Genomic DNA, 461,373 nt, shown 5'->3' on the forward strand with positions numbered 1-461,373 from the left:
CAGGACCGGATGTGGGACTCGAAGCCCCGCAGGCGGCCGAGGAGTTCGCTGTACGCCTCCGGCTGGCCGGTGGCATCGGCCCACATCCGGAGGTCGTCCGGGGTCGGTGTCTGCTTGCCGTTCTCGAGGCGGCTGACCTTGGACTTGTTCCAGCCGCGCTGCTCTGCGAGCTGTGCACCGGTGAGCCGGCCACCCGGGGCCGAGAGCCGCAACTCGCGCAACCGCAGCCCGAGCGCCTCGCGTGCCTGCTGGTAGTCCGTGCTCACCGGCGCCTCTCTCTTACTCCTTCGCGGACAGCTGCGCCGCGAACTCCTCGTATGGGACAGCGTGATGCATCGCTCCGTCCCGGGCCTGCGCGTACCGCAGGACTTCGGCGGGCTCCGTGATCAGCTCGACGTTCAGCAGCTGGTCGTCGTCATCGAAGTTGAGCCGGGCGACGAGGCGGGAGTCGAACAGCCAGAAGTCCTCGACCGGCAGCGCCAGCCGCTCGGCGTCGGCGCGCGAGAGGTTCGAGATCACCTCGCCGACGTAGCTGTTCCGGCGCGCGTTGTCGAGCAGGTACAACTGCCCCGGCGTCGGCGGCTGGTCCATGATGCGGACCCGCTCGAACCGCTTCCCCAGCGCGGTCTGCTGCCGCCGCTCCTCGCACCACTCGGCGTCCACGCCCTCCCAGTTCACCGGCTCACCGCGATAGAACGCGGCATAGGTGGGGGTGAGCTCGTCGGACGCGTAGCGACGGCGGGACTCGAGGCGCCAAGCGGTGTGCTTGAACTGCGTGAACAGCTGGTCGAACTCGTCGAGGCCGATGATGTTCGGCACGCGTTGGACCTCCTTGGGGCCGAAGTCGACGAGGAGCTCCCGGGGCACCACGATCGGCACCTCGCCCTCGTTGAGGTGGCGCAGCTGGCTGATGTCGGCCGGGTCGGTGAGCGCAGGCCCGTGCACGATCACCTCTCCGCTGTCGAGATCCTCGTGCACGGAGGGGCAGCCGTTGACCCCGCTGCCCGTGCCGTTGAAGCGCAGTCGACGCATGGTCAGTTCCTTTCACCGGAGGGCTGATCAGCACAGCCTGGCCGAGGTCGGCACTCCTCGTCTGCGGCTCGCTCCGCCTTTGTCCGCAACTTCGCGCAACCTGGCTGGTTCGTCAAGCAACTTCGCGCAACATCTGTGGCCGATCGCTGCTCCGGATTCCTACGGTCGAGACATGCCCCCAGCAACCGAGCTCCACGACGAACCGAGCGTTGACGCCTTCGCCGCGGTGGAGTCCCTCCGCGCCGCGCTCGACCGGTCCGGGATCGTGCTGCCGTCCCTGGCGGTCGACCACGCGATGCCTGCCTTGGCGCTCGTCGACCTCGGACGCATCCGGGCTGACGTGGCCATGCGACTGGCCGACGCACTCCAGCGAGGAGCAGCTGCATGAGCAGAACGACCGTAGACATCGCCCCGAAGGTCCTCGAGGTCCTGGCGCTCCCTGCACTCGACACCCTCAACGAGGACCGCGCCGCCGGCCGCGCCTGCGTGTGGGGCGGCGAACTCCTCACCATCGAAACCGCGGTCCATCTCGGCGAGCAACTGAGCCCCAACCCGTCCAGCACCTCAGTGATCGGGGAACGCTGGTTCCCCCGCGCCTGCTCGAGCTGCGTAACTGCCCGCGCTCAACAGGGCATGTTCGCTCACTGCTCCACATGCCCCGACTGCGCCGCCGAGGCCGGCCGCTGCGAGACCGGCCGCGGCCTGTACCGGCTGATGCGCCAGTGGCGGCACTCGTGAAGTGCGGACTCTGCGCTCGCACCATCAGGCCGGACGAGTCCTCGGAGGCCCGCGTGTGGGTGACCGACTCGTCAGGGGGCATGGCGGGCAGAGCCCACGTCGAATGCCCGCCCGACGACGAGGAGGAGTGACAGCGATGAACTGCGCACGCTGCGACCGGCCCATCCTGCCCGGTCAACCGAGCACCACGTTTCCTGTCGACTCTGCGTCCGCCGGCGGCGCCGACGTCACCGTTCACGCCGAGCTGTGCGACATGCCCGCCCACCAGACGGCACCGGACCTGACCGGATCGCAGATCTACGCGGCACAACTCCGGGCGGCGGCCGCCCGTGTGAGCCGGTACGCACCATGACTCCCGCACCCGGCAGCTATCACCGACGTGCCGGGCGTGGGTTCGTTGGCGGCCGCCCTTGCTCCCCCGCCGGGGCGGCCGTTCAGCGAAGGAGGTCAGCGATCGGGACATCGAGCACTCGGGCGATGCGCAGGAGCGTGGAGATCCGCGCGTCCTCGCCGGCCTCGACGCGCTGCAGAGTCCAGCGGGTGATGCCGGCCTCGAGGTGGAGCCACTCCTGGGTTCTGTTCTGCCGGAGTCGCTCTGTGCGGATGCGGGCGCCGAACTCACGGCGGCGAGCGGCGATCCACTCGTCATCGGTCTCGGGTCCGTCGTGCACTGAGACACCGTGAGCCAACAAGATCGAAAAGTCTGCCCAAGGTATTGGCCATTGTGTGATCATGCTCAGCATCGGGCACCAGGCGATCACTCGAAATGAACTCCGCGTCGACATGGGCGATGTGCACGCCCGACGCGGGCAGAGAGCGGCCGGATGGCGTACGTGTCTCCGCACTATCCAGCCGTTAGACGCCACGACTTGGTCAAAGCGTCCCGCCCCGAGAGCCGTGCGCCCTCGGGGCGGTTTACTTTGTACGCAGAAGGCCCCCCGCCGACAACAGCAGCGGGGGGCCTCTTCCTGTGTAGGCCGGCCTCCCCGCCGGGCGCCACACAGGGCATACGAGAGGCGTGTCTCAGGCACGCGCGGGGAGGCGTTCCTGCCCCTCTCGTCCGCGCTACTTTACGTGCCGATTGAACATAGTCCAGTCCCTCGTACGGGTGATGATCCGACAGGCTTCGGTGGGGATGTGGACTCGATGTGGACTCCGACAGCAAGAGAGGCCCTACCGGGTTTCCCCGGTAGGGCCTCTGACCTGCTAACTATTCTGGTGGGCGCGGACGGTTTCGAACCGCCGACATCCGCCTTGTAAGGGCGGCGCTCTACCCCTGAGCTACGCGCCCAGAACGAGTCGACAGCCTACATTGCCGGGGGGCCTGACCCGCAAACCCGTATCCGGGGCACGCGGCGGAGGTGTTCCGGGCCGGGGGTTATCCCCACCCCGTATCCGGGAGCGGCCCGGATGGGTCCTGGGCGTGGGCCCCCCTACCTTCGAAGTGGCTTCGTGGACCGGGTCCGGTCGAGGGTGCGGAGCGACTCGCAGACCGTTTCAGGGGGAGATCACCATGGCTCGTACACCTGCCCGTGCCCGGACCCTTCGTGCCGCCGGCGTCGGGGGTGTCGTGCTGGCGGTCGTCGCCGTCGCCACCGCGTGCGGCGCGTCCGCCGGGGACGACAAGGACCCCGACCACCGTTCCTTCGGGCTGCACGGCCGGACCCTGACCGTCGACTCGGACGACTCCGCGCTCGATCTCGTCGTGTCGGACTCCGCGAAGTCGGACGAGGTCCAGGTCACCCGGTGGTTCCAGGGCCACGTCACCGTCGGCGGGGACCCGAAGGTGACCTGGGCCATGAAGGGCGACGACCGGCTCGTCCTGCGGATGAAGTGCTCCGGCGTGATCGCCGACTGCTCCGCCCGCCACCGGATCGTCGTGCCGCGCGGCGTCGCCGTGAAGGTGCGGGACGGGGACGGCGGCGTGAGCGCCCGGGGCTTCGCCGAAGCCCTGACCATCCGTACGGCCGACGGATCCGTGCGGGTCAGTGACTCCTCGGGGCCGCTCGACCTGCGCAGCGCCGACGGCTCCATCCAGGCGCTCGGCGTGGACGCCCGGAACGTGCGCGCCCGTACCGAGGACGGCTCCGTACGGCTCGAACTCGCCTCCGTACCCGATCTGGTGGACTCCCGGACCGCCGACGGCTCCGTGTCGATCGTGCTGCCCCACGCCGGCTACCGCGTGACCACGGGCAGCGGTGACGGCTCGGTCCACGTGGACGTGCCGCGTGACGCCTCCAGCACGCACCGTGTCTCGGCTCACACGGGCGATGGAAAGATCACGGTGCGAACCGCGAACTGACCGGCCCGTGTGTTCGTCCCTAACCGGTGGGAGAATGACAGCCGGGTAAGCGGATGACAGCACGGGAGAGGGATGTGACGGCGACACCTTCGCGGCCGTACTCGCCGTTCGCGCGATCAGCGCGGCCGGCCCACCCCCTTCCCGTCAGGCAGGGCCCCCCGCCGACAGGGCCGGTGCCCGCGCAGCGCGACCGCGCGGAGGACGCCGGCTCCACGCAGGCGCACCGGTCCGGTGCGCGGCGGTCGGGTACCCAAAAGCCCGGTGCGCACCAGTCCAGTACGTCCGGTGCGTCCGGTGCGTCGGCGGCCGGGCCCGTATCCAGCCCGCACGGCCCCGTCCCGGCGATCCCCCCTTCGGAGCCCTCCACGCCCACCACTCGCTCCTCCGGCTCCTTCGCCGCCGCCCGTGACCTGCTCGCCGTCGTCGCCCTCCCCGTGCTCGCCGCACTCGTCCTGCCCGCGGCCTTCGCCGGGGGCGGTACGCGGCGCTGGTTCGGCGGGCGGGCCGAGGGGCAGCGGGCCGAGGCGCAGGCCGCGAAGGACGCCGCCGCCGCCGCGTTCTACGAGCTCGACACCGCCCAGCGCGACCTGCGCATCTCGATCGAGACGATCACGGCCGTGGACGACTCCCCGGCCGCCCGGCGCGCGGTCTCCGACTTCGAGGCACTGGGGCGGCGCATCGACGAGGCCAGCCAGAAGTACATCACCGCCGTCGACGCCCACGATCTGGACCGCGACGAGCTGGAGGCGTCGGTCGCCGCCCGGGCCCGTACCGAGCTGACGGCCGCCAAGGACGAGCTGGGCCGGGTGAAGACCGAACTGGACCGGTTCGAGCAGGGACTCGGTCCGCTGCTCGGCAAGGCCGAGACCCAGCTCGCCCGGCTCGCCCCGGCCGTCGAGCGCGCCCGGCAGTCCCTCCTCGCCGCGTCGAACGCTCTGGACGCGGTACGGCAGTCGGGGCTCCGGGCCGACGACCTCGCCGCCCGGCTGGCCACGCTCGGCCCCGAGCTGACCAAGCTCAACCAGGGTGCGGGGCAGCACGGTGTGCCGGAGACGCTGGAGCGTGCCGAGCGGGTCTCCCGGGAGGCCGGGGCGGTACGGGCGGAGGCGGAGCGGCTGCCGGAGCGGGCCGCGGAGATCGACCACCGGCTGGTGTCGCTGCGGACCCGCGCCCAGTCGCTGACGACCCGGGCCGGGCAGGTGGAACCGGTGCTGAGCGAGCTGCGGCGCCGGTTCTCCGCGGCCTGCTGGCAGGACCTCCAGCACGTGCCGGACGCGGCCGAGGAGAACGTACGGCAGGCCGAGGCGAAGCTGAAGGAGGCCAGGGCGGCGCGGGAGGCGCAGCGCTGGCCGGACGCGACCGCGCTGCTGGCGACGGTGCGCGCGCTGCTCAACAACACGGACGAGGCCGTTTCGGCGGCGGGTGACCGGCTGCGGCGGCTGAACGCCGTGCAGAAGGATCCGCAGGCGGAGATCGACCGGACCCGTTTCGCGATCCGGGACGCGCAGCGGCTGGCCATGGCGGGCCGCAGCACTCCCGATCCGCGTCAGGCGCGCCCGCTGGACGAGTCCGTCGCCCGGCTGGACCGGGCCGTCGCCACGCTGGAGGGGCGTCACCCCGACTACTGGCACTTCCTGACCGAGACGGAGGCCGTGCGGCAGACGGTGGCCGGGGTCGTCTCCCAGATCCGCGAGGAGCGCGGGGGCGTCTGAGCAGGCCGGGACCGGTCAGCCCCGGGACACCGAGTCCCGGTCCGCCGGAAACGGCCGCCGGCGGCTGGTCCCGCCCGTGACTCCGTAGCCTCGGCCCGCCGCGCGCGGGATGCTCCCCGGCCGCCCGCCACGGGACCCCGCATCCGCCCTCGGGGGTCCACCCCCCACCCGTCCCTTTACACATTCTCCGCAACTGTGTCGGGTTGGCGAAGAGTTGGGCCGGAGTGCAACCGAGTCCCTTATGTCCGAGGTAAGTTGATGTTCAAAGTCGCCGGGGCGACCTCGTGGGCGTCGTTGCGACCGGCTACTTCACGACCGTCGACCAGTCCGGCGACTGGGCCGGGTCGAGGCTGCGCAGGCGCTCCAGGGTCTCCGGCTTCTGCACGTCGAGCCAGTCGGTCAGTTCACGGAAGGACACACAGCGGACGCCCTTCTTCGTGCACACGTTCTTGATGACCTGGTCGATGGACTTCATGTAGATGCCGCCGTTCCAGTCCTCGAAGTGGTTGCCGATGAACAGGGGCGCCCGGCTGCCGTAGTAGACCCGGTCGAAACCGGCCATGTACGACTTGACGGTCTCCTGTTCCCACTGCGGGTACTGGGCCGGATCTCCGTCGGTCTCGCCGTCGGACTGGTTGTAGAGGAAGTTGAAGTCCATGGACAGGCCTTGGTACTTGCCGTTCTCGTAGGGGAGCATCTGGAGCGGGAAGTCCCAGACGCCCTCCTTCTTGGCGGGCCATATCTGGAAGTCCCCGGCCGAGCTGGCGTCGTAGCGCCAGTCGTACTTCTTCGCCGTGGCCTTCATCGCCTTGAGCAGGTTCTTCTGGCCTTCGAGGCAGGGGGCACGACCGCCGCTGATGGCCTTCGCCGGGTCGAAGGGGAGGGCCGGCAGATCGCTGTAGCCGGTGTTGGTCTTCCACTTCTCGACGAAGGAGAAGAACTGGTTGATCTCGCTCTCCCACTCCTCGACGCTCCAGTCCCCGCCGCCCTTGTCGCCGCAGAAGTGGCCGTTGAAGTGGGTGCCGATCTCGTTGCCGGCCTTCCACGCCTTGCCGAGTTCGGCGAGCGTGGTGCGGATGTGCTCGTCGGTGGGGTAGCTGATCGCCGCCGCGCCCGGGTTGTGCATCGGAGGTTCGTAGAGCGTCTTCTTGTCCTTGGGCAGCAGGTAGATACCGGTCAGGAAGAACGTCATGTGGGCGTTGTACTGCTCGGCCATCTCCCGGTAGTGGGAGAACAGTTTGTCGTCGCCCTGGAGGGCGCCGTCCCAGGAGAAGACGACGAACTGGGGCGGCTTCTCACCGGGCTTGAGCGGTACGGCCTTCAACTCGCCCTTCTGCGGGCCCGTGTAGGACGTGGAGCCGTCGCCGAGGATCTTCGTCTTTCCGTCCCACGCCGGTTCCTTCTTCGCCTTGGCGGCGTCGTCGGAGGCGTGCACCCCGGCGGAGCCCGCCGGGGTGGTGCTGTCCGTGTTCAGGGCCAGGTAGGTGGCGGTCAGGGACGTGACGACGAGGAACGCCGTCATGGCCGCGAAGCTTTGGCGTGCCGAGGCGGCGGCAGAAGGCTGTTCGGGCTCCCGGCGTCGGCGCCGGCTGTGCTTCGAGTTCATACGGGGCACATTCTGCGAGGGGGGTCTGAGGAAGGGGACGCGGCCGGACGGCGGCCGTCGGAGGGGGCCGGTCCGGACGGCCGGCCGACGGGGTCAGCGCAGCGGACTCATCGCGCCGGACCAGATGCCGTACGGGACGTCGGTCTCGGGTGTGCCGGCGATCCCTTCGAGGGGAAGCGGTTCGAGGCTCTTGGACAGGTCGATGCGGTAGAGGACCACCGCGGTCGAGACGTCGCGGTTCGTGCCGACATACCAGGCCGCCTTGTCGTCCTGCGTCGTGCCCTTCTTGCCCGCCACCTGCGCCGTGGTGGTTGCGGCGCCCGGTTGGGCGGTGCGGAAGGAGTCGGAGAGCGCCTCCGTGACCTCGCGGGCCACCTCCGCGCTCATCGCGCGATGGGGCGCCGGGGTGTCCAGGGTGACGCGGTAGCCGTTGCGGGTGATGCGGCGCACCGAGTACGGCTCGGTGTGCGTCCCGTCCGCGGCGAAGGTGGCGTACGCGTTGGCCATGCGGATCGCGCTGGGTGTGGAGCTGCCCAGCGACAGGGTGGGTACCTGGGGTCCGATGCTGGAGGAGAGCAGGCCCGAGGCCTCGGCGGTCGCGCGCACCTTGTCCAGGCCGGTGTCCATGCCGAGCTGCATGAACGGGGTGTTCACGGACGCGGCGAGCGCCTGGCGCAGCGTGACCTGTCCGTGGTCCTTCTTCCCGTCGTTGTGGGCGGCGACCTTCTTGCCGCTGCGGTCCCAGTAGGGGCCCTCCGGGGTGCTGACCGGGATGCCGTCGTTGCCGTCGTACACGGACTCGGGGGTGACCGGTGTGGCCGGGCCCTCGCGGGTCTTGTGGACGCCGTGTTGCAGCCCCGCCGCGTAGACGAACGGCAGGAAGGCCGAACCGGCGGGCACGGTGGTCGCGTTGGACTCGTTGTAGCCCTGCGTACGGTGGTCGGGGCCGCCGTAGACGGCGAGGATCCGTCCGTCGTCGGCGATCGAGGCGGCGCCGTAGTGGGCGTTCTTCGCCTTGTCCGGGTCGTCCTTCTTCGCCTTGGCGCGGGCCTCGGTCACGGTGTCGGTGAGCGTCTTCTCCCGCTTGCGGTCGAAGGTCGTGTAGATCTGGTAGCCGCCGAGGTCGAAGTCGCGGTCGGAGATGTGCCCGGCCTTCTTCGCGTACTGGGTCGCCAGCTCGACCAGGTAGTCGCTCTGCTTTCCGGTGTCGAACGCCCGCCCCTGCTTGAGCGGTTCGGGGAACTTCGTGTAGGTGGCCCGCTCGGAGGCGGACAGCTTGCCCGTCTTGACCATCCGGTCGAGGATCCAGGACCAGCGCTCCACGGCCCGCTTGTGGTTGGCCTCGCTCAGGGTGGGGTCGTAGAGGCCCGCGCCCTTGAGGAGCGAGGCGAGGAACGCGCCCTCGCTGGCGTTGAGGCGGCTCACGTCCTTGCCGTAATAGGCCTGGGAGGCCCGCTGGAGACCGTAGGTGCCGCGCCCGAACCAGCTGGTGTTGAGGTACCCCTCCAGGATCTTGTCCTTGCTCATCTTGTTGTCGAGCTTGAGGGAGATCATGGCTTCGGTGAACTTGCGGCTCACCGAACGGTTCTGGTTCAGGTAGACGTTCTTGACGTACTGCTGGGTGATCGTCGAGCCGCCCTGGGTGTCGCCCTGGCCGACCGTGCGCACCAGGGCGCGGGTGATGCCCTTGACGGAGATGCCGGGGTCGGAGTAGAAGCTCTCGTTCTCCGCCGCGAGGACGGCCGAGCGGACGTCCGGCGGGATGTCCTTGAGCGGCATGGCCTGGCGGCGCACCCAGCCGGTACGGGCCATGGGGGTGCCGTCGGCCCAGAAGTAGACGTTGTCCTGCTGGGTCGCGTACGTGTTGAGGTTCTGCGGGATGTCCGTCGCGGCGTAGGCGATGACCAACAGCGAGCCGCTCAGGCCGATGGAGAGCGCGAAGGCGCCGAGCCACTGGCGCCAGGAGGGCATCCAGCGTCGCCAGCCCGCCCGGCCCGGTCGCGGGTAGGCGGGCTTGAGGCGGCGGCCGAGGGGCGCGAGGGGTGCGAGGCGGGTGGCCAGCCGGGACAGCGGGGTGGGCTGCGGCTTGCGGCGGGTGCCGCCGGGGCGGTGCGCTCCGATCGGGTCAACCACGGCGCGCTCCGGCGCGTGGGCGGCCCGTGGACAAGGGATGCCGGGCATCGTTTCGATGCCAAGTCTGGGTCACGACTGCGTCTCCCTCCGCACTTCTGATCTGCGCGCGCGGGTAGATGCAGCGGCCGCTCACGCGGCTGCGAGCCCCCCATCCCCGACCTTGCGGCTCGTCGCGGCAGTATTAAATTATCAGCGACCTCGGGGATCGCTTCGATCAGCGACCAGACAAAAAAGCACAGGGGCCAAGAGGGCCGAGTGACGGGCGGGACACGAATCGACCTCGTTCCGGTCGCGGACGGTCGCCCGGCGGCTCGTCGAACGGCACGGATCCAGCGCCGCGAGACCCTCCGGAAGCGGGACTCCTCCGGCTAACCTGTCGGCATGCCTCGCTACGAGTACCGCTGCCGGACCTGCGGCGACACCTTCGAACTCAGCCGTCCGATGGCCGAATCGGCCGCTCCGGCGGCCTGCCCGGCCGGTCACGACGACACGGTCAAACTCCTGTCGACGGTCGCCGTCGCCACCGGCGGTTCGGCGTCCGCGCCGGCTCCCGCGCCCGGTGCGGGCGGCGGCGGAGGCGGGTGTTGCGGCGGAGGTTGCTGCGGCTGACCCGGGGAGATTTCTCAGGAGATCTTCAGGTATGCCCGAAGCGTGCACCACGGTGTGAGACGCGGCACGTTCGAAGACGACAAAGCTTCCATATCGGCCCTATTCGGGTGCTGTCGACCCTCGACGGCAGTACGTATGCCCCGGACGGCGCGTTCGACACGGGTGCGCCCGGACCGCTCGTCACCGGTGTGCCCCGGACCGGACGGTCCGGGGCACACCCGCATGTATCAGACGAGTTCGGGTGCGGCGCAGGCGTGCACGAACTCGCGGAGGATCCGCTCCCCCGCCGCGACGCCCCGCTCGGGCAGCGCGGTGATCGCCGGTGCCGTCCAGTCCGCTTCGGCCAGCTCGCCGTGACCCGGGCGCCAGCCGCGGTCCGCGACGAGCAGCAGGTCCGCGTCGAGCAGCGAGTCACCGGCACCCAGGGTGAGGACGGCGCCGGTGCGGCGGGCGACCTCCCGCACGGCCGCGCTCTTGGTGAGCGGCTTCGGCACGGCGTAGATCTTGCGGCCCTGGAGCGAGACCGTCCAGCCGCGGTTCTCCGCCCAGACGGCCAGGTCCTTCACCCACTGCTCGGGGAGCAGCTCCCGCTCCACCACCAGGTAGGCGAACAGGTCCTCGGCGATCCGGTGCTTGCGCACCCAGACCGGGTCCGCGGTGTTCTCGAGGTGCTCCCGGATCTCCGCGAGCGGCGCGCACTCGGAGGCGAGCCGGTCCATGACGCTCCGGTGCCAGTCCAGGTCGGAGACCCCGTCGACGAGCAGGTGTCCGCCGTTGGCGCAGATCGCGAACTCGGGTGCCGGCCCGGGCAGGTTGATGCGCTGGTACTGCTTGCGGGTGCGGGTCGTGGTGGGCACGAAGTGCGCGAGGTCGCCGAGTTCGGTGAGCAGCCCGGCGGCCGTCTCCGTCATGTAGGACAGCGGCTTGCTCTCGTGCACCTCGACGCAGAGCAGCCGGGGCGCCCGCGCGTCCGGCATGGTCAGCGCGAGCGCCGCCGAGGAGTAGATGAGCGTGCGGTCGAGGTCGCTGGCGACGAGCACCTTGGTCGCGGACATCAGGCGGTCACCGCCTTGCCGTCGGCACCGGTCGCGCCGCGCGTGAACTTCGGGTGGATCAACCCCACACAGGTGTAGGGGAGTTCGCCGACCTCCTCGACGGGCACCCCGCGCTGTCCGGCCAGCAGCCGGACGTGGTCGAGGTCGGCGCCCGCTCCGGCACGCGCGAGGATCTTCCAGGGGACCCTGCGCAGCAGCACCCGGGTGGTCTCGCCGACGCCCGGCTTGACGAGGTTGACGTCGTGGATGCCGTACTCCTCGCTGATGCGCTCGACGGCGGCCCAGCCCTCCCAGGTGGGGGTGCGGTCGGCGGCGAGCAGTTCCTTCGCCCGGTCGCGGGCCGACTCGGCGACGTCGGGGAAGTGGGCGGCGACGACGTCCAGGAACTCGACGGAGACATCGGACCCGGCGAGTTCGCGGTAGAACTTCGCGCCGTGGAAGTCGTGTTCGCCGACCAGGTCGGAACGCAGCACCGTTCGCGAGATGAGCCCGGAGACCGTGGAGTTGAGGCAGGCGGAGGGGATGAGGAAGTCCTCGCGGGTGCCGTACGTGCGGACGCACGAGCCGGGGTCGGCGAGCACCGCGATCTCCGGGTCGAAGCCCGAGACGCCCTCGGCCTGCTCGAACTCCGCGATGGCGTCAGCGAGTTCGCGGGTGATGGCACCCTTGCCCGTCCAGCCGTCGACGAACACGACGTCGGCCGGGTCGTGGTGGGCGGCGAGATAGCGCAGCGCGTTGGCGTCGATGCCGCGGCCGCGGACGATGGAGACGGCGTAGTGCGGCAGGTCCAGGCCGTGCTGGTGCTGGGCCCAGCGGCGCATCAGGACGCCGACGGGTGTGCCGGCCCGGGCCAGGGAGACGAGGACGGGCCGCGGGGAGCGCTCGGCGAGGACGACCTCGGTGACGGCGCCGACGGCCTCGGCGATCCGGGCGGCCGAGGTGGTGAGGGCCGCGTGGAACAGCTCCTGGTACTGGGTGCTCGGCTGGTACTCCACCGGCAGCGACTCCGCGTAGTGGGCGCCGCCGCTCTGGATGGCCTCCTCGCGCTCCTCGGTGGGGGCCTCCAGCGTCACGTCCGAGAGGTCCTGCAGCAGCCAGCCGACCTCGTCGGAAGCGTACGAGGAGAAGGCGGGGCCGCGGAGGGGCTCGGGCAGCATGGAGGGCCTTTCGGCGGACGGCCGTGCGGGGACGTACGACGGGACGACGGCGAGCAGGACGCTCGGGGTGTGCGCCGCGAGCCGGGCCAGCAGGCCGTCGGGGGCGTGCAGTGCGGGGGTGTCGGCGGTGGAGTCGACGACCGCCACGACGGCGTCGAAGCCGCCGCCCGCGACGTTGTAGGCGAAGCGGGGTCCGGGGCCGTCGTCCGGGTCGTCGTGCGCCGGGAAGACGATGCGGCTGCGGATCGCGTAGCCGGGGTCGTCGAGTGCGAGGACCGGGGAGCGGGTCGTCGTGGAGAAGCGGACCTCGGCGGAGACCAGCTGCTCCAGCTCGCGGGCGAGGCGCAGCGGCGCGTACATCAGCTCCTCGAAGCCGAGCACCAGTACGCGGCGGGCGTCGCCCGGCAGGGCTTCGGCGAGCCGGGCGGCCATCGCGGGCAGGGCACCGTCCAGGCGTATTCGCTGGCCCGGGGTGAATCCGTGCCGTCCGCCGTCCGGGAGGCCGCGGGGCCAGCCCAGCTCGACGCGCACGGCCCGGCCGGGGCTCCCGGTGGCGGGGGCGTCGGGCGCCTCCCGCTCGTGCTCGGCGACCAGTGCCTGCCCCTTCTCCAGGACGCCCTCGGGCAGACGCACCGTGCCCGACGCGGCCGCGATCAGGTCGACGCGGGCGCCGATCTCGGCGGCGAACCGCTCGAAGCGGGCCAGGTCGGCCTCCGACCGCATGTCGACGAGCGCCACCACGACGTACCGCTCGCGCGGGTAGCGCTCGTGGAGGTCGCGGATCGTGTTGAGGACGGTGTTGCCGGTGGAGAACTCGTCGTCGACGAGGATCAGCGGTCCGGGACCGGCGAGCAGGTCCGGATGCTCGGGCAGGAGCAGGTGCGAGGTGGCGTGCGAGTGGGCCTCCTCGAAACCGCCGGCCCGCGCGACACCGGCGACGGGACGGCGGGTGGAGTGGAGGTAGGGGGCGACGCCCACCCCGTCGGCGACCGAGTGACCGAGCCCGGTGGCCGTCTCGGCGTACCCGAGGACGACAGCCTCGCGGGCCTCCTCGGTGCCCAGCAGGTCGCGCACGCGCCGGCCCAGGGCGACGCCCTGGCCGTGCACGACGGAGGGCGACTGCGGCACGTGCTTGCCCAGCACGTTCGAGACGAGCAGGTGGGCGCGCTTGGGGTTGCGCCGCAGCGCGAGACCGAGCATCCCGCTGAGCCGCTCGTCGCCGACCAGCTCGACGCCGAGCCGCTCGGCGACCCAGGATCCCGTCCAGGGCGCGTCAGGCACGGCGCCCTGGCCCGGTCCGCCGCCCGGGGCGCTCCCCCCGGCCGGCAGGTCCGGCAGGTCCGGCCCGGCCGGTCGTGCGGGGTCGTTCGGGTCCTGCGCAGGGGTGTTCATCAAGTCCTCGGTGATCGGTTTCCGCGTCGCCCGGCCGGGCCGCGTCACTCGGGCAGTCCGGCGGTGAGCAGCTCGACGAAGCCGATGTCCTCGTGGGCGACCCCGAAGACCTCGGCGCGCAGCAGGGTGCGCTCCGCCCAGGCGCGATGCGGCTTCACCTCGTTCATCTTGTTCGTGTACGCCGACCTCAGGACGCCTCCGCCGCCGCGCTCGGGCCGCAGGATGTCCTGCGCGTCACTGAACTCCTCGTGACTGACCACGGACAGCGCGTGCACGGGCAGCACGTGCGACGGGTGGATGCAGGTCTTGCCCATCAGGCCGTTGGCCTGGTCGAGAGCGATCTCGCGCAGCAGACCGTCCATGGCGTGCTCGATCAGTGTCTCGCGCAGCTCCTCCGCCTGCCCCTCCAGGAAGGGGCTGCGGCGCAGCTGCGGCTTGAACATGCGCTCCTGGACCCGGAAGTACTCCCACACGGGTCCGGTCACGGTGAAGCCGGTGCCGTCGGCCCGGCCCAGCATGTTCACCACGTCGGCGATCACGGAGGCGACGACCTGCACGTCGTACGCCGTCATGTCGGGGGCCCGGCGCAGCCCGTACGAGGAGCAGAAGTCGGTGACGCCGAGGCGCAGGGCGAGGACGCGCTCGCGGTACTTGTCGACGGCGCGGGAGATGCCCTCCAGGGTCTCCACGCGTGACTCGCGGTAGAGCAGCTCGGGGGACTCCAGGACCGGCATGGCGAAGAGCCGGCGGCCGCTGGAGGCCTCGGCGGAGGCGAGGGCCTCCAGGAACGGCATGCCGCGTTCCTCGGTGAACTTCGGCATCACGAATCCGGACAGCAACCGGACGGCGGGGCCGAGGCGCCGCACGAGGTCGGGGATCTGTTCGGGGTGACGGACCCGCACGAACAGCAGCGGGGTCTCTCCGGTGTCGGGACGTGCGGCCAGGTCGGTGAACTGGCGGACCAGGTTCTCCTCGGCGCCCACGACCTCGGAGTCGTCGATCGAGTCCTCCAGGCAGAGCACCATCGAGACCACGCCCCGCGTGGTCTGCTTGACGATGTCGTCGGCGAGCTGCGGCCGGGTGGCCGGGCTGTACAGGGTGGCGCCGAGGGCGGCGGCGAGGACGCGGGCCGGCGAGTCGGCCGTGAAGACGCCGGGCTCGCGGTGGAAGAGGCGCTGCCGCTCTTCCGGGGTGATGTGACCGAAATGACGCATGAGACTCCCCCGTGGCGGCTAGTGGGCTGCGGCTGCTGGGCCGGATGTGATGTGGCCGGTAATAGTACGTATGGATCAATGTCAGGGGTTCCCGCCGGGCGTGAAATCCAGGTAACTCGGCCGTGTCCAACACTCGCCGGTTCCGGGTCGACCCCGCATTGTCGTGACCAGGACCGAGAGGGCAGGATGGCCGTATGACGCACGCCATGCCGAAGGGGTCGAACGTCCCGCTGGACGCCACAGCGGTGCGCGCCGTCCTGTGCTGGACGCCCGGGCAGGGTGTCCCCGATGTCGATGTGTCGGCGCTGCTCCTCGGCCCCGACGGTCGTGTGCGATCCGACGAGGACTTCGTCTTCTACAACCAGCCCCGCCATCCGTCGGGCAAGGTGTGGCGGCTCGGCAAGAAGCGTGGCGCCGAGGGCCTCACCGACACGATCCAGACAGATCTGGCGGGTGTCGAGTCCGGAGTCGGACAGATTCTGCTGGTCGCATCGGCGGACGACGTCACCTTCGATCGCGTACGTGATCTGCGCATTCTGCTGTACGACGCCGGTGTCACGGACGGTGAACCGCTGGCGTACTTCGACGTCAGGCCGGAGACCGGCGCCGAGACCGCGCTGATCTGCGGCGAGCTGTACCGGCGCGGTGAGGGCTGGAAGTTCCGGGCGCTGGGCGAGGGCTACTCCAATGGTCTGGTCGGTCTCGCGACCGATTTCGGGATCTCGGTGGACGAGTCCGAGGCGGCGGCCGCCGCGGCCGCCTCCGCGCCGGAGGCGAGCACCTGGGCGGCGCCCGCGGGCACTCCGGAGACCTCGGTGCCGCTGCCGCCCGAGCAGGTCCCGCCGCTCCCCCAGCAGCCGGCTCCGGTGCCGCACCAGCCCGCGTACGGCTATCCGCAGCCGGCCGCGGCGGCCCTGACAGAACCGGCGTACGGCTATCCGCAGCCGGCCGGCCAGCAGGGCGCCCCGTCCGCCTACGGCTATCCGCAGCCCCAGACCGCGCCGGCCGCGCCGCCCGCGTACGGCTTCCCGCAGGCCGTCGGCGCGGGGCCGGACCCGGACTTCCGGCTGCCGCCGCAGGGACCGCAGTTCATCGGCCGCTGAGCCCGGAGCCCCGCACCGCCCACCGGGCGGGGTCGCCCTGCGGCCCGCCGCCCGGAGCAGGGCCCGAGGGTCCTCCTAGCGCTCGACCTTCGACTTGTAGCCGCGGCCCCACTGAAGGCCCCAGCCGTAGAGGCGGTCGAGTTCGGCCTGAAAGCCGTACACGAACTTCACCTCGCGGCGCACGGTCAGCTCGCCCTTGTTGTTCTCGATCATGACGACGGCGCAGGAGCGGGCCTGCGGGTGGCGTTCGTCGAGGCCGATCTCGATGCGCGGACCGTTGCTCGGGTAGAGCGTGATGATGGCGTGGGTGCGGTCGAAGGCCGGGGTCTGGTCGTAGATGTAGACGAAGACCAGCAGCCGCTTGATGTCGTCGCGGTGGTCGAGGTTGACGAAGGCAGTCTCGCCCGAGCCGGAACCGAAACGGTCGTCGCCGCTGAGCTTCACGAACGGCGGACCGTTGAGTTCGCCGAAGAAGCCGCCGAGCGGCTGGACGACGCCCTTGGTGCCGTCCGTCAGCTCGTACATGACCCCGAGGTCGAGGTCGACGTTCACCATGCTCTGGGTGTGCGCCTGGACCACTTCCGGTTTGAAGGTGCGGAAGGGGTGGCGCAGCAGGCTCTCGCGGTGCGGCCCGCCGATGTCGGAGGTGCGCATCCGCCAGGAGAGGTTGATGCGCAGGTTGCCGGTGGCCGCGCCCTGCTTGGTGAGCGAGACCGTGTGGTTGCGCTTGGTCAGCTCGATGGAGTTGGTGGCCGCGCTGCCGGAGTCGAAGTCCGCCGAGCGCCCCCGCCACAGGTCCTGCCAGATGCCCATTTCCGCCCCCCACGTTCCTCGGTATGCGGCGGGGCGGCCGTAGAGGACCTGTCCTCTACGGCCGCCCCGCTCAGAGCGTTCCTCAACCGGGGCCGTGTCACACCCCGGACGGCGGAGGGGTGTCACACCCCGGACGAGACCTCAGCCTTCTCGTCCGAGGTCGGGGCTTTTCCCTCGGCCTCGGCGAGCGCCTTGTTCCGGCGCACGGAGGACCAGAAGGACCAGGCGATCAGGATGACGCCGACGAGGCCGGTGATGACCTCGTTGATCTGGTACTGGATGGTGACGAGGAGGATCACCGAGAGCGCGCCGATCGCGTAGTGCGCGCCGTGCTCCAGGTAGACGTAGTCGTCGAGGGTGCCCTGGCGGACCAGGTAGACGGTGAGCGACCGGACGTACATGGCGCCGATGCCGAGACCGAGCGCCATCAGCACGATGTCGTTGGTGATGGCGAAGGCGCCGATGACACCGTCGAAGGAGAAGGACGCGTCCAGCACTTCCAGGTACAGGAACATGAAGAACGCCGCCTGCCCGGCGAGGACGACGGCCGGCTTCTTCTTGCCGCTCCGCTCGGCCTCCTCCTCTTCCTCGTGGGCCCGCTCCTCCTCTTCTTCGAGACGGTCCTCGAAGTAGCCGGAGAGCCCGCCGACGACCATGTACGTGATCAGACCGGCGATGCCGGAGATCAGCACCGTCTGCGCCTTGTCGGCGTGCCCGCCGCCGTGCTGGTGGGCGTTGACCGCGAAGGTGAAGGAGGTGATGAGCAGGACGATCAGGGCGATGCAGACCGACAGCATGTCGACCTTGCCCAGCTTGGCGAGCGGACGCTCGATCCAGCGCAGCCACTGGATGTCCCGGTCCTCGAAGATGAAGTCGAGGAAGATCATCAGCAGGAACATGCCACCGAAGGCGGCGATCGACGGGTGCGCGTCGGTCACCAGCTGCTGGTACTGGTCCTTGTCGTTCAGCGCGAGATCGACCGCGTCGATCGGGCCGATCTTGGCGCTGATGGCGACGATGACGACGGGGAACACCAGGCGCATGCCGAAGACGGCGATCAGGACACCGACGGTGAGGAAGATCTTCTGCCAGAAGGCACTCATCTTCTTCAGGATTCCGGCGTTGACCACCGCGTTGTCGAAGGACAGCGAGATCTCCAGGACGGCCAGGATCGCCACGATGCCGAAGGCGGTCCACCCCCCGTAGAAGGCCGCTGCGACCAGACCGAGCGCGGTAATCGCGAACGACCAGCCGAAGGTTTTCAGAAGCACTGGCTACCCAATCATCGTGTGGTGGGGGCACCCCCAGCGGTCGCTCGGAGGAGGGTTTCCCCCGCGCCGCACTCGTCTTTACCTACTGTTGACCACGAAGTGTAGAGGGCCGCCTTCGACCGAAACAGGCGGGCCTAGGAAACATTCACCCCGAAGTCGAGTGCGATGCCCCGCAGCCCCGACGCGTATCCCTGGCCGACCGCGCGGAACTTCCACTCGGCGTTGTAGCGGTAGACCTCGCCGAAGATCATCGCCGTCTCCGTCGAGGCGTCCTCGGACAGGTCGTAACGGGCGAGTTCCTGGCCGTCGGCCTGGTTCACGACACGGATGAAGGCGTTGCTGACCTGGCCGAAGGTCTGGCCGCGGTTGTCCGCGTCATGGATGGAGACCGGGAAGACGATCTTGTCGACGTTGGCCGGCACCTTGGAGAGGTCGATCAGGATCGACTCGTCGTCGCCCTCGCCCTCACCCGTGAGGTTGTCACCGGTGTGCTCGACCGAGCCGTCCGGGCTCTTGAGCTGGTTGTAGAAGATGAACCATTCGTCCCCGAGCACCCGGCCGCCGTTGCACAGCAGGGCGCTGGCGTCGAGGTCGAAGTCGGCTCCGGTGGTCGAGCGCGCGTCCCAGCCGAGCCCGATCATCACCTGTGTGAGGTTCGGCGCGGCCTTCGAGAGGGAGACATTGCCCCCCTTGGCGAGTGTGACACCCATGATGCTGGTCCTCCCCGAGGTCGATCTTCACTTGGTACAGCGGGCCCGGCGCCGCACCGGAGAGGTGCGGCGCCGGGCCGGACGGCTGAGGCCCGAGGGCTCAGACGTTGACGCCGAAGTCCTGCGCGATGCCGCGCAGGCCCGAGGCGTACCCCTGGCCGATGGCGCGGAACTTCCACTCCGCGCCGTTGCGGTAGAGCTCGCCGAAGACCATCGCGGTCTCCGTCGAGGCGTCCTCGGAGAGGTCGTAGCGGGCGATCTCCGCTCCGCCCGCCTGGTTCACCACGCGGATGAAGGCGTTGCGGACCTGGCCGAAGGACTGCTGGCGGTTCTCGGCGTCGTAGATCGAGACCGGGAAGACGATCTTCTGGACGTCGGCCGGGACGGTGGCGAGGTTGACCTTGATCTGCTCGTCGTCGCCCTCGCCCTCGCCGGTGGTGTTGTCACCGGTGTGCTCGACCGAGCCGTCCGGGCTCTTCAGGTTGTTGAAGAACACGAAGTTCTGGTCGCCGGAGACCTTTCCCTGGTCGTTCGTGAGCAGGGCGCTGGCGTCGAGGTCGAAGTCCGTGCCGGTGGTGGTGCGGACGTCCCACCCCAGACCGATGATGACCGCGGTCAGTCCCGGGGCCTCCTTCGACAGCGAAACGTTGCCGCCCTTGCTGAGGCTGACTCCCACGAGTCCTCCCAATGGTGTTCAGGGGCGGGGCGCCCCGTAGGTGCGTTGGTATCGGATCAACGATCCGATCCTAGTGACGGGTTCCCGTGCCCCGCAGGGCTTGGAACCGAAGAATCACAGGGTGTCGAGCGCCGTGACGTACTCGTTCAGGTCACGCGCGTCGGGCAGGGCGTTGACGACGGTCCAGCGGACCACGCCCTCCTTGTCGATGATGAACGTGCCGCGCACCGCGCAGCCCTTGTCCTCGTCGAAGACGCCGTAGGCGCGCGAGACGTTGCCGTGCGGCCAGAAGTCGGACAGCAGCGGGTACTCCAGGCCCTCCTGCTCGGCGAAGACGCGCAGGGTGTGGATGGAGTCGTTGGACACGGCGAGCAGCTGGGTGTCGCGCTCGGTGAACTGCGGCAGGTTGTCACGCAGGGAGCACAGCTCGCCGGTGCACACCCCGGTGAAGGCGAAAGGGTAGAACAGCAGCACCACGTTCTTCTCGCCCCGGAAGTCGGAGAGCCTCACGGTGGCGCCGTGGTTGTCCTTCAGCTCGAAGTCCGGTGCCTTGGTACCGACGTCGACGGTCATGCTCACTCGCTTCCCTTCCACAGGTCTGTTCGGGTGACGACCAGCGTACGCAGTGATCGTCGCCGGGCCCCGGTGCGGTCCTGGCGGGTGGATCACGGGACGGACGGACGGGCGCCGTCCGGGTGGTCGCGGGCATGCGTGAGGCCCCCGCCGAGGTGGCTCGGCGGGGGCCTCACGGATGCTCTGCTTGCAGACGGGGCTGCAGCTCAGCGCTTCGACTTGGGGGTGGCCAGGCGGGTGCCCGACCATTCCTTGCCGACGGAGATGCTCTTCGTCTGGGAGAGGCCGGCTGTCTGTGCGGCATCACTGATGTCGCTGGGCTCGACGTAACCGTCCCTGCCGGTCTTCGGGGTCAGCAGCCAGATCATGCCGCCGTCCTCAAGGAGACCGATGACGTCCACCAGTGCGTCCGTGAGATCGCCGTCCTCGTCCCGGAACCACAACAGCACCACGTCAGCGACGTCGTCGTAGTCCTCGTCGACCAGATCCTGGCCGATCAGCGATTCGATGCCTTCACGGAGCTCGTGGTCAACGTCGTCGTCGAAGCCGATCTCCTGGACCACCTGTCCGGGCTCGAACCCCAGCCTGGCGGCCGGGTTGGTCCGCTCCTCCGCGTGGTCCGCGGTCGCGCTCACGGCTTGCCTCCTGATCATGTTTCGGGATTGGGGTCTCCCCCCGCTCGTCCAGAGCTCGGGGGAGTCTCAGCCACGCGCGTGCGCGCAGCATTGGCCGTAGTCCACACGGGCGGAGCGGATCGCGCAAGTACCCGGCCGTCGAGACCGCCGAAACGGTGACGATCCTGGCAGTGCCGACGCAACTCCCGGTGGGCCTTCATCAGGCCTCGTGACGCGCACCACACCCTTCTGCCCCATTTATGAACTTCGGAACCCTTGGAGCCTACGAGAACCGAACGGCTTTGCGGAACGCGTCACGTACTGAGCGTATCGTTGCGTTTTGGTCGGGCCCGTCCCAGCGGTCTGCACGAGCGTCTCGGTTACCCCTAAGTAGAGATGACGTATGCGTTCCCGAGGTACACGATGGGGAACGGTGCAGATACAGGGGAAACCCACCGCAGACAGCCCTCTGACAGCGAAGGAACAGCGTGGCTTCCGGATCCGATCGCAACCCGGTCATCATTGGCGGCCTTCCCAGCCAGGTCCCGGACTTCGACCCTGAGGAGACTCAGGAGTGGCTCGACTCCCTCGACGCCGCCGTCGACCAGCGCGGCCGTGAGCGCGCCCGCTATCTGATGCTGCGGCTGATCGAGCGGGCCCGCGAGAAGCGCGTGGCCGTGCCCGAGATGCGCAGCACGGACTACGTCAACACGATCGCCACCAAGGACGAGCCGTTCTTCCCCGGCAACGAGGAGATCGAGCGCAAGGTCCTGAACGCGACCCGCTGGAACGCGGCCGTGATGGTCTCCCGGGCGCAGCGCCCCGGCATCGGCGTGGGCGGCCACATCGCGACGTTCGCCTCCTCCGCCTCGCTCTACGACGTGGGCTTCAACCACTTCTTCCGCGGCAAGGACGAGGGCGACGGCGGCGACCAGATCTTCTTCCAGGGGCACGCCTCGCCGGGCATCTACGCCCGCGCGTTCCTCCTGGACCGGCTCTCCGAGCAGCAGCTCGACGCGTTCCGCCAGGAGAAGTCGAAGGCGCCCTACGGGCTGTCCTCGTACCCGCACCCGCGGCTGATGCCGGACTTCTGGGAGTTCCCGACCGTCTCGATGGGCCTCGGCCCGCTCGGCGCGATCTTCCAGGCCCGGATGAACCGCTACATGGAGGCGCGCGGTATCGCCGACACCTCCAAGTCCCACGTCTGGGCGTTCCTCGGCGACGGCGAGATGGACGAGCCGGAGTCGCTCGGCCAGCTCTCGATCGCGGCGCGCGAGGGTCTGGACAACCTGACCTTCGTCGTCAACTGCAACCTCCAGCGCCTCGACGGCCCGGTGCGCGGCAACGGCAAGATCGTCCAGGAGCTGGAGTCGCAGTTCCGCGGCGCCGGCTGGAACGTGATCAAGCTGGTCTGGGACCGCACCTGGGACCCGCTGCTCGCGCAGGACCGCGACGGCGTGCTGGTCAACCGGCTGAACACCACGCCGGACGGCCAGTTCCAGACGTACGCCACGGAGACGGGCGCCTACATCCGCGACCACTTCTTCGGCGACGACCACCGGCTGCGCGCCATGGTCGAGAACATGACCGACGACCAGATCCTGCACCTGGGCCGCGGCGGGCACGACCACAAGAAGATCTACGCGGCGTTCTCGGCGGCCAAGACCCACTCGGGCCAGCCGACGGTGATCCTCGCGCAGACGGTCAAGGGCTGGACGCTCGGGCCGAACTTCGAGGGCCGCAACGCCACGCACCAGATGAAGAAGCTGACGGTCGCCGACCTCAAGGGCTTCCGTGACCGGCTGCACCTGCCGATCTCCGACAAGGAGCTGGAGGACGGCGCGCCGCCGTACTACCACCCGGGCCGGGACTCGGAGGAGATCCAGTACATGCACGACCGCCGCAAGGGGCTCGGCGGGTACGTCCCGACGCGCGTCGTGCGGTCGAAGCCCCTGGCGCTGCCCGAGGACAAGACGTACGCGAGCGTGAAGAAGGGCTCGGGTCAGCAGTCCATCGCGACGACCATGGCCTTCGTGCGGCTCCTCAAGGACCTCATGCGGGACAAGGAGATCGGCAAGCGGTTCGTGCTGATCGCGCCCGACGAGTACCGCACGTTCGGCATGGACTCGTTCTTCCCGAGTGCGAAGATCTACAACCCGCTCGGCCAGCAGTACGAGTCGGTGGACCGTGAACTGCTCCTCGCCTACAAGGAGTCGCCGACCGGCCAGATGCTGCACGACGGCATCTCGGAGGCCGGCTGCACGGCCTCGCTGATCGCCGCGGGTTCGGCGTACGCCACCCACGGCGAGCCGCTCATCCCGGTCTACGTCTTCTACTCGATGTTCGGTTTCCAGCGCACCGGCGACCAGTTCTGGCAGATGGCCGACCAGTTGGCGCGCGGTTTCGTGCTGGGCGCGACCGCCGGGCGGACGACGCTGACCGGTGAGGGCCTGCAGCACGCGGACGGCCACTCGCAGCTGCTCGCCTCGACGAACCCGGGCTGTGTCGCCTACGACCCGGCGTTCGGCTTCGAGATCGCGCACATCGTGCAGGACGGCCTGCGCCGGATGTACGGCTCGACCGAGGAACACCCGCACGGCGAGGACGTCTTCTACTACCTCACGGTGTACAACGAGCCGATCCAGCACCCGGCCGAGCCGGAGAACGTGGACACCGAGGGCATCCTCAAGGGCATCCACCGCTACGCCGCGGGCACGTCGGGCACCATCCCGGCGCAGATCCTCGCCTCCGGTGTCGCCGTCCCGTGGGCCGTCGAGGCCCAGCGGATCCTCGCCGAGGACTGGAACGTCCGGGCCGACGTCTGGTCGGCGACCTCCTGGAACGAGCTGCGGCGCGAGGCCGTCGACGTGGAGCGGCACAACCTGCTGCACCCCGAGGAGGAGCAGCGCGTCCCGTACGTGACGCGGAAGCTGTCCGACTCCGAGGGCCCGTTCGTGGCCGTCTCGGACTGGATGCGCTCGGTTCCGGACCAGATCGCGCGCTGGGTGCCCGGCACCTATCAGTCCCTCGGCGCGGACGGCTTCGGCTTCGCGGACACGCGCGGCGCGGCGCGCCGGTTCTTCCACATCGACGCGCAGTCGATCGTGGTCGGCGTGCTGACCGAACTGGCCCGTGAGGGCAAGGTCGACCGGTCGGTCCTGAAGCAGGCCGTGGACCGCTACCAGCTCCTGGACGTGTCGGCGGCGGACCCGGGCGCGGCGGGCGGGGACGCGTAGCCGTTCGCGGCGAGGCGGAGGGGCGGCGGGCCGATCGGCCCGCCGCCCCTCCGCCTTTCTTCCTACGATGCGCTCATGACGCAAGAATCGGCCCAGGCCCGTTGGGAGCTGCACACCCAGCGGCCCCTGCTCGTCCTCGCGGTGGCCTTCGCCCTCGCGTACGCCGTGCCGATCGTGGACAGCGACGCGGCACCGGCGATGGCCCTCACCTGCACGGTGGTGGAGTGGGTGGTGTGGGGGGCGTTCGCGGCCGACTACCTGATACGGCTCGCGCTCTCCGGTCAGCGGCGGGACTTCGTCCGGACCCACTGGCTGGATCTGTGCGCGGTGGTCCTGCCGATCCTCCAGCCGCTGCGTCTCCTTCGGCTCGTCTCCACGCTGATGCTCGTGGGGCGGCGGGCGCGGATGGCCTCGCAGATCCGGCTGACGACGTACGTCGGGGGCGCGGTCGTCGGACTGCTGATGTTCGGCTCGCTCGCCGTGCTGTCCGTGGAGCGGGACTCGCCCAACGGGAACATCCGCACGCTGGGTGACGCGGTGTGGTGGTCCTTCACGACGATGACGACCGTGGGGTACGGCGACCACGCCCCGACCACCGGGATGGGCAGGGTCCTCGCCGTCGGTCTGATGCTGTCGGGGATCGCCCTGCTCGGTGTGGTCACCGCGAACATCGCCGCCTGGTTCATCTCCCGGTTCGAGAAGGACGACGTGGAGGAACGCCGGCAGACCGCGGCGATCGAGGCCCTCACCGAGGAGGTGCGCGCCCTGCGCGCCGAGCTCACCGCTCTCACGGGCACCCCGGGTCTTCTCCCGCACCCTGTGCCGTCAGGGTCCGAGGAGCACTCCCCCACCTAGACCTGTGGGCCCGTACGCCGCTCGGGGCGGAGTACGGGCCCACAACAGGTGACCAGCGGTGTCGCAGCCTCAGAGCAGGCCGTTGCCGACTCCGCCCGCCAGCCAGATGATCGCCAAAAGTGTGTCGATCGCTCCCAGGACGAGGGCGATGAGAGCCGGTACCGGCCCCGAACCCGTCCAGCGGCGCCCCATCGAGAACCAGCCGCAGATCATCGCGACCGGCCCGAGGACGATTCCCAGCGTGAAGAAGCCGGCAACCGCGCACACGACTCCGATGATGCCCAAGGTCGCGCTGTCCGGCCCGGTCCGTGGTCCCATCCGGCCACGTGAACGGGGGTACCTGCGCGTACCGTTTCCGAAGCCCGCCATCATCAACTCCTGAACTCCCGTGACCTCTCGGTCGGTTCGGGTCGATGCCTCGGGTACCCCCGTTCCACGCGTACAGACCTGCACGCGCGCCACCCCCCTCCGGCAGCGCGCCGCAGACCCGGTCGTCCTCCAGGCCGTACGGAGGACTTGACCCACTGTGACCTGCGGCGTGCGCCGAACGGGAGGGAACTTGAGCGTGATCACCCGGATAGGCGAAATTCCGCCACGCGATCCCCGGGTGACGCCGTCCGTCAGATGTGTCCGGCGCCTGCTCCGGCGGCGTCGGCGTTGTCGCCGCGCTTGGTGAGCAGCGCCACGAACACCGCCACGACGGCGACGCCCGCGGCGACGAGGCAGGCGAGGCTCATGCCGGAGATGAAGGTGTCGTGGGCGACGTCCGTGATCTGCGCGGCGATCGCGGCCGGGGTGTCCTTGGCGACCGGCGCGGCACCGACCTGGACCGCCTCGGAGGCCTGGTCGAGCTGGGCCGGGGTGAGCGGCGGCAGCTTGGCGTCGGCCCAGTTGCCCGCGAGGTCGTTGTCCACCTTGGAGGCCATGACGGCGCCCAGGACGGCCGTACCGAGGCTGCCGCCGATCTGCATGGCGGCCTGCTGGAGACCACCGGCGACACCGGACAGCTCCATCGGCGCGTTGCCGACGATGACCTCCGTGGCGCCGACCATGACGGGGGCGAGACCGAGGCCGAGACCCGCGAACCAGATCGACATGACCAGGCTGCTGGTGCCGGTGTCCAGGGTGGACATCCCGAACATGGAGACAGCGGTGAGCGCCATGCCGCCGGCGAGCGGGATGCGCGGGCCGACCTTGGTGATGAGGGCGCCGGCCAGCGGTGAGCCCACGATCATCATCCCGGTCAGCGGCAGCAGGTGCAGACCGGCGTCGACCGGGCTCATGCCGTGCACGTTCTGGAGATAGAAGGTGACGAAGAACAGGCCGCCGAGGAAGGCGATGGCCATCAGGACCATCAGGACCACACCGGCCGACAGGGGCACGGAGCGGAACAGGGCGAGCGGGATCAGCGGCTCCTTGACCCGCTTCTCCCAGAGGGCGAAGAGCACGAACCCGGCGATCGAGACGACCAGGAACGTCCAGGTCAGACCGTCGCCCCAGCCCCACGCCGGCGCCTTGATGAGGGCCCAGACCAGGCAGAACATGGCGCCGGAGAGCAGCGCGATGCCGAGGAGGTCGAAGGAGCGCGGGGCGTTCGCGGCGCGGTGGTCGGTGAGGATCAGCGTGCCGAGGACCAGCGCGAGGACGCCGACGGGCACGTTGATGAAGAACACCGACTGCCAGCTGACGTGCTGGACGAGCAGACCGCCGAGGATCGGGCCGCCCGCGGTGGAGGCGCCGATGACCATGCCCCAGATGCCGATCGCCATGTTCAGCTTCTCGGCCGGGAAGGTGGCGCGCAGCAGGCCGAGCGCGGCCGGCATCAGCAGGGCGCCGAACAGGCCCTGGAAGACGCGGAAGGTGACGACCAGGGCGATGCTGCTGGAGAAGCCGATCGCGCCGGAGGCCGCGGCGAAGCCGAGGACGCCTATGAGGAAGGTCTGCCGGTGGCCGAAGCGGTCACCGAGCTTGCCCGCGGTGATCAGGGTGACCGCGAGGGCGAGGAAGTAGCCGTTGGTGATCCACTGGACGTCGGCGAAGCTCGCGCCGAGGTCCTTCTGGATGGCGGGGTTGGCGATCGCGACGATGGTGCCGTCCAGCGCCACCATCATGACCCCGACGGCCACGGTGATGAGGGTGAACCACGGATGGCCGCGCAGGCCCGTGGACGGGGCCCCGTCCGACGGGGAGACCGGAGCCTTGTCGCCGGGCTCCGGCTTGTCGATGGTGGTCTGACTAGTCATGTTTTCGAGGCTAGTGACAGTCACTGACAGTTGACAAACCAATTCACAAGTCGGTAACTGTCACGTTACTCACAGATAGGCTGAACTGGGCCGACTGTTCGGGGAGGGACGCGAGGGAGAGGTTCCGGGACCATGACGGACACGGGCGGCAGCGCCGGACCGGCGGCAGCGGCGGCGACGCCTGCCGCGACGACGGCGGCACCCCGCCCCGGACTGCGCGAGCGCAAGAAGCAGCGCACCCGGGACGCCCTCCTGCGGGCCGCCCTCGAACTCTTCGTCGCCCAGGGGTACGAGCGCACCACCGTCGACGAGATCGCCGAGGCCGTCGACGTCTCGCAGCGCACCTTCTTCCGCTACTTCGCGGGCAAGGAGGACGCCGCCCTCTTCCTGCAGCGGCTCAGCGAGTCCCATTTCATCGACGCCGTGCGCGAACGACCGCGCCACGAGGCCCCGTTGGAGGCGCTGCGGCGAGCCGTCCTGGAGAGCTGGGACACCATCGGCGAGGCGATCGAGGCCGTCGTGCCGATCGAACTCCACATGCGCACCTACCAGTTGATCGAGTCGACACCCGCACTGCTCGCGGCCCATCTGCGCCGCTCGGAGGAGATCGAGGAGGAGATCGCGCGGCTGATCGCCGAGCGCGAGGGCCTCGACGTGGACGCGGACCCCCGGCCGCGCATCGCCGTCGCGGTGTTCGGCGGGGTGATGCGGGTGACGGGCCGCCGGTGGGGCGCGGGCGAGGACACCAGCGTGGCGGCGATCCGCGAGCTGACGGCCTCCTATCTCGACCATGTGGGGCCCGCGTTGGCGGAGAAGTGGGACACCCGGCCGGACCGGCCGTCCGCCGGGCCGCCGGAGCCCTCCGCGGGGCCCTGACGGCGAGGGCCCCCGGGCCCCCGCACAGAGCGTCACAACTCGCACACGCGTCGCAGGAATTCACCAACAGAGTGTGACTATTTAACTCAAACTGAACCCGGTTTGCCCCAATTACCCCACCAGAAACGTGATCCCAGTCACTCGTTTAACGGGAGGCACCCCACTTCTCCTAGGGTGTCCTCTCAGTGACTTCCTTCGACTCCACCCCCCAACTCAACGCCTGGCGTGCGCTGCTCGCGCTGGCCGTGGTGTTCGTGATGCTGGCCACCAGTGGCTGGACCGCGCTCCACAGCCACCGGGCACCCTCCCCGCTCCAGGCGTCCCGCTCCGCGTGGGAGCACGGCAGCATCGCCGGACACCGGCTTCCGGACCCGGACGCCACGCCCGCCCGGCTGGCCGGCTTCTTCGACACGCTCGACGCCCACCAGCGTGCTCGGCTCGCCCACCGCTATCCCCTCGCGGTCGGCAACATGAACGGCGCCCCGGTGACCCTGCGGTACCAGGCCAACCGCCTCGCGCTGCAGCACGAACGCAAGGTCGAGCAGCGGCGCACGCACGACAAGCGGTTCTCCGCCGTCGGCCAGTACGACGCCGGCCGCCGGATGCACCGCTACGAAGCACTGCTGGACGGCGACCGGAAGATCCTCGCCTTCGACCCCAACGGATCGGGCCGGATCGCCGAGGTGTTCGGCGACCTCGACACCGCCCGGCGCGTCTCCGTCGTGGTGCCCGGCGTCGACACCGACCTGCTCACCTTCCAGCGCACGGACAAGCAGTACTCCGCGCCCGTCGGCATGGCGAGTTCGCTGTACGCGGCGCAGCGCGCGGCCGACCCCGGTGCGCGGACGGCCGTCATCGCGTGGGCCGACTACACCGCGCCCAGCGGGCTCGGCATCGACTCCGCCACCGCGATGCGCGCCCAGGAAGGCGCGGTACGGCTGAACGCGCTGCTCCGGGCACTGCCCGGGACCAGGCCGATCGCGCTCTACTGCCACAGCTACGGCTCGGTGCTGTGCGGGGTGGCGGCCCACTCACTGCCCTCCCGGGTCTCCGACATAGCGGTGGCGGGCAGCCCCGGCATGCGGGCGGCGAACACCGCCGGTCTGCACACCACCGCCCGGGTGTGGGCGATGCGCGACGCGGACGACTGGATCCAGGACGTGCCCCATCTGGAGGTCGGCGGCCTCGGGCACGGCGCGGACCCGGTGTCGAAGGGGTTCGGGGCGCGCCTCCTGTCCGCCGCCGGGGCGAAGGGACACGCCGGCTACTTCCAGCCGGGAACGGAAAGTCTCCGCAACTTCGCGGAGATCGGCATTGGCGCGTACCGCGCGGTCCGATGCGCGCACGACGACGGCGGCTGCCGGGCGGGTTTGTCCGCCGCGACAGCGGCCTGACGCGCGTAGAGACCGAAAGAATCGCGGTCCGCCCGGAGAGGCGACGGAGGCTTGCGTGCCGCATACGATGGCCCGCATGGGTGACGTACTGGCCGGATTGCATGCCGCCTGGGAGTTCGAGTCCGACTCCGTGGTCATCCGCTTCGAACGGGGGATCCGCACGCCGAAGCTGTTCCAGGCGCTCGGCGAACGCCGTATCCCTCTCGATGCGGTCGCGGCGGTGACGCTCACGCCCGGGAAGCGGGGCACGGTCGTGCTGCGCGCGGTGCCGAGACCCGGCGCCGACCCCCTCATGGAGGCGGCCGCGGGACAGCTCAAGGAGGGGTGCGACCCCTATCGCCTGGTGCTGCCCGCCGAGAGCGAGACACTCGCCGAGTACTACGCGGACGAACTGCGCGCCCGGCTCACCGCGGACGACGAACCGGCCGAGCGCTTCCTGGTGGAACCGCCCGAGGCGCCCCTCAGTTTCAAGGCGTACGACGGTAAGGCGTCCTTCGACGGCAAGGCGGTGTCCTTCCGCTGGTTCTGGACGGGCGCCTCGTCGGCGAAGTGGAAGGCCGGCGACCAGACGTTCCCGGTCTCGGCGCTGAGCGGCGTCGAATGGCGTTCCCCGGAGGTGTTCGAGGGCCATCTGCGTCTGCTGCTGCGCGAGCCGGTCATCGCCCAGCCCGCGCAGGCGGACCAGGACCCAGCGGCCGTGGTCTTCGGTCTCGGCTACGGACCGGTCCACGAGTCCCTGCCGTTCGCGGCGGCCGTCCTCGCCGCTGCGCGCTCCGCGAGCCCCGCGCCGGTGACCGCGTCCGCCGTGCCGCGCCGGGATCCGGCCGACATCGCCGACCGGATCCGGCACCTCGGCGAGCTGCACGAGGCGGGGCTCGTCACCGACGAGGAGTTCTCCACCAAGAAGGCGGAACTCCTGGCGCAGCTGTAGGGCGTCCGCCAGGTCCGGCCCGCCCGGTGAGGCCCGGCATGCCCGGGCGGCTACCCGGCGTTCACTCGCGTCCGGCGGACGAGAACGCCATGTCCGCGTAGCGGTCGCCCGCCACCTTGCCCGCGATCGGCTCCAGGAGGGCCAGTTCGCCGTCGGTCAGGACGATGCGGGTGGCCGCCGTGTTCTCCTCGACCCGCCTGCTCTTGGTGGTCCCCGGGATCGGCACGACGGTCAGTCCGTGGACGCTCGCGCGCTGCTGGACCCAGGCCAGCGCGATCTGGCCGAGCGAGGCCCCGTGCGCGGCGGCGACCGTGCGGACCGGTTCGAGCAGGGCGGCGTTGGCGCTCGCGTTCTCGCCGGTGAAGCGGGGCATCGTGCGACGGAAGTCGTCCGAGGTCAGGTCCTCGTCGGCGTTGGCGAACGATCCCGTGAGGAAGCCCCGGCCGAGCGGTGAGTAGGGCACCAGGGCGACCCCGAGTTCGCGGGCCGCGGGCACCACGGCCGCCTCGATGTCGCGGCTGAACAGGGACCACTCGGACTGCACGGCGGTGACGGGGTGGACGTCGTGGGCGGCCCGCAGCTCGCCGGCCGTGACCTCGCTCAGCCCGAGGTGCTTGACCTTGCCCTCGCGGACCAGCTCGGCCATGACCCCGACGGTCTCCTCGATGGGGATGTTCACGTCCCGGCGGTGCATGTAGTAGAGGTCGATCACGTCGACGTCCAGCCGGCGCAGGCTCGCCTCGACGGCCGCGCGGATGTAGGGCGCGTCATTGCGGACGATCCGCTTGTAGGGGTCGTCCGGCGAGCTGGTCAGCGCGAACTTGGTGGCGATCACGAGGTCGTCCCGGTGCGCTCCGACGAAGGAGGACAGGAAGGTCTCGTTCTCCCCCTTGCCGTAGGCGTCGGCGGTGTCGAAGAGGGTCACGCCCAGCTCCAGCGCCCGGCTCAGGGCGGCGCGGGACTGTTCGGCGTCCGGCGGCCCGTACGCCCAGCTCATCCCCATGCAGCCGAGACCCTGCACACCGACCTCGGGTCCGTCCGCGCCGAGCCGTGCCGTCGCGATCCTACTGTCCGTCATCGGGACCTCTCCGACGCCAGTGCCCGCCCGGCGTCACCGTAGAAGCTGATCTTGCGGTCGAGCACCGCGAGGGTGTCCTGGAGTTCCGCGATCCGGACCTTGACGTCCCGTCGGGTCGCCTCCAGGAGTTCGTAGCGCTCCCGGTAGGTGTGGTCGCCCGCGCGCACCATCTCGGCGTACCGCACCATGTCGGCGACCGGCATCCCGGTGAGCCGCAGCTTGCCGACCAGGCCGAGCCAGTCCAGGTCACGGTTGCTGTAGCGGCGCTGGCCGGTGTGCGAGCGGTCGATGTGCGGCATCAGCCCGATGCGCTCGTACCAGCGCAGGGTGTGCGCGCTGAGGCCGGTGTACGCGGCGACCTCGCTGATCGTGTAGTTGTCCTGGCCGTCCGGGCGCCGGTCCCCCTCGGGCGGTCCGGCGCAGGTGTCGGCGTCGGTCTCGACGGCCTCGGCTGTCGTCTCCATCACGGTCATGGCCCCCACGCTAAAACCTTGGAGTGCACTCGAAGCAAGTGGAATCCGCCGAAAATGCGAGGACGCGCCCGGGGGCGGGTGGCTAGCGTGCCGATCATGAGTCTCGTACGCCGTGCCACAGCCGAAGACGCCCGGGAAGTGCTCCGCCTGCGCCAGGTGATGATCGACTCGGTCTTCGCCGCCGACAGCTCCAGTGCGTGGCACGCCGCCTCGCTGCCCACCGTACGCGCGAAGCTCGCCGATCCGCAGGAGTCCTTCGTGGCCTTCGTGGTCGACCACCCGGACCGTCCCGGCGCGCTCGCGGCCCTCGTCGCCGGGACGGTCGAGTACCGGATCGGACGGGCGGAGAACCCGCACGGCGCGGTCGGGCACGTCTTCAGTGTCGCCACCGACCCCGACGCCCGGCGCCGCGGGTACGCCCGCGCCTGCATGGAGACGCTCCTCGGCTGGTTCCGCGGGCGGGGCGTCGGGCAGGTCGACCTCAACGCGTCCGCCGAGGCCGAGCCGCTGTACGCGTCCCTCGGCTTCGTCCGCAAGCCGGACCCCTCGATGCGGCTGACCCTGTGAGCGGCTTAGGCTCGGCCGCATGTCTTTGCAGAGTCTGGCGCTGATCGCGAACTGGCCCGTTCCCACCGCCGCCGCCGCGGTCGTCCGCGCGGACGGCACGGTCGTGGGCACCCAGGGCCCGGGGCAGCACCGGTTCGCCCTCGCCTCGGTCACCAAGCCGCTCGCCGCGTACGCCGCGCTCGTCGCCTACGAGGAGGGGGCGATCGAGCTCGACGAACCGGCCGGGCCTCCCGGCTCGACGGTCCGGCATCTGCTCGCGCACACCTCCGGTCTCGCCTTCGACGAACACCGGGTGACCTCCGCGCCCGGTGAGCGGCGGCTGTACTCCAACGCCGGTTTCGAGGTGCTCGGGGACCACATCGCCAAGGCGGCGGAGATGCCCTTCGCGGAGTACCTGCGCCAGGCGGTCCTCGAACCGCTCGGCATGACCGCGACGACGCTGGACGGCTCCCCCGCCAAGGACGGCGTCTCGACGGTCGAGGACCTCGTCCGTTTCGCCGCCGAGCTCCAGGCCCCGCGGCTGCTGGATCCGCGCACGGTCGCGGAGGCGATGACCGTGCAGTACCCGGGCACGAAGGGCGTCCTGCCCGGCTACGGACACCAGAGCCCCAACGACTGGGGTCTCGGCTTCGAGATCCGCGACTCCAAGTCGCCGCACTGGACGGGGAGTTCGTCCTCCCCGCGGACCTTCGGCCACTTCGGCCAGTCCGGTACGTTCCTGTGGGTCGACCCGGTCGCGGGTGCCGCCTGCGTCGCCCTGACGGACCGGGCCTTCGGACCCTGGGCGATCGAGGCGTGGCCGCCGTTCACGGACGCGGTGCTGGCCGAACTCGGCGCCTGAGGAGAGGCCGGCGGGGACGGCGGCGCCTCCCGCCCGCTCAGCGGAACGCCGCCGCGTTGCGCCGCGCCCAGCCGGCGAACGTGCCCGGCGCGCGGCCCAGCACCCGCTCCACGTCGGGGCCGGCCCGGCGCTCCTCCTCCGTCGGTTCGCCGAGGATGGCGAGGGTGCCCTCGACCACCGGCAGCGGCATGAAGGCCGCCATCTGCGTGCGCGCCTCCTCGCGGGTCTGCTCGGTGAAACGCACGGGCTCGCCCAGTGCGGCGGCGATGGCGGCGGCGCGTTCCCGCGGGGTCGTCGCCGCGGGACCGGTCAGCGTGTAGGTGGCCCCGGCGTGGCCCTCCCCGCGCAGTGCGGCGGCCGCGACGGCGGCCACGTCGTCGGGGTCGACGAACGGCAGCCCGACATCCCCGAACGGGGCCGCGGCCTCGCGGCGGGCCCGGACGGATCCGGCCCAGGCGAACGCGTTGGTGGCCATCCCGCCGGACCGCAGGACCGTCCAGTCCAGGCCCGACTCCCGTACCGCCCGCTCGAAGCGGGCCGGATGCTCGTAAGCCTGCGGCCGGGTGCCGACGCCCTGCGAGGACAGCAGCACCACCCGCCGGACGCCGGCGGCCCGCGCCGCGTCCAGGACGCCCTGCGGGTCCTCCCCCGCCACCAGCAGGAACAGCGCCTCGGCCCCTTCGAACGCGGGACCCAGCCCGGCGGGTTCGGCGAGGTCGGCCGCCACCGTCCGGACGCCTTCGGGTACGTCCGCACCGGTGATCCGCCGGGCCACCGCCGTCACCGGCAGCTCCGCGTCGTCCAGCCTGCGCACCAGCGCGCGGCCCACGTTCCCGGTCGCTCCTGTCACCACGTACATGCCGGTCTCCTCGCAAAAAAATTTAGTCAGTCGACTGACTTAGTTCGACGGGAGGGACGCTAGCAAGCGGGGTGCGCGGCTGTCTATAGTCAGTCGGGTGACTGACTCAGAGAAGGTCCGGAGCCCCCGGGCCCGGTCGGGCGGCAAGCGGCGCCTGCTGACGGCGGCGGCGGCCCGGGTGCTGCACGAGCAGGGCGTGGAGCGGACGACGATCGCCGACATCGCCCGCGCCGCGGGGGTCCCCGCGGGCAACGTCTACTACTACTTCAAGACCAAGGACGAGCTGGTCGAGGCCGCTCTCGCCGAGCACGCCGGGCATCTGAAGGAGCTGACCGACGAGCTGGACAGGCTCCCCGATCCGCGCGAGCGCCTCAAGGGACTCGTCGGCGCGTGGGTCTCGCGGCGCGACACCGCAGCCCGTTACGGCTGCCCCACCGGCACCCTCGCCGCGGAGCTCGACAAGCGGGACGACGGCGGCCTCGACCTCGCGGCGGGGCAGGTGGTCCGGCTGCTGCTGGACTGGGTCGCCGCGCAGTACCGGGAGCTCGGCGACGCCGACCCGGAGGGCCGCGCGCTCACCCTCGTCGGCGCCTACCAGGGCATGTCCCTGCTCTCCAACGCCCTGCGGGACCCGGAGATCATGACCCGTGAGGGAGCGCGGCTGATGCGCGAACTCGACGCGGCGGTCTAGGGACGTCCCGGCCGCGGCCTCCGGTGTCAGCCGACGGCCATCTCCCACATCAGCAGTTCGGCGGGCACGCCCGCGACGAGTTCGATGTCCTTCGCGTCGGTGATGCGGGCCGCGTCGCCCTCGCCCAGCTCCTCGCCGTCCAGGCGGACTTCGCCCCGGACGACGTGGACGTAGACGAAGGGCGCGTCCGGGACGGCGGTGCGCTCACCCGCCGTCAGACGGCGCACGTGCAGCATGGCGCCCGCCTCGGGCAGGGCGTACGGCGTGGAGTCGGCGATGCCGTGCACGATCTCGTACGACGGGTCGCCGCCCGGTTCCAGCGGGGCGAGCCACATCTGCACGAAGACCAGCGGGAGTTCGCCGTCGTTGCGCTCGACGTGCCGGACACCGCCCGCCGAGCTGAGCCGCTGGACGTCGCCGTGCCGCAGCACCGACTCGTGCCCAGCCGAGTCACGGTGGGTCAGCTCCCCCTCCACGACCCAGGTGACGATCTCGGTGTGACTGTGCGGGTGCTCGTCGAAGCCCGTCCCGGGATCGAGCCGCTCCTCGTTGCAGGCGATCACCGCGCCGAAGCGGAGGTTGTCGGGGTCGTAGTGCGGGCCGAAGGAGAAGGCGTGGAGCGAGGAGATCCCGGCCGCCGGGTCCCCTCCGCGGTAGCGCTCTTCGGCGCGGCGGACGTCCATCACGTCCACCACCGTAGCCCCGGACGGACGCCCGGCCTCCCCGCTTACGTGCGACCCGCCGCCGCACGGCTCCGTCCTGATAAGGCAGTCTTGTCCCGTGCCCGAACCCGAAGCGAGCAACACCGAGCGCCCAGCGCACGACGTCCACGCGCACTCCGCGACCCTCAAGCGGCTGGAGAAGTCGTCCGGCAGTCTCGCCGCCCAGGCGATCACGCGCATGGACGAGACGCTGTCGTGGTACCGGGCCATGCCACCGGAGAACCGGTCGTGGATCGGGCTGGTCGCCCAGGCCGGCATCGCCGCCTTCACCGAGTGGTTCCGGCACCCCGACGCGCCCCAGGCCATCTCCACCGACGTCTTCGGAACCGCGCCGCGCGAGCTGACCAGGGCCATCACCCTGCGCCAGACCGTGGAGATGGTGCGGACCACGATCGAGGTCATGGAGTCGGCCATCGACGAGGTGGCGGCCCCCGGCGACGAGTCCGTGCTGCGCGAGGCGCTCCTGGTCTACGCCCGGGAGATCGCCTTCGCGACCGCGCAGGTGTACGCGCAGGCGGCGGAGGCCCGCGGCGCGTGGGACGCCCGGCTCGAATCCCTCGTCGTGAACGCCGTGCTCTCCGGCGAGGCCGACGAGGGTGCCGTCTCCCGGGCCGCCGCGCTCGGCTGGAACTCGCCCGAACATGTCTGCGTGGTGCTGGGCACGGCCCCCGACGGTGACAGCGAACTGACGGTCGAGGCGATCCGGCGGGCCGCCCGGCACGCCAAGCTCCAGGTCCTGACCGGCGTGCTCGGCGACCGGCTGGTCGTCATCGCGGGCGGCAGCGACAATCCCCTCGCCGTCGCCAAGTCGCTGATCGGCCCGTACGCCGCGGGACCGGTCGTCGCCGGGCCGATCGTGCCCGACCTGCTGGCCGCGACCCGGTCCGCGCAGGCCGCCGCCGCCGGCCTCAAGGCATGTACCGCCTGGCAGGACGCCCCGCGCCCGGTCCTCGCGGACGATCTGCTGCCGGAGCGCGCCATCGCCTCCGATCCGTCCGCCCGCGAGCAGCTGGTGGAGGAGATCTACAGACCGCTGGAGGAGGCCGGCTCCGCGCTCCTGGAGACGCTCAGCGTCTATCTGGAGCAGGCGAGCAGCCTGGAGGGGGCCGCCCGGATGCTCTTCGTCCATCCCAACACCGTGCGCTACCGGCTCCGACGTGTGACTGACGTCACCGGTTGGTCGCCCTCGGATGTACGATCCGCGTTCACGCTGCGGATCGCGCTGATCCTGGGGCGTCTCGCCGATGGAGATCCCCAGACCTAGCCTTTTGTCGGGGACCTACAATTCCCCCTCGTGTTCTTCGTCCCTGTCCCCACGGGCGGCCGTGGCCGTCCACAAGAGAGAGTGTGAGAGTGCTCGTACTCGTCGCTCCCGGCCAGGGCGCCCAGACGCCCGGCTTCCTGACTCCTTGGCTCGAACTCCCCGGTGCCGCCGACCGCGTCGCCGCGTGGTCGGACGCCATCGGGCTCGACCTCGCCCACTACGGCACCCAGGCCGACGCGGACGCGATCCGCGACACGGCGGTCGCCCAGCCGCTCCTGGTCGCCGCGGGTCTGCTGTCCGCCGCCGCCCTCGGTGACGTGGACCCCGGTGCCGTCGCGGGCCACAGCGTCGGCGAGATCACCGCCGCCGCGTTCGCCGGAGTGCTCGACGACACCGCCGCGCTGACCCTCGTGCGGGGGCGCGGTCTCGCGATGGCCGACGCCGCCGCGGTCACCCGGACCGGCATGTCGGCGCTGCTCGGCGGCGACCCGGAGACGACGGTCGCACACCTGGAGAAGCTGGGCCTGACCCCGGCGAACGTGAACGGCGCGGGCCAGATCGTGGCCGCCGGCACGCTGGAGCAGCTGGCCGCTCTGGAGGCGGACAAGCCCGAGGGTGTCCGGCGGGTCGTGGCCCTGAAGGTCGCGGGCGCGTTCCACACCGAGCACATGGCTCCCGCCGTCGAGGCGCTGGCGAAGGCCGCCCAGGACCTGACGCCCGCCGACCCGCGGGTCACGTACGTGTCGAACCGGGACGGCAAGGCCGTCGCCACCGGTGCCGAGGTCGTCGAGCGGCTGGTCGGCCAGGTCGCCAACCCGGTCCGCTGGGACCTGTGCATGGAGACCTTCAAGGAACTCGGCGCGACCGCGCTGATCGAGGTGTGCCCCGGCGGCACGCTGACCGGTCTGGCGAAGCGCGCGCTGCCCGGCGTCACGACGCTGGCCCTGAAGACACCCGACGACCTCGACGCGGCTCGCGAGCTCATCGCCGAGCACAGCGCGGCCTAAGGAGCCCGAGAGCATGTCGAAGATCAAGGCACCCAAGGGCGCTCCGTTCGCGCGCATTCTCGGCGTCGGCGGCTACCGCCCCGTCCGCGTGGTGCCCAATGAGGTGATCCTGGAGACGATCGACTCCTCCGACGAGTGGATCCGTTCGCGCTCCGGCATCGAGACCCGGCACTGGGCCTCCGACGAGGAGACCGTCGCCGCGATGTCGATCGAGGCGTCCGGCAAGGCCATCGCCGACGCCGGGATCAACGCCGACCAGATCGGCGCCGTGGTGGTCTCCACCGTGTCGCACTTCAGCCAGACCCCCGCCATCGCCACCGAGATCGCCGACAAGCTCGGCACGAACAAGGCCGCGGCCTTCGACATCTCGGCCGGCTGCGCGGGCTTCGGCTACGGCCTGACCCTCGCCAAGGGCATGATCGTCGAGGGGTCGGCCGAGTACGTCCTCGTCATCGGCGTGGAGCGGCTCTCCGACCTGACCGACCTGGAGGACCGCGCGACGGCCTTCCTGTTCGGTGACGGCGCGGGCGCGGTCGTCGTGGGTCCCTCCGAGGAGCCGCACATCGGCCCGACCGTGTGGGGCAGCGAGGGCGACAAGGCCGGCACGATCAAGCAGACCGTTCCCTGGGACCGTTTCCACGTCGGCGACGTCACCCAGCTTCCGCTCGACTCCAAGGGCGAGATCAAGTTCCCCGCCATCACGCAGGAGGGCCAGGCGGTCTTCCGCTGGGCCGTGTTCGAGATGGCGAAGGTCGCGCAGCAGGCGCTGGAAGCGGCCGGGATCAGCCCGGACGACCTGGACGTCTTCATTCCCCACCAGGCCAACGAGCGGATCATCGACTCGATGGTGAAGACCCTCAAACTGCCGGAACACGTCACGGTCGCGCGTGACGTGCGCACCACCGGCAACACCTCGGCCGCCTCGATCCCGCTCGCTATGGAGCGGCTCCTGGCGACCGGAGCGGCGAAGAGCGGCGACACCGCGCTCGTCATCGGCTTCGGGGCGGGTCTCGTGTACGCCGCGACGGTCGTTACCCTCCCCTAGGCACTCCGTGCCGGATCATCCGGTCCGTACGGAACATCGCCACCCTCTGTAAACACACCGAAGGAGCGCCTGACATGGCCGCCACTCAGGAAGAGATCGTCGAAGGTCTCGCCGAGATCGTCAACGAGATCGCCGGGATCCCCACCGAGGACGTCCAGCTGGACAAGTCCTTCACCGACGACCTGGACGTCGACTCGCTGTCCATGGTCGAGGTCGTCGTCGCCGCCGAAGAGCGCTTCGACGTCAAGATCCCCGACGACGACGTCAAGAACCTCAAGACGGTCGGCGACGCGACGTCCTACATCCTCAAGAACCAGGCCTGATCCGTCGATCACCTGGGCCTGCCGCCCGGGTTCGCCGGGGCTTAGTGCCCCGGTCCGCCTGGGCTGATGCCCCGCCACCCGGCGGTGGCGCCGCTGAATCCTCGTATCCGTTGGAGAAAGAATTCCCGTGAGCCCGACCAATCGCACCGTGGTCGTCACCGGTATCGGCGCAACCACACCGCTGGGTGGCGACGCAGCCTCTACCTGGGAGGGCCTGATCGCCGGACGTTCCGGCGTCCGCCCCCTGGAGCAGGAGTGGGCCGCCGACCAGGCGGTCCGCATCGCGGCGCAGATCGCCGTGGAACCGGGCGAGGTCATCCCCCGCCCGCAGGCCCGCCGCCTGGACCGCTCGGCGCAGTTCGCGCTGATCGCGGCCAAGGAGGCCTGGGCGAACGCCGGTTTCACCGACAAGGCGGGCGAGGACGAGAGCGTCGACCCCGACCGGCTGGGCGCCGTCATCGCCTCCGGCATCGGCGGCGTGACGACCCTGCTCGACCAGTACGACGTGCTGAAGGAGAAGGGCGTACGCCGCGTCTCCCCGCACACCGTCCCGATGCTGATGCCGAACGGCCCGTCCGCCAACGTGGGTCTCGCCGTCGGCGCCCGCGCCGGTGTGCACACCCCGGTCTCCGCGTGCGCCTCCGGCGCCGAGGCCATCGGCTACGCCATCGAGATGATCCGCACGGGCCGCGCCGACGTCGTCGTCGCCGGTGGCACCGAGGCGGCCATCCACCCGCTTCCCATCGCCGCCTTCGGCAACATGATGGCGATGTCCAAGAACAACGACGACCCCGAGGGCGCCTCCCGTCCCTACGACGTCGCCCGTGACGGCTTCGTCCTCGGCGAGGGCGCCGGCGTCCTCGTCCTGGAGTCCGCCGAGCACGCCGCCCGGCGCGGCGCCCGGGTGTACGCCGAGGCGGTCGGCCAGGGCATCTCGGCCGACGCGCACGACATCGTGCAGCCGGAGCCCGAGGGCCGCGGCATCTCCCGCGCGCTGCAGCACCTGCTCGACAGCACCGACCTGGACCCGGCCGAGATCGTGCACGTGAACGCGCACGCCACCTCGACGCCCGCCGGCGACGTGGCCGAGCTGAAGGCGCTGCGCAAGGTGTTCGGCGACGACGCCGACCACTTCGCGGTGTCCGCGACCAAGTCGATGACCGGTCACCTCCTCGGTGGCGCCGGTGGCGTCGAGTCCGTCGCGACCGTGCTCGCGCTGTACAACCGGATCGCGCCGCCGACCATCAACGTGGAGAACCTCGACCCCGAGGCCGAGGCCGCCGCCGACATCGTCCGCGGCGAGGCGCGCAAGCTGCCCGTCGAGGGCCGTATCGCCGCCCTGAACGACTCGTTCGGGTTCGGCGGCCACAACGTGGTGCTGGCGTTCCGCACGATCTGACGCCGGTTCGTCTGCAGTGCGACGGTGTGTGGCCCGTACCCCTGGATCCAGGGGTACGGGCCACACACCGTTCGGCGTTTCGCGGGTCAGACCACCTGGTGCAGCCAGCGGACCGGGGCGCCCTCGCCCGCGTAGCGGAAGGGTTCGAGTTCGTCGTCCCAGGGCTTGCCGAGCAGCTTGGCGAGGTCGGCCTCCAGGTCGGTCTCGCCGCGCTGGGAGCGCAGCAGCGCGGCGCGCAGCCGGTCCTCGGGGATGAGGATGTCGCCGTGGATGCCGGTGACGGCGTGGTAGATGCCGAGTTCGGGGGTGCAGCTGTAGCGCTCGCCCTCGGCGGTGGAGCAGGGTTCGGCGGTGACCTCGAAGCGCAGCAGGTGCCAGCCGCGCAGCGCGGAGGCGAGTTTGGAGGCGGTGCCGGCCTCGCCCTTCCAGGAGAACTCGGATCTCCAGGTGCCCGGCGCGGCGGGCTGCCGGATCCAGTCGAGGTTGACGCGCGTGCCGAGCACCCCCGCGACCGCCCACTCGACATGGGGGCACAACGCGCGGGGCGCGGAGTGCACGTAGAGAACTCCACGTGTCGTCACTGGGGCCTCCGGACAGAGCGAGACATCTTGTAACTTAGCGGAACGGCAGTGGCAGGGCGGCCACGGGGCGAGGCTACCGTGCTGTGGCGCGAGGAGTGTGACGTACCGTCGGTCCTGGCGCCGTGGACTCGGAGGTTTCACCCGGCGGGACGCGTCCGGACCTCCTGCGGGGGTCCGGAAGGGTTACCGGGCCGGTCCGGCCGCCCCGTGGAAAGCGGGTGGCCGGCCCTGTACGACGTGGTGCGACCGACCGCGCGGAGCGGGTGCCGACCAACCCTGTACAACGAACGAGGAGACCAGGGGATGCGCAATCGCGGCCACCGTTCACGGGCCGTCCTCGCCGTCGCGGTGGCGGCCCTCCTCGGCGCCGCCGGGTGTGACGCCTCCGGCGGCAACTCCTCGGCGCCCAGCGGCACGGGGGGCCACAAGTCACCGAGGCCCGCGCCGGCGTGGGACCGCAGCCCGGCGTCGATGGCCGCCGTCGGAGACTCCATCACCCGCGGGTTCGACGCGTGCAGTGTGCTGTCCGACTGCCCCGAGGTGTCCTGGGCGACCGGCAGCGACCCGCGGGTCAGGAGTCTCGCGGTCCGGCTGCTCGGCAGGACCGGGGCGGCGGAGCGGAGCTGGAACTACGCGGTGACCGGTGCGCGGATGGACGACCTGCCCGGCCAGATGGCGCAGGCGGCGACCCGCCGGCCGGCGCTGGTCACGGTGATGGCGGGCGCCAACGACGCCTGCCGCGCCTCCACCTCGGCGATGACGTCGGTGACGTCCTTCCGCCGCTCGTTCCAGGACGCGATGGACACCCTGCGCGGGACACTGCCCAAGACCCAGGTGTACGTGTCGAGCGTGCCGGACCTGAAGCGGCTGTGGTCGCAGGGGCGGGGCAACGCGCTCGGCAAGCAGATCTGGAAGCTGGGCATCTGCCCCTCGATGCTCGGTGACGCCGACTCGCTGACGTCGGCGGCCACCCTGCGCCGGGACCGGGTGCAGGACCGGGTGGAGGCCTACAACCAGGTGTTGCGCGAGGTGTGCGCCAAGGACCGGTACTGCCGCTTCGACGGGAACGCGGTGTTCGACTACCGCTTCGGCACGGACCAGTTGAGCCACTGGGACTGGTTCCACCCGAGCACGGACGGCCAGGCCCGACTCGCGGAGATCGCCTACCGGACCGTTACCGCGCGGAAGCCCGTCACCTAGGGTTTCTCCCATGAGCGAACTTTTCGGCACACTTTCCGACGGCACCCCCGTCCACCGCTTCACGCTGGAGCGGGCCGGGGTCCGGGTGCGTGTGCTCACGTACGGCGGCATCGTGCAGTCGGCCGAGGTGCCGGACCGGGACGGGCAGGCCCTCGACGTCACGCTGGGCTTCCCCGACCTGGCGGGGTACGTGGGGCATCCGGAGCCGTATCTCGGGGCCCTGGTGGGGCGGTACGCGAACCGGATCGGCGGGGCGCGCTTCCCGCTCGACGGGGCGACCTACCACCTGGCGCCGAACAACGGGCCCAACTCGCTGCACGGCGGCGACGGGGGCTTCGACAAGCGGGTGTGGGACGCGGAGCCGCTCGAACACGGGGTGCGGCTCTCCCGGGTCAGCCCGCACGGTGAGGAGGGCTTCCCGGGCCGCGTGGAGGTCTCCGCGGCCTACACCCTCGACGAGCGGGGCGCGCTGCGCATCGTCTACGAGGCGGTCTGTGACGCGCCGACGGTGCTGAACCTGACGAACCACACGTACTGGAACCTGAGCGGATCCGGCAGCGCGATCGGGCACGAGCTGCGGCTGGACGCCTCGCGGTTGACGCCGGTCGACGCCGACCTCATCCCGACCGGGGAGCTGGAGCCCGTCGAGGGCACCCGCTTCGACTTCCGCACCGCGCGCAAGACGGGGGCGGGGTACGACCACAACTTCGTGCTCGACAAGGGGATCACGGACACCCCGGTCGAGGTGGCCGAGCTGCACGATCCGGCGTCCGGGCGGGTGCTGACCGTGGCGACCACCGAACCGGGCCTGCAGTTCTACACCGCCGACCACCTCGACGCCCCGTTCGCTCCCAACGACGGGATCGCGCTGGAGACCCAGCACTTCCCCGACTCGCCGAACCGGCCGGAGTTCCCGACCACCGAGCTGCGGCCGGGCCAGGTCTACCGGTCGGAGACGGTGTACGCGTTCTCCGCGCGGGACTAGGGCGACAGGCGCCAGGGGCCGGAGAAGGGCGAGCCCCGGTCCGGAGGTCAGGTTCCGGACCGGGGCTGCTCGGGGGGACGTGCGCCGGTCACGCCTCGATGATCGTGCGCAGCCGGGGGTCCGTGAGGGAACGCCCTGCCTGAATCTCGTACGAACCCTTCACAAACGCCCAGCCGCCGGCGGCGGTGTCCCAGAGCTCGAACGCGCGGCGCGGCAGCTCCACGACGGCCTCGACGCTCGCGCCGGGGGCGGCCTCGACGACGGCGAAGCCGGCGAGCGCCCGGGCGGGCCGCTCCGCGTCCGGTTCCGTGGGGGCGAGATAGACCTGGACGACCTCGCGTCCGACGCGCTCACCGGAGTTGCGGACCCGGACGGTCACCGTCGTGCCCTCGACCTCGATCGCCTCGTATGTCCAGTCGGTGTAGCCGAGTCCGTGGCCGAACGGGTAGGAGGGGGTCCGCCCCTCCTTCTCCCAGGCGCGGTAGCCGATGAACACGTCCTCCGTGTACGGGAGTTCGCCGTCGGCCGGGGTGACCCGGGTGACCGGGGCGTCGGCGAGGGAGCCCCAGGTGGTGGGGAGGCGGCCGCCGGGCTCGTGGGCGCCGGTGAGGACGTCGGCGAGGGCGGCGCCGCCCTCCTGGCCGGGGAACCAGCTCAGGAGCACCGCGGCGACCTCGTCGCGCCACGGAAGCTCCACCGGGGAGCCGGAGTTGACGATCACGACGGTGTTGGGGTTGGCGGCGGCCACGGCGTGCACCAGCTCGTCCTGGCGGCCGGGGAGCCTGAGGTCCGCGCGGTCGAAGCCCTCGGACTCGACGCGTCGGTGGTGGCGACCACGACGACGGCGGTGTCGGCGGCGCGGGCGGCCTCGACGGCCTCGGCGATCAGTTCGTCGGCGTCGCGCACCGGTTCCTGATGGGCGAGCGAGAAGCCGACGACCTTCATCGGGATGTCCTCGGGGAGGGCGACGACGTAGGTGAGGGACACCTCGACGGGCGCTCCGGCGGTGAGTTCGACCCGGCCGCGCGGGACGGGGGCGCCGAAGAAGGTGATGAAGGGGTCGTCCTTGTCGGTGCCCTGGACGCCGTCGAAGTAGGTCGTGCCGTCGACGGTGAGGGTGAACGCGCCGAGGCCCTTCACGCCGAAGGTGTGCAGGCCGGTGTCGCGCGGGGTGAAGGTGCCGGTCAGCTCCACGGTGTGCAGGGTGTCGTGGGTGACGCCCTCGGGCAGGTCGTCGCCCATCCACTGGATCTGGCCGCTCGGGGCGGAGCCGCTGCCGATGGTCTCCCCCGCGGCGTCGCGGCAGACCGCGCGCAGCTCGAACCCCTTGTCGGCGATGGGAAGTTCGACGGTCGGGTCGGCGCCGACGGCATAGCTGAGCGTGCCCTCGGGGAGGGCGGCGGTGAGGCCGTCGAGGGGCGAGACCACCCGGGCGGGGAACACGGTGGCGGAGCCGCCGCCGAGGACCCGGGCGTCGCGGGCCGCGGCCCCGATGAGCGCGACGCGGCGGCCTTCCGCGAGCGGCAGGGCGCCTTCGTTGCGGACGAGGACGAAGGCGCGGCGGGCGATCTCGCGGGCCAGCGCCGCTCCGTCGACGGTCGCGGGCAGGTCGGTCACGACGGGCTCGGCGCCCTGGAGGATGCCGACGCGGGCGGCGAGGCGCAGCACGTTGCGGACGGCCGTGTCGACGGTGGCCTCGTCGACCTCGCCGGCCCGGACGGCGGCGGCGAGCGGGGCGCCGTAGACGGTGCGGGGGCCGGGCATGGCGACGTCGAGGCCGCCCTCGATGGCCGCCTTGGTGGCGCGGCCGGCCATCCAGTCGGAGACGTTGAAGCCGTCGAAGCCCCATTCGCCGCGCAGGACCTCGTTCACGAGGTAGCGGTGCTCGGTCATCGTGGTGCCGTTGACCTGGTTGTAGGCGGTCATGATGCCCCAGGGGTGGGCGTTCTCGACGATCGTCTCGAAGGGGGCCAGATAGAGCTCGCGCAGGGCGCGTTCGGAGACGAGGTTGTCGACGGTGAAGCGGTCGGTCTCGGCGTCGTTGGCGACGAAGTGCTTGACGGTGGTGCCGACCCCTCCGGACTGCACGCCCCGGACGTAGCCGCTGCCGATCGCGCCGGTCAGCAGGGGGTCCTCGCTGTAGGCCTCGAAGTGACGCCCGCCGAGCGGGGAGCGGTGCAGGTTCACGGTGGGGGCGAGCAGGACGTGGACGCCCTTGCGGCGGGCCTCCTGGGCGAGGAGGGTGCCGGCGCGGCGGGCCAGCTCCGGGTCCCAGGTGGCGGCGAGGGCGGTGGGCGAGGGCAGGGCGACGGAGGGGTCGTCGGCGGTCCAGTGGACGCCGCGGACGCCGATCGGGCCGTCCGACATGACCAGGGACGGCAGCCCGATCTCGGGGAGCGCGGGGAGCGTCCACATGTTCCGGCCGGCCAGCAGGCCCGCCTTCGCGTCGAGGTCGAGGCGGGCGAGCGCCGCCTCGACGACGGCCTCGCGGGCCGCGTCCGCCCCCTGCGGGTCCTTCGCCGTGTCCACCGCTGTCTCCGCCATGGCGGCACCTCCTCGTTGAAAGCCGTCTGTGGCCTCCATCCTGCATCGGCTACCTGTAGAGCGGTAGGTTTCGTTATCCTGCCGTTATAATCGGGGTGATCGGATGCCGTACGGTGACGCCATGGCGACCAGGACCAGGAGTGAGGAGCGGCGCGCGGAGATCGTGCGCGCGGCGCTGGAGGTGATCGCCGAGCGCGGCTACCGGGGCGCGAGCCTCGCCGCGGTCGCCGAGCGCGTGGGACTCACCCAGCAGGGCCTGCTGCACCACTTCCCGACCAAGGAGGCGCTGCTCGTCGCCGTGCTCAAGGAGCGCGACCAGTGGGACGCCGTGCCGGACAGCGCGTGGCGGTCCGATCTGCTCGTCTCGCTGGTCGAGTACAACGCGATGCGGCCCGGCATCATCCAGACCTTCTCCGCGCTGCTCGGCGAGAGCGTCACGGAGGGACACCCGGCGCGCGAGTTCTTCACCAGGCGCTACACCGCCGTCCGCGCGAACATGGCCGCCGTGCTGCGCGCCGAGTACGGGGAGCGGCTGCCGAGCGGTCTCACGCCGGAGCGCGCCGCCCCCCTGCTCGTGGCCGTGATGGACGGGCTCCAGTACCAGTGGCTGCTGGACCCGGAGTCGGTGGACATGCCGGCCGCGTTCCGTGACTTCCTGACGCTGCTCGGCGAGCACTGACCGCTCGCGCGCCGCCTGTCCGCCCTCACCCCGTCACGGGGGCGCCGACCGCGGCGACGACCTCCAGGTCCGGATGTCCTGGGTGCGGCTGCCCCGACCGGCGGACGAAGACCGGGCGTCCGGGAGCCGGCGGACCGAGGGGACACTCCTCGACGCGGCGCTGCGGCACGGGTTCCGGACACGCATCGCGCACGTCGTCGCCGAGTGGACCGCCCGGCAGGAGTACGTCGGCCCCGGGCTCGGGGTGACCCGGTCCCGGGCCGCCGCCGAGACCGTACGGCCCGGCATCGCGCTCCTCCCGGTCCGCGACGAGGCCGCGCCCGCCCGGGCGGTGTACGCGGCGCGGCCTGTCCCTGGCACCGGCCGGCACGTCGTTCCCGGCCGCGCCGCGGACCTCGGCGGCCGCGTTCTCCCCGTGAGCGACTCCACCGTCGGACGACCGGCGCGCTTCGGCCACATCGGCCCCGCGCCATGGCGCCCGTCCCGCGCGTCACGGGATACTCGGCGCCGTCCGGCTGCACCCCCACGCGACGGAAGGCCCGAACTCCCTTGAATCGTCTCCGCGTTCGCATCGGGGTCCTCGGGCTCGCACTGCTGGCGGGGTTCGCCGCACCGCCCGCCGCCTCGGCCCTTCCGGCCGCGCCCACCGCCACCGCCACCGGGGTTCCCACGGCCGAGGAGCGACGGCTCGACCGGGCGGCACCGCAGGAGATCCTGCGGCGCTCCGGATTCGACACGGTGGCACCGGAGTTCGCGCGGGCGCTGGCGCGGGCCGGGTCGTACGCGCAGGCCGAGCGGATCGTCCGGCGGCAGGGTGCGCGCCTGTGGCAGCGGGCGGTCGACCGGGTCCAGGGGCGGGGCCCCGCGGGCGGCGACCTGAGCCGGGACGACGACCGGCCGCTGTACTGGGCCCGGCTCGGCATGACCCTCGAAGTCCGGCGGTGGCAGCCCGCGTTCGGGGTGACCGACGCCCGCCGCGGCCGTCTGCTCGACGCCCTGGAGCGGGGTTCACGCGGTCAGGACGCCGTACGCTATCCGCCGCGCGACCGGGCGAAGCGGATCCTCGTCACCGGGTTCGACCCGTTCACCCTGGACCGGGACGTCCGGATCTCCAACCCCTCCGGAGCGACCGCTCTCGCCCTCGACGGCACGACGATCCGGACGGCGGAAGGTCCCGCGCGGGTGGAGGCCGTCGTCTTCCCCGTCCGCTGGCGGGACTTCGCCGAGGGCGCGGTGGAGCGCGCCCTCGGTCCGTACCTTCCGCACGTGGACCTGTTCACGACCGTCAGCCAGGGCCGCGTCGGCCGGTTCGACGTGGAGCGCACCAACGGAGCCTGGCGGGGCGGCTTCCCGGACAACGAGAACGTCTCCAGCACCGGGACCGTGCCGGTGGCCGACCCGGCCGCGCAGCCCCAGTGGACGTCGACGACCCTCCCGTACGCGCGGATCGTCGCCGCGCCGACGGGGCGCTTCCCGGTCTACGACCACACCGCGGTGACCGAGATCCCCGCCGGGGGCGCCGATCCGGTCGTCCGGGACGACGGACCGACCCCGGGATCACAGGCCCGCTCGGGCGGCGGCGGGGACTACCTGTCCAACGAGATCGCCTACCGGGCGACCCTGCTGCGCGACCGTCTCGGCCTGGGCGCGAGCCTGCCGGGCGGCCATGTCCACACGCCCGTGCTGGAGTTCGGGCCGGGGAACACGGATCCGGCGAGCGGGGCGGTGACGGACCCCGCGTTCGTGCGCAACCGCCTCGACATCGTCGCCCAGGTGCGCGCGATCCTGACGGTGGCCGCGGGTTCCGGGACACCCGCCGTCGGCGCGGCGCGGCGGTCGCTCGGCTGAACCGGACGGGCCGGGGCCCCCGGTCACGGGGTGACGGTCTCCTCCGCCGCGGCCGCCGCGGAGACCTCGGCGTCGCTCGCGCCCTCGCCCGTCTCCTCGCCGAGCAGGTCCCGGGCCATCAGGGTGGCGCCCGCGACGGCCCCCGGCATCAGGAACACCGCGACGAACGGCACGACGAACGCCAGGGCCAGCGGTGTGCCGAAGCCCCAGACCAGCGTCTTGCGGGAGCGGAGCAGGGTGAGACGGGCGCGCAGATCGACCCGGCGGCGCTGGAGGGCGACGGCGACGAGTTCCTCGGTGAGGAAGAAGCCGGTGACGAAGAAACCGAGCACCGGGACGGCGGTCTGGCCGACGAAGGGCACGAAGCCGAGCGCGAAGAGCAGCACGCCCCAGACGGCGGCCCGCACCACGATCCGGAGACTGTCGCGGCCGGAGATCCACAGTTCCCGCCAGAGCGGCAGCCCCGACTCGGGGGCCGTGCCGTCCGGGGAGACGTCACGGTCGACCTTCTCCGAGAGGTTCTCGTAGAAGGGCTGGCCTATCAGCAGGGTGACGGCGGTGAAGGTGACGACGGCCAGGAGCAGCGCGAGGGCGAACAGCACGGCGGTGAGGAAGCCGCGGAAGAGGCCGGACCAGGGGCTGGTCCAGTGGTCGGCGAACGGGGTGGACCAGGTGACGAGGTCCTCGCCGTACATGCCGAGCCCGACCAGCGCCCCCGCGTACAGCACGAGTGTGATGAGCCCGGGCAGCAGGCCGAACCCGTACTGCTTGCCGTGCCGGACCACCCATCGCTGGCCCCGCAACAGATGACCGAAACCCACCCCGAGATCGCGCATGGGGGGAACCCTATCGGGGTGCCGCGCGGGACATCACGGGGCGGTGGCGACCGGATTGCGCCGGGCGCGGCACCGGATCCGTCGTCGCGCACGGCGAAGGCCGCGCCCCGCGTCCCGGGGTGCGGCCTCCGTGGCGTGCGACGGGCGCCGTCAGGCGAGCGTCACGGTGATGTTGCCGCGCGTCGCCTTCGAGTACGGGCAGACCTGGTGGGCCTTCTCCAGGAGCGCGCGGGCGGTGCCGGCGTCGACGTTCGGGATCGCGGCGGAGATCTCCACGATGATCCCGAAACCGTCGTCGTTCTTGCCGATGCCGACCTTCGCGGTGACGGTCGAGCCGGTGATGTCGGCGTTCTCCTGCCGGGCCACGACACCGAGGGCGCCCTGGAAGCAGGCGCTGTACCCGGCGGCGAAGAGCTGCTCCGGGTTGGTGCCGGCGCCGCTGCCGCCCATCTCCTTCGGCGGGTTGACGACGACGTCGAGCTTGCCGTCGTCGGTGGCGACGCGGCCGTCCCGCCCGTTCTCGGCGGTGGCGACTGCGGTGTACAGGACCTCGGACTGCTGGATGGACATACGGTGCGCTCCTCCTTGGCCGGTCGCGACTCGCGCCCACGATCGCGACGACTTCGGAAAGAAGTTATCGCATGTCGGAAGTTCAGCGACAGGCCCGCCCCCGGTCGCCGAGGGCGGCCGGGGGCGGTGGACCCTTCGCGTCCGAGCAGGTCGGCGCGGGTCGGGGCAGGTCAGAGCTTGACGATCATCTTTCCGGTGTTGTCGCCGCGCAGGACGCCGAAGAAGGCCTCCAGGTTGTTCTCGATGCCCTCGACGACCGTCTCGTTGTACTTCAGCTCGCCGGAGCGGACCCAGCCGCCGACCTCCTGGACGAACTCCTGCTGGAGGTCGTAGTGGTCGCCGACGAGGAAGCCCTGGATGCGGCCGCGGGTCTGGATCAGGCGGGCCAGGTTCTTCGGGCCGGGGACGGCCTCGGTGCTGTTGTAGACGGAGATCATGCCGCAGATCGCGATGCGGCCGTCCCGGTTGAGGGAGCCGATCGCCGCCTCCAGGTGGTCGCCGCCCACGTTGTCGAAGTAGACGTCGATCCCGTCGGGTGCGGCCTCGCGGAGCTGCTGGGAGACCGGGCCGTTCTTGTAGTTGAAGGCCGCGTCGAAGCCGTACTCCTCGACCAGGAGCTTGACCTTCTCGTCGGAGCCGGCGGAGCCGATGACACGCGAGGCGCCCTTCAGCCGGGCGATCTGGCCGACCTGGCTGCCGACCGCGCCGGCCGCGCCGGACACGAAGACCGCGTCGCCCTCCTTGAAGTCGGCGACGCGCAGCAGCCCCGCGTAGGAGGTGAGGCCGGTCATGCCGAGGACGCCGAGGTACGTGGAGAGCGGCGCGGCGTCGGGGTCGACCTTGACGGCCTGCTTGGCGTCCACGACCGCGTACTCGCGCCAGCCGAGGAAGTGCAGGACGTGGTCGCCCACGGCGATGCCCTCCGCGTTCGAGGCGACGACCTCGCCGACCGCGCCGCCCTGCATGGTCTTCCCCAGCTCGAAGGGCGCGACGTAGGACTTGGCGGCGCTCATGCGGCCGCGCATGTACGGGTCGACGGACGCATAGGCGTTGCGCACCAGGACCTGGCCCGGTCCCGGCTGCCGCACCTCGGCCTCGACCAGGGCGAAGTCCTCGGGCTTGGGCCAGCCGACCGGACGGCTGACCAGCTGCCATTCACGGTTGACGGCGGGGAGCTGGGGGGTCTCGGACATGAGGGTGCGCCTTTCACGGTGACGGGCGAGCGGCTCTGGCGGTTCAGGGGTGGTTCGTCCACGGCAACAAGTACTTCATTACCTGAAACAACCATGCGCCTGAATATTTCATGATGTCAAGTAACGGGGTACGCTCGGAGGCATGGCCACCCAGAAGAGACCCCGGATCGACCCCTTGACCATGGAGGTCGTCGAGCTGATCGGCACGGTCGTGGCCCGCTACCACGACGAGTACGAGGACGCCGCGGCCGAGCACGCCCTGACCGGCGCGCAGGCGCGGCTGCTGAGTCTGCTCTCGCTGGAGCCCCTGCCCATGCGCCGCCTGGCCCAGAAGCTGCGGTGCGAGCCGTCGAACGTCACGGGGATCGTGGACCGGCTGGAGGCGCGGGGCCTGGTGGAGCGGCGCCCCGACCCGGCGGACCGCCGGGTGAAACTGGCCGCCGCGACGGCCGAGGGGCGCACGGTGGCCGGGGGCCTGCGCGACTCCCTGAAGTTCGCGCGCGAACCCCTGGCCGGCCTGTCGGAGCAGGAGCGGCTGACCCTGCGCGACCTGCTCTCCAGGATGCTGGAGCCGGACGGCACCGCGCTCTGACCGTCCCGCACGCGGGTCCGGGAGCTCCGGGACCCGTTCCCCGGAGTCCCGCTCTCCGCGGTCCGGGACGATCCGGACGCCAGATCCTAGGCGCACCACCACAGGAAGCGGCTGCATGTCTCCGAGGGAGCCGGGTTCGGCGGCGGGGCCGAGGTCGTCGGGGCGGTCGTGGCGGGGGGCGAGGTCCGGGAGGCCGAGGGGGCGGGCGCCGTCTTCGAGGGCCGGTCCGGGAGCGTGCCCGCGGTCGCCGACTGGGCGTCCTTGGTGCCTTTCGCGCTCGTCGCGGACGCGGACGCGGTGGGTGAACCGGAGGCCGAGGGCGAGGCCGAGGCGTCGGGTGTCCGTCCGGCCGAGGCGTCACCGGGGCCCGGCGTGCCGCCCTTCGTCTGCGCGGCGTCCTTCGCCTCGGCCGCCGAGCCGTCGGGCGACTCACCGCCGGCCGCCGCCGGGCCGGGGCCCAACCCGGGCGCGTCGACGCCGAGTTCGGCGAGACTCAGGCCGCCAGCGGCGAGGACGAAGCCGGCCACGACGAACACGGTGCGGCGGCGGCGCCTGCGATGCGCGGCGGCCTTGCGGTCACGGCGGCTGGTACCGCCCTCCGCGTCCGGCCCCTCCGGCTCGCCCGGACCGACCGGATGCCCCGGATCACGCGAACTCCCGTCGCCGTGAGCGGAGTCGGCACCGCGGGAGACGCCGTCGTCGTATGTGGTGCCGTCCTCGTGTGCGGTGCCGTCCCCGTAGAGGGTGCCGTCGTACGCGGTGCCGTCGTCGTGGACGGCTCCCTGGTCGTACGCGACCCCTCCGTCGTAGACGGCACCGTAGACCGGGTCGGCGTCCCGCTCCCGCGCGCCGGGCCGTTCGGCGGAGACCCGGGGTGCTTCGGCGCGGAGGCCCTCGACCGGGGTGCCGCACCCGGGGCAGGCAAGGGCGCCGTTGAGGTGCCGTCGGCACGCGTGGCAGTAGTCCATGACGCGGGAAGACTAAGTTCGCCCTCGGTAACGTTCCTAGGCGCGCCTGTGAAAGTTCTGTGCGGAACCCGGAGTTCCGGCATGGCGGTACGCGACACCCCCGGCCATTTCCCTCCATCCGCACCACCGGCGCCGCCCGCGCGAGGCCTCCCCCGATGCGCGGTCCCGCCGCACGACACTGTCCCGCGCGAGGCCCGCCGAAACCGTTCTCTGCGCGAACCATTGACACCCCCCGGGCCGCGTCTCTACTGTCACGCCAGCATTTCGAACGTGTGACGAAATTTCGAACAGAGAAGCACAGGGGGCAACTGCCGTGCGCATCACGGGAATCACCACACACGTGGTCGGGACACCCTGGCGGAACCTGACCTACGTCCAGGTGCACACCGACGAGGGCATCACCGGAGTCGGCGAGACCCGGATGCTGGGCCACACCGACGCGCTGATCGGCTACCTGCACGAGGCCCGGACCAACCACATTCTCGGCTCGGACCCGTTCGCTGTCGAGGACCTGGTCCGCCGGATGAAGTACGGCGACTACGGTCGCGCCGGCGAGATCGTGATGTCCGGTATCGCCGTCATCGAGATGGCCTGCTGGGACATCAGGGGCAAGGCGCTCGGGGTGCCCGTCTGGCAGCTCCTCGGCGGCAAGGTGACCGACCGGGTCAAGGCGTACGCGAACGGCTGGTACACCACCGAGCGGACCCCGGAGGCCTATCACAAGGCCGCCCAGGAGGTCGTCGCGCGCGGTTACCGGGCCCTGAAGATCGACCCGTTCGGCACCGGCCACTTCGAGCTGGACCACGAGGCCACGCTCTACTCGGTGTCGCTCATCGAGGCGGTGCGCGACGCGATCGGCCCGGAGACCGAGCTGATGCTGGAGATGCACGGCCGGTTCTCCCCGTCGACCGCGGTCAGGCTGGCCCGCGAGCTCGCGCCGTTCCAGCCCGCGTGGCTGGAGGAGCCGGTGCCGCCGGAGAACCTCAAGGCACTGGAGAAGGTGGCCGCCAAGGTCGACATCCCGGTCGCCACCGGCGAACGGATCCACGACCGGATCGAGTTCCGCGAACTCTTCGAGAGCCAGGCCGTCGACATCATCCAGCCGGACGTCGGCCACATCGGCGGCATCTGGGAGACCCGCAAGCTCGCCGCCACCGCCGAGGCCCACTACGTGCTGGTCGCGCCGCACAACGTCGGCGGTCCGGTCCTGACCGCGGCCTCCCTCCAAGTCGGTTTCAGCACACCGAACTTCAAGATCCTGGAGCACTTCAACGACTTCGCGGACGCGGAGATCAAGAAGGTCGTGAAGGGCGCCCCGCAGGTCGTGGACGGCTACTTCGAGCTGTCCCACGAACCCGGTCTGGGCGTCGAGCTGGACGTCGACGCGGCGGCCGAGTTCCCCCAGCAGCAGGCCCGGTTCGACCTCTGGGCGGACGGCTGGGAGCAGCGCAGGCCCAAGGGGAACGCGTGAGGACCGCGGTCGTCGTCGACGGGCCGGGCGAGCACCGGCTGGTCCCGCACGAGCCGGTGCGGCCCGCGGCGGGCGAGGCGCTCGTGCGGGTGCACGCGGTCGGCATCTGCGGCAGCGACCGCGAGGTCTACCAGGGCAACCGGCCCGAAGGATACGTGCGGTACCCCCTCACTCCCGGGCACGAGTGGTCCGGGACCGTGGAGGACGTCGGAGCCGGTGTCCCCGCGACGCTCACCGGCCGCAAGGTCGTCGGCGAGGGCTTCCGCAACTGCCAGGTCTGCGACCGCTGCCACGCGGGCGAGACGACCCTGTGCACGGCGGGGTACGAGGAGACCGGCTTCACCGTTCCCGGCGCGATGGCGGCCACGCTGACGCTCCCGGCACGGCTGCTCCACGTACTGCCCGACGCCGCCGACCTGACCGCCGCCGCCCTGCTGGAGCCGGCCGCCTGCATCGCGGCCGCCGCCCTCAAGGCGAACGCGCTGCCCGGTGAGCGGGTGGCCGTGGTGGGCACCGGAACGCTCGGGATGTTCGCGGTGCAGTTCCTCCGGGCCGGCTCCCCCGCCGAGCTGCTCGTGGTGGGCACCCGCCCCGACCGGGCCGCGCTGGCCAAGGAGTTCGGCGCCACCGGTTTCCGTACCCGAGACGAGGAACTCCCCGGCGGCTTCGACGTCGTCGTGGAGACCGCCGGATCGGCGTCCGCCGCGCGCACCGCCGCCTCCCTGCTGCGGCGCGGCGGACGCCTGGTCCTCACGGGGATCCCGGCGCCGGGCGCGGAGGGGCTCGACCCGACCGACCTGGTCGTACGGCAGCTGGAGGTGCACACCGTGTTCGGGGCACCGCCGGACGCCTGGGCGCACACGGTCCGGGTGTTCGGCGCCGGACTGCTGAACCCGACGCCCCTGGTGACGCACGAGCTGCCGCTCGCCGCGTTCGCGGAGGCGATCGAGCTGGTGGGGTCCGGTGACCCCGAGGTCGGCAAGGTCCTGCTGAAACCGTGACCACCCGAGCCGTACGCCGGTGCGGGGCTTCCTGACAGTCCCGCGCCGGCGTACTCCCCGGGTCTCCGCACACCCCAAGACGCGAACCTTGTCCGAAATATCGAACGTGAAGGACAGCCTGTGACGACCGATGCCTCTCCCACGGCGGCCCGGCGACCCGGCGAGCGGGCGCTCGCCGCGCTGGGCCTGGGCGCGCCCGCCCTCTCGCCCGCCGACACCTCGCCGCACACCTTCCCGGGAGGCGGCCGCTGGCGCACCGAGGTGCCCTCCGTCGAGGGCCCCGAGGCGCTGGCCGCGGTTCTCAAGGAGTCCTCGCGGCTCGACGTGCCGATCCACCGGATCAGCCAGGGCAGCGGTGTCTGGATGCTCACCGACGCCGAGATCACCGAGATGGTCGAGGCCACCGGTGAACGCGACATCGAGCTCTGCCTGTTCACCGGCCCGCGCGGTACCTGGGACATCGGCGCCTCGGTCCGCACCGACTCGCGCGGCGGCGGGCTGCGTGCCCGCGGCCACGACGCGGTCGCCGGCTGCGTCGAGGACGCCGTCCGCGCCACCGAGCTGGGGGTGAAGTGCCTGCTCGTCGCGGACGAGGGGGTGCTGTGGACGCTGCACCGGGCGCGCACCGCGGGGATCCTCCCGGCGGACACCACCCTCAAGGTCTCGGCGCTGATCGGCCCGGTCAACCCGGCCGCGTACGCGGTGTACGAGCACCTCGGCGCCGACTCGGTCAACGTGCCGAGCGACCTGACGCTCGGCCACCTCACCGAGATCCGGCGGATCTCCGCCGCCCCCATGGACCTGTACATCGAGGCCCCCGACGACCTCGGCGGGTACGTGCGGATGTACGAGGTCGCCGAGCTGATCCGGCGCGGCGCACCGCTCTATCTGAAGTTCGGGCTGTCCAAGGCCCCCGGGATCTACCCGTACGGCACCCATCTGCGGGACCTGACCCTGAGCACCGCCCGGGAGCGCGTCCGGCGCGGCCGGCTCGCGCTCGACCTGCTCGCCCGGCACGGCGCGGACGGCGACATGGCGCCGCTCGGTTCCCGCACGCCCGGGCCGCTCCACCGCTTTCCCACCGATGTCACCCCGCTCTGACCCGCCGCACCACCCGCTGCCCTCTCTCAACGACGAGAAGAACAAGGACTGATCATCATGCGCAACCGCAGAGCCGCCATCGCCGCCATCGCCGGTGCCGCCTCCCTCGCCCTCACCCTGTCCGCCTGCGGACAGGACAGCGACGGCGGCAGTGACGACAAGGGGGGCAGCACGAAGGGCGCCACGATCGGCATCTCGATGCCGACCAAGTCGTCCGAGCGCTGGATCGCCGACGGCAACAACGTGGTCAAGAACCTCCAGTCGAAGGGCTACAAGACCAAGCTGGCGTACGGGGAGGACGACCCGGACCAGCAGGTCTCGCAGATCGAGAACATGATCACGCAGGGTGTGAAGGCGCTGATCATCGCCGCCATCGACAACAAGTCGATGAACAACGTGCTCCAGCAGGCCGCCGACGCCAAGATCCCGGTGATCTCCTACGACCGGCTGATCCTCGGCAGCAAGAACGTCAACTACTACGCGTCGTTCGACAACACCAAGGTCGGTGAGCTGCAGGGCGGTTACATCGTCGACAAGCTCGGCCTGAAGGACGGCAGCAAGAAGGGGCCGTTCAACATCGAGCTGTTCGCCGGCTCCAACGACGACAACAACACGAAGTACTTCTTCCAGGGCGCGATGAACGTCCTCCAGCCCTACATCGACAAGAAGCAGCTCGTCGTGAGGTCCGGGCAGACCAACCTCACCCAGGTCACCACGCTGCGCTGGGACGGCGGCACCGCGCAGAAGCGCATGGACGACATCCTCACCTCGTCGTACAAGAGCGAGCACGTCGACGCCGTGCTGTCGCCCTACGACGGCATCTCGATCGGCATCCTCTCGGCGCTGAAGTCGGACGACTACGGCTCCAAGAGCAAGCCGCTGCCGGTCGTCACGGGCCAGGACGCCGAACTCGCGTCGGTGAAGTCGATCATCAGGGGCGAGCAGACGCAGACCGTCTACAAGGACATCCGCAAGCTGGCGACGGTGGCCTCGAACATGGTCGACGCGGCACTCAAGGGCAAGAAGCCCGAGATCAACGACGACAAGACCTACGACAACGGCACCAAGGTCGTCCCCGCGTACCTGCTGCAGCCGGTCAGCGTCGACAAGTCCAACTACGAGAAGGAGCTCGTCACCACGGGCTACTACAAGGCCACCGACCTCAAGTAACCGCCGCCCCCTACTGATTGGAAGGCACGACCATGGCGGGACCCGTCCTGGAAATGCGCTCGATCGTCAAGACCTTTCCCGGCGTCAAGGCGCTGTCGGACGTCACTCTGACCGTCCAGCAGGGCGAGGTCCATGCCATCTGCGGGGAGAACGGCGCCGGCAAGTCGACCCTGATGAAGGTCCTCTCCGGCGTTCACCCGCACGGGAGTTACGAGGGGGACATCCTCTTCGAGTCGGAGGTCTGCACGTTCAAGGACATCAGGGCCAGTGAGCAGCACGGCATCGTGATCATCCACCAGGAACTGGCCCTGGTTCCGTACCTCTCCATCGCGGAGAACATCTTCCTCGGCAACGAACACGCCACCCGCGGACTCATCAGCTGGACCGAGACGCTGCGGCACGCGTCCGAACTGCTGCGGCGGGTCGGGCTCGACGAGAACCCGCAGACCCGCGTCGCGGACATCGGCGTGGGCAAGCAGCAGCTCGTCGAGATCGCGAAGGCGCTGTCGAAGAAGGTGAAGCTGCTCATCCTGGACGAGCCGACCGCCGCCCTCAACGACGAGGACAGCGGCAAACTCCTGGATCTCATCCTGGAGTTGAAGAACCAGGGCATGACCTCGATCATCATCTCCCACAAGCTGAACGAGATCGAGCGGGTCGCGGACTCGGTGACCATCCTGCGCGACGGGCGGACCATCGAGACGCTCGACGTGAAGGCGGCGGAGACCACCGAGGACCGGATCATCAGCGGCATGGTCGGCCGCGACCTGGAACACCGCTTCCCGGAACGGACCCCGCACCACCCCGAGGCGGGCGCCGCGCCCGCCCTGGAGATCCGCGACTGGACCGTGTTCCACCCGATCGACCAGCAGCGCAAGGTGGTCGACGACGTGTCGATCTCCGTGCGGCGCGGGGAGATCGTCGGCATCGCCGGACTCATGGGCGCCGGGCGCACCGAACTGGCGATGAACGTCTTCGGGCGCTCCTACGGCCGCTACGCCGGCGGCACGGTGCTCAGGGACGGCGAGGAGGTCCGCACGAAGACCGTGTCCCAGGCGGTCGGGCACGGGATCGCGTACGTCACCGAGGACCGCAAGCACTACGGCCTCAACCTCATCGACACGATCAACCGCAACATCACGCTCAGCTCCCTGGGCAAGGTCGCCCGGCGCGGCATCGTCGACGAGCACGAGGAGCGGCAGGTCTCCGAGGGCTTCCGCACCTCCATGAACATCAAGGCGCCGACCGTCTTCGAGCCGGTGGGCAAGCTGTCGGGCGGCAACCAGCAGAAGGTCGTCCTCAGCAAGTGGATCTTCGCGGGGCCCGAGGTGCTGATCCTGGACGAGCCGACCCGCGGGATCGACGTGGGCGCCAAGTTCGAGATCTACACGGTCATCGACCGGCTGGCGGCCGAGGGCAAGGCGGTCGTCTTCATCTCCTCCGAGCTGCCGGAGCTGCTCGGCATGTGCGACCGCATCTACACGATGGCGGCGGGACGGCTGACGGGTGAGTTCTCGCGGGCGGAGGCCTCGCAGGAATCGCTGATGCGTCAGATGACAAAGGACAAAGAGGTAAGCCGATGAGCACGGATGTGACCGCCAAGACGCCGGCCCCCGCGCCGGCCGGCAGGAGCGGCTCGGACACGGGAGAGAGCCTGCTCCGGCTGATGCTGGACGGCATGCGCCGCAACATGCGGCAGTACGGCATGCTGTTCGCCCTCGGTCTGATCGTGGTGCTGTTCGCCGTGTGGACCGACGGCGACCTGCTGCTGCCCCGCAACGTCTCCAACCTGGTGCTGCAGAACAGCTACATCCTGATCCTCGCGATCGGCATGATGCTCGTCATCATCGCCGGCCACATCGACCTCTCGGTCGGCTCGCTGACGGCGTTCGTGGGCGCGATCGGCGCCGTACTGATGGTCGACCACGACCTCTCCTGGCCGCTCGCCCTGGTGCTGTGCCTGGCCATCGGCGCGGCGGCGGGCGCCGCGCAGGGCTTCCTCATCGCGTACCTCGGCATACCGTCGTTCATCGTGACCCTCGCGGGCATGCTGACCTTCCGCGGCCTGACCGAGATCTTCCTCAAGGGCCAGACGATCGGCCCGTTCCCCGAGGGTCTGCAGAAGGTCGCCAACAGCTTCCTGCCCGAGGTCGGACCCGACACGAACTACCACAACCTCACGCTGCTGCTGGGCATCGCGCTGATCGCCTTCGTGGTGTTCCAGGAGGTCCGCGACCGCAAGCGGCAGCAGGAGTTCTCCCTCGACGTCCTGCCCCGGAACCTCTTCCTGCTCAAGCTCGTCGCGCTGATCGCGGCGGTGTTCACCGTCACCCTGCTGCTCGCCAGCTACAAGGGCGCTCCGGTGGTCCTGCTGATCCTCGGTGTCCTGGTCGCCGGCTTCGGCTACCTGATGCGCAACGCGGTCATCGGCCGGCACATCTACGCGATCGGCGGCAACCTCCCGGCGGCGAAGCTGTCGGGCGTGAAGGACAAGAAGGTCACCTTCCTGGTCTTCCTGAACATGGGCATGCTCGCTGCCCTGGCGGGTCTGGTCTTCGCCGCCCGCTTCAACGCGGCCTCGCCCAAGGCCGGTCTGAACTTCGAACTCGAAGCGATCGCGGCCTCGTTCATCGGCGGCGCGTCGATGAGCGGCGGCGTGGGCACGGTCCTCGGCGCGATCATCGGCGGTCTCGTCCTGGGCGTGCTGAACAACGGCATGAACCTCGTCGGCGTCGGCAGCGACTGGCAGCAGGTCATCAAGGGCCTGGTCCTGCTCGCGGCGGTCGGCTTCGACGTGTGGAACAAGCGCAAGGTCGGTTCGTAAGTCGGCCGGGCCCCGCCCGGCCGGGCGGGGCCCCTTCCAGTGCAGGAGCCGCACATGGACATGAGCAGACGTACGGTCATCGCAGCGGCAACGGCGGCGGGCCTCACGGCCGCCGCCGGTGCCGGAACGGCGCACGCCTCCGCGGGCGGCGGGCCCGCCAGGGAACTCTTCGGCAGACTCGCCGACGGGACGAAGGTCCACCGGTGGTCGCTGGAGAACGGCGGCACACGCCTGAAGGTCCTGTCGTACGGCGGGATCGTGCAGTCCCTGGAGATCCCCGACCGGCACGGCCGGTACCGCAACGTCGTCCTCGGCTTCGCCGGTCTCGACGACTACGTCGCGAAGAGCCCCTACTTCGGGGCGCTGATCGGCCGGTACGGCAACCGGGTGGCCAAGGGGCGGTTCACGCTCGACGGCACCACCCACCAGCTCTCCGTCAACGACGGCGTCAACAGCCTGCACGGCGGCGCCCAGGGCTTCGACAAACGCGTCTGGGACGTCGCCGGCTTCACCTCCGGCACCGACGTCGGGCTCGTCCTGCGCTACACCAGTGCCGACGGCGAGATGGGCTACCCCGGCACCCTCCGGACCGAGGTCACCTACACCCTGAACCGGCACGGCGACTGGCGCGTCGACTACGAGGCGACCACCGACCGGGCCACCGTCGTCAACCTCACCAGTCACGTGTACTGGAACCTCGCCGGTGAGGGCAGCGGCTCGGTCTACGAGCACGAGCTGGAGATCGCCGCCGCCCGCTACACCCCGGTCGACGCGGGCCTCATCCCGACCGGCGAGCTGGCCCGGGTCGCGGGCACACCGTTCGACTTCCGCCGCGCCAAGACGGTCGGCGAGGACATCCGGGTGGGCCACCAGCAACTCCTGTACGGCCAGGGCATCGACCACAACTGGGTCCTCGACAAGGGGATCTCCGCCCGGCCCGAGCACATCGCGACGCTGCGCGACCCGTCCTCGGGGCGCACCCTCAGGATCTCGACGACCGAGCCGGGCCTGCAGTTCTACTCGGGCAACTTCCTGGACGGCACCCTGCTCGGCACCAGCGGTCACCTCTACCGCCAGGGCGACGCGCTGTGTCTGGAGACCCAGCACTTCCCGGACTCCCCGAACCACCCGTCGTTCCCCTCGACGGTGCTGCGACCGGGGCGGACGTACCGGACGAGCACCGTGCACACCTTCGGTCCGTGACCGGCCTTCACCACCGGTTCACCGGGTCCACACGATTTCCCGCCGATTGAACAGCGCCACCTCCGTATCCGTATGGAAGGGCGGCCCGTGCTCCCCCGCACGGGCCACCCCACGTCCGAGGGTCCGTCCTCCCCAGCGGGCCCGCCCCCTACGGAGGTTCCATGGCAGGCAATGTCACCTCGCTCTTTCGCGGCACCGCGGCGCACAGCCCGTCGATGGCCGCACTGACGCGGGAGGGTGACGGAGCCGGACCCGTGGACTTCTGCATTCCGTGCAACCCGTACTTCCCCACCCCCGCGATGTTCGACGAACTCGCGGGCCGGCTGCGGGAGATCATCACCTACTACCCGAGCAGCGCCGACACCATCACCGCCGAGCTGTGCTCGCTGCTCCAGCTCCCGCCGCAGTGCGTCGCGATGGGCAACGGCTCCACCGAGCTCATCACCTGGATCGACCACCTGCTGGTCCGCGAGTCCCTCGCCATCCCCGTCCCCACGTTCGGCCGCTGGACCGACCAGCCCATGGAGACCGGCAAGCGGGTCGACATGTTCCCGCTCCAGGAGTCCACCGGCTTCGCCCTCGACCTCGCCGCCTACGCGAAGTTCATCCGCGCCCGCGGCACCCGGGTCGCCGTCCTGTGCAACCCGAACAACCCCGACGGCGGCTTCCTGCCCCGGCAGTCCGTCATCCAGTTCATGGACGCGATGGCGGACCTGGACCTGATCGTCATCGACGAGTCGTTCCTGGAGTTCGCCGACGCCGAGTCCGAACCGAGCGTCGTCGAGGACGCGGTGATGCGGCCCAACGTCATCGTGCTGCGCAGCCTCGGCAAGAACTTCGGGCTGCACGGCATCCGCTTCGGGTACATGGTCGCGAACCCCGCGCTGGCCGGCAAGGTCCGCTCGATGCTGCCCAAGTGGAACCTCAACTCCTTCGCGGAGACCGTGGTGTTCATGCTCAAGGAGCACGGCGCCGAATACATGGAGAGCCTCCACATGGTCCGCCGCGACCGGCTCGACATGGCCCGCGAACTGGCCGCGCTGCCCGGTCTGACGGTCTATCCCTCCCAGGGCAACTTCCTCTTCGTACGCCTTCCCGTGGGCGCCGAGGGGACCGTGGTCCGGGACCGGATGCTCACCGAGCACCGCATCCTGGTCCGCGAGTGCGGCAACAAGATCGGTTCGTCCAGCCGCTTCCTGAGACTCGTGGTGCGCCCCCAGGCCGACGTGCGTCGCCTGGTGTCCGGCCTGGAGCAGGTGCTCTACGGGTCCAGGAGGGGTGCCGCCGTACCGGAGCTGAGCACAGGGACCGGCTACAGCTCGGGTACGGCGGCCGTCGACCGTCTGGTCGGCGCCACCAACGGCGCCGGGATGCAGGGGCTGGCCGCCCAGGCGGGTGCCTGGCCCGGGACGACTCCCCAGGTCCGGCCCGCGCCCGCCGCCGCGCCGGCGCCCGTCCTGCCGCCCGCTCCGCCCGTCCGGCCCGCCGCCGCCGTGATCTTCCCCGACCAGCAGCCCGCGGCGGCTCCGCCCCGCCCCGCTCCGCAGCCGTTCGCGGCCGCCGCCTACGCCGCCCCGCAGGCCGCGCCCCAGGGCGTGCCGCAGCCCGGTACCTGGCCCGCGCCGGCCCAGGGCCCGGGCGCGATGCCCGCCCAGATGCCGCCGGTCGCCATGCCCGCCCCGGCCCAGCCGGCCGGACTCCAGCCGGCCGCCGCGCAGACGGGCATGCCCGGCATGGCGAACGCCGCGTCGCTCGGCGCGCAGGGCGGGCTGACCGCCGCCCAGGTGCGCGGCAGGACCCAGCCCGAACCCCCTCCCCCGTCGCAGTCGACCGGCGGCTGGGGAGCCGTCGGCGCGATGCTCTACAACCAGGCAGGCTGAACAGGCCACCCTCGACGGGCCCTTCGGCGTCCCGCTCCGTACCACGTCCGCGCTCCGGCTCCCGGATCGCGGCCGGGGCCCGCCGACACCCTCCCGCTCCGCACCCCCCTCGACGTGCGCCGGGGCCGACACACCGCCGGAACCAAAACGCAACCGGCCGGGCCCTGTGCGCCACCCGCCTCCGGGCCTACGATCGACGCTCTTCGTCTACGCGCGTCGAGCGTGGCTGGAACAGAGGTGGTGGCCGTGCGTCGCAGTACCCGGATCCTGGTGACGGTGACAGCCGCGCTCGGCCTCACGACGAGCGCGGCCGGCTGCGGGACGGGACAGGGGACGGAGGACGCGGGGACCACCACGCTGACCGTCGTCGCGACCAACTACGGCGACAGCGTCCACAAGAACTCCCAGGGCTACTGGGACCGCGTCGGACTCGCCTTCCAGGCCGCCCACCCCGGCATCCGGGTGGTGACGACGGTCTACCCGGCCGACACCGTGGACGCGAAGGTCGCCGCGCTGGTGAAGCGCGGCAAGGCGCCCGACATCGTGCAGAGCGGCAGCTTCGCCCAGTACGCGGCCGCCGGCCGGCTCTACTCCGCCGACGAGGTGCTCTCGATCCCCGTGCAGGCCGGGTTCGTCCGCAGCCTCGCGGACGCCGGAAAGGTGAACGGCATCCAGTACGCGATGCCGTTCACCGCGAGCACCCGGCTGCTCTACTACAACAAGGACCTGTTCCGGCGGGCCGGTCTCGACGCCCCCACCACCTGGCAGGAACTCGCCGCGGACGCCCGGGCGTTGAAGGCCCAGGGCGTGAAGTACCCGATCGCGCTGCCGTTCGGGTCCGAGGAGGCCGAGGCGGAGACGCTGGGATGGCTGCTGGCGGGCGGCGGCGGCTACACCGGCGCCGCCGGCGGCTACGACTTCGTCTCCGAGGCCAACGTCTCGGCGCTCACCTGGCTCAGGACGAACCTCGTCGAGCCCGGGCTCACCGGTCCGGTGGCACCCGGCAGGCTGAACCGGAGCGCGGCGCTGGCCGCCTTCGCCGACGGCGAGGCCGGCATGGTGAACGCCCCGCTCTCACTGATGCGGCAGATCGACGACTCGTCGCAGAACGTGCCGTACGGCACCGTCGCGCTGCCCGGCAGCACCGGCAAGGAGGTGCCGACCATGGGCACCGCCGACTGGGTCGTCGCGTTCGAACAGGGCGGACACCGCGAGGAGGCCGGCGCGTTCCTCGACTTCCTGTACGGCGACAAGTACGTCCGCGAGCAGGCCACCGAGTACCAGCTGCTCCCGGTCACCGCGACGGTGGCCGCGGACCTGCGCGCCGACCGCCGCTACAGCGCCCTGTGGCACGGCCTCGACGCCCTGGACGGCATGGACCTGTACCCGCTCGCCGAGACGGACTGGTCGAGGGTGTCGGCCTCGATCCGGTCGAGGGTCGGCGCGGCCGTCGCCCCGGGCGGCGACCCGGAGGCGGTCCTGACGTCGATAGCGAGGACGGCCCGCTGAACCGGCCGGCACCCGTCCCTCCGTCCCACCCGCTCAGCCCGCTCCCCGTCACGGGTCCGCGGCCGGAAGACCGGCCGGAGACCGGCGGTCGTTAGCGTCCCGCCCGTCGGTACGACGTGCACGGCGAGCGAGGAGAAGCAGGGATGACGACGAGGGCGAAGAAGTGGCGTCTCGCGGTGGCGGCCGTCGCGGCGGGTGCCGCGGTGCTCGGGGCCGCCACGAGCGCGCAGGCGTACTCGGGGTTCACCCCCGAGAGATACCGCCAGATCCAGTTCGGCATGACGAAGGACCAGGTCTGGCAGATCGGCGGCGGCTCCCAGGCGTGCGAGACCGGCGGGCTCTTCGGGGACAGCGTGATGTGCTGGGCCGAGTCGAGCGACTACGCGCCCTACGGCGGCTTCTCGTTCACCGCGGACGGCCGGATGCGGGAGAAGCGCAGTGAGTTCCTGTTGGAGGTGAAGGCGCCGTCCGTGACGCTCGCGCAGTACGACGGGACGCGGCTCGGCATGACCGAGGCGCAGGTGTGGTCCGTCGTGTCGGAGGACTCCTGCGTCCTGCGGCGCGAGGGGTACCCGAACTGGCCGGCGACCAACGGCCACGTCGAGGAGTTCTACTGCACCGCCGCCGACGGCCTCTTCCCGCCCGACGCCCACTTCACGTTCACCGACGGCGGCCTGACCGCCCGCCGGCAGTACCACCTCTCCTGACGGTCCGGCGATTCCCGGCCTCCGGGAGGGTGCCGCGGGGCGTGCGCGGGAGAGGGGGATGCCGTCGTCCGGCGGGCGGCGGCGTCACCCCGTAACGCCCATACCGCGTAATCCCCCCGCGCCGGGAACCTCATATGACCATGAAATGACCTGCCTGTGTGGACAATGGCCGCACCCACCCCCGGGTGCTCGGGCCCGGCCCGGCCGGGGGGATCCCATCGCCGTCCCCGGGAGGACCCGCATGGTGTTGAGCAGACGTACCTTCAGCGCACTCGCCGGCACCGCCGCACTCGGATTCTCCCTCGGCGGCAGCGGCAGCGACGTGGCGAGCGCGGCCGGAAGGACGGCCCTCGCACCCACCGGACCCGCTCCGGCGCCGCCCGGGGCCGACGGCCGGAGACACACCGTCGGCTTCGACCGCTACTCGATGCTCGTGGACGGCCGGCGTCTGGTGATCTGGTCCGGCGAGGTCCACCCGTTCCGGCTGCCGAGCCCGTCCCTGTGGCGGGACGTCCTGCAGAAGCTGCGCGCCCACGGCTACAACACCGTCAGCATCTACGTCGCGTGGAACTACCACTCGCCCGCTCCGGGCACGTTCGACTTCACCGGGGTACGCGACCTCGACCTGTTCCTGCGGACCGCCGCCGAGACGGGGCTGTACGTCATCCTGCGCCCCGGCCCCTACATCAACGCCGAGGTCGACGCGGGCGGCTTCCCCGGCTGGCTGACCGCCACGCCGGGCATGGCCCGCACCTCCGACCCGACGTACCTGAAGCACGTCGACCAGTGGCTGACCGCCGTCGACCGGATCGTCTCCCGCCACCAGTACACCGACGGCGGGGGCACGGTCGTCCTCTACCAGCTGGAGAACGAGTACGACAACCACGTCACCGAGCCCGCCGGCCGCGACTACATGGCACACCTCTACGCGAAGGTCCGGGCCGACGGCATCGACGTGCCGCTCTTCCACAACGACAAGGGCCGCAACGGCCACTGGGCGCCGGGCACCTTCGACACCGGCGGCGAGCGGGGCCGCTATCTGTACGGCTTCGACGGCTACCCGTCGCCCTTCAAGACCCCGCCGGACTGGGGCCACTTCGGCATCGGCGGCACCAAGGGCGGCGCGACCGCGAGCCCCGACACCCCTGGGTTCATCCCCGAGTTCGGCGGCGGCTGGTTCGACCCGTGGGGCGGCGCCGAGTTCGACGGCAAGGGGTACGCGGAGTCCCGCCGCACCCGAGACGCCGCCTACGAACGCCGGTTCTACCTCACCAACCTCGCCAACGGCATCACCGTCCACAACGTCTACATGACCTTCGGCGGCACGTCCTGGGGCTGGCTGCCGGCCCCGATCGTCTACACCTCGTACGACTACGGGGCCGCCCTCGACGAGGGGCGGCAGCCGACCGAGAAGCTCACCCCCATGCACCAGATCGGCCAGCTGCTGCACTCCGTGCCGGAGCTGGCGAAGCTGGACCGGGCCGAGGCGATCCCGGCCGACGACCTGGGCGCCGACCTCGGCATCAAGGCCTACCACCTGGTCAACCCGGACACGAAGGCCCATGTCCACGTGCTGCGCAACGACTCGGCCGCCGAGGCGGTGGCCTCGGTGCCGCTCGCGGGGACGACCGTTCCGGTGCCGGTGCCCGGTCTCGACGCACGGCTCCTGGTCACCGGGATCTCCCTGGGGCGGCGCACCCTGCGGTACTCGACGGCCCAGCCGATGCTCCGCCTGACCGCCGGACGCCAGGACATCGCCGTGTTCACCGGCCGCTCCGGCGAATCCACCCGCACCTGCCTGGAAGCGGCGAGCGAACCGACGGTCACCGTGCTGGACGGCGCGGCACGGCACGGCTTCGAGGACGGGGTGCTGCGGATCGACGCCCGGCTGGACGGCGTCACCCGGGTCCTGGTCGAGGGCGGCGGCGTCGGTGCCCCCCTCCTGCTGCTGCTCGCCGACGACGAGAGCTCCCGCCGGCTGTGGCGGTACGACACCCCCTCGGGCCCGGTCCTGGTGCGCGGGCCGGCACTGCTGCGCACGGCGGCCCTGCGCGGCAGCACCCTCCACCTCACCGGGGACACCGTGGACGCGGCGGACCTGGAGGTGTGGGGGCCCCGCGGGACGGAGGAACTCGTCTGGAACCAGGGCACGCTGCGGACCCGTACCACCACCTCGGGAAGCCTGCGCGCCGAACAGCGGCTGCCCGGGGTGCCGTCGGTGCGACTGCCCGCCCTGACCACCTGGCGCCGGTCCGCCGAGAACCCCGAGTCCGCCGCCGACCTCGACGACTCGGCGTGGCGGGTCGCCGACCGGAGGACCACGCACAGCGTCACCCCCGTCCCCGCCGGGCAGCCGGTGCTGTTCGCCGACGACTACGGCTTCCACTACGGAGACGTCTGGTACCGGGGGCACTTCGATGACGAGGGTGCCGGGGGCGACGCCGAGTCCGTCGCGCTCTCCTATGTCGCGGGCGCCCAGGGCCTGTTGATGGCCTGGCTGGACGGCGAACCGCTGGGCACGCACCGGATGCCGGTGCCCGACAGGAAGACGGTGCGGCAGGGGACCTGGTCGGCCACCGCGACCTTCCCGGTCCGGCCGCGGCCCGGCCGCTCCCACGTGCTGTCCGTGCTGGTGCGCCGGATGCAGCACGACGAGGACGGCAGGGCAGACGACAGCCACAAGGCCGCCCGCGGACTCACGGCCGTCACCTTCGCGGGGGCGGCCCCGGCGATCGACTGGCGCATCCAGGGCGAGGGCGCGCCCGACCGGGTGCGCGGACCGCTCAACAACGGTGGCCTGCACGGAGAACGGCACGGCTGGCATCTGCCCGGGTTCGCCGACGGCGGCTGGAAGCTCGTGGACCTCCCGCGCGCCGAGAAGCGGCAGGGCGTCACCTGGTACCGCACCGGGTTCCGGCTCGCCGTCGAGAGCGGCGTGGACGCGTCGATCGGCCTCACCCTCACCGACGACCCGTCCCGTGCCTACCGCGTCCAGATCTTCCTGAACGGCTGGAACATGGGCCAGTACATCAACGACGTGGGCCCCCAGCACACGTTCGTCCTGCCCAACGGGGTGCTGCGCACCCGGGGTTCCAACACGCTGGCCCTCGCCGTGCTGTCCGACGGGACCACCCCGGCGGGTCCGGGGCGGGTGGAACTGACCCTGCTGGGCAGCGCGGCCGGCGGAGTGCCGGTGGCCCCGGTCGACTCCCCCGGCGCCGTGCGGTAGGCCCGCCGGCCGGCGCTATCCGGCGAACGGCGGCTGCGGCAGGCCCTTTCCGGCTCCCGGGACCACCAGCAGGGAGCCGGACAGCGGGTGCGGGCGCGCCAGGCCGGTGCGGGCGGTGGTGATGTAGAGGTCGGTGAGGCCGGTACCGCCGAAGGCGCAGGCGGTGGGGCGGCGGACCGGCAGCGGAACGACCCGGTCGAGCGCGCCGTCCGGGGTGTAGCGGCGGACCGCCCCGCCGTCCCAGAGGGCCACCCAGACACCGCCCTCGGCGTCCACCGTCAGACCGTCGGGGAAACCGTCCTCGACGGCCGTGAACGCCCGCCGGTTCACCGGGAGTCCGTCGTCGTCCAGGTCGAACACGTCGATACGGCGGGTCGGCGAGTCGACGTAGTAGACGCGGCGGCCGTCCGGGCTCCAGCCGGTGCCGTTGCTGACGGCGACGTCGTCGAGGAGCGGGCGGACCGTGCCGTCGGGCGCGATCCGGGTGAGGGTGCCGCCGCCCGGGGCCTCGTCGTAGCGCATCGTTCCGCACCACAGCGAGCCGTCGGGGGCGACGGCCGCGTCGTTGGCCCGGCGTCCCGGGACGGGGTCGTGGTGCAGCCAGCGGAACGGTGCCGGCCCGCCCGCGGGTCCGCCGGCGCCGGTGGAGCCGCCGGAAGCCGCCGGCGGGTAGAGGCCCACCCCGTCACGGAGGTTGACGACCAGGCCGCCGCCCGCACGGGGCTTGGCCGCGCCCACGTGCTGCTCGGTGGCCAGCACCGTACGGCGGCCGGTGGCGGGCTCGTAGGTGTGGACGCGGGAGCCGAGGATGTCGACCCAGATCAGGCGGTCGGCGGCGCTGTCCCAGGTGGGGCCCTCGCCGAGCGCGGCGTGCGCGCGGACCGCGACCTCGACGGCCGTCATCCCGCGCTCCGGTGGCCGAGGCGCTCGGACAGTTCGGCCGCGCCCTTCGCGGCGAGCTGCTCCAGTTCGGCGCGGCGCTCGTCGCTCCAGCGGATCATCGGCACGGAGATGGAGAGCGCCGCGACGACCTGTCCCGTGCGGTCGCGGACCGGGGCGGCGACACAGCTCACGTCCGGGTTGGACTCCTGGTTCTCGACGGCGACCCCGCGGCTGCGGATCCCGGCGAGGGCCTCGCGCAGGGCTCCCGGTTCGGTGATGCTGTTGGGCGTCATGGCGACGAGGTCGGCGTCGTCGGGGATCCGCGCGGCCAGTTGCTGCTCGGGCAGGGAGGCGAGGAGCATCTTGCCGACGGAGGTGCAGTGCGCGGGAAGACGCCGGCCGGCCGCGGACACCATGCGTACGGCGTGCGTGGAGTCGACCTTCGCGATGTAGATGACATCGGCCCCTTCGAGGATCGCCACGTGCACGGTCTCGTCGCAGGTCTCGGCGACGGAGCGCGCCACCTGCTGGCCCTCGGCGGCGAGGTCGAGCTGCTCGGCGTACCGGCTGCCGAGCTGGTAGGGCCGGACGCCGAGGCGATAGCGTCCCGGCTGCCCCGGCACCTGCACGATGTACGAGCGGGCGCACAGCGTGGTGACCAGTTCGTGCACGGTGGTGCGCGGCAGCCGGAGCCGGCGCACGATGTCGGGGGCGGAGAGCGTGCCGTCCCCGTCGAGGAAGAGTTCCAGGATGTCCAGAGCCCGGGTCACGGCAGGTACGAGGCGTCCCACAGCCGGCCCCCTCCCATATGTTCGAAATTTCAACAGACGATCGGCATGACGAACACAGGCTAGTCATAGTGGGCTTGGGCGGGCAATGGGTGGGGCGGGGTCCCCGGTGAGGGCGCGCGGCGGCGGGACACGTGGGCCGGGCGGGGCGGCCGCGCCCGGTGGGCGGGGCGGTGGCCGGGTCCGGTGGCCCGGTCGGGCGGGGCGTGGCCGCCGACGCGGGCACCGGGTTCAGCGGCGGGTCCGGGGGTCGCCCAGTACGCCGCGCAGCCGCTGGGCCCGCAGGACGAGTTCGAGTTCGAACCGCCGGTCCGGGTCGTCGATCTCGTCGCCCCACAGTTCCCTGATCTGGCGCAGGCGGTAGCGGACGGTCTGCGGGTGGACGCCGAGCCGGGCCGCGACCTCGGGGGCGCCGCCGCGCGTCTCCAGCCAGGCCAGCAGGGTCTCCGCGAGCCGTCTGCCGTGCGTGGGCCCGCAGTGGGCGAGCGGTTCCAGGCAGCGCAGGGCCAGGTCGTCGATCAGCTCCTCGGGCTGGAGGAGGACGAGTGCCTCGGTGTGCTCCGTGCAGTGCAGCACCTCGCCGCCGGGGAGCAGCCCGCGTTCCATGAGGCCCACGGCGGCCTCGGCCCAGCGCAGCGACTTCGCGGCGTCGGCGAGCGGGACCGGCGGGCCGAGCGCGCCGGACCAGCCGGTCAGCGCCCGGTGCAGCAGTTCGGGCCGGCCGGCCGCGTCCGGTTCGGGCACGACCATGCGCGGCTGCTCGTACTCCATGTCGAGCAGCACGCTCTGGCCGACGGCGGGCGCGACCGCCTCACGGGCCGGCCGCAGCAGGACACCGACGGCCAGCCGGCCGGGCAGCGGCCAGCCGACCCGGGCGGCCCGTTCGGCGAGGCCCTCGGCGAGGTCGCCCCGGGGGTGTTCGGAGAGCAGGAGTTCCATCAGGCGCCGCTGGAGGCGCAGCCGTTCCCCGGCCTGCCGGGCGGCGGCCTCGGCGTAGCCGCGTACGGACTGGTCGACGAGGCCGTCGAGGTACTCGTATCCGGCGTCGACCAGTTCGTACATCGCCGGGGGCGGCATGTCGACGCGCTGCCCGATCTCCGCGAACCGCCGCCAGGCGAGCCGGACACCGAGCCGGTAGACGGCCTGGAGGGAGTCGAGGCTGCGGCCGTGCAGGCCCTCGCCCCGGCCGAACTCCTGGAAGACCTCGGGGTGGACGCGCGGGCGGCCCTCGGCCGTTCCGAGGTGCTGCACGAAGACCTCGATGGCGCGGCGGATGCCGACGAGGGCCATCGGCTCGCCGAAGTCGTCGAGCACGAGCGGCAGGTGCGGGTACTCCCTGCGGATCTCGCGCAGGATCTCCTCGGCGAGCCCGGGCGCCTCGGCCATGGCGATGGTGGCGAACTGCCGGACCTGGCGGCGCGGCACGTCGTGCCAGGCGGAGCGGGCCGGGGCGGCTCCGGCGCGGGCGGCCGGTGTGCGGCCGGCCCCGGACGCGGCGGGACCCGGACCGGATGCCGTGTCTTCCGTGCCGGGACCTTCACGTCCGGGCGGGTCGGTCCCGCTCCGCCGGGGTCCGCGACCGGCGCGCGCTCCGCCGGAGCCGGGCGGCTCACCGGGTCCGGCGTCGCGGGCGGCCGGCCCGCCGGGATCCGCCGGCCGTTCACGATCGACCGGGGGGTCGGGGTCGGCAGGTCGTTCGGGATCGGACGGGGGCCCGCCCGGCCGCTCTCCGGCCGGGCCGGGGGGCCCGGTCCCGTCCTGGCGGGGCGGGGACTCCGCGGGGACGACGCCGGATCCTGCCCGCCACGGGGGCCGCGGCACTTCGGGCTGTCGTGACGGCGCCGGCCGGGTGCCTCTGCGGCTCGGCACGGTCAGCGCTCCCGGGCGGCGTTCTGATACGTGATCAGTGGGGTGTTCGGCTGGTCGGGGGTCGCGTCGAGGAGCGCGACGATACCGAGTGCGGCACCCACGGCGAGGGCGGCGGAGGCCGCGACGGTGAGCGCCACGGCGAGCAGTCTGGACATCGCAGGGTCAGCCTCTCTGTCGGAGGTCGTCCCCACCCCGGAAACCCGTGCGACCACCGGTCGAGCGGTCCCACGGACAGCGCCTGCGCCGGTCCCGCCCGGCAGGAGCCAGTCTCGACAATGCATTGACACTCCGTCAAGGGTGCGCCTACGGTTCCCGGCCCGTACCGCACGCGCACTTTCTCCCACGGTGTCGACGCATCCGTATCACCTCGCACCAGCTGATATCACCCGTGCGTCGAGCCTCCTCAGCCACTGGAGTGCCCGGATGCGCCGTAAGTCCTCGCCCGTCTCCCTGATCCTCGTCGGCCTCGGCACCTTCCTGCTCGTGCTGGCCCCGATGCTCGCCTGGTACGTGGAACCGCGTGCCGCCGTGAACCCGATCGACATCGACACGACCGCCGTCTACAAGGGCACCGGCAGCGTCTTCGACCTCGACAAGGCCGAGACCGTGCCCGGTCAGGACATCACCGTGACCCAGGTGGTGCGCGGCGACGTCGCCGACAGCGAACGCAGTGGCCGCGCGGTCTGGGACGTGACGACGACGGTCGACACGAACGCCTCCCTGCCGGCCGCCGACCCGCACGACGCGCTGGAGTTCATGCCCGGCCGCTGGGTCACCGACCGGCGGTCCAACGAACCGGTGCACTGCTGCCGGGAGCACCCGTACTACGAGGGCGACGCCTATCTGAAGTTCCCCTTCGACGTGCGCCGACACGACTACCGGTGGTGGGACAACTCCCTGGGCGCCCCGGTCACCCTGCACTACCGGGGCACGAAGAAGATCCACGGGTACCGGGGCTACCGGTTCACCGGGTCCGTCCCCGCCACCCGGACCGGGACGCGGCAGGTGCCGGGCGCGCTGGTCGGGCAACCGCGGCGCAACCAGGTGCTCGCCGAGGAGTGGTACGCCAACCACCTCGTCGAACTGGTCGTCGACCAGCGCACCGGGCGGGTGATCTACGCACAGGTCGGTCCGCGCAGGACGCTGCGGGCCCCGGGCGGCACGAAGGACGCGGCGGTGCTGCTGGACAGCCGGAAACTGGCGTTCACGGCGGCGACCCAGCGCGACCAGGTCGAGCAGGCGAGGACCGAGAGCGGCCAACTGCGGCTGCTGGGAACGACCTTGCCGATCGGCGCCGGTCTGCTGGGGTTCCTCCTGGCCGTGGCGGGGGCCGTCCTGCTGGTACGCGGGCGACGGGATCCCGGTTCGTCCGCTTCGCCCCCGCCGACCCTCACGATGTGATGTGCCGTCAGCTCCACAAAGCCCCGAAATTGTCACCTCGGTGAGTAGCCGACGCGAACGGCTCGGCGAAAACTGTCCACCCCACCCGAACACAGCGCTTTCACAGCCCCGTTACAGCCGAGCGCCCCCGCGCCCCGCCGCCGGGCGCACCCGGCGTCACCCGCGACGCCGGCCCGTCACCCACGCAAGGCACCCCAGGCGGCACGACCACCGAGGACCGGCGCCCCGTCCAGCCCCCCACACTGAGTTCCGCACCCCGAGACGAGTTGGAGCACCCATGCCCCAGCACGTACCGTCCCCGCCGCGCACCGTGTCCCCGCGGGCCGCGCAGTATCCTCCGGCGCCCTCCCCGCGTCCGCGCCGCATCGTCTTCCTCGCCCGCCGCGATCTCGGCAACCCGGCGGCGGGCGGCTCCGAACTCCTGGTCGACCGGCTGGCCGAGGGGCTGACCGGGCTGGGCCATCAGGTCACCCTGGTGTGCGGCGGCCCCTCGTCGGGCCACGGCTACCGGGTCGTCTCGGCGGGCGGCGACCTCGGGCACTTCCTGCGCGCCCGGCCCGCCTTCCACCGCGAGGTCGGGGGCTGCGACCTGCTCGTCGAGGTGTGCAACGGGCTGCCGTACCTGACCCCCCTGTGGCATCACGGGCCCACGCTCTGCCTGGTCAACCACGTGCACACGGACCTGTGGCCGATGCGGTTCGGCGGACCGCTCGCGCCCGCCGCGCGGCTCGGCCGGCGCCTCGAACACTGGGCGCTGGCCGGCGCCCAGCGCGGCAACCTGCTGGTCGCCGTCTCCCCGTCGACGGCGGTGGCGCTGCACGCGATCGGCGTCGAACGGGACCGTATCCGGGTCGTGCACAACGGGGTGGAGGAGCCGGGGCCGCGTGCCGCGCGCTCGCCCGAGCCGCTGTTCGTCGCCGTGGGACGGCTGGTGGAGTACAAGCGCATCGATCTGCTGCTGCGACTGTGGGAACGGGTCCGGCCCGTCACCGGCGGCCGGCTGGTGATCGTCGGCGACGGCCCCGAGCGTGAGCGCCTCCAGCAACTCGCCGGTATTGGCGTGGAGTTCACGGGTCATGTCTCCGATGCGGAGAAGCACCGGCTGCTGTGCGCCGCGTGGCTGCTGCTGCACCCCTCCGCGGTGGAGGGCTGGGGTCTGGTGGTCACCGAGGCGGCCGCGCGGGAGACACCGGCGATCGCCTTCGACGTGCCGGGGCTCCGGGACTCCGTCGTGAACGGCGAGACAGGCGTGCTGGTGCGCGGCGAGTCCTCCTTCGCGGCCGCCTGGTGCACCCTCGCCCTGTCCGGCCGTCGCCGCGCGCTGATGGGCCGGGCGGCCCGCGACCGTGCCGCCGCCTACCGCTGGAACCACACGGTCCGCCGGTTCCGGGCGGTGGCCGCGGAGGCGGTGAGGGGCTGGGCACCGTGACGGCCGCCGGACGCCGGCGGTCCGGCACCGGCACCGGTCGGGTCGGCGGCAGCGGGCTCAAGGACCCCTCCCTGCGCCGTTCCCTCGCACTGTTCCGGGCCTTCCTGCACGAGCAGGACGACCCGGCGGCCTGCTACGCGCTGCTCGCCCGTGACGCGGCCGACCAGGTCGAGGCGGTGCACGGCGCCGTCGCGGGCCGGACGGTCGTGGATGTCGGGGGCGGCGGCGGCTACTTCACCGAGGAGTTCCGCCGGCGCGGCGCCCAGGCCTACCTCTTCGAGCCGGACGTAAGGGAGTTGGGGACCGAGCCGCCCGGCGGGGCAGTCGTCGCGGACGGCTATCTGCTGCCCCTCGCGGACGGGGTCGCCGACGTCTGCTTCTCCTCCAACGTCCTGGAGCACGTGGCCGATCCGCAGACGTTCCTCAGCGAGATGGTCCGGGTGACCCGCCCGGACGGACTGATCTACGTCGCGTTCACCAACTGGCTGTCCCCCTGGGGCGGTCACGAGTGGGCCCCCTGGCACTACTTCGGAGCCGAGCGGGCCCGCGCCCGCTACCGGCGCCGTACGGGCAGGCCCGCCAAGCACACCCTCGGCGAGAACCTCTTCGCCGTGCACGTCGGCACCACCCTGCGGCAGGTCCGCGCCCGCGACGACGTCACGCTCGTCTCGGCGCGTTCCCGCTACTGGCCCTTCCTCGCGGAAGCCGTCACCAAGGCACCGGGGCTGCGCGAGTTCGCCACCTGGAACCTCCTCCTCATCCTCCGGCGGTGTCCACCATGACGAGCACGGTCCAGGCCCCTCCCCCGGCAGCCGTCCGCCCCGCAGCAGGCGCCTCCGGTCCCCCGGAGGGGCCCCGCTCACGCCGGTGGCTGCTGGGGTTCTGGGCCGTGGTGTTCGCGCTGTTCCTCGCCGTGCACCCCGGGCGGGCGACCTTCGACACCAAGCTCGGGGTGTCGCAGGATCCCTGGCAGTTCCTCTCCGACCTGGGGCAGCTGTGGCACGACCGGGGCGGCTTCGGGGGCATCCAGGACCAGTACGTCGGCTACGCCTGGCCGATGCTGCCGTACTACGGGCTGTGCCGGCTGGTCCATCTGCCGGTGTGGCTGGCGGAGCGGCTGTGGCTGTCGGTCGTGGTGTCGGTGGCCTTCTGGGGGGCGCTCCGGCTGGCCGAGCGGCTGGGGACGGGCAGCCGCGCGTCCCGGCTGCTCGCCGCCGTCGCGTACGCGCTGTGGCCGGTGTTCACCGTCGTCGTCGGGTCGACCTCGGCGGCCGCGCTGCCCGGCGCGTTCCTGCCGTGGGTGCTGCTGCCGCTGGCCGACGAGCGGTACACCGCGCGCATCACGGCCCTGCGCTCGGCGCTCGTCGTCCCCTTCATGGGCGGCGTGAACGCGGCGGCCACCCTCGCCTCCCTGCTCCCGGTCGGGCTGTATCTGCTCACGCGGCCGCGCGGGCCCCGGCAGCGCAGACTCATCGGGTGGTGGGTGCCGGGCGTGATCCTCGCGACGGCCTGGTGGTGGATCCCGCTGCTGCTGCTCGGCGTGTACGGCGAGAACTTCCTCCCCTACATCGAGACCTCGCAGACGACGACGGCCACCATGTCGGCCACCGAGTCGCTGCGCGGCGCGGGCAACTGGGTGGCCTACCTGCACTTCGGGGAGGCCTGGCTGCCGGCCGGCTGGTCCGTCGCGTCCTCGGTGATCGTGATCGTCTCATCGGCGCTGGCGGCGGGGCTCGGGCTCGCGGGTCTGGCGCGACGGGACCTGCCCGAACGCCGGTGGCTCGTGCTGACCGTCCTGTCGGTCGTCCTCATCACCCTGGCCGGGTACGGCGGTTCGCTCGGGGCGCCCTTCCACGGCGTGGCGCAGGACTGGCTGAACGGCCGGCTCGTCCCCTTCCGCAACATCTACAAGTTCCAGACCGGCCTCGCCCTCGCGCTCGTCCTCGGTCTCGCGCACCTGGTGGGGGTGGCCACCCGCACGCACGGCGCCCGCCCGGTGCGCGGCAGACGCCTCGCCCCGCTGATCGCGGCGGTCCTCGTGCTGCCGGGCCTCGCCTGGCCCTACCTCAACGGCGCGATCCTGCAGCCGGGTTCGTTCCAGGCGCTGCCCCGGTACTGGCACACCACCGCCGACTGGCTGGAGAAGTACTCGCCCGACTCCCGCGCCCTCGTCGTCCCCGCCACCGCGCACGGCATCTACACATGGGGCTCCCCCATCGACGAACCCCTCGACGTGCTCGCCGGCTCCCGCTGGGCCGAGCGGGACTACGTGCCCTTCGGCACCCCGGGCAACCGGCGCGCCATGGACGCGGTCGAGCAGGCCCTGCTGACCGGGGGCGACGTCCCGGGACTGGCGGACTACCTGAGCCGGGCCGGCCTGTACTACGTCGTGGTCCGCAACGACCTCGACCCCGACCAGCTCGGCTACGTCCCCACCGCGACGGTGAAGCGGACGCTGGAGCAGTCCGGCTACCGGCGGGTCACCGGGTTCGGTCCGGTGACGACCGGCGGGCGCATCGCGAACGACACCCCGCTCCAGGTCGAGGGGCTCTATCCGCGGCAGCGCGCCGTGGAGATCTACGAGCCGGCCGACACGGCGGTGGCCCGGCCCGGACAGGCCGGGCTGAAGCCGATCGCGGACACCGCCGTGGTCTCCGGCGGTCCCGAGGCGCTGCTCCCGCTCGCCGCCGATCCATCCGTCCGGGGCCGCGCGGCCGTGCTCACCGGCGACAACCACCCCGGGCTCGGCACCGCCGGCGTGCAGATCGTCGGGGACGGGCTGCGGCGCGCCGACACCCGTTTCGGTCTGGTCGACGCGAACACCTCGTACACGTACACGCGTGACCAGCGCAACGACAGTGACAGCGTGCAGGACGCGGGGCGCGCGCCGCGGCAGATCCTGCCGACCGACGGCGTCGGGCACCAGACCGTCGCGGAACTGCGCGGCGCCCGGTCGGTGACCGCGTCGTCCAGCGGCAACTGGCTGTTCCATCTCCCGCAGTACGACCCGGTGAACGCCTTCGACGGCAACCCCGGCACCGCGTGGGCGGAGGGCGCGGCGGGGTCGGCGGACGGGCAGTGGCTGCGGATCGGCTTCGACGGCTCCGTGGACATGCCCGCCTCCTTCGACGTGATCCCGCTCCCGCAGGACGGTGTGCGTTCGGCGGCGACCCGGGTCCGGGTGGAGACCGAGAAGGGCTCCGTCTCCAGCTATCTCCTGCCCGACGGCAGGAAGCAGAGCGTCAAGGCCCGTCCGGGGTCCACGGGTTGGCTGCGCATCACGATCACCGGATCGACCGCGCAGCGCGCCGGGCTCACCGGTGCGGGCTTCTCCGAGATCGGCCTCCCCGACGTGCGGGTGACCCGGCTGCTGCGGCTGCCCACGGATGCCTCCGGCGCGGACGCGACCGCCGAGATCGTCTCCCTGCACCGCTCCACCGACCCGACCGGGCTCTCCCCCACGGGCACCGAGGCGGGCCTGCACCGCGCCTTCTCCACCTCGACGGCCGGCACGTACACGCTGAAGGCGAGTTCCGTCCCCGTGCCGGGCACGGAACTCGACCGGCTGCTGTACGAGGTCGCGCCCGAGCAGGAGGGCCGGATCACGGCGACGGCGGACTCGACGGCCCGGCTCGGCGCGGGTGTGTCCGCGCGCAACCTCACCGACGGCGACCTGACGACGGCGTGGATCGCGGGCTCCGATCCGACGATCCATCTGAGCTGGCCGGGCGAACAGCCGGTGTCCTCCGTCGTACTGGCGCCGGCGGGCGGCCTGTCGACCCGGCCGACGAAGGTCGAGATCAGCTCCCCGGACGGCGCGGCGGTCGTCGGCGTCGACGAGAACGGCTGGGCCCGCTTCGACCCCATCACCACCGACCATCTCGACATCAAGGTGACCGGGACGGCCCGGCTCACCGTCCACAACCCCGTCGCCGGCGCCGGCCTGCGGCTGCCGGTCGGCCTGACCGAGGCGTACGTGCCCGGCCTCGACCGGTACCGCACCCCGCAACCCGCCGGGACCCGGCCCTTCGCACTGTCCTGCGGCAAGGGCCCGGTCGTGGCGGTGGACGGGAAGCTGTACGGGACGAGCGCGCAAGGAACCGTACGGGATCTCGTGGAACGCCGGCCCGTCGAGGTGACGCTCTGTCAGAAAGGGCGTGAGGGAGGCGATCTGAGTCTCGCCGAGGGTTCGCACCGGGTCGAGGCGGGCGACGGCGGTCCGCTGGCCGTGACGGACGTGACGCTGACCCGCGGCACGCCGGCGGAGGCCAGCACCACGGGGCGGGGCCTGAGGATACGGGACTGGCTGGGCGACCGCCGCGAGGTGACGGTCGGCTCGGGCGCGGCCTCGTACCTGACGACGTACGAGAACGTCAACGACGGCTGGAAGGCCACCCTCGGAGGCAGGGAACTGACGCCGGTCCGGCTCGACGGCTGGCAGCAGGGCTGGCGGATCCCGTCCGGAGCGGGCGGCACGGTCACGCTGTCGTACGCGCCCGCGACGACCTACGAGGCCGGGCTGATCGCGAGCGGCGTCGGCATTCTCGTGCTCGTGGGACTGGTGGTGTGGCGCCGTCGGGAGCCCAACCCCGACGAGCCGCAGCCGGTGCCGCCCGCACCGGGGATCTGGCTGGGGCTGGTCGCCCTGACCCTGGTCGGCGTCGTGGTCGCGGGGTTCCTCGCCCTGCTGGTCCCGGCCCTCGCACTGCTCGCCCGGCGCCGGCACCCGCTCCTCGTCCCGATCGCGTTCCTCGCCCTCGCCGGGGCCGGGATCGCCGCCGCGACGGGCGCGGGCTCGCCTCCCTCGGCGGGCGAGGGGGCGTTCGGCGCCACTGCCCAACTCCTGGGCCTGATAGGCCTGTTCGCGGGGCTGGTGAGCGTGGGTGCGTCACGGGGCCGGGAGGTGCCGGCCCCACCCGGGGCGGCACCGGACCCCGGGCCGCCCGCGGCCGCGCCCCTGCCCCGCCGGGAACGCGGCGGATCCCACGGTCCGCGCACCCTTCCGGCGGGGTTCCGGTCCCGCCGGGGAGCGGACCTGTCGAAACGGGAGGACTCCGCTACGGGGCCCGGCGGGCGGCGGACGGGAGAAGCGGAGGCCGGGGCGGAAGCGGCCGGTGTACCCCACGCGCCTCGTGCGGGCGACGCCGACGTCCGGACGGGCAACGGAAAGTCCGGTGGCGCCGACGCCGAACCCCCCTCGACAGAAGGCGAGTCGGTGATGACGGAACCCGCATCCGACTCCGGAACGCGGCAGTCCAGCGGTGACGAGTCCGAACGCGCCGCAAGCCCGCCGCCGTCCCGTGGTGTCCCGTCCGGGGTCCCCGCCGGTTCACCGGAGTCCGGGCGCTCCGAGGCCCCCGCGCTCTCCCGGACGCCGGAGCCCGGGATCGTCGCCGGGCCCACCGTGTCCGCGCGCGGGCCCGAGCCGCTGCGGTCCGAGGGTGATCCGGCGGGGGAACGGCCCGCGCCGCGCAGGCCGTTCCGTACGCCGGGGCTGCGGGCCGTGCCGCCCGGGGCGCGCCGGAACGACCCCGGGAAGGGGGCTTCCTCATGACCACGGTGGACCATCCCGCGCGCGACGGCACGGACGGCCCCGCACGACGACCGGTGCGCGTTCCGTTCCCGGTGGTGGACGAGGTCGCCCGGCACTGCCTCCAGGAGGCGGAGCCGGAGACCGTGCACATCGAGATCCATCTCCCGGGCCCGCTCGACCGGGACCGGCTGACGGCCGCGTTCACCGAGGCGCTGCGGCGCCATCCGCGGGTACTGATGCGGGAGGCCCCGGGACGCTGGTACCGGCGCCGCTACGAGTGGGAGCTGACCCAGGAACCGGACACGGCGGTGGTGTCCTTCACACCGCCCGGCCGGGACTCCCTGCGGGCCGCGCGGGCCAGGTGTCTGGAGGCGGCCCCGCCTCTGTCGGAGTCCCCGCCCGTCCGGCTGGAAGTGGTGGAGGGCGTGGGCCCGGCGGCGGCCGGCGGGGCGGCGGAGGCGGTGGGCGGCCCCGGTCGCGGAGGCACCCCCGACGGCGTCGGCGCGGGTCTCCCACCGCACGGGGCGGACCGTACCGACGCCACGAACGCCCGACCCGGGACGACCGGGAGCGGCAGCCCGGGGGACGGCGGCGCGGGCGTCCGCGAGGGCACCGCCAGCCCGGGAGGCGTCGTCCCCACCGACCGCGAGGGCGCCCGTGGCCCCCGGGACCCCGGCGCGACCGCCCGCAAGAACACCGGGGCCGGCCCGGACACCCCCACCGGCACCAGCGCCGACACGGAAACGGCCACGGGAGCCGGCAGGGGCACGGTCCTCTTCCTCACCATCAACCACACCGCCCTGGACGGCCCCGCCTGTCTCCGGGTGCTCGCGACCGCGGCGGAACTGTACGGCGGCCGGGACAACACCCCGGCCGCACCGCCCGTCCGCTCTCCGGACGCCGTCGAGCCCGGGGACGCGGGCACCCCGTCCGTGTGGGCGCCGCCCGCCCGGGTCGCCTCCGGCGCCCCCGGGGCCACCCCGGGCAACGGGCTGATCGTCACCGAACTCGCCGTGCCGCGCCGCCCCCAGGGCTCCCCCTACACGGTCAACGACCAGCTGATGGCCGCCACCGCGCTGACGGTCGCCCACTGGAACCGTGAACACGGGCAGCGGCCGCGGCCGTTGCGCATCACGATGCCGGTGGACGACCGTCCGCGCGGTGCGGACATGCCGATCGGCAACGGGACCCGGCTGGTGGAGGTGACGTTCTCCCCCGCCGAGGTGGACGCCTCCCGCATGGGCGAGCTGCTGCGCCGCACAGCCACCCGCACCCGGGCGCTGAAGGCCGCCGACCGACCGCAACTCGGGCACGGGGCAGCCCTGTTGACCGCACCGGTCGTCCCGGTGGCCTGGCGGGCCGCCGTCACCAAGGGGCTGCGCAGAGCGGCCGGGCCGTGGACCTCGACCTGCCTGCTCAGCAACATCGGCCGCATCCCGTACGCCCTGGACTTCGGTGAGGAGGCCGGCCGCGCCCGGGCCGTCTGGTTCTCCGCGCCCGCCCGCACCCCCCGCGGGCTGACCGTCACGACCGCGTCCACCGCGGGGCGCCTGCACGTCTCGCTGCGCTGGTCGCGCTCGCTGCTCGGGCAGAGCGACGGGGCCCGCCTCCGCGACCTCTTCGAGGACTACCTGCACGCGACCGAGGAGACGGGGGCGAGCGGCCGATGACCGCCCGCGCCCGGTCCACGGAATCCGATCCGGTCACGGCAGCGGCCCACCACGGCGGCGGGCTGCGGGACTTCTACGAGGACCCGGCCGTCCCCGTCGCCTCCGGAACCGCCCGCACCCTGCGCCAGGCACGGATGCTGGCCGCGGCGCTCGGCCCCGCCACCGGGGGCGCGCGGACCGTGCTCGACATCGGCTGCGGCGACGGCACCGCCGCCCGGGCCGCGGCGCCCCTCCTCGCCGGACACCGGGTGGTCGGCGTCGACTGGTCGCAGGACGCGCTGCGCCGGGCCCGCACCCGCGTCCCGTACACGGTCCGTGGTGAACTCAGCGGCGGCGGGCTGCCGTTCGCCCGGGAGTCGGCGGACGCCGTGCTGTTCAGCGAGGTCGTCGAGCATCTCGTCGACCCGGACGGGGCACTCGACGAGATCCGCCGGGTGCTGCGCCCCGGCGGGCACCTGATGCTGTCCACCCCCAACCTCGCCGCCTGGTACAACCGCGGCCTGCTGCTCGCCGGGGTCCAGCCCGTCTTCTCCGAGGTGAGCCTGCGCGCCGTGCACGGCCGTCCCGGGCGGGAGGTGGTGGGCCATCTGCGGCTCTACACGCCCCGCGCCCTGCGGGAGTTCGTCGCCGCGTCGGGCTTCGAGGTCGTCCGGCTCGCGGGCGCACCCTTCCACGGCGTGCCGCGCCCGCTGCGGCCGCTGGACCGGCTGGCCTGTGCCGTGCCGTCGCTGTCCTCGATCCTGCTCCTGCACGCCCGAAGGACGTAGCCATGTGGTGGGGAGTGATCGCGGCGCTGCTCGCGAACGTGCTGTACAGCACCGGATTCGTCCTGGAGAAGCGGGCGCTCGGCACGATGCCCGAGGTGGACTTCCGGCGTCCCGTGCGGCTGCTGCGGCTGGTCCTCGGCAGCCCGCTGTGGATCGGCGGCTCCCTCGCGCTGGCCTCCGGGTTCGCCGCACAGCTCGCCGTGTACCGCACGCTGCCGATCGCCGCCGCCCAGGGCATCTTCGTCTCCGGACTGGTGCTGCTCGTGCTGCTGTCCTCCCGGCTGCTCGGCGAGCGGACGACGGGCCGGGAACGGTACGCGCTCGGGGCGATCCTGGCGGCCCTGCTGATGGTCGTGCTGTCCCTGCGCGAGAGCTCGGACACGGTCGGCCGCGGCGCTCCCGCCCCGCTGGTCCTCACCGTCTGCCTGCCGTCGCTCGCCCTGGGCCTGTGGCTGTACGGGCGGGCGGAGCGGCGCTCCCGGGAACCGCACCGGGCACCGCCCGGCGGGGTCGGGTACGGGGTGGCGGTGGGACTGCTGTACGGGGTGAGTTCGCTGGCCGTGAAGGGGGTGTCGGGCCGGCTGACGACCCACGACACGGCCGGTGCGGTGCTGGGGCTGCTGCGCTCCCCGTACCCCTATCTCCTGCTCTTCACCGGCGCGTTCGGCCTGGTCATGTCGCAGGCGGCGCTCCAGCGCTGCCGGGCGTCGCTGATCGTGCCGGTCTGCACGACCGTGAGCTGTCTGTTCACGGCGGTGCTCGGCACCCTCACGTTCGGGGAGGCGCTGCCGCACGACCCGGTCCGGCTCGCCCTGCGGCTGGCCGGCACCGTTCTGGCGGTGGCCGTCCTGCTCGCCATGCCCGGACAGGAAACGGCGCCGCAACCCTCCCCCGGCGCCAAGGAGCTGACACCCCCATGACCCCCGACGACCCGCTGCTGAGGATCCTCGCCTGCCCTCTCGACAAGGGACCTCTGCACCTCCTTCCGCCCGACGCGGAGCTGCATACCGCGGAGGCGCTCTACAACCCGCGTCTGCACCGACGCTATCCGGTCGTGGACGGCATCCCGCAACTGCTGCCGTCCTCCGGACAGCAGGTGACGGAGGACGAACACCGGGAACTCCTGCGGCGGATGACCCCGTGAGCGCGTCCGCCGGCCACCGCGCGGACGACCGGACCCTCGCCGCGCGCGTCGCCCCTTTCGTGCCCACCCGTCTCGTCGCGGCGGCGGCCCGGTTCGTCTACCCGCGCTTCGAGCCCGAACTGGCCCGGCTCGCCGACCTCTGCCCGCCGGACTGCGGCACGGCGGTGGACGTCGGCGGCTGGTACGGCCCCTGGACGCACCGGCTCGCCCGCCGGGCGCGCCGCGTGGTGACCGTGGAACCCGTACCGCACCTGGCCCGGCTGCTCGCGTCGGGCACCCCGGGCAACGTGCGGGTGGTCCGCGCCGCCGCCTCCGACCACCGCGGCACCGCCCGGCTGTGGCTGCCCGCCGGCGACGCGGGCGACCGCGGGGTGTCCTCACTGGTCCGCAGGGACATCCACGCCCGCGCCCTGGAGGTGCCCTGTCTCACCCTGGACAGCCTGGACCTGCGGGACGTGGGCTTCGTCAAGATCGACGTGGACGGCAACGAAGCGGCCGTGCTGCGCGGCGCCCGGAACCTGCTGGCCCGCGACCGGCCCGCCCTCTTCGTCGAACTCGAGTCCCGTATCCAGCCGGTCGCCCCGGTCGTCGAGCAGCTGGCCGGGCTCGGGTACGCGGGCTGGGTGCTGCCCGGCAGGAGCTGGCTGCCGCTCGCCTCCTTCCCCCTGGAGGAGCATCAGGCGCGGACGGCGTACGTGGCCGGACACGGGTTGCTGCGCCGGGTGCTGCCGCCGCGCGGACCCCGTTACGTGAACTCGGTGCTGTTCCTGCCGGACGGCCGGCGTCCGGGCGGGCGGCCGGTGCGCGACGATGGATCCCATGCCGGCCAGACGCCCCACCACCCCGTTCACCCCGCTCGACTTCCAGCTGGTCCTGCTGCGCCGCATGGCCGACCACCAGCCTGACCTGGTCGAGGACGCCCGCCACGCCCTGGGCGTGTCCATCGCGGACATGCGAGAGGCCAACCGCCGCTGGCAGGCGATGCTGCACGCGCCGCGGCAGCGGTCGGCGGCCTCCCGGTACCGCTCGGTCCTCGGCGCCCCGGAGTCCTCGTCGCGACGCCGCATCGGGGACCTGGCCTGCGAGGCCCTCCAGTGGCCGGTCCCGCTGTGGCCCACCCTGCGCTTCGAGGTCCTCGTCACCGGGAACGGCGTCGCCTGGAACGAGTGGCTGGTGCGGGCCCCCGGCGCCGAGGGCCCCGCCCTGGAGACCCTGGACGACCTGGTTCCCTGGTCCTGCACGGTCGACGAGGTGGCCCGCGCCTTCGCCCCCGTCCGGCCGCTGGAGGGCACCGCCCCCACCCGCTGGGGACTGGCGTTCACGGCTCCCGACGCGTCGGGCGTCCGCCAGGAGTGCGCGGCGGAGTTCACCTGGGGACTGCTGCAGCGGGTGGCCGTGAAGGGTCCCGCGCCCGATCCGGCGCCGCCGGGTCACTGAGGGGCGGCGGCCTCGATGATCGCGTCGACGACGACGGGCAGCGACCCCGGGTGCAGGAACAGGAAGAGGTTCGGCTCGACGAGCTCCAGCTCCATCACCAGGGGCTGTCCGTCGTCGCCGTCCACGAGGTCCACGCGCGCGTAGAGCACGGAGTCCGCGCCGCCCGGGACGGCGGCCAGCGCCCGCTCGGCGACGGCCTGTTCGGCCGCCGTGGGCTCCCAGGCCTCCAGCCGCGGATGCGGCGTCTTGGCCCCGTCGTAGGGAGTGCCCGGCTCCAGTACGGCTCCCTTGCGGCTGGCGTGCAGCAGCCGTCCGCCGAAGAACTGCAGGGCCCGTTCGCCCCGGACGTCGATGTTCGCCAGATACGGCTGGACCATCGCGGTCAGCCCCTCGGCGTGCATCCGCGTGAGCTGGCCGACCGCCGTCTCGCGCTCCTTCGGCGTGTACCGGGCGGCGTAGCGCGCGCCCGCCCCGGCGGTGGGCTTCACGACGAACTCGTGGTCACCGGGCAGGTCGACGGCGTCACCGGGCGCGAGGTACCGGGTCGGGACGACCGGGACGCCCGCTTCCGCGAGGTCCCCCAGATACCGCTTGTCCGTGTTCCAGCGCACGACCCGCGCCGGGTTCAGCAGCCGGGTCAGGCCCCCGCACCGCTCGGCCCACTCGGTGAACTCGGCCAGCCGCCAGCTGTAGTCCCAGGTCGACCGGATCAGCGCCAGGTCGAACGCGGCCCAGTCGGTGTCCGGGTCGTCCCAGTGCACGACGGCGGCCTCGGCCCCGGCGTCCTCCAGAGCCTGCCGCAGCACCGCCAGGTCCCGGTCGACGGTGGGCTCCTCGCCCGGGTTGTACGTGACGAGCGCGATACGGGCCACGACGACTCCCTCCTCGTACGACACCGGCGTACGGCCACGGACGCGCCGCACCGGCGCACCACTTCGGGACGATCCCGCCGCAGGCTAACAACCCCCCGTGCCCCCGGGCGAAGCGGTTACCGGTCGTCCGGCGGGTGCGCGGGGCCGGTGTCCGTCCGCGGAAGCGGGTCCGGGACGCGCGCCGGTCAGTCCTGGGGGCCGTAGCCCAGCGAGGCGCGGATGGCGCGGCCGACCGGGTCGACCGTGCCCCGGCCGCCGGGGCGGGTCAGCCAGGAGCGGAAGACGCTCGCCAGATGCAGGCCGAACTCCTCGGCCCGGGCCTCGTCCGCCTGCCGTGATCCGTCACGGGCGGCGACGGTGAGGGCGAACTCGCGTCGCGGGGGCGCGCCCGTCCCGGTCCAGTCGGGACGGCCCGAGAGAGCGGCGCGCGCGACGGCGGAGGCGCCGTCCACGTGGTGGTCGCGGTGCCCTTCCTTCATGTGCCACAGCTCGTGGCCGAGGATGACGAGCTGCTGCACGGTCTCCGCGCGTTCCTCGACGACGACCAGGTCGAAGTCGCCGAACTCCATCCACAGACCGGTCACTTCGATCTCGTCGGGGAACCGTTCGAAGCGGAGCTGGACGGGCCGGCCGCCCCGCCGCCGGCTCATCTCCTCGCACAGCGCCCGGGCCAGCTCCCGCACGTCGACGGGAGCGTCGATCCGGTGCCGGAGCTCCCGGCCGAGTTCCGTCGCGAGGGCCCGCGTCCCGGAGCGTGCGCCGCGCGGACGCAGTGCGGTGAGCAGTCTTCCGACGGCGCCGGCCGGCCGCTTCATCGGTCCGCTCCCTCGCCGCCCGGCGGGCCGGCCACCCGGCTCGCGCGCGGAACGGGGCGCGGCCCGAACGGCGCGTGGACCCGGTCCCGGGTCCGGCCGCCCGTCGCTCCGCCCGTCCGGGCGTCGCGCACCGGCCCGGCCGCCCCCACCGCCCGGACCCGTTCCACGGGCAGGACCGTCCGGGACGAAAGGACGCACCGGACGAGGACGTCGCCCCGGTCCTGGCCCTGCCCGGCGGTCGGCGCGTCGAGGCGTACGCGGGTCTCGGGACGGGGTGGCGGGGACTGACTCACCAAAGGGCTCCCGGCAGTTGACTCATCAAGTTGTCGCGCCCGGCCGACATTACGGGGCCCGGTCCGTCGGCGCCACGGTTCCCGGACGATCGAGCCCGCATCCCGGGCGATCGTCACGGCGTCCGCACCCGCCCTCCACGTCCCCGACGCGGAGGGGGCGCCCGACCGCCCGCCGCGGGAGCGCCATCGTGTAGGAAGAGGCTGTCCGTCCCGGTGAAGTCTCACGGCAAGGAGTCCTCGTGTTCTCCCTCTTCCCGGCCCTGGTGAGCGGCTCGGTCGCGAACCGGTCCGCGCTGCGCTTCGGTCATCGGTCCCTGACGTACGCGGAACTCGCCTCCTCCGCAGGGGCGCTGGCCGCGCGGCTCGACGGTGTCGGGCGGGTCGCCGTGTGGGCGACCCCGACCCTGGAGACGGCCGTGGGCGTCGTCGCCGCGCTGCTCGCCGGAGTGCCGGCGGTGCCGCTCAACCCGAAGTCGGGAGTGGCGGAACTGGGGCACATCCTCGGTGACAGCGCGCCGTCCCTGGTGCTCGCCGCCCCGGGCGAGACCCTGCCCGCCCCGCTCGCGGCACTGCGCAGGATCGACGTCGAGGTCCCCGGCACGGGCGGCGCCGGCCCGGCGGAACGGCCGGATGTTCCGGACACGGCCGACGCCGGTGGGACCGACGCCTTCGCGTCCGCCGGTTCGGTCACCGACCCCACGGCTCCCGCCCTCGTCGTGTACACCTCGGGGACCACCGGCCCGCCCAAGGGTGCCGTCATCCCGCGCCGGGCGGTCGCCTCGACGCTGGACGCGCTCGCCCACGCCTGGCAGTGGACCGGCGACGACGTCCTCGTGCACGGACTGCCCCTGTTCCATGTGCACGGGCTGATCCTCGGCGTGCTGGGCCCGCTGCGGCGCGGCGGGTCCGTGCGGCACCTCGGGAGGTTCAGCACCGAGGGGGTGGCGCGGGAGCTGGACGCCGGGGCGACCATGCTGTTCGGGGTGCCCACGATGTACCACCGGATCGCCGAGGAACTCGACGGGAATCCGGAGCTGGCGGCGGCGCTCGGCCGGGCGCGGCTGCTGGTGTCGGGGTCCGCGGCGCTGCCGCTGCACGACCACGAACGGATCACGGCCGCGACGGGCCGCCGGGTCGTCGAGCGCTACGGGATGACGGAGACGCTGATGAACACCAGCGTGCGGGCGGACGCGGAGGGCCGCCCCGGCACGGTGGGCGTTCCGCTGCCCGGTGTCGGACTGCGGCTCGTCGAGGAGGACGGGACGACGATCGCCGGGTACGAGGCCGACGGCACCCCGACCGGCGCGTACGACGGCACGAGCGTGGGCGAGATCCAGGTGCGGGGGCCGAACCTGTTCACGGAGTACCTGCACCGGCCCGACGCGACGGCCGCCGCGTACACCGCGGACGGCTGGTTCCGTACCGGGGACATGGCGGTCCTCGATCCGGACGGCGCCGTCCGGATCGTCGGCCGCAAGGCCACCGACCTGATCAAGAGCGGCGGTTACAAGATCGGCGCGGGGGAGATCGAGAACGCGCTGCTCGACCACCCCGGCGTCCGCGAGGCCGCCGTCGCCGCGGAGCCCGACGCCGACCTCGGGGAGCGGGTGGCCGCCTGGATCGTGCCGGCCGACCCGGAACGTCCGCCGTCCGCCGGGGAGTTGGCCGATCATGTGGCCGGCAGCCTCGCGCCGCACAAGCGGCCGCGCACGGTGCGGTTCCTGGACGAGCTGCCCCGCAACGACATGGGCAAGATCCTGAAGAGGGAGCTGCCCCGTGACTGAACGCTTCTCGGCCCGCGAGGCCATCGCCCAGGTCACCGACAGTTTCGCCGAACTCCCCTCCCCCGAGGGGAAGTCCGGCCCGGACGGCCCGCTGTCGTGGGACGGGTACGACGCGGCGCGGGCTCGTGCGGCCGACCGCACCGGCGAGGAGGAGTCCGTCGTCTGCGGCACGGCGACGTTCGGGACGGCGAGTTTCGGCACGACGACCGACGGCCGGGAGCCGCTCGGACCGGTCACCGCCGTCCTGGTCGCCTTCGAGTTCGGCTTCCTCGGCGGTTCCCTCGGCGAGCGCACCGGGGCCCGTCTGGAGGCGGCCCACACGCACGCCCGCGCCCACCGGCTCCCCGTCGTCACGCTCGTCGCCACCGGCGGCAGCAGGATGCAGGAGGGCATGGTCGCCCTGACCCAGCTCCAGCGCGTCGCGCGGCAGTCGGAGCTCACCCGGGAGGCGGGACTCCCGCAGGTCGCCGTGGTGCGCGACCCGACGACCGGCGGCGGCTGGGCCACGCTCGGCGCGGGCGCCGACGTCACCCTGGCGCTGCCCGGGGCCCAGGTCGCCTTCGCCGGCTCCCGGGTCCGGCCGGCCGACGCCGACCCGGCCGCGTACACGGCCCAGGCGCAGCTCGCGGCCGGCGCGGTCGACGCGCTGGTCCCCCGCGAGGTGCTGCGGGAGACGCTGGCCCTCTGGCTGGACCTGCTCGGCCGTCCGTCCGCCGAACCTGCCCCCGTTCCCGCCGCGTTGGGCGGAGGCGGGCTGCCCGCCACCGGCTGGGACGCGGTGGAGCGCGCCCGCGCCGGCGGACGTCCGCGTGCCGACGCCTATCTGGACGCGTACTTCACCCGCCGGGCGACGATCAGCGGTGACCGCTGCGGCGGCACCGACGACGGCATGGAGTGCGGCTTCGGCCGCACGCGCGACGGACGGACGGTCGCGTTCGCCGCCCAGCGCGGGACGGCGACCCGTCCCGCGGGGTACCGCACCGCCGCCCGGCTGGTCCGGCTGGCGGGCCGGCTCGGCGTCCCGGTGCTGACGCTGGTGGACACTCCGGGCGCGGCGAACGACGCGGAGGCGGAGCGGCAGGGGGCCGGGCCGGCGATCGCCGACCTGTTCGCCGCGGTGGCGGCCGCCCGGACGCCGGTCACGACGCTGGTGATCGGGGAGGGCGGCTCGGGCGGCGCACTGGCCCTGGCCGCGCCCGGCAACACGTGGGCCACGCCGGACAGTTACTTCTCCGTCATCGCTCCGGAGGCGGCCGCGGCGATCCTCAAGCGGCCCGCCGACGAGGTCCACGCGACCGCCGACCAGCTCCGCGTCCGGCCGCAGGACCTGCTGGAGCTCGGCGTGATCCGGGGCATCGCGGAGCCTTTCCGGGGGTGAACGGACACGGCCGCCGGCTCCCCCCTCCCAAGGGGAACCGGCGGCCACCCGGGGGCCCGGCGCGCCGCGTCCCTCCTGTACGGAGGGACGGGGGTGCCGAGTCTCCCGTTCCGTGGGCCGCCGCGCGGCACCCCTGGTCGGCGGGGGTGCCGCGCGGCGGCCGGTCACTTCACGCCCACCGCCCGGATGATCTCCTGGGTGACCGTGCCGCCCTGGTCGTCCTGCGCGAAGGCCCGCAGCGAGATGAAGCCGGCGCCGCGCGGGACGGCCAACAGGCCCTTCCAGGAGGCCTGGTGGCCGAGGAGCGGCACCTTCCTCCAGGTCTTCCCGTCGTCGTAGGACACCTCCAGCTTTCCGCCGCCGATGGTGCCGGTGTCCGGCGCGCCCTTCACGTACTCGGCGAAGAGGCCCACCGGGACGAGGCCGTGGCGGACGTCGCCCGTGAGGTCGGTGTCGACGTCGAAGCCGAGGTTGAGGAGCGGGAGGAAGGTGGAGCGGTCCTCGGGGGTGGCCGCCGAGCGGACGGTCCACTCGGTGTGCCCCTTGGTGGAGAGCTTCCAGCGCTCCGGGTCGAGGGCGGTGTCCGTGACGACCTTGTAGGTGTGCTCGTCGGCGGGCGCCTCCCACACGTAGGCGGCCGAGCTGGTGCCCCGGTCGACGAGGACGTCGTCCTGGTACACCGAGGTGGTCTGGGTCATCCCGGACTCCTCGCTCCACACGTCGCCGAAGCCGGTGTGGTCGGGCCCGGAGTCGCCCCAGCCGGGGGTGTTGAACTGGATCTGGTTGCCGTTGCGCTGCTGGCCCCAGCCGAGTCCGGTGCCGAGCCAGGGGTGCCAGACCGGCTTGAACCAGTCGAGGGTGTCGTGGGTGCCGCCCTTGTAGGGGACCAGGCCGCTGCGCTCCTCCAGCGTGCCCTCGCCGACGAACGCGGACTCCGTCCAGGTCTGGCCGGGGCCGGTGGAGACGTAGTCCGTGCGCTCGGCCGGGTAGTCGACGCGCTCCTGGAAGCCGATGCCGATCGGGAAGGGGGCGGCGATCGAGTAGCGGAACTCGCTGCCCGAGACCGGCTTCACCGCGTGGAACTTCGTGTCCAGCACGGCCAGTTCACGGCGACCGGGCTCGTAGGTCAGGCTCCGGTCCGGGACCGCGCCCCGGTAGCCCTGCGAGAGGTCGTACACGTAGGACGTGTTGCGGGTGCCGGTCATGTCGACCGTCCGGGCGGAGCGCAGCTTCGCCGCGTCCGCGGTGTTCACGGTGGCGATCTGAAGGGACCGGTCGGTGTAGTCGTCCGTGCCGAACCAGGCGTTGAGGCGTCCCGCCGTGCCGTCCGTGACGAACAGGGCCTTGGCGCCCGCGTCCTCGGCCGCCTGGGCGAGCGCGGCCGGCTCGACGCCGTCGGTGAGCGTGGCGAGGACGGCCTTGCCGCGCACCCCGGTGAACGGTCCGTCACCGACGTCGACGAGGGACAGCTTGCTGCGGCCCTCGATGAGGGTGCCGCCGGGCTGGGCGAGCGCGTCCCCGACGCCCTTCACCTCCAGGAGGGGCTTCCCGAGACGCCACACGGTCCGGTAGTCGAAGCTTCCCTCGGTGACCTTCGGGGTCGGCGCCGCGAAGACGCTGTCGTACATGACCGGCACCTGGACCGCGCCGAACAGGTCGGAGCCGCCCGCGTTGCGGTCGTACTCCATCAGCAGCTGCCGGGTCTCGGTGCGCCGGTCGACCTTGGCGGCGATCTCCCGCAACGTCCGTCCGTCGAGGGTGACCTCGCGGTCCCGGTCGAGGGTGATCTGGGGTGCGGCGAGGAAGCCGAGGCCGAGCGAGTCGGCGCCGTGGCTGCCGCGCACGTCGAGGAAGGACGTCAGGCCGTACGTGCCCGGCAGGAGCCGGAGCTTCACGGTGCCGGACTCCCCGACGGACGCCGGGTAGGGGTCGGTGCCCGCGGCGAACTGCTGCACCGCGAGGTCGGCTGCGGTCGGCCTGCCGTCCCGGTCCTTCACGTGGACGGTGAGTGTGTACCGCTCCTCCTCCTTGACCAGCCCGAACGCGGTGTGGGCGACCGGGGTGCCGTCCACCGAGGCGACGATCTGCCCGGACGTGTCGCCGACCGGCGCCTTCGCCGCGTCGCCGGTGACCGTGGTGGAGGCGGTGCCGTGCGCGGGCACGGTGAGCGTGGTGTCGGCGAGGGTGGCGACACCCTCGCCGGCCCCCTCCGCGGCGAGCGTCAGCCGCACCGCCGCGTCGGAGGAGTTGGTGTACGTCACGGTCTTCGTGACGGGCTTGTCGTCCTCGTAGGGCCAGCCGTGGAAGCCGAGGTCGGCGCTGCCGGTGGCGGTGATCTCCGCGCCGGTCGCGTCCGGGACGCTGACCCGGCCCGCGCCCAGCTGGTAGACGGAGGCGTCGAGCCGCTTCGACGTCGACATCAGCCCGTCCTTGAGCTGCGCGCCGGTCCAGTCGGGATGCTTCTGCGCCAGCAGCGCGGCCACGCCCGCGACGTGCGGGGTCGCCATCGACGTACCGCTCATCGTCGTGTACGGGCCGCTGCCGTCGACGAGCGTCGAGCGGGCGGCGAGGATGTCGACGCCGGGCGCGGACAGGTCGGGCTTGAGGGCGTTGTCGCCGGAGCGCGGTCCGGCGCTGGTGAAGTAGGCGGCCTCGTCGGCGGAGTCGACGGCACCGATGGTCAGCGCGGAGTCGGCGGCGCCGGGCGAACCGATGGAGGAACGGGTGCCGGTGTTGCCCGCGGCGATGACGAAGAGGGCGCCGGTCTCCTTCGAGAGGCTGTCGACGGCCAGCGCCATCGGGTCGGTGCCGTCACTGGCCTCGGTGGAGCCGAGGCTCATCGAGATCACCTTGGCGTGCACGTCGCGGGCGGCCCACTCCATGCCGGCGATGATCTGCGAGTCGCTGCCCGAGCCCTCGTCGCTGAGCACCTTGCCGACGGCGAGCGTGGCGTCGGGCGCGACGCCCTTCTCCTTGCCGTCCGAGGCGGCGCCGCTGCCGCCGACGGTGGAGGTGACGTGCGTGCCGTGCCCGTTGCGGTCGGCGACCTCCTGTCCGTCGATGAAGCTCTTGGTCTGCGTGACGCGTCCTGCCAGGTCGGGGTGGCCGGTGTCGACACCGGTGTCGAGGACGGCGACGGTCACGCCCTTGCCGGTGAGACCGGCCTCCCACGCCTCGGGCGTGCCGATCTGCGCGTTGCTCTCCGCCATGTCGGCCCTGACGCGGCCGTCGAGCCACACCTTGCCGATGCCGTCCTGGCGGGTCACCGCCTTCCAGAACGTCCGGCCCTTGTCCGAGTCGACGGCGGCACCGCGGATGCTGGGCAGTGCCCGGGTCCGCTCGGCCCCGGCCGGGATCGCGGCCCGTGCCTTGGCGTCGTAGGTGACGATCAGCGGCAGCTCGTGCGTCTTCTGGTCGGTGAGCCCCTGACGTATCAGCTCGCTCACGTCGAACAGCCGCCGGTCGAGGGTGCCCGCCCGCAGATACGGCAGCGCCTCGTCGGGTACGACGGTGACGGCCCCGTCGGCCACCTGGGTGCGCACCGCTCCGGTGGCACCCCGGGGCCGCACCACGGACACCGTCTTCTTGCCGCCGCCGACGTCGGTGACGGTCACCTTGTCGCCGGTCACGAGGGTGACGGTGTGCGCCGCGGACGCGGCCCGCTTCGACGCCGGGGTGCCGGTGTCGCCGGTTCCCGCGGCGTCGAGCGCGCCGGCCCGCCCCATGGGCAGCAGGGCGAGCACGAGCCCGGCCGACAGCAGCGCCGCCGGACGTCTCGCTGGTCCTCTGGTCATTGGTGCCCTCTCTTCATCGCCGTACCGCGCCGGACGGGGGTGGTGCCCGGGGCTTGCGAAGAGTGTCGGGGGGCTTGTGTTGCGCGGGTGTTGACGGAACCTGGCGGGAAGGCGCCCTGGCGGCTTCCCGCCAGGTCACGGACGGGGACACGGCGGTAGGAGCGACAGAAACCGGGACAGGTCCCGGCGGCCGCCGGACGGCCGGGGGCAGGGGTCACGAGGGCGGGCAATGCGCTGACGTGATGTCAGTCGGGCGTCCCGGTGACCGGACCCGGGTGGCTGACCATCCGTCATCGGCCCGCGGCGGCCGGGGATACCGCCGGTCGGACGGGCGCGCCGGGAGCCCGGCGTGGGACACCGCGGCCGTGTGCGGGAGCGGGCGGCGGAAGACCACCCGTCCAGCGGCACCCCGCCCGGCCCCCCACAAAGGGCGGCGCCCGCCCCGCGCGCCGAGGATGCGAAGAGAGGACCGCCGCCCGGCGGAGCCCCACACGGTCTGCGCTCTCGGGAGGACCCGCCATGACCGCCAGCCTGGAGCAGTTGCGCCGCTGCCATTTCGCCGTCGACCTGGGCGCCGCGAGGACCCGTGTGTACGTGAAGGGCGCGGGCCTGGTCGTCGACCAGCCGAGCGTCGCGGCGATCAACACGAAGACGGGCGCGCTGATCGCGGTCGGTGAGTTCGCGGAGAAGATGACGGGCCGTACGCCCGACTACATCCGGGTCGTGCGTCCCGTCTCCGGCGGCACGGTGGTCGACATCGACATGGCGCAGCGGATGCTGCGTCACCTGCTCGGCGACAAGGTGCGCCGCGCGCTGCGCCGCAAGCCCCGGCTGCGGGCCGCCGCCTGCACCCCGCACGACGCGGACCCGCTGGCGCAGCGCGCGGCGATCGAGACGCTGGTCGGCCTCGGGGCCCGGCGGGTCGAGCTGGTGGACACCCTGATCGCCGCCGCGGTCGGCTGCGGTCTGCCCGTGGAACGGCCCGAGGCCACCATGATCATGGTGTGCGGGGCCGCCGCCACCCAGCTCGCCGTCCTGTCGCTGGGCTCGATCGTGACGGCCGAACGCATCCCGGTCGGTGGTGAGGCGGTCGACCACGCGATCGTCCAGCACCTGCGCCACCAGCACGAGTTGATGCTGCCGAGCCAGGCCGTACGGCCCCTGCAGATCGCGCTCTCCGGCAACGGGCTCACCCCGCACGGACCGGCCCTCACCGAGATCCACGGACGGGACGTCGCCACCGGCCTCGCCCGTTCCGTGCAGGTCGACACCGCCGCCGTGCGCAACGCGATCCAGACCCCGCTGACCGCGGTGCTGGACGGCATCGGCAAGGTGCTCCGCACCTGCCCGCCCGACCTGGTGGCCGACCTCGCCGACCGCGGGATCATGATGGTCGGCGGCAGCGCGCTGCTGCCGGGCCTCGACCAGATGCTGCGGCAGGCGACGGGCATGCCGGTGCACATCGCGGAACGGCCCGACGTCTGTGCCGTCCAGGGGCTCGGCTACATGCTGGAGGGCAAGATCGAGCCGCTGATCCTGGACCCGCTGGCCGGCTGACTCCCGGCGCCCGGGGGTCTCGCATGACCGGTCCCGCACACGTACCCGGCCGCGGGCCCGATCCCGTCCCCGGGCTCCCGCCCCTCCTCGAAGCGGTGCTGCGCGTCGGCACCGACCTCGAACTGCGCGCCACGCTCCAGCGGATCGTGGACGCGGCGGCGGAGCTGACCGGCGCCCGGTCCGCGGCCCTCGGCACGACGGACCCGGGCCGGGACGGCCTGGTCCGCATCCGCACGACGGTGCCCGACCGGCCTTCGCAGGCCGCCGGAGCAGCCGCCGAAGGCGACGGTGCAGGACACGGCGACAGCACCGGCCCCGGCGACAGCCGCGGCGGGACCGGAACGGCCACCGGCGCGGCCGCCGAGGCCGAGGCGGGCGCCGGAACCGAGGCCGACGCCGACCCCCACCTCGCCCCCGACCTCTGTCTGGACGTCCCCATCCGTGTCGGCGACGAGGTGTTCGGGAACCTCTACCTCGCGGACAGGTCCGGCGGCCCCTTCACCCCGGAGGACGAGCAGGTGGTCCGGCTCCTCGCCACGCAGGCCGGGATCGCGATCGCCAACGCCCGGCTGTACGAGACGGCCCGGCAGCGGGAACGCTGGATCGAGGGCGCCGCCGCCGTCACCACGGCCCTGCTCACCGGAGAGAGCGCCGACGACGCGCTGCTGACGGTCGCCGAGCGGGCCCGGCTCCTCGCGGGTGCGACGGCCGGGGTGATCCTCCAGCCCACCCCGGAGGGCGGGATGGAGATCGTGGCCGCCTCCACGCACGAGGATCCGGACGGCATCGTCGGCACCACCATCGCGCCCGGCAGCCCGGTCCTCGAACAACTCCTCGGCGGGGAACCGGTGTTCATCGACGACTCGGCGACCGACCCGCGGATGACGACGCCGGTGCGCTCCCGGTTCGGGCCGAGCATGATGCTTCCCCTGGAGACCGAGGGCCGGCTCATCGGCACGCTGGCCCTGCCGCGGGCCCGGGGCGAGCGCCCGTACACCCGGGTCGAACGTCTGCTGGCCACCCAGTTCGCCTCGCAGGCCGCGCTCGCGCTCGTCCTCGCCGGTGCCCGGCACAGCCGCGAGCGTCTCGCGGTCTACGAGGACCGCGACCGCATCGCCCGCGACCTGCACGACCTGGTCGTCCAACGCCTGTTCGCCACCGGCATGATGCTGGAGTCCACGCTGCGCCGGAGCCGGGCGGAGGGAACCGGCGGCCCGACGGACGCGGCGGGGGCCGGCGGCCCGGCGGACGCGGCGGGGGCGGGCAAGCCGGGGGACGGCGGGGGCGCCGAGGTGCGGGCGACGCTCGGCCACGCCGTCGACGAGCTGCAGTCCACCATCCAGGAGGTCCGCACCGCGATCTTCGCCCTCCAGCAGCCGCCCGCCGACGCGCCCACCACCTTCCGCGGCAAGGTGCTGCGCGAGACGGCGGGCGCGGGAGCCCTGCTCGGTTTCCAGCCGTCCGTCCGGTTCACCGGCCCCGTCGAGGACCGGATCCCGGAGTCCGTCGCCGGACACCTCGTCGCCGCCCTGCGCCGCGCCCTCGCCGTCGCCTCACGGCGCGCCGGGGTCTCCCGGATCGAGGTCGACGTCGACGCGACGGCCGCCCTGCCGGACGGCCGTCCCGCGGTACGGCTCACCGTCCGGGACGACTCCCCGGCGACCGGCGGCGGCCCGGACGCGCCGTTCACCTGGCAGTCACCGCTGTGACCGGTTTACACCTGCCGAACGGACGTTCCGTATTCACCTGGGCGGATGAACAGGCCCGACCCGGCCGGACTCCGCTATTCACCTGGCCCTCATACCGCAGAATCCGCCGGGAATCCACCGATCCCCCAGGCCAATGTTGTTGATCTCCTGTAGGGTCCGGCTGAGAAGGCCAAAAAACATGTAGCCTCAGAGTCGAAAGTCCTCACATGAACCCTTCGGTGACGCCGGCGCCGCAGCACTCGACCGCTCCTGAGTCCCTGCCCAGGCAGCACACTCCCCTGTCGGCCATCACCGCGTCCACGGGACGCATGACCGACGTCCTCGAAAGGCGTCCGATCAAGCCGATCACCTTCGACTCGGCGCTGTAGGGGCCACCCCTCCCGCTCTGGGCGCATCCGGCGCGACCTCGCCGCCGGCTGCGCCCACGCTTGTGTCCGCGAGGCATCAACTGCCTTGACCGATCATGAAGTTGAGGGCACTCGACGGGGCGACCTGACGCTACCCTTCACCGAGTGAAGCTGCAGCAACTCGTCCTCAAGATCCATAGCAGATGCGATCTCGCCTGCGACCACTGCTATGTGTACGAGCATGCCGATCAGAGCTGGAAAGGGCGCCCGACCGTAATTTCCGAGGAAACGGTCGGAAGGGTCGCCGAGAGATTGGCGGCCTATGCGGAAGCACATGAACTCCCCTCGGTTTCCGTGATCCTTCACGGTGGCGAACCTCTTCTCGTGGGCCCCTCCCGGATGAGAAACATCTGTGCGGAACTCAAACGCGTTATCACCCCGGTCACCACGCTGGACCTCCGCATTCACACCAACGGTGTGCAGCTGAACACCCGCCATCTGAATGTATTCAAAGAATTCGGCGTCAAAGTCAGCGTCTCGCTCGACGGCGACCGGTCCTCCAACGACCGCCACCGGCTCGACCGCCGCGGGCGCAGCAGTCACGAGCGGGCCGTGAAGGGCATCGGCCTGCTGCGCTCGGAGGAGTACAGGCACCTCTACAGCGGACTGTTGTGCACCGTGGACGTGGCCAACGACCCGATCGCCGTGCACGAAGCGCTGGTGGCGCTCGATCCGCCCAGGATCGACTACCTCCTCCCGCACTCCACGTGGGACAACCCTCCCCCCCGGCCCGCGGACGCCCCGACCGTGTACGCCGACTGGCTCCTGAAGATCTTCGATCACTGGGAGCGGCAGGGGCGCACCGTCCCGGTGCGGACCTTCGACTCGGTTCTCAGCACCCTGCGAGGGGGGCCGAGCCTGACGGAGGCCATGGGGCTCGCCCCCAGTGATCTCGCGGTCGTCGAGACCGATGGCAGCTTCGAGCAGGCCGACTCGCTGAAGACGGCCTACGACGGCGCCCCCGCGACGGGTTACGACGTCGTCGAGCACAGTTTCGACGAGTTCGCGCTCCACCCCGGTGTGCGCGCGCGCCAGGCGGGCCTGGAAGGCCTGAGCGACACCTGCCGCTCGTGCCCGGTCGTGGAATCCTGCGGCGGTGGCCTCTACGCGCACCGCTACAGCAGCGAGGGCGCGTTCGACAACCCGTCCGTCTTCTGCGAAGACCTGCGCACGCTGGTCGACGGTGTGGCGGAGCGGATCACCGACCGCGCGCTGTCCCCCGTCGTGAGCAGCGCGGACGACCTCGTCTGGCACCAGGGTGAGCTGAACAGGACCCTCCTGGCGGCCGCCGCCGACCGGCACCGGGCGGAGCCCGACTGGTCCGGCGTGTGGAGGGCCTTCCTGGAGCTTGACGGCGCGCCCGACGTCGCCCCCCACCTCGACAGGACTCTCGCGCACCCCTATGTCCGCACCGCATTGAGGGACGCCCTGCACGACCCCGCTTCCGCCGCGCCGCTCGCCGCGACGGCCGTCGCCGTCGCCGTCCGCGCCCGCGCCGACCTCGAACTCCGCTGGGACCACCCCGCCGCCGCACTGCACCTGCCCGCGCTGGGCACCCTCACCCTGCGGGAAGCGGGGCCCCTGGCCGTCTCGGTGAAGGCCGGCGAGCTGCGGGTGAGCACCCCCTGGGGTGAGGAGTTCACCCCGGGGGAGGCTTCGGCCGGGTGGCGCCCCGTGCCCACGGTCCCCGTCGCGGACGGCACGCTGCTGCTCCTGGACGACGCCGACCCGCTCCGCGACTGCTATTCCGTGCCGGTCGCCGAGCCACTGGGCCCCGGCGGCCTGGCCCGGTTCACCGAACGGCTGCGCCGGGCCTACGTGTTGCTGGAGGAGCGGCACCCTCCGGAGCGCGGCCGCGTCCACGCGGCGGCGCTGACCACCGTCACCCCGCTCGCCGCCGGAACGGGCGTGCGGCTCGGCGCGCACGGGCTCGGCGCGATCGGCCTGGCCGTGGACTTCGAGCCCGAGGACCTGGCCAGGGAACTGCCGCGCGCCGCACGGCTGGCGCGTCTGCGGGCGCTGCGCGAGACGGCCGACCTGAACGTGCCGGGCAACCGGGCCGGCCGGCTGCTCGACGAGGCGAGCGCGGAGCTGGGCGACGCCGCGTACTGGGCCGGCGAGGCGGCCGAGCAGACCGCCGCCCTGGAGCGGGCCGGCCGCGCCCTCGACCTGCTGGCAGCCCGCCCCGCCCACGAACTCACCGCGACCGGCGTGGTGTTGGCGGACGAGCTGCGTGCCGAACTGAAGCAGGCGGTGAACGCGCTCCCTGCGAGCCGGTCCGGCCGCCGTGGCTGACGCGCGCCGGCTGGACGACATGTTCAGGGACATGGGTGTGCCGCGCGGAGGCGTCCTCATGGTGCACGCCTCCCTCGGCGGCAGTGGCCTGCGGGCCGCCGAGGTCCGGGACGCGCTGCTCGACGCGCTCGGCCCGGACGGCACCCTCGTCGTGCCCGCGTTCTCGCCGGAGAACTCCTTCACCTCACGGGCCTACAAGGAGCTCACGGCGGCGATGACCGAGGAGGAGGAGCGGGCGTTCCGCGCGTCACGGCCACCGTTCGACGCCCCCACCACGCCCTGCCCGACGATGGGTGTGCTCGCCGAGTGCGTCCGCACCACACCGGGCGCCGCGCGCAGCACCCATCCGCACACCTCACTGGCCGGACTCGGCCCGCGGGCGGCCGAGTTGCTCGGCGTCCACGACCCGGACTGCCACCTCGGCGAACGCTCCCCGCTCGGCGCGCTCTACGCGGCCGGCGCCCATGTCCTGCTGTTCCGGGTGGGGTTCGAGGTGTGCAGCGCGTTCCACCTCGCCGAGTACCGGCTGCGGCCGTCGCCGCCGCTCCGCTCGTACTCCTGCGTGACCGGGCGGCCCGGTCACTGGATCTCGTACGAGGACATCACGCTGTACGACGGGGACTTCGGGGCGATCGGGGCGCGGCTGCCGCGTGATCTCCCGGTGGAACGGGAAATGGCGGGGAGAGCGGTGCGGCTCTTCGGGATGCGGGAGGCCGTCGATCTGGCCGGGGTCCAGATGTCTGGATATCGCCAGGGATTGACGTGAAAGAGGCGACCCGCACGGGGCCTCGGTCGGGAAGATTGTGGGTTCCGGCCAGGTGAACATCCCGTAGGGGTCAAATCCACAGGCAGGGGGGCGCGTGGACATACCTGAACGGGCATCGGACAACCGGCCGTACTTCTTCCTGAGTTACGCCCACACACCGGCCTGGGGGCCCGGTGGCGGGGACCCGGACCACTGGGTGCAGGTCCTCTTCACCGATCTGTGCGACCACATCATGGCGCTCACCGACCTGCCCGCGGGGGTGCCCGCCGGGTTCATGGACCGGGAGATGCGTTCGGGCGACGGGTGGCCGGAGAAACTCAGCGAGAACCTCGCCAACTGCCGTGTTTTCGTTCCGCTGTTCTCGCCGCGCTACTTCACCAGTGAGAGTTGCGGACGGGAATGGTTCGCCTTCAACGAACGTATTCTGCGGGCCCGGGCCACCGGCAACGGCGCCGTGCAGGCGATCGTCCCGGCCCTGTGGACGCATATCGACTACGCCCAACTCCCGGATTCCGTACGGCACATCCATGTGGACCACGCCCAGTTCGGGGACCGCTACGCCGCGAACGGCATCTACGGTCTGATCAAACTGAACCGGCTGCGCGACGAGTACGAGGAGACGGTGCTCGGACTCGCCCAGCGGATCGTGCAGATCGCGCAGGAGTCCCCGCTGCAGTCCAGCAGACCCCGCCCCTACGAGAGCACGCCGAGTGCGTTCAAGCCGCGCGGCGAGGGACCCCGGCGGATCCATCTGACGGTGGCGGCGCCCACCCGGCACAGCATCCCCGAGCACCGGGACACCCGCCCGTACGGCGAGGACGCCCAGGACTGGAACCCGTACCACTCGGAGTCGACCCGTTCGCTGCCCGCGCTCGCCGAGGAGCTCATCCGCTCCCTCGACTACCGGATCACGGTGTCCTCGTTCGACGACGAGACCACCGACGACGACCTGGGCGCGGACGACACGGAGAAGGCGGGACCGAGCCATCCGGGCATCCTGCTCGTCGACCGCTGGGCGCTCACCGACGAGGAACGGGCCCGCAGGCTCAAGGCGTTCGACGCCAGCGCCCGGCCGTGGATCAGCGCGGTCGTCCCGTGGAACCGGACCGACATCCAGTGCCACGGCGAGGAGGGCCGGCGACTGGCGGCGGAGCTCGAACGGACGCTGCCGCTGATCCTCGACCGGGGGCGGCGCGCGGACTGCCGGGTCGCCGTCAACGGCGTGCCCACGCTGAAGGCCTTCACCGACGTACTCCCTGTCGTCGTCGCGCACGCGACCCGGCAGTACCTGAAGCACGCCGAGGCGCATCCGCCCGCGGGCCCGGCCGTCCGCCGGCCCCGCCTGATGGGCCCCACCCACCCGCCGCTGCCCGACGGCGGATCCGACCACGGAGGAGAAGAAGCATGACGGCCGTGCAGGACGGACGGATCATCACCTTCTACTCGTACAAGGGAGGCACGGGCCGCACCATGGCGCTGGCCAACACGGCCTGGATCCTCGCCGCCAACGGCCGGCGCGTCCTCGCCGTCGACTGGGACCTGGAGGCTCCCGGCCTGCACCGCTTCTTCCACCCCTTCCTCGACCCCAACGCGCTCGCGGCCACCACCGGCGTCATCGACATCATCAACGAGTACGCGTGGGCCGCGACCACCGGAACCCAGCGCTCCGGCGAGTGGCACCGGGACTACGCGCGAGTCGAGCAGCACGCCATCTCCCTGACGCCCGAGCGCCTCGGACTGCGCTTCCAGGAGGGCGGATCGCTCGACTTCCTCTCCGCCGGCCGCCAGGACCGCTCGTACTCGGCGAGCGTCTCCTCCTTCGAGTGGGACAACTTCTACGAACGGCTCGGCGGAGGTCTCTTCCTCGACGCGCTGCGCGACGACATGCGGTCCTCCTACGACTACGTGCTGATCGACAGCCGCACCGGGCTCTCCGACAACGCCGACATCTGCACCATCCAGATGCCCGACGTGCTGGTGGACTGCTTCACGCTCAGCGACCAGTCCCTCGACGGCGCGGCGGCCGTCGCCCGCAGCGTCGAGGACGGGTACCGCAAGCGGCCCATCCGGGTCCTGCCGGTTCCGATGCGCATCGACGAGGGCGAGAAGGAGAAGGTGGACGCCGGACGGGCGCTGGCCCGTCTGAAGTTCGACGGACTGCCCAAGGGGCTCGGCGGCGAGGAGATGGCGGGCGAGGAGCTGACCGCCTACTGGGGCGCCGTCGAGATCCCGTACCGCCCGTACTACGCCTACGAGGAGACCCTCGCGACCGTCGGCGACGAGAGCGGCATCGCCAACTCGCTGCTGTCCGCGTTCGAACGGCTCACCGCGGTCATCACGGACGGCACGGTGACCGCCCTGCCGCCGGTGCCGGAGCCCGTGCGGCTGCGCTGCCGGGACGCGTTCCTCAGGCGGCGGCCCATCTCCACCGCGGCGGACGTGGTGATCGCGTACACGGCGGAGAACCGCGTGTGGGCGGACTGGATCGAGTCGCTCCTCAAGCGGGCCGGCTGCCGCGTCACCCCGCACGACGTCGCGTCCGGCCCCGTCGACCGCCCGGACCCGGCGACCCGCACCCTCGTGCTGCTGTCCAAGGCGTTCCGCAAGTCCCGGCACGCCGACCCCCTCTGGCGCGCCCTGACGGACGCCGAGGACGAGGCCCCGCACGACGCGGCGCACGGCAGCGTCGTCCCCGTCCGGGTGGACGAGGTGCACCTCCCGCAGTCCTACCTCGACCGCAATCCGGTGGACCTGCACCGGCTCGACGAGGCCCAGTGCGTCAGCGCGCTCCTCGGCGCCCTGGAACTGCCGGGCCGGCCCGTCGAACCGGGCGCGGCGGGGCCCCGGTTCCCGGGCAGCACCCCGGCCATCTGGAGCGCGCCGCAGCGGAACAACACCTTCACCGGCCGCGACGTCATCCTCGACCGGGTCCGCGACCAGCTCGGCGGCGGCATCTCCGTCGTGCTGCCGCAGCCGCAGGCGCTGTACGGACTCGGCGGCGTCGGCAAGACCCAGGTGGCGCTGGAGTACGTGCACCGGTTCATGGCCGACTACGACCTGGTGTGGTGGATCTCCGCGGAGGACCCCGGCAACGTGGTCTCCTCGCTCGCCGAACTCGCCGCCCGCATCGGCGCGCCCAGCGGCGAGGACATCAACCTGGCCAGCCAGGAGGCCGTGCAGATGCTGGCCCGCGGGGCGCCGACCAAACGGTGGATCCTGATCTTCGACAACGCCGACGACCCGGCCCGCCTCACCCGCTTCTTCCCGGCCGGTGGCGGCGGCCACATCCTCGTCACCTCCCGCAACCAGGCGTGGGCTCAGCAGGGCGCCTCCCTGCCCATCGACGTGTTCCTGCGCGAGGAGAGCGTCGAGCACCTCACCCGGCGCGCCTCCGGGCTGACCGTCGAGGAGGCCGACCGGGTCGCGACCGCGGTCGGTGACCTGCCCCTGGCCGTCGAGCAGGCGGCGGCCTGGCTCGCGGAGACGGCCACCCCGATCGAGGACTACCTGCGCCAGCTCGCCGAGCAGACCACCGAGGTCCTGGACCTCAACCAGCCCGCGGACTATCCGCAGACGGTGGCCGCGACCTGGAACATCTCCATAGCCAGGCTCCGCGAACGGTCCCCGGCGTCGGTGCGGCTGCTCCAGCTGTGCGCGTTCCTCGCCGCCGAGCCGATCTCCTCGCACCTGCTCTACAGCAAGGAGATGATCGACGCCCTCAGGCCGTACGACCCGGCGCTCCAGGAGAGCCTGCTGCTGGGCCGGGTGATCCGGGAGATCGGCCGGTTCGCGCTCGCCAAGGTCGACCAGGTCAGCAACAGCATCCAGGTCCACCGGCTGGTGCAGGCCGTGATCCGGTCGCAGCTCACCGAGGAGGAGCAGCGGCAGGCCCGGCATGTGGTGCACACGGTCCTCGCGGGCTGCCGGCCCGACGGCGACGAGCCGATCGACGACCCGGAGACCTGGCCGCGCTTCGCGGTCATCTGGCCGCATCTGGCGGCCTCGGACGCCCGCAACTGCACCGACTCCGCCACCCGCAGGCTCCTCATCGACCGCGTCCGCTATCTGTGGAAGCGCGGCGAGTTCCCCGGTGCGCAGGCGCTCGCCGAGGAGCTCCTCGCCCACTGGGAGCCGATCCTCGGCGAGGACGACGTGCAGTTCCTGTACCTGCGCTGCCAGCTCGGCAACGTCCTGCGGTCCCAGGGCCGCTACGTGGAGGCCCGGGACATCAACACGGCGCTCCTGGAGCGCCAGCAGCGCGTCCTCGGGCCCACGCACCCGCACACGTACGTCACCATGTCCGGCCTCGCCAGCGACCTCGCGGCGCTCGGGGTGTACGAGTCGGCGGTGGACTACGCGCGCGAGGCGCACGAAGGGTTCCGGCAGATCTTCCACGAGTCGCACCGCCGCACCCTGAGCGCCGCGAACAACCTGGCGCTGGCGCTGCGCATGGTCGGCCGGTACGGCGAGGCCCGCGTCCTCGACCAGGAGACCTTCGACCGCCGCACGGAGGTCCTCGGCCCGGACCATCCGTACACGCTCGCCTCGGCGGCGCGCCTGGGCCGCGACCTGCGCGAGGTCGGCCGCTACGGCGAGTCGGTGTCCCTCCTCTCCCGCGCCTACGACGCCCACAAGCGCATCCTCGGCAAGGACTTCCCCGGCACGCTGAGCTGCGCCAAGTCCCTCGCGGTGTCGCTGCGGCGGGCGGGCGAGTTCGAGGACGCCCGCCGGCTCACGACGGCGACGCGCGCGCAGTACCGGCAGCAGTACGAGGCGCCGACGCCGGACTCGCTGGCCTGCGACCTCAACATGGCGGCGGACCTGTTCGCGGCGGACGAGCGGGAGGCGGCGCGCGAGGTGGCCCGGGACGCCCTCACGGAGTACATGAAGGTGCCGGGCGAGGCCCACCCGTACACCCAGGCGGCGCTGAACAACCTGGGGATCTTCCACTGGGGCTGCGGCGACGCCGAGGAGGCGGAGAAGGTGTTCCGCAAGGTGCTGCGGCGGATGGGCGAGGTCCTCGGCGAGAAGCACCCGCACACCCTGTTCACGGGCGTCAACTACGCCAACGTCCTCGCCGACCAGGGCCGGCTGGAGGAGGCCCGCGAACTGGAGGAGAAGGCGATGGTGACCCTCCGTACGGTGCTCGGCCCGCACCATCCGGAGACCCTCGCGGTCGTCGCGAACGCGGGCCTCACCCTGGCCGCGCTCGGCCGCCGGGACGAGGCCCGCCGGCTGCGCGAGGAGGCCCTGTCGGAGCTGCGCGCGCTGCTCGGCGAGGAGAACGGCCTGACCCGCGTCGCCGCGGACGACCGCCGCATCTACCGGGACCTGGAACCGCTGGCGGTGTGAGACGCGGCCGCGGGGGCGCCCGGAGTGGCCGAGGTCCGGCTGCTCCGGGCGCTCCGGAGGCTCCGGAGGCTCCGCTCCGGGCGCTCCGACGGCGGGGTCTCGTGTCGCGGACAGGGGCCGGCGGACCGGGCCCCGGCACGGAGACGCGCGCCGGACGTCGGGGGCCGGTCGCGACAGGCATCCGGTGAGCGGGGCCCCGTCTCGCGCCGGGGCCCGGTGACCGAGGGCCTCGCCCCCCGTTCGGGTGCCCGACGCCCGGAATCCTCAGAGCGCGGCGGCAGCCTGCGAGCGCGCCCGGCCGGGCGGCGCCTGCGGGACGTCGGCGTGGGCGCCCGCGCCGGAGGTCACCGCCCGGCTCCTCCTGCTGCCGGGCCACACCGGGGTGTCGGCCAGCAGCCAGGCGAGCACCTTGGGGAGGGCCCGCAGCGCGGCGAAGTGCGCGGCGGTGGGTTCGAGGACGGCGGTGGCCCGGGGGATCCGGGCGGCCATCCAGGAGGAGTGCGAGGCCGGGGAGAACACGTCCTTCACCCCGTGCCAGAGCAGTACCGGCACGCGGATGTCCGCCGGTTCGAAGCCCCAGCTCCCGGTGAGGGCGAGCGCGTCGTCGATCCAGCCGTACGGGGAGGTCCGCAGCGCCTCGCGGTAGTTGCGCAGCAGCATCGAGCGGATGGTGTTGTCGGAGACGATCTGCCGGTCGTCGGCGGTGAGTTCGGGGCGCAGGTCCTCCAGCAGGCGCACCGGGTCCCGGCGGATGGCGGCGGACCGCGGGATCAGCCGGGCGGTGAAGCGGTCCGGGTCGGTGAACGCGGTCCGGAACTCGTTGACGTTCGACGGTGCCATCCCGGCGAACCAGTCGAGCCCCTCGGCGCCGCGCGGCGCGAGTCCCACGAGGGCCGCGGCCCGGGTCACCCGCTGCGGCATCAGCGCGGCGCAGGCCAGCGCGTGCGGGGCGCCCCCGGACCGGCCGGCCACGGCGAACCGCTCGATGCCGAGCGCGTCCGCGATGGAGGTGACGTCCTGCACGACGTCGACGACGCGCCGTCCCGGGAGCCGGTCCGATCCCCCGTACCCGGGGCGGTCGTAGCTGATCAGCCGGGTGCCGCGCTGGTACAGGAACATGGACCGGGGCCGCGGTCCGACGCGGCTGCCCGGCATGCCGTGCAGCAGGAACACGGGGCGTCCCCGTGGGTCCCCCGAGATCTCGACGCGCAGCAACCGGCCGTCCGCCGAACGTACATGGTCACGCACAGCGCTCCCCCTCCCTCGGTCCGGACGGACCGGGACAAACGCTGCCGAGTGACTGCCCGCCCGGATGTACGACGAAACGAGTTCGCGAGTCAACCTGACCGTCAGATCAAGCCACTCGCGGCCCGGCGGACTCCGGACGGGAGCGGGAGCGGGAGGAGGAGAGTGGAGGAGGGTGAAGGAGAAGGAGGGAGAGAACAGGGCGGGGAACAGCGGAACCGGCCGGGAGTGACGGCCGGTTCAGTACGGCAGGATGCGCCCCGACGGGGTCCTGCGGTCGATCGGCATCTCGCGCGGCGCGGCGGGCCGGCGGCTGACGCGAATCCGGATCTGACGGTTCATGACCCCTCCTCATGACTGACGATCCCCCGCGTCGTCACCGACGCGCTTAGACGCATGGTGCCCACGGAGAACGGCTCCTACCCTCCGAGCAGCATGTTCGGTACGGCGCTCTCGTCCCCCGGGGAGGAAACGGGCCCCGCGGACCCGGTGCGGACCCGGTGCGGACCCGGTGCGGAGCGGGGCGGGACCGGGCCTGATCGGGACGGGACCGGGGCCCATCGGGACGGGACCGGGGCGGCGCGTGTCCTGGAGGGCGCCCGGGGGTCCGGCGCGGGATCCGGTGGGTTCCGGCCGCCCGGAGGGGCCTCCCGAAGGCCCTGCGATCAGTGCCGCGGGCCTCTCCGGCACGGCCTCGGGGCGGCTCGCGTGTACTCCGTCCGAGGCCCGGTCAGGCCGTTCGGGTGAGGGGCGAGTTGGGCGGAAGGGGGGCCTCCGCGGGGGCCCTGCGACCGGGGTTCCACGGTCGGGCGGGGCGCCCTCGCGGGCTCTCAACTCGCCTGATCCACCAGCGAAGTTGCTGGTCGCATCGATTCTTCACGCGTAGCGTGTGGTGGGGCGGGTGGGACTCGAACCCACGGCCGACGGATTATGAGTCCGCTGCTCTAACCGGCTGAGCTACCGCCCCGTTACGGCGCGCCGCGCACATTTGTGCGCGCCGTCTGCCGCAGCATAGCCGCTCATACGATCTCCTGCTTCGGATGGTCGGCATCGCACGACCATGAGGACTTCGGCGTGCCCCGAGCGGTTCCCCCGGACATGAAAAAGGACCCCTGAGGGGTCCTCTTCCGTTGCTCTCCCGACTGGACTCGAACCAGTAACCTGCCGGTTAACAGCCGGCTGCTCTGCCAATTGAGCTACAGGAGACCGAGCTCCCCCGACTGGACTCGAACCAGTAACCTGCCGGTTAACAGCCGGCTGCTCTGCCAATTGAGCTACAGGGGATTGTCTCGTTGCATCGAACGCACCTACCTGGGTATTCGCCAGGGGGCGTGCGCTCGCTGCGACACATACATTAGCGCAAGCAGGGGGGTGCTCCGCCAATCGGTTCCCTCCGTACCGATGCCGACGCAAGGGAAGGGTGGCTGTCATGCGCTACAAGCTCACATTCGTCGCCGGACTGGCCCTGGGGTACGTGCTCGGCACGCGCGCCGGGCGAGAGCGTTACGAACAGCTGAGGAAGTCCGCTCGCCAGGTCTCGCAGAACCCGGCGGTGCGCAACACCGCCGAGACCGCCGCGCAGCAGGGCCGCGCGATCGCGGGCAAGGCGTTCCACACGGTGAGCGAGAAGGTGGGCGACCGCGTCCCCGACTCGGTCACCGACCGGGTCCGCTCGCTGCGGCAGCGGAACACGGGCGGGGCCGGACTGGACGACTGGGGCACCAGCAACACCTGACCGGCACACCCGTGACACCAGGGGAATCAGGGGCCGCGCCGGATCTCGTGCACCCACCCGGCGCCGCCACCCCCCGTCGTACGGCAGAATTTCGCCCATGGGGATAGTCGCCGGGTTGGACAGTTCGCCCGATTTCACTCGCATCGTCGTCTGCGACGCGGACACGGGCACCGTGCTGCGGCAGGGCTACGCGCCGCACCCGCTCGACGGCGCCGAGGGCGGCGGACGTCCTTCCGACGTGGATCCACAGGCCTGGCTGCTGTCCCTGGGCGAGGCCGCCGGCGGCGGCCTGCTCGAAGGCGTGCAGGCGATCGGCGTGTCCGCACAGCAGAACGGCCTCGTCCCGCTGGACGTGCAGGGCAACACCGTGCGGCCCGCCCTGGTCGGCGGTGACAAGCGGGCGCAGGTCGCCGCGGCCGATCTGATCGACGCGCTCGGCGGGCGCGAGGCATGGGGACAGGCCGTGGGCAGCGTCCCGCAGGCCGCCCAGCCGGTGACCAAGCTCCGCTGGCTGAACAAGACCGAACCCGACGCGGCGCGGCGGACCGCCATGCTGCTCCAGGCCCACGACTGGCTGGTGTGGCAGCTGCTCGGCCGGCCGGTGCGCAGGACCACGGACCGGGGCGGCGCCTCCGGCACCGGCTACTGGTCGGCGGCGACCGGCGGCTACCGACCCGACCTCATCGAACTCGCGCTCGGCCACCAGGCCGCGCTCCCCGAGGTGCTCGGCCCGGCCGACGCGGCGGGGACCACGCCCGAGGGGCTGCTGATATCCGCCGGCACCGGCGAGACCATGGCGGCGGCGTTCGGGCTCGGCATCGGGCTCGGCGACGCGGTGGTGTCGCTCGGCGCCTCCGGTTCCGTGATGGCCGTGCACACCGAGGCGCTGGTGGATTCCACCGGCATGATCACCTCCCTCGCGGACGCGACCGGCATGCACCTCCCGGTCGTCAGCACCCTCAACGCCGTACGGGCCCTGCGCGGCGCCGCCGAGATGCTCGGCGTGCCGGACCTGGAGGGCCTGTCCGACCTGGCGATGAAGTCGACGCCCGGCTCGCACGGGCTGGTCCTGCTGCCGTACCTGGAGGGCGAGCGCACGCCGAACCTGCCGCACACGGCGGGGACCCTGGCGGGACTGCGCCGGGAGTCGATGCGGCCCGAGCATCTCGCGCGGGCGGCGTTCGAGGGCATGCTCTGCGGGCTCGCGGACGCGCTCGACGTCCTGCGTGGGCGCGGTGTCGACGTCCGCCGGATCTTCCTGCTCGGCCAGGCCGCGGAGCTGCCCGCGGTGCAGGCCGTGGCACCCGCCCTGTTCGGCGCGCCGGTCGTGGTGCCGCAGCCCGCGGACTACGCGGCGCTCGGCGCGGCCCGCCAGGCCGCCTGGGCCCTCGGCGCCTCCCAGGGCACCCTCGACCCGCGGAACCCGCCCGCCTGGCAGGGTCCGGTCGCCCAGGTGCTGGAGCCGGGCGAGGAACTCGCCGTGGGCCAGGCCGTACGCCAGCAGTACGTGTCCGTACGGGAACAGACGCATCCCGGGGCGTTCCGGGTGTAACGGGTTCGGACCGGTTCACGGGATCCGACCAGGCGTACGTCCCTGGACGGAGCCATGGCCGGTTCTTGGTCTCCCCTTGGGTTATTCGCTTGAGGTAACACCGGTGGAGTGTCCGACGATAGGGGGTGGTGCACCATCCAGCGCCCGCCGATCACCCAGCCGTCGACGATCCCGAGAGACCCCGCGTGCTCATACGACTCCTGCGGACCCACCTCAGTCCGTACAAGAAACCCATCGCCCTTCTGGTGCTGCTGCAGTTCCTGCAGACCTGCGCCACGCTCTACCTGCCCACGCTGAACGCGCACATCATCGACAACGGTGTCGTGAAGGGGGACACGGACTACATCCTGTCCTTCGGCGCCCTGATGATCGGCATCTCGCTGGCTCAGGTCGTCTGCAACATCGGAGCCGTCTACTACGGCGCCCGCACGGCGTCCGCGGTCGGCCGGGACGTCCGGGCCGCCGTCTTCGACCGCGTCCAGTCCTTCTCCGCCCGTGAGATGGGTCACTTCGGGGCGCCCTCGCTGATCACCCGCACCACCAATGACGTCCAGCAGGTGCAGATGCTCGCACTGATGACGTTCACCCTCCTGGTGTCGGCCCCGATCATGTGTGTGGGCGGCATCATCCTGGCCCTCGGCCTCGACGTGCCGCTGTCCGCGGTGCTCATCGCCGTGGTGCCGACCCTCGGCATCTGCGTCACGCTCATCGTGCGCCGGCTGCGCCCCCTCTTCCGCACGATGCAGGTGCGCCTGGACACCGTGAACCGGGTGCTGCGCGAGCAGATCACCGGCAACCGGGTGATCCGCGCGTTCGTCCGCGACGGTTACGAGAAGGAGCGCTTCAAGGGCGCCAACACCGAGCTCACCGAGACGTCGCTGGCCACCGGCCGGATGCTCGCGCTGATGTTCCCGATCGTCATGACGGTGGTGAACCTGTCGTCCATCGCGGTCGTCTGGTTCGGCGCCCACCGCATCGACAGCGGCGGCATGCAGATCGGCGACCTCACCGCGTTCCTCGCCTATCTGATGCAGATCGTCATGTCCGTGATGATGGCCACCTTCATGTTCATGATGGTGCCGCGCGCGGAGGTCTGCGCCGAACGCATCCAGGAGGTCCTGGGCACGGACAGCAGCGTCGTCCCGCCCCTCGCGCCCGTCCTGGAGCTGCGCCGCCACGGCCACCTGGAGCTCCGCGGCGCGGGCTTCCGCTACCCGGGCGCCGAGGAGCCGGTCCTGAAGTCCGTCGACCTCGTGGCGCGCCCCGGGGAGATCACCGCCGTCATCGGCTCGACGGGCAGCGGCAAGTCGACGCTGCTCGGCCTGGTCCCGCGGCTGTTCGACGCCACCGACGGCGAGGTCCTCGTCGACGGCGTCGACGTGGCGACGATCGGCCCGAAGCTGCTGGCCAGAACGGTCGGACTGGTCCCGCAGAAGCCGTACCTGTTCGCCGGGACGGTCGCCACCAACCTGCGCTACGGCAACCCCGACGCGACCGACGAGGAGCTGTGGCACGCGCTGGACGTCGCACAGGCCAAGGGCTTCGTCGAGCGCCTCGAAGGCGGCCTGGACGCGCCGATCGCCCAGGGCGGCACCAACGTGTCGGGCGGCCAGCGCCAGCGCCTGGCCATCGCCCGCACCCTCGTGCAGCGCCCCGAGATCTACCTCTTCGACGACTCCTTCTCGGCCCTCGACTACGCGACCGACGCGGCCCTGCGCGCGGCGCTCGCCGAGGAGACCGCCGAGGCCACCGTGGTGATCGTCGCCCAGCGGGTGTCGACCATCCGCGACGCCGACCGGATCGTGGTCCTCGACGAGGGCCGGGTCGTCGGCACCGGACGCCATCACGAACTGATGGCCGACAACGAGACCTACCGGGAGATCGTCCTCTCCCAGCTGACGGAAGCGGAGGCCGCCTGATGGCCGGGCCGATGGGGCGCATGATGGCCGGGAGCGGCCCGGACCAGCGCTCGATGGAATTCAAGGTGTCGGGCCGCAGGCTGCTCACCCAGTTCAAGCCCGAGCGCGCCACCCTGTACGTCATGCTGGTCGCCGTCGTCCTCAGCGTCGGCCTGTCGGTGGTCGGCCCGAAGATCCTCGGCCGGGCCACCGACCTGGTCTTCGCGGGCATCGTCGGCCGGCAGATGCCGGCCGGCGCCACCAAGGCCGAGTCCCTGGACTCGCTGCGCGCGCACGGCCAGGGTGCCGTCGCCGACATGCTCAAGAGCACGGACTTCACCCCCGGCGAGGGCATCGACTTCCACGCCGTCGGCAACGTCCTGCTGCTCGCGATCTGTACGTTCCTGCTGGCCGGCCTGCTGATGGCGGTCGCGACGCGGCTGGTGAACCGGTCCGTCAACAGGACCGTCTTCCGGATGCGCGAGGACCTCCAGGCGAAGCTGTCGCGACTGCCGCTGTCGTACTTCGACAAGCGGCAGCGCGGTGAGGTCCTCAGCCGGGCCACGAACGACATGGACAACATCCAGCAGACCCTCCAGCAGTCGATGGGCCAGCTCGTCAACTCGCTGCTCACCATCGTGGGCGTGCTCGCGATGATGTTCTGGGTGTCGCCGCTGCTCGCGCTCGTCGCGCTGGTCACGGTGCCGCTGTCGTTCGTCGTGGCGACCCGGATCGGCAAGCGCTCGCAGCCGCACTTCGTGCAGCAGTGGCGCACCACGGGCAAGCTCAACGCCCACATCGAGGAGATGTACACCGGCCACAACCTGGTGAAGGTGTTCGGACGGGCCGACGAGTCGGCCGCGCAGTTCGCCGAGCAGAACGAGAAGCTCTACCAGGCCGGGTTCAAGGCCCAGTTCAACAGCGGGATCATGCAGCCGCTGATGATGTTCGTCTCGAACCTGAACTACGTGCTGGTCGCGGTGGTCGGCGGACTGCGCGTCGCCTCCGGCACGCTGTCGATCGGTGACGTGCAGGCCTTCGTCCAGTACTCCCGCCAGTTCTCGATGCCGCTGACGCAGGTCGCGTCGATGGCGAACCTGGTGCAGTCGGGCGTGGCGTCGGCGGAGCGGGTCTTCGAGATCCTCGACGCGGACGAGCAGCAGGCGGACCCGGCGGTCTCGGCCGGCCCCGCCGAACTGCGCGGGCGCGTGGCGCTGGAGCACGTGTCGTTCCGCTACGACCCGGAGAAGCCGCTCATCGAGGACCTCTCGCTGACGGTGGAGCCGGGCCAGACGGTGGCCATCGTCGGCCCGACCGGGGCCGGCAAGACCACCCTGGTGAACCTGTTGATGCGGTTCTACGACGTCACGGGCGGCCGCATCACCCTCGACGGGGTCGACGTGGCGTCCATCTCCCGTGACGAACTGCGGGCCGCCATCGGCATGGTGCTCCAGGACACCTGGCTGTTCGGGGGCACGATCGCCGACAACATCGCGTACGGCGCCGCGCGGGAGGTCACCCGCGGGGAGATCGAGGAGGCGGCGCGCGCCGCGCACGCCGACCGGTTCGTCCGTACGCTGCCCGACGGCTACGACACGGTGATCGACGACGAGGGATCGGGCGTCAGCGCGGGTGAGAAGCAGTTGATCACCATCGCCCGGGCCTTCCTGTCGGACCCGGTCATCCTGGTGCTCGACGAGGCGACCAGCTCCGTGGACACCCGGACCGAGGTGCTGATCCAGAAGGCGATGGCGAAGCTGGCGCACGGCCGGACGTCGTTCGTGATCGCCCACCGTCTGTCGACGATCCGGGACGCCGACACGATCCTCGTGATGGAGGACGGCGCGATCGTCGAACAGGGCGCGCACGCCGAGCTGCTGGAGTCCGGCGGCGCCTACGCCCGCCTCTACCAGGCCCAGTTCGCCCAGGCGGTCGCCGAGGTCGACTAGCAGACGGCCGCTGTCCCTGGACCCCGCTGTAGCTCTTTCAGCCGCTCCGGCTTCGAGGAGCGGGGGGTCCGGGGGCGGCGCCGCCTGCCGGGGGCGGGTCAGTCCAGATAGCCCCGGAGCTGGTCCGCGAAGGCGTGGTCCCGCAGCTTGTTGAGGGTCTTGGACTCGATCTGCCGGATGCGTTCGCGCGTGACGCCGAAGATGCGGCCTATCTCCTCCAGGGTCCGCGGCCGCCCGTCCGCCAGCCCGTACCGCAGTTGCACGACCTTCCGTTCCCGCTCCCCCAGCGTCGACAGCACCGCCTCCAGGTGCTGCCTGAGCAGCAGGAACGCGGCGGACTCGACCGGTGAGGCGGCGTCGCCGTCCTCGATGAGGTCGCCGAGGGCGACGTCGTCCTCCTCCCCCACGGGCGCGTGCAGGGACACCGGTTCCTGGGCCAGCCGCAGCACCTCGCTGACCCGCTCGCCGGTCAGGTCGAGATGGGCGGCGACCTCTTCGGGACTGGGTTCGTAGCCGCGCTCCTGGAGCATCCGCCGCTGCACCCGGACCACCCGGTTGATCAGCTCGACCACGTGCACGGGGACGCGGATGGTGCGTGCCTGGTCGGCGAGGGCGCGGGACATGGCCTGCCGGATCCACCAGGTGGCGTACGTGGAGAACTTGTAGCCGCGGGCGTAGTCGAACTTCTCGACCGCCCGGATGAGCCCGAGGTTGCCTTCCTGGACCAGGTCGAGCATGGTCAGCCCGCGCCCCACGTACCGCTTGGCCACCGAGACCACGAGCCGCAGGTTCGCCTCGATGAGCCGGCGCTTGGCCATCCGGCCCATGACGACGATCTTGTCGAGGTCGAGGGCGAGCTGGCTGTCCAGGTCCGGGGCGAGGCGGAGTTTCTCCTCCGCGAAGAGCCCGGCCTCGACGCGGCGGGCGAGCTCCACCTCCTCCGCCGCGGTGAGCAGCGGGATCCGCCCGATCTCGCGCAGATACTGGCGGAACAGGTCCGACGAGGGGCCGCCGGTGTCGGCGGCACGGCCTCGCGGCACTTCGGCGGGCTCCTCGGCCTCGGTCTCCACTTCCGCCTCTGCCCCGGCGTTCTGCGGCGGCCCGTCCGGGTCGGCCTCGGGATGGTGGGCGGCACGGCTCTGCGCGGGTACCGCCGCGACGACGTCGGCGTCCGCGTCCGTGACGGTGGTGTTGTCGGTCTCGGCGAGGGTCTGGGTCTGCACGGGGGCGACCTCCAGGAATGTCGCTGCTGAGTCGTGCGGCAGCGGTACGTCCGGGATGGGCTCGACGGCCTCGCCGCCGTCCATCCCGTAGTCGTTTGGCGGAACCGCGGGAAAAGGGAACCCGTCGCGTGCGGGTCGGCCGCGCTCCGAGGACTCAGGCACCGGAACCCAGTGTGGAGTACGACACATCGCCGCCACGAGGGGCGTGCGGTGACTTTTTGCGTCCGGTCCGTGACCGCCTGGTGACCGTTCCGGACGAGTGCGCAGTTCAGCGGAGCCGAAAGCGGTGGGAGACGGTCCGGGATTGGCATGTGCCGGGCCCCCGCGGACGCGTCCCGCCGTCCGCGCGCCCCGCCGCGACCCCGCGCACCACCCCGGCCCCGCGAGCCCGGGCCGTCCTCAGAGGGCTTCGGCGCCCTTCTCGCGCAGTGCCTGCCCGTACTGCTGGAGGACCCACAACTCGTTCTGCACGGCGGCCAGCTGAGCCGGGTCGCCGCCCGCGCTGAGCCGGGACAGGGAGCCCTGGACCTCCCGGATGCGGCGGTCGACGGCGCGGCGGCGGACCGCGACGAGCTGGTCGCCCGCGTACGTCTCGTCGACCGTCTTGCGCAGGATCGCCTCGACCGCCAGTTCCGTGACCATGGCCCGTACGGCGTCGTCCGGGGCGGCGTCGCGGACGCGGATCAGGTACTCCTGGGGGTCCTGCACGCCGTGGTCGGCGCCGCCCGCGTCCATGACGGCCTGGCGCACCGCGGCGTACGGGGGTGCGGTGAACTCGTCGATGCCGTACGCGTCGAACGCCGGGGCGACCAGTTCGGGGCGCTGCAGGGCGAGTTTGAGCAGCTCGCGCTCGGTGGCGAAGACGGGGTTGCGCAGGGTGAGGGCCGGGCCGCCGTTCGTCGGGGCCTGGGCGGCGGTGTACGTCTGCTGGGCGCGGTTCCCGGCGGGCGCGGGTCCTCTGCCGCCGCGGTCGCGTGCCCAACGGGCCAGCTGCGCCACCCGCTTGACGACGAACTGGGTGTCGAGGATGCCGAGCATGCCGGCGAGCTGTACGGCCACCTCGTGCTGGGCGCCGCTGTTCTTGATGCGGGCGACGATCGGGGCGGCCTCGTCGAGGGCGGCGGCGCGGCCGGCCGGGGTCTCCAGGTCGTAGCGCAGGACGATCTGGCGCAGCGCGAACTCGAAGAGCGGTGTGCGCGGTTCGACGAGGTCGGCGACGGCCTCGTCGCCCTTGGCGAGACGCAGCTCGCAGGGGTCCATGCCGTCCGGGGCGATGGCGATGTACGTCTCGGCGGCGAACTTCTGGTCGTCCTCGAAGGCGCGCAGGGCAGCCTTCTGGCCGGCCGCGTCGCCGTCGAAGGTGAAGATCACCCGGGCCGAGCCGTTGTCCATGAGGAGGCGGCGGAGGATCTTGATGTGGTCGGTGCCGAACGCGGTGCCGCAGGTCGCGATGGCGGTGGTGATGCCGGCCATGTGGCAGGCCATGACGTCGGTGTACCCCTCGACGACGACCGCCCGGCTGCTCTTGGCGATGTCCTTCTTGGCGAGGTCGATGCCGTACAGCACCTGGGACTTCTTGTAGATCGCCGTGTCGGGCGTGTTCAGGTACTTCGGGCCGTTGTCGGACTCGTAGAGCTTGCGCGCGCCGAAGCCGACGACCTCGCCGCCGATGTCGCGGATGGGCCACATGAGGCGGCCGCGGAAGCGGTCGATGGGGCCGCGGCGGCCCTCCTGGGAGAGGCCGGAGAGGACCAGCTCCTTGTCGGTGAAGCCCTTGCCGCGCAGATGGCGGGTGAGGTGGTCCCAGCCCTGGGGGCTGTAGCCGACGCCGAAGTGGGCGGCGGCGGCCTGGTCGAACCCGCGCTCGGCGAGGAACGTGCGGCCGGTGTCGGCCTCGGGGCTGGTGCCGAGCTGCTCGATGTAGAACTGGGCGGCGGCCTTGTGCGCCTCGACCAGGCGGATCCGCTCGCCGCGCTGGTGGGAGGGGTTGTACCCGCCCTCCTCGTAGCGCAGGGTGATGCCGGCCTGGCCGGCGAGGCGCTCCACCGATTCGGAGAAGGTGAGGTGGTCGACCTTCATCACGAACGTGATGGTGTCGCCGCCCTCCTGGCAGCCGAAGCAGTGGAAGAGGCCCTTGCTGGGGCTGACCTGGAACGACGGTGACTTCTCGTCGTGGAAGGGGCACAGGCCCTTCAGGTTCCCGCCGCCCGCGTTGCGCAGCTGGAGGTACTCGGACACCACGGCGTCGATCGGGACCGCGTCCCGAACCGCCTTCACGTCCTCGTCGTTGATCCTGCCGGCCACGTGGTGATTCTACGGGGCCGGACGGACACTCCCGGGGCGAGGTGAGGGACGCCGTGCCGGGGTCCGGGGGAACTGCTCCGGACCCCGGCACGGGAGGGGTGGGGCGGCGGGTGCCGCCGTGCGTCAGGGGAGCAGGCCGTCCAGGGGGACGTGCGGGTCGGCGAGCGCGTCGGCGTCCACCTGGATCCGGGACCGGACGAGCTGCTGGATCGGGTCCGTGACATCCCACACGTTCACGTTCATCCCGGCGAGCACCCTGCCCTCCTTCAGCCAGAAGGCGATGAACTCCCGCTTGCCGGCGTCGCCGCGGATCACCACCTGGTCGTACGTCCCCGGGGGCGCCCAGCCCGAGTACTCCATGCCGACGTCGTACTGGTCGGAGAAGAAGTAGGGCACCCGGTCGTACGGCGTGCCGCGGCCCAGCATGGAGCGGGCGGCGGCCGGTCCGCCGTTCAGGGCGTTGGCCCAGTGCTCGACGCGCAGCCGGGTGTCGAACAGGGGGTGGTGGAAGGAGGCGACGTCGCCGGCGGCGTACACGTCGGGGTCGGAGGTGCGCAGCATCTCGTCGACCGCGATGCCCCCGCCGTGCTCACGGCCCGCGAGGTCCAGGCCCGCGGCCTCGGCGAGGCCGGTGCGCGGGGCGGCGCCGATGGCGGCGAGGACGTCGTGCGCGGGGTGCTCCTCGCCGTCGTCGGTGCGGGCGGCCAGCACCATGCCGTCCTGGCCGATGATCTCGGTGAGCCGGGCGCCGAAGTGGAACCGCACGCCGTGCTCGCGGTGCAGCTCGGCGAAGACCTGGCCCAGTTCGGGGCCGAGCACGCTGTGCAGCGGGGTCGCCCCGGGTTCGACGACGGTGACCTCGGCGCCGTATTCGCGGGCCGCCGCGGCGATCTCCAGGCCGATCCAGCCGGCTCCGGCGATGACGATGTGGCCGTTGTCCCGGCCGAGGGCGGCGAGGACTCCCTTGAGCCGCTCGGCGTGGGCGAGGCGGCGCAGGTGGTGCACGCCGGCGAGGTCGGTGCCCGGGATGTCGAGGCGGCGCGGCTCGGAGCCCGTGACGACGAGGAGCTTGTCGTAGTGGACGAGGGTGCCGTCGTCCCCGAAGCGGACGGTCCTGGCCTCGCGGTCGATCGCGTCGACGGTCTGGCCGAGGTGCAGCTCGATGTCGTTGCGCGCGTACCAGGCGGGTTCGTGGACGAAGACGCTGTCGCGTTCCTCCTTGCCGAGGAGGTAGCCCTTGGACAGCGGCGGACGCTCGTAGGGGTGGTCGCGTTCGTCGCAGATCAGTATCACGCGTCCGGTGAAGCCCTCCGCTCGGAGCGTCTCGGCCGCCTTGGCGCCTGCCAGGCCTCCTCCGACGATGACGAATGTCTGATCCGCGTCGACCACTTGATGCCTCCTCGTAAGGATGTCGCCATATGCGAGAGTCCCGCACGGAGCGTGATGCGGGAAGGGGGAGTGGCCCGATCAGGCCACGCAGGGTCACACTCCGGCGCCTCCATGGGAACGCGTGGTGAGCCTGAGGTGCAGGGAACGCGCCGAGGCATCCGTGAGGGATGCGATCTGGTCGACGATCACCCGCTTGCGCGCGCGGTCGTCGGCCGCGTGCTCGAACAGGGCGCGGAACTGCGGATCGAGCACCTCGGGCGCGCGGGCGGTGAGCGCCTCGGCGAGTTCGGCGACGACGATCCGCTGGTCGGCGCGGAGCCGCTCCTGTTCGGCGCGCTGCATGACGTACCGGTCGGCGACCGCCTTGAGGACGGCGCACTCGTGGCGGGCGGCGCGGGGGACGACCAGCTCCGCCGCGTACCGGGTGAGGCGGCCGCTGCCGTGGCGGGCGCGGGTGGCGCCCTCGGCCGCCAGGCAGAACCGGCCGATGAGCTGGCTGGTGGCGTCCTTCAGGCGGGCCTGGGCGACGGCCGATCCGTCGTACCGGTGCGGCCACCACTCCTGGGCGAGGAGCCGGTCGAGCGCTTCGGCCAGCTCGTCCGGTGCGGTGTCCGCGGGCACGTACCGGCCGATGGCGACGGCGAAGATCTCCGCGCGCTCGGGCCCGGACGTCAGACTCGCGGGGTCGATGTGGCCGGCGTGCAGGCCGTCCTCGACATCGTGCACCGAGTAGGCCACGTCGTCGGACCAGTCCATCACCTGGGCCTCGAAGCAGGTCCGGGTGCCGGGGGCGCCCCGGCGGATCCAGTCGAAGACCGGCCGGTCGTCCTCGTAGACCCCGAACTTGGGTGACGCGGGGTCGGTGGGGCAGGCGCCTCTGGGCCACGGGTACTTGGTGGCGGCGTCGAGGGCGGCCCGGGTGAGGTTGAGGCCCACGCTGACGAGGTCCTCGTCGGCGTCGGCGGGCGCCGAGGCGACCATGTCGCTGCGCACGAAGCGCTTGGGCTCGATCCGGGTGAGCAGGCGCAGCGACTGGGCGTTGCCCTCGAACCCGCCGCAGTCCTCGGCGAATTCGTTGAGCGCCTGTTCGCCGTTGTGCCCGAAGGGCGGGTGGCCGAGGTCGTGCGAGAGGCAGGCCGCCTCGACCAGGTCGGGGTCGCAGCCGAGGGCGGCCCCGAGGTCGCGGCCGACCTGCGCGCACTCCAGGGAGTGGGTCAGCCGGGTGCGGGGGCTGGCGTCCCACACCTGGATGGGGATCTCCGTGCCGCGGGCGGAGCCGAGGACCTGGGGCAGGGTGCCGGGGGTGACGACCTGGGTCTTGCCGGCGAGGCGGCGCAGGGCGGCCGAGTGCAGTACGCGGGCGCGGTCGCGCTGGAAGGCGGTGCGGCCGGGGTGTTTGTCGGGCTCGACGGCCCGGCGCTCGACGGCGGACACGTCGTACTCGTCGTGGGCGGCGGGGTTCTCGGGGGCCTTCGGTGCGGGTGCTGCTGCGTGCGGTTCCATGCCTTCCATGCACCGACAGTAGACGCAGCCGGTGACAGGCGGGGTGCCCGGCACCGGCGGCGACGGGCACGGAAGGGCCGGGAACCGCCGGGGTCAGGCGGGGGTGAGGGTGCGTTCCGGGGCGGGTTCGGGAGTCGCGAGCGCCTGGTCGTAGCGGTGCAGGACGAGACGGACCATCGCCGGGTGGTCGCCGAGGGGTTCGGCGCGGATCCACGGGCCGGCCTCGGCGCACCGGGAGGCGAGCCGGCCCGGGGCGGTGAAGTGGGAGGCGACGGCGACGCGGTGGCGGCCCCGGGCGGCGAGGGCGCGCAGGGCGGCCGGGACGGTCGGGGCGGCGCCGGAGGCGTACGCGGGGACGACGGGCACGCCGAGCCGTTCGGCGAGCAGGAGGGCCGTGCGGCGGGTGTCGGCGGCGGACTCCACGAGCCGGGAACCGGCGGAGGCGAGGACGACGGCGCCGGTGCGCCGGGCCGCGTCGCTCATCCCGGCAGGCCACCCGGCCTCCACGAGCCGGTCGTGGAGGGTCTCGACGAGCAGCGGGTGCGGGCCGAGCGGAGCGGCGACGCGGACGGGCGGGCCGGGGGCGGCGGCCGCCGCCCGGGGCAGGTCGCGCCGGACGTGGTGGCCGCGGCCGAGCAGCAGCGGGACGAGAACGGCGCCGGCGCCCTGTCCGCCGCCGAGCGAGGCGAGCGTGCCGGAGAGCGGCGGGTCGCCCACGTCGATGTGGCCGAGGCGCACGGTCAGGTGCGGGCGCAGTTCGCGGACGCGTTCGGCCAGGGCGCGGACGGTGCTCAGCGCGCGCGGGTCCCGGCTGCCGTGGGCGGCCAGCACGAGCGGGGGCGGCGCGGGACGGCGGGTGCCGTTGAGCGAGACCAGGCTGAGCTGGCTGCCGAGCTGACTGGTGATCCGGTTCATCAGCTGCGCCGTGGTGTCGAGCTGACCGTCGAACCGGTCGGCGCGCGGCGGCTCCACGGAGCGGGCCGGGGACTCGTCTCGTTCTGGGTGCGACGCCGTCATGGGGGCGATCCTCGCGGTAGGAGGTTGCCGGGCCGTTGCACGGGCATGTCGGGCGTTTTCCGGCGGTTCACCGCACGGTACTCCTGCCGGACGACCGGCTCCCACCTGCGGTTCCCGCGTCACGGGTGACAGCACTCACGACGCCCCGGCGAACCGAACGGGCTTGCGTCGCGTCCTCCTGTGTCGAACACGTACGTGAGGATCGGCGTCCGTCGGACCCGGCCGCGGGACCCGGCCCGCACCCACGCGCGACGTCACCTGGGGGACATCGACCATGCCGCGACTGCCGCGTATGCCGCGCCCGAAGCGTCCGGTCCTGCGCCGGCCGCGCCCGCTCCGGCTGCTGCGCGCGGTACGCCTGCCGCGGACCCGGCCGGGCCGACGACGGGCGGTGCAGGCGCTGATGGTGCTGTGCGTGCTGGCCCTCCTCCCGATGACGTGGATGTACGTGACGACGGGCGACCGGCTGCGGACGACGGCGGACGCCCCGCGCACCGCGGTGGCGGTCGTCTTCGGCGCGGGTCTGTGGGACGGCGAGCCGTCGCCGTATCTCGCGCACCGGCTGGACGCGGCCGCGAAGCTGTACCGGGCGGGCCGGATCGAGGTCGTGCTCGTCACCGGCGACAACAGCCGCGAGGACTACGACGAGCCGGACGCGATGCGCGCCTATCTCACCGCGCACGGGGTGCCGGACCGGCGGATCGTCAGCGACTACGCCGGCTTCGACACCTGGGACTCGTGCGTCCGGGCGCGCAGGATCTTCGGCGTGCGCGAGGCGGTCCTGATCAGTCAGGGTTTCCACATCCGCCGGGCCGTCGCCCTGTGCCGGGCGGCGGGCGTCCGCTCGTACGGGATCGGTGTCGACGCCAAGCACGACGCGACCTGGTACTACGGCGGCACCCGGGAGATCTTCGCGGCGGGCAAGGCCGCCCTGGACGCGGTGTTCCGGCCGGACCCGCGGTTCCTCGGCCGCAAGGAGCACGGGGTGGCCCGGGCACTGGCGGCGGGCCGGTAGACGTCGCTGCGCGCGTACGTCCCGCGCCGCTCACCCCTGGACGCCCGGGGGTGAGCGGCGCGGGACGTCAGTCGCCGCCCGCGGTGTCCGCGGCGGGCGCCGACGGCCGCCCGTCCGGCCGCTTCGGCGGGGAGGCGGTCCGTGGGCCCGGGGAGGCGTCCGGCTTCGGGTCGGCGGAGCAGGAGTTGAGGCCGATGCCCAGGGCGGCGCCGACGGCCGCGCCGCCGAGCGCGAGGACACGTCGCCTGGTGAGGTCGCGGTCGGTCATGGCCGGACCCTAGAGGGCGCCGCGCGCGGGCGGGCAGGGGCGCACGGGCCGGCCACCCGCACGGGTGCACCCGGTACCGGCGGCGGTGGCTCAGCCGGGGCCGGGTGCGGGCGCGTCCGCCGTCGTGCCGTGCCACTCCCCGCTCGCGATCGGGCGTCCGGCCGCCCGCAGGCGCGCGGCGACGGAGGGTGCCGCGACGTAGACCCAGGCGCGGACGGCCGTGCCGTCGGCGAGGACGGCGTCGCGTGCCACCCGCTCGTACAGGTTGCGCGGATCGCCCGGTACGTACTCCTCCAACGCGTCGAGTTCCGCGAGGAGTTGCTCGTACACGGCGGGCAGTGCGGTCACGAGGTCGCCGGTCGCCGTGCCGCCCGCCTCCTCGACGGCGTACGGGTATCCGGGCCCCGGGTGGAGCACGAGCCCCGGCATCCGTGCGGGCTGCTCGGAGCCGGTCCGGCCACGCAGGAACAGGTCGTGGTTGCGCTCGCCGGGGCGCAGGGTGCCGTAGACGAAGAAGGGCGGTCCCGTTCCGTTCACGGGGTCGTCTCCCGCGCCACCCACCACAGGTAGTCCGCCCCGCCCGCGACGACCGGGGTCGCGATGATCTCGGGCGTCTCGTAGGCATGGGCCTCGCGGAGGTACGCCTCCAGGGCGGGGTAGCGGACCTCGGTCGTCTTGAAGTGGATCTGCCACTCGGCGGCCGTCTCGACCGCGCCCTCCCACCGGTAGACGGAGGTGACCGGTCCCGAGACCTGCGCGCAGGCCGCGACGCGCGCGGCGACCGCGCCACGGGCCAACTCCCCCGCCCTCTCGGCCGAGTCGATGGTGGTCAGAACGGCCAGGCAGGCCGGCGTCTCCATGGTCGTCTCCATTCGTGGGGGTACGGAAACGATTCTCGCCGCATCCCGCGTCCACCGCGGAGGCGCTATGGACATGACATGTCATGAACCCTTAAATCTGAGGCAGCTGTGCGGCGCCTCCGAGGCGGCTGTGCGGCACCTCCCCCACGCGCCCTCCCCCAGGGCCTTCCCAAGGAGACCGATGAGTCGGACACGGCACATCCGAGGTTCCTCTCTCGCCGCCGCGGGCGCCGCCGCGGCCGCGGCGGCCCTGCTGGCCGCCGCGCTCGCGCCCACCGCGCACGCCGACGCCCGCCCCACCAGGGCCGCCGCCGTCACGAACGCGGCCGCCGCGCTCGTGGACCACGCCACCGGCCTGGGCCTCACCCCCGCGCAGGACACCTCCGTCCGGGACGTCGTCGTGGACCGGGACGGCACCCAGCACGTCCGCTACGACCGGACGTACCGTCACCTGCCGGTCCTCGGAGGTGACTTCGTGGTGCACCTGGCTCCGGGAGGCACGTACCGCGGCGCCGACCGGGCGACCACGAGGGCCGTCTCCCTGAGCAACGTCACCCCGGCGCTGTCCGCGCCGAAGGCCGCCGACCTCGCCGCGTCGGCCCTGCGCGCCGCCAACCCCGGCGAGGCGCTGCGCAAGGTGACGGCCAGGCCGCAGCTCGTCGTCGACGCCCTGCACGGGACACCGAGGCTCGCCTGGCGCACCACCGTGGTGGCCCAGGACAGTCTCGGCAATCCGGTCGCCCGCCTGGTCCTCACCGACGCCCGCACCGGCTCCCGGATCGACGCCTGGGACACCATCGAGACGGCCACCGGGGACGGCAAGTCGCTGTACAGCGGCACCGTTTCACTGGAGACGACCGCGTCCGGGTCGACGAACCAGCTCAAGGACCCGACGCGCGGGAACACGTACACCGGGGACGCGGCGAACAAGACGGACCTGTGCATCTTCGGGATCTGCATCAGCCGGGCGCCCGCGACGCTGTTCACCGACGCGGACAACCACTGGGGCACCGGCGCGGCGGCGGACCGCGCGTCCGCGGCGGTGGACGCGCAGTACGGCACCGACGAGACCTGGGACTACTACAAGAACGTGCACGGCAGGAACGGCATAGCCGGCGACGGCAAGGGCTCCTACAACCGCGTGCACTACGGGAACAACTACAACAACGCCTTCTGGGACGACAGTTGCTTCTGCATGACGTACGGGGACGGTGACGGCACGACGTTCGGGCCGCTGGTCGCGCTCGACGTCGCGGGGCACGAGATGTCGCACGGCGTCACCTCGAAGACCGCCGCGCTGACCTACTCGGGCGAGTCCGGCGGCCTGAACGAGGCGACCTCCGACATCTTCGGCACCATGGTCGAGTGGTACGCGAACAACGCGGCGGACCCCGGTGACTACCTGATCGGTGAGAAGATCGTCCGTTCCGGCTTCGGCAAGCCCGCCCTGCGCTTCATGGACAAGCCCTCCAAGGACGGCAACTCGGCCGACTGCTGGAGCAGTTCGGTCGGCGGCCTCGACGTCCACTACTCCTCCGGCGTCGCCAACCACTTCGCCTACCTCCTCGCGGAGGGCAGCGGGGCCAGGACGGTGGGCGGCGTCGACTACGACTCCCCCACCTGCAACGGCTCGACGGTGTCCGGCATCGGGCACGACAAGGTGGGCAGGATCTGGTACCGCGCGCTGACGGTCTACATGACGTCGTCGACGAAGTACGCGGGCGCCCGCACCGCCACGCTGAACGCGGCCAAGGACCTGTACGGCGCGGGCAGCACGGAGTACAACGCCGTGGCGGCCGCCTGGTCCGCGGTCTCGGTCGCCTGACCTCTCCGCCTCCGGGAATCCCGCCCACCGTGGGCAGGCGGCACCAACGCCCGTCTGCCCACTCCCCGTTCCCCGCCGGCCATGCTCACCTCGCGCACCTCACCCCGCGTACGGCCGTCGCTTCCGCGCGTCCCTCAACGCCCGTGCCCACCAAGCCAGTTGATCGAGCATCGTGTTCGCCGCGGCGGCGGGTCCGGCGGGATCGCGCGGGTGGCCGGCCTCGTCGAAGGCGGCGCCCGCGCCGTGGAAGGACACGGTGTCCCGCACGGTGACGGCGTGCAGCTCCGCGAAGACCTGCCGCAGGTGCTCGACGGCCCGCAGGCCTCCGGAGACGCCCCCGTAGGACACCAGGGCGACGGGCTTGGCCCGCCACTCGCCGTAGTGCCAGTCGACGAGGTTCTTCAGGCCCGCGGGGAAGGAGTGGTTGTACTCGGGGGTGAGGACCACGAAGGCGTCCGCGTCGGCGAGGGCGGGCGTCACCTTCGCCAGCTCGGCGGCCACCGCGGGCGACGGTGAGGACGACAGGGCGGTCGGGAGGTCGACGGAGGCGACGTCGAGGACCTCGGGGAGGAAGTCGTCCCGTTCGGCGATCCGGTCGAGCAGCCAGCCGGCGACGACGGGACCGAACCGGCCCTCGCGATTGCTGCCGATGACCACGGCGACCCGTACGGGCGGCTCGACCGCCGGTCCCGGCGCGGCGGCCTCGGCCCGGGACCGGGCCGACGGCTCCGCGGCCGACGGCTCCGCGGCCGACGCGGGAACGACTGAGGGAACGACTGAGGGAACGACTGAGGCGGCTGTGGTTGTCTTCATGCCGCACAGCCTCTTACCTCAACCATTCTTGAGGTCAAGCGTCCGCACCGGCCCGTCGCCGGCGACCGGACCGCCGCGCCGGCGCCACGGCATACGCCGGGACGGCCCGCTCCCGAACCGCCGGTCACCCGTTCACACCCCCGGCGCCGCACCCTTCGGGTTCTCCTCGCGACACGCCAGGCGGACGCCGGTGACCTGCTGGAACAGCGGCGCTTCCGCCCGCCCGGCGGAGCCGTCCGGCACCCGTTCACCTCATTTCTGACGATCCATCAGAGAGCGGACCGGTGCCGGTGCCACTTACCTCGGTAGAGCAGGGGCACGACCGACGCAGCGGCACTTGGGGGTGTCGCGGGCCGGGCCCCCTCGGAGGAGCTAGCACGATGCGACGTACCGCCCGGATGCTGACCGGTACCGCGCTCGCCGTCGCCGCCGCGGGTCTGGCCGCCGCGCCCGTGTACGGAGAGGACGGCGGGAGCCTGGAGGTGTTCCCGTCCACGGTCGTCCCGGGCGCCGACGTCACCGTCAACACGTCGGCCTGCGCCGGGGACGGCACCGCGACGGGCGACGCGGACGCAGTGGGCGCCGGCACCTTCACCCTCGCGGCGAGCGCGCACGAGGAGGAGGCGATCGGCCAGTTCCGGGTGCCGCCGAGCGCGCAGCCGGGAACGTACGAGATCGTCGCGAAGTGCGCCGACGGCCGGCTGGTCACCGGCGACCTGATCGTGACACTGACCTCGACGCGCGAGCAGGTCCAGCCGCGCGGCCATGTGAACACCGGTGTCGGCGGCGCGTTGGGCCCCGACCCCGTCCAGACCGCGGCGGGAGTGGCGGCGCTGGCCGTCGCCGCCGCGGGCGGTACCTGGCTCCTGCATCGCCGGGCGAGAGGCGACGGGATCTGACGGACACCCTCCGCCGTCCGTCCGCCGGTTACCGCCGTCCCCTCCCCCTCCGTGGCCCGACGCCCCTCGCGGCACGGAGGGGGAAGGGGACCGATCGCGTCCCCTCCCCGCCGTCGGGCCCGGCCGGCCCCGGCCCCGGAGAGGACCCTGTGAGGAGGCTCGTGTGCGCCGGGTCAGCAACATCGCCATAGCGTCGGTCACCGTGTTCGCCCTGTGCTCGGGCGCCTGGCTGCTGCGCAGCGGCTCCGAGGCCCATCCGCCGCCGCAGCCGTCGGCGGCCGAGGCGGGGACCGGCGGGGACCGCGCTCCGTCCGCCGCGCCGGCGCTGCCGCACTCCCCGCCGGACCGCATCCGCATCCCCGCGATCGGGGTGGACGCCCCGCTCATGGGCCTCGGTCTCACTCCGCAGGGCAGCCTGGACGTGCCGCCCGCGGAGAGGAAGAACCTCGCCGGCTGGTACGAGTCGGGCACCTCGCCCGGCGAGCGCGGCACGGCGATCGTCGCCGGGCACGTCGACAACGCCGAGGGGCCCGCCGTCTTCTACGACCTGGGCGCCGTCCGCAAGGGCGGCACGGTCGAGGTGGACCGGCTCGACGGCAGCACGGCGGTGTTCACGGTCGACGCGGTCGAGGTGTACGACGCGCGGGCCTTCCCCGACGCCAAGGTGTACGGCGCGGCCCGCCGGCCGGAGCTGCGGGTCATCACCTGCGGCGGCGGCTACTCCCGGGCGACGGGCTACCAGGGCAACGTGGTCGTCTTCGCCCATCTCACGGGCAGCCGCTGAGGGGTGGGCCGGACAACGGGACGGCGCCGCGGGACGCGTCCCGGCCCACGTGTCCGCCCGCGCGTGCCGGGTGGCCGAGGGCCTCAGGCCAGCCACTGCTCGTACGCGAGGTTCGCGACCAGCGCGAAGACGACGGTCAGGAGTACGACGCGGACGAAACCGCTGCCCTTCTTGAGCGCGGTCCGTGCGCCGACCATGCCGCCGGCGAGGTTGAACACGGCCATCAGGGCGGCGAGTTCCCAGAAGACGGTGCCCTTCCACGCGAAGGTGGCGAGGGCGCCCGCGTTGGTGCAGCAGTTGACGATCTTGGCGGTGGCGGAGGCGGTCACCAGGTCGAGGTGGAGCAGCGCGGTCAGGGCGAGCACGAGGAACGTGCCGGTGCCGGGGCCGATGAGCCCGTCGTAGAAGCCGATGCCGAGGCCCGCGAGGCCGATCGCGGCGAGGACGCGGCGCGCGGAGACCGGGGTGGTCGCCGGCGCGGTGCCGAACGCCGGCCGCACGATCACGAAGACGCCGACGGCGAGCAGCACGACCATGACGACCGGCTTCAGCACCTCGGTGCTCAAGCCCGCCGCGACGAACGCGCCGGCCGTGGAACCGGCGAGCGCGGCCAGCCCGATGCGGACCGCGAGCCGTACGTCGACGGGTGCCTTGCGCGCGTACGTCACCGCGGCGCCCGTCGTACCGACGATCGCCACCGCCTTGTTGGTGCCGAGCGCGTACGCGGCGGAGGTGCCGGCGGGCAGGCCCAGCAGCATGGCGGGCAGCAGGAGCAGGCCCCCGCCGCCGACCACGGCGTCGATCCAGCCGGCCGCCAGGGCGGCGGCGCAGAGTACGAGGACCGTGGTCAGCGATATGTCGGGCATGATCGCGACCCTATGGACGCGGTGCGTGTGCCGTCCATGGATCTCGGCAGGCTTGAGCGAGTTCTGAGGTTCGGACCAGCGGCTTTCACGGACCGCGCCGGGGAGGGATTCAGTCCTTGAGTCCCTCGAAGGTGACGCCGGTCAGTTCCTCGGACGCGGCCCAGAGCAGCTCCCCCGCGCGGTCGTCGCGGGTCCAGGGGGCCCGCCAGGACGGTGCGGGCGAGCCGCGCCACATCGCGAAGGACGGCCCGACGAAGGTGTCCGGCGCCACGTCCGGGGCGGTGGCCGCGTAGAGGCTGGGCAGCGCGCCGGCTTCGGCGCTCTGCGCGAGGACGCGGTTGCCGAGTTCCATGAGCCGCTCGGCGCCGCGGCGTCCCTCCATGCGGGGCCCGGCGGTCTGCAGGTTGGTGGAGGCGTAGCCGGGGTGCGAGGCGGCGGCGACGACGCCGGATCCGGCGCGCGACAGCCGCCGTGCCAGCTCGTGCGTGAAGAGGAGGTTCGCGGACTTCGACCGTGCGTAGGCGATCCACTTGCGGTAGGGCTGCCGGTCGTTGTTCAGGTCGTCGAGGTCGATGGTGGAGAGCGCGTGGACCATGCTGGAGACGGTGACGATCCGGGCGCCGGGGGTGTCGGCGAGCAGCGGGTGCAGCAGCCCGGTGAGCGCGAAGTGCCCGAGGTGGTTGACGCCGAACTGGGTCTCGAACCCGTCGGCGGTGCGGCCGGGCGGCAGCGCCATGACCCCGGCGTTGTTCACGAGCAGATCGAGCCGCTCGTACGTCCGGGCGACGCCGGCGGCGAACTCCCGCACGGAGTCCAGCTCCCCGAGGTCCAGCCGCAGGAACGCGACATCCGCGCCGGGCACGTCGGCCACGATCCGGTCCCCGGCCTCGGCCCCCCGCTCGGCGCTCCGACAGGCCAGCACGACCCGCGCCCCCTGCCGGGCCAACTCCCGCGCGGTCACATACCCGAGCCCGCTGTTGGCCCCGGTGACGACGGCGGTGCGCCCTCGCTGCCGGGGGACGTCCTGAGCGGTCCAGCGGGGCATGGGGGCTCCTTCGGGGGGACGGGGGTTTCCAGCCTAGGGGGGACGGCGGCGGGACGCGGAACACCCCGAAGGGGCGGCACCCCCGCACAGGGTTGCCGCCCCTTCGGGTCGGACGCCGGAGCCTCGCCGGCCGGTGAGGGTCAGTCGCCGGCGGGGTTCCGGGGTTCTAGCGGTGGTCGCTGCCCTTCGAGCTGGAGGCCGCTCGGCCCGCTTCCAGGCGGGCGACGGGGATGCGGAAGGGGGAGCAGGAGACGTAGTCGAGTCCGACCTCGTGGAAGAAGTGGACCGACTCGGGGTCGCCGCCGTGTTCGCCGCAGACGCCGAGCTTCAGGTCGGGGCGGGTCGCGCGGCCGGCCTCCACCGCGGACTTCACCAGAGAGCCGACGCCGTCCTTGTCGATGGTCTCGAAGGGGCTGACGCCGAAGATGCCCTTCTCCAGGTACGCCGTGAAGAAGGAGGCCTCCACGTCGTCGCGGCTGAAGCCCCACACCGTCTGGGTGAGGTCGTTGGTGCCGAAGGAGAAGAACTCCGCGGCCTCGGCGATCTGTCCGGCCGTGAGCGCGGCCCGCGGCAGCTCGATCATCGTGCCGATCGCCAGCTTCAGCTGCACGCCGGTGGCGGCCTCGACCTCGGCGATGACCTGGTCGGCCTCCTCGCGGACGATCTCCAGCTCCTGGACGGTGCCGACGAGCGGGATCATGATCTCCGCGCGCGGGTCGCCCTTGGCGTTCCTGCGCTCGGCGGCGGCCTCCGCGATGGCCCGTACCTGCATGGTGAACAGGCCGGGGATGACGAGGCCGAGGCGCACACCGCGCAGGCCCAGCATCGGGTTCGCCTCGTGCAGGCGGTGCACCGCCTGGAGCAGGCGCAGGTCGTTCTCGTTGGCGTCCTTGCGGGACTCGGCGAGCGCGACCCGCACCGACAGTTCGGTGATGTCCGGCAGGAACTCGTGCAACGGCGGGTCCAGGAGACGGACCGTCACCGGGAGGCCGTCCATCGCGGAGAACAGCTCCACGAAGTCCTTCTTCTGGAGCGGCAGGAGTGCCTTCAGCGACTCCTCGCGCTCGGCGTCGGTGTCCGCGAGGATCAGACGCTCGACCAGCTCGCGGCGGTCACCGAGGAACATGTGCTCCGTGCGGCACAGACCGATGCCCTGGGCGCCGAAGCGGCGGGCGCGCAGCGCGTCCTCGGCGTTGTCGGCGTTGGCGCGTACGCGCAGGCTGCGCTTGCGGTCGGCGAAGGCCATGATCCGGTGGACGGCCTCGACCAGCTCGTCGGCGTCGTCGGCGCCGGCGTGCATCCGGCCCTCGAAGTACTCGACGACCGGGGACGGGACGACGGGGACCTCGCCCAGGTAGACCTTGCCGCTCGACCCGTCGATCGAGATGAGGTCGCCCTCCTCGACGACGTGCCCGCCGGGCACGGTCATCCGGCGCCGCTTGGTGTCGACCTCCAGCTCCTCGGCGCCGCAGACACAGGTCTTGCCCATGCCGCGGGCGACGACGGCCGCGTGGGACGTCTTGCCGCCGCGCGAGGTCAGGATGCCCTCGGCCGCGATCATGCCGTCCAGGTCGTCGGGGTTCGTCTCACGGCGGACCAGGATGACCTTCTCGCCGGAACGGGACCACTTCACCGCGGTGTACGAGTCGAAGACCGCCTTGCCGACCGCGGCGCCCGGCGACGCGGCGATGCCCCGGCCGACCTGCTGGATCTTCGCGTCCTCGTCGAAGCGCGGGAACATCAGCTGGGCGAGCTGGGCGCCCGTCACCCGCTGGAGGGCCTCGGCCTCGTCGATGAGTCCCTGGTCCACGAGCTGGGTGGCGATGCGGAAGGCCGCGCCCGCGGTGCGCTTGCCGACGCGGGTCTGGAGCATCCACAGCTGGCCGCGCTCGATGGTGAACTCGATGTCGCAGAGATCCTTGTAGTGGTTCTCCAGGGTCTCCATGATCTGCATGAGCTGGTCGTACGACTTCTTGTCGATCGACTCCAGCTCGGCGAGCGCGACCGTGTTGCGGATACCGGCGACGACGTCCTCGCCCTGCGCGTTCTGGAGGTAGTCGCCGTAGACGCCCTGGTGGCCGGAGGCGGGGTCGCGGGTGAAGGCGACGCCGGTGCCGGAGTCGGGGCCGAGGTTGCCGAAGACCATCGAGCAGACGTTCACGGCGGTGCCGAGGTCGTGCGGGATGCGTTCCTGGCGGCGGTAGAGCTTGGCGCGCTCGGTGTTCCAGGAGTCGAAGACCGCGTGGATGGCGAGGTCCATCTGCTCGCGCGGGTCCTGCGGGAAGTCCCGGCCGGCCTCGGTCTTGACGATCCTCTTGAACTTGGTGACGAGCTTCTTCAGGTCGGCCGCTTCGAGGTCCGTGTCGACCGCGACCTTCTTGAGGTGCTTCGCCGCCTCCAGCGCCTCCTCGAAGAGGTCGCCGTCCACGCCGAGGACCGTCTTGCCGAACATCTGGATGAGGCGGCGGTAGGAGTCCCACGCGAAGCGCTCGTCGCCGGCCTGCTTGGCGAGGCCCTGGACCGACTTGTCGGAGAGGCCGATGTTCAGGACGGTGTCCATCATGCCGGGCATGGAGAACTTCGCCCCGGAGCGGACCGACACCAACAGGGGGTCGTCGGCCTGGCCGAGCTTCTTGCTCATCTTCGCCTCAAGGGCGTCGAGGTGTGCACTCACCTCGTCACGCAGTGCCGCCGGCTCCTCGCCACTGTCGAGGTACGTCTTGCACGCCTCGGTGGTGATGGTGAAGCCGGGCGGTACGGGAAGACCCAGGTTGGTCATCTCGGCGAGGTTGGCACCCTTGCCTCCGAGAAGGTCCTTGAGTTCCTTGTTGCCCTCGGTGAAGTCGTAAACGAACTTCACTCCGCCGACGCCGCTGTCGCCGCTCTCAGCTACGTGGGGATCTTTGTTTTCCGACACGAGTCTCGACTCCTCGACGTCGCGGTGGCTGCCCTGACGAGGGGGAACATACCCAGATCGAAGGCGCGTGGGTACGTCCACTTGCGCGTCATGCGCCTGTAACCACCCGTCCGCCACCAGATCGAAAGTCAAGGCTTGGCAAGCCATACGGCGCCGGTGTTTTCACTTCTTGAACGCATCAACGCCCGTAGACCGGTCAACGCGCTCAGGTGAGCACCCCTCGACACGTCTGAGTTTAATCGATGAACGATCAGAGGGTGGCACTGAGTGCCACCCCTTAGGGAAGTGCAGTCGCCCACGATCCGCTCATCTGAGCAATGACCCCCTCAAGGGTGGCGAGAATCACGCCCCGCGGGGCGGCCCGGTTCCATCATGCGGACCACGATCCGGACAGGGACACGCCGGTCACACGCCGAGCGCCGCGAGCCGCTCCTCGGCGCGCTCCGGTGCGTAGAGGTGCTCCACGACGAGCGCCCCGGCGCCCACCAGCGCGGCCCGCTCCCCGAGCCGTGAGGTCACCACGTCCAGATGAGCGGTGGAGCGGGGCAGCGCCCGCTGGTAGAGCAGTTCGCGCACGCCCGTGAGGAAGGGCGTTCCGGCCAGGTCTCCGGCGATCATCAGCACACCCGGGTTGAGCAGGGTGACCACGGTGGCCAGGACGTCCCCGACCTGCCGGCCCGCCTCCCGGGCCAGGGCCATCGCCTCGGGGTGACCGGCCGTCAGCAGATCCCGCACGTCGGAGCCGGAGGCCGCCCGCACACCCGCCTCGGCGAGCCGACGCGCCACCGCGCCACCGCTGGCGACGGCCGCGAGACAGCCGTACGAGCCGCACCGGCAGGGCGCGTCCGCGCCGACCCGGATGTGCCCTATGTCGCCGGCCCCGCCGTCCACCCCCCGGTAGACGGCGCCACCGACGACCATGCCCGCGCCGATACCGGTGGAGACCTTGACCAGGGCGAACGCCGAGCAGTCCGGGTAGCCGGTGCGCTGCTCCCCGTACGCCATGAGGTTGGCGTCGTTGTCGACGAGCACGGGGACGCGGGCGCAGCGGTCGGTGCCCGCGTGCTCGGCGAAGGCGCGGGCCAGCCGGCCCCGGATGTCGTAACCGTCCCAGCCCGGCATGATCGGCGGCTGCACCACGCGCCCGGTGTCGATGTCGACCGGTCCCGGCACCGCGAGCCCTATGCCGCAGACGGCGTCGGCGCCCCGGCCGGACTTCACCAGCAGTTCGGCGAACCAGCGCCCCAGTTCGCCGAGCACCGCCTCGGGCCCCTCGTCGATCACCAGGAGGCCCGCGTGCTCGGCGAGGATCTCGCCGGTCAGGGTGACCACGGCGGCCCGGGCGTGCCGGGTGTCGAGGTCGGCGGTCAGGACGACCGCGTGCGCGTCGTCGAACTCCAGCGTGATGGAGGGGCGGCCGCCGAGCGGTGAGTCGACCGGTCCGCCGGCGCCCTCGCGGAGCCAGCCGGCGCGGAACAGCCGGTCCAGGCGCTGGCCGACCGTGGCCCGGGACAGGCCGGTGGCCTGCTGGAGCGCGCCACGGGTGGTCGCCCGCCCACTGCGCACCAGTTCGAGCAGCTGTCCGGCGCTTGCCTGGTTCACGGTCCTCGCCGCCCTTCCGGTCATGCGCACCCCCTTGCGTTCCTCAACTCTGCATTACATATTGAGTTTTGCGTGTTAAATAGACGTAACCCTACGGTAGCTAGTGCCGAACTGGTCGGACGGACGTCTTCGGGGAGACCTGAGTGGACAGCACAACCCAGCTCACCGCCCTGCGCAGGGGACTCACCGCCCCCTTGCGCCCCTCCGGCACTCCCGTGCACGCCTCCGGCCCGCCCACTCCGCCCGGTCCGGGCGGAATCGCCCGTACCGGACCACTTGTATACGATCCCGCGGGGCCGTCGGGTTCCCTGCACCTCAGGGCGTCCCGGGTGCTGGACGGCAACTGGACGGGAACGTCGACGGTGCCCTCGCGCGGTCTGTACCCGCACCAGTGGTCGTGGGACTCCGCGTTCGTCGCGATCGGACTGCGTCATCTGTCCCCGCTGCGGGCGCAGACGGAGCTGGAGACCCTGCTCGGCGCGCAGTGGGCCGACGGGCGTGTCCCGCACATCGTGTTCAACCCCTCCGTCCCGCTGGACGCGTACTTCCCGAGCCCCGACTTCTGGCGCTCCTCGACCGCGGGCCGCGCGGCGGGCGCCCCGCGCACCGTACAGACGTCGGGCATCGTGCAGCCACCGGTGCACGCGCTCGCCGTGTGGCTGGTGCACCGCGCGGACCCCGGGCTGTCGCGGGCCCGTTCGTTCCTCCCCCGGATGTACCCGCGGCTGGCGGCCTGGCACCGCTATCTCCTGCACCGCCGGGACCTGGGCGGCGGCGGACTCGCCAGCGTGGTCCACCCCTGGGAGCAGGGCATGGACAACAGCCCGTGCTGGGACGCGCCGCTCAGCCGCGTGACCCCCGCGCCCGCCCGCTCCTTCCGCCGCGCGGACCTCGCCCACGGCGCCCCCGAGGACCGGCCCACCGACCTCGATTACGGGCGGTACGTGCGCCTCGCCGCCGACTACCGCGACCGCGGATACGCCGACGGGGGCGGCCAGTTCGCCGTCGAGGACCCCGCGTTCAACGCCCTGCTGATCGCCTCCGAGCACGCGCTGGCCGAGATCGCGCAGGAACTGGGCGCGGCGGGCACCGCACGCCACGCGCGAGCCGAGCGGCTGACGGCAGCCCTGGTGGACCGGCTGTGGGACCCGGCGGAGGGCCTGTTCTTCTGCCGGGACGAGCGCGGCGGCCCGGACGGCCGCGGCAGCGGGCCGATCCCCGAGCGCAGCGTCGCGGGACTGCTGCCCCTCATCCTGCCGACGCTGCCGCGCGAGATCGCCGCCAGGCTCGTACGGACCGCGAGCGGCCCGCACTTCGCGCTCGGTGGCGCCGCGCGCCTCGCGCCCAGCTACGACCTGACCGGCGACGCCTTCGACCCGCACCGGTACTGGCGGGGCCCGGCCTGGTTCAACACCAACTGGCTGCTGGAGCGCGGGCTGCGGCTGCACGGGGAGCACGGACGGGCGGACGCCCTGCGGACCGCCCTGCTCGACACGGCCGGGGAATCGGGGTTCGCCGAGTACGTGGACCCGTACACCGGCGAGGCCTGCGGAGCACTCGGGTTCAGCTGGACGGCGGCACTGGCCCTCGACCTGCTGCACTCCACCGGCGGGCCGCAGCCGGTCGGGGCCGAGGCCGGGCACGGCACGTCGGTGAACACGGCACACAGCACGGGGTTACCGAGCGCGTACGACGCCGGGACGGGCGCCGAGGGAGGGGACCGGGGATGACGGAACGACATCATCTGCTCGTGCACGGGGGGACGTTCGCCGCCGTGGACGACGGAGGGGACATCAGCGGTGTACGGGGCGGCACGTCCCCGGACGGACTGTTCGTGCGGGACGCACGGCACCTCAGCCGGTGGCAGCTGACGGTGGACGGGGCGGTGCCCGAGGCGCTCACCCCGGTCGCGGACGGCGACACCGCCCGCTGCGTACTGGTCCCGCGCGGCGGCCGCAACGAGCCGCCCGCCTACACCCTCTTCCGTGAACAGGCCGTCGCCGAGGGCGCGTTCGTGGAGGCGCTGCGCGTCACCAGCAACCGCCCGACGCCCACCACGGTCCGTATCGCGGTCACCGCGGACGCCGACTTCACGGACCAGTTCGAACTGCGCTCCGACTACCGGACGTACGCCAAGACCGGGGTCGTCCGGCAGCGTCAAGTCCTCGACGACGGAGTCGAGTTCAGCTACCGGCGCGGGGAGTGGCGGTCCTGTACGACGGTCACCTCCGAACCCGCCCCGGACGGCGTCGAGGAGACCGGCACGGGCGCCCGCCGCCTGGTGTGGGCGCTGGATCTCGAACCGCACGGCTCCGCGGAGCTGGCGCTGCGCGTCGCGGCCCGTCCGCACGGCGCCGCGCACGCGCCGAGCGTGCCCGCCTCCCCCGCCGCCGCGAACGAGCGACTCCTCGCGCTGGAGGGCGAGTTCGCGCAGGGCGTGCCCTTCCCGACCGGCTGGCCCGAGCTGGCCGCGGCCTGCGCGCGGGGTCTGTCCGACCTCGCCGTGCTCCAGGTCCCGGCCCGCGGCCCGGACGGCGAGGAGCTGCGGGTGCCGGCCGCCGGAGTCCCCTGGTTCCTCACCCTGCTGGGCCGGGACGCCCTGCTCACCTCGCTCTTCGCCCTGCCCTACCGGCCGCAGCTCGCCGCCGCGACCCTGCCCGCGCTCGCCGCGACCCAGGCCGTCGAGGTGGGGGCGGACACGGTCGCGCAGCCCGGCAAGATCGTGCACGAGGTGCGGCACGGCGAACTCGCCCACTTCGGGCAGGTTCCGTACGGCCGCTACTACGGCTCGGTGGACGCGACTCCGCTGTTCCTGGTGCTGCTCGGCGCGTACACGGAGCAGACCGGCGACGCGTCCCTCGCCCGCAGGCTGGAGTCCAACGCCCGTGCGGCGATCGGCTGGATGCTGGACCACGGCGGGCTGACCTCGCGCGGCTATCTCGTCTACCGCGCGGACGGCGGCGGCCTCGCCAACCAGAACTGGAAGGACTCCCCCGGCGCGATGTGCTCGGCCGACGGCAGCCGTCCGAGCGGGCCGGTGATGGCCGCGGGCGCGCAGGGGTACGCGTACGACGCGCTGCGCCGCACCGCGCATCTCGCCCGGACCGTCTGGGACGACGAGGTGTACGCGGCGCTTCTGGAGCAGGCCGCCGCCGACCTGCGCGACCGCTTCCAGCGGGACTTCTGGATGAGTGAACACGCCTTCCCCGCGCTGGCGTTGGACGGTGACGGCCGGCACGTCGACGCGCTGGCCTCGGACGCGGGCCATCTGCTGTGGTCGGGGCTGCTCGACAAGGAGTACGGCGAGCTGGTGGGCCGCCGGCTGCTGGAGCCGGACTTCTTCTCCGGCTGGGGCGTCCGCACCCTCGCCTCGGGCCAGTCGGCGTACCACCCGCTGTCGTACCACCGCGGTTCGGTGTGGCCGCACGACAACGCGCTCATCACGCTGGGGCTCGCCCGGTACGGCCTGCACGACGAGGCCCGGACGGTGGCCCACGGGCTGGTGGACGCGGCGACGGCGGCCGGCCACCGGCTGCCCGAGGTCCTCGCGGGCTACGACCGGGAGACCCACGCCGAACCGGTGCCGTATCCGCACGCCTGCGTCCGGGAGTCCCGCTCGGCGGCGGCTCCCCTGGCGCTGCTCACGGCGGTCGGCGGCGCCTGAGGTCCACCGCGGGGGCGGGGGGACGCGCGGGCCGGCGGGGGCCGGTCCGCGCACCGCCGTGCTGTGCGGGGCGGTGCGCGGAGGCGGGGGTTTCGTGCCGAGTGCGCGGAGGCGGGGGTTTCGCGCCGAGTGCGCGGCGGGCCGTCCGGGCGCGGCTGCGGCGCGGGCCGTGAGCGCCCGCTGTCGTACCCGGGTCCCGGCGGGCCCGGCGGGCTGTCCGGGCCAGGCGGGGAGCCGTGAGCCCGGTCCGGTCCCGTCCGGTCCGCGAGGGCCGGGCGTCCCCGGACGGGGCGGTGGGCGCCGCGGCCGGTGAACCGTGCCCCGCGGCCGGGGTTCAGCCGCCGGAGGTGTCGAGTTCCGCGTCCTCGCCGACGCCCGCGCAGTCGTAGGGGTCCTTCAGCCAGCCGTCCGGCAGGACGACACGGTTGTTGCCGGAGGTGCGACCGCGGGGGCCGTCGGCGCCGGCGGGCCACTCCTGGTCGAGGTCCAGCTCGGCGAGCCCGTCGGAGAGTTCGGCGAGCGAGGAGGTGATCGCGAGGCGCTTGCGCATCTCGGAGCCGACGGAGAAGCCCTTCAGGTACCAGGCGACGTGCTTGCGGAAGTCGATGACGCCGCGCGCCTCGTCGCCGATCCACTCGCCGAGCAGGGTGGCGTGCCGGACCATGACGGCCGCGACCTCGCGCAGCGTCGGGCGGGCGTACTCCTCGCGGCCCTCGAACGCGGCGACCAGGTCGCCGAACAGCCAGGGCCGGCCGAGGCAGCCGCGGCCCACGACGACGCCGTCGCAGCCGGTCTCGCGGACCATCCGCAGCGCGTCGTCGGCGGACCAGATGTCGCCGTTGCCGAGGACGGGGATCTCCGGCACGTGCTCCTTCAGCCGGGCGATGGCGTCCCAGTCGGCGGTGCCGCCGTAGTGCTGGGCGGCGGTCCGGCCGTGCAGGGCGATCGCGGTCACGCCCTCCTCGACCGCGATGCGTCCGGCGTCGAGGAAGGTGATGTGGTCGTCGTCGATGCCCTTGCGCATCTTCATGGTGACGGGCAGGTCCCCGGCGCCGCTGACGGCCTCGCGGAGGATCGCGCGCAGCAGGTGACGCTTGTACGGCAGCGCGGAGCCGCCGCCCTTGCGGGTCACCTTGGGGACCGGGCAGCCGAAGTTGAGGTCGATGTGGTCGGCGAGACCTTCCTCCGCGATCATGCGGACGGCCTTGCCGACGGTGGCGGGGTCGACGCCGTACAGCTGGATCGAGCGGGGCGTCTCACTCGCGTCGAAGTGGATCAGCTGCATGGTCTTCTCGTTGCGCTCGACCAGCGCCCGCGTCGTGATCATCTCGCTGACGAAGAGACCCTTGCCGCCGCTGAATTCCCGGCACAGGGTGCGGAACGGCGCGTTCGTGATGCCCGCCATGGGGGCGAGGACGACGGGCGGCTGCACCTGGTGGGGACCGATCGACAGCACGGAGTTCACGGTGGACGTGGGCGTGGGCATTCCCCCATTGTGGCGTACGGCGCCGGGTGCCCGCACAGAAGATCGTGTAGAGGTCATTAGTTAGACACACTATCGACGTCGGCGTACTCTGGCTGAATGCCTGAGCTCAGCCACCGCCACCGCATGCTGGTGCTCGCGATCTGCTGCATGAGTCTGCTGATCGTGAGCCTCGACGTCACCATCCTGAACGTCGCCCTCCCCTCGATGCAGAGGGAACTGCACGCGAGCGTCGCGGGCATGCAATGGACGATCGACGCGTACACCCTGGTGCTGGCCTCTCTGCTGATGCTCGCGGGCTCCACCGCCGACCGCATCGGCCGCCGCAAGGTCTTCATGGCGGGCCTCGTCCTGTTCACCATCGGCTCGGTCCTCTGCTCCCTGGCCCCGAGCCTCGACACCCTCATCGTCTTCCGGATGATCCAGGCCGTCGGCGGCTCGATGCTCAACCCGGTCGCGATGTCGATCATCACGAACACCTTCACCGACCCCCGCGAACGCGCCCGCGCGATCGGCGTGTGGGGTGCCGTCGTCGGCATCTCCATGGCCGCGGGCCCCCTCGTCGGCGGACTGCTCGTCGACACCGTCGGCTGGCGCTCCATCTTCTGGATCAACCTGCCCGTCGGCCTCGCCGCCCTCCTGCTGACCCTGCGCTTCGTCCCCGAGTCCCGCGCCCCCAAGGCCCGCCGCCCCGACCCGGTCGGCCAGCTCCTCGTCATCGCGCTCCTCGGCTCCCTCACCTACGCGATCATCGAGGCGCCCACCTCCGGCCTCGCCCACACCCTCGCCTTCGGCGCGATCGCCCTCGCCGCCCTGCTCGGCCTCCTGTGGTACGAGCCCCGCCGCGACGAACCCCTCATCGACCTGCGCTTCTTCCGCTCGGCCCCGTTCAGCGGCGCGACCGTCATCGCGGTCAGCGCGTTCGCCGCCCTCAGCGGCTTCCTGTTCCTGTCGACGCTCTACCTGCAGAACGTCCGGGGCCTCGACGCCCTGCACGCGGGCCTGTGGATGCTGCCGATGGCGATCCTGTGCTTCGTCTGCGCGCCCGTCTCGGGACGCCTCGTCGGCAGCCGCGGCCCCCGCGTGTCCCTGCTGATCGCCGGCGTCGCCATGACGATCAGCGGCGTCCTGTTCGCCGCGTTCGAGGCCGAGACGTCGAACGTCACCCTCGTCATCGGCTACGTCTTCTTCGGCCTCGGCTTCGGCTTCGTCAACGCCCCCATCACCAACACCGCCGTCTCCGGCATGCCCCGCACCCAGGCCGGCGTCGCCGCGGCCGTCGCCTCCACCAGCCGCCAGATCGGCGGCACCCTCGGCGTCGCCGTCATCGGCGCAGCCCTCGCCTCCGGCATCCAGGCCTCCGCCTACCGCGCCACCTTCGTGTCCGCCGCCCGCCCCGGCTGGTGGATCATCACCGCCTGCGGCCTCGCCGTCCTCGTCCTCGGCGCGCTCACCAGCGGACGCTGGGCCCGCGGCACCGCCGACCGCACCGCCCGCCTGCTGGAGGCGCCGGAGGTGGCGGAACCGGTGAGCGTCCGGGCCCAGGACAGCACGGCCGCCTGACCCCGGACAGCACGAGACCCGGACGGCAAGGGGTCGGACGGACGGCGAGGGGCCCGGACAGAAGGGCGCCCGGGGCCGTTCACCGTCCTGGGCGGCGCAGGTCGGCCGTGGTCGGGCCGCGCCTCGCCGTCACGCGGCCCCGGACTCCCCGGCCTCGGCCTCCAGGGCGATCTCGTGAAGCCGCTCCAGCCGCCGACGGCTCTGCTCGTCGGCCGGCGGATACGTCACCATGCGCGCGCCCTGCGCGGGCGCCAGCCACAGGTCGGTGTGATCGACCGTGACGAGACCGACGTACGGGCTGACGAACTGCTTCGTCTTGCCGCGCGCGCTCACCACCTCGTACCGCTCCCAGATCTCACGGAACTCCGCCGACTCCGTCCGCAGCCGCTTCACCAGCATCTTCCACGCCGGCTCCCCCAGATGCCCGGCCATCGACACCCGCAGCCGCGCCGCCATCAACCGCATCGCCTCGTCCAGGAAGACGATCGACTCCCGCCACTCCGCGTTCGTGTACGCGAGCACCAGACAGTTGCGGTCCGCGGGCGGCACCGTGTCGAGGTCCCGCATCATCAGCCGGGCGTACGTGCGGTTGTACGCCAGGATGTCGTAGCGGCTGTTCTGGATGCACGCCGGTACGGGCTCCAGCTGCCGCAGCATCAGACGCAGCGCCGGCGTGATCCCCGAGCACTGCGCGGCCGGCGACGGATCCACGGCACCGGCCAGCTGGAAGAGATGCGCGCGCTCACCGGCGTCCAGCAGCAGCGTCCGCGCCAGCGCGTCGAGAACCTGCTCGGACACCTGGATGTCCCGCGCCTGCTCCAGCCACGTGTACCAGGTGACCCCCACCGCCGAGAGCTGCGCGACCTCCTCGCGGCGCAGCCCGGGAGTACGCCGCCGGCGCCCCCGGGGCAGTCCCACCTGCTCGGGCGTGATGCGCTCACGGCGGCTGCGCAGGAACGTCGCCAGCTCGTGCCGCCGGATCTCGCTGCCCCGCCCCGCCGCGGCACCCGCCGACACCGCCTGCCCGGGAACGCCCTCGCCGGTCCCCGCGGGACCCGCCGGACCCGCCGGAACAGGAGCGACTCCGCCCGGCACCCGGGCCACCCCGGTGGACCGTGCCCCCGCCGAACCCGTGGTCGCGTCCCGTGCCATCGTCGTCATGCCTCCAGCCTGCCGCTCACCGCAGCCTGTTGCCAGGTACTCCTTCTACCAGGATAAGAAGACTCTGGTACCAGCCTGAGACCGGGAGAACCCTGGAGGACGTGACCGAAACCGGAACCCTCACGACCACCGCCCGCGCCCCCGCCGCCCCACCCGCCCTCGGCGGCCTCGGACTCTTCACCGTGCTGCTCGGCGCGGCCCTGCCCCTGATCGACTTCTTCATCGTCAACGTGGCCCTCCCGACCATCGGACACGACCTGCACGCGAGCGAGTCCGTCCTCGAACTCGTCGTCGCCGGCTACGGAGTCGCCTACGCCGTCCTCCTCGTCCTCGGCGGACGCCTCGGCGACCTCTTCGGCCGCCGCCGGTTCTTCCTCGGCGGCATGGCCGCCTTCGGCCTCACCTCCCTCGCCTGCGGGCTCGCCCCCACCGCCTGGACCCTCGTCGCCGCCCGCGTCGCCCAGGGCGCCGCGGCCGCCGCGATGCTGCCCCAGGTCCTCGCCACCATCCAGGCCGCCACCGCCGGACCCCGCCGCGCCAAGGCCATGGGCCTGTACGGCGCCACCGCCGGCCTGTCGATGGTCGCCGGACAGGTCCTCGGCGGCGTCCTCGTCGCCGCCGACATCGCCGGCAGCGGCTGGCGCTCCGTCTTCCTCGTCAACGTGCCCGTCGTCGTCCTCGGCCTGTTCCTCGCCGCCCGCGCCGTCCCCGAGACCCGCTCCCGGCGCCCCGAGCCCGTCGACGCCCCCGGCACCGTCCTCCTCGCCGCCGCCCTGCTGGCCCTCCTCGCCCCCCTCACCGAGGGCCGCGCCGCCGGCTGGCCCCTGTGGACCTGGCTCTCCCTCGCCCTGTTCCCCCTCGCCGCCACCGCCTTCTACCGCGTCGAACGCCACGCCGACCGCAACGGCCGCACCCCGCTCGTCCCGCCCAGCCTGTTCCGGATCACCTCGCTGCGCCGCGGCCTGATCATGATCGTGCCGTTCTCCATCGGCTTCAGCGGCTTCATGTTCGTCATCGCGGTCGCCCTCCAACAGGGCGAAGGCCTCGGCCCCGTCGCCGCCGGACTCGCCCTCGCCCCACTCGCCGTCGTCTTCTTCGTCACCTCCCTGTGCGGCCCCCGGCTGATCGCCCGCCACGGCACCCGCGTCGTCACCGCCGGCGGAATCCTCCAAGGCATCGGCATCGCCCTCATCGCCCTCGCCGCCGCACGCTCCTGGCCCGACCTCGGCGTGTGGCAACTCCTCCCCGGAGCGGCCGTCGCCGGAGCCGGACAGGCACTCCAACTGCCCGTCCTCATCCGGATCGTCCTCTCCGAGATCCCCGCCACCCGCGCCGGCGTCGGCAGCGGCGTGATGGCCACCACCCAGCAGGCCTCCCTCGCCATCGGCGTCGCCACCCTCGGCACACTCTTCCTGTCCCTCGCCCCCACCCACGGCACCCGGGACGCCCTCGTCACCACCCTCCTCGTCCAACTCGCCGGCATCGCCCTCACCACCGCGCTCAGCCTGCGCCTCCCCCGCACCATCGCCTGACCCCGCACCCCCGCCCGGCCACCCCGGGCAACACCCCCGCACGCCCCTCGCCCACCGCCCGCGCGGCCACCGGCACATGCACCCGTCATGCCGTCAACTACCCATTTCCCAGGGGCTGTTGACACTCCCCGCCCACCATGTCGTACTGAGTCGCACTGAAGTCGAACGGACCCGCGCCCGGCGACCGCCCAGCCGCACGCCCCCGTCGACCGCTCCGCGATCCGAGGAGGCCCCGTGGCCCACACCAAGATCCGCACACCGGACCAGAGGCCCACCACGGGCACCGGCGGAACCGGACACTGAACTACCCCACACCCGCCGACGTCACCCGCACCGCCAAGGCCCTCGCAACCCGGCACCCCGACAAGTGCCGGCTCACCACGATCGGCCACTCCCGCCGCGGCACCCCCCTACGGATGCTCAGCGTCGGAAGAGGCCCACGGCACGCCCTCGTGGTCGCGGGCGCCCACCCCAACGAATACGTCGGCGGCGGCACCCTCCTCGCGCTGGCCCACCGGGCACTGGCCGGCGAACACCCCGGAACCGTATGGCACCTCGTGCTGTGCCTCGACCCCGACGGAGCCCGCCTCAACGAAGGCGGCCACCACGCCGCCACCCTCCTCGACCAGTACCGCCACTTCTTCCGCCCCGCCCCCGACGAACAACCCGAATGGGCACCCGCACTCCCCCGCCCCCGCTACCTCCCCGAGAGCCGCGCCCTCCTCGACGTCATCCGCCGCATCCGCCCCTACGTCCAGATCACCCTCCACAGCACCGACATCGGCGGCACCTTCGCCCAACTCACCCGCGACGTCCCCGGCCTCGACCGCACCCTCACCACCTCCGCCGAACGCCTCGGCATCCCCGTCGAGAACGCCCCCCTGGACGCCCTCCACTGGCCCGCCACCGCCCCCGGCGTCTTCGTCCTCCCACCCCCCGGAGCCCCCGAACGCCCCACCGCCTTCCCCGAGAACGCCCACCACTCCACCTGGCTCGCCCCCCACGCCTACGGAGGCGTCACCGCCGTCATCGAAGTCCCCGTCTGGGCCGCCCCCCGCTTCGCCGACCTCACCCCCGACCCCGCCCCCGAACAACGCCTGCGCCACTGGGCCGAACGCCTGCGCGCCCACACCCACACCACCCGCACCCACTACGAACGCGCCCGCCCCCACCTCCCCCCACCCGGCCCGGACCCCGCCTACAGCATCCGCCGCGCCATCACCGAAACCCTCCGCGTCTGCGGCGCCCTCGCCGACAGCTGGGACCCCGCCCACCCCACCTACACCCCACTGCCCGACCTCACCCGCGCCCGCACCGCCAGCATCGAAGGCTTCGCCCGCCGCACCCCGCTCCGCGCCGCCGCCATGCTCCTGCGCCTCCTCGACGAACACGCCCCCACCCCCGCCACCGCACCCCAACGCACCGAACTGGAAGCCCTCATCACACGCTGGTGCGCCGCCTACTCCGCGAGTTTCACCGCCACCTGGGTCCCCGTCGACCGCCAGATAGAACACCAGGTCAACGTCACCACCGCCGCCGTCGAAGCCGCCGAAGGACACCTCGCACCCTCCTGACCGACCACGCCCACCACCGAACTCACCGCCCGACAGCCCCCGTTGATCTTCCCGATGCTGCACACTCCTACCGCAGACGAAACGGTCCACCAGGAGGTGTCATGCTGCAGATCAACCAGAGCAAAGTGAGCCGCTGGGACCAGCACGGCCGCGAACACACCGTCCGCGTCCAACGCACCGGCGTCCAACGCACCATCCGATGCGACACCTGCGGCTGGCGCAAGAACGCCCAGTTCCTCCCCTGGCTCAAAGCCGAGGAACACCTCGCCGAAGCCCACCAGGCGACCGTCGACCCCAAGGAAAACTGAAAACCCCGGCGAGTCCACCCCGCCGGGGTCCACCACCACCGCCCCGAACACCCCGGGCGAGCCACCTCAGTCGATACGACGACGCAGACCACGCAACAGCAGACGGACCACCGCAACGAACTCCGCCTCGATCCCCGGCTGCTCCCACTCCCCCGCATACGCCGGATCATGAAAACGGCCCGTCGCGTCGAACACCGCACGCGCCGTCGCCGCCGAATCACCGTCCACCGACGAGAAATCGCCCTCCTGAACACCCCGGAACACGATCTGCGTCACCTGCTCCACCAGCTCCGCGATGTGCTCCTCCACCACCGCACTCGCCTCACCGAGCAGCACCGTGTACGTCGCGAACAGCTCCGGATCGTCCCCCGCCTTGTGCCGCTTCGCCGTGAACAGCGCACCCAGCCAGTGCTCCAGAGCCACCGGAGCCGGGTGCGCGGCCGACCCCGCGATCTCCCCCAGCGTCGCCGACGTCCGGTCCAGCCACCGCTTCGTGACCGCCTCCCGCAGCGCCGCCTTCGTACGGAAATGCCGGTAGACACTGCCGTGACTGACACCCAGCGCACGCGCCACGTCCACCACGGTCGCCTTGGCCGGGCCATGGCGGCGCAGCACCTCCTCCGTCGCCACGAGGATGCGCTCCGCCGTCAGTGCTTCACCGGTCTGTGCCATGACGAAGACCGTACCTGCCGGTACTGTCAGCGCTCGCTGTCGAGATGTGCCATCTGCGCCGCCGGGTAACGGTCACCGGCCGCCGCGCCCACCGGCACCGCCCGCTCGATCGCCGCCAGGTCCGCCTCGTCCAGCGTCACGTCCAGAGCACCCAGCGCCTCCGCGAGCCGCTCCCGGGTCCGCGCGCCCACCAACGGCACGATGTCCTCGCCCCGCGACAGCACCCACGCGATCGCGATCTGCGCGACGCTGACACCCTTCTGCTCGGCGATCTTCCGCAACGCGTCCACCAGCGAGAGGTTGTGCCGCAGATTGTCGCCCTGGAAACGGGGACTCATCGCCCGGAAGTCGTTCGCCCCCAACTGCCGGTCCGCCGTGAAATGCCCCGAGATCAGCCCGCGCGACAACACCCCGTACGCCGTGATCCCGATCCCCAGCTCACGGGTCGCCGCCAGGATCTCCCCCTCGACACCCCGCGAGATCAGCGAATACTCGATCTGCAGATCCGAGATGGGCGCCGTCGCCGCAGCACGCCGGATCGAGTCCGCGCCGGCCTCGCTCAGCCCGATGTGCCGCACATGCCCGGCCTCCACCAGCTCCGCGATCGCACCCACGGTCTCCTCGATGGGAATTCCGGGATCGACCCGGGCGATCCGGTACACATCGATATGATCGACACCGAGGCGCTGCAAGGAATAGGCGGCGAAATTCTTCACCGCCGCAGGACGCCCGTCATACCCCGACCAGCCCCCGTCCGGATCCCGCAACGCCCCGAACTTCACACTCGTCAACGCCCGCTCACGCGACGCCGCCGACGCCGAACGCAGCGCCTCCCCGATCAGCATCTCGTTGTGACCCATCGCGTAGAAATCACCCGTGTCGAGCAGGGTCACACCCGCTTCGAGCGCGGCATGGATCGTCGCGACGGACTCGGCCCGGTCCGCGTCCCCGTAGAGCGCGGACATGCCCATGCAGCCGAGGCCGAGGGCGGAGACCTGGGGGCCGGTGGTTCCTAGGGGGCGGGTTTGCATGAGAACTCCTTGGTGGTCCTTGGAGGGGCGGTACTCCTTCACTTTGGCATGACGGCTGACAGATTTCAATATCTGTCAGCTGTCATCCGTCAGCTGTCAGTCCACACCCCCTCGCGCACCCGAAACCCTGGTCCAGACCTATTGACGAATGGTCTGGACCGCGCGAATGTCATGCCTACGACAGCTCGACACCTCACCGCACCCCCCACCGGGAGGCCTCGCATGATTCGTCGCAAGCTCCGCCTGCTCGCCGTCGCTCTGACAGCGGCGGTCCTGACCCCCTTGTCGGTGGCCGGTGCGCCCGGTGCCGCCGCGGCCGACACCTGTGCCGTGAAGTCGCGTCCGGCCGGCAAGGTTCTCCAGGGCTACTGGGAGAACTGGGACGGCTCGTCCAACGGGGTGCACCCGCCGTTCGGTTGGACGCCGATCACCGATGCGCGGATCGCGCAGCACGGCTACAACGTGCTCAACGCGGCGTTTCCCGTGATCCGTTCGGACGGGACGGCGTTGTGGGAGGACGGGATGGACGCGGGGGTGAAGGTCGCGACGCCCGCCGAGATGTGCGCGGCCAAGGCGTCGGGGCAGACGATCCTGATGTCGATCGGTGGCGCGGCCGCGGGGATCGATCTGAGTTCGTCGACGGTCGCGGACCGTTTCGTGGCGACGATCGTGCCGATTCTGAAGAAGTACAACTTCGACGGGATCGACATCGACATCGAGACGGGTCTGACGGGCAGCGGGAACATCGGTCAGTTGTCGGCGTCGCAGGCGAACCTGATCCGGATCATCGACGGGGTGCTGGCGAAGATGCCGTCGAACTTCGGGCTGACGATGGCGCCGGAGACGGCGTATGTGACGGGTGGCAGCATCACGTACGGGTCGATCTGGGGCGCGTATCTGCCGATCGTGAAGAAGTACGCGGACAACGGCCGGCTGTGGTGGCTGAACATGCAGTACTACAACGGGAGCATGTACGGGTGTGCCGGTGACTCGTATTCGGCGGGCACGGTGCAGGGGTTCACGGCGCAGACGGACTGTCTGAACAAGGGTCTCGTGGTGCAGGGGACGACGATCAAGGTGCCGTACGACAAGCAGGTGCCGGGGTTGCCCGCGCAGTCGGGTGCGGGGGGCGGTTACATGGCGCCGAGTCTGGTGTCGCAGGCGTGGAGGCACTACGGGACCGGTCTGAAGGGTCTGATGACCTGGTCGGTGAACTGGGACGGTTCGAAGAACTGGACGTTCGGCGACAACGTGAAGGCGTTGCAGGGCCGTTGAGGCGGCCGGCGGCTCGTCTGCGGGGCCGTTGAGGACGGCGGTCCGTGTCCGGGCGGTGCGAAGCCCCCGGTTCCCTGGTGGGAGCCGGGGGCTTCGTGGTGCGTGGTGCGTGGGTCAGCAGCCGACGAGGCGGCTGGCGAGGTAGCCCTCGATCTGGTCGAGGGAGACGCGCTCCTGCTTCATGGAGTCGCGCTCGCGCACGGTGACGGCGTTGTCGTCGAGGGTGTCGAAGTCGACGGTGACGCAGAAGGGGGTGCCGATCTCGTCCTGGCGGCGGTAGCGGCGGCCGATGGCGCCGGCGTCGTCGAACTCGATGTTCCAGTGCTGGCGCAGCGCGGTGGCGAGGCCCTTCGCCTTGGGCGAGAGCTCCGGGTTGCGCGACAGGGGCAGCACGGCGACCTTGACGGGCGAGAGGCGGGGGTCGAGGCGCAGGACGGTGCGCTTCTCCATCTTGCCCTTGGCGTTGGGGGCTTCGTCTTCGATGTAGGCGTCGAGGAGGAAGGCGAGCATGGCGCGGCCGACGCCGGCGGCGGGTTCGATGACGTAGGGGGTCCAGCGCTCTCCGGCTTCCTGGTCGAAGTAGGAGAGGTCCTGGCCGGAGGCCTTGGAGTGGGCGCCGAGGTCGTAGTCGGTGCGGTTGGCGACGCCTTCGAGTTCGCCCCATTCGTTGCCGCCGAACTGGAAGCGGTACTCGATGTCGGCGGTGCGCTTGGAGTAGTGGGAGAGCTTCTCCTGGGCGTGCTCGTACCAGCGCATGTTCTCTTCGCGGAGGCCGAGGCCGGTGTACCAGTTCCAGCGTTCCTGCATCCAGTACTCCTGCCACTTCTCGTCCTCGCCCGGCTTGACGAAGAATTCCATCTCCATCTGTTCGAACTCGCGGGTGCGGAAGATGAAGTTGCCGGGGGTGATCTCGTTGCGGAAGGACTTGCCCATCTGCGCGATGCCGAAGGGGGGCTTGCGGCGCGAGGTGGTCTGTACCTGGGCGAAGTTGGTGAAGATGCCCTGGGCGGTCTCGGGGCGCAGGTAGGCGATGGAGCCGCTGTCCTGGGTGGGGCCGAGGTGGGTGCTCAGGAGGCCGGAGAACTGCTTGGGCTCGGTGAACATGCCCTTGTTGCCGCAGTTGGGGCAGTTGATGTCGGCGAGGCCGTTCTCGGGGAGGCGGCCGTGCTTGGCCTCGTAGCCCTCTTCGAGGTGGTCGGCGCGGTAGCGCTTGTGACAGGAGGTGCACTCGGTGAGGGGGTCCGAGAAGGTGGCGACGTGTCCGGAGGCGACCCAGGTCTCGGTGGCCAGGATCACCGATGAGTCGATACCGACGACGTCCTCACGCGAGGTGACCATGTAGCGCCACCACTGGCGCTTGATGTTCTCCTTGAGTTCGACGCCGAGCGGGCCGTAGTCCCAGGCGGCACGCTGTCCGCCGTAGATCTCACTACTGGGGAAAACGAAGCCACGGCGCTTGCTCAGGCTGACGATGGTGTCGATCTTGTCGGCGGCCACGGTGCTCTCTTCATTACGGACGGACGGCAGCGAATGCTTCAGGTTACCGGCGTGGGCCACCTCTGTATCAAATCGGTTCGCTGGGTGGGCGGCTCGCTGGGGGTTACATCCGGTTGGTGGGTGTTTTCGAGGGGGGTGCTGGTGGGGGTGGGGGCGGTGTGAGCGGGTGGTGGGTGTTCTGCTTCGCGTTTCGTTCGTCTGCTGCCGGCCTGTCGCTCGCGTGTGGCCGGCCCGTGCGGTGGGCGTATTGACAATCGTTTCCACCTTTGTTGAAAATGACTGTCATGAACGTACGACGACGCCTCATATCCGGGTCCGCCGCGCTGGTGGCCACCGCCCTCGGCCTCGGGGTCCTCTCGGCCTGCTCGGGTTCGGCTTCGGCCGACGGGAAGGGCGGGGGGAGGCTCGACGTGGTGGCGTCGTTCTACCCGCTCCAGTACCTGGCCGAGGAGATCGGCGGGTCGCACGTGAGCGTGACGAATCTGACGCAGCCCGGTCAGGAGCCGCACGACCTGGAGATCAGCGCGCGGCAGACCGCGCAGTTGCAGGAGGCGGACGCCGTCCTCTATCTGAAGAACCTGCAGCCGGCCGTCGACGACGCGGTGGCCCAGTCCGAGGTCGGCACGAAGATCGACGCGGCGTCGCTGACGACGCTGGAGAAGCACGGGAACGAGGTCGGCGGGCACGCGGCCGAGCACGATCACAGTGCGGGTGAGGAGGCGGGGGGCGCCGATCCGCACGTCTGGCTGGACCCGGTGCGGTTCGGTGAGGTGGCGGAGGGCGTCGCGAAGGGGCTGGAGAAGGCCGATCCGCAGCATGCCGGGGACTACGCGAGGAACATGGCGGCGCTGCGGAAGAAGTTCGACGCGCTGGACAAGGACTTCCGTGACGGGCTGGCGCACACGGACACGAAGACGTTCATCACCACGCATGCGGCGTTCGGTTATCTCGCGGAGCGGTACGGGCTGACGGAGGAGGCCATCAACGGTCTGGATCCGGAGTCGGAGCCGAGCGCGAAGCGGGTGCGGGGGCTGGAGACGCTGGCGAAGGCCGACGGGGTGACGACGGTGTTCTACGAGACGCTCGTGAGTGACAGGACGGCCCGGACGATCGCGCGGGACGCGGGGTTGCGGGCGGATGTCCTCGATCCGATCGAGGGGATCACCGGCAAGTCGAAGGGTGACGACTACATGGAGGTCATGCGGTCGAACCTGAAGGCGCTGCAGACGGCTCTGGGGGCGAGGTGACGGTGGTGGAGGACATGACGGCCGCGGGTGAGGCGGTGGTGTCGTTGCGCGGGGTGCGGGCCGATTTGGGTTCGCGTCCGGTGCTGCGGGGTGTGGATCTGACGGTGCGCCGCGGTGAGGTGGTGGCGCTGCTGGGGGCGAACGGTTCGGGGAAGTCGACGGCGGTGCGCAGTGTCATCGGGCAGGTTCCGGTGAGTGCCGGCGAGATCGAGGTCTTCGGGGTGCCGCGGCGTCGTTTCCGTGACTGGTGGCGGGTGGGGTACGTGCCGCAGCGGACGACGGCGGCGGGTGGTGTGCCGGCGACGGTGACGGAGATCGTGGCGTCGGGGCGGTTGTCGCGGGCGCGTTTCGGTGTGCTGCGCAGGGCCGATCACGCGGCGGTCCGGCGGGCTCTGGAGCTGGTGGGGATGGCGGACCGGGCGAGGGACTCGGTGAACGCGTTGTCGGGGGGTCAGCATCAGCGGGTGCTGATCGCGCGGGCGCTGGCGTCCGAGCCGGAGTTGCTGATCATGGACGAGCCGATGGCGGGAGTGGACCTTGCGAGCCAGGAGGTCTTGGCGGCGACACTGCGCGACCAGGTGGCACAGGGCGCGTCGGTGCTGCTGGTGCTGCACGAGCTGGGACCGCTGGAGCCGTTGATCGACCGTGCGGTGGTGTTGCGGGACGGGTGTGTGCTGCACGACGGTCCGCCGCCGCGGGCGGTGGGTCAGCACGCGTTGCCCGGTCATGACCATGTACATCCGCACGCGGCGCACGACGCCGGGCCGATCCGGACGGGGCTGTTGAGCTGATGGAGATCCTTGATTACGCGTTCATGCAGCGGGCGCTGCTCGCGGCGGTGCTGGTGGGGATCACGGCGCCGGCTGTGGGCATCTATCTGGTGCAGCGGCGTCAGGCGTTGATGGGTGACGGCATCGGTCATGTGGCGATGACGGGTGTGGGGCTGGGTTTTCTGCTGTCGTGGTCGCCGGTGTGGATGGCGACGGCGGTGTCGGTGCTGGGTGCGGTGCTGATGGAGCTGATCCGCTGGTACGGCAGGACGCGGGGTGACATCGCGCTGGCGATGCTGTTCTACGGGGGTATGGCGGGTGGCGTCATGTTCATCAATCTCGCGCCGGGTGGTTCGAACGCGAACCTGACGTCGTATCTGTTCGGTTCGCTGTCGACGGTGAGCCGGTCGGATGTGACGGCGATCTGTGTGCTGGCGGCGTTCGTGGTGCTGGTGACGGTGGGGCTGCGGCGGCAGTTGTTCGCGGTGAGCCAGGACGAGGAGTTCGCGCGGGTGACGGGTCTGCCGGTGCGGGCGCTGAATCTGCTGACGGCGGTCACGGCGGCGGTGACGGTGACGGTCGCGATGCGCGTGGTGGGGCTGCTGCTGGTGAGCGCCCTGATGGTGGTGCCGGTGGCGGCGGCGCAGCAGCTGAGCCGGAGTTTCGCGGCGACGTTCGCGATCGCGGTGGCGATCGGGGTGAGTGTGACGATCGGGGGGACGGTGACGTCGTACTACCAGGATGTTCCGCCGGGGGCGACGATCGTGCTGCTGACGATCGGGGCGTTCGTGGTGCTGACGGCTTTGGCGGCTCCGGTGGCGCGGCGGCGGGCCCGGGCGGCGGCGGCTGTCGGGGAGGCCGGGGATCCGGTGGAGTGCGCGATTCCGGCGTCGCGGGGTCCGGAGAGCACGGTCGGCGTCTGACCGGGCGGAGTGCGGGCTGGCACAATGGCCGGGCAGGGGCAGACGTGAGGAGGCAACGGTGACAACCGCTGGATCGCCCGTTCGGGGCCGTTCCACCCGGCAGCGTGCCGCCGTGGCGGCCGCGCTGGACGAGGTCGACGAGTTCCGCAGCGCGCAGGACCTTCACGACATGCTCAAGCACAAGGGTGACTCGGTGGGGCTCACCACGGTCTACCGCACGTTGCAGTCGCTGGCGGACGCCGGTGAGGTGGATGTGCTGCGGACGTCGGAGGGTGAGTCGGTGTACCGGCGCTGTTCCTCCGGGGAGCACCATCACCATCTGGTGTGCCGGGTGTGCGGCAAGGCGGTGGAGGTGGAGGGTCCGGCCGTGGAGAAGTGGGCGGAGGCCATCGCCGCGGAGCACGGGTATGTGAACGTGGCGCACACGGTGGAGATCTTCGGTACGTGTGCGGAGTGCGCGGAGTGTGCGGCGGCGAAGGGCTGAGGTTCATCGTCGGTCACGGCCCCTCCCCGTCCGGGGTGAGGGACCGTTGTCGTGGTGTGCGGGTCGGGTCGGGTCTGCGGGCGGGGGCGTCCGGGCGGCGGGTGTCAGGAGCCGTCGCCCCTCATGCCCTGTTCCATGGCGAGGAGGTCCTCGTTGGGGACGGCGCCGCCGAAGCGGCGGTCGCGCTGGGCGTATTCGACGCAGGCGCGCCACAGGTCGCGGCGGTCGAAGTCGGGCCACAGCACGTCCTGGAACACCATTTCGGCGTAACTGGACTGCCAGATGAGGTAGTTGGAGGTGCGCTGCTCGCCGCTGGGGCGCAGGAACAGGTCGACGTCCGGCATGTCCGGGTAGTACAGGTACTTCTGGATGGTCTTCTCGGAGACCTTGTCGGGGTCGAGGCGGCCGGCGGCGACGTCTGCGGCCATCGCCTTGGCGGCGTCGGCGAGTTCGGCGCGGCCTCCGTAGTTGACGCAGAAGTACAGGGTCATGGCGTCGTTGTCCTTGGTCTGCTCCTGGGCGATCTGGAGTTCCTGGACGACGGACTTCCACAGTTTGGGCATGCGGCCGACCCAGCGGATCCGGATGCCGAGTTCGTCCATCTCGTCGCGGCGGCGGCGGATGACGTCGCGGTTGAAGTTCATGAGGAAGCGGACCTCGTCGGGGGAGCGCTTCCAGTTCTCGGTGGAGAAGGCGTAGAGGGAGAGGTTCTTCACGCCCAGGTCGATGCAGCCCTTGAGGACGTCCATGACGACGCCCTCGCCGACGCGGTGGCCCTCGGTGCGGGGCAGTCCGCGTTCCTTGGCCCAGCGGCCGTTGCCGTCCATGACGACGGCGACGTGGCCGGGGACGAGTTCGCCGGGGAGTTTGGGCGCGCGGGCACCGGAGGGGTGCGGTTCCGGCGTCTTGTACTCGCGGCGCTGGCGTCCCAGGATCCCGCGTACGACCATGTGCTTCTCGTCTCCCTCTTGCTGTTGCTCTCGTGCGGTGGTGCCGGTGTCCGGTGCGACGGTGCCGGTGCCCGGCGTGGTCCGTGCCGGTGCGGTGGCCGGTTACTTCTCCACGTAACGCAGGGAACGCAGTCCGCGTTCCAGATGCCAGTGGAGGTAGGCCGACACGAGTCCGCTGCCCTCCCGGACGTGGCGTGGCTCGGCCGCGTCCGCGGTCTCCCAGTCTCCCGTGAGGAGGGCGCCGAGGAGTTCGAGGGCCTGGGGCGAGGGTACGACGCTGCCGGGGACGCGGCAGTCGGCGCAGACGGAACCTCCCGCGGCGACCGAGAAGAACCGGTTCGGTCCGGGCATGCCGCATTTGGCACAGTTGCCGAAGCTGGGGGCGTAGCCGTTGACGGCGAGGGAACGCAGCAGGAAGGCGTCGAGAACGAGGTGTGACTCGTGTTCGGCGCGGGCGAGGGTGCGCAGTCCGCCGACGAGCAGAAGGTACTGCTGGACGGCGGGTTCTCCCTCGTGGTCGGTGAAGCGTTCGGCGGTCTCCAGCATGGCGGTGCCGGCGGTGTAGCGGGCGTAGTCGGTGACGATGCCGCCGCCGTAGGGGGCGATGGTCTCGCTCTGGGTGCACAGCGGGAGGCCGCGTCCGACGAGTTCGCTGCCGCGGGAGAAGAACTGGACGTCGACGTGGGAGAAGGGTTCGAGGCGGGCGCCGAACTTGGACTTGGTGCGGCGGACGCCGCGTGCCACCGCGCGTACGCGGCCGTGACCGCGGGTGAGCAGGGTGATGATCCGGTCCGCCTCGCCCAGCTTCTGGGTGCGCAGCACGATGCCGTCGTCGCGGAACAGACTCATGGGGCCCATTCTCGCCTACGGCACCGGTGTCCTGGCCCGGATGGGCTCGATTGCGTGGGGAGGGCCGGTTCGGGGGGGGCGGCGAGGTTCGGTCGGGCGGGGTTCAGGGGACCTCGCCGCGGCTGCGGGCGTTGGCGTAGGCGGTGGCGGCGCTGATCCGCTCCGCGGCGGTGGCGCGCCGGACGGCGTCGGGCGGGCACTCCCATTCCCTGCCGCCGCCGAGCGGCCTCAGCCGGACGCGGGGTCCTTCGTGTCCTGTGACCATGCCCACCTTCCCGGTGTGCGTGTCGACGGCGTACGAGCCGATCGGTGGCGTCGGCGTGGAGGGGGTCATCGCGGGGCCGCCGGTCGCCGGCGGCGGGCGGCTCTGGTGGAGCGGCCGCCGCGGACGACCGCGGGGCGGGGTGCCGGGGGTGCCGGGGGTGCCGCGGCCGGCGGGGCGGTCCGCGGGACCGGCGGCGTGGTGTCGGCGTGGGCGAGCGCCGTGGGCGATTGCTTCACGGTTTCCTCCGCCTCTTGGGCGCGGTGCGCCGAGTGTCGTTCCCCCGAGTGGTGCGTGTTCTCGTACCTGGTGCCTCGGGGTGTCCGCGGTGCGGGTGCGGGTGCCCGGGTCCGGGGGTGGTCCGGTGCGGGTGGCCGCGGGTTGTTCTTCCTTCACCCTGCTCCCCCGTGCCGCCCGGTTTCACCCTTCGCATCCTGGTGGTGACGCTCCGCATCTACACTCGGCGGGATCGGCCGGCGGCAAGTGCCCTGCGGGTTGCGGGGGTTGGCGGTGGCCGCGGGCGGGTGCGGTGGATCCGCCGGGTGCAGGGGGGTACCGGCGGACGGGTGACGCGGCCCGGGCGGAGGGCGGGGAAGGGTAGCCTGCACTGCCCTGTGACCGACCGCTCCGTGGGGGAGGACGACCCGGCGATGACTCTTCCGAGCCTTCTGGGGGTGTTCGCGCACCCGGACGACGAGCCCTTGTCGGCGGGTGGTGTGCTGGCCCGGCATGCGGCGTCGGGGGCGCGTACGGCGGTCGTGACGGCGACCTGGGCGGAGGACACCCGGCGGGCGGCGGAGCTCGCCGACGCGCTGAGTGTCCTCGGCGCGGGCGCGCCCCGCCTGCTCGGCTATGCGGACGCGCGTTTCCCGGGGTCGGCGCCGGGGGCGGTCCGGTTCTGCGACGCGCCGCTGGACGAGGCGGTACGGCGGCTGGTGGCGCATGTCCGGGAGGTCCGGCCGGAGATCGTGGTGACGCACGACGCGTACGGCGGGCTGACGGGCCATCCGGACCATGTGCACACCCACCGGGTGACGGTGCTCGCGGTGCAGGCCGCCGGGCTGGACCAGCTCTGTCCGGAGGCGGGGCCGGCGTGGCGGGTGGGCGCCGTCTATCTGGCCACGCATCCCGACTCCGCTGCCCGGGAGCTGGGCCCGCTGCTGGTCCGGGAGGGCAGGCCGATGTTCAGTGTCCCGGACGCGTGGGTGACCGCGGTGGTCGAGGCCGGTCCCTGGCTGGACCGGAAGATCGAGGCGGTGTTCGCCCACCGTTCCGAGGTGGAGCGCGGCGCGCTGCCGGGCCGGCTCGCCGGACTGTCCCCGGAGGAGCGGCGGAGGCTGATGGCCACGGAGTGGTTCGTCCGCCACGAGAGTGCTGCCGCGTACCCGCCGCGGACGGCGCGGCGGGTGTTGACGGGGTTGACGGTCTGAGCCGTCGGGTGTCCGGGGGCGCGCGTCAGGCGGCCGGTGGGCGGGGGCCGGGCGTCCGCCCGCCCGGCTCCTGTCGTTCGGGTCAGCCCTGGTCCTGCGGGGCGAAGTGGCGTACGTAGGCGCGTTGCCAGGGGGTCTCCACGGCGTGGCGGTCGTAGTGGCGGCGGACGTGGGCGACCGCGTCGGCGGGCGGGACGCCGTCGAGGACGGCGAGGCAGGCCAGGGCGGTGCCGGTGCGGCCGCGGCCGCCTCGGCAGGCGATCTCGACGCGTTCGCCGGCCGTCCGCCGCCAGGCGTCGGTCAGGACGGCGCGGGCCTCGGCGCGGTCGGCGGGGAGCCGGAAGTCGGGCCACCGCAGCCAGCGGGCCTCCCAGGGCACCGGGGGCGGCTCCTTGCCGAGGAGGTGCACGGCGTACGTGGGCGGCGGGGTGCCGTCGTCCGGGAGGGGGCGCCGCAGTGCCCGCCCGCGGACCAGGCGTCCGGAGGGCAGCCACAGGACACCCGCGCCACCCGGCTCCCACGTGTCGTTCGCGGGGCCGTAGTCGGGCGGGGTGCCGGGTGGGGGTTCGGATCCGGTTTCGGCCATGGGGTCAGGGTAGGGGCGGGCGGGAGCGAGGGGGTCCGCCCGTCGACGGGGTTGCCGGCCAGGCCTGTCGGACGCCGGGACCCCGAAGTCTCGGCGCCGCGCTGCCTCGGCGCCCGCCGCCCCTGCGCGGCGCCGTGAGCGGCCGTACGGGCGGGCCGTACCGCCGCCCGGCGACCCGGCGGACCCGGCCGGTGGGGGTCAGCTCACGCCGCGGGCGCCCTGGGCCGCTCGTGCCTCGATGCCGCGGAAGTGGTCGGACATCGCGTGGCGGGCGCCCTCCACGTCGCGGGCGCGGAGGGCGGTGAGGATGTCGCGGTGGCGGCGGGCGGTGACCTCTGGGGTGATGTCGTCGGTCCAGCCGCGGACGGCGGCGACGCGGCGGAAGACGGTCCAGAAGGCGTTGAGGAGCTGGGGGACGAGAGGGTTGCCGAGGGAGGCGTAGAGGAGTTCGTGGAACTCGCTGTCGAGTTCGGGGAAGGAGCGTCCGTCGCGGGCGGCGGTCTCCATCCGGGTGACGACGGTTTCGAGCCGGTCGAGTTCGTCCTCGGTGAGGACGTCGGCGACCCGGCTCATGAGTCCCTCCTCCAGCACCTCGCGGACCTGGAGGATCTCGGCGAGGGCCCCGGTGGGGTCGTCAGGGCGGGCGAGGGTGCGGAAGGTGAGGCCGTCGACGAGGGGGGTCATGGACGCTTCGCCGACATAGGTGCCGTAGCCATGCCGGATCTCCACTATGTCGAGCGCCTGGAGGGCCTTGAGGGCCTCGCGGACGGAGTTGCGGCTCACCCCGAGGTCGTTCATCAGCTCGGTCTCGGTGGGCAGCGGGGAGCCGGCGGGGAGCCCCCGGTCGAGGATCAGCTGCATGACCTCGCGCTGGATCTGGCTGGTCACCCGGCGCTCGGCCCGGCCCCGGTTCCCGGTCTCCTCAGGCATGCGCCGCATCGTACGCTCGCTGGACATCGGACGTCCCACCTCCGGGCTGATCAAAATCCTGGTTCGGCCAACTGCCCCTGTTTCCAGCCGTCATTGGTCGCACCAGTGGAAGATACGCCATTCGTGTGCGATCCCTTGACCCCCTCGACGCCCCCTTTTATGGTCGCGCTGCCACCCATGACGTAGGACGTCGTATCTCCTGCCGTGCGGGCCCGGGGCGGCCGTCCGACCGGTCCGGGGTCCGCCGCGCCGAGGACCGGCCGTTCCACCGCTCCACCGGACCGCTCTACTGGACCACTCCTTGCTGGAGGAACCGTGCGCGACGTGACCACCGCTCCGGCGCTGCACCGCCGGTCGTTCCTGAAGTACACGGGCGCTCTGGGCGCCGCCGCACTGTCCTCGTCGCTGGCGGCCTGTTCGTCCGGGCCGGAGTCCACCAACGACACGGGGAACTCGGGCAGCGGCAGGAACGCCACCCTGACGGCCGTGATCGGCTACGGGAACGACGGCAGCTGGGACCCGACACAGACCGCGTCGGCGTTCTGCATGGCCGCCAACAACCACATCTACGAGGGTCTCCTCGACACGGACCCGATCTCCCGCGAGCCGTACGCGGCGCTCGCCACCCGGGTGCCGGCCGATCCGACGGGCACGTCGTGGACGTTCACGCTGCGCTCGGGCGCCACCTTCCACGACGGGAAGCCGGTCACCGCCGACGACGTGGTGTTCGTCTTCGACCGGATCCTCGACCCGAAGACCCAGACGCTGGCCAAGGGTTTCTTCGCGAGCTGGCTGAAGGAGGTCCGCAAGATCGACGCGCGGAACGTGGAGCTGGTCCTCAAGTTCCCCTTCCCGGAGGGGATCGCCCGGCTCACGCTCGCGAAGATCATGCCCCGGCACGTGTTCTCGCTGCCGGGTGCCTGGGACGACGCGATCCGGGGGAAGGCGATCGGCTCGGGACCGTACCGGCAGACCGCACACCACCCGAAGTCGAACACGACGTTCGAGGCGTTCGCCGCGTACAACGGGCCGCGCAGGGCCGCCTTCAAGAAGATGAACTGGCTGACCATAGTGGACGCCGCGCCCCGCGTCGCGAAGATCTCCGGGGCGAGCGCCGGGGCGCAGATCGCCGACAACATCCCGTACGCCAACATCGGGCAGCTCACCAGGGGCGGCATGACGGTCCGGGGCGGCGCCGGCATGAACAACCTGTTCCTCATGTTCAACACGCAGCACAAGCCGTTCGACGACGTCCGCGTCCGGCAGGCGCTGCACCACGCCATCGACACGCAGAAGATGGTCGAGGTCGCCCTCAAGGGGCACGGCCGGCCCTCGACGTCGTTCCTGAACGAGGCGAACCCCTCCTACCGGCCCGCGAAGACCGTCTACTCCTACGACCCGAAGAAGGCGAAGAGGCTGCTGAAGGAGGCCGGCGTCAAGGGGCTGGAGATCGAGATCCTGGCGGTGAACGTGAGCTGGATCGTGGACTGCCTGCCGACGATCAAGGCGTCCTGGGACGCGATCGGCGTGAAGACGACCCTGGCACCGCAGGAGACCACGGCCGTGTTCACCAAGATGGACCAGAAGCAGGACTACCAGGTGGTCGCCGCCGCCTCGAACCCCAACCAGTTCGGCCTCGACGCCGACCTGATCATGCACTACAACTACGGCCCGCAGAACCTGTGGATGGGCTACGCCCGCTGGGCCGGCGACCCGGTCGCCAGGAAGCTGTTCCAGGACATGGACCGGGCGACCCGGGAACCGGACGCCGGCCGGAAGAAGACGATGATCCAGGACTACATCGACGTCGTCGCCGAACAGGCCGTGCTCTACCCCGTCGTGCACAACGAGCTGATGACCGCGTGGAACCCGCACCGGCTCACCGGGATAAGGCCACAGCCCTACCCGGGCATCAACCTGCTGCAAGCCAAGTGGGTCTAGGCGACAGGGGAGTCGGCACGTGGTCGTCATCGTCAGGATCCTGCTGCGCCGCATCGCGCTGCTCGTACCGCTGATGCTCGGGATCGTCCTGTTCGTGTTCCTGGTGATGCGGTTCTCGGACGTCGACCCGGCGTCCGCGTTCTTCCAGGGCGCCAACCCCACCCCGGGACAACTGCACGACTTCCGGGAGCGGAACGGCCTGCTCGACCCGCTGCCCGTGCGCTACGTCCACTTCGTCGGGGACCTCCTCCACGGCGACCTGGGCACCAGCGCGCTGACCCGGGCGCCGGTCGTCGAGCAGGTCACCACCGCGCTGCCGCTGACCCTTCAGCTGACGTTCCTGGGCCTCGGCGTCGCGGTGGTGCTGGCGCTGCTCGGCGGGGTCACGGCGGCGATCCACCGGGACCGGCTGCCGGACCAGATCATCCGGGTCGTGTCGCTGACCGGGGTGGCCGCGCCGGGCTTCTGGCTGGCGCTCCTGATGATCCAGTACCTCGCCGTCGACCGGGGTTGGTTCCCGACCGGCGGCTACATCAACCCCGCCGACTCGCTCACCGGCTGGCTCAGGACGATGGCGCTGCCCGCGCTCGCGCTGTCCCTGCCGGTCGCCGCGCAGCTCACCCGGATCGTGCGGACGTCCGTGGTGGAGGAACTCGACAAGGACTACGTGCGCACCGCGATCGGGAGCGGGCTGCCGCCCCGGGTGGTGGTGGGCCGCAACGTGCTGCGCAACGCGCTGATGAACCCGCTGACCGTGCTGGGCCTGCGCGTGGGCTATCTGCTGGGCGGCGCGGTCGTCATCGAGACGATCTTCTCGCTGCCCGGCATGGGCAAGCTGATGATCGACGCCGTGCAGAACGGCGACCCGGCGGTCGTGCAGGGCGTCGTCCTGACCACGGCCACCGGTTTCGTGGTGGTGAACCTCGTCATCGACCTCCTGTACCTGCTGGTCAACCCACGACTGAGGGAAGCGTCCTGATGTTCACGCGGAAGGAACTGGCGGGGGTCCTCGCCCGGCCCGGTGTCCGGCTGCGCGGCTGGCGCAGGCTGCCGCCGCTGTCGCGGATCGCGGTGTGTTTCCTTGCCGTGGTCGTGCTGGTGGCGTTGTTCGCGCCGCTGATCGCCCCGCACGGCCCGCTCGACCAGCTGCCGCCGGTCGGCGGCACGGGGCATCCGTCCGCGGGCCACTGGATGGGGCAGGACAGTCTCGGCCGGGACATCCTGAGCCGGCTGATGTACGGGGCGCGGTGGTCGCTGGCGATCGGTCTCGGCGCCACCGCGCTCGCCCTCGTGGTGGGCTCGCTCCTCGGGGCGTTCGCGGCGACGTCCCGCAAGGGGGTCGACGAGACGCTGATGCGCTGCCTGGACGTGGTGATGGCGTTCCCCGGCATCGCGCTGGCCGCCGTGCTCGTCGCCGTGTTCGGCGGCGGCATCACCGTGCTGATCTGCGCGATCGCGTTCCTGTTCACCCCGCCGGTAGCGCGGGTCGTCCGGGCGAACGTCCTCGACCAGTACGGGGAGGACTACGTGACGGCCGAGCAGGTGATCGGCGCCCGTACCCCGCACATCGTGCTGCGGCACGTGGCCGTGAACTGTGCGGCGCCGGTGCTGGTGTTCTGCACCGTGCAGGTCGCCGAGGCCATCGTGTTCGAGGCGTCGCTGTCGTTCATCGGCGCGGGCGTGCGGCCCCCGGACCCGTCCTGGGGCAGTGTCATCGCCGACGGGAAGAACATGGTGCTGACCGGCGGCTGGTGGGCGACCGTGTTCCCCGGGCTGTTGATGCTGGTCACCGTGCTGTGTCTGAACATCCTCTCCGAGGGGGTCTCCGACGCGTGGGCGGCGCCCGCCGCGCGTGAGGTGTCGGTGCCGCCCGCCGAGGACCGGCTGGAGGCCCCCGAGCCGGGCAGCGGCACGGTCCTCGAACTGCCCGGCCTCGCGGAGGCCGCGGCGCGGCTGCGGTCCCGGGCCCGGCCCCGGCCGCGGGCCCCGCGGCCGGTCCTCGCCGTCGAGCGGCTGGCGATCGGGTTCGACGGCCGGCACGGCGGGGTCGACATCGTCGACGGGATCAGCTTCGACGTGTATCCCGGTGAGGTGGTGGGCCTGGTGGGCGAGTCGGGGTGCGGGAAGTCGCTGACGGCGCTGACGGTGATGGGCCTGGAGCCGAAGGGGGCCCGGGTCCGCGGCCAGGTCCGCTTCGACGGGCGGCAGCTGGTGGGCGAACCGATGCGGGTGCGGCGCCGGCTGCTGGGCCACGAGATGGCGATGGTCTACCAGGACGCCCTGTCGTCGCTGAACCCGGCGATGACGATCAGGGCGCAGCTGAAGCAGGTGGTACGGCGCGGTGGCCGGCGTGGTGCCGCCGAACTGCTGGAACTGGTCGGTCTGGACGCCGGCCGGACGCTGCGCAGTTATCCGCACGAGTTGTCGGGCGGGCAGCGTCAGCGGGTGCTGATCGCGATGGCCCTGTCCCGTGAGCCGCGTCTGATCGTCGCCGACGAGCCGACGACGGCGCTGGACGTGACGGTGCAGGCGCAGGTCATGGAACTGCTGCTGCGGCTGCGGGCGGAGCTGGACTTCGCTCTGGTCCTCGTGTCGCACGATCTGGCGCTGGTCTCCGCGGTCACCGACCGGGTGGTGGTGATGTACGGCGGGCAGATCGTCGAGACGGGGGTGACGGCGGATGTGGTGGAGTCGCCGGCGCATCACTACACGCGGGGACTGCTGGGCAGCGTGCTGTCGCTGGAGTCGGCGGCGGAGCGGATGACGCAGATCAAGGGAGTGGTCCCCTCCCCCGCCGACTTCCCGGCCGGCTGCCGGTTCGCCGACCGGTGTCCGCTGGCGGGCGAGGTGTGCCGGTCGACCGCGCCGGTCCTGGTGGGGCCCCCGACGCACACGGCGGCCTGTCACCGTCCGGCCGTCGACCTGGTGACCACGGAGAGCGAGGCCGTGAAGTGAACGCTGCGCAGGGGACGCCGGGGGTTTCCGGATGAGCGGGCCGGTGACGGAGCGGGCGAGTTTCGGGGCGGAGCCGCTGGTGCGGCTGACGGACACGCATGTGGTGCACCGGGCGCGCAGCGGCGGGGTGTTCACCCGGGACCGGGTGTACGCGCTGACGGGCGTCGATCTGGCGGTGGCGCCCGGGGAGACGGTGGGGGTGGTCGGCGAGTCGGGGTGCGGGAAGTCGACGCTGGCGAAGGTGCTGGTGGGGGTGCAGCGGCCGACGTCGGGCACGGTGACGTTCCACGGGGACGATCTGTGGTCGCTGAAGCCGGACGCGCGGCGGACGGCGGTCGGCGCGAGCACGGGCATGATCTTCCAGGATCCGTCGACGGCCCTGAACCGGCGGCTGCCGGTGCGGCGGATCCTGCGGGATCCGCTGGATGTGCACCGGCGCGGAACTCCGGACGAACGGGAGGACCGGGTGCGGGAGTTGATGGCGCTGGTCGGTCTGCCGCGGGCCCTCGCGGACGCGTTGCCGGGCCAGTTGTCGGGTGGGCAGCGCCAGCGGGTGGCGATCGCGCGGGCCCTCGCGCTGGATCCGGGTCTGGTGGTGGCGGACGAGCCGACGAGCGCGCTGGACGTGTCGGTGCGGGCGCAGATCCTGAATCTGCTCCTCGATCTGAAGGAACGCCTCGGTCTGGCGCTGGTGTTCGTGTCCCACGACATCCAGACGGTGCGGCGGATGAGCGACCGGGTGATCACGATGTATCTGGGGCGGGTGGTGGAGGAGTCGCCGGCCGGTGAGGTCACCGACCGGTCGCGGCACCCGTACACGCGGGCGTTGTTCTCGGCGACGCCGGGTCTGCTGGATCCGATCGACCCGATCCCGCTGGCCGGGCCGGTGCCGTCGGCGACGCGGCCGCCGAGCGGGTGCCCGTTCCGCACCCGGTGCTGGAAGGCGGACGAACTCTGCGCGGAGCGGATGCCGGGGTTCACGGCCGCGTCGGTGCCGGGGCACCGCTTCCGGTGCCACCATCCTGTGGAGGAGGGCCGGTCGACACGCGCCCTGGTGGCGCAGGCCGAGTCCGCCGCCGCGGCCACCGCCATGGCCGACGCCACGTTCCAGCAGCACACCAGGGAGCCTTCATGACCTTCCCCGCCCCGCTGAGCGGTGTCGTACCGCCCGTCTGCACTCCCCTGACCCCGGACCGCGAGGTGGACGTCGCGTCCCTCGTGCGGCTGATCGACCATCTGATGGGCGCCGGGGTGCACGGGCTGTTCGTGCTCGGTTCGACGTCCGAGGTGGCCTTTCTGACGGACGCGCAGCGCAGGCTGGTGGTGGAGACGGCGGCCGGGCACGTGGCGGGCCGGCTGCCGGTGCTGGCCGGTGCGATCGACATGACGACGCCGCGCGTCCTGGACCACGCGCGGGCGGCGCGGGCCGCGGGCGCGGACGCGGTCGTGGTGACGGCGCCGTTCTACACGCGGACCCACCCCGCCGAGATCGCCCGGCACTTCCGGCTGGTGGCGGCCGGGGCGGGGCTGCCGGTGTTCGCGTACGACCTGCCCGCCTCCGTGCACACGAAGCTGCACCCGGAGCTGGTGCTCTCGCTGGCGGCGGAGGGTGTCCTCGCCGGTCTCAAGGACTCCAGCGGTGACCTCGGTTCGTTCCGGTCGGTCGTCACCGGGGCCCGTGATCTGCCGGGTGCCGGCGGGTTCACCGCTCTCACCGGTTCGGAGGTCGTCGTCGACGCGGCGCTCGCCCTCGGCGCGCACGGTGTGGTGCCGGGGCTGGCCAACGTCGACCCGGCGGGCTACGTGCGGCTGTACGACCTGTGCGCGGCGGGTGACGCGGCGGGGGCGCGGGCGGAGCAGGAGCGGCTGTGCGAGCTGTTCGGGATGGTGGGAGTCGGCGATCCCGTCCGGATGGGCGGGAGTTCGTCGGCGCTCGGCGCGTTCAAGGCCGCGCTGTTCCTGCGGGGGATCATCGCCTGCCCGGTGACGGCGGAGCCTCAGGTGCCGTTGTCGGAGGGGGAGGTCGAGCGGGTGGGCAAGTATCTGGCGGGGGCCGGGCTGCTGTAGGGCCGGGCACTGCTGCCCGGCCTGTCTCTGTCTCGCCCCGCCCGCCCGGCCCGGCCCGCATCGTCCGGTCCTGTGCGGTCCGGACCCGTCCTGTCGGGCCGTACGGGGCCGGGTCCGCGCCGTCGGGTCCGGGTCATCCGGTCGGGCCGTTCACGGGCAGGCGCCGGAAGGTGATGGTCTCGTAGGGGCCGGTGACGCCCGTCTCGTAGAGGATCCCGACGCGGGACGGGCCGAGCTGGACGAGGTCGGAGTAGGCGGCGGGGTCCGCGGACAGGGTGGCCGCCCGGGTGAAGCCGGCGCCCGCGGTCGCGCTGGTCCACAGGGCCATGGAGCGGCGGGCGGTGGGGACGGACGGGCCGGCGAACAGGAGCGGCGCGGCGGGTCCGCCGGTGAGCTGGAGGACGCTGCCCTGGACGACGGGGACGTCGTTCAGGGTGGGCTGGACGGCGTAGGGGCGGTCGAGGGTCTCGCCGCCGTCACCGGAGTAGGTGTCGAGGCGGTTGCCGGGGCTCGTGCCGTTCTGGTCGCGGGCGCTGAAGTACAGCCTTCCGTCGGGGAGTTCGGCGACGGCGTTCTCGTTGGCGTTGTCCTTCCCGTCGTAGGAGTCGTCGACGAAGCCGAGGCGCCAGGTGAGTCCGCCGTCGTCGCTGTAGAGGGCGTGGGCGCCGTAGTACCTGGCCTCCTGGCCGGTGTCGGCGGAGCCGGCGGGCGGGGCGGCGGAGTGGTTGGCGGGGACGACGAGGCGTCCGGCGTGCGGGCCGTGGCGCAGGGCGATCGCGTGGCCGGGTCCGGTGGCGTACCAGCGCCAGTCGGGCAGCTTGGTGGCGGCGGTGACGTCGCGCGGAGCCGTGAAGTGGCGGCCGTCGTCGCGGCTGCTCTGGACGAAGACGCGGCGGCTCTGCTCCGCGGTGACCTCGCCGCGCATGATCTGCGCCTCGCTCACGGCGCCGCTGTTGTAGGAGGTGAGCAGGACGACGCGGCCGCTGCGGGGGTCGACGACGGGGGCCGGGTTGCCGCGGGTGTCGCCGTCGCCGGAGGTGACGACCTGGAGCGGGCCCCAGGTGCAGCCTCCGTCGGGGGAGCGTCTGAGGACGACGTCGATGTCGCCGGTGTCGCCGGCACCGCTGTGCCGGCCCTCGGCGAAGGCCAGCAGGGTGCCGGCGCGGGTCGTGACGGTCGCGGGGATGCGGTACGTGTCGTAGCCGTCGCGGCCCGCGGTGTACGGGACGGAGGAGGTGCACTGCGGGCCGTGCAGGGGCGCGGCGGAGGCGGTGCCGCCGGTGGCGGCGAGGGCGGTGAGGAGTCCTGCGGCACTGGCGAACGCGGCCATGCGGGTCGTGACGGTCATGGCACTCCCTGGACTTCGCGGACTGCGGGGACCACGTCGGACATCGGACGTGGGATGTCCTGGGAGAAGCTAGTGGGCCTCACGGAGCACAGCAACACCTGTGGGGCGAGGGCACTCTGACGGGGTGTCGGTTCACTCCGATGTCGCGGCGGAGGCGCGCGGACGGCGTCGGCCGCGGCGGCGAGCGGGGGGAGCCGGGCGGCGGAGCCGGCGTCCCGGGAGGGTCAGGACGTCGGCACGGGCAGGACGTCAGGACGGTCGGGCGGCAGGACGGTCAGGACGGGGTGCGGGCCGTCGCGAGGAGGCGGGTGACGTCGTCCGAGCAGATCGTGAGGGCCGCGCCGACGGTGGCGAGGACGTCCCGCTCGGCGGGCGTGTAGGGGCCGTCGGCCAGGGCGATGCGGGCGCCCTGGAGGAGGATCGCCTCGCGGCCGGTGGGGGCGAGGTGCGGGGCCAGCGGGTCCAGTGCCTCGTGGAGCTCTATGGCCAGGCTCGCGCAGGGCTCGCCGAAGAGGCGGCCGGTGTCGGCGGCGAGCGCCTCGACGAGCGCGCCGAGCTGGTCCTCGGTGCAGTCGTCGAAGCCGGCCGAGCGCACGGCGGACGCCGCGGTCTCCAGGGACGTACGGGCGCAAGCGCCGCCGGTGGCGAGGACGGCGAGGGCGACGGTGTGGACGGCGTCGCGGAGCATCGCGGAGAAGCGGGTGGTGGTGGGGTGGTCGAGGACGTCCGCTCCGTAGTGGCGGTGGCAGGCGGCGCACTCGACGACGGGCCCGGTCTCGCCGCGCGGCAGCACGGGGACACCGAGGAGGGTGAAGCGGCGGCGTCCGGTGAGCCGCTGGTAGTTGCGGTCGCCCCCGCAGCCGGGGCAGAAGAACTCGCCGTCGCCGACGGTGCTCCACGCCGTACGGGTGCCCAGGATGCGGGGAACCTGAACCGAGCGACCGTTTCGTCCCCATCCTGGCAGCACGTCGCACACCTCCGTAACTCCCCCACAGCCTTAAAGGCGTGGGAGGTACCCCCACGGCAACATCGCCGCGCTGGCGTGATGTTAGCCACATTGTCGAGGCGCCGTCAGTACCCCGGACGAGACCCGTCCGTGACCCCGGAGCGGTTTGGCCGGTACACGACGGCGGCCCCGCCCGCCTCGGAAGGCGGACGGGGCCGGAAAGACGCAGGTGGAACGGGTCAGCGGGCGGCGCGGTTGACGGCGGAGACGACGGCCTTCAGCGAGGCGCGTGTCGTATTCGCGTCGATGCCGATTCCCCACAGAACCTTGTCGCCGATCGCGCATTCGATGTACGAGGCGGCCTGGGCGGAGGCGCCCTCGCTCATCGTGTGCTCCTGGTAGTCCAGCAGGCGTACGTCGATGCCGATGGACTGCAGGGCGTCGAAGAACGCGGAGATCGGGCCGTTGCCGGTACCGCTCAGGACGGTGTCCGCGCCGTCGACGGTGGCCTCGACGGTGAGGGCGTCCACGCCGTCCTTGTCCGTGGTGGACTGGCCGGTCCTGACCTGGACGCGGCCCCACGGGTTCGCGGGGTTGGGCAGGTACTCGTCCTGGAAGGTCGCCCAGATGTCCTTCGGGGTGACCTCGCCGCCCTCGGCGTCCGTCTTCTGCTGGATGAGCTTCGAGAACTCGATCTGCATACGGCGCGGCAGGTCCAGCTTGTGGTCGTTCTTCAGGACGTACGCGATACCGCCCTTGCCGGACTGCGAGTTGACGCGGATGACGGCCTCGTAGGAGCGGCCGACGTCCTTGGGGTCGATGGGCAGGTACGGCACGGCCCACTCGATGTCGTCGACGGTGACGCCCTTGGCGGCCGCGTCGGCCTCCATGGCGTCGAAGCCCTTCTTGATGGCGTCCTGGTGGGAGCCGGAGAAGGAGGTGTAGACGAGGTCGCCGACGTACGGGTGACGGGCGTGGACCTCCATCTGGTTGCAGTACTCCCACGTACGGCGGATCTCGTCGATGTCGGAGAAGTCGATCTGCGGGTCGACGCCCTGCGAGAACAGGTTCATGCCCAGGGTGACCAGGTCGACGTTGCCGGTGCGCTCGCCCTGGCCGAACAGGCAGCCCTCGACGCGGTCGGCGCCGGCCATCAGGGCCAGTTCGGCGGCGGCGACGGCGGTGCCGCGGTCGTTGTGGGGGTGGATCGACAGGCAGACGTGCTCGCGGCGGGACAGGTTGCGGCCCATCCACTCGAAGCGGTCCGCGTGCGTGGAGGGGGTGGAACGCTCCACGGTGGCGGGCAGGTTGAGGATGATCTCGCGGCCCGGGCCGGGCTGCCAGACATCCATGACCGCCTCGCAGACCTCCAGGGCGAAGTCCAGCTCGGTGTCGGTGAAGATCTCGGGGCTGTACTGGTAGCCGAACTCGGTCTCGGGGCCCAGCAGCTTCTCGGCGTACTCGACGACCAGGCGGGTGCCGTCGACCGCGATCTGCTTGATGTCGTCCTTCGAGCCGCGGAAGACGACGCGACGGAAGACCGGGGCGGTCGCGTTGTACAGGTGGACGTTGGCGCGACGGGCGCCCTTCAGCGACTCGACGGTCCGCTCGATCAGGTCCTCGCGGGCCTGGGTCAGTACGGAGATCGTCACGTCGTCGGGGATCGCGGTCTCGTCCTCGATGATCGAGCGGACGAAGTCGAAGTCCGTCTGGCCCGACGCCGGGAAGCCGACCTCGATCTCCTTGTAGCCCATCTTCACCAGCAGGTCGAACATCTCGCGCTTGCGCGCGGGCGACATGGGGTCGATCAGGGCCTGGTTGCCGTCACGCAGGTCGGTGGAGAGCCAGCGGGGGGCGACGGTGATCCGGTTGTTCGGCCAGTTCCGGTCGGGGATGTCGACCTGGTCGTACTGGCCGTACTTGTGGACCGGCATCGACGTGGGACGCTGGCGGTTGGCGCGGGTCTGCTCGCTGCTGTGGCTGTTCGCCATGATGCGTGGGCTCCTCAGGATGTCCGAAAGGACGGCCGACGGCGCAACGCCAGACTCCGCGGGGAGGGGGTCGGCCTCGACTACAGGCCCTCGCCGCGGCAGCTAAGGAGAAGCAGCCCGAAACGCATGATGCTCCGCAGCCTAGCCGAGTCGCGCTGGTCTCGGGGGGCTGTATCAGTATGCGGGATCACGGGTGGCGAAGAGGACAAAACGTGCGGCATACCACTTCCCAGCGGACGGTCCGGCTCCCTTTCGCCGCATTTCACCAATCATGGTTGCAGGTGGTGACAGTTGCGTGACGCAGTGCAAGGGTGCCGGGCATGACCACCAACGGGGGCTTCGAGCCCGTCTTCTGCACCATCGTGCCGCCCCACGTCCTCGACCGGCTCGCGAGCAGCGAGGACCCCGCGCTCGCCGGTCCCGCCCGCCAGACCCTGGAGCGGGACGCGTACGAGCGCACCCACCGGCGGCTGACCACCGTCCTCGGCGCGCCCTCCGTCGCCGCGCCGCCGGACGCGGCGGGCGGGCAGCCGCACCGCACCATCTACGACGCACGCCACGGGCAGGACCTGCCGGGCGCCCGGGTCCGCGGCGAGGGCGAGGAGCCCGGCACGGACGCCACCGTCAACCGGGCGTACGCCGGCCTCGGCGCCACCTTCGAGCTCTACCTGAACGCGTACCAGCGGTCCTCGATCAACGGCGACGGCCTGCCGCTGGACGCCACCGTGCACTTCGACAACGACTACAACAACGCCTTCTGGAACGGCGAGCAGATGGTGTTCGGCGACGGGGACGGGGAGATCTTCCTCGACTTCACCATCCCGGTCGACGTCATCGGGCACGAGCTGACCCACGGCGTCACCCAGTACACGGCGAACCTCACGTACTTCGGCCAGCCGGGCGCGCTGAACGAGTCGATGTCGGACGTGTTCGGGTCGCTGATCAAGCAGTACACGCTCGGCCAGAGTGCCGCCGAGGCCGACTGGCTGATCGGCGCCGGGCTCCTCGCCCCGCGGGTCACCGGCTCCGCCCTGCGGTCCATGAAGGAGCCGGGCAGCGCCTACGACGACGACGTGCTCGGCAAGGACCCGCAGCCCGGCACGATGGACGGCTATGTCCGCACCGGCCGTGACAACGGCGGCGTCCACATCAACTCGGGCATCCCCAACCACGCCTTCTACCTCGTCGCCGAGGCGCTCGGCGGGCACGCGTGGGAGCGGGCCGGGCAGATCTGGTACGACGTCCTGACCGGCGGGGAGCTGCCGCAGCAGGCGCTGTTCTCGGACTTCGCGCGGCTCACGCTGGCCGCGGCGCGCTCCCGGTACAACGACGGGGAGGAGCTCCAGGCGGTCGGCAAGGCCTGGGAGCAGGTGGGGGTTCCGGCCACGTAGCGGGTGCCGTTCCGCGTCGGGGCCGTGGCCGCGGGCGGCCGTCTCGGCTAGACAGGAGCCATGCGTATTTCGGTGAGGCGCACGGGCGGGTTCGCGGGTATCGAGCGCCGGGCGGAGGTGGACACCTCGGGACGGCCCGACGCGGCCGACTGGCACGCCCTGGCCGAGCGGACGCTCGCCGCCGGCCGGGACACTCCCCCGCCCGGCGTCCCGGACGGCTTCGGCTACCGGATCACGGTGGACGGCACGACGGTCCACGCGGCCGACCCGAGCCTCACGGAGGACCAGCGCGAGCTGATCTCCCGGGTGCTCAAGGAGGGCGCCTAGCCGAGGGGTGCGACGGGCGGGGCCGGCGCGGGCTTCAACTTCCGTTCCTCGCCGCACCGTTGACTTCCGTTACCCGGGGTACGGATGATCGCGCGCATGGCGACGAACCCCCTCCCGCAGTTCCCGCCCGGCTTCCTCTGGGGCGTGTCCACCTCGGCCCACCAGATCGAGGGGGCCGTCGGTGAGCGCGCCCCGTCCGTGTGGGACGCCTTCACCGCCGAACCCGGCCGGGTCAAGGACGGCTCCACGGCCGCGGTGGCCTGCGACCACTACCACCGCTACCCCGAGGACGTGGAGCTCCTCGCGGGTCTGGGCGTGGACGCGTACCGCTTCTCGGTGTCCTGGCCCCGGGTGAACTCCCCCGGCGGCCTCGACTTCTACGACCGTCTCGTCGACTCCCTGAGCGCGGCGGGTGTCCGGCCCGTCCCCACCCTGTTCCACTGGGACCTGCCGGTGGAGCTCGACTGGCGGGACCGGGACACCGCCGAGCGGTTCGCCGCGTACGCGGGAACGGTCGCCGGACGCCTCGGTGACCGCGTCACGAAGTGGATCACCCTCAACGAACCCGCCGAACACACCCTGCTGGGCCACGCGCTCGGCGCGCACGCCCCCGGCGAGCAGCTCCTGTTCGACGCGCTGCCGGTGGCCCACCACCAGCTCCTCGCGCACGGTCTCGCCGTCCGGGCGCTGCGCGCGGCCGGCGCGGGAGACATCGGCATCGCCAACTCGCACGGCCCGACCTGGGCCGCCTCCTCCCGCGAGGAGGACGTGGCGGCGGCCGACTTCTACGACCTGCTGCTCAACCGCCTGTTCGCCGACCCGGTCCTGCTCGGCCGCTATCCCGAGGGCGTCGAGACGCTGATGCCCGGTGACGTCGAGGCCGACCTGAAGATCATCGGGGAGCCCCTCGACTGGTACGGGATCAACTACTACCAGCCGACCCGGGTGGGCGCCCCCGAGGGAACCGAGATCGAGTTCGGCGGACTCCGGCTGCCCGCCGACCTGCCCTTCACCGTGCACGAGCTGGAGGGGTACCCGGTGACCGACTTCGGCTGGCCGGTGGTGCCCGAGGCGCTCACGGAACTGCTCACGGGCTTCCACGAGCGCTACGGACAGCGGCTCCCGCCCGTCGTCATCACCGAGAACGGCTGCTCCTACGACGGCATCGACGACCAGGAACGGATCACCTTCCTGGACGGTCATGTCCGCGCGCTGCACCGGGCGTCGGAGCAGGGCGTCGACGTCCGCGGCTACTTCGTCTGGTCGCTTCTGGACAACTTCGAGTGGGCGGAGGGGTACGCGCGCCGCTTCGGTCTCGTCCACGTCGACTTCGACACCCTGGAGCGAACGCCCAAGGCCTCCTACCGGTGGCTGCGGGACGTGCTGCGGGCGCAGAGATGACCGCGACCGGACCGGCCGTGCCCGCCGGGGCGCTCGCCGAGCCCGTCGACCGGGTGGGCCGGGGCTGGACGTCGGCGCTCTCCCTCGCCAACGGGGCGATCTGGGTGGGCTGGTACGGGCCTCTGCAGATCCTCCTCGCCGCGCAGGCGGAGGACTTCGCGCCCGGCACCGGCATGTCCAAGGAGACGCTGCTGGCCTGGATCACGGGGGCCGGCGCGGTCGTCTCGCTGATCGCCAACCCGCTGTTCGGCGCGCTCTCCGACCGGACGACCTCACGGCGGGGCCGCCGCACGCCGTGGATCGTGGCCGGAGCGGCCGGCGGCGCGCTGTCCCTGCTGCTCCTCGGGCGGGCCGACGGTCCGTGGACGGCGGCGGCGGGCTGGTGCCTGGTCCAGCTCACGCTGAACGCCGCGTTCGCCGCGGTCACGGCCGCCGTCCCCGACCGGGTGCCCAGGTTCCAGCGGGGGTCGGTGGGCGGCTGGCTGGGCGCCGCGCAGATCCTCGGCGTGGTCGGCGGCACCGCGCTGGCGACGGCGGCGGGAGGCACCGGCGGCGGCTACGCGGCCTGTGCGGTATTCACGCTGGTGGGGGTCCTGCCGTACGTGCTGCGGTACGAGGACCTGCGGCTGCCCGCTGCGGACCGGCCCGTCTGGTCCGCGCGGGCCTTCCTCGGTTCCTTCCGGCTGAGCCCGCGCCGCCACCCCGACCTGGCGTGGGCGTGGCTGACCCGCTTCCTCATCAACCTCAGCAACGCCCTCGTGCTGCTGTATCTCCTCTACTACCTGCGCGACCGGCTGCACCACGACGATCCCGAGCAGGGCGTCCTGATCCTCACCGCGGTGAACGGCGTCACGCTGCTCGCCACCGTCGTGGTCGGCGGGGTGTGGTCGGACCGGGTGGGCCGCCGCAAACCGTTCGTGGTCTGGTCCGGCGTCCTGATGGCGGTGGCCACCGCGGCGCTGGCCGGGTGGCAGACCTGGCCCGGCGCGATCGTCGCGGCGGCCGTCCTCGGTGTCGGCTTCGGCGTGTTCACCTCCGTCGACTTCGCCCTGATGACGGACGTCCTGCCGACGGCGCTCGACCGCGGCAAGGACCTCGGCGTCATCAACATCGCCAACGCCCTCCCCCAGGTCGCCGCCCCCGCCCTGGCGGCGCCGGTCGTGACGTATCTGGGCGGCTACCGGGTGCTGTACGCGGTCGCGGCGGTGATCGGTCTCGCGGGAGCGGTGCTGGTCGGGCGGATCAAGGGGGTGGACTGAGGGGGGACCCGGGGAGGGGCCCGGCGGGAACGCCGGTGCGGTCCGGTCACAGGGCGCCGGCGTCGCGGGCGCTCCACACGGTGGGGTGGATCGGCCGGAAGCCCAGCTCGTGGCGGATGCGGTCGGTGGAGACGATCCCGTGCCACGGGTCGGAGTCGGTGAGCTCGTACAGCGCGGGCGGCACCTCGACGCCGTTGATCCGGTGCAGGTCGACGGTCGTGACGGGGGCGTCGTCGGCGATGTTGTAGATCCGTCCCGCCGCCCCGGGGGCGTACAGGATGCGGCGCAGGCCCTGGGCGACGTCCGCGTGGTGGACCATCTGCAGGCGCTGTCCGGCGGCCCAGTTCCCGGCCCAGCGCATCACGGCGGCGAGGTGCGGGTCGCCCTCCCCGTAGACGAACGCGAGCCGCCCGATCCGCACGTCCATACCGCCCTCCAGGGCGAGCAGGCCGCGCTCCGCCTCCGCCTTGGACGCCGGGTAGGCGCCCCACATCGCTCCGCCGGGCATGCTCGCGTCGTCCTCGGTGAGCGGTCGGCCACGGCCCGTCCCGTACACCAGGTTCGTGCTGACCTGCACGAACCGTGCCACGCCTGAGGTCTCGGCGGCGTGGCCCAGCTCCAGGGCGGCGTCGCGGTTCACCGCCCACGCCTCCTCGTCCGGTACGCCCCGGAAGGCGGCCGCGATGTTCACCACCGCGTCGACTCCGGCGAGGGCCTTGCCGAGGGTGTCGGCGTCACGCAGGTCACCGACGGCGATCTCGGCGCCGAGGTCGGCGAGTGCCGTCGCGCGGGCCTCGTCGCGGACCAGGACCCGGACCCGGTCGCCCGCGGGGGCCTGTCCCAGGAGGCGGGGGACGAAGCGGCGTCCGACCTCGCCCGTCGTTCCGGTCACCAGTGTCAGCATGTCGTGCTCCTCTCGTCGGCCTCCACCGTCCCCCGGTGCGGGCCCGGGCGGGAGAGACCTCCTGATCCAGGGAGTGGCGGTGCCTGGATAAGTCCGGCGGTCCGGGTCACGCTGGAGGGGTGAACCGAGCCGAACTCGCCGACTTCCTGCGCCGCGGCCGTGCCCGTCTGGACCCCGCCGACGTGGGGCTCACGGCCGGATCGCGGCGCCGCACCCCGGGGCTGCGCCGCGAGGAGGTGGCGGCCCTGGCGGGCATGTCGGTGGACTACTACACCCGTCTCGAACAGTCCCGTGGTCCGCGCCCCTCCCGCCAGATGCTCGGCGCGCTGGCGCGGGCGCTGCGGCTCTCCGGGGACGAGCGCGACCATCTCTTCCACCTGGTGGGCGAGGAACCGCCGCGGGCGGCCGGCGCGTCGACGCACGTGCGTCCCGGGCTGCTGCTGATCCTCGACCGGCTGCACGACGCGCCCGCCCTGGTCATGACCGACTACGGCGACGTCCTCGCGCAGAACGCCCTCTCGGCCGCCCTGTCGGGGGAGGTGGAGCCCGGGCGCAACGTCGTCCGGCGGTTCTTCACCGCCCCGCAGTCCGAGGCCCTGTTCCCGGCCGAGGACCGCGCCGAGCACGCCCGCTCGCACGTCGCCAACCTGCGCGCGGTCACCGCGGCCCGCCCCGACGATCCGGTGCCCGCCGCGCTGGTGGCCGAACTCCTCGCCGCGAGCACGGAGTTCGCCGAGCTGTGGGAGACGCACGAGGTCGCGGTGCGGCGCGCGGCGACGAAGCGGTTCCTGCATCCGATCGTCGGCATGCTGGAACTCGACTGCGAGTTCCTGCTCAGCTCCGAGGACAACCAGCTCCTCCTCGTCCACACGGCCCGCCCCGGCACCGCGTCCCACGAGCGTCTGCAACTGCTGCGCGTGGTGGGCCTGCAGAACATGACCCCGGCCGCCGGGACGAGGTGACCCGAGCGGCAGCGGTCACCAGCGGTGGGAGTCAGAGCGCGTCGGGGCCGCGCTCGTCCGTGCGGACCCGCACCACCGTCTCCACCGGTACGGTCCACACCTTGCCGTCGCCGATCTTCCCGGTCCGCGCGGCCTTGACCACGGTGTCCACGACCGCGTCGGCCTCCGCGTCCTCGACGACGACCTCGATCCGCACCTTGGGGACGAGGTCGACCCGGTACTCGGCGCCGCGGTACACCTCGGTGTGGCCGTGCTGGCGCCCGTATCCGCTGGCCTCGGTGACGGTCAGGCCGTGCACGCCGATCTCCTGGAGTGCGGTCTTGACCTCGTCGAGCCGGTAGGGCTTGACGATCGCGGTGATGAGCTTCATGGCCGGTGATCGTAGGCGCTGCCGCCCCGCTCCGTAAGATCCCCGCCGGTGTTCACCCGGCGGCCCGGGGACCCGGTTCCGGCGACTCGAACAACTTGGTACGGCGGGCCCCCGACGATCAGGGACAATGGGCGCCATGAGCGTTCGCAACCAGTCATCCGAGCCGTCCGAGGGCGAGGGCACCTCGCGCGCCCCCGAGGCCGAGGGACCCCACCGCGCCGGCTTCGCCTGCTTCGTGGGCCGCCCCAACGCGGGCAAGTCCACCCTCACGAACGCTCTGGTCGGCCAGAAGGTGGCGATCACCGCGGACCAGCCGCAGACCACCCGGCACACAGTGCGCGGCATCGTGCACCGGCCCGACGCGCAGCTGATCCTCGTCGACACCCCTGGCCTGCACAAACCCCGCACCCTGCTGGGCGAGCGGCTCAACGACATCGTCCGCACGACCTGGGCCGAGGTCGACGTGATCGGCTTCTGCCTGCCGGCGAACGAGAAGCTCGGCCCGGGTGACCGTTTCATCGCGAAGGAACTCGCGTCGATCAAGAAGACGCCGAAGATCGCGATCGTCACGAAGACCGACCTCGTCGACAGCAAGACGCTCGCCGAGCAGCTCATCGCGATCGACCAGCTCGGGCGCGAGCTGGGATTCGAATGGGCGGAGATCGTGCCGGTGTCGGCGGTCGCCGACCAGCAGGTGGGTCTGCTGGCCGACCTGATCGTCCCGCTGCTGCCGGAGGGGCCCGCGCTCTACCCCGAGGGCGACCTGACGGACGAGCCTGAGCAGGTCATGATCGCGGAGCTGATCCGCGAGGCCGCCCTGGAGGGCGTGCGCGACGAACTCCCGCACTCCATCGCCGTCGTGGTCGAGGAGATGCTGCCGCGCGAGGACCGGCCCGCCGACCGGCCGCTCCTGGACATCCACGCCTTCGTGTACATCGAGCGGCCCAGCCAGAAGGGCATCGTCATCGGCCCGAAGGGCAAGCGGCTGAAGGACGTCGGCATCAAGTCCCGCAAGCAGATCGAGGCGCTCCTCGGCACTCCGGTCTTCCTCGACCTGCACGTGAAGGTCGCCAAGGACTGGCAGCGGGACCCGCGCCAGCTCCGCAAGCTCGGCTTCTGAGCGGTCGCCGACGTCCCCGCCGCGGCCCCCGGGTCCGGCGCGGGCCCGGGTTCAGCCGGCGGTGACCGTCAGGCGGACGGCGCCGTCGAGCCCCGCAAGCAGCACCGGCGTGCCGGGGCCGCCGAGGTCGGACACGGCCGCGCGGTCCGTGTCGGTGAGGGCGTCCGCCTCGGAGACCACGGCCGCCGCCTCCAGCGACGTCGCCCCGGACGCCACGGCCATCGCGACGGCCGTCTGCAGGGCGCTCAGCCGCAGCGAGGGCAGGTCCACGGTCCCGGCGACGTACGTCCGCCCGGTCTCGTCCCGTACGGCCGCCCCCTCGGGCACGCCGTTGCGGGCCCGCGCGGAGCGGGCCAGGGTGACGATCTTGCGGTCCTCGGGGTCGAGCGCGTTGCTGTCGGTCATGACCAGAGCATACGAAGTGCCGGAGCGGGCCCCCGCCGACGGGTCGGCGGACGCGGCGGATCACCGCCTACCACTGCCGGCCACCGCGGATCACCGCCGGCCACCGGTCAGCCGGCCACCGGGTACATCGACCCCCGCCGGCCCTCCGGCGACGCCAGCCACTCCAGCTTCGCCGCCGTGTTCGCCTCCGGCAGCGGGGTGTGCAGCACGATCGTGAGGTCGGGACGGACCGGAACCTTCATCGCGGTCGACTCGACGGCGAGCAGCCCGACCAGCGGATGGTCGAGCTCCTTGCGGATCTGGCCGGCGTCCTCGATGTCCCGCTCCTCCCACAGCCGCGCGAACTCCTCGCTCGCCTCGGTCAGCCGGGCCAGCACCTCGTGGAAGCCCTCGTCGTCCGGCGCGGCGGCGCAGGAGGCGCGGAACTGGGCGACGACGGTCCGCGCGTTCCGCTCCCAGGTCCGTGAACGGCCGCGGTAGAGCGGGTCGGTGAAGAAGTCGACGATGCAGTTCTGGGTGTTCTCCGGCCGCATGCCGAGGACCACCGAGGCGGCGTCGTTGTACATCACGCAGTTGTAGTACGGGTCCATGATGTGCGCCGGGTACGGCATCCACGTGTCGATCAGCCGGCGCAGCCCGTCGCACATGTCCCGGTCCGCGGGGGCGACTTCGGGCGCGGGCGGGTTCAGCCCGGCCAGCGTGTACAGGTGGCGGCGCTCGGTGTTGCTGAGCCGCAGCACCCGGGCGACCGCGTCGAGGACCTGCGGCGACACGGAGATGTCCCGCCCCTGCTCCAGCCACTGGTACCAGGAGGCGCCCACGCCCGCGAGGACGGCGACCTCCTCACGGCGCAGTCCCGGTGTGCGGCGGCGGGCGCCGCCGTCCGGGAGCCCGGCCTCGGCGGGTGAGATCCGCGCCCTGCGGCTCATCAGGAACTCGCGCAGTTCCCTGCGCCGTTGGGTCCCGGTCCCGAGGACGTCCTCCGTCACGTCTGCCTCCCCCTTCGGTGCACCGGCCGGTCCGCCTCGGTGGCTGGTGGTGCGACCACCAGCATAAGTTGCGGCTCCCCACGGGTGTTCCGGCCGCCGGATGCTCTTGCCATGCCCATCGAGACGACGACACAGACCCCCGGCGACACCACCACCGACTCCCTTCCGGCCGGCCGCGGCACCCCGGTGCACCCGGACCGGGTGCACCGGCCACCCCGGGCGGAACGGCTGTCACGGCGCGACAGGCTCGTCCTGTTCGTGCTGTGCGCCGCGCAGTTCATGGTCGCGCTGGACTTCTCCGTCCTGAACGTGGCGCTGCCCGTGCTCGGCGGCGACCTCGGCATGAGCCGGGCCGCGCTCCAGTGGGCGGTCACCGCGTTCGCCCTGCCGTCCGGCGGCTTCCTGCTCCTCTTCGGCCGCATGGGCGACCTGTTCGGACGCCGCCGGCTCTTCCTCGCGGGCCTCGCCCTCTTCGGGGCGGCCTCGCTGCTCGCGACCTTCGCCTGGGACCCGGCGTCGTTCCTGGCCGGGCGGGCACTCCAGGGGCTCGGCGCCGCGGCGATCGTGCCGACCGGCATGTCGCTGCTGACCACGACGTTCCCGGAGGGTCCGGCGCGTGACCGGGCGCTCGGTGTCTCGGGCACGGTGCTGTCGCTCGGCTTCACCGTGGGGATGGTGGCGGGCGGGGTCCTGACCGACGTCCTCGGCTGGCGTTCGACGATGGGGCTGCTGTCGCTGTTCGCGCTGGTCGTGCTGCCGCTGGCGCCGGGTCTGCTGCCCGAGTCCCGGACCCCTGAGCGTCCTCGCCTGGACGTGCCGGGCGCGGTCGCCGTCACGGGCGGACTGCTGGCCCTGATCTACGCCCTGTCGACGGCCGCGGAGAACGGCTTCGGCGGCGCCGACGTGATCGGCGCGCTCGTCGCCGGTGTGCTGCTGCTGGGCGCCTTCGTGCGGATCGAGTCCCGTGCCGCCGATCCGCTGGTCAGCCTGCCGATGCTGCGCCGCCGCACGGTGGCGTGGGGCAACCTGGGCGGTCTGGTGACGTTCTCGATGATGTCGACGGTCGTGTTCGTGCTGACCCTGTACCTGCAGGAGACACTCGGTCTGTCGGCGTTCGAGACGGGCCTGGTGTTCGGCGCGCAGGGTGTGCTGTCGGCCGTCGCCGGAATGTACGCGCCGAAGGTCATCGGCCGGGTCGGCGCCCGCCGCACGCTGGTCGGATCGCTGGCCGGGCAGGGCCTGTTCGTGGCGGCGCTGCTGCTGCTCGGCACGGACGGCCGGTCCGTGTGGATCGCCACGGCCGCGGTGTCACTGGCGAGCATGTGTCACCTGGGCGCGATCATCTCGTACGGGCTGACCGTCACCTCGGGGGTTCCGGACGAGGAGCAGGGGCTGGCGACCGGCCTGGTGACGTCCACCCAGCAGGTGGGCATCACGATCGGCATCCCGCTGCTCGGTGTCCTCGCCACGACGTCCGACGACCTGCTGACCGGTGTCCACACGGTTCTCCTGCTGGACGCGGCGATCGTCCTCGCGGCGGCGGTGCTGGTCGCGGTGGGCCTCGGGCGGCGCGGCGCGGGACGGGCCTGCTGACCTCCCGCGGAGCGCGGCCCCGGGCAGGCGGTCGTCAGAGCCGGTCGAGCCGGAGCCGCTCGGCACGGGGCAGGCCGGCGACGACGAGGTCGTACGAATCCTCGACGAGCTCCCGGACCAGGCGGTCCGGGAGCTCGCCGTCGACCGTCACCGTGTTCCAGTGCCGTTTGTTCATGTGGTAGCCCGGGATGATCAGTCCGGGGTGCTGCTCGCGCAGGCGCAGGGCGTCCTGCGGGTCGCACTTGAGGTTGACCGTGAGCGGGCGCGCGTCCAGGTTCGTCAGGGCGAAGAGCTTGCCGAGCACCTTGAAGACGGAGGTCTCCGGGGTGAAGGGGAAGTCCTCGACCGAGGCGTTGAAGGACAGGCAGAACGCGCGCAGTTGCCGCGGGGTCACTCCGGTTTCTCCTCCGGTGCGGGGTCCGGGCCGACGGGCTCGACGAGCACCGTGACGATCTTGTTCCGGCGGCCGGCCGAGGTCTCCGCGGTGAGCCGCAGTTCGCGTCCGTCGGGGAGGGCGACGACCGAGGAGGCGCCGGCGATGGGCACCCGGCCGAGAGCCTTGGCGAGGAGACCGCCGACGGTCTCCACGTCCTCGTCGTCGTACGCCTCGAAGCCGTACAGCTCGCCGAGGTCGCCGATGTCGAGGCGGGCGGTGACGCGGTAGCGGTCGTCCCCGAGGTCCTGGACGGGGGGCAGTTCGCGGTCGTACTCGTCGGTGATCTCGCCGACGATCTCCTCGAGGATGTCCTCGATGGTGACGATGCCGGCGGTGCCGCCGTACTCGTCGATGACGACGGCGACGTGGTTGCGTTCCTGCTGCATCTCGCGCAGCAGGTCGCCCGCGTTCTTCGTGTCGGGCACGAAGGTGGCGGGGCGCATGGCGGTGGCCACCAGCTCGGACTCGGCGTCCCGGCTGATGTGCGTCTTGCGGGCGAGGTCCTTCAGGTAGACGATCCCGACGATGTCGTCCTCGCTCTCCCCGGTGACCGGGATGCGCGAGAAGCCGGAGCGCAGGGCCAGGGTGAGGGCCTGCCGGATCGTCTTGTAGCGCTCGATGACGACGAGGTCGGTGCGCGGCACCATGACCTCGCGCACGAGGGTGTCGCCCAGTTCGAAGACGGAGTGCACCATGCGGCGCTCCTCGTCCTCGATGAGGGACTCCTTCTCGGCGAGGTCGACGAGTGCCCGCAGTTCCGCCTCGGAGGCGAACGGGCCGCGCCGGAAGCCCTTGCCGGGGGTGAGCGCGTTGCCGATGAGGATCAGCAGCGGGGGGATCGGCCCCATGACGCGGGCCAGCGGCAGCAGGACGTACGCGGCGGCCGTCGCGGTGTTCAGCGGGTGCTGACGGCCGATGGTGCGCGGTGAGACGCCCACCGCGACGTACGACACGAGGACCATGACGGCGATCGCGACGGCGAGGGCCTGCCAGGTCCTGTCGAACTCCTGGAGGCAGGCGTAGACGACGAGCGCGGCGGCCGCCATCTCGCAGGCGACGCGGACGAGGAGCGCGACGTTCAGGTAGCGCGTCGGGTCCGCGGCGATCTGGGCGAGTTTCGCGCTGCCGCGCCGGCCGCCGCGGACGGCCTCCTCGGCGCGGAAGCTGGAGACGCGGGCGAGCCCCGCCTCCGCGCAGGCGGCGAGCCAGGCGACGACGACGAGGGCGATGGCACCGATGACAAGCTGTGGGCTCATGACACGGTCGGGGCCGGTGAGGGACCCGTCATGCCCTTCTCCGCGCGCCAGCCGTCCACGATGGCGGCCTGCAGACCGAACATCTCGGCCTTCTCGTCGGGCTCCTCGTGGTCGTAGCCGAGGAGGTGCAGCACTCCGTGGACGGTGAGGAGCTGGAGCTCCTCGTCCATGGAGTGCTGCGTCTCGGCGTCCTTGCCCTGCCGCTCGGCGACCTCGGGGCAGAGCACGATGTCGCCGAGCAGGCCCTGCGGCGGCTCGTCGTCGTCCTTCGACGGCGGACGCAGCTCGTCCATCGGGAAGGACATGACGTCCGTCGGGCCGGGCAGGTCCATCCACTGGATGTGGAGCTGCTCCATGGCGTCGGTGTCCACGACGATCACCGAGAGCTCGGAGAGCGGGTGGATGCGCATCCGCGCGAGCGCGTAGCGGGCGATGTCGAGGATCGCCTGCTCGTCGACCTCGGTTCCGGATTCGTTGTTGACGTCGATCGACATGGTCGTGCTGGTCTACTTCCCCTTGTGTCCGGCGTTGCCGCGGCCCTTGTGCGTGCCGTTCTCGGTGCCGTTCTCGCTGTCGTACTTCTCGTACGCGTCGACGATACGGCCGACCAGCTTGTGCCGGACGACATCCTGGGACGTGAGCCGTGAGAAGTGCACGTCGTCGAGGCCTTCCAGGATGTCCTGGACCTGCCGCAGACCCGACTTGGTGCCGCTCGGCAGGTCGACCTGCGTCACGTCACCGGTGATCACGATCTTCGACTCGAAGCCGAGCCGGGTGAGGAACATCTTCATCTGCTCGGGGCTCGTGTTCTGGGCCTCGTCCAGGATGATGAAGGCGTCATTGAGCGTCCGGCCGCGCATGTACGCCAGCGGTGCCACCTCGATCGTGCCCGAGGCCATGAGCTTCGGGATGGAGTCGGGGTCGAGCATGTCGTGCAGCGCGTCGTACAGCGGGCGCAGGTAGGGGTCGATCTTCTCGTAGAGCGTGCCCGGGAGGAAGCCGAGGCGCTCGCCGGCCTCGACCGCGGGGCGGGTCAGGATGATGCGGTTGACCTGCTTGGACTGCAGGGCCTGGACGGCCTTGGCCATGGCGAGGTAGGTCTTGCCCGTGCCGGCGGGGCCGATGCCGAACACGATGGTGTGCTTGTCGATGGCGTCGACGTAGCGCTTCTGGTTGAGCGTCTTGGGGCGGATGGTGCGGCCTCGCGAGGACAGGATGTTCTGCGTGAGCACTTCGGCCGGCGTCTCCTGGCCGTCGCCCTCCCCGTTCTCGCTCGCCCTCAGCATGGCGATCGAGCGTTCCACTGCGTCCTCCGTCATGGGCTGCCCGGTGCGGAGCACCAGCATCATCTCGTCGAACAGGCGCTGGACGAGAGCGACTTCACCGGCGTCGCCGACCGCACTGATCTCGTTGCCCCGGACATGGATGTCGGCCGCCGGGAAGGCCGTCTCGATGACGCGCAGCAGCGAGTCCCCGGACCCCAGAACGGTCACCATGGGGTGCTTGGCCGGGACGGTGAAGTGCGCGCGCGCCTGCCCCTGGGCGGGGCCGTGAGCTGTGGGTGTCTGAGTCATGGGCCGGCTCTGTAGGCCTGCGTATCCTCCTCGGTCGGCACGCTTGCCACACGGGCAGCGTTGCGTCTCCCAGCGTACGTCGCGGCGCTGACAGAGCCGTAGGGCTTTTCCTCACGTCACGCGGTCGTGACCTCACACCGAGCGGCCGAAGCCGATCGTCGGTACCGCGCGGCGCAGCGGCCAGGGGCGGGTGACCGCGGGCAGCAGCCCTTCCAGGAAGGCGTACCGGCGCAGCGCCGTCGGGTCCTGGTCGTCGACGGACTGGACGCGGCGCCACCAGGCGGCGATCTCCGACCAGCCGGGCGCGGAGAGTGATCCGCCGAAGTCCTGGACGGAGAGCGCGGCGGTGAGGCCGGCGAAGGCGAGGCGGTCGGCGAGGGGCCAGTCGGCGAGGGTGCCCATGACGAACCCGGCGACGAAGACGTCTCCGGCGCCGGTGGGGTCGAGTGCCTCGACGGCGATGGCGGGGACCGCCGCGCTGTCGCCGGTGCGGCCGTCGACGGCGTAGGCGCCCTCGGAGCCGAGGGTGACGACCGCGAGCGGCACGTGTTCGGCGAGCGCGTGGGCCGCGGCGCGGGGGCAGTCGGCGCCGGTGTAGCGCATGGCCTCCTCGGCGTTCGGCAGGAACGCCTCGCAGTGGGCGAGGTCGGCGAGGCCGGCGAGGTCCCAGCGGCCGGTGTCGTCCCAGCCGACGTCGGCGAAGATCCGGGTGCCGCGGCTCGCGGCCTGGGCGATCCAGGGGTCGCGGACGCCGGGGGTGAGGGAGGCGACGGCGGCCCGCGCGCGGGGCGGGCAGTCGGGGGCGGCTGCCGCTTCCACGGGAGGCGGCTCGTGGCCGTGGCTGACCATGGTCCGTTCGCCCTCGTAGGCCATGGACACGGTGACCGGGGAGTGCCAGCCGGGGACCGTCCGGGAGGCGGACAGGTCGATGCCCTCGCCCTGTTCCAGGGCGTCCCAGCAGTACTCGCCGTAGTGGTCGTCCCCGAAGGCCGCGGCCAGGGAGGTGCGCAGGCCGAGGCGGGCGAGGGCGGTGGCCATGTTCGCGACCCCGCCGGGGCTCGAACCCATGCCGCGCGCCCAGGACTCGGTGCCGCGCACGGGGGCGGAGTCGAGGCCGGTGAAGATGATGTCCAGGAAGACGGTGCCGGTGAGGTAGACGTCCCAGGGCGGGTCCTGCGGCGTGCGCAGCCCGGCGAGCGGGTCCACATGGGCCTGGCCGAACGGTCCTTCGCCGTTGGACGCGATCACGGTGTGCTCCCTGGGGTGGTACGGATCTGGCCAGTGTGCACCACACCCGCCGTCCGGGCCGTGGGTCACGCCGGGGCGTCGCCGTGGTCGGTGCGGGCCGCCGTCCTGGCGGCCGGCCTCGCCGCCGCGGGTCCGGCGGGTGTCGCACGCGAGAGCCGTCCGGCGCGGGACCGTCTCGGGCGCGGAGCCCTCGTGGGCTCCTGCCCGTGCTGCGGCGGGGCAGTCCGGTGGGCCCTCCGGTGCGGGCGGCGGGCCTCCACGGGTCCGGTGACGCTGTCCGGCCGTGCCGTGGGCCTCGGTCCCCCACCTGCGGGAACACCGTCTCCCCGCGCGCGGGGAGGGCCGCCGTGTCGTCGACCACCCCGGGAAACGGCGGCCCCCATACCCTCGGCACGACTCCCCAAACAGAAGGTGCTCTAGATCACACCCTCCCGCCTTTTTCGAGGTGCCACCGCCTTGATACAAATTGCCCCGCGCGTTCCTGTCCGTCGACAGCCGCCCAATCCCCCTTCTTGAGCCGCTCCTTTCGCATGCCCTGGGAACGCCCGTGTCCGCCCGCACCACCACGCCCTGGCCCCTCGTCGCCCTTTTCACGGCCGGGTACCTCGCCGCGTATCTCCTCCCCACCACCGTCGGCCGCCTCGACGCGGGACTCCCGCTGTCGGCGACCCAGGCCGGAGCCATCGGCAGTGTCCTGCTGCTGAGTTCGGCGTCGGCCGGCTTCCTGCTCGCTTCCCGCGTCGACCGTTTCGGCCCCCGCCGGCTCGCCCGCGCCGGGCTGCTCCTCGCGGTCGCGGGTTACGGCACCGCCGCGCTGTCGACCGCGCTCCCCCTCGTGGTGGCCGGCGCGGTCGTCGGCGGCTTCGGCTCCGGTACGGCCACCACGGTCGCCGCGACCGGGATCGCCGGCCGCCGCGATCCGCACCGCGTCACCACCATGGGTCTGCTCGGCGTCTCCGCCCTCGCCGGCGCGCTGTATCTGACGATCCCGCACCTGGGCCCGGCGCACGGCGTCCCCCTCGCCGCGATCGCCGTCACGGCGCTGCTCGTCCTGCCGCTGACGGGCCGTCTGCCGGCCCGCTCCGCGGCGACGCGGACCGTGCGCCCGGCCGGCCCGCTGCCGTACCGCCGCTCCGGCCTGCTGCTCGCCGCGGCGATGCTCTTCTGGTCGCTCGCGCAGAACTCCCTGTGGGGGGTGAGCGGCCGGATCGGGCTCACGCAGGCGGGGCTCGGCGAGGTGACCGTCGGCGCGGTGTTCGCGGTGGCGCTGGGCGCGGGGCTCCTCGGCGTCGTGTGCGCGGGCCTCCTCGGACCGCGGCTCGGCGGGGCCCTGCCGATCGGCCTGGGCACGGTGCTGATCGCCGGCTGCATCGCGCTGAGCGCGGCGGCGTCCGACCTGACGTCGTTCGCGACGGGTGAGATCGCCTGGAACACGCTGTATCCGGTGGTCCTGTCGTACGTGATCGGTCTCGCCGCGTCGATGGACCGGCGCGGCCGGTGGGCGGTCCTCGTCGGCTCCGCGTCCTCGCTCGGTACGGCGTGCGGGCCGCTCACCGGCAGCCTGCTGTCGGCGCGGGCGGGTTATCCGGCGATGGGCCTGGTCCTCGCGGCCGGCCTGCTGCTGGTCACCGTCCCGATGACCCTGGTGGCCCGGCGCCCGCGCCGCAGCCAGGTCGTGGAGATCCCCGTCGTGGAGATCCCGCTCGCCGAGATCCCGGTCGGGGACATCCCCGTACCCGAGACGGCGGCCGGGGAGAGCAGGGCCGGGCGGGTCACGGGCGCGGACGTGGCGGGCCTGGCGGACCTTCTCGCGGACAGCCCGTCCGCCGAGGACCCGTTCGCGCGTCTGCCGATCGTCGAGATCCCGGTCGCCGGGAGCCCGCTGGACGCCGTGCCCGCCCCACGGGAGGCGTACGGCACGGCCGGCCCGCGGCACGCCGGAGCGGCGACGGCGGCGTCCGCGACGGAAGGCGTGTGAGGCGTGTGACCCGTCCGCAGTGGAAGGCGCGCGAGGGCCGGCCGGGGAACGCCCGGCCGGGCTCCCGCCCCCGTCACGAGAACGCGTACGCCTCCACCTCGGCGATGTAGCGGGCGCGCCGCTCCTCGTCGTGCTCCAGGAAGGACGCCTCGAACGAGTTGCGCGCCAGTTCCCGCAGCCGCTCGGGGCCGAGCCCCAGGGCCTCGCGCACCGCACGGAAGGTGTCACCGGCGTAGCCGCCGAAGTAGGCGGGGTCGTCGGAGTTGACCGTGCAGAGCAGGCCGGCGTCCAGCATGGCGGGCAGCGGGTGCTCGGCCAGCACGTCCACTGCGCGCAGCCGTACGTTCGACAGCGGGCACAGCGTCAGCGGCACCCGGTCCCGGACGAGTCGTTCGACCAGCTCGGGGTCCTCCATGCAGCGCAGCCCGTGGTCGATGCGCTCGACGCCGAGGACGTCCAGTGCTTCGGTGATGTAGGCGGGCGGGCCCTCCTCGCCCGCGTGCGCGACGCGCCGAAGACCGAGCGCGGCGGCGGCCTCGTACACCTCGCGGAACTTGGCCGGCGGGTGACCGACCTCGGCGGAGTCGAGGCCGATGCCGACGATCCGGTCGAGGTGGGGCTTCGCGGCCTCCAGGGTGTCCATGGCGGACTCGGCGGACTCGTCGCGCAGGAAGCACATGATCAGCTGGGTGGAGACGCCGTGGGTCTCCTCGCTGCGCCCGAGCGCCCGCCACAGCCCCTCGACGACCGTCCCCATGGACACGCCCCGGGCGATGTGCGCCTGCGGGTCGAAGAAGATCTCGGCGTGCCGCACGCCCTGCGCGGCGGCCCGGGCGAGATAGGCGTCGGCCAGGTCGGCGAAGTCCTGCTCGGTCCGCAGCACGGCCATGAGCTCGTAGTACAGGTTCAGGAACGACTGGAGGTCGTCGAAGAGATACGCCTTGCGCAGGTCCTCGGTGTCCGCGTACGGCAGGGTCACGCCGTTGCGGGCGGCGAGCGCGAAGGCCAGCTCGGGTTCGAGGGTGCCTTCGATGTGGAGGTGCAGTTCAGCCTTGGGGAGGGACATCGAAGCATCGTACGGTCGGATCCCGGACAGTCCGAAACCGGCACCTTCCCGGCACCTTCCCGGCACCGGACCATGGTCCGGCCGGCCCGGGCCGGCGGGCGGCGGACGTCACCGGCGTTTCGGGACCGGGACTCTCACGAGGTCGTGGGCCACCGTCAGTTCGCCGTCGAAGCCCGCCGCGCGGGCCTCGTGCTCGAAGGCGGCGGGGTCGGAGTAGCGCTGGCTGAAGTGGGTGAGCACGAGATGCCGGACGCCCGCCTCCTTGGCGACCCGGCCCGCCTGGCCGGCGGTCAGGTGCCCGTGGTCCGAGGCGAGCCGGTGGTCGCCGTCGAGGAACGTCGACTCGATGACGAGCAGGTCGCAGTCCTCGGCCAGCGCGTCCACGCCCTCGCAGAGCCGGGTGTCCATGACGAACGCGAACCGCTGGCCGCGCCGCACCTCGCTGACGTCGTCCAGGGAGACGCCGCGCAGCGTGCCCTCGCGGTGCAGCACCCCGACGTCGGGGCCCTTGATGCCGTGTTCGGCGAGCCGCTCGGGCAGCATGCGCCGGCCGTCCGGTTCGACGAGGCGGTAGCCGAAGGACTCGACGGGGTGCGAGAGCCTGCGGGCCTCCAGGGTGTACGCGGGGGTCGTGGCGAGGACTCCGTCGTCCGCGACCGGTGCCTCGGTGATCCCGACCGTCTCGCGATAGGCGGTGGAATGGCGCAGCCGCTCGAAGAAGTGCTGTCCGGAGAGCGGGTAGTGGGCGGTCACCTCGTGCGGGACGCGGTCCAGGTTGACGCGCTGGATCACGCCGGGCAGGCCGAGCGCGTGGTCGCCGTGGAAGTGGGTGACGCAGATGCGGTTCAGGTCGTGCGCGGCGACGCCGGCCCGCAGCATCTGGCGCTGCGTGCCCTCGCCGGGATCGAAGAGGAGACCCTCGCCGTCCCAGCGGAGCAGGTAGCCGTTGTGGTTGCGGTGCCGGGTCGGGACCTGGCTGGCGGTCCCGAGGACGACCAGTTCACGTGCGGACAAGGCCGGTTATCCGGGGGGCCACTGCAGTCCGCGGCCGCCCAGGAGGTGGGCGTGCGCGTGGAAGACGGTCTGTCCGGCGCCGCTGCCCGTGTTGAACACGACGCGGTAGCTGTCCAGCTTCTCCTCGGCCGCGACCTCGCCGGCGTCGCGCAGGACGTCCGCCGCGACGGTGGGTTCGGCGGCCGCGAGGGACGCGGCGTCCGGGTAGTGCACCTTGGGGATGACCAGGATGTGGGTCGGGGCCTGCGGGTTGATGTCGCGGAACGCCACGGTCGTGTCCGTCTCGCGCACCAGCGTCGCCGGGATCTGTCCCGCCACGATCTTGCAGAACAGGCAGTCGTCCTGCGGCTCGCCCATCATGCGTGTGCCTCCTCGCGCCGGCCGGTCATTACCCTGCGCATGCTAGTCGCCCGGGCGGGACGGACGGTTCACGGCCGCCCCGCCCCGCCGGTCACGAGCCGCCCCGCCGGTCACAGCGGCGGCAGTGCGGGTGCCGTCTTGGCCGGGTTCTCCTCCAGTGCGGCGAGCGCGATCCGGATCGCCGCGTCGAGCTGGGTGTCGCGGCCGGCCGCGTGGTCCTGCGGGGCCTGGACGACCTCGACGTCGGGATCGACGCCGTGGTTCTCCACGTTCCACTCGTAACCCTCCAGCCAGAACGCGTACTTGGGCTGGGTGACGAGGGTGCCGTCGACGAGGCGGTAGCGGCTGTCGATGCCGATGACGCCGCCCCAGGTGCGGGTGCCGACCACGGGGCCGATGCCGAGTGCCTTGATCGCCGCGTTGACGATGTCGCCGTCGGAGCCGGAGAACTCGTTGGCGACGGAGACGACGGGTCCGCGCGGCGCGTCCTCCGGGTAGCTGTAGGGACGCAGTCCGCGGGGCAGGTCCCAGCCGACGATCCGCCGGGCGAGTTTCTCGACGACGAGCTGGGAGGTGTGGCCGCCGCGATTCTCCCGCACGTCCACCACCAGACCCTCTCGGGTCACCTCGATGCGCAGGTCGCGGTGGAGCTGCGCCCACCCGGAGCCGACCATGTCCGGCACGTGCAGGTAGCCGAGTCGTCCGCCGGACCGCGCGTGGACGTAGGCGCGCCGGTCGGCGACCCAGGCGTGGTAGCGCAGGGGTTCCTCGTCGGCGAGCGGTACGACGACGGCGTGCCGCGGGTCGCCGCCGCCCGCCGGGGAGACGGTCAGCTCGACCGGTTTGCCCGCCGTGCCGACGAGCAGGGGGCCGGGGCCCGCGACGGGGTCGACCGGCCGGCCGCCGATCGCGACGATCGCGTCCCCGGCGCGCACCGCGACGCCGGGCGCGGCGAGCGGGGCCCGCGCGTCCGGGTCGGAGGTCTCCGAGGGAAGGATGCGGTCGATGCGCCACCTGCCGTCCTCGTGGCGGGAGATGTCCGCCCCGAGGAGACCCTGGGCGCCGTCGCCGCCGCGGTGTCCGCCGCGCGGGGTGACGTACGCGTGGGAGGTGCCGAGTTCGCCCTGGACCTCCCAGAGCAGATCGACGAGGTCGTCGTGGGTGGCGACCCGGTCGAGGACGGGCCGGTACCGGTCGAGGACGGCGTCCCAGTCGACGCCCCCGAGGTCGGGCCGCCAGAAGTTGTCGCGCATGAGGCGGCCGGTCTCGTCGTACATCTGGCGCCACTCGGCGGCCGGGTCGACGGTCTGGCGCACCCGCGAGAGGTCGACGGTGATGTTGGTGTCGCTCTCGTCGTCGTTCGACGCGCGCCGGTCGCTGGGCACGACCTTGAGCTTTCCGTCCGTCCACAGCAGGACCCGTTTGCCGTCGCCGGTGACGGTGAAGTGGTCGGCGTCGGCGGCGAGATGCTCGATGCGCTGCTGGGCGAGGTCGTACCGCTCCAGCTCGGTCCGCGGGTCCGGGTCGTCCGGGGTGGCACGGGAGGCGCCGAGCACACCGCGGACGGGGTGGCGCAGCCACAGGAGACCGTCCTTGGCCGCGCGCAGGGTGGAGTAGCGGGCGGCCTCGACGGGGAACGGGACGATGCGGTCGGCGAGTCCGTCGAGGTCGATCCGGGTGCTGGGGGTGCCCTCGCTGTCGGGGGTCTCGTCCTTGTCCGGGGCCTCGAAGGGGCGTCCGTGGCGCTGCGGTCCGAAGGGGGACGGCGTGGTCGCGGCGAGGGTGATCAGATACGGCCGGGAGCCGCCGACGAAGGCCAGGTCGAAGACGTGCTCGTCGTAGACGGGGTCGAAGGCGCGGGCCGACAGGAAGGCGAGGTGCTTGCCGTCGAGGGTGAACGCCGGCGCGTAGTCCCGGAAGCGCAGCGGGGTCGCCTCGGTCACCGACAGGTCGGTGGTGTTGGCGATGCGGAGCTGGCGCAGCGGGCGCGGGCCGGGGTGCGACCAGGCGAGCCAGGCCGAGTCGGGCGAGAAGACGAGACCGTCGACCTCGCCGTCCTCGCTGCGGTCGAACTCGCGGACCTCGCCGGTCTCGCGCTCGACGAGCAGGACGCGTCCGTCGTGGGAGGCGACGGCGGCGCGGCTGCCGTCGGGTGCCACGGCGAGGCCGAGGACGCGGCCGAGGGCTCCGGCGGCGAGCCGGCGCGGGGTGGCTCCGGGGGCGGCTCCGGTGGCGGGCGCGAACTCCAGGGCGTCGTCGCCCTCGGCGTCCGTCACCCACACGACGTGTTCCTCGCCCTCGGCGCGGAAGGCGCGGGGCAGCCGGGCGCGGACGCCGGGTTCGGCGGCGAGTGCGCGGGCCGGTCCCGAGCGGTGGGTGATCCAGTGGACGCCGCCGCGCACGGAGACGGCGCTGCCGCGTCCGGTGTGGTCGGGGACGGCGGCGGAGAACCAGCGGGCGGCGTTCACGGGGTGGGGCTGCTGGTCGGCGCGCTGCCCGCCGAGGAGGATGTCGAGGCGGCGGGGCTCGGCTCCGTCGAGGTCGTCGAGGAGCCGGAGTTCACCGGCGGTGGAGTACACCACGCGGGTGCCGTCGGTGGCGGCGTGCCGGGCGTAGAACGCGTCGAGCGGGGTGTGGCGGCGCAGGTCGGCGCCGTCGGCGAGGGAGGAGTACAGGGCGCCGACGCCCTCGTGGTCGGAGAGGAAGGCGATCCGGTCGCCGACCCACAGGGGGTACTCGATGTTCCCGTCGAGGTCCTCGTGCAGGCGGACGAACTCGCCCTCGCCGTCGCGGTCGATCCACAGCTTGCCCGCGGTGCCGCCGCGGTAGCGCTTCCACCAGGCCGCCTCGCGGCCCATCGGGGCGGAGAGCAGGACGACTCCGGGCTCGCCGTGGGCGACGTCGCCGACGGGTCCGTAGGGCAGCAGGGTGGCGGGGCCGCCGTCGAGCGGGACGGCGCGGGCCCAGCTGCGGCGGAGGCTTGCCTGGCCCTGGGTGCTGAGGGCGAGGACGTGTCCGTCGGGGGTCCAGCCGCGGACCTGGGTCCGCGAACTGCCCCAGTACGTCAGGCGTCTGGTGGGTCCGCCGGCCAGGGGGGCGGCGTAGACCTCGGGGGCGCCGTCGCGCGTGGACGTCCAGGCGACGGTCGTGCCGTCCGGGGAGACGCGCGGGTGGTTCACCGGTGCGTTGTCGGCGCTGACGCGCCAGGCGCGGCCGCCGCCGTCGAGGGGGGCGGCCCAGATGTCGTCCTCGGCCGTGAAGACGGCCAACTCGCCGTGCAGATGCGGAAACCGGAGATACGCGGAGGCTGCGGACTCTGTCACCCGGTCACCCTATGCAGCCGGGACGCGGCCCGACAGGGGTTCGGATCACTTGATCCGTGGACGGCCGGGCAGGTCACTTGCCCTGTGCGGGCCAGCAGGTGGGGTCGCCCTTGCACCACATGGTCTTCGTGACGGTGACCGTGACGGTGGGGTCGGGCCCGTTCGGAGGACGGTAAGTGGCGGGTGGGGTGGGGTTGTTGGTGGCGCCGCAGTTGCCGAGGCCGCTCACGTGGAACCACTGCTTGCCGCCGACGGTGGCGGTCAGGTCGCCGCGCACGCAGGCGCCGTCGACGGCGCGGGTGACCTTGCCCTTGACGACGATGTCCCGTCCGTCGTCGGTCTGGCCCTGGCAGTCGACGCTCGCGACGGTGTTCTCGGTCGGCGCGGGCGACTTGCCGGGCGTGTAGACCTTGCCGGCGTTGCCGTAGTTGGCGGTACAGGTGAGCCACCGCACGTTCACGTTCTGCCGTTCGAGCTGCTTGGTCGCCGTCTGGTCGGTGGTGTACGCCACGATGGCGGCGCTCAGTCCGTCCCCGGGTTCGCACGCGGTCGCGCCGAACACCCCGGCCGCGCCCAGCCCGAGGGCCATCAGCGCCCGCCTGCGCCCGCTCCGGCTCCTGATCCGTCTCAAAGCCCCCATGGACGGCAGCGTGCCACCGCGGGGCGCGGTGCGGTAGACCGCATGCGGCCATGAGGGGCACAACCACCCGAAGGAGTTCCGGGCACCGGCCGGGCCCGGTTCAGCCGAGGAGGAGCAGCCACTCCTGGAGTTCCACGAGGTTGCCCTCGGGGTCCCTGAGGTGCGCGACGCGCATCCGGTCGGTCATGGGGGCCGGTCCGTGGAGCACGTCCGCGCCGCGCGAGACCAACTGCTCGCAGTAGGTGTCGAGGTCGTCCACCCGCAGCACGACCAGCGAACGGTGTCCGGTGACGTCCTCGCCGATCTCGCCCAGCACCTCGGCCATCATCGCCCGGTCCTGGAGGGCGATGCCGGCGGATCCGGTGACGGGGCTGAACTTCTCGTACGGTCCCCCGGTCGCGCCGGACTGCGGCTTGAGGCCGAGGACCTCGGAGTAGAAGCGGTAGCAGGCGGCGAAGTCGGAGACGAGCAGCCGTACCTGGGCGAGTTCCATGCGGATCCCCCGTGGTTGGGCGGGCGGTTGGGGTCAGGACCAGCGGCCGGTGCGGGCCAGCAGCAGTGCGGCGGCCACGGTCCCGGCCGTCGACGTACGCAGCACCGTACGCCCGAGGTGGAAGGTCCTCGCGCCGGCCTCGGTGAAGAGCGCGACCTCCTCGGGGGAGATCCCGCCCTCGGGGCCGACGACCAGGACGATCTCCCCGGACTCGGGCAGTGCCGCGGTCGCGAAGGGCTCGGTGCCCAGCTCGGTGTCCTCGTGCAGGACGGCGGCGAGGTCGGCCTTGGCGAGAAGTGCGGCAACCTGTCGGGTCGACATGGCGTCCGCGACCTCCGGGAAGCGCACCCGGCGGGACTGCTTGCCGGACTCGCGTGCGGTGGCGCGCCACTTGGCGAGCGCCTTGAGACCCCGGTCGCCCTTCCACTGGGTGATGCAGCGGGAGGCGGCCCAGGGGACGATGCCGTCGACGCCGGTCTCCGTCATGGTCTCGACGGCCAGTTCGCCCCGGTCGCCCTTGGGCAGCGCCTGGACGACGGTGATCCGCGGAGCCTCGGCCGGCTCCTCGCTCACCGAGTCCATCCGGACGACGAGCCGGTCCTTGCCCTCGGTGTCGAGGACGACGCAGTCCGCCCAGCGGCCGGCCCCGTCGGTGAGGACGACGTCCTCTCCGGCGCGCAGCCGCTTCACGGAGACGGCGTGCCGTCCCTCGGGGCCGTCGAGGACGTAGCGTCCGCCGCCGCCCGCGTCGAAGTGGTCGACCAGGAACACGGGTGCCGTCATCGGGCCGTGCCCCCGTCCGGGGTGTCGCCGGGCGACGACAACGCTGTCCTGGCGGCGGCGAGTTCGGCGACCAGTACCTCGACCAGCTGTGCGGCGGGCAGGTCGCGCGCCATGCGGTGGCCCTGGCCCGCCCACAGCGCCATGCCCTGCGCGTCGGCCGCCTTGGCGGCCGCCTTGCGCAGCGGCGAGGTGAGGTGGTGGACGTCCGGGTACGCGGCGGGGGCGTAGGGGCCGTGCTCGCGCAGGAACCGGTTGACCAGGCCGCGGGCCGGGCGTCCGGAGAAGGCGCGGGTCAGTTCGGTGCGGACGAAGAGCGGGTTGGTCAGCGCGTCCTTGTGGACGGCGTTCGCGCCGGATTCGGGGGTGGCGAGGAAGGCGGTGCCGAGCTGGGCCGCGTCGGCGCCGGCGGCGAGGACGGCGGCGATCTGGCTGCCGCGCATGATGCCTCCGGCGGCGACGACCGGGATGTCCACGGTCTCGCGGATCTGGGCGACCAGGGAGAGCAGTCCGATGCCCGCGCGGTCGGTCTCCGGGTTGTCGCGGTGGGTGCCCTGGTGTCCGCCGGCCTCGACGCCCTGGGCGATGACGGCGGCGGCGCCCGCCCGCTGCACGGCGAGGGCCTCCTCGGCCGTGGTCGCGGTGACCAGGGTGAGGGTGCCGGCGCGGTTCAGTGACTCCAGCACGTCCTGGGCCGGGATGCCGAAGTGGAAGGAGACCACCGGGACCGGGTTGTCGAGGAGGACGGCGAGTTTGGCGTCGTAGCCGTCGTCACGGCCGCTGTCCGGGTCGCCGAGTTCGGTCTCGTACCAGGCCGCCTCACCGGCGAGCTGGTGGGCGTAGACCTCGACCGCCGAGGAGTCCGCGTACTCCGGCTGCGGCATGAACAGGTTGACGCCGAAGGGACGGCCGGTCAGCCCGCGCAGTTGTTTGATCTCCTGGTACATGCCGTCGGCCGTCTTGTACCCGGCGGCGAGGCATCCGAGCCCGCCGGCCTCGGACACGGCGGCCGCGAGCTGGGGGACGGAGACGCCGCCCGCCATGGGGGCCTGCACGATCGGGTGAGGGAAGAGATCGGTCAGCGCGGAGGACATGACGGCATGTTGTCACGTCCTCCGTACAAGTCCGAATCCGGCCGTCCGCTCGGTTACGGGGTGGCGCGGCGGGCGGTCACGGGGCGGGAACGCCGCCCCGTGCCGCCGTCGCGTCAGCGTCCGTTGAAGGCGTCCTTCAGCCGGGAGAAGAGCCCCTGCTGCCCGGGCTGGAACTGGCCGGTGGGCCGCTCCTCGCCGCGCAGCGCCGCGAGCTCGCGCATGACCCTCTCCTGCTCCGGGTCGAGCTTGGTGGGCGTGGTGACCTCGACGTGCACGATGAGGTCGCCCCGGCCGCCGCCGCGCAGGTGCGTGACGCCCCGGCCGTGCAGCGGGATCGACTGGCCGGACTGCGTGCCCGGACGGATGTCGACCTCCTCCATGCCGTCGAGGGTCTCCAGGGGCACCTTGGTGCCGAGGGCCGCGGCCGTCATCGGGATCGTGACGGTGCAGTGCAGGTCGTCGCCGCGACGCTGGAACGTCGAGTGCGGCAGCTCGTGGATCTCGACGTACAGGTCGCCGGCGGGGCCGCCGCCGGGGCCGACCTCGCCCTCGCCCGCGAGCTGGATCCGGGTGCCGTTGTCCACACCGGCCGGGATCTTGACCGTGAGGGTGCGGCGGGAGCGGACCCGGCCGTCGCCCGCGCACTCGGGGCACGGGGTCGGGACCACGGTGCCGAAGCCCTGGCACTGCGGGCACGGCCGCGAGGTCATGACCTGGCCGAGGAAGGACCGCGTCACCTGGGACACCTCGCCGCGGCCGCGGCACATGTCGCAGGTCTGCGCGGAGGTCCCGGGTGCGGCGCCCTCGCCGTTGCAGGTCGCGCAGACGACGGCCGTGTCGACCTGGATGTCCTTCGTGGTGCCGAAGGCCGCCTCGTCCAGCTCGATCTCCAGGCGGATCATGGCGTCCTGGCCGCGGCGGGTGCGCGAGCGCGGTCCGCGCTGCGACGCCGTGCCGAAGAAGGCGTCCATGATGTCCGAGAAGTTCCCGAAGCCGCCCGCGCCGAAGCCGCCGGCGCCACCGCCCTGCTGGGACAGGGGGTCGCCGCCGAGGTCGTAGACCTGCTTCTTCTGCGGGTCCGACAACACCTCGTAGGCGGCGTTGATCTCCTTGAAGCGCTCCTGCGTCTTCGGATCGGGATTGACGTCCGGGTGCAGCTCGCGCGCGAGCCTCCGGAACGCCTTCTTGATCTCGTCCTGGGACGCGTCGCGGCGCACGCCGAGTACGGCGTAGTAGTCCGTGGCCACTTAAGACTCCGCCAGGATCTGTCCGACGTACCGTGCCACCGCTCGTACCGCTCCCATCGTTCCCGGGTAATCCATGCGGGTCGGGCCGACCACGCCGAGTTTGGCTACTGCCTCGCCGCCCGAACCGTAGCCGACCGAGACCACGGACGTGGAGTTGAGTCCCTCATACGCGTTCTCGTGCCCGATTCGCACGGTCATGCTCGAATCCCCGGCCTCTCCGAGCAACTTGAGGAGCACGACCTGCTCCTCGAGCGCTTCGAGCACCGGACGGATGGTGAGAGGGAAGTCATGTCCGAAACGGGTGAGATTGGCGGTCCCGCCGATCATCAGCCGCTCCTCGGTCTCCTCGACAAGTGTCTCCAGCAGGGTGGAGAGCACTGTCGAGACCGTACCCCGGTCCTCCGCCTCGAAGGCGTCGGGGAGGTCCTGCACGAGCTGCGGGACGTCCGCGAAGGGGCGGCCCGCGACCCGGCTGTTGAGCCGGGCCCGCAGATCGGCGAGAGAAGTCTCACCGAACGGGACGGGGCAGTTGATCATGCGTTGCTCGACCCGGCCGGTGTCCGTGATCAGCACGAGCATCACGCGCGCCGGGGCGAGCGAGAGCAGTTCCACGTGCCGGACGGTCGAGCGGGTCAGCGAGGGGTACTGCACGACGGCGACCTGCCGGGTGAGCTGCGCGAGCAGCCGCACCGTCCGGCCGACGACGTCGTCGAGGTCGACGGCTCCGTCCAGGAAGTTCTGGATGGCGCGCCGCTCCGGCGCGGTCATCGGCTTGACGCCCGCGAGCTTGTCGACGAAGAGCCGGTATCCCTTGTCCGTGGGGATGCGTCCGGCGCTGGTGTGCGGCTGGGCGATGTAGCCCTCGTCCTCCAGGACCGCCATGTCGTTGCGGACGGTCGCCGGTGAGACGCCGAGCCGGTGACGCTCGGTGAGCGCCTTGGAGCCGACCGGCTCCTCGGTGCCCACATAGTCCTGGACGATGGCGCGGAGCACCTCGAGCCTGCGTTCACTGAGCATCGCGCACACCTCCAGAAGTCGACTCCGTGGTCTTCGTGGCCTTCGTGGCTTTTCGCCTGGCACTCAACGCGCCCGAGTGCCAGCGTTCCCCGGGCCAGTGTACGGCGGTGAGGCACGACCCCGGCAAGGGCGGGCCTGCGATGTCGTGCGCGACACCCGGTCACCGCTAGCGTCGCCGTATGAGGCTGACTTGGGAAGAGCCGGGGTGGGAACGGGTGGCGCCCCGGATCGGCCGGCGGCGCCTTCCGGGCTGGGACTGCACCGTCGGGCTCGTCGTCGGCGGGGACGCGGCGCTGATGATCGACGCCGGGTCGGGTGTCGCGGAGGGCGCGGCGCTGCGCGCGGAGGCGGAGCGGCTGCTCGGCCCGGGGCGGCACGTGACGCACCTCGCACTCACCCACCCGCATTTCGACCATGTCTTCGGCGCCGCGGCGTTCGCGGATGCCGAGGTGTTCGTCGCGGACGGCTCGTCCGGGGTGTACGAGCACGGTCGTGAGGAACTGCGGGCGGACGCGGTGCGCAACGGGCTGGACCCCCGGACGGCGCGGGAGGCGGCCGACGCCCTCGTACGCCCCGCGCACGGCGTCCGGGGCACCCGGGACCTGGAGCTCGGCGAGGGCGCCCGGGTGCGGCTGGTGCGGATCGGTGAGGGCCACACCGCCCACGACCTCGTGGCTGTGGTGCCGGGCGATCCTTCGGTGGTGTTCTGCGGCGACCTGGTCGAGGAGTCCGGCGAGCCGCAGGCCGGCCCCGACGCGGTCCCGTCGCGCTGGCCTGCGGCGCTCGACCGGCTGCTCGCGCTCGGCGGGCGGGACGCCGTGTACGTGCCCGGACACGGAGCGCTGGTGGACGCGGCGTTCGTCCGCTCGCAGCGGGACGAGCTGGCCGCGCGTTTCGGCGTGTCGCGGTGAGCCCCGGCGCACTTCTCCTATCGTCATGCGAATGCGCCAGTACTCTCCGGACCTGACCCCGCCGTGGAAGAAGCCCAAGCCCGTGCCCGAGGTCCCGGCGGACCCCGGTCTGGTGGTCGAGGAGCCCGGCACCGGTTTCTGCGGCGCGGTGATCGGCTGCGAGGCGGGCACGGTGACCCTGGAGGACCGCTTCGGCAAGCACCGGGTGTTCCCCATGGAGCCGCGCGGCTTCCTGCTGGAGGGCAGGGTGGTGACGCTGGTCCGCCCGGCGTCCGCGGCGCCCGTACGTCCCAGCCGCACCGCGTCCGGCTCGGTGGCGGTGCCCGGCGCCCGCGCCCGGGTCGCGCGAGCGGGCCGCATCTACGTGGAGGGCCGCCACGACGCCGAACTGGTCGAGCGGGTCTGGGGCGACGACCTGCGCGTCGAGGGCGTCGTCGTGGAGTACCTGGAGGGTGTCGACGACCTTCCCGCGATCGTCGAGGAGTTCGCGCCGGGCCCGGACGCCCGGCTCGGCGTGCTCGTCGACCACCTCGTGCCCGGCTCGAAGGAGTCCCGGATCGCCGCGGCGGTGACGAGCGAGCACGCGCTGGTGCTCGGCCATCCCTACATCGACATCTGGGAGGCCGTGAAGCCGTCCTCCGTGGGCATCCCGGGCTGGCCCCGGGTGCCGCGCGGCGAGGACTGGAAGACGGGCGTGTGCCGGGCCCTGGGCTGGCCGGAGAACACCGGCGCGGCCTGGCAGCACATCCTGTCCCGGGTCCACTCCTACAAGGACCTCCAGCCCGAACTGCTGGGCCGCGTCGAGGAACTGATCGACTTCGTCACCGCGCCGGAGTAGGCCGGACCGCCGCCGGGCGCGGTCGCGTCCGGCCGCCCGTCGGTGGCGTCCGGGGACCGTTGTGGCTTCCGGCGTCGCCGTCCGGTCAGTCGACCAGGTCCCGGACGACCGCGTCCGCGAGGAGGCGGCCGCGCAGGGTGAGGACGGCGCGGCCCTCGTCGTACGGGCCCGGTTCGAGGAGGCCCTCGGACAGGGCGCGGCGGGAGGCCGTGCGGCCGTCGGGGCGGAGCAGCGAGAGCGGGCAGCCCTCGCGCAGCCGCAGTTCGAGCAGGATGCGCTCGACGCGGCGGTCCTCGTCGGAGAGGAGTTCGCGCCCGGCACCCGGGGACCGGCCGGAGGCCAGCGCCGCCGCGTAGGCCCCGGGGTGCTTCACGTTCCACCAGCGGACGCCGCCGACGTGGCTGTGGGCGCCGGGGCCCGCGCCCCACCAGTCCGCGCCGCGCCAGTACAGTTCGTTGTGCAGGCAGCGGGCCGCCTCGGTGGTGGCCCAGTTCGACACCTCGTACCAGTCGAAGCCCGCCTCGGCCATCACCTCGTCGGCGATGAGGTAGCGGTCGGCGTGGACGTCGTCGTCGGTCATCGGGACCTCGCCGCGGCGGATGCGGCGGGCGAGCTGGGTGCCCTCCTCGACAATGAGCGCGTAGGCCGAGACGTGGTCGGGGCCGGCGCCGAGGGCTGCTTCGAGGGAGGCCCGCCAGTCGTCGTCGGACTCCCCTGGGGTGCCGTAGATCAGGTCGAGGTTCACGTGCTCGAAGCCGGCCGCGCGGGCCTCGGCGACGCAGGCCTCGGGGCGGCCGGGGGTGTGGGTGCGGTCCAGCACCTTCAGCACGTGCTGCCGGGTGCTCTGCATCCCGAAGGAGACGCGGTTGAAGCCGCCGGCGCGGAGCGTCGCGAGGTACTCCGGGTCGACCGACTCCGGGTTCGCCTCCGTGGTGATCTCGGCGTCGTCCGCGAGACCGAACTCGTCACGGATCGCCCCCAGCATCCGGACGAGGTCGTCGGCGGCCAGCAGGGTGGGCGTGCCGCCTCCGACGAAGACGGTGCGGACGGGACGCGGGTCGTCGCCGAGGACCTTGCGGGCGAGGCGGACCTCGTCGGTCAGGGTGTCCGCGTAGTTGTCGCGGGAGGCGAGCACGCCTCCGGTGCCCCGCAGCTCGGTCGCCGTGTAGGTGTTGAAGTCGCAGTACCCGCAGCGGGTCGCGCAGTAGGGGACGTGGAGGTAGAACCCGAGGGGCCGCTCGGCCGCCCCGGCCAGGGCGTGCGCGGGCAGCGCCCCGTCATCGGGGACGGGCTCACCGTCGGGGAGTGCGGAAGGCATGCGTTCCATTGTCCAGCACGGGCGGAGTGAACGGTCCCGGCCTGTGGACGAACGGGCACGCTCCTCGTCGCCCGGCCCGTCGCCGGGGCTACTCGGCCTGTAACACCAGCAGGGCCATGTCGTCCTCCGGCGGGCGGCTCCCGAACTCGTGCACGAGTGCCCGGATGCGTTCCGCGACCAGCTCGGCGTTCAGGCCGGTGCACCCCGCGAGGGCGTGCGCCAGCCCGTCTTCGTCGTCGAACTGCCGGGTCCCCTCGCGCCGCTCCGTCACGCCGTCGGTGACGCACAGCAGGGTGTCGCCGGGATGCAGGTCGAAGGACTCGGAGGTGTAGCCGGGGTCCTCGAAGACGCCGAGCAGGGTCTGCGGGCGGGCCACCTCCCGTACGTCGCCGTCGGGGGCCAGCAGCAGCGGCAGCGGGTGTCCGGCCGAGGCGAGGGTGCAGCGCACGCCGCCCTCGAAGGGGACCAGTTCGCCGTAGAGCATGGACAGGAAGCGGGTCTGCGGGCCGAGGTCGGTGCCGAGCCCGGGGTCGCCGGCCGCCACGAGCGCCCGGGCGGCCGCGTCGGCGGCCTCGGTCGCGTCGTCGAGGAGGAGCTGGTTGAGGCGGTCGAGGACGTCCGCCACGTCGTAGCCCTCGCGGGCCAGCAGCCGCAGCCAGGGCCGGGCGAGCCCGATCACGACGGCGGCCTCGGGGCCCTTGCCCTGGACGTCGCCGACGGCGAAGCACCAGCGGCCGTCCCCGGCCGGGAACACGTCGTAGAAGTCGCCGCTGGGGCCGCCCTTGTCGAGCGGCTCGTAGACGAGGGCGCTGCGCACGCCCGGGATCTCGGCGACCGCGCCCGGCAGGAGCCCGCGCTGCAGGACTCTGCTGATGGTGGCCTGGCGCGCGTACTGGCGGGCCGCGCCGATGGCGAGCGCGATCCGGCGGCTCAGGTCCTCGACGAGCCCGCTGACCTCGTCCGCGAAACCGGTGGGTCCGGCCCTGCCGATGACGAGCGTGCCGAGCGGCCGGCCGCCCGCGATCAGCCGGTACGCCAGGGCCGCGCCGCTCGCTCCGCGCGGGCCCAGCGCCTCGCCGGGCCAGGGCACGGGCACGGCGCGGGAGCGGACCGCGTCGGGCAGCCGCGGCGGGTCCTTCTCCAGGGCGTCGCGCAGGTCCTCGATGAGGTTCTCGCTGCCGTGCCAGACCCGGGCCAGCCGGGGTCCGAGGGCGAGCCCGAGTCCGCCGGCCCGGTCGGTGGCCTCGTCCTCCAGCCACACCGCGCACCAGTCGGCGAGCCGCGGGACGAGGAGCTGTCCGGCGAGCGCGGCGACGAGGTCCTCGTCGAGCTGCCCGGCCAGCAGGTCGGAGGCCTCGGCGAGGAAGGAGAGGGCCCCGCGGTCGAGCCAGTCCCGCCCCTCGGAGGGGTTCCGTGGGCCGCCGGGGGCCGTGCCGGCCTCGGTGACCTCGTGGAGGCCGGACGGGTCGAGGGCGTCCCCGGCCGGGACGGAGGTCCCGGGCCGGCCCGGGACCGGCGCCGCGAAGACGGACGCGGTCGCGGTGGGGCCCGCGGGACCCCGTCCGCCGGGGCGGCGGGCCCGCGTGCGGCGGCTCCCGGAGGCGCCGTCGGCCGGCCCGTCCTGCGCTCCGGTCGTCCCGCCGGTACCCGCGGCGCCGTCCATGCCCGCTCGGCCGCCTCTCCCGGCGAGGTCGTCCCCGTCCACCGCGAACACGTCGGCCGAGGACGGGGCCTTTGCCGTGAACGCGTCGCCGCCGGACAGCGTGTCGGCGCCGCCGTCGAGCAGCAGGCGCGCCCAGACCGTCTTGACGCCCGGCCGGTAGGTGATCCCCCAGGCCTCGGACAGGGCGGAGACGAGACGCAGGCCCCGCCCGTACTCCGGTGTCCCGTAGGGGCGTTCGGGACTGTCGTCGCGTATCGCGCGGGCGGGGTGGTGATCGGTCACCTCGACGACCAGCGGGCCGGGCGGGCCGTCCGGCGCGTGCTCCAGGCGGCACAGCAGCTCGACGTCGGTGCCCGCGTGGACGACGGCGTTGGTGACGAGTTCGCTGACCACCACGGCGGCGTCGTCGATGAGCCGGTCGTCGATGATCTCGGCGCCGGGCAGGGCCAGTTCGGCCCAGCCCTCGAGCGTGTCCCGGAGGTAGCGGCGGGCGGCTCCGGGGGCGAGCGGAGTGCCCGGCAGGGTCGTGCGGGCCACGGTGTCCTGGCCGGCCCGGTGGTGCGCGGGCGCACCCGGGGCGCACGCCATGGACTCGCGTTGCGTCGGAATGGCCCCCACGGTGCGGCTCCCTGAGCAGTTCGGACGAATACACCTCAGCCGGTGCGGACAGGGTGACAGACTGACCGCGCCCATAAGCGTCGAGTCACCGAAGTGGGCCGTCATGAGTGAGAACAGTGGTATGCATGTGCTCGAAGACGGACAGATTCGAGCATCGGACCTGCGCCCCCTGCTCGCCGCGATGACCGCGGCGCGGGACGGCGACTTCAGCAAGGTGCCGGAGACGGCGCACGGCCTGGTCGCCGAGCTGAACACGATGTTCAACCAGATCATGGACCGCAGTTCGCACTTCAACTCCGAGGTGCAGCGCGTCCGCAGGGAGCTGATCCGGCACGGACGGCTCGACGAGCGGCTCGCGGCCAGCCCCGGCGGCGGCAAGTGGACGACGCGCGTGGACGACGTGAACCAGCTGCTCGACGCGCTGGTGGCGCCCGCGGCGAACGCGACCCGCGTGCTCGACGCGGTGGCCGGCGGCGACCTGACCCAGCGCGTGGACCTGCACGACGGCAACCGTCAACTGCGGGGCGACCTGCGCCGGCTGGGCCGTGCCGTGAACAAGATGGTCGACCAGCTCTCCCTGTTCACCGGCGAGGTCACCCGGGTCGCCCGCGAGGTCGGAACCGAGGGGCGGCTCGGCGGCCGCGCCAAGGCGACCGGCCTGTCGGGGAGTTGGCGGGACGTGACCGAGGCGGTCAACACGATGGCCTCGCGGCTGACGGCTCAGGTGCGGGACATCGCCCTGGTGACCACGGCGGTGGCACGCGGCGACCTGACGCGGACGGTGACGGTCGAGGCGACCGGTGAGCTGCTGGAACTGAAGCTCACCGTGAACACGATGGTCGACCAGCTCTCCGCGTTCGCCGACGAGGTGACCCGGGTGGCCCGCGAGGTCGGAACCGAGGGGCGGCTCGGCGGGCGGGCGCAGGTGCGGGGGGTGTCGGGCGTCTGGAAGGACCTCACCGACAACGTCAACTTCATGGCGTCCAACCTGACGTCACAGGTTCGAAATATCGCACAGGTCACCACGGCGGTCGCCAACGGTGACCTCAGCCAGAAGATCACGGTCGACGCCCAGGGCGAGATCCTGGAGCTGAAGTCGACGATCAACACGATGGTCGACCAGCTCTCCGCGTTCGCCGACGAGGTCACCCGCGTCGCCCGCGAGGTCGGAACCGAGGGCAACCTCGGCGGCCGGGCCCAGGTGCGGGGCGTGTCGGGCGTCTGGAAGGACCTCACCGACAACGTCAACTTCATGGCGGACAACCTGACCTCGCAGGTCCGCAACATCGCCCTCGTCTCCACCGCCGTGGCGCAGGGCGACCTCGGCAAGAAGATCACCGTCGAGGCGAAGGGCGAGATCCTCGAACTGAAGTCGACGATCAACACGATGGTCGACCAGCTCTCCGCGTTCGCCGACGAGGTCACCCGCGTCGCCCGCGAGGTCGGGACCGAAGGCAACCTCGGCGGCCAGGCGCAGGTCCGCGGGGTGTCGGGCGTCTGGAAGGACCTCACCGACAACGTCAACTTCATGGCTCTGAACCTGACCTCGCAGGTCCGCAACATCGCGCAGGTCACCACCGCCGTCGCCAACGGTGACCTGTCGAAGAAGATCACGGTCGACGCCCGGGGCGAGATCCTGGAGCTGAAGGACACCGTCAACACCATGGTGGAGCAACTGCGCGCGTTCGCCGACGAGGTGACCCGGGTGGCGCGCGAGGTCGGCACCGACGGGCGGCTCGGCGGACGCGCCCAGGTCCTCGGGGTCTCGGGCGTCTGGCGGGACCTGACCGACAACGTCAACTACATGGCGGACAACCTGACCTCGCAGGTCCGCAACATCGCCCAGGTGGCCACAGCGGTGGCGCAGGGCGATCTGTCGAAGAAGATCGACGTGGACGCCCGCGGCGAGATCCTCGAACTGAAGACGACGATCAACACGATGGTGGACACGCTGTCGTCGTTCTCCTCCGAGGTCACCCGGGTGGCCCGCGAGGTGGGTTCGGAGGGCCGGCTCGGCGGTCAGGCGCGGGTCGAGGGCGTGTACGGCACCTGGAAGCGCCTGACGACGAACGTGAACGAGCTCGCCTCGAACCTCACCACTCAGGTCCGCGCGATCGCCGAGGTGGCGTCCGCGGTGGCCCAGGGCGACATGTCCCGCTCGATCACGGTGGAGACGCAGGGCGAGGTCGCCGAGCTGAAGGACAACATCAACCTGATGGTGGCCAACCTGCGCGAGACGACCCGCGCCAAGGACTGGCTGGAGTCGAACCTCGCCCGCCTCGCCGCGCTGATGCAGGGCCACCGCGACCTGATGGAGGTCGCCGACCTGATCCTGCGCGAGCTGACTCCGCTGGTGAACGCGCAGTACGGCGCCTTCTTCCTCGCCGACCCCGAGGAGGACGAACCCGCGCTGCGCACGGCGGTGCCCGCCAAGGGACTCGCGTTCATCGCCGGGTACGGCGCGGCGCAGGGCGCGACCGTCGACACCGGCGGCATGCCGGTGCACGGGCTGGTCCGGCAGGCGGCCCGCGAGAAGAAGCGGATCCTCGTCGAGGAGGCCCCGCCCGACTACATCAAGATCAACAGCGGGCTCGGGGAGGCGGCTCCGGCCAGCGTCGTCATCATCCCGATCCTCTTCGAGGACAAGCTCCTCGGTGTCATCGAACTCGCCTCGTTCTCCCGCTTCTCCGACGTCCACCTCGCCTTCTTCGACCAGTTCGTGAACACCATCGGCGTCGCCATCAACACGATCATCGCCAACTCCCGTACGGAGTCGCTGCTCGGCGAGTCCCAGCGGCTCGCCATCCAGTTGCAGGACCGTTCCGACGAACTCCAGTCGCAGCAGGCGGAGCTTCAGCGGTCCAACGCCGAACTGGAGGAGAAGGCGGCCCTCCTCGCGACCAGCTCGCAGTACAAGTCGGAGTTCCTGGCGAACATGTCGCACGAGCTGCGTACGCCGCTCAACTCCCTGCTGATCCTGGCCCGGCTGCTCTCCGACAACCCCGACGGCCGGCTCTCCGACCAGGAGGTGCAGTTCGCGACGACCATCCACCGCTCGGGCTCGGACCTCCTCCAGCTCATCAACGACATCCTCGACCTGTCGAAGATCGAGGCCGGCCGGATGGACGTACGCCCCAAGAGGCTGCCGCTCATCAAGCTCCTCGACTACGTCCATGCCACCTTCCGTCCGCTCACCCACGACCGTGGGCTCGCCTTCGAGGTGGCGGTCGGCGAGGACGTGCCGCGCGAGATGTGGTCCGACGAGCAGCGGCTCCAGCAGATCCTGCGCAACCTCCTCTCCAACGCCATCAAGTTCACCGCGAACGGCCGCGTCGAGCTGCGCGTCGACCGCGTCACGGACTCCGACCGGAGCCGGGAGAGCGGCGACACGGTGATCGCCTTCGCCGTCTCCGACACCGGCATCGGCATCGCCCCGGAGAAACTCCCGGTGATCTTCGAGGCGTTCCAGCAGGCCGACGGCACCACCAACCGCAAGTACGGCGGCACGGGCCTCGGGCTGTCCATCAGCCGGGAGATCGCCGGGCTGCTCGGCGGCCGGATCGTGGCCGAGAGCACACCCGGCAGGGGCTCCACCTTCACGCTGTACGTGCCGGTGGTGAGCCCCGGGAACGCGGCGACGGGACCGACCCGCGAGGACCATCTCGTCGCCCTGCCCGAGCAGTCGTCGACGGAGCCCTACACGGTCCACGGCACCGATGACACCTGGCCGGCCCCCACCAAGCTGGAGGCCTGGCAGGCGGGCCGGGCGGGCCGGGTCCTGCCGGGCAGGCGGGTGCTGATCGTGGACGACGACATCCGCAACGTCTTCGCGCTGACCCATGTGCTCGGCCGGGTCGGCATGCCCGTGCTGTACGCGGAGAACGGCCGCGAGGGCGTCGAGACGCTGGAGCGCAATCCCGACGTCGAGCTGGTGCTGATGGACATCATGATGCCGGAGATGGACGGCTACGAGACGATCTCCGCCATCCGCCGCGCTCCCCGCTGGACGGGCCTGCCCATCGTCGCGCTGACCGCGAAGGCGATGCCCGGAGACCGCGAGAAGTCCATCGCGCGGGGCGCCAACGACTACGTCCCCAAGCCGGTGGACGTCGACCGGCTCCTCACCGTCGTCTGCGCCCTCCTCGATCCCGAGGGAGCGGACGACGGCGAGGAGCCGGACGCCCCCGGTACCGCGGAACCCGGGAGGACCGCCACCGGCCCGGACACGGCAGCCGCCGAACCGGCGGTCGATGCGCCGCGGGGGCGGGGCACCGACAGGACGCGGACCGAGTGAGGCACCGTCATCATGAGTGAGGCGACGAACGGCGAGCGCGCGAGCATCCTCCTGGTCGACGACATGGAGGACAACCTGGTCGCTCTGGAGGCCGTCCTCGGCTCCCTCAACGAGCCGCTGGTACGGGCGCGTTCGGGTGAGGAGGCGATGAAGGCACTGCTGCGGCAGCGGTTCGCCGTCGTCCTGCTCGACATCCGGATGCCGGGCATGGACGGCTTCGAGACGGCCGCGAACATCAAGCGGCTCGACCAGACCAAGGACGTTCCCATCATCTTCCTGACGGGCACGGACGCCGACGCGGGCTACGCCTTCCGCGGGTACGCGACCGGGGCCGCCGACTATCTGACGAAGCCGTTCGACCCGTGGGTGCTGCGCGCCAAGGTCACCGTCTTCCTCGATCTGCACCGCAAGAACCGGCAGTTGGAGCGCCTGCTGGCCCGCGAGGAGGAGCGGTTCGACGAACTCGCCGACCGGCTCCGCGGGATCGAGACGCAGCTCGCGGCCGGCGCCCTCGACGACGCGGCAGGACTCCGCGAGCAGTTGCGGCGGATGGAGGCACTGCTCACGGACATGCGCCGGGACCGGGCCTAGGCCGTGTCCCGGCAACGGCGTCGGAGGCCGTACACGCCTCCGCCCCCGGCCGGGACCGGGGGCGGAGAGGTCACGGGGCGGGACCGGGCCGGGGCTACGCCTCGCGGGTGCCCGCGTACATCTCGTCGATCAGGTGCTTGTACTCCCGCTCGACCACCGGGCGCTTGAGCTTGAGGCTCGGGGTGATCTCGCCGTGCTCGACGTCCAGGTCACGGGGCAGGAGACGGAACTTCTTGATGGTCTGCCAGCGCTGGAGACCTTCGTTGAGCTCCTTCACATAGCCCTCGACCATGGCGACCGTCGCGGGCGCGGCGACGACCTCGGCGTACGACCTGCGCTCCAGGCCGTTGTCCTTCGCCCACTCCATGATCGACGGCTCGTCGAGCGCGATGAGGGCGGTGCAGAAGTTCCGGTCGGCGCCGTGCACGAGGATGTTGGAGACGTACGGGCAGACCGCCTTGAACTGGCCCTCGACCTCGGCGGGCGCGATGTACTTGCCGCCCGAGGTCTTGATGAGGTCCTTCTTGCGGTCGGTGATCCGCAGGTAGCCGTCCGGGGACAGCTCGCCGATGTCGCCGGTGTGGAACCAGCCGTCGGCCTCCAGCACCTCGGCCGTCTTCTCGGGCAGCCCGTGGTATCCCTCCATGATGCCGGGGCCGCGCAGCAGGATCTCGCCGTCGTCCGCGATGCGCACCTCGGTGCCGGGGAGCGGCTTGCCGACCGTGCCGGTGCGGTAGGCCTCGCCCGGGTTGACGAAGGAGGCGGCGGAGGACTCGGTGAGTCCGTACCCCTCCAGGATGTGGATGCCGGCGCCGGCGAAGAAGTAGCCGATCTCGGGCGCGAGGGCGGCGGAGCCGGAGACGCAGGCGCGCAGGTTGCCGCCGAAGGCCTCGCGGATCTTGGCGAAGACGAGCGTGTCGGCGACCTTGTGCTTGGCGCCGAGCGCGAAGGGCACGGACGCGGAGCCGGTACGGCGGAAGTTGTCCTGGCTGACCTTCGCGTACTCGCGGGACACCTCGGCGGCCCACTGGAAGATCTTGTACTTGGCGCCGCCGCCGGCCCGTGCCTTGGCCGCGACCCCGTTGTAGACCTTCTCGAAGATGCGCGGGACGGCCGCCATGTAGGTCGGCTGCACCACCGGCAGGTTCTCGATGATCTTGTCGACGCGGCCGTCGACGGCGGTCACGTGCCCGACCTCGATCTGGCCGGAGATGAGGACCTTGCCGAAGACGTGCGCGAGCGGCAGCCACAGGTACTGGACGTCGTCCTGGCCGACCAGACCGGTGGAGGCGATCGCCTTCGCCATGTACGACCAGTTGTCGTGCGGCAGCCGGACACCCTTGGGGCGGCCGGTGGTGCCGGACGTGTAGATGAGGGTGGCGAGCTGGCCGGCGGTGATCGCGCCGACGCGCTCCTTGATCAGCTCGGGGTGCTTCTCCAGGTAGGCGGCGCCGCGCTTCTCCAGGTCGGCGAGGGTGAGGACCCAGTCGTCGCCCTCCGCGCCCTCACCGTCGATGACCACGACGTGGCGGAGCTCGGGAAGGTCCGCCCGCTTGTCCCGCGCCTTGGCGAGCTGGGCGGCGTCCTCCGCGATGAGCACCCTGCTCGCGGAGTCGGAGAGGATGAACGCCGACTCCTCGGCGTTGGTCTGCGGGTAGACGGTCGTGGTGGCCGCGCCGGCGCACAGGATGCCCAGGTCGGCGAGGATCCACTCGACCCGGGTGGAGGAGGCGAGCGCCACGCGCTGCTCGGGCTCCACACCGAGTTCGATGAGACCGGCGGCGATGGCGAAGACCCGCTCGGCGGCCTCGCCCCAGCTCAGTGACTTCCACTCGTCGGGGCCGTCACCCGCGGCCGGTACCGGGTAGCGGTAGGCCTCGGCGTCCGGTGTGGCCGCGACGCGCTCCAGGAAGAGGGCCGCGACGGACGGCGGACGGTTCTCGATCAGGGTCTGTGTGTCGCTCACGACATCCTCCGGGGCCCGCGGCGTTGCGGCTGGCTCAATTGCGGCTGTTGTTTAACTCGCGAGTAACTACCGAGCAGAGATCAGAGTAGAACGCGTCCGGCCGGTGCGTAAGAGGCGGCGGCCCGCCACTTCGACCAGGACACACTCCGCAGACAAGCACAGGGCCCGCCGCGCCGAAGCGCGACGGGCCCTGAAACTCGGCATCCCGGGTGACTACTTCTTGCCCTTGGCGCCGCCGCCGCTGTCGTCGCTGGACAGCACGGCGATGAAGGCCTCTTGCGGAACCTCCACAGAGCCCACCATCTTCATGCGCTTCTTGCCTTCCTTCTGCTTCTCCAGCAGCTTCCGCTTACGCGAGATGTCACCGCCGTAGCACTTGGCGAGGACGTCCTTGCGGATGGCGCGGATGGTCTCGCGGGCGATGACCCGGGAGCCGATGGCCGCCTGGATCGGCACCTCGAAGGCCTGCCGCGGGATCAGCTCGCGCAGCTTGGCGACCAGCCGGACACCGTACGCGTACGCCTGGTCCTTGTGGGTGACCGCCGAGAAGGCGTCCACCTTGTCGCCGTGCAGCAGGATGTCGACCTTGACCAGGCTGGAGGTCTGCTCACCCGTGGGCTCGTAGTCCAGCGAGGCGTACCCGCGGGTCTTGGACTTCAGCTGGTCGAAGAAGTCGAAGACGATCTCGGCGAGCGGCAGGGTGTAGCGGATCTCGACGCGGTCCTCGGAGAGGTAGTCCATGCCGAGCAGAGTGCCGCGCCGGGTCTGGCACAGCTCCATGATCGCGCCGATGAACTCCGAGGGCGCGAGGATGGTCGCGCGCACGACGGGCTCGAAGACCTTGTCGATCTTGCCCTCGGGGAACTCGCTCGGGTTGGTGACGATGTGCTCGCTGCGGTCCTCCATCTCGACGCGGTAGACCACGTTCGGGGCGGTCGCGATCAGGTCGAGCCCGAACTCGCGCTCCAGCCGCTCGCGGATCACGTCGAGGTGCAGCAGACCCAGGAAGCCGACGCGGAAGCCGAAGCCCAGCGCCGCCGAGGTCTCCGGCTCGTACACCAGCGCCGCGTCGTTCAGCTGGAGCTTGTCCAGCGCGTCGCGCAGCTCGGGGTAGTCGGAGCCGTCCAGCGGATAGAGGCCCGAGAAGACCATCGGCTTGGGGTCCTTGTACCCGCCGAGGGCCTCGGTCGCGCCCTTGTGCAGGGTGGTGATCGTGTCACCGACCTTGGACTGACGGACGTCCTTCACCCCGGTGATGATGTAGCCGACCTCGCCGACACCGAGCCCGTCGGCCGCCTTCATCTCGGGGGCCGAGACGCCGATCTCCAGCAGTTCGTGGGTCGCGCCGGTGGACATCATCCGGATGCGCTCACGCTTGTTGAGCTGACCGTCGACGACACGCACGTACGTGACGACGCCGCGGTACGAGTCGTACACCGAGTCGAAGATCATCGCGCGGGCCGGGGCGTCCTGGACGCCGACCGGGGCCGGGATCTCGGCGACGACCCGGTCGAGGAGCGCCTCGACACCGAGACCGGTCTTGGCGGAGACCTTGAGGACGTCCTCGGGGTCGCAGCCGATGAGGTTGGCGAGCTCCTCGGAGAACTTCTCCGGCTGGGCGGCCGGCAGGTCGATCTTGTTCAGTACGGGGATGATCTTGAGGTCGTTCTCCATCGCCAGGTAGAGGTTGGCGAGAGTCTGCGCCTCGATGCCCTGGGCCGCGTCGACCAGCAGGACCGTGCCCTCGCAGGCCGCGAGGGACCGGGACACCTCGTACGTGAAGTCGACGTGCCCGGGGGTGTCGATCATGTTGAGGATGTGGGTGCTGCCCGGATCCTCGGAGGGCGCCCAGGGCAGCCGGACGGCCTGGGACTTGATCGTGATCCCACGCTCGCGCTCGATGTCCATGCGGTCGAGGTACTGGGCGCGCATCTGCCGCTGGTCAACCACCCCGGTCAGCTGGAGCATGCGGTCGGCGAGAGTGGACTTGCCGTGGTCGATGTGCGCGATGATGCAGAAATTGCGGAGCAGAGCCGGGTCGGTACGGCTCGGCTCGGGCGCATTGTTAGGGGTCGCGGGCACGCAGGGTCCTGTCTCTTGAGGCGCCTGTCGCCTCGGGTCGGATCGATACGTAGGCTCCATCGTCCCACGCGTGGGGAGCTGCGACCGGTTTGGGCCGTGTGAGCGGGGATCGCCCCGCTCGATCGGGGTGTCCGGCGCCGTCTTCCGTGTCCGTCCCAGGGCCTCCTCCGCGGGCGGCGGAGACCGGTTTGGGCCGGTCGCACGGGGACTGGTAGCCTGGGTGGCTGTGTCTCGTGCCCTCTCTGCAGGAGACGCACCCAAGAAAATCAAACGGCGGGTGAGACGTGCTGTCTCGCCTGCCTGAACCTGTAAAGGCTCATTCGTGGCGAACATCAAGTCCCAGATCAAGCGGATCAAGACCAACGAGAAGGCCCGGCTGCGCAACAAGGCCGTCAAGTCTTCCCTGAAGACCGCGATCCGCAAGGCCCGCGAGGCTTCGGCCGCGGGTGACGTCGAGAAGGCCACCGAGTACACGCGCGCCGCGTCGCGCCAGCTCGACAAGGCTGTCTCGAAGGGCGTCATCCACAAGAACCAGGCCGCCAACAAGAAGTCGGCGCTTGCTTCGAAGGTCGCCGCCCTCAAGGGCTGAGTCGGCTGAGCCCCTCGGGCTCACCCTCTGACCTACTTGACGTGACCGTCGGCCGGACCCGAGCGGGCCCTCTCTCTCCGCTCCCGACCGACACCCCGGATCCGCGCACGATCTGCGTTCGCCACGCGGGCGTGGATCCACCCATCTCGAACCGAAGGCCCCGCTTCCTCCCCTACGGGAGACGAGCGGGGCCTTCGGCGTGAGGTGGGGCACGAACCAGGGGGGACGCTGCCGGACAGCCGTCGGCGTGAGGTGGGGCCAGCGGGAGGTGGGCCCGGCGGGAGGTGGGGCCGGCGGGAGGTGAGGCGGGCTCAGAGCGCGGTCGACTCTGGGCGAGGTCTGCTCAGGACCGCGACGTCTGCTCGGGGCGAAGAGGGTGGGGCGGGGCAGCACCTGTCCTCAGCCGCGGCCCGAGCGGGAGCAGCGTCAGTCCCCAGCCGCGGCCCGAGCGGGGCAGGGCCTGTTGCTAGCCGCGGCCGGAGCGGGAGCAGTGTCAGTACCCGGCCGCGGCCGGAGCGGGAGCAGCGTCAGTCCCCAGTCGCGGCCCGAGCGGGAGCAGCGTCTGTCCCCAGCCGCGGCCCGAGCGGGGCAGGGTCTGTTCCTAACCGCGGCCGGAGCGGGAGCAGTGTCAGTCCCCGGCCGCGGCCCGAGCGGCCGCGGCCGGAGCGGGAGCAGCGTCAGTCCCCGGCCGCGGCCCGAGCGGGGGGGCAGGGCCTGTTCCTAGCCGCGGCCGGAGCGGGCCGCGCGGGCGATCGTCACGACCGCCTTCTCCAGCGCGTACTCCGGATCGTCGCCGCCGCCCTTGACCCCGGCGTCCGCCTCCGCGACGGCCCGCAGGGCCACGGACACCCCGTCCGGCGTCCACCCGCGCATCTGCTGGCGCACCCGGTCGATCTTCCAGGGCGGCATTCCCAGCTCACGGGCGAGATCGGCGGGCCGGCCGCCCCGCGCCGAGGACAGCTTCCCGATCGCCCGCACGCCCTGCGCGAGCGCGCTGGTGATCAGGACCGGGGCCACACCGGTCGACAGCGACCACCGCAACGCCTCCAGCGCCTCCGCGGCCCGCCCCTCGACGGCCCGGTCGGCCACCGTGAAGCTGGATGCCTCGGCCCGTCCCGTGTAGTAGCGCGCGACGACCGCTTCGTCGATCGTCCCTTCGACGTCCGCGGTCAGCTGCGTCACCGCCGACGCCAGCTCGCGCAGGTCGCTCCCGATGGAGTCCACCAGCGCCTGGCAGGCCTCCGGTGCGGCCGAGCGCCCCAGCACCCGGAACTCGCTCCGCACGAACGCCAGCCGGTCCGCCGCCTTCGTCATCTTGGGGCACGCGACCTCCCGCGCCCCGGCCTTCCGCGCGGCGTCCAGCAGCCCCTTGCCCTTGGCGCCGCCCGCGTGCAGCAGCACCAGGGTGATCTCCTCGGCGGGCGACCCGAGATACGTCTTGACGTCCTTGATCGTGTCCGCCGACAGATCCTGCGCGTTGCGTACGACCACGACCTTGCGCTCGGCGAAGAGCGAGGGGCTCGTCAGCTCGTTGAGCGTGCCGGGCTGCAACTGGTCCGAGGTGAGGTCCCGTACGTCCGTGTCGGCGTCGGCGGCCCGGGCCGCGGCCACCACCTCCTGCACGGCACGGTCGAGCAGGAGGTCCTCCTGGCCCACGGCGAGCGTGACGGGGGAGAGGGGGTCGTCTTGTGCGGTCTTCTTGGCCATCCCCGAAAGCATCCCACGCGCCACCGACAACCGACCCCGCCCTCCCACGGGCCCCACGCGCCCCGGCCACCCGTGCCCGAGGGAGCGGCCAACCATTCCCAAGGCACCGGTCTCCCCTTCCCAAGACCCGGCCTCCCGTTCCCGAGGGGGCTGCCAGCCGTTCCCGAGGGGGCGGCCTCCCGTTCCCAAGGCACCGGTCTCCTGTTCCCAAGGCCCGGCCTCCCGTCCCGAGGGGGCTGCCACCCGTTCCCGAGGGGGCGGTCTCCCGTTCCCAAGGCCCGGCCTCCCGTTCCCGAGGGGGCTGCCACCCGTTCCCGGGGAGCCGGCCTCCCGTTCCCGAGGTATCGACCCCGGCGAGGCGAACAGCCGCCCTGACACGGGTGCCGCACACGACCGGCCCGGGTCGGCCCGTGGGGCAGCCCGGGGTCACGCGCTCCCGCGCGGGCCGCCCGGGATCACGGCTCCTCGCGCCAGCCGTCCCACTCCGCCGCGAACTCGTCCAGTTCCTTCGGGTCCAGCCGCTCGTCGGCGTCCGTCAGGACGACGAGCCACTGCGCGTCCTCGGCATCGTCCTCGCCGGCCAGCGCGTCCCGGACCAGCTGCGGCTCCTCGTGCAGTCCGAACCTGTCCCCGACGGCCTCCGCCGCCTCCTCCGCTGCATCACGGTCGGGCAGCACCAGCACATGTCTCACTTCGCTCACCCGGACATTTTCCGGTACGTCCGACGCGGCCGGCCCCCGGGGCGCCTTTCGGAGCGACAGGGCACGCGAACGGACCGGGACGGGATGAGGAACAGGGCCGTGAGCAGGGCGGGGAACGGGGCGCGGAGCAGGGCGGATCACCGGGGCGGGGAACCGAGCGGGCCACAGGGGAGCAGGGCGCGGGGCCGGAGGTCACCTCGCCTGCCCGACCTCCGGCACCCGGTCCAGCTCGATACCGAAGCGCTCCCGGTAGACCGCCAGCACCTCCTCGTCCGTGGCGACCTCCGTCACCTCCTTCGCCCCGTCGGGGGCCGTCACCGTGAACTTCCTGCCGCTGAGCGTGATCCGTCCCCCGTCCTTCGTGACCCGCGAGCAGACCAGCGAGCGGGAGAAGTGCGACAGCGCCGACGTGCTGTGCCACCAGGCCCCGACGACGAAGTCGTCGAGCACCCTCGGCCGCATCTCCAGCCGGTACTGGCGCTTGCCGCCCAGGGTGACGTCCAGATCCTTGCTCTCCCGCCCGTCGCCGGCGCCCCGCACCCCGGCCGCGTCCGGTCCGGCCTCGACGACCCCGAACGTCCCGCCCGGATCCCGCTGTTCGCCCCGTTCCCCGAAGGCCAGCGGGTAGTGGCTGTGCGCTCCGAAGCCGACGTCGGTGATCCAGTCGCCTCCGTCCACCGTGCGCACCCGCAGCGCGAGATGGTCGTAGGGAATCCCGAGCTTCCCGTCGTCCCCGTACACCCGCGCCGCGAGCAGCGTCACGTCGAAACCGAGGGAGCTCAGCAACGCCCCGAAGGCGCCGTTCAGTTCGTAGCAGAAGCCTCCTCTGCGCGCGCCTACCAGCTTGTCGAGCAGCCTCTTCTCGTCCAGCACGATCTCCTCACCGAGGTGGATCGACAGGTTCTCGAACGGCACCGTCCTCAGGTGGCGCAGCTGAAGCTCGCGCAGCACGTCGGACGTGGGCCACGCGGGGTGCTGAGCCCCGATGCGGCGGAGGTAGGCGTCGGCCTGTGCGGAATTCATGTCCTCAGTGTCCCGCCACACTCAAGGCCCTGCCCGCACTCGTGACGGCGAGCGACCCGTCCTCGTCGGTCCGCAGCACCACCGCGCCCCCGGCCCGCAGCGCCTGCACGGTGCTCGGGGCGGGATGCCCGTAGACGTTGTCCCTGCCGCAGGAGATGAGCGCGAGGCGCGGCGCCACCCGGCGTATGAGCTCGGGATCCTGGTAGGCGGACCCGTGATGGGCGACCTTGAGCACGTCCACACCTCCTACCTCCAAAGCTGCGGGTGACCTCAACAGGGCCTGCTGCGCGGGTGGTTCGAGGTCTCCGAGCAGCAGAAGCCGCAGCCCGGCCGTCCGGACGAGCAGGGCGATGCTCGCGTCGTTCGGACCGTCCGGCGTCGGGGCCGGATCCGGTGGCGGCCACAGCACCTGCCAGTCGAGCGTGCCGGTGCGACGCCGCTCGCCGGCCGTGGCCCGGGTCACGGGGATGTGCCGCGCGGCCGCCTCCCTCCTGACGAACTCGGCCTGATCCGGCGGTTCCGCGAACCCGGTTGTCTCGATCGCGCCCACCGACCGCCCGTCGAGCACACCCGGCAGTCCCGCGACATGGTCGGCGTGGAAGTGCGTGAGCACGACGAGCGGGATCCTGGTGACGCCGAGGGTGCTCAGACAGCGGTCGACCGCGGCCGGATCGGGCCCGGCGTCCACCACCACGGCGCTGCCGTCACCCGCGGAGAGGACCGTCGCGTCGCCCTGTCCCACGTCGCACATCACGAACCGCCAGCCGGGCGGCGGCCATCCCGTGATCACCCTCGTCAGCGGCGGCGGCTGCACCACGACCAGCAGGAACACCACCAGGCAGGCGCCGATCAGCCAGGGGTGCCGCAGCAGTCTCCGTCCCACGAGCACGACGACGACGGTGACGAGCGCCAGCAGACCGGCGCCCGCCCAACTGCCCGGCCAGTCCACTCCCCCACCGGGCAGGGCGGCGCCGGTGCGCGCGATCTCCGCGATCCACCGGGCGGGCCAACTCGCGCACCACGCCAGGACCTTGGCGACCGGCATCGCCACGGAGGCCGTCGCCAGTGTCCCGAAGCCGAGCACCGTGGCCGGCGCGACCGCGAACTCCGCGAGGAGATTGCACGGCACCGCCACCAGACTCACCCGCGCCGACAACACGGCGACCACGGGCGCGCACAGGGCCTGCGCCGCGCCGGCCGCGGCAAGCGCCTCCGCCAACCGGGGAGGCACCCGGCGCCGGCGCAACGCCGCACTCCAGCGCGGGGCGATCGTCAGCAGGGCGCCGGTGGCGAGCACCGACAGCAGAAAGCCGTAACTGCGGGACAGCCAGGGGTCGTACAGCACCAGCAGCAGTACCGCGGTGGCGAGCGCCGGGATCAGCGATCTGCGGCGCCCGGTCGCGATGGCGAGCAGCGCGATCGATCCGCAGGCCGCCGCCCGCAGCACGCTCGGGTCCGGCCGGCACACGATCACGAAGGCGAGGGTGAGCGCGCCACCGAGCAGGGCGGTCGCCCGGAGCGGGACACCGAGCCGGGGTGCGAGTCCGCGCCGCTCCACCCGCTGGGCGAGGCCCGCCGGACCGATGAACAGGGCGAGCAGAATCGTGAAGTTGCCGCCGCTGACGGCGAGGAGGTGGGTGAGGTCGGTCGCCTTGAAGGCCTCGTCCAGCTCCGGTGTGACCCGCGCGGTGTCCCCGACGACCAAGCCCGGGAGCAGCGCCCGGGCGTCCGCCTCCAGACCGTCGGTCGCCGCACGCAGCCCCTCCCGCAGCCGTCCGGCGAACCGCTGCGGCCCCGACGGCTCCTCCACCACCTGCGGCGGCGCGCTCCCCCGGACCCGCAGCACCGCCGCGATGTCGTCCCCGCCGGACAGAGCCGGCACGACCCTCGCCGCGACCCGCACCCGCGTGGACGGCAGCAGCGACAGCCAGGGGGAGCGCTCGCCGGCGCCCCGGCCGGGTCCGCGCGGCGAGCGCGCGTCGACGATCACCAGCACCGGCGTCCGGGTGGCGAGCACCGAGCCGTCCGCCTCGACGATCCTCCTGACCCGCGCGTCGAAGAGCAGCGCCGTCGGCGCCATGTGGTCCCCGGTGATCCGGGGCCGGGTGAACCGTGGATCGGAGGTGACCTCCACGTCGGCCGTCACCTGGGCGAACCTCTTCGCCAGCGCGGGCACGGGGCCGCGCCGCACGTCCGCGCCGTGCAGCCCCGCGGAGGCCGCGGCCGCGGAGACACAGAGCAGCACGGCGGCCGCGGAGACGCGGGGCCACCCGCCCGGTCGTGCTCCTCCCCGCACCCGCCGGCCCGTGGAGACGCCGCGTCGGCGGACGGGACCTCCGAGTGCCGAGGCGGAAGCGGGTTCGCCTCCCGCCCCTGAACGCGCGTCGGACCGCCCGACCGACAACAGCAGGCCCCCGGCAACCAGCGACACCAACGCCACACCGGTGACCCACCCCGGCGACGCCCCCACCAGCAGGGCAGCCGTCGCCCAGACCGCCAGGGCAGGCGGCACGAGCCGGAGATCCACCGGCCCCTCCACCCGAGGGTGCGCGGCACCCAGCCGCTTCCCGGAGTCCGCGTGGACGGACCTGCGGCCCGCGGCGTGTGAGGCCGGCTCGCTGCTCGCCGCACGCACATGCCCCACGCTCGTCGCCGCCCCGGCCGAGCACGTACCCGAAGGCGACCCGCCCGAGGGCGTACGCGCAGGCGGTCCGACCGAGCGCGTACCTGGAAGCGGTCCTACCAAGCGCGTATCTGGAAGCGGTCCGGCCTGCGAAGGGTCAGCCGCCGACCCGGTACCGCTCGCGGCGCCACTCGCGGCGCCACTCCCGGCGCCCCTCTCCCCCCTGTCGCTCATGGCTGCACCAGGTCCCGGAGGTCCGAGAATCGGCGATCGCCGATTCCGTTCACCTCGCGGAGTTCGTCGACCGCGCGGAACCCGCCGTGCGCCGTGCGGTAGTCGATGATGTGCCGGGCCAGCACGGGGCCGACTCCGGGCAGTGTGTCGAGCTGGTCGACCGTGGCCGTGTTGAGGGCGATCGGCGCCGAGGGTGCGGCACCGGCCGCGCCTCCTGCGGCTCCGGCCGGACCCGCTCCACTCGACCCCGCTCCGGAAAGCCCCGTTCCCGGTGGGGGCGCCGGCGCTCCGACCACGATCTGCTCCCCGTCGACCAGCAGACGCGCACGGTTGAGCCCGCCGGTGTCCGTGCCGGGCCGCACGCCGCCGGCCGCCCGCAGGGCGTCCTCCACCCGGGAGCCCCTCGGCAGCCGCTGGAGTCCGGGGGCCCGCACCTTGCCGCCGACATCGACGACGATCCGGCTCCCGGCGGCACCGGCGGGGCCGGAGGCTCCGGTCGAGGCGCCCGCTCCCCGCGCCGAACCGGACTGTCCGCGCTCCCCGCCCTTGCTCCCGAACGGCACCGCCGCCCGTACCACCTCGGGGGCACGCACCGGCTGCGGCCTGCCGACCCAGAAGTGCTGAACGGCGAAGACAGCGGCCGCGACCAGCAGCACGGTCAGCGCGGCCACGCTCCTGCGCTCCAGACCGCACCGCGACTGGAGCCACAACGGGAGCCGCTCCCGCACGGCCGGCCCGACCCGCTCCCGCCACGCCCCGACACCTTCACCCGCACCCGCACCCTCCAGCTCGCCCGGAACCGCGTCATGACGCGAGGCGGGCCGGCTGGAACCGGAGCGCAGGTCGAGACGGGCAGCGGAATGCCGGTCGGGATCGGCGAGCCGGTCGCGCCGCACGTCGAAGCGGGTGTCCGGCAGCAGGCCGGCCTCGACGCCCGAGCGGCCGAGGGCCCCGCCACGAGACCGGGTGTCCCGGCCGCCATCGCCCCAGGCCCCCTCCCCCGATCCCGTCCGAGCCGGGTCGGGCCGTAACGACGCGGCGCGCGCCCGAAGCTGCCACTCGGCATACGCCCCCACCCCCCGGAAGTCCCGCCCCGCGGGCACGCTCGCCTCCGCAGGACGCTCGCCTCCCGGCGGACCCGTCGGGGCCCCGTTCCCGTTCCCGTCCCCGCGCCCGTTCCCGTTCCCGTCCCCGCGCCCGTTCCCATTCCCGTCCCCGCGCCCGTTCCCATTCCCGTCCCCGCGCCCGTTCCCGCCAGGAAGGCCCTTGGCGCCGTGCCCCGCACGTTCGCCCCTCTCCTCCTGAGGAACCTCGGCGCTCTCCCGAATCCCGCCGCCGTCACCCAGCGGCCCGGTGCCCCGCACGGTGCTCCCCCGCGGACACCGCGATCCCCTCAGGTCCTCCAGGTTCCTCCAGCCCTCGGAACCTTCGGGACCCTCCGGGCCGGCCGGACTCAGCGGGCCCCCCGGCGCCTCCGGGCCGTCCCTCACCTCCGGATCCGCGCCCGGCGGATCGCTCCCCAACTCCCCGCGCCTCGTCTTTCGTTCGGCAAGGAGAGCCTCCGCACGCAGGCGCAGGGCGGCCGCCGACGCGTCGTGGCGGTGCGCGCGGCTTCGCGGGTGGTGCCGGCGGTGGCGGCTGCGGCCGTCGGAGACGGGGCCGCGGCCCGGGCCGCTGGTCGGAGTCGCGGTGCGTGAGCTCGATCGAAGTGCCATGCGTCGAGGATCCGGCAATCCGGCCACTCGCGATGATCATGGTCAATTCCGGTGGACGACCGCCCACTTGTGGATATCTCCGTCACTCACACGGACGCGGGCCCGGTCGGACGCGCCTCGGGAGCCCCGGTCCGGTCGGTCGATCGCAGCCGATGAGCCGGGTGCCTCAGCGAGGCGAGACGACCGCCGCGAGCAGGCCGGGTCCCGTGTGCGCCCCGATCACCGCACCCACCTCGCTCACGTGGAGTTCGACGAGGCCGGGCACGCGTACGCGCAGCCGGTCGGCGAGGGCCGTCGCCCGCTCGGGGGTCGCCAGGTGGTGGACGGCGATGTCGACCTGGGCGCTGCCGGCACGCTCCGCGACGATCTCCTCCAGGCGGGCGATGGCCTTGGACGCCGTGCGGACCTTTTCGAGGAGTTCGATGCGGCCGTCGTCGAGCTGGAGCAGCGGCTTCACGGCGAGCGCGGACCCCAGCAGGGCCTGCGCGGCGCCGATTCGGCCGCCGCGGCGGAGGTAGTCGAGGGTGTCGACGTAGAAGAACGCGGACATGCCCGCGGCCCGCTTCTCGGCCGCCGTCACCGCGTCGTCGACGGTGCCGCCCGCCTCCGCGGACTCGGCGGCTGCCAGCGCGCAGAATCCGAGGGCCATCGCGACCATCCCCGTGTCGACCACCCGCACCGGCACCGGTGCCTCCCGCCCGGCGAGCACGGCGGCGTCGTAGGTGCCGGAGAACTCCGAGGACAGGTGCAGGGAGACGATGCCGGTGGCACCGGACGCGGCGACCCGGCGGTAGGTCTCGGCGAACATCTCGGGGCTGGGCCGGGACGTCGTGACGGGGCGGCGCTTCTGGAGCGCCAGGGCCAGGGAACGGGCCGAGATCTCGGTGCCCTCTTCGAGCGCCTGGTCGCCGAGGACGACGGTCAGCGGGACCGCTGTGATGCCGTGGCGCTCCATCGTCCGCGTCGGCAGGTAGGCCGTGGAATCGGTGACGATCGCGACATGGCGGGACATGAGCTGGAGATTACCTGTCGATACGGGTGGGTGGCAGCCCGGGCCCCGGTGCCCGTCACCGGGGCGGCCGGATCACGTGGTGCTCTCGGGGCGGGGCTTCTTCTGCCAGGGGTAGGTGGGGCGTTGGCCCGGCGGCGTGATGGCCGAGCGCGTCGGCTGCTCCGGTGTGCGGGAGCGCGGTGTCTCGGGCCAGGTCTGTCCGTCGGCGGTGCCGGCGTCCGCCGCGGGGGCGTCGGGCCAGGACGCGGCGGGCCCCGGTTCCTTCGTCCAGTGCCGTAGCGCTCCGGCCTCCATGTCGATCTGGCTGCTCAGGGTGTCCAGGTCGTCGCCCGCGAAGCGGTGCGCCCGGTCGCGGGCGGCCCAGCGCAGGGAGTCCGCCGACCGCGTGATCCGCTCGGTGCGCTCGCGCAGGCCGGGCAGCCGGGTGGCCAGCGCGCCCCGGTCGGGCTCGGCCTCCAGGCGCTTCAGCTCGGCGTCCAGCTCGTGTCCGTGCGCGCTGAGCCGCTCGAAGAGGCTCAGGGACTCCTTGAGGGACTCGTCCTCCGCCACGCTCGCCTGGAGGGCCTCCTGGGTGGCCCGCATCGAGGTGCGCAGCTTCAGGCGGAGCTGGGCCAGCTCGCCCTGGGGGCCGAACTGGGTGAAGGTCTTCGCCCTCAGGGTGTGGTCCTCGACGGTGCGGCGGGCCTGCGTGATCGTGCGGTCGACGCCGCGCTTGGCGGCACCGACGACCTTCACCGTCGCGTAGGCGCCCAGCACCACGAACAGCAGGAAGAGCAGGGCGATCACGGTGATCACTGTTCCCATCACACTCCTCCTCGGACCGGTCGCGGCAGGCGTGGCCGCGCTCTCAACGGTAAACGCTGCGGGCAGGTTCGGAGTTCCGGAAGAACCCCGAACCTGCCCGTAGGGGACTACCCCGAGCCGCGCCGGCGAAGCCGTCCGGCCCTAGGCGGTGACGATGTTGACCAGCTTCGGCGCCCGCACGACGACCTTGCGGATCCCCGCGCCGCCCAGTGCCGCGACGACCTTCTCGTCGGCCAGCGCCACCTTCTCCAGCTCCTCGTCGGAGATCGCCGGGGAGACCTCCAGGCGGGCCTTGACCTTGCCCTTGACCTGCACGACGCAGGTCACGGTCTCGTCCACGACGTACGCCGGGTCGGCGACCGGGAAGTCCTGGTGGACGACCGAGTCGGTGTGGCCCAGCCTGCGCCACAGTTCCTCGGCGATGTGCGGGGCCAGCGGCGCGACCATCAGGACCAGGGCCTCGGCGACCGGGCGCGCGACGGGGCCGCCCACCTTGGTCAGGTGGTTGTTCAGCTCGGTGACCTTGGCGATGGCGGTGTTGAAGCGCATGCCCTCCAGGTCCTGGCGCACGCCGTCGATGGCCTTGTGCAGGGCCCGCAGGGTGCTCTCGTCGACGTCGGACCCGGCGGTGTCGACGACGGTGACCTCGCCGGTCGCCTCGTCGACGACGTTGCGCCACAGCCGCTGCAGCAGGCGGTACTGGCCGACCACCGCGCGCGTGTCCCAGGGGCGGGACACGTCCAGGGGGCCCATCGCCATCTCGTACAGGCGCAGGGTGTCCGCGCCGTACTCGGCGCAGATCTCGTCCGGAGTGACCGCGTTCTTCAGGGACTTGCCCATCTTGCCCAGCAGCCGGGAGACCTTCTCGCCCTGGTAGTAGTAGGCGCCGTCGCGCTCCTCCACCTCGGCGGCCGGTACGGCGATGCCGCGGCTGTCGCGGTACACGAAGGCCTGGATCATGCCCTGGTTGAACAGCCTGTGGAACGGTTCGGCCGAGGACACGTGGCCCAGGTCGAACAGCACCTTGGACCAGAAGCGGGCGTACAGCAGGTGCAGCACGGCGTGCTCGGCGCCGCCGACGTACAGGTCGACGCCACCGGTCGGCTGTCCCTCGCGCGGACCCATCCAGTACTGCTCGACGACCGGGTCGACCAGCTTCCGGTCGTTGTGCGGGTCCAGGTAGCGCAGCTCGTACCAGCAGGAACCGGCCCAGTTGGGCATGGTGTTGGTCTCGCGGCGGTACTTCTGGGGGCCGCGGCCGTCGCCCAGGTCCAGGGTGACGTTCACCCAGTCCTCGTTGCGGGACAGCGGGGTCTCCGGGGAGGTGTCCGCGTCGTCCGGGTCGAAGGTGCGCGGCGAGTAGTCCTCGACCTCCGGCAGCTCCAGGGGCAGCATCGACTCGGGCAGCGGGTGGGCGACGCCGTCCTCGTCGTAGACGATCGGGAAGGGCTCGCCCCAGTAGCGCTGGCGGCTGAACAGCCAGTCGCGCAGCCGGAAGTTGACGGTGCCCCGGCCGATGCCCCGGCGCTCCAGCCACTCGGTGATGCGGGCCTTGGCGTCGACGACGCCCAGGCCGTCCAGGGAGATCTCGTCGCCGGTGGAGTTGACGATCTTGGCGTCGTACGAGGCGAAGGCGTCGTCCCAGGTGGAGGCGTCGGTGCCGCGGTCGTCGGAGGGCTCGACCACGCAGCGCACGGGCAGGTCGAAGGCGCGCGCGAAGGCGAAGTCGCGGGTGTCGTGCGCCGGGACGGCCATGATCGCGCCGGTGCCGTAGCCCATCAGCACGTAGTCGGCGATGAAGACGGGGACCTGCTCGCCGTTGACCGGGTTGGTCGCGAACGCGCCGGTGAAGACGCCGGTCTTGTCCTTGGCCTCGGCCTGCCGCTCGACGTCGGACTTCGAGGCGGCCTGTGCGCGGTAGGCGGCGACGGCCTCGGCGGGCGTCGCGTGTCCGCCGGTCCACGCGTCGTGGGTGCCCTCGGGCCAGGCGGCCGGGGTGAACTTCTCGACCAGCGGGTGCTCGGGCGCCAGCACCATGTAGGTGGCGCCGAACAGGGTGTCCTGACGGGTGGTGAAGACCGTGATGGCCTCCCCGTCGACGGGGAAGTCGACGCGTGCGCCCTCGGAGCGGCCGATCCAGTTGCGCTGCTGCAGCTTGATGGCCTCGGGCCAGTCCAGGGCGTCCAGGTCGTCCAGCAGGCGGTCCGCGTAGGCGGTGATGCGCATGTTCCACTGGCGCAGCTTGGCCTTGAAGACGGGGAAGTTGCCGCGCTCGGAACGGCCGTCGGCGGTGACCTCCTCGTTGGCCAGGACGGTGCCCAGGCCGGGGCACCAGTTGACCGGGGCGTCGGAGGCGTACGCCAGGCGGTACTCGCTCAGGACGTCGGCGCGCTCGGCGGCGTCCAGCTCGTTCCAGGAGCGGTCGCCGCCGACGCCGCGTTCACCGGACTCGAACTGCGCGACCAGCTCGGCGATCGGACGGGCCTTGCCGGCCTCGTCGTCGTACCAGGAGTTGAAGATCTGCAGGAAGATCCACTGGGTCCACTTGTAGTACTCGGGGTCGATCGTGGCGAACGACCGGCGCTTGTCGTGGCCCAGGCCCAGCGCGCGCAGCTGGACCTTCATGTTCTCCATGTTGGCCTCGGTGGACACGCGCGGGTGCGTGCCGGTCTGCACCGCGTACTGCTCGGCGGGCAGGCCGAAGGCGTCGAAGCCCAGGGTGTGCAGGACGTTGTGGCCGGTCATGCGCTGGAAGCGGGCGAAGACGTCGGTGGCGATGTAGCCCAGCGGGTGCCCGACGTGCAGGCCCGCACCGGAGGGGTACGGGAACATGTCCATGATGAACTTCTTGGGCTTGGCGACCAGCTCGGGATCACCGGCCAGGTCCCCGACGGGGTTCGGCGCCTCGTACGTGCCCTCGGCGTCCCAGAAGTCCTGCCAGCGTGCCTCGATGTCGGCCGCCAGGGCGGCCGTGTAGCGGTGCGGCGCGGCCACTTCGGCGGTGGCAGCGGTGTTCGTCTCGCTCATGATCCTCAAAGCTCCATCGATCGTCTCTGCCAGCGGCTGACACTCAGGAAATGAAAAAGCCCCTCGCACAGGAGGGGACGCCGCGCCGATTCCGACCACGATTCGTCAGTGGTTCGGGACTGATCAGCGCGGCTCGCTAAGCAGAAGGCGTACGGCACGCATGGCGTCAGGGTACCGCAGCGCCCGCGCGGGCCGCGACGAGCTTTCGGGGCGCTCCGGCACTCCGTGCCACCCGCTCCGAGCACCGAAAAAGCTGAACAAAGTTCAAATCTTACTTCGCGTAACGGACACCAGGGGACAACACAAAGACCTCATTGCCCTTTGGTAACAACGCAATAACTCAAACCTCGAACTCGCCCGTATCTCTCGACCTAGAGTGCGGCTTCGGGACCGCTTCCCCGAACCGTTGGGAGTAACCCTCCATGAACCCTCGTCGCAACAACAGCTCGCTTCCCCGAGCGGGCCGTTCGGCCTACGGGGCGGCCAGTGCTGCCGCCCTTCTCCTCATCCCCGTGGTCGTCCTGGTGGGAGGCAATGGAGTCCGTGACTTCCTGAACTTCGGCGCCGGCGTGCTGTCGCTGGTCGCTCTGTCGTGCTCGGTGATCTGGGGCCTCGTCGCCACCGACCGGATCTTCCTGAACACCCGCCAGCGGCTGGTGGCACAGGCCGTGCACCGGACCACCGCCGTCTCCTCCGTCGCCTTCCTGTTCCTGCACATCACGGTCAAGCTGGCCCTCGACCACACCACCCTGCTCGCCGCCCTCGTCCCCTTCGGCCTCGGCGTCACCGGCACGGCCGGCCTCATCGGCTTCGGCTCACTGGCCGCCCTGCTCATGGTCTTCACCGCGATCACCGGTGCCCTGCGGAGCGCCTTCGCCTCCCCGGCACCGATCGCGGCCCGCTGGCGCGCGGTGCACATGCTGGCCTACCCCGCCTGGTGCTCGGCGCTGGTCCACGGGCTCTACGCGGGTCGACAGGCGAAGCCGATCTTCACCATCCTCTACAGCCTGTGCCTCGTCGCGGTCATGGGCGCGCTGGCCCTGCGGGCGGCGCCCGCCCCCGTCAAGCGCAAGGTCGCGGCTCGCGTCCTCGCGCTCATGGGCAACAACAACGGCCCCGGCGCCCGCGACTTCCGCGAGGACCTGGACGCGTCCCGCGCGGCCAACGCGGAGGCCCCCCTGCCGGGCTTCTCGGCACGCTCGGCCCGGCCCCCCGTGGGCGGCAACTTCGTCCCCTCCCAGCGCATGGACTCCCCCTCCGCGCCGTACGAGACCGCCGCGGAAGCAGGCGCGGCGAACGCGGGCACGAACGGTTTCGCCGCGGCCTACCGGGCCGTGTCCACCCCCGGTGGCGACGGCTCCGGGGCCGGCGGGACGCAGCAGTTCCCCATGCCGCCCGCCATGCAGCCGACCGAGATGTTCCCCCGCGTCGACGTCGGCGGCGGGTCGGGCAGCTGGCCCGTCCCCTCGCCGCCCCCTGTCGGCGAGGCCCCGCAGTCGGCGTACGACCCGCTGGCCGACACGGGATACAACATCCCGGTCTATGACAATCCGGCCGTCGATGCGTACGGCATGAGTGACGTGTACGACACCGGTGAGTCGAATGCCGCCTATCGCACGTACAACACCAACGACACGTACGACAGCGGTCCCACGCCTGACGTACTGCCGGGCGCCTTCGACGCTCCTGGCTCCGGTGAATCATGGAACGCCCCTTCCGGAGGCTTTAAGTGAACGAGGCCCTGCCCGACGTCCCGGAGGTCCGCGTCGTCGGACTTCCGCAGCTCACGTCGGGTTTCGACCTGGTTGAACGTCTTGATCTGCCCATGCACCTGAAGGTGCACGGTCCGCTCGAACCGATGGGTGGCGAACAGCTCGCGGGACTCGCCGAGGCGATCTCCCTGAAGGGGCGCGGCGGCGCCGGTTTCCCCTTCGCCAAGAAACTGCGCTCGGTCGCCGAATCGGCCATCAAGAAGGGCATCCGCCCGGTGGTCGTCGTCAACGGAAGCGAGGACGAACCGGCCTGCCGCAAGGACACGGTGCTCATCAACCGTGCCCCGCACCTCATCCTGGACGGCGCCCTGCTGGCCGCCGAGGCCATGGGGGCACGCACGCTCGTGATCGGCGTGACCCGCGAATCGACCCAGCGCTCCATGGAGGCCGCGCTGGCCGAACGCGGCCTGAGCAACCGGCGCGGATCCCCGCTGCGCGCGCGGGTGCAGCGCAACCCGGTCCGGATGGTGACCGGGGCCGCCGCCTCACTGGTGCGGTCGATCGACGGCGGGCCGGCCATCCCGCCGGGCCGCAAGATCAGCGCGTCACAGAGCGGTGTGGGCGGTGCGCCCACCCTCCTGTCGAACGCGGAGACGTTCGCCCAGCTGGCCATCGCAGCCCGCATCGGCCCCGACCGCTACCGCAACACGGGCCTCTACGACGAGCCCGGCACCGTCATGCTCACCGTCTCGGGCGCGGTCGCGCGCCCCATGGTGATCGAGGTCCCCACGGGCGTGCCCCTGCGGTACGTCCTCCAGCTGGCCGGCGCCCCGCCCATGCCCCAGGGCGTGCTGACCGGCGGCTATCACGGCAAGTGGCTCGACGCCGCGGCGGTCAACGAGGCGATCGTCTCGCGCGACAACCTGGCCGCGGTGGGCGGCGCGCTCGGCGCCGGAGCCATCATGCCGATCACCCAGCAGACCTGCCCGCTCGGCGAATCGCTGCGGGTGGCCCAGTGGCTGGCCGAGGAGAGCGCGGGACAGTGCGGTCCCTGCTACCTCGGACTGCCGGCCGCGGCCCGCGGCCTGGAGGACATCCTCAACGGCGGTGGCCCCGCGGCCCTGGAGGCCGTGAAGCAGGTCGCCAAGTCCGTGAAGCGGCGCGGCGCGTGCTCCCACCCGGACGGCTCGGCGATGTTCATCGAGTCCACGCTCAAGGCGTTCACGGACGACCTGGCCGCCCATGTCCTCGGAAACGGCTGCGGACGGCCCGTGGAGGGCGTTCTGCCGCTCTTCGAGGGCGGCAGGGCACCCACGGGCATCCCGGGCGGCCAGGGCGAGCCGGACACGGGCTCCAGCCGCCAGAAGATCTACGTCGACTGGACGCTGTGCCGCGGGCACGGCCTGTGCGCCGACATCCTCCCCGAGGTCTTCGAGCTGGGGGCCGACGGCTTCCCGACCGTCGCGCAGGCCTCCGTACCGCGCTACGCCGAGGCGAAGGCCCTGCGGGCGGTACGGCGCTGCCCGGCGCTCGCCCTGCGCCTGGAGGAGGACACCCGGTCCGCCGCGCCCGCCCGCAACAACCTGCCGGTGCTGTCCCAGGGGCGCGGCCGGCGCGCCCTGGGCAGCGGCCGGTGAGCCCGCGAGGACGCTGAACACGAGGAAGCGGGCCACCGGTGACCGGTGGCCCGCTTCTCGCTGCGCTCCGGCGCGGGACGACGAAGAAGCGGGCCACCCGATCCGGGTGACCCGCTGTCAACTGCTGTGGAGCTAAGGAGAATTGAACTCCTGACCTCCTGCATGCCATGCAGGCGCTCTACCAACTGAGCTATAGCCCCTCGCGACCAGCGGCGTAACCGCTTCTCGGCCGTTCCGCCCGGTTTCCCCGGCGGCGACGCCAACATTACACGGTCCCCCTGGGGAACCACCAAATCGTTTCCCGTACGCGCCGATTGAGGCCAAATGTCGGATTCTCCGGCCGGGGCGGGGGCTCCCCGGTCAGGCCGTGGCGAACGAGTAGAACCGCTTGAGGGTGCAGTGCTCGTCGAGGAGCCGGCCGTAGATCGGCTCGCCCTCCAGCTCCCGATACGTCTCGATCGGGTCGCCTTTTATGATCAGCGCCCGCGCGCACTCCTCGCACCAGTACTGGTAGTCGTGGTTGACCGGCTCCATGTCGCGGACGATGGGCGTACCACTGCCGCACCAATCGCACTTCCGCCTGTGTGCACCCATCGATCAGCTCCAGCTGTGGCCGCAGGCCGTGCACACGTAGGAGATCCCACCGTTGTCGCCGAGAACCTGGGCGATGTGGGCCGATCCGCAGGACGGGCAGTCGAGGAGGGTGGCTGGCTTCCGGGTCAGTACCGCATCGGGGAGATCGTCGACCTCCTCGATGATGCTGGCAGGCATCGGTTCTCCCTCCCGTCGGGCCGCGCCCCCTTCCGGCCGTTTGATTCTGCCACGGCAGCGGCAATACGGTCAGCGACGCCTTCGTACCAGTCCGGACACGGGACCCGGCGCGGCCGTCGCGGCACGCGCATTCGTGCACGCCAGGAGGGTGTCCGCAGAGATATACGCCCGGCGGCGCCAACTGACTCAAGCGGAGAACAACGAAAAATCCCGCCCCCTGCCGGGGACGGGATCTTCAGAAGCGATCAACGACTCTTCGAGAACTCGAAAGGGAGTCGATCCGTGGAGCTAAGGAGAATTGAACTCCTGACCTCCTGCATGCCATGCAGGCGCTCTACCAACTGAGCTATAGCCCCGTGCGCTCTTCCCGCCCTGCGGGCCGAACAAGAAGAACTTTAGCCTGCGACCAGCCGGAAAGTGAAATCCGGTCCGTCCGGGCCCGCAGGACCGGACGGAGGCCTTCCGTGGCACCGCTCAGTCGTCGTCACCGAGCACCGGTTCGGGCAGCGTGCCGGCGTTGTGCTCCAGGAGCCGCCAGCCGCGGGCGCCCTCGCCGAGAACCGACCAGCAGCAGTTGGACAGCCCGCCGAGGCTCTCCCAGTGCTGGGACTCCAGGCCGAGCAGACGACCGATCGTGGTGCGGATCGTGCCGCCGTGGCTGACGACGACGAGCGTGCCGTCGTCCGGGAGTTTCTCCGCGTGCCGCAGCACCACGGGGGCGGCGCGGTCGGCGACCTCGCTCTCCAGCTCGCCTCCGCCGCGACGGACGGCCTCACCGCGCTTCCACGCGGCGTACTCCTCGCCGTGGCGGGCGATGATCTCCTCGTGCGTCAGGCCCTGCCAGACGCCCGCGTAGGTCTCCCGCAGGCCCTCGTCGTGCGTGACCTCGAGGCCGGTCAGCGCGGCCAGCTCTGCGGCCGTGTTCGCGGCCCGCTGGAGGTCCGAGGCGACGATGGCGTCGGGCTTCAGCGAGGCGAGCAGCCGGGCGGCGCGCCTGGCCTGCCCGACACCCGTCTCGGTCAGCGCGACGTCCGTGGTGCCCTGGAAGCGGCGCTCCACGTTCCACGAGGTCTGGCCGTGCCTCCAGAGGATGAGGCGACGGCCGCGACCCGGCCTGCCGCCGCTCTCCGCGCCCGGCCTCTTCTCGGCCCCACCGGTCACCGCAGCTCCTCCAGTTCGGCGGAGTCCTCCTCGGCCTGGAACTTGGCGTGCTCGGCGCCCTTCCCACGGGTCGCCTTGGCCTCCTCGGGGAGGTCCAGCTCGGGGCAGTCCTTCCACAGGCGCTCGAGCGCGTAGAAGACACGCTCCTCGCTGTGCTGGACGTGCACCACGATGTCGACGTAGTCGAGCAGGACCCAGCGGGCCTCGCGGTCGCCCTCGCGGCGCACCGGCTTGACGCCGAGCTCCTTGCTGAGGCGCTCCTCGATCTCGTCGACGATCGACTTGACCTGGCGGTCGTTCGGGGCGGACGCCAGCAGGAAGGCGTCGGTGATCGAGAGCACATCGCTCACGTCGTAGGCGATGATGTCGTGCGCGAGCTTGTCTGCGGCCGCCTGTGCGGCGGTCTTGATGAGCTCGATGGAGCGGTCCGTGGCGGTCACTACGCGGCTTTCCGTCGGCGGTCAGTAATGACTCAAGGGTCTCACGGACCGCCGAGGACCCCCCACGCGTTTCCCGGGACCACGCCCCGGGCGGCCCCGGGGCGTGGTCGCGGTCACCCCTTGGGTGCGGTGTCGACCTTGTAGTCCTGGCCGAGGACGACCGAGACGTCCGCGTTGTTGGTGACCGTGCCCTTCTTGACCGTGCTGGTCGGCAGCCCCAGCGTCTTGGCGACCTCCACGGCGTCGTCCTTCTTCGCCGCGTCGCCGTAGGTGATCTGCGACACGCTCTGGGCCGCGCCGGCGGATCCGGCGTCAAGGTAGGTGTAGCCGCCGTTGACCAGCACGACGCGGGCCTGTCCGGTGGCCGCCTTGTCGCCGGTGGCGTTCTTGATGCCGACGCGGACCGCGGCGTCGGCGTCCGGGCTCTTCGCCGTGCCGCCGAGGATGTCCTTGATCACGCTGCTGGAGGCACTCGCGCCGAGGGTGCCGTCCTGCTGCACCGGGAGCAGCGCGGTCTTGTAGTCGCCGCCCTTGGCGAGGTCGGCGAGCTTGGAGAGGAAGGCGCCGAGGTCCTGGTCCGTCAGGGACGGGTCGAGGATCTGCGCCAGCGTCTGCACGGTGGTCGTCGCGGCCTGCTTGTCGGAGGACAGCTTGCGCAGTACTCCCTGCATGACCTGGCCGAACCGTTCCAGCTGTGCGTTCTGCGCCTCGCCGGGGGCCCGGTAGGTGGCGTAGGCGACGGCCATCTTGCCGCTGAGGGTCTGGTCGGTGCCCTTCTTGACGAGCGGGGCCTCGCCCTTCTTCTTGGACTCGGGGTCCGGCACGTCGGTGTTCGTGGTGATGTCCACGTTGCCGACGAGTTCGACGAGGTTGTTGAGGTAGGGGGTGTCGAGCCGCCAGGTGCCCTGGATGTTGGTGCCGAGCACGGTGTCGACCGCGTCCCGCGTACCGGACGAGCCGTCGCTGTCGACGGACTTGGCGAGCGTGGTCGTCGAGCCGTCGTCGTCCGTCAGGGCCAGGGCGTTGGGCAGCAGGACGGTGGTGCCCTGCCGGGTGGTGGTGTTGTCGACCAGCAGGGCCGTGGAGGTGCCGCCGCCCTTGGTGTTGTGCAGGTGGACGACGATCACGTCGCGCTTCTGGGCGGTGACGGCCGTGCTGGTCCCCGGCCCGGCGTCCGAGGAGGTCCCGGGCAGCTTGCCCGCGTACCAGAGGTAGCCGGCGCCTCCGACGGCGACGAGGGCGAGGACCACGACGAGCGCGACGACCCGGCCGCGCGCGCGGCGCCTGGCCTCCTCGCGGCGCTCGGTGCGGTTCTCGGTGAACTTCAGCCAGTCGATGACGTCCTCGGACTCGGCTTCCGGTTCCTCGACGAAGGCGAACTGCTCGGTGCGGTAGTCCCGGTCGGCGCGCAGCGGGGTCTCGTCGTCCTCCTGCGGCCCGGCCTGCTGCGGGATGTACGCGGTCTGCTCGGCGACGACCCGGGGCTGCTGACCGGTGCCCGCGCCCTGCCGCCCGTAGGCGTCGTACCCGGTCCCGGCGGGCCCGTCGGCGCCGGGCGCACCCGTGCCGTAGGCGTCGTGGGAGCCGTACGGCTGGGCGCTCGGCTGCCGGCCGGTGTCGTAGGGCGCCACCGTGGGCTGCTGTCCCGTGTCGTACGGGGACGCCGTCGGCTGCTGACCGGTGTCGTACGGGGACGCCTGTTGCTGCTGTCCCGTGTCGTAGGGCTGGACGGGCTCCTGGGCGCCCGTCGCGTAGGGGTCGTAGCCGTAGCCCTGTTGCTGCTGGGCGGCGTAGCCGTCGTACCCCTGGGCAGGCTGCTGCGGCACCTGCCGGTAGACGGGCTGCCCGAACTCGTCGTAGCCGACGAGTTCGTACGGATCGCCGCCCGTGTATCCGTCGTATCGGTCGTTCACCGGGTGCCCCTCTCGGCTCACTGGCCGCGGTACAGCTCACGCTTGTCGATGTAGCGCACCACACCGTCCGGCACCAGGTACCAGACGGGATCGCCCTTGGCGACTCTCGCACGGCAGTCTGTGGACGAGATGGCGAGCGCGGGAACCTCGACGAGCGAGACACCGCCCTCCGGGAGCCCCGGGTCGGTCAGGGTGTGGCCGGGCCGGGTGACCCCGATGAAGTGCGCGAGGGAGAACAGCTCTTCGGTGTAGCGCCAGGTGAGGATCTGGCCGAGCGCGTCGGCGCCGGTGATGAAGAAGAGGTCCGCGTCGGGATTGAGCGAGCGCAGGTCGCGCAGGGTGTCCGTGGTGTACGTCGGCCCGCCGCGGTCGATGTCGATGCGGCTCACCGAGAACTGCGGGTTCTCGGCGGTCGCGATGACCGTCATCAGATAGCGGTCCTCGGCCGGGGTCACCTTGCGGTCGGTCTTCTGCCACGGCTGGCCGGTCGGCACGAACACGACCTGGTCGAGGTGGAACTGGGCGGCGACCTCGCTGGCCGCCACCAGGTGACCGTGGTGGATCGGGTCGAACGTGCCGCCCATGACGCCGAGGCGGCGCTTGCCCGGATTCGAGGGCCCGCCCTTGGGACCGGCCGTCAGCCGCTTCGCCGCGCTGCCGGCCGTGCCGCTCGCGCCGCCCGTGGCGGCGCCGTCGGCGCCGCTGCCCGTGTCACTCGCCGGACCGGTAGGCATGTCCTGCTCTCCCATGCGTGCAGACCCTACCGGCCCGGCCGACGGGCTCCGGCCGACAGGGGCCCCCGAACGGGGCCGGTGGGGCTCAGCGGTCGCGGTTGAAGCGCGTGGTGATCCACAGCAGCAGGAGCAGGATGACCAGGGCGCCGCCGCCGGTCAGGTACGGGCTGAGGCTTTCGTGGTTGCCGCCGTTCTCGCCCTCGGCGGCGACGGTGACCAACTGGGCGGCGGTGCTGTGGAAGCTCATCTCGGCAGACCTATCCGATGAGGGTCCCCCCGCTCGAGCGAAGTCGAGTGTGGGGAGGGCGGGATAAAGACGTCGGCTCATCGTATGCGGGCGCCCCGGCCGCGAACACGCCGACTCCGCCGTTGGGGACGCCGGTTGCCGCGACCGCCGCGCCGGGGCCGGTGGCCGCCCCGTGCCGGATCAGTCCTCGCGCTTGTACCCGCGCAGCAGGAACCAGGCGGCGAACACCACGCCGATGACCATGACGACGAGCACGACGCGGAGCAGATTGCCCGGGCCCTGCTTGTCCGCCGCGTGCGCGGCTTCCGTGAGCCAGCCGGCTGCGGGAATGTGCTCCATGACGTACGACTCCTTCGCTGTACTGCCCGTCCACGGTATCTCCGCCTAGGCTGGGCCCTGCCTCGGGGGCACATAAGGCATTCAGGCACACAGCAGACGCACATGGGGGAAGACATGTCCGACGGCGACCGGCAGCGGAACGGGCACGAGAAGGTGCCGAGCAGGCAGCGCAGGCGCTTCGAGGGGATCTCCTCGCGGGCGTACGAACACCCGGCGGACCGCTCGGCCCTGGTGGCCCTGCGCCGGCTGAGCGGCTTCGACACGGTCTTCAAGGCGCTCAGCGGTCTGCTGCCCGAGCGGAGTCTGCGGCTGCTGTTCCTCTCGGACTCGGTGCGGGTCTCGGACGCCCAGTTCGCGCACCTCAACGACATGCTGCGGGACGCCTGTTACATCCTGGACCTGGAGAAGGTCCCGCCGATGTACGTGAACCAGGACCCGCAGCCGAACGCCATGTGCATCGGCCTGGACGACCCGATCATCGTGGTGACGACCGGACTCGTCGAGCTGCTGGACGAGGAGGAGATGCGGGCGGTCGTCGGCCACGAGGTCGGCCACGCGCTGTCCGGTCACGCCGTCTACCGGACGATCCTGCTGTTCCTCACCAGCCTCGCGGTCCGGGTCGCCTGGATCCCGCTGGGCAACCTCGCGATCATGACGATCGTGACCGCGCTGCGTGAGTGGTTCCGCAAGTCGGAGCTGTCCGCGGACCGCGCGGGCCTCCTGGTCGGCCAGGACCTGCGGGCCTCGATGCGCGGCCTGATGAAGATCGCGGGCGGCAACCACCTGCACGAGATGAACGTGGACGCCTTCCTCGCGCAGGCCGAGGAGTACGAGTCGGCGGGCGACCTGCGCGACTCCGTGCTCAAGATCCTGAACGTGCTGCCCCGCACCCACCCCTTCACCGCGGTCCGCGCGGCCGAGCTGAAGAAGTGGGCGGAGTCCCGCGACCACCAGCGGATCATGGACGGCCACTACCCGCGGCGCGACGAGGACAAGGACACCTCGGTGTCGGACTCGTTCCGGCAGTCGGCGGCCAGCTACGCCACCGACATGAAGAACTCCAAGGACCCGCTGATGAAGCTGGTCAGCGACATCGCGGGCGGCGCGGGCGATCTCGGCGGCCGGGTCCGGCGCGGCTTCGGCGGCTTCGGCAGCGGCAGCGGCAGCGGCACGGACAGCACGGCCGGCAAGGACAGCGGCAGCAGCGGCAAGGACGGCGGGGCGGGCGGCACCGGCGACACGGGCGACGAGGGCACCGACAGCCGCGGCTGACCGCCCGGCGCCGGGCGGCCGGTGGCCGTCTCGCCGGCTACAGCTTCGGCTGCGCGCTCCTGGCCAGGGTTCCGCACAGGGCCGTGGCGCTCCCGGTGGCGTACGGGTCGGTGCCGGCGGGGCCGCCCGCCCTGGCCGTCTGGCCCGCGAGCAGCGGGTGCAGCCGGCTCACGGAATCGTCGGAGCAGGTGAGCGGGCCCGCCTGGACGTACGACACCGCCAGCTCGGCCTGGTGCATGCGCAGGTCGTCGCGGTCGAAGCGGAAGTGCAGTTCGCGCCGGACGGTGAACAGGGACGCCTTCGCCCGGGCGTCCCCGCCGGCCGGCCTGAGCGCGTAGACGAAGGTGTGGTCGGCGATGACCTCCAGGGTGGTCGCGTCGAACTCCGCGGCCTGGAGGGTGCCCTGGACCCTGATCCGCTGGTCGGCGAGCCGGGCCCGGGTCGCGTCGAAGCGGACCAGCCAGCCGGTCGGCGCGTGCCGGCCGTCGGCGAGCGGGTGCTCGAAGCTCTCGTCGAACTGGTCGAGCTGGCGCGGGTCGAGCAGGATCCGGACGGGCCGGGTGGCTCCGCCGGTCAGGACGCTCGGGTCGAGGGCGGACTCGACCAGGTAGTCCTTGGCGGTGGTCAGGGCGCTGACGACCTGGCTGTCGGAGAAGTGCGCGGTACGCCGGGACGCGGGCAGGGTGATGCCGTCGGCGCCGATGCGGAACTGCGCGGCGGGGCTGTCGGCGTACAGCTGCTCGGGATCGGTGGAGCCCGGCACCGGGGTCTGCGGGGCGAGCGGGATCACGGTCATCCGCAGCGGTTCGGCCGACTGGGTGGTGGGGGTCTGGTACGGATGGCGCACGCCCATGTAGATCGCGGTGCCGAAGGCGATGGCGATCAGCAGGACGAGGACCAGCGCCTGCCGGGACAGTCCGCGCCGCAGGGGTGGCCGGCGGCGTACGGCCAGGCTGTGGTCGGCCATGCGTTCCTGGGCGGAGAACTCCTGGAGGCGGGCAGCACGGACGAACGACTCGTCGAAGACGACGGATCGGTAGTCGTCCTCTCCACCGGCGGGGGCGCCCTCGGGTGTCCCCTCAGGTGGGTCTCCAGGCCCGCCCATACCTTCAGAGTAGGTCTCCGGGAGCTTCGGTAAACGCTGCGGTGTGCGACAAGTTCTGACAGGTTCTCACCAGGACGGCCACGCTGTTCGAGGGATCGTCATGGCTCCGCCGGGCCCCTCGGCGTCAGGGGGTCCGCGGCACCGCGGAGACGGCCGGTGGGGAGTAGTCGGCCGAGGCGGAGGGGCCGGTGCCGGTGACCTTCTCCCGGCCCTGTTCGAGGCCGGTGGAGGCGGGCGGGGGTATCTGTTCGTCGTGGGCGCCGGAAGCGCCCCGGTAGACCGCGGTGAAGGCCAGGGCGACCATGCCGACGCCCATGACGAGGGCGAGGATCCAGGCGACCGGACGGTGCCAGCGCGCGTGCTTGCCGTAGATCCGGCCGTACGTCCCGGGAGCGCCGTAGCGGCCTTCGAGGAGGTCGTTGTCGTCGAGGTCGTCCAGGTCGGGATCGTGGCCGAAATCGCCGTGGTCGTCCGGTCCGAAGCCGTCCTCGTAGTCGTCCGAGCGGACGCCGCGGGCGTGCGCCCGGCGCGCCTCGGCCTCGGACGCCTCCGCGCGGGCCTGCGCGGCGGAGAGCAGTCTCTCCACGGCGGTCGGCTCGTGGATCACCGCCGCCCGGACGAAGTCCTCGTCGAAGACCACGGAGGCGAACTCTTCGTCCGCGCCCCCGCGGTCACGGTTGTCGTCGGGCTCCCAGCCGTCAGGGAACGGCGTGCCCCCCACGTCCTCCGGCACGGATCCAGAGTAGACCTGGGGGGTCAATTTGGGCAGACGGTACGGAAATTCATCCACCTGACGAGACGCGCCGGGCGTCGTCGGCCGGTCCCGCACCACCCGCCGCACACCCCGTGCGCCCCCGTGGACCCGCGGGTTCGCCCCATGGGCCCCGGGCGCCCCGGGGATCCCGTGGGCACGGCGACGCCGGCGGATCAGCGGCCGATCAGCGGCGGATGTGACCGTCGCCGGTGACGATGTACTTCGTGCTCGTCAGCTCCGGCAGTCCCATGGGACCGCGTGCGTGCAGCTTCTGCGTGGAGATGCCGATCTCGGCGCCGAAGCCGAACTGGCCGCCGTCGGTGAACCGGGTGGAGGCGTTCACCGCGACCGTCGTGGAGTCGACCAGCTGCGTGAACCGGCGGGCGGCCTGCTGCGAGGTCGTGACGATGGCCTCGGTGTGGCCGGAGCTCCACAGCCGGATGTGGGTGACGGCCCGGTCGAGGGAGTCGACGACGGCCGCGGCGATGTCGTACGACAGGTACTCGGTGTCCCAGTCCTCGGCGGTGGCCTCGACGACGGTGGCCTTGGAGTCCTTCGCGTAGGCGAGGACGCGCTCGTCCGCGTGCACGGTCACACCGGCGTCCGCGAGGGCGTCGAGGGCGCGCGGCAGGAACTCCGCGGCGATGTCCTGGTGGACCAGGAGGGTCTCGGCGGAGTTGCAGACGCTCGGCCGCTGGGCCTTGGAGTTGATCAGGATGTCGACGGCCATGTCGAGGTCGGCCTGGGCGTCGACGTACACGTGGCAGTTGCCGGTTCCGGTCTCGATGACCGGGACGGTGGACTCCTGGACGACCGTGCGGATGAGGGACGCGCCGCCGCGCGGGATGAGGACGTCGACCAGGCCGCGGGCGCGCATCAGCTCGCGGACCGACTCGCGGCCCTCGCCGGGCACGAGCTGGATGGCGTCGGCGGGCAGTCCGGCGCCGCCCACCGCGTCGCGCAGGACCCGCACGAGGGCGGTGTTCGACTCGTAGGCGGAGGAGGAGCCGCGCAGCAGGACCGCGTTGCCGGACTTCAGGCAGAGGGCGGCCGCGTCGACCGTCACGTTCGGGCGGGCCTCGTAGATGATGCCGACCACGCCGAGCGGGACGCGGACCTGGCGCAGGTCGATGCCGTTCGGGAGCGTCGAGCCGCGGACGACCTCGCCGACCGGGTCGGGCAGCGCCACGACGTCCCGGACGTCCGAGGCGATGGCGCGCACCCGCTCGGGGGTCAGCGTGAGCCGGTCGACGACGGTCTCGCTGGTGCCGGCCTCGCGGGCCTTCGCGATGTCCTTGGCGTTGGCGGCGACGATCTCGCTCGTACGGACCTCGAGCGCGTCCGCGATCGCGAGCAGCGCGTCGTCCTTCTCGGACCGCGGCAGGGGCGCCAGGTCGGCGGCGGCGGACTTCGCGCGGTAGGCGGCCTGGGTGACCGGGGACATCGAGTCGTACGGCGAGAGCGTGGTCATGAGGGAAGCGTAGTGCGCCGGGCACGACGGTTCAGCGGTTGTCCCACACCCCGAGACGGGCTCAAAAGGGGTGAACTCCGACGGGGGTCGCGGGCAGCGGTCCGTACCCCTCGGCGATGCGCTGGTGGTAGGTCTCCCGGCCGATGACCTCCAGGCCGACGATCTCCCAGGGCGGGAGTTTGGCGGTCTGCCGGTGCTCGCCCCACAGGCGCAGCGCGACCGCCGCCGCGTCGTGCAGGTCGCGGGCCTCCTCCCAGTAGCGGATCTCCGCGTGGTCGTTGGCGTACCGGCTGGTCAGGAGGAAGGGGTGGTCGTGCGCGAGCTGTTCGAGACCGCGCCTGACCTCGGTCAGCGGTGCCTCGCCGCCCGAGACGCTCAGCGTGACGTGCCACAGCCGTGGCTGTTCGGCGGGCTGCTCGCCCTCGTAGGTGTCGCCGGCCGCGACGCTCGTGAGGGCTCTCTCCTCGCCTGCCGCACGGGAGGCGGGACCACCGCGGGACGCCGCCGCCCCAGGGCGCACTCGTCTCACGACGGCCTCCTTAACCCGATGGTCGTACCGAATCCCGGACTCTCCCTGTCACAAAGTTGAGCAGGTGAGAAGCCGTCGTGTGGCGGTTTTACGGAACGTCCCCCGGTGGGGGCGGCGGAATCAGCCGTTTACGGGTGTAGCGGACAGTCGATCCGGGGTGCGGCCGGGGACGCCGGGGCGGGTGACTCAGGGGTTGAGCAGGGCGAGGTCGTCGCGGTGGACGACCTCGCGCTCGTAGGCGGGCCCCAGTTCCCGTGCCAGCTCCCGGGTGGAGCGGCCGATCAGCTGGGGGATCTCCTTGGCGTCGAAGTTGACCAGCCCGCGCGCGACGGCCCGGCCGGTGCTGTCGCGCAGTTCGACGGGGTCCCCGGCGGTGAACTCGCCCTCGACGGAGGCGATGCCCGCGGGCAGCAGCGACTTGCGCCCCAGGACGACCGCGCGGACGGCGCCGTCGTCGAGGGTGAGCGCGCCCTGCGGGGTGGAGGCGTGCTGGAGCCAGAGGAGCCGGTCGGCGGAGCGCTTGCCGGTGGCGTGGAAGTAGGTGCCGGTGTCCCGGCCCGCGAGGGCGTCCGCCGCGTGGACGGCGCTGGTCAGCACCACCGGGATGCCGGCGGCCGCGGCGATCCCGGCGGCCTCGACCTTGGTGGCCATGCCGCCCGTGCCGACGCCGGCCTTGCCCGCGCTGCCGGTCTCGACGCCCGCGAGATCGGCGGGGCCGCGGACCTCGGCGATCCGGGAGGTGCCGGGCCGGCTGGGGTCCCCGTCGTAGACGCCGTCCACGTCGGAGAGGAGGACGAGCAGGTCGGCGTGGACGAGATGGGCGACGAGCGCGGCGAGGCGGTCGTTGTCGCCGAAGCGGATCTCGTCCGTGGCGACGGTGTCGTTCTCGTTGACGACCGGCAGGGCGCCCATCGCGAGCAGCTTGTCGAGGGTGCGCGAGGCGTTGCGGTGGTGGGAGCGGCGGCTGGTGTCGTCGGAGGTGAGGAGCACCTGCCCGACGCGGATGCCGTAGCGGGCGCAGGAGGCGGTGTAGCGGGCCACCAGCAGCCCCTGGCCGACGCTGGCGGCGGCCTGCTGGCGGGCGAGGTCCTTGGGGCGGCGGCGCAGCCCGAGCGGCGCGAGTCCGGCGGCGATGGCTCCGGAGGAGACGAGGACGATCTCGCGCGCGCCGCCGCCGTGCGTCTTGGCGAGGACGTCCACGAGGGCGTCGACCCGGTCGGCGTCGAGGCCGCCGGAGGCGGTGGTGAGCGACGAGGAGCCCACCTTGACGACGATCCTGTGGGCCTCGGCCACGCCCGCCCGCACCGTATTCCTTGCCGCTGACACGCCATCCCCAATGTTCCGACCAGCCCGGTGTCTGCAATCTACGCGAGCGGGCCCGTGCGACGGTTCCGCGTTCCGACGGGCGGACGCCCACGGTCCCCGGGCGGCGACGGAGCGTGGCCGCCGGAGCCCGCCCGATCCGTTCGGCGCGGGGTGCGGGGGCCGTACGGGGGCGGGGGCTCCGGGGCCTGCCGTACGGAAGTCCGGGGTGGCCGTCGGCCAGGGTTCCGCGGGCGGGGTTCCGGAGGACTCGCCGAGCGGCGTCGGGCCAGTCGGCACACGGCCTGCTGAGGGCTCGCTCACAGAGTCTCCGGGCATTATGTGCCCTATGCAGTGATTGTTCCCACGGAAGATTGCTAGCCGGGTCTTCAGGTCATACGGTCAGTCGTCGGCCCTCTGTTGGTGACAGCTCGGCCGCACGATCCCCCATCCGCTGCATCCCCCTCGCAGGAGCCCAGCCCGTGCCCTCCGCAGGCCTCGCCCCCCGTCGCATCGTGCAGCTTTCCGCGCTGCTCGCGATGTTCGCCTTCCTCACGGCCCAGATCGTCTCCGCGCTGCTGCCGAACGTCCCGGTGTTCGTCGCCGCGAGTGCGGCGGGTCTCCTTCTGGACGTGTATCTGCAGTACCGCGACCCCGGTCTGCTCTCGCTGCTCGGCAAGGTCCGCTTCGACATCACCGTCCGCCAACTGCTGCGCGACATGCTGATCATGGTGGGGCTGCTGCGGATCGACGGCATCAACCCGACGCACGAGCAGGCGCCCCTGCTGATCGCGATATGCGTCCTCTACGCCCTGCACTTCGCCTGCCACGCCGTCTCGGTCCTGGTGCGCCGCACCCGTACGCTCCCGGTCGTCACCCGCAACATCGACGCGTCCGCACTGCGCCTGAGCGCCGCGCCGCCGCGCATCCTGGCCCGCCGCCAGGGTCACCGGCTGCTGGCCCTCTCCGTCCCGGCGACGGCCGGTCTGCTCGTCACCGCCGCCACCACGAACGCCCTGTGGGGCGGCATCGGCGAGGGCGTCGCCATCGCGCTGGCCCTCGGCGGCATCGTCCACCTCGGCACCTGGCTGCTTCCCGCGAAGCGCGCCAAGAACGAGGCGAAGGTCATGGAGTGGGTCGACGCGTGGCTGGAGCAGTACCAGCCCACCGTCGCCATGTACTTCTCGGGCGGCACCACGTCCGCGTACCAGGCCAACATGTGGCTCTCGACGCTCTCGCAGATCGACGCCCGGCCGCTGATCGTGCTGCGTGAGCGCTTCATGGTGCAGAAGATCGACGCGACCGACGTCCCGATCATCTGCTTCCCCAAGGTCTCCACGATGTTCTCGCTGGAGAACTCGACGCTGAAGATGATGCTGCACCCGGCGAACGCGGCGAAGACCTCCCAGGTCCTGCGCATCCCCACGATCAAGCACGCGTTCATCAACCACGGCGAGAGCGACAAGCTGTCCTCCTGCAACCCGTACGCCAAGGCGTACGACGAGGTGTGGGTCGCCGGTCCCGCCGCCCGTGAGCGGTACGCGCTCGCCGAGGTCGGCGTCGAGGACAAGAACATCGTCGAGGTGGGCCGGCCGCAGCTGACCCCGATACGCCTCTTCTCGGGCCCGCCCACGGGTACGTACACGACCGTCCTCTACGCCCCCACCTGGGAGGGCTGGGACGGCAACCCCGGCAACACCTCGGTGGTGCTGGCCGGCGAGAACATCGTGCGCCACCTGCTCGCCGACGAGGGCGTGCGCCTGCTGTACAAGCCGCACCCGATGACCGGTTCCGTCGACCCGCGCGCCGGTGCGGCGAACGACCGCATCATGGCGATGATCCGCGAGGCCAACACCCGGCGTTCGGGCGCCCGTCCCGGCCCGGAGGCAGCCGCCGAACTGGCCCGCCGCACGGCCGAGTTGGACACCCTGACCTCGACCGCCTTCCGTACGAGCGCGGACGAGATGGAGCGCATGCTGCTGCAGGGCGCGCCGCGCGGCGACCGCGAGGCGGAGATCGGCCGGGCCACGGCGGCGTGGGAGGCGGCCTTCTGGGCGTCCTTCCCGGAGTGGGAGCACCAGATCGTCACGGGCCCGCGTCCGGCGATCTTCAGCTGCTTCAACGAGGCCGACCTGCTGATCAGCGACGTCTCCTCGGTCGTCTCGGACTGGCTGTCCAGCGAGAAGCCGTACGCGGTCGCCAACACCTCGGGCCTGACGGAGGCGGCGTTCCGCGCCGGGTTCCCGACGGTGTCCGCGGGCGCGATCCTCTCGCCCTCCGCCGACGGCGTCCCGGCCCTCCTGGACGCGGTCCGTCACCCGGAGCGGGACGAGTTCACGGCCGCCCGCGCCGAGCTCAAGGAGCACCTCCTGGGCCCCTCGGACCCGCCGTCGCTGGCCCGCTTCGACGCGGCGATCGCGGAGCTGTGCACGAAGGCGGACGAGCGCCGGGTGCGGATGACCGCGCGGCTCGCCGCGGAGATCCCGTCGCAGCGCGGGGCGGCCGAGGACTCCGCGCACGAGTCCGAGCAGGGCCTCGGCCCCGACACGGACGCCTCGGACAGCGAGGACAACGGCGCCGAGGACTCCGTCAACGCGTGACACGGCACGGCTGAACACGGCTGATCCAGAAGGAGGGCCGGCGACTCGACACGAGCCGCCGGCCCTCTTTCCGTTCGCCCCCGGACCGGTGGCCGGACGGGGCCGCCTCACGAACCGCCGGTCCCCCCCCGGCCGCGACAGCAGCGCGGGCCCGGCCTCCGGGGAGGTCGGGCCCGCGCTGTTGTTCTCGCTGTTCCTGGGGGACGGCTCGTCGCCATCCGGCTAGAACGGCTCGAAGTCGTCGTACTCCTTCTGCGCCTCGTCCCGCTCGGCCTGCTGGTCGCGGCGGCGCTGGGCGGCGGGGCGCGGGGCCTCGAAGCGGTGGTCCTCACCGCGGCGGCCCAGCATCTCGGCACCGGCCATGACGGTGGGCTCCCAGTCGAAGACGACCGCGTTGTCCTCGGGGCCGATGGCGACGCCGTCGCCGGAGCGGGCGCCCGCCTTCATCAGCTTCTCCTCGACACCGAGGCGGGCGAGCCGGTCGGCGAGGTAGCCGACGGCCTCGTCGTTGCTGAAGTCGGTCTGGCGCACCCAGCGTTCGGGCTTCTCGCCGCGCACGCGGTAGAGACCGTCCTCCTCCTGCGTGACCGTGAAGCCGGCGTCGTCGACCGCCTTCGGACGGATGACGATGCGGGTCGCCTCCTCCTTGGGCTGGGCGGCACGCGCCTGGGCGACCACTTCGGCGAGGGCGAACGACAGCTCCCGCAGGCCCATGTGGGCGACCGCGGAGACCTCGAAGACGCGGTAGCCGCGAGCCTCCAGGTCCGGGCGCACCATCTCGGCCAGGTCCTTGCCGTCCGGCACGTCGATCTTGTTGAGGACGACCATGCGGGGCCGCTTGTCGAGGCCGCCGTACTGCGTCAGCTCCTCCTCGATGATGTCGAGGTCGGAGATCGGGTCGCGCTCGGACTCCAGGGTGGCCGTGTCCAGGACGTGGACGAGGACGCTGCACCGCTCGACGTGGCGCAGGAACTCGAGGCCGAGGCCCTTGCCCTGGCTGGCGCCGGGGATGAGGCCGGGGACGTCCGCGATGGTGTAGACGGTCTCGCCCGCGGTCACGACGCCCAGGTTCGGGACGAGGGTCGTGAAGGGGTAGTCCGCGATCTTCGGCTTGGCGGCGGACAGGACGGAGATGAGCGAGGACTTGCCGGCGCTCGGGTAGCCGACGAGGGCCACGTCGGCGACGGTCTTGAGCTCCAGGACGATGTCCAGGAACCCGCCGGGCACACCGAGCAGGGCGAAGCCGGGCGCCTTGCGGCGGGCCGAGGAGAGGGCCGCGTTGCCGAGACCGCCGCGGCCGCCTTCGGCCGCGACGAAGGAGGTGCCGTGTCCGACGAGGTCCGCGAGGACGTTGCCCTCCTTGTCGAGGACGACCGTGCCGTCCGGCACGGGCAGGATCAGGTCCTGGCCGTCCTTGCCGGAGCGGTTGCCGCCCTCGCCGGGCCTGCCGCTGGTGGCCTTGCGGTGGGGCGAGTGGTGGTAGTCGAGCAGCGTGGTGACGGACTGGTCGACGACCAGGATCACGTCACCGCCACGGCCGCCGTTGCCGCCGTCCGGGCCGCCGAGCGGCTTGAACTTCTCCCGGTGTACGGAGGCACAGCCGTGACCTCCGCTACCCGCGGCGACATGCAGCTCGACGCGGTCCACGAAGGTGGTCATGTGGGGTGCCTCCAGCACTTCGGTACTTCTTGTACGTACGGAATGTCTCTTACGTAACACGCGAAAGGCGGACCCGCTTCCCGTGGGGGAAGTGAGGTCCGCCTCGCGAAGAACTCTGTTCTGCGGAGCCTGGGCCCCGAGGCACGGGTCCGTCCGCGGGGGACGGATCAGCCTCGACGGGACTGGATCAGGCGACCGGAACGATGTTCACGACCTTGCGGCCACGGTGCGTGCCGAACTCGACCGCACCGGCGGCCAGCGCGAACAGCGTGTCGTCCTTGCCACGGCCGACGCTGACGCCGGGGTGGAAGTGGGTGCCACGCTGGCGGACCAGGATCTCACCGGCGTTGACGGTCTGACCGCCGAAGCGCTTCACACCGAGCCGCTGAGCGTTGGAGTCGCGACCGTTCCGAGTGGACGATGCGCCCTTCTTGTGTGCCATGTCTCAGTCCCTACCCTTACTTCGCAGCCGCGGGGATCTCAGTGACCTTGATCGCCGTGTACTGCTGGCGGTGGCCCTGACGACGGCGGTAGCCGGTCTTGTTCTTGTAGCGAAGGATGTCGATCTTGACGCCCTTGTGGTGATCCACGATCTCGGCCTGGACCTTGATACCGGCCAGGACCCAGGGGTCGCTCGTCACGGCTTCGCCGTCGACAACGAGCAGGGTCGAGAGCTCGACCGTGTCGCCAACCTTGGCAGTGGAAATCTTGTCAACCTCAACGATGTCGCCGACAGCAACCTTGTGCTGGCGACCACCGCTGCGCACGATGGCGTACACGCGGATCTCTCTCTCGCTCGGGAACGGCACCCCCGCAGTCCAGTCACCCGGGAAGGAACACGGGCAACCTCTCCCGGCCACCGGAGTGCCCGGGAGGAAGAAAGGTTTACGGGGATGTGGCGTGTCAATGGACACGCCGACGGTCCAGGTTACGAGACCGTCCCCACCGGGGTCAAACCGGGCCCGGGCCGGCAGGAGACCACCGCGACGCGGTCGGTGCAGCCCCGGACGCGGCGCGGCCCGGCCGGTCGGCCGGGCCCGCAAACCAGTGTGGTCCCGCCCCGGGGGGGGCGGGACCACACGCGGGTCAGAGGCTGGGTCAGCCCTCGTCGGCCGAGGCCGTGACGGCGGGAGCGGTCTGCTCCGCGGCCACGGTCTTCTTCGCCGTGGACTTGGCGGCCGTCTTCTTGGTGGTCGCCTTCTTGGCCGTGGTGGTCTTCTTCGCGGCCGTCTTCTTGGCCGCCACGGTCTTCTTGGCGGCGGCCTTCTTGGCGGGCGCCTTCTTGGCCGCCGTCTTGCGGGCGGTCTTCTTGGCGGCCGGCGCTTCGGCGTCGGCCTCGGCGGCCTCCGCCCCGGCGGGCTCGGCGACCGGCTCGGCGGCGGCCGACGGGACGACCGTGACGGCCGCCTCCTCGGACGCGGTCGGCGCGGTGGCCTTGCGCACGGCACGGCGGCGCGGGCGGGCCGGAGCGGCGCTCTCCGCCACCGGCTCGGGCGTCGGCTCGGCCGCGGGGGCCTCGGCGACGGGCGCCGGAGCGGGCTCCGTGACCGTCACCACGGTCTCCTCGGCCTCCTTGGGCGAACCGGCGGGCGCCGACACCTTCCGGGTCGCACGACGGCGCGTACGGCCCTTGGGAGCGGCGTCCTCCTCGGCGACGGCGGCCACGGGGGCCGGGGCCTCCTCGACGGGCGCCTCGACGACCGGCTGCTCCGCGACCTGCTGCACGGCGACCGGCGCCTCGACGACCGGGTCCTCGACCGCGGCCGGCTCGGCCTCGGCGGCCTCACGGGACCGGGCGGCCGCCCGCTCGGCCCGCTCCTCACGGCGGCTGCGGGGAGCGCGCTCCTCGGACTTCGGCGCACCGGCCGGAGCCGACGCGCGCCGGGTGGCGCGACGCCGCGAACGGCCACGGCCTGCTGCGGCCTCCGCCTCGGCGGCGCTGCCGTACAGCTCCTCGTCCGGCTGGAAGTCCGGCTCGACCGCGACGGGCGCGGCGACCTCGGCGGCCACCTCGGCCTCGGTCTCGACCGTCTCCGGCTCCTCGGCCGTCTCGTGCGTGTCGTGGTCGTGGTCGTGCTCGTGCACCTGCTCGGCGCCACCGCGGCCGCGCTTCTTGCGCTTGCCGCCGCCACCGACGGACGTCGGCTGCTCCATGTGCACGATGACGCCGCGGCCGTTGCAGTGGACGCAGGTCTCGGAGAACGACTCCAGCAGGCCCTGGCCGACCCGCTTTCGGGTCATCTGGACCAGGCCCAGCGAGGTCACCTCGGCGACCTGGTGCTTGGTGCGGTCACGGCCCAGGCATTCCAGCAGGCGGCGCAGGACCAGGTCGCGGTTGGACTCCAGGACCATGTCGATGAAGTCGATGACGACGATGCCGCCCAGGTCGCGCAGCCGCAGCTGGCGCACGATCTCCTCGGCCGCCTCCAGGTTGTTCCTGGTCACGGTCTCTTCGAGGTTGCCGCCCTGGCCGGTGAACTTGCCGGTGTTGACGTCGACGACGATCATCGCCTCGGTCTTGTCGATCACCAGCGAACCGCCGCTGGGCAGCCAGACCTTGCGGTCCAGCGCCTTCATCAGCTGCTCGTCGATCCGGTACGTCGCGAAGACGTCGACCTCGGAGGTCCACTTCGACAGCCGCTCGGTCAGGTCGGGCGCCACGTGCGCGACGTAGCCGTGGATGGTGTCCCACGCCTCGTCACCGCTGACGATGACCTTGGAGAAGTCCTCGTTGAAGATGTCGCGGACGACGCGGACGGTCATGTCCGGCTCGCCGTAGAGCAGCGTCGGGGCGTTGCCGCTCTTCGCCTTCTTCTGGATGTCCTCCCACTGCGCCTGCAGACGCTCCACGTCGCGGCGCAGCTCGTCCTCGCTCGCGCCCTCGGCGGCGGTGCGCACGATGACGCCCGCGTCCTCGGGGACGATCTTCTTGAGGATGGTCTTCAGACGCGCGCGCTCGGTGTCGGGCAGCTTGCGGCTGATGCCGGTCATGGAGCCCTCGGGCACGTACACGAGGTAGCGGCCCGGGAGGGAGACCTGGCTGGTCAGACGGGCGCCCTTGTGGCCGATCGGGTCCTTGGTGACCTGTACGAGGACCGACTGGCCGGACTTGAGGGCGGACTCGATGCGACGCGGCCCGTGGGCCATGCCGAGCGCCTCGAAGTTGACCTCACCGGCGTAGAGCACGGCGTTGCGGCCCTTGCCGATGTCGATGAAGGCGGCCTCCATCGACGGCAGCACGTTCTGGACCTTGCCCAGGTAGACGTTGCCGACGTACGAGGTCGACTGCTCCTTGTTGACGTAGTGCTCGACGAGCACGTCGTCCTCGAGGACGCCGATCTGGGTGCGCTCGCCGCTCTGGCGGACGACCATGACCCGCTCGACGGCCTCACGGCGGGCCAGGAACTCGGCCTCGGTGATGATCGGGACGCGACGGCGACCCTGCTCGCGGCCCTCGCGGCGACGCTGCTTCTTCGCCTCCAGCCGGGTCGAGCCCTTGATGGACTGGACCTCGTCCGTGGCGTCGCCGTGCCGCTCGTCCTTCTTGCTCCGCGGCTCGCGGACCTTGACGACCGTGCGCTCGGGGTCGTTGTCGCCCGTCTCGCTGTCGCCTCCGGAGTCACCGGCACGACGGCGGCGGCGGCGCCGGCGACGGCTGCTGCTGGAGCCGCCCGACTCGCCGCGCTCGTCGTCGTCGGACTCCTCGGCGTCCTCCTCGACCTGCTCGGCGGTGTCCTCGGTGTCCTGTGCGGCCTGCTCGGCGGCCTCGTCCTCGTCGCCGGAGTAGGCGGCGTCGCCGGACTCGTGGTCCGCGTCGGCGGAGTCACCGCGGCGGCGGCGACGGCCACCACGGCGGCGGCGACGACGGGAGCCGGCGGACTCCTCCTCGCCGTCGTCACCCTCGGCGGTGTCCTCGGCGTCCTCGGCGGACTCCTCCACCTCCTGGACGTCCTGCACGCCCTGCACGTCCTGCGGCTCCTCGGCGGCCACGGTCACCGGCTCGTCCTCGACGGCCCGGCGACGGCGGCGGCTGCGACGACCGCCGGTGGGCTCCTCGACGGCCTCGGCCGGCGCGGGGGCCTCGACGGGCTCGGGTGCCTCGGTACTCGCTCCGGCCGCCTCGGCGGCGGCCGCGGCGGCGGCGCGCTCCGGCGTCTGGAACATCGGCTCGGTGAACACCGGCGCCTGGAAGACGGCGACGGCGGGACGGCCGGGGCGCCGCGAGGAGTCGTCGGTCTCCTTCGGAGCGGGCGCCGAGAAACCACCGGCGGCCTTACGCGTGGCGCGGCGGCGGCCACGACGCGGGCCTCCGTCCTCGGCGGGTGCGGCGTCGGCGGCCTCGGGACGCTCGGACTCCGCGGGCTTGCTCTCGCTGGTCACGGGCGCCTCCACACGCTCGTCGGCGGCCTCGCCCTCGGGCGCGGCGGCCGGGGCGGAGACGCGCCGGGTGGCACGGCGACGGGTGGCGCGGCGGGGAGCTGCTTCCTCCTCCACCTCCGCCTCCACCGTCTCGGCGGGTGCCTCGGCCTGCACCGGGGCGGCGGCGGGCGCGGCGGGGGCCGCCATGGTCTCGGCGGCGTCGGCGGCGGCGGGCGCGGCGACCCGGCGGGTGGCGCGGCGGCGCGTGCGGCCGGCGGGAGCGGGTTCCTCGGCAGGGGCCGGGGTCTCCTCGGCCGCCTGGGCGGCGGGCTCGGCGACGGCCGCCGGGGCGGCCACCACGGTCTCGGCGATCTCGGTGGCCTCGTCGGCCACCGGCACACCGGCGGGGGCCGAGACACGGCGGGTGGCACGGCGGCGCGAACGGCGCGGTGCGGCGTCCTCGGTGTCGGCCGCGGGAGCCTCGGCCGCAGCGGCCCGGGCCGCCTCGTCCTTCTCCTCGGCCTCCGGGTCCACGAGGTCCGTGGCCGCGGTGGTGTGTTCGTCCGCGACGGATTCGGCGGACGCGACGGCCGGTATGGCCGGCGCGGTGGTCTCGGCCGCGGCCTCGGAGGCGGCGGTCGGAGGACCGGCGGGGCGCGACGCGGCACGACGGCGGCGCCGCGGCGGCAGGGTGTCGCTGGGGCTGTTGTTGTTGTCGTCGGCGCCCGTGGAGGGCTCGGCGGCTTCGGTCGGCTCGAGCATGCGGGTGGATCTCCTGTCAGGCTCCCGGGCGCCGCGCCTGGTCCGGCAGTGCCGGTGACGTCCGCGGCTCGCGCGATGCGCGGTGCCGCCGTCCGGGGCGCGGGCGCCGCACGGGAGCTCTCTGTGTCCTGTCTCGCCGGTTCCGTACGCCATGTGTGCGTACGGCCTGGCGAAAGTCTTCTGGTGGGGTGCGCTGCCCGACCCAGGTGGCTCCCGGATACGAGGGCGGCGCTACGACGTGCGTCCTTACGCGGGACTTCCCTACGCCGACGCCTTCGCGGCGGCAGTTTCGGCGGCCCCTGTGCGATCGGCTGGGGCGGCTGCGACTGCCTCGCGGTCGGGCGCGAGCGGGTCGGTCACCGTGCCGGTCTCTTCATCGAACAGCCCCTGCGCCAGCCTGGTCACCGCTGCGGCGACCGGCGGCGCCAGGTCGGCCACGGCGCGAAGACCGGACAGGACGTCGTCGGGTCGAACGGCAGGCGTCACGTGCCGAACAACCAGCCGCAGTATCGCACAGGCCTGGTCGCTCGGCCTATCAGCCTGGGGACCGTGCGTCCCCGGGACCGTCTCAAGACCCGCCACGGCGCTCCGGGCATCGAACGTCCGTACGCCATTCTTGGTCTTGCGGCTGACCTCGACGGTCTCGGCGGCCATGAACGCCGCCACCGCGCGCTCCGCCCCGGCCGGTTCCACGCCGTCGAGCCGCAGCTCCCAGACGGAAGCCGTGAGCCGGTCGGCGAGCCCCGAGGTGCGGGCCTCCACCGCCTCGATGATGTCGAGGCCCGAGGGCATCGACTCGTCGAGGAGCTCGCGCAGCCTCCCCGGGTCGCGCGCCTCGGTGAGCGCGATCTCCAGGTACTCCGCCTCGCTGCCCGTGCCGGTGGGTGCGGCATTGGCGTACGACACCTTGGGATGGGGCGTGAACCCGGCCGAGTACGCCATCGGGACGGCGGCACGGCGCAGGGCACGCTCGAAGGCGCGCTGGAAGTCACGGTGGCTGGTGAACCGAAGGCGGCCGCGCTTGGTGTAGCGCAGTCGGACGCGCTGCACCGCGGGAGCGGGAGGCGGGCCTTCGGGCTGTCGCTTGCCCAGTGTCGTTCAGTCCTTCGTGAGTGCGGTCGTACTGCTACCTAGAGTACGTGTACCGCCGACGACTGGTTCCCTCGGACCGAGCGGGTCCGGCTCCCGGGCGGCGCCGGCCCGTGGCTCCGGCGGTGGCGCGGGCCGTGATTCCGGCGCCCCGGCCAGCTGTGGCTCCCCCGGTGGGCCGAAGAGCAGCCGACGGAAGTCGGCGCGGGCCTGGCGCGCCCCGTCGCGCGCGGCGGCCAGGGCCTGCCGTGCCGCCCTCCCCGCGCTGCGTGCCGCCTCGGCGGCGGGTTTGAGCACCAGGTCGCGGACGGTGTGCCCGACCGGCGTCAGCACGGTCCGGTAGGCCCAGCGGGCCGGATCCACGAGGATCCACGTCAGGAGCCGACCGAGGAACCGTCCGACGGCGAGCGAGAGGTGTCCGGCGACCCGCCACGCGTGCCCGAGGGCCTCGCCGACCTCCCGTCCGACGACGGCGAGCGCCCGGCCGACCGGGACGAGCACCCAGCGCCACAGCGCGAGCGCGGGCAGCACCAGCAGGACGCGCGCCGTCCAGTAGAGAACGGCGCCGATGCCGAGCAGCGTCATCCGTACGACCCACACGAGCCCGGTGAGCAGCAGGACGACAGCCCTCGCCACGGGCGTGAGCACCCACCTGTGGAGCCAGGCGGCCGGCACGACCACCAGGTACCGCGCCAGCCAGGCGGCCACGGCCCACAGAGCGCCGCCGACGGCACCGAGGACGAGCCCGATGCCTCTGAGCAGCGCGGCGACGGCATGTCCCACGGGCGTGAGCACCCGCGCGTACATCCAGCCCAGCACCGACCCGACGCCACCGGCGCACCAGACGAGCGCGTGGCCGAGCGGGGTCAGGACCGCGCGGTACAGCCACACCGCCGGCACCACGAGCAGCACCCGCCCCAGCCAGGCCAGGGCCGTGCCGAGCGGCACGACGAGGTAGCGCCACAGGGCCACCCACGGCCAGACGAGCAGGGCCCGCGCCACCCAGCCGACGACCCGCCCCAGCGGGCGCAGCACGGTGTCCCGGAGGAGCCTCCCGCCCACGACGCACGCGTCCCACAGCATGCGCACCGGCACGACGAGCACGAGCACGACGATCCGCACGGGTACGCGGATCGCCACGGCGAGACAGCCCTCGGCTCCCGCCCCGGGCGGCCCGACCGGCCCGACCGGCCCGGCGGACGGTTTTTCCAGATCCATACCTGCCTAGACGCAGCGACCACCCCGATGGATGCGACGCACGGGCGACCGCGTCCCCGTGGTGCGGGCGGGCGTCGGCCGTACGCGGCCGATGAGTTCCCGGCCCTCGCGCAGTCTGCCTCTGCACAAGGGAACGTCGCGTACGAGTTCTGTGAGGGGACCATGAGCGCACTACCACCCGTCGTCGACAGCGCGACCTGGGAGAACCGGCTGGAGGCCCTGCGGGCGCGGGAGAAGGCCGCGACGCGGGAGCTCGACGCCGTCGCCGCCGAGCGCCGCCGGCTGCCGATGGTCGAGATGCCGGAGTACACGCTGGAGGGCGCCGAAGGCCCCGTCCGGCTCGCGGACGTCTTCGAGGGCAAGCGGCAGCTGATCGTCTACAACCACATGTGGTTCGCCGGGCAGGAGTGGCAGTGCCCCGGCTGCACGGGGTTCACCTCGCAGTACACCCGCCTGGAGTTCCTCGACCAGTACGACGCCCGTTTCGTGGTCGTCACCCAGGGCCCCGTCGACGAGGCGCTCGCCTACAAGGAGCGGGTCGGCAACCGGATGCCGTGGTATTCGACGGCCGGCAGCCCGTTCGGGACGGATGTCGGCGCCCCGCCCGGCGGCGGCTTCGCCGTCAACGTGTTCCTGCGCGACGGCGACACCGTCTACCGCACCTGGCACACCGAAGGCCGCGGCACCGAGCAGCTGAGCCACACCTTCGCGCTCATCGACCTCCTGCCGTACGGCCGCCAGGAGGAGTGGCAGGACTCCCCCGAGGGCTGGCCCCAGTCCCCCACCTACAGCCGCTGGGCCGCGTCGAAGGACATCGCGGCGGCGTACGGCCCGGGGACGGGCCACGCCTGAGGACGGCCGCACGGCGAGGCGCCCCCTTCCGTCGGGAAGGGGGCGCCTCGTTCGGTTCCGCGTCGCACCTGCCCTCAGTGCGCGTGCCCGCCGGCCGCCGGCGCCGCGTTCTTGACGGTCAGCGGCAGCAGCTTCTTGCCGGTCGGGCCGATCTGGATGCTCGTGTCCATCTGCGGGCACACGCCGCAGTCGAAGCAGGGGGTCCAGCGGCAGTCGTCGACCTCGGTCTCGTCGAGGGAGTCCTGCCAGTCCTCCCAGAGCCAGTCCTTGTCGAGACCGGAGTCCAGGTGGTCCCAGGGCAGGACCTCCTCGTAGGAGCGCTCGCGGGTCGTGTACCAGTCGAGGTCCACGCCGAAGTCGGGAAGCGTCTTGTCGGCGCAGCGCATCCAGCGCTCGTACGAGAAGTGCTCGCGCCAGCCGTCGAAGCGGCCGCCGTCCTCGTAGACGGCGCGGATGACGGAGCCGATGCGGCGGTCGCCGCGGGACAGCAGGCCCTCGACGATTCCGGGCTTGCCGTCGTGGTAGCGGAAGCCGATCGAGCGGCCGTACTTCTTGTCGCCGCGGATCTTGTCGCGGAGCTTCGTGAGGCGGGCGTCCGTGTCCTCGGCGGAGAGCTGCGGCGCCCACTGGAAGGGGGTGTGGGGCTTGGGGACGAAGCCGCCGATCGACACGGTGCAGCGGATGTCGTTCTGGCCGGAGACCTTGCGGCCCTCGGCGATCACGTTCATCGCCATGTCGGCGATCTGCAGGACGTCCTCGTCCGTCTCGGTCGGCAGGCCGCACATGAAGTACAGCTTCACCTGGCGCCAGCCGTTGCCGTACGCGGTGGAGACGGTCCGGATGAGGTCCTCCTCCGAGACCATCTTGTTGATGACCTTGCGCATGCGCTCGGAGCCGCCCTCAGGAGCGAAGGTCAGGCCCGAGCGACGGCCGTTGCGGGTCAGCTCGTTCGCCAGGTCGACGTTGAAGGCGTCCACGCGGGTGGAGGGCAGGGAGAGACCGATCTTGTCCTCCTCGTACCGGTCCGCGAGGCCCTTGGCGATGTCGCCGATCTCCGAGTGGTCGGCGGAGGACAGGGAGAGCAGGCCGACCTCCTCGAAGCCGGTCGCCTTCAGGCCCTTCTCCACCATCTCGCCGATACCGGTGATGGACCGCTCGCGCACCGGGCGGGTGATCATGCCGGCCTGGCAGAAGCGGCAGCCGCGGGTGCAGCCGCGGAAGATCTCCACCGACATGCGCTCGTGGACGGTCTCCGCGAGGGGGACCAGGGGCTGCTTGGGGTAGGGCCACTCGTCGAGGTCCATCACCGTGTGCTTGGAGACGCGCCACGGGACGCCCGACTTGTTCGGGACCACGCGGGCGATCCGGCCGTCGGGGAGGTACTCGACGTCGTAGAAGGCCGGGATGTAGACGTTGCCCGTCCTCGCGAGGCGGAAGAGGACCTCCTCGCGGCCTCCCGGGCGGCCCTCGGCCTTCCAGGTGCGGATGATCTCCGTCATGTCGAGCACGGCCTGCTCGCCGTCGCCGATGACCGCCGCGTCGATGAAGTCGGCGATCGGCTCGGGGTTGAACGCGGCGTGCCCGCCGGCCAGCACGATCGGGTCGTCGAGGGTGCGGTCCTTCGACTCCAGCGGGATGCCGGCCAGGTCGAGGGCGGTCAGCATGTTCGTGTAGCCCAGCTCCGTGGAGAAGGACAGGCCGAACACGTCGAAGGCCTTCACCGGGCGGTGGCTGTCCACGGTGAACTGGGGGACCCGGTGCTCGCGCATCAGCTCCTCCAGGTCGGGCCAGACGCTGTAGGTGCGCTCGGCGAGGACGCCCTCGCGTTCGTTCAGCACCTCGTAGAGGATCATGACGCCCTGGTTGGGCAGGCCGACCTCGTACGCGTCGGGGTACATGAGCGCCCAGCGGACGTCGCACTCCTCCCACGGTTTCACCGTGGAGTTGAGTTCTCCGCCGACGTACTGAATGGGCTTCTGCACATGCGGGAGCAGGGCTTCGAGCTGTGGGAAGACCGACACAGCGGTTTCGGCAGACATCTCGCGAACCTTCGTGAGCCGACAGGGGTGACCATCCAGCGTAACGCGGACGGGAGGCCCCTCCGCCCACGGTCGTCCTCCCCCGGGCGGTGGCCGTCAGACGGACGCCTGCTCCAGCGTCGCCCGCCAGGCCTCCGGCAGCGCCGCCTCGACCGCCGCGGCACGCTGTTCCTCGCGGCCGTACAGCAGCCCGTAGGTGAACGAGCTCTCTCCCGCCGCGTGTGCCAGGGCCGCCAGTTCCCGCAGGGCCTCGCGGGTCATCACGCTGTCCTGGTGGTCGCCGAGGAGCCCCTGGAGCCCCTTCATGGCCTTGGTGAGGCCGGCGGCCGGAGCGCCCAGCGCGGGGAGGGCGGTCTCGGCGGCGTAGCGGGTGCGCTTGGCCTTCTTGCGGGCCTCGTGCAGGGCGAGGTCGCGGTCGGTGCCGGGCTCCCCGTCGAGCGCCTGGGCGACGAGGTCGGAGACCTTCACGAAGTCCTTGCGGACCGCTTTGCCGATGACCCTTTCGGGCTCTCCGGCGGCGGCCCGGAGCAGCGGCGGGTCGGTCACGAGGGCGTCGAGGGCGCTCAGGAGTGCCAGGTAGCGCCTGCCGTCGAGGACAGCGAGGAGGCGGCGCCGGGAGCCGCCGTGGCGGGCGTGCGCCCAGGTGCGCAGCCGGGCGCGGACGGGGCCGACGACCAGGGCGCGCGGCAGGTCGCCGAGGGCCTGGGTGAGCCGCTCGGTGAGGACCTCCCGGTCGCGGTCGACGCCGAGTTCGCCGGCGAGCCATTTCAGCTCGTCGCCGATCGGCCCGGTGACGGCGGGGTCGAGGATCTTCGCGTACGAGCCGAAGGTGCCGCGCAGGCGACGGGTGGCGACGCGCATGCTGTGCACGGAGTCGGGGACGTCGCGGCGGACGTCGGGGTCGAGTTCGACGATGGCGTCGCGCTGGGCGCGGAGGTGGGCGAGGACGTGGTCGCCCGCGGTGACGGGGTCCGTCCCGGAGGCGGGGTCCGTCCCGGAGGCGGGGTCCGTTACGAGGCCGGGTTTCGACGGGTGCCCGCCCTTCCCCGCCTGCTCGTGGCCTCGCCGGCCGGCCCGTTCACCGGTCTCCGCCAGCGCCTTGGCGAGTTTGGAGGGTGCGGCGGAGCGGTGCAGGCCGGCTTTGCGGAGTCTCTTCTCGACCTTGTCGAGGAAGGCGGGGTCGCCGCCGTCGGCGAGTTCCACCTCGATCTCGGTCCAGGTGGCGGTGCCCCCGCCTCCGTCGAGGCGCTCCGCGCGGACCCGGTCGAGGCTGACCTCGGCGAGCAGGGCGCCGGAGCCGTCGACGAGGTGGCGGACGTCGCGGGCGGACAACAGGCGGACGAGGGGGACGAGTTCGGTGTCGCGCACCCGGGAGCGGACCAGGCCGGACAGGGCGCGGGGCACCGTGTCGGAGAGGGGTGCGCGGATCTCGTCGCGTACGCCGTCGGAGACGGGGAGTTTGAGGTGCCAGCCGGCGTCGGCTCCCCCGGTGCGGCGGCGCAGGGTGAGGGAGGCGGCGGCGAGGCGCTGGTCGCGGGTGTCGTAGTAGGTGGCGTCGAGTTCGGTGACGCCCCGGTCCACGACGGCGGCGACTCCCGGGACGCCGCCGAGGTCCGGGAGGCCGTCGTCGCCGCTCTCGGTTGCGGGACCCTCGTACTTGCGCTCTATCTCGCGTTTCGTGTCCGCCATGAACCGAATCTAGACGCGATGCGGGGCCCTGGGCAGTACCCGATCAGCCTCTCCTGGCCGGCTTGCCGCCCCCGCTCGACGTCCTGGCGGGTGCGGCCGGGCGGCCCGGGTGCGGCCGGACCTCACGGTCCCGCGGTCGCCCCGGCCGCCCGGGGCGCCTATGCCGACATCGGCCGCTGCACTCTGATCGACTGCAGCAGCCCCACCGCGACCCAGACGGCGAACATGGAGGATCCGCCGTAGGACACGAAGGGCAGGGGCAGACCGGCGACCGGCATGATGCCGAGCGTCATGCCGATGTTCTCGAAGGCCTGGAAGGCGAACCAGGCGATGATGCCGGCGGCGACGATCGTGCCGTACAGCTCGGTCGTCTCGCGGGCGATGCGGCAGGCGCGCCACAGGACCACGCCGAGGAGGACCAGGATCAGGCCCGCGCCGACGAAGCCGAGTTCCTCGCCGGCGACGGTGAAGACGAAGTCGGTCTGCTGCTCGGGCACGAACTGGCCGGTCGTCTGCGAGCCCTGGCCGAGGCCGGTGCCGAAGAGGCCGCCGGAACCGATGGCGATGCGGGCCTGGTTGGTGTTGTAGCCGACGCCGGCCGGGTCGAGGTCGGGGTTGGCGAAGGCGGCGAAGCGGTTGATCTGGTACTCATCGAGGATCTTGAGCTGCCAGACGGCGATCGCACCGAGGGCACCCGCGCCGATCAGGCCGAACACCCAGCGGTTGGAGGCTCCGGAGGACAGCAGGACGCCGAGCACGATGATGACCGCGACCATGATCGTGCCGAGGTCGGGCATGAGCAGCACGATCATCATCGGTACGGCCGCCAGGCCCAGCGCCTGGAGCACCGTGCGGTGGTCGGGGTACTGCTTGTCGCCCGCGTCGACCCGCGTGGCCAGCAGCATCGCCATACCGAGGATGATCGTGATCTTGATGAACTCGGCGGGCTGGAGCGACAGGCCGCCGGCGACGAGCCAGTTGCGCTGGCCGTTGATCGTCGCGCCGAGCGGGGTCAGCACCAGCAGGATCATGAAGACCGAGAGGCCGTACAGGATCGGCACGGCCGTGCGCAGGGTGCGGTGGCCGAGCCAGATCGTGCCGATCATCAGGCCGATGCCGATGCCCGTGTTCATCAGATGGCGGATGAGGAAGAAGTACGGGTCGCCCTGGTTGATCTCGGTGCGGTTGCGGGTCGCCGAGTAGACGAGGGCCGCGCCGATCAGGGAGAGCGCGACGGCCGAGAACAGTATCGGCCAGTCGAGCCGGCGGGCGAGCGAGTCGCGGGCGAACAGGCGTGTCCAGCCCGCGCGCTCGGGTCCGTACCCGGAGACGGAGAAGTTGTTGGCTCCGGTCATGTCAGGATCCTCAAGCCGTTGGTCGCCGCGGTGGTCATGTCAGGACCTGCTTCCCCCGCGGCTTCCCCCGGCGGGCAGAGCGCCTGCGGGTGTCACGGTTCGCGGCGGTCGGTGAGGGTGTGGTGCCCGCGGGGAGGTCCTGGCCCGGGTCCGTGGTCCCGTCCCGGAGGGCGTCGTTGGCCTTCAGGTCCTTGACCGGGTCCTTGGAGACCTCCGGGGAGTCGATCGAGCCGTCGCTCTCGATCTTCGGCAGGCTCTTCTGCGGGGTGGCCAGGAGGGCCTTCTTCTTGTCGATCGCGCCGTCCGCCGAGACGCCGTAGAGCGCGTTGTAGATCTTGCGCACGGCCTCACCGGACGCTCCCGAGCCCGTACCGGCCTGGGAGATCGTCATGATGATCGTGTAGTCCTTGGAGTACGTGGCGAGCCAGGACGTCGTCTGCTTGCCGTAGACCTCGGCGGTACCGGTCTTGGCGTGCAGCGGGATCTTGTCCTGGGGCCAGCCGCCGAACTTCCAGGCGGCGGTACCGCGGGTGACGACGCCCGCGAAGGCATCGTTTATCCCCCTCAGCGTCGCCTGGTCGACCGGCAGTTTGCCGTTCTTCTTCGGCTTGATCTCTCGGACGGTCTTGCCGTCGGGGCTGACGAGGGCCTTGCCGATGGTCGGGGCGTACAGCGTGCCGCCGTTGGAGACCGCGGAGTAGATGGCCGCCTCCTGGATCGGGGTGACGAGGGTGTCACCCTGACCGATGGAGTAGTTGATCGAGTCGCCCTCGCGCATCCGGTTGCCTTCGAGGCAGTTCTCGTACGCGATCTGCTGGACGTACGTGCCGCCCTTCTTGCCGGTCTTGCACCAGACGGCCTTGTTGGCCTTCCAGTAGTCCGCCTTCCACTTGCGGTCGGGGACGCGGCCGGTGACCTCGTTGGGGAGGTCGATGCCGGTCTCCTTGCCGAGACCGAACTGGTGGGCGGCCTTGTAGAAGTAGTCCTTGGGGGTCTTCTTCGGGTTGATGCCCCCGTCCCTCTTCCACTCGTTGTCGGAGAGGCCGTAGAAGACGGTGTCGCAGGAGACCTCGAGGGCGCGGCCGAGGGAGATGGGGCCGAAGCTCTCGCCCTCGAAGTTCTTGAAGACCTGGTTGCCGACCGAGTAGGAACTCGTGCACGGGTAGTGCCCGTCGAAGGCGTATCCGGCCTCGACGGCGGCGGCCGTGGAGATCACCTTGAACGTCGAGCCGGGCGCGGACTGGCCCTGGATGGCCCGGTTCAGCAGGGGGTAGTTGGACTTCTTGCCGGTGAGGGCGGTGTAGTCCTTGCCCGAGATGCCGCCGACCCAGGCGTTCGGGTCGTACGACGGGTTGGACGCCATGGCGACGACGCGGCCGGTCTTGGCCTCCATCACCACGACGGCACCGGAGTCGGCCTTGTAGTTCTCGCCGGTGATCTTGTCGAACTGGGTGCGGGCGACCTTCATCGCGTCGTTCAGCTCGTACTCAGCGACCCGCTGGACCCGGGAGTCGATGCTGGTGACGAGGTTCTCGCCGGGCTCGGCCTTGTCGCTCTTGGCCTGGCCGATGACACGGCCGAGGTTGTCGACCTCGTAGCGGGTGACGCCGGCCTTGCCGCGCAGTTCCTTGTCGTACTCGCGCTCCAGGCCCGACCGTCCGACCTGGTCGGAGCGCAGGTACGGGGAGTCGGTGTCCTTGGCCTTGGTGATCTCGTCGTCGGTGACGGGCGAGAGGTAGCCGAGCACCTGGGCGGTGTTGGCCTGCCCGGGGGCGGCGTAGCGACGCACGGCCTCGGGTTCGGCGCTGATGCCGGGGAAGTCCTCGGAGCGCTCGCGGATCTGGAGGGCCTGCTTGGCGGTGGCCTCGTCGGTGATCGGGATGGGCTGGTAGGGCGAGCCGTTCCAGCAGGGCTGCGGCGTCTTGGCGTCGCACAGCCGGACCTTCTCGATGACGTCCTTGGGCTTGAGGCCGAGGACGCCGGCGAGCTTGGTGAGGACGGCGCGGCCGTCGTCCCGCATCTTCAGCAGGTCGGTGCGCGAGGCGGAGACCACGAGCCGGGTCTCGTTGTCGGCGATCGGCACGCCGCGCGCGTCGAGGATCGAGCCGCGGACGGCGGGCTGGACGACCTGCTGGACGTGGTTGCCGGAGGCTTCCTTGGCGTATTCGTCGCCGTTGCGGATCTGGAGGTACCAGAGGCGGCCGCCCAGGGTGCCGAGGAGGGAGAGTACGAGAATCTGGATGACGACGAGCCGGATCTGGACCCGTGGGGTCCGGCCGGTCTCCGGGATGTTGGTCACTGCTTGTGCCTCCCCCTCTCAGTGTGTGTACGTGACATACGAGTACACGGCGAACCTGTGCGCGGCGAGGCCGCGGCCGGCCAAGTTCCGTGAGTCGTGCGGCGCTTGGGACGACAGCCGGACGGATCTCCTCGGTGTCCTCACAGGCGCTTCACCCCCTTGATGCGTCCCGCGCGGGCGACCCGCGCCTTGGCGGCCTTCACGCGCAGTCCGCTGCGCTGGCTTCCGATGCGCAGCCCGGTGCCGGAGGACAGCCAGCCCGTCGAGACGTCGCCGGCCGTGCCGGCCGAACCGCCGTCGGCGAGCGGGTCGTTCTCGGCGCGCCGGGCGAGGGCCATCACCACGGGGACGACGAACGGCGCGAGCAGCAGGTCGTAGAGGGCCGCGGTGAACAGCAGGCTGGTCAGCCCGACGTGGCGGGCGGCGGTGTCGCCGACGAGGGCGCCGACTCCCGCGTAGAGCAGGGTGGATCCGATCGCGGCGACGACGACCACGGCCATCGGGCCGGTGGCCGACTTGAGCCGGCCGTTCTCCGGCTTGACCAGGCCGGCGCAGTAGCCGATGACGCACAGGACCAGGGCGTAGCGCCCGGCGGCGTGGTCGGCGGGCGGGACGACGTCGGAGAGCAGACCGGCGCCGAAGCCGATGAGCGCGCCGCCGACGTGGCCGTAGACCATGGCGAGGGCGATCACGGTCAGGAGCACCAGGTCCGGGACGGCGCCCGGGAGATGGAGACGGGCAAGAACGCTCACCTGGATCACCAGGGCGACGACCACCAGGGTGACGGAGAGCAGCATCCTGTTGAAACGCATGGGATTCGGCTCCTCCTGCTACTGCTGCTGGCCGTCGACGGGGGCGTTCGCCGAGGGGGTGACCGTGACGGTCACCGTCGGTGTGGGCGTGGGTTTCGGTTTCGGGGGCAGCACGGCGTCACGCGGGTCGCTCTTCGGGGCGGTCACGACGACCCCGAGGATGTCGAGCTTGGTGAACGAGACGAACGGCTTGACGTAGACCGTGCGGGTCAGGTCGCCGCCGGAGGGGTCGACCCGGGAGACGGTGCCGACGGGCACGCCGGGGACGAACGGCTTGTCGGCCTGCGAGCCGAAGGTGATCAGCCGGTCGCCCTTCTTGATCTTCGCCTTGGCGTTGAGGAGTTCGACGCGCAGCGGGCTGTCGCCCTGACCCGAGGCGAAGCCGAGTTCGTCGGTCGACTCCATGCGCGTGCCGACGGTGAAGTCGGGGTCGTTGGCGAGCAGCACCGTGGCGGTGTCCGGGCCGACGGTGGTGACGCGGCCGACGAGTCCGTCGCCGTTCAGGACGGTCATGTCGCGCTTGATGCCGTCGTGGGCGCCGACGTCGATGGTGACGGTCCAGGAGAAGCCCTGGGCCGCTCCTATGGCGATCACCTCGGCGCCCTTGATCCCGTACTGGCCCTCGCCCGCCACCTTGATCATCTTGTCGAGCTGCTTGAGGCGGCTGCGGTTGCGGTCGTCGCTGCCGAGCTTCGCCTTCAACGCCGCGTTGTCGTGCTCCAGTTGGGCGACGCGGTCGTGGCGGTCGCCCGAGTCGCGGACCGCGGCGACGGCGTTGCCGACGGGGTCGACCGCGGACGACACCCCGTTCTCGATCGGGCCGAAGACCGTCGCGGCGGCCTGTCGGGCACCGTCGACCGGTGAGTCCTGCCCGCCGCGGATGTCCACCGTGATCAGTGCGAACGCGATGGCGATCAGCAGCACCAGGAGCAGCCGGCTCTCTCGTGTGTCCCTCACGTGCGGCGGCCGTGCCTTCCTCGTCGAAATGGGTCAACAGGGGCGCACCCCGGGCGAGAAGCCGGCCCGTGGGTGCGATGAGGCTGGGGTGATGGAGTGGAGGACGGGGTGACTGTTATGGGAGAGGTTATGTCTCTATGTCGCAGGAGTTTATGCCTCCACACCAATGATCCGCCGTACGAGAAGAGATCATCTCGTACGGCGGAATCGAAGCGTTACGTCATCGGCGGGGCTGCGCGTCCAGAACCTGCTGGAGCGCCTCGAACTCCTCGACGCACTTTCCGGAGCCGAGCGCCACGCTGTCGAGGGGGTCCTCGGCGATGTGGATCGGCATGCCGGTCTCGCGGCGGAGCCGCTCGTCGAGACCGCGCAGCAGGGCTCCGCCGCCGGTCAGAACGATTCCGCGGTCCATCACGTCACCGGAGAGCTCGGGCGGGCACTTGTCGAGCGTCGTCTTCACGGCGTCGACGATGGCGTTGACCGGCTCCTCGATCGCCTTGCGGACCTCCGCCGCGGAGATGACGACCGTCTTGGGCAGTCCGGACACGAGGTCCCGGCCGCGGATTTCGGTGTGCTCGTCAGTGTCGAGGTCGTACGCCGAACCGATCGTGATCTTGATCTGCTCGGCCGTCCGCTCACCGAGAAGGAGGCTGTACTCCTTCTTGATGTGCTGGATGATCGCGTTGTCCAACTCGTCGCCCGCGACGCGGATGGACTGGGCGGTGACGATGCCGCCGAGCGAGATGACCGCGACCTCCGTGGTGCCGCCGCCGATGTCCACCACCATGTTGCCCGTGGCCTCGTGGACCGGCAGGCCGGAACCGATGGCCGCGGCCATGGGCTCCTCGATGATGTGCACCTGGCGGGCCCCGGCCTGGGACGACGCCTCGATGACGGCACGGCGCTCGACGCCTGTGATGCCGGAGGGCACACAGACGACGACACGGGGACGGGCGAGGTAGCGCCGCTTGTGGATCTTCAGGATGAAGTAGCGGAGCATGCGCTCGGTGATCTCGAAGTCGGCGATCACACCGTCCTTCAGCGGGCGTACGGCAACGATGTTGCCGGGCGTCCGCCCGATCATCTTCTTCGCTTCGGCGCCGACCGCGAGGATGCCACCGGTGTTGGTGTTGATCGCGACGACGGACGGCTCGTTGAGTACGATCCCGCGACCCCTGACGTACACCAGCGTGTTGGCGGTCCCGAGGTCGACAGCCATGTCACGGCCGATGAACGACATTGAGTTCCCCATCAGGATTCGTCTGGCCTTCCCAAGTGGAGCTTTGACGGCTTTTTAGGACGGCGAGGTGGGTGCAGTGACGTGAAGGCTTCCATCGTAGACGCGCCTGCCCGAACACTGCGCGAGGGTCTTCGCCATTGTCAGCAGATGATGAGCCGCCTCGCTTCTGGAGACGGGCCATCGGAGGCACGCGTTCCCCCGATCGGCACGCATATGCCACGGGACGGCCGTATTTTTCACGGCCGCCCCAGGTCAGGCAGGCGGAGAGCGGCTGACGCCCCCTCAGAAAAATTCTCGAAAATTTGCCGCGCGCCGCACTCGGAAGGTCCATCGGGCGGTCGCGGACACCGCCCCGAGGCGGGATCGCGATGTCGGTCCGACGCTCAGGCGCGGCCGGGGAAGAAGATCTTCACCTCGCGGTCGGCGGACTCCTCGGAGTCCGAGGCGTGGATCAGGTTCTCGCGGACGATCACACCGAAGTCACCGCGGATGGAACCGGGGGCGGCGGCGATCGGGTCGGTGGGACCGGCGAGGGCGCGCACGCCCTCGATGACCCGCTCGCCCTCGACGATGAGCGCCACGACCGGACCGGAGGCCATGAACTGCACCAGCGGCTCGTAGAAGGGCTTGCCCTTGTGCTCGCCGTAGTGCTGCTCCAGCGTGTCCTGGTCCAGGGTCCGCAGCTCCAGCGCGGTGATCTGCCAGCCGGCCTTCCGCTCGATACGGCTGATGATCTCGCCGGTCAGGCCGCGACGGACGGCGTCGGGCTTGAGAAGGACGAGGGTGCGCTGGCTCACGGGGTGGCTCCTTCAGGTCACAAATGTGCGGGTCACCGAGGCTACAGGGCGTGTCGGGGGCGCTGTCACGCAGCGTCAGGTGATACCGGCGCGCACCCGCCCTCCCGTCGCACGAACGACCCGGGCCCGCGCGCCACAGCCCGCTCCCGGCTGACCTACGCCGGCGTACCGCCCGCTTCTGCCTGCGGCTGGGACCGGGGCCGCTCCGGGGCGGTGCCCTCCCCCTCCGACGCGGCCTGGGCGGCGAACCGCGCCTTCGCCTCGTCGATCTTCCGCCCGTAGTGGACGGACGCCCACCACAGGGCGGCGAAGATCGCGCCGAGGACGAACATCGACGGGACGAAGAAACCGCCCCCGATCAGCAGGATCTGCAGCGCCCAGCCGAGCTGGACACCGCCCGGCCGGGTGATCATGCCGCACAGCAGCACGCTCAGCAGCATCAGGACACCGCAGACCGTCCAGACCGTGGCCGTGGCCAGATCGGGTTCCTTCATGGCGACGAGACCGGCGAAGCCGATGACGAAGAACTCGCCGATCAGCGTGGAAGCACAGAGCACGCGCACGACAGTCAGCCCCTCCCGAGGAGCAGCCGGGCCTCGCCGACCGTGATGACGGATCCGGTGACCAGCACGCCGCCGCCCGCGTACTCGCCCTCTTCCTCGGCGAGCGTGATCGCGGCCTCCAGCGCGTCGTCGAGCCGCGGCTCGACCTGCACCCGGTCGTCGCCGAAGACCTCGACGGCGATCCCGGCCAGCTCGTCCGCGTCCATCGCGCGGTGGCTGGAGTTCTGTGTGACGACGACCTCGGCGAAGATCGGCTCGAAGGCCTCCAGCAGTTCCCGCACGTTCTTGTCGCCGCTCGCGCCGACCACCCCGATGAGGCGGCTGAAGTCGAACACCTCGCTCACCGCCTCGGCGGTGGCCCGGGCGCCGGCCGGGTTGTGCGCCGCGTCGAGCACCACGGTCGGCGACCGGCGCACGATCTCCAGCCGGCCCGGCGAGGTGACGGAGGCGAACGCCTTGCGCACGGTGTCGATGTCCAGCCGCTCGGCGTGCGCCGCGCCGACGCCGAAGAACGCCTCGACGGCGGCCAGCGCCACCGCCGCGTTGTGCGCCTGGTAGGCGCCGTGCAGCGGCAGGAACACCTCCTCGTACTCGCCGCCGAGACCGCGCAGCGTCAGGAGCTGTCCGCCGACCGCGACGTGGCGGGCGACGACGCCGAACTCCAGGCCCTCGCGGGCGACGGTCGCGTTGACCTCGACGGCCTTCTTCAGCAGCACCTGGGCCGCGTCGACCGGCTGCTGGGCCAGGATCACGGTGGAGTCCTGCTTGACGATCCCGGCCTTCTCGACGGCGATCTCGCCCGGTGTTTCGCCGAGACGGTCGGTGTGGTCGAGGTCGATGGGGGTCACGACGGCGACATCACCGTCGATCACGTTCGTGGCGTCCCAGCTGCCGCCCATGCCGACCTCGACGACGGCGACGTCCACGGGCGCGTCGGCGAAGGCCGCGTAGGCCATGCCGGTCAGCACCTCGAAGAACGACAGCCGGTACTCCTGCTGCCCGTCGACCATCTCGATGTACGGCTTGATGTCCTGGTACGTCTCGATGAACCGCTCGGCGGAGATCGGCGCCCCGTCCAGGCTGATCCGCTCGGTGACCGACTGGACGTGCGGGCTGGTGTAGCGCCCGGTGCGCAGGTCGAAGGAGCTCAGGAGCGCCTCGATCATGCGGGCCGTGGACGTCTTGCCGTTCGTGCCCGTGATGTGGATCGAGGGGTACGCGCGCTGCGGATCGCCGAGGACGTCCATCAGCGCGGCGATCCGGTCGACGGAGGGCTCCAGCTTGGTCTCGCCCCAGCGGCCGGCCAGCTCCGCCTCGACCTCGCGCAGCGCCTTGTCGACCTCGGGGTCGGCGGGGCGCGCGGGTACGTCGGCCTGCCGGCCGTCGTGGCCCTGGGTACGCAGGGTGCGGCTGCCCGCCGCGATCACCGCGAGGTCGGGGTCACGGTCGGTCTCGGCCTCGACGATCTCCTCGAAGAGACCGAGCGGATCACGCTCCGGGTCGTCGGGCGCGCTGCTGTCGTGCGGGGGGAGGTCGCTCACGGGGCCAGTCTACGGAGGGGGCGGGGGGTGCGGACGTCTGGGTGTTTTTCGCCCCCTCCGCCGGCCTGAGATCGTTCAGCCCCTCCACGGGCCTGAGGTCTTTCAGCCTCTCCGGCGCTCGCGACAATCCAGCCCCTCCGGCGTGTGAGGAGCGGGGTCCGGGGCGGAGCCCCGGGTACGGGACGGGCAGGGGCGGAGGGGCGAAAGAAGGCCGGTCGGGTACGGCGAAGGCCCCCGGGACCGGGCGGTCCGGGGGGCCTTCGTGCGTCCTGGGGCGAGCGATTACGCCTCGGGGAGGCGGGTCAGCTGGTCCTGGATACGGGCGATGTCCTCGTCCGCCTTGGCCAGGCGGACACGGATCTTGTCGACCACCTGATCGGGTGCCTTCGCCAGGAACGCCTCGTTGCCGAGCTTGGCGTTGGCCTGTGCCTTCTCCTTCTCGGCGGCGGCGAGGTCCTTGGCGAGCCGCTTGCGCTCGGCGGCGATGTCGATCGTGCCCGACAGGTCGAGCGCGACCGTGGCACCGGCCACCGGCAGGGTCGCCGTGGCCGCGAAACTGTCGCCCTCCGGCTGGAGGCGCAGCAGCTGGCGGATGGCCGCCTCGTGCGGGGCGAACGCCGTCCCGTCGAGGACCAGCCGGGCCGGGACCCGCTGACCGGGCTGGAGACCCTGGTCGTTGCGGAAGCGGCGGACCTCGGTGATCACCGACTGGAGCGACTCGATCTCGCGCTCGGCGGCGGTGTCGCGGAAGCCGCTGTCCTTGGGCCACTCGGCGATGACGACGGACTCGCCACCGGTGAGGGTCGTCCAGAGCGTGTCCGTGACGAACGGGACGATCGGGTGGAGCAGCCGCAGCGTGACGTCGAGGACCTCGCCGAGGACCCGGCCGGAGACCTTCGCGGGCTCGCCGCCCGCCATGAACGTCGTCTTGGACAGCTCGACGTACCAGTCGAAGACCTCGTCCCAGGCGAAGTGGAACAGGGCGTCCGAGAGCTTGGCGAACTGGAAGTCGTCGTAGAGGGCGTCCACTTCGGCGACCGTGGTGTTCAGCCGGGACAGGATCCAGCGGTCGGTGGCCGACAGCTCCTCGGCGGGCGGGAGTTCGCCCTCGACCGTCGCGCCGTTCATCAGCGCGAAGCGGGTGGCGTTCCAGATCTTGTTCGCGAAGTTGCGCGAGCCCTGGACCCAGTCCTCGCCGATCGGCACGTCGACACCGGGGTTGGCGCCGCGCGCGAGCGTGAAGCGCAGGGCGTCGCTGCCGTACTTGTCCATCCAGTCCAGCGGGTTGACCGCGTTCCCGAAGGACTTGGACATCTTCTTGCCGAACTGGTCGCGGACCATGCCGTGCAGGGCGATGGTGTGGAACGGCGGGGTGCCGTCCATCGCGTACAGACCGAACATCATCATCCGGGCGACCCAGAAGAAGAGGATGTCGTAACCGGTGACGAGGACGGAGTTCGGGTAGAACTTCGCGAGGCTCTCGGTCTGTTCGGGCCAGCCGAGCGTGGAGAACGGCCACAGGCCGGAGGAGAACCAGGTGTCGAGGACGTCGGTGTCCTGGTGCCAGCCCTCGCCCGTGGGGGCCTCGTCGTCCGGTCCGACGCAGACGATCTCGCCGCCCGGTCCGTACCAGACGGGGATGCGGTGGCCCCACCACAACTGCCGCGAGATGCACCAGTCGTGAAGGTTGTCGACCCAGTCGAAGTAGCGCTTCTCCATCTCCTGCGGGTGGATCTTGACCTTGCCGTCACGGACCGCGTCGCCCGCGGCCTTCGCGAGCGGGCCGACCTTGACCCACCACTGCATGGACAGCCGCGGCTCGATGGTGGTCTTGCAGCGCGAGCAGTGGCCGACCGAGTGGACGTAGGGGCGCTTCTCGGCGACGATCCGGCCGTCGGCGCGCAGGGCGGCGACGATGGCGGAGCGGGCCTCCAGGCGGTCCAGGCCCTGGAAGGGGCCGGGGACCGTGATGACGGCGTGCTCGTCCATGACGGCGATGTTGGGCAGGTCGTGGCGCTGCCCGATCTCGAAGTCGTTCGGGTCGTGGGCGGGCGTCACCTTGACGGCGCCGGTACCGAACTCGGGGTCGACATGCTCGTCCGCGACGACCGGGATGGACCGTTCGGTCAGCGGGAGGCGGATGAGCTTGCCGACGAGGTGCTTGTACCGCTCGTCGTCGGGGTGCACGGCGACGGCGGTGTCACCGAGCATCGTCTCGGCGCGGGTGGTGGCGACGACGATCGCGTCGTCCCCGTCCCCGTACTTCATGGAGACCAGCTCGCCGTCGTCGTCCTGGTACTCGACCTCGATGTCCGAGATGGCGGTCAGACAGCGGGGGCACCAGTTGATGATGCGCTCGGCGCGGTAGATCAGCTCGTCGTCGTAGAGCTTCTTGAAGATCGTCTGGACGGACTGGGAGAGGCCCTCGTCCATGGTGAAGCGCTCGCGCGACCAGGCGACGCCGTCGCCGAGGCGGCGCATCTGCCCGGAGATCTGTCCGCCGGACTCGGCCTTCCACTGCCAGACGCGCTCGACGAACGCCTCCCGGCCGAGGTCGTGCCGGGACTTGCCCTCCTTGCCGAGCTCCCGCTCGACGACGTTCTGCGTGGCGATGCCGGCGTGGTCCATGCCGGGCTGCCACAGCGTCTCGAAGCCCTGCATGCGCTTGCGGCGGGTGAGGGCGTCGATGAGGGTGTGCTCGAAGGCGTGTCCGAGGTGGAGGGAGCCCGTGACGTTCGGCGGCGGGATGACGACCGTGAACGGCGGCTTGTCGCTCTTGGCGTCCGCCTCGAAGTAACCCCGTTCCACCCAGCGCTCGTACAGCGGCCCCTCTACATCGGCCGGCGCGTACTGGGTCGGCAGTTCGGAGGTGGGCGCTGCTTGCGGCTGCTGAGAGTTCTCGGTCACGGGGTCAGTTTAGGGGCGTCACACCCGTGTCCCGAAACGGGATTACTTCGTAACGGTGCGGCCCCCGGAGACCTGGCCCCTCGCCCTGTGCGCCAGGATGTGAGGAACACATAAGCATCTGGAGGGGAACCCAGAAATGAGCTACAACCAGCCGGGCCCGTACGGCGGGCAGCCCCAGCAGCCCGGACCGTACGGTCAGCCGGGCGGCGGGCAGCCCCCACAGCCGGGGCCCTACGGCCAGCCGGGCCCCTACGGCCAGCCGCCGCAGCAGGCTCCCCAGCCGGGCTACGGGTACCCGCAGCAGGCTCCCCCGGCGCAGCCCGGTTACGGCTACCCGCAGCAGGCCCCGCAGCCCGGCCAGCCGCAGACCCCTCCCTACGGCCAGCAGCCCCCGTACGGCCAGCCCCCGTACAACACCGCCCCGATGCCGCCGGTGCCGTCCGGCGGCAAGAAGAAGACGGGCCTGATCATCGGCGGCGTCGCCGTGGTCGCGGTGATAGCCGTGGGCGTGTACTTCGCGATCGGCGGGGGCGGTGGCGGCGCGACGGTCTCGGACGACGGCCCCCACAAGCTGACGACGCCGGCCAAGGTGATCGACGGCACGTACCAGCGCATGGGCAACGACCGCGGACCGCAGGACCCCTCCTCCGGTGACGCGAAGGACCTGGCCGCCAGCGGCATCACCAACGCCAAGTCGGTGGACGCCATCTACTCGACGATCGATCTCGCCGACCCGGACACGCTGAAGGACCCGACGGCCATCGCCGGATCCAAGGCCGTCACGTTCTCCGGTCTCTACGGCAAGGTGAAGGACCCCGAGTCCGCCCTCGACGCCGCGTTCGCCAACATCAAGAAGGACTCCTCCAAGGACTCCACCACCAAGGTCGAGTTCATCGGCGACCCCCAGTCCGTGAGCCCGGCAGGTCTCGACGGCGCCATCATGAAGTGCCAGCAGGCGAAGGCACCCAACCAGGCGACCGGCAAGACCGACACCCAGTACATGTGCATGTGGGCCGACTACAGCACGCTCGGCTTCGGCGTGGCCGCCGAAGGCGGCCAGGGCGTGAGCATGGACGAGTCCGCCAAGGTGACCGCGGCCCTGCGCAAGGACATCCGCGTCAAGATCTGACCGCTCAGCCCCCGGCCGAGACGAAAGGCGCCCCGCGGAATCCGCGGGGCGCCTTCACGTTCTCCGGAGGGAGACATGCGTCGGGGGCGACGGCATGGTGCCGTCGCCCCCGGTACGAACCGGTGTCTAGGCCGTCTTCTGCTCGCCCGGGCCGCCCCTGCGGGCGTCCCTGGGGATCAGGGTCGGGTTGACGTTCGACAGGACGACGTCGGCGGTGATGACGACGCGGGCGACGTCCTTGCGGGACGGGACCTCGTACATCACGGCCTGGAGGACTTCCTCCATGATCGCGCGCAGGCCTCGTGCGCCGGTCTGGCGGAGGATGGCCTGGTCGGCGATGGCCTCCAGGGCCTCACGCTCGAAGTCCAGCTCCACGCCGTCGAGTTCGAAGAGGCGCTGGTACTGCTTGACCAGCGCGTTGCGCGGCTCGACGAGAATCTGGAGGAGGGCCTCGCGGTCCAGGTTGTGGACCGAGGTGATCACCGGGAGACGCCCGATGAACTCGGGGATCATGCCGAACTTGACCAGGTCCTCCGGCATGACGTCCTCGAACTGGTCCTTGGACTCCAGCTCCCGCTTCGAGCGGATCGTCGCGCCGAAGCCGATGCCCTTGGCGCCGGCCCTCGACTCGATGAGCTTCTCCAGGCCGGCGAAGGCTCCGCCCACGATGAACAGGACGTTCGTCGTGTCGATCTGGATGAACTCCTGGTGCGGGTGCTTGCGTCCGCCCTGCGGCGGGACCGAGGCCGTCGTGCCCTCGAGGATCTTGAGCAGGGCCTGCTGGACACCCTCGCCGGAGACGTCACGCGTGATCGACGGGTTCTCGCTCTTGCGGGCCACCTTGTCGATCTCGTCGATGTAGATGATCCCGGTCTCGGCCTTCTTGACGTCGTAGTCGGCGGCCTGGATGAGCTTCAGCAGGATGTTCTCGACGTCCTCGCCGACGTATCCCGCCTCCGTCAGCGCCGTCGCGTCCGCGATGGCGAACGGGACGTTCAGCATGCGCGCGAGGGTCTGGGCGAGCAGCGTCTTGCCGGAGCCCGTGGGGCCCAGCAGGAGGATGTTGGACTTCGCCAACTCGATGGCGTCCTCGCGGTTCTGGCCCGCGCTGTTCTCACCGGCCTGGACGCGCTTGTAGTGGTTGTACACCGCGACGGAGAGCGCCTTCTTCGCGGACTCCTGCCCCACGACGTATCCCTCGAGGAACTCGTAGATCTCGCGGGGCTTGGGCAGTTCCTCCCAGCGCACCTCGCTCGTCTCCGCGAGTTCTTCCTCGATGATCTCGTTGCAGAGGTCGATGCACTCGTCGCAGATGTACACACCGGGGCCTGCGATGAGCTTCTTGACCTGCTTCTGGCTCTTGCCACAGAACGAGCACTTGAGCAGATCGCCGCCGTCACCGATGCGTGCCACGGTGTGCTTCCCCTTCGCCTGGGAGTCGCCTGGATCCAGCGGCTCCTGGTGCTGCCTTATGTCCGACGGTACCTTGCCGAGCCCCTCGTTCGGGCCCCCCTTGGCGCGGTTCACTTCGCAGCGAACCGCGCCGGGGAACGGCAGACGATACAGCGGTACGTCAGACAACCGCCGAGTTGTTCATCTTCCGGGTGGAGATGATCTGGTCGATCAGGCCGTACGCGAGCGCGTCCTCAGCCGTGAGGATCTTGTCGCGCTCGATGTCCTCGCGGATCTTCTCGATCGGCGTGGTCGAGTGCTTGGCCAGCATGTCTTCCAGCTGCGAGCGCATCCGGAGGATCTCGTTGGCGGCGATCTCGAGGTCCGAGACCTGGCCGCGGCCGGTCTCGCTGTACGGCTGGTGGATCAGCACACGGGCGTTCGGGAGCGCCATGCGCTTGCCCGGGGTTCCGGCGGCCAGCAGGATCGCGGCGGCCGAGGCGGCCTGGCCCATGCAGACCGTCTGGACGTCCGGCTTCACGAACTGCATGGTGTCGTAGATGGCCGTGAGGGCCGTGAACGAGCCACCGGGGCTGTTGATGTAGACCGAGATGTCACGGTCGGGGTCCATCGACTCCAGGCACAGGAGCTGCGCCATGACGTCGTTGGCTGAGGCGTCGTCGATCTGCACGCCGAGGAAGATCACGCGCTCCTCGAACAGCTTCGCGTACGGGTCGTACTCACGCACGCCCTGCGAGGTGCGCTCGACGAAGCGCGGGATGACGTAGCGGGACTCCGCACGAGGACCGGTGTACTCGGCCTCAGTGCGGGCGAAGAGGCCGCTGCCGGGGAAGTCGTTCACTGTGTCTCCTGAAAAGCCTGAAAAGGGCTGAGCGGTCGGCTGGGGGCCGCGCCGGGGCCCTGTGTCACCCGGGGGCGACCAGGGGCCCTGCGCCGCCTCCGGGGGCGCTGGAGGGGCTTACGCCGCCCCGGTGCCGCCGCCGCCCGGCATACCGGCAGCGGTGGGCATGATGTCGTCGATGAGGCCGTACTCCTTGGCCTCGATCGGGTCGAACCAGCGGTCGCGGTCCGAGTCACGAGTGATCTGCTCGACGGTCTGACCGGTGTGGAAGGAGGTCAGCTCCGCCATCCGCTTCTTGGTGTGCAGCAGCCGCTCGGCGTGGATCTTGATGTCCGAGGCGGAGCCCGCGAGACCCGCGGACGGCTGGTGGATCAGGATCTCGGCGTTCGGCAGGGCGAAGCGCTTGCCGGGCGTACCCGCGCTGAGCAGGAACTGGCCCATCGAGGCCGCCATGCCCATCGCGATCGTCACCACGTCGTTCTTGATGTACTGCATGGTGTCGTAGATCGCCATGCCGGCCGTGATCGATCCGCCGGGGCTGTTGATGTAGAGGTAGATGTCCTTGTCCGGGTCGGAGGCAAGGAGCAGCAGCTGCGCCGTGATCTTGTTGGCGATGTCATCGTCGACCGCCTGGCCGAGGAAGATGATCCGCTCGCCGAGCAGTCGGTTGTAGACCTGGTCGCCGAGGCCACCACCGATGGGGTCGCCGGCAGCTGTGGGCATCAGATTCGTCACGTATCCACCTGCTCGTCTTACGACGGCGCCGGGCCGTCTCACGTCTTCTGCTGGGGGCGTGGGACCCCGGTGCTTTACACCGCTCGGGGCGGCTTCGGGGACTCCCCTGCCCTCGTATTCATGGACCCTAACGCGCGGGTCCCTCCGGGGAATCCCGCAGAGGGAACTGTTCGCTGTGAGCGCATGCGCCGCGCTGGCCTGACCGGGGTTTTACTCCCGTCCCCGGAGGGCTTCACCGGCGCCTGCGGGGGCCTCGAAGAGCCGTCACGCCGAGGCGCCCGGGGCCCTGTGCGCGGGTACGGCGCGGCGGGGTCGCCCGCGCCGTACCCCCTCGCCCCCGGGACGCCGATGGGCCCCGGAGACGAGAACGTCTCCGGGGCCCATCGGCTGACGGCGTACAAGTGAGGTGATCAGGCCTCGGGCTTGTCCTCGGCCTCGGCCTCGGTGGTGGACTCGACGGTCTCGGCCGTCTCGTCGGCCTCGTCCTCGTCGTCCAGGTCGACGACCTCGCCGTTGGTGTCCTTGACCGTGGCGGCCTCGACGACGACCGCGAGGGCCTTGCCGCGGGCGACCTCGCCGACGAGCATCGGAACCTGGCCGCCCTCGACGACGGCCTGGGCGAACTGGTCGGGGGACATGCCGGAGGACTGCGCGCGCCGCATGAGGTGCTCGGTGAGCTCCTCCTGGTTGACGTTCAGCTTCTCCTTGTTGACGAGCTCGTCGAGGACGAACTGCGTCTTGATGCCCTTGACCGCGGCTTCCTTGGTCTCGGCGTCGAACTCTTCCTCGGTCTTGCCCTGGATCTCCAGGTACTTGGCGAGGTCGAGGCCCATCTGGCCGAGCTGGTGGTGCTCGAGGTTGTGCTTGCGGGTGTGGATCTCGTCCTCGAGCAGCTTCTCGGGGACGGGCACCTCGACCAGCTCGAGCAGCTTCTCCAGGACACGCTCCTGGGCCTGCGTGGCCTGGTCGTACTGCTTCATGTTCTCGAGACGCTTGCGGCTGTCGGCCTTCAGCTCGTCGAGGGTGTCGAACTCGGAGGCGAGCTGCGCGAACTCGTCGTCCAGCTCGGGCAGTTCACGGGCGGCGACCTGGGTGACCTTGACGGTGACCTGGGCCTCCTTGCCGGCGGCGGAGCCACCCTTCAGCTCGGAGGCGAAGGTGGTCTCGCCACCGGCCTCCAGGCCCTTGACGGCCTCGTCGATGCCGTCGAGCAGCTCACCCGAGCCGATGGTGTACGAGACGCCACTGGCGACGCCGTCCTCGAGGACCTCGCCGTCGACCTTGGCCTCCAGGTCGAGGGTGACGACGTCGTCGTCCTGGGCGGCACGCTCGACCGGGGAGGTCGAGGCGAAGCGCTCGCGCAGGTCGGACACGGCCTTCTCGACGTCCTCGTCGCTGACCTCGACGGCGTCGACCTCGACCTCGATGCCCGAGTAGTCCGGGATCTCGATGGCGGGACGGATGTCGACCTCGGCGGTGAAGTTCAGCGTCTCGCCGTCCTTCAGCTCGGTGATGTCGACCTCGGGCTGTCCGAGGACATTCAGCTCAGCCTCGTTGACCGCTTCGGTGTAGAACTTCGGGAGCGCGTCATTGACGGCCTCTTCGAGCACGGCGCCGCGACCGAACCGCTGGTCGATGACGCGCGCCGGGATCTTGCCCTTCCGGAACCCCTTCACCGTGACCTGCTGGTTGATCTTCTTGTACGCCGCGTCGAGGCTGTCCTTGAGCTCCTCGAAGGGCACCTCGACAGTGAGCCGAACCCGGGTCGGGTTCAGGGTCTCCACGGCGCTCTTCACGGTTCGGTCTCCTTGTGGCTGACTTCTTGGGGGTTCTGCTGCGTGCTTCTGCCGGTCGGGCAGAGCTGGGCGGATTCGCGCGGCCCTTGAGAGACGTAACAGTGCAGACATACGGGCACGCAGCTTGCATAGTAACCGCAGGCGGTACACGCCCCAAAAGGTGATCTTGCCGAGGCGGGGCCCCGGCTGGTTCTGCCGGTGGTCGGGGTGGCGGGATTTGAACCCACGGCCTTCCGCTCCCAAAGCGGACGCGCTACCAAGCTGCGCCACACCCCGTCGGTGCGACACGTAGGGTACATGCCCGCAAGCGGTGCGGCTGCCGCATTTCGCCGGGTCGACACGGCGAGGGACGCGGAAGGAAACGGGGTGTGCGCCGAGGGGGGCGGACCCGCTACGATGCTCCCAGTGCCGCGGTCGCTGACCTGCGGCGCACCCTGTGCGGGCGTAGCTCAATGGTAGAGCCCTAGTCTTCCAAACTAGCTACGCGGGTTCGATTCCCGTCGCCCGCTCCATATGACGTAGGGCCAGGCCAGAGGTTCGATCCTCTGCCTGGCCCTCGGTCGTTCCCGGGGCTCCGCGCGCGCTGCGGGCCACCGCCGCCCTTCGCGCCCCGCTCGCCTGCCGAGGGGACCTCGTGCCGCGCTCGGGGCGACCCGTCGCGGGGATCCCCCGATGTCGACGCCGAGGCGCCTCCCGTCGCGGGTGCCCACGGGAGGTCCGGCGGCCGGCGGCCTCAGAAACTGATCGAGTTGATCGTCTCCGCTATCGAGTTGAGGAACCGATTGATGGACGGGGCCATGCCGGTCGACGCGAGGAAGAAGCCGAAGAGCACCGCGACGATGGCAGGTCCCGCCTTGATCGATCCTCCTCGGATCAGTACCACGAGGATGATCGCCAACAGCAGCACCACTGACAGCGAAATGGCCACAACTGATCACACCCTACGGTCGGTCCCGCTCTCCCGGCCCGGAGGTGCAGCCCCGCACACCCCCGCCAGGACCATCGTGCCACCAACGAGCCGTTCGTATGCGGCAGGTGACGCATCGTTGGCCAAGGACAGACCCAAGAGCTGACCAAGGGCACACCGGTTCACGGCGTCGCCCGCGCAGGTGTCGCTCTCGCGCCGGAGCCGGCTCCGAAGCCTCGTACGGCAATTCGGCAGCACCCCTCACAGGAAATCAATAGAGGTCGTTGCCATGTCCACACACCCTGTTCGCAGGTAATTCGAATTGTTGCCACAGGCACACCTCGGGCGCTCGGGACGGGTAACTAAAGCCCAATGAACCGGACATATGACCAGAGTCGCCCGCGGGCGTTATGCACGCTTTAGTCGGTATGAAGCGGGACAGAACACCCCTCTCTGGCGCGGGAATCGGCATGCGCGATCTTGTGTGAATCCACAGGCACACATCCTCAAATCCGGGGTATGCGCAGGTGATAGCAGGTAATGAGATCGAAGGTTTTACGAGAACACATAGAGAACGCTAGGGTGCCTCAGATGTCCCACCACGCCACGTCTCCCGTATGCGCAGCGAGGCTCAGGACCGCCCCCGGAAGTTCGTGGCGGGAGGGCCTGTGACCAACACACTCCGACCCCAGGGCCGCACCGGGTCGCCACTCCCTCCGGCGGTGCAGCCGAAGGACGGGGTGCCCGGCCCGCGCTCACCCCGGTCGTCGCCCGCGGCAACCCCCGCGGGCCCGGCACCGGGCGGCAGGCCCAAGAGCCGCGACGCCTTCTTCGACAACGCCAAGTACCTGGCGATCGTGCTCGTGGCGATGGGCCACACCTGGGAGCCGTTGAAGGGGCAGAGCCGCACGGTCGACGCGCTCTACGTCGTCGTCTACGGCTTCCACATGCCGGCCTTCATCATCATCTCCGGCTATTTCTCGCGGAACTTCGACATGCGCCCCGACCGCCTGAAGCGGCTCGTCACCGGCGTCGTCGTCCCGTACGTCCTCTTCGAGACCGCGTACTCGCTGTTCGACCGCTATGTCGGCGGCAACGCGGACCAGACGATCAGTCTGCTCGACCCCTGGTATCTCACCTGGTTCCTGATCGCGCTGTTCGTCTGGCGGCTGACGGCCCCCCTGTGGAAGCTGGTCCGCTGGCCCGTTCCCCTGGCGCTGGGCCTCGCCGCGCTCGCGTGCGTCTCGCCGGAGATCGGCAACGACCTGGACCTCCAACGGGTCCTGCAGTTCCTGCCGTTCTTCGTGCTCGGCCTGGTCATGAAGCCCGAGCACTTCCAGATGGTGCGCCGCCGCGAGGTGCGCATCCTGTCGGTGCCCGTCGTCGCCGTGGCCCTGGCCGTGGGCTACTGGGCGGCGCCCCGGATGAACGACTCCTGGTTCTACCACCGCGACGCGGCACAGGAACTCGGCGCTCCCTGGTGGGCCGGCGTGGTCATGACGCTGGCGCTCTTCGGCTGCTCGCTCCTGCTCACCGCGTGCTTCTTCGCCTGGGTCCCGGGACGGCAGTACTGGTTCACGGCGCTCGGCGCCGGCACGCTGTACGGCTACCTGCTGCACGGTTTCGTGGTCCGCGCCTCGCGGCAGTGGAACTGGCTCGACCACAGCTGGGTGCAGACCCCGGTCGGTGAGATCTTCGTGACGGTCGTCGCGGCGGCGCTGATCACCGTGCTGTGCACCCGGCCCGTCCAGCGGATGTTCCGCTTCGCGATGGAGCCGAAGATGGAGTGGGCCTTCAAGCAGGACGCGGCGGAGCTCGCCCGGGAGCGGGCCAGGGCGAACGCCTAGGAGCACGGCGCACGGCCTGCGGGAGACATGGCGGAGGGCGGGCCCGGGAGTGATCCCGGGCCCGCCCTCACGCGTGGCGCGGGCATGCTCTCCCGACCGCGACGGGACGCGGCCAAGTGGCCTCGGACGCAGGGGGGTTCAGGTGGGCGGGAGTCCCAGCAGGGAGCGCATCGCCGCGTACTTCTTCGTCAGCCGGGCCCGGGTGTGCTCGTCGAGGACCGCGAGGCGGACCGGGTCCGCGTTGTGCGCCAGATCGGACGCCTTGACCAGCAGGGCGCCACGGGTGGTGCGGATGCGGCGCGCGTAGGCCTCCGCGGACTCGCCGTCCTGCTTGGTGAGCGCCAGCACGATGTCCTTCGTACGAGGGGTCAGCGCGGCTTCGGTCAGCCACTCCTCGGAGAGGGCGTCGTCCTCGACGGCGTCGTGCAGCCAGGCCGCTGCTATCTGGTCTTCGTCGCCGCCGCGTTCGCGGACGCCGTCCGCCACCGCCTGGAGGTGCTCGGCGTACGGGCGGCCGGCCTTGTCGGTCTGGGCGGCGTGCGCCGTGCGGGCGAGCGCCTCGACTTCGGCGAGGGTCAGGAGAGGTTGCGTCACGGGTTCAGTGTCCCCTCGGAACACCGCGCTGCCGCCTTCTTGCCGAAAACCGTGATGTCCGCGGCCCGCCGTCCGGGCGGGATCCCGGATCCGACCCGATCCGCCCGGCCCGCACCGGGTCAGCGCACCGGGGTCAGGCCCTCGCGGCAGATCAGCAGCAGCGCCCGGTCGTCGTTGACGTCCTTCGCGACGGCTTCGATGAGGTGCCAGGCGGCTCCGTGGAAGCCGCCGGCGACATAGCGGTCGGCCTCGCCGGTGAGCCGGTCGATGCCCTCGACGATGTCGCGCTCGGCGGTTTCGACCAGACCGTCCGTGAACAGCATCAACACGTCTCCGGGCCGCAGCGATCCCTTGACCGGGTCGAACTGGGCACCGTCGTACACACCGAGGAGCGGGCCCTCCGCGGCCTTCTCCTCCCAGCGGCCGCTGCCCGCGCTGAGCTGTAGGCCCGGCGGGTGTCCGGCGGAGAAGAGTTCGTAGTCGCCCGAGTCGAGGTCGAGCACCAGGTGGATCGAGGTGGCGAAGCCCTCGTCCCAGTCCTGGCGCAGCAGATAGCCGTTGGCCGCGGTCAGGAAGGCGTGCGGCGGGAGCGAGCCGAGCAGGCCGCCGAAGGCTCCGGACAGCAGCAGGGCGCGGGAGCCGGCGTCCATCCCCTTGCCGGAGACGTCCGTGAGGACGACTTCGAGGGTCCGGCCGCCGTTCGTCCGGGCGGCCACGACGAAGTCGCCGGAGAACGACTGGCCGCCCGCCGGGCGCAGCGCCATCTCGCGGTGCCAGCCCACCGGGAGCTGCGGCAGCTTGCTCTGCACCCGGATGCGTTCGCGCAGGTCGAAGAGCATGGTGCCGCCGCGTCGCCACGGAACGCCCACCCGGCTGCGGAACTGGGCGATCAGCAGGCCGAAGAAGCCGCAGGCCGCGACGACCAGGACCACGCCGGGGGTGACCCGGGAGGGGCCCTCCGTGTAGGGGCCGAGCTTCACGGACTCGACTATCAGCGCGGTGGCGGCCGCCGCGTACAGCCCGAGCAGGCTCGCGGGGCGGAGCAGCAGGCCACCGGCGACGATCGGCAGGACGAGGACGGCGGGTGAGCACCACACCGAGTTCACCAGGGTGGTGGCGGCGATCACGGGGATCGTGATGAGCAGGCCGGCGAGGGCGATCCAGTCGGAACCGTCGCCGCGGAAGTAGTCCACGGCGGATCTGCGCAGCCCTGTGCGGGCCCGGTGCCACAGCTTCTTCAACCGGGCCGCGAACGTATCGGCCTCCGAGCGCCGCTCTCGTCCTGCTGCCATTAGTTCGGGACCCTATCCATCGGACCAGGTGCTTGGCACGGGAGGTCCCACTTGTCCCCCGTCCGAGCGCTCAACTTCACAGAGAACTTCACCGACACGTTCCGGTCCGGGGGCTCGGCAACGGGCGAAATTCCCTCGCTCGTACCGCATTGCCCTGGTAGGCATGGGCTATGACGACTGACGTCCGGGTGCTCCGGCAGGCCGACTGGGACAAGTGGTACGAGAACCTGATCCGCGCGTTCGGAGGTGTGGCGGAGTCGTCCGAGGAGCGCGAACTGTGGAACGCGCTCACAGAGTACGACCGTTCGCTCGGCGTGTGGGACGGCGAGGAGTGTGTGGGTACGGCGGGGGCCTTCTCCTTCCGCGTCACCGTCCCGGGCGGCGCCTCGGTGCCGGCGGCCGGCGTGACGATGGTGAGCGTGGCCGCGACGCACCGGCGGCGCGGGGTGCTCACCGCGATGATGCGGCGGCAGCTGGACGATCTCCGTGCGGGGAACGAGCCGCTCGCCGTCCTGACCGCGTCGGAACCGGCGATCTACGGCCGGTTCGGCTACGGCATCGGGACCCTGCAGATCAACGCCGAGATCGACACCGGTCGCGTGCGGCTGTCCGTGCCGCCGGGGACGGACGACGTACGGCTGCGGTACGCGGCGCCGGGTGACGTCCTCGACGTGTGCGAGGCGGTGTACGCGCGGCGCGTGCCGGAGCGTCCGGGGATGCTGGCGCGGCAGCCGGGCTGGGAGCGGCTCCAGGTGCTCGACCCGGAGGGCGAGCGGGACGGCGCGTCCCCCCTGCAGTGCGTGGTCGCGGAGCGGGACGGCTCGGCGGTGGGCTACACGCGTTTCCGGGTGAAGCCGGGCTGGGGTCCGGCGGGGCACGACGGCGTGGTGCAGCTGGAGGATCTGGAGGGGACCGACCCGCCGGCGCGGGCAGCCCTGTGGCGGTTCCTGTCCGACGTCGACCTGACGACGACGCTGCGCACCCGGGGCCGGCCCGTGGACGAGGACTGGCAGCACCTGGTCTCGGACATCCGGCGCTGTCAGGTGCGGTTGAAGGACGCGCTGCATGTGCGGCTCGTCGATGTCGGGGCGGCGCTGGAGGCGCGGACGTATCAGGCCCCGGTGGACGTGGTGTTGGAGGTCGAGGACGCCTTCTGCCCCTGGAACGAGGGGCGTTGGCGGCTCACCGGCGACGCGAAGGGCGCCTCCTGCGTCCGGACCGGTGATTCACCCGATCTGGCTCTGTCCGTGCGGGAGTTGGGCGCGGCGTACCTCGGTGGTGTACCGCTCGCCTCGCTCGCGGCGGCCGGGCGGGTGCGGGAGCTGCGTCAGGGTGCGCTGGCGGAGGCGTCGATGGCGTTCACGTCGGTGGTCGCGCCCTGGCTGCCGCACGGGTTCTAGCGAAGGACCGGGCACGGGCCCGGACCGGCCCCCGTTTCAGGCCTGTTGGCAGGCCGGGCACCAGAACAGGTTGCGGGCGGCGAGATCGGCGGTGCGGATCTCGCCGCCGCAGAGGTGACAGGGCAGGTGGGCCCTGCGGTACACGTAGACCTCACCGCCGTGGTCGTCCACGCGCGGTGGCCGGCCCATGGCGTCGGGGGTGTGTTCGGGGCGGACCGTGTCGATGCGGTTGGTGCGGACGCCTTCGCGCATGAGGTCGACCAGGTCCGCCCAGATCGCGTCCCACTCCCCCGCCCGGAGATCCTTGCCCGCGCGGTACGGATCGATGCCGTGCCGGAAGAGGACCTCGGCGCGGTAGACGTTGCCCACGCCCGCGATGACCTTCTGGTCCATCAGCAGGGCGGCGATCGTCGTACGGCTGCGGGAGATCCGGCGGTAGGCCGCCGCGGGGTCGGCGTCGGGGCGCAGGGGGTCGGGGCCCAGCCGGTCGTGTATCGCGCCCTTCTCGTCGTCGGTGATGAGGGCGCAGGTGGTGGGGCCGCGCAGGTCGACGTGGGCGGTGTCGTTCACGAGTCGCAGGCGGACGGTGTCGGTGGGCGGCGGGGCGGGCGTCGCACCGAAGCCGACCTTGCCGAAGAGGCCGAGGTGGATGTGGACCCAGTCGGTGTCGCGGAAGCCGAGGAAGAGGTGCTTGCCGTGGGCTTCCGCGGTGGTGAGGACGGACCCGTCGAGGAGGGCCGCGGCGTCACTGAACTTGCCCTGGGGACTGGTGATCCGGGCCGTGCGGCCGCCGAACGCGCCGAGGTAGTCCTGGGCGAGCCGGTGAATGGTGTGCCCCTCGGGCACGGGTCCTCCTGGTGGTCCTTCGTCGCGGGGCCCGGCGTCCCGGGCCCCGAACGGTTCCGCGGTCCTACGGCTGCTGCGGGTGGTGCGCCGGGATGGGCGGGAGTTCCCGCGTCGTCTCGTAGTCCGCGAGCATCTGGATGCGGCGGACGTGGCGCTCCTCGCCCGTGAACGGGGTGCCGAGGAAGGTCTCGACGAACTTCGTCGCCTCTTCCTCGGTGTGCATGCGGGCGCCGACGGACATGACGTTGGCGTTGTTGTGCTCGCGGCCCAGTGCGGCGGTCTCCTCGCTCCAGGCGAGCACGGCGCGTACGCCGGCGACCTTGTTCGCGGCGATCTGCTCGCCGTTGCCCGAGCCGCCGATGACGATGCCGAGCGAGCCCGGGTCCGCCACGGTGCGCTCGGCGGCGCGGAGGCAGAACGGCGGGTAGTCGTCCTGGGCGTCGTAGATGTGGGGCCCGCAGTCGACGGGCTCATGGCCCGCGGCCTTGAGCCACTCGACGAGGTGGTTCTTCAGTTCGAGACCGGCATGATCGGAGCCGAGATACACGCGCATGGTCCGAGTGTGTCACGCCCGTCCCGGTCCGGCCTCGCCGGGGCCGACGGCCGAAAAACGTGAGCAATACTACAGAACCTCAAGGAAACCTCAAGTAACGATCTGGATTCAAAGGTTCACGAATTCCTTTGCCTCCGTTTCACTGGACCAACTCGTACGCCGGTCCACACGATGGAGCGACGCGTTCCCCGCACACCGCTCGTACGGATGGGACGCCGTGTACGGGAATCTGCTCATCCGGCGCAAAGGAATCCCCCTCATGACCTCGCAGCCGACCCCCACGAAGGCCGCACAGGCCCCAGGAGGCCCCGGAGAACCCGGTGGCGGCCTCCAGGCCGGACTCAAGAACCGTCACCTGACGATGATCGCCATCGGCGGTGTCATCGGAGCCGGCCTGTTCGTCGGGTCCAGCACCGGCATCGCCACCACGGGCCCCGGCATCCTCCTCTCGTACGCGCTCGTCGGCACGCTCGTGGTGCTGGTGATGCGCATGCTCGGCGAGATGTCCGCCGCCAACCCGACCTCGGGTTCGTTCTCCGCGCACGCCGACCGCGCGCTCGGCCGCTGGGCCGGTTTCTCCATCGGCTGGCTGTACTGGTTCTTCTGGGTGGTGGTGCTGGCCGTGGAGGCCACCGCCGGCGCCACGATCCTCGAAGGATGGGTGCCCGCCGTACCGCAGTGGGGCTGGGCGCTCATCGTGATGATCGTCCTGACCGCGACGAACCTGGTCTCCGTGGGTTCGTACGGCGAGTTCGAGTTCTGGTTCGCCGGGATCAAGGTCGTGGCGATCGGCGCGTTCATCGTCGTGGGCGCCCTCGCGATCTTCGGCGTGCTGCCCGGCGTCCACGCCGACAAGGCGGGGGTGGGCAATCTGACCGAGCACGGCGGGTTCCTGCCGCACGGGCCCGGCGCGATCCTCACCGGTGTGCTGCTGGTCGTCTTCTCCTTCATGGGCAGCGAGATCGCGACGCTCGCGGCCGGCGAGTCCTCGGACCCCCAGCGGGCGGTGACCAAGTCGACGAACAGCATCATCTGGCGTATCGCCGTCTTCTACCTGGGCTCGATCCTCGTCGTCATCACCCTGGTGCCGTGGAACGACCCCTCGATCAAGGAGAAGGGCTCGTACGTCGCGGCCCTGGACTCCCTCGGCATCGCGCACGCCGGCGAGATCATGAACTTCATCGTGCTGACCTCGGTGCTGTCCTGTCTCAACTCCGGTCTCTACACGGCCTCCCGGATGGCGTTCTCGCTCGGTGAGCGCCGGGACGCGCCCAAGGCCTTCGCCCGGACCACGCGGCGCGGTGTGCCGATGACCGCCATCGTCGTCTCGGTCGTGTTCGGCTTCGTCGCCGTCTTCTTCAACTACAAGTTCCCGGACTCGGTCTTCCTCTTCCTGGTCAACTCCTCCGGTGCGGTGGCCCTGTTCGTGTGGCTGGTCATCTGCTTCTCGCAGCTGCGCATGCGGAAGATCATCCAGCGTGAGGCGCCGGAGAAGCTCGTCGTGAAGATGTGGCTCTACCCGTACCTGACGTGGGCGACCGCGGCTCTGATCGTCTTCGTCCTCGGCTACATGCTGACCGACACCGAGCACGACGGCCGTACGACCGTGCTGCTGTCGCTGCTCGTCGCGGCGATCGTGGTGGTCATCGCCGTCGTCAGGCAGAAGCTCGGCGCCGGATCGTCCTCGGCCGCGGAACCGCTCACGAGCGCTTCCCGTGACGAGGAGCAGGCCGAGGTCGGCGCCTGACCCGCCCTCCCGGCCTGAAGGGAGAGGGGCTCGCGGCACTGCGCCGCGGGCCCCTCTCCCTGTTCACAGCACGGTGAAGCTCTTCTTCACCTGGTTGTAGGTCGCGACGGCCCCGTCCTCGATGTCCCGGTGGTACCAGGTGTTGATCTGGTACGACTTCCCGTCGACGTCGAAGCCGAGCAGCCGGGCGTGCCAGCCCACCCCCTTTATCGTGAACGTGTACTCCCAGACGATCGCGGGCCGGCCCTGGAACGTCGTCTCCTCCAGCCGGATCTTCCGGTAGTCCTGGCCCTGCCGGGCGTTCTGCTCCGAGGTCTGCCAGGTGTCCATCAGGTTCCCCTTGGCGAGGGAGGACTTGGCCGCGAGTTCCTGGGCGCCGTCGGGCGAGGTGTAGTGCACCTCCGAGCCCGTCTGCAGGTCGCGGCGCCATCCCTTCGGCGTCACCCACGCGTATCCCCCGGCCTCCCGGTGCGCTCCCGGGGGCAGGCTCGGCGGGCGCGAGGTGCCCTCGACGGTGGGTGAAGCGGACGTGGGGTCTCCGTCGGCGGACGAGGCGGTGGCCGCGGACGAGGTTCCCGGCGACGCGGCGCTTCCGCCCTCGGGCGACCCGCCGCCCGACAGCGCGAGCACGGTCCCGGCGACCGCTCCGGCGACCACCAGACCGGCGGCCGCGACGACGACACGGCGCCTGCCGCCCCGCCCGCCGGACCCGGTGGCCGCCCCGGTGGTCTCCCCGCCTCCCGGCGGAGACCCGGCTTCCGGAGTCGACTGTGCGGCGGGGCCCGGGAGTTCACCCCGTGGCGGCAATACGGACACCGGTGCGGTGGGCAGGTGGGACGGGGTCTCCGAACGGGGTTCCCCGCGCGGTTCGGACGGCGCTTCGGTGGAGGCGTTGGCCGTCGCCGGCGGAACGGGGTCCCGGGTGAGGGCCCCGGCGCCGCTCGCCGGGACCCCCTCCGCGGAACGGGACCGCGAGTGCTTCCGGAAGTCGGGCGCACTCGTGCGGGTCGGCGTACGCGGGACCGGGACGGCGTCCTGTACGGAGGGGTCTTTTCCGGGGTCGGCGGGCGTCCCCTCGTCCGGCGGGAGATCCTCCGCGGGCGAGGAACCCTCCGCCGGTTGACCCGAGAACGGCTCCTCCGGGGGCGGGGTCGCTTCGGGCAGGTCCGCCGGGAGGCGCGTCGCCCGGATGCGCCGGGCGTCGAGCAGGGCGCGTGTGGGTGACGCTGCGGGCGCCGGGGACTTCGGGTCGGAGGCGGGCGCGGGTTCAGACGACGCGTCGGCCTCGGGACGTGCCGACGCGTCCGTGAGGTCCGAAGCGGGTTCGGACAACTTCCCGGCTCCAGAGGCGGGTTGACGCGGGGAGTGGCGCTCCCGGCCGGGTTCGCGCCCCGACGGGAGACGCGGCGAGGGGGCGGGCGCGGACTCCGAGGCCGGTTCGGGCGGGGTGACCGGCATGTCGCGCCGGTCCGTCACCGGCCGGTGCGCGGAGTGCGGTTCGAGTGGGGACGGGGTTGGAGGTGCGGACGGGGGTGTGGTGTCGGATTCGGCCCGGTGTCCTGGAGCGGAGTCGTGCGCCGGGGCCGACGCCGGTTCCGAGGGGACGGGATGTGCCGGCACGGGGACCGACGAGGCGGCGGGCGGGGAATCGGGCTCCCGCACGGGCGCCGCAGGAGTGCTCTCGGGAATCGGCTCGCTCGGGGAGACGACGGTGGGCGAGTACCCCGGGCCGGGTCCGTGGTCCGAGCCCGGAGTCGTCGCGAGGTCCTCAGCCCGGCCTGCGCCCGGCGTGGAAGCGGCCCCGGGGGCCTGCCCGGAACGCGGACCGGGGGTGGGGGCAGGGTCCGCTCCGTGACCGGGGCTCGGGGGCGTCGCGGCAGTCTGCCGTCCGTACCCTGCGCCCGGCGTGGAAGCGGCCCCGGGGGCCTGCCCGGAACGCGGAGGTGAGGCGGGTTTGGCGCCCGGTTCGGCCCCTGGGGCGGGCTGGACGGCGGGATTCCGTCCGTGTACGGCGCTCTGCGTCGGCGCGGACCCCGGAGCCCGGGCGGAACGCGGACCGGCGGGGCGGGCCGGTCCGGGTCCGCCGTCGGCACCCGCGGGTGTCGAGGACGTCGGACCGCCTTCGGGGGCCGGCGCGGTGGCGTCACCCGGTTCGTGGCCCCCGCCCGCAGTCGCCGGGCCGTGTGCCGGAACCGGAGGCGTCGGGTCCGTCGGCGCGGTCGCGGGGCGGTGGGGCGCCGGACCGTGGTCGGGCGCGGAAGCGTGGCCCGGTTGCCGCCCGGGGGGCGGGGAGCGGTCGGGTTCCCGCCCGGCGCCCGGGGTACGCCCGGGGTCTTCGGTCCGGGTGCGGCCGTACGCGGGGCCGAACTCGACGCCGTTGGTGAAGTCGTACTCCGGGCCCTCCGTCAACGGGCGGGTGGCCGCGGACCCGGGGGCCGGAGGCCGGGCGATCGCCTCCAGCGCCGCCTCCAGTTCCTCCAGACCGGGCCGGGTGTCCGGCTCCTTCTCCAGGAGGGCGGCGAGGATGTCCCGCAACACACCGGCGGCAGGCGGGAGAACCGGCTCCTCGTAGAGGACGGCGTGCAGGGTCGCGTAGGTGGTGGCGCGGGAGAACGGGGAACGGCCGCCGAGGGCCGCGCACAGGGTGGCGCCGAGGGACCACACGTCGGAGGGCGGCCCCTGCGGGCGGCCGGAGATCCGCTCGGGCGCCATGTAGTCGGGGGAACCGACGAGCATGCCCGCCATGGTGAGGGCCTCGGCGTCCTGCAGCGCGGCGATCCCGAAGTCGGTGAGGACGACGCGCCGCCGGCCGGCGCGCTCCACCAGCACGTTGCCCGGCTTGATGTCGCGGTGCAGCACTCCCCCGGCGTGCACCTGCCGCAGCGCGCCGACCAGTTCGAGACCGACACGGGCCGCCTCCCGCGGGTCCAGCGGACCGTCCTCCGCCACGACCCGTTCGAGCGAGCGGCCGGCGACGAGTTCCATGACGATCCACAGGCGCTCGCTCGCGTCCACCACGTCGTAGATGCGGACGACGCCCGGATGGTCGATCCGGGCCGTGGCCCGCGCCTCGCGCAGGGTGCGCTCCCGGCGGGTGCGGGTGTCCTCGGGATCGAGTCCGTCTATGCGCATTTCCTTGACCGCGACCTGCCGGTCGAGCATTTCGTCGGCGGCTCGCCACACCCGCCCCATTCCCCCCTGGCCAATACTCTCGACCAGTCGATAGCGCCCGGTCACCAATAATCCCGGAACACCGCCCTGTACGTTCGCCGACAATCCCCCCACCCCCTCAACATCAGCCACATTCGCCCGTCACAACGGAAACACAATGGTCACACTTCCGGCCGTACCAGCATAGTGCGGAGAAATCTTGTGGTACCTCTTCAAGTACTGCGAATTCAGGCGCAGCCAAGGGGGGCGAACATGCGTTCTCGTCACACGACGACCATTACGGGATCTCTGCTCGCGGCGTGTTTCTCGGCCGTGGTGATCCTTTCCCACACCGCCGTCGCGGACGACCAGGGACCGGGCAGCGGCAAGGGCGGCAAGGCCATGGACAAGGCGCCGGCGGGCGTGAAGGTGACCACGCTGCTGCCGTCGAAGATCTCGGTCGACAACAGTACGCAGAAGACGGCAATGACCGCCACGGTAAAGAACGAAGGGACAAAGGAAAGCGGCGACATCCGACTGCTGGTGGTCGGTTTCGACGGTTTGAAGGTCAAGAACGTGAAGGGCTGCACGGCGATGGGAGAAAAGGATCTCCCGGAGGGTTCGAACAGCGGTTTCGTGTGTTCCGTCGGCAATCTCGCGGTGGGCAAGTCGAAATCGTACGCCGTCGATGCCACGTTCGATCTGGGAAAGACCGGAAAGATCTGCCTTCCGGTCCAGACGGGCGACGGGAAGAAGACCTACTGGCAACAGGGACCGGTTCCGTTCGGGACGACGAACCCGTCGCCCGACGCGCCGGCCACCCCGCTGCTGCTGGGCACGGACAACAAGCCGGTGGCACCGGGCGGGGACTCGCTGCCGAAGACCGGTCCGGGGAGTTCGGTCCTGCCGTTCGGTGCGGCGGGCGCGGCCCTGATCTCGGCCGGGGCCGCGGGCATGTGGTGGGTCCGCCGCAGGCCACGCCAGGAGGCGTGACCCCGGGCGCGACCTCGGGTGAGAACGCGGAAGAGGCCCGCCGGGCGGGGTGGGACACCCCCGGCGGGCCTCTTCCGCTGGACGTCACGTCCTCCGGGACGTGATGTCCGGCTCGACGCGCTTCACTTCTCGTCGAGCGTCACTTCCGGTCCAGCGCTACTTCTCGTCGAGCGTCACTTCTTGTCGATGAGCTTCCATGCCGTCGGCAGCAGGCCCATGGCCAGTGCGGCCTTGAGGGCGTCGCCGATCAGGAACGGCGTGAGGCCCGCCGCGACGGCCGCGCTCGCCGACATGCCGGTGGCCAGGGCCAGGTAGGGCACGCCGATCGCGTAGACGATCGCCTCGCCGATGAGCATCGTGCCCGCCATGCGCAGGACCGAGCGGTCGGCACCGCGGCGGGCCAGGGACCCGACGACCGTCGACGCGAGCAGCATGCCGAGGACGTAGCCGAAGGACGGCGCCGCGGCACCCGAGCCGCCGCCCGCGAACCACGGGACACCGGCCATGCCGACCAGCGCGTACACCGCGAGGGACAGGAAGCCGCGGCGCGCGCCGAGTGCCGTGCCGACGAGCAGCGCGGCGAAGGTCTGGCCGGTCACCGGCACCGGGGACCCCGGGACGGGCAGCGAGATCTGGGCGGCGAGTCCGGTGAGCGCGGCACCGCCGACCACGAGGGCGACGTCGCGGACGCGGGAGGCCGGCAGGAGGTCGGCGAGGACCTCGCCGGGTCGGGAGGACGTGGCGGCAACGGTGCTCATGGGGACTCCGGCGAAGGGGATGCCCCACGGACTCCTGGGGAGTTCGGGGGGAGGGCAGGTCGGGACACGGTGACGCTATCCCAGGGGCGTACCGGTGATCACCGTCAGCGCTCGACAAAGGGCGGAGCGCGAGCTTGGTGGGCTCCTCACAAAGAACGGCCCGTACACCCGCGCGAAGGTGATGCTGGTCACTGCGGTGACGTGGTCCGTGCCCCGCTCCGGCGCCGAGCGCGACTGTGGGGACTCACCAAAGGGGTCGCCCTGATCCTGACGCGAGGTGTGCGGCGCTCACGTCACCGCGACCGGCCGGCCACCCCGCGGCCCGACCACCTCCGGCCCCGCCTTCGCCCTCGCCCCGACCCCGCCTTGACCATCGCCCCGACCCCGACCCCGAAGTGAACGGAGCCTCACGCTCCGTACGGATCGCGTCCGCATGCTGGGCGGCCTTGCCCTCCCGGTGGTGCGGCTGCCCAGACTGTGGGCGTTTTTGCCGCTCGCACGCCCTCGCACGTAAGGGACCCCCCGCTCTCATGTCCCGCACCACCCTCGACACCTCGCCCGGCGACACCCCACCCGGCTCCGCCGGCGCCGAAGCGCCCCTGTCCCAAGGCCTGAAGCAGCGCCACCTCTCGATGATCGCCCTCGGCGGCGTCATCGGCGCCGGACTGTTCGTCGGCTCCGGTGCCGGCATCGCCGCCGCCGGTCCGTCCATCGTCATCGCGTACGCCGTATCGGGCCTGCTCGTCATGCTGGTGATGCGGATGCTCGGCGAGATGTCGGCCGCGTATCCGTCATCCGGATCCTTTTCGGCGCACGCCGAGCGGGCGATCGGGCCCTGGGCCGGCTTCACGGCCGGCTGGGCCTTCTGGGTGCTGCTGTGCACGGCGGTCGGTCTGGAGGGCATCGGCGCCGCGAAGATCGTCACCGGCTGGCTGCCCGGAACGCCCGAGTGGGCGTGGGTGGCGCTGTTCATGGTCGTCTTCTGCGTGGCCAACCTCGCCGCCGTGAAGAACTTCGGCGAGTTCGAGTTCTGGTTCGCGGCCCTCAAGGTCGGCGCCATCGCACTGTTCCTCGTGCTCGGCGTCCTGGCCATCACGGGTGTGCTGCCCGGCACGGACGCGCCGGGCACCGCGAACCTCACGGGTGACGGGGGCTTCCTGCCCAACGGCGGCGAGGGGCTCGTGATCGGACTGCTCGCCTCGGTGTTCGCGTACGGCGGTCTGGAGACCGTGACGATCGCGGCGGCCGAGTCGCAGGACCCGGTCAAGGGTGTGGCGAGCGCGGTCCGCACCGCGATGTGGCGCATCGCGCTCTTCTACGTCGGCTCGATGGCGGTCATCGTCACCCTCGTGCCGTGGGACTCCGAGGCGGTCGTCACCAGCGGCCCGTACGTGGCCACCCTCGAACACCTCGGCATCCCGGGCGCCGGACAGCTGATGAACGTGGTCATCCTCGTGGCCCTGCTGTCGGCGATGAACGCGAACATCTACGGTTCCTCGCGCATCGCCTACTCCCTGGTCGAGCGCGGGCAGGGCCCGAAGGCCCTCGGCCGCGTCTCGTCGGGGGTGCCGCGGGTCGCCGTGCTCGTCTCCTGCGTCTTCGGTTTCGCCTGTGTCGTCCTCAGCTACTGGCGTCCGGACGACGTCTTCCCCTGGCTGCTGAACATGATCGGCGCGGTGATCCTGGTCGTCTGGATGTTCATCGCGGTCTCCCAACTGCGGCTGCGCCGGCGTCTGGACCGTGAGGCGCCGCAGAAGCTGGTCGTCCGCATGTGGGCGTTCCCCGCGCTGACCTGGATCGCGCTGGCCGGCATGGTCGCCGTCTTCGTCCTGATGGCCCGGGAGCCGGACACCCGCGTGCAGCTCTACTCCACGGGTGGCATGACGCTGTTCCTGGCGGCGGTCGGCTACGCCCGCCAGCGGATCCGCGCCCGCGCCTGACCTGCCCGGCCGCCCCGCCCGAGGGGCCCTCACGCGAAAACGACATCGCGCGGGGGCCCTTTCGCGTACCCGGGCGCGGTTAACGGCGCTCGCACGATCCGGTTGCGTGCCCGGACACACACACCGCGCCTATTGCTGCTAGCGTGCAGTTGCGATCCATTCGCAATAAAGCGGGGAGGTGCGGGGCCGCGTACCCGTCCGTACGCGCCCCCGGACGCCTGGATCGTGCAGCGTCCTGCTCGTGATCGTCTTCTCACCCTTCACGGAGCGGGCGGAAGAAAGGGAGCCCCCGCGAGGACATGACTCGCGGGGGCTCTCCCCCGCCGGGGATCCCCGGGTACGCCGGTCCGGACGACGAACCCGCCCTCAGGACACGCACGGCAAAACCGGGTCCTCGTGGGAGCGGGGCCGCGCGACGGGGGCAGGACGCGCGCTGCGCAGGGGGCGCTCGGAGTGAAAGGGCGTCGCGGCGGGCCGGAATTTGGGACCGTGGGCCGACCCAGGGAGCGCATACGCTCGCGGGGCCGCCGTCCGGCGCCCGGACGCCTCGGCCCTCGTGCCCGCGCTCTCCCCCGGACCGGTTCCACACGGAGGTGTCGCCGTGGACGTGCGCTGCCCGAACTGCGGAGGACCGCTGCAGCGGTTCCGCAAGCTCACCAAGGACGAGGAGGCGCATGTGCGCCGGATCCTGGAGGTGGACGACCCGGCCGCCTATCACCGCTGCACGAGGAAGGGCTGCCGCCGGTTCCAGCGGTGGATCAACTGGCGCGACGGGGGCGACTTCCCGGAGGCCCAGGCCGCCACCTGACACGCGACCGGGGCCCGGCGTGTGCCGGGCCCCGGGGAGCAGCGGACCGGCCGGCGCGGAGCGCCGGGCCGGGGAGGCGGACTACAGGTTGCTGAAGTCCGGACCGGCGGAACGGGAGCGCTTGAGTTCGTAGAAGCCGGGCACCGAGGCGACCAGGAGCGTGCCGTCCCACAGCTTCGCGGCCTCCTCGCCCTTGGGCGCGGGGGTGACGACGGGACCGAAGAAGGCGATCTGCTCGCCGTCGGCACCGGGCACGGCGATGACCGGGGTGCCGACGTCCTGGCCGACCTTCTCGATGCCCTCCTTGTGGGAGGCGCGCAGCTCGGCGTCGAACTCGAAGTCGTCCTGGTCGGCGTAGTCGATCAGGTCCGCGGGGAGTCCGACCTCGTCGAGAGCGGCCGCGATGGCCTCCCTCGTCGGGCCCGCGCCCTCGTTGTGGATGCGGGTGCCGAGCGCGGTGTACAGCGGGCCGAGGATGTCGTCGCCGTGCTTCTGCCAGGCGGCGGTGACGACCCTGATCGGCTGCCAGGCCTTGGTGGAGAGCAGCTCGCGGTACTCCTCGGGAAGCTCGTCCAGCTTGGGCTCGTTCAGGACGGCGAGGCTCATGATGTGCCAGCGGACCTCGATGTCGCGGACCTTCTCCACTTCGAGCACCCACCGCGAGGTCATCCAGGCCCAGGGGCACAGCGGGTCGAACCAGAAGTCGACGGGGGTCTTGCCGGAACTGGGCTGAGCGGTCTGCTCGGACATGGCTCTCCTCGGAACGCGGTCTTTGCGGGTACAACGCGCGAGGTCGTCCGCGCCATTCCCGCACGGCGTCCCCGTTCCGCTCCTCCCGGCCGCCCACGCCGCCCCGCGGGCGTCCTCGGCACCGTGCTGTCCGGTGACAGGGGCACATGGCAGGATCGGTCCTGTTCACACATGTCTATGACGCCATGAGGGAGTGCAGCCGTGCCCGGTGAGAACCTGTCCCGCGACGAGGCCCAGGAGCGGGCGGCACTGCTGTCCGTCGACAGCTACGACGTCTTCCTCGACCTGCGCTCGGCCGTCGGCGAGACGGAGCCCGGCGACGGCGACGGCGCTCCCCGCACCTTCCGCTCGGTCACCACGCTCCGTTTCCGCTGCGCCGAGCCGGGCGCCGCGAGTTTCGCGGATCTGATCGCGCCGAGCGTCACGGCCGTGTCGCTCAACGGCCGCGACCTCGACCCGGGCGAGGTCTTCGACGGGGTGCGGCTCCGGCTGGAGGACCTCGCCGCGGAGAACGAACTCGTGGTGGACGCCCAGTGCGCCTACTCCCGTACCGGCGAGGGCATGCACCGCTTCGTCGACCCCGAGGACGGCGAGGTCTACCTGTACACGCAGTACGAGCCGGCGGACTCGCGGCGCGTGTTCGCCAACTTCGAGCAGCCGGACCTCAAGGCCCCGTTCCGTTTCTCGGTCCGGGCCCCGGAGGGCTGGACGGCCTGGAGCAACGGCGCGGGTGAACTCGCGGACGGTGTCTGGCGGTTCGCCGAGACCAAGCCGATCTCGACGTACATCACTGCGGTCGTCGCGGGCCCGTACCACTACGTGACGGACTCCTACACGCGCACCTTCGACGACGGTACGACGCTGGAGATCCCGCTCGGCGCGATGTGCCGCAAGGGGCTCGCCCCGCACTTCGACGCCGACGACGTGTTCCTGGTGACCAAGCAGGGGCTGGACTTCTTCCACGACCACTTCGACTACCCGTACCCCTTCGGGAAGTACGACCAGGCGTTCGTGCCCGAGTACAACCTCGGGGCGATGGAGAACCCGGGCCTGGTCACCTTCCGCGAGGAGTACATCTTCCGCGGCAACGTGACGCAGGCGTCGTACGAGGCCCGGGCGAACGTCATCCTGCACGAGATGGCGCACATGTGGTTCGGCGACCTCGTGACCATGGTGTGGTGGGACGACCTGTGGCTGAAGGAGTCCTTCGCCGACTTCATGGGCACGTTCGCCAACGTGGGCGCGACCCGCTTCACCGACGCCTGGATCACCTTCGCCAACCGCCGCAAGGCCTGGGCCTACCGGGCCGACCAGCTGCCCTCCACGCACCCGATCACCGCGGACATCCGCGACCTCCAGGACGCCAAGCTCAACTTCGACGGCATCACCTACGCCAAGGGCGCCTCCGTCCTCAAGCAGCTCGTGGCGTACGTCGGACAGGACGCCTTCCTGGAGGGCGCGCGCCGCTACTTCAAGCGGAACGCGTACGGCAACACGCGCCTCGGCGACCTGCTGTCCGTCCTGGAGGAGACCAGTGGACGGGACATGGCCGTCTGGGCCCGCTCCTGGCTGCAGACGGCGGGCGTCAACTCCCTGACTCCGCAGGTGGTGCTGAGTTCCGAGGGGCGCGTCACCGAGCTGGCGGTGCTCCAGGAGGCCGCGGAGTCCCACCCCGAACTGCGCCCGCACCGGGTGGCCGTGGGCCTCTACCGGCGTGAGTCGCTGCGCGAGGGCGGCGACGGCGCGCTCGTCCGGTACGCGCGGGCCGAGGTGGACGTCGACGGTCCGCGGACGGTCGTCGCGGACCTCGCCGGCGAGCAGGCCCCGGACCTGGTCCTCGTCAACGACGACGACCTCACGTACTGCAAGATCCGCTTCGACGAGGGTTCGCTGGCCGCGCTGCGGGACGGCCTCGGCGAGATGACCGACCCGCTCGCGCGGGCCCTGTGCTGGTCGGCGCTGTGGAACCTCACGCGTGACGCGCTGATGCCGGCGCGGGACTTCATCGGTCTGGTGCTGCGTTTCGCCGGCCGCGAGTCCGACATCGGCGTCCTCCAGACGCTGCACGGCTGGGCGGACTCCGCGCTCGTCCACTACGTGGCGCCCGGCTGGCGCGCCGAGGGCGCGCGGTCGCTGGCCGAGGGCGCGCTCAAGGAGCTGCGGCTCACCGAGCCGGGCAGCCAGCACCAGCTGGCATGGGCCCGCTTCTTCGCCCACGTCGCGTCGGGCGAGGCCGATCTCCAGCTGCTCCAGGGGCTGTTGGAGGGCACGGCGAAGATCGACGGGCTGGAGGTCGACCAGGAGCTGCGCTGGGCGTTCCTGGAGCCGCTGGCCGCGCACGGCGTGGCCGACGAGTCGGTGATCGGCGCCGAACTCGCCCGCGACGACACGGCGTCCGGCAAGCGGCACCAGGTCCGCTGTCTGGCGGCCCGCCCCTCCGCGGCGGTCAAGGCGCAGGCCTGGGCGGCCGTCGTGGAGTCGGACGCGCTGTCCAACGCCCTGGTCGAGGCGACCATCGCCGGCTTCGCCCAGCCGTCCGGCCGGGAGCTGCTCGCGCCCTACACCGCCCGGTACTTCGCCGCGATCGACCGGGTCTGGGAGGAGCGGTCGATCCAGATCGGCATGGACGTGGTCAGGGGACTGTTCCCCGGACTCCAGGACTCCCCGGAGACCCTGGAGGCGACGGACGCGTGGCTCGCCGCGCACGAGGACGCGGCGCCCGCGCTGCGCCGGCTCGTGCTGGAGTCCCGCGACGACCTGGCACGGGCGCTGCGCGGTCAGGCCTGCGACAGCGCCGCGGGCTGAACACCCGCACGACGCACTCCGCTTCGAGGGCACCGGCGCCGCGCGCGTCCGGTGCCCTCGCCGCGTTCGCACCGTGCCTCCCGCGGTGTTCCCGCGGCGCACCGGCGGTGGACTCGGCGGCACGTCGCACCCCGGCCCGTCGGCCGCTGTCCTCTCCGGTGACTTCATCCGACGGGACCACTGGTTACGAAATACAGGTATTCAGAGCCGTAACCCCTATTAGTCCCCGTCCGGACCAGCGCCTTTCGGCACTCGAACGCCCGTACTTTAGTACGTGCTTGTCCGGATTTGTCGACGAGCGTGTAACAGCGGTTAGAGGGCGGCTTCCGGGCGGGAAACCCCGGATCATGAACCACAACACCCCGCTCTCCCCCCGCCCCCTCCGTCACCTGTCCCACGTGCAGCGCCGGGTCCTGACCACGACTCAGCTGCGCAGCCACGGCGTCACCGCCGCCGAGACGAACGAGCAGTGCCGGGCGGGCGGAGCCTGGCAGCAGATCCTTCCGGGTGTGGTCCTGCTCCACCCCGGCCCGCCCACCGCCGAGGAGCGGCTGCAGGCCGCGCTGCTGTACACCGCCCGCTCCCCCGCCCCCCACCGGGTGGCCTCCATCCCGGTCCAGCCGGGCGCCGAGGAGCCGCACGCCCCGCAGCGCTTCGCGGACGTGCTGGTCACGGGCCTGGCGGCGCTGGCCCTGCACGGGTTCACCACGGCGCCGCCGCTGCTCTCCCTCGACACCATCGATGTGCTGGTGCCCCGGCTGCGCCGCCTGCGCTCGACGGGCTGCGTCCGTATCGTGCGGACGCCCTCCCTTCCCGCGCCCGCGTTCGTGACCGGCGTCCCGGTCGCCCCGGTGCCCCGCGCGCTGGCCGACGCGGTCGCGGAACTCTCCGACGCCGACGTCGTACGCCGGCTGCTGACGGAAGCGGTGCGCGGAGGGCACTGTGAACCGGCTTCCGTGGTGCGGGAGTTGACTGCGGCCCGGCTGCTGGGCCGGCCGCACGTGGTGGACGCGGTGGACTCGCTGCTCGCGGAGGGCCGGGCGATCGCGGAGGACCGCCTGTACCGGATGGTCCGCGAGCACGGCCTGCCCGACCCGGTGTGGAACGTGGACCTGCGGCTGCCCGGCGGCCCGCACATCGGCGGCCTCGACGCGTACTGGCCCGAGCAGGCGGTGGCGGTGGAGCTGGACACCCGCGCCCCGCGGCAGGACGAGGACGCGCTCTGGTCGGAGTACGCCCGCAAGCGTGAGGTGCTGGAGCGGCTCGGGATCACCGTCGTCCACATCACGCCGAAGAAGCTCCGCGAGGCGATGGAGCAGCAGGCCGCGGTCGTCCGTACCGCGCTGATGGCGTCGGACGACCGCGATCCCGCGGCACATGTCGTGGTGCTGCCCCGGTAGTGACGGACCGGGGTGGTGGCAGGAGGGGAGGGAAGGGGCTCGCGCGACGGCGCGGGCCCCTTCCCGTGCACCCTCCCCTGCTCTCCCCTTCCCGGCCGGGAAGGGGAGGACGCCCCGGAGCCCCGGGGAGGTACCGGGCCCCGGGAGGCAGGTGAGGTCCTTGTTCGGAGGGGCGTTGTCGGTGGGCCGTTCTACTGTGGAGGGGACAGGAGATCCATGGCCCGACGTGCCTGCCGCGACGAGCAGGACGCCCGAGGGGAGAGCCCGATGACGACCCTGCCCGGTCGCCCGAACACCGCACTGCTGGTGGTCGACATGCAGCACGGCGCGGTGGACGCCGCCCACAATCGCGCCGAGGTGATCGAGAACATCAACGTCCTGGCCGCCAAGGCCCGCGCCGAAGCGGTGCCGGTGATCTGGGTGCAGCACTCGGACGACGGGATGAAGGTCGGCAGCGAAGCCTGGGCCTACGTGCCGGAGCTGGTCCGCGAGGACACCGAGCCCCTCGTCCACAAGAACTACGGCGACTCGTTCGAGGCCACCGACCTGGAGGACGTGCTCGCCCAGCGAGGGGTCGGCCACCTGGTCGTCACCGGGGCCCAGACGGACGTCTGCGTCCGCTCCACCCTGCACGGCGCGTTCACCCGCGGGTACGACGTCACCCTGGTCGGCGACGCCCACACCACGGAGGACCTCACCGCGTACGGCGCGCCCGCCCCCGCCCAGGTCGTCGCGCACACGAACCTGTACTGGCGGGAACAGGACGCGCCGGGCCGGCACGCGGCCACGGTCGACACCGCGAAGGTGAGCTTCACGGCGCCGGCCGCGGACTAGAGCGGAAGGCGGCGGGCGGCGGCTAGGAGATCCGGTCCGCCCGGACCGGCTCCGGCCGCTTCCCGCAGAACTCCGCCTCGATCACGGCGTCGCTGTCCCCCGACCAGTCGCCGTTGAAGTTGAAGGCGAGGGCGTGCCGGCCGTCCGCCGTGGTGACGGCCGACGACGTCGAGCCGTGGATGCCGCCGTCGTGGCCCCACACGTGGACGCCGCAGCTCAGTTCACGGTCGATGAGGCCGAGGCCGTAGCGCGCGTTCGGGATCTCGTCGACCCGGACGGTCGTCTTCATCTCGGCGAGCTGCTTGCGCGGCAGCAGCCTGCCGCGCAGGAGGGCCGTGTAGAAGCGGTTCAGGTCGGTGTTGTCGGAGATCATCCCGCCCGCCGAGGCGGCGAGGGTCGGGTTGAGGGTGGTGACGTCGTACGTCGGTCCCGTCGTGGTCCTGGCCAGCTTGGAGTAGGCCCTGCTGCTCGGTCGCGGGAGTGTCACCGTGGTGCCGGGGACCGACGTGCCGCGCAGTTCGAGCGGTTCGACGATGCGGTGGCGGATCTCCGTGGCGTACGAGTGCCCGGTGACCTCACGGATCACCATTCCGGCGAGGATGTAGTTCGTGTTGGAGTAGCTCCAGGAGGCGCCCGGCGCGAAGCCGGGTTCGTGGGCCATGGCGATCGCGACGAGGTGCTCCGGTGTCGCGGTGTCGTAGCGGTGCCGGAGGAAGCCGTCCTTGGCGAAGTAGGTGCGCACGAAGTCGTCGTCGGTCGTGTAGTCGAAGATCCCGCTCGTGTGGTTCAGGAGCCGGCGCAGCGTGATCTTCCGTCCGTCGTTGCCGTTGCCCCGCACCACGCCGGGCAACCAGTGGTCCACCGTGTCGTCCAGCGACAGCCGCCCCTCCGCCTCCAGTTGGAGCAGCACGGTGGAGACGAACGTCTTGGTGATGCTGCCGACGCGGTAGCGGTCGGCGGTGGAGCGCGGAGCGCCGGTGCTCAGGTCGCCGGTGCCCGCCGTCGCGGACCAGGTGCCGTGCCGGCCGGAGGCCGTCGCCGTCACGCCCGGCACGCCGTCGCGCACGGCCGCTTCCATGGCCTGCCGGGTCGGCGCGTGGCCCGCTCCCGCGGCGGGCGCCGCGACCGCGGTGCCCGCCAGTGCCGTGGCGATCGCCACGGCCGTGACTCCCACAAGTCCCGTACGTACCCTCATGTCTTCCCCCGTCTCACGGTCGAACGTGTCGGGGGAACGGACCCGGGTCCGCGGCGCGGGGTTGCCCGGTCCGCGCGCGTTGAGCGGTTTTCAGCCCTTCTTCAGAATCAGTTCCGTGTTGCGGTCGCGCGAGGTTCCGGCGAGGTCGGTGCGGGCGCCGGGCGTGTTGAAGGACAGCTCGCGGTAGAGCGCGGCCAGGCCCGTCTGGCTGAGGTCGGAGAAGTCCGTGGCGTGCGGTGCGGCGGACTCGACGAGGGTGGTGAACAGGGAGAGCGTGCCGTCCTTGTTGTCGACCAGCTCGATGACGCGGGCGAGTTGGGGGAAGTCGACGTGCGAGGCGGTGGAGATCTCCCAGAAGGAGCGGTTGCCGGGGGCCGCGTGCGGGGTGATGTCGTTCTTGTGGGAGTGACCGTTCACCCAGGCCAGCACGTTGCTGAAGCGCGCGAGGAGGGCGACGACCTCGTCCCCGCCGTGCCGCTTCTCCGCCGGGTGGGCCGGGTCGGCGTTCAGGTTGCGCATCGTCTTGCTGGTGTGGTGGCTGAAGACGATGACGTAGGCGTCCTTGTTGTCGCCCAACGTCTTCTCCAGCCAGCGCAGTTGCGCCGTGCCCAGGGACCCCTCGTAGTGGCCGCCCGGGTCGGTGGTGTCGAGGCTGACACCGATGACGTCCTCGGCGATGCGGAACGTGTAGTACTGGGTGCCCGCGGAGAGGTTCGCGGAGGAGTAGCCGTGGCCGATCGGGCCGGGCCCGGTGTGGGCCGGGTCGAGGTGCGCCTTGAGGTACTCGGCGGGCGTGAACGGGGCCCGGTTCTCGTCCGGGGTGACCGAGCGCATCTGACTGGTGTGCGCCTTGAGCAGGGCGTGCACCTCGGCGCCCTTCGGGCTGGAACCCTTCTTCATGCTCTTGGCGAGTCTGTCGCACTCCGCCGCGCCCAGGGACATCAGCTTCTTGCCGCCGACGGCGAACTCGGTGAGGTACGAGTCGCCCCGGGTGCCGTAGCAGCCCAGCGGAAGGGCGTCGTGGTTGCCGACGGTGGAGTACCAGGGCAGGCTCAGGCCCGGACTGCGCAGCTCACGGATGGCGGCCTCCAGGAAACCCTGGATGCGCGGGAACCCGACCTGCTTGTCGGCGTCGCGCAGGGCCGCGTCCGGCTGCCAGTAGGTCTTCAGCCCGCTGGCCTGTACCCCCTCGTAGTGCCGCGGGTCGCCGCTGTTCGGGCTGATGCGGCCGCCGCTCATGACCTTCAGGAACCAGTCCAGTTCCGTCTTGGAGTTGTTGTCCGTGTTGTCGCCGGTGGTCATCACGAAGTGCAGCGGGGAGCCGGTGACGGGGGCTCCCCGCAGGGAGTTGACCCGCTCCACGAGGGACACGCCTCCGGCGACGGTCAGGGTCTCCTGGGGGCGCCAGAAGCTCTTGTTCTGGGCGCGCAGGTACTCCAGGCGCAGCGGGTGCTGGGCGTCGGTCAGGTGCAGGTCGGTGAGCTGCACGAAGGAGGCGAGCGCGGTGCGGCGGTCGGCGCGGCCCTGCTTGCCCGCGGCCAGTTCGTCGCGGACGACGCGCTGCCAGCCGGCGCCGTCGCCGAGCCTCCGGTATCCGGAGGTGCCCGAACGCGGGACGGCGACGCCGCGCAGTGTGGTGCCGCGGGTGTAGGGGACCAGCTCGGGCGGGGCGAGCGGAGTGACCGCCGCCGACCGGGCCTCGGACTGGGCGACCGAGTCGGCGACGGTCTCCCGGCCGGGGGTCGCGGCGTGCGCCGGGGCCTCCGGGCGCAGGGCGAGGCCGACGCCTGCCGAGAGCGACAGGGCTCCGGTGGCGGCCAGCAGGGTGCGGCGGTTGAGAGCGGGTACGGCGGCGACAGAGCGTGTGCGCGACATGGCGCGGTCTCCCCGAGTGCGAACGCGTCGGCTGTGGTCGCGGGGCGCCAGGAACGAACACCCCGCTCACCATGGATCGTTGGCAGCGGGGGTGACCTGCGCGTTAACTCGGCAGCAACGCCCGGCGCCGATCACCGTACGTGGATCTTGGCCCACCCTGCGCGTCCATGGAGCCCTGTCCGAACGGCCCGGGCCCGGTCACTCCGTGTTCACCTTCCTGGGTAGGGGGGCTCCATTCCCCTTGTGCGGCCCGGCCGTTGGCCCGGGCGCGAGGGGTGCTCCGGGCCCACCCGGCGGACAGATCGCTGTCACAGCGCGAAAGCGTGCCGCCACGGCCCGCGCACGGAAAGGCGCCGAATCGACAGAGCCGGACACCGGGATCATCCGCAATATCCTCCGATAACGGGCGATCACCGGCATGGCGTGTGGCGGAAGTACGCCATGTGTCCATCCCGCCACGGTCAACTCTCCCCAAACAACTGCCCCTTAGGCAAAGCTGAGCGGTCATCCGGGTCCACATACCGGACTGACGCGACCGGCCCGTATCGACCGTCGGAACCGGCCGCTCCACGCTCGTTCCTTTACCTACAAGGGATGCAGATGATCTCCGACCCTCAACGCGCCCCGATATCGGGCGCGAGACGCGTGGCCCGCATTGCCGTGGCCGCGGGCCTGGTGGCCGCGCTCTCCGCGGCCGGCCCGATACCCATGGCCTTCTCCGCGGACCCGGGTGCGCCCACCGCCGACCCCGGCGCCAAGTCAGCAGCCGCCAAGCTCGGTTCGAGCGACGCCGACCTCCTCACCGAGGCCAAGGCGAACGGCGACAAGAACGTCACGATGATGATCGCCACGGCCCCCGGTCGGACCGAGCAGGTCGCCGAGCAGCTGGACGCGGTCAAGGGCGGCTCGGTGGGCCGTACCTACGACAAGCTCGGCTACGTCCGGGCGACCGTCCCGACGGGCCGGGCGGACGCGGCCATCGCCGCCGCCGCGAAACTGTCCTCGGTGCACGGGATCGACCTGCGCCAGGAGATCGCGCTGGACGACCCGACGCCGAGCGCCGACACCGCGAAGCACGGCAGCAACACCTCGACGGCCACCACGTACCGGGCCCCCGGCAAGAACACGCCGGCGGAGAACCCGTACAACCCGTCCTTCGAGACGGGTGCCGTCGACTTCGTGAAGGACCACCCGAAGGCGGACGGCCGCGGGGTCACCATCGGCATCCTGGACTCGGGCGTCGACCTCGGCCACCCGGCGCTCCAGAAGACCACCACCGGCGAGCGCAAGATCGTCGACTGGGTGACCTCGACGGACCCGATCCTCGACAGCGACGCGACCTGGCGTCCGATGATCACCCCCGTGGCCGGGCCCACCTTCACGTACAGCGGCCGCACGTGGACGGCGCCCGCGGGATCGTACGAGATCAGCACCTTCCGCGAGTCGTCGACGGCCGGCGGTGACGCCAAGGGCGACGCGAACCGCGACGGCGACACGACCGACGTGTGGGGCGTGCTCTACGACCCGGCGGCGGGCACGGTCACCGTCGACCTGGACAACAACGGCAACTTCACCGACGACAAGCCGATGAAGCCGTACAAGGACGGCTTCCAGATCGGTTACTTCGGTACCGACAACCCGGCTACGGACGTCGTCGAGCGCCAGCCCTTCGTCGTGGAGATCCGCAAGGACGTCCCGATGGACCCGTACGGCGGCGACTGGGTCGGCCAGAAGCGCGACTTCGTCAACATCGGCGTCATCGAGTCCGAGCACGGCACCCACGTCGCGGGCATCACCTCCGCGAACGGCCTGTTCGGCGGGAGGATGAACGGCGCGGCCCCCGGCGCGAAGATCGTCTCCTCGCGCGCCTGCACCTGGACCGGCGGCTGCACCAACGTCGCGCTCACCGAGGGCATGATCGACCTCGTCGCCAACCGTGGCGTCGACATCGTGAACATGTCCATCGGCGGACTGCCGGCGCTCAACGACGGCAACAACGCGCGCAGCGAGCTCTACACGCGCCTCATCGACACCTACGGCGTCCAGCTGGTCATCTCCGCGGGCAACTCCGGCCCCGGCGCGAACACCATCGGCGACCCCGGCCTGGCCGACAAGGTCATCTCGGTGGGCGCGACCATCTCCAAGGACACCTGGGCCTCCAACTACGGCTCGCAGGTGGAGAAGAAGTACGCGATGCTGCCCTTCTCCTCGCGCGGCCCGCGTGAGGACGGCGGCTTCACGCCGACGCTGAGCGCGCCCGGCGCCTCCATCAACTCCACCCAGACCTGGCTGCCCGGCTCCCCGGTCGCCGAGGCGGGCTACACCCTGCCGGCCGGCTACTCGATGCTGCAGGGCACCTCGATGGCGTCCCCGCAGGCCGCGGGCGCCTCCGCCCTGCTGATCAGCGCCGCGAAGCAGAAGGGCCTCGACCTCACCCCGGCCACCCTGCGCACCGCGCTGACGTCGACCGCCGACCACATCAAGGGCGTCCAGGCGTACGAGGAGGGTGCGGGGCTCATCAACATCCCCGACGCCTGGGACTCGATCCGTGACGGCGCCACCGCCCACGACTACGCCGTGAAGGCGCCGGTCGACACCGCGATCGACTACGCGCTGAAGACGCCGGGCTTCGGCACCGGCCTCTACGACCGCGAGGGCGGCCTCAAGGCCGGCGAGCGCAGGACGTACGACATCACCGTGACGCGTACGTCCGGTGAGAACCGGGCGATCCGGCACGAGCTGCACTTCGAGAACAACGCCGAGAACACCTTCCGCATCGTCGGCTCGGACGAGGTCAGGCTCCCGCTGAACCAGCCGGTGACCGTCAAGGTGCAGGCCGCCCCGCGGTCGGCCGGTCTCAAGAGCGCGATCCTGGAGGTCGACGACCCGCGCACCGAGGGCGTCGACAAGCAGATCCTGTCGACCGTCATCGTCTCCGCGCCGGTCAAGTACACGTACAAGGCGTCCGGTTCGGTGCAGCGCAACAGCACCACGTCCTACTTCGTCACGGTCCCCGAGGGCGCCTCCGCACTGGAGGTCGCGATCGGCGGGCTGAAGGACAAGAGCCAGACCCGGTTCATCTCGATCCACCCGTACGGCGTTCCGGTGGAGGACACCGGCACCCCGTACTGCTACAACAACTACCTCGACGGCAACGGCTGCAAGCCCGACGTGCGTTCCTACGCGGACCCGCAGGCCGGCGTCTGGGAGATCGAGGTCGAGGCGCGCCGCACCTCGCCGCTGCTCGACAACCCGTACAAGCTCGACGTCGCCGTGCTCGGCGCGGCGTTCGACCCGGCGGTCGTGACCGTCCCCGAGGCCAAGGTGGGCGTCCCGTCCACCGCCTCCTGGAAGGTGACGAACAACTTCGCCGCGATCGACGGCAAGCTCAAGGGCGGCCCGCTCGGCTCCTCGAAGAGCACCCGGCCGACCATCGCCGACGGCGCGACGCAGACCACCACGGTCGAGGTCCCCGCGGGCGCCGCGTCGCTCGACGTGTCCATCGGCAACGTCTCGGACACCGCCGCCGACCTGGACCTGACGGTGTACGACGCCGCCGGGACGGTCGTCGGGCAGTCCGCGGACGGTGACTCGGAGGAGGCCGTCTCCATCGCCTCCCCCGCCGCCGGCACGTACACCGTCGAGGTCGCGGGCTACTCGGTTCCGTCGGGCTCGACCGCGTACGACTACCTGGACGTGTTCTTCTCCAGCGCGCTCGGCACGGTCACGGTCGACGACTCCACCCCGGTCAAGCTGGCGACCGGCGCCTCGGCCACGGTGTCCGGTTCGGTCACCGCCGCCGCGGCCGCGCCCGAGGGACGCGAGTTCTTCGGTCAGGTCCAGCTGGTGAACGCGCACGGCACCGTCGCGGGTACCGGCAGCGTGAAGATCGAGAAGGTCACGCCGTGACGGCGTAGGCCTCGGGCCGCGTGAGCGGTACGGGCACGGGGCGGGCGTCCGGAAACGGGCGCCCGCCCTTCGTGTGCGCCACGACCCCGGCGCGCGGCCCGCGCCGTCCGTCGGCGTCGCCCGCCCGGGCCACCCGCCACCGTCGGCGGACCGGGCCACCCGTCACCGTGGGCGGGCCCGGCCGCCCCTCACTCCCCGCACTTCATGCCGCGGGACTCGGGCAGTGCCTTGACGATCCAGGAGCGCTCCCGGGCGATGGCCTCGTCCCCCGTGGTCCAGATGTCGGGGCCCGCCGCGCCGCGCGGGATGCCGACCAGCACCTCGTCGCCCTTGTGCAGCCGGGGGAAGACGTCCTTCTCCATCAGGAAGGTGATCTCCTTCTCGCCCTTGGCCGGCTTGTAGTAGTGGTAGACGTCGAGGGTGATCCGGTCCTGGCCGGTGCCGGGTTCCTGGCTCACGCGGGCGACCGTGCCCTCGGCCACGAGCCGGGAGCAGGCGAGGTAGCCCGGCGCACTGAGCAGACTCCCGCCGGTGTCGGCCCTCTTGGAGTCGGCGGATGCCGTGTCGTTCGCTCCGGCCCCGCCCTGCGCGACCAGCCAGCCCATGCCGACGACCAGGGAGGCCACCGCGGCCGCCGCGAGGGCGCCGACGGCGAACGCGCCACGCCGTCGGGAGCGGCCCGGGGCACTCCCCGGACGTCCCTGTCCCGGCCTCCCGGTGACCGTGGGCGTCTTGGCACCCGCCGGTTTCCCGGCCTTCCCGGCCTTCCGGGACGTCTTGGCGGCGTCGGCGGTCCCGGTGCTGTTCCCCGGGTCCGCCAGGGCGTCCCCGATGACGATCAGCTGCTCCCGGAGCATGTCCACGTCCTCGCGGGCCGCACGGTGCTCGGCCATGAACACGACGTCGTCGCGGGCACCCTGGGGCAGTGACGCGTCCGTGATCGCGGCCAGCAGCGCGTCGACCCCTTCGTACTCGGCCACGTCACACCACCTCGTCCTCGTGCAGGCGGGCGCGCAGCGCGCGGACCGCCGTGTGCAGCCTGCTCTTGACCGTGCCCTCGGGTATGCCGAGTTCGTCGGCGATCCCGCGCACGGGCAGATCGGCGTAGAACCTCAGGACGACGACCTGGCGCTGGGCGTCGGGCAGTTCGTCCAGTCCCTGTGCGACGGCCAGCGCGAGCACGCTGGACTCCTCGTCGGAGGGCTGCTCCATCTGCCGCAGGGAGGCGAGGCGTTCACCGATCCGCTCCTGCCGGCGCTTCGCCCGGTGCCAGTCCATCGCCAGGTTCGAGGCGACGACCGCCGCCCAGGCGGACACGTCGCGCGGCGCCTCGTCCCCCTTGGCCGCGCGCTCCAGCAGCCGCAGCCGTACCTGCTGCACCCCGTCCGGCAGATCCGCCTGGGGCACCCCGCCGAGCGCGAGCACGGCCCGCACCCGGCGTTCCTGCGCCGCGTCCAGGGGGTCGTCCGCCCCCGGTGCGCGGCGTGGCTTTCTGCGCAGCACAGCCACCCTCCCCTCCCGCGTTTCCCCTAGGACGCCGGTGCGGGCCGAAACGTTCGGCCGGCTTCGAGTCGTACGTCACACCGGACCGGAAACCATGACGGGGCCCACACCGTACGGCTTGCGGTTCCCCTTCGTCGCGGGGCGATTTCTTCGTACCCGGACGTCGGACCGCCGCAGGATCGGGCTCCCGGAGCCCCCTGGAGGCGTCCCGATCCTCGGGCGGCACGGCGAAAGGATTGGACACGCGGGGCCGGGTCAGACGCATGATGGAAGCGCTGGACCACGTGAAACGCACGCAAAGGGAGTCGCCGTGAGGGTCGGAATCGTCGGAGCCACCGGTCAGGTCGGCACAGTCATGCGCAGGATCCTCGTCGAGCGGGACTTCCCGGTCGACGAGCTGCGCCTGTTCGCCTCGGCCCGCTCGGCCGGGACGGTCGTCGACGGTGTCACGGTGGAGGACGCTTCCACGGCGGACTACTCCGGCCTGGACATCGTGCTCTTCTCCGCCGGCGGCACGACCTCGAAGGCGCTGGCCGAGAAGGTCGCCGCGCAGGGTGCCGTCGTGATCGACAACTCCTCCGCCTGGCGCAGGGACCCCGAGGTCCCCCTCGTCGTCTCCGAGGTGAACCCGCACGCGATCGCCGACCGCCCCAAGGGCATCATCGCCAACCCGAACTGCACGACGATGGCCGCGATGCCGGTCCTGAAGCCGCTGCACGAGGAGGCGGGCCTGGAGGCGCTCGTCGTCGCCACCTACCAGGCGGTGTCCGGCTCGGGCGTCGCGGGCGTGGCCGAGCTGCACGGCCAGGCCCTCAAGGTCGTCGCCGAGGCCGACAGGCTGACCCACGACGGCGAGGCGGTCGACTTCCCCGAGCCGCAGGTCTACAAGCGGCCGATCGCGTTCAACGTGCTCCCGCTCGCCGGCTCCGTCGTCGACGACGGCCTGAACGAGACCGACGAGGAGCAGAAGCTCCGCAACGAGTCCCGCAAGATCCTGGAGATCCCCGCCCTGAAGGTCTCCGGCACCTGCGTGCGTGTCCCGGTCTTCTCCGGCCACTCCCTCCAGGTGAACGCCCGCTTCGCGCGGCCCCTCTCCGCCGAGCGCGCCACCGAGCTGCTCGCGGGCGCCCCGGGCGTCGTCCTCTCCGACATCCCGACGCCCCTCCAGGCCGCCGGCAAGGACGCGTCGTTCGTCGGCCGCATCCGCCAGGACGAGACCGCCGAGCACGGCCTCGCGCTGTTCGTCTCCAACGACAACCTCCGCAAGGGCGCCGCGCTGAACGCGGTCCAGATCGCGGAGCTGGTCGCGGCCGAGCTGAAGGACCGCCGGAGCTGACGTTCCGGGCGACCGGACGGGTCGGGAGGGGCGGGGTGCGGGCCGGCACCCCGCCCCTCCCGCGTCCCCGGCCGGCGCAGGGCGTTCCAGCGTCCCCGGCCTGCGCAGAGCGCTCCCGCCTCCCCGGCCGGCGCAGAGCGCTCCCGCGTCCCCGGCCGGCGCAGGGCGTTCCAGCGTCCCCGGCCGGCGCAGGGCGCTCCCGTGTCGCACGGGCAGGGGTCGCGCAGGGCGGCTGCCCGGCTCCGCACGGACCGCGGCCCGTGATCCGCGGGGCGCGCGGATGCCGGTCGGTCACGGCGCTTCCCCGGTGCGCGGGGCCTTCGAGCCGATAGCGTCACGTCGTCCCCGCGTGACGAAAGAGCCCGGAGGTCCCCGTGGTCGCCGACACCGTGTGCCCCAGTTGTGGGAAGCCCCTGCCCGGGCGGGCCGGACGAACGGGGCGTTCCTCCGTGTACTGCTCGGCGGCCTGCCGGCAGAAGGCGTACCGGGACCGCCGGGCGGCACCCGCCGACACCGTGCGCGGCCTGATCGCCGCGATCGGCCGGCAGGTCGAGGACCTGGTGCCGCAGCCTCCGTCGGTCTTCTACTCCGGTGTGAACGACCTGGCCTCCTCCGTCGGACAGCTGCGCCGCATCGCCCGGGTGGCCCGCGACTCGGCCAAGGACGGTTCCGTCACGCCCGCCGCCGTGACGGAACCGGCGGTCCCTCCCCCGCCCTCGTCGCCCGCCTCCCCGGGAGATCCCGGCGGCCCCGGCTCGCCGGATTCCGTCACGCACGACCGCGTGACGCACGACCACGCGACGCCGGACTCCGGCCCGCGGGAGGCCCTGGCGCACGACTCCGGTGCGGAGTCCGTCCTCGACGAGAGCGACTTCGCCGTGCTCGTCGAGCCGTACCGCCGCGAGCTGCGGGTGCACTGCTACCGCATGTCGGGGTCCTACGACGACGCGGAGGACCTCGTGCAGGAGACGTTCCTGCGCGCGTGGCGGGCCCGTGAGGGCTACGCCGGGAAGGCGAGCGTACGGACCTGGCTGTACCGGATCGCCACCAACGCCTGTCTGGACCTCCAGCGGCGCACGGCCCGGCGCCCGCAGCGCTACGAGCCGCTGCCCGGCATGAACCACGGCAGCGCCGAGCCCCCGGCCCGTGTCACCTGGTTGCAGCCGTACCCCGACGAGGACCTGCCCTCGGCGGAGGAGCAGCCGGACGCGCTCGCCGTCTCCAGGGAGACCCTGGAGCTGGTGTTCCTGGCCGCCATCCAGCATCTGCCGGCCCGCCAGCGCGCCGTACTGGTCCTGCGGGACGTCCTCGGGCTGTCCGCCGCCGAGACGGCCGAGGCCCTGGAGATGACGGTGGCCTCGGTCAACAGCGCGCTGCAGCGCGCGCGGCCCACGCTGCGCGACCGGCTGCCCCGGCGCCGCACCGAGTGGACCGCGGAGACAGACGCCCGCGAGCGGGAGGTTCTGCGGCGCTACATGGCCGCCGCCGAGAGCCTCGACCTCACGCTGTTCACCGGCCTGCTCAGCGAGGACATCGCGCTCACCATGCCGCCGAACCCGTTCTGGTTCGTGGGGCGGGAGGCGATCACCGAGTTCCTGCGGATCAGCCTGGACCCCGCCTCCCCGATGTTCCTCGGGCACTGGCGCCACCTGCCCGCGCGGGCCAACGGGCAGCTCGCGGCCGGGGGTTACGTACGGCGCCCGGGTACGACGGTCTACCGCGCCCAGGTCCTGGACGTCCTGCGCATCGAGGGCGACCGCATCGTGGAGATCACCTCGTTCGAGCCGCACCTCTTCCCCGCGTTCGGGCTGCCGCTGCGGCTCCCGGCGGACCGATGAGCGGCCGGCGGGCGGCCCGGCGGGCGATTTCGGCGACCCGCCCGCCGAGCCGTCCGCGCCGTGCGCCGGACGCCGACCGATGAGCGGGACGGGGGCGTGACGTCTGTATGACCGACGCGTACGGCCGACCGGCACGGCCTGCCGTACGCGGACACAGGACCCATACGGCGGACGAACACCTCAGGAGATCACCATGCTGCTCACCGACAAGACCGCGGTCGTCTACGGCGCGGGCGGATCCATCGGCGGCGCCGTCGCCCGCACCTTCGCCCATGAGGGCGCCCGTGTGCACCTGGTGGGGCGCACGGCCGACACCCTGGAGACGGTGGCCAAGGACATCACGGCGGCGGGCGGGCACGCCGAGACCGCCGTGCTCGACGCGCTGGACGAGGCGGCGGTCGAGGCCCACCTCGCCTCGCTGGACGCCCTCGACATCTCCTTCAACCTGGTGACGCGCGGCGACGTGCAGGGCCTGCCGCTGGTCGACCTGTCCGTCGAGGACTTCGTACGGCCCGTCGAGACCGGCGTCCGCACCAACTTCATCACCGCCCGCGCCGCCGCCCGGCGCATGGCCCGGTCCGGCTCGGGCGTGGTCCTCACCCTCGACAGCGGCTCCGCGCACGGCAGTCCGATGATGGGCGGCACCGGACCGGCGGACGCGGCGATCGACACGCTGGTGCGGAACCTGGCCACGGAACAGGGACCGCACGGGCTGCGGGTCGTGGGCCTGTGGGCGGCCGGGGTGCCCGAGACGCTGACCCGGGAGAAGCTCGCCGCCGTCGACAGCAGCATGAACCTCGACGACGCCGCCCTCCAGGGGCTGCTCGCGAACCTCGCCGGGATGCGCATGACCCGCCGCAACCCGACCCTGGCCGAGATCGCCGCCACCGCCGCGTTCCTCGCCTCGGACCTGGCGGGGGGCATCACGGGCACGTTCGTCAATGTCACGGGCGGAATGGTCCCCCACTGACCGGCACGGACCGGCACCGACCGGCCCCTGCCACGGGCGGCAGGACGACGGCGGGAGGGAACACCACGGCGGGCGGGGAGAGCGGTCCGCTCTCCCCGCCCGCCGTCACGGTCTCCCGCCGGGCACGTCCTACGCGGTGGTCCCCTGCGCGTCGGCCGCCTGGGCCTTCAGCGCACGCTCGACACCCGAGCGGGACTCCGAGACGAGGCGGCGCAGGGCGGCGCTGGGCTCGGCCGAGGCCAGCCACTCGTCCGTCCTGGCGAGGGTCTCCTCGGAGACCTGCACGGACGGGTAGAGGCCGACGGCGACCTGCTGCGCGATCTCGTGCGAGCGGCCGTCCCAGATCTCCTTGACCACGGCGAAGAACTTGTCCGTGTACGGGGCGAGCAGCTCACGCTGGTCGGTCTGGACGAAGCCGCCGATGACCGCTTCCTGCACGGCGTTCGGGAGCTTGTCGGACTCGACGACCGAGGCCCACGCCTCCGCCTTCGCCTCCTCGGTCGGCCGGGCCGCCCGGGCGGTGGCCGCGTGCCGCTCACCCGCGGCCGTCCTGTCCCGCTCGTACTCGGCGGCGATCTCCGCCTCGTCGAAGCGGCCGACGGCGGCGAGCCGCTCCACGAACGCCCAGCGCAGCTCGGTGTCCACGGCGAGGCCCTCGACGGTCTCGCGGCCCTCGAGGAGCGCCTCCAGGAGGTCGAGCTGCTCCGGCGTGCGGGCGGTCGCCGAGAAGGCGCGGGCCCAGGCGAGCTGGTGGTCGCTGCCGGCCTCGGCCGCCCGCAGGTGCGCGAGGGTCGCGTCCGTCCAGCGGGTCAGCAGCGCCTCGCGGGCCGTCGGGTCGGCGTACAGCTCGATCGCGAGCTTCACCTGACGGTGCAGCGACTGGACGACACCGATGTCGGACTCCTTGCCGATGCCGGACAGCACCAGGGCGAGGTAGTCGCGGGTGGGCAGCTCGGCGTCGCGGGTCATGTCCCAGGCCGAGGCCCAGCACAGGGCGCGCGGCAGGGAGGACTCGAAGTCGCCGAGGTGCTCGGTGACGAAGGCCAGCGAGTCCTCGTCGAGGCGGACCTTGGCGTACGACAGGTCGTCGTCATTGAGGAGGATCACGTCGGGGCGGCGCGTGCCGACGAGCTGCGGCACGGCGGTCAGCTCCCCGTCCACGTCCAGCTCGACGCGCTCGCCGCGGACGAGCTTGCCCCTGTCCGCGTCGAGGTCGTAGAGGCCGACCGCGATGCGGTGCGGACGCAGCGTGGGCTCGCCCTGGGCGCCGGCCGGCAGCGCGGGGGCCTCCTGGCGGACGCCGAAGGAGGCGATGACACCGTCGGCGTCGGTCTCGATCTCCGGGCGCAGGATGTTGATGCCGGCGGTCTGGAGCCACTTCTGCGACCAGGTCCCGAGGTCGCGTCCGGAGGTCTGCTCCAGTGCGCCGAGGAGGTCGGAGAGGCGGGTGTTCCCGAACGCGTGGGCCTTGAAGTAGGCCTGGACGCCGCTGAAGAACTCGTCCATGCCGACGTAGGCGACGAGCTGCTTGAGGACCGAGGCGCCCTTGGCGTACGTGATGCCGTCGAAGTTGACGAGCACGTCGTCGAGGTCGCGGATCTCCGCCATGATCGGGTGGGTGGAGGGCAGCTGGTCCTGCCGGTAGGCCCACGTCTTCATCGAGTTGGCGAAGGTGGTCCAGGAGTGCGGCCACCGGCTGTCCGCGTGGTGGGCCTGGCAGGCGATGGAGGTGTACGTGGCGAACGACTCGTTCAGCCACAGGTCGTTCCACCACTCCATGGTCACGAGGTCGCCGAACCACATGTGGGCGAGCTCGTGCAGGATCGTCTCGGCGCGCAGCTCGTAGGCGGCGTCGGTGACCTTCGAGCGGAACACGTACTGGTCGCGGATGGTGACCGCGCCCGCGTTCTCCATCGCGCCCGCGTTGAACTCGGGCACGAAGAGCTGGTCGTACTTCTTGAAGGGGTACGCGTAGTCGAACTTCTCCTGGAACCAGTCGAAGCCCTGCCGGGTGACCTCGAAGATCGCGTCGGAGTCGAGGAACTCGGCGAGCGAGGGACGGCAGTAGATGCCGAGCGGCACGGACTGTCCGTCCTTCTCGTACACGCTGTGCACGGAGTGGTACGGGCCGACGATCAGGGCGGTGATGTACGACGAGATCCGCGGCGTCGGCTCGAAGGCCCAGACGTCGTCCTTGGGCTCCGGCGTCGGCGAGTTGGAGATGACCGTCCAGCCGGACGGCGCCTTCACGGTGAACTGGAAGGTCGCCTTCAGGTCCGGCTGCTCGAAGGACGCGAAGACGCGGCGGGCGTCGGGCACCTCGAACTGGGTGTAGAGGTAGGCCTGCTGGTCGACGGGGTCGACGAACCGGTGCAGACCCTCACCGGTGTTGGTGTACGCGCAGTCCGCGACGACGCGCAGGACGTTGCGCCCCTGCAGCAGACCGGGCAGGGCGATCCGCGAGTCCTCGAAGACCTGGGCCGGGTCGAGCGGGTCGCCGTTGAGGGTGACCTCGTGGACGGTCGGGGCGACCAGGTCGATGAACGATTCCGCGCCGTCCTCGGCGGAGTCGAAGCGCACCGTGGTCACGGACCGGTAGGTGCCGCCCTCCTGCGCGCCGGAGAGGTCGAGATCGACCTCGTACGAGTCAACGGTGAGCAGCTTCGCGCGCTGCTGCGCCTCTTCGCGGGTCAGGTTTGTGCCAGGCACGCGGTCATCTCCTCGTTATGTGTGGGTTGCGCCATCCTTCCACGGGACCCGCACGGAAGGCGATGTCCGTTTCCCGCCGGTGCCCGGCCCGCGCGGGCGCGAGCCTGGAGCCATGACGACGTACACCGCACGGCCCATCCCCCCGACCGTCCTGAAGGAGCTCCGTGACGGCGACGACGCCGGTCGTCCGGTGGTCCCGCTGACCGATCCGGAGGGCGGCGCGCCACTGCGCTGCTGCCTGCGCCGCAGTGAACCCGGCGAGCGCATCGCCCTCGTCTCGTACGCCCCGCTGCGCCGCCGGGCCGCGCGGACCGGCACCGACCCGGGCGCGTACGACGAGCAGGGTCCGGTCTTCGTGCACGCCGACGACTGCGCGGGCCCGGCGGACGGGGACCTCCCCTTCACGAACGCCCACCGCGTCCTGCGCCGCTACTCGGCCGAGGGACACATCCTGGGCGGCCGGCTGGTGGAGACCCCGGACGCGTTCCAGGAAGCCTTCCGCGCGGCCTTCACCGACCCTGAGGTGGCGCTCGTCCACGTGCGGGCGGTGGAGTACGGCTGCTTCCTGTACGCGGTGGAACGGGGCTGACGGGCGGGCGGCGAGGCGTCCGCCCGTCAGGCCTACCGTCGCGAGCCCGGAGCCGACAGGTCCATCGTGTCTTCCGGAGCGTTCCCCTCGGCGCGACCGACGGGCCGAGGGGCCCGTCGCACGATCGCGGCCTCCCTGCGCGAGGTGACGGCGGTGACGGCGGCCGCCGCGGCGGGTTCGCGGGTCCTCAGCTGGCCGAGGATCGTGGCCCCGAACGCCAGTCCCGTCCCGGCCAGTTGGAGTGGGGTGAGGGTCTGCCCCAGGGCGGCCCAGCCGATGACCGCCGCGGTCAGCGGTGAGAGCGGGCCGAGGAAGGTGACCTGGGTGGCGGTCAGGCGGCCGATGCCGCGGAACCAGAGCCAGTAGGCGACCGCCGTGTTCGCCAGGGCGAGGTACAGGTAGCCGCCGACCGCGCGGCCGTCCAGGGCCGGCGGGGCCCCCTCGACGGCGAGGGCCACCGGCACGATCAGCAGCCCGCCCGCCGTCAGCTGCCAGGCGGTCAGCGCGAGCGGGCCGACCCCGTCGGGCCGGCCCCAGCGCTTGGTGAGCACGGTCCCCGCGGACATCGAGGCGGTGGAGGCGAGCGCCGCGAGGACCCCGACGGGGTCGAGCGCGCCCGCGGCCTTCAGGACGACGAGGCTGACCCCGAGCGCCGCGGCGACGCCGGTGAGGAGCGCGCGGAGGGTCGGCCGGTCGGCGAGCAGCAGCACGGAGAGGCCCGCCACGAACAGCGGCCCGATCGAGCCGACGACGGCCGCCATGCCGCCGGGCAGCCGGTACGCGGAGAGGAACAGCAGCGGGAAGAACGCGCCGATGTTCAGCGCGCCCAGCGCGGCCGCCTTCCCCCACCAGACGCCCCGGGGCAGCACGCGGGCGAGCGCGAGGAGCAGCAGCCCCGCGGGCAGGGCGCGCAGCGCGGCCGTGAACAGCGGCCGGTCGGCAGGCAGGAACTCGGTGGTGACCGCGTAGGTGCTGCCCCAGGAGACCGGGGCGAGCGCGGTGAGCGCGGTCAGGGCGAAGCGGTTCGTGACCATGATTATTAGCTTAGCCCTAAGCTAATCAGTCGCAAGATACTCAGGGCTGATCAACTTGTCCGGCCCGCCTGGCGCGGATCCGCCGGGCGGCGCCCCGCTCCCTCGCATGCGGCTGCCTTCGTGCCCCTTCCTTGCGTGCCGCCGCCTTGCGGGCCGCTTCCTTGTGCGCCACTCCACTTGCGGGCCACTTTCTTGCGGGCCTCCTGCGGCGCGGCGGATACTCGGCCCCATGAGCACCCCCCAGGACCCCGTCGACGCGATCATCGAGCAGTGGGCCGCGGTGCGGCCGGATCTCGACACCGCCGCGATGGAGGTCTTCGGGCGCGTGTTCCGGATCTCGCGGGCGCTGGGCGACCGGATGGAGAAGGCGTACGCGCGCTACGGGATCTCGCGCGGGGAGTTCGACGTGCTGGCGACCCTGCGCCGCTCGGACGCCCCGTACACACTCTCGCCCCGTCAGCTCTCGGCCACGCTCATGCTCACCACCGGCGGGATGACCGGGCGCCTGGACAAACTGGAGCGCGCCGGACTGCTCCGCCGGTCCCCCGATCCGCACGACCGGCGCGGCCTTCAGGTGACCCTGACGGACGAGGGCCTGCGGCTGATCGACGAGGCGGTGGGCACCGGACTCGCCGTCCAGACGGCCGCGCTCGCGGCCCTCGACGGCGACCAGGCCACCCAATTGGCCGCTCTGCTGCGCCCGTTGCTGGCCGCGACCGCCGACTGAACCCCCGGCCGGAGCGCCCGTAGTCCCGGGAGCTCGGCCCGCCCGGCACGCGGAGAACCCCGCGCGAACGCGTCGAGGGAGTCCCCGCACCCGGTGGGTGCGGAAACTCCCTCGACGGAGAGACGCGGTGGGGCGAGCGGCGCTCAGCCCTGCTTCGGCTGCTTGTGGGACTTGTCCAGGACCATCACCAGGCCGGCGATGATCGCGAACAGCACGAGCGGCGCCGCGACGTAGAGGCCCAGCGTGTCCAGCACGCTCAGCCCGTTGCCGGGGTCGTCACCGTCGTCGCGGGTCAGCGCGAGCGCGGGAGACGTCATGAGCAGCATCATCAGCGTCGTACCGGCGGCCAGGGCACCGGCGCGCAGAGCGTTCTTCTTGTCCACGGTGCAAACGTAGCGAACACCTTGATGACGCGCTCGCCCGGGGGTGCCGTACGGAGGTCACGGCCCCCCTCCCGAACCCGGCGCGGGCCCGCCGCCGACGTCGCCGACCGCGCTTCCTCCCGGGCCGCTCTCCCTCCGGACGACCTCCAGGAGGGCGTGCAGCCGGGGTGACGCGGCGAGGTCCTCCAGCGTCACCGGACGGCCCTCCGCGTCGGCGACGGGCAGCCGCCAGTTGGGGTACTGGTCCCACGTGCCGGGCAGGTTCTGCGGGCGCCGGTCCCCCACGGCGTCCGGCAGCCAGACGCCGATCATGTGGGCCGGGGTGCGCAGCAGGAAGCGGTGCACGGCCTGGATCTCGGCCTCCTCCGCCGACGCGGGGCTGCCGCCGCTCGGGCCGTGCAGCAGCCCGAGCCGGGACAGCAGGGCGAGCCACTCCCGGGTGTCCGCCGCGGCGGCGGCCCGCTCCTCGTCGAGGGAGCCGAGCAACAGGCCGAGGCCGGCACGCAGTTCGACGTGTTCACCGGTGAGCCGGGCCGCGGTGGACGGCAGGTCGTGGGTGGTGACGGTGGCCAGGCAGTCGGCGCGCCAGCTCTCCGGCGGCAACGGGTGTCCGTCGCCCTCCCAGTCCCGCTCGAACCACAGCACGGACGTGCCGAGCACGCCGCGCTCCTGGAGCGTCTCGCGCACCCCCGGTTCGACGGTGCCGAGGTCCTCGCCGATCACCAGGGTCCCGGCCCGGGACGCCTCCAGGACCAGGATCGCGAGCATGGCCTCGGCGTCGTAGCGGACGTAGGAGCCCTCCGTGGGCGGCTGCCCCTGGGGGACCCACCAGAGCCGGAACAGGCCCATGACATGGTCGATGCGCAGCGCGCCCGCGTGCCGCAGGAGGGCGCGCAGGAGGCGGCGGTAGGGGGCGTATCCGGACGCGGCGAGCCGGTCGGGCCGCCAGGGCGGCAGACCCCAGTCCTGGCCCCGCGCGTTGAAGGCGTCCGGGGGCGCGCCCACGGACATGCCGGCCGCGAAGTACTCCTGCTGCGCCCAGGCGTCGGCCCCGTCCGGGTGGACGCCGACGGCGAGGTCGTGGACGAGACCGACGGCCATGCCCGCGTCGGTCGCCGAGCGCTGGGCGGCGCCGAGCTGGGCGTCGGTGAGCCAGGCCAGCCTGCTGTGGAAGTCGACGCGGTCCATCAGCTCGCCGCGCGCCCGGGCGGTCTCCGGCGAGCGGGGGTCGCGCAGTCCCTCGGGCCAGCTGCGCCAGTCGGAGCCGTGCACCTCGGCGAGCGCGTACCAGGTGGCGTGGTCCTCCAGCGCCCGGCCCTCCTCGGCGAGGAAGTCCGCGTAGGCGGCCCGCCGGCCGGGGCCGAGCGGTACGGCACGCACCGCTTCCAGTGCCTCGCGCTTGAGTTCCCAGACGGCGTCGCGGTCGATCAGCGCGCCCTTGCTCAGGACGGATTCACGCAGCTGCTCGGCCCGCTTCAGCACCGTGCGCAGCCGCTCGGGGTCCTCGACGTACGGGTACTCGGGGACGTCCTCGACCCGCAGGTGCACCGGGTCGGGGAAGCGCCGGGACGAGGGCCGGTACGGGGAGGGGTCGGTGGGGTGACCGGGCACGGCCGCGTGCAGCGGATTGACCTGCACGAATCCGGCACCGAGCGCGCGTCCCGCCCAGGCGGTCAGCTCGGCGAGGTCCCCGAGGTCGCCCATGCCCCAGGAGCGGCGGGAGAGAAGGGAGTAGAGCTGGACGAGCAGGCCGTACGTGCGTCCGGGGGGCGCGGGCAGCCGGGTGGGGGCGACGACGAGGTGGGCGTCGGCGGTGCGGCCGTCGGGCGCGGTGGCGTGCAGCGTGTGGACGCCGGGGGGCAGTCCCTCGGCGGAGGCGCGGGCCTCGCCCTGTTCGGTGGTGACGCGCAGCCGGGTGCCGTCGGGCAGCGCGTCGAGTCCGGCGGGGGCCAGGCCGCCCCAGCAGACCACGGTCGGCGGCAGCAGGCGCCGGGCCGCTTCGGCCTCGTGGCGGGCGAGGGAGGCGGTGACGGCGTCCGGGGTGCTCGCGTCGACGCCGAGGGCGGCCAGGATCGCGACGAGGGCGGCGTCCGAGGCGGCGACCGTGCGGTCCGGGGAGGGGTTGTAGGCGGGGGCGACGCCATGCAGTTCGGCGAGCCGGGACAGGGGTGTCCGCGGTGCCGGATCCGACGGCGTCCGCTGCGGCTCGGCGGGCCCACTCGATGCCATCTAGAACCCCGACGCGGCGCCGGTGGAGGTGGGCTCGCTCGTCAGGTGCGCGGCGTCGGCCAGCGGGGGCTCGCTGGTCAGGGGTTCCGCGTCGGGCAGCGGGGGTTCGCTGGTCAGCGGCAGCTCCGTGCAGGCGCCTTCCGCGCTGAGCAGGCAGAGGTCGGCGGCCTCGGGCTCGGCGGAAGCGCGTCCGCCGCGCTGGCCGGGGAAGGACGGCTCCGCGTCGCGTTTGGACAGGGCCGAGAGAAGCAGGTGAGCCGATGCGGCCACGGGGGCCTCCTTGGTCGAGTCGGGTACGGCGTCCGAGGGCATTTCCGGCGGTCGGTGGCGTGCCGTTGCCGGAGAGGCATGCCCAGGCGGTCACCGCAGCCCTACCCAGCGGGCGCGACGGCAGACGTACACGGACGAACAACGTGCTTCTGGTCACACTCCGCTGCCGTCCCGTCCCTCCGGGCCGCCCCTCCAGGCTGGGGCAATCCTGACACTTCGGCCACTCTCGTTGACACCCCCACCACCCGGATGGTGGGCTCGTCGCCACTCCGGCGTGGTGGCCGGGCGGCTGGCTACGAGGGGGAAGCGTGCGGCTCCGGCGGGCGAAGGGCACGACCGCACTCGCGTTCGCCGTGGTCGCGAGCGCTCTCGGAACGGCTCCCGTCGCCGTCGCGGCGCCGCCCGACGCAGGTCCCGCGGCCTCCGCGGACGACGCCGGGTCCACCGCCGGCGGTGTGCCCTCCGTGTGGCCGCGTCCGCAGTCGCTGCGCGCGAAGGGTTCCCCGGTCACCGTCCCCGACGAGGTCGTCCTGGTCACCGGTCCGGCGGGCGCGACGGCGGCCCCGTACGCCCCCGGCACACCCCACACTCCGTACGCGCCCGGCGTCACCACCGACCGGAACGCGACGGCTTCCCCGGCCGCCCCCGGCACCTCCGACGGCACCCCCGACCCGTACGCCGTCGAGGCGTTGCGCTCGGTTCTGCGCGAGGCGGGCGCCCGGCGGATCGGCACGGCGCGCGAGGGCGACGCCCTTCCGGCGCACGCCCTGGTGGTACGGCTGGGCACGGAAGCGGCGGGCAGCGGGCGGTGGGGCGCGAACGGCGTCCCCGGCGCCGGTCCGAGCGCCCTTGAGCGTGCCCTCACCGCGCTCGGCGCCGCCCCGCGCGCGGACCTCCCCACCGGGGGCTACCGGCTGGCCGTGGGCCGGGTCGACGGCCGCGACACCCTCGCGCTCGCGGGCGTCGGCGAGGACGGCCTGTTCCACGCGGTCCAGACGCTCCGTCAGCTCGTGCGCACGGACGGCAGGATCGCCGGGGCCGTGGTCCGGGACTGGCCCGGCACCGGTGTACGCGGCACCACCGAGGGTTTCTACGGCAGCCCGTGGACCACCGAACAGCGCCTGGCGCAGCTCGACTTCATGGGGCGGACCAAGCAGAACCGGTACGTCTACGCCCCGGGCGACGACCTCTACCGGCAGGAGCGCTGGCGTGAGCCGTACCCGGCCGCGCAGCGCGCGCACTTCCGGGACCTGGCCGAGCGGGCTCGGCGCAACCACGTGACGCCGGCGTGGACGGTGGCCCCGGGGCAGGCGATGTGCTTCTCCTCGGACGCCGACGTGTCGGCCCTCACCCGCAAGCTCGACGCCATGTGGGCGCTCGGATTCCGGGCGTTCCAGCTCCAGTTCCAGGACGTCAGCTACACCGAGTGGCACTGCGGGGCGGACGCGGACACCTTCGGTTCGGGCCCCGCGGCGGCGGCACGGGCACAGGCACGGGTGGCCAACGCCGTGGCCCGGCACCTCGCCGCCCGCCACCCGGACGTGGCCCCGCTGTCCCTGATGCCGACGGAGTACTACGAGGACGGCTCGACGGACTACCGGCGCCTGCTGGCGGGCGCCCTGACCGAGGGCGTCGAGGTCGCCTGGACGGGCGTCGGGGTCGTACCGAAGACGATCACGGGCGGCGAACTGGCGCGCACCCGCGAGGTGTTCGGCGGTCACCGGCTCGTCACCATGGACAACTACCCGGTCAACGACTACGCCCAGGACCGGGTGTTCCTGGGCCCCTACGAGGGGCGCGAGCCCGCGGTCGCGACGGGCTCGGCGGCGCTGCTGGCGAACGCTATGCCCCAGGCCGAGGCCTCCCGCATCCCGCTGTTCACCGCGGCCGACTACGCGTGGAACCCGCGGGACTACCGCCCGCAGGAGTCCTGGAAGGCCGCGATCGAGGACCTCGCGGACGGGGACGCGCGGCGGGCCGGCGCGCTGCGCGCGCTGGCCGGGAACGAGGCCTCGTCCGTCCTGGGCGGCGAGGAGTCGGCGTATCTGCGCCCGCTCATCGCGGCGTTCTGGCAGGCGCGGACGACGACGGACCGGTCCGCGAACGCGACGGCGGCCGAGCGGCTGCGTGCCGCGTTCACCGTGATGCGCGAGACCCCGAAGCGGCTCGCCGGACGCCCCGTAGCCGCCGAAGTGAAGCCCTGGACGGCGCAGTTGGCCCGGTACGGGGAGGCCGGCGAGACGGCCGTCGACCTGTCCGCAGCACAGGAGCGAGGGGACGCGACGGCCGCCTGGACGGCCTACCGCACCCTGGAGCGGCTGCGCACCGAACTCGCGGCGAGCGGGGTGACGGTCGGCAAGGGCGTGCTCGACCCGTTCCTGACGAAGGCCCGCTCCGCGTACCAGCGGTGGGCCGGGCTCGACAACGACCCGTCGGCCCGGCCCGGCGGACGGACGAAGCCCGGCGGGACGGCGGACGGGACGACGCCGAAGGGCGACGGCCGGACGGACACCGGCGGCGGCACCCGGGACGACTCCGGTCACGCGCGGGACGACGCGCCCCGGCACGACGGCGGACAGCAGGACGGCGGAGCGCGCGAGGAGGCCGATCCCCGCACCCTCACCCTTCCGCACCCCCGGACACTGACCGCCGTGAGCGTGCTCACCGACCCCGCCGCCACGGGATCCGTCGAGGCGCACGTGCCCGGCGAGGGCTGGCGGCGCCTCGGCCCGCTGACGGCCGGCGGCGCGACGGAGATCCACACGCCGGACGTGCGCACGGACGCGCTCCGGGTCAGCGGGCCCACCCGCGACCAGGTCCGGCATCTCGTGCCGTGGTTCGCCGACTCCCCCGCCGCCGCCCTGGAGTTGACCCGCTCGACGGCGGACGCGGAGATCGGCGGCAGCCTGCGGGTGACGGCCCGGATCACCTCGCTGCGCCCCTCCGACGTCCGCGGCGAACTGACCGCGAAGGCCCCCAAGGGCATCCGGGTCGAGGTGCGGCGCAGTTCCGCGACGCTCCCGCGCGGCGCGGTCGTCGACACCCCGGTCGAGGTCACGGTCGCGCCGGGCACCCCGTCGGGCACGTACGAGGTGCCGGTGACCTTCGGCTCCGAGACCCGCACCCTGACCGTCCGGGCCTTCCCCCGCACGGCGGGCCCCGACCTGGCGCGCACCGGCACGGCCTCCTCGTCCGGCGACGAGACCGCCGACTTCCCCGCCTCGGCGGCCAACGACGGTGATCCGGGGACGCGTTGGTCCTCCCCCGTCGAGGACGGCGCCTGGTGGCAGGTGCGCCTGGCCGGATCCGCCCGCCTCGGCCGCCTCACCCTGCACTGGCAGGACGCCCACCCCTCCGCCTACCGGGTCCAGGTCTCCGCCGACGGCCGCGTCTGGCGCACGGCGGCCACCGCGACGGACAGCCGGGGCGGCCGGGAGGAGGTCCGCTTCGACGAACGCGATGCGCGCTACCTGCGCGTCCAGGGCGTCAAGCGCGCGACCAAGTACGGGTATTCGTTGTGGTCGGTGGGGGTTTACGCGGTCGCGGAGACGTCCTCCGGAGAGGACTCCCCCTCGGAGTGAACCGAAGTCCCCGCAGGGTTCGATAGACGGGGTGTGAGACTGTTCCGCCCCATGAGGGGCCACCGGGAGGACGACACGGACGCGGCGCTGCTGCGGGCCGTCTCGGACGGGGACTCGGCGGCGATGGCCGCACTGTACGACCGGCACGCGGGCTGGCTGCACACGCGACTGAGCCGCCGGTGCGCTGACCCCGAGGTGGTGCGCGAGGTGTTGCAGGACACGTTCGTGACCGTCTGGCGGTCGGCCGGCACCCACCGGGGTGCGGAGGCCGGCGGCTGGCTGTGGACGATCGCGGCTCGACGCCTCGTGGACGCCCGACGGGCGCAGGAGCGGGCCGCACGCGTCGAGTACATGGTGCCGACGCCCGCGCCGTCCGCCGAGGACCGCGTGCTGGCGGAGCTGGAGCACGGGGACGTGGGCGCCGCTCTCGACCGCATCTCACCCGAGCTGCGCGAGGTGCTGCGGGCGACGGTCATCGACGGGCTGACCACGCGGGAGACCGCCGCCCTCCTCGGTATTCCGGAGGGGACGGTCAAGACACGAGCCATGCGCGCGCGTGCCGAACTCCGCGCGGCTCTCGCCCTACTGGACCCGTCGCGCACCCTCCGTCTGCATCCGTCTCCACTGGGAGGCCCGGCATGACCGGCTGGCACGCCCCGGACGATCTCGTCACCCGCTACACGGACGGAACCCTCGCGGAAACCGACGCCTGGTCGCTGGAAAGGCATCTGGAACGCTGCGACCCCTGCGCCGCACGGGTCTCGCACGCGGCCCGGGCGGGCGCGGCTGGGGTGGTCCTGGCGGAGATACGGGACGCGCTCATGGACGTGGTCCTCACATCGGCCCCGGTGCCGAAACCGGTCCCGATGGTGCCGGGACCGCGCTGGGGCGCCGGGCGGCGGCTCGCGCGGATCGCCTGGGCCGCCGGGCCGGCTCTGCGCGGCTCCTGGGTCGGCGCCCTGGCGCTGGTCGTCCTGGCGGCGGTCGCGCTCGCCCACGGAGGCGGATGGGCGGGGACGCGGCCGTTGCTGCTGGCCGTGGCGCCCGTCATCCCCGTGGCCGGGGTCGCCCTCTCCTACGGACGGCACGCGGATCCGTTGCACGAGATCGTCGCGGCGACCCCGTCCGGGGGTCTGCGGCTCCTGCTCACCCGCACGGCAGCCGTGCTCGCGGTCAGCCTTCCGTCGCTGACGACGGTGGAGCTGCTGCTTCCGCCCTTCGGACCGCAGTCGCCGACCGGGCCGGCCGCGGCCACCTGGCTGCTGCCGGGACTGGCCCTGACACTGGCCTCTCTCGTGCTCACCGGCTACCTGGGCTGCCGTGCCGCGACAGCGGTGGTCGGCGGCGGCTGGCTGCTCGCCGTAGCGGCACCTCTCCTCTCATCCGACGGGACCGCCCTGACGGCCCGGCTCACGGATCAGCTGTCCCTCTACTTCACCGGAGCGGCGCCGCAGGGAGGGTGGGCGGCGGCAATCGCGCTCTGCGCCCTGTTCCTGGCCGTGCGCCACGAGGCCTACGACCGTCTGGAGACCATGTGAACACCCCTGACGCGGACGGATCGCGGAGCACCGGGATACGCGTCTGCGGGCTGACCGTCCGCCACCGGCGAACGACCGCGCTGGACGCCGTCGACCTCGATTTCCATCCCGGCGTTCACGGACTGCTCGGGCCGAACGGCGCCGGAAAGACCTCGCTCATCCGCGTCCTCGCCACGGTCGCGGCACCCTCGGCCGGCCGGCTGGAGATGTTCGGCAGGAGCCTCGATGACCGTGCGGCGCGCACCGCGGTCCGCCGGAAACTCGGATACCTGCCGCAGGATTTCGGCTACTACCCGGGATTCACCGTGCGCGAGTTCGTCGCCTACATGGCCTGGTTGAAGGAAGTCCCGCCCCCGGCCGTCGCGCCGGCGGTCGAGAAGGCCGTGCGCCGGGTCGGACTCGCCGACCGTCTCGACGCGAAGGTCAAGACGCTGTCGGGTGGGATGGTCCGCCGCGTCGGCATCGCCCAGGCCATCGTGAACGACCCCCGCGTCCTGCTCCTCGACGAGCCCACCGCGGGTCTCGACCCCGAGCAGCGTGTCGAGTTCCGGGCCCTGCTACGGGAGCTGGGCCGGACCGCCACCGTGATCGTCTCCACGCATCTCGTCGAGGACGTGGCAGCGGCCTGTACGGACGTGACCCTGATCGAGGCCGGGCACGTCGCCTACCGCGGTACGCCTTCCTCTCTCGCCGCTCTCGGCGCGAAGGGCCACGAAACCGACGGAAACGCCATCGAGCGCGGCTACACCGCCGCCCTGCGCGGCCACCGCGCTGCGACAGCGGCGGGGGCCGGCCGATGAACGTGCGTGTCCGTCCGCGGCCGGGCCGCACGGCCCCGTCGTCCGACTCCGACTTCCCCGTTCCCCGTTCCGCGCCGCATCCGTTCGGTGTCGAGTCGAGGCGCGGTTTCGCACCCTGGGCGGCCGTCGGTCTCCTGCTTGCCCTCGCCTGGGCCCTGGCCGCCAAAGCGGACCAGTGGCAGGGAAGTTGGGGCAACGCGACGGAGACGGCGACCTCCGCGGCCGCGATGATCGGTGTGCCCTTCGCACTCGCCGCCGGCGCCTGGCAGGGCGGCAGGGAGCGCCGACTGCGGATGACGGAGCTGCGCTCCTCGTCGGCCCGCAGTCGCCCCGTCCAGTTCCTGGTCGCCGCTCTGCCGCTCGCAGGCCTTCTGGCCCTGGCCTACCTGGTCGCGGTCGTCGGGGTCCTGGCCGCCTGCGCGCCGTACGCGTCGGCGGGCGGCCCGGCGCCGACCGCGTACGCCGGGACGGCGGTGTCGCTGGCGGCCTGTGCCGTCCTCGGTCATGTGGCCGGACGCGTCGTCTCCTTCCGGTTGACCGCTCCCCTTCTCGCGATCGGCGGATATGTCGTCGAGGGTGCCCTGGGCACGCAGCAGTCGGACCTCAGCTACCTCGCGTTCTGCCTGGTCCGGGTCTCGGGTGACGACAAGATCGCGGTCTGGTGGTACCCCCTGGTCGCCGCCCTGTGGGCCGGCGGGCTCGCGGCCGCCGCGGTCGTGGCCGTGGCCGGGCACCGTCGCGTCGCAGCGTTGCTGCCCCTGGCGGCCGCGCTCGGAGCGGCCACCCTGCTGGTCCAGACGGGCGACGGCCTGCTGCGCGACAACCCGCTCGCCCGACGCCAGGTCTGCGACACGTCGACCGTCCCGGACATCTGCGTCAACGGCACACGCCCGGGCATGCTGCCGGAGGTGAAGCGGGCCCTGTCCGGACTCACCGACCGTCTTGCAGGCGTACGCAACCTCCCGGTCCGCTACGAGGACCTCGGTCGCCGCCCGCGCGATGACGAGGCGGAGCTGCCGTCCCTCGCCCCGATCGGCTGGAGCGTCGTGCGCGGCAGGCTGACCGATCCCTCGCGCTACGCGCGGGAAGCCGCCTGGACGCTCCTCCGCCCTGGGTGCGACGAACCGCCCGCACGTCCCGTCGCAGTCACGGACGAGGCCGTCCTGCGCTGGCTGGCACCCGATACCGGATCCGAAGCGGCGCGCGCGGACCAGGTGGCGCGGGCCAGGAAGGACGGTGACAGGGATCGGCTGGCGACGTACCGGGCGGAGGACCGCGCGTATGCGCGCCTCGCCGCCATGACCGACGGCGAACGCCGTTCCTGGCTCGGCCGCTACTTCGCCACCGCGGGTCGGTGCGCCCCCGAGCCGAACGAGGTTCCGTCACTGTGAGAACCCCTCGCCCGCTCCCCGCTCACCGGGTCGGTGCCCGCCCCCTCGCCCTCTACGTCCGCTCCCGGGGCATCCCGACGACCCTTGCGATCCTGGCCGGCGCCGCGCTGCTCACCGCATGGGCGGCGAACCGCCCCGACGCCTACCTCGACCCCTATCGCAGGGTTCCCCTGATCGCGCTCGCCCCCCTGCTGGCGTCGGCGGCTGTCGTCGGGGGGCTGCACACGCACTCGCCCGAACTCGACTCGACCGCCGTTCGGCCCTGGTGGCCGCGGCGGCTGGGCCACCTGCTGGCCCTGAGCTCGGTCGCGGCGCTGCTGCTGGCGCTCGCCGTGCCCGGCCACTCCCAGGAGTTCGGCGCGGCAGCGATGGTCCGCAACACCTTGGGGGGCATCGGCATCACGACGGTCGCCGCGACCGTGCTGGGCGCCCGCCTGAGCTGGATGCCCACCACGCTCTACTTCAGCGCCGTGTACCTGTCTGCGTCCTCACCCCGTGTGAGTAACGCGACAGTCCTGTCCTGGTCCATGCAACCGGGCCCACAGCGCGGCGCCTGGCTCGTGGGCCTCGCGCTCTTCGTGGCCGGCTCTGCACTCTGCGCGACGCTCGGTGCCCGACCGGAGGGATCCCGCGTGTAGACGCCTTCAGGTCCCCGGAAGGCACACCGGACCCCCGGCGGGCCGGGTGGGCTCAGGTGCCCCCGGCCCACCGGGCGGCGTGCCGCACAGGCTGTGCCAACGCAAAAGCCCGGATCGTCAGGCTGAAATGCCGTCGATCCGGGCCATCGCGTCGTCCGCGCCGTAAGGCTGCAGGTAGGGCATCCAGCGCGGATCCCTGTGCCCGGTTCCGATGATGCGCCAGGCGAGCCCCGTCGGCGGGGCGGGTTTGTGGCGCAGACGCCAGCCGATCTCGACCAGGTGGCGGTCGGCCTTGGTGTGGTTGCAGCGGCGGCAGGACGCCACCACGTTGTCCCAGGCGTGCTGACCCCCGCGGGAGCGCGGGATGACGTGGTCGACGCTGGTTGCGACGCCACCGCAGTACATGCACCGGCCGCCGTCACGGGCGAACAGAGCTCGCCTGGTCAGCGGGACGGGCCCTCGGTAGGGAACCCGTACGAACCTCTTCAGCCGGACCACGCTGGGTGCGGGGACAGTAACGGTCGCGCTGTGCAGGAAGGCGCCGGATTCCTCGAGGGAGACGGCTTTGTTCTCCAGGACGAGGACGAGCGCGCGGCGGAGCGGTACGACGCCGAGCGGCTCGTACGACGCGTTGAGAACCAGGACGTGCGGCACGGATGCCTCCTTGTACGCCGGCGGCGCGTGGCTCGCGCCGGGACGATCTGTAGCCAGTCTCTCCTCATGCCTGGTGGAAGCGCCACCATGTCCCGGTAACGGGCTGGGAGTGTTTTCGACCACACCCCCTGCATCCCCAGGTGAGCACCGTCTCTCCCCCGCTGAACACAACGATCCACACACGATGCCCCGTTAGTGTGGTGGTTCTGCCCGAACGGCGCCTCTTATGTCCCCGGCCGTGGGCGGACCGCTACGCCTGGAGGTACCTGCCGTGTCCCTGACCGTCCTATCGGCCCTGGCCGCCGCCCCGACCCCGTCGCCGTCCCCGTCGACGACAGGTCGGGTCGCCCCCACGCTTCAGGACGCCCAGGAAAGTGCGACCAACGCGGCGAGCTGGGTCGAGGAGAACTGGTCGACCTGGCTCGCGATCGGTCTGCGCGTACTGCTCATCGTGGTGATAGCCGCGGTGCTGAGAGTGGTGGTGCGGCGGGCGATCACCAAGCTCATCGACCGCATGAACCGCACGGTGCAGGCCGTCGACGGCACCTCGCTTGGCGGTCTGCTGGTGAACGTGGAGCGCCGCCGGCAGCGCTCGCAGGCCATCGGCTCGGTCCTGCGCTCGGTCGCGTCCTTCCTGATCATGGGCACCGCCGCGCTGATGATCCTCGGCACGTTCGCGATCAATCTGGCCCCGCTGCTCGCCTCGGCCGGTGTGGCCGGTGTGGCGATCGGTTTCGGCGCCCGCAACCTGGTCACGGACTTCCTCTCCGGCGTCTTCATGATCCTGGAGGACCAGTACGGCGTCGGTGACACGATCGACGCGGGCGTCGCGTCCGGCGAGGTCATCGAGGTGGGCCTGCGCGTGACGAAGCTGCGCGGCGACGGCGGCGAGATCTGGTACGTCCGCAACGGCGAGGTCAAGCGCATCGGCAACCTCTCCCAGGGCTGGGCCACGGCCGGCGTGGACGTCACCGTCCGCGCCTCGGAGGACCTGGACCAGGTCCAGTCCGTGCTGAACAACGTCGCCGAGGCCATGAGCAAGGAAGAGCCCTGGAACGAGCGTCTGTGGGGCCCGATCGAGATCCTCGGCCTGGACAGCGTGCTCCTCGACTCCATGGTGGTCCGCGTCTCGGCGAAAACCATGCCCGGCAAGGCCCTGTCCGTCGAGCGCGAGCTGCGCTGGCGCATCAAGCGGGCCTTCGACGAAGCGGACATCCGGATCGTCGGTGGAGTGGCGGCGGCCCACGAGGAGGAGCCGCTCGACCCGTCGGAGAGCGTCGCGGCCCCCTCGGCGCACGCCAACCCGACGTCCCCGCAGTCCCTTGCGGCGGCCCCGATCGTCCCGGGACCCACCCCGCCGAGCACGGCCAAGTAGCGCGACGGCACTCGCCCGCGCGGAAGGAGGCGGCACCCGGTCGACGCCGGGTGCCGCCTCCTTCCGCGTACCGCCGCCTCCGCGAACGGGTCGCACCCGTCACGCCGTCGAACAAGCACACAGCTTCTCGAACGGCAGCGCCCCGACCTCGAACAGCACCACCCCCGCAGGTAACGAGTCGGTTGCCTAGGGGGTGGTTTCTCTTGACGCCCCCGCCCCACCCGGCCTACTTTCCTCGCACCAGCAATAGGAAACTTTCCTAACAATGATCTTGGGTGGACTTACCGAAGGCACCCCTGGGAAGCTGGTCGGCCGAGAAGGGCAGGTGGCGACAGACATGGCAGGATCCGCCGGTACGCCGGGCACTCCGCGCGTCCTGCGCGCCATGAACGACCGGGCCGCACTCGACCTGCTGCTCGCGCACGGCCCCCTCTCCCGGACCCGCATCGGCAAGCTGACCGGGCTGTCCAAGCCCACCGCCTCGCAGCTCCTCGCCCGCCTGGAAGCGGCGGGCCTGGTGCTCGCCACCGGCACCAGCGAAGGCCGCCCGGGCCCCAACGCCCAGCTGTACGCGGTCAATCCCGGCGCCGGCCACGCGGCGGGCCTGGACGTCACCCCGGACCGCGTCCTCGCCGCCGTCGCCGACATCACCGGCCGGACGGTCGGCGAGTACGAACTGCCCACCCCCGGCCGCCACCCCGCCCAGCCCGTCGTACGCCAGGTCACCGACGCCCTCGACGGCGCGGTCAAGGCCGCCGGGCTCGCCCGGGACGACGTCCGCCGCCTGGTCATCGGCACACCCGGCGCCTTCGACCCCAACACCGGCCGGCTGCGGTACGCCTCGCACCTGCCCGGCTGGCACACTCCGACGCTGCTCGACGAACTGGCGGCCGCGCTGCCGATGCCGGTCGAGTACGAGAACGACGTCAATCTCGTCGCCATCGCGGAGCAGCGCCTCGGCGCCGCCCAGGGGCACGAGGACTTCGTCCTGCTGTGGAACGAGGGCGGTCTCGGCGCCGCGCTCGTCCTCGGCGGCCGGCTGCACCGCGGCTGGACCGGCGGCGCCGGAGAGGTCGGCTTCCTGCCGGTGCCCGGGGCGCCCCTGGTGCGCCAGGTGACCAAGGCCAACAGCGGTGGCTACCAGGAACTGGCGGGTTCCCAGGCGCTTCCGAAGCTCGCCCGCGAGCTCGGCATCAAGGACCTGCCCGCGGGCCCGTACACCGAGGTCGCCGCCACCGTCGTCGAGCGGGCCGCCGCCGTCGCGGACGGTCCGTACCGGCAGCTCCTGGAGACCTACGCGACCGGTCTCGCCACCGGTCTGGCCTCACTGGTCTCCGTCCTCGATCCCGAACTCGTCGTACTCAGCGGCTCGTCGCTCACCGCGGGCGGCGAACCACTGCGCGCCCTGGTCCAGGCCGAGCTGGAGGAGCTGGCCGCGTCCCGGCCGCGCCTCGTGGTCGGCGGAGTCCACGAACACCCCGTACTGCGCGGCGCGTTGGAGAGCGCCCTGGCAGCCACCCGCGACGAGGTCTTCGACACCTCCCGCTGATCCGCACCACCGACTCGGCGCCGCCGAGCCCATCACCGTCACCGTCCCGCCCGTCACCCCGTTCCGCCCCGTCCTTCGCAGGGAGATCTCGTCATGCCCGGAATATCCCGAAAGGCGGCGGTCGCGCTCGCCGCCTCCGTCTCCATAGCCCTCTTCGCCACCGCGTGTACCGGCCAGTCCGACAGCGGCGGGAGCGACGACGCGTCCAAGGAACAGACGATCAACTTCTGGCACGCCTGGAGCGCGCCGGGCGAGGTCAAGGCCGTCAAGTCGATGGTCGCCGGCTTCGAGAAGGCGCACCCCAACATCCACGTCAACGTCGTCGCCAACATGACGGACGACAAGATCAACCAGGCACTGCGGGCCGGCGGTGACAAGGCGCCCGACGTGATCTCCTCGTTCACCACGAACAACGTGGGCAAGTTCTGCTCCTCGGGCGCGCTGGTCGACCTCAACCCCTTCTTCAAGAAGTCGGACATCGATCCCGGGACGACGTTCCCGAAGGCGATGAACGAGTACACCCAGTTCGACGGCAACCGCTGCACGGTGCCGCTGCTCGGTGACGCGTACGGCCTCTACTACAACAAGACCGCCTTCGAGAAGGCCGGGATCTCCTCCCCGCCGAAGACCTGGTCGGAGTTCGAGAAGGACGCCAAGAAGCTCACCGTCGCCAAGGGCGACTCGTACGCGCAGCTCGGCTTCATGCCGAACTACCACGGCTGGGAGTCCACCACCGAGCACTACTTCGGGCAGTTCTCGCCGACGTACTTCGACGGCAGCGGCAAGTCGAACGTCGCCAAGGACCCCGCCTTCACGGCCGGTTTCACCCTCCAGAAGAAGCTGGTCGACGAGCTCGGCGGCTTCAAGAAGCTGGAGACCTACCGCTCCAAGCTCGGTGACGAGTGGGGCCCCAAGCACCCCTTCCACACCGGTCAGGTCGCCATGCAGCTGGACGGCGAGTGGCGGCTCGGCATGGCCGAGGAGGCCAAGCCCGGCTTCGAGATCGGCGTCGCCCCGCTGCCCGTCCCGGACGACCAGGCGGACCAGTACGGCAAGGGCTACATCACCGGCACGATCGCGGGCATCGCGGCCACCAGCAAGAAGCAGAACGCGGCCTGGGAGTTCGTCAAGTACATGACGACGGACACGGACGCGGTGGTCGGCTTCGCCAACGCCATCCACAACGTGCCCTCGACGCTCGCCGCTCTCAAGTCGCCGAAGCTGAAGTACGACCCGCGGTTCAAGACGTTCCTGGACATCGCGTCGAACCCGAACTCCACGACCACGCCGGCGTCCATCAACGGCGGCACCTACCTCGTGACGCTCCAGCAGTTCGGATACGACTACGAGAGCGGTAAGACAAAGGATCTGAAGGCGGGCCTGCAATCCACCGCCCAGCAGATCGACACGGACATCGCGCAGGCGAAGTAGCCACCCGATGAGCACGGTCACGCTGGCTTCGAAGCGCCGCAGGGCGGCGCTTCGGACCCTCGCCTTCATGTCGCCCTGGTTGATCGGGTTCGCGGTCTTCTTCGCCTACCCGCTGCTCTCGACCGTCTACTTCTCCTTCATGCACTACGACGGCTTCAAGCCGCCGACGTGGGCGGGGACGAAGAACTGGCGTTACGTCTTCGAGAACTACCCGCTGTTCTGGCCCGCGTTGCGCAACACCCTGTGGCTGGTCCTCGTCATGGTGACCCTCCGCGTCCTGTTCGGACTCGGCGTGGGCCTGCTGATCACGAAGATCAAGACGGCCACGGGTGTCTTCCGCACCCTCTTCTACCTGCCCTACCTCGCTCCGCCGGTGGCGGCCACCATGGCCTTCGCCTTCCTGCTCAACCCCGGCACCGGACCGGTCAACTCCATCCTGGAGAAGGTCGGCATCCCGGCCCCCGGCTGGTTCAACGACCCCTCCTGGTCCAAGCCGGCCCTCACCCTGCTCGCCCTGTGGGGCATCGGCGACCTGATGGTCATCTTCATGGCCGCGCTGCTCGACGTGCCCACCGAGCAGTACGAGGCCGCCGAGCTGGACGGTGCCTCCGCCTGGCAGCGCTTCCGGTACGTCACCGTGCCGAACATCTCGCCCATCGTGATGTTCGCCGTGGTCACCGGCGTGATCCAGACCATGCAGTACTACACGCAGCCACTGATCGCCGGGAAGGTCGCCTCGGGCGTCATCCAGGGCGCCGGTACGCAGTTCGAGCCCGGCTATCCCGACAAGTCGACGCTCACCCTGCCCCAGCTCGTCTACAACCTCGGCTTCCAGCGCTTCGACTACGGCTCCGCCTGTGTGGTCGCGCTCGTGCTGTTCGCCCTGTCCATGGTGTTCACCGCGTTCCTGATGCGGCGCCGGGGCGGTCTCATCCAGGCAGGTGACTGACCGATGACCCACGTACTCGACAAGCCGGCGGAGCTGACGAAGCCCGTCTCCCCCGCCGAACGCACCGCCCGCCGCAAGGCGCTCCTGGAGTGGGTGGCGATCCACTCGCTCGGCCTCGCCGCCGCCCTCTTCTTCGTCCTGCCCTTCGTGTTCGTGTTCCTGACCTCGCTGATGAGCGACAGCCAGGCACTCAGCCGCGACCTGATCCCGCACACCTGGGAATGGGGCAACTACAAGAAGGTCTTCGACACCCCGGGCTTCCTCACCTGGTGGAAGAACACCCTGCTCTACGCGGGCTTCGGCACCGTGCTGACCGTCGTCTCGTCGATCCCGGTCGCCTACGCACTCGCCAAGTTCCGCTTCCGCGGCCGGAACCTGTCCCTGATGCTGGTCATCTCGATGATGATGCTGCCGCCGCAGGTCGTGATCATCCCGATGTACCTGTTCTGGGCCAAGCAGCTGGACCTGTCCGGGACGCTGTGGCCGCTGATCATCCCGATGGCGTTCGGCGACGCGTTCTCCATCTTCCTGCTGCGCCAGTTCCTGATGACCATCCCGAACGAGTACCTGGACGCCGCCAAGGTCGACGGCTGCGGGGATCTGCGGACCCTGCTGAGGGTCGTCCTGCCGATGGCGAAGCCCGGTATCGCGGCCGTCGCGCTGTTCCAGTTCTTCTACGCCTGGAACGACTACTTCGGACCGCAGATCTACGCCTCGGAGAACCAGGGCGCCTGGACCCTGTCCTACGGCCTGGAGTCGTTCAAGGGCGCGCACCACACCGACTGGAATCTCACCATGGCCGCGACCGTTCTGGTCATGGCCCCCGTGATCCTCGTGTTCTTCTTCGCGCAGAAGGCGTTCGTCGAGGGTGTCACGCTCACCGGAGTGAAGGGTTAACCATGAAACTCACCGTGGTCGGCGGAGGGTCGACCTACACCCCCGAACTCATCGACGGCTTCGCCCGGTTGCGGGACACCCTGCCGGTCGAGGAGCTGGTCCTCGTGGACCCGGCGGCCGAACGCCTGGAGCTGGTGGGCGGCCTGGCGCGGCGCATCTTCGCCAAGCAGGGCCATCCCGGCAGGATCGTCACGACCTCCGACCTCGACGCGGGCGTGGAGGGCGCCGACGCGGTGCTCCTGCAGCTCCGGGTCGGCGGCCAGGCGGCTCGCCAACAGGACGAGACGTGGCCGCTGGAGTGCGGCTGCGTCGGGCAGGAGACGACGGGCGCGGGCGGTCTGGCCAAGGCGCTGCGGACCGTCCCGGTGGTGCTGGACATCGCCGAGCGGGTCCGCCGCAGCAACCCGGACGCCTGGATCATCGACTTCACCAACCCGGTCGGCATCGTGACCCGGGCCCTCCTCCAGGCGGGCCACAAGACGGTCGGCCTGTGCAACGTGGCGATCGGCTTCCAGCGGAAGTTCGCCGGCCTGCTCGGTGTCTCCCCCGCCGACGTGCACCTAGACCACGTGGGGCTCAACCACCTCACCTGGGAGACCGGGGTGCGCCTCGGCGGCCCCGAGGGCGAGAACGTGCTGCCCAAGCTGCTCGCCGAGCACGGGGACGCCGTCGCCGACGACCTGCGGCTGCCCCGCAGCCTCGTCGACCGGCTCGGCGTGGTCCCCTCGTACTACCTGCGCTACTTCTACGCGCACGACGCCGTCGTCGAGGAGCTGCGCACCAAGCCCTCGCGGGCCGCCGAAGTCGCCGAGATGGAGCGGCAGTTGCTGACCATGTACGGCGACCCGGCGCTCGACGAGAAGCCGGAGCTGCTGGCCCGTCGCGGCGGCGCCTTCTACTCGGAGGCCGCCGTGGACCTCGCCGCGTCGCTGCTCGGCGGAGGCGGCAGCCCCTACCAGGTGGTGAACACGTACAACCGGGGAACCCTGCCGTTCCTGCCGGACGACGCGGTGATCGAGGTGCAGGCCGCGATCAACGCCAAGGGCCCGACGCCGCTCGCGGTGCCGGCCGTGGATCCGCTGTACGCGGGTCTCATGGCGAACGTGACGGCGTACGAGGACCTCGCTCTGGAGGCAGCCCTGCGCGGCGGCCGCGACCGGGTCTTCCGCGCCCTGCTCGCCCACCCCCTGATCGGCCAGTACTCCTACGCCGACACCCTGACCGACCAGCTGATCGCGCACAACCGGGAGCACCTCGCGTGGGCATGACCTCGACGGAGTCCGGCGCCGGGACGGCCGCCGGGTCCGGCCCCGCAGACCCCACCGGCCTCGTGCTGGCCATCGACGCGGGGAACAGCAAGACCGACGTCGCCGTGGTCACCGCGGACGGCCGGGTCACGGGCACCGCGCGCGGCGGCGGGTTCCGGCCCCCGGTGGTCGGTGTCGAGACCGCGGTCGACGTGCTCGCCGACGCCGTGCGGCGGGCCTTCGCGGAGGCGGGCGTCACCTCCGTCGAGCACGTCTCCGCCTGTCTCGCCAACGCCGATCTTCCGGTGGAGGAGGAGCAGTTGGCGGCGGCGCTGGACGCGCGGGCGTGGGGCGCGGGCGTGGAGGTGCGCAACGACACGTTCGCGATCCTGCGCGCCGGGATAGCCGACCCGCGCGGGGTCGCCGTGGTGTGCGGCGCCGGCATCAACTGCGTCGGCATGCGGCCCGACGGCCGGACCGCCCGCTTCCCCGCCATCGGCCGCATCTCCGGTGACTGGGGCGGCGGCTGGGGTCTGGCCGAGGAGGCCCTGTGGCACGCGGCACGGGCGGAGGACGGCCGGGGCGGACCCACCGCCCTTTCCCGCACCCTGCCCGCGCACTTCGGCCTGGACTCCATGTACGCGCTCATCGAGGCGCTCCACCTGGAGCACATCGGCAACGCGCGCCGGCACGAACTGACCCCGGTCCTGTTCGCCACCGCCGTGGACGGCGACCCGGTGGCCCGCGGGCTCGTCGACCGGCTCGCGGAGGAGGTGGTCGCCATGGCCACGGTGGCGCTGACCCGCCTCGACCTGCTCACCGAGGAGACTCCGGTCCTCCTCGGCGGCAGCATCCTCGCGGCCCGGCATCCGCAGCTAGACGACCGGATCGCCGAACTCCTCGCCACTCGCGCCCCGAAGGCGGTCCCGCAGGTGGTCGCGGCCCCGCCGGTACTGGGTGCGGCGCTGCTGGGCCTGGACCGGGTGAGCGCGGGGCACGACGTCCACGCGCGCGTGCGGGCCTTCTACGAAGGGGTCTGACCGGACCGGCTGGAACGCGGGGGCGCGCGCGGGCGCCCCCGCGTTCCGCTGCGCCGGCGCGGGAACCGAACCGGACCGGAACACGTGTTCATGGGCAGGGGGCGGTGCCGGGGATTTCGTGCTGCGCCGTGATCCGAACAAGATCCAGGCAAGGCCTGTGCGGAAGCCGGTCCCGGCGGCGATACTTGCCGCCGTGCACCTACGCCGTACGGCCGCGCCGGCCGCGTCCGCGGCGAGCGCGACCGGACGGATGACCATGGGGGAGGTCAAGTGACACAGCCGCCGAAAGGCAGTGCGGCGCCACCGGGTCGGGGCGCCCCGACGATGCCGGCCGTGCCGCCGCAGTCCGGGCCTCCCGTGCCGTCGGCCGGGCCCGGGGTCCCCCAGGGGCCGCCGCCGGTGACCACCGCGGCACCGGCCGCTCCGCCCCGGCGCACGGCGTGGGCGGAGGGCGTGGACCGGCTGCGCGCCGCGGCGACGACGGAGCCCGGACGCCTGCGCGTCATCGGCGCGCTCCTGGCCCTGCTGGTCGTCGCCTTCGGCGCGGTCACCGCCCTGCAGATGACGCAGCGCTCGGACGCCGCGGACAACGTGCTGAACAGCAGCCAGCCCCTGAGCGCGAGCGCGGCCGACATCTACCGCTCCCTCGCCGACGCCAACACCGCGGCCGCGAGCGGCTTCCTGGCGGGCGGTCAGGAGACGCAGGAGTCCCGGGACCAGTACGACCTGGACATCCGGACGGCTTCGGAGAAGCTCGTCACCGCGGCCAACAGCAGTGACCCCGGCTCCGCTTCGGCGGCCACGATCTCCGACCTGAACAGGCTGCTGCCCGAGTACACCGGCCTGGTCGAGCGTGCCCGCGCCAACAACCGGCAGGGCTTCCCGCTGGGCGGCGCCTATCTGCGGTACGCGAACGAGAAGATGCAGGAACAGATGCTGCCGAAGGCCCAGCAGCTCTACACGCGGGAGAACCAGCGGCTGAACGCGGACTACGCCGAGGCGAAGCCCTACCCGTGGGCGGCGATCGCCCTCGGTCTCGTCGCGCTCGGCGCGCTCGTGTGGGCGCAGCGGCGCAACTACCGCCGGACGAACCGGGTGATGAACCAGGGCATGGCCGCCGCGACCGCCGCGTCCGTGGTCGTCCTGCTGTGGCTGGCCGTCGGGCACTCCCTCGCCCGGGCCGGGCTCGACGAGTCCTACGAGCACGGGGTCCGGTCCCTGAACGTGCTGCACGCCGCGCAGATCGCGTCCCTGAAGGCGCGGGGCAACGAGAACCTCACCCTGGTCAGCCGCGGCGCGGAGACCAAGACGCTGCCCGACAAGACCACGGTCGACCTGTACGACAGCGAGTTCGACACGGAGATGAAGCAGCTCACCAAGGGCCTCGCCGTGGCGGAGAGCCTCGCGGACGACGCGGCGGGCCAGAAGCCCGTACGGACCGCGACGTCCAACATGAAGGAGTGGAAGGCCCGGCACAAGGAAGCCCGCGCGCTCGACAAGCAGGGCAAGTACCAGGACGCGCTCGACAAGGTCATCGGCTCCGTGGACAAGAAGCCCACGGGCGCGTGCTTCAGCGGTGTCGACAAGAACCTCACGCGCGCGCTGACGCACGAGCAGGCCGAGTTCAAGCAGGCGGCGAGCGACGGCCTGGGGGCCATGAGCGGGCTTCCGGTCGGCGCGGCGGTCCTCGCGGTACTGGCCGCGGCCGGCGCGGTGTTCGGCGTCGGGCGCAGGCTTTCGGAGTACCGGTGAGAGGGGGAGCGGCGATGATCGCACGACGCCTGAGGGCGAGCCTGCGCGGCTGGGGCGGTGTGGGCGCGATGGCGGTCGCCTGCGCGGTCGCGCTCGTCTTCGCCCTGCTGCTGCCGCTCAGCGACGCGCACGGGGAGGGCGGCGCGGGTCTCGGCGGCCAGGGCCTCGGCCGGGGCACCCAGGCCAAGGACGAGAAGTGCACCGACCCGCAGGACCGGAGCCCCGCGCCGTCGAGCGCGGACGGGCCCACGATCGATGCCATCAAGGCGCGCAAGGACCGGCGGCTGATCGTGGGCGTCGACCAGAACAGCTACCGCTGGGGCTACCGCGACCCGAACAACCCCAAGGCCGGCAGCGACCTGGAGGGCTTCGACATCGACCTGGTGCACGCCATCGCCAAGGACATCCTCGGCGACCCGGACGCCGTCCAGTTCCGCGCCATCCCCACCAGCCAGCGCATCTCCGCCGTCAAGGACGGCACGGTCGACATGGTGGTCCGCACGATGACGATCACCTGCGAGCGCCTCGACGAAGTCGCTTTCTCCGCGCCCTACTTCGAGACCGGCCAACAGGTGCTCGCCCCGGACAGCTCCACGATCACGGGGTACGACAAGAGCCTCGCCGGCAAGAGGATCTGCGCGGCGTCGGGATCGACGGCCTTGGCCAAGCTGACGACCGACAAGATGGTCGCGTCCGCCACCGTCCTCACCGTTCCCAACCAGCTCGACTGCCTGGTGCGGCTCCAGCTCGGTGAGGCGGACGCGGTGGTGACCGACGGCGCGCTCGCCGCGAGCCAGGCGGCGCAGGACCCGACGGTCAGGCTGAAGGGCGACACCTTCACCACCGAGTACTACGGCGTGGCCATGCGCAAGGAGTCGGACGACCTGGTCCGCCGGGTGAACCAGATCCTCGCGGACTACCGCAAGGACGGCTGGCGCCAGTCCTACGACAAGTGGCTCGCGCCGACCCTCAAGGACGACTCCCCCTCGAAGGAACCGCCCACCGTCCACTACGAGTGACCGACCTGATACCACTGGAGAGTTGCCCCGGCGCGCCGCCGAGCGCGCGGGGGACGGACAGGAAGCGAGAGGTGATCGATGGGCGCCACGGAGCCCCCCGCGCCGGTGCTGGACCGGGACGAGGCGGACCGTGCGCTGGCGCGTCTCGCCGCCGAGCACGAGGCCATCGAGACCTCTCTCCTCGCCCTGCAGGACCACGCGGGCCGCAGGCTCCTCGAAGGCGCCGAACTCACCGGCACCACCAAGGAGCGCTGGACGTCCGCGGACGCCTCGATCACGCTGCTGTGGGCGTACTTCGACGCCTACGCGGACGCGCTGCGCTCCGCGCGCGAGATCCGCTCCCGCCGGCGCTGGTCCAGCCGTGAGGATCTGGTCGAACTGACCGAGCTGCTGCGGGGATCGGGCATCACGGTCGCCGGTTCCACCACGGCCACGGCGAACGCGCCGACGCTGGCCGGCACCGGCAAGCTCAGCGAGCGGTTCACGCTGGCCGCGCTGGTGGACCGGATGAACGACCTGTACGCGTCCTCGCTCGACATGGTCGTCAGCGCGGACGCCGTGTGGTCCGCTCTGCCCGCCCGGATCGATTTACTGGCCGCCGAGCTCCAGCGCACCCGCCGGCTCGCGCACTCCGTGGGCGTGCGCCCCGGGGAGCATCCCTCCGGCGACGACCTGGAGCGGATCACCCGCACCCTGACCACCCTGCGCGAGCAGGTCATCTCCGACCCGCTGGCCTTCTGGACGCCGGCGCAGGGGAGTTCGGCCCCCGGTGGCGGCCGGCCGGACACGACGGCGTACGACCGTGAGGCGCGCGCCCTGGAGGAGGTGCGCCGCGAGATCGACGCGGTGCTCACCGTGCGCCAGGACGCGGAGGCGCGACTGGTGAGGCTGCGGGACGTACTGAGCCGGGCGGACCGCACGCTCGCCGAGGCGCGCAGTGCCCGCGGCGAGGTCCTCGCGAAGATCGCCGCGTCGGAGGTGCCCGCCGTGAGCGGTCCGCCGACGGCGTTGCAGGAACAGCTGGCGGCGGCCGCGGAGTACCGCAGGCACGCGCAGTGGCACCGTCTGTCACCGCTGCTGGAGGCGCTGGAGGAGAAGGCGGAGGACGAACTGCTGCGGGCCCGCGAGTCGTTGACGGCGGTCACCGCGCCGCTGGCGGTCCGCGCGGAGCTGCGGGGCCGGCTCGACGCGTACAAGGCGAAGGTCGCGCGGCTCGGTTTCGCCGAGGACCCGTTCCTCGTGGAGCGCTACGACGCGGCCCGGCGCATGCTGTGGAGCGCTCCCTGCGATCTCCGGGTGGCGGAGGAGGCGGTGCTGCGGTATCAGCGGGCGGCGGCGGAGGCGTTGAGCCCGAGGGTGCCGGAGCAGGGCGGACCGCAGGACCGGGCGGAGCACAGGGGGCCCGACGCGTGAGCGGGGAAGGGGGTGCGGCGTGAGTGAGCACGCTGTGGGTGAACGACAGGGATGCCAGCGGCCCGGTTGCGAGGGGTCGTACGAGGACATGGGCGGGGGCGAGCTGTACTGCGACACGTGCGGGCTCGCCCCGGTCGTGTCCGCGAAGGGGACGGTGAACTCGCCTCCGACGGGGGTGACGGCGGGCGGCGGTGCCGCGCGCGGTTCCACCAGCGGGAGTGTGCGCGGGAGTTCGCGGGCCAGCTCGCGGACGTCGTCGCGCTCCTCGCAGTCGCGGCGCTCGGTGTCCGGCCGGCTGTCGCGGTCGGTGTCCGGCGGTTCGACGGGCCGTTCGGTGTCGGTGCGCAGTTCCGGTTCGACGGCGGGTTCCTCCGGCCGGGGCCGGCTCGGCGCGGGTCTCGTCGAGGTCCCGGGCGTGCCGCGTCCCGATCCGCGCGAGATGGTGCAGGAGAACCCGGAGGTCCCCGAGCGCAAGCGGTTCTGCTCGCGCTCCGACTGCGGTGCCCCGGTGGGGCGTTCGCGTGGCGACCTGCCCGGACGCACCGAGGGTTTCTGCACGAAGTGCGGCCACCCGTACTCGTTCGTGCCGAAGCTGCAGTCCGGTGACATCGTGCACGGCCAGTACGAGGTGGCGGGCTGTCTCGCGCACGGCGGGCTCGGCTGGGTGTACCTCGCCGTGGACCGCGCGGTCTCCGACCGCTGGGTGGTCCTCAAGGGGCTGCTGGACACGGGCGACCAGGACGCGATGGCGGCGGCGATCTCCGAGCGGCGCTTCCTCGCGGAGATCGAGCACGCCAACATCGTGCGGATCTACAACTTCGTCGAGCACCTCGACCAGCGGACCGGTTCGCTGGACGGGTACATCGTCATGGAGTACGTCGGCGGCAAGTCGCTGAAGGAGATCGCCAACGACCGGCGGACGGCGGACGGCAGGCGGGACCCGCTGCCGGTGGAACAGGCCTGCGCGTACGGCATCGAGGCGCTGGAGGCCCTCGGCCATCTGCACAGCCGCAACCTGCTGTACTGCGACTTCAAGGTCGACAACGCGATCCAGACCGAGGACCAGCTCAAGCTGATCGACATGGGCGCGGTGCGCCGCATGGACGACGACGAGTCGGCCATCTACGGCACGGTGGGCTACCAGGCGCCCGAGGTCGCCGAGGTGGGCCCCTCCGTCGCCTCCGACCTCTACACGGTCGCGCGGACGCTCGCGGTCCTCACCTTCGACTTCCAGGGCTACACGAACGTCTTCGTGGACTCCCTGCCCGACCCCGGCCACATCGAGGTCTTCCGGCAGTACGAGTCGTTCTACCGGCTGCTGGTGCGCGCCACCGACCCGGATCCCGCACGCCGTTTCGCGTCGGCGCAGGAGATGGCCGAGCAGCTGACCGGCGTGCTGCGCGAGGTGGTGTCCCTCCAGACGGGGCGGGCGCGGCCCTCGCTGTCGACGCTGTTCGGACCGGAGACGAAGGTCACCGACACGGAGCTGTTCGGGTCGGTGGCCGGGGACGTCTCGCGGCTCGGGGCCCGGGTGGTGCCCGTCCGCGGCAGGAGGGCGGCTCCCTCGCTGCCCGCGGGCGGGAACGGCGCGGCGGCCCTGCCGCCGCCTCCGGACTCCCCCACGCTGGTCAAGCCCGTGCCCGCGGCCGCCGCCGCGCTCGCCCTGCCCGTTCCTCGGGTGGACCCGGGCGACCCGAACGCCGGCTTCCTCGCGGGACTCATCGCGTCGGCGCCCGCCGAGCTGATCGCCGCACTGCACGCGGCCCCGGCCGGCTCCCCGGAGCTGCGGCTGCGTGAGCTGCGGGCCCGTCTGGAGATGGGTGAGGTGGCCGCGGCGCAGCACGGGGTGGAGGCGCTGGAGACGGACCACCCGGACGACTGGCGGGTGGTCTGGTACCGCGGTGTCACGGCGCTCGCGACGGGCGGCAACGAGATCGCGGCCCTGTCCTTCGACGCCGTCTACGACGCCTTCCCCGGCGAGCCCGCGCCGAAGCTGGCCCTCGGGCTGTGCGCGGAGGTGCTCGGCCAGCTGGACAACGCGGCGGAGTACTACCGCCTGGTCTGGACGACGGACCCCAGTTATGTGAGCGCGGCGTTCGGCCTGGCCCGCGTGCAGCTCGCCGCCGGGGACCGCCGGGCCGCCGTGAGCACCCTGGAGTCCGTGCCGGAGTCGTCGATCCACTACACGGCGGCGCGGGTCGCCGCCGTGCGGGCGCGGCTGCGGCAGCGCCCGGTCGCGGACGCCGCCGCGCCGCCGTTCCTGGACGACCTGACGGCTGCCGCGGGGCAGGTCGAGGCGCTCGACGGGTTCGGTCTGGACGCGGTGCGACGCGAGCAGTTGTCGACGGAGGTCCTCGGTTGCGCCCTGGACTGGGTACTCTCCGGTAGCCAGGGTTCCGCTCCGGCCTCCGGAGGCGGACATGTGCTGCTCGGCAGCGCGTTGGACGAGCGCGGCCTCCGTTTCGGCCTCGAACGTTCTTACCGGACGCTGGCCCGGCTCGCGCGGGGCGGCGAGGAGAGGATCGACCTGGTGGAACGTGCAAACCGTTACCGCCCCCGGACGTGGGTGTGATTGATGTCCCAGATGCCCCAGCCCACGGCCCTTTCGCGGTGCCCCAGTTGCGAGGAGCCGCTGGAGGCGGGTGACCGTTTCTGCGGTGCGTGCGGCTACGACCTGTCGACGGCGCCCGCACCACCGCAGGACCACCCCACGATCGCCATCAACGGCGCCGCGGCGGGCGCCCCCGCGGCGGCACCGGCCGCGCCGCCGCCCCCGCCGGCGCCTTCCGTGGACTGGCCGGTGGCGCCGGAGGCCGACACCTCCGACGTGCCCGCGCCGGTGCACCACGCCGCCGACATCCGGGGCACCGACTCGGGCGGATCCGAACTCCCGCACCCGGAGCACCCGCACGGCGATCATCCGTCGGGCGTACGGTTCGACCGGCCCCCGGAGCCCGACGAGTACCCGCTCGCCCCACCGGCCGCCGGGAGCGTCCCGGCCGCCCCCGGAGCGCCGGCCGTCCCCGCCGACCCCCGCACCGCCGACCTGCCCGCGCCCGCCGGGGGCGGCAGGACCTGCGTGGCGTGCCGGTCCGGCCAGGTCGACACCGACGGGTACTGCGAGAACTGCGGCCACGCGCAGCCACGGGAACGCGACCACATGGAGCAGGAGTTGGGCGCGGTCGCCGCGGTCAGTGACCGGGGTCTGCGCCACCACCGCAACGAGGACGCGTTCGCGATCTCCTCGACCGCGCTGCCCGACGGCTCCCCCGCCGTCGTCGCGATCGTCTGCGACGGCGTCTCCTCCGCGACCCGCCCCGACGAGGCGTCCCTCGCGGCGTCCCGCGCGGCGAGCGAGTCGCTCATGGCGGCCCTGCCGCTCGGTACGCACCCGCAGCAGGCCCTGCACGAGGCGATCGTCGCGGCGGCGGAGGCCGTCAACGCGCTGGCCGACCCGTCCACCGCGCAGGGCGATCACGCCCCGCACGTGAACGCGCCCGCCTGCACCATCGTCGGCGCCGTCGTCACCCCGGCCCTGCTCATCGTCGGCTGGGTCGGCGACAGCCGCGCCTACTGGGTTCCCGTCGACCGCACCTCGCTGCCCGCCCGGCTCACCGAGGACGACTCGTGGGCCGCGCAGATGGTCGCCGCGGGCCTGATGAACGAGGCGGAGGCGTACGCCGACGAGCGCGCCCACGCGATCACCGGCTGGCTGGGCGCCGACGCCTACGAACTGGAGCCGCACACCGCGTCCTTCAAGCCGGACCGGCCGGGTGTGGTGGTGGTCTGCACCGACGGGCTGTGGAACTACGCGGAGGCGGCCGAGGACATGGCCGCGGTCGTGCCCCCCGACGCCGCCGAGCGGCCGCTGCACAGCGCCCAGGTCCTGGTCGGCCACGCCCTGGACGGCGGGGGCCACGACAACGTAACAGTGGCCGTCCTGCCGTTCCCCGCGCCCGTCCAGGGGGCAGGATCGGCCTGAGGCCGACGAACGGACGGGGACGGCCGAGGACCGAAGGGGACCGGTCCGCACAGTCATGGCCCCCGCCGGTGGCGGGGGCGCGAGGGGGACACAGAAGGCATGGCCAATTTCTCGAAGTCGAACGTGCCGCAGTTCTCGGTCGACGTGTACCAGAACGAGTACCTGCCCGAGGGCGGGCGTGAGGTCAGCGCGATCGTCACGGTGAGTTCGACCGGCGGCGGCACCGTCGGCAGCGCGGTCGCCGCGCCGCATCTGTACACGGCCGGTCAGGGCCCGGACGCCGCGGTGGTGGTCATGGTCGACTGCTCGGGCTCGATGGACTACCCGCCGACCAAGATGCGCAACGCCCGCGACGCGACGTCCGCCGCGATCGACACGCTGCGCGACGGCGTGCACTTCGCCGTGGTCGGCGGCACGCATGTCGCCAAGGAGGTCTACCCGGGCAACGGCCGGCTGGCCGTCGCCGACGCGGCCACCCGCGGCCAGGCCAAGCAGGCGCTGCGCAAGCTCAGTTCGGGCGGCGGCACCGCGATCGGCACCTGGCTGCGGCTCGCCGACCGCCTGCTCTCCTCCGCGGACGTGTCCATCCGGCACGGGATCCTGCTCACCGACGGCCGCAACGAGCACGAGTCGCCCGAGGACCTCAGGGCCGCCCTGGTGTCCTGCGCCGGGCGCTTCACCTGTGACGCGCGGGGTGTGGGCACCGACTGGGAGGTCAAGGAGGTCACCGGCATCGCCTCGGCGCTGCTCGGCACCTCCGACATCGTCGCCGACCCCGCCGCACTGGCGGCCGACTTCACGCAGATGATGGAGACGGCGATGGGCAAGGAGGTCGCCGACGTGGCGCTGCGGCTCTGGACGCCGGTCGGCACCGAGATCAAGTTCGTCAAACAAGTGGCGCCCACGGTCGAGGAGTTGACCGACCGCCGTACCGAGGCCGGCCCGCGCGCGGGCGACTACCCCACCGGCTCGTGGGGCGACGAGTCCCGTGACTACCACGTCTGCGTCCAGGTCCCGACGGCGGGCATCGGCCAGGAGATGCTCGCGGCCCGGGTCTCCCTGGTGATCCCGCAGGCCGACGGCAGCGTGCACAACCTCGGCGCACAGGGTCTCGTACGGGCCGTGTGGACCGACGACATGGTCGCCTCGACGTCCATCAACCCCCAGGTCGCGCACTACACGGGCCAGGCCGAACTGGCACAAGTCATCCAACAGGGCCTGGATCTGCGCAAAGCGGGCGATGTCGACGGAGCAACGGCCAAGCTGGGACGGGCCGTCCAGCTCGCCGGCGCCTCCGGCAACGCCGATACTGCGAAACTGCTTGCGAAGGTGGTGGACGTGGTCGACGCCGCTGCAGGTACTGTGCGATTGAAGGCCCGGGTCGAGGAGGCCGACGAGATGACCCTCGAGACACGGTCCACAAAGACTGTTCGTGTAAAGAAGTAGCGAGCCCGGTTCCCGAAGGGAAGCGGAGAAACCCGGTCACAACGACCGGAAAAGGAGAGGGGGAAGCGCCGACATGCCGACCTGCCCGAACGGACACCAGTCGGGTTCCGACGACTGGTGCGAGGTCTGCGGTCACCGCATGGCCGGTGCCGTGCCCCCGTTGCCCCCGCCGCCCCCCGGCGCCGGATACGGCTATCCGCCGCCCGGTTCGCCGCAGCAGGGCGGAGGCCGCTCCCACCTGTCCGCCGTGCCGGACGGCGAACCCGAGCTCTGCCCGCAGTGCCGCACGCCCCGTGAGGGCGCCGCGCCGTTCTGCGAGGAGTGCCGGTGGAACTACCTCACCAACACGGCGACGTCCTACACCCCGGCCGCGCCGCGCCCCACCGGCTCCGCGCCGGGCGGTCCCGGCGGACCGTCGCCCTTCGGCGGCCCCGGTCGCCCGGGCGGTCCTGGTGGCCCCGGTCAGCAGGGCGCTCCCGGCGGCCAGGGCGGTCCCGGTCAGCAGGCCGGCCCGCCGCGGTTCCAGCAGCAGGGGCCGGGCGGACAGGGCGGCCCGGGTCCCGGTGGCCCCGGCCACGATCCGTTCGACTACCAGAGCTCGCGGCCCTCGCAGATGAACCGGCCGGCCGAGCCGATCCCGCCGGGTCCGCCCGGCCGGCAGTACGGCGGCCCCTCGGCCTTCGGCGGCGATCCGGCCTTCGGCGGGGACCAGGGCTTCGGCGCCGACCCGGCGCGTCCGGTTCCGCAGCCGCCCGGGCCCACGCCCGGCGGCCAGGGCGCTCAGCAGCAGGCCTACACCCAGCAGCCCGCCGCCCCCTTCACCCAGGGCCGGCCGCCGCAGCAGGGCGGCCCGCAGTCCGGCGGCCCCGGCTTCGGCGGCGGTGACGACGACTGGGTCATCTCCCCGCCGACGGCCGGTTCGCCCGGCGGTCAGGGCGGCCCCGGCCAGGGCGGCGGCTACGGCTACCCGCAGCCCGGTGCCACCCAGGCCCCGCCCGGCCCCGGCTACCAGCAGCAGCCACTGTCGTGGAGCGCGACGATCGGTCCTGACCGCGAGTACTTCATGGCGATGATGCAGCGCTCGGGCCCCGAGGCCGCGGGTCTGAACCTGCCGGCCTACTCGCCCGAGCAGCAGCGTCCGCTCACCGGCAACCAGCTGACCATCGGCCGCCGCCGGCACTCCACCGGCGACACCCCGGACATCGACCTTTCGGTGCCGCCGGAGGACCCGGGCGTCTCGCACCAGCACGCGGTCCTGGTCCAGCAGCCGGACGGCAGTTGGGCGGTCGTCGACCAGAACTCGACGAACGGCACCACGGTCAACGGCGGCGAGGAGCCCATCCAGCCGTTCGTCCCGGTGCCGCTGCAGGACGGCGACCGGGTGCACGTGGGTGCCTGGACGACGATCACGATCCGGCGGGGCTGAGCGAGGGCTCCACGGGTCCGACGGATCTGCGGCGACGGAGGCGGTGTTCCGGAAGAGTCCGGAACACCGCCTCCGTGCGTACCGGGGCGCCCTGGCCGGTCCGGGGCCGCCGCCTCACGCCAGCGGCCAGACGTACGGCCCCCGTGGATCGTCCAGCCAGGCGCGGGCGGGCCCGTCGCCGACCGTGACCCCGTAGCGCTCGCGCTCGGGCCGGCCCTCGCGCTCCCACAGCGTGTACGCGTCCTGCGGGTCGAGGCGGCCCGCCGTCAGGGTCAGCAGGAATCGGAGCAGGTCCTCGCCCTGGGCCCGCCGGGGCAGCCCGCCGAGCCGGTCGGGCCGCGGGGCGGGCGTGGTGCCGCCGCGCAGCGGCACGAAGTAGGCGGGCGTGTGCAGGAAGGTGCCCTCCGCGCACCCGGGGCTCCGCACACGCAGCGCGATCAGGCCGGTGGCCAGCGGGGCGAGGATGCGGGCGCCGGGCGCGCACTGGGGCAGCCAGGCGGGCGGGATCGTGGTGAGGGTGCAGGTGGCGACGATCCGGTCGAAGGGCGCGCGTTCGGGCACCCCGCGGGCGCCGTCGCCGGTGACGACGTGCGGGTGGTGTCCGGCCCGGGCGAGATGCCGGCGTGCGGCCTCGGTGATCTCCGCGTCGAGGTCGATCGTCGTCACCCGGGAGTCGCCGAGACGGTGCGCGAGCAGGGCCGCGTTGTACCCGGTCCCGGCGCCGATCTCCAGGACGTGATGCCCGTCCCGTACGTCCAGCTCGGCCAGCATCCTGGCCATCAGCGACGGCTGGCTGCTGGAGGAGACGAGTTCGCCGGCGCGCACCCGGGTCGCGAGCGGGGCGTCCTCGTAGGCACCGCGCAGCCAGTCGTCCCGGGCCCGGGGATCAGGGTCCTCGCTCCACACCCGCTCGAAGCCGTCCGTGCCGGCCGCGCCGGCCGCGCCGACGTAGTAGAAGGGCACGAAGAGGTGGCGCGGGACGGCCTCGAAGGCCTCCCGCCAGACCGGGTCGGCGGCGAAGGCCCCGCTCCGGTCGATCTCGCGCACCAGGGCCGCCCGCGCCCGGCGGGCGAGGTCCTCCGTCGCGGACTGCGGAGCATGCGCGGCCATACCTCCACTGTGCTGCCGGACGGCCCCCCGGGCGAGCGGCCGCGGTCACCCGACGTGGTCCTGGGCCCGGGGTCCTCGGTCACGCCGTCTGAGAGCATGGGGGACGTGAATGAGATTCGGCGCGGCACGTTGCAGGAGCAGACCTTCTACGAGCAGGTCGGCGGCGAGGAGACCTTCCGCCGTCTCGTGCACCGTTTCTACGAGGGGGTCGCCGAGGATCCGCTGCTGAAGCCCATGTATCCGGAGGAGGACCTGGGCCCGGCCGAGGAGCGGCTCACGCTGTTCCTGATCCAGTACTGGGGCGGCCCGACGACGTACAGCGAGAACCGCGGGCATCCCCGGCTGCGGATGCGGCACGCGCCCTTCAAGGTCGACCAGGCCGCGCACGACGCCTGGATCCGGCACATGCGCGTCGCGGTCGACGAGCTCGGTCTCTCCGAGGAGCACGAGCACACCCTGTGGAACTACCTGACGTACGCGGCCGCCTCGATGGTGAACACGGCGGGCTGATCGCCGGTCACTGACGGGCGCATTCCGGTCGTTCGGCGTCGGATTTCGGTCACGATCCGGTCAAGGCGGGTCTACAAGCGCTTACCCTCAGGCCCTTCGCTCTGAAAGCATCGCGCTCGTCCGAGATCCGGAACGACGGCGGGGGGCCGGGTGACGGGGTTCGTCCTACTGCGCGCGCGGGCGCACCGCCTTCTGCTGGCCGCCGCCCTGCTCACGGTTCTGCTGACCACCGCCGTCCTCGCGACGCTCACCGCCTACTCCGCCGCCATCGGCGACGCCTCGCTGCGCCACGCGCTCCGGGACCCGGGCAACACTGCGGACGCCGCGCTCGTCGTCCGCGCGGACGTTCCCGGGGACCAGCGGGCCGCCGCCGACGACGCCGTCCGCGCGGGGGCCCGGCGGACCTTCGGCGGATATCCGGTGACCGTGCGCACACTGCTGCGTTCGGGCTCCTACGCGCTCCCCCGCTCCCTCCAGGAGCCCGCCGCGCGGGCCGGGGACCCCGACCTCACCCACTTCGCCGCGCTCGACCGCACCCAGGTCGACGTCACCGCGGGACGACTGCCCGGCCCGGCGGCCGGCTCCGGCGGCGCCGCGATCGAGGTGGCCCTGCCCGCCGCGGCGGCCGAGCGGCTCGGTCTGGAGCCGGGCGCGCGCCTCAGCCTGGTCGACCGGCTCGGCGGTCCCAGGCGCGAGGTCCGGGTCACCGGCCTGTACCGGCCCGCCCGGGCGGACGCGCCCTACTGGCGGCTGGACGAGCTGGGTGGCCGAGGAATCAAGAAGGTCGACTTCACGACGTACGGTCCGCTCCTCGCCGATCCTGGCGTCCTCACCGGCGGCCGGGTCAGCGCCGGTGAGTCCGCGTGGCAGGCCTCCGCGGACTTCTCGGCGCTCTCGCCCGACGGGATCGCGGCCCTGCGGGAGTCCGCACGGACGGGACAGCTGGCCCTGCGCAAGGACCGCGCGCTGAGCGGGGCCACCGCCGTGACGTCCTCGCTGCCGGAGATCCTGGACGGTGTCGAGCGTTCGCTGCTCGTGTCGCGCTCCACCCTGCTCATCGTCGCCCTGCAACTGGCGCTGCTGGCCGGATACGCGCTGCTGCTGGTCGCCCGGCTGCTGAGCGCCGAACGGGCGGGCGAGACACGGGTGTTGCGGGCCCGTGGAGCCTCCCGTCGGCGGATCGCCGGACTCGCCGCCCTGGAGGCGCTGCTGCTGGCCGTCCCGGCGGCCCTGTGCGCGCCGCTGGTCGCGGGACCGCTGACCCGGCTGCTCGCCGGACAGGGAGCACTGGCCCGCATCGGTCTGCGCCTGGACGTCGCCCAGGGACGGGGCGGGGTGTGGCTCGTCGGCGCGGGAGTGGCGCTGGGCTGCGCCCTCGCGGTGACCCTGCCGGCGCTCACCTCGGGCGACGGGCCCCCGGGACGGGCACGGGCGCTGCCGGCTCCGGTGCGCGCGGGCGCCGACATCGGCCTGCTGGTGATCGCCGCCGTCGCCTACTGGCAGCTGGACCGGCAGACCTCCGGCGCCCTGACCGGCGGTTCCGGACAGCAGGGCACCACAGCGGGGACCGGCGTGCGGTCGCTCGGCATCGATCCGCTCCTGGTGGCGGCGCCCGCCCTCGCGCTGCTCGCCGGGACCGTGCTCACCCTGCGGATGCTGCCGCCCGTGGCCCGGCTCGCCGAGCACCGGGCGGCGAGCGGCCGCGGGCTGCCCGCGGCGCTCGCGGGATGGCAGCTCAGCCGGCGCCCTATGCGCGGCGCGGGCCCGGTCCTGCTGCTGGTCCTCGCCGTGGCGATGGGCATGCTGGCCATCGGCCAGGGCGCTTCCTGGAACCGCTCCCAGGACGACCAGGCGGACTTCCGCGCCGGTACGTCGGTGCGCGTGACCGGGGACAGCGACGCCGGACCGGGCGAGGCGGCCGTCCTCGCCGCGTTCCCGGGCGTCCGCGCGGCGGCGCCCGCACTCCGGACGACCCTGCCGCTGTCGGGCGGCCGTACGGCGGCGCTCCTCGCGCTGGACACCGCGCACGCCGCCGACGGGATGCTGCTCCGCGGCGACCTGGCGGCACGGCCCGCGGGACCCCTGCTGAAGGGGCTCGCGGTGAAGGGGACCACCGGCGGGGTCGTGATCCCCGAGGGCTCGACGCGGCTCGGCCTGGTGATGCGGCTGCGCAGCTCGAACGCCCGCGTGGAGGTGGACGTGTCGGCGACGCTGGAGGACCGCTTCGGGACGCCGTACACCGAGCGGATCGGCCAACTGCCCGCCGACGGACGGCTCCACGCCCTGTCGCTCGACCTCGCGAAGGGACCCCTGACCCTGACCGGCGTCCAGCTGGACATGACCCAGCCCGTCGACACGGCACAACGGCACCGGGTGGACCTGCGGGAGGTGAACGTCAGCGGCGCCGACGGGGCACGGCGGCGGCTCGCCCTGCCGGCCGGCTGGAAGGCCGACGCGCAGACCAGCAGCACGGCGACGGCACCGGACGACGCCACGCGGCCCACGCGCCCGCGACTGAAGGCGTCCGCCGCGGCCCTGTCCGTCCGCTACGGCACCGGTTACGTGCCGGCCGACCTGGCCTGGCAGGTCACCTCGGTGACGGTCCGTCTGCACCCGGACCGGTCGGCCGTTCCCGAGGTCATGGCGGTCGCGACCGACCGCTTCCTGAAGACGGCGGGAGCGCGGAAGGGGCAGCAGCTGGACGTGCCCTTCGCCGGCGAGACGGTGCGCGTGACGATCGTGGACACCGTACGGGCCCTGCCGACCACCTCGGAGGCGGACGGCGGGGACGGTGACGGCGGGGGGCTGCTGGTCGATCTGCGAGCCGTGAACCGGGTGCTGCAGGCGCACCATGGGCAGAGCGTGCCGCCCACCGAGTGGTGGCTGGACACCGCGCCGGGCGACGCGGCACGGGTCGCGGCGGCCCTGCGGAAGCAGCCCGGCACCGAACCGTCCCAGGTCGTCGTGCGCGACGAGGTCGCCGACCGGCTGCGCGACGACCCGTTCGGGGCGGGCCCCGAGGCCGCGTTCGCGGCGGCGGCCGTCGTCGCGGCGGCGCTGGCCGCGGTCGGGTTCGCGGTGAGCACGGCGGGTTCGCTGCGCGAGCGCCGGGACGAGTTCGCCGTGCTCAGGGCGCTGGGCGCGCCGCGCCGCCAGCTGGCCCGGCTGATCGCCGCCGAGCAGGGCGTCCTGGTGGGCCTGGCCCTCGTGGTGGGGACGGCGCTCGGCACGGTGCTGACCCGCGCGGTGGTCCCCCTGATCGTCCTGACCTCGGAGGCCACCCGCCCGGTCCCCGCGGTCCTGGTGCGGCTCCCCCTGCCGCACATCGCCGTGCTGCTGGCGGGCGTCGCCGTGACACCGCTGGCCATCACCGCGTTCATGGCGCTGCGCCGCCCGGACGCCGACAGTTCGCTGCGCCGGCAGGGAGGCGAGTGACATGACGGGCACGGACGACGGCACGAAGGACGGACCGCGCGGGCCCGCCCGAGCCTCCGGGCCACGGGTGCCGGCCCCCTGGGTGCGCACCCGGCTGCGTGCCGCCCCGGCGGCTGCTCTCGCCCTGGCCCTGCTGGTCGCGCTCACCGCCGCGCTGGCCGCCGCCTTCCCCCGCGCCGTCGACCGGTACGAGGACGCGGGGCTGCGCCGGACCCTCGACGACGCGTCACCGCGACGGACCACCGTCCAGTTCTTCGCCCCGCGGCCCGACGCCGAACTCTCCCTGGGGGACGGTGAGAACGCCCTGCGCGAGGCCGCCCTGCGCAAGGGGTACGACGCCGTGCTGGCCGCCGTCGACAAGCCCTTGGTCGCCGACCGCGCCCAGTCCTCGTACGGAGTGCGCACGTCCGACCCCACCGACGCGTCGGACTCCTTCCTGGCCCGGCCGAGCGGGCTGCCGCCGCGCGTCGCCCTCGTCGCGCAGAACGCCCTCGGCGCTCACTCCCGACCGGCCTCGGGCCGGCTGCCCCGCGCCATGGACCCGGTCACCGCGACGACGTCCGAGGTGGAGGCGGCCGTCACCACCGAGACCGCCAGGACCCTGCACATCAAGGTCGGTTCCGTGGTCCACGTGCCCGGCCTGGAGCGCGCGCCGCTGGCCGTACGGATCACCGGCATCGTCGCGCCGCGCGAGCCGGACGGCGCGTACTGGATGTCCACCCCGCTGATCCGCCAGCCGTCGCTCATCCAGTTGCCCAGCGACGGCGGCACGTACTGGATCGGCGCCCTGTTGCTCGCGCCGGACGCGGGACCCGTCCTGCTCGGCACGCCCGGGAAGCCCGAGCGGTACTGGCAGGTGGCCCCCGACACGTCCGGCCCGACCGCCCACGACATGTCCGGGCTCGCCTCGGCGGTCGCCGCCCTGGAGTCGGGCCCCGGTCTGGCGCGGATCCGTGAGCGCGTGGACCCGCTGACGGACGCGACGACGGATCTCGACGAGGTCCTGTCGTCCTTCACCGAACTGCGCTCCGGCATCGCCCCGTTGGTGGCCGTCGCCGCCTTCGGCGCGGGCACGGTCGCCGCGGTCGTCGTCCTCATGGCGAGCGGCCTCGCCGCGGAGCGCCGCCGCGGCGAGCTGGCCCTGCTGCGCGCCCGCGGCGGCTCGCTGCCCGGCGTCCTCGGCCGGCTCCTCGCCGAGACGGCCGTGGTCGCCGTCCCGGCGGGGGCACTCGGCCTCGGGGCCGCGCTGCTCGCCGTCCCGCACGCCCGCCTCTCGTCCGCCGTGGCCGCCGCCTCCGCGGTGACCGTCCTCGCCTGCGTCGCCCTGCCGGTCCGCGCCGCGTTCGCCCACCGCGCGGTCCGCGTCCACGGGGGCCGCGAGGACATCGCGTCCGTCCGTCCCTCACGCCGCCGCACGGTCGCGGAACTCACCGTGCTGGTGCTCGCGACGGCCGCGGTGGCCGCCCTGCGGCGCGGGGGAGCCGACGCGGACTCCTCCGGAGGGTCCGGGGACCAACTGGTCGCCCTGGCCCCGGTGCTCGTCGGCGTCATAGCGGCACTGGTCCTCGTCCGCCTCTATCCGTTCCCCCTGCGCCGGCTGGCCGGACCCGCCGGGCGCCTGCGCGGAGTGGTCGCCCCGCTCTCGCTGGCCCGAGCGGGCCGCACCTCGGCCTCCACCGCCCTGCCCCTGCTGGCCCTCCTCACCGCGCTCACCACGGCTGCCTTCGGCGGTTCGGTCCTCGCGGGCGTGCACACCGCCCGCGACCACGCGGCCCTCCTCGCCACCGGCGCCGACGCCCGCATCGAGGCCACGCACGCCCTGCCCACCGCTCTCCCGGGCCGGATCCGCGGCACCCGGGGCGTGCGCGAGGCGGTCCCCGTGAGCGTCGCCTACCGCGCCCAGGCCCGCAGGGGGTCGGGCACCGCAGGCGAGACGGCGGCGCTGGTCGGCGTCGAACCGGGCCCCTACGGACAGCTGTCCCGGGAGCTCGGCCTCGGAGGGTTCCCGGCGCGCACCCTGCGCGCCGCCGGACCGGGCGGCGGCAGCAGCAACAACAACAACAGCAACAACAACAACAACAACAGCAACAACAACGGCAGCGGCGGCGGCAGGACCGTGGTCCCCGCCATCGCCTCCCCCGCCCTCGCCGACCGCTTCGGAACCGCGCCGTTCTCCGTACAACTGGAGGACGACAGCAAGGTGACCATGCGGATCACGGCCGTACGGGACGTGACGCCCGCCGTGACCGACCTGGACTTCCTCCTCGTGGACCGGGAGGCCCTCACCCGCCGGGCCGCGCGGCCGACCGCGCTGCTCCTCACCGGCGGCCACCTCGACGGGGCCGCCCTGCGCCGGGCGGCGGGTGACGGCGTGGACGTGCGGCTGCGCGCGGAGGTGCGCACGGCGTACGTCCACTCGCCCCTCCAGTCCGGTGCCGAGCGGATCTACACGGCGGCGGTCGCGGCAGGCGCCGGATACGCGGTGCTGGCGCTGCTGCTGGCCCTCGTCCGGGCCGCCCCGGAACGCTCGGCGCTCCTCGCCCGGCTGCGCACGATGGGCCTCACCCGTGCCCAGGGGCGGCGCCTTCTGGTCCTGGAGTCCCTGCCGCAGGCCCTGCTGGCGGCGGTGGGCGGCGCGCTCACGGGCTGGGCGGCCATCCGTCTCCTCGCCCCCGGGCTCGATCTGACGGCGATCGCGGTCGCCGGCCGCCCCGCGCCCGGAGGAACGGCCCGCCTCCGCACGGACGCGCTCTCGCTGCTCGTCCCCTCCCTCGCCGTGCTGGTCGTCGCCACCGGCGTCGCGCTGGCGCAGGCGTGGTGGACGGGACGGCGGGGTTCGGTCCGGGAGCTGCGGGCGGGGGACGGCCGATGACGGCGGCACGCGTACATCGCGGGCCGCCCACCCGCTCGGCCGCCCTGACGGCAGCACCCGCGCACCGCAGGCCGCCCACCCGCTCGGCCGCCACCTCGCGCACCCCTTCGACGAGCAGCACCGGGAGTCGCCCATGACCACCGCCGACCCGACGGAGGCCGCCGGTTCCGCGCAGCCCGCGGGCCCGACGTTCGCCGACCTCGCGGACCGGGCCGCCGCGCGCCGGGACCGCCCCGCCTACGGCCACGACGCCCTGATCACCTGCGACCGCCTGGTGCGGATCTTCACCACGGACGGGGTGGAGGTGCAGGCCCTCCAGGGTCTCGATCTGCTCGTCCGCGAGGGCGAGTTGATGGCTCTGGTGGGGGCCTCGGGCAGCGGCAAGTCGACCCTGATGAACATCCTGGCCGGACTGGACACCCCGACGGCGGGCGCGGCGCGGGTCGCCGGTCGCGATCTGCTCACGATGAGCGCCAAGGACCGGCTGCGCTACCGCCGGGAGGTGGTCGGCTTCGTCTGGCAGCAGACCGCCCGCAACCTGTTGCCCTATCTGACGGCTGCCCAGAACGTGGCTCTGCCGATGCAGCTGGCGGCCCGCCGGACGAGCCGTCGCGCGCAGTCCGAACGGGCCCTGGAGCTGCTGGAGTTGCTGGGGATCGGCGACTGCGCCGCCCGGCGTCCGCACCAGATGTCGGGCGGCCAGCAGCAGCGGGTGGCGATCGCGGTGGCTCTGGCCAACGCGCCGGCCGTCCTGCTCGCCGACGAGCCCACCGGCGAGCTGGACTCGCACACCGCCGAGCAGATCTTCGGCGCGTTCCGCACGGCCAACGAGCGGCTGGGGACGACGATCGTGATCGTCACGCACGACCAGGCGGTCGCCTCGGAGGTCCGTCGCACGGTCGCCATCCGCGACGGCCGGACGTCCACGGAGGTGCTGCGCCGTACGGAGGTCGACGCGGCGACGGGCCAGGAGGCGGTGGTGGCCCGCGAGTACGCGATGCTCGACCGTGCGGGGCGTCTGCAGCTCCCCGCGGACTACACGCGAACGCTGGGCATGCGGGACCGCGTGGCCCTCGAACTGGAGGCGGACCACATCGGCGTGTGGCCGGACGACAGCCGTCCCGAGTGACCCGGCGGTTCCCGCCGGGCCGGATCAGTGGACGCTGACGTCCAGAGCGCCGAGTCCCGCCCTGCGGACGGCGATCGACCCGAAGGGGGTGCGCAGCCGCAGCCAGGCACCCGACGAGTACAGCCCCAACTCGCCCTCACCGGAAGGGAGTCGCGGGTCGTCCACGCCCCGGGCGGCGGACGGCCTGACGCGCGCGGCGGCGGGCGCGGCGGGGCGCAGGAATCCCAGCGACTGGGCGGCGTGCGCGGCCCGGACGGGCAGCGCGGTGTCGCCGAGCGGCCGGGACCAGATCTCCCGCCCGAGCCGGTCGAGTTCGGCGCGGGTCCGCAGCTCGGGCGCCAACTCCTGTGTACGGGAGCGGAATTCGGCGACCACGGCGGCGACGGCGGCTCGCACGGCGTCCGGGGCGGGCAGCCCCGGTTCCGGTCGCCAGCCCCCGCGCGGCGGCAGCACCCCGGCCCACGGCGGTCCGGTGACGGCCCCCGGAACGGTCGCGGTGGCCGCCGACTCGTCGATGGACTCAAGGAGTTCGCCCGCGGAGACGGTCACGTCGAGGGTGTCGTCGAGGCCGTGCTCGTAGGGCTTGGCCAGCCGGGCCGTGCGGATCGCGAGGACCTCGAAGGAGGGGGGCCGGCCGAACACCGCGAGGGTGGTGCCGTGCGCCTGGAGACGCACGGCGGCCGCACGGTCGTAGTGGACCAGCCGGGCGAGGAAGGCCCCGAGATCGGCGGCCTCCCCCGCGTCGGCGAGGTGCAGGACGGTCATGCCGCGACGGCCTCGTCCTCGTCGTCCCGGTAGGACTCCAGGAAGTCGCGCTCGTCGGCGGTGATCCGGCGCGGGCGCTGCTGCTCGAAGTCGAACGGCACGATGACCGTCGAGGCGGTGACGTAGACCTGGTCCGGGTCCTTCACCTCGTAGGCGATGGTGAAGGACGCCGCACGGATCTGCGTCACCCACAGCTCGATGTCCACCGGCGCGTGCCGGTGGACCAACTGCCGCTTGTAGTCGATCTCGTGGCGCGCCACCACGGACCCCTGCTTGAAGTCCTTCTCCGGGCGGAACAGGAAGTCGATACGGGCTTCCTCCAGGTAGCGGAGGAACACCACGTTGTTGACGTGGCCGTACGCGTCCATGTCCGCCCAGCGCAGCGGGCAGCGGTAGATGTGGCGCAAGACCGATCAGCCCCGGGTCAGCTTCTTGTAGGTGGCGCGGTGCGGACGGGCGGCGTCGGCGCCGAGACGCTCGACCTTGTTCTTCTCGTACGACTCGAAGTTGCCCTCGAACCAGTACCACTTCGACTCGCCCTCGTAGGCGAGGATGTGCGTCGCCACCCGGTCCAGGAACCACCGGTCGTGGGAGATGACCACGGCCGCACCCGGGAACTCCAGCAGCGCGTTCTCGAGCGAGGACAGGGTCTCCACGTCGAGGTCGTTGGTGGGCTCGTCGAGGAGCAGCAGGTTGCCGCCCTCCTTGAGGGTCAGCGCCAGGTTCAGCCGGTTGCGCTCACCGCCGGAGAGGACACCCGCGGGCTTCTGCTGGTCCGGGCCCTTGAAGCCGAAGGCGGACACGTAGGCCCGGGACGGCATCTCGACCTGGCCGACGTTGATGTAGTCGAGCTCGTCGGAGACGACGGCCCACAGCGTCTTCTTCGGGTCGATGTTGGCGCGGCTCTGGTCGACGTAACTGATCTTGACCGTCTCGCCGACCTTGATCGCGCCGGTGTCCGGCGTCTCCAGGCCCTGGATCATCTTGAACAGCGTGGTCTTGCCCGCGCCGTTCGGGCCGATGACGCCGACGATGCCGTTGCGCGGCAGCGTGAAGCTGAGGTCGTCGATGAGGACCTTGTCGCCGAACGCCTTGGAGAGGTTCTGGACCTCGACGACGATGGAGCCCAGGCGCGGGCCCGGCGGGATCTGGATCTCCTCGAAGTCCAGCTTCCGCATCTTGTCGGCCTCGGCCGCCATCTCCTCGTAACGGGCGAGGCGGGCCTTGGACTTGGTCTGACGGCCCTTGGCGTTGGAGCGGACCCACTCCAGCTCTTCCTTGAGCCGCTTGGCGCGCTTCTCGTCCTTGCGGCCCTCGACCTTGAGGCGGGCGGCCTTCTTGTCGAGGTACGTGGAGTAGTTGCCCTCGTAGGGGATCGCGCGGCCGCGGTCGAGTTCGAGGATCCACTCGGCGACGTTGTTCAGGAAGTACCGGTCGTGCGTGACGGCGACGACGGCGCCCGCGTACTTCGTGAGGTGCTGCTCCAGCCAGTTCACCGACTCGGCGTCGAGATGGTTGGTGGGCTCGTCGAGGAGGAGCAGGTCCGGAGCCTCGATCAGCAGCTTGCAGAGCGCCACCCGGCGCTTCTCGCCACCGGAGAGGTTGGTGACCGGCCAGTCGCCGGGCGGGCAGCCCAGGGCGTCCATGGCCTGCTCCAGCTGCGCGTCGAGGTCCCAGGCGTTGGAGTGGTCCAGGTCGTCCTGGAGCTTCCCCATCTCCTCCATGAGCGCGTCCGAGTAGTCGGTCGCCATCAGCTCGGCGACCTCGTTGAAGCGGCTGAGCTTGCCCATGAGCTCCTTGGCGCCGTCCTGGACGTTCTCCAGCACCGTCTTGGACTCGTCCAGCTCGGGCTCCTGCATGAGGATGCCGACGCTGTAGCCGGGCGACAGGAACGCGTCACCGTTGGAGGGCTGCTCGAGGCCCGCCATGATCTTGAGAACGGTGGACTTACCGGCACCGTTCGGACCGACCACACCGATCTTCGCGCCCGGGAGGAAGCTCAGGGTGACGTCGTCGAGGATCACCTTGTCGCCGTGCGCCTTGCGCGTCTTGCGCATGGTGTAAATGAACTCAGCCAAGAGAAACCGTCCGGACGCTTGAAATCGGGAGTGGGCAGATACACCCCATCTTGCCTGACGGCCACCCCTCGACGGAAACCAGTCTCATCGGGGAGCTGTGACCTGGCGGTTCACCGTCCGTGCCGGTAGCGGAACCGTCACGGCCCGTCCCCACCCGCCGCTCGCGGCCCCCGGGGCTCCGGCCCGCCTCGTGCGGGACCGTCCCGAGGAGGACACTTTCAGGAGGGGGTCCGTCAAGGGGTTCATCAGGGGGACCGGCGGGGGACGCGGCTCCGGAGGTGATCGCGATGACACAGACGCAGGACCGGCCACGGACCACGGTGGGCTGGCACGTCGAGATGGAATTCGAGGAGGACGAGCACCGCACGCGGGCCGCCGCCCTCGTGCGGCTCCCCGACGGGAGCGAGATGCGGGCCCACGGGTACGCGAGCCGCCATCCGTCCGACGCGAACCAGCCCAGGGTCGGCGAGGAGGTCGCCGGCGGGCGCGCGCTGAACGAGCTCGCCATGCGCCTGCTGACCAAGGCCCACGACGAGATCGACGACGCCTCGGGCAGGACCTCGCACCCGCTCAGGTGACCCGCGGGCACCGCGGGACGGTCCGGGGGCCGGGGACGGCTGCGCCGTTCGGCCGTACGGCGCGGTGAACGCCGTACGCCGAAAGGATCACTCTGGAGCCGGAAATCGCGCCGCCGGACCCTCCCGCAAGGGTGTACGGCGAGGTCCCAGAGGCCCGGACGAGGCCGCGCGGGCGGGATCGCCGAGGGGGACCGGAACAGCAGAAGGCCCTCCCGGAGGGAGGGCGGAGACGGGCGCCCCCGGCAGGACTCGAACCTGCGGCCAAGCGCTTAGAAGGCGCCTGCTCTATCCACTGAGCTACGGGGGCCGGTTGTGTCGGCCGGTGTCCTGGTGCCCTGGTACGGGCTGATCCCTGACCTTGCCGGGGACAAGAATAGGGCTCCCGCATCCCTGTCCCTCATGCTTCACCTCCGTGGCTCAATGTGGAGGTTCGGTGAAGCGGTCCTGATAATCGCAGGCGGGTACGAATCGTGCACCGCTTTTGGCGCCTCGCGCATCGGGTGTTGTGCACTCGTTATGCCTGCGCCCCAGTCGTCCCTTCCGCCCCCTGTGTCCGGTCGGCGCGCAGACATACCCATATGCTTCAGAAAGCCTCCAAAATTGGGCATTCTTCGCATGTGGTGACCTTGGACGTACGGCCTCAGCTGCTCGACGCACTTTCCGCCCTGCGCGACCGTGTCGCCGCCGCACGCTTCCCGCTGCCCCTTCCGGGGGCTCCACGAGCGCGTGCCAACCGCGACGAACTGCTCGCCCAGCTCGACGACTATCTGGTGCCCCGGTTGAGAGAACCCGAAGCACCGCTTCTCGCCGTCATCGGGGGCTCCACCGGCGCCGGCAAGTCGACACTCGTCAACTCCCTTGTGGGGCACCGGGTCAGCGAGGCGGGCGTGCTCCGCCCGACGACCCGCACCCCGGTGCTCGTGTGCCATCCCGAGGACCACCACTGGTTCAGCGGGATGCGCGTGCTGCCCCAGCTCACGCGCGTGTGGGTGCCCCATCAGGAGCCGGGCGACGAACTCCCCGCCCTCGGCGACCGCGGGGAGCGGGTCCTGCGCATCGAGACCGCCGACACCCTCCCCCGCGGACTCGCCCTCCTGGACGCGCCCGACGTCGACTCCCTGCTGGCCGACAACCGCGTCCTGGCGGCCGAACTCATCTGCGCGGCCGACATCTGGGTGATGGTCACCACGGCCGCCCGCTACGCCGACGCCGTTCCCTGGCATCTGCTGCGCACCGCCAAGGAGCACAAGGCGACGCTGGTGACCGTCCTCGACCGGGTGCCGCACCAGGTGGTCTCCGAGGTCTCCCGGCAGTACGGCGCGCTGCTCACCAAGGCCGGGCTCGGCGACGTCCCGCGCTTCACGGTGCCCGAACTCCCCGAGTCCGCCTGGGGCGGTGGCCTGCTGCCCGCCACGGCCGTCGCTCCGCTGCGCACCTGGCTCGCGCACCATGTGCAGGACCCGGGGGCCCGGCAGGGCGCGATGGCCCGCACGGCCTACGGCGTGCTCGACTCCATGAAGTCGCGGATGCCGGAGCTGGCGAGCGCGGCGGCCGCCCAGTACGCGGCGGCGACCCGGCTCACGGCGGCCGTCGACGGGGCGTACGACAGCGAACACACGCGCGTGAAGGGCCGTTTGCAGGCCGGCGCCGTGCTCTCCGGGGATGCCCTCAAGCGGTGGCGGGCCTATCCCCTCGACTGCAGCGCCGACGAACTGCTGGACGCGCTCGTGGAGAGCCTGTCCGCCCTGCTGCTGTGTTCGGTGACGGCCGCCGACGAGCGCGTGGACGACGCCTGGCGCCGTGAACCCGCCTCGGAATCACCGGGGCTGACGGACCGTGACCCCACGCTGGAGAGCGCCGAGCACCGCATCGGCATGGCCGTACGCCGTTGGCGGCGCGTCCTGGAGGAGTACGCCGAGGAGGAGGTGCGCGACCTCGACAAGAGCGTCGCGCCGGACCCCTCCGTGGTGGCCGCGCTCGTCGCCACCGCCCTCCTCGGCGGCCGCAGGGCGCGCAACGCCGGTGAGGGGCTCGCCGAGCGGATCGGGGCGCACGGGGCGCTGCGGCTCCGCGACAAGGGCGGCCGGCTGCTCACGGAGCTCATCGACGGAGCCCTGCACACCGAACGCGAGCGCAGGCTCGCACCGCTCGACGCGCTGGACGTCCACCCGGAACCCCAGGCCGAACTGATCGCCGCGCTGTCCGTACTGCAGAAGGAGAGGTGACCGCGGTGACTGCCGTCACTGACCACACGGATCACGCCGACCGTCCCGGAGACGACCCCTCCGGCGACGTCCGACACGGAGAGGACCCTTCCGGCGACGACCGTCCCGAAGGGGTCCGTCCCGAAGGAACCCGCTCCGAAGGGGCCCCTTCCCAGGAGGGCACCCCCGAGAACACCGCCGCCGGGGACACCGGCGCACGTTCCGAGGACTCCACGGCGTCCACGGGCTCCCCGGCCTCCGCCGACGGCGGGCGCTCCGCGTCCCCGGACGAGAACGACGCCTCGGAGGCGGCCACTTCGGCAGCGGGGGCCGGTCAGGGCGCCGTGGCGGACAAGGACGGCGAGGACGCACGGACCGAGGGCTCCTCGGGCGCGGTCGCCCCCAGGAGCGCCCCGGTGGCCGGGCCACGCGCGCGGGGCGAGGGCGACGAGGCCCCGCCCCGCGCGAACGGCACCACGCGTGAGGCCGGCTCCGCCAGGAAGGGCGGCGCCTCGCGGGGCGACGGCCAGGCCCGGGCGGACACGCCCCGTACCGGCGACTCCCCCGCCCGCGCGGAGGACGGCCCCGTCTGGGACGACGGCCTCATCGCGCGGCGCGTGAACGAGTCGGCGCCCGTGCGCTACCAGACGCCGCTGGTGGAGACACGCGCGTCCGCACCGGCCGCGCCCGCGCCGCTCGCGTACGACGGGCCGCTGCGCTCCCGCCTGGACGCGCTGCGCGAGCTGGTGGGGCTCTCCCGCACCCGGCTGGACAGCAGGACGCTCGCCGAGGCCGGCCGTGTCCTGGACGAGGCGGCGGCCCGCCGCAAGCTGTCCGGGGAGCACACCGTGGTCGCCATCGCCGGCGCCACCGGCAGCGGCAAGTCCCAGCTCTTCAACGCGCTGGCCGGCGTGGCCATTTCGGAGACCGGCGTCCGCAGGCCCACCACCTCGGCGCCGATCGCGTGCAGCTGGAGCGACGGCGCGGCCACCCTCATCGACCGGCTCGGCATCCCGGGCCGGCTGCGCAGGCGCCCGCTGCAGAGCGCGGAGGCGGAGGCCCAGCTGCGCGGCCTGGTGCTGGTCGACCTCCCCGACCACGACTCCGCCGCGGTCCAGCACCGTGAGCAGGTGGACCGCGTCCTGGCGCTGGTCGACGCCGTCATCTGGGTCGTGGACCCGGAGAAGTACGCGGACGCCGTCCTGCACGAGCGCTACCTGCGGCCGCTGGCCGGGCACGCGGAGGTCACCTTCGTCGTCCTCAACCAGGTGGACCGGCTCCCCGGCGAGGCGGCCGACCAGGTGCTCGACGATCTGCGGCGCCTGCTGGACGAGGACGGCATCGCGCTCGGCGAGTACGGCGAGCCGGGCGCGACGGTCCTCGCGCTGTCCGCGCTCACCGGCGACGGAATCGGTGAACTGCGGGAGTGTCTGGGCCAGTTCGTGGGGGAACGCGGAGCGGCCGCCCGGCGAATTTCGGCCGATCTCGACGCGGCGGCGGCGCGGCTGCGTCCGGTCTACGCGACCGGGCGCCGGGTCGGGCTCAGCGAGGAGGCCCGCGACGAGTTCGCGGACCGGCTCGCGGACGCGGTGGGTGCCGTCGCGGCTGGCGAGGCGGCCGAACGCGCCTGGCGCCGCAACGCCAACCGCGCGTGCGGAACCCCCTGGCTGCGGCTCTGGCGCTGGTACCAGGACCGGCGCGAACCGCCGACCGGCCGGCTGCCCGTGCGGGCGCCGGCGGACGAGGAGGCCACCGCGCGGCAGCGGGTGGAGCAGGCGGTGCGGACGGTCGCGGACCGGGCGGCCTACGGCCTGCCGCTCCCCTGGGCGCAGGCGGTGCGCGAGGCGGCCGTACGCGGCGCGCAGGGGCTGCCCGAGGCGCTGGACGACATGGCGGCGCGCGCGGTCACTCCGGTGGGCCGGCCTCCGCGGCCCGGCTGGTGGCCGGTCGCGGTCCTCGCGCAGGCCATGATGACGATCGTCCAGGTCGTCGGCGGGCTCTGGCTGGGGGCCCAGATCGTCGGGATCGCCTCGCCGAACCTCGGGGTTCCGGTGCTGCTGATGGTGTGCGGGATCGTCGGCGGTCCGGCCGTCGAGTGGAGCAGCAGGATGGCCGCCCGCGGGCCCGCCCGGCGCTACGGCCTCGAGGCGGAGCGCCGGTTGCGGGAGGCGGCGGCCGGCTGCGGCCGGGCCCGGGTGCTCGATCCGGTGGCGGCGGAGCTGCTGCGGTACCGCGAGGTGCGGGAGCAGTACGGGCGGGTCATGGGAGTGGCTCCGGCGGGTGCCCCGGTCGGGTGACGCGGTTGTCCACAACCGTCCGACGGTGCACAGGGCCCGGCGGGCCCGGCCCGGCGAAGGCAGTCTGATCTCGCGGCGACCGCAGCGCATGCGGTCGCCGCGACGGACGCATTCGCACGGGAGGGAATTCGCGATGAACGAGACGATGGTGTGCGCGGTGGGCAACGTGGCGACACGGCCCGTGTACCGGGAACTGGCGAACGGCGCGTCGGCGCGGTTCCGGCTGGCGGTGACCTCGCGGTACTGGGACCGCGAGAAGAGCGGGTGGACGGACGGGCACACCAACTTCTTCACGGTGTGGGCGAACCGGGCGCTCGCGACGAACGTGGGGGCTTCGGTGTCGGTGGGTGATCCCGTCATCGTGCAGGGCAGGCTGAAGGTGCGTACCGAGACCCGTGACGGGCAGAGCTGGACGTCGGCGGACATCGACGCGGTGGCGATCGGCCACGACCTCTCCCGCGGCACGTCGGCGTTCAGGCGCCCGGCCAGGGACGGCGAGCAGGCCGGGGGCGGCACGGGCGGCCGGCCCGAGCCGAGTTGGGAGTCGGCGCCCGAGGAACCCTCGGAGGACGCGGCCCAACAGCACTCCGAGCCGGCTGGGGTGACGTGATGTCAGAGAGGGTCGCGCGCTGACCGGACTGCGACTTATCGGCGGATGCGCCGCGAATCGAACCGGGTGGATTTGTCGATAAGCGCAGCTCACAGCCGTAGGGCGATAACGATTCCGAGTCGGATCGGTTATCGGACGACCTGACCGGGGAGAGCGTTGTGCCGCCTTCCTTAGGATGCCGAACACAGCTCTCGGGGCTTCTGATTCTGCTGGCGGGACCGTCCCCCCATGTCAACGGGTCCTGCATGAAGGGGAATTCTGTGCTTTCCGCGTTTTCTGCGTTGTCCGCGTGCAGGCGAGGGGCAGTCCGTCTCGCCGCCGCGACGTTGGTGTCGGGGCTCGTCGCCGCGGGGGCCGTCGCCACCGCCGGCACGGCCGTCGCCGACGAGACGCCGCAGAGCCCCGGCGGAGCGACCGCCACCCTCGGCGACCTGAAGACGTACGGGTCGGCGGTCATCCACGACCACGGCGAGGACTCCTGGGTCTCCGCGGGACTCTTCGAGATGTCCGTCGACGACGGCGGGACCCTCCAGACGTACTGCATCGACCTGCACAACCCGACACAGCGGGACGCCAGGTACCAGGAGACCTCCTGGAGCGGCACGTCGCTGAGCGGCAACAAGGACGCGGGCAGGATCCGCTGGATCCTGCGGAACTCCTACCCGCAGGTGAACGACCTGTCGGCGCTGGCCGAGAAGGCCGGCGTCGGCGGGCTCACCGAACAGGACGCCGCGGCGGGCACCCAGGTGGCCATCTGGCGGTACTCGGACGGCGCCGACGTGGACGCGGCGGACCCGAAGGCGGAGAAGCTCGCGGACTACCTGCAGAGGAACGCCCGGGACCTCCCGGAGCCCGACGCCTCGCTCACCCTGACCCCGGCCGCGGTCTCCGGTCACGCGGGCGAGCGGCTCGGCCCGGTCACGGTCCACACGGACGCGGACGGCGTGACGGTGGCCCCGCCCGCGGACACGGCCGCCAGCGGAGTGAAGGTCGTCGACGGGCACGGAAAGCCGGTCACCTCGGCGGCCGACGGCAGCCGTCTCTTCTTCGACATACCGAAGGACAGCGCGGACGGATCGGCTTCGCTGACCGTGCAGGCGTCCACGAGCGTGCCGGTCGGGCGCGCCTTCGCCTCCGACTCCCGCAGCCAGACGCAGATCCTGGCGGGCTCCAGCGAGTCCACCGTCTCCGCCACGGCGACCGTGGACTGGGCGGCGAAGGGTGCGATACCCGCGCTGACCGCCGAGAAGAACTGCGCCGACGGCGGTGTGGACATCACGGCGGTCAACAAGGGCGACGAGGCGTTCACGTTCGAGCTGATGGGTGTCGAGCACACCATCGCGGCGGGCGCTGCCCAGACGATGACGGTCCCGCTCCAGGAGGACCAGGCGTACGACTTCACGATCAGCGGTCCGAGCGGCTTCGCGAAGCGGTTCAAGGGCGTGCTGGACTGCAGGACCCAGGGGGGCGCGAGCGACATCACGACCCAGACGGTCGGTGAGCCGGGCCCCGCCTCGATCGGCGGCGGCTCCGGGGGCAGCGACCTGGCGGAGACGGGCGGTTCGGGCGCGACGCCGGTCATCGCCGGGGTCGCCATCGCGCTCGTCCTCGTCGGCGGTGCGGCGGTCCTCTTCGTCCGCAGGAAGCAGACACCCGAGCAGGGACCGGCGCAGGACTGAGGCCGGGGGTCCGAGACCCCTGGACGTCGGCCGCCCCGCCCACCGGAGGCTCCGGTCGGCGAGGCGGTGACGGGGTGGGTCAGGGGCGGGTGTTCCGGCCGCGGGCGAGGGCGAACCCGGCCGCGATCAGGCCGAGGACGCCGACGACCAGGCCGGCCGTTCCGAGGGAACGGGCGGTGGAGTCATCGGCCGTGTCGCTCGCGGTGGACTCATTGGTGTCCTTCGAGGACGACGCGGACGGCGGCGCCGCCGAGTCGGCGTCCGAACCGGCGGCCCCGCCGGACCCGTTCGACGACTCGGCCCCCGTGCCTCCGGCGGTGAGCGTCAGCGCGGGGGCGGGGTTCTCCGGCTCGTCGGCGCCCGCCTTCGCCTCCTCGATCCAGCGGACGACGCTGCCGTCCGAGTAGGTCTGGAGCGTCTTGAAGCTCAGCCGGCCGGTGTCGTCGGGCAGTTGGCCGAAGGCGACGTCGAAGTCCTGGAACTCGCCGTGGCGGATCCTGCCGCCGGTCCAGGTGATCTCGGAGACGGCGTCGGTGATCGTGCCGTCGTCCGTCTTCACCGGCTTCTTCAGCTTCGTGGTCGTCACCTTCGCGGTCCAGCCCGCCTGCGGCGTGACCAGGACCCCGAGGACGGGATGGTCGGTGGGCAGGAACACCTGCACCTTCGTGGTGCTCGCGGTGTCCTCCTCGTTGGGGACGCGGAAGCTCAGGACACCGTCCGTGGCGCCCTTGGCATAGCTCTCGGGGTGGACCGTCACATGCGCGGAGGCCGCGCCCGCCGCGGCCAGGACACCCGCCAGGGTGAGGGCGGCGAGGGTGCCGGTGCGGCGCAGGGTGGTGCTCGTCGGGGACATCTGGGGAACTCCGTACGGGAGGGGACGTGGTCAGGGCGTGGACACGAGCCCTGCCGGCGGTCCCCGGCGGGAGACGGCGTGCCGCAGCAACGCCTGACGGAGCGGCCGCGGTTCGGCCGAGCGGCCCGCGGCGTCTCCGTGCGGCCGTACGGATGCCGGTCCCGTGCGCCCCTTCCACCAGGCGGCGAGCCCGGGCACGAAGGCGACGGCCCGGCGCAGCAGGGACCACAGGGCGGCCTCGCCGCGCCGCAGCCACCAGGTCGCGAGGAGGGCGGCGCCGACGTGGGCGGCCGTGGCGTGCGGCGTCAGGGCGTGGCTGTGGGCGTACGTCATGTGCGCCCCGTGCATGGTCATCGTCATCCGGGGGCACCCGGCCCCGAAACCGAGGTGGAGTCCGGTCTGCGCGCCCAGCATGGCCCCGGCTATCCCGAGCAGGGACCGCTCGCGGCCGCACAGCGCGCAGCCGACGGCGAAGACGACGAGGAGGCCCGCGCCGACGGCGCCGCGCGAGGGGGCCTGCCCGGTGGCGAGCACGTGCCCGCCGGCCGCCAGCAGCACGCAGAGCACGGCGAACACCGCCGCGCGCAGGCTCCGTACCGCAGGGGACGCACTCATGAAGCCCAGATACTGCCATGGGGAGGGAGTGACCGTGGGGGCTTCCCGGTGAGCCGTCCGTCACGGGCCGCCGGGCTCGTCCCACGGTCGCTCGGATAGGGTCCGGCTGAGCCTGGGAGGGATCCGACATGCGACTTCGCTGTGCCGTACTGGACGACTATCAGAGGGTGGCGACCGGGATCGCCGACTGGTCGCCGGTCGCGGACCGGGTCGAGGTCACCTCCTTCGACGGGCACTTCGCCGACGAGGACGCGCTGGCCGCCGCTCTCGCCGCGTTCGACATCGTCGTGACGCTGCGCGAGCGGGTGCCCTTCCCGGCCTCGCTGCTGGCCCGGCTGCCCCGGCTGAAGCTGCTCGTCGCGTCCGGGATGCGCAACAGCGTCATCGACTACGCGGCGGCGAAGGAGCACGGGGTGACCGTGTGTGGGACGCCGAGTTCCTCGACGCCTCCCGTCGAGCTGACCTGGGCGCTGCTGCTCGGTCTCGCGCGGGGCATCGTCACCGAGCACGAGGCGGTGCGGTCGGGCGGCCCCTGGCAGAGCACCGTCGGCGCCGATCTGCACGGCCGCCGGCTCGGTCTGCTGGGGCTCGGCAAGATCGGCGCCCGGGTGGCCCAGGTGGGTCTCGCGTTCGGCATGCGGGTCGGTGCGTGGAGCCAGAACCTCACGAAGGAACGCGCCGAGGAGGTGGGGGTGGAACTCGCCCCTTCCAAGGAGGAGCTGCTGGCGGGCAGCGACTTCGTCTCCGTGCACCTGGCGCTCGGCGACCGTACCCGGGGCCTCGTCGGCGCCGCCGAACTGGCTCTGCTGAAGCCGACGGCCTTTCTCGTCAACACCTCCCGCTCGGCGATCGTCGACCAGGAGGCCCTGCTCGCCGCGCTGCACGCCGGACGGATCGCCGGAGCGGGCATCGACGTGTTCGACGTGGAGCCGCTGCCCGCGGACCACCCGATGCGGTCGGCCCCCCGCCTGCTGGCCACCCCGCACCTCGGCTACGTGTCGCGGTCCAACTACGCGACGTACTACGGCGCGGCGGTCGAGGACATCGAGGCGTACCTGGCGGGCAGTCCGGTACGCCTGCTCGGCTGAACCCGGCTGCCCGGGGGCCGGGAGGGCCGCGGCTCAGGCGGCCGTGGCGGGCCGGCGGTACACGCCGACCCGGCGGTGCAGGTGGTGCAGGTCCACGAGGTAGCGCCGGAGCGTCACATGGTCGACGGGGGCGTCCTCGCACCAGGCGCGCAGCTTCTCGTTGACCGTCCGCTCGGGATACTCGACGCCCGGCTCGAAGGTCCGCTCGGCGATGTGCCGCAGGACGACCAGCTTGCGCTCCCACTGGGCGGGCAGCCGCACGAGACGGCCGTCGCGCACGAAGGTCCGCAGTACCGTCTCGGACTGCTCGTCCCCGGAGCCGTAGCTCTCGGCTGCGGGCTTCGACTCCCGTGCGGAGCGGGCGAGTTCGCGGAAGCGGTCGTAGACGACGGCGAGTCCGTCCGCGCCCTCCGCGATCACGCCCTGGTCCCGCAGCCTGCGCAGCGCGGTGGCGGCCTGCTTCGGGGACAGGCCCGTCCGCTCGGTCACCTGTGCGGGGGTGGCCGCGCCGAGGACGACGGCGGCGAACACGCGGGCACGGGACTCCTCCGCGAAGAGGCCGACCGCGCCGGAGAGGTCGGCCGGCTCGGCCGGCGCGCTTTGCTCGGCCGGTGCGGTCCGCTCGGCCGAAGGGGCGGGCGGGACGGACGGGGCAGGGGCGGTCGGCTGTTCGGCCCTCTGGCCACTGGCCCGTTCGGTGGATCGGTCGGTCGGCATGCCCGGCAGGCTAGTTCAGCGGGTGGGGCGGACCGAAGCGAATTTCCGCCGCCCGTCCGGCGGGGATCGGTGGGTGATACCCCGATGAACGCCCGTGACCAGGTGTGGGCGGACGCGTTGAAGGGGGAGTGCGGTCGCGTCCGTGCCACCGCGCTCATCGAACCAAAGGAGAACGTGATGTCTCGCATCGCGAAGGTCGCCGCAGTCGCCCTCGGCACGGGTGCCGTTGTCATCAGCGGGGCCGGTCTGGCCATGGCTGACGCGGGCGCCCAGGGCGAGGCCGTCGGCTCGCCCGGCGTCCTCTCGGGCAACGTCATCCAGGTGCCGGTCAACATCCCGGTCAACGTGTGCGGCAACACCGTCAGCGTCATCGGCCTGCTGAACCCGGCCTTCGGCAACCACTGCTCGAACGACGGCGGCCACGGCAAGGACAAGGACCGCGGCGGCTACGGCTACGGCCACTGACCCACGCCACGCGAGAGGCCCCCGGCAGGAAGTCGCTGCCGGGGGCCTCGCCGTCCCCGATGTGCGGACGGGTGGACGGCCTCACGCGTACCGATAGACGGCGCTGTGGTCCTCCATCGACTGCGGCGTCACGCCCCACGGGGGCATCTCCTCGTTGCGGGCGATGATCCGGCCGCGCTGGGAGTTCCCGAGACCCGGCGGGCGCTCGGGCAGATAGCGGGCACCGCGGTGCCGCTGCTGCCAGCGCGACCACTGCAGGTCGACGAAGGCGTGGTGCAGCCAGAACACGGGATCGTTGACGGAGCCGCCGCCCAGCATGTGGCCGCCGACCCAGCGGTGGACGCGGTTGTGGTTGGCCCAGGCGGCGTTGCCCGACCCGTGCCCCCACCCCTCCAGCTTGTTGCGGAAGCCGCGCGTGGACGTGGAGTTCCAGGGCGACGTGTCGTAGACGGGGTCCTCCAGGGCGGCGTTCAGGTCGCCTGCCGTGGGCAGGTGCAGCGGCTGTCGCGGCCGGCCGAGGTCCCGGGTGAGGAACACCCCGTCCGTCACCCCCTCCTTGATGATCCACTTGCCCTGCGCGTAGGCGAACGGCCCGGTCGTCACCTGCCGGTCCGAACTCCGCCCGTTGCCGCCGAGCAGGTCCTTGGTCCAGGGCGCGGACGTCGTCGAACGGTCCCGCGTCCAGTCCCAGTAGGGCACGCTCACCGACGGATCCACCTTGCGCAGCGCACCCTCCAGCTCCAGCAGGAATCGCCGGTGCCAGGGCAGGAAGGACGGCGTCATGTGGGCCGCGCGCAGTCCGTCGTCGCCGTCCGCGACGTAGTAGTCGATGTGCGTGCGGACGAACTCGTCGTACTGGCCGCGGCGTTTGACCTCCAGCATCGCGGTGACGAATCGGCGCCGCTCCGAGCTGGTCAGCGTGCTGACGTCCTTACGCGTGTACACCATGGTGGTGGCCGCCCCCTTCCCTACCGCCGCCGTACGGCGTGCTCCCGCCTCCGCCGCTCCGGTCACCGCCGGCACCGTCCATCCCCTTCATGCCGTCCATGCCGTCCATGCCGTCCATGGGCCGCAGGTGTTCGGCGGGGTCCAGTTCGTCGACGGCGGCACGCGCGGCCTCCAGGGCCGTCGGGTACGACACGTAGTGGTCCACCATGCTGAGATAGCCGCCGTCCGCGCGACGCATCAGGTGCAGGGGCCTTCCGTCCACCGTGACCAGCCACTCCGCGCCGGTGAACGCGACCCGGCCGTCCGAGCCGCTCCTCCTGCCGAGCAGATGGCGGCCGCGGTACACCTCGTCGAAGGAGAGGTCGTCCTGCCGCTCGGGGCGCGAGGCCCGGGAGGCGGCGACGACGGGGGCCAGTGCCACGGCGACGGCCGAGACCAGCAGGCCCCGCGTGACTCCGCGCCGGGTCACGGCCATGGTGTCGGCGAGGTGTTCAGCGCCCCGGCCCGGCACCCGGCCGGCCGGCGCACGGCTCGGTCCGCGCCCCCGTAGTCTGCTCGACACCCAGCTGACGAACATGCTTGTCTCCTCCACGGATTGAGGCGGATGCAGCGTCTTCAGCAGGGTTCAACGACGGCGGCGCCGGATGGTTCGGGCGGCGGGCCCGGGCCGGACTCCCGGGACCGCGACCGCGCGGGTGTCAGGCGCCGGAGCCCGTCTCCACGTTCGCCCCCGGGACGGTCTGCAGCAGCGGCGTGAGCACGGCGGCCTGCGGCAGCTTCACGTCGGGAAGACCGAAGTGGTCGGCGTTCGGCGCGCCGAGCGGGGCCTGCAGGGACAGCCCGGGGGTCAGCGTCCGCAGGTCGGCGGCGGGCGCCGAGACCCCGAGGTGGTCGAAGCCCTCACCGAGGATGTGCGGCAGGGGCGTCCGCAGGTCCGCTCCGGGCAGCCCGCCGACGAGCGGCAGCTGGGGAAGCGTGCGGTCGGGCAGCATCCGGCCCTCGACGTAGCGGGGTCCCTCGGGCGAGCCGGGCACCGGTACCGGCAGCTCACCCGCGATGTGGGGCGTCCGCAGGTTGAGGGCCTGCTCGACGCCGTTCAGCGGCACGGGGATGGGGACCGTGTCCGCCGCGACGGCGGGGGTCGCGGCGGCGGCACCCACCACCGCCGCCACCCCGGTCATGACGGCGGCGAGAGTTCCTCGTGTGGTCGGCTTCATCTCAGGTACGGTCCCTTTCAGGATTCGGTGGCTCTGCGTCCGTACCGCGTAACGATGCCGGGAACGCCATCAGCGAAATATTCCCCCGACGGACGCAATAGTCGTTCGATAGGAATGATCAGCTCGTCCAGAAATCCCACCATCGGGTCAGGATCAGCATTCCGATGACACCGATGTGCAGGACCGGAACAACCCAGGTGAATTCCGCGAGGAATGTCTTGAGCCATTCCGGAGCGGGTAGAAAATCATGCCGTACGTTGAATGACGTGACGTACCAGAACATGATGATCGTGGCGACCCACGCCAGGCAGCACCAGAGGCACAGCGAGTTGATCCGGTAGAACGACTGGAACTGGAGCCAGGTGCAGAATCCGACGCCGAAGAGCATTCCGGCGTTGAGGATCAGCCAGTACCAGCGGGGGAACGCGGCCCGGGCGAACAGGCTCACGCCGACGCAGGTCACCACGCCGTACGTCACCAGGCCCAGCATCGGGTTGGGGAACCCGAAGGCGGAGGCCTGGTCGCTCTTCATGATGTTGCCGCAGGACACGACCGGGTTCAGGCTGCACCCGGGCACGAAATTCGGGTCCTCGAGCAGCTTGAACTTGTCGATCGTGATGACCCACGCGGCGAGGAGCCCGGCCGCGCCCGTGATCACCAGCAGCAGGGCGAGGGCACGACTGCTGCCCACGGCGCGCCCGCGCGCACCCCTGCCCGCGACGCCCTCCCCCGGTCCCGCGGCGGCCGTCATCAGCCGCGCAGGCTGCGCGCGGGCAGCAGCACGTGCGCGGCGCTGAGCAGGGTGTCCTCGTCGCCCGCGAAGGCCGTCAGGTCCTCCGGCGCGACGGGCTTGCCGGGCTGGGCGACGGGCCAGGCACGGGTGGCGAACAGGAAGTAGGCGTAGCCGCGTTCGCCCACCGCCGCGAGCCACTCCGGCGGGGCGACGCACTGGGCGTTGAGGTGCGGCATCCGGACGACGGCCTGGCCGCCCTCGACGAGCAGGGTGAGCGGCAGGCTCGGGTGCTTGGACCCGTCGATGAGGGTCTCGCCGACGGGGATCCCGTTGTCGGTCAGCAGCTGCCGGATGGCGGAGGCGGATCCTTCCGGGCCGCCCTCGCCGTCGCCCAGGGAGTAGGCGAGGAGGTAGGGCATGTCGCCGTCGGGAGCTTCACCGCTGAATGCCATGACGGCGAGCGTGCCGAGATCGACGGCCCGAAGGGGGCTCATTTGGCTTGAGGTTGAGGTCACCGCGGAACCTTATCGGCGCATCCGTTCGGGCCCCTTCCCGATTTCACCCGCCCGGGCGATGACCGGCCGCGCGACCACACGAACGAAGGACGCGACTCGAACAGCGCGAAGGACCGATTCCACGGCTGCGGAATCGGTCCTTTCGGCGCAGGGCCGTACGACGTCAGTCGTTGACGCAGGTGTTGCCGAACGCCGGGTTCAGCAGACCGATGACGTCGACCGTGTTGCCGCAGACGTTGACCGGAACGTGCACGGGGACCTGAATGACGTTTCCGGAGGCGACACCCGGGGACTTGACCGCCGCGCCCTCGGCACCGGAGTCGGCGACAGCGCTGCCCGCGGCGGCACCGGCGGCCATTCCGGCGGTGGCGAAAATCAGCGCGGCCTTCTTGGCAGAGTTCATCGTCAGCCCTTTCCTCGGAGATTTGCCCACGAGCCTAAGGAAATGCCCGCGCACGTCGAGGAAAGACACGCGATGAATTCGCTTCACTAGCGCTGGAGGGGAAGTCCGCCGAGCAGCTGCGAGGGGCCGCCGGCCGTGTTCAGCGCCTTCGTCGTGCCGCTCACGGTGCTGAGCAGAGAGTTCTTGTTCTCGGTGTCGAGCGCGTTCGACTGGTGCTGCAGGGGCATGACGTCCTGCACGCTGAGCGAACGCTGGCTGGTGATGGTCTCCAGGGCGCCGTTGAGGCTGGACGGCGTGAGGTCGGAGGCTCCGGCGGCGAACGCGGGTGCGGCGGCACCGGCGACGACCAGGGACCCGGCGACTACAGCGGCGGCCTTGAGGGACTTCATCGTGTTCCTTTCTTCGGCGACTCGTGTCACCAGAGGGAATTCCTCTTCGACATGGCTAACGAGCCCCGAACGCGACGGAAACCCCGCGTGCAGAAAATTCCTGCACCCCACCCGAATGACCGGCGTGTCGCATTCTCATATAAGAGGCGGGCGGCCGGTGTGCGGGCAGACGGAACCGGCCGCCGTACCGACCCCGCAGCAGGGTCGGTACGGCGGCCGGTGGGCGAGGTGCCCGGTTCGCGGACGGACCGTCAGGAGACCGGCAGCGAACCCGTCGGGAGGGCGCTCGTCGGCAGCGCCGGGAGCGCCGGGAGGCCCGGCAGGTTCGGCGCCGGGAGGCCGCCGCCGAGAACGGTGGCGACGACGAAGTTGACGAGCCCGGTCACCACGGCGGTGGCCGCGGGGACGACCGAGGCGGCGTCACCCGAGGTGACCGCCTTGACCAGCGAGTCGACGGCGGTCTGCAGGGCCGTCAGCGCGTCGGCCTTGACGTCCGCGGCGGCCAGCGCCCGCGGGCGCTCGGCGTTCTTGGACAGCGGGGGCACGGCCGGCAGCGCGACGGGCGGCACGGCCGGGACGGCGGGGGCGGCGGCCGGCGGGGCGACCGGAGCCGCGGCGGTGACCTTGGCGATGGCGTCCTTCGCGGCCTGGCCGAGCTTCGTCGCCTGGTCGGCGGGAATCTGGCCGTTGTCCGCCTTGAGCGCGGCGTCGACCAGGGCGGCGACCGGGGCCAGGACGCCGCTTATGTCGCCCAGGGTCTTGGTCTGCGCCAGAAGCGCGTCCGCGCCGGGTACGGGCGCCGCCGCATGGCTGTGGCCACGCGGCAGGTCGCTGTCGGCGGCCATCGAGGCCGGTGCGGCGATCCCGATCAGAAGCGTGGCACAGAGTGCGGAGGTCGCGATGCGCCGTGCGGGCAGAGCACGCATGGATGTTCCCTTCGGTGGTGCGTCGGATCTTGACTCCACCGTGAAAGCAGTCATCGCACTCTGCAACTGTTCGAATGCTCTACGTAATCGGCGGCTGCCCCTACCACTGCCATCGCCGCAGGTGAGGAGCCATGCCGGACCCCACCACGGGTCTCCCCCGTTCGGGGCAACGCGAACCGGCCGCCCTCCCGTCGGGGAGAGCGGCCGGCAGAAGAACCGCGCAGACGTCAGCCGTTGACGCAGGTGTTGCCGAACGCCGGGTTCAGCAGACCGATGACGTTCACGGTGTTGCCGCAGACGTTGACCGGGACGTGGACGGGAACCTGCAGGACGTTGCCCGACAGGACGCCCGGGGAGTGGGCGGCCGCGCCGTGCGCGTCGCTGTCGGCGGCGGCGATGCCGGCGGTGCCGGCCACGGCGGCGGCGGCAACGGAGGTCAGGGCCAGGCCCTTAGCGATACGCGACATGGAGAAATGCTCCTTGGAAGTCGACACAACATCCGGGCGGGTTGCCCGGCTCTGCATTCAACGCGCGGCGCGCACGCGGGTTGTGCCTCCAAAGGGGTGATCTCACAAACGGCCGGGCTCCACGAATCCGACACACATCACAGGTTTCGCCCATAAATACGGACAACAGCTAGAGTCGGCCACCTCCCGAGGGCGCCTGCGACCAGACGCCGACCGGCGCCGGAAGACAGACGGGGAGCCGGCGCGCACCGATCCGCTCCGCAGATGTCCGTCCCTCCGCTGGTCCAGAACCTTTTCCCCCGAAAGGGCCCCGCCGGTCATGCGTATTTCTCCGGGTCTGCTGCTGCGCCGTGCGATGGTGGGCTGCTCCGCCCTCGCCACCCTGTGGGCGCCGGCCGCCGCCGCGACCGCCGCCGGACCCGCCGCGGAGGCGGAGAACCTGGCCTTCACGCAGCGGTACCACGCGCTCCAGCACGGCGGGATCGTGCGCGCGGCGAACTCCGCGATCAGCTGCCGCAGTTCGGCGCGGTCCCGGCACCCCGCGGCTCCCGCGAAGGCCGCCGGCCACCGGCGCGGGGCGACGGCATCGGGTACCAACCGCTCCGCGGCGAACGCGTGTTCCACCGCCCGAGCCGGCGGCCGGGCCGCCAACGGCGACTTCGACATGTTCTACATCGACGTCGACAAGGACCCGAACACCTACAACTCCAGCCGCTCCGAGGTGCGGCTGCCCAAGGGAGCGCACGTCACGTACGCGCGCCTGTACTGGGGCGGCAACCTGCGAGTCGGCGAGCAGAAGCCGCCGAAGGACAACGGCCGGGTGCTGATCGCCGAGCCCGGCGGCCAGTACAAGGAACTGCTCGCGGACAGCGTGGTCGGGCACCGGGTGGCGCAGGGGGCGGACGCGTTCCAGGCCTCGGCGGACGTCACGCGGCTGGTGCGGGCGAGCGGCGCGGGGCTGTGGACCGTGGCCCAGGTCAACGTCGCCAAGGGCAGGACGGCCGCCGGTGCGTGGGGCGGCTGGACGCTGGTGGTGGCGTACGAGAAGAAGGCGGAGCCGCTCAGGCATCTGTCCGTGTGGGACGGCTTCGGGACGCTGGGCCCGGACGACGCGGAGCGGTCGGTGCCCCTGGGCCCGATGTCGCTCCCCGGGACGGTCAGGGGCCGGGTGGGCCTGGTCGCGTACAACGGCGACCGCGGCCGTACGGGTGACTCGCTCGCCCTTTCGACCGGCCCCGGAGCGCCCACGGTGCTGAGCGACGCCGCCAACCCCCGTGACGATGTGCTGAATTCGACCATCAGCGAGCCCGGACCTGCGACGACACGCCGGGTGCCCGCGTACTCGAACACGCTCGGCTACGACTCGGACGTTCTCGAATTCGGCAAGGGGATCCGTTCCGGGGGTGACCAGTTGGCCTTCCGGATCGTTTCGCACCGGGACGCGGCCTGGGTCGGGGCACTGTTCGCCGCCGTCGACGCGAAGCAGTGACGCGCGCCCCGGCGCGCCGCCCGTGAGCAAGGAACCGCGCATGTATCTGTCAACCGACCCTCCGCCGCGTGTCCTTCATGTCACGCAGCCGGTCGACGGCGGCGTCGCCCGGGTGGTCGCCGACCTCGTCCGGGCGCAGCTGACCGCCGGAACCCGGGTGACCGTCGCCTGCCCGGACGGCAACGCCTTCGCCCGGGAGGTGCGGGAGCTCGGCGCCGACGTCCGGCCCTGGCAGGCGACGCGCGCGCCGGGGCGGCTGCTGCCGCAGGAGGTGCGCCGGCTCGGCCGGGTGCTGGCCCGGGTGCGGCCCGACGTGGTGCACGCGCACAGCGCGAAGGCGGGTCTCGCGGCCCGGCTCGCCCTCCGGGGACGCGTGCCGACGGTGTTCCAGCCGCACGCCTGGTCCTTCGAGGCGGTCGACGGCACCGCGGCCGCGCTGGCGCTCCGGTGGGAACGGTGGGGGGCGCGCTGGGCGTCCCGGGTGGTGTGCGTGAGCGATGCGGAGCGCACGACCGGCGTGCACGCCGGGGTGAGCGCCCAGTGGCGGGTGATCCCCAACGGGGTCGACCCGGAGCGCTTCCGCCCCGCCTTCCCGGACGCCGTACGCGCGGGACTTCCGCAGCTCGCCGGGGTGGACCCGGCTGCCCCGCTGGTGGTGTGTGTGGGACGGCTGTGCCGGCAGAAGGGCCAGGACGTCCTGCTGGAGGCGTGGGACGCGGTGCTGCGCCGGGTCCCCGAGGCCCGGCTGGTACTCGTCGGGGACGGCCCGGACTCCGCCCGGCTGCGCGCGGGCGCACCGCGTGACGTGCTGTTCGCCGGGGCCACCGACGACGCCGTGCCCTGGTACCAGGCCGCCGATCTCGTGGTGCTGCCGTCCCGTTGGGAGGGCATGGCGCTGGCCCCCCTGGAGGCCATGGCCTGCGGCCGTCCGGTCGTGATGACGGACGTGGACGGCGCGCGGGAGAGCCTCCCGGCCGGTCACGACCCCCGCTGTCTGGTCCCCGCGCGGGAGCCGGAACCCCTCGCCGAGTCGATCGGCGCACTGCTGTCCGAACCGGAGCTGCGCGAGTCGCTCGGTCAGCAGGGGCGCCGCCATGTACTGACCACGCACGACGTGCGCCTCACGGCCGACGCGGTCGCGGGGGTCTACCGCGAACTGCTGGCCGGCGTACCGGCGCAGCACGCCGGGAGCGCCGCGTGCGGGGACCACACCGAGTGCAGGGAGTCCATCCACTCGTGACTGCGGAAAGCACCGTTCCCTCCCCCGGCGGACAGCCCCGGGAGTACGGATTCTCGCCCGTCTCGGTCATCCCTCCCCGCGGGGCCGACGGCGGTTTCAGATTTCCGGCCGGCCGGCGGACGACGGCCCGGCGGGCCGCCTGGGCGCCGCTGGTCGCCGTGGACGCCGTCGCGGCCCTGGCGAGCGGGCAGGCGCTCACGGAGAGCAGCAATCCGCTGTTCGTCGTCGCGCTGCTGGTCGGCGTGGTCGCTCTGAACGCGCGGGCGTCGCTCTACCGTCCGGCGCCCGTACCGGTCCTGCTCGACGAACTGCCCACCCTGTGCGCGCGGGTCGCGGTCACCTGGTGCACGCTCGCGGCGCTGGTCGCCGCGTTCGTCCCGGACGCCGCGCTGTCCGCGCGGACGCTCGTCCTGGGCTGCGCTGCGCAGTCGGCGATCAGCTGCGCGGGGCGCGGCACGGTGCACTGGCGCCGCCGCCGGTCCCTGGCCCTGCACCCGGGCGCGGCCCTGGTCGTCGGCCCCGCCGCGACGGCGCAACGGGTGGCGGCGGCCTTCCTGCGTCACCCGAACTGCGGGGTCCGGCCGGTCGGTGTCGTCGCGGACCAGCCGGCCGGTGTCGAGGGCCTGCCGGTCCTGACGACCGGTGAGGAGGTGCAGCGGGCCCTCATCCAGAACGGTGTGCGGTCCGTGCTCGTGGTGGAGCCCGCCGCCGAACGCGCCCCGATGCTGCGGGCGTTGGCGGAGGCGGGCTGCGAGCTGTGGGAGGTCGACGCGGACTCCCCGTCGTACGAGCGGGACGGGCGGGACACGCTGGCCGGGTTCGCCTGCCGCCGGCTCTCCATGACACTGCGCCGCTCCAGCGTCGGCAAGCGGCTGCTGGACGTCGCCGTCTCCGGGACGCTGCTGCTCCTGGTCAGTCCGCTGCTGCTGCTCTGCGCGGTGGTCCTGCGGCTGAGCGACGGGCCGGGGGTGGTGTTCCGGCAGGAGCGCATCGGCAAGGACGGCAGGCCCTTCACCCTGCTGAAGTTCCGCACCCACCGCCCGGTCGACGCGCACGAGGCGGCGACCCGCTGGAGTGTGGCCAACGAGCTGAAGATGAGCCCCTTCTGCCACTTCCTGCGGCGCACCTCGCTCGACGAGCTGCTCCAGCTGTGGAACGTCTTCTGGGGCGACATGAGCCTGGTCGGGCCGCGCCCCGAACGCCCGTACTTCGTGGCCAAGTTCAGCCAGACCTACCCCGGTTACGCGGCACGGCACCGGATGCGGACCGGCATCACCGGCCTCGCCCAGGTGCACGGGCTGCGCGGCGACACCTCGATCGAGGACCGCTGCCGGTTCGACAACGCCTACATCGACAACTGGTCGCTGTGGCAGGACATCTGCATCCTGCTGCGCACGGCCGCCGCGCTCGTCCGTCCGACGGGGAGCTGAGCCGATGAGCGACGCCCTGACCGTCACTCCGCTGGACAGCGCGATCTCCGTCCTGCGGCGCGCGCTGCCGGTGCTGCCCGTCGTCGTGGTGATCGCCCTGCTCGGGCTGCCGGTCGCGCCGGGCGGCGAGGGCGGCGCGAACATCGCGGACGCCATGTCCGGTGTGGTCGTGGTGAGTTGCGCGATCCGGCTCGTACGGGCCCGTCGGCGTCCGTTGTCCGCGACCGCCGCGGTGGTCCTCGGGCTCCCGGTGGCCGGCATCGCCGTCGCGGCGGCCGGGGCGGCGGACCCGGGGGCAGGGATCACCGGCCTCGCCCGGTACCTCCAGATCTTCGTGCTGGTCCCCGCCGCCGTCCTGCTCTCGGTGCGTGACCGACGCGACTTCCGGCTGCTGGCCTGGTCGTTCGTCGGCCTGGCGCTGTGGCAGGGGGCGGTCGGCGTGCAGCAGTACGTCACCGGGACCGGTGCCTCCTACCAGGGCGAGGACGTGCGCGCGGTCGGCACCTTCGGGCCGACGGACGTGATGGGGATGGCGACGGTCGTCGCGTTCGGGCTGGTCTGCGCGGTGGCGCTGGCCCTCGGGACCAGCGCGGCCCGTCAGCGCGCGGTCGCCACGGCCTGCGCGCTGGCCCTGCTGCTGCCGCTCGCCCTGTCGTTCAGCCGGGGTGCCTGGATCGCCACGACCGTGGCCTGCGGAGCACAGCTGGTCCTCGCGGGCCTGCGTCGCGCGGCGAAGGTCGGCGCGGTGGTTCTCGCCGGCGGGGTGATCCTGGTGGGCGGCCTCGGGGTCGGCACCGCGATGCTGCAGGAGCGCATCACGAGCATCACGCAGGTCACGGACGCGCCGGACCAGTCGGTCGTCGACCGGTACACGATGTGGGCCGCCGCCACCGACATGTGGCGCGAACACCCGCTCACGGGCGTCGGGCTGAAGGGTTTCCCCGACAACCGCGACGGCCACGCCTCGCTCGCCCTCTCCGCGGGCAGCGACATCGCGGGCGCGGGCGCCGCCTTCCACAAGCAGGCGCTGCTCTCCCCGCACAACATGTACCTCCTCGTCCTCAGCGAGCAGGGCCTCATCGGGCTGCTCGCGCTCGGAGGCAGCTGGCTCGCGCTTCTGGTGTGCGCGCTGCGCGGGCTCGTGCGGGTACGGCGCACACCCCCGGGCGCCCGCTCCGCCGGGGCCCGGATCCCGGCCGGCACGGACTGCGCGCTCGTCGCGTGCGGGCTGATCGTCTGGCAGTTGACCGACTTCGTGTACGCGGACATCGGCGGCCCCTCCACGGTGCTGACCGCCGTCGTGTTCGGCCTCATCGGCTGGTGGGCGCTGGTCGACCCGGCGACCCCGGCCGGCCCGGAGGCCCCGGTCGCGGCCCCTTCCGTACCCGAGGAGGCCACGGCGCGATGACGGTCACGCCGCCCAGGGCGGGGGAAGACGCGGACACGGACGCGAACGAGGGCGCGGACACGGGGGCGGGGGCGGACACGGAACGGAACTCCCGGCGGGTCGCCGGCGTCGAGCCGACCGCCGCGAGCGCGGCCCGCCACCCGGCGCCGACCAGCTCGACCACCGGCACGGCAGCGGGGTTGGCGCCGATGGCAGCCGCGGGCGGGGCGGCGCGGCCCGGCACGACGACGGCAGCCGGTACGGGTACGGAACCCGGCGCGACGACGGCATCTGGTGGGGCGGCGGAACGCGGGGCGAGGGCCGGCGCCGGTACGACGGCGGAGGCCGGGGCGACGGCGTCCGCGGGTGCGGCGCTCCCCGGCGCCCGTACCGCCCCGCCCGCTCGCGCCTCCACCGATCCTGCCGGCCCCGGGAAGCAGGAGGCCCGGTCCGAAGCGGCCGCCTCCAACCGGTTCCTCGCGAAGGCCGCACTGGTCACCGTCGCGCTCTCGATCGCCGGAGCGGTCCTCGGCCTCGGCCGGGACCAGGCTCTCGCCCACCTGTTCGGGGCCGGATCGGACACGGACGCGTTCCTGGTCGCGTGGACGCTCCCGGAGTTCGCGGCGACGCTGCTGATCGAGGACGGACTGGCCTTCGTGCTGGTCCCGTTGTTCAGCGTGGCCGTCGCCCGGCGCGCGCGGGGAGACGCGGGGGATCCCGTACGGGCCCTGGTCGCCGCCACGCTGCCGCGGCTGACGCTCGCCTTCGCCGCGGTCGGCGCGCTGCTGATCGCCGGAGCCCCCTACCTCGTCGAGGCGCTCGCGCCCGGCCTGCCCGACCCCCGGCTCGCGGTGGACTGCACCCGGCTGACCGCGACCTGCGTGTTCTCCTTCGGACTGGCCGGCTACTGCAGCGCGGCCCTGCGGGCGCACCGCCGGTTCGTCGCACCGGCGGCGATCTACGTGGCGTACAACGCCGGGATCATCGCGGCGATGTTCGTGCTCGGCGGCCGCTGGGGCGTGCGCTCGGCGGCGCTCGGGGTGGCGGTCGGCGGCGCCCTGATGGTGGTGGCGCAACTCCCCTCGGTGGGACGGCAGCTGCGGCGCAGGGAGTCGGCCGGAGAACTCCTGGAGGGCGAGCCGGCCCGGCCGATGGACCTGACGCTCGTCAGCACGGTGCTGCTCTTCGCGCTCTGCCGGCAGTCCCAGGTCCTCGTCGAACGCTTCCTCGCCTCCTCGCTGCCCGCCGGGGCCATCTCGCATCTGAACTACGCGCAGAAGGTGGCGCAGATGCCGATGGTCCTCTCGCTGATGCTGTGCACGGTCACCTTCCCGGTGGTCGCGCAGGCGATCGCCGAGGGGGACACGGAGCGGGCCCGCGACCGGGTGGAGCGCGATCTGGCGCTCGTGTCCTGCACGGTGCTGCTGGGCGCGGCGGCGGTCGCCGCCTGCGCACCGCAGATCATCCAGCTCCTCTTCCAGCGGGGCGCGTTCACCGCCGCGGACACGGCCGCCACGGCGTCGGTCATGCGGGTGTACGCGCTCGGACTGCTCGGTCACACCCTGGTCGGCGCGCTCGTGCGGTCGTACTTCTCCTCGGGGCGGCCCACCTGGTACCCGCTGTTCGCGATGACCGCCGGGATCATCGCGACCTCCTGGATCGGCGTCCTGGCCGTCGGCCCGTGGGGGGTGTGCGGCATCGCCGCCGCCAACGCCACCGGCATCACCCTCAGCGCCGTGCTCCTGCTGTACGGCACGGGGCCGCGCAGTGTGCCGATCCGCACCCGCCGGGTGCTGACCGAGATCGGCAAACCGCTGCGGGCCGCGCTGGTCGCCGCGGTGGCCGGGGGTCTGTGCGCGAGCCGCCCGGACTCCCCGCTGCTCGGCCTCGTCCTCGGCGGCACGGTCGTGACCGTCGTCTTCGCCCTGCTGGCCTGGATCCTCCGGGTCGAGGGGTTCGCACCCGCACTCCGTTCCGTCACACGAAGGGTTCCGTATGCCCGTTTCCGCTGACAGCAGCAGACGTACCGGCACGAGCTCCCTCGACGCCCCGCCCTGGGTGGCGATGTACCACTCCGTCGGGGACTGCTCCGACGACCCGTACCGCATCACGGTCTCCCCGGACCGCCTCGACCAGCAGCTGAGCTGGCTGCGCCGCCGCGGGCTGCGCGGGGTGGGGATGGCCGACCTGCTCGCCGCCCGCGCCCGCGGTGAGGCCCGTGACCTGGTGGGCCTCACCTTCGACGACGGGTACGCGGACTTCGTCGACACGGCGCTCCCCCTCCTGCACCGGTACGGCTTCGGCGCCACCCTCTTCGTGCTGCCCGGGCGGCTCGGCGGCGACAACGGCTGGGACCCGCTGGGCCCCCGCAAGCCGTTGCTGTCCAAGCAGGGCATCCGGCTCGCCGCCGCCTCCGAGGGCGTCGAGGTGGGCTCGCACGGCCTGACGCACGTCGACCTCACGAAGGCCGACGACACGGTGCTGCACGCCGAGGTCGCGGAGAGCAGAGCAGTGCTCTCGGAGTTGATCGGTGCTCCGGTCGAGGGCTTCTGCTACCCCTACGGGACCATCGACGAGCGGGTCGTCGACGCCGTCCGCGACGCCGGGTACGGCTACGGGTGCGCGATCGACCCCGGCCCGCTGTCCGGCCCGCACGCCCTCCCCCGCGTGCACGTCGGCGAGAACGACACCCCCGTACGCATGCTCCTGAAGCACAAGCTGCACCGACTGCGCCGGCGCCCCGTCGAGGGGGTCTGATGAAGGCGCTGCACATCATCACCGGCCTCGGGGTCGGCGGGGCCGAGCAGCAACTGCGGCTGCTGCTGCGGCATCTGCCCGTCGAGTGCGACGTCGTGACGCTCACCAACCCGGGTGCCGTCGCCGCCGGCCTCACCGACGACGGTGTGCGCGTGATCGACCTCGGCATGACCGGCAACCGTGACCTCGGGGCGCTGCCCCGGCTGGTGAAGGTGATCCGCGCCGGCCGCTACGACCTCGTGCACACCCACCTCTACCGGGCCTGTGTCTACGGCAGGCTCGCCGCCCGGCTGGCCGGGGTGAAGGCCGTCGTGGCCACCGAACACTCCCTCGGCGACTCCCAGATGGAGGGGCGCCGGCTCAGCTCCGGCGTCCGCGCCCTCTACCTGGCCAGCGAGCGGCTCGGCCGGTCCACCGTCGCCGTGTCCCCCACGGTCGCCGACCGGCTGCGCCGCTGGGGCGTGCCCGGGCCGCGCATCGAGGTGGTGCCGAACGGCGTCGACGTGGCCCGTTTCCGCTTCGACCCCGTGCTGCGCGAACGCACCCGCCGCCGGCTCGGGCTGCCGGAGGGCGCGTACGTCGTCGGCGGGGTCGGTCGCCTCGCGGCGGGCAAGCGGTTCGACGTCCTGATCCGGGCGCTGGCCGAACTGCCCGACGACTGCTGGCTGCTGCTCGTCGGCGGCGGCACGGAGGAGAGTGTGCTGCGGCGCGCCGCGCACGACGCCGGGGTGGCGGACCGGGTGCTCTTCACCGGCGAACGCCCCACCGGCGGCTCCCCCGGCGCCGACCTGCCGTCGCTGATAGGAGCCATGGACGTCCTCGCCTCGCCCAGTCCCGAGGAGGCGTTCGGGCTGGCCGTGGTGGAGGCGATGGCGGCCGGACTGCCGGTGCTGTACGTCTCCTGCCCGGCCGTCGAGGACCTGCCGCCCGAAGCGGCCCGCGGCGCCCTGCGGGTCGGGGGCGACGCGGACTCGTTCGTCCGCGCCCTGGCCCGCGTCCGTACGGAGGGCCCGGCCCCCCGCGCGGCGGCGGACGCCGCCCACCACTACTGCATCACCCGCAGCGCCGCACGGCTCATGGACGTGTACGCGGCCGCTGTCTCGCGCACCTGAACTGGAGTGAGTTCCTCATGTCCGAAAACCTCACCAGGGGCCACCGTTCCGCGGGAACGGGCCTCGCCCGGGCGAAATCCATGCCCCCGTGGTCGCTGCTCGCCGCCGGAGCCGTGCTCGGCGGCCTGCTCGGCGGCGCGTACGGCGTGGTGAAGACCCCGACCTACACGGCGACGAGCTACGTCATCGCCGTGCCGACCGACAAGGGTGACCCGTCGGCCGCGCTCGGCTTCGCCCAGGCGTACGGCCGGGTCGCGACCCAGCTCGCGGTCCTCGGCGACGCGCAGGTGTGGGCCGGTGTCCCCGTCAGGACGCTGCAGGCGGACGTGCGGACGGCGACCTCGCCGGACGCCCCGATGGTCGCCGTGTCGGCGACCTCCTCCCGCCCCGACCGCGCCGCCGACATGGCCAACGCGGTCACGCGCTCGCTGACCCAGCACGCCAACGACAACCAGAAGGACACGCACGTCCAGTTGCTGTCGTTCTCCCGCGCGGTGAAGCCGGCCTCGGCGTCCTCCGCGTCGGCGACAGTGACCGGACTGGTCGGCGCGAGCGCGGGCGGCCTGCTCGGCGGCCTCGTGCTGCTGGTCCGCCCCCGCCGGTCGGCCGACGCGGCCCGGCCGGCCTCCGTGCCGAGCCCCGCCACGGCCGCCGATGTGCACGGAGCGCTGTGACCGAGACGCTCAGGACCGGCGTACGGAGGGCCGCGCGGGCGGAACTCATCACCGACGAGAGGGAGTTCGCGGAACTGGGGCCCGCCTGGGATCGCCTGTACCGCCGGTGCGGCGCCGTCACCGCGTTCCAGAGTCACGCCTGGCTGCATTCGTGGTGGCTGTCGTACGGGACACCGGGGCGGCTGCGTCTGGTGGTCGTCCGTGAGGACGGTGAGCTGCGGGCGGCCGCACCCCTGATGCTGGTCCGCCGCCCGCTGCCCGCCCTCGTCCCGCTCGGCGGAGCCATCTCCGACTACGCGGACGTGCTCCTCGACGACGAGCAGGCCGACCGGTGGGCTGCCACGCTCACCGAGGGCCTGTCGGCCGCCGCCCGCACCGCGCTGATCGACTTCCGCGAGGTCCGTCCCGGCGGGGCGGTGGAGCGGATCTACGAGCGCTGGCGGGGCCCCCGCCGCCGCGTCGGCGACTCGCTGTGCCTGGAGCTGCCCGCCACCTCGATGGAGGAACTGGTGGGCCGGCTGCCCTCGGCCAAGGCGCAGCGCGTCCGGGCGAAGCTGCGCAAGCTCGCCGCGCTCGGGGTCGAGCAACGGGTCGTGGGCCTCGACGAGGTGGACGCGGCGCTGCGTCGGCTGCTCGAACTGCACCAGTTGCAGTGGCAGGGCCGGAAGGTGACGAGCGAGCACGTCCAGGAGCGGTTCGCGGAGCATCTGGTCCGCTCGGTGGTCCCGATGGCGCGTTCCGGGGACGCGGTGGTCACCGAGTTCCGTCTCGACGGCACGGTCGTCGCCGTGGACCTCACGCTGTTGTCGCCGCGCCTGGCGGGCGGCTATCTGTACGGCGCCCATCCGCGGCTGCGCGAGCGCAAGGCGGACGTCGCGGTGATGCTGCTGGACGCGTGCTCCCGGCACACCGAGGCGGGGGGCCGCGGGACCCTGAGCCTGTTGCGCGGCGACGAACCGTACAAGCGGCACTGGCGTCCGGAGCCGGTCGTCAATCAGCGGCTGCTCCTCGCCCGCCGGTTCACCGCACCGCTGATGTCGGCGGTGGTCTGCGACGTCGCCGCCCGACGGAGGGGCAAGGCGCTGCTGCGCAGTTGGAGGGAACGCGGTGGCGGCAGGCCCTGAACGACCCGCCGCCACCCTGGGCTCACCGGTTGCGCGACCACCAGTCGAAGCGCAGGCACAGCTTCCCGCCCATCCAGTACTCCACCCAGTCGCCCAGGTCCAGCGGCGAACAGTTCGGCGGGGGAAGGGGAACGGGTGTGACCGGCTTCGTCGGCTCGGGCTTCGGCGTCGGCTTCGGTGTCGGCTTGGGGGTCGGCTCCGGCGACGGCGGGGCCGTCGGGTCGGTCCGGCCGGACAGCGCGGCTCGGTAGGCCTGGGACGCCTTCGGGTTGTCCTCGCACTGCCACACACCGTGCGGGCAGTAGTCGGTGAGGGTGTTGTACAGCGGCTTGTGCTCGTCGATCCACCCGAGCATGCGCTTCATGTACTCGGCGTTGTCGCCGTTGCGGAACAGGCCCCATTCGGGATAGGAAATGGGCTTGCCGTGGGCCTTCGCGAAGTCGACCTGCTCCTGAAGCCCGTACGGCTCCTTCACCTGCTCGTCGAATGAGAGCCCCGACGGCTGGTCGTACGAATCCATGCCGATGATGTCGACCGTGTCGTCCCCGGGATAGCACTGTGTCCAGGGAATGCCGTCCCGGCCGCGGTTCGGGGCGAAGTCGAACTTGAATTTCTGCCCCGGCACCGCGCGCATGGTGGTGACGATTCTGTTCCAGTACTTCTTCCAGGCCTCCGGGTCGGGACCGCAGCGATGGGTGTACGTGATGCCGTTCATCTCCCAGCCGAGCACGATGACGGTGTCCGGCACCTTCAGCTCGACGAGACGCTCGGCGAGCGCGCGGAAATGGCTGTCGAACGCTCCGGAGGAGGCCTCGGCGAGCAGGCTCCTGACCTCGTCGTCGGAGACCCGGTCCTCGTTGCGCTCCATCATCGGGACGTTGAGGACGAGCATCCGGTCGGCCTGGTCGCGACGCCAGTCCGCCCAGGCGTCCAGGAACCCGGGCGCGCCCTCGATGTTGCTCCAGCGGTCACCGGGCAGATACGTGTGCCCGACGCGCAGTTCGGTCCCGCCCAGCCACTCGCTGAGCTGGGCGATCCGCGCGATACCCCTGGCGCCGTAGTCCAGGTAGGCGCCGAAGGCGGGCTGCTGGGCCGCGGGTTGCGCGGTGGGCGCGGGTGTCGCGCCGGTCGCCGCGGGCTTGCCGGACGCGGCGGGCGCGCCGACCGGCGGGCCGGCGACCGGGGGCGGGGTCCGGGTCCCGCCGGTGGGCGGGGAGGCCGCGGGCGGTGCCACCACCGTGGGCGTCGGAGCCGGCGGATCGCCGACCCGACCCACCCCGGCGCCCACGGCGTATCCCGGACCCGACGCGAGCGCGACCGACGTGACGATGCCGGCCGCGACGAACGCCAGCCTTCTGTTCCGGGGCCGATGCTGCTGTGGGGCCATGCCTGCTCCTCTCTCCCTCTTGTTTCTCGGATTTACGTATCCGATTACTGACACTCAGTCATACGAATACCCATTCCGCCAACCGAGGCCCCTGCCTCCGCAGCTGATGATCACTCGCACGGGTGACCCACCCGCTCGCGCGTCCATCGGCAATCGTCCGGGCCCGTTCCCGAAAACGCCCCTGAAGCGTTCCCCACCCCTACAACGACCCTGTCGCCGATCCGAAGGAAAAGCCTGTGCAGATTCTCGACACCCGGGTCCCCGCCGTTCTGTTGCGCATCGACCGGAATCCCTTTCACCACGGAACTCTGGGAGCCGTGCGCTCACTCGGCAGGGCCGGTGTGGAGGTTCACGTCGTCGCCGACGCGGAGGGAAGTCCCGTCCGCAGATCGCGCTTTGTGTGCGAGATGCACCCCCCGCCGCCGCCGGGTTCCTCCACCGCGGACATCGCCGCGGTGTTGCGCCGAGTGGCCGCGCGGATCTCCCGGCCGGCGGTGCTGGTCCCGATGGATGACGCGAGCGCGCTGGCGGTGGGCCGCATGGGCGAGGACCTCACCGGCGGGTACCTGCTGCCGCGGCAGCCGGGCCGCCTGGCCGAACGCGTCGCCGACAAGGCCGAACTGGCCGCCGTCTGCGCGAGCGTGGGTGTTCCGCACCCGGTGACCCTGATCCCGGAGAGCCCGGCACAGGCCGCCGCCGCGGCCTGGCAACTGGGGCTGCCGGTGATGGCCAAGTGGAGCCGCCCGTGGCTGATCCCGGCCGGGACCGGGCTGCGCAGCACCGTCGTGGTGCGTTCTGCACGGGAGGCCCAGGACCTCTATCTGCGCGGCGCGGAGGCGGGCAGCCCGCTGCTGCTCCAGGCGTTCCTGCCGCCGGGGCCCGACCGGGACTGGTTCTTCCACGGATACGTCGGCCGGTCCGGGACCACGCACGGCGGCGGCGCGGGCCGCAAGCACCTGTCCTGGCCGCGCGGCGCGGGCCTCACGGCGGTCGGCCGCTGGACGCCCAACCCCGAGTTGGAGACGCTGGTCGAACGGCTCACCACGGCCCTCGGCTACCGGGGCATTTTCGACCTCGACTTCCGCAGGGACGGCACGACGGGCCGCTACCACCTGCTCGACTTCAACCCCCGCCCCGGCGCCCAGTTCCGGCTCTTCGAGGACGGCGGCGGCCTGGACGTCGTCCGCGCCCTGCATCTGGATCTGACCCACCGTCCGCTGCCCGGTCCGGCGCCGCTTCCGGGCCGCGCGTTCGTCGTGGAGAACTACGCACCGCTCGGCGCCCTGCGTCCGCGCCCTGCGGGGCGCGAACTCGCCTGGCACGCGCCGGACGACCCGGCGCCGGGCCGGGCGATGTGGAGCCTGTGGACCCGGCACGTGCCGCGCCGGCTGACCCAGCGCGCCGCCCGTCTGCTGTCCGGACCGGCCGCGTCACAGGAATCGGACGACGCGACCGCCGGTGGAGCACCGGGGCTGGAGGCGGCGGTGACCGAGGCCCTCGAAGAGGTCGCGCTGCCCGTGGAGGGGCCCGCCGCCGGAGGCCCGGACCCGACGGTCGTCCGCCCGCGCGGCGAAGCGGTCGCCCGCCCCGGCACCAGGACCGTACCCGCGCCCGCTCCCCCGCCAGCCCCGCCGGCCGACGCACCGGCCGGTTCCCTTGCCGACTCCCTTGCCGACGACGAGAAAGCGAGCAGCCACTGATGTACGACCTCCTGGTGGTGGGAGCCGGACCCTACGGCCTGTCCATCGCGTCCCACGCCGCGGCCGCCGGGCTGAGCCTGCGCGTCCTCGGCCGCCCCATGGCCTCCTGGCGGGACCACATGCCCGCCGGCATGTTCCTCAAGTCGGAGCCGTGGGCGTCGAACCTCTCCGACCCGGAGGGCCGCTGGCGCCTGGAGACGTACTGCGCGGGCCGCGGTGTGACGGCCCGGCACGGCGAGCCGATCCCGGTCGGGATGTTCGCGTCGTACGGGCTGTGGTTCGCCCGCAACGCCGTGCCGCACGTCGACGAACGCACGGTCGTCCGTGTGCGGGCCTGTGCCGGCGGCTTCGAGGCGCTGATCGACGACGGCGAGGTGCTGCGCGCCCGGACGGTCGCCCTGGCCGTCGGTGTGATGCCCTTCGTCGAGGTGCCGCCCGTGCTGCGCGACCTCGGTCCCGAGCAGGTGTCGCACAGCAGCCACCACGGCGACCTCTCCCGCTTCCGCGACCGGCACGTGACGGTGATCGGGGGCGGCCAGGCCGCCCTGGAGACGGCGGCACTCCTCGCCGAGCAGGGCACCCGGGTCAGGGTGCTGGCCCGCGCGGGCCGGCTGAACTGGAACGACGTGCCGCCCGCCCGGGACCGGCCGTGGTGGCGGGCGGCCCGTGCCCCGCACAGCGGTCTCGGCTGCGGCTGGCGCAACTGGTTCTACGCCGAGCGCCCCGGCCTCTTCCGACGGCTCCCGGAACCCACCCGGACCCGGATCGCGGCGACCGCGCTGGGGCCCGCGGGCGCCTGGTGGGTGCGTGACCGCGTCGAACCCGTCGTCGAGCTGATGCTGGGTCACGAGGTCACGTCGGCCTACGCGTCGGGGATCGGCCTGCGCGTCGAGACGGTGGACGCGGACGGCACACCGACCTGTCTGGAGACCGACCACATCATCGCCGCCACCGGCTTCCGGGGCCGGCGCGACCGGCTCGGCCTGCTCGCCGGCGAACTCCGGGCAGGCGTGGCCGCCCTGCCCGACGGCTCCCCCGCCATCGGCAGGGACTTCGAGTCCTCTGTGCCGGGGCTGTTCATGGCCGGTCTGGTCACGGCGTCCTCGTTCGGACCCGCCATGCGTTTCGTGCAGGGTGCCGGCTTCACCGCGGACACTCTCGTGCGGGGCGTACGGCGCCGGCTGCGCACGGAACCGGGCGGCGCACGGGTTCCGGCGCCCGCGTCCCGTCTGCCGAGGGGATCCGACGAGGAGCTCGGCGCCCGGAGCTGACCGACGGGCCCGGGGTCCGGGGGCACGACGGTTCGGGGGCCGGACGCGTCACCGCGTCCGGCCCCCGGTGGTGTCAGGGACGCGAGGCGACCCGGCTCCGCCGGTACATCACCGTGCCGCCGGCGAGCAGGAACAGGCTGACGGCCGCGGTCTCCGCCAGTCCCGCGCCGCCGGTCTCCGCCAGCGCGGCCGGGGGCGTGGACCGGTGGTGCTCCGGGGTGTGCGGCGCCGGCGGCTGCTCGTGGACCGTGGGCGGCGGGGTGTACGAGACGGGCGTGAACGGCGTCTCGGTGGGCGGGTGCTCGTGGGTCGGCGGGGGCGTGGAGGGCGGGGTGCAGTCCTCGTCCGGGGTGGAGCCGTAGCCTCCCGGGGTGTGCTGATGGCCGCACTCGTTGCCGAACACCGGGTTCCCGATGCCGATCACGTCGACGGTGTCGCCGCACAGCTCGACCGGGACGTCCACCGGGGCACCGGCGTGGTTGCCGGAGAACACGCCCGGCGAGTCGTGGGCACCGCCGTGCGCGGAGGAGCCACCGTGCCCCGCGTGGCGACCGTGTCCGCCAGAGCCGGAGCCGGAGTCCCCGTACCCCGAGTCCCCGTACCCGGAGCCGCCGTACCCGGAGTGACCGTGGCCCGAGTCCCCGTACCCGGACCCTCCGTGGCCGCCGCCGTAGGCTCCGCCGCCGTAGGCTCCGCCGTCGTGACCGCCGCCCGGGTGGCCGGAGCCGCCGTGGCCGGAGCCGGTGTCCTGCTGGGCGGGGATGCGCGGCGCGGCGTGCCTGCCGTGCGAACCCGACGGGTTGGCACAGGAGTTGCCGAAAGCGGGGTTGAGCGCCGCGACCACGTCGACCGTGTTGCCGCAGGCGTTCAGCGGCACGTTCACCGGGACCTGGACGTTGTTGCCCGACGCGACGCCCGGCGAGCCCGAGGCGGCCGACACCGCACCGGAGTCGGCGAAGGCCGGGCTGGCGTACAGGGACATGATGCTTGTCGCGGCCGCCGCCACGACCACTCCCCTACTCAGGTTCTGTCGCACTCTTGTTTTCTTCCTGCTGGTAGAAGTGAGGAAGCCGGCCTCGGGCCGCACTGCGGTCCAAGGCCGGCCGTGGCACAGCCGGGGGCGGCTGAGGTGCCGGGAAGCGTCAGTCGTTGACGCAGGTGTTGCCGAACGCCGGGTTCAGCAGGGCGATCACGTTGATCGAGTTGCCGCACACGTTGACGGGGATGTGGACGGGAACCTGGATCACGTTGCCCGAGAGGACACCGGGAGAGTGGACGGCGGCACCCTCGGCACCCGCGTCCGCGAAGGCCGGGGCAGCCATGCCCAGGGCCATGATCGCGCCGGCGACGACAGCAGCGCTCTTCTTGTGCTTCACGTGCTTTCCCTTCTCTGCGGTCATGCCCCTTTGTCGGCCGAGACCGAGCGAGCACAACTTGAACGGCTCGCACCATGACCTGCAGGCTGTAAACGAGGGACGGACGACCGAAGAAACTGTGGAGCGCGCGCCGCTTGGTAATTCACTCGAATCGCCCTGAGCCGAAGGCACGCTCGAACGGCCACAGCAGGAGAAACGCTTCTTTCGAGAGCCCGACCAAGAAGAAGCGTTTCCGGGAAAAAGAGGGAAACGTTTCCCGCGGGGTCTTCACGCACCGGGAATTCCGACAGGAAATCCGTCACGGTACGGGCGGGAACGCGGAGCGGGCCCGGGCCGCGCGTCGGACGGAGCGCGCGACCCGGGCCCGGCCGGGGGTCAGCTGCCGAGGGAGCCGTTGCCCGACAGGACCGGGATGTTGTCCGCGATGTGCGACAGCGGCTCGTCGCCCTTGCCCTGGGTGGAGTTCTCGGCGCACTGCTGGTTCTGCGGCGCGGAGAGGACCGGCACGTCCTGCAGCGCGGTGACCGGGACGAGGACGCCGACGAGCGAACCCGCGTTGACCTTGACCGGAACGCCGAGGCAGAGCTTGTTCAGCGAGCCCTGCACGAGCGAGGCCTGCGGGCTCAGGTCGCCCTTGGCGACGGAGTTGCCGTACGACTGCTCGGCACCGTTCCCGTTGGTGGTGGTGACACCGTCGTCGTTGCCGACGGCCAGCGCCTGCGGGGCGGCCGCCGCCGAGACACCGACGACGGAAGCCGCGACAGCAGCCACGGCCATTGCCTTCTTGAGCATTTCTCCGGGTTCCTTTCCTGCCTGTGACACATATTCCTGCTCCCACATCAACCGGAGCCGGCCGGATTGGTTCCGCGGCGTCACCCGAACGGACCGTTCACCCCGTCCGAATTCACGGAACCTCTGGCCCGAGCACGTGACGTTCTTGCCGTGCATATGGGCCATTGGGGTGAATCGCAGCAACTATGCGGGCCGGGTCCAGTTGTCCAGGTCGCTCCGGTGGACGGGGTTACTCCAGAAGGGATCAGCAAGTGATCAAGAAGGTTATGGCTGCTGCGGCGATCGCCGCTTCCGTCGTCGGAGCCACGGCTGCCGCCGCGCCGCAGGCGCTGGCCATCGGCAACGACGGTGGTGTCACCACCACCCAGGGCAACGGCGCCGCGCAGATCTACGGCAACCAGGCCACGTACGGCAACATGAGCCCGCAGATGGCGCTCATCCAGGGCTCCCTGAACAAGCCCTGCATCGGCCTGCCCGCGAAGGCCAACCTCGCCTCGCTCGTCGGCCTCGTGCCGGTCACCGTGGCCCAGGACGTGCCGATCCTCTCGGCCCCGCAGAACCAGCAGTGCACCGAGAACTCCACCCAGGCCAAGGGCGACGAGCCGCTGTCGCACATCCTGGACAACATCCCGGTCCTGTCGGGCAACGGCTCCCTCGGCAGCTGACCCGTCACCGCGTACAGCGGGCCGCCCGCACCTTCGGCGACCCGCTGCCGCTGTCACCTCCATGACGACAGCGGCGGTGACGTCCGGCCCCGGAAACCTCCCGTGGGCCATTCGGGGTACACCCCGCAACCGCACCATCCGCAGCACTGTTGATCATGACGCGGCTCCGCTCGGAGTCCGCTCTCCGAAAGGGCAAAACCACCATGAAGAAGCTCTGGGCGACCGCGGCCATTGCCGCTTCCATCGCCGGTGTCTCGGCTGCCGCCGCGCCCCAGGCGCTCGCCATCGGCAACGATGACGGCGTCACCACCACGAACGGCAACGGCTCCGTCCAGAAGTACGGCAACCAGGCCACGCACGGCGACATGAGCCCCCAGCTCTCGCTCGTGCAGGGCTCGCTGAACAAGCCCTGTGTCGGCCTGCCCGTCAAGGCCAACCTGGCCTCGCTCGTCGGCCTGGTCCCGGTCACCGTCCTCCAGGACGTGCCGATCCTCTCCGCGCCGCAGAACCAGCAGTGCACCGAGAACTCCACCCAGGCCAAGGGCGACGAGCCGCTGTCGCACATCCTGGACAACATCCCGGTCCTGTCGGGCAACGGCTCGGCCGGCAGCTGATCACCCTCAGCTCTGCGGACAGCGGGTCGCTCTTCGGAGCGGCCCGCTGTTCCCGTGTCCGGGGGCGGATGGGCCGGACCGGCCGTCAGTTCCCGTAGAGCGCCTCGATGTCGGCCGCGTACGCAGATGTCACCGCGTGCCGCTTCACCTTCAGGGACGGCGTGAGCAAGCCGTTGTCCTCGGTGAACTCCCCCTCCACCAGGGCGAAGGCGCGGATCGACTCGGCGCGGGAGACGGCGGCGTTGGCGTGGTCCACCGCCTTCTGGACGTCGGCCCGCATCCGGGGGTCGGCCACGAGGTCCGCGAGCGGGGTGTCCGCGGGGAGTCCGCGGACACCGAGCCAGTGCGCGACGGCCTCCGGGTCGAGGGTGACGAGGGCCGCGACGAACGGCCGGTTGTCGCCGACGACGAGGCACTGGCCGACGGGGGCACGGCTGCGCAGCCGGTCCTCCAGCACGGCGGGAGACACGTTCTTGCCGCCCGTGGTGATGAGGATGTCCTTCTTGCGGCCGGTGATGGTCAGGTATCCGTCCTGGTCCAGGGCGCCGAGGTCGCCGGTGGCGAACCAGTCGTCGGTCAGGGCGGCGTCGGTGGCCGCCGGGTTGTTCCAGTAGGCGCCGAAGACCACTCCGCCCTTGATGAGCACCTCGCCGTCGTCGGCGATCCGGACGGTGGTGCCCGGGACCGGCAGCCCGACCGTGCCGGGGCGCGGGCCGAGCGGCGGGACGACGGTGGCGGCGGCAGTCGTCTCGGTGAGGCCGTAGCCCTCGTAGACGAGGATTCCGGCGGCGTAGAAGAACAGGTTGAGGTCCCGGTCGAGCGGGGAGCCGCCGCTGATGGCGTAGTGCGCGCGGCCGCCGATCTCCTTGCGGACACGGCGGTAGACCAGCAGGTCGTAGAGCGCCCAGGCGGCGTAGAGGCCGATGCCGGGGCCCTTGCCGGTGCCGAGGAACTTGTTCAGGTACGCCGCTCCGAAGCGCACGGCCACCCGGTCGGCGCGGTCGAAGGAGGCGGCGCGGCCCATCTTCTCGGCGGTGGCACGGCCGGTGGCGTGGATCTTCTCGAAGAGGTACGGCACGCCGACCAGGAAGGTGGGCCGGAACTCCTTGAGCGCGGGCCGGAGTTCGTCGGGCTTGATGCTGGGGCAGTGGCCCACCTCGATGCGGGCCATCAGGCAGGCGATCTGCAGGCTGCGGCCCATGATGTGGGCGAGCGGCAGGAAGAGGAGCGTGGACGCGGTCTGTCCGGTGACCTCCTTGAAGAGGGGGTGCAGCAGCTCGACGGTGTTGGCGGCCTCGGCGTGCAGGTTGGCGTGGGTGAGGACGCAGCCCTTGGGCCGGCCGGTGGTCCCGGAGGTGTAGCAGATCGTCGCGACCGTGTCGGGGGTGAGCGCGGCCCGGCGTTTGACGACCTCCTCGTCGGTGATGTCCCGTCCCAGGGAGGCGAGTTCACCGAGGGCGTCGGCGTCGAGCTGCCAGACGCGCGGCGGTTCGGGGTGACCGGCGGTGCCGGTGGTCACGGTGTCCGCGTTGCCGGGGGTCTCGACGATCACGAAGCGGGCGCCGGAGTCCCGGACGATCCACTCCACCTGCTCGGCGGAGGAGGTCGCGTAGACGGGGACGGTCTGGCCTCCGGCCGCCCAGATCGCGAAGTCCAGGACCGTCCACTCGTAGCGGGTACGGGACATCACGGCGACCCGGCCGCCCGGTTCGAGGCCGGCGGCGATCAACCCCTTGGCCGTGTCGGTGACTTCACGGGCGAAGGCGGCGGCGGTCACCGGGGACCACGCGCCGGCTTCGGGGCGGCGCAGGACGATCGCGCCGGGGGCCTCGGCCGCGTTGGTGAATGGCAGGTCGGCCGTGCTCCCGGTGGTGGGAGCCGGTGCCAGACGGGCGGTACGTGCCTCGCGGACCGTACCGCTCTCGTCCCTGACCAGCTCCACCCGACTCGTGCTCGGCAGGCCCGCACGCCGCTTCGCCCGCTTCAGATCCTTGCGTACGCCCATCACGGCTCCCGGTCGCAGGGTCCTTACTCCCGGGTCAACTTACTCGTGCGTAACAGAAATTCAATGGGTCGCGCACGATCGGTTCCCGCCCGGGGTTCCCGGGTGGGGGCTACCGGAGGCAGTCCGGGTCGCAGACGTTCAGGTCGTCGGCCCGGCCGATGGCGGTGGCGAGGGCCTCGACGTCCTTGTCGTCGGTGGCGCGCGCCAGATCGCGGGCGCGGGAGGCCAGTTCACCGAGCGGGCGTCCGCCGGGCAGGGCGCTCCAGCGCGCGTCCCCCGAGCGGAGGGCGTCGGCGAAGTAGGCGGCCACGGCGGTGATCTGGAAGGCGGGCGGGGCGGCCCAGACGTCGGCGCGGAGCGAGCCGGTCCCCAGCCGGCCGGAGTTCTCGTGCGGCGTGCGGCTGTCGGGGTCGAGCCAGCGGACGGTCGCGGTGGCGAGCCGGCCGGAGGCGCCGGGGCGGGTGCGGACGGCGTAGAGCGCGGTGACGGTGTGGCCGGGGCCGACCTCGCCGCCGTCCACCCGGTCGTCGCGGAAGTCGTCGTCGGCGACCTTGCGGTTGTCGTAGCCGATCAGGCGGAACTGCTCGACCGTCTCGGGGTCGAAGGCGACCTGTGCCTTGGCGTCGCGGGCCGTGAGGTCGATGTTCTGCGGAAGCTGGTCGCAGAAGACGGTGTAGGCGTCGTCGCGGCTGGAGACGTAGGTCGTGTGGCCGTCGCCCTTGTCGGCGAGGCGTTCCATGAGGGCGTCGCCGTATTCGCTGCCGACCCCGACGCCGAAGAGGGTGATGCCGTGCTCGCGGCGGGCGGAGGAGATCCGTTCGAGGATGCTGTCGGCGTCGGTGTCGCCGGTGTTGGCGAGGGCGTCGGAGACGAGGACGACGCGGTTGGTGGCGCCCTCGCGCAGGCCGTCGACGGCGGTCGCGTAGCCGGTGCGCACGCCCGCCCCGAGGTTGGTCGAGTCGGTCGGTTCCAGGCGGTCGATCGCCTTGTGGACGCGGTCGCGGTGGTCGCCGAGCCGGGTCATCGGCAGGACGGTCTCGGCCTCGTCGCTGAAGGTGACCAGGGCGACCGAGTCGTCGTCGCGCAGCCGGTCGGTCATCACGTCGAGGGACGCGCGGGCCAGGTCGAGGCGGCCGGGTTCGGACATGGAGCCCGAGATGTCGATGACGAAGGTGAGGGCGGCGGGCGGGCGGTGGCTCTCGGTCTCGGCGGCCCGGGTGGCGAGGCCCACGCGGACGAGGGACCAGCGTGCGTCGTCGGTGCGGGCTCCGTCGACGGTGACGGAGAAGCCGTCGCCCTCGGGGCGTTCGTAGTCCTGGCGGAAGCTGTTGACGAACTCCTCGGGGCGGATCGTGGACGGGTCCGGGGCGCGGCCGTTCGCGAGGGAGCGGCGGGCGTAGCCGTACGACGCGGTGTCGACGTCGAGGGCGAAGGTGGAGAGGTAGTCGGCCGAGGGGGTGGCGTCGGGGGCGTCCGACTGTTCGCCCTCCTGGTCGCGTTCGGCGCTCCCGCCGGTCGGCCGACCGGGGAGCGGGATGGTGTGGCGGGAGGCCTTGCTGCCGTCGGAGGAGTTGTCGCCGCCGCCCGCGCCGCACCCGCTGAGCAGGACGGCGCCTGCGGCGGCGAGGGCGAGCAGCGGGACACCCGAGCGTCGGCGGCCCGCCCTCCGGGCGCCACCCGTCCCGCTGCCTCCGCCGTCCGCCGTGCGTATGTGGTTCTTCCCCATCCGTGCCCCCTCGGTCGTACGGCCCTGGTGTGGCCCGACGTGTGTGACTGTGACGCCGGAGGGGGCCCGGACGAGCGCTCAGGAGCGTTGCGGAAGCGTCTCGAACCGGCCACGGCGGCGGGGGTTCGAGACCGGTGGGTGATCTTCCGGAGACCTGGGGGTGTCGTCTGCCGCCGCCGGGTCCGGCCCGGCGGCGGCGGACACCGCCGCTACGACACGATGTCCTTGTGCCGGAAGCCGCGGAAGGCCAGCGCGAACAGGACGAGCGCGTACGTCACCGAGATGGCCGTGCCCTGGATCATGCCGCCCCACTCCGGGGTGGGCTGGACGGCGTCGGCCCAGGCGAACTGCCAGTGCGCGGGGAGGAAGTCGCGCCAGTGGCCGAGGGCGGTGACCGCGTCCAGGACGTTGCCCACGATGGTCAGGCCGACCGCGCCGCCGACCGCGCCGAGCGGGGCGTCGGTCTTCGTCGACAGCCAGAACGCGAGCCCCGCGGTGACCAGTTGGGACACGAAGACGTACGCGATGACGACGAGCAGGCGCTGGGTGGCCACGCCCGGGGAGAGCGCGCCGCCGGTCGGGATCTCCAGCGGTCCCCAGCCGTACGCGGCGGTGCCGACGGCGAGGGCGACGACCGGCAGCAGGATCATCGCGGCGAGGCTGAGGCCGAGCGCCACGGTGAGCTTGGACCACAGCAGGCGCGTTCTCGGCACGGGGGCCGCCAGCAGATAGCGCAGGGAGGACCAGCTCGCCTCCGAGGCGATGGTGTCGCCGCAGAACAGGGCGACCGGGATCACCAGGAGGAAACCGGCGGAGACGAACAGGTTCACCGCGGCGAAGTTGGCGCCGGACGCGGTGGCCGTGTCCATCAGGGTGACCTGGCCGTTGCGCCCGCCGGGCTCGCCGCCGATCGCGAACGCCGCGACGAGGACGAAGGGCAGCAGCGCGAGGATCGCGCCCATCACCAGGGTGCGGCGGCGCTTGAGCTGGCGGAGCAGTTCCACGCGCAGCGGCAGGGTGCGGCGCGCCCGGTACCCGTCCGCCGTCTCGGTGCGCTCGACGAGCGTGCTCATGCGGAGCCTCCGATCAGGGTGAGGAACGCGTCTTCCAGGCGGCGGTGGGGTCCCACCGACGCCACCGGCACGTCGAGGCGCACGAGTTCGGCGACGAGCCGCTGCGCGCTGCCGTCGGCGCCGAGGCGGACGAGCAGTCCGTCCTCGGTGGCGAGGGCCGACACGACGCCCGGGAGGGCGCCGACCTTCTCGACGACGGGTGCGTCGACGGGTGCCGCGGTGCCGACGAGCAAGGTGTCGCCGGAGCCGATGATCTCCGCGACCGGGCCCGCCTGGACGAGCCGGCCGCGGTCCATGACCACCAGGTGGGTGCAGGACTGCTCGACCTCGGCGAGGAGGTGGCTGGACACGATGACGGTGCGGCCCGCGGAGGCGTACCGCATCATCACCCCGCGCATCTCGCGGATCTGCGGCGGGTCGAGGCCGTTGGTCGGTTCGTCGAGGATCAGCAGGTCCGGCAGGCCGAGCATGGCCTGCGCGATGGCGAGGCGCTGGCGCATGCCCTGGGAGTAGGTGCGCACGGCGCGGGCCAGCGCGTCGCCGAGACCGGCGATCTCCAGGGCCTCTTCGAGGTGGGCGTCCTCGGGGGGCCGGCCGGTGGCCTGCCAGTACAGCTCCAGGTTCTCCCGGCCGGACAGGTGCGGGAGGAATCCGGCGCCCTCGACGAACGCGCCGACCCGGGAGAGGACGGGGGCGCCGGGGCGGATGGCGTGCCCGAAGACGCGGATCTCGCCGTCGTCGGGCTTGATGAGGCCCATCAGCATGCGCAGGGTGGTCGTCTTGCCCGCGCCGTTCGGCCCGAGCAGGCCGAGGACCTGGCCCTTCTCCACCCGGAACGACAGGTCGCGCACCGCGTACCGGTCGGCCGACCTGGCGTACCGCTTGCTGAGGTCGGTGATCTGGAGCGGGACCTCGGCGAGCGCGGGGTCGGGCGCCGGGGCGGTGGTGCGGCGGCGGCCGGTGACCAGCAGGGCCAGCGCGGCGAGCGCGCCGGCGACCGGCAGCCACCACACCCACGAGGGGAGCGGCGCGGCGGCGGTGGTCACGCCGGGTGCCGTCGGCACCTGGAGCGGGCCGCCGAGCGACACGGTGTACGTGGCGGGGGCCACCGGGGAGGCATAGCCGAGGTCCGTGGAGGCGAGGACGAGGCGGAGCCGGTGGCCCTTCTGCACCTCGTGGTCGACGGCGGGGAGGGTGAGGCGGACGTCCTTGCCGGACTTCGCGCCCTCCACGCGCACGGGGGTGACGAGTTGGGAGGGCAGCACCTGACGCCTGCCGTCCGGGCCGACGTCGTAGACCTTGCCGAAGAGGACGGCGTCGTCGCTGCTCGCCTTCACGTGCACCGTGACCGTGGGCGAGCCGGTGACGCGCAGGTCGTCCCGGAAGGGCGCGGACTGGAAGTGGGCGTACTGGCCGGGGAAGTCGATGCCGATGCCGACGCCGAGGGAGGAGAGCTGGGTGAGGCCTCCCGAGTCGCCGAGCCCGGGCAGGGCGGAGATGGCGGGCGGGCTGGCGCCTGCCGGGTTCTGGAAGGTCTGCTCCCGGCCGGTCAGTGCGACGGTGCGGCGGCCGCTCTCCAGCCCGGGGTAGCGGTCGGCGCTCGCGCCGCGGAGCAGGGCGGCGCCGTCGGTGGAGTCGATGCCCCCGGTGCGGGTGACACGGAAGGCGGGGCCGGTGTCGGCGCCCTTGTCGTCCTTCAGGTAGCGGTCGAACCAGGAGGCGGCGCGGGAGCTGACGCGGTCCGCCTCCATGTCGCCGCCGTCGTGTCCGCCGGAGATCCAGTCGACCTTCACGGGTGCGCGGTTGGCGCGGAGCGCCTTCTCCATCGCGTCGGCCTGGCCGAGCGGGAAGAGGGAGTCCGTCTGGCCCTGCGCGATGAGGGTGGGCACCTTGATGCGGGAGGCGACGGCCTCGGGGCTGCGCTCCTGGAGGAGCTTCTCCGCCGCCGCGTCCGGCTTTCCGGACTCCGCGACCCGGTTGTACATCGCGCACAGCTCGGCCTCGAACCGCTCGCAGCCGCCGCCGGAGTTGATGAAGAGGCCGGCCCAGACCTTCTTGAACACGCCGTTCGGGAAGAGGGCGTCGGCGAGGTTCCAGTACGTGATGGACGGGGCGATGGCGTCGACGCGCGGGTCGTGCGCGGCGGTCAGCAGGGAGACGGCCCCGCCGTAGGAGGCGCCGGCCATGCCCACGCGCGGGTCGCCGGCCTTGTCGAGCCGGACCTCGGGGCGCTTGGCCAGCCAGTCGATGAGCCGGGAGGCGTCGGCGACCTCGCCCCGCGCGTCGTTCAGTCCGATCCTGCCGTTGGACCGGCCGAAGCCGCGGGCCGACCAGGTCAGCACCGCGTACCCGTCGCGGGCGAGCTTCTCGGCCTCGCCGCGGACGTCCGCCTTGCTGCCGCCGAAGCCGTGGGCGAGGAGGACGGCGGGGCGGCGCTGTGCGGACGGGCCGGTGGTGAAGTACGAGGTGTCGATCCGCACGCCGCCGCCCATGGACATCATCCGGTCGCTGCGGTGCACGCCCTGCGGGTCGTCGGAGGCGACGGCCGTCCAGGTGCCCGCGCCGGCGAGCACGACGAGGGCCGCGGCGGCGGCCGCCCACCTCCAGCGGGCGCGCGCGTCCGTCCGGGCGGGCAGGCGTCCCCGGCGCGGCAGACGCGGCCGGGGCAGTCGAAGATCCATGCCTCAACGGTACGGGTGCCCACGGACATCCGGGGCAGCCGCCCGGCTGAACCCGGGCCCCTCCCACGGGAGTACGGTACGGCCCCCGCGTACCGCGTCCGTGGTACGAACGGGCCATGGACCTGCGTCGCGCCACCACCGTGCCGGAACTGACCGCCGCCGAGTACCTCTTCGACAACCCCGTGCGTCCCGAGTGGGCACGGCGGTTCCTGGAGACCCAGGGGCACCACCTGTTCCTGGCCTACGAGGGTGACGATCCCGTCGGCTTCGTCAGCGGCGTCGAGACGGTCCACCCGGACAAGGGCACCGAGATGTTCCTGTACGAACTGGCGGTGGCGGAGCCGTTCCGGCGGCGCGGGATCGGACGGGCGCTGGTCCGTGAACTCGCCTCCCTGGCACGGGAACGCGGCTGCTACGGGATGTGGGTGGGCGTGGACACCGGGAACGACGTCGCCCTTGCCGTGTACCGCAGTGCGGACGGCAAGGACGACGGGACGTGCACGGTGGTGACGTGGGACTTCGGCTGAGTCCCGAGGCCCGTCGCGTCGGTGGCGGGGCGGGCAGGGACGCCGGTCAGACCTGCTCGTCCTCCGGGATCGACACCAGCCAGCGGGTGTCGCGGCGCGGGCGCAGGTAGAAGGCCCAGTACAGGGTGGCGACCGCCGTGATGCCGCCGGTCCACAGCAGGTAGACCGTTTCCTGCTGGGTCAGGATGTAGGCGAGGACCGCGATCAGCAGGACCGGGACGGCGGGCCACAGGGGCATCCGCCAGGCGGGGGTGTGGCGGTGGTGGCCGCGCCGGGCGAGCAGCGCGGCGACCGCGACGAGCAGGTACATCGCCGTCACGGAGACGCCCGTCACGCCGTACAGCGTGTCCAGGTTGACGAAGCAGAGGGCCGCGCCGGGAACGCCGACCAGGAGGGTGGCGACCCAGGGGGAGCCGAAGCGGCCGAGCCGGGACAGGCCCTTGTTGACCGGGCCGGGCCACGCCTTGTCACGGGCCGAGGCGAACAGGACGCGGGAGTTCTGGATGACCATGACGATGCCGGCGTTGATGATGGCGAGGGCCACGCAGAGGCTGACGAAGGTGCCGACGGCGGAGTTGGACCAGGCCGTGACCATGGTGCTGATGTCGCCGCCGGTGAGGGCGGACAGGTCGGGGGCGCCCATGGTGATGGCGATCACCGGGACCAGGATGATGACGGTGGAGATGGCGAGCGTGGCGAGGACCGTGCGGGCGACGTTGCGGCGCGGGTTCTCCAGCTCCTCGGAGAGGTAGACCGCGGTCGAGAAGCCCTGGGTGATGAACAGGGCGATGGCGAGTCCGGAGACGACGAGCATGGCCGTCACGGTGTCCGTGTGGCCGCCGGAGCCGGAGACCTGCAGGGAGACGAGGCTGCCGGCGCCGCGCTCGCTGTGCGCGAAGCCGAGGACGGCGACGACGCCCGCGGCGATGACTTCGAGGACCAGGAAGATGCCGGTGATCCAGGCGTTGGCGCGCAGGTCGAGCAGGCCCGCGAGGGTGGCCAGGAGCATCACCGCCGCGCCGGCGATCGAGGGGTTCAGATGCACGATGGGCGCCAGGTAGTCCGCGGTGCCCATGGCGATCACCGGCGGCACGATCATGACGACCAGCAGGGAGAGCACGAAGACCAGCCAGCCCGCGAGGCGTCCGGCCATCGTGGAGACCATGGCGTACTCGCCGCCGGCGCTGGGGATGAGGGTGCCCAGCTCCGAGTAGCAGAACGCCACGGCGATACAGAGCAGGGAGCCGATCGCGATGGTGAGCGCGGTGGCCGTGCCGAGGGACGAGAAGAGGTCGGGGACCACGACGAACAGCGTCGACGCGGGTGTCACGCACGAGAGCGTCAGCAGGGTGCCGCCGACGATGCCGATGGAGCGCTTGAGCTTGTGGGGGTTCCCGGTCGCCGTGGGCGCGGCGGCCGGGACGGCGGTCTCGACAGGGCGGAGCGTGTCGGTCATGAAGCGGTTCCGATCGACTCGTGCGTCTGGTGGTTCGGGCGGGAGCGTTATCGCCTCCGGCGGCTCGTGTCGTACGTCTCGTCGTCCGCTCCCGCGTTGATGGAACCTTGACGGAAACCGTTGCGTCAATGGCCGTTTACCTGCGGAATCCGCAACCGTAAAGCGACGGACGTCACATCGCTTTCTGAGGCTCGGACGCTCTGACACATCAATCAACAAGCCCTTGTGAAATGTGACCATGCTTTCGAAGGCATCCATCGCAGATACCCTGCGCCACCCGGTTCCTCCCCCCTCCACGGGAATCGTTGCGGGCGCGTCAAAAAAAGATGAAGCCGTCCGCTATGCGGACGGCTTCATCGGGGGGTTCCGCGGGGCTCAGTGGTTGCGCGGGAAGCCCAGGTCGACGCCTGCCGGGGCCTCGGAGGGGTCCGGCCAGCGGGTCGTGACGACCTTGCCGCGGGTGTAGAAGTGCGTGCCGTCGTTGCCGTAGATGTGGTGGTCCCCGAAGAGGGAGTCCTTCCAGCCACCGAAGGAGTGGTAGCCGACCGGCACCGGGATCGGCACGTTCACGCCGACCATGCCCGCCTCCACCTCCAGCTGGAAGCGGCGGGCGGCGCCGCCGTCCCGGGTGAAGATCGCGGTGCCGTTGCCGAAGGGGGACGCGTTGATCAGCGCCACGCCCTCCTCGTAGGTGTCCACCCGCAGCACGCACAGCACCGGGCCGAAGATCTCGTCCTTGTACGCGTCCGCCGTCACCGGCACGTGGTCCAGGAGCGAGAGGCCGATCCAGTGGCCGTTCTCGTGGCCCTCCACGGTGTAGCCGGTGCCGTCGAGGACGACCTCGGAGCCCTGGGCGGCGGCGCCCGTCACGTACGAGGCGACCTTGTCCCGGTGGGCGGCGGTGATCAGCGGACCCATCTCGGACGCCGGGTCGTCGCCAGGACCGATCTTGATCTTCTCGGCGCGCTCGCGGATCTTGGCCACCAGCTCGTCGCCGATGGAGCCGACCGCCACGACCGCGGAGATCGCCATGCAGCGCTCGCCGGCCGAGCCGTAGGCGGCGGAGACGGCGGCGTCGGCGGCCGCGTCCAGGTCGGCGTCCGGCAGGACCAGCATGTGGTTCTTGGCGCCGCCGAGCGCCTGTACGCGCTTGTGGTGGGCGGCGGCGGTGGTGTGGATGTGGCGGGCGATCGGCGTCGAGCCCACGAAGGACACGGCCGCGACGTCCGGGTGCTCCAGGAGGCGGTCGACGGCGGTCTTGTCACCGTGCACGACGTTGAAGACACCCTCGGGCAGACCGGCCTCGGCCAGCAGCTCGGCGATCCTCATCGCGGCCGACGGGTCCTTCTCGGACGGCTTGAGGACGAAGGTGTTGCCGCACGCGATGGCGATCGGGAACATCCACATCGGCACCATGGCCGGGAAGTTGAACGGGGTGATGCCCACCACGACGCCGAGCGACTGGCGGATCGAGGACACGTCGACCCGGGAGGCCACCTCGGTCGACAGCTCACCCTTGAGCTGCACGGTGATCCCGCACGCCAGGTCGACGATCTCCAGGCCGCGCGCGACCTCGCCGAGCGCGTCCGAGTGGACCTTGCCGTGCTCGGCGGTGATCAGCGCGGCGATGTCGTCGCGGTGCGCGTCGAGCAGCGCGCGGAACTTGAAGAGGATCGTGGTGCGCTTCGCCAGCGACGAGGTGCCCCACGTCGCGTAGGCCTCCTTGGCCGCGGCCACCGCTGCGTCGACCTCGTCGACACTCGCGAACGCGACCCGCGTCGTCACCGCCCCGGTCGCCGGGTCCGTGACCGGCCCGTACGTACCCGAGACACCTTCGACTGGCTTGCCACCGATCCAGTGGTCGACGGTCTTCGTCATGGCCAAAAACTCCTTCACAGATGGCGGCGTCGGGCGGCGACGTGCCGGTCGTACTCCTCGCGGGCCGCCACCGCCGACGATCGGGTCGCGGTCTCGGCCACAGGTACATCCCACCAGGCCTGGGCCGGGGGCGCGCCCGACACTGTGTCTGCCGTTTCGGTCTCCACGTAGACACAAGTGGGAGTGTCCGCGGCGCGCGCCGCGGCGAGGGCGGTCCGCAGGTCACGCACGGTCTTCGCGCGCAGAACCCGCATGCCCAGGCTGGCCGCGTTGGCCGCGAGATCGACCGGCAGCGGAGCCCCGGTGAACGTACGGTCCGTAGCGCGGTGGCGGTAGGCCGTGCCGTACCGCTCGGCGCCCACCGAGGCGGAGAGGCCGCCGATCGACGCGTACCCGTGGTTCTGCAGGACGACCACCTTGATGGCGACGCCCTCCTGGACGGCGGTGACGATCTCGGTCGGATTCATCAGATACGTGCCGTCCCCCACCAGCGCCCACACGGGCCGGTCCGGGGCCGCCATCCGGACGCCGATCGCGGCCGGGATCTCGTAGCCCATGCACGAGTACCCGTACTCCACGTGGTACTGGTCCCGCGACCGCGCCCGCCACAGTTTGTGCAGGTCGCCGGGGAGCGAGCCGGCCGCGTTGATCAGGATGTCGTCCTCGGTGACCAGCTCGTCGAGGACGCCCAGGACCTGTGGCTGGGTGGGCCGGATGTCGATGTCCTCGGCCTCGTAGGCCGCGTCGACGCGGTACTCCCAGCGCTCCTTGTCGTCCGTGTACTCGGTGACGTAGGCGGGCTCGACGCGGTGCCGGTGGGGCAGCAGCGCCCCGGTGAGGGCCTCCAGGCCCGCGCGCGCGTCGGCGATCAGCGGGATGCCGGAGAGCTTGTGACCGTCGTACGCGGCGATGTTGAGGTTGAGGAAGCGGACGCCGGGGGCGCCGAACAGGGTGCCCGAGGCGGTCGTGAAGTCGGTGTAGCGGGTGCCGACGCCGATCACCAGGTCGGCGGTACGGGCCAGCTCGTCGGCGGTCGCCGTGCCCGTATGCCCGATGCCGCCGACGTCCTGCGGGTGGTCCCAGCGCAGCGAACCCTTGCCCGCCTGCGTGGAGGCCACCGGTATGCGGGTGGCGGAGGCCAGTTCGGCGAGGGCCTCCTCGGCGCGGCTGTGGTGGACCCCGCCGCCCGCGACGATCAGCGGACGCCGGGCGCCCCGGACCGCGGCGACGGCGGCGGCCAGCTCACCGGGGTCGGCACCCGGGCGCCGCACGGTCCAGGTCCGCTCGGCGAAGAACTCCTCCGGCCAGTCGTACGCCTCGGCCTGCACGTCCTGCGGCAGCGCGAGCGTGACCGCGCCCGTGTCGACGGGGTCGGTGAGCACACGCATCGCCTGGAGCACCGCCGGGATCAGCGCCTCGGGGCGGGTGATCCGGTCGAAGTACCTCGACACCGGGCGCAGACAGTCGTTGACCGACACGTCCCCGGCGAAGGGGACCTCCAGCTGCTGGAGCACCGGGTCGGCGGGGCGGGTGGCGAAGACGTCGCCGGGCAGCAGCAGGACGGGCAGGTGGTTGACCGTGGCGAGGGCGGCACCGGTGACGAGGTTGGTGGCGCCGGGGCCGATGGAGGTGGTCACGGCGTGCGTGGAGAGCCGGCCGCTCTGCCGGGCGTAGCCGACCGCCGCGTGCACCATGGCCTGTTCGTTGCGGCCCTGGTGGTAGGGCATCTCGTCCGCGTACTCGACGAGTGCCTGACCGATCCCGGCGACGTTCCCGTGCCCGAAGATGCCCCAGGTGGCGCTGATCAGCCGCTGGCGCGTACCGTCCCGTTCGGTGTGCTGGGCGGCCAGGAACCGCACCAGCGCCTGCGCGACCGTCAGCCTCGTCGTCGAGGTCATCGGTATCCCCCTGTGCTCTCTTCGTGTGCGGGGTGGAAGCGGATCCGCCATTCCCTGTCCCCGCCCGGCCCCGCCATGACGTTCAGGTAGTACATGGCGTGGCCGGGCTGGGCGACGGACGGGCCGTGCCATCCGTCGGGGACGAGGACGGCATCGCCGGTGCGGACCTCGGCGAGGACGTCCGAACCGCCCTCACGGGAAGGGAATACGCGCTGATAGCCGAAACCGTTCGGGCCCTCGATCTCGAAGTAGTAGATCTCCTCCAGCCGGGACTCGACGCCGGGCACGTCCTCGTCGTGCTTGTGCGGCGGGTACGAGGACCAGTTGCCGCCGGGGGTGATCACCTCGACGGCGATGAGCCGGTCGCACGCGAAGACGTCCGCGGCGGCGAAGTTGCGCACCTGGCGGGCGCAGCGGCCGCTGCCGCGGTGCTCGACGGGAACCTCCGGCGCGGGGCCGTAGCGGGCGGGGAGTCTGCGCTCGCACTTCGCTCCTGCCAGGGCGAAGCGGCCTCCCACGCCGGAGGCGATGTGGGCCAGGGCGTCACGGGGCACGTAGGCGAAGTCGGTGACTCCGTCGAACACGCCCTCTCTGCCCAGGAGATGGAACTCTTGCTCGTCCATGCCGTCCTTGGTGCGCACCGTGCAGCCACCGGCGAGCGGGAGCACGATCCACTCGCTGTCGCCGGTGGTGAAGGTATGGGTACCCCCTGGCGCCAGTTCCACGATCCGCAGGGCGCTGTGGGTCCAGCCGGCCCGCGCGGGGTCGATGTCGAGCGCGTAGTGCGCGTCGGCGGCGGTGCCTCTCGGCACGTGCAGCCCGGCGCCCGGACCGCTCATGCGCTCCTCACAGCAGTCCCACGGCGGTGTCCACGGCAGCGGCGACCTCGCCGTCCCCCGGGTACAGCAGCGACCGTCCCACCACCAGCCCCTGGACTGTGGGGAGTTGGAGCGCGCCGCGCCACTTCTCGTAGGCACCCTCCTGGTCGTCGCCGACCTCTCCGCCCAGCAGCACGGCGGGCAGCGTGGACGTCTCCATGACGCGGGCCATGTCGTCGGGGTTCTCGGTCACGGGGACCTTGAGCCAGGTGTACGCCGAACTGCCGCCCAGTCCGGCGGCGATGGCGAGCGACTTGGTGACGGCCTCGGCGCTCAGATCGTTGCGCAGCGTCCCGTCCTCCCGGCGACGGCAGAGGAACGGTTCGACGAAGACCGGGAGTCGGCGTTCCGCCATCGCGTCGATCACGCGGGCGGCCGATTCCAGGGTCCGCAGCGAGCCCGGGTCGTCGTAGTCGATGCGCAGCAGCAGCTTCCCCGCGTCGAAGCCGAGCCGTTCGATGTCCTGGGGGCGGTGTCCGGTGAACCGGTCGTCCAGTTCGAAGGCCGACCCGGCGAGGCCGCCCCGGTTCATCGACCCGATGACCACCTTGTCGTCGAGCGCGCCGAGCAGCAGCAGGTCGTCGAGGACGTCGGCGGTGGCGAGCACGCCGTCGACGCCGGGGCGGGAGAGCGCGAGGCAGAGCCGCTCCAGCAGGTCGGCGCGGCTCGCCATGGCGTGTGTGCGGTCACCGACGGCGAGCACGCCGCGCGCCGGGTGGTCGGCGGCGACGATCATCAGCCGGCCGGAGTCGCCGAGCAGGGGTCTGCGCACCCGTCGCGCGGCGGCCTCCGCGACCGCCTCGGGGCGCCGGGCCCGGGTGCGTGCGAGGCGGGCGACGTCGACACGGGGGGACGGCGGGCGGAGCGCGGCGTAGGCCGTGGGCGGGGCGCCGGGGCCGGCCGGCGGGCCCGCGTCGCCGCCCTGTTCCTGGTGCGCGCCCCCGACGTGGCCCGCCCTCACCGCACCGCTCCGGCGGCGAGCGCGTCCTCGACCTCGTGCGCGGTGGGCATCGCGGAGGAGCACTCCAGGCGGGAGGCGACGATGGCACCCGCCGCGTTGGCGTGCCGCATGATCCGCTCCAGGTCCCAGCCGGCGAGCAGCCCGTGACAGAGGGAGCCGCCGAACGCGTCTCCCGCGCCGAGGCCGTTGAGGACCTCGACGGGCAGGGGCGGGACCTCGGCGGAGGTGCCGTCGCGGTGGACGGCGAGCACGCCCTTGGGGCCCTGCTTGACCACCGCGAGTTCGACGCCGGCGTCCAGGAGGGCCGCCGCGGCGGCGTGCGGGTCGCGCTCCCCGGTGGCGATCTCGACCTCGTCCACGTTCCCGACGGCGACCGTGGTGTGACGCAGGGCCTCCGTGTAGAAGGGGCGGGCGGACGCGGGGTCCTGCCAGAACATGGGGCGCCAGTCGAGGTCGAAGACGGTCGTGCCGGACCGGGCGCGGTGGGCCAGCGCCGCGAGGGTGGCCGTGCGGCTGGGCTCCGCGCACAGCCCCGTGCCGGTGACCCAGAAGACCCGGGCGTCGCGCACGGCTTCGAGATCGAGTTCGTGCGCGTCGATCTCCAGGTCGGGGGCCTTGGGCAGGCGGTAGAAGTACAGCGGGAAGTCGTCCGGCGGGAAGATCTCGCAGAAGGTGACGGGGGTCGGCAGTCCGGGGACCGCGGTGACCCAGCGGTCGTCGACGCCGAAACCGCGCAGCGCGTCGTGCAGGTAGACACCGAAGGGATCATCACCCGTCCGGGTGATGACGGCCGTACGCCGTCCGAGTCGGGCGGCGGCCACCGCGACGTTCGTCGCCGAGCCGCCGAGGAACTTGCCGAAGGACGTCACCCGGGCCAGCGGCACCCCCGCCTGCAGGGGGTAGAGGTCCACCCCGATCCGCCCCATGGTGATCAGCTCGTACGCCATCCCGTTCCCTTCCCTCCGGCTGTCCCCAGGTCTAGTCCCGCGCGGGGAGCCCTGTCAACGTTTTGTCCGGACATTCGGACGACGCCCTTGACACCCCTTCGGAGCGGCCGGAAGCTGGCGCCCATGACGTCGTTGTCACCTCAGTCATCGCCGCGCTCCGAGCCCCAGCCGTCGCCGGAGTCGTCGCCTCCGTCCTCACTGTCGCGCATCCGGATCGGTTCGGCTCCCGACTCCTGGGGCGTCTGGTTCCCCGACGACCCGCGGCAGGTGCCCTGGCAGCGCTTCCTCGACGAGGTCTCCGGCTCCGGGTACGAGTGGATCGAGCTGGGCCCCTACGGCTATCTGCCCACCGATCCCGCCGTCCTCCGCGAGGAGACGGTCCGGCGCGGGCTCACCGTGTCGGCGGGGACGGTCTTCACCGGGCTGCACCGGGGGCCCGAGGTCTGGGACGCGACCTGGGAGCACGTCGCGGACATCGCCGCGCTGACCCAGGCGATGGGCGCGAAGCACCTGGTCGTCATCCCGGCGTTCTGGCGCGACGACAAGACGGGCGCCGTGCTGGAGGACAGCACGCTGACGCCGACGCAGTGGCGCAGTCTCACCGCGCAGACCGAGCGGCTCGCCCACGAGGTGCGGGAGCGCTTCGGGCTGCGGATCGTCGTGCACCCGCACGCGGACACGCACATGGACAGCGAGGAGAACGTCACCCGCTTCCTCGACGCGACCGACTCCTCGCTGGTCTCCCTGTGCCTCGACACCGGTCACTACGCCTACTGCGGCGGCGACAGCGTCAAGCTCATCGAGACGTACGGGGAACGCATCGGCTACCTCCACCTCAAGCAGGTGGACCCGCTGGTGCTGGCCTCGGTGCGTGCCGAGGAGGTGCCGTTCGGGCCCGCGGTCGCGCGCGGCGTGATGTGTGAACCGCCGTCGGGCGTACCGGCGCTGGAACCGGTGCTGGCCGCCGCGCAGCAGCTCGGCGTCGACCTCTTCGCGATCGTCGAGCAGGACATGTACCCGTGCCCGCCGGACAAGCCCCTGCCGATCGCCCGGCGCACACGAGCGTTCCTGAGGTCCTGCGGGGCCTGAGGGGCCGCGGGCATGCGGGGCCACACGGGGCAAATGCGTCACCCGTGTCACAAATACCACCTCCGTGTCACAGATGTCGCGTGTACGCGGGTCTTGCGTCACACCCGGTCGACAGCCGCTGCCCGGCGCTCACTCCGTGTCGTTCAACGGGCACAGGCTTTGTGATCACCAGCGCAGCGCCCCGGCTCCCCCGCCGGCCGCCCCAGGCCGCCGCCGCGGCGCGCGCGCAGGGAGGTGCCCCGCATGACCGACCCCAGACTCTGGTCGTACAAGGAGATCGCCGCGCACATCAAGGTGCAGCCGGACACGGTGCGTTCGTACCGCAAGCACGGGCTGCTCCCGCCGCCGGACCACGTCGAGAGCGGGAAGCCCTACTGGTACGCGGACACGGTCCGCGCCTGGGTCGCCTCCCGCCCGGGAAACCGGGGACGCAGAACCGACTGACCGCCGCCGGCCCGGCGCCCCGCTTCCGCCGGGGCACCGGGCCGGCGCGCGTCCGGTCCCGCGCCGGCCTTCCCCTCAGGCCGCCACCTAATTCGATTGCCGCACTGCCGCACGTCCGTCGATGATCCACCGATGAGCTTCTCCGAGAAACCCGTCCTCACCGGTGAGAGGACCGTGCTGCGCCCGTTCACCGTGGACGACGTCCCGGTGATGGCGGAGATCCTGCGCGACCCGGACGTCCTGCGGCTCACCGGCAGCCCCGTCGCGGAGTTCGGGGCGGAGCGGCTGCGCCAGTGGTACGGCACCCGCTCCGAGCAGCCGGACCGGATGGACCTCGGCGTGGTGGACCGCGCCACCGGTGAACTGGTCGGCGAGGCCGTCCTGTTCGAGTGGGACGAGCACAACCGCAACTGCACGTTCCGCATCCTCGTCGGCCCAAGCGGCCGCGACCGCGGGCTCGGCACCGAGGCCACGCGGCTGATCGTGGGCCACGCCTTCGAGCAACTGGGCATGCAGCGCGTCTCGTTGCACGTCTTCACCTTCAATCCCCGGGCCCGGCGCGCCTACGAGAAGGCCGGCTTCGTGGCCGAGGGGGTCGAGCGCCAGACGCTGCTGCACGACGGGGAGTGGATCGACGCCGTACGGATGTCGGTCCTGGCCCACGAATGGGCCGCCCATCGCGGCCGCCCCGGCACGCCCGCGGTCTGACGGCCGGCCGGTGCCCTCGGCTCCGCGGCCGCCCGGGCGGGGTCAACCGCGGCCCCACGGCTCGATGACCGTCACACCCGAGCCCGGCACCGATCCCATGGCCGCCAGTGCGGCCGGGGCCGCGTCCAGGGCGATGGTGGAGGTCACCAGGAGGTCGGGCCGCAGGACTCCGGCGCGCACCAGCTCCAGCATCGCGGGGTAGGCGTGGGCCGCCATGCCGTGGCTGCCGAGGAGTTCGAGCTCCAGGCCGATGACCCGGGCCATCGGGACGGGGGTGGCGCCGGTCGCCGAGGGCAGCAGGCCGATCTGGACATGGCGTCCGCGGCGGCGCAGTCCGTTCACCGAGGCGGCACAGGTGGCGGGCGACCCGAGGGCGTCCAGCGACAGGTGGGCGCCGCCGCCGGTCAGGTCGCGCACCGCCTCCGCCGGGTCCGCGACGGCGGAGGCGTCCACGCACTCCGCCGCCCCGAACTTCCGTGCCAGACCGAGCGCCGCCGGGGACACGTCGACGGCAACGACCCGCGCCCCGGACGCCGCCGCGATCATCACCGCCGACAGACCGACGCCACCGCACCCGTGCACCGCGACCCACTCCCCCGCGCGCACCCGGCCCTGGACGGCGACCGCGCGGAACGCCGTGGCGAACCGGCAGCCCAGCGACGCGGCCGTCCCGAAGGACATCTCCTCCGGGACCGCGACGAGGTTCACGTCGGCGTGGTCCAGCGCCACGTACTCGGCGAAGGAACCCCAGTGCGTGAACCCCGGCTGGGTCTGCCGCTCGCACACCTGCTGGTCGCCGGCTGCGCAGGCGGGGCAGCTCCCGCAGGCGCAGACGAACGGGACGGTGACCCGGTCGCCGGGGCGCGTCCCGGTCACCCGGGACCCCACCGCCTCGACGACGCCGGCGAGTTCGTGGCCGGGGACGTGCGGCAGCGCGATGTCCGGGTCGTGGCCCATCCAGCCGTGCCAGTCGCTCCGGCACAGGCCGGTGGCCCCGACCCGCACCACCACGCCGTGCTCCTTCGGCCGCGGGTCCGGGACCTCCCGGACCTCGGCCGGTTCCCCGTACCGCTCGAACACCACTGCCCGCATGGGTCCCGCCCTTCTCAGGAGACGACCTTCCGCGGGGAACCCTAAGGGCTGCTCAGCGCGCCTCCACCGGATCCCGGTCGGGCTCCGGTGCCCCCGCGGGCCCGGTCGCCGGCGCCGTCGCGGGCGCCTCCCCCTCGCTCAGGCCGAACCGGTCGTGGAAGCGGCGCAGCGGTCCGGGTGCCCACCAGGTGGCGCGGCCGGTGAGGCGCATGACCGCCGGGACCAGCAGGCTGCGGACGACCATCGCGTCCATCAGGACGGCGAGCGCGATGCCCAGGCCGAGCATCTTGGTGTTGGCCACCCGGGAGGTGCCGATGGCGACCATGACCACGGCGAGGATGACGGCGGCGGCGGTGATCAGCCCGCCGGTCCGCTGGAGCCCGAAGCGGACGGCCTCCTGGTGGTCGCCGGTGTGGTCGTACTCCTCCTTGATGCGGGAGAGGAGGAACACGCCGTAGTCCATGGAGAGGCCGAAGGCGACACAGAACATCAGGACCGGGAGCGTCGTCTCGATGGAACCGGAGCTGGTGAAGTCGAGGAGGCCGGAGAGGTGCCCGTCCTGGAAGACCCAGACCACGGCGCCGAACATCGCCGTCAGGCTGAGCGCGTTGAGCAGTACCGCCTGCACGGGGATCAGGACGCTGCCGGTCAGCAGGAACACCAGGAGCAGGGTGACGATCGCGATGAACCCGGCGGCCCAGGGGAGCCGGTCGCCTATCGCGTCCTTGGAGTCGACGAGGACGGCGGCCGTGCCGGTTACCGCCGTGGTGAACGGGGCGTGTGTGGCGCGCAGTTCACCCACCAGCCGCTGGGCGCCCTCGTCCACCGCCTCGCCCTCGGGCAGCACCGTGAAGTAGGCCGCGTCCCCCTTCACCAGCGGTCCGTCCACCCGCTGGACCTCGGGCAGGGCGGCGATCCGCTTGCCGTACTCGGCGTACTGGGTGGCGGTGGCCGGGCCCTCGGCCAGGACCTCCAGGCCCCCTCCGGGGCTGCCCGGGAAGCCGTCGCGGATGTGCTGCTGGACGACATGGGACTCGGCCGTCGAGGGCAGCTGGCGGTCGTCGGCCGTGCCGAACCTGACGCCCAGGAACGGCAGTCCGAGGACGATGAGGCCCGCGGTGGTGGCGACGACGAACAGCGGCGCCCTGCGCATCACGAGGGAGGCCGTCCGGGCCCAGGCGGCTCCGCCCTCGGCGGCCCGTGGCGCGCCGCGCCGGAACAACCGCCGCAGGTCCAGGGAGTTGACGCGGTGACCGAGGAGGACGAGGGCGGCCGGGAGCAGGATCAGGGCGGCGCCGGCGGCCAGCAGCACCACGGCGATGCCGGCGTAGGCGAAGGAGCGCAGGAAGTACTGCGGGAAGAGCAGCATGGCGGCCAGTGACACCGCGACGGTGAGGGAGGAGAAGAGCACGGTGCGGCCCGCGGTGCGCAGCGTGGTGCCGACGGCGGTGCGCGGTGCGGCGCCGGTGGCCAGCTCCTCGCGGAACCGGCGGACGATGAACAGGGCGTAGTCGATGGCGAGGCCGAGGCCGAGGGCCGTCGTCAGGTTCATCGCGAAGACGGAGACGTCCGTGACCTCGGTGAGTCCGCGGAGCACGGCGTTGGTGCCGAGGATCGCGAAGATGCCGACGCCGAGCGGCAGCAGGGCCGCGATCGCGCTGCCGAAGACCATCACCAGCAGCAGGAGGGTCACCGGCAGGGCGATCAGCTCGGCCCGGGTCAGGTCCTCGCGGATGGTCGTCTGCATCTCGTGCCGCACGGCGACCGGGCCGCCGATCTCGACCTCGACGGGCCCGCTCCTGCCGCGGTAGGAGGGGGCGAGGCGGTCCAGGGTGTCGGCGGCCGCCGTCTCGTCGCCCGTGATCCGGGCGGCGATCAGCGCCTCGTGACCGTCCCGGGACTTCAGGGCGGGGGAACCGGACTGCCAGTACGACCCGACGCCGGTGACGCCCGGCTCGGCGGCCAGCCGCGCGGTGACGCGCTTCGCCTCGGCGGCGACGGCGGGGTCGTCCACCGAGGAGCCGCCCGCATGGAGCAGGAGCAGCAGGTTGGGCTGCGAGGCGGGGAACTCCCGCTCCAGCGCCTTCGTCGCGTACGTCGACTCGGCGGTCGGGTCCTCCCAGCCTCCGCTGCCGAGCCGGTCGGCGACGCCGCTGCCGGCGACCACGGCGAGCGCGGTCAGCAGCAGGGCGACGAGCAGGGAGAGGCGGGGCCGCGCGGTGACGAACCGGGTCCAGCCGCCGAGCCGCGCGCCGGTGCCGCGACCGCCCGCGCCAGCGCCCTCGACCGGGGGCGGAGCGGCGCCGCCGCCCCGGTCCGCGGGCTCGCTCTTCCCCTGGTCGGGGCCCGCCCCGGGCCCGTCACCCGCGCTGTTGACTTCGGACATGATGCGGTGTCCCCTTCACCGTGACCCCGAGGGCCCGCTTCCGTGCAGGCAGCATGGGTCGCCCATTGCCATAGAATTGGCAAACACGAGTCATCGCTCGCGTTTTTCAAGAATGCGAGCGAACGCTCGTGTTTGTCAATCGCGTCCCGAGAAGCTGGGGATAACCCGTGCCCGAGAATCAGCAGACCGAGGAGTCGCCGGCGCCGCAGGAGCGCGCCGAGGAGAAGCCGCGGCGCCGTCAGGCGCGCGGGGAACGCCGGATCGCCCAACTCCTGGAGGCGGCGGCCTCGGTGTTCTGCCGGTCCGGTTACACGGGGGCGAGCACCAACGCGATCGCGCGCGAGGCGGGCGTCTCACCCGGCACGCTCTACCAGTTCTTCCCGAACAAGGAAGCCATCGCGGTCGGCCTCAGCGACCAGCTGCTGGAGCACTGGGCCACCTCCCACGGGCAGGCCCTGACCGCCGAGAACACCGGCCTCCCGCTCGACCGGATGCTCGACGCGGTGCTCGACCCGCTGATCGCGTTCAACGTCGAGAACCCCGCCTTCGGGATCCTGATGCACGCCCCCGACACCCCGGGGCGGATCGTCGAGGAGATCAGCACCCTGCACGGCGCGATCCTCACCCGGGTGGAGGACCTGATCGCGGCCCGCCTGCCGGACAGCCCGGCCGAGGAGCGCAGCCGCACCGCGAACATGACGCTCATGCTCTTCAAGGCCGGCCTCACGCTGATCATGGCGCACGAGGGCGCCGAGCGGGACGCGTACGTCGCCGAGCTGAAGACGGTCATGTACCGCTACCTGGAACCGCTGCTCGGAGGCGCGGCCGCCGACAGCCGCTGAGGTCCCCGGCACCCGGCCCGTCGCCACGCACCCACCCGTCACGGCGGCGACATCCCCGGCATCTGCCATAGGGTGCGGACAAATCGCCCGGCGGTCGACAGGCCCGCCCCTCGCCGACGCCGGTTGGATTCATACCCCCTAGGGGTATAGTCTGGTGACAGTCGGAGGGAACCCTGGGTACCCGGAGTCCCCCTTCGCACCCGTACGCAGCACACGCCTCGACGAGGAGTCACGCCATGACCGCCCAGACCGACACCCCGGGTTCCGTCACCACCGTCTACCAGGTGAGCGGCATGAGCTGCGGACACTGCGAAGGCGCCGTCAGCAGCGAGATCTCCGAGATCCCCGGCGTCAGCTCGGTGAAGGCCGTCGCCGCGACCGGCGAGGTCACCGTCGTCTCCGAGGCCGCGCTCGACGAGGCCGCCGTCCGCGCCGCGGTCGACGAGGCCGGCTTCGAGCTCGCCGACCGGGCCTGAGCGGCCGCACCTTTCCCTCCGCACCGGCCCGTGCCGACCAGCTGATACTGCCTCCGCACGGACCGGCTGATTCCGGGAGCCGGACGATGTCCACCGCACCACCCGAGATAGCCGCCGACGGGACCTCGACCTCGCAGGTCGAGCTCTCCATCGGCGGGATGACCTGCGCCTCCTGCGCCGCGCGCGTGGAGAAGAAGCTCAACCGCATGGACGGCGTGACCGCCACCGTCAACTACGCGACGGAGAAGGCCCGCGTCTCGTACCCGCTCGGGGTACAGGTCGCCGATCTGATCGCCACCGTCGTCAAGACGGGCTACACCGCCGAGGAGCCGCCACCACCGGCTCCCGAGGAGACCGCGCCGCCCACCGCCGACGAGGACCCCGAGACGGCCGCCCTGCGCCGGCGGCTGACCGTCTCCGCGCTGCTCGCGCTGCCCGTCGTACTGATGTCGATGGTCCCGCCGCTGCAGTTCGAGAACTGGCAGTGGCTCGCGCTGACGCTCGCCTCGCCCGTCGTGGTCTGGGGCGGGCTGCCCTTCCACCGGGCCGCCCTGACGAACGCCCGGCACGGCGCCGCCACCATGGACACCCTGGTCTCCGTGGGCACCCTCGCCGCGTTCGGCTGGTCCCTGTGGGCACTGTTCTTCGGCGACGCGGGCATGCCCGGGATGCGGGACAGCTTCTCCTTCACCGTCTCCCGTACGGACAGTGCCTCCACGCTCTACCTGGAGGTCGCCTCCGGCGTCGTCGCCTTCATCCTGCTCGGCCGCTATCTGGAGGCCCGTTCCAAGCGGCGTGCCGGAGCGGCGCTGCGGGCCCTGATGGAGCTCGGCGCCCGGGACGTGGCCGTCCTGCGGGACGGCCACGAGGTCCGGATCCCGGTGGCACGGCTGGCCGTGGGCGACCGTTTCGTCGTGCGGCCCGGCGAGAAGATCGCCACCGACGGCACGGTGGTCGAGGGTGTGTCGGCCGTCGACGCGTCCATGCTGACCGGCGAGTCCGTGCCCGTGGACGTGACCGTCGGCTCGGCCGTCACCGGCGCGACCGTGAACGCAGGGGGCCGGCTCGTCGTCGAGGCCACCCGGATCGGTGCCGACACCCAGCTCGCGCGGATGGCCCGGCTGGTGGAGGACGCGCAGAACGGCAAGGCGGAGGTGCAGCGGCTCGCCGACCGGATCTCCGGGGTCTTCGTGCCCGTGGTGCTGCTCATCGCGCTCGGCACCTTCGCGGCGTGGATCGCCGTCACCGGCGACACGGCCGCCGCGTTCACCGCCGCCGTCGCGGTGCTGATCATCGCCTGCCCCTGCGCGCTGGGCCTGGCCACCCCGACCGCCCTGATGGTCGGCACCGGCCGGGGAGCCCAGCTGGGCATCCTCATCAAGGGACCCGAGGTCCTGGAGTCCACCCGGCGGGTCGACACCGTCGTCCTGGACAAGACCGGCACCGTGACGACCGGACGCATGAGCCTCCAGGAGGTGTACGTCGCCGCGGGCACGACCGAGGAGGACGTCCTGCGGCTCGCCGGGGCCCTGGAGCACGCCTCCGAGCATCCCGTCGCCCGCGCCGTCGCGGCAGGCGCGGCTCGGCGCGTCGGCGGCCTTCCGGCGCCCGAGCACTTCGCGAACGTCCCCGGGCGCGGGGTGCGCGGCCGGGTGGACGGCCACGAGGTCACCGTGGGCCGGTTCCCCGATCCGCTCCCGGACCCGCTGGCCCGCGCGAAGGAAGCCGCCGAGGCGGAGGGGCGCACGGCCGTCGTGGTCGCCCTGGACGGCACGGCCGTGGGCGTCCTGACCGTCGCCGACACGATCAAGGAGACCAGCGCCGAGGCCGTACGCGACCTGCGGGCCCTCGGGCTCACACCGGTCCTGCTGACCGGGGACAACCGTGCGGTCGCCGAGGCGGTCGCGCGGGCGGTCGGCATCGACGCCGCCGACGTGTTCGCCGAGGTGCTGCCCGAGGAGAAGGTCGCCGTCGTCGAACGGCTCCGGGCCGAGGGGCGCAGCGTCGCGATGGTGGGCGACGGGGTCAACGACGCGGCGGCGCTCGCCACCGCCGACCTGGGTCTCGCCATGGGCACGGGAACCGACGCGGCGATCGAGGCGAGTGACCTGACGCTGGTGCGCGGGGACCTGCGGGTGGCCGCGGACGCGATCCGGCTGGCGCGCAGGACCCTGTCGACGATCAGGGGAAACCTGGTCTGGGCGTTCGGCTACAACGTGGCCGCACTGCCGCTGGCCGCCGCCGGGCTGCTGAACCCGATGATCGCGGGGGCCGCGATGGCCTTCTCCTCGGTGTTCGTGGTGACGAACAGCCTTCGGCTCCGGGCATTCTCGTGACGACGGAGTTAAGAGTCCCCCTAGAGTCCAACGGCAGCCTCACATAAGCTCTTCACAAGGCTCGCGCATCTTCCTTACGCTGGGACCTCGATTCCCGTATCGGGGCTCTTGCCTATCTTCAGGACATATGCAAGAGACACAGATCACAGTGATGTGAACGTAACCATCGAAGGGGTTCGTGAGTCTAAGTTGGCGATGTCAGAAGCGTCTTGGGGGGCGTGACTGACATCTGGGGATGTCTTGGGGGACGTTCCCGGAAATTGCGTCGCCGGGGCGCGTACAGCGGGGAGCTTTGAGCGGCCCTCCCGATCCGTACGGGTCCCGGCAGATCGCACCGCACCGACCGCAGCACGAGCACCACCGCAGCATGACGGGTTCTGCTCGTTCTGCTCACCGCCGGCCCCCGTGCCGGCACACAGCGATTCAGGCGCTGTCCCACAGACGCCCGGCCGGATCCCGTGGGGGGAATCCGCACCGGGACAAGGAAAGCGCCCTGACTGCCGGCCCGTGGGGGGACCAGTAGCAGGGCGCTTTCCGTTTTCTGCTTCTTTGTGCGGGCTCAGCTTCTCCGTACGGGATCAGCGGGGCCCGAGTACGGGCTCAGCGGGCCCCGCGTGCGGGGCCCGACCGTCTCGGTACGAGCCTCAGCGGCCCTCGACCGGCACGAAGTCGCGCTCGACGACACCCGTGTAGATCTGGCGGGGGCGACCGATGCGGGAGCCGGGCTCCTTGATCATCTCGTGCCACTGGGCGATCCAGCCCGGCAGCCGGCCGAGAGCGAACAGGACCGTGAACATCTCGGTCGGGAAGCCCATGGCCCGGTAGATGAGACCGGTGTAGAAGTCGACGTTCGGGTAGAGGTTGCGCGAGACGAAGTAGTCGTCGGAGAGCGCGTGCTCCTCCAGCTTGAGCGCGATGTCCAGCAGCTCGTCGGACTTGCCGAGAGCGGACAGGACGTCGTGCGCCGCCGCCTTGATGATCTTCGCGCGCGGGTCGAAGGACTTGTACACCCGGTGGCCGAAGCCCATCAGGCGGACGCCGTCCTCCTTGTTCTTCACCTTGCGGATGAAGGAGTCGACGTCGCCGCCGTTGGCCTTGATGCCTTCCAGCATCTCCAGGACCGACTGGTTGGCGCCGCCGTGCAGCGGACCCCACAGGGCGGAGATGCCGGCGGAGATCGAGGCGAACATGTTCGCCTGCGAGGAGCCGACCAGACGCACGGTGGAGGTCGAACAGTTCTGCTCGTGGTCCGCGTGCAGGATGAGCAGCTTGTCGAGCGCGGAGACGACGACCGGGTCCAGCTCGTACTCCTGCGCGGGGACCGAGAAGGTCATGCGCAGGAAGTTCTCGACGTACCCGAGGTCGTTGCGCGGGTAGACGAAGGGGTGGCCGATCGACTTCTTGTACGCGTACGCCGCGATCGTCGGAAGCTTCGCGAGCAGCCGGATCGTGGAGAGGTTGCGCTGCTTCTCGTCGAACGGGTTGTGGCTGTCCTGGTAGAAGGTCGACAGCGCCGAGACGACCGACGACAGCATCGCCATCGGGTGGGCGTCGCGCGGGAAGCCCTTGTAGAAGTTCTTGACGTCCTCGTGCAGCAGGGTGTGCTGCGTGATCTCGTTCTTGAAGGTGGAGAGCTCGTCGATGTTCGGAAGCTCACCGTTGATCAGCAGGTAGGCCACCTCAAGGAAGGTGGAACGCTCGGCCAGCTGCTCGATCGGGTAGCCGCGGTACCGGAGGATGCCCTGCTCACCGTCGAGATAGGTGATCGCGGATTTATAGGCGGCGGTGTTGCCGTACCCGCTGTCCAGCGTCACCAGACCGGTCTGGGCGCGGAGCTTGCCGATGTCGAAGCCCTTGTCGCCGACGGTGCTGTCGATCACCGGGTAGGTGTACTCGCCATCGCCGTACCGCAGTACTACAGAGTTGTCGCTCACGTCATCCCTCACCGACGTTGTGCCTCTTCTTCGAGGTGCCCTGACTGTCTCTACCATCCCCCATTTGGCCCTGGAGAGTGCACTCGGGGTCGACCATTGGGCCTATTGGCGGCACTCAGTGCCGCCAACCTGCTCATCCTGCCCCGTCGGCCGCGCATCTGGAAGGTCTCTGTGACCTTCGTGACTCATTTGATCGATCATTTTTTGCGTCCCCCCGCTCCGCGGGCCGGAGAAGCTGCGGATCAAGCGCCGGAGAGCCGGAAGTCCAGGGCCGTGCACCGGCGTCCCGCCGACACCGTACGCACCGCCTGGCCGATCGCCTTGCGCGAACCGACGAGGACGACCAGCTTCTTGGCGCGGGTCACCGCCGTGTAGAGCAGATTGCGCTGGAGCATCATCCACGCGCTGGTGGTGACCGGGATCACCACCGCCGGATACTCGCTGCCCTGGGAGCGGTGGATGGTCAGCGCGTAGGCGTGGGCGAGCTCGTCGAGTTCGTCGAACTCGTACCCCACCTCCTCGTCCTCGTCCGTGCGCACCGTCAGGCGCTGCTCGACGGGATCGAGGGAGGTGACGACGCCCACCGTGCCGTTGAAGACGCCGTTCTCGCCCTTCTCGTAGTTGTTGCGGATCTGGGTGACCTTGTCGCCGACGCGGAAGACGCGGCCGCCGAACCGCTTCTCGGCGAGGTCGGGGCGGCCGGGGGTGACGGCCTGCTGCAACAGGCCGTTGAGATGGCCGGCGCCCGCGGGGCCCCGGTGCATCGGCGCGAGGACCTGGATGTCCCGGCGCGGGTCGAGGCCGAACTTGGCCGGAATCCGACGGGCCGCCACGTCCACCGCGAGCCGGCCCGCCTCCTCGGTGTCGTCCTCGACGAAGAGGAAGAAGTCCTTCATGCCGTCGGTGAGGGGGTGCTGCCCGGAGTTGATCCGGTGCGCGTTGGTCACCACGCCGGACTGCTGGGCCTGGCGGAAGACCCGGGTGAGCCGCACCGCGGGGACCGGGCCGCGGTCGGCGAGCAGGTCGCGCAGCACCTCCCCCGCGCCGACGCTGGGCAACTGGTCCACGTCGCCGACGAAGAGCAGGTGCGCACCCGGGGGCACCGCCTTGACCAGCTTGTTGGCGAGGAGCAGGTCGAGCATCGAGGCCTCGTCGACGACGACCAGGTCGGCGTCGAGCGGGCGGTCCCTGTCGTACGCCGCGTCGCCGCCCGGCTTGAGCTCCAACAGGCGGTGCACGGTGGACGCGTCGGCGCCGGTCAGCTCGGAGAGCCGCTTGGCGGCCCGGCCGGTGGGGGCGGCGAGGACCACCTTGGCGCGCCGGGCGCGGGCCAGCTCGACGATCGAGCGGACGGTGAACGACTTGCCGCAGCCCGGGCCGCCGGTGAGGACGGCGACCTTCTCGGTGAGCGCGAGCCGGACGGCCGCCTCCTGCTCGGGGGCCAGCTCCGCGCCCGTCCTGTCCTTCAGCCACGCGAGGGCCTTGTCCCAGGCCACGTCCCGGAAGCCGGGCATCCGGTCGCGGTCGGTGCGCAGCAGGCGCAACAGCTGGGCGGCGAGCGACAGTTCGGCGCGGTGGAAGGGGACCAGGTAGACCGCCGTCACCGGGTCGCCGCCGTCCGGTCCCGGCACCTTCTCGCGGACGACCCCGGGCTCCTCGCCCTCCTCGGCGGGGGCGGCCAGCTCGGCCAGGCACTCGATGACCAGGCCGGTGTCGACCTGGAGCAACTTCACCGCGTCCGCGATCAGTTGCTCCTCGGGGAGATAGCAGTGGCCCTGGTCGGTGGACTGGGACAGCGCGTACTGCAGGCCGGCCTTGACGCGCTCCGGGCTGTCGTGCGGGATACCGACCGACCGGGCGATCTTGTCGGCGGTCAGGAAGCCGATGCCCCAGACGTCGGACGCCAGGCGGTAGGGGCGGTTCTTCACGACGGAGATCGACGCGTCGCCGTACTTCTTGTAGATGCGCACGGCGATGGAGGTGGAGACCTCGACGGTCTGGAGGAAGAGCATGACCTCCTTGATCGCCTTCTGCTCCTCCCAGGCGTCGGCGATCCGGCCCGTGCGCTTGGGGCCGAGTCCGGGGACCTCGATGAGCCGCTTCGGCTCCTCCTCGATGATCCGCAGGGTGTCCAGCCCGAAGTGCCGGGTGATCCGGTCGGCGAAGACGGGGCCGATGCCCTTGACCAGGCCGGAGCCGAGATAGCGGCGGATGCCCTGGATCGTGGCGGGGAGCACCGTCGTGTAGTTCTCCACCGTGAACTGCTTGCCGTACTGCGGGTGGGAGCCCCAGCGGCCCTCCATGCGCAGGGACTCGCCGGCCTGCGCGCCGAGGAGCGCTCCGACCACCGTGAGCAGGTCGCCCGCGCCGCGGCCGGTGTCGACCCGCGCGACCGTGTAACCGCTCTCCTCGTTCGCGTACGTGATGCGCTCCAGCACGCCTTCCAGCGTCGCCATGCGCCGCTCGCCCTGCTGGTCGGCCCCCGCCTGAGTGGACATGATCCGACGGTACCGCCCGCCTCCGACACCGCCGCCGCCCCTGTGGACGATCCCGCCCGAAGGGACACGCGTCCAGGGAAGCGGTACATCACGATCCGGTTGCGGGATGCCGTCAGGGGGTTGCCCAGCGCCCGTGTAATCGATTCCAATCCTCCGTGTAATCGATTCCACGAGGAGGTGGAGCGACGATGGCGAGCATCAAGGACGTTGCCGCCGAGGCAGGCGTGTCCGTCGCCACGGTCTCGCGGGTGCTGAACGACCACCCGTCGGTCAGCGAGGAGGCACGCACCCGCGTGCTGGCCGCCGTGCGGAGCCTCGGCTACCGCCCGAACGCCGTCGCCCGCTCCCTGCGCACCGACCAGACCCGCACCCTCGGCCTGGTCATCAGCGACGTGCTGAACCCGTACTTCACCGAACTGGCCCGCTCCGTCGAGGAGGAGGCCCGCGCCCTCGGCTACAGCGTCATCATCGGCAACGCCGACGAGCGGCCCGACCTCCAGGACCACCACGTACGGACCCTGCTGGACCGGCGCATCGACGGCCTGCTGGTCTCCCCCACCGACGGCGGCTCCCCCGGCATGCTGGACGCCGCGCGCGCGGGGACACCGATGGTCTTCGTGGACCGCTGGATCCCGGGTCTCGACGTGCCGGTGGTCCGGGCCGACGGACGCGCGGCGGTCCGGGACCTGGTCGCCCATCTGCACGGCCTCGGCCACCGCAGGCTCGCGATCATCGCGGGCCCGGCCGCCACCACGACCGGCAGCGAGCGGGTGGAGGCCTTCCGCGAGGCCCTCGCCGCGTTCGGGATCGCGCTGCCCGACGCCTACATCGGGCAGGGCGACTTCCAGGCCGAGAGCGGCCGCCGCGCCACCGAGGCCTTCCTCGACCTGGCCGAACCGCCCGAGGTCGTCTTCGCCGCCGACAACCTGATGGCGCTCGGCGCGCTGGACGCGGTCCGCGCGCGCGGGCTGCGGGTCCCCGACGACATCGCGCTCGCCGCGTTCGACGACATCCGCTGGTTCGTGCACACCGATCCGCCGGTCACCGCGATCGCCCAGCCCACGGGCGAACTGGGCCGGGCCGCCGTCCGCGCCCTGGTCGACCGCATCGAGGGACGGACCCCGCGGTCCGTCACCCTCCCCGCCCGTCTCGTCGTACGCCGCTCGTGCGGCGCCCCGGCGACCGGGCAGGCCCCCGTGCGGCCCGCCCCCGCACAGCAGTCCCCCGTACGAAGGAGCCAGTCGTGAGCGACCAGGACGTGAGCGGCCAGGACGCGTTGCTGCGCATCGAGGGCATACGCAAGACCTTTCCCGGCGTGGTCGCGCTCGACAGCGTCGACTTCGACCTGCGCCGCGGCGAGGTGCACGTGCTGCTCGGCGAGAACGGCGCGGGCAAGAGCACGCTGATCAAGATGCTCTCCGGCGCCTACCGGCCCGACGCGGGACGCGTCCTCGTCGACGGCGAGGAGGTGCGCATCCACGGCGCCCAGGACTCCGAGCGGCTCGGGATCGCCACCATCTACCAGGAGTTCAACCTCGTCCCCGATCTGACGGTCGCCGAGAACATCTTCCTGGGCCGGCAGCCGCGCCGCTTCGGGCTGATCGACCGCAAGAGGATGGAGGCGGACGCCGCGGCGCTCCTGGAGCGCGTCGGCGTGAACGTGTCCCCCCGCGCGCGGGTGCGTGAACTGGGCGTCGCCCGGCTCCAGATGGTGGAGATCGCCAAGGCGCTGAGCCTGGACGCCCGTGTCCTGATCATGGACGAGCCGACCGCCGTGCTCACCTCGGGGGAGGTCGACAAGCTCTTCCGGATCGTGCGCAGGCTGCGCGAGGACGGTGTCGGCGTCGTCTTCATCACCCACCACCTGGACGAGATCGCCGCCCTCGGCGACCGGGTCACGGTCATCCGCGACGGCCGGAGCGTCGGTCAGGTGCCCGCCTCCACGCCCGAGGACGAACTCGTCCGCCTCATGGTCGGACGCTCCATCGAGCAGCAGTATCCGCGTGAACGGGCGGACGCCGGCGACGCGTTGCTGACCGTCGAGGGGCTCACCCGGGACGGGGTGTTCCACGACGTGAGTTTCGAGGTGCGGGCCGGTGAGGTCGTCGGCATCGCGGGGCTCGTGGGCGCGGGCCGCACCGAGGTGGTCCGGGCCGTCTTCGGCGCCGATCCCTACGACCGGGGTTCCGTGAAGGTGGCCGGGGCAGGTCTGCGGCGGGGCGACGTGAACGCGGCCATGGAGGCCGGCATCGGGCTCGTGCCCGAGGACCGCAAGGGCCAGGGCCTCCTCCTGGACGCTTCCGTCGAGGAGAACCTCGGCCTGGTCACGCTGCGCTCCGCGACCCACGGCGGGCTCGTCGACCTCAAGGGCCAGCGGGCCGCGGCGGCGCGGATCGCCGGGCAGCTCGGTGTCCGGATGGCCGGGCTCGGCCAGCACGTGCGCACCCTGTCCGGCGGCAACCAGCAGAAGGTCGTCATCGGCAAGTGGCTGCTCGCCGACACGAAGGTGCTGATCCTCGACGAGCCGACGCGGGGCATCGACGTCGGCGCCAAGGTCGAGATCTACCAGCTCGTCAACGAACTGACGGCCGCGGGTGCCGCCGTCCTGATGATCTCCAGCGATCTGCCCGAGGTCCTCGGCATGAGCGACCGGGTCCTCGTGATGGCCCAGGGCCGGATCGCGGGCGAACTCACCGCGGACGGGGCGACCCAGGACTCCGTGATGGCCCTGGCCGTCAGCACGCCCCCCACCGCGCACCCGAACGACACCACGAACGACTCCACGAACGAGAACGACAAGGAGGCCCCCCGTGGCCACTGACACGCAACCGAGCACAGCGGGCACGAGCGGCGCCTCCGCGGTCCGCCGCCTGCTGCTCGACAACGGGGCGCTCACCGCGCTCATCGTCCTCGTCATCGCGATGTCGGCCCTGTCCGGGGACTTCCTGACGACGGACAACCTGCTGAACATCGGAGTCCAGGCGGCCGTCACCGCCATCCTCGCGTTCGGCGTGACCTTCGTGATCGTCTCGGCGGGCATCGACCTGTCGGTCGGCTCGGTCGCCGCCCTGTCGGCCACCGTCCTCGCCTGGACGGCGACATCACAGGGCATACCGGTCTGGATCGCGGTGCTCCTCGCGGTCGCCACCGGCATCGCCTGCGGCCTGGTCAACGGCGTGCTGATCTCGTACGGGAAACTGCCGCCCTTCATCGCGACGCTGGCCATGCTGTCGGTGGGCCGCGGTCTGTCGCTGGTGATCTCGCAGGGCAGCCCGATCGCCTTCCCCGACTCGGTCTCGCACCTCGGTGACACGCTCGGCGGCTGGCTGCCGGTGCCGGTCCTGGTCATGGCCGTCATGGGCCTGATCACGGCCGTGATCCTCGGCCGTACGTACATCGGCCGGTCCATGTACGCGATCGGCGGCAACGAGGAGGCCGCGCGCCTGTCGGGCCTGCGGGTCAAGAAGCAGAAGCTCGCGATCTACGCCCTCTCCGGCCTGTTCGCCGCCGCCGCGGGCATCGTGCTCGCCTCCCGGCTGTCCTCCGCGCAGCCGCAGGCCGCGCAGGGCTACGAACTCGACGCCATCGCGGCCGTCGTCATCGGCGGCGCCTCGCTGGCCGGCGGCACCGGCAAGGCGTCCGGCACGCTCATCGGCGCGCTGATCCTCGCGGTCCTGCGCAACGGCCTCAACCTCCTGTCGGTCTCGGCGTTCTGGCAGCAGGTCGTCATCGGTGTGGTGATCGCGCTGGCCGTGCTGCTCGACACCGTGCGGCGCAAGGCCGGGGCGACTCCGGTCGCCGGCGGGGGTGCCTCGGGCGGGGACCGGCGCAAGCAGGCGGCGACGTACGTCATCGCGGCCGTGGTCGCGGCGGCTGTCGTCGGCGCGATGTCCTTCGTGCACGGCGGTTCGTCCACCTCGACGACGCAGAAGGTCGGCCTGTCGCTCTCCACGCTGAACAACCCGTTCTTCGTGCAGATCAAGGCGGGCGCGCAGCAGGAGGCGAAGAGGCGCGGGGTGGACCTGACCGTCACCGACGCGCAGAACGACGCCTCGCAGCAGGCCAACCAGCTGCAGAACTTCACCAGTTCGGGGCTGGGCTCGATCATCGTGAACCCGGTGGACTCGGACGCGGCGGGCCCCTCGGTCCGTTCGGCGAACAAGGCGGACATCCCCGTCGTGGGCGTCGACCGGGGTGTCAACAAGGCGAAGACGGCGGCTCTCGTCGCCTCCGACAACGTGGCGGGCGGCAAGCTGGGCGCGAAGGCGCTGGCCGAGAAGCTGGGCGGCAAGGGCAGGATCGTGATCCTCCAGGGTCTGGCCGGCACGTCCGCGAGCCGTGAGCGCGGGGCGGGCTTCGCCGAGGGTCTGAAGGCGTACCCCGGCATCAAGGTCGTCGCCCGGCAGCCGGCGGACTTCGACCGCACCAAGGGCCTGGACGTGATGACGAACCTGCTCCAGGCGCACCCCGACGTCGACGGCGTCTTCGCCGAGAACGACGAGATGGCGCTCGGCGCGGTCAAGGCGCTCGGTTCGAAGGCCGGGAAGTCGGTCTCGGTCATCGGCTTCGACGGCACGCCCGACGGCCTGAAGGCGGTCTCCGCGGGAACGCTGTACGCGTCCGTCGCCCAGCAGCCGAAGGAGCTCGGCCGGATCGCGGTGGACAACGCGCTGCGGGCCGCCGAGGGCAAGAAGGTCCAGGAGACGGTGAAGGTGCCGGTGAAGGTCGTCACGAAGGAGAACGTCGCCGGGTTCGGCGGCTGACACCGGACCGGGGGCGGCGGGCCGGCACCTGCCGGCCCGCCCCCCGGTCCCGCGCACATCGGCTCGACTCATCTCTGCAGGGAGACAGTTCATGTACGACTACGACCTCCTGGTCGTGGGATCGGCCAACGCCGACCTGGTGGTCCGGGTCGAGCGGCGGCCGGCGACGGGCGAGACGGTGCTCGGCTCCGATCTCGTCGTCCACCCGGGCGGAAAGGGCGCCAACCAGGCGGTCGCCGCCGCCCGGCTCGGGGCGCGCACGGCGCTTCTCGCCCGGGTCGGCGACGACGGCCACGGACGGCTGCTGCTCGACGCGCAGCGCGCGGCCGGCGTCGACACCGTCGGCGTCCTCGTCGGCGGCGCTCCGACCGGGGTCGCGCTGATCACGGTGGATCCCTCCGGGGACAACAGCATCGTGGTGTCGCCGGGTGCCAACGGCCGGCTCGCCCCGGAGGACGTCCGGGCCGCCGGGAGCCTCTTCCACGCGTCCCGGGTGGTGTCGGCCCAGCTGGAGATCCCGCTGGAGACGGTCGTGGAGGTCGTACGGAGTCTCGCGGAGGGCGGTCGTCTCGTGCTGAACCCGTCGCCGCCGCGTCCGCTGCCCTCCGAGGTGCTCGCCGCGTGCGACCCGCTGATCGTGAACGAGCACGAGGCACGGGTGATCGCCGGGGACGGTCTCGGGGACTCCCCCGAGGACTGGGCGACGGCGCTGCTCGCGCTCGGCCCGCGGTCGGTGGTCGTCACGCTGGGCGCGGCGGGCGCGCTGGTGGCGGAGCGGGCCGGCGCCCGGATCCGGGTGCCGTCGGTGCGGGTCGCGGCCGTGGACACGACGGGAGCGGGCGACGCCTTCACCGCCGCGCTGGCCTGGCGGCTGGGGTGCGGGGAGTCGCTGACGGAGGCCGCCGGGTACGCGGCCCGGGTCGGTGCCGCCGCGGTCACCCGGGCCGGGGCGCAGGAGTCGTTCCCGACCGCCGAGGAGGTGGCCGCGCTGTGAAGCGGTCCGGAATCCTGAACCGTCATCTGGCGGGCGCGCTCGCGGAGTTGGGTCACGGGGACGGGGTGCTGGTGTGTGACGCGGGGATGCCGATCCCGGCGGGGCCGCGCGTCGTCGACCTGGCGTTCCGGGCGGGTGTGCCGTCCTTCGCGGAGGTGCTGGACGGGCTGCTGGCCGAGCTGGTGGTGGAGAGCGGGACGGCGGCGCGCGAGGTGCGGGAGGCGAACCCGGCGACGGCGGACCTGCTGGAGGCGCGGGTGCCCGGTCTCGTCCTGGTCGGGCACGAGGAGCTGAAGTCGCTGTCGGCGGGTGCGCGGCTCGTGGTCCGCACGGGTGAGGCCCGGCCGTACGCGAACGTGCTGCTGCGCTGCGGGGTCTTCTTCTGATCCGCCGGTCCGCGCGCTCCGCGCCGGAGCGGCCCGCCCGGGTGCGGTGCGGTGCGGAAAAGTTTCGAGGGGCCCGGTCCGTCGACCGGGCCCCTCGGCTTTCCCCTCCGTATCAGAACCCCGCGATCCCCCCAGATCCCCCTCCAGGTGTCCTGATGCCAAGTACGACCCGCGAGGTGCGGGAAGGGTTGCACGAACTTCTGAAGATTTTTTCCCGGGGGTCGGATCCGGGGTCAGACGGCGTGCTCCAGGTACCGTGCGGACGTCTCGGCCAGCACCTCGTGGCCGTCCCGGGCCCACAGGACGTCGTTGAAGAGTTCGACCTCGATCGGCCCCGTGTACCCGGCCGCCTCCACGTACCCGCGCCACTCCCGGAAGTCGATCGAGCCGTCTCCCAGCTGGCCGCGGCCGTTGAGGACGCCCTCCGGCAGCGGCGTGGTCCAGTCGGCGAGCTGGAAGGCGTGGATGCGGCCGGAGGCGCCCGCGCGGGCGATCTGGGCGGGGGCGGTGTCGTCCCACCAGAGGTGGTACGTGTCGACGGTGACGCCGACCTGCTCGGCCGGGAAGCGTTCGGCGAGGTCGAGTGCCTGCGCGAGGGTGGAGACCACGCAGCGGTCGGCGGCGTACATCGGGTGGAGCGGTTCGACGGCGAGCCGCACACCTCGCGCGGCGGCGTACGGGCCCAGTTCGGCGAGGGCGTCGGCGATGCGTTCCCGGGCGCCGTGCAGGTCCTTCGAGCCGGCCGGGAGTCCGCCCGACACCAGGACGAGGGTGTCCGTGCCCAGGGTCGCCGCCTCGTCGACCGCGGCGCGGTTGTCGTCCAGGGCGTTCGCCCGCCCGGCCGGGTCGAGGGCGGTGAGGAAGCCGCCCCGGCACAGGCTGGTGACCGTCAGGCCCGCGTCACGGACCAGAGCGGCGGCCGCCTCCACCCCGTGGGCGCGCACGGGTTCGCGCCACAGGCCCACACCCCCGACGCCGAGTGTCAGGCAGGACTTCACGAGGTCGGGCAGGGAGAGCTGCTTGACCGTCATCTGGTTGACGGAGAACCGGGCGAGGCTGTTCATGAGGTCACTCCGTACACGGCCAGCAGGCTCTTCATCCGGGTCTCGGCGCGCGACGGGTCCGGGAACAGGCCGAGTCCGTCGGCCAGTTCGTAGGCGCGGGCCAGGTGCGGCAGGGAGCGCGCCGACTGGAGTCCGCCCACCATCGTGAAGTGCTCCTGGTGGCCGGCGAGCCAGGCCAGCAGGACGACGCCGGTCTTGTAGAAGCGGGTCGGGTGCTCGAAGAGATGACGGGACAACTCGACCGTGGGATCGAGGAGTTCGCGGAATCCCTTGACGTCTCCGGTGTCCAGGACGCGGACGGCCCGTGCGGCGGCCGGTCCGAGCGGGTCGAAGATGCCGAGCAGCGCGTGGCTGAAGCCCTGTTCGTCACCCGCGATCAGCTCGGGGTAGTTGAAGTCGTCGCCGGTGTAGCAGCGGACGCCGTCCGGGAGGCGGCGGCGCAGGTCGACCTCGCGCCGGGCGTCCAGCAGGGACACCTTGATGCCGTCCACCTTGTCCGGGTGGGCGGCGATCACCTCCAGGAACGCCTCGGTCGCCGCGTCCAGGTCGCCGGATCCCCAGTAGCCCTCCAGGGCCGGGTCGAACATCGGGCCCAGCCAGTGCAGGATCACCGGATCGGCGGCCTGCCGCAGCAGGTGGCCGTAGACGTCGAGGTAGTCCTCGGGTCCGGCGGCGGTCGCGGCGAGCGCCCGGGAGGCCATCAGGATCGCCCGCGCGCCCGACCCCTCGACGAGGGCGAGCTGTTCCTCGTAGGCGGCCCGGACCTCGTCGAGGGTGGCGGGACCGGTGAGCTGGTCGGTGCCGACACCGCAGGCGATGGCGCCGCCGGTGGCGCGCGCCTCGGCGGCGGAGCGGCGGACGAGCTCGGCCGCGGTGGACCAGTCGAGGCCCATGCCGCGCTGCGCGGTGTCCATGGCCTCGGCGACGCCGAGGCCGTGGGACCACAGGTGGCGGCGGAAGGCGAGGGTGGCGTCCCAGTCGACGGAGGCGGGCGCGCCGGGCGATACGTCGGCGTACGGGTCGGCGACGACGTGGGCGGCCGAGAAGACCGTGCGGGAGGCGAGGGGCGCGCCGTCGGGGAGCACGACGAGGGGGTCGGTGCGCGGCTCGTAGGACCGCAACCGTCCGTCGGTGCCGGGGAGTCGGATGGTCACAGCGTGATCTCCGGTACGGCGAGACGGCGGCCCTCGGCCGAGGAGCGCAGGCCCAGTTCGGCGAGCTGCACGCCACGGGCGCCCGCGAGGAGGTCCCAGCGGTAGGGGGCGTCGGCGTACACGTGCCGCAGGAACAGCTCCCACTGGGCCTTGAAGCCGTTGTCGAACTCGGCGTTGTCGGGCACCTCCTGCCACTGGTCGCGGAAGGAGTAGGTGGCGGGGATGTCGGGGTTCCAGACCGGCTTCGGTGTCGTGCCGCGGTGCTGGACGCGGCAGTTGCGCAGTCCCGCGACGGCGGATCCCTCCGTGCCGTCGACCTGGAACTCGACGAGTTCGTCGCGGTGGACGCGCACGGCCCAGGAGGAGTTGATCTGGGCGATCGCGCCGCCCTCCAGCTCGAAGATGCCGTAGGCGGCGTCGTCGGCGGTGGCGTCGTAGGGCTTGTCCCGCTCGTCCCAGCGCTGGGGGACGTGGGTGGCGGTGAGTGCCTGCACCGAGGTGACCCGGCCGAACAGCTCGTGCAGGACGTACTCCCAGTGCGGGAACATGTCGACGACGATGCCGCCGCCGTCCTCGGAGCGGTAGTTCCAGGAGGGCCGCTGGGCCTGCTGCCAGTCGCCCTCGAAGACCCAGTAGCCGAACTCCCCGCGGACGGACAGGATGCGGCCGAAGAAGCCGCCGTCGATCAGCCGCTTGAGCTTGAGCAGGCCGGGGAGGAAGAGCTTGTCCTGGACGACGCCGTGCCGGACGCCGGCCGCGTGGGCGAGCCGGGCCAGGGCGAGCGCCCCGTCGAGCCCGGTGGAGGTCGGCTTCTCGGTGTAGATGTGCTTGCCCGCGGCGACGGCCCTGCGCAGGGCCTCCTCGCGGGCGGAGGTGACCTGGGCGTCGAAGTAGATCTCGACGTCGGGGTCGGCGAGGACGGCGTCGAGGTCGGTCGACCAGTGGTCGAGACCGTGCCGTTCGGCGAGCGCCCGCAGGGCGGGCTCGCGGCGCCCGACGAGGACCGGCTCGGGCCACAGCACGGTGCCGTCGCCCAGGTCGAGGCCGCCCTGGTCGCGCAGGGCGAGGATCGAGCGGACGAGGTGCTGGCGGTAGCCCATGCGCCCCGTCACGCCGTTCATGGCGATGCGCACCGTCTTGCGTGTCACGTCGTTCCCTTCGTCCGCGTCAGGCGCCGCGCACACTCGGACGAGCATGACAGCAAGCGCTTTCTATGCGGTGAGAAGCTAGCCTCTGTTCACTGTTCGGGACAAGACCGTCGCCAGGTCGAGTTGTTCGAGGGGGCGAACGACGGGGGCCGTTGGCCGTATGGTCTGCACGAACCCCGACCACGGGAGGCGGCGCGTCCGGCCCCGCCCCCGTGTTCGACGCCGTTTCGACGAGGCATGACCAGGCACGACGACGTAGCCGCCGTACGACGAGGTACGACGGGACGCGCGACCGGAGGACGACGAGATGACGGTGACCCTGGCGGACGTGGCGGCCCGCGCGCAGGTCTCTCCCGCGACGGTGTCGCGCGTGCTGAACGGGAACTATCCCGTGGCCTCCTCCACGCGGGAGCGGGTGCTGCGCGCGGTCGACGAGCTGGACTACGTGCTGAACGGTCCCGCCAGTTCGCTGGCCGCCGCGACCTCCGACCTCGTCGGCGTCCTGGTCAACGACATCGCCGACCCCTTCTTCGGCATCATGGCCGCCGCGATCCAGTCCGAGATCGGCGGCCCCGGGGGGCGCGCGGGCGGGGAGCGGCTCGGGGTGGTGTGCAACACCGGCGGCTCCCCGGAGCGCGAACTCACCTACCTCACGCTCCTTCAGCGCCAACGCGCCGCCGCGGTCGTCCTCACCGGCGGCGCCATCGAGAACCCGGGGCACGCGGCCGCCGTCGCCGCGAAGCTGCGCCGGCTGGCGGAGGCGGGCACCCGGGTGGTGCTCTGCGGGCGGCCGCCCGCGCCGGACGCCCCGGACGCGATCGCGCTCACCTTCGACAACCGCGGCGGCGGCCGGCAGCTCACCGACCACCTGCTCGGCCTCGGCCACCGGCGGGTCGGGTACATCGCGGGCCCCGAGGAGCGCACGACGACGCGCCACCGGCTGGAGGGCCACCGTGCCGCGCTCGCCGCACACGGCGTCGAGGAGGATCCGCGGCTCACCGTGCACGGCCGCTACGACCGCCGTTCCGGGTACGAGGCGACCCTGGAACTCCTGCGCAGCGCACCGGAGTTGACCGCGGTCGTCGCCGCGAACGACACCGTGGCCCTGGGTGCCTGCGCGGCGCTGCGCGACTCCGGGCTGCGCATCCCGGACGACGTGTCCGTGGCGGGCTTCGACGACCTGCCTTTCAGCGTCGACGCCGTCCCCGCCCTCACGACCGTGCGCCTGCCGCTCTCCGAGGCGGGCGCCCGCGCCGGCCGCATCGCCATGAACCGCGAGGACCCTCCGCCGGGCGGGATCGCCACGGTCCGGGGCGAGTTGATGGTACGAGGGTCCACCGGGGCTCCCCGGGGGTGACTCCCCATCCCTCTCCACGGGAGGCCTCCCCGGCGTCCCGCGGGTGAGGTTCCCTCCGGCGTCCAGTGCCCCAGGTGTCCCGGGAGGCGGGGCTTCTCCCGGCACCTTCCCGGTATCCCGGATGTTGCGGGCCCCGGAGCTTGCCGCCCCCTCCGGTCCGCGTGTCGGTCTCACGGCTGCGCGCCTCGGCCGTGGGCCGTGGCCGGCGCCGCGGGACGGGTACCCGCGTCCGGGACCCGGCCGTCCCACCAGCCGCCGAACTTCGGTACAGGCGTGGAGAGTCCGGCGCCGTGCGGGGAGACCGGGGCGTCGCCGGCGGTGCGCCCCGGTCCGGGACCGGCCGTACCGGGACGGGTCCCGTCTCCCGGGGGCCGGGGCGGTCTTGGGTGTCCGTCGGGGAGGCCGTAGGGTCCCGGCCATGAAGCTGGCGTTCTCCACTCTCGGTGTGCCCGGGCTGCCCGTCGCGGACGTCGTGCGGCTGGCCGTCGCGCACGGCTATCAGGGCGTCGAACTGCGGGCGCACCCGGAGGAGCCCGTGCATCCCGGGATCGGGGCGGGTGAACGGGCCGCCGTGGCGGCGGAGTTCGCGGCGGGCGGGGTCGAGGTGCTCGGCGTCGCGGGCTACGCGCGGGTCGCGGAACCGGGCGACGACACGCCGGTGCTGCGCGAGATGCGCGAACTGACCGAACTGGCACGGGACGTGAACGCTCCGTTCGTCCGGGTCTTCCCCGGCGGCGATCCCGGAGCGAGCGCCGCGGAGTCGGACGCGACGGCCGCCCGGCGGCTCGGCACCGCGGCGGAGTACGCCGCCGGCCTCGGCGTGCGCATCCTGCTGGAGACCCACGACTCGCACCGCACCGGCGTGGACGCGATGCGGGTCCTCGGCCGGGTCGGCCATCACCACGTCGGCTCCCTGTGGGACGTGATGCACACCTGGCTCGGCGGCGAGGACCCCGACGAGACCTACCCGGCGCTGGCGCCGTTCCTCGGATACACGCAGGTCAAGGACATCGCGTCGGCCGGGGACACCACCCCGCTGGCGCTCGGCGCGGGGGTCCTCCCGCTCGGCGCGTGCGTGGACGTCCTCGTGCGGAACGGGTGGGACGGCTGGCTGTGCTGGGAGTACGAGAAGCGGTGGTACGAGCGGGCGGAGCCGCTGGAGGGGCTGCTGGGAGCGGGGCGCGAGCACCTCGCCCGGCTCGTCGCCGAGGCGGAGAAGCGGGCGACCGAGGCGGCGCAGCGGGCGTGAGGGCGGCCCGGCCCGCCGGATCCGGGACGAGAGGGGCCGGGACGTGACCCGGGCACGGGCAGCCGGGCGCGCTAGCCCGAGCGGCCGGTGAGCCGGACCGAACCGTCGAAGCACCAGTCCAGCACCGCCGGCCACGGCCCGTACCCGGCGTCCAGGTCCAAATGCCCGGCGCCGGGCAGGATCTCCGTGGGGATGCCCAGCGGGTCGCCGTAGACGGCGTCGGCACCCTCCGGGCAGTACGGGTCGTCGTCGCCTGCGACCAGCCGGACGGACCCGGGGAGTGCGTGCGCGTCGAGCCCGGCCGGGGTGAACGCGGCGATCTCCGGCAGACCGGCGAGGACGGAGGGCGAGGGCGGGGCGACCAGCAGCACCCTGTCGACGCCGTCCAGGCCCGGCAGCGCGCGGGCGACGGCGTGCAGCCACAGCACGGCGGAGGCGCTGTGCGCGAGGACCACCCGCTCGGTGCCCCGCAACGCGTCGAGGTGGCGGGCGAACTCGGCGAGCCACACGTCCGGGTCCGGCGTGTCGGGGTCCGGCAGCTGCGGGTACACGACGTGCTGCCCGCGTTCGCCGAGGCGGTCGGCCAGCAGGCGCTGCCAGTGGCCGGCGGGGCGGTGGTTCTGCCAGCCGTGCAGGATGAGGAACGAGCGCTCGCCGCCCGCGCCGTCCCGGGCGGTGAGCGGGGTGGCGGGCCGCTCGTCGGTGGTGGGCGGGGTCCCGCTCCGGTCGTCCGTGGTCATGGGCCGATCGTTTCCGACCGCGGGGCCATCGGTCCAGTTAATCTTTTCCGGTGGAACAGGTAAGCGAGACCTTCACCATGGATCTGCGTCGCCTGACCGTGCTGCGGGAGCTCCGGCGGCGGGGCAGCCTGGCCCGCACCGCCGAGGCCCTGCACCTCACGCCCTCCGCCGTCTCCCAGCAACTCGCCGCGCTCGCCCGCGAGGTGGGCGTGCCGCTGACCGAACGGGACGGCCGGGGCGTCCGGCTGACCGGGCAGGCCCGGGTGCTGCTGGCGCACGCCGATCTGATCGCGGCGCAACTGGAGCGCGCGCGGACCGACTTGGCCGCCTACGACGGAGGCGGCCGCGGAACGGTGACGGTCGGCTGCTTCTCCAGCGGCATCCTCGGTCTGCTCCCGGACACGCTGACGGCACTGGCGGACCGGCTGCCGCACGTGCGGATCGACGTCGTCGAGGCGGAGCCCCCGGACCTGTTCACCGCTCTGGACGCCGGGCAGGTCGACCTCGCCGTGGCCGTCGACTTCGCGGCCGCTCCCCCGCACACCGACCGGCGCTACCACCGTCTCGACCTGCTCCGGGACGTCCTGGACCTGGCGCTGCCGGCCGGTCACCGGCTCGCGGGCGGCGTCTCCGTCGACCTGCGCGAACTCGCCGGTGAGCCCTGGATCGTCGGCGACCCGGCCAGTTGCTGCGGCGCGGTGGCCCGCTCGGTCTGCGCCGCCGCCGGTTTCACCCCGGACGTCCGGCACGCGGTCGACGACTGGGGCGCCCTGGCCGCGCTGGTGGAGGCGGGCCGGGGGGTGGCCCTGGTCCCTCGGCTCGTCCGGCCGCTGTACGAGCACCGACGGCTCGCCCTGCTGGGCATCCTGGGCGCGCGGCCGTCCAGGAACGTGTTCGCGGCCGTGCGCGCGGGCGCGGAGTCCGATCCGGTACTGACCGCCGTGCGCGGTCAACTGCGCTCCACGGCGGCCGGGTTGGCGGACCGGGATTGCGCCGGACACCCGTGACGGCCGGGCCTAGACCATCTCCACGGTGCCGGCGTGCCGGGCGCGTTCGGCGGCCAGGACGGTGAGGTGGCTGGTGAGGGACTCGCGCGGGCCGGACTTCACCAGGCCGGGGTTCTTGGTGGCGACCGCGGTGACGAAGGCGTCCATCAGGCCGGCGTCGCCTCCGCCGTGCCCGCCCGCCGCGTCCATGCCGCCCGCGCGGCCGAGGTCGACGGCCTCCTCGGTCCGGGTGAGGAAGTCGTAGACGCTCACGTTCTCGCCGTCGCCGCGCAGTTCGCCCCGGGTGCCGAAGATCCGGGTCCGGCGGTCGGCCTGTTCGGTGAACGCCGTCATGGTGAAGGTGGCGGTGGCCCCGGAGGCGAACTCCATCGACACCACCTGGTGGTCGACCACGTCGTTGTCGCAGGCGTACACGCACCGCCCGTAGGGGCCCTCGCGCAGGGCCGTCTCCAGCGCCTCGGGCGTGAAGTCGTCGAGGAGCACGCTGAGCGGCCAGTGGTGTTCGCCGCGGGCGAGCCGGTCACCGTACTCGCGCCGGGCGGAGTAGGGGCAGTCGGGTTCCACCGAGCAGTCGAGGCAGCGGTCGGCCGCGCCCTCGGGCCGGTTCTCCGGACGGAAGTGCGAGAGGCGTCCGAAGCTGGAGACGCGGACGGGGGGTTGGCCGAGGACGTACTGCAGCCAGTCGATGTCGTGGCAGGACTTGGCCATCAGCATCGACGTCGCCTCCTGCGTGTTGCGCCAGTTGCCGCGCACGAAGGAGTGCGCCTGGTGCCAGAAGCCGACGGGTTCCAGGTGCTGGACGCTGACGACGTCGCCGAGCCGCCCGGAGTCGACGACCTCCTTCACGGCGCGGGTGTAGCGGGTGTAGCGCAGGACGTGCCCGACCGCGAGGGTCACCCCGGCGCGCTCGACGGCGTCGACGATCCGCCGGCACTCGTCCTCGGTGAGGGCCATCGGCTTCTCCAGCAGGATGTGGTAGCCGAGGGCGGCGAACCGCAGAACCGGTTCGAGGTGTTCGCGGTCGAGGGTGCAGATCAGGACGGCGTCGGCGATCCGGCCGCGCTCGGCGAGGTCCCGCCAGTCCCCGACGGCGGCGTCCGGCTCCAGGCCGTGGGCGGCGGCGAAGCGGCGCCGGCGCGTCTCACGGGGTTCGGCGACGGCCACGACGGTGGCCCGCCCGGGATGGTCCAGGGCCCAGCGCGCGTGGCCGGTCCCCCGGTCGCCGGCACCGACGACGGCGAGCGTGACGGCGGGGGCGGGGGCTTCGGAGGTCATGGGCGGACCGCTTTCCCGGTCGGGTCGCAGGCGCGGGGAGCGCTGTCCGTCGGGACGCTAACCGCCGGCGCCGGGCTCGACAAGAGCGCTGTGCGCGCCGCCCGGGCGGCCCGGGGTGTCCGTGAGGTGAGGGCGACCCCGCCCACCAGCAGGGCGGCGGACGCCCAGCGCAGCGGGCCGACGGACTCGCCGAGGAACAGGGCGGCCGACGACATCCCGAAGACCGGGACGAGCAGGGAGAAGGGGGCGACGGTGGACGCGGGATGCCGGTGCAGCAGCCAGCCCCAGGCGCCGAAACCGAAGACGGTGGTGATCCAGGCGACGTAGACGACGACTCCGACGCCCTGCCGGTCCAGGGCGCGCAGCGCGTCGAGGTCGCGGGAGGGCCCCTCGGTGAGCAGCGAGAGGCCGAGCAGCGGGAGGACGGGGACGGTGCTCACCCACACCATGAAGTTGAGCGGGTCGGGCGGGGACGCCTTACGGGTGAGGACGTTGGAGACACCCCAGCAGGCGGCCGCCGCGATGACCAGGGCGAAGGCGCCGAGCGGTCCTGCCGTGCCCTCGTCGACGGCGGCGAGGGCCACCCCGCACAGGGCCACCGCCATGCCCGCCACCCGGACGCGGGTGGGGCGTTCGCCGAGGAAGGCGAAGGCGAAGAGCGCGGTGAACACCGCCTGGATCTGGAGCACGAGGGAGGACAGGCCGGCGGGCATCCCGGCGTCCATGCCGATGAACAGCAGCCCGAACTTCGCGACGCCGAGGGCGAGTCCGACGGCCACGATCCACTTCCACGCCACCTTGGGGCGGCCCACGAGGAACACGGCGGGCAGGGCGGCCACCAGGAAGCGCAGGGCCGAGAAGAGGAGGGGCGGGAAGTGGTCGAGGCCGACCTCGATGACGGTGAAGTTCACGCCCCAGACGGCGGCGACGAGGACGGCGAGGGCGATGTGGGCGGGGCGCATGCGTCGAGCATCGGACGAACCCACCGTGTAGCACCAGCGCGGATGTCTGCATGAATGGATGAAGCAGCGCTTACGTATGCTGGCCGCGAGCGACGTCGTGTCCCGGGAGGCCCCCATGCTCGATCTCCAGCGTCTGCGCGCCCTGCACGCCGTGGCGGTGCACGGCACGGTCGGCGCCGCCGCCGCCTCGCTCGGCTACACCCCCTCCGCCGTGTCCCAGCAGATCGCCAAGCTGGAGCGGGAGACCAGGACGGTACTGCTGGAGCGGCGCGGGCGCGGCGTCCGGCTGACCGAGCCAGCCGAGCAACTGGCGGCCACCGCGCAGCAGTTGCTGGCGATCGTGGAGCGCGCCGAGACGGAGCTGGAGGAGCGCAGGGGGCTGCCCGCCGGACGGCTGACGGTGGCCGCGTTCGCTTCGGCCGCCAGGGGTCTGCTGCCCGCCGTACTGGCCGATCTGGCCGTCCGCCATCCGGCGCTGGACACCCGGCTGACGGAGGTGGACCCGCACCTGTCCGTCGACCTGGTGGCCCGGGGGGCGGTCGATCTGGCGATCGCGCACGACTGGGACATCGCCCCGCTGCCCGCGCCACCCGGTGTCGAGCAGGCCGCGATCGGGGAGGACCTGTGCGATCTGCTCGTCCCGGCCGGGCATCCCTTCGCCGGACGGGACGCGGTGCGGCGGGAGGACCTCGGCGGCGAGCGGTGGATCTGCCAGCCGCCGGGGCGGGTCTGCCACGACTGGCTGGTGCGCACGCTGCGCGCGGCGGGCTGCGAGCCGGACATCGTCCACCAGGCCGACGAGAACCCGACGCTGGTCGCCCTCGTCGCGGCGGGCCTCGGTGTCGCCCTCATCCCCCGGCTCGGCCGCGGACCCCTGCCCCCCGGGGTCGTGGAGGTGCCGCTCGATCCGCTGCCGGTGCGCCGCCTGTACGCGCTGTGGCGCTCGGGAGCGGCTCGCCGGCCGGCCATCGCGGAGACGGTCCGCACCCTCCAGGCCCACTGGCCCGCGGTGTCGGCCCGGAACTGAGCCGCCCCCCGACCGGGTCGGCGGGGGGCCGCCCGCCCCGACCCGGTGGACCACGCCCCGCGCCCTCCGGCCCGACCGGACCGCCCGCCAGGGGCACCGGCCCGACCGGACCGCCTGCCAGGGGCACCGGCCCGATCGGATCAAGGTCCCCGCAGCCCGGCGCGCGGACACCGCCGACTCCGCGCCACCGGGACCACGCCCTCCTCGGCATCCGGCCGGACCGCCCGCCAAGGACACGGTCCCGATCGGATCAGGGCCCCCGCGGCCCGGCACGCGGACACCGCCGACTCCGCGCCACCGGGACCACCCCCTCCTCGGCACCTCCTCGGCACCACGCCCTCCCCGGCACCGGGCTCTCCTGGGCGCCGGGCACGACGGCCCACCGGTCCCCCGCGCCCCGCCCGTACCGACTTGTGGCGTTCTCCCCGATTCCGGGAACCCCGGGTCCTCCCGCTTCGTCCCAACCGCATGCTGCCGGATGAGTCTCCGCAGAGCGGTGTCGGCCTCGCTGCTGGCTGCGATCGCTGACCTACCCTCTCCGCCGCCTGCGGCCGGCAGCACGCCGCCACCGGCGCGCCCCCCTCCAACTGCGCCGGTGGCGGCCCACCTCCCGTTACTGTGCACACCCTTGACTGGAAGAAACTTCCTGGATATTCGTGGCTCCTTGGAAGTTTCCTTCACGAGGGAAGGAGCGCTTGTGCGCGACTCCAGCACGGGAAGCACCGCAGGACCGTCCGGTCCGGACGGGCCGAACACACCGTCAAGACCCTCCCGGCGCACGGTTCTCGCCGCGACGGCGGGCGTCACCGCCGCACTGGCCACGGGGCCCGTCGCCCACGCGTCCGGCGCCCGCGCCCCGCACGGCGACAAGGCGCTGCGCGCCATCGTGTCCCGGATGACCCTGGAGGAGAAGGTCGGCCAGCTGTTCGTGATGCGGGTCTACGGCCATTCGGCCACCGCGCCCGATCAGGCCGACATCGACGCCAACCTCGCGGAGATCGGCGTCAGGACCGCCGAGGAGCTGATCGCCAAGTACCGCGTCGGCGGCATCATCTACTTCGCCTGGGCGCACAACACCCGCGACCCGCACCAGATCGCCGACCTGTCGAACGGCATCCAGCGCGCCTCGCTGGACCAGCCGCGCGGGCTGCCCGTGCTCATCTCCACCGACCAGGAGCACGGGATAGTGGCCCGCGTGGGCAAGCCCGCGACCCTGTTCCCCGGCGCCATGGCGCTGGGAGCGGGCGGCTCGCGGGCCGACGCCCGGACGGTGGGCACCATCAGCGGCGCCGAGCTGCGCGCGATCGGCATCCGCCAGGACTACTCCACCGACGCCGACGTGAACGTCAACCCGGCCAACCCGGTGATCGGCGTCCGTTCCTTCGGCGCCGACCCGGACGCCGTGGCCGGCCTGGTCGCGGCCGAGGTGAAGGGCTACCAGAGCTCGGCCGTCGCCGCCACGGCCAAGCACTTCCCCGGGCACGGCGACACCGCCGTCGACAGCCACTTCGGCTTCCCGGTCATCACCCACACCCGCGAGGTGTGGGAGAAGCTCGACGCGGTGCCGTTCCGCGCGGCGATCCGGGCCGGCATCGACTCGATCATGACGGCGCACATCATGGTCCCGGCCCTCGACCCGGCCGGCGACCCCGCCACCCTCTCCCACCCGATCCTCACCGGCATCCTGCGCGGCGAACTCGGCTACGACGGAGTGGTGGTGACCGACGCGCTCGGCATGGAGGGCGTGCGGACGAAGTACGGCGACGACCGCGTCCCGGTCCTCGCCCTGAAGGCCGGTGTCGACCAGCTCCTCAACCCACCGGACCTGCACGTCGCGTGGAACGCCGTACTGGACGCGGTCCGCGGCGGCGAGCTGACCGAGGCCCGCCTCGACGAATCGATCCTGCGCGTCCTGCGGCTCAAGGCGAAGCTCGGCCTGCTGAGCGACCCGTACGTCAAGGACGCGGCCGTCGACCGGGTGGTGGGCACCCGCGCCCATCTCAGGGAGGCCGACCGGATCGCCGAACGGACCACGACCCTGCTGGTCAACAAGGAGAAGCTGCTCCCGCTGTCCCGGCGTCGGACCCCGAAGGTGCTCGTGGTGGGTGCCGACCCGGCCTCCCCCTCGCTCTCCGACGGGCCACCCACCACCGTGCTCGCGGGCGCCCTGACCGAACTGGGCTTCACCGCCACTGCCCTGTCCACGGGCACGGCACCGACGGCGGCGAAGATCACCGAGGCCGTCAGCGCGGCCGGCGGCGCCGACGTCGTGGTCGTCGCCACGTACAACGTCACGGCGACGGGGTCCCAGAAGACCCTCGTCGAGCGGCTCGTCGCCACGGGCGTGCCCGTGGTCGCCGTCTCCGTCCGCAACCCGTACGACGTCGCCCAGCTCCCCGGGGTCGGCGCCTGCGTGGCCGCCTACTCCTGGATCGACGTCGAAGTGCGCGCCGCCGCCCGGGTGATCGCCGGCCGGGCGGAGCCGCGCGGCACGCTCCCGGTGGCCGTGCAGCGGGCGGACGACCCGACGCAGGTGCTGTATCCGATCGGGTACGGCCTGACGTACTAGCCGTACGCAGCTCACCCGGCGGCCCACCTCCAAGTGAGCCAAAGGGACCCGGATGTCTGGCGTGTGCCCGCCCCGGCGGGCCACGCTGGGCGGGGGTACGGGGGGAAGCCATGCGAGCCAGCTCGGTGTTCCGGCGTCCGGCCGGCGGGACGGCCGCTCTGCTGCTGGCAGCGGCCGCTCTCGCGGGGTGCGACCGGTGGTCGGGCGCCGGGGCCACCGAGCCCCTCCCGTCCCCGGCGGCGACCCGCGTCTCCGGCTACGGAACGGTCTTCCTCGCCCGGGGGGAGTGCAGTTCGTTCGGCACGACCAGCTTCACCGAGGTGCCCTGCTCCAGCGAGCGGGCCGCCGCCCGGGTGGTCGCCCGTCACGACGGCAGGGCCGCGGACGGCCCCGCCTGCCCGGCGACCACCGACTTCGTGCTGCACATCAGCGAGAGCAGGCCGGCCTCCGACGAGGACGGCGACGGGACCGTCCCACAGGGCTACGCCTGCATGCGCGGCCTCGAACCCCCGCACCCCGGCGACCCGGGTGGCGGCGGGGGTCCCCGCACCGTCGTCGGCGACTGCGTCTACGGCGCGGGCCGCGGCGAGGTCCGCGAGACGGCGTGCGACGGCACGGGCAGGAAGCCCCCGGAGTACCGGGTGACGTCGGCGGTGACCAGCCGTGCCGCGTGCCCGGCCGTCACGGCGCTCTACGTCGAGCTCGGCGGCGCGAGGCCGGTGGGCTGCGCCCGCCCCGTGTGAGCGGAGCGGGCGCGGCCCCGACCCTCACGGACGCAGGGTCATCTCCCGTTCGACGTCACGCCGGTCCAGCTTCGCGTCGTACGGCGCGAGGGGCCGGGCCGCCGACGGGTCCGCCGCGACCGCCGCGGGGGCGACGCCCGCCCACTGGAGGATGCGCGCGGTGGCGAGTGCCTTCTGGTCGGCGGCGAGCCCGGCGACGTTCGCCCCGTGGTTCATCCCGGGGGCGGTGAAGACGTACGCGTCACGCGCACCGGAACCGACGCGGAAGCGCTCGGCGCCCCACGGGTCGTTCTGGCCGTACACGAACAGCATGTGCCGCGCGTGGTGGCGGACCCAGCTGTCCACGTCACGCATCGCGGACGCCTGGAACCTCATCGGGATGGAACGCGGCACGAAGTTCCGCGGCGGCTGGTAGCCGTAGTGGACGTACTTCCGTTCGATGTACGGGAAGTGGATCGTCGGCGCGCCGAGCTGGGTGCCCGCCTGGTAGTAGTACGGCGTGTACGGCTCCAGGCCCTGGTCGGTGTAGAACGAGAAGCCGGAGATCGTGTCGACGGAGTTCCAGATCTCGTCGTCGGTGGCGGTGGCGGCGTTCGCCGGGATCGTGTCGCAGTCCGCGAGCAGGCTGTACTGCCAGAAGCCCCACACGTAGTCGAGCACGACGGCCTCGTACGCCTTGTCGAGGCTGCCGACGGTGGTGAAGGTGTAGCCGTTGTCGGCGGCGTAGGCCGCGTACTTCTTCTCCAGCGGCTCCCGGCGCACGAGGGCCTCGCGCTGCACGGCGTTCAGCCGGTCGCGGCACTCCTTGGTGCCGACCTGCGTGAAGAAGCGGTCGTACGCCGAGTCCTCGTCGTTGACGACGTCGTTGGGCGCGACGTAGGCGACGACACCGTCCATGTCGCGCGGATAGAAGCGCTCGAAGTACGTGGCGGTCATGCCGCCCTTCGAACCGCCGGTGGCGATCCACTTCTTGTGGTAGATCGGCTTGAGGGCCCGGAAGATGCGGTGCTGGTCGCCGGCCGCCTGCCGGATGTCGAGCTTGGACCAGTCGGCGGGGGCCGGCCGGGACGGCGTGAAGTAGCGGTACTCCATGGAGACCTGGTTGCCGTCGACGATCTGGGTCGGCTCGCGGCGGCTCGGCGTGGTGGAGACGTTGTAGCCGCCGGTGTAGAAGACCGTCGGGCGCTCGGTGTCCTTGTGCAGCACAGTGATGCGCTGCTGGAAGGTGCCCTTGGACGGGTGCCGGTGGTCGACCGGCTGGGTGTAGTTCAGGACGAAGAACCGGTAGCCCGTGTAGGGCTTCTCCTCGACGAGGCTCATGCCCGGGATCGCGAGGAGGCGGTCCTTGATGTCCTCGTCGGCCCGATCGGTGGTGCCGGTGGTGGTGCCGTGGGCCTCCGGCGGGGCCGCGGTGGCGGCCCCGGCCGTGCTCAGTGTGCCTATGAGCACCGTGAGCGCCAGCAGCCATCTGAGCGCCTTGCGCATGCACCCTCCCTGGGATGTGGCAGATGTCCGCCGGAACCTAGCGGAGCAACTCCCGTGACACCAGGGGCCCTTGGGTGAATCTGTGCGTTTGTCGTGATGCGGCCGCACCGGCCGGACGAACCCGTGACGGCTCAGCAGAGGATCCAGCCCGAGTTCACCGAACCCGAGCCGACCGATCCCCTGAACAGGACGCAGCGGTGGCCCGCGTGGACGGTCACCGGCCCCGCGTGACGGGTGAAGCGCCCGGAGTCGACGACCGGGCGGCCGCCGCGGGCCTGCACGCTGACGGACATCCGCCTGCGGGCGCCCGGCTTCCTGGGGACGGTCACGGCGCACACGTAGTCGCCGCGGCGGTAGACCTGCACGGAGCCCGTCGCGAAGGACAGGGTGCGGACCTTGCGGCCCGAGCAGGAGGTGGAGGCGGCCTGGGCACTGCCCGGGCTCACGAGCGCGAGCACCGCGGACGCGGCCAGCACGGCCACGCCGACCGTCAGCCGTCGACGTATCGCACCACGGTCCACTCTGGCCCCTTCCGCCGCAGATAGCGTACGGGTGTACGGACGCAGAACGTACGTCGGACGGTTGCGCGCGGCGGCGGGGACTCCCGTCCTCCGTCCGCCGCGCCGCAGGATCTCCGGTGTCAGGCGGTGGAGCCGACGGGCTCCTCGGGCTCCGGGTCGCCGACGAAGGTCCGCCACAGCGCGGCGTACCGGCCGTCCTGGCGCAGCAGTTCGTCGTGGGTGCCGTCCTCGGCGACGCGGCCGTGGTCCATCAGCACGACCCGGTCGGCGCGGGCGGCCGTGGTCAGCCGGTGGGCGACGACGAGCGTCGTACGGCGGCCCGCGAGCCGGTCGGTGGCCTGGTTGACCAGCGCCTCGGAGGCGAGGTCGAGCGCGGCGGTCGCCTCGTCCAGGAGGAGCACGTCCGGGTCGACCAGCTCGGCGCGGGCCAGCGCGATCAGCTGGCGCTGGCCGGCGGAGAGGTTGCGTCCGCGCTCGGCGACCTCGTGGAGGTAGCCGCCCTCCAGCGTGGCGATCATGTCGTGGGCGCCGACCGCGCGCGCGGCGGACTCCACCTCGGCGTCACCGGCGTCGGGACGGCCGTAGGCGATGGCGTCGCGGACGGTTCCCTGGAAGAGGTAGGCCTCCTGGGGGACGACGCCGAGGCGGTGCCGGTAGGAGGTGATGTCGAGGGCGCGCAGGTCGGTGCCGTCGACGGTGACCCGCCCGCCGGTCGGGTCGTAGAAGCGGGCGACCAGCTTCACCAGGGTCGACTTGCCCGCGCCGGTCTCGCCGACGAAGGCCACGGTCTGCCCGGCCGGGATGCGCAGCGACACCGCGCTGAGCGCCTCCTCGGTCTCGCCCGCGGGCCCGTAGGCGAAGTCGACGTCCTCGAAGGCGATCTCGCCGCGCAGCGACAGCACGTCGAGGGGCTCCTCGGCGGTCTTCGTCGAGGTCGGCTCCTGGAGGAGTTCCTGGATGCGGCCCAGCGAGACGGTGGCCTGCTGGTAGCCGTCGAAGACCTGCGAGAGCTGCTGCACGGGCGCGAAGAACAGGTCGATGTAGAGGAGGTAGGCGACCAGGGCGCCGGTGGACAGGGTGCCGGCGTCGATCCGGTGGGCGCCCACGATCAGCACGGCCGCGGCGGCCACCGAGGAGAGCAGCTGCACGAAGGGGAAGTAGACGGAGATCAGCCACTGTCCGCGGATGCGCGCGCTGCGGTAGCTGTCGCTGCCCTCGGTGAACCGCGTTCCGCTCGCGTCCTCGCGCCGGAACGCCTGGAGGATGCGCAGTCCGGACACCGACTCCTGGAGGTCGGCGTTGACGAGCGAGACGCGCTCGCGCGCCAGTTCGTAGGCCTTGACGCTGGCGCGGCGGAAGAAGAACGTGCCGATGACGAGCGGCGGGAGGGTCACGAAGACGACCAGGGCCAGCTGGACGTCGATGATCAGGAGGGCGCCCATGATGCCGAAGAAGGTGACGACGGAGACGAAGGCCGTGACCAGGCCGGTCTGCAGGAACGTCGACAGGGCGTCGACGTCGGTCGTCATCCGGGTCATGATCCGGCCGGTCAGCTCCCGCTCGTAGTAGTCGAGGCCGAGGCGCTGGAGCTGGGCGAAGATCTTCAGGCGCAGCGCGTAGAGGACCCGTTCGCCGGTGCGGCCCGTCATCCGGGTCTCACCGATCTGCGCCGCCCACTGGACGAGGACCGTGACCAGGCCGAAGGCGGCGGCCGCCCACACCGCGCCGAGCGCGACGCGGGTGACGCCCTGGTCGATGCCGTGCCGGATCAGCACGGGCAGCAGCAGGGTCATCACGGCGTCGACGGCGACCAGCGCGAGGCTGACGAGCAGCGGGGCGCCGAAACCGCGGAGCAGCCGGCGCAGTCCGTAGGAGTCCTCGGCCCGGACCGCCTGGGCCTCGTCGACGTCCGGCACGTCGGTGGCCGGGGGCAGCGCCTCGACCTGGGCGAGCAGTCCGGGGGTGGCGGGCATCCCGTCGAGCGCGGTGTCGCGGGGTTCGCGGTCGCCCGTCCACAGATGCGGTGTCACCCCGCGCTCGGCGTCGAACTCGGCGTCCAGTTCCTCGCGTACGGAGGTGTCCTCGCGGGGTGCCGCCGGGCGGGCGTGGCCCGGGGAGACGCCGCCGAGTTCGTCCGGGTCGGTGAGGAGCCGCCGGTAGAGCGCGGAACGGGCCTGGAGTTCCTCGTGGGTGCCGATGTCGGCGAGCCGGCCGCCGTCGAGGACGGCGATGCGGTCGGCGAGGTTCAGGGTGGAGCGGCGGTGGGCGATCAGCAGGGTGGTGCGGCCCTCCATGACGTGGCTCAGCGCCTCGTGGATCTCGTGCTCGACCCGGGCGTCCACGGCGGAGGTGGCGTCGTCGAGGACGAGCAGCCGGGGGTCGGTGAGGATCGCGCGGGCGAGCGCGACGCGCTGGCGCTGGCCGCCGGAGAGGGTGAGGCCGTGCTCGCCGACGGTGGTGTCGTAGCCGGCGGGCAGGTCCGCGATGAAGCGGTGCGCCTGGGCGGCGCGGGCCGCGGTCTCGATCTCGTCCTGGGTGGCGTCGGGACGGCCGTAGGCGATGTTGGCGCGGACGGTGTCGGAGAAGAGGAAGGAGTCCTCGGGGACAAGCCCGATCGCGGCGCGCAGCGACGCGGTGGTCAGCTCACGCACGTCGTGGCCGCCGACGAGGACGGCGCCGTGCGTCACGTCGTAGAAGCGGGGCATCAGCAGCGAGACGGTCGACTTGCCGGAGCCGGAGGTGCCGACGACCGCGAGCGTCTCGCCGGCGCGGATCTCGAAGCTCAGTCCGTCGAGGACCGGCCGGCCCTCCTCGTAGCCGAAGGACACGTCGTCGAACTCGACGGTGGCGGGCGCGTCGGCGGGCAGGTCCTTGGTGCCGTCCTTGATCGACGGCCGGGTGTCGATGAGTTCGAGGACCCGCTCGGCCCCCGCGCGGGCCTGCTGTCCGACGGTCAGCACGACCGCGAGCATCCGCACCGGTCCGACGAGCTGCGCGAGGTAGGTGGAGAAGGCGACGAAGGTGCCGAGGGTGATCTGGCCGCGCACCGCCAGCCAGCCGCCGACGGCGAGCATCGCGACCTGGCCGAGCGCGGGCACGGCCTGGAGGGCCGGGGTGTACTTGGCGTTCAGCCGGATGGTGCGCAGGCGTCCCGCGAAGAGGCGCCGGCCGACCTCGCGCAGCTTGCCGGTCTCCTGCTCCTCCTGGCCGAAGCCCTTGACCACGCGGACGCCGCTGACGGAGCCGTCGACGACGCCCGCCACGGCCGCGGCCTGCGCCTGCGCGTACCAGGTGGCGGGGTGCAGCTTGGAGCGGCTGCGCTTGGCGACGAACCAGAGGGCGGGGGCGACGGCGAGCGCGACCAGGGTCAGCGGCAGGGAGAGCGAGGCCATGATCCCGAGGGAGATCAGGAAGAGCAGCACGTTCCCGATGGTCATCGGGAGCATGAAGAGCAGGCCCTGGATCAGCTGGAGGTCGCTGGTCGCGCGGCCCACGACCTGTCCGGTGGACAGCTCGTCCTGCCGCCGCCCGTCCAGCCGCGTGATCGTCCGGTACATGTCGGTCCGGAGGTCGTGCTGGACGTCGAGGGCGAGCCGGCCGCCGTAGTAGCGGCGGACGAACGTGAAGGCGTAGACGAGGACGGCGGCGCCGATCAGCGCGCCCGCCCAGGGCGCCATGCCGCGGCTGTGGTCGCCGATCACGTCGTCGATGATCACCTTGGTGATCAGCGGGACGACGGCCATCAGGGCCATGCCGCCCAGGGACGACCCGAGTGCGAGCACCACGTCCTTCGGGTACCGCCACGCGTACCCGGCGAGTCGCCGTGCCCATCCCCGTTCCGTCGCCACGCCGGTACCTTCCGTAGAACTCACTCCGCCGGAGGCACCAACACCGCATGAAGCGGATTTCATCCCTCCGCAACAATCCTCCGCCCGCCGGGCGCGCAGGCCGGGCGGGCGGAGGCGTGGAGGGCAGCGGGGTCAGTGCGCGGGAACGGCCGGGAAGGCCTCCCTGGGCGCCGAGGTCGGCGTGTACCGGTGGGCACTGACGGTGACCGGGACGAGGTCCTTGTGGATGGCCCGGGCCACGCCCTGGATGGTGGCGACGCCGTAGTCCATGGTGCTGTTGCCCTGTGTGAGCACCGTCATCGTGTAGTCGCGGCCTCCGCCGGAGAACGTGCCGACGCTGTGCACCCGCCAGCCATTGGTGGCACGGGAGAGCCAGCCGTTCTTGACGTGCACCGTGACCGAGGAGGGCGCCCCGGCCGGGGTGCCCCAGCGCTGCGAGGAGATCACCTTGCCCATCAGCTTCAGGACGTAGGCGCGTGAGTTGTCGCTCAGCACGGAGTTCTTGGCGGTGAGCAGCGCGAGCAGCTTCTGCTCGTCACGCACCGTGATCTGGGTGAGGCCCCAGTAGCCGTCGGCGCCCGGCTTGGTCTCCGTCATCCCGGCGGCGGCGAGGAAGCCCTTGACCTTCGTCGTGCCGAGCTGCTTCCACAGGGAGGTGGTCGCGTCGTTGTCGGACTGGGTGATCATCGCGGTCGCGAGACTCGTCTCGCGGGACGTCAGGTACCGGTCGTGCTTCTTGGCGTCCCACAGCAGCGTGGCGAGCACGGTCACCTTCACCACGCTGGCCGAGTCGAAGGCGGACGTGCTCCGCAGCGTGCAGGTGGTCTTCGTGCCGCGGTCGTAGAGGCCGACCGCGACGGTGCCCTTGCGCCCGGCGAGCGCGGCGGTGATGTCCTTCTGGAGCTTGGCGGCCAGGCCGGCCTTGCCCGACGTACAGGTGACGGTGGGCGCCGGCGCGGCTGCGGCGGGAGCCGCGGCGACCGCGAACGGCACGATCACCCCGGCACCCAGGCTCGCTGCGAGCACACGGGCACCCCGGGATATCCGGTGAGTCATGGAGGCTTCCCATCCCCTTGGACCGATACGAGCGCACCCCCGGCGCGCTCGCCCCAGATGACTCTCCGAGGCGCCCGATAGTTGTACAGGCGTTCTGACGACAGCTGTACGGGTGTTCTGACGACGGGAGCCGCGCGTCCGGGAGGGCGGCCGGCCGGGACGGGACGGAACGGAACGGGCGGGGAGGCCCCCGACGGAGCCCCGTTCCCGGTCCGGGGCCGCCGGCGCGTCAACTCCCGTGCGCGCCGCACAGTTTGTTGAATCCCGTCACAGAACCGACACCTCCCCTTAACCCCATGCACCGCATGTCCATGTCACGCTCCCGGTTATCCGCTCCATTCAACCCGCGTAGAACGGACACCCCCATGCCCGCCACGCACATACGGCGCTGGAAGACCCTGGCGCTGACGACGTCCGCGGTACTCGTCGGACTCACCCTCCCGACCGTCACCGCGTCCCCCGCGAGCGCGACGAACACCTCGTACGACAGCACGTACTACAAGAACGCGGTCGGCAAGACCGGCACGACCCTCAAGTCCTCGCTGCACACGATCATCAGCAGCCAGAGCAAGATCTCGTACTCCGCGGTCTGGAACGCGCTGAAGGTCACCGACCAGGACCCGAACAACAGCAGCAACGTGATCCTGCTGTACAGCGGCGTCTCCCGCAGCAAGTCCCTCAACGGCGGTGACGTCGGCGACTGGAACCGTGAGCACACCTGGGCCAAGTCGCACGGCGACTTCGGCGAGGTGACCGGACCCGGCACCGACCTGCACCACCTGCGCCCGGCCGACGTCCAGGTCAACGGCATCCGCGGCAACCTGGACTTCGACAACGGCGGCAGCACGGTGACCAACGGCGGCGGCAGCCGCGTGGACTCCGACTCCTTCGAGCCGCGCGACGCGGACAAGGGCGACGTGGCCCGCATGATCCTCTACATGGCCGTGCGCTACGACGGCGGCGACGGGTTCGCCGACCTGGAGCCGGACGAGAAGGTGAACAACGGCAGCGCGCCGTACATCGGCAAGCTGTCCGTGCTGAAGCAGTGGAACGAGCAGGACCCGCCGAGCGCCTTCGAGGAGAAGCGCAACCAGGTCATCTACGACACCTACCAGCACAACCGGAACCCGTTCATCGACCACCCGGAGTGGGTCGAGGCGATCTGGTAGCCCCGCCGGTCGCAGTAGTCGCCTGAACTCCCGCGGTGATCAGGGGAGTTCAGGCGGCCCGTGCGCGCCGCTGTCACCGGATGGTGACAAATGAATGGCCTCAGGGTGTACAACCAGTGACGCCCTGCCCGAGTCGCACTCCGTGGACGCGTCGGACCACCGCGTCCGGAAGACGACGAAAGGCAGCACCTGATGTCCCGAGCACGACGCCGCGGCCGTTCCACGCGGCTGACCGCGCCCCTCGCCGCCGCCCTGCTGGCCGGGGGAGCCGGCGCCTGGACGCTCACCGGGGCGACCGCGCAGGCGGCCACCGGATCGGCGGCCGTCCAGGACGACTTCAACAAGGACGGCTACGCCGACCTGGTGATCGGTGCCCCGGACGCGACCGTGTCGAGCAAGGCCAACGCGGGCTACGTGGCGGTCATGTACGGCTCCGCGAGCGGCCTGTCCACCGCGAAGAAGCAGATCGTCAGCCGCTCGACCACCGGCGTGCCCGGCTCCGCCACCGCGAGCCAGCGCTTCGGCTCGGCCTTCACCAAGGGCGACCTGGACAAGGACGGCTACACCGACCTGGTGATCGCCGGCGGCACGACGGGCTCGGTCGTCCTGTGGGGCTCCGCCTCCGGGCTCACCGGGGGCACGGCGATCGCCGGGTACGGCGCCGCGCCCGAGGCCGGTGACTTCGACGGTGACGGCACCACCGACCTCGCCCTGTTCTCCGCCCAGTCCGTCGGCGGCGACGACCCCGCGGGCGCCCCGGCCACCCTGTGGAAGGGCCCGGTCTCGCGCGCCGGAAAGCCGGCCGCCGTTCTCAACATCCTCGACAAGTCCGCCTGGTGGGGCTACGACGAGGACGACGCCGGCTGCGCCACCGGCGGCGGCTGCGAGGAGGACGGCGACTCGATCACCGGACCCGTCGTCTCCGGCCAGGTCGGCGACGTCAACGGCGACGGCCGGGACGACATCGTGCAGTGGTACTACACCGGTGACGGGACCTGGGGCAACCGGCTGCTGTACGGCAGCCCGACGGGCTTCAAGCGCACGGACGCCCCCGGTGACGGCGTGAGCCGGACCGCGTCGGGGACCGGTGTCGGCGACGTGAACGGCGACGGCTTCGACGACGTCGTCGTCGGCGCCGACGGCTGGAACGACAAGGTGCGGATCGCCTACGGTTCCTCCGCCGGACTCACCGACCACGTGCAGACCTTCGACCAGGACCTGGCCGGCTTCCCCGGCGTCCAGGAGGAGGGCGACGAGCTCGGCTCCGCCGTCTCCGTCGCCGATGTCACCGGTGACGGCTACGCGGACATCGCGCTCGGCATCGCCGGCGAGGACGTCGCCGGTGTGGCCGACGCCGGTTCGGTCGCCCTCGTGCACGGCGGCGCCTCAGGCGTGACCGGCGCGGGCACCCAGGTCTTCCACCAGGACACCGCCGGGATGCCCGGCGTCGCCGAGACGGACGACCGGTTCGGCGTGGCCACCGCGCTGCTGGACGTCGACGGCAACGGCCGGCGCGACCTCGCCGCCTCCTCCACCGCCGAGAACGCCTCGGCCGGCGCGGTCTGGGTGCTCCGCGGCACGACGACCGGCCTGACCACCACGTCCGCCCTCGCGTTCGGCCCGAAGACCATCGCGGCTCCCGACGTGAAGGCGCACTTCGGCGCGTCGCTGCGCTGACCCGCGGCACACGACGGAGCGCCGGGAAGTGCCGCGCGCACTCCCCGGCGCTCCGGTGTTTCCGCCGTGTCCGGCCCGGTCAGTCCAGATGGGTCGGCGCGAACATGCGCAGCACGGCGGGCAGCACGACCACCGAGGGACCCGGGGCGGCCAGCGCCTCGGCCAGGTCCGCCTCCAGCGTCTCGGGACTGGTGAGCGTGCCCGGCACGCCGAACGACTCGGCGAGCGCCACGTAGTCGGGGCGGGACAGTTCGGTGGCGGTCGCCTGGCCGAACGCGTCCGTCATGTACTCGCGCAGGATGCCGTAGCCGCCGTCGTCGACGATGAGCCAGGTGACGGGCAGCCCGTACTGCTTCGCCGTCGCCAGCTCGGCGATGGAGTACAGCGCGCCGCCGTCGCCGGACACCGCGAGGACCGGTCGGGAGGGATCGGCGGCGGCCGCGCCGAGCGCCGCCGGGAAGCCGTAGCCGAGACCGCCGGCGCCCTGGGCGGAGTGCATGGTGTTGGTGCCGCGCGGATCGAAGGCCGACCACGCCCAGTAGGCCAGGATCGTCATGTCCCAGAAGGACGGCGAGGTGGCCGGCAGGGCGCGTCGGACGGCCGCCAGCACGTCCTGTTCCAGGGTGAGTTCCTGGCCGGCGATACGGTCCGCGACCTGGGCGAGCACCGAGGTCACCCGGTCCGCCGCCGACGCGTCGGGGCGTTCCTCGACCGTCTCCAGGAGCGCGGAGAGCGCGAGGCGGGCGTCCGCGTGGATGCCGAGCGCCGGGTGGTTGGACTCCAGCTTGCCGAGGTCGGCCTCGATCTGGACGACCCGACCGCGGGGCTTGAACGTGTGGTAGTTCGAGGAGAGTTCACCGAGGCCGGAGCCGACCACGAGCAGGACGTCGGCGTCCTCCAGGAAGTCGGTCGTGTGCCGGTCCTCCAGCCAGGACTGGAGGGACAGCGGGTGCTCCCAGGGGAAGGCGCCCTTGCCGCCGAAGGTGGTGACGACCGGCGCGTTCAGCCGCTCGGCGAGCAGGCGCAGTTTGCCGGAGGCGTCGGCGCGCACGACACCGCCGCCCGCGATGATCGTGGGGCGGTCGGCCGTGGAGAGCAGATGGGCGGCCAGCGCGGTGAGTTCGGGGCGCGGGACGACGTCCTCGGGGGTGGCGTCCATCGCGGTCACCACGGGCAGGGAGGTCTCCGCGAGGAGGACGTCCTGCGGGATCTCCACCCACACCGGTCCGTGCGGGGCCGTGAGCGCCGACTCCCAGGCCGCGGCGATCGCGGAGGGGATCTGCGACGGCGTACGGACCGTGTGGACCGACTTGACCACGCCCCGGAACGAGGCCTGCTGGTCGGGGAGTTCGTGCAGATAGCCGTGGCGTCCGCCTCCCAGGCCCGCGGTGGGGATCTGGCTGCTGATGGCGAGGACCGGCGCGGAGGCGGCCCGCGCCTCCTGGAGGGCGGCCAGCGAGGTCAGCGCGCCGGGGCCGGTGGACAGCAGCAGCGGCGCGGCCTCGCCGGTGACCCGGCCGTAGGCGTCCGCCGCGAACCCGGCATTGTTCTCGACGCGCAGTCCGACGTACTGGAGGGAGGAGCGGCGCAGGGCGTCGAACATGCCGAGCGCGTGCTGGCCGGGCAGCCCGAAGACGGTCGTCGCACCGAGACCGGAGAGGGTCTCCACGACCAGGTCTCCGCCGTTGCGGCCGGGGGGCGGGTTGAGCGCGGCCTCCGTCTGCGCCGCCGTCGGACGGAGCACCAGGTCGTGGTCGTGGGTCACTTGTTCCGGGCCTCCGCGATCTGGCGGGACATGATGGTGGTCAGTTCGTAGGCGGTGTGGGACGCCGCCACGGCGGTGATCTCCGCGTGGTCGTAGGCCGGGGCGACCTCGACGACGTCGGCGGAGACCAGGTTGCAGGACGAGAGTCCGCGCAGGATCTCCAGAAGCTCGCGGGAGGTCATGCCGCCCGCCTCGGGGGTGCCGGTGCCGGGCGCGTGCGCCGGGTCGAGGCAGTCGATGTCGATGGAGATGTAGAGCGGGCGGTCGCCGATGCGCTGGCGGAGCTGGTCGGCGACCTCGTCGGCGCCGCGGCGGTAGATGTCGGCCGAGGTGACGATGCCGAAGCCCATCTTCTCGTCGTCGGTGAGGTCCTGCTTGCCGTACAACGGGCCGCGGGTGCCGACGTGCGAGAGCGCCTCGGTGTCGAGGATGCCCTCCTCGACGGCCCGGCGGAACGGCGTGCCGTGCGTGTACTCGGCGCCGAAGTAGGTGTCCCAGGTGTCGAGGTGCGCGTCGAAGTGGAGCAGCGCGACCGGGCCGTGCTTCTTGGCCACGGAACGCAGCAGGGGCAGCGCGATGGTGTGGTCGCCGCCCAGGGTCATCAGCCGGGCGCCGGTGCCGAGCAGTTCGTCGGCGGCGGCCTCGACCGTCTCCACGGCCTCGTTGATGTTGAACGGGTTCGCCGCGATGTCACCGGCGTCGGCGACCTGGGCGAGGGCGAACGGCGAGGCGTCCTGGGCCGGGTTGTAGGGGCGGAGCAGCCGGGACGCCTCGCGGATGGCGTTGCCGCCGAAGCGGGCGCCCGGCCGGTACGAGACGCCGGAGTCGAACGGCACACCGACGACGGCGACGTCGGCGGTGCCGACCTCGTCGAGGCGGGGCAGCCGGGCGAAGGTCGCGGGACCGGCGTACCGCGGGACGCGGGACGAGTCGACGGGGCCGCGGGGCGTCTCGTTGCTCATGGGGTGATGCCTTCTTTCCTACGCTTCGTCGCGTATGTACAACTAAGTACAACTAGTACGACTCTACTGGTGAACCGGGACCGGTTCGGACAAGGGTTCGGCGCCGCGGCCGGCCAGCCGCTCGCGCCAGACGGCCAGTACCGCCGCGTCGGTCGCGGGCGTGGCCAGCGAGACGACCACGTAGGCGGCCAGGGAGAGGAGCAGCCCGTAGTAGACGGGCTCGTTGGCGAGGATGCCGTAGCCGGCCATCAGGCCGACGACCGCGAGACCGCCCACGACCACGGAGGCGAGCGCGCCCTGCGCCGTGCCGCGCTTCCAGAGCAGGCCGCCGAGGATCGGCACGAGCAGTCCGGCGACGAGCAGGTTGTACGCGACGGTCAGCGCCTCGACGACGTTGTTGAGCGCGATCGCCGTGCCGATCGCCGCGACGCCCATGATCAGGATGAAGACGCGGTTGCCCTTGACCTCGTCGTGGTCGGCGGCGCCGGGCTTCACGGCACCGCGCAGCCGCGACCAGATGTCGTTGTTGGCGACGGTGGCGCAGGCGATGAGGGCGCCGGAGGAGGTGGACATCACGGCGGCGAGCGCGGCGGCGAGCACCAGACCGCGCACTCCGACGGGGAGTTCGTCCTTGACGATGGTGGCGAAGGCGGTGTCGGCGCTGGGCAGCTTCGGGTACATGACCTTGGCCGCGGTGCCGATGACGGCCCCGGCGACGGCGTAGACCAGGCAGTAGGTGCCGGCGACGGTGCCGCCCCACTTGGCCGTCCTGTCGCCGCGGGCGGTGAACACGCGCTGCCAGATGTCCTGCCCGATCAGCATGCCGAACGTGTAGATGAGGACGTAGGTGAAGATCGTCTCGCCGCCGATGCCCAGCGGGTCGAAGTACTCGGTGGGCAGCTTGGCCTTCATCGCGCTGAACCCGCCGGCCTTGACGACGGCGATGGGCAGCAGCAGGAGCAGCACGCCGATGGTCTTGACGACGAACTGCACCATGTCGGTGAGGGTGATCGACCACATGCCGCCGAGGGTCGAGTAGGCGACGACGATCGACCCGCCGATGATGATCGCGAGCGTCCGGTTCATGTCGAAGAGGACGTCGAAGATCGTGGCGTACGCGATGGTCGAGGTGACCGCCAGCATCAGGGTGTACGCCCACATGACGACGCCGGAGATGAGGCCGGCCCGGCCGCCGTAGCGCAGGTCGAGCATCTCGGAGACGGTGTAGACCTTCAGGCGGGCGATGCGCGCGGAGAAGAAGACGCTGAGGGCGAGCAGGCCGAGTCCGATGGTGAAGACCATCCAGGCCCCGGAGAGGCCGTACTGGTAGCCGAGCCCGACGCCGCCGATGGTGGACGCGCCGCCGAGGACGATGGCGGCCATGGTGCCCGAGTACATGGCGGGCCCGAGGCGCCGTCCGGCGACCAGGAACTCGCTCTTGGACTTGGCGCGGCGCATGCCCCACCAGCCCATGGCCAGCATGCCGGCCAGATAGACGACGATCACTGTGTAGTCGACGGCCATGGGTCTCCTCCGGGCACTGGGTGGCGTGTCGTGCGGTGGTGTGGGGAGCCGGCGACTGATCGCGGGGACATCCGCCCGTACCCGCGGCCGCCGGTCGGGACCGACACTAGGTGGCCGGAAAGCGACTGCGAAGTGTACGTTTCATCCATTCGATCCGAACCGGATGGAGGAACCGTCCATCATGCCGGACCCCCGGTCACCGTCCGCCCCGCAGGCGCCCGCCGCCGCCCCGGTCCCCGCCGTCCCGCCGACTCCCCCGGTGGCGCTGTCGGCGCTCCTCGCCCGCGAGGACCTGGGGCTGCGGCGGATCGCCGGTCCCGCCGGGAGCGGCACCGTGATCCGGTGGGCGCACACCTCGGAGATGTCCGACCCGTACCCCTACCTGCTGGGCGGCGAGCTGCTGCTGACCGCCGGGGTCCACGTCCCGGACCCCGCCGCCGGGCAGGACGCGCCCTCCCGCTCCGGGGACGCCGCCGGAAGCCTGCGGGAGTACTTCGACTCCTACGTGTCCCGGATCGTGGCGGCGGGTGGCGCGGCCCTCGGTTTCGGCCTGGCGCCGGTGCACGACCGGGTGCCGCCCGAGCTCGTCGCGGCCTGCGACGCCCACGGCCTGCCGCTGCTGGAGGTGCCGCCCCGGACGACGTTCTCCGGCGTCGCCCGCGCGGTGTGGCAGCTCATGGCGCAGGCCCGGCTTGCCGAGCTGCGGCGGGTGACGGAGGCCCAGCAGAGCCTCGCGGCAGCGGCGGCCCGCCCCGATCCGGTCCCGGCCGTGCTCCGTCAGCTCGCCCAGCGGGTGGGCGGCCTCGCGGTCCTGTACGGCCCGGAGGGCACGGAACTGGCCCGGACCGGCAGGATCCCGGACGCCCCGACGACGGGGAGCGCCTCCGGGCGGGGTGCCTCGGGGGACGCCCCCTCGGAGGGCCCGACGGCCACCTCGGCGGGCGGCGCCACCGGCACCCCCGGGGCCACCCGCGCGAGCACGGCCGCCGGCGCCCTCGACGACACACCGGCGAACCCCTCCGCCCGCACCCCCGCGGACCCGTCCGCCGGGGGGACCGGTTCCGCCGACGCGCGTCCCGCCGCGACGCGCCCCGAGACCGCCCTCGCCGAACTGGCCGGGGTCGTCCGCCCGTGGGAAGGGGCGGGGGCCGCTTCCCCGAGGCCCTCGTCCGCCACCGACACCGTCGGCGGTGTCCATCTCGCGGCCTACGCGCTCGGCAGCGGTCAGGGCTTCGTGCTCGGGGTCGCCGCGCCGCGCCGCGACCCGGGCGACCACACGATCGCCTCCGTCGCGTCCGTGCTGCTCTCCCTCCTCACCGGGGAGCAACAGAGCGGCAGTGGCGCGGCCCGCTCGGCCGCGCTGGTGCGGCTGCTGCTCGGTGCCGCGCCCGAGGCGGTGGCGCCGCTCCTCGGCGGCGAGCGGTGGACCGTCGTGCACGCGTGCCCTACCGGGGAA

At 72.3% G+C, this 461,373-nt stretch carries 368 protein-coding genes, 9 tRNA genes and 2 pseudogenes (2 of these 379 running past the window's edge); 180 read left to right on the top strand and 199 right to left on the bottom strand.

Annotated features, from left to right (window positions below; genetic code table 11):
- Together B0675_RS02405 and B0675_RS02410 are read right to left on the bottom strand one after the other, a co-directional pair.
- Positions 1-266 carry the 5' portion of a helix-turn-helix transcriptional regulator gene (locus tag B0675_RS02405; RefSeq protein WP_081217070.1) on the bottom strand. The gene continues 589 nt to the left of window position 1, outside the view, so 266 of the gene's 855 nt are visible here — the first part of the coding sequence; its start codon is at positions 264-266; the stop codon falls past the left edge of the window.
- Positions 267-279: 13 nt separating this feature from the next.
- Positions 280-1,032 (bottom strand): DUF6879 family protein, encoded by a 753-nt coding sequence (locus tag B0675_RS02410; protein WP_081217071.1) that lies wholly within the window; start codon positions 1,030-1,032, stop codon positions 280-282.
- A gap of 172 nt (positions 1,033-1,204) precedes the next feature.
- Here B0675_RS02410 and B0675_RS02415 point away from each other — a divergent pair, with 172 nt between their 5' ends.
- The 3 genes from B0675_RS02415 to B0675_RS02425 all read left to right on the top strand — a co-directional run bounded on the left by B0675_RS02415 (position 1,205) and on the right by B0675_RS02425 (position 2,122).
- On the top strand, positions 1,205-1,420 hold the full coding sequence (locus B0675_RS02415) for a hypothetical protein (protein ID WP_081217072.1): 216 nt from the start codon (positions 1,205-1,207) through the stop codon (positions 1,418-1,420).
- Positions 1,417-1,770, top strand: coding sequence for a hypothetical protein (locus B0675_RS02420; protein WP_081217073.1), 354 nt, complete (start codon positions 1,417-1,419; stop codon positions 1,768-1,770). The genes B0675_RS02415 and B0675_RS02420 overlap by 4 nt, the downstream gene beginning before the upstream one ends.
- A 136-nt stretch (positions 1,771-1,906) precedes the next feature.
- Positions 1,907-2,122: a hypothetical protein gene (locus B0675_RS02425; RefSeq protein ID WP_081217074.1), complete on the top strand. Its 216-nt coding sequence runs from the start codon at positions 1,907-1,909 to the stop codon at positions 2,120-2,122.
- Between the two features lie 82 nt (positions 2,123-2,204).
- Here the strand turns inward: B0675_RS02425 and B0675_RS02430 are convergent, their stop codons facing one another.
- Positions 2,205-2,441, bottom strand: a complete 237-nt coding sequence (locus B0675_RS02430) for a helix-turn-helix transcriptional regulator (protein ID WP_241539680.1) — start codon at positions 2,439-2,441, stop codon at positions 2,205-2,207.
- Positions 2,442-2,986: 545 nt separating this feature from the next.
- A tRNA-Val gene (locus B0675_RS02435) sits at positions 2,987-3,061 on the bottom strand.
- Between the two features lie 222 nt (positions 3,062-3,283).
- Between B0675_RS02435 and B0675_RS02440 the strand changes: the two genes are divergently transcribed.
- Both B0675_RS02440 and B0675_RS02445 read left to right on the top strand, forming a co-directional pair.
- On the top strand, positions 3,284-4,072 hold the full coding sequence (locus B0675_RS02440; protein WP_081217075.1) for a DUF4097 family beta strand repeat-containing protein: 789 nt from the start codon (positions 3,284-3,286) through the stop codon (positions 4,070-4,072).
- Positions 4,073-4,416: 344 nt separating this feature from the next.
- The gene (locus tag B0675_RS02445) at positions 4,417-5,784 is read left to right on the top strand and encodes a hypothetical protein (protein WP_081221547.1); all 1,368 of its coding nucleotides are present in this window, start codon (positions 4,417-4,419) and stop codon (positions 5,782-5,784) included.
- 304 nt (positions 5,785-6,088) lie between these two features.
- On the opposite strand, the gene B0675_RS02450 is transcribed toward B0675_RS02445, so the two are convergent.
- Both B0675_RS02450 and B0675_RS02455 read right to left on the bottom strand, forming a co-directional pair.
- Positions 6,089-7,306 carry a hypothetical protein gene (locus B0675_RS02450; protein ID WP_107482742.1) on the bottom strand — a complete coding sequence of 406 codons (1,218 nt, stop codon included), beginning with the start codon at positions 7,304-7,306 and terminating at the stop codon, positions 6,089-6,091.
- A gap of 177 nt (positions 7,307-7,483) precedes the next feature.
- A complete protein-coding gene (locus B0675_RS02455) occupies positions 7,484-9,523 on the bottom strand; it encodes a transglycosylase domain-containing protein (protein ID WP_241539681.1) in 2,040 nt (679 codons plus the stop codon).
- Between the two features lie 381 nt (positions 9,524-9,904).
- Here B0675_RS02455 and B0675_RS02460 point away from each other — a divergent pair, with 381 nt between their 5' ends.
- Positions 9,905-10,132 carry a zinc ribbon domain-containing protein gene (locus tag B0675_RS02460; RefSeq protein ID WP_081217078.1) on the top strand — a complete coding sequence of 76 codons (228 nt, stop codon included), beginning with the start codon at positions 9,905-9,907 and terminating at the stop codon, positions 10,130-10,132.
- Positions 10,133-10,359: 227 nt separating this feature from the next.
- On the opposite strand, the gene B0675_RS02465 is transcribed toward B0675_RS02460, so the two are convergent.
- The 3 genes from B0675_RS02465 to B0675_RS02475 form a co-directional block, all read right to left on the bottom strand.
- Positions 10,360-11,187, bottom strand: a complete 828-nt coding sequence (locus B0675_RS02465; RefSeq protein ID WP_081217079.1) for an HAD family hydrolase — start codon at positions 11,185-11,187, stop codon at positions 10,360-10,362.
- A complete protein-coding gene (locus B0675_RS02470) occupies positions 11,187-13,625 on the bottom strand; it encodes a phosphoribosyltransferase (RefSeq protein ID WP_241539888.1) in 2,439 nt (812 codons plus the stop codon). The genes B0675_RS02465 and B0675_RS02470 overlap by 1 nt, the downstream gene beginning before the upstream one ends.
- 155 nt (positions 13,626-13,780) lie before the next feature.
- On the bottom strand, positions 13,781-14,950 hold the full coding sequence (locus B0675_RS02475; RefSeq protein ID WP_081217080.1) for an HpcH/HpaI aldolase/citrate lyase family protein: 1,170 nt from the start codon (positions 14,948-14,950) through the stop codon (positions 13,781-13,783).
- Positions 14,951-15,144: 194 nt separating this feature from the next.
- On the opposite strand from B0675_RS02475, the gene B0675_RS02480 reads away from it, so the two are divergent.
- A complete protein-coding gene (locus tag B0675_RS02480) occupies positions 15,145-16,053 on the top strand; it encodes a TerD family protein (RefSeq protein ID WP_081217081.1) in 909 nt (302 codons plus the stop codon).
- 75 nt (positions 16,054-16,128) lie between these two features.
- Here the strand turns inward: B0675_RS02480 and B0675_RS02485 are convergent, their stop codons facing one another.
- The 6 genes from B0675_RS02485 to B0675_RS02510 all read right to left on the bottom strand — a co-directional run bounded on the left by B0675_RS02485 (position 16,129) and on the right by B0675_RS02510 (position 20,731).
- Positions 16,129-16,866, bottom strand: coding sequence for a Tellurium resistance (locus tag B0675_RS02485; RefSeq protein ID WP_081217082.1), 738 nt, complete (start codon positions 16,864-16,866; stop codon positions 16,129-16,131).
- A 122-nt stretch (positions 16,867-16,988) separates the two neighbouring features.
- Positions 16,989-18,137 (bottom strand): DUF475 domain-containing protein, encoded by a 1,149-nt coding sequence (locus B0675_RS02490; RefSeq protein WP_081217083.1) that lies wholly within the window; start codon positions 18,135-18,137, stop codon positions 16,989-16,991.
- Positions 18,138-18,271: 134 nt separating this feature from the next.
- On the bottom strand, positions 18,272-18,847 hold the full coding sequence (locus B0675_RS02495; protein ID WP_081217084.1) for a TerD family protein: 576 nt from the start codon (positions 18,845-18,847) through the stop codon (positions 18,272-18,274).
- Between the two features lie 100 nt (positions 18,848-18,947).
- A complete protein-coding gene (locus B0675_RS02500; RefSeq protein WP_081217085.1) occupies positions 18,948-19,523 on the bottom strand; it encodes a TerD family protein in 576 nt (191 codons plus the stop codon).
- A gap of 114 nt (positions 19,524-19,637) precedes the next feature.
- A complete protein-coding gene (locus tag B0675_RS02505) occupies positions 19,638-20,096 on the bottom strand; it encodes a peroxiredoxin (RefSeq protein ID WP_081217086.1) in 459 nt (152 codons plus the stop codon).
- A 206-nt stretch (positions 20,097-20,302) separates the two neighbouring features.
- Positions 20,303-20,731 (bottom strand): DUF3052 domain-containing protein, encoded by a 429-nt coding sequence (locus tag B0675_RS02510; RefSeq protein ID WP_081217087.1) that lies wholly within the window; start codon positions 20,729-20,731, stop codon positions 20,303-20,305.
- 467 nt (positions 20,732-21,198) lie between these two features.
- On the opposite strand from B0675_RS02510, the gene aceE reads away from it, so the two are divergent.
- Both aceE and B0675_RS02525 read left to right on the top strand, forming a co-directional pair.
- Positions 21,199-23,946 (top strand): pyruvate dehydrogenase (acetyl-transferring), homodimeric type, encoded by a 2,748-nt coding sequence (aceE, locus tag B0675_RS02520; RefSeq protein WP_081217089.1) that lies wholly within the window; start codon positions 21,199-21,201, stop codon positions 23,944-23,946.
- A 75-nt stretch (positions 23,947-24,021) separates the two neighbouring features.
- Entirely contained in the window at positions 24,022-24,801 is a 780-nt protein-coding gene (locus B0675_RS02525; protein ID WP_081217090.1) for a potassium channel family protein, read from the top strand.
- A gap of 69 nt (positions 24,802-24,870) precedes the next feature.
- Here B0675_RS02525 and B0675_RS02530 read toward each other — a convergent pair whose 3' ends face one another.
- Positions 24,871-25,173: a small hydrophobic protein gene (locus B0675_RS02530; RefSeq protein ID WP_081217091.1), complete on the bottom strand. Its 303-nt coding sequence runs from the start codon at positions 25,171-25,173 to the stop codon at positions 24,871-24,873.
- Between the two features lie 248 nt (positions 25,174-25,421).
- On the bottom strand, positions 25,422-27,044 hold the full coding sequence (locus B0675_RS02535) for an MFS transporter (protein WP_081217092.1): 1,623 nt from the start codon (positions 27,042-27,044) through the stop codon (positions 25,422-25,424).
- Between the two features lie 132 nt (positions 27,045-27,176).
- Here B0675_RS02535 and B0675_RS02540 point away from each other — a divergent pair, with 132 nt between their 5' ends.
- The 3 genes from B0675_RS02540 (at position 27,177) to B0675_RS02550 (ending at position 30,245) form a co-directional block, all read left to right on the top strand.
- Positions 27,177-27,920 carry a TetR family transcriptional regulator gene (locus B0675_RS02540; RefSeq protein ID WP_081217093.1) on the top strand — a complete coding sequence of 248 codons (744 nt, stop codon included), beginning with the start codon at positions 27,177-27,179 and terminating at the stop codon, positions 27,918-27,920.
- 185 nt (positions 27,921-28,105) lie between these two features.
- The gene (locus B0675_RS02545; RefSeq protein ID WP_081217094.1) at positions 28,106-29,314 is read left to right on the top strand and encodes an alpha/beta hydrolase; all 1,209 of its coding nucleotides are present in this window, start codon (positions 28,106-28,108) and stop codon (positions 29,312-29,314) included.
- A gap of 67 nt (positions 29,315-29,381) precedes the next feature.
- Positions 29,382-30,245, top strand: coding sequence for a DUF4429 domain-containing protein (locus tag B0675_RS02550; RefSeq protein WP_081217095.1), 864 nt, complete (start codon positions 29,382-29,384; stop codon positions 30,243-30,245).
- Between the two features lie 61 nt (positions 30,246-30,306).
- Here B0675_RS02550 and B0675_RS02555 read toward each other — a convergent pair whose 3' ends face one another.
- Together B0675_RS02555 and B0675_RS02560 are read right to left on the bottom strand one after the other, a co-directional pair.
- A complete protein-coding gene (locus B0675_RS02555; RefSeq protein ID WP_081217096.1) occupies positions 30,307-31,323 on the bottom strand; it encodes an aldo/keto reductase in 1,017 nt (338 codons plus the stop codon).
- Complete coding sequence (locus tag B0675_RS02560; protein WP_081217097.1) at positions 31,320-31,796, bottom strand: MerR family transcriptional regulator; 477 nt, start codon at positions 31,794-31,796, stop codon at positions 31,320-31,322. Before B0675_RS02560 ends, B0675_RS02555 begins: the two co-directional genes overlap by 4 nt.
- A gap of 96 nt (positions 31,797-31,892) precedes the next feature.
- On the opposite strand from B0675_RS02560, the gene B0675_RS02565 reads away from it, so the two are divergent.
- Together B0675_RS02565 and B0675_RS02570 are read left to right on the top strand one after the other, a co-directional pair.
- Complete coding sequence (locus tag B0675_RS02565; protein ID WP_081221549.1) at positions 31,893-32,363, top strand: GNAT family N-acetyltransferase; 471 nt, start codon at positions 31,893-31,895, stop codon at positions 32,361-32,363.
- A gap of 19 nt (positions 32,364-32,382) precedes the next feature.
- On the top strand, positions 32,383-33,204 hold the full coding sequence (locus B0675_RS02570; RefSeq protein WP_081217098.1) for a serine hydrolase domain-containing protein: 822 nt from the start codon (positions 32,383-32,385) through the stop codon (positions 33,202-33,204).
- Between the two features lie 37 nt (positions 33,205-33,241).
- Here B0675_RS02570 and B0675_RS02575 read toward each other — a convergent pair whose 3' ends face one another.
- The gene (locus B0675_RS02575) at positions 33,242-34,063 is read right to left on the bottom strand and encodes an NAD(P)H-binding protein (RefSeq protein WP_081217099.1); all 822 of its coding nucleotides are present in this window, start codon (positions 34,061-34,063) and stop codon (positions 33,242-33,244) included.
- A gap of 97 nt (positions 34,064-34,160) precedes the next feature.
- Here B0675_RS02575 and B0675_RS02580 point away from each other — a divergent pair, with 97 nt between their 5' ends.
- Positions 34,161-34,754, top strand: coding sequence for a TetR/AcrR family transcriptional regulator (locus B0675_RS02580; protein WP_081217100.1), 594 nt, complete (start codon positions 34,161-34,163; stop codon positions 34,752-34,754).
- Positions 34,755-34,780: 26 nt separating this feature from the next.
- Here B0675_RS02580 and B0675_RS02585 read toward each other — a convergent pair whose 3' ends face one another.
- On the bottom strand, positions 34,781-35,440 hold the full coding sequence (locus B0675_RS02585; RefSeq protein ID WP_081221550.1) for a pirin family protein: 660 nt from the start codon (positions 35,438-35,440) through the stop codon (positions 34,781-34,783).
- A 94-nt stretch (positions 35,441-35,534) separates the two neighbouring features.
- Here B0675_RS02585 and fasR point away from each other — a divergent pair, with 94 nt between their 5' ends.
- The 5 genes from fasR (at position 35,535) to fabF (ending at position 40,514) form a co-directional block, all read left to right on the top strand.
- Positions 35,535-36,740 (top strand): fatty acid biosynthesis transcriptional regulator FasR, encoded by a 1,206-nt coding sequence (fasR, locus tag B0675_RS02590; protein WP_081217101.1) that lies wholly within the window; start codon positions 35,535-35,537, stop codon positions 36,738-36,740.
- Between the two features lie 89 nt (positions 36,741-36,829).
- On the top strand, positions 36,830-37,747 hold the full coding sequence (locus B0675_RS02595; protein WP_081217102.1) for an ACP S-malonyltransferase: 918 nt from the start codon (positions 36,830-36,832) through the stop codon (positions 37,745-37,747).
- Positions 37,748-37,760: 13 nt separating this feature from the next.
- Positions 37,761-38,792, top strand: a complete 1,032-nt coding sequence (locus B0675_RS02600; RefSeq protein ID WP_081217103.1) for a ketoacyl-ACP synthase III — start codon at positions 37,761-37,763, stop codon at positions 38,790-38,792.
- 74 nt (positions 38,793-38,866) lie between these two features.
- Positions 38,867-39,115, top strand: coding sequence for an acyl carrier protein (locus B0675_RS02605; RefSeq protein WP_081217104.1), 249 nt, complete (start codon positions 38,867-38,869; stop codon positions 39,113-39,115).
- Between the two features lie 127 nt (positions 39,116-39,242).
- Positions 39,243-40,514, top strand: coding sequence for a beta-ketoacyl-ACP synthase II (fabF, locus tag B0675_RS02610; protein ID WP_081217105.1), 1,272 nt, complete (start codon positions 39,243-39,245; stop codon positions 40,512-40,514).
- 86 nt (positions 40,515-40,600) lie between these two features.
- Here fabF and B0675_RS02615 read toward each other — a convergent pair whose 3' ends face one another.
- Positions 40,601-41,095 (bottom strand): DUF3145 domain-containing protein, encoded by a 495-nt coding sequence (locus B0675_RS02615; RefSeq protein ID WP_081217106.1) that lies wholly within the window; start codon positions 41,093-41,095, stop codon positions 40,601-40,603.
- Positions 41,096-41,398: 303 nt separating this feature from the next.
- Between B0675_RS02615 and B0675_RS02620 the strand changes: the two genes are divergently transcribed.
- Positions 41,399-42,295: an SGNH/GDSL hydrolase family protein gene (locus B0675_RS02620; RefSeq protein WP_081217107.1), complete on the top strand. Its 897-nt coding sequence runs from the start codon at positions 41,399-41,401 to the stop codon at positions 42,293-42,295.
- Between the two features lie 10 nt (positions 42,296-42,305).
- Positions 42,306-43,280: an aldose epimerase family protein gene (locus B0675_RS02625; RefSeq protein WP_081217108.1), complete on the top strand. Its 975-nt coding sequence runs from the start codon at positions 42,306-42,308 to the stop codon at positions 43,278-43,280.
- Positions 43,281-43,368: 88 nt separating this feature from the next.
- On the opposite strand, the pseudogene B0675_RS02630 reads toward B0675_RS02625, so the two are convergent.
- A pseudogene (locus B0675_RS02630) lies at positions 43,369-45,824 on the bottom strand (glycoside hydrolase family 3 C-terminal domain-containing protein).
- 103 nt (positions 45,825-45,927) lie between these two features.
- On the opposite strand from B0675_RS02630, the gene B0675_RS02635 reads away from it, so the two are divergent.
- Positions 45,928-46,503, top strand: coding sequence for a TetR/AcrR family transcriptional regulator (locus B0675_RS02635; RefSeq protein WP_081217109.1), 576 nt, complete (start codon positions 45,928-45,930; stop codon positions 46,501-46,503).
- Positions 46,504-47,052: 549 nt separating this feature from the next.
- Positions 47,053-48,351, top strand: a complete 1,299-nt coding sequence (locus B0675_RS02645; protein WP_107482545.1) for a pyroglutamyl peptidase — start codon at positions 47,053-47,055, stop codon at positions 48,349-48,351.
- Between the two features lie 23 nt (positions 48,352-48,374).
- Here B0675_RS02645 and B0675_RS02650 read toward each other — a convergent pair whose 3' ends face one another.
- The 3 genes from B0675_RS02650 to B0675_RS02660 form a co-directional block, all read right to left on the bottom strand.
- Positions 48,375-49,187, bottom strand: coding sequence for an EI24 domain-containing protein (locus B0675_RS02650; protein WP_081217110.1), 813 nt, complete (start codon positions 49,185-49,187; stop codon positions 48,375-48,377).
- Between the two features lie 150 nt (positions 49,188-49,337).
- A complete protein-coding gene (locus B0675_RS02655) occupies positions 49,338-49,757 on the bottom strand; it encodes an organic hydroperoxide resistance protein (RefSeq protein WP_081217111.1) in 420 nt (139 codons plus the stop codon).
- Positions 49,758-49,927: 170 nt separating this feature from the next.
- Complete coding sequence (locus tag B0675_RS02660) at positions 49,928-50,950, bottom strand: NADP-dependent oxidoreductase (RefSeq protein ID WP_081217112.1); 1,023 nt, start codon at positions 50,948-50,950, stop codon at positions 49,928-49,930.
- 142 nt (positions 50,951-51,092) lie between these two features.
- Between B0675_RS02660 and B0675_RS02665 the strand changes: the two genes are divergently transcribed.
- On the top strand, positions 51,093-51,542 hold the full coding sequence (locus B0675_RS02665) for a MarR family transcriptional regulator (RefSeq protein WP_081217113.1): 450 nt from the start codon (positions 51,093-51,095) through the stop codon (positions 51,540-51,542).
- Between the two features lie 86 nt (positions 51,543-51,628).
- Here the strand turns inward: B0675_RS02665 and B0675_RS41265 are convergent, their stop codons facing one another.
- Entirely contained in the window at positions 51,629-52,510 is an 882-nt protein-coding gene (locus B0675_RS41265) for a hypothetical protein (RefSeq protein WP_179165227.1), read from the bottom strand.
- 313 nt (positions 52,511-52,823) lie between these two features.
- On the opposite strand from B0675_RS41265, the gene B0675_RS02680 reads away from it, so the two are divergent.
- The 11 genes from B0675_RS02680 to B0675_RS02730 all read left to right on the top strand — a co-directional run bounded on the left by B0675_RS02680 (position 52,824) and on the right by B0675_RS02730 (position 68,605).
- The gene (locus B0675_RS02680; RefSeq protein ID WP_081217116.1) at positions 52,824-53,981 is read left to right on the top strand and encodes a mandelate racemase/muconate lactonizing enzyme family protein; all 1,158 of its coding nucleotides are present in this window, start codon (positions 52,824-52,826) and stop codon (positions 53,979-53,981) included.
- Positions 53,978-54,982 (top strand): alcohol dehydrogenase catalytic domain-containing protein, encoded by a 1,005-nt coding sequence (locus tag B0675_RS02685; protein ID WP_081217117.1) that lies wholly within the window; start codon positions 53,978-53,980, stop codon positions 54,980-54,982. Before B0675_RS02680 ends, B0675_RS02685 begins: the two co-directional genes overlap by 4 nt.
- Before the next feature lie 120 nt (positions 54,983-55,102).
- The gene (locus B0675_RS02690) at positions 55,103-56,083 is read left to right on the top strand and encodes a hypothetical protein (RefSeq protein ID WP_081217118.1); all 981 of its coding nucleotides are present in this window, start codon (positions 55,103-55,105) and stop codon (positions 56,081-56,083) included.
- Positions 56,084-56,140: 57 nt separating this feature from the next.
- Entirely contained in the window at positions 56,141-57,253 is a 1,113-nt protein-coding gene (gene chvE, locus B0675_RS02695; protein WP_179165228.1) for a multiple monosaccharide ABC transporter substrate-binding protein, read from the top strand.
- A gap of 32 nt (positions 57,254-57,285) precedes the next feature.
- Positions 57,286-58,836, top strand: a complete 1,551-nt coding sequence (gene mmsA, locus B0675_RS02700; RefSeq protein ID WP_081217120.1) for a multiple monosaccharide ABC transporter ATP-binding protein — start codon at positions 57,286-57,288, stop codon at positions 58,834-58,836.
- The gene (mmsB, locus tag B0675_RS02705; RefSeq protein ID WP_081217121.1) at positions 58,833-60,077 is read left to right on the top strand and encodes a multiple monosaccharide ABC transporter permease; all 1,245 of its coding nucleotides are present in this window, start codon (positions 58,833-58,835) and stop codon (positions 60,075-60,077) included. The genes mmsA (B0675_RS02700) and mmsB overlap by 4 nt, the downstream gene beginning before the upstream one ends.
- Before the next feature lie 54 nt (positions 60,078-60,131).
- Positions 60,132-61,280 (top strand): aldose epimerase family protein, encoded by a 1,149-nt coding sequence (locus B0675_RS02710; RefSeq protein ID WP_081217122.1) that lies wholly within the window; start codon positions 60,132-60,134, stop codon positions 61,278-61,280.
- A 161-nt stretch (positions 61,281-61,441) separates the two neighbouring features.
- Positions 61,442-63,160, top strand: coding sequence for a histidinol-phosphate transaminase (locus B0675_RS02715; protein ID WP_081217123.1), 1,719 nt, complete (start codon positions 61,442-61,444; stop codon positions 63,158-63,160).
- Between the two features lie 246 nt (positions 63,161-63,406).
- Positions 63,407-64,669, top strand: coding sequence for an extracellular solute-binding protein (locus B0675_RS02720; RefSeq protein WP_241539682.1), 1,263 nt, complete (start codon positions 63,407-63,409; stop codon positions 64,667-64,669).
- Positions 64,670-64,812: 143 nt separating this feature from the next.
- The gene (locus tag B0675_RS02725; protein WP_081217124.1) at positions 64,813-65,376 is read left to right on the top strand and encodes a BLIP family protein; all 564 of its coding nucleotides are present in this window, start codon (positions 64,813-64,815) and stop codon (positions 65,374-65,376) included.
- Positions 65,377-65,617: 241 nt separating this feature from the next.
- On the top strand, positions 65,618-68,605 hold the full coding sequence (locus B0675_RS02730; RefSeq protein WP_081217125.1) for a beta-galactosidase: 2,988 nt from the start codon (positions 65,618-65,620) through the stop codon (positions 68,603-68,605).
- A 15-nt stretch (positions 68,606-68,620) separates the two neighbouring features.
- Here B0675_RS02730 and B0675_RS02735 read toward each other — a convergent pair whose 3' ends face one another.
- The 4 genes from B0675_RS02735 to B0675_RS41270 all read right to left on the bottom strand — a co-directional run bounded on the left by B0675_RS02735 (position 68,621) and on the right by B0675_RS41270 (position 72,299).
- Positions 68,621-69,508, bottom strand: coding sequence for an SMP-30/gluconolactonase/LRE family protein (locus B0675_RS02735; protein WP_081217126.1), 888 nt, complete (start codon positions 69,506-69,508; stop codon positions 68,621-68,623).
- Positions 69,505-70,278, bottom strand: coding sequence for an IclR family transcriptional regulator (locus tag B0675_RS02740; RefSeq protein WP_081217127.1), 774 nt, complete (start codon positions 70,276-70,278; stop codon positions 69,505-69,507). Before B0675_RS02740 ends, B0675_RS02735 begins: the two co-directional genes overlap by 4 nt.
- 228 nt (positions 70,279-70,506) lie before the next feature.
- Positions 70,507-71,700, bottom strand: coding sequence for a helix-turn-helix domain-containing protein (locus tag B0675_RS02745; RefSeq protein WP_081221553.1), 1,194 nt, complete (start codon positions 71,698-71,700; stop codon positions 70,507-70,509).
- A gap of 446 nt (positions 71,701-72,146) precedes the next feature.
- Positions 72,147-72,299: a hypothetical protein gene (locus B0675_RS41270; RefSeq protein ID WP_179165229.1), complete on the bottom strand. Its 153-nt coding sequence runs from the start codon at positions 72,297-72,299 to the stop codon at positions 72,147-72,149.
- A 268-nt stretch (positions 72,300-72,567) separates the two neighbouring features.
- Between B0675_RS41270 and B0675_RS02750 the strand changes: the two genes are divergently transcribed.
- From B0675_RS02750 to B0675_RS02800, 10 genes are all read left to right on the top strand, one after another.
- The gene (locus B0675_RS02750) at positions 72,568-73,545 is read left to right on the top strand and encodes a DUF3068 domain-containing protein (protein ID WP_081217128.1); all 978 of its coding nucleotides are present in this window, start codon (positions 72,568-72,570) and stop codon (positions 73,543-73,545) included.
- Between the two features lie 277 nt (positions 73,546-73,822).
- Positions 73,823-74,974, top strand: a complete 1,152-nt coding sequence (locus tag B0675_RS02755; protein ID WP_081217129.1) for a glycosyltransferase family 4 protein — start codon at positions 73,823-73,825, stop codon at positions 74,972-74,974.
- A 71-nt stretch (positions 74,975-75,045) separates the two neighbouring features.
- A complete protein-coding gene (locus B0675_RS02760; protein ID WP_241539889.1) occupies positions 75,046-75,756 on the top strand; it encodes a class I SAM-dependent methyltransferase in 711 nt (236 codons plus the stop codon).
- Positions 75,753-80,528: an alpha-(1->3)-arabinofuranosyltransferase family protein gene (locus B0675_RS02765; protein WP_081217130.1), complete on the top strand. Its 4,776-nt coding sequence runs from the start codon at positions 75,753-75,755 to the stop codon at positions 80,526-80,528. The genes B0675_RS02760 and B0675_RS02765 overlap by 4 nt, the downstream gene beginning before the upstream one ends.
- Positions 80,525-82,177 (top strand): condensation protein, encoded by a 1,653-nt coding sequence (locus B0675_RS41845; RefSeq protein ID WP_241539683.1) that lies wholly within the window; start codon positions 80,525-80,527, stop codon positions 82,175-82,177. Before B0675_RS02765 ends, B0675_RS41845 begins: the two co-directional genes overlap by 4 nt.
- Positions 82,174-82,944 (top strand): class I SAM-dependent methyltransferase, encoded by a 771-nt coding sequence (locus B0675_RS02780; RefSeq protein WP_081217131.1) that lies wholly within the window; start codon positions 82,174-82,176, stop codon positions 82,942-82,944. The genes B0675_RS41845 and B0675_RS02780 overlap by 4 nt, the downstream gene beginning before the upstream one ends.
- Before the next feature lie 14 nt (positions 82,945-82,958).
- Positions 82,959-83,864, top strand: coding sequence for a hypothetical protein (locus B0675_RS02785; protein WP_081221555.1), 906 nt, complete (start codon positions 82,959-82,961; stop codon positions 83,862-83,864).
- Positions 83,861-84,088 carry a Trm112 family protein gene (locus tag B0675_RS02790; RefSeq protein ID WP_081217132.1) on the top strand — a complete coding sequence of 76 codons (228 nt, stop codon included), beginning with the start codon at positions 83,861-83,863 and terminating at the stop codon, positions 84,086-84,088. The genes B0675_RS02785 and B0675_RS02790 overlap by 4 nt, the downstream gene beginning before the upstream one ends.
- Positions 84,085-84,993 (top strand): FkbM family methyltransferase, encoded by a 909-nt coding sequence (locus tag B0675_RS02795; protein WP_081217133.1) that lies wholly within the window; start codon positions 84,085-84,087, stop codon positions 84,991-84,993. Before B0675_RS02790 ends, B0675_RS02795 begins: the two co-directional genes overlap by 4 nt.
- Positions 84,899-85,525, top strand: a complete 627-nt coding sequence (locus B0675_RS02800) for a hypothetical protein (RefSeq protein WP_081217134.1) — start codon at positions 84,899-84,901, stop codon at positions 85,523-85,525. Before B0675_RS02795 ends, B0675_RS02800 begins: the two co-directional genes overlap by 95 nt.
- Here the strand turns inward: B0675_RS02800 and B0675_RS02805 are convergent.
- The 3 genes from B0675_RS02805 to B0675_RS40360 all read right to left on the bottom strand — a co-directional run bounded on the left by B0675_RS02805 (position 85,519) and on the right by B0675_RS40360 (position 87,505).
- Entirely contained in the window at positions 85,519-86,397 is an 879-nt protein-coding gene (locus B0675_RS02805; protein WP_081217135.1) for a hypothetical protein, read from the bottom strand. The genes B0675_RS02800 and B0675_RS02805 overlap by 7 nt on opposite strands.
- A gap of 185 nt (positions 86,398-86,582) precedes the next feature.
- Positions 86,583-87,212, bottom strand: coding sequence for a toxin-antitoxin system, toxin component (locus B0675_RS02810; protein WP_179165230.1), 630 nt, complete (start codon positions 87,210-87,212; stop codon positions 86,583-86,585).
- Positions 87,209-87,505 (bottom strand): hypothetical protein, encoded by a 297-nt coding sequence (locus B0675_RS40360; RefSeq protein WP_107482546.1) that lies wholly within the window; start codon positions 87,503-87,505, stop codon positions 87,209-87,211. Before B0675_RS40360 ends, B0675_RS02810 begins: the two co-directional genes overlap by 4 nt.
- 239 nt (positions 87,506-87,744) lie before the next feature.
- Between B0675_RS40360 and B0675_RS02815 the strand changes: the two genes are divergently transcribed.
- Together B0675_RS02815 and B0675_RS02820 are read left to right on the top strand one after the other, a co-directional pair.
- On the top strand, positions 87,745-89,289 hold the full coding sequence (locus tag B0675_RS02815; protein ID WP_081217136.1) for an acyl-CoA synthetase: 1,545 nt from the start codon (positions 87,745-87,747) through the stop codon (positions 89,287-89,289).
- Positions 89,282-90,667, top strand: a complete 1,386-nt coding sequence (locus B0675_RS02820) for a carboxyl transferase domain-containing protein (protein WP_081217137.1) — start codon at positions 89,282-89,284, stop codon at positions 90,665-90,667. The genes B0675_RS02815 and B0675_RS02820 overlap by 8 nt, the downstream gene beginning before the upstream one ends.
- A gap of 164 nt (positions 90,668-90,831) precedes the next feature.
- Here the strand turns inward: B0675_RS02820 and B0675_RS02825 are convergent, their stop codons facing one another.
- Entirely contained in the window at positions 90,832-94,461 is a 3,630-nt protein-coding gene (locus B0675_RS02825) for a S8 family serine peptidase (RefSeq protein ID WP_081217138.1), read from the bottom strand.
- A gap of 519 nt (positions 94,462-94,980) precedes the next feature.
- Between B0675_RS02825 and B0675_RS02830 the strand changes: the two genes are divergently transcribed.
- The 7 genes from B0675_RS02830 (at position 94,981) to fxsT (ending at position 106,547) form a co-directional block, all read left to right on the top strand.
- Positions 94,981-96,018 (top strand): rod shape-determining protein, encoded by a 1,038-nt coding sequence (locus B0675_RS02830; protein WP_081217139.1) that lies wholly within the window; start codon positions 94,981-94,983, stop codon positions 96,016-96,018.
- Positions 96,019-96,041: 23 nt separating this feature from the next.
- A complete protein-coding gene (locus B0675_RS02835) occupies positions 96,042-97,727 on the top strand; it encodes a GAF domain-containing protein (RefSeq protein WP_081217140.1) in 1,686 nt (561 codons plus the stop codon).
- 206 nt (positions 97,728-97,933) lie between these two features.
- Complete coding sequence (locus B0675_RS41275) at positions 97,934-98,095, top strand: hypothetical protein (protein WP_164370741.1); 162 nt, start codon at positions 97,934-97,936, stop codon at positions 98,093-98,095.
- A 144-nt stretch (positions 98,096-98,239) separates the two neighbouring features.
- Positions 98,240-100,429, top strand: coding sequence for a radical SAM/SPASM protein FxsB, inactivated metallohydrolase extension form (fxsB, locus tag B0675_RS02840; protein WP_081217141.1), 2,190 nt, complete (start codon positions 98,240-98,242; stop codon positions 100,427-100,429).
- Positions 100,422-101,195: an AAC(3) family N-acetyltransferase gene (locus tag B0675_RS02845; protein ID WP_081217142.1), complete on the top strand. Its 774-nt coding sequence runs from the start codon at positions 100,422-100,424 to the stop codon at positions 101,193-101,195. The genes fxsB and B0675_RS02845 overlap by 8 nt, the downstream gene beginning before the upstream one ends.
- 94 nt (positions 101,196-101,289) lie before the next feature.
- Positions 101,290-102,603: a TIR-like protein FxsC gene (locus B0675_RS02850; RefSeq protein ID WP_179165231.1), complete on the top strand. Its 1,314-nt coding sequence runs from the start codon at positions 101,290-101,292 to the stop codon at positions 102,601-102,603.
- Positions 102,600-106,547, top strand: coding sequence for an FxSxx-COOH system tetratricopeptide repeat protein (fxsT, locus tag B0675_RS02855; protein ID WP_081217144.1), 3,948 nt, complete (start codon positions 102,600-102,602; stop codon positions 106,545-106,547). Before B0675_RS02850 ends, fxsT begins: the two co-directional genes overlap by 4 nt.
- Before the next feature lie 264 nt (positions 106,548-106,811).
- On the opposite strand, the gene B0675_RS02860 is transcribed toward fxsT, so the two are convergent.
- The 4 genes from B0675_RS02860 to B0675_RS02875 all read right to left on the bottom strand — a co-directional run bounded on the left by B0675_RS02860 (position 106,812) and on the right by B0675_RS02875 (position 109,076).
- Positions 106,812-107,795: an alpha/beta hydrolase gene (locus B0675_RS02860; RefSeq protein WP_081217145.1), complete on the bottom strand. Its 984-nt coding sequence runs from the start codon at positions 107,793-107,795 to the stop codon at positions 106,812-106,814.
- Positions 107,796-108,682: 887 nt separating this feature from the next.
- A tRNA-Ile gene (locus tag B0675_RS02865) sits at positions 108,683-108,759 on the bottom strand.
- A 166-nt stretch (positions 108,760-108,925) separates the two neighbouring features.
- Positions 108,926-108,998: transfer RNA gene (locus B0675_RS02870), tRNA-Asn, on the bottom strand.
- Positions 108,999-109,003: 5 nt separating this feature from the next.
- Positions 109,004-109,076: transfer RNA gene (locus tag B0675_RS02875), tRNA-Asn, on the bottom strand.
- Positions 109,077-109,221: 145 nt separating this feature from the next.
- Between B0675_RS02875 and B0675_RS02880 the strand changes: the two genes are divergently transcribed.
- From B0675_RS02880 to B0675_RS02895, 4 genes are all read left to right on the top strand, one after another.
- On the top strand, positions 109,222-109,527 hold the full coding sequence (locus tag B0675_RS02880) for a hypothetical protein (protein WP_081217146.1): 306 nt from the start codon (positions 109,222-109,224) through the stop codon (positions 109,525-109,527).
- Positions 109,528-109,624: 97 nt separating this feature from the next.
- Positions 109,625-111,079 carry an FGGY family carbohydrate kinase gene (locus tag B0675_RS02885; protein ID WP_081217147.1) on the top strand — a complete coding sequence of 485 codons (1,455 nt, stop codon included), beginning with the start codon at positions 109,625-109,627 and terminating at the stop codon, positions 111,077-111,079.
- A gap of 185 nt (positions 111,080-111,264) precedes the next feature.
- Entirely contained in the window at positions 111,265-112,998 is a 1,734-nt protein-coding gene (locus tag B0675_RS02890; protein WP_081217148.1) for an ABC transporter ATP-binding protein, read from the top strand.
- Positions 112,998-114,926 (top strand): ABC transporter ATP-binding protein, encoded by a 1,929-nt coding sequence (locus B0675_RS02895; RefSeq protein WP_081217149.1) that lies wholly within the window; start codon positions 112,998-113,000, stop codon positions 114,924-114,926. The genes B0675_RS02890 and B0675_RS02895 overlap by 1 nt, the downstream gene beginning before the upstream one ends.
- Positions 114,927-115,024: 98 nt before the next feature.
- On the opposite strand, the gene B0675_RS02900 is transcribed toward B0675_RS02895, so the two are convergent.
- From B0675_RS02900 to B0675_RS02920, 5 genes are all read right to left on the bottom strand, one after another.
- Positions 115,025-116,311: an RNA polymerase sigma factor gene (locus B0675_RS02900; protein ID WP_081217150.1), complete on the bottom strand. Its 1,287-nt coding sequence runs from the start codon at positions 116,309-116,311 to the stop codon at positions 115,025-115,027.
- Between the two features lie 237 nt (positions 116,312-116,548).
- Positions 116,549-118,453, bottom strand: coding sequence for a DNA primase (dnaG, locus tag B0675_RS02905; RefSeq protein WP_081217151.1), 1,905 nt, complete (start codon positions 118,451-118,453; stop codon positions 116,549-116,551).
- A gap of 123 nt (positions 118,454-118,576) precedes the next feature.
- The gene (locus B0675_RS02910) at positions 118,577-119,842 is read right to left on the bottom strand and encodes an FAD-dependent oxidoreductase (RefSeq protein WP_081217152.1); all 1,266 of its coding nucleotides are present in this window, start codon (positions 119,840-119,842) and stop codon (positions 118,577-118,579) included.
- Positions 119,843-119,935: 93 nt separating this feature from the next.
- Positions 119,936-121,354, bottom strand: a complete 1,419-nt coding sequence (locus tag B0675_RS02915; RefSeq protein ID WP_081217153.1) for a deoxyguanosinetriphosphate triphosphohydrolase — start codon at positions 121,352-121,354, stop codon at positions 119,936-119,938.
- Positions 121,355-121,438: 84 nt separating this feature from the next.
- On the bottom strand, positions 121,439-122,362 hold the full coding sequence (locus B0675_RS02920) for a CbiX/SirB N-terminal domain-containing protein (protein WP_081217154.1): 924 nt from the start codon (positions 122,360-122,362) through the stop codon (positions 121,439-121,441).
- A 292-nt stretch (positions 122,363-122,654) separates the two neighbouring features.
- Here B0675_RS02920 and B0675_RS02925 point away from each other — a divergent pair, with 292 nt between their 5' ends.
- The gene (locus B0675_RS02925; RefSeq protein ID WP_081217155.1) at positions 122,655-123,377 is read left to right on the top strand and encodes an ElyC/SanA/YdcF family protein; all 723 of its coding nucleotides are present in this window, start codon (positions 122,655-122,657) and stop codon (positions 123,375-123,377) included.
- Between the two features lie 67 nt (positions 123,378-123,444).
- Here B0675_RS02925 and B0675_RS02930 read toward each other — a convergent pair whose 3' ends face one another.
- The 3 genes from B0675_RS02930 to cutA all read right to left on the bottom strand — a co-directional run bounded on the left by B0675_RS02930 (position 123,445) and on the right by cutA (position 124,505).
- Positions 123,445-123,645 carry a twin-arginine translocation signal domain-containing protein gene (locus B0675_RS02930; RefSeq protein ID WP_107482548.1) on the bottom strand — a complete coding sequence of 67 codons (201 nt, stop codon included), beginning with the start codon at positions 123,643-123,645 and terminating at the stop codon, positions 123,445-123,447.
- A 90-nt stretch (positions 123,646-123,735) separates the two neighbouring features.
- Entirely contained in the window at positions 123,736-124,182 is a 447-nt protein-coding gene (locus B0675_RS40370; RefSeq protein ID WP_107482549.1) for a gamma-glutamylcyclotransferase family protein, read from the bottom strand.
- On the bottom strand, positions 124,179-124,505 hold the full coding sequence (cutA, locus tag B0675_RS40375) for a divalent-cation tolerance protein CutA (RefSeq protein ID WP_107482550.1): 327 nt from the start codon (positions 124,503-124,505) through the stop codon (positions 124,179-124,181). The genes B0675_RS40370 and cutA overlap by 4 nt, the downstream gene beginning before the upstream one ends.
- Before the next feature lie 181 nt (positions 124,506-124,686).
- Between cutA and B0675_RS02940 the strand changes: the two genes are divergently transcribed.
- Positions 124,687-126,330 carry a M4 family metallopeptidase gene (locus tag B0675_RS02940; RefSeq protein WP_081217158.1) on the top strand — a complete coding sequence of 548 codons (1,644 nt, stop codon included), beginning with the start codon at positions 124,687-124,689 and terminating at the stop codon, positions 126,328-126,330.
- A 99-nt stretch (positions 126,331-126,429) separates the two neighbouring features.
- Here B0675_RS02940 and B0675_RS02945 read toward each other — a convergent pair whose 3' ends face one another.
- Positions 126,430-127,143 carry an NAD(P)H-dependent oxidoreductase gene (locus B0675_RS02945; RefSeq protein ID WP_081217159.1) on the bottom strand — a complete coding sequence of 238 codons (714 nt, stop codon included), beginning with the start codon at positions 127,141-127,143 and terminating at the stop codon, positions 126,430-126,432.
- 380 nt (positions 127,144-127,523) lie between these two features.
- Here B0675_RS02945 and B0675_RS02950 point away from each other — a divergent pair, with 380 nt between their 5' ends.
- On the top strand, positions 127,524-128,042 hold the full coding sequence (locus tag B0675_RS02950) for a hypothetical protein (protein WP_081217160.1): 519 nt from the start codon (positions 127,524-127,526) through the stop codon (positions 128,040-128,042).
- 163 nt (positions 128,043-128,205) lie between these two features.
- Positions 128,206-128,826, top strand: a complete 621-nt coding sequence (locus B0675_RS02955) for a class F sortase (protein ID WP_081217161.1) — start codon at positions 128,206-128,208, stop codon at positions 128,824-128,826.
- Positions 128,827-128,909: 83 nt separating this feature from the next.
- On the opposite strand, the gene B0675_RS02960 is transcribed toward B0675_RS02955, so the two are convergent.
- The 4 genes from B0675_RS02960 to B0675_RS02975 form a co-directional block, all read right to left on the bottom strand.
- A complete protein-coding gene (locus B0675_RS02960) occupies positions 128,910-129,692 on the bottom strand; it encodes a TSUP family transporter (protein ID WP_081217162.1) in 783 nt (260 codons plus the stop codon).
- Positions 129,693-129,801: 109 nt separating this feature from the next.
- Positions 129,802-130,737, bottom strand: coding sequence for an oxidoreductase (locus B0675_RS02965; RefSeq protein WP_081217163.1), 936 nt, complete (start codon positions 130,735-130,737; stop codon positions 129,802-129,804).
- 166 nt (positions 130,738-130,903) lie between these two features.
- Positions 130,904-133,654: a pyruvate, phosphate dikinase gene (gene ppdK / locus B0675_RS02970; protein WP_081217164.1), complete on the bottom strand. Its 2,751-nt coding sequence runs from the start codon at positions 133,652-133,654 to the stop codon at positions 130,904-130,906.
- Positions 133,655-134,059: 405 nt separating this feature from the next.
- Positions 134,060-135,280, bottom strand: coding sequence for an ROK family protein (locus B0675_RS02975; protein ID WP_081217165.1), 1,221 nt, complete (start codon positions 135,278-135,280; stop codon positions 134,060-134,062).
- A gap of 233 nt (positions 135,281-135,513) precedes the next feature.
- Between B0675_RS02975 and B0675_RS02980 the strand changes: the two genes are divergently transcribed.
- Both B0675_RS02980 and B0675_RS02985 read left to right on the top strand, forming a co-directional pair.
- Positions 135,514-136,986, top strand: coding sequence for a hypothetical protein (locus B0675_RS02980; protein WP_241539890.1), 1,473 nt, complete (start codon positions 135,514-135,516; stop codon positions 136,984-136,986).
- Positions 136,983-138,920 carry a glycogen debranching N-terminal domain-containing protein gene (locus B0675_RS02985; protein WP_081217167.1) on the top strand — a complete coding sequence of 646 codons (1,938 nt, stop codon included), beginning with the start codon at positions 136,983-136,985 and terminating at the stop codon, positions 138,918-138,920. Before B0675_RS02980 ends, B0675_RS02985 begins: the two co-directional genes overlap by 4 nt.
- Positions 138,921-139,254: 334 nt before the next feature.
- Here B0675_RS02985 and dusB read toward each other — a convergent pair whose 3' ends face one another.
- Positions 139,255-140,406, bottom strand: coding sequence for a tRNA dihydrouridine synthase DusB (dusB, locus tag B0675_RS02990; RefSeq protein WP_081217168.1), 1,152 nt, complete (start codon positions 140,404-140,406; stop codon positions 139,255-139,257).
- 96 nt (positions 140,407-140,502) lie between these two features.
- On the opposite strand from dusB, the gene B0675_RS02995 reads away from it, so the two are divergent.
- Positions 140,503-141,966 carry an MFS transporter gene (locus B0675_RS02995; protein ID WP_081217169.1) on the top strand — a complete coding sequence of 488 codons (1,464 nt, stop codon included), beginning with the start codon at positions 140,503-140,505 and terminating at the stop codon, positions 141,964-141,966.
- 129 nt (positions 141,967-142,095) lie between these two features.
- Here B0675_RS02995 and B0675_RS03000 read toward each other — a convergent pair whose 3' ends face one another.
- A complete protein-coding gene (locus B0675_RS03000; RefSeq protein ID WP_107482745.1) occupies positions 142,096-143,118 on the bottom strand; it encodes a helix-turn-helix transcriptional regulator in 1,023 nt (340 codons plus the stop codon).
- A 110-nt stretch (positions 143,119-143,228) separates the two neighbouring features.
- Between B0675_RS03000 and B0675_RS03005 the strand changes: the two genes are divergently transcribed.
- The 3 genes from B0675_RS03005 to B0675_RS03015 all read left to right on the top strand — a co-directional run bounded on the left by B0675_RS03005 (position 143,229) and on the right by B0675_RS03015 (position 146,541).
- Complete coding sequence (locus B0675_RS03005) at positions 143,229-144,659, top strand: MFS transporter (protein ID WP_081217171.1); 1,431 nt, start codon at positions 143,229-143,231, stop codon at positions 144,657-144,659.
- Positions 144,660-144,958: 299 nt separating this feature from the next.
- On the top strand, positions 144,959-146,233 hold the full coding sequence (locus B0675_RS03010) for a M14 family zinc carboxypeptidase (protein WP_081217172.1): 1,275 nt from the start codon (positions 144,959-144,961) through the stop codon (positions 146,231-146,233).
- Between the two features lie 101 nt (positions 146,234-146,334).
- Positions 146,335-146,541, top strand: a complete 207-nt coding sequence (locus B0675_RS03015) for a hypothetical protein (RefSeq protein WP_081217173.1) — start codon at positions 146,335-146,337, stop codon at positions 146,539-146,541.
- 66 nt (positions 146,542-146,607) lie between these two features.
- Here B0675_RS03015 and B0675_RS03020 read toward each other — a convergent pair whose 3' ends face one another.
- Together B0675_RS03020 and B0675_RS03025 are read right to left on the bottom strand one after the other, a co-directional pair.
- Positions 146,608-147,213, bottom strand: coding sequence for a TetR family transcriptional regulator (locus tag B0675_RS03020; RefSeq protein ID WP_081217174.1), 606 nt, complete (start codon positions 147,211-147,213; stop codon positions 146,608-146,610).
- A gap of 26 nt (positions 147,214-147,239) precedes the next feature.
- The gene (locus B0675_RS03025) at positions 147,240-148,244 is read right to left on the bottom strand and encodes an aldo/keto reductase (protein ID WP_081217175.1); all 1,005 of its coding nucleotides are present in this window, start codon (positions 148,242-148,244) and stop codon (positions 147,240-147,242) included.
- Between the two features lie 222 nt (positions 148,245-148,466).
- Between B0675_RS03025 and B0675_RS03030 the strand changes: the two genes are divergently transcribed.
- Entirely contained in the window at positions 148,467-149,519 is a 1,053-nt protein-coding gene (locus B0675_RS03030; RefSeq protein WP_081217176.1) for a chitinase, read from the top strand.
- Between the two features lie 114 nt (positions 149,520-149,633).
- On the opposite strand, the gene B0675_RS03035 is transcribed toward B0675_RS03030, so the two are convergent.
- Positions 149,634-151,016, bottom strand: coding sequence for a glycine--tRNA ligase (locus tag B0675_RS03035; RefSeq protein ID WP_081217177.1), 1,383 nt, complete (start codon positions 151,014-151,016; stop codon positions 149,634-149,636).
- Between the two features lie 284 nt (positions 151,017-151,300).
- Here B0675_RS03035 and B0675_RS03040 point away from each other — a divergent pair, with 284 nt between their 5' ends.
- Genes B0675_RS03040 through B0675_RS03055 form a run of 4 tightly spaced genes read left to right on the top strand, consistent with a single transcriptional unit; the run spans position 151,301 to position 154,440 of the window.
- Entirely contained in the window at positions 151,301-152,263 is a 963-nt protein-coding gene (locus B0675_RS03040; RefSeq protein ID WP_081217178.1) for a metal ABC transporter substrate-binding protein, read from the top strand.
- 14 nt (positions 152,264-152,277) lie between these two features.
- Entirely contained in the window at positions 152,278-153,054 is a 777-nt protein-coding gene (locus B0675_RS03045; protein ID WP_081221557.1) for a metal ABC transporter ATP-binding protein, read from the top strand.
- Positions 153,054-153,956 (top strand): metal ABC transporter permease, encoded by a 903-nt coding sequence (locus tag B0675_RS03050; protein ID WP_081217179.1) that lies wholly within the window; start codon positions 153,054-153,056, stop codon positions 153,954-153,956. The genes B0675_RS03045 and B0675_RS03050 overlap by 1 nt, the downstream gene beginning before the upstream one ends.
- Before the next feature lie 58 nt (positions 153,957-154,014).
- On the top strand, positions 154,015-154,440 hold the full coding sequence (locus B0675_RS03055) for a transcriptional repressor (RefSeq protein ID WP_081217180.1): 426 nt from the start codon (positions 154,015-154,017) through the stop codon (positions 154,438-154,440).
- 104 nt (positions 154,441-154,544) lie between these two features.
- On the opposite strand, the gene B0675_RS03060 is transcribed toward B0675_RS03055, so the two are convergent.
- The 3 genes from B0675_RS03060 to B0675_RS03070 all read right to left on the bottom strand — a co-directional run bounded on the left by B0675_RS03060 (position 154,545) and on the right by B0675_RS03070 (position 156,573).
- Positions 154,545-155,390 carry an isoprenyl transferase gene (locus B0675_RS03060; RefSeq protein ID WP_081217181.1) on the bottom strand — a complete coding sequence of 282 codons (846 nt, stop codon included), beginning with the start codon at positions 155,388-155,390 and terminating at the stop codon, positions 154,545-154,547.
- A gap of 102 nt (positions 155,391-155,492) precedes the next feature.
- A complete protein-coding gene (gene recO / locus B0675_RS03065) occupies positions 155,493-156,239 on the bottom strand; it encodes a DNA repair protein RecO (protein ID WP_081217182.1) in 747 nt (248 codons plus the stop codon).
- A gap of 103 nt (positions 156,240-156,342) precedes the next feature.
- A complete protein-coding gene (locus tag B0675_RS03070; RefSeq protein WP_081217183.1) occupies positions 156,343-156,573 on the bottom strand; it encodes a hypothetical protein in 231 nt (76 codons plus the stop codon).
- A gap of 578 nt (positions 156,574-157,151) precedes the next feature.
- Here B0675_RS03070 and B0675_RS03075 point away from each other — a divergent pair.
- The gene (locus tag B0675_RS03075) at positions 157,152-157,931 is read left to right on the top strand and encodes a PIG-L deacetylase family protein (RefSeq protein ID WP_081221558.1); all 780 of its coding nucleotides are present in this window, start codon (positions 157,152-157,154) and stop codon (positions 157,929-157,931) included.
- A gap of 82 nt (positions 157,932-158,013) precedes the next feature.
- Here the strand turns inward: B0675_RS03075 and B0675_RS03080 are convergent, their stop codons facing one another.
- Positions 158,014-158,517 (bottom strand): protein phosphatase, encoded by a 504-nt coding sequence (locus tag B0675_RS03080; RefSeq protein ID WP_081217184.1) that lies wholly within the window; start codon positions 158,515-158,517, stop codon positions 158,014-158,016.
- 198 nt (positions 158,518-158,715) lie between these two features.
- Positions 158,716-159,456: a FadR/GntR family transcriptional regulator gene (locus tag B0675_RS03085; protein WP_179165374.1), complete on the bottom strand. Its 741-nt coding sequence runs from the start codon at positions 159,454-159,456 to the stop codon at positions 158,716-158,718.
- Between the two features lie 306 nt (positions 159,457-159,762).
- Between B0675_RS03085 and B0675_RS03090 the strand changes: the two genes are divergently transcribed.
- The 5 genes from B0675_RS03090 to B0675_RS03110 are packed head-to-tail and all read left to right on the top strand — an operon-like array spanning position 159,763 to position 166,410.
- Entirely contained in the window at positions 159,763-161,388 is a 1,626-nt protein-coding gene (locus B0675_RS03090) for an ABC transporter substrate-binding protein (RefSeq protein ID WP_081217185.1), read from the top strand.
- A 19-nt stretch (positions 161,389-161,407) separates the two neighbouring features.
- Positions 161,408-162,367: an ABC transporter permease gene (locus B0675_RS03095; RefSeq protein WP_081217186.1), complete on the top strand. Its 960-nt coding sequence runs from the start codon at positions 161,408-161,410 to the stop codon at positions 162,365-162,367.
- Positions 162,367-164,343, top strand: coding sequence for a dipeptide/oligopeptide/nickel ABC transporter permease/ATP-binding protein (locus B0675_RS03100; RefSeq protein WP_081217187.1), 1,977 nt, complete (start codon positions 162,367-162,369; stop codon positions 164,341-164,343). The genes B0675_RS03095 and B0675_RS03100 overlap by 1 nt, the downstream gene beginning before the upstream one ends.
- A 31-nt stretch (positions 164,344-164,374) precedes the next feature.
- A complete protein-coding gene (locus B0675_RS03105; protein WP_081217188.1) occupies positions 164,375-165,478 on the top strand; it encodes an ABC transporter ATP-binding protein in 1,104 nt (367 codons plus the stop codon).
- A complete protein-coding gene (locus B0675_RS03110; protein WP_081217189.1) occupies positions 165,475-166,410 on the top strand; it encodes a dihydrodipicolinate synthase family protein in 936 nt (311 codons plus the stop codon). The genes B0675_RS03105 and B0675_RS03110 overlap by 4 nt, the downstream gene beginning before the upstream one ends.
- Positions 166,411-166,543: 133 nt before the next feature.
- Here the strand turns inward: B0675_RS03110 and B0675_RS03115 are convergent, their stop codons facing one another.
- The 3 genes from B0675_RS03115 to leuA all read right to left on the bottom strand — a co-directional run bounded on the left by B0675_RS03115 (position 166,544) and on the right by leuA (position 170,695).
- A complete protein-coding gene (locus B0675_RS03115) occupies positions 166,544-167,758 on the bottom strand; it encodes a sialidase family protein (protein ID WP_081217190.1) in 1,215 nt (404 codons plus the stop codon).
- Between the two features lie 274 nt (positions 167,759-168,032).
- A complete protein-coding gene (locus B0675_RS03120; protein WP_081221560.1) occupies positions 168,033-168,725 on the bottom strand; it encodes a TerB family tellurite resistance protein in 693 nt (230 codons plus the stop codon).
- Between the two features lie 218 nt (positions 168,726-168,943).
- On the bottom strand, positions 168,944-170,695 hold the full coding sequence (gene leuA / locus B0675_RS03125) for a 2-isopropylmalate synthase (protein ID WP_081217191.1): 1,752 nt from the start codon (positions 170,693-170,695) through the stop codon (positions 168,944-168,946).
- A gap of 320 nt (positions 170,696-171,015) precedes the next feature.
- On the opposite strand from leuA, the gene B0675_RS03135 reads away from it, so the two are divergent.
- The 4 genes from B0675_RS03135 to B0675_RS03150 all read left to right on the top strand — a co-directional run bounded on the left by B0675_RS03135 (position 171,016) and on the right by B0675_RS03150 (position 175,073).
- Positions 171,016-172,086: a M4 family metallopeptidase gene (locus B0675_RS03135; RefSeq protein ID WP_081217193.1), complete on the top strand. Its 1,071-nt coding sequence runs from the start codon at positions 171,016-171,018 to the stop codon at positions 172,084-172,086.
- 60 nt (positions 172,087-172,146) lie between these two features.
- Complete coding sequence (locus tag B0675_RS03140; RefSeq protein ID WP_081217194.1) at positions 172,147-172,413, top strand: protealysin inhibitor emfourin; 267 nt, start codon at positions 172,147-172,149, stop codon at positions 172,411-172,413.
- 84 nt (positions 172,414-172,497) lie between these two features.
- Complete coding sequence (locus B0675_RS03145) at positions 172,498-173,814, top strand: GH1 family beta-glucosidase (RefSeq protein WP_081217195.1); 1,317 nt, start codon at positions 172,498-172,500, stop codon at positions 173,812-173,814.
- Positions 173,811-175,073, top strand: coding sequence for an MFS transporter (locus B0675_RS03150; RefSeq protein ID WP_081217196.1), 1,263 nt, complete (start codon positions 173,811-173,813; stop codon positions 175,071-175,073). Before B0675_RS03145 ends, B0675_RS03150 begins: the two co-directional genes overlap by 4 nt.
- A gap of 46 nt (positions 175,074-175,119) precedes the next feature.
- Here B0675_RS03150 and B0675_RS03155 read toward each other — a convergent pair whose 3' ends face one another.
- A complete protein-coding gene (locus B0675_RS03155) occupies positions 175,120-175,977 on the bottom strand; it encodes an NAD(P)-dependent oxidoreductase (RefSeq protein ID WP_081217197.1) in 858 nt (285 codons plus the stop codon).
- Between the two features lie 119 nt (positions 175,978-176,096).
- On the opposite strand from B0675_RS03155, the gene B0675_RS03160 reads away from it, so the two are divergent.
- Positions 176,097-176,939, top strand: a complete 843-nt coding sequence (locus tag B0675_RS03160; RefSeq protein ID WP_081217198.1) for a helix-turn-helix transcriptional regulator — start codon at positions 176,097-176,099, stop codon at positions 176,937-176,939.
- A 31-nt stretch (positions 176,940-176,970) separates the two neighbouring features.
- Here B0675_RS03160 and B0675_RS03165 read toward each other — a convergent pair whose 3' ends face one another.
- Complete coding sequence (locus B0675_RS03165) at positions 176,971-177,309, bottom strand: P-II family nitrogen regulator (RefSeq protein WP_081217199.1); 339 nt, start codon at positions 177,307-177,309, stop codon at positions 176,971-176,973.
- Between the two features lie 127 nt (positions 177,310-177,436).
- Between B0675_RS03165 and era the strand changes: the two genes are divergently transcribed.
- Positions 177,437-178,429, top strand: coding sequence for a GTPase Era (gene era, locus B0675_RS03170; protein WP_107482551.1), 993 nt, complete (start codon positions 177,437-177,439; stop codon positions 178,427-178,429).
- Positions 178,430-178,480: 51 nt separating this feature from the next.
- Here era and B0675_RS03175 read toward each other — a convergent pair whose 3' ends face one another.
- Positions 178,481-178,834, bottom strand: a complete 354-nt coding sequence (locus B0675_RS03175; protein ID WP_081217201.1) for a cytidine deaminase — start codon at positions 178,832-178,834, stop codon at positions 178,481-178,483.
- A gap of 107 nt (positions 178,835-178,941) precedes the next feature.
- On the bottom strand, positions 178,942-179,763 hold the full coding sequence (locus tag B0675_RS03180; RefSeq protein WP_081221561.1) for a helix-turn-helix transcriptional regulator: 822 nt from the start codon (positions 179,761-179,763) through the stop codon (positions 178,942-178,944).
- A 171-nt stretch (positions 179,764-179,934) separates the two neighbouring features.
- Here B0675_RS03180 and B0675_RS03185 point away from each other — a divergent pair, with 171 nt between their 5' ends.
- The gene (locus B0675_RS03185) at positions 179,935-181,416 is read left to right on the top strand and encodes an MFS transporter (RefSeq protein ID WP_081217202.1); all 1,482 of its coding nucleotides are present in this window, start codon (positions 179,935-179,937) and stop codon (positions 181,414-181,416) included.
- A 34-nt stretch (positions 181,417-181,450) separates the two neighbouring features.
- Here the strand turns inward: B0675_RS03185 and B0675_RS03190 are convergent, their stop codons facing one another.
- The 5 genes from B0675_RS03190 to B0675_RS03210 all read right to left on the bottom strand — a co-directional run bounded on the left by B0675_RS03190 (position 181,451) and on the right by B0675_RS03210 (position 185,930).
- On the bottom strand, positions 181,451-181,810 hold the full coding sequence (locus B0675_RS03190; RefSeq protein ID WP_081217203.1) for an MmcQ/YjbR family DNA-binding protein: 360 nt from the start codon (positions 181,808-181,810) through the stop codon (positions 181,451-181,453).
- Positions 181,807-183,108 carry a hemolysin family protein gene (locus B0675_RS03195; protein ID WP_081217204.1) on the bottom strand — a complete coding sequence of 434 codons (1,302 nt, stop codon included), beginning with the start codon at positions 183,106-183,108 and terminating at the stop codon, positions 181,807-181,809. Before B0675_RS03195 ends, B0675_RS03190 begins: the two co-directional genes overlap by 4 nt.
- Entirely contained in the window at positions 183,105-183,602 is a 498-nt protein-coding gene (gene ybeY, locus B0675_RS03200; RefSeq protein WP_081217205.1) for an rRNA maturation RNase YbeY, read from the bottom strand. Before ybeY ends, B0675_RS03195 begins: the two co-directional genes overlap by 4 nt.
- A gap of 12 nt (positions 183,603-183,614) precedes the next feature.
- The gene (locus B0675_RS03205) at positions 183,615-184,682 is read right to left on the bottom strand and encodes a PhoH family protein (protein ID WP_081217206.1); all 1,068 of its coding nucleotides are present in this window, start codon (positions 184,680-184,682) and stop codon (positions 183,615-183,617) included.
- Between the two features lie 132 nt (positions 184,683-184,814).
- Positions 184,815-185,930 (bottom strand): PfkB family carbohydrate kinase, encoded by a 1,116-nt coding sequence (locus B0675_RS03210; RefSeq protein ID WP_081217207.1) that lies wholly within the window; start codon positions 185,928-185,930, stop codon positions 184,815-184,817.
- A 547-nt stretch (positions 185,931-186,477) separates the two neighbouring features.
- Here B0675_RS03210 and B0675_RS03215 point away from each other — a divergent pair.
- Positions 186,478-187,908, top strand: coding sequence for an MFS transporter (locus B0675_RS03215; RefSeq protein ID WP_081217208.1), 1,431 nt, complete (start codon positions 186,478-186,480; stop codon positions 187,906-187,908).
- A 73-nt stretch (positions 187,909-187,981) separates the two neighbouring features.
- Here B0675_RS03215 and B0675_RS03220 read toward each other — a convergent pair whose 3' ends face one another.
- The 10 genes from B0675_RS03220 to hrcA form a co-directional block, all read right to left on the bottom strand.
- Entirely contained in the window at positions 187,982-188,974 is a 993-nt protein-coding gene (locus B0675_RS03220) for an adenosine deaminase (protein WP_081217209.1), read from the bottom strand.
- Between the two features lie 108 nt (positions 188,975-189,082).
- A complete protein-coding gene (locus B0675_RS03225) occupies positions 189,083-189,988 on the bottom strand; it encodes a ribonuclease Z (protein WP_081217210.1) in 906 nt (301 codons plus the stop codon).
- 6 nt (positions 189,989-189,994) lie between these two features.
- Positions 189,995-190,348: a histidine triad nucleotide-binding protein gene (locus tag B0675_RS03230; RefSeq protein WP_081217211.1), complete on the bottom strand. Its 354-nt coding sequence runs from the start codon at positions 190,346-190,348 to the stop codon at positions 189,995-189,997.
- A gap of 110 nt (positions 190,349-190,458) precedes the next feature.
- Positions 190,459-193,671 carry a S41 family peptidase gene (locus tag B0675_RS03235; protein ID WP_081217212.1) on the bottom strand — a complete coding sequence of 1,071 codons (3,213 nt, stop codon included), beginning with the start codon at positions 193,669-193,671 and terminating at the stop codon, positions 190,459-190,461.
- Positions 193,672-193,744: 73 nt separating this feature from the next.
- Complete coding sequence (locus tag B0675_RS03240; protein WP_081217213.1) at positions 193,745-194,260, bottom strand: hypothetical protein; 516 nt, start codon at positions 194,258-194,260, stop codon at positions 193,745-193,747.
- 151 nt (positions 194,261-194,411) lie between these two features.
- Positions 194,412-194,804: a VOC family protein gene (locus B0675_RS03245; protein WP_081217214.1), complete on the bottom strand. Its 393-nt coding sequence runs from the start codon at positions 194,802-194,804 to the stop codon at positions 194,412-194,414.
- Between the two features lie 33 nt (positions 194,805-194,837).
- Positions 194,838-195,587: a 16S rRNA (uracil(1498)-N(3))-methyltransferase gene (locus B0675_RS03250; RefSeq protein WP_081217215.1), complete on the bottom strand. Its 750-nt coding sequence runs from the start codon at positions 195,585-195,587 to the stop codon at positions 194,838-194,840.
- Positions 195,584-196,678 carry a nitronate monooxygenase gene (locus tag B0675_RS03255; protein ID WP_081217216.1) on the bottom strand — a complete coding sequence of 365 codons (1,095 nt, stop codon included), beginning with the start codon at positions 196,676-196,678 and terminating at the stop codon, positions 195,584-195,586. Before B0675_RS03255 ends, B0675_RS03250 begins: the two co-directional genes overlap by 4 nt.
- Before the next feature lie 113 nt (positions 196,679-196,791).
- On the bottom strand, positions 196,792-197,925 hold the full coding sequence (gene dnaJ, locus B0675_RS03260; RefSeq protein WP_081217217.1) for a molecular chaperone DnaJ: 1,134 nt from the start codon (positions 197,923-197,925) through the stop codon (positions 196,792-196,794).
- On the bottom strand, positions 197,926-198,942 hold the full coding sequence (hrcA, locus tag B0675_RS03265) for a heat-inducible transcriptional repressor HrcA (protein WP_081217218.1): 1,017 nt from the start codon (positions 198,940-198,942) through the stop codon (positions 197,926-197,928).
- Between the two features lie 179 nt (positions 198,943-199,121).
- Between hrcA and B0675_RS03270 the strand changes: the two genes are divergently transcribed.
- Positions 199,122-199,853, top strand: a complete 732-nt coding sequence (locus tag B0675_RS03270) for an MBL fold metallo-hydrolase (RefSeq protein ID WP_081217219.1) — start codon at positions 199,122-199,124, stop codon at positions 199,851-199,853.
- 31 nt (positions 199,854-199,884) lie between these two features.
- Positions 199,885-200,691, top strand: coding sequence for a DUF3097 domain-containing protein (locus B0675_RS03275; RefSeq protein ID WP_081217220.1), 807 nt, complete (start codon positions 199,885-199,887; stop codon positions 200,689-200,691).
- Positions 200,692-200,776: 85 nt separating this feature from the next.
- On the opposite strand, the gene hemW is transcribed toward B0675_RS03275, so the two are convergent.
- Together hemW and B0675_RS03285 are read right to left on the bottom strand one after the other, a co-directional pair.
- Positions 200,777-202,009 carry a radical SAM family heme chaperone HemW gene (gene hemW, locus B0675_RS03280; protein WP_081217221.1) on the bottom strand — a complete coding sequence of 411 codons (1,233 nt, stop codon included), beginning with the start codon at positions 202,007-202,009 and terminating at the stop codon, positions 200,777-200,779.
- 88 nt (positions 202,010-202,097) lie between these two features.
- Positions 202,098-204,290 (bottom strand): SpoIIE family protein phosphatase, encoded by a 2,193-nt coding sequence (locus B0675_RS03285; RefSeq protein WP_081217222.1) that lies wholly within the window; start codon positions 204,288-204,290, stop codon positions 202,098-202,100.
- Positions 204,291-204,471: 181 nt separating this feature from the next.
- Between B0675_RS03285 and B0675_RS03290 the strand changes: the two genes are divergently transcribed.
- Positions 204,472-208,584 carry a HAMP domain-containing protein gene (locus B0675_RS03290; protein WP_241539891.1) on the top strand — a complete coding sequence of 1,371 codons (4,113 nt, stop codon included), beginning with the start codon at positions 204,472-204,474 and terminating at the stop codon, positions 208,582-208,584.
- A 9-nt stretch (positions 208,585-208,593) separates the two neighbouring features.
- Complete coding sequence (locus B0675_RS03295; RefSeq protein ID WP_081217224.1) at positions 208,594-209,175, top strand: response regulator; 582 nt, start codon at positions 208,594-208,596, stop codon at positions 209,173-209,175.
- A 94-nt stretch (positions 209,176-209,269) separates the two neighbouring features.
- Here the strand turns inward: B0675_RS03295 and B0675_RS03300 are convergent, their stop codons facing one another.
- Entirely contained in the window at positions 209,270-211,141 is a 1,872-nt protein-coding gene (locus B0675_RS03300) for an AMP-dependent synthetase/ligase (protein WP_081217225.1), read from the bottom strand.
- A gap of 213 nt (positions 211,142-211,354) precedes the next feature.
- Positions 211,355-213,223, bottom strand: coding sequence for a translation elongation factor 4 (gene lepA / locus B0675_RS03305; RefSeq protein ID WP_081217226.1), 1,869 nt, complete (start codon positions 213,221-213,223; stop codon positions 211,355-211,357).
- A 322-nt stretch (positions 213,224-213,545) separates the two neighbouring features.
- Between lepA and rpsT the strand changes: the two genes are divergently transcribed.
- Positions 213,546-213,812 (top strand): 30S ribosomal protein S20, encoded by a 267-nt coding sequence (gene rpsT / locus B0675_RS03310; RefSeq protein WP_081217227.1) that lies wholly within the window; start codon positions 213,546-213,548, stop codon positions 213,810-213,812.
- Positions 213,813-214,532: 720 nt separating this feature from the next.
- Here rpsT and holA read toward each other — a convergent pair.
- The 8 genes from holA to leuS form a co-directional block, all read right to left on the bottom strand.
- Positions 214,533-215,519: a DNA polymerase III subunit delta gene (holA, locus tag B0675_RS03315; protein ID WP_179165232.1), complete on the bottom strand. Its 987-nt coding sequence runs from the start codon at positions 215,517-215,519 to the stop codon at positions 214,533-214,535.
- Between the two features lie 455 nt (positions 215,520-215,974).
- Positions 215,975-216,220 carry a hypothetical protein gene (locus B0675_RS03320; RefSeq protein WP_081217228.1) on the bottom strand — a complete coding sequence of 82 codons (246 nt, stop codon included), beginning with the start codon at positions 216,218-216,220 and terminating at the stop codon, positions 215,975-215,977.
- A 192-nt stretch (positions 216,221-216,412) separates the two neighbouring features.
- Positions 216,413-217,243, bottom strand: coding sequence for an arylamine N-acetyltransferase (locus B0675_RS03325; protein ID WP_081221563.1), 831 nt, complete (start codon positions 217,241-217,243; stop codon positions 216,413-216,415).
- Positions 217,244-217,247: 4 nt separating this feature from the next.
- A complete protein-coding gene (locus B0675_RS03330; protein WP_081217229.1) occupies positions 217,248-219,878 on the bottom strand; it encodes a ComEC/Rec2 family competence protein in 2,631 nt (876 codons plus the stop codon).
- Between the two features lie 218 nt (positions 219,879-220,096).
- A complete protein-coding gene (locus tag B0675_RS40380; RefSeq protein ID WP_241539684.1) occupies positions 220,097-221,203 on the bottom strand; it encodes a ComEA family DNA-binding protein in 1,107 nt (368 codons plus the stop codon).
- A gap of 778 nt (positions 221,204-221,981) precedes the next feature.
- A complete protein-coding gene (locus B0675_RS03340; protein WP_081217231.1) occupies positions 221,982-222,827 on the bottom strand; it encodes a DegV family protein in 846 nt (281 codons plus the stop codon).
- 72 nt (positions 222,828-222,899) lie between these two features.
- Positions 222,900-223,631, bottom strand: coding sequence for a hypothetical protein (locus tag B0675_RS03345; protein WP_081217232.1), 732 nt, complete (start codon positions 223,629-223,631; stop codon positions 222,900-222,902).
- 141 nt (positions 223,632-223,772) lie between these two features.
- Entirely contained in the window at positions 223,773-226,658 is a 2,886-nt protein-coding gene (leuS, locus tag B0675_RS03350; protein WP_081217233.1) for a leucine--tRNA ligase, read from the bottom strand.
- A gap of 422 nt (positions 226,659-227,080) precedes the next feature.
- Between leuS and B0675_RS03355 the strand changes: the two genes are divergently transcribed.
- Together B0675_RS03355 and B0675_RS03360 are read left to right on the top strand one after the other, a co-directional pair.
- Entirely contained in the window at positions 227,081-228,391 is a 1,311-nt protein-coding gene (locus B0675_RS03355; protein WP_081217234.1) for a ferric reductase-like transmembrane domain-containing protein, read from the top strand.
- Positions 228,388-230,007, top strand: coding sequence for an NADH-quinone oxidoreductase subunit NuoF family protein (locus tag B0675_RS03360; protein WP_081217235.1), 1,620 nt, complete (start codon positions 228,388-228,390; stop codon positions 230,005-230,007). Before B0675_RS03355 ends, B0675_RS03360 begins: the two co-directional genes overlap by 4 nt.
- A 127-nt stretch (positions 230,008-230,134) precedes the next feature.
- Here the strand turns inward: B0675_RS03360 and B0675_RS03365 are convergent.
- The 10 genes from B0675_RS03365 to B0675_RS41290 form a co-directional block, all read right to left on the bottom strand.
- Positions 230,135-230,207: transfer RNA gene (locus B0675_RS03365), tRNA-Ala, on the bottom strand.
- Positions 230,208-230,367: 160 nt separating this feature from the next.
- On the bottom strand, positions 230,368-230,601 hold the full coding sequence (locus B0675_RS03370; RefSeq protein ID WP_010986886.1) for a hypothetical protein: 234 nt from the start codon (positions 230,599-230,601) through the stop codon (positions 230,368-230,370).
- Positions 230,602-230,604: 3 nt separating this feature from the next.
- A complete protein-coding gene (locus B0675_RS41280; protein ID WP_179165233.1) occupies positions 230,605-230,778 on the bottom strand; it encodes a hypothetical protein in 174 nt (57 codons plus the stop codon).
- 283 nt (positions 230,779-231,061) lie between these two features.
- Positions 231,062-231,134: transfer RNA gene (locus B0675_RS03375), tRNA-Ala, on the bottom strand.
- Positions 231,135-231,252: 118 nt separating this feature from the next.
- Positions 231,253-231,939, bottom strand: coding sequence for a histidine phosphatase family protein (locus tag B0675_RS03380; protein ID WP_081217236.1), 687 nt, complete (start codon positions 231,937-231,939; stop codon positions 231,253-231,255).
- Positions 231,936-232,379, bottom strand: coding sequence for a ribosome silencing factor (rsfS, locus tag B0675_RS03385; protein WP_081217237.1), 444 nt, complete (start codon positions 232,377-232,379; stop codon positions 231,936-231,938). The genes B0675_RS03380 and rsfS overlap by 4 nt, the downstream gene beginning before the upstream one ends.
- 113 nt (positions 232,380-232,492) lie before the next feature.
- Positions 232,493-234,292 (bottom strand): LCP family protein, encoded by a 1,800-nt coding sequence (locus tag B0675_RS03390; protein WP_081217238.1) that lies wholly within the window; start codon positions 234,290-234,292, stop codon positions 232,493-232,495.
- A 17-nt stretch (positions 234,293-234,309) separates the two neighbouring features.
- A complete protein-coding gene (gene nadD, locus B0675_RS03395) occupies positions 234,310-235,041 on the bottom strand; it encodes a nicotinate-nucleotide adenylyltransferase (protein ID WP_081217239.1) in 732 nt (243 codons plus the stop codon).
- 70 nt (positions 235,042-235,111) lie between these two features.
- The gene (locus tag B0675_RS41285) at positions 235,112-235,273 is read right to left on the bottom strand and encodes a hypothetical protein (protein WP_179165234.1); all 162 of its coding nucleotides are present in this window, start codon (positions 235,271-235,273) and stop codon (positions 235,112-235,114) included.
- A gap of 180 nt (positions 235,274-235,453) precedes the next feature.
- Positions 235,454-235,612, bottom strand: coding sequence for a hypothetical protein (locus B0675_RS41290; protein ID WP_179165235.1), 159 nt, complete (start codon positions 235,610-235,612; stop codon positions 235,454-235,456).
- A 114-nt stretch (positions 235,613-235,726) separates the two neighbouring features.
- Here B0675_RS41290 and B0675_RS03400 point away from each other — a divergent pair, with 114 nt between their 5' ends.
- Positions 235,727-236,884 (top strand): M48 family metallopeptidase, encoded by a 1,158-nt coding sequence (locus tag B0675_RS03400; RefSeq protein ID WP_081217240.1) that lies wholly within the window; start codon positions 235,727-235,729, stop codon positions 236,882-236,884.
- 37 nt (positions 236,885-236,921) lie between these two features.
- On the opposite strand, the gene B0675_RS03405 is transcribed toward B0675_RS03400, so the two are convergent.
- The 5 genes from B0675_RS03405 to proB form a co-directional block, all read right to left on the bottom strand.
- Positions 236,922-237,989, bottom strand: a complete 1,068-nt coding sequence (locus tag B0675_RS03405) for a hypothetical protein (protein WP_081217241.1) — start codon at positions 237,987-237,989, stop codon at positions 236,922-236,924.
- Between the two features lie 124 nt (positions 237,990-238,113).
- On the bottom strand, positions 238,114-238,749 hold the full coding sequence (locus B0675_RS03410; protein WP_081217242.1) for a hypothetical protein: 636 nt from the start codon (positions 238,747-238,749) through the stop codon (positions 238,114-238,116).
- A 178-nt stretch (positions 238,750-238,927) separates the two neighbouring features.
- On the bottom strand, positions 238,928-240,214 hold the full coding sequence (locus B0675_RS03415) for a glutamate-5-semialdehyde dehydrogenase (protein WP_081217243.1): 1,287 nt from the start codon (positions 240,212-240,214) through the stop codon (positions 238,928-238,930).
- Positions 240,215-240,275: 61 nt separating this feature from the next.
- The gene (locus tag B0675_RS03420) at positions 240,276-240,734 is read right to left on the bottom strand and encodes a hypothetical protein (RefSeq protein ID WP_081217244.1); all 459 of its coding nucleotides are present in this window, start codon (positions 240,732-240,734) and stop codon (positions 240,276-240,278) included.
- Between the two features lie 195 nt (positions 240,735-240,929).
- A complete protein-coding gene (proB, locus tag B0675_RS03425; protein WP_081221564.1) occupies positions 240,930-242,036 on the bottom strand; it encodes a glutamate 5-kinase in 1,107 nt (368 codons plus the stop codon).
- A gap of 491 nt (positions 242,037-242,527) precedes the next feature.
- Between proB and B0675_RS03430 the strand changes: the two genes are divergently transcribed.
- Positions 242,528-244,645, top strand: coding sequence for a hypothetical protein (locus B0675_RS03430; RefSeq protein ID WP_081217245.1), 2,118 nt, complete (start codon positions 242,528-242,530; stop codon positions 244,643-244,645).
- 222 nt (positions 244,646-244,867) lie between these two features.
- On the opposite strand, the gene obgE is transcribed toward B0675_RS03430, so the two are convergent.
- From obgE to B0675_RS03460, 6 genes are all read right to left on the bottom strand, one after another.
- Positions 244,868-246,304, bottom strand: a complete 1,437-nt coding sequence (gene obgE, locus B0675_RS03435; protein WP_081217246.1) for a GTPase ObgE — start codon at positions 246,302-246,304, stop codon at positions 244,868-244,870.
- Between the two features lie 187 nt (positions 246,305-246,491).
- Positions 246,492-246,746, bottom strand: coding sequence for a 50S ribosomal protein L27 (gene rpmA, locus B0675_RS03440; RefSeq protein ID WP_037618784.1), 255 nt, complete (start codon positions 246,744-246,746; stop codon positions 246,492-246,494).
- A 16-nt stretch (positions 246,747-246,762) separates the two neighbouring features.
- Entirely contained in the window at positions 246,763-247,083 is a 321-nt protein-coding gene (gene rplU / locus B0675_RS03445; RefSeq protein ID WP_081221565.1) for a 50S ribosomal protein L21, read from the bottom strand.
- A gap of 319 nt (positions 247,084-247,402) precedes the next feature.
- On the bottom strand, positions 247,403-251,425 hold the full coding sequence (locus B0675_RS03450; RefSeq protein WP_081217247.1) for an Rne/Rng family ribonuclease: 4,023 nt from the start codon (positions 251,423-251,425) through the stop codon (positions 247,403-247,405).
- A gap of 261 nt (positions 251,426-251,686) precedes the next feature.
- On the bottom strand, positions 251,687-252,475 hold the full coding sequence (locus B0675_RS03455; RefSeq protein ID WP_081217248.1) for a TIGR03936 family radical SAM-associated protein: 789 nt from the start codon (positions 252,473-252,475) through the stop codon (positions 251,687-251,689).
- Between the two features lie 48 nt (positions 252,476-252,523).
- Complete coding sequence (locus B0675_RS03460) at positions 252,524-253,732, bottom strand: hypothetical protein (protein WP_081217249.1); 1,209 nt, start codon at positions 253,730-253,732, stop codon at positions 252,524-252,526.
- A gap of 162 nt (positions 253,733-253,894) precedes the next feature.
- On the opposite strand from B0675_RS03460, the gene B0675_RS03465 reads away from it, so the two are divergent.
- Positions 253,895-254,584, top strand: coding sequence for a DUF899 family protein (locus B0675_RS03465; RefSeq protein WP_081217250.1), 690 nt, complete (start codon positions 253,895-253,897; stop codon positions 254,582-254,584).
- A gap of 74 nt (positions 254,585-254,658) precedes the next feature.
- Here the strand turns inward: B0675_RS03465 and B0675_RS03470 are convergent, their stop codons facing one another.
- The 11 genes from B0675_RS03470 to B0675_RS03520 all read right to left on the bottom strand — a co-directional run bounded on the left by B0675_RS03470 (position 254,659) and on the right by B0675_RS03520 (position 270,783).
- The gene (locus B0675_RS03470) at positions 254,659-256,623 is read right to left on the bottom strand and encodes a TIGR03960 family B12-binding radical SAM protein (protein ID WP_081217251.1); all 1,965 of its coding nucleotides are present in this window, start codon (positions 256,621-256,623) and stop codon (positions 254,659-254,661) included.
- 96 nt (positions 256,624-256,719) lie between these two features.
- Positions 256,720-258,312, bottom strand: a complete 1,593-nt coding sequence (locus B0675_RS03475; RefSeq protein ID WP_081217252.1) for a CYTH and CHAD domain-containing protein — start codon at positions 258,310-258,312, stop codon at positions 256,720-256,722.
- Positions 258,313-258,470: 158 nt separating this feature from the next.
- Positions 258,471-259,667: a rod shape-determining protein RodA gene (gene rodA / locus B0675_RS03480; protein ID WP_081217253.1), complete on the bottom strand. Its 1,197-nt coding sequence runs from the start codon at positions 259,665-259,667 to the stop codon at positions 258,471-258,473.
- A 34-nt stretch (positions 259,668-259,701) separates the two neighbouring features.
- Positions 259,702-261,966 (bottom strand): penicillin-binding protein 2, encoded by a 2,265-nt coding sequence (mrdA, locus tag B0675_RS03485; RefSeq protein WP_081217254.1) that lies wholly within the window; start codon positions 261,964-261,966, stop codon positions 259,702-259,704.
- Positions 261,967-262,106: 140 nt separating this feature from the next.
- Positions 262,107-262,778 (bottom strand): rod shape-determining protein MreD, encoded by a 672-nt coding sequence (gene mreD / locus B0675_RS03490; RefSeq protein WP_081217255.1) that lies wholly within the window; start codon positions 262,776-262,778, stop codon positions 262,107-262,109.
- 18 nt (positions 262,779-262,796) lie between these two features.
- Positions 262,797-263,735, bottom strand: a complete 939-nt coding sequence (gene mreC / locus B0675_RS03495) for a rod shape-determining protein MreC (RefSeq protein ID WP_081217256.1) — start codon at positions 263,733-263,735, stop codon at positions 262,797-262,799.
- Between the two features lie 220 nt (positions 263,736-263,955).
- On the bottom strand, positions 263,956-264,975 hold the full coding sequence (locus B0675_RS03500) for a rod shape-determining protein (RefSeq protein WP_081217257.1): 1,020 nt from the start codon (positions 264,973-264,975) through the stop codon (positions 263,956-263,958).
- A gap of 383 nt (positions 264,976-265,358) precedes the next feature.
- A complete protein-coding gene (gene ndk, locus B0675_RS03505; protein ID WP_081217258.1) occupies positions 265,359-265,772 on the bottom strand; it encodes a nucleoside-diphosphate kinase in 414 nt (137 codons plus the stop codon).
- Positions 265,773-265,927: 155 nt separating this feature from the next.
- On the bottom strand, positions 265,928-266,335 hold the full coding sequence (locus B0675_RS03510; RefSeq protein ID WP_081217259.1) for a DUF4233 domain-containing protein: 408 nt from the start codon (positions 266,333-266,335) through the stop codon (positions 265,928-265,930).
- Positions 266,336-266,340: 5 nt separating this feature from the next.
- Positions 266,341-267,876: a folylpolyglutamate synthase/dihydrofolate synthase family protein gene (locus tag B0675_RS03515; RefSeq protein WP_081217260.1), complete on the bottom strand. Its 1,536-nt coding sequence runs from the start codon at positions 267,874-267,876 to the stop codon at positions 266,341-266,343.
- Between the two features lie 282 nt (positions 267,877-268,158).
- Positions 268,159-270,783 carry a valine--tRNA ligase gene (locus B0675_RS03520; RefSeq protein WP_081217261.1) on the bottom strand — a complete coding sequence of 875 codons (2,625 nt, stop codon included), beginning with the start codon at positions 270,781-270,783 and terminating at the stop codon, positions 268,159-268,161.
- Positions 270,784-270,919: 136 nt separating this feature from the next.
- On the opposite strand from B0675_RS03520, the gene B0675_RS03525 reads away from it, so the two are divergent.
- Complete coding sequence (locus B0675_RS03525) at positions 270,920-271,912, top strand: hypothetical protein (RefSeq protein ID WP_081217262.1); 993 nt, start codon at positions 270,920-270,922, stop codon at positions 271,910-271,912.
- A 126-nt stretch (positions 271,913-272,038) separates the two neighbouring features.
- Here B0675_RS03525 and clpX read toward each other — a convergent pair whose 3' ends face one another.
- The 5 genes from clpX to B0675_RS03550 all read right to left on the bottom strand — a co-directional run bounded on the left by clpX (position 272,039) and on the right by B0675_RS03550 (position 276,973).
- Complete coding sequence (gene clpX, locus B0675_RS03530; RefSeq protein ID WP_081221566.1) at positions 272,039-273,325, bottom strand: ATP-dependent Clp protease ATP-binding subunit ClpX; 1,287 nt, start codon at positions 273,323-273,325, stop codon at positions 272,039-272,041.
- A gap of 160 nt (positions 273,326-273,485) precedes the next feature.
- Positions 273,486-274,166 (bottom strand): ATP-dependent Clp protease proteolytic subunit, encoded by a 681-nt coding sequence (locus B0675_RS03535; protein ID WP_081217263.1) that lies wholly within the window; start codon positions 274,164-274,166, stop codon positions 273,486-273,488.
- A 117-nt stretch (positions 274,167-274,283) separates the two neighbouring features.
- The gene (locus B0675_RS03540; protein ID WP_060897745.1) at positions 274,284-274,889 is read right to left on the bottom strand and encodes an ATP-dependent Clp protease proteolytic subunit; all 606 of its coding nucleotides are present in this window, start codon (positions 274,887-274,889) and stop codon (positions 274,284-274,286) included.
- Between the two features lie 422 nt (positions 274,890-275,311).
- Positions 275,312-276,697 (bottom strand): trigger factor, encoded by a 1,386-nt coding sequence (gene tig, locus B0675_RS03545; RefSeq protein WP_179165236.1) that lies wholly within the window; start codon positions 276,695-276,697, stop codon positions 275,312-275,314.
- Positions 276,698-276,896: 199 nt separating this feature from the next.
- Positions 276,897-276,973, bottom strand: a tRNA-Pro gene (locus B0675_RS03550).
- A gap of 162 nt (positions 276,974-277,135) precedes the next feature.
- Between B0675_RS03550 and B0675_RS03555 the strand changes: the two genes are divergently transcribed.
- Positions 277,136-277,209, top strand: a tRNA-Gly gene (locus B0675_RS03555).
- A 221-nt stretch (positions 277,210-277,430) separates the two neighbouring features.
- Here B0675_RS03555 and B0675_RS03560 read toward each other — a convergent pair.
- Positions 277,431-277,625, bottom strand: coding sequence for a hypothetical protein (locus B0675_RS03560; RefSeq protein WP_016435177.1), 195 nt, complete (start codon positions 277,623-277,625; stop codon positions 277,431-277,433).
- Positions 277,626-278,272: 647 nt separating this feature from the next.
- On the opposite strand from B0675_RS03560, the gene B0675_RS03565 reads away from it, so the two are divergent.
- Positions 278,273-279,451: an acyltransferase family protein gene (locus B0675_RS03565; protein WP_081217265.1), complete on the top strand. Its 1,179-nt coding sequence runs from the start codon at positions 278,273-278,275 to the stop codon at positions 279,449-279,451.
- Positions 279,452-279,589: 138 nt separating this feature from the next.
- Here B0675_RS03565 and B0675_RS03570 read toward each other — a convergent pair whose 3' ends face one another.
- Positions 279,590-280,045 (bottom strand): HD domain-containing protein, encoded by a 456-nt coding sequence (locus B0675_RS03570; RefSeq protein WP_081217266.1) that lies wholly within the window; start codon positions 280,043-280,045, stop codon positions 279,590-279,592.
- 119 nt (positions 280,046-280,164) lie between these two features.
- Entirely contained in the window at positions 280,165-281,337 is a 1,173-nt protein-coding gene (locus tag B0675_RS03575; protein ID WP_081217267.1) for a PP2C family protein-serine/threonine phosphatase, read from the bottom strand.
- Positions 281,338-281,507: 170 nt separating this feature from the next.
- Between B0675_RS03575 and B0675_RS03580 the strand changes: the two genes are divergently transcribed.
- Positions 281,508-282,737, top strand: a complete 1,230-nt coding sequence (locus tag B0675_RS03580; RefSeq protein ID WP_081217268.1) for a GNAT family N-acetyltransferase — start codon at positions 281,508-281,510, stop codon at positions 282,735-282,737.
- A 36-nt stretch (positions 282,738-282,773) separates the two neighbouring features.
- On the opposite strand, the gene B0675_RS03585 is transcribed toward B0675_RS03580, so the two are convergent.
- Together B0675_RS03585 and B0675_RS03590 are read right to left on the bottom strand one after the other, a co-directional pair.
- The gene (locus tag B0675_RS03585; protein ID WP_081217269.1) at positions 282,774-283,583 is read right to left on the bottom strand and encodes a DNA-formamidopyrimidine glycosylase family protein; all 810 of its coding nucleotides are present in this window, start codon (positions 283,581-283,583) and stop codon (positions 282,774-282,776) included.
- A 64-nt stretch (positions 283,584-283,647) separates the two neighbouring features.
- Positions 283,648-284,136 carry a ribose-5-phosphate isomerase gene (locus B0675_RS03590; protein ID WP_081217270.1) on the bottom strand — a complete coding sequence of 163 codons (489 nt, stop codon included), beginning with the start codon at positions 284,134-284,136 and terminating at the stop codon, positions 283,648-283,650.
- A 259-nt stretch (positions 284,137-284,395) separates the two neighbouring features.
- Between B0675_RS03590 and B0675_RS03595 the strand changes: the two genes are divergently transcribed.
- The gene (locus B0675_RS03595) at positions 284,396-285,883 is read left to right on the top strand and encodes an amino acid permease (protein WP_081217271.1); all 1,488 of its coding nucleotides are present in this window, start codon (positions 284,396-284,398) and stop codon (positions 285,881-285,883) included.
- A gap of 2,439 nt (positions 285,884-288,322) precedes the next feature.
- On the opposite strand, the pseudogene B0675_RS03600 reads toward B0675_RS03595, so the two are convergent.
- Positions 288,323-289,123: pseudogene (locus B0675_RS03600) on the bottom strand (serine/threonine-protein kinase); the annotation flags it as partial.
- Between the two features lie 183 nt (positions 289,124-289,306).
- On the opposite strand from B0675_RS03600, the gene B0675_RS03605 reads away from it, so the two are divergent.
- On the top strand, positions 289,307-290,026 hold the full coding sequence (locus B0675_RS03605) for an LPXTG cell wall anchor domain-containing protein (RefSeq protein WP_081217272.1): 720 nt from the start codon (positions 289,307-289,309) through the stop codon (positions 290,024-290,026).
- Between the two features lie 173 nt (positions 290,027-290,199).
- Here the strand turns inward: B0675_RS03605 and B0675_RS03610 are convergent, their stop codons facing one another.
- A complete protein-coding gene (locus tag B0675_RS03610) occupies positions 290,200-290,784 on the bottom strand; it encodes a biotin transporter BioY (protein WP_081217273.1) in 585 nt (194 codons plus the stop codon).
- A 530-nt stretch (positions 290,785-291,314) separates the two neighbouring features.
- On the opposite strand from B0675_RS03610, the gene B0675_RS03615 reads away from it, so the two are divergent.
- Together B0675_RS03615 and B0675_RS03620 are read left to right on the top strand one after the other, a co-directional pair.
- Positions 291,315-292,724 carry an amino acid permease gene (locus B0675_RS03615; protein ID WP_081217274.1) on the top strand — a complete coding sequence of 470 codons (1,410 nt, stop codon included), beginning with the start codon at positions 291,315-291,317 and terminating at the stop codon, positions 292,722-292,724.
- A gap of 601 nt (positions 292,725-293,325) precedes the next feature.
- Positions 293,326-293,532 carry a hypothetical protein gene (locus tag B0675_RS03620; protein ID WP_081217275.1) on the top strand — a complete coding sequence of 69 codons (207 nt, stop codon included), beginning with the start codon at positions 293,326-293,328 and terminating at the stop codon, positions 293,530-293,532.
- An 81-nt stretch (positions 293,533-293,613) separates the two neighbouring features.
- On the opposite strand, the gene B0675_RS03625 is transcribed toward B0675_RS03620, so the two are convergent.
- Entirely contained in the window at positions 293,614-294,282 is a 669-nt protein-coding gene (locus tag B0675_RS03625) for a DsbA family protein (RefSeq protein ID WP_081217276.1), read from the bottom strand.
- A gap of 201 nt (positions 294,283-294,483) precedes the next feature.
- Between B0675_RS03625 and pepN (B0675_RS03630) the strand changes: the two genes are divergently transcribed.
- The 3 genes from pepN (B0675_RS03630) to B0675_RS03640 all read left to right on the top strand — a co-directional run bounded on the left by pepN (B0675_RS03630) (position 294,484) and on the right by B0675_RS03640 (position 299,321).
- Entirely contained in the window at positions 294,484-297,087 is a 2,604-nt protein-coding gene (pepN, locus tag B0675_RS03630; RefSeq protein ID WP_081217277.1) for an aminopeptidase N, read from the top strand.
- 347 nt (positions 297,088-297,434) lie between these two features.
- Positions 297,435-298,487, top strand: a complete 1,053-nt coding sequence (locus B0675_RS03635) for a hypothetical protein (RefSeq protein WP_081217278.1) — start codon at positions 297,435-297,437, stop codon at positions 298,485-298,487.
- A gap of 267 nt (positions 298,488-298,754) precedes the next feature.
- Complete coding sequence (locus tag B0675_RS03640) at positions 298,755-299,321, top strand: isochorismatase family protein (RefSeq protein WP_081217279.1); 567 nt, start codon at positions 298,755-298,757, stop codon at positions 299,319-299,321.
- 22 nt (positions 299,322-299,343) lie between these two features.
- Here the strand turns inward: B0675_RS03640 and B0675_RS03645 are convergent, their stop codons facing one another.
- Together B0675_RS03645 and B0675_RS03650 are read right to left on the bottom strand one after the other, a co-directional pair.
- Positions 299,344-300,516: a serine hydrolase domain-containing protein gene (locus B0675_RS03645; RefSeq protein ID WP_081217280.1), complete on the bottom strand. Its 1,173-nt coding sequence runs from the start codon at positions 300,514-300,516 to the stop codon at positions 299,344-299,346.
- Between the two features lie 90 nt (positions 300,517-300,606).
- A complete protein-coding gene (locus B0675_RS03650; protein ID WP_081217281.1) occupies positions 300,607-302,391 on the bottom strand; it encodes a TIGR03767 family metallophosphoesterase in 1,785 nt (594 codons plus the stop codon).
- Between the two features lie 600 nt (positions 302,392-302,991).
- Between B0675_RS03650 and B0675_RS03655 the strand changes: the two genes are divergently transcribed.
- On the top strand, positions 302,992-306,300 hold the full coding sequence (locus tag B0675_RS03655) for a S8 family serine peptidase (protein ID WP_081217282.1): 3,309 nt from the start codon (positions 302,992-302,994) through the stop codon (positions 306,298-306,300).
- Positions 306,301-306,488: 188 nt separating this feature from the next.
- On the opposite strand, the gene B0675_RS03660 is transcribed toward B0675_RS03655, so the two are convergent.
- Together B0675_RS03660 and B0675_RS03665 are read right to left on the bottom strand one after the other, a co-directional pair.
- Positions 306,489-307,280: a hypothetical protein gene (locus B0675_RS03660; protein WP_081217283.1), complete on the bottom strand. Its 792-nt coding sequence runs from the start codon at positions 307,278-307,280 to the stop codon at positions 306,489-306,491.
- A gap of 1 nt (position 307,281) precedes the next feature.
- Entirely contained in the window at positions 307,282-307,809 is a 528-nt protein-coding gene (locus B0675_RS03665; protein WP_107482556.1) for a sigma-70 family RNA polymerase sigma factor, read from the bottom strand.
- A gap of 304 nt (positions 307,810-308,113) precedes the next feature.
- Between B0675_RS03665 and B0675_RS03670 the strand changes: the two genes are divergently transcribed.
- The 3 genes from B0675_RS03670 to B0675_RS03680 all read left to right on the top strand — a co-directional run bounded on the left by B0675_RS03670 (position 308,114) and on the right by B0675_RS03680 (position 311,947).
- The gene (locus B0675_RS03670) at positions 308,114-309,139 is read left to right on the top strand and encodes an aspartate-semialdehyde dehydrogenase (protein ID WP_081217285.1); all 1,026 of its coding nucleotides are present in this window, start codon (positions 308,114-308,116) and stop codon (positions 309,137-309,139) included.
- 374 nt (positions 309,140-309,513) lie between these two features.
- Positions 309,514-310,977, top strand: coding sequence for a sigma-70 family RNA polymerase sigma factor (locus B0675_RS03675; RefSeq protein WP_081217286.1), 1,464 nt, complete (start codon positions 309,514-309,516; stop codon positions 310,975-310,977).
- A 193-nt stretch (positions 310,978-311,170) separates the two neighbouring features.
- Positions 311,171-311,947, top strand: coding sequence for an SDR family oxidoreductase (locus tag B0675_RS03680; RefSeq protein ID WP_081217287.1), 777 nt, complete (start codon positions 311,171-311,173; stop codon positions 311,945-311,947).
- A gap of 129 nt (positions 311,948-312,076) precedes the next feature.
- Here the strand turns inward: B0675_RS03680 and pepN (B0675_RS03685) are convergent, their stop codons facing one another.
- Positions 312,077-314,656: an aminopeptidase N gene (gene pepN / locus B0675_RS03685; RefSeq protein ID WP_081217288.1), complete on the bottom strand. Its 2,580-nt coding sequence runs from the start codon at positions 314,654-314,656 to the stop codon at positions 312,077-312,079.
- A gap of 112 nt (positions 314,657-314,768) precedes the next feature.
- Between pepN (B0675_RS03685) and B0675_RS03690 the strand changes: the two genes are divergently transcribed.
- Entirely contained in the window at positions 314,769-315,245 is a 477-nt protein-coding gene (locus B0675_RS03690) for a DUF1203 domain-containing protein (RefSeq protein ID WP_081217289.1), read from the top strand.
- A gap of 32 nt (positions 315,246-315,277) precedes the next feature.
- Here the strand turns inward: B0675_RS03690 and B0675_RS03695 are convergent, their stop codons facing one another.
- Positions 315,278-316,279 carry an EamA family transporter gene (locus B0675_RS03695; RefSeq protein WP_081217290.1) on the bottom strand — a complete coding sequence of 334 codons (1,002 nt, stop codon included), beginning with the start codon at positions 316,277-316,279 and terminating at the stop codon, positions 315,278-315,280.
- Positions 316,280-316,508: 229 nt separating this feature from the next.
- Here B0675_RS03695 and B0675_RS03700 point away from each other — a divergent pair, with 229 nt between their 5' ends.
- Complete coding sequence (locus tag B0675_RS03700; protein WP_081217291.1) at positions 316,509-317,006, top strand: MarR family transcriptional regulator; 498 nt, start codon at positions 316,509-316,511, stop codon at positions 317,004-317,006.
- Between the two features lie 143 nt (positions 317,007-317,149).
- On the opposite strand, the gene B0675_RS03705 is transcribed toward B0675_RS03700, so the two are convergent.
- The 3 genes from B0675_RS03705 to B0675_RS03715 are packed head-to-tail and all read right to left on the bottom strand — an operon-like array spanning position 317,150 to position 319,888.
- Positions 317,150-317,389 (bottom strand): hypothetical protein, encoded by a 240-nt coding sequence (locus tag B0675_RS03705; protein ID WP_081217292.1) that lies wholly within the window; start codon positions 317,387-317,389, stop codon positions 317,150-317,152.
- Between the two features lie 57 nt (positions 317,390-317,446).
- Positions 317,447-319,618: a 4-alpha-glucanotransferase gene (malQ, locus tag B0675_RS03710; protein WP_081217293.1), complete on the bottom strand. Its 2,172-nt coding sequence runs from the start codon at positions 319,616-319,618 to the stop codon at positions 317,447-317,449.
- Positions 319,619-319,888: a hypothetical protein gene (locus B0675_RS03715; protein ID WP_081221567.1), complete on the bottom strand. Its 270-nt coding sequence runs from the start codon at positions 319,886-319,888 to the stop codon at positions 319,619-319,621.
- Between the two features lie 308 nt (positions 319,889-320,196).
- Between B0675_RS03715 and B0675_RS03720 the strand changes: the two genes are divergently transcribed.
- Genes B0675_RS03720 through B0675_RS03745 form a run of 6 tightly spaced genes read left to right on the top strand, consistent with a single transcriptional unit; the run spans position 320,197 to position 327,836 of the window.
- Positions 320,197-323,469, top strand: coding sequence for a beta-N-acetylglucosaminidase domain-containing protein (locus tag B0675_RS03720; RefSeq protein ID WP_081217294.1), 3,273 nt, complete (start codon positions 320,197-320,199; stop codon positions 323,467-323,469).
- Between the two features lie 51 nt (positions 323,470-323,520).
- Positions 323,521-324,111, top strand: coding sequence for an RNA polymerase sigma factor (locus B0675_RS03725; protein WP_081217295.1), 591 nt, complete (start codon positions 323,521-323,523; stop codon positions 324,109-324,111).
- A complete protein-coding gene (locus B0675_RS03730) occupies positions 324,108-325,007 on the top strand; it encodes a zf-HC2 domain-containing protein (RefSeq protein WP_081217296.1) in 900 nt (299 codons plus the stop codon). The genes B0675_RS03725 and B0675_RS03730 overlap by 4 nt, the downstream gene beginning before the upstream one ends.
- Positions 325,004-325,807 carry an ABC transporter ATP-binding protein gene (locus B0675_RS03735; protein ID WP_081217297.1) on the top strand — a complete coding sequence of 268 codons (804 nt, stop codon included), beginning with the start codon at positions 325,004-325,006 and terminating at the stop codon, positions 325,805-325,807. Before B0675_RS03730 ends, B0675_RS03735 begins: the two co-directional genes overlap by 4 nt.
- On the top strand, positions 325,804-327,198 hold the full coding sequence (locus B0675_RS03740; RefSeq protein WP_241539685.1) for a hypothetical protein: 1,395 nt from the start codon (positions 325,804-325,806) through the stop codon (positions 327,196-327,198). The genes B0675_RS03735 and B0675_RS03740 overlap by 4 nt, the downstream gene beginning before the upstream one ends.
- Positions 327,195-327,836: a hypothetical protein gene (locus tag B0675_RS03745; protein ID WP_081217299.1), complete on the top strand. Its 642-nt coding sequence runs from the start codon at positions 327,195-327,197 to the stop codon at positions 327,834-327,836. Before B0675_RS03740 ends, B0675_RS03745 begins: the two co-directional genes overlap by 4 nt.
- A 117-nt stretch (positions 327,837-327,953) precedes the next feature.
- Here B0675_RS03745 and B0675_RS03750 read toward each other — a convergent pair whose 3' ends face one another.
- Positions 327,954-328,490 (bottom strand): HNH endonuclease, encoded by a 537-nt coding sequence (locus B0675_RS03750; protein ID WP_081217300.1) that lies wholly within the window; start codon positions 328,488-328,490, stop codon positions 327,954-327,956.
- A gap of 271 nt (positions 328,491-328,761) precedes the next feature.
- On the opposite strand from B0675_RS03750, the gene B0675_RS03755 reads away from it, so the two are divergent.
- From B0675_RS03755 to B0675_RS03820, 14 genes are all read left to right on the top strand, one after another.
- Positions 328,762-329,865, top strand: coding sequence for a mechanosensitive ion channel family protein (locus tag B0675_RS03755; protein WP_241539686.1), 1,104 nt, complete (start codon positions 328,762-328,764; stop codon positions 329,863-329,865).
- A 337-nt stretch (positions 329,866-330,202) separates the two neighbouring features.
- Positions 330,203-331,414: an ROK family transcriptional regulator gene (locus tag B0675_RS03760; protein WP_081217302.1), complete on the top strand. Its 1,212-nt coding sequence runs from the start codon at positions 330,203-330,205 to the stop codon at positions 331,412-331,414.
- A 93-nt stretch (positions 331,415-331,507) separates the two neighbouring features.
- Positions 331,508-332,845: an ABC transporter substrate-binding protein gene (locus B0675_RS03765; protein ID WP_081217303.1), complete on the top strand. Its 1,338-nt coding sequence runs from the start codon at positions 331,508-331,510 to the stop codon at positions 332,843-332,845.
- A gap of 7 nt (positions 332,846-332,852) precedes the next feature.
- On the top strand, positions 332,853-333,794 hold the full coding sequence (locus B0675_RS03770; protein WP_081217304.1) for a sugar ABC transporter permease: 942 nt from the start codon (positions 332,853-332,855) through the stop codon (positions 333,792-333,794).
- 3 nt (positions 333,795-333,797) lie between these two features.
- Positions 333,798-334,691, top strand: a complete 894-nt coding sequence (locus B0675_RS03775) for a carbohydrate ABC transporter permease (RefSeq protein WP_081217305.1) — start codon at positions 333,798-333,800, stop codon at positions 334,689-334,691.
- Between the two features lie 2 nt (positions 334,692-334,693).
- Positions 334,694-335,959, top strand: a complete 1,266-nt coding sequence (locus tag B0675_RS03780; protein ID WP_081217306.1) for a 6-phospho-beta-glucosidase — start codon at positions 334,694-334,696, stop codon at positions 335,957-335,959.
- Positions 335,956-336,978 carry a BadF/BadG/BcrA/BcrD ATPase family protein gene (locus B0675_RS03785; protein ID WP_081221568.1) on the top strand — a complete coding sequence of 341 codons (1,023 nt, stop codon included), beginning with the start codon at positions 335,956-335,958 and terminating at the stop codon, positions 336,976-336,978. The genes B0675_RS03780 and B0675_RS03785 overlap by 4 nt, the downstream gene beginning before the upstream one ends.
- Positions 336,979-337,302: 324 nt before the next feature.
- Positions 337,303-338,730, top strand: coding sequence for a hypothetical protein (locus B0675_RS03790; protein WP_241539687.1), 1,428 nt, complete (start codon positions 337,303-337,305; stop codon positions 338,728-338,730).
- Positions 338,731-338,744: 14 nt separating this feature from the next.
- Positions 338,745-339,749 (top strand): glutamate ABC transporter substrate-binding protein, encoded by a 1,005-nt coding sequence (locus tag B0675_RS03795; RefSeq protein WP_081217308.1) that lies wholly within the window; start codon positions 338,745-338,747, stop codon positions 339,747-339,749.
- A 78-nt stretch (positions 339,750-339,827) separates the two neighbouring features.
- Entirely contained in the window at positions 339,828-341,162 is a 1,335-nt protein-coding gene (locus tag B0675_RS03800; protein WP_081217309.1) for a hypothetical protein, read from the top strand.
- 88 nt (positions 341,163-341,250) lie between these two features.
- Positions 341,251-343,734 carry a serine/threonine-protein kinase gene (locus tag B0675_RS03805; protein WP_081217310.1) on the top strand — a complete coding sequence of 828 codons (2,484 nt, stop codon included), beginning with the start codon at positions 341,251-341,253 and terminating at the stop codon, positions 343,732-343,734.
- The gene (locus B0675_RS03810; protein ID WP_081217311.1) at positions 343,735-345,144 is read left to right on the top strand and encodes a PP2C family serine/threonine-protein phosphatase; all 1,410 of its coding nucleotides are present in this window, start codon (positions 343,735-343,737) and stop codon (positions 345,142-345,144) included. It abuts the gene before it with no gap.
- 99 nt (positions 345,145-345,243) lie between these two features.
- Positions 345,244-346,590, top strand: a complete 1,347-nt coding sequence (locus B0675_RS03815; protein ID WP_081217312.1) for a VWA domain-containing protein — start codon at positions 345,244-345,246, stop codon at positions 346,588-346,590.
- 73 nt (positions 346,591-346,663) lie between these two features.
- Positions 346,664-348,016, top strand: a complete 1,353-nt coding sequence (locus B0675_RS03820) for an FHA domain-containing protein (protein WP_081217313.1) — start codon at positions 346,664-346,666, stop codon at positions 348,014-348,016.
- A 114-nt stretch (positions 348,017-348,130) separates the two neighbouring features.
- Here the strand turns inward: B0675_RS03820 and B0675_RS03825 are convergent, their stop codons facing one another.
- Complete coding sequence (locus B0675_RS03825; protein ID WP_081217314.1) at positions 348,131-349,126, bottom strand: methyltransferase domain-containing protein; 996 nt, start codon at positions 349,124-349,126, stop codon at positions 348,131-348,133.
- 96 nt (positions 349,127-349,222) lie between these two features.
- Here B0675_RS03825 and B0675_RS03830 point away from each other — a divergent pair, with 96 nt between their 5' ends.
- The 4 genes from B0675_RS03830 (at position 349,223) to B0675_RS03845 (ending at position 357,072) form a co-directional block, all read left to right on the top strand.
- Positions 349,223-349,636: a globin gene (locus B0675_RS03830; protein WP_179165238.1), complete on the top strand. Its 414-nt coding sequence runs from the start codon at positions 349,223-349,225 to the stop codon at positions 349,634-349,636.
- A gap of 150 nt (positions 349,637-349,786) precedes the next feature.
- A complete protein-coding gene (locus B0675_RS03835; protein ID WP_081217315.1) occupies positions 349,787-353,071 on the top strand; it encodes an ABC transporter permease in 3,285 nt (1,094 codons plus the stop codon).
- A gap of 1 nt (position 353,072) precedes the next feature.
- The gene (locus B0675_RS03840) at positions 353,073-355,943 is read left to right on the top strand and encodes an FtsX-like permease family protein (RefSeq protein ID WP_081217316.1); all 2,871 of its coding nucleotides are present in this window, start codon (positions 353,073-353,075) and stop codon (positions 355,941-355,943) included.
- Between the two features lie 133 nt (positions 355,944-356,076).
- Positions 356,077-357,072 (top strand): ABC transporter ATP-binding protein, encoded by a 996-nt coding sequence (locus B0675_RS03845; protein WP_081217317.1) that lies wholly within the window; start codon positions 356,077-356,079, stop codon positions 357,070-357,072.
- 24 nt (positions 357,073-357,096) lie between these two features.
- Here B0675_RS03845 and B0675_RS03850 read toward each other — a convergent pair whose 3' ends face one another.
- From B0675_RS03850 to ettA, 3 genes are read right to left on the bottom strand one after another with little or no spacing between them, the layout of a single operon-like run.
- On the bottom strand, positions 357,097-357,837 hold the full coding sequence (locus tag B0675_RS03850) for a hypothetical protein (protein WP_081217318.1): 741 nt from the start codon (positions 357,835-357,837) through the stop codon (positions 357,097-357,099).
- On the bottom strand, positions 357,834-358,244 hold the full coding sequence (locus tag B0675_RS03855; protein WP_081217319.1) for a thioesterase family protein: 411 nt from the start codon (positions 358,242-358,244) through the stop codon (positions 357,834-357,836). Before B0675_RS03855 ends, B0675_RS03850 begins: the two co-directional genes overlap by 4 nt.
- 6 nt (positions 358,245-358,250) lie before the next feature.
- Positions 358,251-359,915 carry an energy-dependent translational throttle protein EttA gene (gene ettA, locus B0675_RS03860; protein ID WP_081217320.1) on the bottom strand — a complete coding sequence of 555 codons (1,665 nt, stop codon included), beginning with the start codon at positions 359,913-359,915 and terminating at the stop codon, positions 358,251-358,253.
- A 287-nt stretch (positions 359,916-360,202) separates the two neighbouring features.
- Between ettA and B0675_RS03865 the strand changes: the two genes are divergently transcribed.
- Complete coding sequence (locus tag B0675_RS03865) at positions 360,203-360,493, top strand: DUF1876 domain-containing protein (RefSeq protein ID WP_081217321.1); 291 nt, start codon at positions 360,203-360,205, stop codon at positions 360,491-360,493.
- A 234-nt stretch (positions 360,494-360,727) separates the two neighbouring features.
- Here B0675_RS03865 and B0675_RS03870 read toward each other — a convergent pair.
- Positions 360,728-360,800, bottom strand: a tRNA-Arg gene (locus tag B0675_RS03870).
- Positions 360,801-361,110: 310 nt separating this feature from the next.
- Between B0675_RS03870 and B0675_RS03875 the strand changes: the two genes are divergently transcribed.
- The 4 genes from B0675_RS03875 to B0675_RS03890 all read left to right on the top strand — a co-directional run bounded on the left by B0675_RS03875 (position 361,111) and on the right by B0675_RS03890 (position 367,283).
- Complete coding sequence (locus B0675_RS03875) at positions 361,111-362,718, top strand: dynamin family protein (RefSeq protein WP_081217322.1); 1,608 nt, start codon at positions 361,111-361,113, stop codon at positions 362,716-362,718.
- Entirely contained in the window at positions 362,715-364,994 is a 2,280-nt protein-coding gene (locus B0675_RS03880; protein WP_107482557.1) for a GTPase, read from the top strand. Before B0675_RS03875 ends, B0675_RS03880 begins: the two co-directional genes overlap by 4 nt.
- 133 nt (positions 364,995-365,127) lie before the next feature.
- Positions 365,128-365,604, top strand: a complete 477-nt coding sequence (locus B0675_RS03885; protein ID WP_081217323.1) for a single-stranded DNA-binding protein — start codon at positions 365,128-365,130, stop codon at positions 365,602-365,604.
- 245 nt (positions 365,605-365,849) lie between these two features.
- Positions 365,850-367,283 carry a Cys-Gln thioester bond-forming surface protein gene (locus tag B0675_RS03890; RefSeq protein WP_081217324.1) on the top strand — a complete coding sequence of 478 codons (1,434 nt, stop codon included), beginning with the start codon at positions 365,850-365,852 and terminating at the stop codon, positions 367,281-367,283.
- A gap of 79 nt (positions 367,284-367,362) precedes the next feature.
- Here B0675_RS03890 and B0675_RS03895 read toward each other — a convergent pair whose 3' ends face one another.
- The gene (locus tag B0675_RS03895; protein WP_081217325.1) at positions 367,363-368,136 is read right to left on the bottom strand and encodes a YcnI family protein; all 774 of its coding nucleotides are present in this window, start codon (positions 368,134-368,136) and stop codon (positions 367,363-367,365) included.
- A 30-nt stretch (positions 368,137-368,166) separates the two neighbouring features.
- Positions 368,167-368,751, bottom strand: a complete 585-nt coding sequence (locus B0675_RS03900) for a hypothetical protein (RefSeq protein ID WP_081217326.1) — start codon at positions 368,749-368,751, stop codon at positions 368,167-368,169.
- Positions 368,752-368,879: 128 nt separating this feature from the next.
- Here B0675_RS03900 and B0675_RS03905 point away from each other — a divergent pair, with 128 nt between their 5' ends.
- A complete protein-coding gene (locus B0675_RS03905; RefSeq protein WP_081217327.1) occupies positions 368,880-369,839 on the top strand; it encodes a D-2-hydroxyacid dehydrogenase family protein in 960 nt (319 codons plus the stop codon).
- 33 nt (positions 369,840-369,872) lie between these two features.
- On the opposite strand, the gene B0675_RS03910 is transcribed toward B0675_RS03905, so the two are convergent.
- Positions 369,873-370,556: a DUF2087 domain-containing protein gene (locus B0675_RS03910; RefSeq protein WP_081217328.1), complete on the bottom strand. Its 684-nt coding sequence runs from the start codon at positions 370,554-370,556 to the stop codon at positions 369,873-369,875.
- Between the two features lie 177 nt (positions 370,557-370,733).
- On the opposite strand from B0675_RS03910, the gene B0675_RS03915 reads away from it, so the two are divergent.
- Positions 370,734-371,021, top strand: coding sequence for a chaplin (locus B0675_RS03915; protein WP_081221571.1), 288 nt, complete (start codon positions 370,734-370,736; stop codon positions 371,019-371,021).
- A gap of 81 nt (positions 371,022-371,102) precedes the next feature.
- On the opposite strand, the gene B0675_RS03920 is transcribed toward B0675_RS03915, so the two are convergent.
- From B0675_RS03920 to chpG, 9 genes are all read right to left on the bottom strand, one after another.
- A complete protein-coding gene (locus B0675_RS03920) occupies positions 371,103-371,969 on the bottom strand; it encodes a tyrosinase family protein (protein ID WP_081217329.1) in 867 nt (288 codons plus the stop codon).
- The gene (locus B0675_RS03925; RefSeq protein ID WP_081221572.1) at positions 371,953-372,444 is read right to left on the bottom strand and encodes a tyrosinase family oxidase copper chaperone; all 492 of its coding nucleotides are present in this window, start codon (positions 372,442-372,444) and stop codon (positions 371,953-371,955) included. Before B0675_RS03925 ends, B0675_RS03920 begins: the two co-directional genes overlap by 17 nt.
- Positions 372,445-372,667: 223 nt before the next feature.
- Positions 372,668-373,186 carry a hypothetical protein gene (locus B0675_RS03930; protein ID WP_081217330.1) on the bottom strand — a complete coding sequence of 173 codons (519 nt, stop codon included), beginning with the start codon at positions 373,184-373,186 and terminating at the stop codon, positions 372,668-372,670.
- Positions 373,187-373,304: 118 nt separating this feature from the next.
- Positions 373,305-373,877, bottom strand: a complete 573-nt coding sequence (locus B0675_RS03935) for a vitamin K epoxide reductase family protein (RefSeq protein ID WP_241539688.1) — start codon at positions 373,875-373,877, stop codon at positions 373,305-373,307.
- Between the two features lie 59 nt (positions 373,878-373,936).
- Positions 373,937-374,434 carry a DUF5949 family protein gene (locus B0675_RS03940; RefSeq protein WP_081217332.1) on the bottom strand — a complete coding sequence of 166 codons (498 nt, stop codon included), beginning with the start codon at positions 374,432-374,434 and terminating at the stop codon, positions 373,937-373,939.
- A 163-nt stretch (positions 374,435-374,597) separates the two neighbouring features.
- Positions 374,598-374,837, bottom strand: a complete 240-nt coding sequence (locus B0675_RS03945) for a chaplin (protein WP_081217333.1) — start codon at positions 374,835-374,837, stop codon at positions 374,598-374,600.
- Positions 374,838-374,923: 86 nt separating this feature from the next.
- Positions 374,924-375,226: a hypothetical protein gene (locus tag B0675_RS03950; RefSeq protein WP_081217334.1), complete on the bottom strand. Its 303-nt coding sequence runs from the start codon at positions 375,224-375,226 to the stop codon at positions 374,924-374,926.
- A gap of 251 nt (positions 375,227-375,477) precedes the next feature.
- Positions 375,478-376,152, bottom strand: coding sequence for a hypothetical protein (locus tag B0675_RS03955; RefSeq protein ID WP_081217335.1), 675 nt, complete (start codon positions 376,150-376,152; stop codon positions 375,478-375,480).
- Positions 376,153-376,379: 227 nt separating this feature from the next.
- Entirely contained in the window at positions 376,380-376,619 is a 240-nt protein-coding gene (gene chpG, locus B0675_RS03960) for a chaplin ChpG (RefSeq protein WP_081217336.1), read from the bottom strand.
- A gap of 319 nt (positions 376,620-376,938) precedes the next feature.
- Here chpG and B0675_RS03965 point away from each other — a divergent pair, with 319 nt between their 5' ends.
- Genes B0675_RS03965 through B0675_RS04005 form a run of 9 tightly spaced genes read left to right on the top strand, consistent with a single transcriptional unit; the run spans position 376,939 to position 387,832 of the window.
- Entirely contained in the window at positions 376,939-378,108 is a 1,170-nt protein-coding gene (locus B0675_RS03965; protein ID WP_179165239.1) for a DUF3344 domain-containing protein, read from the top strand.
- 40 nt (positions 378,109-378,148) lie between these two features.
- Positions 378,149-379,348: a glycosyltransferase gene (locus B0675_RS03970; protein ID WP_081217338.1), complete on the top strand. Its 1,200-nt coding sequence runs from the start codon at positions 378,149-378,151 to the stop codon at positions 379,346-379,348.
- Positions 379,345-380,778 carry an exopolysaccharide biosynthesis polyprenyl glycosylphosphotransferase gene (locus tag B0675_RS03975; protein ID WP_081217339.1) on the top strand — a complete coding sequence of 478 codons (1,434 nt, stop codon included), beginning with the start codon at positions 379,345-379,347 and terminating at the stop codon, positions 380,776-380,778. The genes B0675_RS03970 and B0675_RS03975 overlap by 4 nt, the downstream gene beginning before the upstream one ends.
- A 4-nt stretch (positions 380,779-380,782) precedes the next feature.
- Positions 380,783-382,186: an O-antigen ligase family protein gene (locus B0675_RS03980; RefSeq protein ID WP_081217340.1), complete on the top strand. Its 1,404-nt coding sequence runs from the start codon at positions 380,783-380,785 to the stop codon at positions 382,184-382,186.
- Positions 382,183-384,177, top strand: a complete 1,995-nt coding sequence (locus B0675_RS03985; protein WP_241539689.1) for a lipid II flippase MurJ — start codon at positions 382,183-382,185, stop codon at positions 384,175-384,177. Before B0675_RS03980 ends, B0675_RS03985 begins: the two co-directional genes overlap by 4 nt.
- The gene (locus B0675_RS03990) at positions 384,161-384,922 is read left to right on the top strand and encodes a polysaccharide deacetylase family protein (RefSeq protein WP_241539690.1); all 762 of its coding nucleotides are present in this window, start codon (positions 384,161-384,163) and stop codon (positions 384,920-384,922) included. Before B0675_RS03985 ends, B0675_RS03990 begins: the two co-directional genes overlap by 17 nt.
- Entirely contained in the window at positions 384,922-386,034 is a 1,113-nt protein-coding gene (locus B0675_RS03995; protein WP_081217342.1) for a glycosyltransferase, read from the top strand. The genes B0675_RS03990 and B0675_RS03995 overlap by 1 nt, the downstream gene beginning before the upstream one ends.
- A 17-nt stretch (positions 386,035-386,051) precedes the next feature.
- The gene (locus tag B0675_RS04000; protein ID WP_081217343.1) at positions 386,052-386,708 is read left to right on the top strand and encodes a lipopolysaccharide biosynthesis protein; all 657 of its coding nucleotides are present in this window, start codon (positions 386,052-386,054) and stop codon (positions 386,706-386,708) included.
- Positions 386,705-387,832, top strand: a complete 1,128-nt coding sequence (locus tag B0675_RS04005; protein ID WP_081217344.1) for a GNAT family N-acetyltransferase — start codon at positions 386,705-386,707, stop codon at positions 387,830-387,832. Before B0675_RS04000 ends, B0675_RS04005 begins: the two co-directional genes overlap by 4 nt.
- A 22-nt stretch (positions 387,833-387,854) precedes the next feature.
- On the opposite strand, the gene B0675_RS04010 is transcribed toward B0675_RS04005, so the two are convergent.
- Entirely contained in the window at positions 387,855-389,219 is a 1,365-nt protein-coding gene (locus tag B0675_RS04010; protein WP_179165240.1) for a glycosyl hydrolase, read from the bottom strand.
- 236 nt (positions 389,220-389,455) lie between these two features.
- Here B0675_RS04010 and B0675_RS04015 point away from each other — a divergent pair, with 236 nt between their 5' ends.
- Together B0675_RS04015 and B0675_RS04020 are read left to right on the top strand one after the other, a co-directional pair.
- Positions 389,456-390,919, top strand: coding sequence for an ATP-grasp domain-containing protein (locus B0675_RS04015; RefSeq protein WP_081217345.1), 1,464 nt, complete (start codon positions 389,456-389,458; stop codon positions 390,917-390,919).
- Complete coding sequence (locus tag B0675_RS04020) at positions 390,919-392,190, top strand: FAD-dependent oxidoreductase (RefSeq protein ID WP_081217346.1); 1,272 nt, start codon at positions 390,919-390,921, stop codon at positions 392,188-392,190. The genes B0675_RS04015 and B0675_RS04020 overlap by 1 nt, the downstream gene beginning before the upstream one ends.
- Before the next feature lie 73 nt (positions 392,191-392,263).
- On the opposite strand, the gene B0675_RS04025 is transcribed toward B0675_RS04020, so the two are convergent.
- The 3 genes from B0675_RS04025 to B0675_RS04035 all read right to left on the bottom strand — a co-directional run bounded on the left by B0675_RS04025 (position 392,264) and on the right by B0675_RS04035 (position 394,358).
- The gene (locus B0675_RS04025; protein WP_241539691.1) at positions 392,264-393,226 is read right to left on the bottom strand and encodes a chaplin; all 963 of its coding nucleotides are present in this window, start codon (positions 393,224-393,226) and stop codon (positions 392,264-392,266) included.
- 106 nt (positions 393,227-393,332) lie between these two features.
- Entirely contained in the window at positions 393,333-393,590 is a 258-nt protein-coding gene (locus tag B0675_RS04030; RefSeq protein WP_081217348.1) for a chaplin, read from the bottom strand.
- A gap of 351 nt (positions 393,591-393,941) precedes the next feature.
- Positions 393,942-394,358 carry a rodlin gene (locus tag B0675_RS04035; RefSeq protein WP_081217349.1) on the bottom strand — a complete coding sequence of 139 codons (417 nt, stop codon included), beginning with the start codon at positions 394,356-394,358 and terminating at the stop codon, positions 393,942-393,944.
- A 251-nt stretch (positions 394,359-394,609) separates the two neighbouring features.
- On the opposite strand from B0675_RS04035, the gene B0675_RS04040 reads away from it, so the two are divergent.
- A complete protein-coding gene (locus B0675_RS04040) occupies positions 394,610-395,023 on the top strand; it encodes a rodlin (protein WP_081217350.1) in 414 nt (137 codons plus the stop codon).
- 203 nt (positions 395,024-395,226) lie between these two features.
- Positions 395,227-395,637 carry a rodlin gene (locus B0675_RS04045; protein WP_081217351.1) on the top strand — a complete coding sequence of 137 codons (411 nt, stop codon included), beginning with the start codon at positions 395,227-395,229 and terminating at the stop codon, positions 395,635-395,637.
- A gap of 85 nt (positions 395,638-395,722) precedes the next feature.
- On the opposite strand, the gene B0675_RS04050 is transcribed toward B0675_RS04045, so the two are convergent.
- The 4 genes from B0675_RS04050 to B0675_RS04065 all read right to left on the bottom strand — a co-directional run bounded on the left by B0675_RS04050 (position 395,723) and on the right by B0675_RS04065 (position 403,122).
- Complete coding sequence (locus B0675_RS04050) at positions 395,723-397,642, bottom strand: AMP-dependent synthetase/ligase (protein ID WP_081217352.1); 1,920 nt, start codon at positions 397,640-397,642, stop codon at positions 395,723-395,725.
- Positions 397,643-397,751: 109 nt separating this feature from the next.
- Complete coding sequence (locus tag B0675_RS04055) at positions 397,752-399,368, bottom strand: von Willebrand factor type A domain-containing protein (protein WP_081217353.1); 1,617 nt, start codon at positions 399,366-399,368, stop codon at positions 397,752-397,754.
- Positions 399,369-399,577: 209 nt separating this feature from the next.
- Positions 399,578-400,441 (bottom strand): ABC transporter permease, encoded by an 864-nt coding sequence (locus B0675_RS04060; protein WP_081217354.1) that lies wholly within the window; start codon positions 400,439-400,441, stop codon positions 399,578-399,580.
- A complete protein-coding gene (locus tag B0675_RS04065) occupies positions 400,438-403,122 on the bottom strand; it encodes an alpha/beta fold hydrolase (RefSeq protein WP_081217355.1) in 2,685 nt (894 codons plus the stop codon). The genes B0675_RS04060 and B0675_RS04065 overlap by 4 nt, the downstream gene beginning before the upstream one ends.
- 116 nt (positions 403,123-403,238) lie before the next feature.
- Here B0675_RS04065 and B0675_RS04070 point away from each other — a divergent pair, with 116 nt between their 5' ends.
- Positions 403,239-403,649, top strand: coding sequence for a GNAT family N-acetyltransferase (locus B0675_RS04070; RefSeq protein WP_081217356.1), 411 nt, complete (start codon positions 403,239-403,241; stop codon positions 403,647-403,649).
- A gap of 46 nt (positions 403,650-403,695) precedes the next feature.
- Here the strand turns inward: B0675_RS04070 and B0675_RS04075 are convergent, their stop codons facing one another.
- From B0675_RS04075 to iolC, 6 genes are all read right to left on the bottom strand, one after another.
- Positions 403,696-405,105 (bottom strand): APC family permease, encoded by a 1,410-nt coding sequence (locus tag B0675_RS04075; RefSeq protein ID WP_081217357.1) that lies wholly within the window; start codon positions 405,103-405,105, stop codon positions 403,696-403,698.
- Between the two features lie 375 nt (positions 405,106-405,480).
- The gene (mmsA, locus tag B0675_RS04080) at positions 405,481-406,983 is read right to left on the bottom strand and encodes a CoA-acylating methylmalonate-semialdehyde dehydrogenase (protein ID WP_081217358.1); all 1,503 of its coding nucleotides are present in this window, start codon (positions 406,981-406,983) and stop codon (positions 405,481-405,483) included.
- 14 nt (positions 406,984-406,997) lie between these two features.
- Entirely contained in the window at positions 406,998-408,881 is a 1,884-nt protein-coding gene (gene iolD / locus B0675_RS04085) for a 3D-(3,5/4)-trihydroxycyclohexane-1,2-dione acylhydrolase (decyclizing) (protein WP_081217359.1), read from the bottom strand.
- The gene (gene iolB / locus B0675_RS04090) at positions 408,878-409,720 is read right to left on the bottom strand and encodes a 5-deoxy-glucuronate isomerase (RefSeq protein WP_081217360.1); all 843 of its coding nucleotides are present in this window, start codon (positions 409,718-409,720) and stop codon (positions 408,878-408,880) included. The genes iolD and iolB overlap by 4 nt, the downstream gene beginning before the upstream one ends.
- A 7-nt stretch (positions 409,721-409,727) precedes the next feature.
- The gene (locus B0675_RS04095) at positions 409,728-410,720 is read right to left on the bottom strand and encodes a deoxyribose-phosphate aldolase (RefSeq protein WP_081217361.1); all 993 of its coding nucleotides are present in this window, start codon (positions 410,718-410,720) and stop codon (positions 409,728-409,730) included.
- Entirely contained in the window at positions 410,717-411,667 is a 951-nt protein-coding gene (iolC, locus tag B0675_RS04100) for a 5-dehydro-2-deoxygluconokinase (protein ID WP_081217362.1), read from the bottom strand. Before iolC ends, B0675_RS04095 begins: the two co-directional genes overlap by 4 nt.
- 123 nt (positions 411,668-411,790) lie before the next feature.
- Between iolC and B0675_RS04105 the strand changes: the two genes are divergently transcribed.
- The 3 genes from B0675_RS04105 (at position 411,791) to B0675_RS04115 (ending at position 413,908) form a co-directional block, all read left to right on the top strand.
- Complete coding sequence (locus B0675_RS04105) at positions 411,791-412,756, top strand: sugar phosphate isomerase/epimerase (RefSeq protein ID WP_081217363.1); 966 nt, start codon at positions 411,791-411,793, stop codon at positions 412,754-412,756.
- A 243-nt stretch (positions 412,757-412,999) separates the two neighbouring features.
- On the top strand, positions 413,000-413,200 hold the full coding sequence (locus B0675_RS04110; RefSeq protein WP_081217364.1) for a MerR family transcriptional regulator: 201 nt from the start codon (positions 413,000-413,002) through the stop codon (positions 413,198-413,200).
- Between the two features lie 132 nt (positions 413,201-413,332).
- Positions 413,333-413,908, top strand: a complete 576-nt coding sequence (locus B0675_RS04115) for a GNAT family protein (RefSeq protein WP_081217365.1) — start codon at positions 413,333-413,335, stop codon at positions 413,906-413,908.
- A 42-nt stretch (positions 413,909-413,950) separates the two neighbouring features.
- Here B0675_RS04115 and B0675_RS04120 read toward each other — a convergent pair whose 3' ends face one another.
- Entirely contained in the window at positions 413,951-415,000 is a 1,050-nt protein-coding gene (locus B0675_RS04120; protein WP_081217366.1) for a zinc-dependent alcohol dehydrogenase family protein, read from the bottom strand.
- Between the two features lie 52 nt (positions 415,001-415,052).
- Entirely contained in the window at positions 415,053-417,386 is a 2,334-nt protein-coding gene (locus tag B0675_RS04125; RefSeq protein WP_081217367.1) for an MMPL family transporter, read from the bottom strand.
- Positions 417,387-417,553: 167 nt separating this feature from the next.
- Between B0675_RS04125 and B0675_RS04130 the strand changes: the two genes are divergently transcribed.
- The 3 genes from B0675_RS04130 (at position 417,554) to B0675_RS04140 (ending at position 421,040) form a co-directional block, all read left to right on the top strand.
- Positions 417,554-418,228 carry a TetR/AcrR family transcriptional regulator gene (locus B0675_RS04130; protein WP_081217368.1) on the top strand — a complete coding sequence of 225 codons (675 nt, stop codon included), beginning with the start codon at positions 417,554-417,556 and terminating at the stop codon, positions 418,226-418,228.
- A 236-nt stretch (positions 418,229-418,464) separates the two neighbouring features.
- The gene (locus B0675_RS04135) at positions 418,465-418,704 is read left to right on the top strand and encodes a cation transporter (protein WP_081217369.1); all 240 of its coding nucleotides are present in this window, start codon (positions 418,465-418,467) and stop codon (positions 418,702-418,704) included.
- Between the two features lie 86 nt (positions 418,705-418,790).
- Positions 418,791-421,040 carry a heavy metal translocating P-type ATPase gene (locus B0675_RS04140; RefSeq protein ID WP_081217370.1) on the top strand — a complete coding sequence of 750 codons (2,250 nt, stop codon included), beginning with the start codon at positions 418,791-418,793 and terminating at the stop codon, positions 421,038-421,040.
- A 644-nt stretch (positions 421,041-421,684) separates the two neighbouring features.
- On the opposite strand, the gene B0675_RS04145 is transcribed toward B0675_RS04140, so the two are convergent.
- Together B0675_RS04145 and B0675_RS04150 are read right to left on the bottom strand one after the other, a co-directional pair.
- On the bottom strand, positions 421,685-422,974 hold the full coding sequence (locus B0675_RS04145) for a citrate synthase (protein WP_081217371.1): 1,290 nt from the start codon (positions 422,972-422,974) through the stop codon (positions 421,685-421,687).
- Between the two features lie 242 nt (positions 422,975-423,216).
- On the bottom strand, positions 423,217-425,472 hold the full coding sequence (locus B0675_RS04150) for an ATP-dependent RecD-like DNA helicase (RefSeq protein WP_081217372.1): 2,256 nt from the start codon (positions 425,470-425,472) through the stop codon (positions 423,217-423,219).
- Between the two features lie 188 nt (positions 425,473-425,660).
- Between B0675_RS04150 and B0675_RS04155 the strand changes: the two genes are divergently transcribed.
- The 5 genes from B0675_RS04155 to rbsD all read left to right on the top strand — a co-directional run bounded on the left by B0675_RS04155 (position 425,661) and on the right by rbsD (position 431,615).
- On the top strand, positions 425,661-426,719 hold the full coding sequence (locus B0675_RS04155) for a LacI family DNA-binding transcriptional regulator (RefSeq protein WP_081217373.1): 1,059 nt from the start codon (positions 425,661-425,663) through the stop codon (positions 426,717-426,719).
- A gap of 11 nt (positions 426,720-426,730) precedes the next feature.
- Entirely contained in the window at positions 426,731-428,293 is a 1,563-nt protein-coding gene (locus B0675_RS04160) for a sugar ABC transporter ATP-binding protein (protein ID WP_081221575.1), read from the top strand.
- Positions 428,283-430,235 (top strand): substrate-binding domain-containing protein, encoded by a 1,953-nt coding sequence (locus B0675_RS04165; RefSeq protein WP_081217374.1) that lies wholly within the window; start codon positions 428,283-428,285, stop codon positions 430,233-430,235. The genes B0675_RS04160 and B0675_RS04165 overlap by 11 nt, the downstream gene beginning before the upstream one ends.
- A gap of 91 nt (positions 430,236-430,326) precedes the next feature.
- Entirely contained in the window at positions 430,327-431,229 is a 903-nt protein-coding gene (locus tag B0675_RS04170) for a ribokinase (RefSeq protein ID WP_081217375.1), read from the top strand.
- Entirely contained in the window at positions 431,226-431,615 is a 390-nt protein-coding gene (rbsD, locus tag B0675_RS04175) for a D-ribose pyranase (RefSeq protein ID WP_081217376.1), read from the top strand. The genes B0675_RS04170 and rbsD overlap by 4 nt, the downstream gene beginning before the upstream one ends.
- Positions 431,616-431,848: 233 nt before the next feature.
- Here rbsD and B0675_RS04180 read toward each other — a convergent pair whose 3' ends face one another.
- From B0675_RS04180 to B0675_RS04190, 3 genes are read right to left on the bottom strand one after another with little or no spacing between them, the layout of a single operon-like run.
- Positions 431,849-432,679, bottom strand: coding sequence for a sugar phosphate isomerase/epimerase family protein (locus B0675_RS04180; RefSeq protein WP_081217377.1), 831 nt, complete (start codon positions 432,677-432,679; stop codon positions 431,849-431,851).
- Positions 432,676-433,833, bottom strand: a complete 1,158-nt coding sequence (locus B0675_RS04185; protein ID WP_081217378.1) for a dihydrodipicolinate synthase family protein — start codon at positions 433,831-433,833, stop codon at positions 432,676-432,678. Before B0675_RS04185 ends, B0675_RS04180 begins: the two co-directional genes overlap by 4 nt.
- Positions 433,830-434,981: a Gfo/Idh/MocA family oxidoreductase gene (locus B0675_RS04190; protein WP_081217379.1), complete on the bottom strand. Its 1,152-nt coding sequence runs from the start codon at positions 434,979-434,981 to the stop codon at positions 433,830-433,832. Before B0675_RS04190 ends, B0675_RS04185 begins: the two co-directional genes overlap by 4 nt.
- A 307-nt stretch (positions 434,982-435,288) precedes the next feature.
- On the opposite strand from B0675_RS04190, the gene B0675_RS04195 reads away from it, so the two are divergent.
- Both B0675_RS04195 and B0675_RS04200 read left to right on the top strand, forming a co-directional pair.
- Positions 435,289-436,338 carry a LacI family DNA-binding transcriptional regulator gene (locus B0675_RS04195; protein ID WP_081217380.1) on the top strand — a complete coding sequence of 350 codons (1,050 nt, stop codon included), beginning with the start codon at positions 435,289-435,291 and terminating at the stop codon, positions 436,336-436,338.
- A 418-nt stretch (positions 436,339-436,756) separates the two neighbouring features.
- Entirely contained in the window at positions 436,757-437,587 is an 831-nt protein-coding gene (locus B0675_RS04200; protein WP_081217381.1) for a sugar phosphate isomerase/epimerase family protein, read from the top strand.
- Between the two features lie 71 nt (positions 437,588-437,658).
- Here B0675_RS04200 and B0675_RS04205 read toward each other — a convergent pair whose 3' ends face one another.
- Positions 437,659-438,327, bottom strand: a complete 669-nt coding sequence (locus B0675_RS04205) for an alpha/beta hydrolase (RefSeq protein WP_081217382.1) — start codon at positions 438,325-438,327, stop codon at positions 437,659-437,661.
- 50 nt (positions 438,328-438,377) lie between these two features.
- On the opposite strand from B0675_RS04205, the gene B0675_RS04210 reads away from it, so the two are divergent.
- Positions 438,378-439,334, top strand: coding sequence for a LysR family transcriptional regulator (locus B0675_RS04210; protein WP_241539692.1), 957 nt, complete (start codon positions 438,378-438,380; stop codon positions 439,332-439,334).
- Between the two features lie 9 nt (positions 439,335-439,343).
- Here the strand turns inward: B0675_RS04210 and B0675_RS04215 are convergent, their stop codons facing one another.
- Both B0675_RS04215 and B0675_RS04220 read right to left on the bottom strand, forming a co-directional pair.
- Positions 439,344-440,609: a Gfo/Idh/MocA family oxidoreductase gene (locus tag B0675_RS04215; protein ID WP_081217384.1), complete on the bottom strand. Its 1,266-nt coding sequence runs from the start codon at positions 440,607-440,609 to the stop codon at positions 439,344-439,346.
- Positions 440,606-441,571 (bottom strand): EamA family transporter, encoded by a 966-nt coding sequence (locus B0675_RS04220; protein ID WP_081217385.1) that lies wholly within the window; start codon positions 441,569-441,571, stop codon positions 440,606-440,608. The genes B0675_RS04215 and B0675_RS04220 overlap by 4 nt, the downstream gene beginning before the upstream one ends.
- A gap of 115 nt (positions 441,572-441,686) precedes the next feature.
- Between B0675_RS04220 and B0675_RS04225 the strand changes: the two genes are divergently transcribed.
- The 3 genes from B0675_RS04225 to B0675_RS04235 all read left to right on the top strand — a co-directional run bounded on the left by B0675_RS04225 (position 441,687) and on the right by B0675_RS04235 (position 445,910).
- Positions 441,687-442,598: a LysR family transcriptional regulator gene (locus B0675_RS04225; RefSeq protein WP_081221576.1), complete on the top strand. Its 912-nt coding sequence runs from the start codon at positions 441,687-441,689 to the stop codon at positions 442,596-442,598.
- 697 nt (positions 442,599-443,295) lie between these two features.
- Entirely contained in the window at positions 443,296-445,167 is a 1,872-nt protein-coding gene (locus B0675_RS04230; protein WP_081217386.1) for a glycoside hydrolase family 3 protein, read from the top strand.
- A gap of 110 nt (positions 445,168-445,277) precedes the next feature.
- Positions 445,278-445,910 carry a hypothetical protein gene (locus B0675_RS04235; RefSeq protein ID WP_081217387.1) on the top strand — a complete coding sequence of 211 codons (633 nt, stop codon included), beginning with the start codon at positions 445,278-445,280 and terminating at the stop codon, positions 445,908-445,910.
- A 24-nt stretch (positions 445,911-445,934) separates the two neighbouring features.
- On the opposite strand, the gene B0675_RS04240 is transcribed toward B0675_RS04235, so the two are convergent.
- From B0675_RS04240 to B0675_RS04255, 4 genes are all read right to left on the bottom strand, one after another.
- A complete protein-coding gene (locus B0675_RS04240; RefSeq protein WP_081217388.1) occupies positions 445,935-447,395 on the bottom strand; it encodes a S28 family serine protease in 1,461 nt (486 codons plus the stop codon).
- Positions 447,396-447,526: 131 nt separating this feature from the next.
- A complete protein-coding gene (locus B0675_RS04245) occupies positions 447,527-447,916 on the bottom strand; it encodes a hypothetical protein (RefSeq protein ID WP_081217389.1) in 390 nt (129 codons plus the stop codon).
- Positions 447,917-448,035: 119 nt separating this feature from the next.
- The gene (locus B0675_RS04250) at positions 448,036-451,764 is read right to left on the bottom strand and encodes an ABC transporter ATP-binding protein (protein WP_081217390.1); all 3,729 of its coding nucleotides are present in this window, start codon (positions 451,762-451,764) and stop codon (positions 448,036-448,038) included.
- A 132-nt stretch (positions 451,765-451,896) separates the two neighbouring features.
- Positions 451,897-452,820 (bottom strand): serine hydrolase, encoded by a 924-nt coding sequence (locus B0675_RS04255; RefSeq protein WP_081217391.1) that lies wholly within the window; start codon positions 452,818-452,820, stop codon positions 451,897-451,899.
- A gap of 365 nt (positions 452,821-453,185) precedes the next feature.
- Between B0675_RS04255 and B0675_RS04260 the strand changes: the two genes are divergently transcribed.
- Both B0675_RS04260 and B0675_RS04265 read left to right on the top strand, forming a co-directional pair.
- Entirely contained in the window at positions 453,186-453,989 is an 804-nt protein-coding gene (locus B0675_RS04260; RefSeq protein ID WP_081217392.1) for an endonuclease, read from the top strand.
- 192 nt (positions 453,990-454,181) lie between these two features.
- Positions 454,182-455,666 carry an FG-GAP and VCBS repeat-containing protein gene (locus tag B0675_RS04265; RefSeq protein ID WP_081217393.1) on the top strand — a complete coding sequence of 495 codons (1,485 nt, stop codon included), beginning with the start codon at positions 454,182-454,184 and terminating at the stop codon, positions 455,664-455,666.
- A gap of 79 nt (positions 455,667-455,745) precedes the next feature.
- Here the strand turns inward: B0675_RS04265 and B0675_RS04270 are convergent, their stop codons facing one another.
- The 3 genes from B0675_RS04270 to B0675_RS04280 all read right to left on the bottom strand — a co-directional run bounded on the left by B0675_RS04270 (position 455,746) and on the right by B0675_RS04280 (position 459,917).
- On the bottom strand, positions 455,746-457,431 hold the full coding sequence (locus B0675_RS04270; RefSeq protein WP_081217394.1) for a thiamine pyrophosphate-binding protein: 1,686 nt from the start codon (positions 457,429-457,431) through the stop codon (positions 455,746-455,748).
- Positions 457,428-458,393 (bottom strand): agmatinase, encoded by a 966-nt coding sequence (speB, locus tag B0675_RS04275; RefSeq protein ID WP_081217395.1) that lies wholly within the window; start codon positions 458,391-458,393, stop codon positions 457,428-457,430. The genes B0675_RS04270 and speB overlap by 4 nt, the downstream gene beginning before the upstream one ends.
- Positions 458,394-458,456: 63 nt before the next feature.
- Positions 458,457-459,917: a sodium:solute symporter gene (locus B0675_RS04280; protein ID WP_081217396.1), complete on the bottom strand. Its 1,461-nt coding sequence runs from the start codon at positions 459,915-459,917 to the stop codon at positions 458,457-458,459.
- 181 nt (positions 459,918-460,098) lie between these two features.
- On the opposite strand from B0675_RS04280, the gene B0675_RS04285 reads away from it, so the two are divergent.
- On the top strand, positions 460,099-461,373 hold the 5' portion of the coding sequence (locus tag B0675_RS04285) for a PucR family transcriptional regulator (protein WP_081221577.1). Its footprint extends 519 nt past the window's final position; the window shows 1,275 of its 1,794 coding nt (coding positions 1-1,275); the start codon lies at positions 460,099-460,101; its stop codon lies beyond the right edge, outside the window.

The sequence above is a fragment of the Streptomyces sp. M41(2017) genome, from assembly GCF_002078175.1.
Lineage (GTDB): Bacteria > Actinomycetota > Actinomycetes > Streptomycetales > Streptomycetaceae > Streptomyces.

Excerpts from the sequence above, each read along its gene's own strand:
- B0675_RS02410 (WP_081217071.1), bottom strand. The coding sequence starts at position 1,032 with ATGCGTCGACTGCGCTTCAACGGCACGGGCAGCGGGGTCAACGGCTGC.
- B0675_RS02415 (WP_081217072.1), top strand. The coding sequence starts at position 1,205 with ATGCCCCCAGCAACCGAGCTCCACGACGAACCGAGCGTTGACGCCTTC.
- B0675_RS02420 (WP_081217073.1), top strand. The coding sequence starts at position 1,417 with ATGAGCAGAACGACCGTAGACATCGCCCCGAAGGTCCTCGAGGTCCTG.
- B0675_RS02425 (WP_081217074.1), top strand. The coding sequence starts at position 1,907 with ATGAACTGCGCACGCTGCGACCGGCCCATCCTGCCCGGTCAACCGAGC.
- B0675_RS02440 (WP_081217075.1), top strand. The coding sequence starts at position 3,284 with ATGGCTCGTACACCTGCCCGTGCCCGGACCCTTCGTGCCGCCGGCGTC.
- B0675_RS02450 (WP_107482742.1), bottom strand. The coding sequence starts at position 7,306 with ATGACGGCGTTCCTCGTCGTCACGTCCCTGACCGCCACCTACCTGGCC.
- B0675_RS02460 (WP_081217078.1), top strand. The coding sequence starts at position 9,905 with ATGCCTCGCTACGAGTACCGCTGCCGGACCTGCGGCGACACCTTCGAA.
- B0675_RS02465 (WP_081217079.1), bottom strand. The coding sequence starts at position 11,187 with ATGTCCGCGACCAAGGTGCTCGTCGCCAGCGACCTCGACCGCACGCTC.
- B0675_RS02475 (WP_081217080.1), bottom strand. The coding sequence starts at position 14,950 with ATGCGTCATTTCGGTCACATCACCCCGGAAGAGCGGCAGCGCCTCTTC.
- B0675_RS02480 (WP_081217081.1), top strand. The coding sequence starts at position 15,145 with ATGACGCACGCCATGCCGAAGGGGTCGAACGTCCCGCTGGACGCCACA.
- B0675_RS02485 (WP_081217082.1), bottom strand. The coding sequence starts at position 16,866 with ATGGGCATCTGGCAGGACCTGTGGCGGGGGCGCTCGGCGGACTTCGAC.
- B0675_RS02495 (WP_081217084.1), bottom strand. The coding sequence starts at position 18,847 with ATGGGTGTCACACTCGCCAAGGGGGGCAATGTCTCCCTCTCGAAGGCC.
- B0675_RS02505 (WP_081217086.1), bottom strand. The coding sequence starts at position 20,096 with ATGACCGTCGACGTCGGTACCAAGGCACCGGACTTCGAGCTGAAGGAC.
- B0675_RS02525 (WP_081217090.1), top strand. The coding sequence starts at position 24,022 with ATGACGCAAGAATCGGCCCAGGCCCGTTGGGAGCTGCACACCCAGCGG.
- B0675_RS02530 (WP_081217091.1), bottom strand. The coding sequence starts at position 25,173 with ATGATGGCGGGCTTCGGAAACGGTACGCGCAGGTACCCCCGTTCACGT.
- B0675_RS02535 (WP_081217092.1), bottom strand. The coding sequence starts at position 27,044 with ATGACTAGTCAGACCACCATCGACAAGCCGGAGCCCGGCGACAAGGCT.
- B0675_RS02540 (WP_081217093.1), top strand. The coding sequence starts at position 27,177 with ATGACGGACACGGGCGGCAGCGCCGGACCGGCGGCAGCGGCGGCGACG.
- B0675_RS02550 (WP_081217095.1), top strand. The coding sequence starts at position 29,382 with ATGGCCCGCATGGGTGACGTACTGGCCGGATTGCATGCCGCCTGGGAG.
- B0675_RS02555 (WP_081217096.1), bottom strand. The coding sequence starts at position 31,323 with ATGACGGACAGTAGGATCGCGACGGCACGGCTCGGCGCGGACGGACCC.
- B0675_RS02560 (WP_081217097.1), bottom strand. The coding sequence starts at position 31,796 with ATGACCGTGATGGAGACGACAGCCGAGGCCGTCGAGACCGACGCCGAC.
- B0675_RS02565 (WP_081221549.1), top strand. The coding sequence starts at position 31,893 with ATGAGTCTCGTACGCCGTGCCACAGCCGAAGACGCCCGGGAAGTGCTC.
- B0675_RS02570 (WP_081217098.1), top strand. The coding sequence starts at position 32,383 with ATGTCTTTGCAGAGTCTGGCGCTGATCGCGAACTGGCCCGTTCCCACC.
- B0675_RS02575 (WP_081217099.1), bottom strand. The coding sequence starts at position 34,063 with ATGTACGTGGTGACAGGAGCGACCGGGAACGTGGGCCGCGCGCTGGTG.
- B0675_RS02600 (WP_081217103.1), top strand. The coding sequence starts at position 37,761 with ATGTCGAAGATCAAGGCACCCAAGGGCGCTCCGTTCGCGCGCATTCTC.
- B0675_RS02605 (WP_081217104.1), top strand. The coding sequence starts at position 38,867 with ATGGCCGCCACTCAGGAAGAGATCGTCGAAGGTCTCGCCGAGATCGTC.
- B0675_RS02620 (WP_081217107.1), top strand. The coding sequence starts at position 41,399 with ATGCGCAATCGCGGCCACCGTTCACGGGCCGTCCTCGCCGTCGCGGTG.
- B0675_RS02625 (WP_081217108.1), top strand. The coding sequence starts at position 42,306 with ATGAGCGAACTTTTCGGCACACTTTCCGACGGCACCCCCGTCCACCGC.
- B0675_RS02635 (WP_081217109.1), top strand. The coding sequence starts at position 45,928 with ATGCCGTACGGTGACGCCATGGCGACCAGGACCAGGAGTGAGGAGCGG.
- B0675_RS02650 (WP_081217110.1), bottom strand. The coding sequence starts at position 49,187 with ATGCGCGATCTCGGGGTGGGTTTCGGTCATCTGTTGCGGGGCCAGCGA.
- B0675_RS02655 (WP_081217111.1), bottom strand. The coding sequence starts at position 49,757 with ATGTCCATCCAGCAGTCCGAGGTCCTGTACACCGCAGTCGCCACCGCC.
- B0675_RS02660 (WP_081217112.1), bottom strand. The coding sequence starts at position 50,950 with ATGTCCGAGACCCCCCAGCTCCCCGCCGTCAACCGTGAATGGCAGCTG.
- B0675_RS02665 (WP_081217113.1), top strand. The coding sequence starts at position 51,093 with ATGGCCACCCAGAAGAGACCCCGGATCGACCCCTTGACCATGGAGGTC.
- B0675_RS41265 (WP_179165227.1), bottom strand. The coding sequence starts at position 52,510 with ATGGACTACTGCCACGCGTGCCGACGGCACCTCAACGGCGCCCTTGCC.
- chvE (WP_179165228.1), top strand. The coding sequence starts at position 56,141 with ATGCGCAACCGCAGAGCCGCCATCGCCGCCATCGCCGGTGCCGCCTCC.
- mmsA (WP_081217120.1), top strand. The coding sequence starts at position 57,286 with ATGGCGGGACCCGTCCTGGAAATGCGCTCGATCGTCAAGACCTTTCCC.
- mmsB (WP_081217121.1), top strand. The coding sequence starts at position 58,833 with ATGAGCACGGATGTGACCGCCAAGACGCCGGCCCCCGCGCCGGCCGGC.
- B0675_RS02710 (WP_081217122.1), top strand. The coding sequence starts at position 60,132 with ATGGACATGAGCAGACGTACGGTCATCGCAGCGGCAACGGCGGCGGGC.
- B0675_RS02715 (WP_081217123.1), top strand. The coding sequence starts at position 61,442 with ATGGCAGGCAATGTCACCTCGCTCTTTCGCGGCACCGCGGCGCACAGC.
- B0675_RS02725 (WP_081217124.1), top strand. The coding sequence starts at position 64,813 with ATGACGACGAGGGCGAAGAAGTGGCGTCTCGCGGTGGCGGCCGTCGCG.
- B0675_RS02730 (WP_081217125.1), top strand. The coding sequence starts at position 65,618 with ATGGTGTTGAGCAGACGTACCTTCAGCGCACTCGCCGGCACCGCCGCA.
- B0675_RS02735 (WP_081217126.1), bottom strand. The coding sequence starts at position 69,508 with ATGACGGCCGTCGAGGTCGCGGTCCGCGCGCACGCCGCGCTCGGCGAG.
- B0675_RS41270 (WP_179165229.1), bottom strand. The coding sequence starts at position 72,299 with ATGTCCAGACTGCTCGCCGTGGCGCTCACCGTCGCGGCCTCCGCCGCC.
- B0675_RS02750 (WP_081217128.1), top strand. The coding sequence starts at position 72,568 with ATGCGCCGTAAGTCCTCGCCCGTCTCCCTGATCCTCGTCGGCCTCGGC.
- B0675_RS02755 (WP_081217129.1), top strand. The coding sequence starts at position 73,823 with ATGCCCCAGCACGTACCGTCCCCGCCGCGCACCGTGTCCCCGCGGGCC.
- B0675_RS02765 (WP_081217130.1), top strand. The coding sequence starts at position 75,753 with ATGACGAGCACGGTCCAGGCCCCTCCCCCGGCAGCCGTCCGCCCCGCA.
- B0675_RS41845 (WP_241539683.1), top strand. The coding sequence starts at position 80,525 with ATGACCACGGTGGACCATCCCGCGCGCGACGGCACGGACGGCCCCGCA.
- B0675_RS02780 (WP_081217131.1), top strand. The coding sequence starts at position 82,174 with ATGACCGCCCGCGCCCGGTCCACGGAATCCGATCCGGTCACGGCAGCG.
- B0675_RS02790 (WP_081217132.1), top strand. The coding sequence starts at position 83,861 with ATGACCCCCGACGACCCGCTGCTGAGGATCCTCGCCTGCCCTCTCGAC.
- B0675_RS02800 (WP_081217134.1), top strand. The coding sequence starts at position 84,899 with ATGGATCCCATGCCGGCCAGACGCCCCACCACCCCGTTCACCCCGCTC.
- B0675_RS02810 (WP_179165230.1), bottom strand. The coding sequence starts at position 87,212 with ATGAAGCGGCCGGCCGGCGCCGTCGGAAGACTGCTCACCGCACTGCGT.
- B0675_RS02825 (WP_081217138.1), bottom strand. The coding sequence starts at position 94,461 with ATGACCAGAGGACCAGCGAGACGTCCGGCGGCGCTGCTGTCGGCCGGG.
- B0675_RS02830 (WP_081217139.1), top strand. The coding sequence starts at position 94,981 with ATGACCGCCAGCCTGGAGCAGTTGCGCCGCTGCCATTTCGCCGTCGAC.
- B0675_RS02835 (WP_081217140.1), top strand. The coding sequence starts at position 96,042 with ATGACCGGTCCCGCACACGTACCCGGCCGCGGGCCCGATCCCGTCCCC.
- B0675_RS41275 (WP_164370741.1), top strand. The coding sequence starts at position 97,934 with ATGAACCCTTCGGTGACGCCGGCGCCGCAGCACTCGACCGCTCCTGAG.
- fxsT (WP_081217144.1), top strand. The coding sequence starts at position 102,600 with ATGACGGCCGTGCAGGACGGACGGATCATCACCTTCTACTCGTACAAG.
- B0675_RS02880 (WP_081217146.1), top strand. The coding sequence starts at position 109,222 with ATGCGCTACAAGCTCACATTCGTCGCCGGACTGGCCCTGGGGTACGTG.
- B0675_RS02885 (WP_081217147.1), top strand. The coding sequence starts at position 109,625 with ATGGGGATAGTCGCCGGGTTGGACAGTTCGCCCGATTTCACTCGCATC.
- B0675_RS02895 (WP_081217149.1), top strand. The coding sequence starts at position 112,998 with ATGGCCGGGCCGATGGGGCGCATGATGGCCGGGAGCGGCCCGGACCAG.
- B0675_RS02915 (WP_081217153.1), bottom strand. The coding sequence starts at position 121,354 with ATGGAAGGCATGGAACCGCACGCAGCAGCACCCGCACCGAAGGCCCCC.
- B0675_RS02920 (WP_081217154.1), bottom strand. The coding sequence starts at position 122,362 with ATGACGGCGTCGCACCCAGAACGAGACGAGTCCCCGGCCCGCTCCGTG.
- B0675_RS02925 (WP_081217155.1), top strand. The coding sequence starts at position 122,655 with ATGCCGCGCCCGAAGCGTCCGGTCCTGCGCCGGCCGCGCCCGCTCCGG.
- B0675_RS02930 (WP_107482548.1), bottom strand. The coding sequence starts at position 123,645 with ATGACCGACCGCGACCTCACCAGGCGACGTGTCCTCGCGCTCGGCGGC.
- cutA (WP_107482550.1), bottom strand. The coding sequence starts at position 124,505 with ATGGAGACGCCGGCCTGCCTGGCCGTTCTGACCACCATCGACTCGGCC.
- B0675_RS02940 (WP_081217158.1), top strand. The coding sequence starts at position 124,687 with ATGAGTCGGACACGGCACATCCGAGGTTCCTCTCTCGCCGCCGCGGGC.
- B0675_RS02945 (WP_081217159.1), bottom strand. The coding sequence starts at position 127,143 with ATGAAGACAACCACAGCCGCCTCAGTCGTTCCCTCAGTCGTTCCCTCA.
- B0675_RS02950 (WP_081217160.1), top strand. The coding sequence starts at position 127,524 with ATGCGACGTACCGCCCGGATGCTGACCGGTACCGCGCTCGCCGTCGCC.
- B0675_RS02960 (WP_081217162.1), bottom strand. The coding sequence starts at position 129,692 with ATGCCCGACATATCGCTGACCACGGTCCTCGTACTCTGCGCCGCCGCC.
- B0675_RS02965 (WP_081217163.1), bottom strand. The coding sequence starts at position 130,737 with ATGCCCCGCTGGACCGCTCAGGACGTCCCCCGGCAGCGAGGGCGCACC.
- B0675_RS02975 (WP_081217165.1), bottom strand. The coding sequence starts at position 135,280 with ATGACCGGAAGGGCGGCGAGGACCGTGAACCAGGCAAGCGCCGGACAG.
- B0675_RS02985 (WP_081217167.1), top strand. The coding sequence starts at position 136,983 with ATGACGGAACGACATCATCTGCTCGTGCACGGGGGGACGTTCGCCGCC.
- dusB (WP_081217168.1), bottom strand. The coding sequence starts at position 140,406 with ATGCCCACGCCCACGTCCACCGTGAACTCCGTGCTGTCGATCGGTCCC.
- B0675_RS02995 (WP_081217169.1), top strand. The coding sequence starts at position 140,503 with ATGCCTGAGCTCAGCCACCGCCACCGCATGCTGGTGCTCGCGATCTGC.
- B0675_RS03000 (WP_107482745.1), bottom strand. The coding sequence starts at position 143,118 with ATGGCACGGGACGCGACCACGGGTTCGGCGGGGGCACGGTCCACCGGG.
- B0675_RS03015 (WP_081217173.1), top strand. The coding sequence starts at position 146,335 with ATGCTGCAGATCAACCAGAGCAAAGTGAGCCGCTGGGACCAGCACGGC.
- B0675_RS03020 (WP_081217174.1), bottom strand. The coding sequence starts at position 147,213 with ATGGCACAGACCGGTGAAGCACTGACGGCGGAGCGCATCCTCGTGGCG.
- B0675_RS03025 (WP_081217175.1), bottom strand. The coding sequence starts at position 148,244 with ATGCAAACCCGCCCCCTAGGAACCACCGGCCCCCAGGTCTCCGCCCTC.
- B0675_RS03030 (WP_081217176.1), top strand. The coding sequence starts at position 148,467 with ATGATTCGTCGCAAGCTCCGCCTGCTCGCCGTCGCTCTGACAGCGGCG.
- B0675_RS03040 (WP_081217178.1), top strand. The coding sequence starts at position 151,301 with ATGAACGTACGACGACGCCTCATATCCGGGTCCGCCGCGCTGGTGGCC.
- B0675_RS03045 (WP_081221557.1), top strand. The coding sequence starts at position 152,278 with ATGACGGCCGCGGGTGAGGCGGTGGTGTCGTTGCGCGGGGTGCGGGCC.
- B0675_RS03050 (WP_081217179.1), top strand. The coding sequence starts at position 153,054 with ATGGAGATCCTTGATTACGCGTTCATGCAGCGGGCGCTGCTCGCGGCG.
- B0675_RS03060 (WP_081217181.1), bottom strand. The coding sequence starts at position 155,390 with ATGGTCGTACGCGGGATCCTGGGACGCCAGCGCCGCGAGTACAAGACG.
- recO (WP_081217182.1), bottom strand. The coding sequence starts at position 156,239 with ATGAGTCTGTTCCGCGACGACGGCATCGTGCTGCGCACCCAGAAGCTG.
- B0675_RS03070 (WP_081217183.1), bottom strand. The coding sequence starts at position 156,573 with ATGACCCCCTCCACGCCGACGCCACCGATCGGCTCGTACGCCGTCGAC.
- B0675_RS03075 (WP_081221558.1), top strand. The coding sequence starts at position 157,152 with ATGACTCTTCCGAGCCTTCTGGGGGTGTTCGCGCACCCGGACGACGAG.
- B0675_RS03080 (WP_081217184.1), bottom strand. The coding sequence starts at position 158,517 with ATGGCCGAAACCGGATCCGAACCCCCACCCGGCACCCCGCCCGACTAC.
- B0675_RS03085 (WP_179165374.1), bottom strand. The coding sequence starts at position 159,456 with ATGCGGCGCATGCCTGAGGAGACCGGGAACCGGGGCCGGGCCGAGCGC.
- B0675_RS03100 (WP_081217187.1), top strand. The coding sequence starts at position 162,367 with ATGTTCACGCGGAAGGAACTGGCGGGGGTCCTCGCCCGGCCCGGTGTC.
- B0675_RS03105 (WP_081217188.1), top strand. The coding sequence starts at position 164,375 with ATGAGCGGGCCGGTGACGGAGCGGGCGAGTTTCGGGGCGGAGCCGCTG.
- B0675_RS03110 (WP_081217189.1), top strand. The coding sequence starts at position 165,475 with ATGACCTTCCCCGCCCCGCTGAGCGGTGTCGTACCGCCCGTCTGCACT.
- B0675_RS03115 (WP_081217190.1), bottom strand. The coding sequence starts at position 167,758 with ATGACCGTCACGACCCGCATGGCCGCGTTCGCCAGTGCCGCAGGACTC.
- leuA (WP_081217191.1), bottom strand. The coding sequence starts at position 170,695 with ATGGCGAACAGCCACAGCAGCGAGCAGACCCGCGCCAACCGCCAGCGT.
- B0675_RS03135 (WP_081217193.1), top strand. The coding sequence starts at position 171,016 with ATGACCACCAACGGGGGCTTCGAGCCCGTCTTCTGCACCATCGTGCCG.
- B0675_RS03140 (WP_081217194.1), top strand. The coding sequence starts at position 172,147 with ATGCGTATTTCGGTGAGGCGCACGGGCGGGTTCGCGGGTATCGAGCGC.
- B0675_RS03145 (WP_081217195.1), top strand. The coding sequence starts at position 172,498 with ATGATCGCGCGCATGGCGACGAACCCCCTCCCGCAGTTCCCGCCCGGC.
- B0675_RS03150 (WP_081217196.1), top strand. The coding sequence starts at position 173,811 with ATGACCGCGACCGGACCGGCCGTGCCCGCCGGGGCGCTCGCCGAGCCC.
- B0675_RS03155 (WP_081217197.1), bottom strand. The coding sequence starts at position 175,977 with ATGCTGACACTGGTGACCGGAACGACGGGCGAGGTCGGACGCCGCTTC.
- B0675_RS03165 (WP_081217199.1), bottom strand. The coding sequence starts at position 177,309 with ATGAAGCTCATCACCGCGATCGTCAAGCCCTACCGGCTCGACGAGGTC.
- era (WP_107482551.1), top strand. The coding sequence starts at position 177,437 with ATGGGCGCCATGAGCGTTCGCAACCAGTCATCCGAGCCGTCCGAGGGC.
- B0675_RS03175 (WP_081217201.1), bottom strand. The coding sequence starts at position 178,834 with ATGACCGACAGCAACGCGCTCGACCCCGAGGACCGCAAGATCGTCACC.
- B0675_RS03180 (WP_081221561.1), bottom strand. The coding sequence starts at position 179,763 with ATGAGCCGCAGGGCGCGGATCTCACCCGCCGAGGCCGGGCTCCCGGAC.
- B0675_RS03185 (WP_081217202.1), top strand. The coding sequence starts at position 179,935 with ATGCCCATCGAGACGACGACACAGACCCCCGGCGACACCACCACCGAC.
- B0675_RS03195 (WP_081217204.1), bottom strand. The coding sequence starts at position 183,108 with ATGAGCCCACAGCTTGTCATCGGTGCCATCGCCCTCGTCGTCGTCGCC.
- ybeY (WP_081217205.1), bottom strand. The coding sequence starts at position 183,602 with ATGTCGATCGACGTCAACAACGAATCCGGAACCGAGGTCGACGAGCAG.
- B0675_RS03205 (WP_081217206.1), bottom strand. The coding sequence starts at position 184,682 with ATGACTCAGACACCCACAGCTCACGGCCCCGCCCAGGGGCAGGCGCGC.
- B0675_RS03220 (WP_081217209.1), bottom strand. The coding sequence starts at position 188,974 with ATGTCCCTCCCCAAGGCTGAACTGCACCTCCACATCGAAGGCACCCTC.
- B0675_RS03230 (WP_081217211.1), bottom strand. The coding sequence starts at position 190,348 with ATGATGGGCGAGCCGCAGGACGACTGCCTGTTCTGCAAGATCGTGGCG.
- B0675_RS03240 (WP_081217213.1), bottom strand. The coding sequence starts at position 194,260 with ATGGCCCTCGGGCTGGGCGCGGCCGGGGTGTTCGGCGCGACCGCGTGC.
- B0675_RS03245 (WP_081217214.1), bottom strand. The coding sequence starts at position 194,804 with ATGGAACTCGCCCAGGTACGGCTGCTCGTCTCCGACTTCGCCGCCTGC.
- B0675_RS03250 (WP_081217215.1), bottom strand. The coding sequence starts at position 195,587 with ATGACGGCACCCGTGTTCCTGGTCGACCACTTCGACGCGGGCGGCGGC.
- B0675_RS03255 (WP_081217216.1), bottom strand. The coding sequence starts at position 196,678 with ATGTCCTCCGCGCTGACCGATCTCTTCCCTCACCCGATCGTGCAGGCC.
- hrcA (WP_081217218.1), bottom strand. The coding sequence starts at position 198,942 with ATGCTCAGTGAACGCAGGCTCGAGGTGCTCCGCGCCATCGTCCAGGAC.
- B0675_RS03270 (WP_081217219.1), top strand. The coding sequence starts at position 199,122 with ATGAGGCTGACTTGGGAAGAGCCGGGGTGGGAACGGGTGGCGCCCCGG.
- B0675_RS03275 (WP_081217220.1), top strand. The coding sequence starts at position 199,885 with ATGCGCCAGTACTCTCCGGACCTGACCCCGCCGTGGAAGAAGCCCAAG.
- hemW (WP_081217221.1), bottom strand. The coding sequence starts at position 202,009 with ATGCCTTCCGCACTCCCCGACGGTGAGCCCGTCCCCGATGACGGGGCG.
- B0675_RS03290 (WP_241539891.1), top strand. The coding sequence starts at position 204,472 with ATGACCGCGGCGCGGGACGGCGACTTCAGCAAGGTGCCGGAGACGGCG.
- holA (WP_179165232.1), bottom strand. The coding sequence starts at position 215,519 with ATGGCCAAGAAGACCGCACAAGACGACCCCCTCTCCCCCGTCACGCTC.
- B0675_RS03325 (WP_081221563.1), bottom strand. The coding sequence starts at position 217,243 with ATGAATTCCGCACAGGCCGACGCCTACCTCCGCCGCATCGGGGCTCAG.
- B0675_RS03340 (WP_081217231.1), bottom strand. The coding sequence starts at position 222,827 with ATGTCCCGCCATGTCGCGATCGTCACCGATTCCACGGCCTACCTGCCG.
- B0675_RS03345 (WP_081217232.1), bottom strand. The coding sequence starts at position 223,631 with ATGGGAACAGTGATCACCGTGATCGCCCTGCTCTTCCTGCTGTTCGTG.
- leuS (WP_081217233.1), bottom strand. The coding sequence starts at position 226,658 with ATGAGCGAGACGAACACCGCTGCCACCGCCGAAGTGGCCGCGCCGCAC.
- B0675_RS03355 (WP_081217234.1), top strand. The coding sequence starts at position 227,081 with ATGAACCCTCGTCGCAACAACAGCTCGCTTCCCCGAGCGGGCCGTTCG.
- B0675_RS03370 (WP_010986886.1), bottom strand. The coding sequence starts at position 230,601 with ATGGGTGCACACAGGCGGAAGTGCGATTGGTGCGGCAGTGGTACGCCC.
- B0675_RS41280 (WP_179165233.1), bottom strand. The coding sequence starts at position 230,778 with ATGCCTGCCAGCATCATCGAGGAGGTCGACGATCTCCCCGATGCGGTA.
- nadD (WP_081217239.1), bottom strand. The coding sequence starts at position 235,041 with ATGGGAGAGCAGGACATGCCTACCGGTCCGGCGAGTGACACGGGCAGC.
- B0675_RS41285 (WP_179165234.1), bottom strand. The coding sequence starts at position 235,273 with ATGAGCTTCCACAGCACCGCCGCCCAGTTGGTCACCGTCGCCGCCGAG.
- B0675_RS41290 (WP_179165235.1), bottom strand. The coding sequence starts at position 235,612 with ATGGAGCACATTCCCGCAGCCGGCTGGCTCACGGAAGCCGCGCACGCG.
- B0675_RS03400 (WP_081217240.1), top strand. The coding sequence starts at position 235,727 with ATGTCCGACGGCGACCGGCAGCGGAACGGGCACGAGAAGGTGCCGAGC.
- B0675_RS03405 (WP_081217241.1), bottom strand. The coding sequence starts at position 237,989 with ATGGGCGGGCCTGGAGACCCACCTGAGGGGACACCCGAGGGCGCCCCC.
- B0675_RS03415 (WP_081217243.1), bottom strand. The coding sequence starts at position 240,214 with ATGACCACGCTCTCGCCGTACGACTCGATGTCCCCGGTCACCCAGGCC.
- obgE (WP_081217246.1), bottom strand. The coding sequence starts at position 246,304 with ATGACCACCTTCGTGGACCGCGTCGAGCTGCATGTCGCCGCGGGTAGC.
- rpmA (WP_037618784.1), bottom strand. The coding sequence starts at position 246,746 with ATGGCACACAAGAAGGGCGCATCGTCCACTCGGAACGGTCGCGACTCC.
- B0675_RS03450 (WP_081217247.1), bottom strand. The coding sequence starts at position 251,425 with ATGCTCGAGCCGACCGAAGCCGCCGAGCCCTCCACGGGCGCCGACGAC.
- B0675_RS03460 (WP_081217249.1), bottom strand. The coding sequence starts at position 253,732 with ATGGATCTGGAAAAACCGTCCGCCGGGCCGGTCGGGCCGGTCGGGCCG.
- B0675_RS03465 (WP_081217250.1), top strand. The coding sequence starts at position 253,895 with ATGAGCGCACTACCACCCGTCGTCGACAGCGCGACCTGGGAGAACCGG.
- B0675_RS03470 (WP_081217251.1), bottom strand. The coding sequence starts at position 256,623 with ATGTCTGCCGAAACCGCTGTGTCGGTCTTCCCACAGCTCGAAGCCCTG.
- B0675_RS03475 (WP_081217252.1), bottom strand. The coding sequence starts at position 258,312 with ATGGCGGACACGAAACGCGAGATAGAGCGCAAGTACGAGGGTCCCGCA.
- rodA (WP_081217253.1), bottom strand. The coding sequence starts at position 259,667 with ATGACCGGAGCCAACAACTTCTCCGTCTCCGGGTACGGACCCGAGCGC.
- mreD (WP_081217255.1), bottom strand. The coding sequence starts at position 262,778 with ATGCGTTTCAACAGGATGCTGCTCTCCGTCACCCTGGTGGTCGTCGCC.
- B0675_RS03500 (WP_081217257.1), bottom strand. The coding sequence starts at position 264,975 with ATGTCGTTCATCGGCCGTGACATGGCTGTCGACCTCGGGACCGCCAAC.
- B0675_RS03525 (WP_081217262.1), top strand. The coding sequence starts at position 270,920 with ATGAGCTACAACCAGCCGGGCCCGTACGGCGGGCAGCCCCAGCAGCCC.
- B0675_RS03540 (WP_060897745.1), bottom strand. The coding sequence starts at position 274,889 with ATGCCCACAGCTGCCGGCGACCCCATCGGTGGTGGCCTCGGCGACCAG.
- B0675_RS03575 (WP_081217267.1), bottom strand. The coding sequence starts at position 281,337 with ATGGCAGCAGGACGAGAGCGGCGCTCGGAGGCCGATACGTTCGCGGCC.
- B0675_RS03580 (WP_081217268.1), top strand. The coding sequence starts at position 281,508 with ATGACGACTGACGTCCGGGTGCTCCGGCAGGCCGACTGGGACAAGTGG.
- B0675_RS03590 (WP_081217270.1), bottom strand. The coding sequence starts at position 284,136 with ATGCGCGTGTATCTCGGCTCCGATCATGCCGGTCTCGAACTGAAGAAC.
- B0675_RS03595 (WP_081217271.1), top strand. The coding sequence starts at position 284,396 with ATGACCTCGCAGCCGACCCCCACGAAGGCCGCACAGGCCCCAGGAGGC.
- B0675_RS03605 (WP_081217272.1), top strand. The coding sequence starts at position 289,307 with ATGCGTTCTCGTCACACGACGACCATTACGGGATCTCTGCTCGCGGCG.
- B0675_RS03610 (WP_081217273.1), bottom strand. The coding sequence starts at position 290,784 with ATGAGCACCGTTGCCGCCACGTCCTCCCGACCCGGCGAGGTCCTCGCC.
- B0675_RS03615 (WP_081217274.1), top strand. The coding sequence starts at position 291,315 with ATGTCCCGCACCACCCTCGACACCTCGCCCGGCGACACCCCACCCGGC.
- B0675_RS03625 (WP_081217276.1), bottom strand. The coding sequence starts at position 294,282 with ATGTCCGAGCAGACCGCTCAGCCCAGTTCCGGCAAGACCCCCGTCGAC.
- B0675_RS03635 (WP_081217278.1), top strand. The coding sequence starts at position 297,435 with ATGAACCACAACACCCCGCTCTCCCCCCGCCCCCTCCGTCACCTGTCC.
- B0675_RS03640 (WP_081217279.1), top strand. The coding sequence starts at position 298,755 with ATGACGACCCTGCCCGGTCGCCCGAACACCGCACTGCTGGTGGTCGAC.
- B0675_RS03645 (WP_081217280.1), bottom strand. The coding sequence starts at position 300,516 with ATGAGGGTACGTACGGGACTTGTGGGAGTCACGGCCGTGGCGATCGCC.
- B0675_RS03650 (WP_081217281.1), bottom strand. The coding sequence starts at position 302,391 with ATGTCGCGCACACGCTCTGTCGCCGCCGTACCCGCTCTCAACCGCCGC.
- B0675_RS03655 (WP_081217282.1), top strand. The coding sequence starts at position 302,992 with ATGATCTCCGACCCTCAACGCGCCCCGATATCGGGCGCGAGACGCGTG.
- B0675_RS03680 (WP_081217287.1), top strand. The coding sequence starts at position 311,171 with ATGCTGCTCACCGACAAGACCGCGGTCGTCTACGGCGCGGGCGGATCC.
- B0675_RS03690 (WP_081217289.1), top strand. The coding sequence starts at position 314,769 with ATGACGACGTACACCGCACGGCCCATCCCCCCGACCGTCCTGAAGGAG.
- B0675_RS03695 (WP_081217290.1), bottom strand. The coding sequence starts at position 316,279 with ATGGTCACGAACCGCTTCGCCCTGACCGCGCTCACCGCGCTCGCCCCG.
- B0675_RS03700 (WP_081217291.1), top strand. The coding sequence starts at position 316,509 with ATGAGCACCCCCCAGGACCCCGTCGACGCGATCATCGAGCAGTGGGCC.
- malQ (WP_081217293.1), bottom strand. The coding sequence starts at position 319,618 with ATGGCATCGAGTGGGCCCGCCGAGCCGCAGCGGACGCCGTCGGATCCG.
- B0675_RS03725 (WP_081217295.1), top strand. The coding sequence starts at position 323,521 with ATGAGGGGCCACCGGGAGGACGACACGGACGCGGCGCTGCTGCGGGCC.
- B0675_RS03730 (WP_081217296.1), top strand. The coding sequence starts at position 324,108 with ATGACCGGCTGGCACGCCCCGGACGATCTCGTCACCCGCTACACGGAC.
- B0675_RS03740 (WP_241539685.1), top strand. The coding sequence starts at position 325,804 with ATGAACGTGCGTGTCCGTCCGCGGCCGGGCCGCACGGCCCCGTCGTCC.
- B0675_RS03760 (WP_081217302.1), top strand. The coding sequence starts at position 330,203 with ATGGCAGGATCCGCCGGTACGCCGGGCACTCCGCGCGTCCTGCGCGCC.
- B0675_RS03765 (WP_081217303.1), top strand. The coding sequence starts at position 331,508 with ATGCCCGGAATATCCCGAAAGGCGGCGGTCGCGCTCGCCGCCTCCGTC.
- B0675_RS03770 (WP_081217304.1), top strand. The coding sequence starts at position 332,853 with ATGAGCACGGTCACGCTGGCTTCGAAGCGCCGCAGGGCGGCGCTTCGG.
- B0675_RS03775 (WP_081217305.1), top strand. The coding sequence starts at position 333,798 with ATGACCCACGTACTCGACAAGCCGGCGGAGCTGACGAAGCCCGTCTCC.
- B0675_RS03780 (WP_081217306.1), top strand. The coding sequence starts at position 334,694 with ATGAAACTCACCGTGGTCGGCGGAGGGTCGACCTACACCCCCGAACTC.
- B0675_RS03785 (WP_081221568.1), top strand. The coding sequence starts at position 335,956 with ATGACCTCGACGGAGTCCGGCGCCGGGACGGCCGCCGGGTCCGGCCCC.
- B0675_RS03790 (WP_241539687.1), top strand. The coding sequence starts at position 337,303 with ATGCCGGCCGTGCCGCCGCAGTCCGGGCCTCCCGTGCCGTCGGCCGGG.
- B0675_RS03795 (WP_081217308.1), top strand. The coding sequence starts at position 338,745 with ATGATCGCACGACGCCTGAGGGCGAGCCTGCGCGGCTGGGGCGGTGTG.
- B0675_RS03800 (WP_081217309.1), top strand. The coding sequence starts at position 339,828 with ATGGGCGCCACGGAGCCCCCCGCGCCGGTGCTGGACCGGGACGAGGCG.
- B0675_RS03805 (WP_081217310.1), top strand. The coding sequence starts at position 341,251 with ATGGGCGGGGGCGAGCTGTACTGCGACACGTGCGGGCTCGCCCCGGTC.
- B0675_RS03815 (WP_081217312.1), top strand. The coding sequence starts at position 345,244 with ATGGCCAATTTCTCGAAGTCGAACGTGCCGCAGTTCTCGGTCGACGTG.
- B0675_RS03820 (WP_081217313.1), top strand. The coding sequence starts at position 346,664 with ATGCCGACCTGCCCGAACGGACACCAGTCGGGTTCCGACGACTGGTGC.
- B0675_RS03825 (WP_081217314.1), bottom strand. The coding sequence starts at position 349,126 with ATGGCCGCGCATGCTCCGCAGTCCGCGACGGAGGACCTCGCCCGCCGG.
- B0675_RS03830 (WP_179165238.1), top strand. The coding sequence starts at position 349,223 with ATGGGGGACGTGAATGAGATTCGGCGCGGCACGTTGCAGGAGCAGACC.
- B0675_RS03840 (WP_081217316.1), top strand. The coding sequence starts at position 353,073 with ATGACGGGCACGGACGACGGCACGAAGGACGGACCGCGCGGGCCCGCC.
- B0675_RS03845 (WP_081217317.1), top strand. The coding sequence starts at position 356,077 with ATGACCACCGCCGACCCGACGGAGGCCGCCGGTTCCGCGCAGCCCGCG.
- B0675_RS03850 (WP_081217318.1), bottom strand. The coding sequence starts at position 357,837 with ATGACCGTCCTGCACCTCGCCGACGCGGGGGAGGCCGCCGATCTCGGG.
- B0675_RS03865 (WP_081217321.1), top strand. The coding sequence starts at position 360,203 with ATGACACAGACGCAGGACCGGCCACGGACCACGGTGGGCTGGCACGTC.
- B0675_RS03885 (WP_081217323.1), top strand. The coding sequence starts at position 365,128 with ATGAACGAGACGATGGTGTGCGCGGTGGGCAACGTGGCGACACGGCCC.
- B0675_RS03890 (WP_081217324.1), top strand. The coding sequence starts at position 365,850 with ATGAAGGGGAATTCTGTGCTTTCCGCGTTTTCTGCGTTGTCCGCGTGC.
- B0675_RS03895 (WP_081217325.1), bottom strand. The coding sequence starts at position 368,136 with ATGTCCCCGACGAGCACCACCCTGCGCCGCACCGGCACCCTCGCCGCC.
- B0675_RS03900 (WP_081217326.1), bottom strand. The coding sequence starts at position 368,751 with ATGAGTGCGTCCCCTGCGGTACGGAGCCTGCGCGCGGCGGTGTTCGCC.
- B0675_RS03905 (WP_081217327.1), top strand. The coding sequence starts at position 368,880 with ATGCGACTTCGCTGTGCCGTACTGGACGACTATCAGAGGGTGGCGACC.
- B0675_RS03910 (WP_081217328.1), bottom strand. The coding sequence starts at position 370,556 with ATGCCGACCGACCGATCCACCGAACGGGCCAGTGGCCAGAGGGCCGAA.
- B0675_RS03915 (WP_081221571.1), top strand. The coding sequence starts at position 370,734 with ATGTCTCGCATCGCGAAGGTCGCCGCAGTCGCCCTCGGCACGGGTGCC.
- B0675_RS03920 (WP_081217329.1), bottom strand. The coding sequence starts at position 371,969 with ATGGTGTACACGCGTAAGGACGTCAGCACGCTGACCAGCTCGGAGCGG.
- B0675_RS03925 (WP_081221572.1), bottom strand. The coding sequence starts at position 372,444 with ATGGCCGTGACCCGGCGCGGAGTCACGCGGGGCCTGCTGGTCTCGGCC.
- B0675_RS03930 (WP_081217330.1), bottom strand. The coding sequence starts at position 373,186 with ATGAAGCCGACCACACGAGGAACTCTCGCCGCCGTCATGACCGGGGTG.
- B0675_RS03945 (WP_081217333.1), bottom strand. The coding sequence starts at position 374,837 with ATGAACTCTGCCAAGAAGGCCGCGCTGATTTTCGCCACCGCCGGAATG.
- B0675_RS03950 (WP_081217334.1), bottom strand. The coding sequence starts at position 375,226 with ATGAAGTCCCTCAAGGCCGCCGCTGTAGTCGCCGGGTCCCTGGTCGTC.
- B0675_RS03955 (WP_081217335.1), bottom strand. The coding sequence starts at position 376,152 with ATGCGTGCTCTGCCCGCACGGCGCATCGCGACCTCCGCACTCTGTGCC.
- chpG (WP_081217336.1), bottom strand. The coding sequence starts at position 376,619 with ATGTCGCGTATCGCTAAGGGCCTGGCCCTGACCTCCGTTGCCGCCGCC.
- B0675_RS03965 (WP_179165239.1), top strand. The coding sequence starts at position 376,939 with ATGCGTATTTCTCCGGGTCTGCTGCTGCGCCGTGCGATGGTGGGCTGC.
- B0675_RS03970 (WP_081217338.1), top strand. The coding sequence starts at position 378,149 with ATGTATCTGTCAACCGACCCTCCGCCGCGTGTCCTTCATGTCACGCAG.
- B0675_RS03980 (WP_081217340.1), top strand. The coding sequence starts at position 380,783 with ATGAGCGACGCCCTGACCGTCACTCCGCTGGACAGCGCGATCTCCGTC.
- B0675_RS03985 (WP_241539689.1), top strand. The coding sequence starts at position 382,183 with ATGACGGTCACGCCGCCCAGGGCGGGGGAAGACGCGGACACGGACGCG.
- B0675_RS03990 (WP_241539690.1), top strand. The coding sequence starts at position 384,161 with ATGCCCGTTTCCGCTGACAGCAGCAGACGTACCGGCACGAGCTCCCTC.
- B0675_RS03995 (WP_081217342.1), top strand. The coding sequence starts at position 384,922 with ATGAAGGCGCTGCACATCATCACCGGCCTCGGGGTCGGCGGGGCCGAG.
- B0675_RS04000 (WP_081217343.1), top strand. The coding sequence starts at position 386,052 with ATGTCCGAAAACCTCACCAGGGGCCACCGTTCCGCGGGAACGGGCCTC.
- B0675_RS04010 (WP_179165240.1), bottom strand. The coding sequence starts at position 389,219 with ATGGCCCCACAGCAGCATCGGCCCCGGAACAGAAGGCTGGCGTTCGTC.
- B0675_RS04020 (WP_081217346.1), top strand. The coding sequence starts at position 390,919 with ATGTACGACCTCCTGGTGGTGGGAGCCGGACCCTACGGCCTGTCCATC.
- B0675_RS04030 (WP_081217348.1), bottom strand. The coding sequence starts at position 393,590 with ATGACCGCAGAGAAGGGAAAGCACGTGAAGCACAAGAAGAGCGCTGCT.
- B0675_RS04035 (WP_081217349.1), bottom strand. The coding sequence starts at position 394,358 with ATGCTCAAGAAGGCAATGGCCGTGGCTGCTGTCGCGGCTTCCGTCGTC.
- B0675_RS04045 (WP_081217351.1), top strand. The coding sequence starts at position 395,227 with ATGAAGAAGCTCTGGGCGACCGCGGCCATTGCCGCTTCCATCGCCGGT.
- B0675_RS04050 (WP_081217352.1), bottom strand. The coding sequence starts at position 397,642 with ATGGGCGTACGCAAGGATCTGAAGCGGGCGAAGCGGCGTGCGGGCCTG.
- B0675_RS04055 (WP_081217353.1), bottom strand. The coding sequence starts at position 399,368 with ATGGGGAAGAACCACATACGCACGGCGGACGGCGGAGGCAGCGGGACG.
- B0675_RS04060 (WP_081217354.1), bottom strand. The coding sequence starts at position 400,441 with ATGAGCACGCTCGTCGAGCGCACCGAGACGGCGGACGGGTACCGGGCG.
- B0675_RS04065 (WP_081217355.1), bottom strand. The coding sequence starts at position 403,122 with ATGGATCTTCGACTGCCCCGGCCGCGTCTGCCGCGCCGGGGACGCCTG.
- B0675_RS04070 (WP_081217356.1), top strand. The coding sequence starts at position 403,239 with ATGGACCTGCGTCGCGCCACCACCGTGCCGGAACTGACCGCCGCCGAG.
- B0675_RS04075 (WP_081217357.1), bottom strand. The coding sequence starts at position 405,105 with ATGACCGACACGCTCCGCCCTGTCGAGACCGCCGTCCCGGCCGCCGCG.
- mmsA (WP_081217358.1), bottom strand. The coding sequence starts at position 406,983 with ATGACGAAGACCGTCGACCACTGGATCGGTGGCAAGCCAGTCGAAGGT.
- iolD (WP_081217359.1), bottom strand. The coding sequence starts at position 408,881 with ATGACCTCGACGACGAGGCTGACGGTCGCGCAGGCGCTGGTGCGGTTC.
- iolB (WP_081217360.1), bottom strand. The coding sequence starts at position 409,720 with ATGAGCGGTCCGGGCGCCGGGCTGCACGTGCCGAGAGGCACCGCCGCC.
- iolC (WP_081217362.1), bottom strand. The coding sequence starts at position 411,667 with ATGGCGTACGAGCTGATCACCATGGGGCGGATCGGGGTGGACCTCTAC.
- B0675_RS04105 (WP_081217363.1), top strand. The coding sequence starts at position 411,791 with ATGACGTCGTTGTCACCTCAGTCATCGCCGCGCTCCGAGCCCCAGCCG.
- B0675_RS04110 (WP_081217364.1), top strand. The coding sequence starts at position 413,000 with ATGACCGACCCCAGACTCTGGTCGTACAAGGAGATCGCCGCGCACATC.
- B0675_RS04115 (WP_081217365.1), top strand. The coding sequence starts at position 413,333 with ATGAGCTTCTCCGAGAAACCCGTCCTCACCGGTGAGAGGACCGTGCTG.
- B0675_RS04120 (WP_081217366.1), bottom strand. The coding sequence starts at position 415,000 with ATGCGGGCAGTGGTGTTCGAGCGGTACGGGGAACCGGCCGAGGTCCGG.
- B0675_RS04125 (WP_081217367.1), bottom strand. The coding sequence starts at position 417,386 with ATGTCCGAAGTCAACAGCGCGGGTGACGGGCCCGGGGCGGGCCCCGAC.
- B0675_RS04135 (WP_081217369.1), top strand. The coding sequence starts at position 418,465 with ATGACCGCCCAGACCGACACCCCGGGTTCCGTCACCACCGTCTACCAG.
- B0675_RS04140 (WP_081217370.1), top strand. The coding sequence starts at position 418,791 with ATGTCCACCGCACCACCCGAGATAGCCGCCGACGGGACCTCGACCTCG.
- B0675_RS04150 (WP_081217372.1), bottom strand. The coding sequence starts at position 425,472 with ATGTCCACTCAGGCGGGGGCCGACCAGCAGGGCGAGCGGCGCATGGCG.
- B0675_RS04155 (WP_081217373.1), top strand. The coding sequence starts at position 425,661 with ATGGCGAGCATCAAGGACGTTGCCGCCGAGGCAGGCGTGTCCGTCGCC.
- B0675_RS04170 (WP_081217375.1), top strand. The coding sequence starts at position 430,327 with ATGTACGACTACGACCTCCTGGTCGTGGGATCGGCCAACGCCGACCTG.
- B0675_RS04180 (WP_081217377.1), bottom strand. The coding sequence starts at position 432,679 with ATGAACAGCCTCGCCCGGTTCTCCGTCAACCAGATGACGGTCAAGCAG.
- B0675_RS04195 (WP_081217380.1), top strand. The coding sequence starts at position 435,289 with ATGACGGTGACCCTGGCGGACGTGGCGGCCCGCGCGCAGGTCTCTCCC.
- B0675_RS04200 (WP_081217381.1), top strand. The coding sequence starts at position 436,757 with ATGAAGCTGGCGTTCTCCACTCTCGGTGTGCCCGGGCTGCCCGTCGCG.
- B0675_RS04205 (WP_081217382.1), bottom strand. The coding sequence starts at position 438,327 with ATGACCACGGACGACCGGAGCGGGACCCCGCCCACCACCGACGAGCGG.
- B0675_RS04215 (WP_081217384.1), bottom strand. The coding sequence starts at position 440,609 with ATGACCTCCGAAGCCCCCGCCCCCGCCGTCACGCTCGCCGTCGTCGGT.
- B0675_RS04220 (WP_081217385.1), bottom strand. The coding sequence starts at position 441,571 with ATGCGCCCCGCCCACATCGCCCTCGCCGTCCTCGTCGCCGCCGTCTGG.
- B0675_RS04225 (WP_081221576.1), top strand. The coding sequence starts at position 441,687 with ATGCTCGATCTCCAGCGTCTGCGCGCCCTGCACGCCGTGGCGGTGCAC.
- B0675_RS04235 (WP_081217387.1), top strand. The coding sequence starts at position 445,278 with ATGCGAGCCAGCTCGGTGTTCCGGCGTCCGGCCGGCGGGACGGCCGCT.
- B0675_RS04240 (WP_081217388.1), bottom strand. The coding sequence starts at position 447,395 with ATGCGCAAGGCGCTCAGATGGCTGCTGGCGCTCACGGTGCTCATAGGC.
- B0675_RS04255 (WP_081217391.1), bottom strand. The coding sequence starts at position 452,820 with ATGACTCACCGGATATCCCGGGGTGCCCGTGTGCTCGCAGCGAGCCTG.
- B0675_RS04260 (WP_081217392.1), top strand. The coding sequence starts at position 453,186 with ATGCCCGCCACGCACATACGGCGCTGGAAGACCCTGGCGCTGACGACG.
- B0675_RS04265 (WP_081217393.1), top strand. The coding sequence starts at position 454,182 with ATGTCCCGAGCACGACGCCGCGGCCGTTCCACGCGGCTGACCGCGCCC.
- speB (WP_081217395.1), bottom strand. The coding sequence starts at position 458,393 with ATGAGCAACGAGACGCCCCGCGGCCCCGTCGACTCGTCCCGCGTCCCG.
- B0675_RS04280 (WP_081217396.1), bottom strand. The coding sequence starts at position 459,917 with ATGGCCGTCGACTACACAGTGATCGTCGTCTATCTGGCCGGCATGCTG.